Source organism: Steroidobacter sp. (genome assembly GCF_036406195.1).
Lineage (GTDB): Bacteria > Pseudomonadota > Gammaproteobacteria > Steroidobacterales > Steroidobacteraceae > Steroidobacter.
In genome coordinates this window covers 1-461,373 of sequence record NZ_DASWVW010000027.1, presented here as the reverse complement: position 1 = coordinate 461,373, position 461,373 = coordinate 1, and the positions used below count along the sequence as shown (strand labels likewise).

The 461,373-nt window shown below is 62.9% G+C and carries 392 protein-coding genes, 3 tRNA genes, 1 other RNA gene, 4 pseudogenes and 3 riboswitches (1 of these 403 only partly in view); of the genes and pseudogenes, 163 read left to right on the top strand and 237 right to left on the bottom strand.

What is annotated here, in order from left to right; translation table 11 throughout:
* The 12 genes from VGE08_RS13580 to VGE08_RS13525 all read right to left on the bottom strand — a co-directional run.
* On the bottom strand, positions 1–909 hold the 5' portion of the coding sequence (locus VGE08_RS13580; RefSeq protein WP_331068432.1) for an XrtA system polysaccharide deacetylase. Its footprint begins 6 nt before the window's first position; 909 of the gene's 915 nt are visible here — the first part of the coding sequence; its start codon is at positions 907–909; the stop codon falls past the left edge of the window.
* 1 nt (position 910) lies between these two features.
* Positions 911–1,996 (bottom strand): non-hydrolyzing UDP-N-acetylglucosamine 2-epimerase, encoded by a 1,086-nt coding sequence (gene wecB / locus VGE08_RS13575; RefSeq protein ID WP_414717488.1) that lies wholly within the window; start codon positions 1,994–1,996, stop codon positions 911–913.
* A gap of 47 nt (positions 1,997–2,043) precedes the next feature.
* On the bottom strand, positions 2,044–3,420 hold the full coding sequence (locus tag VGE08_RS13570) for a hypothetical protein (RefSeq protein ID WP_331068430.1): 1,377 nt from the start codon (positions 3,418–3,420) through the stop codon (positions 2,044–2,046).
* Positions 3,421–3,476: 56 nt separating this feature from the next.
* The gene (locus tag VGE08_RS13565; RefSeq protein WP_331068429.1) at positions 3,477–4,403 is read right to left on the bottom strand and encodes an XrtA-associated tyrosine autokinase; all 927 of its coding nucleotides are present in this window, start codon (positions 4,401–4,403) and stop codon (positions 3,477–3,479) included.
* Between the two features lie 24 nt (positions 4,404–4,427).
* Positions 4,428–6,050 carry an XrtA system polysaccharide chain length determinant gene (locus tag VGE08_RS13560; protein WP_331068428.1) on the bottom strand — a complete coding sequence of 541 codons (1,623 nt, stop codon included), beginning with the start codon at positions 6,048–6,050 and terminating at the stop codon, positions 4,428–4,430.
* A 20-nt stretch (positions 6,051–6,070) separates the two neighbouring features.
* Positions 6,071–6,751 carry an XrtA/PEP-CTERM system exopolysaccharide export protein gene (locus VGE08_RS13555; protein WP_331068427.1) on the bottom strand — a complete coding sequence of 227 codons (681 nt, stop codon included), beginning with the start codon at positions 6,749–6,751 and terminating at the stop codon, positions 6,071–6,073.
* A gap of 177 nt (positions 6,752–6,928) precedes the next feature.
* Positions 6,929–9,742 (bottom strand): XrtA/PEP-CTERM system TPR-repeat protein PrsT, encoded by a 2,814-nt coding sequence (prsT, locus tag VGE08_RS13550; protein WP_331068426.1) that lies wholly within the window; start codon positions 9,740–9,742, stop codon positions 6,929–6,931.
* Between the two features lie 27 nt (positions 9,743–9,769).
* A complete protein-coding gene (locus VGE08_RS13545; RefSeq protein ID WP_331068425.1) occupies positions 9,770–11,239 on the bottom strand; it encodes an exosortase C-terminal domain/associated protein EpsI in 1,470 nt (489 codons plus the stop codon).
* A gap of 60 nt (positions 11,240–11,299) precedes the next feature.
* Complete coding sequence (gene prsR / locus VGE08_RS13540) at positions 11,300–12,655, bottom strand: PEP-CTERM-box response regulator transcription factor (RefSeq protein WP_331068424.1); 1,356 nt, start codon at positions 12,653–12,655, stop codon at positions 11,300–11,302.
* 230 nt (positions 12,656–12,885) lie between these two features.
* Positions 12,886–13,884 (bottom strand): glycosyltransferase, encoded by a 999-nt coding sequence (locus VGE08_RS13535; RefSeq protein WP_331068423.1) that lies wholly within the window; start codon positions 13,882–13,884, stop codon positions 12,886–12,888.
* A gap of 140 nt (positions 13,885–14,024) precedes the next feature.
* Positions 14,025–16,112: an XrtA/PEP-CTERM system histidine kinase PrsK gene (gene prsK, locus VGE08_RS13530; RefSeq protein WP_331068422.1), complete on the bottom strand. Its 2,088-nt coding sequence runs from the start codon at positions 16,110–16,112 to the stop codon at positions 14,025–14,027.
* A 10-nt stretch (positions 16,113–16,122) separates the two neighbouring features.
* Positions 16,123–17,520 carry a TIGR03013 family XrtA/PEP-CTERM system glycosyltransferase gene (locus VGE08_RS13525; RefSeq protein WP_331068421.1) on the bottom strand — a complete coding sequence of 466 codons (1,398 nt, stop codon included), beginning with the start codon at positions 17,518–17,520 and terminating at the stop codon, positions 16,123–16,125.
* A 312-nt stretch (positions 17,521–17,832) separates the two neighbouring features.
* On the opposite strand from VGE08_RS13525, the gene VGE08_RS26350 reads away from it, so the two are divergent.
* Positions 17,833–18,021: a (2Fe-2S)-binding protein gene (locus tag VGE08_RS26350; protein ID WP_349258684.1), complete on the top strand. Its 189-nt coding sequence runs from the start codon at positions 17,833–17,835 to the stop codon at positions 18,019–18,021.
* Between the two features lie 139 nt (positions 18,022–18,160).
* Positions 18,161–18,640, top strand: a complete 480-nt coding sequence (gene bfr / locus VGE08_RS13520) for a bacterioferritin (protein ID WP_331068420.1) — start codon at positions 18,161–18,163, stop codon at positions 18,638–18,640.
* A 91-nt stretch (positions 18,641–18,731) separates the two neighbouring features.
* Here bfr and VGE08_RS13515 read toward each other — a convergent pair whose 3' ends face one another.
* On the bottom strand, positions 18,732–19,421 hold the full coding sequence (locus VGE08_RS13515) for a putative Ig domain-containing protein (protein WP_331068419.1): 690 nt from the start codon (positions 19,419–19,421) through the stop codon (positions 18,732–18,734).
* 596 nt (positions 19,422–20,017) lie between these two features.
* On the opposite strand from VGE08_RS13515, the gene VGE08_RS13510 reads away from it, so the two are divergent.
* Positions 20,018–21,337, top strand: a complete 1,320-nt coding sequence (locus VGE08_RS13510) for a class I SAM-dependent methyltransferase (RefSeq protein WP_331068418.1) — start codon at positions 20,018–20,020, stop codon at positions 21,335–21,337.
* A gap of 55 nt (positions 21,338–21,392) precedes the next feature.
* Here the strand turns inward: VGE08_RS13510 and VGE08_RS26555 are convergent, their stop codons facing one another.
* Both VGE08_RS26555 and VGE08_RS13505 read right to left on the bottom strand, forming a co-directional pair.
* Positions 21,393–21,800, bottom strand: coding sequence for a FecR/PupR family sigma factor regulator (locus VGE08_RS26555; RefSeq protein ID WP_414717481.1), 408 nt, complete (start codon positions 21,798–21,800; stop codon positions 21,393–21,395).
* A 258-nt stretch (positions 21,801–22,058) separates the two neighbouring features.
* Entirely contained in the window at positions 22,059–23,075 is a 1,017-nt protein-coding gene (locus VGE08_RS13505) for a transposase (RefSeq protein ID WP_331068417.1), read from the bottom strand.
* Positions 23,076–23,664: 589 nt separating this feature from the next.
* On the opposite strand from VGE08_RS13505, the gene VGE08_RS13500 reads away from it, so the two are divergent.
* Together VGE08_RS13500 and VGE08_RS13495 are read left to right on the top strand one after the other, a co-directional pair.
* A tRNA-Ala gene (locus tag VGE08_RS13500) sits at positions 23,665–23,740 on the top strand.
* A 19-nt stretch (positions 23,741–23,759) separates the two neighbouring features.
* A tRNA-Glu gene (locus VGE08_RS13495) sits at positions 23,760–23,835 on the top strand.
* A gap of 82 nt (positions 23,836–23,917) precedes the next feature.
* Here VGE08_RS13495 and gltX read toward each other — a convergent pair.
* The 44 genes from gltX to VGE08_RS13275 form a co-directional block, all read right to left on the bottom strand.
* Positions 23,918–25,324, bottom strand: a complete 1,407-nt coding sequence (gene gltX / locus VGE08_RS13490) for a glutamate--tRNA ligase (RefSeq protein ID WP_331068416.1) — start codon at positions 25,322–25,324, stop codon at positions 23,918–23,920.
* 74 nt (positions 25,325–25,398) lie between these two features.
* A tRNA-Val gene (locus VGE08_RS13485) sits at positions 25,399–25,473 on the bottom strand.
* 72 nt (positions 25,474–25,545) lie between these two features.
* Positions 25,546–25,992 (bottom strand): response regulator, encoded by a 447-nt coding sequence (locus VGE08_RS13480; protein ID WP_331068415.1) that lies wholly within the window; start codon positions 25,990–25,992, stop codon positions 25,546–25,548.
* Positions 25,993–26,390: 398 nt separating this feature from the next.
* On the bottom strand, positions 26,391–27,779 hold the full coding sequence (locus tag VGE08_RS13475) for a phosphomannomutase CpsG (RefSeq protein ID WP_331068414.1): 1,389 nt from the start codon (positions 27,777–27,779) through the stop codon (positions 26,391–26,393).
* A 75-nt stretch (positions 27,780–27,854) separates the two neighbouring features.
* Positions 27,855–29,294: a mannose-1-phosphate guanylyltransferase/mannose-6-phosphate isomerase gene (locus VGE08_RS13470; protein ID WP_331068413.1), complete on the bottom strand. Its 1,440-nt coding sequence runs from the start codon at positions 29,292–29,294 to the stop codon at positions 27,855–27,857.
* Positions 29,288–30,622, bottom strand: a complete 1,335-nt coding sequence (locus VGE08_RS13465) for a UDP-glucose/GDP-mannose dehydrogenase family protein (protein WP_331068412.1) — start codon at positions 30,620–30,622, stop codon at positions 29,288–29,290. Before VGE08_RS13465 ends, VGE08_RS13470 begins: the two co-directional genes overlap by 7 nt.
* A 774-nt stretch (positions 30,623–31,396) precedes the next feature.
* Positions 31,397–33,394, bottom strand: a complete 1,998-nt coding sequence (locus VGE08_RS13460; RefSeq protein ID WP_331068411.1) for a nucleoside-diphosphate sugar epimerase/dehydratase — start codon at positions 33,392–33,394, stop codon at positions 31,397–31,399.
* 527 nt (positions 33,395–33,921) lie between these two features.
* Positions 33,922–35,100, bottom strand: a complete 1,179-nt coding sequence (locus VGE08_RS13455; RefSeq protein WP_331068410.1) for a DegT/DnrJ/EryC1/StrS aminotransferase family protein — start codon at positions 35,098–35,100, stop codon at positions 33,922–33,924.
* The gene (locus tag VGE08_RS13450; protein WP_331068409.1) at positions 35,097–35,750 is read right to left on the bottom strand and encodes an acetyltransferase; all 654 of its coding nucleotides are present in this window, start codon (positions 35,748–35,750) and stop codon (positions 35,097–35,099) included. Before VGE08_RS13450 ends, VGE08_RS13455 begins: the two co-directional genes overlap by 4 nt.
* Complete coding sequence (locus tag VGE08_RS13445) at positions 35,747–36,373, bottom strand: sugar transferase (protein ID WP_349258683.1); 627 nt, start codon at positions 36,371–36,373, stop codon at positions 35,747–35,749. Before VGE08_RS13445 ends, VGE08_RS13450 begins: the two co-directional genes overlap by 4 nt.
* An 80-nt stretch (positions 36,374–36,453) precedes the next feature.
* Complete coding sequence (locus tag VGE08_RS13440; RefSeq protein WP_331068407.1) at positions 36,454–36,945, bottom strand: hypothetical protein; 492 nt, start codon at positions 36,943–36,945, stop codon at positions 36,454–36,456.
* A gap of 11 nt (positions 36,946–36,956) precedes the next feature.
* Positions 36,957–38,180, bottom strand: coding sequence for a glycosyltransferase family 4 protein (locus tag VGE08_RS13435; protein WP_331068406.1), 1,224 nt, complete (start codon positions 38,178–38,180; stop codon positions 36,957–36,959).
* Positions 38,181–38,200: 20 nt separating this feature from the next.
* Positions 38,201–39,208, bottom strand: a complete 1,008-nt coding sequence (locus tag VGE08_RS13430; protein WP_331068405.1) for a glycosyltransferase — start codon at positions 39,206–39,208, stop codon at positions 38,201–38,203.
* A gap of 183 nt (positions 39,209–39,391) precedes the next feature.
* Positions 39,392–41,305, bottom strand: a complete 1,914-nt coding sequence (asnB, locus tag VGE08_RS13425) for an asparagine synthase (glutamine-hydrolyzing) (RefSeq protein WP_331068404.1) — start codon at positions 41,303–41,305, stop codon at positions 39,392–39,394.
* Positions 41,305–42,429 (bottom strand): glycosyltransferase, encoded by a 1,125-nt coding sequence (locus VGE08_RS13420; protein WP_331068403.1) that lies wholly within the window; start codon positions 42,427–42,429, stop codon positions 41,305–41,307. The genes asnB (VGE08_RS13425) and VGE08_RS13420 overlap by 1 nt, the downstream gene beginning before the upstream one ends.
* Before the next feature lie 99 nt (positions 42,430–42,528).
* On the bottom strand, positions 42,529–44,445 hold the full coding sequence (asnB, locus tag VGE08_RS13415; RefSeq protein WP_331068402.1) for an asparagine synthase (glutamine-hydrolyzing): 1,917 nt from the start codon (positions 44,443–44,445) through the stop codon (positions 42,529–42,531).
* Positions 44,433–45,275 carry a class I SAM-dependent methyltransferase gene (locus VGE08_RS13410; RefSeq protein ID WP_331068401.1) on the bottom strand — a complete coding sequence of 281 codons (843 nt, stop codon included), beginning with the start codon at positions 45,273–45,275 and terminating at the stop codon, positions 44,433–44,435. The genes asnB (VGE08_RS13415) and VGE08_RS13410 overlap by 13 nt, the downstream gene beginning before the upstream one ends.
* Entirely contained in the window at positions 45,272–46,384 is a 1,113-nt protein-coding gene (locus VGE08_RS13405; protein WP_331068562.1) for a glycosyltransferase family 4 protein, read from the bottom strand. The genes VGE08_RS13410 and VGE08_RS13405 overlap by 4 nt, the downstream gene beginning before the upstream one ends.
* Positions 46,385–46,449: 65 nt before the next feature.
* Positions 46,450–47,244 (bottom strand): class I SAM-dependent methyltransferase, encoded by a 795-nt coding sequence (locus VGE08_RS13400; protein WP_331068400.1) that lies wholly within the window; start codon positions 47,242–47,244, stop codon positions 46,450–46,452.
* Positions 47,241–48,479 (bottom strand): O-antigen ligase family protein, encoded by a 1,239-nt coding sequence (locus tag VGE08_RS13395; RefSeq protein ID WP_331068399.1) that lies wholly within the window; start codon positions 48,477–48,479, stop codon positions 47,241–47,243. The genes VGE08_RS13400 and VGE08_RS13395 overlap by 4 nt, the downstream gene beginning before the upstream one ends.
* An 18-nt stretch (positions 48,480–48,497) precedes the next feature.
* Positions 48,498–49,028, bottom strand: coding sequence for an acyltransferase (locus VGE08_RS13390; RefSeq protein WP_331068398.1), 531 nt, complete (start codon positions 49,026–49,028; stop codon positions 48,498–48,500).
* A 53-nt stretch (positions 49,029–49,081) separates the two neighbouring features.
* A complete protein-coding gene (locus VGE08_RS13385; RefSeq protein ID WP_331068397.1) occupies positions 49,082–50,527 on the bottom strand; it encodes a DUF354 domain-containing protein in 1,446 nt (481 codons plus the stop codon).
* Between the two features lie 187 nt (positions 50,528–50,714).
* The gene (gene pseI, locus VGE08_RS13380) at positions 50,715–51,773 is read right to left on the bottom strand and encodes a pseudaminic acid synthase (protein ID WP_331068396.1); all 1,059 of its coding nucleotides are present in this window, start codon (positions 51,771–51,773) and stop codon (positions 50,715–50,717) included.
* Complete coding sequence (locus tag VGE08_RS13375) at positions 51,760–52,416, bottom strand: formyltransferase family protein (protein ID WP_331068395.1); 657 nt, start codon at positions 52,414–52,416, stop codon at positions 51,760–51,762. Before VGE08_RS13375 ends, pseI begins: the two co-directional genes overlap by 14 nt.
* Positions 52,413–53,492, bottom strand: coding sequence for a UDP-2,4-diacetamido-2,4,6-trideoxy-beta-L-altropyranose hydrolase (gene pseG, locus VGE08_RS13370; protein WP_331068394.1), 1,080 nt, complete (start codon positions 53,490–53,492; stop codon positions 52,413–52,415). The genes VGE08_RS13375 and pseG overlap by 4 nt, the downstream gene beginning before the upstream one ends.
* Positions 53,493–53,503: 11 nt before the next feature.
* Positions 53,504–55,531 (bottom strand): aminotransferase class III-fold pyridoxal phosphate-dependent enzyme, encoded by a 2,028-nt coding sequence (locus VGE08_RS13365; RefSeq protein WP_331068393.1) that lies wholly within the window; start codon positions 55,529–55,531, stop codon positions 53,504–53,506.
* Positions 55,528–56,061: a GNAT family protein gene (locus VGE08_RS13360; protein ID WP_331068392.1), complete on the bottom strand. Its 534-nt coding sequence runs from the start codon at positions 56,059–56,061 to the stop codon at positions 55,528–55,530. Before VGE08_RS13360 ends, VGE08_RS13365 begins: the two co-directional genes overlap by 4 nt.
* Positions 56,061–56,864, bottom strand: coding sequence for an imidazole glycerol phosphate synthase cyclase subunit (locus tag VGE08_RS13355; RefSeq protein ID WP_331068391.1), 804 nt, complete (start codon positions 56,862–56,864; stop codon positions 56,061–56,063). Before VGE08_RS13355 ends, VGE08_RS13360 begins: the two co-directional genes overlap by 1 nt.
* The gene (hisH, locus tag VGE08_RS13350) at positions 56,861–57,490 is read right to left on the bottom strand and encodes an imidazole glycerol phosphate synthase subunit HisH (RefSeq protein ID WP_331068390.1); all 630 of its coding nucleotides are present in this window, start codon (positions 57,488–57,490) and stop codon (positions 56,861–56,863) included. The genes VGE08_RS13355 and hisH overlap by 4 nt, the downstream gene beginning before the upstream one ends.
* Positions 57,487–58,689, bottom strand: coding sequence for an N-acetyl sugar amidotransferase (locus VGE08_RS13345; RefSeq protein ID WP_331068389.1), 1,203 nt, complete (start codon positions 58,687–58,689; stop codon positions 57,487–57,489). Before VGE08_RS13345 ends, hisH begins: the two co-directional genes overlap by 4 nt.
* 7 nt (positions 58,690–58,696) lie before the next feature.
* Entirely contained in the window at positions 58,697–59,566 is an 870-nt protein-coding gene (locus tag VGE08_RS13340; RefSeq protein WP_331068561.1) for an aldo/keto reductase, read from the bottom strand.
* Between the two features lie 8 nt (positions 59,567–59,574).
* Positions 59,575–60,735: a UDP-4-amino-4,6-dideoxy-N-acetyl-beta-L-altrosamine transaminase gene (pseC, locus tag VGE08_RS13335; RefSeq protein WP_331068388.1), complete on the bottom strand. Its 1,161-nt coding sequence runs from the start codon at positions 60,733–60,735 to the stop codon at positions 59,575–59,577.
* Positions 60,732–61,733 carry a UDP-N-acetylglucosamine 4,6-dehydratase (inverting) gene (pseB, locus tag VGE08_RS13330; protein WP_331068387.1) on the bottom strand — a complete coding sequence of 334 codons (1,002 nt, stop codon included), beginning with the start codon at positions 61,731–61,733 and terminating at the stop codon, positions 60,732–60,734. Before pseB ends, pseC begins: the two co-directional genes overlap by 4 nt.
* 14 nt (positions 61,734–61,747) lie before the next feature.
* Positions 61,748–63,466: an ABC transporter ATP-binding protein gene (locus VGE08_RS13325; RefSeq protein ID WP_414717487.1), complete on the bottom strand. Its 1,719-nt coding sequence runs from the start codon at positions 63,464–63,466 to the stop codon at positions 61,748–61,750.
* A 150-nt stretch (positions 63,467–63,616) separates the two neighbouring features.
* Positions 63,617–64,480: a Wzz/FepE/Etk N-terminal domain-containing protein gene (locus VGE08_RS13320; RefSeq protein ID WP_331068385.1), complete on the bottom strand. Its 864-nt coding sequence runs from the start codon at positions 64,478–64,480 to the stop codon at positions 63,617–63,619.
* 151 nt (positions 64,481–64,631) lie between these two features.
* Positions 64,632–64,964 carry a MarR family EPS-associated transcriptional regulator gene (locus tag VGE08_RS13315; RefSeq protein ID WP_349258699.1) on the bottom strand — a complete coding sequence of 111 codons (333 nt, stop codon included), beginning with the start codon at positions 64,962–64,964 and terminating at the stop codon, positions 64,632–64,634.
* An 8-nt stretch (positions 64,965–64,972) separates the two neighbouring features.
* Positions 64,973–65,488 carry a transcription termination/antitermination NusG family protein gene (locus VGE08_RS13310; protein WP_331068383.1) on the bottom strand — a complete coding sequence of 172 codons (516 nt, stop codon included), beginning with the start codon at positions 65,486–65,488 and terminating at the stop codon, positions 64,973–64,975.
* Positions 65,489–65,701: 213 nt separating this feature from the next.
* Entirely contained in the window at positions 65,702–68,626 is a 2,925-nt protein-coding gene (locus tag VGE08_RS13305) for an SLBB domain-containing protein (protein WP_331068382.1), read from the bottom strand.
* 158 nt (positions 68,627–68,784) lie between these two features.
* Positions 68,785–69,726 carry a GDP-L-fucose synthase gene (gene fcl, locus VGE08_RS13300; RefSeq protein WP_331068381.1) on the bottom strand — a complete coding sequence of 314 codons (942 nt, stop codon included), beginning with the start codon at positions 69,724–69,726 and terminating at the stop codon, positions 68,785–68,787.
* Entirely contained in the window at positions 69,719–70,846 is a 1,128-nt protein-coding gene (gmd, locus tag VGE08_RS13295; RefSeq protein ID WP_349258682.1) for a GDP-mannose 4,6-dehydratase, read from the bottom strand. Before gmd ends, fcl begins: the two co-directional genes overlap by 8 nt.
* Complete coding sequence (pgi, locus tag VGE08_RS13290) at positions 70,824–72,464, bottom strand: glucose-6-phosphate isomerase (RefSeq protein WP_331068379.1); 1,641 nt, start codon at positions 72,462–72,464, stop codon at positions 70,824–70,826. Before pgi ends, gmd begins: the two co-directional genes overlap by 23 nt.
* A 17-nt stretch (positions 72,465–72,481) precedes the next feature.
* On the bottom strand, positions 72,482–73,069 hold the full coding sequence (locus tag VGE08_RS13285; protein WP_331068378.1) for an acyltransferase: 588 nt from the start codon (positions 73,067–73,069) through the stop codon (positions 72,482–72,484).
* A gap of 2 nt (positions 73,070–73,071) precedes the next feature.
* Positions 73,072–74,133, bottom strand: a complete 1,062-nt coding sequence (locus tag VGE08_RS13280) for a Gfo/Idh/MocA family protein (RefSeq protein WP_331068377.1) — start codon at positions 74,131–74,133, stop codon at positions 73,072–73,074.
* A gap of 22 nt (positions 74,134–74,155) precedes the next feature.
* Complete coding sequence (locus VGE08_RS13275; protein WP_331068376.1) at positions 74,156–75,160, bottom strand: NAD-dependent epimerase; 1,005 nt, start codon at positions 75,158–75,160, stop codon at positions 74,156–74,158.
* A gap of 109 nt (positions 75,161–75,269) precedes the next feature.
* Between VGE08_RS13275 and VGE08_RS13270 the strand changes: the two genes are divergently transcribed.
* Positions 75,270–75,680: a four helix bundle protein gene (locus VGE08_RS13270; protein WP_331068375.1), complete on the top strand. Its 411-nt coding sequence runs from the start codon at positions 75,270–75,272 to the stop codon at positions 75,678–75,680.
* A gap of 9 nt (positions 75,681–75,689) precedes the next feature.
* Here VGE08_RS13270 and tviB read toward each other — a convergent pair whose 3' ends face one another.
* The 6 genes from tviB to VGE08_RS13240 form a co-directional block, all read right to left on the bottom strand.
* Positions 75,690–76,973 carry a Vi polysaccharide biosynthesis UDP-N-acetylglucosamine C-6 dehydrogenase TviB gene (tviB, locus tag VGE08_RS13265; RefSeq protein ID WP_331068374.1) on the bottom strand — a complete coding sequence of 428 codons (1,284 nt, stop codon included), beginning with the start codon at positions 76,971–76,973 and terminating at the stop codon, positions 75,690–75,692.
* 187 nt (positions 76,974–77,160) lie between these two features.
* A complete protein-coding gene (gene nhaB, locus VGE08_RS13260) occupies positions 77,161–78,660 on the bottom strand; it encodes a sodium/proton antiporter NhaB (RefSeq protein WP_331068373.1) in 1,500 nt (499 codons plus the stop codon).
* Positions 78,661–78,667: 7 nt separating this feature from the next.
* Complete coding sequence (gene dnaQ / locus VGE08_RS13255) at positions 78,668–79,423, bottom strand: DNA polymerase III subunit epsilon (RefSeq protein ID WP_331068372.1); 756 nt, start codon at positions 79,421–79,423, stop codon at positions 78,668–78,670.
* A complete protein-coding gene (locus VGE08_RS13250) occupies positions 79,423–80,550 on the bottom strand; it encodes a DegT/DnrJ/EryC1/StrS family aminotransferase (RefSeq protein ID WP_331068371.1) in 1,128 nt (375 codons plus the stop codon). The genes dnaQ and VGE08_RS13250 overlap by 1 nt, the downstream gene beginning before the upstream one ends.
* 73 nt (positions 80,551–80,623) lie before the next feature.
* Positions 80,624–81,082, bottom strand: a complete 459-nt coding sequence (rnhA, locus tag VGE08_RS13245; RefSeq protein WP_331068370.1) for a ribonuclease HI — start codon at positions 81,080–81,082, stop codon at positions 80,624–80,626.
* A gap of 63 nt (positions 81,083–81,145) precedes the next feature.
* A complete protein-coding gene (locus VGE08_RS13240) occupies positions 81,146–81,898 on the bottom strand; it encodes a class I SAM-dependent methyltransferase (protein ID WP_331068369.1) in 753 nt (250 codons plus the stop codon).
* Positions 81,899–82,075: 177 nt separating this feature from the next.
* Between VGE08_RS13240 and gloB the strand changes: the two genes are divergently transcribed.
* The 3 genes from gloB (at position 82,076) to VGE08_RS13225 (ending at position 85,666) form a co-directional block, all read left to right on the top strand.
* Complete coding sequence (gene gloB, locus VGE08_RS13235; RefSeq protein WP_331068368.1) at positions 82,076–82,852, top strand: hydroxyacylglutathione hydrolase; 777 nt, start codon at positions 82,076–82,078, stop codon at positions 82,850–82,852.
* 225 nt (positions 82,853–83,077) lie between these two features.
* Positions 83,078–84,757 (top strand): LysM peptidoglycan-binding domain-containing protein, encoded by a 1,680-nt coding sequence (locus VGE08_RS13230; protein WP_331068367.1) that lies wholly within the window; start codon positions 83,078–83,080, stop codon positions 84,755–84,757.
* A gap of 120 nt (positions 84,758–84,877) precedes the next feature.
* Positions 84,878–85,666: an enoyl-ACP reductase gene (locus VGE08_RS13225; protein ID WP_331068366.1), complete on the top strand. Its 789-nt coding sequence runs from the start codon at positions 84,878–84,880 to the stop codon at positions 85,664–85,666.
* A gap of 274 nt (positions 85,667–85,940) precedes the next feature.
* Here the strand turns inward: VGE08_RS13225 and VGE08_RS13220 are convergent, their stop codons facing one another.
* Complete coding sequence (locus VGE08_RS13220) at positions 85,941–87,836, bottom strand: SurA N-terminal domain-containing protein (RefSeq protein ID WP_331068365.1); 1,896 nt, start codon at positions 87,834–87,836, stop codon at positions 85,941–85,943.
* A 128-nt stretch (positions 87,837–87,964) separates the two neighbouring features.
* A complete protein-coding gene (locus tag VGE08_RS13215; RefSeq protein WP_331068364.1) occupies positions 87,965–88,255 on the bottom strand; it encodes a DUF2277 domain-containing protein in 291 nt (96 codons plus the stop codon).
* Positions 88,256–88,471: 216 nt separating this feature from the next.
* On the opposite strand from VGE08_RS13215, the gene VGE08_RS13210 reads away from it, so the two are divergent.
* From VGE08_RS13210 to VGE08_RS13200, 3 genes are read left to right on the top strand one after another with little or no spacing between them, the layout of a single operon-like run.
* Entirely contained in the window at positions 88,472–89,443 is a 972-nt protein-coding gene (locus tag VGE08_RS13210) for a DUF3617 domain-containing protein (protein WP_331068363.1), read from the top strand.
* A 42-nt stretch (positions 89,444–89,485) separates the two neighbouring features.
* Complete coding sequence (locus VGE08_RS13205; protein ID WP_331068362.1) at positions 89,486–90,307, top strand: hypothetical protein; 822 nt, start codon at positions 89,486–89,488, stop codon at positions 90,305–90,307.
* On the top strand, positions 90,279–91,712 hold the full coding sequence (locus tag VGE08_RS13200; protein ID WP_331068361.1) for a tetratricopeptide repeat protein: 1,434 nt from the start codon (positions 90,279–90,281) through the stop codon (positions 91,710–91,712). Before VGE08_RS13205 ends, VGE08_RS13200 begins: the two co-directional genes overlap by 29 nt.
* 6 nt (positions 91,713–91,718) lie before the next feature.
* Here the strand turns inward: VGE08_RS13200 and VGE08_RS13195 are convergent, their stop codons facing one another.
* Genes VGE08_RS13195 through VGE08_RS13175 form a run of 5 tightly spaced genes read right to left on the bottom strand, consistent with a single transcriptional unit; the run spans position 91,719 to position 96,858 of the window.
* Positions 91,719–92,075 carry a hypothetical protein gene (locus tag VGE08_RS13195; protein WP_331068360.1) on the bottom strand — a complete coding sequence of 119 codons (357 nt, stop codon included), beginning with the start codon at positions 92,073–92,075 and terminating at the stop codon, positions 91,719–91,721.
* Between the two features lie 8 nt (positions 92,076–92,083).
* A complete protein-coding gene (locus VGE08_RS13190; RefSeq protein ID WP_331068359.1) occupies positions 92,084–94,606 on the bottom strand; it encodes a cbb3-type cytochrome c oxidase subunit I in 2,523 nt (840 codons plus the stop codon).
* Positions 94,603–95,601, bottom strand: a complete 999-nt coding sequence (locus tag VGE08_RS13185) for a cytochrome c oxidase subunit II (protein ID WP_331068358.1) — start codon at positions 95,599–95,601, stop codon at positions 94,603–94,605. Before VGE08_RS13185 ends, VGE08_RS13190 begins: the two co-directional genes overlap by 4 nt.
* Positions 95,598–95,996 carry a c-type cytochrome gene (locus VGE08_RS13180; protein ID WP_331068357.1) on the bottom strand — a complete coding sequence of 133 codons (399 nt, stop codon included), beginning with the start codon at positions 95,994–95,996 and terminating at the stop codon, positions 95,598–95,600. Before VGE08_RS13180 ends, VGE08_RS13185 begins: the two co-directional genes overlap by 4 nt.
* A 4-nt stretch (positions 95,997–96,000) precedes the next feature.
* Positions 96,001–96,858 carry a cytochrome c gene (locus VGE08_RS13175; protein ID WP_331068356.1) on the bottom strand — a complete coding sequence of 286 codons (858 nt, stop codon included), beginning with the start codon at positions 96,856–96,858 and terminating at the stop codon, positions 96,001–96,003.
* A 190-nt stretch (positions 96,859–97,048) separates the two neighbouring features.
* On the opposite strand from VGE08_RS13175, the gene VGE08_RS13170 reads away from it, so the two are divergent.
* Entirely contained in the window at positions 97,049–98,041 is a 993-nt protein-coding gene (locus tag VGE08_RS13170; protein WP_331068355.1) for an aldo/keto reductase, read from the top strand.
* Between the two features lie 2 nt (positions 98,042–98,043).
* Here VGE08_RS13170 and gfa read toward each other — a convergent pair whose 3' ends face one another.
* From gfa to VGE08_RS13145, 5 genes are all read right to left on the bottom strand, one after another.
* Positions 98,044–98,619 carry an S-(hydroxymethyl)glutathione synthase gene (gfa, locus tag VGE08_RS13165; RefSeq protein ID WP_331068354.1) on the bottom strand — a complete coding sequence of 192 codons (576 nt, stop codon included), beginning with the start codon at positions 98,617–98,619 and terminating at the stop codon, positions 98,044–98,046.
* A 25-nt stretch (positions 98,620–98,644) separates the two neighbouring features.
* The gene (locus VGE08_RS13160) at positions 98,645–99,754 is read right to left on the bottom strand and encodes an S-(hydroxymethyl)glutathione dehydrogenase/class III alcohol dehydrogenase (RefSeq protein WP_331068353.1); all 1,110 of its coding nucleotides are present in this window, start codon (positions 99,752–99,754) and stop codon (positions 98,645–98,647) included.
* Positions 99,751–100,644, bottom strand: coding sequence for a quinoprotein dehydrogenase-associated putative ABC transporter substrate-binding protein (locus tag VGE08_RS13155; protein WP_331068352.1), 894 nt, complete (start codon positions 100,642–100,644; stop codon positions 99,751–99,753). Before VGE08_RS13155 ends, VGE08_RS13160 begins: the two co-directional genes overlap by 4 nt.
* A gap of 19 nt (positions 100,645–100,663) precedes the next feature.
* Complete coding sequence (locus VGE08_RS13150; protein ID WP_349258698.1) at positions 100,664–101,032, bottom strand: c-type cytochrome; 369 nt, start codon at positions 101,030–101,032, stop codon at positions 100,664–100,666.
* A 115-nt stretch (positions 101,033–101,147) separates the two neighbouring features.
* A complete protein-coding gene (locus VGE08_RS13145; protein ID WP_414717486.1) occupies positions 101,148–102,980 on the bottom strand; it encodes a methanol/ethanol family PQQ-dependent dehydrogenase in 1,833 nt (610 codons plus the stop codon).
* 100 nt (positions 102,981–103,080) lie between these two features.
* Between VGE08_RS13145 and VGE08_RS13140 the strand changes: the two genes are divergently transcribed.
* A complete protein-coding gene (locus VGE08_RS13140; protein ID WP_331068349.1) occupies positions 103,081–103,497 on the top strand; it encodes a hypothetical protein in 417 nt (138 codons plus the stop codon).
* Here VGE08_RS13140 and VGE08_RS13135 read toward each other — a convergent pair whose 3' ends face one another.
* On the bottom strand, positions 103,498–104,571 hold the full coding sequence (locus VGE08_RS13135; RefSeq protein WP_331068348.1) for a cytochrome D1 domain-containing protein: 1,074 nt from the start codon (positions 104,569–104,571) through the stop codon (positions 103,498–103,500). It abuts the gene before it with no gap.
* Between the two features lie 208 nt (positions 104,572–104,779).
* On the opposite strand from VGE08_RS13135, the gene VGE08_RS13130 reads away from it, so the two are divergent.
* Entirely contained in the window at positions 104,780–106,747 is a 1,968-nt protein-coding gene (locus VGE08_RS13130) for a sigma-54-dependent Fis family transcriptional regulator (RefSeq protein ID WP_331068347.1), read from the top strand.
* Here the strand turns inward: VGE08_RS13130 and pqqE are convergent.
* The 5 genes from pqqE to pqqA form a co-directional block, all read right to left on the bottom strand.
* Positions 106,740–107,891 (bottom strand): pyrroloquinoline quinone biosynthesis protein PqqE, encoded by a 1,152-nt coding sequence (gene pqqE, locus VGE08_RS13125; protein ID WP_331068346.1) that lies wholly within the window; start codon positions 107,889–107,891, stop codon positions 106,740–106,742. The genes VGE08_RS13130 and pqqE overlap by 8 nt on opposite strands.
* Positions 107,888–108,160 (bottom strand): pyrroloquinoline quinone biosynthesis peptide chaperone PqqD, encoded by a 273-nt coding sequence (pqqD, locus tag VGE08_RS13120; RefSeq protein ID WP_331068345.1) that lies wholly within the window; start codon positions 108,158–108,160, stop codon positions 107,888–107,890. Before pqqD ends, pqqE begins: the two co-directional genes overlap by 4 nt.
* Positions 108,157–108,879, bottom strand: a complete 723-nt coding sequence (gene pqqC, locus VGE08_RS13115; RefSeq protein ID WP_349258697.1) for a pyrroloquinoline-quinone synthase PqqC — start codon at positions 108,877–108,879, stop codon at positions 108,157–108,159. Before pqqC ends, pqqD begins: the two co-directional genes overlap by 4 nt.
* A 14-nt stretch (positions 108,880–108,893) precedes the next feature.
* On the bottom strand, positions 108,894–109,811 hold the full coding sequence (gene pqqB, locus VGE08_RS13110; protein WP_331068343.1) for a pyrroloquinoline quinone biosynthesis protein PqqB: 918 nt from the start codon (positions 109,809–109,811) through the stop codon (positions 108,894–108,896).
* Positions 109,812–109,907: 96 nt separating this feature from the next.
* A complete protein-coding gene (gene pqqA / locus VGE08_RS26550) occupies positions 109,908–109,982 on the bottom strand; it encodes a pyrroloquinoline quinone precursor peptide PqqA (RefSeq protein WP_414717485.1) in 75 nt (24 codons plus the stop codon).
* 173 nt (positions 109,983–110,155) lie between these two features.
* Here pqqA and VGE08_RS13100 point away from each other — a divergent pair, with 173 nt between their 5' ends.
* Both VGE08_RS13100 and VGE08_RS13095 read left to right on the top strand, forming a co-directional pair.
* On the top strand, positions 110,156–111,502 hold the full coding sequence (locus VGE08_RS13100) for an ATP-binding protein (RefSeq protein ID WP_331068341.1): 1,347 nt from the start codon (positions 110,156–110,158) through the stop codon (positions 111,500–111,502).
* Positions 111,499–112,128, top strand: a complete 630-nt coding sequence (locus tag VGE08_RS13095; RefSeq protein WP_331068340.1) for a response regulator transcription factor — start codon at positions 111,499–111,501, stop codon at positions 112,126–112,128. The genes VGE08_RS13100 and VGE08_RS13095 overlap by 4 nt, the downstream gene beginning before the upstream one ends.
* Before the next feature lie 85 nt (positions 112,129–112,213).
* On the opposite strand, the gene VGE08_RS13090 is transcribed toward VGE08_RS13095, so the two are convergent.
* Positions 112,214–112,801 carry a peroxiredoxin gene (locus tag VGE08_RS13090; protein ID WP_331068339.1) on the bottom strand — a complete coding sequence of 196 codons (588 nt, stop codon included), beginning with the start codon at positions 112,799–112,801 and terminating at the stop codon, positions 112,214–112,216.
* A gap of 229 nt (positions 112,802–113,030) precedes the next feature.
* Here VGE08_RS13090 and VGE08_RS13085 point away from each other — a divergent pair, with 229 nt between their 5' ends.
* Positions 113,031–113,630: a type 1 glutamine amidotransferase domain-containing protein gene (locus VGE08_RS13085; protein ID WP_331068338.1), complete on the top strand. Its 600-nt coding sequence runs from the start codon at positions 113,031–113,033 to the stop codon at positions 113,628–113,630.
* Between the two features lie 155 nt (positions 113,631–113,785).
* Here the strand turns inward: VGE08_RS13085 and VGE08_RS13080 are convergent, their stop codons facing one another.
* Positions 113,786–113,965, bottom strand: a complete 180-nt coding sequence (locus VGE08_RS13080) for a hypothetical protein (RefSeq protein WP_331068337.1) — start codon at positions 113,963–113,965, stop codon at positions 113,786–113,788.
* Positions 113,966–114,123: 158 nt separating this feature from the next.
* Here VGE08_RS13080 and VGE08_RS13075 point away from each other — a divergent pair, with 158 nt between their 5' ends.
* From VGE08_RS13075 to VGE08_RS13015, 13 genes are all read left to right on the top strand, one after another.
* Positions 114,124–114,726 carry an RNA polymerase sigma factor gene (locus VGE08_RS13075; protein ID WP_331068336.1) on the top strand — a complete coding sequence of 201 codons (603 nt, stop codon included), beginning with the start codon at positions 114,124–114,126 and terminating at the stop codon, positions 114,724–114,726.
* A gap of 24 nt (positions 114,727–114,750) precedes the next feature.
* Complete coding sequence (locus tag VGE08_RS13070) at positions 114,751–115,290, top strand: hypothetical protein (RefSeq protein WP_331068335.1); 540 nt, start codon at positions 114,751–114,753, stop codon at positions 115,288–115,290.
* Entirely contained in the window at positions 115,287–115,814 is a 528-nt protein-coding gene (locus VGE08_RS13065) for a hypothetical protein (RefSeq protein ID WP_331068334.1), read from the top strand. Before VGE08_RS13070 ends, VGE08_RS13065 begins: the two co-directional genes overlap by 4 nt.
* Positions 115,777–117,078, top strand: coding sequence for a tetratricopeptide repeat protein (locus VGE08_RS13060; RefSeq protein ID WP_331068560.1), 1,302 nt, complete (start codon positions 115,777–115,779; stop codon positions 117,076–117,078). The genes VGE08_RS13065 and VGE08_RS13060 overlap by 38 nt, the downstream gene beginning before the upstream one ends.
* Before the next feature lie 114 nt (positions 117,079–117,192).
* Complete coding sequence (locus VGE08_RS13055) at positions 117,193–118,776, top strand: B12-binding domain-containing radical SAM protein (protein ID WP_331068333.1); 1,584 nt, start codon at positions 117,193–117,195, stop codon at positions 118,774–118,776.
* Complete coding sequence (locus VGE08_RS13050) at positions 118,773–120,215, top strand: glycosyltransferase family 2 protein (protein ID WP_331068332.1); 1,443 nt, start codon at positions 118,773–118,775, stop codon at positions 120,213–120,215. Before VGE08_RS13055 ends, VGE08_RS13050 begins: the two co-directional genes overlap by 4 nt.
* Positions 120,212–121,033 carry a class I SAM-dependent methyltransferase gene (locus VGE08_RS13045; RefSeq protein ID WP_331068331.1) on the top strand — a complete coding sequence of 274 codons (822 nt, stop codon included), beginning with the start codon at positions 120,212–120,214 and terminating at the stop codon, positions 121,031–121,033. Before VGE08_RS13050 ends, VGE08_RS13045 begins: the two co-directional genes overlap by 4 nt.
* Positions 121,023–122,279 (top strand): right-handed parallel beta-helix repeat-containing protein, encoded by a 1,257-nt coding sequence (locus VGE08_RS13040; protein WP_331068330.1) that lies wholly within the window; start codon positions 121,023–121,025, stop codon positions 122,277–122,279. Before VGE08_RS13045 ends, VGE08_RS13040 begins: the two co-directional genes overlap by 11 nt.
* On the top strand, positions 122,276–123,691 hold the full coding sequence (locus VGE08_RS13035) for a hypothetical protein (RefSeq protein ID WP_331068329.1): 1,416 nt from the start codon (positions 122,276–122,278) through the stop codon (positions 123,689–123,691). Before VGE08_RS13040 ends, VGE08_RS13035 begins: the two co-directional genes overlap by 4 nt.
* A complete protein-coding gene (locus VGE08_RS13030) occupies positions 123,688–124,509 on the top strand; it encodes a hypothetical protein (protein WP_331068328.1) in 822 nt (273 codons plus the stop codon). Before VGE08_RS13035 ends, VGE08_RS13030 begins: the two co-directional genes overlap by 4 nt.
* Complete coding sequence (locus VGE08_RS13025; protein WP_331068327.1) at positions 124,506–126,623, top strand: bifunctional diguanylate cyclase/phosphodiesterase; 2,118 nt, start codon at positions 124,506–124,508, stop codon at positions 126,621–126,623. Before VGE08_RS13030 ends, VGE08_RS13025 begins: the two co-directional genes overlap by 4 nt.
* A gap of 185 nt (positions 126,624–126,808) precedes the next feature.
* The gene (locus tag VGE08_RS13020; RefSeq protein ID WP_331068326.1) at positions 126,809–127,726 is read left to right on the top strand and encodes a LysR family transcriptional regulator; all 918 of its coding nucleotides are present in this window, start codon (positions 126,809–126,811) and stop codon (positions 127,724–127,726) included.
* Between the two features lie 87 nt (positions 127,727–127,813).
* Positions 127,814–129,664: a monovalent cation:proton antiporter-2 (CPA2) family protein gene (locus tag VGE08_RS13015; RefSeq protein WP_331068325.1), complete on the top strand. Its 1,851-nt coding sequence runs from the start codon at positions 127,814–127,816 to the stop codon at positions 129,662–129,664.
* 3 nt (positions 129,665–129,667) lie between these two features.
* On the opposite strand, the gene VGE08_RS13010 is transcribed toward VGE08_RS13015, so the two are convergent.
* Positions 129,668–130,285, bottom strand: a complete 618-nt coding sequence (locus tag VGE08_RS13010) for a hypothetical protein (protein WP_331068324.1) — start codon at positions 130,283–130,285, stop codon at positions 129,668–129,670.
* 156 nt (positions 130,286–130,441) lie between these two features.
* Positions 130,442–131,251, bottom strand: coding sequence for a 4'-phosphopantetheinyl transferase family protein (locus tag VGE08_RS13005; protein WP_331068323.1), 810 nt, complete (start codon positions 131,249–131,251; stop codon positions 130,442–130,444).
* 245 nt (positions 131,252–131,496) lie between these two features.
* Between VGE08_RS13005 and VGE08_RS13000 the strand changes: the two genes are divergently transcribed.
* From VGE08_RS13000 to VGE08_RS12985, 4 genes are all read left to right on the top strand, one after another.
* Positions 131,497–132,468 (top strand): Gfo/Idh/MocA family oxidoreductase, encoded by a 972-nt coding sequence (locus tag VGE08_RS13000; RefSeq protein WP_331068322.1) that lies wholly within the window; start codon positions 131,497–131,499, stop codon positions 132,466–132,468.
* Positions 132,469–132,543: 75 nt separating this feature from the next.
* A complete protein-coding gene (locus tag VGE08_RS12995; RefSeq protein WP_331068321.1) occupies positions 132,544–134,106 on the top strand; it encodes a sodium/sugar symporter in 1,563 nt (520 codons plus the stop codon).
* 184 nt (positions 134,107–134,290) lie between these two features.
* Complete coding sequence (locus tag VGE08_RS12990; RefSeq protein ID WP_331068320.1) at positions 134,291–134,434, top strand: hypothetical protein; 144 nt, start codon at positions 134,291–134,293, stop codon at positions 134,432–134,434.
* A gap of 131 nt (positions 134,435–134,565) precedes the next feature.
* The gene (locus VGE08_RS12985; RefSeq protein ID WP_331068319.1) at positions 134,566–135,756 is read left to right on the top strand and encodes an amino acid aminotransferase; all 1,191 of its coding nucleotides are present in this window, start codon (positions 134,566–134,568) and stop codon (positions 135,754–135,756) included.
* Positions 135,757–135,822: 66 nt separating this feature from the next.
* On the opposite strand, the gene VGE08_RS12980 is transcribed toward VGE08_RS12985, so the two are convergent.
* Complete coding sequence (locus tag VGE08_RS12980; RefSeq protein ID WP_331068318.1) at positions 135,823–136,677, bottom strand: class I SAM-dependent methyltransferase; 855 nt, start codon at positions 136,675–136,677, stop codon at positions 135,823–135,825.
* 73 nt (positions 136,678–136,750) lie between these two features.
* On the opposite strand from VGE08_RS12980, the gene VGE08_RS12975 reads away from it, so the two are divergent.
* A complete protein-coding gene (locus tag VGE08_RS12975) occupies positions 136,751–137,191 on the top strand; it encodes a helix-turn-helix domain-containing protein (protein WP_331068317.1) in 441 nt (146 codons plus the stop codon).
* Positions 137,192–137,289: 98 nt separating this feature from the next.
* Here VGE08_RS12975 and VGE08_RS12970 read toward each other — a convergent pair whose 3' ends face one another.
* From VGE08_RS12970 to VGE08_RS12915, 12 genes are all read right to left on the bottom strand, one after another.
* A complete protein-coding gene (locus tag VGE08_RS12970) occupies positions 137,290–137,667 on the bottom strand; it encodes a hypothetical protein (RefSeq protein ID WP_331068316.1) in 378 nt (125 codons plus the stop codon).
* A 287-nt stretch (positions 137,668–137,954) separates the two neighbouring features.
* Positions 137,955–139,367 (bottom strand): pectin acetylesterase-family hydrolase, encoded by a 1,413-nt coding sequence (locus tag VGE08_RS12965; protein ID WP_331068315.1) that lies wholly within the window; start codon positions 139,365–139,367, stop codon positions 137,955–137,957.
* Positions 139,368–139,728: 361 nt separating this feature from the next.
* The gene (locus VGE08_RS12960) at positions 139,729–140,658 is read right to left on the bottom strand and encodes a hypothetical protein (RefSeq protein ID WP_331068314.1); all 930 of its coding nucleotides are present in this window, start codon (positions 140,656–140,658) and stop codon (positions 139,729–139,731) included.
* A gap of 277 nt (positions 140,659–140,935) precedes the next feature.
* Positions 140,936–142,339 (bottom strand): vanillate/3-O-methylgallate O-demethylase, encoded by a 1,404-nt coding sequence (gene ligM / locus VGE08_RS12955; RefSeq protein ID WP_331068313.1) that lies wholly within the window; start codon positions 142,337–142,339, stop codon positions 140,936–140,938.
* Positions 142,336–143,580, bottom strand: coding sequence for a LysR family transcriptional regulator (locus VGE08_RS12950; RefSeq protein WP_331068312.1), 1,245 nt, complete (start codon positions 143,578–143,580; stop codon positions 142,336–142,338). Before VGE08_RS12950 ends, ligM begins: the two co-directional genes overlap by 4 nt.
* Positions 143,581–143,709: 129 nt before the next feature.
* Positions 143,710–145,830: a 3-hydroxyacyl-CoA dehydrogenase NAD-binding domain-containing protein gene (locus VGE08_RS12945; RefSeq protein WP_331068311.1), complete on the bottom strand. Its 2,121-nt coding sequence runs from the start codon at positions 145,828–145,830 to the stop codon at positions 143,710–143,712.
* Between the two features lie 11 nt (positions 145,831–145,841).
* The gene (locus VGE08_RS12940) at positions 145,842–148,073 is read right to left on the bottom strand and encodes a TonB-dependent receptor (protein WP_331068310.1); all 2,232 of its coding nucleotides are present in this window, start codon (positions 148,071–148,073) and stop codon (positions 145,842–145,844) included.
* A gap of 215 nt (positions 148,074–148,288) precedes the next feature.
* Entirely contained in the window at positions 148,289–149,611 is a 1,323-nt protein-coding gene (locus tag VGE08_RS12935; protein WP_331068309.1) for an MFS transporter, read from the bottom strand.
* Entirely contained in the window at positions 149,611–150,798 is a 1,188-nt protein-coding gene (locus VGE08_RS12930) for an alpha/beta fold hydrolase (protein WP_331068308.1), read from the bottom strand. The genes VGE08_RS12935 and VGE08_RS12930 overlap by 1 nt, the downstream gene beginning before the upstream one ends.
* Positions 150,795–152,642: a feruloyl-CoA synthase gene (locus tag VGE08_RS12925; protein WP_331068307.1), complete on the bottom strand. Its 1,848-nt coding sequence runs from the start codon at positions 152,640–152,642 to the stop codon at positions 150,795–150,797. Before VGE08_RS12925 ends, VGE08_RS12930 begins: the two co-directional genes overlap by 4 nt.
* A 133-nt stretch (positions 152,643–152,775) precedes the next feature.
* The gene (locus VGE08_RS12920; protein WP_331068306.1) at positions 152,776–153,693 is read right to left on the bottom strand and encodes a methylenetetrahydrofolate reductase; all 918 of its coding nucleotides are present in this window, start codon (positions 153,691–153,693) and stop codon (positions 152,776–152,778) included.
* A gap of 277 nt (positions 153,694–153,970) precedes the next feature.
* Positions 153,971–154,762, bottom strand: coding sequence for an alpha/beta hydrolase (locus VGE08_RS12915; RefSeq protein WP_331068305.1), 792 nt, complete (start codon positions 154,760–154,762; stop codon positions 153,971–153,973).
* A 424-nt stretch (positions 154,763–155,186) separates the two neighbouring features.
* Here VGE08_RS12915 and VGE08_RS12910 point away from each other — a divergent pair, with 424 nt between their 5' ends.
* The gene (locus VGE08_RS12910; RefSeq protein ID WP_331068304.1) at positions 155,187–157,220 is read left to right on the top strand and encodes a TonB-dependent receptor plug domain-containing protein; all 2,034 of its coding nucleotides are present in this window, start codon (positions 155,187–155,189) and stop codon (positions 157,218–157,220) included.
* Here the strand turns inward: VGE08_RS12910 and VGE08_RS12905 are convergent.
* Positions 157,189–157,755: a methylated-DNA--[protein]-cysteine S-methyltransferase gene (locus tag VGE08_RS12905; RefSeq protein WP_331068303.1), complete on the bottom strand. Its 567-nt coding sequence runs from the start codon at positions 157,753–157,755 to the stop codon at positions 157,189–157,191. The genes VGE08_RS12910 and VGE08_RS12905 overlap by 32 nt on opposite strands.
* A gap of 118 nt (positions 157,756–157,873) precedes the next feature.
* Here VGE08_RS12905 and VGE08_RS12900 point away from each other — a divergent pair, with 118 nt between their 5' ends.
* Positions 157,874–159,334: a DNA-3-methyladenine glycosylase 2 family protein gene (locus VGE08_RS12900; protein WP_331068302.1), complete on the top strand. Its 1,461-nt coding sequence runs from the start codon at positions 157,874–157,876 to the stop codon at positions 159,332–159,334.
* A gap of 17 nt (positions 159,335–159,351) precedes the next feature.
* Here the strand turns inward: VGE08_RS12900 and VGE08_RS12895 are convergent, their stop codons facing one another.
* The 6 genes from VGE08_RS12895 to VGE08_RS12870 form a co-directional block, all read right to left on the bottom strand.
* Positions 159,352–160,239 (bottom strand): SDR family NAD(P)-dependent oxidoreductase, encoded by an 888-nt coding sequence (locus VGE08_RS12895; protein ID WP_331068301.1) that lies wholly within the window; start codon positions 160,237–160,239, stop codon positions 159,352–159,354.
* 113 nt (positions 160,240–160,352) lie between these two features.
* Positions 160,353–160,973 carry a TetR/AcrR family transcriptional regulator gene (locus VGE08_RS12890; protein WP_349258695.1) on the bottom strand — a complete coding sequence of 207 codons (621 nt, stop codon included), beginning with the start codon at positions 160,971–160,973 and terminating at the stop codon, positions 160,353–160,355.
* A 227-nt stretch (positions 160,974–161,200) separates the two neighbouring features.
* A complete protein-coding gene (locus VGE08_RS12885) occupies positions 161,201–162,793 on the bottom strand; it encodes an AMP-binding protein (protein ID WP_331068299.1) in 1,593 nt (530 codons plus the stop codon).
* Positions 162,790–164,424, bottom strand: coding sequence for a carboxylesterase/lipase family protein (locus VGE08_RS12880; RefSeq protein WP_331068298.1), 1,635 nt, complete (start codon positions 164,422–164,424; stop codon positions 162,790–162,792). Before VGE08_RS12880 ends, VGE08_RS12885 begins: the two co-directional genes overlap by 4 nt.
* A gap of 5 nt (positions 164,425–164,429) precedes the next feature.
* On the bottom strand, positions 164,430–165,677 hold the full coding sequence (locus VGE08_RS12875) for an MFS transporter (protein WP_349258694.1): 1,248 nt from the start codon (positions 165,675–165,677) through the stop codon (positions 164,430–164,432).
* A 74-nt stretch (positions 165,678–165,751) separates the two neighbouring features.
* Positions 165,752–168,022, bottom strand: a complete 2,271-nt coding sequence (locus VGE08_RS12870) for a TonB-dependent receptor (RefSeq protein WP_331068296.1) — start codon at positions 168,020–168,022, stop codon at positions 165,752–165,754.
* Positions 168,023–168,251: 229 nt separating this feature from the next.
* On the opposite strand from VGE08_RS12870, the gene VGE08_RS12865 reads away from it, so the two are divergent.
* Both VGE08_RS12865 and VGE08_RS12860 read left to right on the top strand, forming a co-directional pair.
* Positions 168,252–168,974 (top strand): DUF2238 domain-containing protein, encoded by a 723-nt coding sequence (locus VGE08_RS12865; protein WP_331068295.1) that lies wholly within the window; start codon positions 168,252–168,254, stop codon positions 168,972–168,974.
* 49 nt (positions 168,975–169,023) lie between these two features.
* A complete protein-coding gene (locus tag VGE08_RS12860; protein WP_331068294.1) occupies positions 169,024–169,992 on the top strand; it encodes an MBL fold metallo-hydrolase in 969 nt (322 codons plus the stop codon).
* Positions 169,993–170,132: 140 nt separating this feature from the next.
* Here the strand turns inward: VGE08_RS12860 and VGE08_RS12855 are convergent, their stop codons facing one another.
* Positions 170,133–170,957, bottom strand: coding sequence for a tryptophan 2,3-dioxygenase (locus tag VGE08_RS12855; protein ID WP_331068293.1), 825 nt, complete (start codon positions 170,955–170,957; stop codon positions 170,133–170,135).
* A gap of 373 nt (positions 170,958–171,330) precedes the next feature.
* On the opposite strand from VGE08_RS12855, the gene VGE08_RS12850 reads away from it, so the two are divergent.
* On the top strand, positions 171,331–171,987 hold the full coding sequence (locus tag VGE08_RS12850; RefSeq protein ID WP_331068292.1) for a helix-turn-helix domain-containing protein: 657 nt from the start codon (positions 171,331–171,333) through the stop codon (positions 171,985–171,987).
* A 62-nt stretch (positions 171,988–172,049) separates the two neighbouring features.
* Here VGE08_RS12850 and VGE08_RS12845 read toward each other — a convergent pair whose 3' ends face one another.
* Entirely contained in the window at positions 172,050–172,265 is a 216-nt protein-coding gene (locus VGE08_RS12845) for a hypothetical protein (protein WP_331068291.1), read from the bottom strand.
* A gap of 274 nt (positions 172,266–172,539) precedes the next feature.
* Here VGE08_RS12845 and VGE08_RS12840 point away from each other — a divergent pair, with 274 nt between their 5' ends.
* The 3 genes from VGE08_RS12840 to VGE08_RS12830 are packed head-to-tail and all read left to right on the top strand — an operon-like array spanning position 172,540 to position 174,560.
* Positions 172,540–172,749, top strand: a complete 210-nt coding sequence (locus VGE08_RS12840; RefSeq protein ID WP_331068290.1) for a hypothetical protein — start codon at positions 172,540–172,542, stop codon at positions 172,747–172,749.
* Complete coding sequence (locus VGE08_RS12835) at positions 172,739–173,521, top strand: Ku protein (protein ID WP_331068289.1); 783 nt, start codon at positions 172,739–172,741, stop codon at positions 173,519–173,521. Before VGE08_RS12840 ends, VGE08_RS12835 begins: the two co-directional genes overlap by 11 nt.
* The gene (locus tag VGE08_RS12830; RefSeq protein WP_331068288.1) at positions 173,514–174,560 is read left to right on the top strand and encodes a Ku protein; all 1,047 of its coding nucleotides are present in this window, start codon (positions 173,514–173,516) and stop codon (positions 174,558–174,560) included. Before VGE08_RS12835 ends, VGE08_RS12830 begins: the two co-directional genes overlap by 8 nt.
* 6 nt (positions 174,561–174,566) lie before the next feature.
* On the opposite strand, the gene VGE08_RS12825 is transcribed toward VGE08_RS12830, so the two are convergent.
* From VGE08_RS12825 to VGE08_RS12805, 5 genes are all read right to left on the bottom strand, one after another.
* Positions 174,567–175,271: a protein-L-isoaspartate(D-aspartate) O-methyltransferase gene (locus VGE08_RS12825; protein ID WP_414717484.1), complete on the bottom strand. Its 705-nt coding sequence runs from the start codon at positions 175,269–175,271 to the stop codon at positions 174,567–174,569.
* Positions 175,272–175,433: 162 nt separating this feature from the next.
* Positions 175,434–176,243 (bottom strand): hypothetical protein, encoded by an 810-nt coding sequence (locus VGE08_RS12820; RefSeq protein ID WP_331068286.1) that lies wholly within the window; start codon positions 176,241–176,243, stop codon positions 175,434–175,436.
* Positions 176,244–176,456: 213 nt separating this feature from the next.
* On the bottom strand, positions 176,457–177,260 hold the full coding sequence (locus tag VGE08_RS12815) for a GlcG/HbpS family heme-binding protein (protein WP_331068285.1): 804 nt from the start codon (positions 177,258–177,260) through the stop codon (positions 176,457–176,459).
* Positions 177,261–177,429: 169 nt separating this feature from the next.
* Positions 177,430–178,548 (bottom strand): alanine racemase, encoded by a 1,119-nt coding sequence (gene alr / locus VGE08_RS12810; RefSeq protein ID WP_331068284.1) that lies wholly within the window; start codon positions 178,546–178,548, stop codon positions 177,430–177,432.
* Entirely contained in the window at positions 178,545–179,846 is a 1,302-nt protein-coding gene (locus VGE08_RS12805; protein ID WP_331068283.1) for a D-amino acid dehydrogenase, read from the bottom strand. The genes alr and VGE08_RS12805 overlap by 4 nt, the downstream gene beginning before the upstream one ends.
* A gap of 303 nt (positions 179,847–180,149) precedes the next feature.
* Between VGE08_RS12805 and VGE08_RS12800 the strand changes: the two genes are divergently transcribed.
* The 10 genes from VGE08_RS12800 to VGE08_RS12755 all read left to right on the top strand — a co-directional run bounded on the left by VGE08_RS12800 (position 180,150) and on the right by VGE08_RS12755 (position 189,835).
* Entirely contained in the window at positions 180,150–180,611 is a 462-nt protein-coding gene (locus VGE08_RS12800) for an Lrp/AsnC ligand binding domain-containing protein (RefSeq protein WP_331068559.1), read from the top strand.
* Positions 180,612–180,913: 302 nt separating this feature from the next.
* Positions 180,914–181,432, top strand: a complete 519-nt coding sequence (locus tag VGE08_RS12795) for an RDD family protein (protein WP_331068282.1) — start codon at positions 180,914–180,916, stop codon at positions 181,430–181,432.
* A gap of 12 nt (positions 181,433–181,444) precedes the next feature.
* Positions 181,445–182,137 carry an RDD family protein gene (locus VGE08_RS12790; protein WP_331068281.1) on the top strand — a complete coding sequence of 231 codons (693 nt, stop codon included), beginning with the start codon at positions 181,445–181,447 and terminating at the stop codon, positions 182,135–182,137.
* Positions 182,137–183,114, top strand: a complete 978-nt coding sequence (locus tag VGE08_RS12785) for a stage II sporulation protein M (protein WP_331068280.1) — start codon at positions 182,137–182,139, stop codon at positions 183,112–183,114. Before VGE08_RS12790 ends, VGE08_RS12785 begins: the two co-directional genes overlap by 1 nt.
* Positions 183,104–183,841: a hypothetical protein gene (locus VGE08_RS12780; RefSeq protein WP_331068279.1), complete on the top strand. Its 738-nt coding sequence runs from the start codon at positions 183,104–183,106 to the stop codon at positions 183,839–183,841. Before VGE08_RS12785 ends, VGE08_RS12780 begins: the two co-directional genes overlap by 11 nt.
* Complete coding sequence (locus VGE08_RS12775; RefSeq protein WP_331068278.1) at positions 183,825–184,583, top strand: DUF4129 domain-containing protein; 759 nt, start codon at positions 183,825–183,827, stop codon at positions 184,581–184,583. Before VGE08_RS12780 ends, VGE08_RS12775 begins: the two co-directional genes overlap by 17 nt.
* A complete protein-coding gene (locus tag VGE08_RS12770; protein WP_331068277.1) occupies positions 184,580–185,740 on the top strand; it encodes a hypothetical protein in 1,161 nt (386 codons plus the stop codon). Before VGE08_RS12775 ends, VGE08_RS12770 begins: the two co-directional genes overlap by 4 nt.
* A gap of 10 nt (positions 185,741–185,750) precedes the next feature.
* Positions 185,751–186,725 (top strand): MoxR family ATPase, encoded by a 975-nt coding sequence (locus VGE08_RS12765; protein WP_331068276.1) that lies wholly within the window; start codon positions 185,751–185,753, stop codon positions 186,723–186,725.
* Between the two features lie 8 nt (positions 186,726–186,733).
* Entirely contained in the window at positions 186,734–188,104 is a 1,371-nt protein-coding gene (locus tag VGE08_RS12760) for a DUF58 domain-containing protein (protein ID WP_331068275.1), read from the top strand.
* A gap of 99 nt (positions 188,105–188,203) precedes the next feature.
* Positions 188,204–189,835 (top strand): NAD(P)/FAD-dependent oxidoreductase, encoded by a 1,632-nt coding sequence (locus tag VGE08_RS12755; RefSeq protein ID WP_331068274.1) that lies wholly within the window; start codon positions 188,204–188,206, stop codon positions 189,833–189,835.
* Between the two features lie 10 nt (positions 189,836–189,845).
* Here VGE08_RS12755 and VGE08_RS12750 read toward each other — a convergent pair whose 3' ends face one another.
* Positions 189,846–190,649 carry a pentapeptide repeat-containing protein gene (locus tag VGE08_RS12750; protein ID WP_331068273.1) on the bottom strand — a complete coding sequence of 268 codons (804 nt, stop codon included), beginning with the start codon at positions 190,647–190,649 and terminating at the stop codon, positions 189,846–189,848.
* 159 nt (positions 190,650–190,808) lie between these two features.
* On the opposite strand from VGE08_RS12750, the gene VGE08_RS12745 reads away from it, so the two are divergent.
* Positions 190,809–191,735 (top strand): DMT family transporter, encoded by a 927-nt coding sequence (locus VGE08_RS12745; RefSeq protein ID WP_331068272.1) that lies wholly within the window; start codon positions 190,809–190,811, stop codon positions 191,733–191,735.
* 25 nt (positions 191,736–191,760) lie between these two features.
* Here VGE08_RS12745 and VGE08_RS12740 read toward each other — a convergent pair whose 3' ends face one another.
* Positions 191,761–192,612 carry a fumarylacetoacetate hydrolase family protein gene (locus VGE08_RS12740; protein WP_349258693.1) on the bottom strand — a complete coding sequence of 284 codons (852 nt, stop codon included), beginning with the start codon at positions 192,610–192,612 and terminating at the stop codon, positions 191,761–191,763.
* Positions 192,613–192,885: 273 nt separating this feature from the next.
* Between VGE08_RS12740 and VGE08_RS12735 the strand changes: the two genes are divergently transcribed.
* The gene (locus VGE08_RS12735; protein ID WP_331068270.1) at positions 192,886–193,353 is read left to right on the top strand and encodes an Lrp/AsnC family transcriptional regulator; all 468 of its coding nucleotides are present in this window, start codon (positions 192,886–192,888) and stop codon (positions 193,351–193,353) included.
* A gap of 20 nt (positions 193,354–193,373) precedes the next feature.
* Here the strand turns inward: VGE08_RS12735 and VGE08_RS12730 are convergent, their stop codons facing one another.
* Together VGE08_RS12730 and VGE08_RS12725 are read right to left on the bottom strand one after the other, a co-directional pair.
* A complete protein-coding gene (locus tag VGE08_RS12730) occupies positions 193,374–194,444 on the bottom strand; it encodes an ornithine cyclodeaminase (RefSeq protein WP_331068269.1) in 1,071 nt (356 codons plus the stop codon).
* Positions 194,445–194,606: 162 nt separating this feature from the next.
* Positions 194,607–195,335, bottom strand: coding sequence for a TIGR04211 family SH3 domain-containing protein (locus tag VGE08_RS12725; RefSeq protein WP_331068268.1), 729 nt, complete (start codon positions 195,333–195,335; stop codon positions 194,607–194,609).
* Positions 195,336–195,611: 276 nt separating this feature from the next.
* Between VGE08_RS12725 and VGE08_RS12720 the strand changes: the two genes are divergently transcribed.
* The 4 genes from VGE08_RS12720 to VGE08_RS12705 all read left to right on the top strand — a co-directional run bounded on the left by VGE08_RS12720 (position 195,612) and on the right by VGE08_RS12705 (position 202,886).
* The gene (locus VGE08_RS12720; protein ID WP_331068267.1) at positions 195,612–197,894 is read left to right on the top strand and encodes an OmpA family protein; all 2,283 of its coding nucleotides are present in this window, start codon (positions 195,612–195,614) and stop codon (positions 197,892–197,894) included.
* A gap of 52 nt (positions 197,895–197,946) precedes the next feature.
* Positions 197,947–199,728: an LTA synthase family protein gene (locus VGE08_RS12715; RefSeq protein ID WP_331068266.1), complete on the top strand. Its 1,782-nt coding sequence runs from the start codon at positions 197,947–197,949 to the stop codon at positions 199,726–199,728.
* Positions 199,729–200,144: 416 nt separating this feature from the next.
* Positions 200,145–201,311 (top strand): aromatic ring-hydroxylating dioxygenase subunit alpha, encoded by a 1,167-nt coding sequence (locus VGE08_RS12710; protein ID WP_331068265.1) that lies wholly within the window; start codon positions 200,145–200,147, stop codon positions 201,309–201,311.
* Positions 201,312–201,647: 336 nt separating this feature from the next.
* On the top strand, positions 201,648–202,886 hold the full coding sequence (locus VGE08_RS12705; RefSeq protein ID WP_331068264.1) for a hypothetical protein: 1,239 nt from the start codon (positions 201,648–201,650) through the stop codon (positions 202,884–202,886).
* A gap of 76 nt (positions 202,887–202,962) precedes the next feature.
* On the opposite strand, the gene VGE08_RS12700 is transcribed toward VGE08_RS12705, so the two are convergent.
* Positions 202,963–204,363, bottom strand: a complete 1,401-nt coding sequence (locus VGE08_RS12700) for an alpha,alpha-trehalose-phosphate synthase (UDP-forming) (protein WP_331068263.1) — start codon at positions 204,361–204,363, stop codon at positions 202,963–202,965.
* A gap of 669 nt (positions 204,364–205,032) precedes the next feature.
* On the opposite strand from VGE08_RS12700, the gene VGE08_RS12695 reads away from it, so the two are divergent.
* Both VGE08_RS12695 and VGE08_RS12690 read left to right on the top strand, forming a co-directional pair.
* Positions 205,033–206,004 (top strand): hypothetical protein, encoded by a 972-nt coding sequence (locus VGE08_RS12695; RefSeq protein WP_331068262.1) that lies wholly within the window; start codon positions 205,033–205,035, stop codon positions 206,002–206,004.
* A 151-nt stretch (positions 206,005–206,155) separates the two neighbouring features.
* A complete protein-coding gene (locus VGE08_RS12690; protein ID WP_331068261.1) occupies positions 206,156–206,887 on the top strand; it encodes a response regulator in 732 nt (243 codons plus the stop codon).
* A 110-nt stretch (positions 206,888–206,997) separates the two neighbouring features.
* On the opposite strand, the gene VGE08_RS12685 is transcribed toward VGE08_RS12690, so the two are convergent.
* Complete coding sequence (locus VGE08_RS12685; RefSeq protein WP_331068260.1) at positions 206,998–207,402, bottom strand: Hpt domain-containing protein; 405 nt, start codon at positions 207,400–207,402, stop codon at positions 206,998–207,000.
* Between the two features lie 82 nt (positions 207,403–207,484).
* On the opposite strand from VGE08_RS12685, the gene VGE08_RS12680 reads away from it, so the two are divergent.
* The 3 genes from VGE08_RS12680 to VGE08_RS12670 all read left to right on the top strand — a co-directional run bounded on the left by VGE08_RS12680 (position 207,485) and on the right by VGE08_RS12670 (position 214,508).
* Entirely contained in the window at positions 207,485–208,393 is a 909-nt protein-coding gene (locus tag VGE08_RS12680; protein WP_331068259.1) for a response regulator, read from the top strand.
* A 377-nt stretch (positions 208,394–208,770) separates the two neighbouring features.
* Positions 208,771–210,360 (top strand): S8 family peptidase, encoded by a 1,590-nt coding sequence (locus tag VGE08_RS12675; protein WP_331068258.1) that lies wholly within the window; start codon positions 208,771–208,773, stop codon positions 210,358–210,360.
* 14 nt (positions 210,361–210,374) lie between these two features.
* The gene (locus tag VGE08_RS12670; RefSeq protein WP_331068257.1) at positions 210,375–214,508 is read left to right on the top strand and encodes a two-component regulator propeller domain-containing protein; all 4,134 of its coding nucleotides are present in this window, start codon (positions 210,375–210,377) and stop codon (positions 214,506–214,508) included.
* Positions 214,509–214,522: 14 nt separating this feature from the next.
* Here the strand turns inward: VGE08_RS12670 and VGE08_RS12665 are convergent, their stop codons facing one another.
* The gene (locus VGE08_RS12665; protein ID WP_331068256.1) at positions 214,523–215,635 is read right to left on the bottom strand and encodes a hypothetical protein; all 1,113 of its coding nucleotides are present in this window, start codon (positions 215,633–215,635) and stop codon (positions 214,523–214,525) included.
* Positions 215,632–216,504, bottom strand: a complete 873-nt coding sequence (locus tag VGE08_RS12660; protein ID WP_331068255.1) for a hypothetical protein — start codon at positions 216,502–216,504, stop codon at positions 215,632–215,634. The genes VGE08_RS12665 and VGE08_RS12660 overlap by 4 nt, the downstream gene beginning before the upstream one ends.
* A gap of 369 nt (positions 216,505–216,873) precedes the next feature.
* Here VGE08_RS12660 and VGE08_RS12655 point away from each other — a divergent pair, with 369 nt between their 5' ends.
* From VGE08_RS12655 to VGE08_RS12630, 6 genes are all read left to right on the top strand, one after another.
* Positions 216,874–217,698, top strand: a complete 825-nt coding sequence (locus VGE08_RS12655; protein WP_331068254.1) for a TorF family putative porin — start codon at positions 216,874–216,876, stop codon at positions 217,696–217,698.
* Between the two features lie 34 nt (positions 217,699–217,732).
* The gene (locus VGE08_RS12650) at positions 217,733–218,365 is read left to right on the top strand and encodes an RNA polymerase sigma factor (RefSeq protein WP_331068253.1); all 633 of its coding nucleotides are present in this window, start codon (positions 217,733–217,735) and stop codon (positions 218,363–218,365) included.
* Positions 218,366–218,385: 20 nt separating this feature from the next.
* Complete coding sequence (locus VGE08_RS12645; protein WP_331068252.1) at positions 218,386–219,030, top strand: zf-HC2 domain-containing protein; 645 nt, start codon at positions 218,386–218,388, stop codon at positions 219,028–219,030.
* Positions 219,027–220,280 (top strand): S8 family peptidase, encoded by a 1,254-nt coding sequence (locus VGE08_RS12640; RefSeq protein ID WP_331068251.1) that lies wholly within the window; start codon positions 219,027–219,029, stop codon positions 220,278–220,280. Before VGE08_RS12645 ends, VGE08_RS12640 begins: the two co-directional genes overlap by 4 nt.
* Positions 220,281–220,393: 113 nt before the next feature.
* Positions 220,394–221,944 (top strand): hypothetical protein, encoded by a 1,551-nt coding sequence (locus VGE08_RS12635; RefSeq protein WP_331068250.1) that lies wholly within the window; start codon positions 220,394–220,396, stop codon positions 221,942–221,944.
* 98 nt (positions 221,945–222,042) lie between these two features.
* On the top strand, positions 222,043–223,071 hold the full coding sequence (locus tag VGE08_RS12630; RefSeq protein WP_331068249.1) for a retroviral-like aspartic protease family protein: 1,029 nt from the start codon (positions 222,043–222,045) through the stop codon (positions 223,069–223,071).
* Here VGE08_RS12630 and thiD read toward each other — a convergent pair.
* From thiD to thiC, 6 genes are read right to left on the bottom strand one after another with little or no spacing between them, the layout of a single operon-like run.
* Positions 223,064–223,798, bottom strand: coding sequence for a bifunctional hydroxymethylpyrimidine kinase/phosphomethylpyrimidine kinase (gene thiD, locus VGE08_RS12625; protein ID WP_331068558.1), 735 nt, complete (start codon positions 223,796–223,798; stop codon positions 223,064–223,066). The two genes, VGE08_RS12630 and thiD, sit on opposite strands and share 8 nt — an antisense overlap.
* 14 nt (positions 223,799–223,812) lie before the next feature.
* Positions 223,813–224,436, bottom strand: a complete 624-nt coding sequence (locus tag VGE08_RS12620; protein ID WP_331068248.1) for a thiamine phosphate synthase — start codon at positions 224,434–224,436, stop codon at positions 223,813–223,815.
* The gene (locus VGE08_RS12615; protein ID WP_331068247.1) at positions 224,433–225,203 is read right to left on the bottom strand and encodes a thiazole synthase; all 771 of its coding nucleotides are present in this window, start codon (positions 225,201–225,203) and stop codon (positions 224,433–224,435) included. The genes VGE08_RS12620 and VGE08_RS12615 overlap by 4 nt, the downstream gene beginning before the upstream one ends.
* A 1-nt stretch (position 225,204) precedes the next feature.
* Positions 225,205–225,402: a sulfur carrier protein ThiS gene (gene thiS, locus VGE08_RS12610; RefSeq protein WP_331068246.1), complete on the bottom strand. Its 198-nt coding sequence runs from the start codon at positions 225,400–225,402 to the stop codon at positions 225,205–225,207.
* Positions 225,386–226,381, bottom strand: coding sequence for an FAD-dependent oxidoreductase (locus VGE08_RS12605; protein ID WP_331068245.1), 996 nt, complete (start codon positions 226,379–226,381; stop codon positions 225,386–225,388). Before VGE08_RS12605 ends, thiS begins: the two co-directional genes overlap by 17 nt.
* The gene (gene thiC, locus VGE08_RS12600; protein WP_331068244.1) at positions 226,378–228,162 is read right to left on the bottom strand and encodes a phosphomethylpyrimidine synthase ThiC; all 1,785 of its coding nucleotides are present in this window, start codon (positions 228,160–228,162) and stop codon (positions 226,378–226,380) included. Before thiC ends, VGE08_RS12605 begins: the two co-directional genes overlap by 4 nt.
* 84 nt (positions 228,163–228,246) lie before the next feature.
* Positions 228,247–228,364: riboswitch (TPP riboswitch) on the bottom strand.
* A 293-nt stretch (positions 228,365–228,657) separates the two neighbouring features.
* Between thiC and VGE08_RS12595 the strand changes: the two genes are divergently transcribed.
* Positions 228,658–229,863, top strand: coding sequence for an HD-GYP domain-containing protein (locus VGE08_RS12595; RefSeq protein WP_331068243.1), 1,206 nt, complete (start codon positions 228,658–228,660; stop codon positions 229,861–229,863).
* Between the two features lie 6 nt (positions 229,864–229,869).
* Here VGE08_RS12595 and VGE08_RS12590 read toward each other — a convergent pair whose 3' ends face one another.
* From VGE08_RS12590 to VGE08_RS12580, 3 genes are all read right to left on the bottom strand, one after another.
* Positions 229,870–231,093: an MFS transporter gene (locus VGE08_RS12590; RefSeq protein WP_331068242.1), complete on the bottom strand. Its 1,224-nt coding sequence runs from the start codon at positions 231,091–231,093 to the stop codon at positions 229,870–229,872.
* A gap of 104 nt (positions 231,094–231,197) precedes the next feature.
* Complete coding sequence (locus VGE08_RS12585; protein ID WP_331068241.1) at positions 231,198–231,617, bottom strand: secondary thiamine-phosphate synthase enzyme YjbQ; 420 nt, start codon at positions 231,615–231,617, stop codon at positions 231,198–231,200.
* 9 nt (positions 231,618–231,626) lie between these two features.
* Entirely contained in the window at positions 231,627–232,268 is a 642-nt protein-coding gene (locus VGE08_RS12580; protein WP_331068240.1) for a TetR/AcrR family transcriptional regulator, read from the bottom strand.
* A gap of 131 nt (positions 232,269–232,399) precedes the next feature.
* Between VGE08_RS12580 and VGE08_RS12575 the strand changes: the two genes are divergently transcribed.
* Together VGE08_RS12575 and VGE08_RS12570 are read left to right on the top strand one after the other, a co-directional pair.
* Positions 232,400–234,004, top strand: a complete 1,605-nt coding sequence (locus VGE08_RS12575; protein ID WP_331068239.1) for a carboxyl transferase domain-containing protein — start codon at positions 232,400–232,402, stop codon at positions 234,002–234,004.
* Positions 234,005–234,016: 12 nt separating this feature from the next.
* Complete coding sequence (locus tag VGE08_RS12570) at positions 234,017–235,984, top strand: acetyl/propionyl/methylcrotonyl-CoA carboxylase subunit alpha (protein WP_331068238.1); 1,968 nt, start codon at positions 234,017–234,019, stop codon at positions 235,982–235,984.
* A gap of 65 nt (positions 235,985–236,049) precedes the next feature.
* Here VGE08_RS12570 and VGE08_RS12565 read toward each other — a convergent pair whose 3' ends face one another.
* The 5 genes from VGE08_RS12565 to pduL form a co-directional block, all read right to left on the bottom strand.
* Positions 236,050–236,451: an MbcA/ParS/Xre antitoxin family protein gene (locus VGE08_RS12565; protein ID WP_331068237.1), complete on the bottom strand. Its 402-nt coding sequence runs from the start codon at positions 236,449–236,451 to the stop codon at positions 236,050–236,052.
* 32 nt (positions 236,452–236,483) lie between these two features.
* Positions 236,484–237,266: a ZIP family metal transporter gene (locus tag VGE08_RS12560; protein ID WP_331068236.1), complete on the bottom strand. Its 783-nt coding sequence runs from the start codon at positions 237,264–237,266 to the stop codon at positions 236,484–236,486.
* Between the two features lie 3 nt (positions 237,267–237,269).
* Positions 237,270–237,860, bottom strand: coding sequence for a YhgN family NAAT transporter (locus VGE08_RS12555; protein ID WP_331068235.1), 591 nt, complete (start codon positions 237,858–237,860; stop codon positions 237,270–237,272).
* 164 nt (positions 237,861–238,024) lie between these two features.
* A complete protein-coding gene (gene ftsH, locus VGE08_RS12550) occupies positions 238,025–239,944 on the bottom strand; it encodes an ATP-dependent zinc metalloprotease FtsH (RefSeq protein ID WP_331068234.1) in 1,920 nt (639 codons plus the stop codon).
* A 6-nt stretch (positions 239,945–239,950) separates the two neighbouring features.
* Positions 239,951–240,562 (bottom strand): phosphate propanoyltransferase, encoded by a 612-nt coding sequence (pduL, locus tag VGE08_RS12545; RefSeq protein ID WP_331068233.1) that lies wholly within the window; start codon positions 240,560–240,562, stop codon positions 239,951–239,953.
* Positions 240,563–240,842: 280 nt separating this feature from the next.
* Here pduL and VGE08_RS12540 point away from each other — a divergent pair, with 280 nt between their 5' ends.
* The 3 genes from VGE08_RS12540 (at position 240,843) to VGE08_RS12530 (ending at position 243,475) form a co-directional block, all read left to right on the top strand.
* Positions 240,843–241,919, top strand: a complete 1,077-nt coding sequence (locus VGE08_RS12540) for an NAD(P)-dependent alcohol dehydrogenase (RefSeq protein WP_331068232.1) — start codon at positions 240,843–240,845, stop codon at positions 241,917–241,919.
* Between the two features lie 117 nt (positions 241,920–242,036).
* Positions 242,037–243,008, top strand: a complete 972-nt coding sequence (locus VGE08_RS12535; protein WP_331068231.1) for an ATP-dependent 6-phosphofructokinase — start codon at positions 242,037–242,039, stop codon at positions 243,006–243,008.
* 17 nt (positions 243,009–243,025) lie between these two features.
* Positions 243,026–243,475, top strand: a complete 450-nt coding sequence (locus tag VGE08_RS12530) for a CBS domain-containing protein (protein ID WP_331068230.1) — start codon at positions 243,026–243,028, stop codon at positions 243,473–243,475.
* A 65-nt stretch (positions 243,476–243,540) separates the two neighbouring features.
* On the opposite strand, the gene VGE08_RS12525 is transcribed toward VGE08_RS12530, so the two are convergent.
* From VGE08_RS12525 to VGE08_RS12515, 3 genes are read right to left on the bottom strand one after another with little or no spacing between them, the layout of a single operon-like run.
* Positions 243,541–244,344, bottom strand: coding sequence for a SprT family zinc-dependent metalloprotease (locus VGE08_RS12525; RefSeq protein ID WP_331068229.1), 804 nt, complete (start codon positions 244,342–244,344; stop codon positions 243,541–243,543).
* Positions 244,341–247,454: an HsdR family type I site-specific deoxyribonuclease gene (locus tag VGE08_RS12520; protein ID WP_331068228.1), complete on the bottom strand. Its 3,114-nt coding sequence runs from the start codon at positions 247,452–247,454 to the stop codon at positions 244,341–244,343. Before VGE08_RS12520 ends, VGE08_RS12525 begins: the two co-directional genes overlap by 4 nt.
* A gap of 13 nt (positions 247,455–247,467) precedes the next feature.
* Complete coding sequence (locus tag VGE08_RS12515; RefSeq protein WP_349258691.1) at positions 247,468–248,883, bottom strand: Fic family protein; 1,416 nt, start codon at positions 248,881–248,883, stop codon at positions 247,468–247,470.
* Between VGE08_RS12515 and VGE08_RS26345 the strand changes: the two are divergent.
* Positions 248,883–249,095, top strand: a pseudogene (locus VGE08_RS26345) (hypothetical protein); the annotation flags it as partial. The gene VGE08_RS12515 and the pseudogene VGE08_RS26345 sit on opposite strands and share 1 nt — an antisense overlap.
* 384 nt (positions 249,096–249,479) lie before the next feature.
* Here the strand turns inward: VGE08_RS26345 and VGE08_RS26340 are convergent.
* Positions 249,480–250,022: pseudogene (locus VGE08_RS26340) on the bottom strand (restriction endonuclease subunit S); the annotation flags it as partial.
* Positions 250,019–252,509 (bottom strand): annotated as a pseudogene (locus VGE08_RS12505) (N-6 DNA methylase). The pseudogenes VGE08_RS26340 and VGE08_RS12505, both read right to left, overlap by 4 nt.
* A gap of 440 nt (positions 252,510–252,949) precedes the next feature.
* Here VGE08_RS12505 and VGE08_RS12500 point away from each other — a divergent pair.
* Positions 252,950–254,167 (top strand): IS110 family transposase, encoded by a 1,218-nt coding sequence (locus VGE08_RS12500; RefSeq protein ID WP_331068225.1) that lies wholly within the window; start codon positions 252,950–252,952, stop codon positions 254,165–254,167.
* A gap of 70 nt (positions 254,168–254,237) precedes the next feature.
* On the opposite strand, the gene VGE08_RS12495 is transcribed toward VGE08_RS12500, so the two are convergent.
* Positions 254,238–256,487 (bottom strand): patatin-like phospholipase family protein, encoded by a 2,250-nt coding sequence (locus tag VGE08_RS12495; RefSeq protein ID WP_331068224.1) that lies wholly within the window; start codon positions 256,485–256,487, stop codon positions 254,238–254,240.
* A gap of 168 nt (positions 256,488–256,655) precedes the next feature.
* Here VGE08_RS12495 and VGE08_RS12490 point away from each other — a divergent pair, with 168 nt between their 5' ends.
* On the top strand, positions 256,656–258,650 hold the full coding sequence (locus tag VGE08_RS12490) for a pyrroloquinoline quinone-dependent dehydrogenase (RefSeq protein ID WP_331068223.1): 1,995 nt from the start codon (positions 256,656–256,658) through the stop codon (positions 258,648–258,650).
* A gap of 40 nt (positions 258,651–258,690) precedes the next feature.
* Positions 258,691–260,829, top strand: coding sequence for a TonB-dependent receptor (locus tag VGE08_RS12485; RefSeq protein ID WP_331068222.1), 2,139 nt, complete (start codon positions 258,691–258,693; stop codon positions 260,827–260,829).
* Here the strand turns inward: VGE08_RS12485 and VGE08_RS12480 are convergent.
* The 4 genes from VGE08_RS12480 to VGE08_RS12465 all read right to left on the bottom strand — a co-directional run bounded on the left by VGE08_RS12480 (position 260,814) and on the right by VGE08_RS12465 (position 267,049).
* Complete coding sequence (locus VGE08_RS12480; protein ID WP_331068221.1) at positions 260,814–261,446, bottom strand: Uma2 family endonuclease; 633 nt, start codon at positions 261,444–261,446, stop codon at positions 260,814–260,816. The genes VGE08_RS12485 and VGE08_RS12480 overlap by 16 nt on opposite strands.
* Positions 261,447–261,663: 217 nt before the next feature.
* Positions 261,664–263,250 carry a hypothetical protein gene (locus VGE08_RS12475; RefSeq protein WP_331068220.1) on the bottom strand — a complete coding sequence of 529 codons (1,587 nt, stop codon included), beginning with the start codon at positions 263,248–263,250 and terminating at the stop codon, positions 261,664–261,666.
* Positions 263,251–263,279: 29 nt separating this feature from the next.
* Positions 263,280–265,817, bottom strand: a complete 2,538-nt coding sequence (locus VGE08_RS12470; RefSeq protein WP_331068219.1) for a LamG domain-containing protein — start codon at positions 265,815–265,817, stop codon at positions 263,280–263,282.
* Positions 265,818–265,831: 14 nt separating this feature from the next.
* Positions 265,832–267,049 carry a hypothetical protein gene (locus tag VGE08_RS12465; RefSeq protein ID WP_331068218.1) on the bottom strand — a complete coding sequence of 406 codons (1,218 nt, stop codon included), beginning with the start codon at positions 267,047–267,049 and terminating at the stop codon, positions 265,832–265,834.
* Between the two features lie 569 nt (positions 267,050–267,618).
* Here VGE08_RS12465 and VGE08_RS12460 point away from each other — a divergent pair.
* Genes VGE08_RS12460 through VGE08_RS12430 form a run of 7 tightly spaced genes read left to right on the top strand, consistent with a single transcriptional unit; the run spans position 267,619 to position 274,819 of the window.
* Positions 267,619–270,324 (top strand): hypothetical protein, encoded by a 2,706-nt coding sequence (locus VGE08_RS12460; RefSeq protein WP_331068217.1) that lies wholly within the window; start codon positions 267,619–267,621, stop codon positions 270,322–270,324.
* Positions 270,324–271,112 carry an outer membrane beta-barrel protein gene (locus tag VGE08_RS12455; protein ID WP_331068216.1) on the top strand — a complete coding sequence of 263 codons (789 nt, stop codon included), beginning with the start codon at positions 270,324–270,326 and terminating at the stop codon, positions 271,110–271,112. The genes VGE08_RS12460 and VGE08_RS12455 overlap by 1 nt, the downstream gene beginning before the upstream one ends.
* Complete coding sequence (locus VGE08_RS12450) at positions 271,079–271,786, top strand: outer membrane beta-barrel domain-containing protein (RefSeq protein WP_331068215.1); 708 nt, start codon at positions 271,079–271,081, stop codon at positions 271,784–271,786. The genes VGE08_RS12455 and VGE08_RS12450 overlap by 34 nt, the downstream gene beginning before the upstream one ends.
* A 59-nt stretch (positions 271,787–271,845) precedes the next feature.
* Positions 271,846–272,340 (top strand): TlpA disulfide reductase family protein, encoded by a 495-nt coding sequence (locus tag VGE08_RS12445; protein ID WP_331068214.1) that lies wholly within the window; start codon positions 271,846–271,848, stop codon positions 272,338–272,340.
* A gap of 48 nt (positions 272,341–272,388) precedes the next feature.
* Positions 272,389–272,589 (top strand): DUF4266 domain-containing protein, encoded by a 201-nt coding sequence (locus VGE08_RS12440; RefSeq protein ID WP_349258690.1) that lies wholly within the window; start codon positions 272,389–272,391, stop codon positions 272,587–272,589.
* A gap of 8 nt (positions 272,590–272,597) precedes the next feature.
* Complete coding sequence (locus VGE08_RS12435; protein WP_331068212.1) at positions 272,598–273,782, top strand: DUF3570 domain-containing protein; 1,185 nt, start codon at positions 272,598–272,600, stop codon at positions 273,780–273,782.
* 20 nt (positions 273,783–273,802) lie between these two features.
* Positions 273,803–274,819: a DUF3187 family protein gene (locus VGE08_RS12430; protein WP_331068211.1), complete on the top strand. Its 1,017-nt coding sequence runs from the start codon at positions 273,803–273,805 to the stop codon at positions 274,817–274,819.
* 81 nt (positions 274,820–274,900) lie between these two features.
* Here VGE08_RS12430 and VGE08_RS12425 read toward each other — a convergent pair whose 3' ends face one another.
* The 6 genes from VGE08_RS12425 to glnE all read right to left on the bottom strand — a co-directional run bounded on the left by VGE08_RS12425 (position 274,901) and on the right by glnE (position 282,053).
* Positions 274,901–275,296, bottom strand: a complete 396-nt coding sequence (locus VGE08_RS12425; protein ID WP_331068210.1) for a hypothetical protein — start codon at positions 275,294–275,296, stop codon at positions 274,901–274,903.
* A gap of 223 nt (positions 275,297–275,519) precedes the next feature.
* A complete protein-coding gene (locus tag VGE08_RS12420) occupies positions 275,520–275,945 on the bottom strand; it encodes a hypothetical protein (protein ID WP_331068209.1) in 426 nt (141 codons plus the stop codon).
* A 275-nt stretch (positions 275,946–276,220) separates the two neighbouring features.
* Complete coding sequence (gene pap / locus VGE08_RS12415) at positions 276,221–277,666, bottom strand: polyphosphate:AMP phosphotransferase (protein ID WP_331068208.1); 1,446 nt, start codon at positions 277,664–277,666, stop codon at positions 276,221–276,223.
* A gap of 44 nt (positions 277,667–277,710) precedes the next feature.
* Positions 277,711–278,865 carry an agmatine deiminase gene (gene aguA, locus VGE08_RS12410; RefSeq protein WP_331068207.1) on the bottom strand — a complete coding sequence of 385 codons (1,155 nt, stop codon included), beginning with the start codon at positions 278,863–278,865 and terminating at the stop codon, positions 277,711–277,713.
* Between the two features lie 50 nt (positions 278,866–278,915).
* The gene (locus tag VGE08_RS12405) at positions 278,916–279,119 is read right to left on the bottom strand and encodes a zinc-finger domain-containing protein (RefSeq protein ID WP_331068206.1); all 204 of its coding nucleotides are present in this window, start codon (positions 279,117–279,119) and stop codon (positions 278,916–278,918) included.
* 42 nt (positions 279,120–279,161) lie between these two features.
* A complete protein-coding gene (gene glnE / locus VGE08_RS12400) occupies positions 279,162–282,053 on the bottom strand; it encodes a bifunctional [glutamate--ammonia ligase]-adenylyl-L-tyrosine phosphorylase/[glutamate--ammonia-ligase] adenylyltransferase (RefSeq protein WP_331068205.1) in 2,892 nt (963 codons plus the stop codon).
* Positions 282,054–282,339: 286 nt separating this feature from the next.
* Here glnE and VGE08_RS12395 point away from each other — a divergent pair, with 286 nt between their 5' ends.
* From VGE08_RS12395 to VGE08_RS12385, 3 genes are all read left to right on the top strand, one after another.
* Entirely contained in the window at positions 282,340–283,254 is a 915-nt protein-coding gene (locus VGE08_RS12395) for a hypothetical protein (RefSeq protein ID WP_331068204.1), read from the top strand.
* A 208-nt stretch (positions 283,255–283,462) separates the two neighbouring features.
* Positions 283,463–284,002 (top strand): glycine zipper 2TM domain-containing protein, encoded by a 540-nt coding sequence (locus VGE08_RS12390; protein ID WP_331068203.1) that lies wholly within the window; start codon positions 283,463–283,465, stop codon positions 284,000–284,002.
* Between the two features lie 120 nt (positions 284,003–284,122).
* The gene (locus VGE08_RS12385) at positions 284,123–284,860 is read left to right on the top strand and encodes a Sir2 family NAD-dependent protein deacetylase (RefSeq protein WP_331068202.1); all 738 of its coding nucleotides are present in this window, start codon (positions 284,123–284,125) and stop codon (positions 284,858–284,860) included.
* A gap of 55 nt (positions 284,861–284,915) precedes the next feature.
* On the opposite strand, the gene VGE08_RS12380 is transcribed toward VGE08_RS12385, so the two are convergent.
* The 3 genes from VGE08_RS12380 to VGE08_RS12370 all read right to left on the bottom strand — a co-directional run bounded on the left by VGE08_RS12380 (position 284,916) and on the right by VGE08_RS12370 (position 287,869).
* Positions 284,916–286,214: an amidohydrolase gene (locus tag VGE08_RS12380; protein WP_349258689.1), complete on the bottom strand. Its 1,299-nt coding sequence runs from the start codon at positions 286,212–286,214 to the stop codon at positions 284,916–284,918.
* Between the two features lie 5 nt (positions 286,215–286,219).
* The gene (locus tag VGE08_RS12375) at positions 286,220–287,236 is read right to left on the bottom strand and encodes an FAD:protein FMN transferase (RefSeq protein ID WP_331068200.1); all 1,017 of its coding nucleotides are present in this window, start codon (positions 287,234–287,236) and stop codon (positions 286,220–286,222) included.
* A 318-nt stretch (positions 287,237–287,554) separates the two neighbouring features.
* Positions 287,555–287,869 carry a hypothetical protein gene (locus VGE08_RS12370; RefSeq protein ID WP_331068199.1) on the bottom strand — a complete coding sequence of 105 codons (315 nt, stop codon included), beginning with the start codon at positions 287,867–287,869 and terminating at the stop codon, positions 287,555–287,557.
* Positions 287,870–288,068: 199 nt separating this feature from the next.
* On the opposite strand from VGE08_RS12370, the gene VGE08_RS12365 reads away from it, so the two are divergent.
* Positions 288,069–288,992: a DUF4382 domain-containing protein gene (locus VGE08_RS12365; RefSeq protein WP_331068198.1), complete on the top strand. Its 924-nt coding sequence runs from the start codon at positions 288,069–288,071 to the stop codon at positions 288,990–288,992.
* Between the two features lie 39 nt (positions 288,993–289,031).
* Here the strand turns inward: VGE08_RS12365 and treY are convergent, their stop codons facing one another.
* From treY to VGE08_RS12350, 3 genes are all read right to left on the bottom strand, one after another.
* Entirely contained in the window at positions 289,032–291,920 is a 2,889-nt protein-coding gene (gene treY, locus VGE08_RS12360) for a malto-oligosyltrehalose synthase (RefSeq protein WP_331068197.1), read from the bottom strand.
* The gene (treZ, locus tag VGE08_RS12355; RefSeq protein WP_331068196.1) at positions 291,917–293,740 is read right to left on the bottom strand and encodes a malto-oligosyltrehalose trehalohydrolase; all 1,824 of its coding nucleotides are present in this window, start codon (positions 293,738–293,740) and stop codon (positions 291,917–291,919) included. Before treZ ends, treY begins: the two co-directional genes overlap by 4 nt.
* Positions 293,741–293,818: 78 nt before the next feature.
* Complete coding sequence (locus tag VGE08_RS12350; RefSeq protein ID WP_331068195.1) at positions 293,819–294,406, bottom strand: sugar phosphate nucleotidyltransferase; 588 nt, start codon at positions 294,404–294,406, stop codon at positions 293,819–293,821.
* Positions 294,407–294,761: 355 nt separating this feature from the next.
* On the opposite strand from VGE08_RS12350, the gene VGE08_RS12345 reads away from it, so the two are divergent.
* The 13 genes from VGE08_RS12345 (at position 294,762) to VGE08_RS12285 (ending at position 308,167) form a co-directional block, all read left to right on the top strand.
* Positions 294,762–296,282, top strand: a complete 1,521-nt coding sequence (locus VGE08_RS12345; protein WP_331068194.1) for a glucan biosynthesis protein G — start codon at positions 294,762–294,764, stop codon at positions 296,280–296,282.
* Positions 296,267–298,402 carry a glucans biosynthesis glucosyltransferase MdoH gene (mdoH, locus tag VGE08_RS12340; protein WP_331068193.1) on the top strand — a complete coding sequence of 712 codons (2,136 nt, stop codon included), beginning with the start codon at positions 296,267–296,269 and terminating at the stop codon, positions 298,400–298,402. Before VGE08_RS12345 ends, mdoH begins: the two co-directional genes overlap by 16 nt.
* A gap of 192 nt (positions 298,403–298,594) precedes the next feature.
* The gene (locus tag VGE08_RS12335) at positions 298,595–299,218 is read left to right on the top strand and encodes a hemerythrin domain-containing protein (protein ID WP_331068192.1); all 624 of its coding nucleotides are present in this window, start codon (positions 298,595–298,597) and stop codon (positions 299,216–299,218) included.
* Positions 299,219–299,393: 175 nt separating this feature from the next.
* Entirely contained in the window at positions 299,394–299,750 is a 357-nt protein-coding gene (locus VGE08_RS12330) for a DUF2934 domain-containing protein (RefSeq protein ID WP_331068191.1), read from the top strand.
* 102 nt (positions 299,751–299,852) lie between these two features.
* Positions 299,853–300,353 carry a GNAT family N-acetyltransferase gene (locus VGE08_RS12325; protein ID WP_331068190.1) on the top strand — a complete coding sequence of 167 codons (501 nt, stop codon included), beginning with the start codon at positions 299,853–299,855 and terminating at the stop codon, positions 300,351–300,353.
* Positions 300,354–300,537: 184 nt separating this feature from the next.
* Entirely contained in the window at positions 300,538–302,106 is a 1,569-nt protein-coding gene (locus VGE08_RS12320; RefSeq protein WP_331068189.1) for a putative bifunctional diguanylate cyclase/phosphodiesterase, read from the top strand.
* A 198-nt stretch (positions 302,107–302,304) separates the two neighbouring features.
* The gene (locus VGE08_RS12315; protein ID WP_331068188.1) at positions 302,305–303,183 is read left to right on the top strand and encodes an STAS domain-containing protein; all 879 of its coding nucleotides are present in this window, start codon (positions 302,305–302,307) and stop codon (positions 303,181–303,183) included.
* 4 nt (positions 303,184–303,187) lie between these two features.
* A complete protein-coding gene (locus tag VGE08_RS12310) occupies positions 303,188–303,571 on the top strand; it encodes an STAS domain-containing protein (protein WP_331068187.1) in 384 nt (127 codons plus the stop codon).
* A complete protein-coding gene (locus tag VGE08_RS12305) occupies positions 303,561–303,965 on the top strand; it encodes an anti-sigma regulatory factor (protein WP_331068186.1) in 405 nt (134 codons plus the stop codon). Before VGE08_RS12310 ends, VGE08_RS12305 begins: the two co-directional genes overlap by 11 nt.
* Complete coding sequence (locus VGE08_RS12300; protein ID WP_331068185.1) at positions 303,966–304,961, top strand: anti-sigma regulatory factor; 996 nt, start codon at positions 303,966–303,968, stop codon at positions 304,959–304,961. It begins immediately after the preceding gene.
* Positions 304,958–306,748, top strand: a complete 1,791-nt coding sequence (locus VGE08_RS12295) for an ATP-binding protein (RefSeq protein ID WP_331068184.1) — start codon at positions 304,958–304,960, stop codon at positions 306,746–306,748. The genes VGE08_RS12300 and VGE08_RS12295 overlap by 4 nt, the downstream gene beginning before the upstream one ends.
* A complete protein-coding gene (locus tag VGE08_RS12290; RefSeq protein ID WP_331068183.1) occupies positions 306,735–307,808 on the top strand; it encodes a histidine kinase dimerization/phosphoacceptor domain -containing protein in 1,074 nt (357 codons plus the stop codon). The genes VGE08_RS12295 and VGE08_RS12290 overlap by 14 nt, the downstream gene beginning before the upstream one ends.
* Positions 307,790–308,167: a response regulator gene (locus VGE08_RS12285; RefSeq protein WP_331068182.1), complete on the top strand. Its 378-nt coding sequence runs from the start codon at positions 307,790–307,792 to the stop codon at positions 308,165–308,167. Before VGE08_RS12290 ends, VGE08_RS12285 begins: the two co-directional genes overlap by 19 nt.
* Here the strand turns inward: VGE08_RS12285 and hutG are convergent.
* The 3 genes from hutG to VGE08_RS12270 form a co-directional block, all read right to left on the bottom strand.
* Entirely contained in the window at positions 308,164–308,955 is a 792-nt protein-coding gene (gene hutG / locus VGE08_RS12280; protein ID WP_331068181.1) for an N-formylglutamate deformylase, read from the bottom strand. The two genes, VGE08_RS12285 and hutG, sit on opposite strands and share 4 nt — an antisense overlap.
* Positions 308,952–310,349: a formimidoylglutamate deiminase gene (locus tag VGE08_RS12275; RefSeq protein ID WP_331068180.1), complete on the bottom strand. Its 1,398-nt coding sequence runs from the start codon at positions 310,347–310,349 to the stop codon at positions 308,952–308,954. Before VGE08_RS12275 ends, hutG begins: the two co-directional genes overlap by 4 nt.
* Before the next feature lie 93 nt (positions 310,350–310,442).
* Positions 310,443–311,132, bottom strand: coding sequence for an outer membrane beta-barrel protein (locus VGE08_RS12270; RefSeq protein WP_331068179.1), 690 nt, complete (start codon positions 311,130–311,132; stop codon positions 310,443–310,445).
* A gap of 570 nt (positions 311,133–311,702) precedes the next feature.
* Here VGE08_RS12270 and VGE08_RS12265 point away from each other — a divergent pair.
* Positions 311,703–312,485: a thioesterase family protein gene (locus VGE08_RS12265; protein WP_331068178.1), complete on the top strand. Its 783-nt coding sequence runs from the start codon at positions 311,703–311,705 to the stop codon at positions 312,483–312,485.
* Positions 312,486–312,491: 6 nt separating this feature from the next.
* On the opposite strand, the gene VGE08_RS12260 is transcribed toward VGE08_RS12265, so the two are convergent.
* Positions 312,492–312,782 carry a hypothetical protein gene (locus tag VGE08_RS12260; RefSeq protein ID WP_331068177.1) on the bottom strand — a complete coding sequence of 97 codons (291 nt, stop codon included), beginning with the start codon at positions 312,780–312,782 and terminating at the stop codon, positions 312,492–312,494.
* Positions 312,783–312,810: 28 nt separating this feature from the next.
* On the opposite strand from VGE08_RS12260, the gene VGE08_RS12255 reads away from it, so the two are divergent.
* Positions 312,811–314,619 carry an ATP-binding cassette domain-containing protein gene (locus VGE08_RS12255; RefSeq protein ID WP_331068176.1) on the top strand — a complete coding sequence of 603 codons (1,809 nt, stop codon included), beginning with the start codon at positions 312,811–312,813 and terminating at the stop codon, positions 314,617–314,619.
* A 27-nt stretch (positions 314,620–314,646) separates the two neighbouring features.
* Here VGE08_RS12255 and VGE08_RS12250 read toward each other — a convergent pair whose 3' ends face one another.
* Positions 314,647–315,912, bottom strand: a complete 1,266-nt coding sequence (locus VGE08_RS12250; protein ID WP_331068175.1) for an MFS transporter — start codon at positions 315,910–315,912, stop codon at positions 314,647–314,649.
* A gap of 88 nt (positions 315,913–316,000) precedes the next feature.
* Here VGE08_RS12250 and VGE08_RS12245 point away from each other — a divergent pair, with 88 nt between their 5' ends.
* From VGE08_RS12245 to VGE08_RS12235, 3 genes are all read left to right on the top strand, one after another.
* Positions 316,001–316,567: a DOMON-like domain-containing protein gene (locus VGE08_RS12245; protein WP_331068174.1), complete on the top strand. Its 567-nt coding sequence runs from the start codon at positions 316,001–316,003 to the stop codon at positions 316,565–316,567.
* Positions 316,564–317,766 (top strand): DUF1343 domain-containing protein, encoded by a 1,203-nt coding sequence (locus VGE08_RS12240; RefSeq protein ID WP_331068173.1) that lies wholly within the window; start codon positions 316,564–316,566, stop codon positions 317,764–317,766. Before VGE08_RS12245 ends, VGE08_RS12240 begins: the two co-directional genes overlap by 4 nt.
* A 238-nt stretch (positions 317,767–318,004) precedes the next feature.
* Positions 318,005–318,247 carry a DUF6496 domain-containing protein gene (locus VGE08_RS12235; RefSeq protein ID WP_331068172.1) on the top strand — a complete coding sequence of 81 codons (243 nt, stop codon included), beginning with the start codon at positions 318,005–318,007 and terminating at the stop codon, positions 318,245–318,247.
* A gap of 41 nt (positions 318,248–318,288) precedes the next feature.
* Here VGE08_RS12235 and VGE08_RS12230 read toward each other — a convergent pair whose 3' ends face one another.
* On the bottom strand, positions 318,289–319,533 hold the full coding sequence (locus VGE08_RS12230; protein ID WP_331068171.1) for an MFS transporter: 1,245 nt from the start codon (positions 319,531–319,533) through the stop codon (positions 318,289–318,291).
* Positions 319,526–321,577, bottom strand: a complete 2,052-nt coding sequence (locus VGE08_RS12225; protein ID WP_331068170.1) for an MDR family MFS transporter — start codon at positions 321,575–321,577, stop codon at positions 319,526–319,528. The genes VGE08_RS12230 and VGE08_RS12225 overlap by 8 nt, the downstream gene beginning before the upstream one ends.
* Positions 321,578–321,761: 184 nt before the next feature.
* On the opposite strand from VGE08_RS12225, the gene VGE08_RS12220 reads away from it, so the two are divergent.
* The 3 genes from VGE08_RS12220 (at position 321,762) to VGE08_RS12210 (ending at position 324,599) form a co-directional block, all read left to right on the top strand.
* Positions 321,762–322,613, top strand: a complete 852-nt coding sequence (locus VGE08_RS12220) for an efflux RND transporter permease subunit (RefSeq protein WP_331068169.1) — start codon at positions 321,762–321,764, stop codon at positions 322,611–322,613.
* Positions 322,495–323,538 carry an efflux RND transporter permease subunit gene (locus VGE08_RS12215; protein WP_331068168.1) on the top strand — a complete coding sequence of 348 codons (1,044 nt, stop codon included), beginning with the start codon at positions 322,495–322,497 and terminating at the stop codon, positions 323,536–323,538. The genes VGE08_RS12220 and VGE08_RS12215 overlap by 119 nt, the downstream gene beginning before the upstream one ends.
* Before the next feature lie 284 nt (positions 323,539–323,822).
* Entirely contained in the window at positions 323,823–324,599 is a 777-nt protein-coding gene (locus VGE08_RS12210; protein WP_331068167.1) for a ferredoxin--NADP reductase, read from the top strand.
* A gap of 27 nt (positions 324,600–324,626) precedes the next feature.
* Here the strand turns inward: VGE08_RS12210 and VGE08_RS12205 are convergent, their stop codons facing one another.
* From VGE08_RS12205 to VGE08_RS12195, 3 genes are all read right to left on the bottom strand, one after another.
* Positions 324,627–324,860 carry a hypothetical protein gene (locus tag VGE08_RS12205; RefSeq protein ID WP_331068166.1) on the bottom strand — a complete coding sequence of 78 codons (234 nt, stop codon included), beginning with the start codon at positions 324,858–324,860 and terminating at the stop codon, positions 324,627–324,629.
* Between the two features lie 123 nt (positions 324,861–324,983).
* Entirely contained in the window at positions 324,984–325,784 is an 801-nt protein-coding gene (locus tag VGE08_RS12200; RefSeq protein ID WP_331068165.1) for an exodeoxyribonuclease III, read from the bottom strand.
* A gap of 37 nt (positions 325,785–325,821) precedes the next feature.
* Positions 325,822–326,286 carry a DUF411 domain-containing protein gene (locus VGE08_RS12195; RefSeq protein ID WP_331068164.1) on the bottom strand — a complete coding sequence of 155 codons (465 nt, stop codon included), beginning with the start codon at positions 326,284–326,286 and terminating at the stop codon, positions 325,822–325,824.
* A gap of 261 nt (positions 326,287–326,547) precedes the next feature.
* Between VGE08_RS12195 and VGE08_RS12190 the strand changes: the two genes are divergently transcribed.
* The 3 genes from VGE08_RS12190 (at position 326,548) to VGE08_RS12180 (ending at position 330,205) form a co-directional block, all read left to right on the top strand.
* A complete protein-coding gene (locus VGE08_RS12190) occupies positions 326,548–328,665 on the top strand; it encodes a M3 family metallopeptidase (RefSeq protein ID WP_331068163.1) in 2,118 nt (705 codons plus the stop codon).
* Between the two features lie 124 nt (positions 328,666–328,789).
* Complete coding sequence (locus tag VGE08_RS12185) at positions 328,790–329,506, top strand: FKBP-type peptidyl-prolyl cis-trans isomerase (protein WP_331068162.1); 717 nt, start codon at positions 328,790–328,792, stop codon at positions 329,504–329,506.
* A gap of 54 nt (positions 329,507–329,560) precedes the next feature.
* The gene (locus VGE08_RS12180) at positions 329,561–330,205 is read left to right on the top strand and encodes a thiol:disulfide interchange protein DsbA/DsbL (RefSeq protein WP_331068161.1); all 645 of its coding nucleotides are present in this window, start codon (positions 329,561–329,563) and stop codon (positions 330,203–330,205) included.
* Between the two features lie 116 nt (positions 330,206–330,321).
* Here the strand turns inward: VGE08_RS12180 and VGE08_RS12175 are convergent, their stop codons facing one another.
* Complete coding sequence (locus VGE08_RS12175; RefSeq protein WP_331068160.1) at positions 330,322–331,053, bottom strand: DUF481 domain-containing protein; 732 nt, start codon at positions 331,051–331,053, stop codon at positions 330,322–330,324.
* A 700-nt stretch (positions 331,054–331,753) separates the two neighbouring features.
* Between VGE08_RS12175 and zapD the strand changes: the two genes are divergently transcribed.
* The gene (zapD, locus tag VGE08_RS12170; protein ID WP_331068159.1) at positions 331,754–332,551 is read left to right on the top strand and encodes a cell division protein ZapD; all 798 of its coding nucleotides are present in this window, start codon (positions 331,754–331,756) and stop codon (positions 332,549–332,551) included.
* A gap of 7 nt (positions 332,552–332,558) precedes the next feature.
* Positions 332,559–332,759: a DNA gyrase inhibitor YacG gene (gene yacG / locus VGE08_RS12165; RefSeq protein ID WP_331068158.1), complete on the top strand. Its 201-nt coding sequence runs from the start codon at positions 332,559–332,561 to the stop codon at positions 332,757–332,759.
* Between the two features lie 101 nt (positions 332,760–332,860).
* Here yacG and VGE08_RS12160 read toward each other — a convergent pair whose 3' ends face one another.
* Positions 332,861–335,149 carry a TonB-dependent receptor gene (locus tag VGE08_RS12160; RefSeq protein ID WP_331068157.1) on the bottom strand — a complete coding sequence of 763 codons (2,289 nt, stop codon included), beginning with the start codon at positions 335,147–335,149 and terminating at the stop codon, positions 332,861–332,863.
* Between the two features lie 249 nt (positions 335,150–335,398).
* Here VGE08_RS12160 and VGE08_RS12155 point away from each other — a divergent pair, with 249 nt between their 5' ends.
* The 4 genes from VGE08_RS12155 to VGE08_RS12140 all read left to right on the top strand — a co-directional run bounded on the left by VGE08_RS12155 (position 335,399) and on the right by VGE08_RS12140 (position 341,729).
* Entirely contained in the window at positions 335,399–336,550 is a 1,152-nt protein-coding gene (locus tag VGE08_RS12155) for an AraC family transcriptional regulator (RefSeq protein WP_331068156.1), read from the top strand.
* Between the two features lie 124 nt (positions 336,551–336,674).
* Positions 336,675–338,717, top strand: a complete 2,043-nt coding sequence (locus tag VGE08_RS12150) for an acetoacetate--CoA ligase (protein ID WP_349258680.1) — start codon at positions 336,675–336,677, stop codon at positions 338,715–338,717.
* Between the two features lie 35 nt (positions 338,718–338,752).
* A complete protein-coding gene (locus tag VGE08_RS12145; protein ID WP_331068154.1) occupies positions 338,753–340,213 on the top strand; it encodes an MFS transporter in 1,461 nt (486 codons plus the stop codon).
* Entirely contained in the window at positions 340,176–341,729 is a 1,554-nt protein-coding gene (locus VGE08_RS12140; protein WP_331068153.1) for a carboxylesterase/lipase family protein, read from the top strand. Before VGE08_RS12145 ends, VGE08_RS12140 begins: the two co-directional genes overlap by 38 nt.
* An 8-nt stretch (positions 341,730–341,737) precedes the next feature.
* Here the strand turns inward: VGE08_RS12140 and VGE08_RS12135 are convergent, their stop codons facing one another.
* The gene (locus VGE08_RS12135; protein WP_331068152.1) at positions 341,738–343,957 is read right to left on the bottom strand and encodes a prolyl oligopeptidase family serine peptidase; all 2,220 of its coding nucleotides are present in this window, start codon (positions 343,955–343,957) and stop codon (positions 341,738–341,740) included.
* A gap of 190 nt (positions 343,958–344,147) precedes the next feature.
* On the opposite strand from VGE08_RS12135, the gene VGE08_RS12130 reads away from it, so the two are divergent.
* Positions 344,148–346,400 (top strand): S9 family peptidase, encoded by a 2,253-nt coding sequence (locus tag VGE08_RS12130; protein WP_331068151.1) that lies wholly within the window; start codon positions 344,148–344,150, stop codon positions 346,398–346,400.
* 9 nt (positions 346,401–346,409) lie between these two features.
* Here VGE08_RS12130 and VGE08_RS12125 read toward each other — a convergent pair whose 3' ends face one another.
* The 5 genes from VGE08_RS12125 to VGE08_RS12105 all read right to left on the bottom strand — a co-directional run bounded on the left by VGE08_RS12125 (position 346,410) and on the right by VGE08_RS12105 (position 351,913).
* Positions 346,410–346,799: a (deoxy)nucleoside triphosphate pyrophosphohydrolase gene (locus VGE08_RS12125; protein ID WP_331068150.1), complete on the bottom strand. Its 390-nt coding sequence runs from the start codon at positions 346,797–346,799 to the stop codon at positions 346,410–346,412.
* A gap of 154 nt (positions 346,800–346,953) precedes the next feature.
* Positions 346,954–347,415 carry a hypothetical protein gene (locus VGE08_RS12120; protein ID WP_331068149.1) on the bottom strand — a complete coding sequence of 154 codons (462 nt, stop codon included), beginning with the start codon at positions 347,413–347,415 and terminating at the stop codon, positions 346,954–346,956.
* Between the two features lie 45 nt (positions 347,416–347,460).
* A complete protein-coding gene (locus tag VGE08_RS12115) occupies positions 347,461–347,904 on the bottom strand; it encodes a DUF1801 domain-containing protein (RefSeq protein WP_331068148.1) in 444 nt (147 codons plus the stop codon).
* Positions 347,905–348,017: 113 nt separating this feature from the next.
* Positions 348,018–350,759 (bottom strand): preprotein translocase subunit SecA, encoded by a 2,742-nt coding sequence (gene secA, locus VGE08_RS12110; protein ID WP_331068147.1) that lies wholly within the window; start codon positions 350,757–350,759, stop codon positions 348,018–348,020.
* Positions 350,760–350,995: 236 nt separating this feature from the next.
* Positions 350,996–351,913, bottom strand: a complete 918-nt coding sequence (locus VGE08_RS12105) for a M23 family metallopeptidase (RefSeq protein ID WP_331068146.1) — start codon at positions 351,911–351,913, stop codon at positions 350,996–350,998.
* A gap of 195 nt (positions 351,914–352,108) precedes the next feature.
* Positions 352,109–352,213, bottom strand: a riboswitch (cyclic di-GMP riboswitch).
* 67 nt (positions 352,214–352,280) lie between these two features.
* Between VGE08_RS12105 and VGE08_RS12100 the strand changes: the two genes are divergently transcribed.
* Entirely contained in the window at positions 352,281–352,583 is a 303-nt protein-coding gene (locus VGE08_RS12100) for a DciA family protein (RefSeq protein ID WP_331068145.1), read from the top strand.
* A 127-nt stretch (positions 352,584–352,710) separates the two neighbouring features.
* Here VGE08_RS12100 and lpxC read toward each other — a convergent pair whose 3' ends face one another.
* The 19 genes from lpxC to rsmI form a co-directional block, all read right to left on the bottom strand.
* Positions 352,711–353,628, bottom strand: a complete 918-nt coding sequence (lpxC, locus tag VGE08_RS12095; protein ID WP_331068144.1) for a UDP-3-O-acyl-N-acetylglucosamine deacetylase — start codon at positions 353,626–353,628, stop codon at positions 352,711–352,713.
* A 362-nt stretch (positions 353,629–353,990) separates the two neighbouring features.
* On the bottom strand, positions 353,991–355,172 hold the full coding sequence (gene ftsZ / locus VGE08_RS12090; protein ID WP_331068143.1) for a cell division protein FtsZ: 1,182 nt from the start codon (positions 355,170–355,172) through the stop codon (positions 353,991–353,993).
* A gap of 202 nt (positions 355,173–355,374) precedes the next feature.
* Positions 355,375–356,610: a cell division protein FtsA gene (gene ftsA / locus VGE08_RS12085; protein ID WP_331068142.1), complete on the bottom strand. Its 1,236-nt coding sequence runs from the start codon at positions 356,608–356,610 to the stop codon at positions 355,375–355,377.
* Positions 356,603–357,424 (bottom strand): cell division protein FtsQ/DivIB, encoded by an 822-nt coding sequence (locus VGE08_RS12080; RefSeq protein WP_331068141.1) that lies wholly within the window; start codon positions 357,422–357,424, stop codon positions 356,603–356,605. Before VGE08_RS12080 ends, ftsA begins: the two co-directional genes overlap by 8 nt.
* Positions 357,421–358,401, bottom strand: coding sequence for a D-alanine--D-alanine ligase (locus tag VGE08_RS12075; protein ID WP_331068140.1), 981 nt, complete (start codon positions 358,399–358,401; stop codon positions 357,421–357,423). Before VGE08_RS12075 ends, VGE08_RS12080 begins: the two co-directional genes overlap by 4 nt.
* Complete coding sequence (gene murB / locus VGE08_RS12070; RefSeq protein ID WP_331068139.1) at positions 358,394–359,296, bottom strand: UDP-N-acetylmuramate dehydrogenase; 903 nt, start codon at positions 359,294–359,296, stop codon at positions 358,394–358,396. The genes VGE08_RS12075 and murB overlap by 8 nt, the downstream gene beginning before the upstream one ends.
* Positions 359,293–360,750, bottom strand: coding sequence for a UDP-N-acetylmuramate--L-alanine ligase (murC, locus tag VGE08_RS12065; protein WP_414717479.1), 1,458 nt, complete (start codon positions 360,748–360,750; stop codon positions 359,293–359,295). Before murC ends, murB begins: the two co-directional genes overlap by 4 nt.
* A complete protein-coding gene (gene murG / locus VGE08_RS12060; protein ID WP_331068137.1) occupies positions 360,717–361,832 on the bottom strand; it encodes an undecaprenyldiphospho-muramoylpentapeptide beta-N-acetylglucosaminyltransferase in 1,116 nt (371 codons plus the stop codon). Before murG ends, murC begins: the two co-directional genes overlap by 34 nt.
* On the bottom strand, positions 361,829–363,052 hold the full coding sequence (ftsW, locus tag VGE08_RS12055; RefSeq protein WP_331068136.1) for a putative lipid II flippase FtsW: 1,224 nt from the start codon (positions 363,050–363,052) through the stop codon (positions 361,829–361,831). The genes murG and ftsW overlap by 4 nt, the downstream gene beginning before the upstream one ends.
* Positions 363,049–364,428 carry a UDP-N-acetylmuramoyl-L-alanine--D-glutamate ligase gene (murD, locus tag VGE08_RS12050; protein WP_331068135.1) on the bottom strand — a complete coding sequence of 460 codons (1,380 nt, stop codon included), beginning with the start codon at positions 364,426–364,428 and terminating at the stop codon, positions 363,049–363,051. Before murD ends, ftsW begins: the two co-directional genes overlap by 4 nt.
* 3 nt (positions 364,429–364,431) lie before the next feature.
* Complete coding sequence (gene mraY, locus VGE08_RS12045; RefSeq protein WP_331068134.1) at positions 364,432–365,514, bottom strand: phospho-N-acetylmuramoyl-pentapeptide-transferase; 1,083 nt, start codon at positions 365,512–365,514, stop codon at positions 364,432–364,434.
* A gap of 15 nt (positions 365,515–365,529) precedes the next feature.
* Complete coding sequence (locus VGE08_RS12040) at positions 365,530–366,924, bottom strand: UDP-N-acetylmuramoyl-tripeptide--D-alanyl-D-alanine ligase (protein ID WP_331068133.1); 1,395 nt, start codon at positions 366,922–366,924, stop codon at positions 365,530–365,532.
* Positions 366,921–368,465, bottom strand: a complete 1,545-nt coding sequence (locus VGE08_RS12035) for a UDP-N-acetylmuramoyl-L-alanyl-D-glutamate--2,6-diaminopimelate ligase (RefSeq protein WP_331068132.1) — start codon at positions 368,463–368,465, stop codon at positions 366,921–366,923. Before VGE08_RS12035 ends, VGE08_RS12040 begins: the two co-directional genes overlap by 4 nt.
* A 23-nt stretch (positions 368,466–368,488) precedes the next feature.
* A complete protein-coding gene (locus VGE08_RS12030; protein ID WP_331068131.1) occupies positions 368,489–370,216 on the bottom strand; it encodes a peptidoglycan D,D-transpeptidase FtsI family protein in 1,728 nt (575 codons plus the stop codon).
* Positions 370,217–370,226: 10 nt separating this feature from the next.
* Positions 370,227–370,493 (bottom strand): cell division protein FtsL, encoded by a 267-nt coding sequence (gene ftsL / locus VGE08_RS12025; RefSeq protein WP_331068130.1) that lies wholly within the window; start codon positions 370,491–370,493, stop codon positions 370,227–370,229.
* Positions 370,490–371,419: a 16S rRNA (cytosine(1402)-N(4))-methyltransferase RsmH gene (rsmH, locus tag VGE08_RS12020; RefSeq protein ID WP_331068129.1), complete on the bottom strand. Its 930-nt coding sequence runs from the start codon at positions 371,417–371,419 to the stop codon at positions 370,490–370,492. The genes ftsL and rsmH overlap by 4 nt, the downstream gene beginning before the upstream one ends.
* 10 nt (positions 371,420–371,429) lie before the next feature.
* Entirely contained in the window at positions 371,430–371,885 is a 456-nt protein-coding gene (gene mraZ / locus VGE08_RS12015) for a division/cell wall cluster transcriptional repressor MraZ (RefSeq protein WP_331068128.1), read from the bottom strand.
* Positions 371,886–372,729: 844 nt separating this feature from the next.
* An RNA gene (rnpB, locus tag VGE08_RS12010) (RNase P RNA component class A) lies at positions 372,730–373,116 on the bottom strand.
* A gap of 63 nt (positions 373,117–373,179) precedes the next feature.
* Complete coding sequence (rsmI, locus tag VGE08_RS12005; protein ID WP_331068127.1) at positions 373,180–374,046, bottom strand: 16S rRNA (cytidine(1402)-2'-O)-methyltransferase; 867 nt, start codon at positions 374,044–374,046, stop codon at positions 373,180–373,182.
* Positions 374,047–374,126: 80 nt separating this feature from the next.
* Between rsmI and VGE08_RS12000 the strand changes: the two genes are divergently transcribed.
* The 3 genes from VGE08_RS12000 to VGE08_RS11990 are packed head-to-tail and all read left to right on the top strand — an operon-like array spanning position 374,127 to position 377,226.
* On the top strand, positions 374,127–376,010 hold the full coding sequence (locus VGE08_RS12000; protein ID WP_331068126.1) for a penicillin-binding protein activator: 1,884 nt from the start codon (positions 374,127–374,129) through the stop codon (positions 376,008–376,010).
* Between the two features lie 23 nt (positions 376,011–376,033).
* Positions 376,034–376,408 carry a YraN family protein gene (locus tag VGE08_RS11995; RefSeq protein WP_331068125.1) on the top strand — a complete coding sequence of 125 codons (375 nt, stop codon included), beginning with the start codon at positions 376,034–376,036 and terminating at the stop codon, positions 376,406–376,408.
* Between the two features lie 47 nt (positions 376,409–376,455).
* The gene (locus tag VGE08_RS11990) at positions 376,456–377,226 is read left to right on the top strand and encodes a hypothetical protein (protein WP_331068124.1); all 771 of its coding nucleotides are present in this window, start codon (positions 376,456–376,458) and stop codon (positions 377,224–377,226) included.
* 3 nt (positions 377,227–377,229) lie between these two features.
* Here the strand turns inward: VGE08_RS11990 and VGE08_RS11985 are convergent, their stop codons facing one another.
* Together VGE08_RS11985 and cobU are read right to left on the bottom strand one after the other, a co-directional pair.
* Positions 377,230–377,991, bottom strand: a complete 762-nt coding sequence (locus VGE08_RS11985) for an inositol monophosphatase family protein (RefSeq protein WP_331068123.1) — start codon at positions 377,989–377,991, stop codon at positions 377,230–377,232.
* 190 nt (positions 377,992–378,181) lie between these two features.
* Positions 378,182–378,781: a bifunctional adenosylcobinamide kinase/adenosylcobinamide-phosphate guanylyltransferase gene (cobU, locus tag VGE08_RS11980; RefSeq protein WP_331068122.1), complete on the bottom strand. Its 600-nt coding sequence runs from the start codon at positions 378,779–378,781 to the stop codon at positions 378,182–378,184.
* A gap of 27 nt (positions 378,782–378,808) precedes the next feature.
* On the opposite strand from cobU, the gene cobT reads away from it, so the two are divergent.
* The 5 genes from cobT to VGE08_RS11955 all read left to right on the top strand — a co-directional run bounded on the left by cobT (position 378,809) and on the right by VGE08_RS11955 (position 382,385).
* Positions 378,809–379,819, top strand: a complete 1,011-nt coding sequence (gene cobT, locus VGE08_RS11975; protein WP_331068121.1) for a nicotinate-nucleotide--dimethylbenzimidazole phosphoribosyltransferase — start codon at positions 378,809–378,811, stop codon at positions 379,817–379,819.
* Complete coding sequence (locus tag VGE08_RS11970) at positions 379,816–380,610, top strand: adenosylcobinamide-GDP ribazoletransferase (protein WP_331068120.1); 795 nt, start codon at positions 379,816–379,818, stop codon at positions 380,608–380,610. Before cobT ends, VGE08_RS11970 begins: the two co-directional genes overlap by 4 nt.
* Positions 380,595–381,128, top strand: coding sequence for a histidine phosphatase family protein (locus tag VGE08_RS11965; RefSeq protein WP_331068119.1), 534 nt, complete (start codon positions 380,595–380,597; stop codon positions 381,126–381,128). Before VGE08_RS11970 ends, VGE08_RS11965 begins: the two co-directional genes overlap by 16 nt.
* A 67-nt stretch (positions 381,129–381,195) precedes the next feature.
* Positions 381,196–381,711, top strand: coding sequence for a sigma-70 family RNA polymerase sigma factor (locus VGE08_RS11960; RefSeq protein WP_331068118.1), 516 nt, complete (start codon positions 381,196–381,198; stop codon positions 381,709–381,711).
* A complete protein-coding gene (locus tag VGE08_RS11955) occupies positions 381,708–382,385 on the top strand; it encodes a DUF3379 family protein (protein WP_331068117.1) in 678 nt (225 codons plus the stop codon). The genes VGE08_RS11960 and VGE08_RS11955 overlap by 4 nt, the downstream gene beginning before the upstream one ends.
* Positions 382,386–382,470: 85 nt before the next feature.
* On the opposite strand, the gene VGE08_RS11950 is transcribed toward VGE08_RS11955, so the two are convergent.
* Positions 382,471–382,725 (bottom strand): hypothetical protein, encoded by a 255-nt coding sequence (locus VGE08_RS11950; RefSeq protein ID WP_331068116.1) that lies wholly within the window; start codon positions 382,723–382,725, stop codon positions 382,471–382,473.
* 238 nt (positions 382,726–382,963) lie between these two features.
* Between VGE08_RS11950 and VGE08_RS11945 the strand changes: the two genes are divergently transcribed.
* The 10 genes and pseudogenes from VGE08_RS11945 to VGE08_RS11900 all read left to right on the top strand — a co-directional run bounded on the left by VGE08_RS11945 (position 382,964) and on the right by VGE08_RS11900 (position 392,715).
* Positions 382,964–383,419 carry a DoxX family protein gene (locus tag VGE08_RS11945; RefSeq protein WP_331068115.1) on the top strand — a complete coding sequence of 152 codons (456 nt, stop codon included), beginning with the start codon at positions 382,964–382,966 and terminating at the stop codon, positions 383,417–383,419.
* Positions 383,420–383,512: 93 nt separating this feature from the next.
* Positions 383,513–383,710, top strand: a riboswitch (cobalamin riboswitch).
* Positions 383,711–383,826: 116 nt separating this feature from the next.
* Positions 383,827–385,791: a TonB-dependent receptor plug domain-containing protein gene (locus VGE08_RS11940; protein ID WP_331068114.1), complete on the top strand. Its 1,965-nt coding sequence runs from the start codon at positions 383,827–383,829 to the stop codon at positions 385,789–385,791.
* Positions 385,791–386,831, top strand: a complete 1,041-nt coding sequence (cobD, locus tag VGE08_RS11935; protein ID WP_331068113.1) for a threonine-phosphate decarboxylase CobD — start codon at positions 385,791–385,793, stop codon at positions 386,829–386,831. The genes VGE08_RS11940 and cobD overlap by 1 nt, the downstream gene beginning before the upstream one ends.
* A gap of 20 nt (positions 386,832–386,851) precedes the next feature.
* Positions 386,852–386,968 (top strand): annotated as a pseudogene (locus tag VGE08_RS11930) (cob(I)yrinic acid a,c-diamide adenosyltransferase); the annotation flags it as partial.
* Complete coding sequence (locus VGE08_RS11925; RefSeq protein WP_331068111.1) at positions 386,965–387,831, top strand: ABC transporter substrate-binding protein; 867 nt, start codon at positions 386,965–386,967, stop codon at positions 387,829–387,831. The pseudogene VGE08_RS11930 and the gene VGE08_RS11925, both read left to right, overlap by 4 nt.
* Complete coding sequence (locus tag VGE08_RS11920) at positions 387,828–388,808, top strand: iron ABC transporter permease (protein WP_331068110.1); 981 nt, start codon at positions 387,828–387,830, stop codon at positions 388,806–388,808. Before VGE08_RS11925 ends, VGE08_RS11920 begins: the two co-directional genes overlap by 4 nt.
* Positions 388,805–389,602, top strand: coding sequence for an ABC transporter ATP-binding protein (locus tag VGE08_RS11915; RefSeq protein WP_331068109.1), 798 nt, complete (start codon positions 388,805–388,807; stop codon positions 389,600–389,602). The genes VGE08_RS11920 and VGE08_RS11915 overlap by 4 nt, the downstream gene beginning before the upstream one ends.
* A 41-nt stretch (positions 389,603–389,643) precedes the next feature.
* Positions 389,644–390,588 carry an adenosylcobinamide-phosphate synthase CbiB gene (gene cbiB / locus VGE08_RS11910; RefSeq protein ID WP_331068108.1) on the top strand — a complete coding sequence of 315 codons (945 nt, stop codon included), beginning with the start codon at positions 389,644–389,646 and terminating at the stop codon, positions 390,586–390,588.
* Positions 390,588–392,135, top strand: coding sequence for a cobyric acid synthase (locus VGE08_RS11905; RefSeq protein ID WP_331068107.1), 1,548 nt, complete (start codon positions 390,588–390,590; stop codon positions 392,133–392,135). Before cbiB ends, VGE08_RS11905 begins: the two co-directional genes overlap by 1 nt.
* A 13-nt stretch (positions 392,136–392,148) precedes the next feature.
* On the top strand, positions 392,149–392,715 hold the full coding sequence (locus VGE08_RS11900; RefSeq protein ID WP_331068106.1) for a cob(I)yrinic acid a,c-diamide adenosyltransferase: 567 nt from the start codon (positions 392,149–392,151) through the stop codon (positions 392,713–392,715).
* Here VGE08_RS11900 and VGE08_RS11895 read toward each other — a convergent pair.
* From VGE08_RS11895 to VGE08_RS11845, 11 genes are all read right to left on the bottom strand, one after another.
* Positions 392,712–394,352, bottom strand: a complete 1,641-nt coding sequence (locus VGE08_RS11895; protein WP_331068105.1) for a hypothetical protein — start codon at positions 394,350–394,352, stop codon at positions 392,712–392,714. The two genes, VGE08_RS11900 and VGE08_RS11895, sit on opposite strands and share 4 nt — an antisense overlap.
* A gap of 51 nt (positions 394,353–394,403) precedes the next feature.
* Positions 394,404–395,252 carry a KPN_02809 family neutral zinc metallopeptidase gene (gene ypfJ, locus VGE08_RS11890; protein ID WP_331068104.1) on the bottom strand — a complete coding sequence of 283 codons (849 nt, stop codon included), beginning with the start codon at positions 395,250–395,252 and terminating at the stop codon, positions 394,404–394,406.
* Positions 395,253–395,418: 166 nt separating this feature from the next.
* Positions 395,419–396,303: a protease HtpX gene (gene htpX / locus VGE08_RS11885; protein WP_331068103.1), complete on the bottom strand. Its 885-nt coding sequence runs from the start codon at positions 396,301–396,303 to the stop codon at positions 395,419–395,421.
* Between the two features lie 163 nt (positions 396,304–396,466).
* Positions 396,467–397,708, bottom strand: coding sequence for a L,D-transpeptidase family protein (locus VGE08_RS11880; protein ID WP_331068102.1), 1,242 nt, complete (start codon positions 397,706–397,708; stop codon positions 396,467–396,469).
* A gap of 82 nt (positions 397,709–397,790) precedes the next feature.
* A complete protein-coding gene (locus VGE08_RS11875; protein WP_331068101.1) occupies positions 397,791–398,282 on the bottom strand; it encodes a TPM domain-containing protein in 492 nt (163 codons plus the stop codon).
* 15 nt (positions 398,283–398,297) lie between these two features.
* A complete protein-coding gene (locus VGE08_RS11870) occupies positions 398,298–399,221 on the bottom strand; it encodes a YgcG family protein (protein ID WP_331068100.1) in 924 nt (307 codons plus the stop codon).
* A gap of 39 nt (positions 399,222–399,260) precedes the next feature.
* Positions 399,261–399,908: a LemA family protein gene (locus VGE08_RS11865; protein WP_349258687.1), complete on the bottom strand. Its 648-nt coding sequence runs from the start codon at positions 399,906–399,908 to the stop codon at positions 399,261–399,263.
* A gap of 183 nt (positions 399,909–400,091) precedes the next feature.
* Positions 400,092–402,152 (bottom strand): M13 family metallopeptidase, encoded by a 2,061-nt coding sequence (locus VGE08_RS11860; RefSeq protein ID WP_331068098.1) that lies wholly within the window; start codon positions 402,150–402,152, stop codon positions 400,092–400,094.
* Between the two features lie 91 nt (positions 402,153–402,243).
* Positions 402,244–402,990, bottom strand: coding sequence for a class I SAM-dependent methyltransferase (locus VGE08_RS11855; protein ID WP_331068097.1), 747 nt, complete (start codon positions 402,988–402,990; stop codon positions 402,244–402,246).
* A 10-nt stretch (positions 402,991–403,000) separates the two neighbouring features.
* Entirely contained in the window at positions 403,001–403,864 is an 864-nt protein-coding gene (locus tag VGE08_RS11850; protein ID WP_331068096.1) for an alpha/beta hydrolase, read from the bottom strand.
* 148 nt (positions 403,865–404,012) lie between these two features.
* The gene (locus tag VGE08_RS11845; RefSeq protein ID WP_331068095.1) at positions 404,013–404,207 is read right to left on the bottom strand and encodes a hypothetical protein; all 195 of its coding nucleotides are present in this window, start codon (positions 404,205–404,207) and stop codon (positions 404,013–404,015) included.
* A 112-nt stretch (positions 404,208–404,319) separates the two neighbouring features.
* Between VGE08_RS11845 and greB the strand changes: the two genes are divergently transcribed.
* Positions 404,320–404,844 carry a transcription elongation factor GreB gene (greB, locus tag VGE08_RS11840; RefSeq protein WP_331068094.1) on the top strand — a complete coding sequence of 175 codons (525 nt, stop codon included), beginning with the start codon at positions 404,320–404,322 and terminating at the stop codon, positions 404,842–404,844.
* Positions 404,845–404,904: 60 nt separating this feature from the next.
* On the opposite strand, the gene VGE08_RS11835 is transcribed toward greB, so the two are convergent.
* From VGE08_RS11835 to VGE08_RS11825, 3 genes are all read right to left on the bottom strand, one after another.
* Positions 404,905–405,459, bottom strand: a complete 555-nt coding sequence (locus tag VGE08_RS11835; RefSeq protein WP_331068093.1) for a hypothetical protein — start codon at positions 405,457–405,459, stop codon at positions 404,905–404,907.
* A 100-nt stretch (positions 405,460–405,559) separates the two neighbouring features.
* A complete protein-coding gene (locus VGE08_RS11830; RefSeq protein WP_331068092.1) occupies positions 405,560–406,978 on the bottom strand; it encodes a homospermidine synthase in 1,419 nt (472 codons plus the stop codon).
* Positions 406,979–407,192: 214 nt separating this feature from the next.
* Positions 407,193–407,864, bottom strand: coding sequence for a glutathione S-transferase family protein (locus VGE08_RS11825; protein ID WP_331068091.1), 672 nt, complete (start codon positions 407,862–407,864; stop codon positions 407,193–407,195).
* 194 nt (positions 407,865–408,058) lie between these two features.
* Here VGE08_RS11825 and VGE08_RS11820 point away from each other — a divergent pair, with 194 nt between their 5' ends.
* The 7 genes from VGE08_RS11820 (at position 408,059) to VGE08_RS11790 (ending at position 415,118) form a co-directional block, all read left to right on the top strand.
* A complete protein-coding gene (locus VGE08_RS11820) occupies positions 408,059–408,904 on the top strand; it encodes a sulfurtransferase (protein ID WP_331068090.1) in 846 nt (281 codons plus the stop codon).
* A gap of 103 nt (positions 408,905–409,007) precedes the next feature.
* On the top strand, positions 409,008–410,975 hold the full coding sequence (speA, locus tag VGE08_RS11815) for a biosynthetic arginine decarboxylase (RefSeq protein WP_331068089.1): 1,968 nt from the start codon (positions 409,008–409,010) through the stop codon (positions 410,973–410,975).
* Between the two features lie 315 nt (positions 410,976–411,290).
* On the top strand, positions 411,291–411,566 hold the full coding sequence (locus VGE08_RS11810; RefSeq protein WP_331068088.1) for an RNA-binding protein: 276 nt from the start codon (positions 411,291–411,293) through the stop codon (positions 411,564–411,566).
* A 216-nt stretch (positions 411,567–411,782) separates the two neighbouring features.
* Complete coding sequence (locus tag VGE08_RS11805; RefSeq protein ID WP_331068087.1) at positions 411,783–412,631, top strand: hypothetical protein; 849 nt, start codon at positions 411,783–411,785, stop codon at positions 412,629–412,631.
* Entirely contained in the window at positions 412,628–413,827 is a 1,200-nt protein-coding gene (locus tag VGE08_RS11800; protein ID WP_331068086.1) for a succinylglutamate desuccinylase/aspartoacylase family protein, read from the top strand. The genes VGE08_RS11805 and VGE08_RS11800 overlap by 4 nt, the downstream gene beginning before the upstream one ends.
* Before the next feature lie 7 nt (positions 413,828–413,834).
* Positions 413,835–414,377 carry an NUDIX hydrolase gene (locus tag VGE08_RS11795; RefSeq protein ID WP_331068085.1) on the top strand — a complete coding sequence of 181 codons (543 nt, stop codon included), beginning with the start codon at positions 413,835–413,837 and terminating at the stop codon, positions 414,375–414,377.
* 369 nt (positions 414,378–414,746) lie between these two features.
* Positions 414,747–415,118 carry a hypothetical protein gene (locus tag VGE08_RS11790; protein ID WP_331068084.1) on the top strand — a complete coding sequence of 124 codons (372 nt, stop codon included), beginning with the start codon at positions 414,747–414,749 and terminating at the stop codon, positions 415,116–415,118.
* Positions 415,119–415,162: 44 nt separating this feature from the next.
* Here VGE08_RS11790 and VGE08_RS11785 read toward each other — a convergent pair whose 3' ends face one another.
* From VGE08_RS11785 to VGE08_RS11760, 6 genes are all read right to left on the bottom strand, one after another.
* Positions 415,163–415,816, bottom strand: a complete 654-nt coding sequence (locus VGE08_RS11785; RefSeq protein WP_331068083.1) for a hypothetical protein — start codon at positions 415,814–415,816, stop codon at positions 415,163–415,165.
* A 1-nt stretch (position 415,817) separates the two neighbouring features.
* Complete coding sequence (locus VGE08_RS11780; protein WP_331068082.1) at positions 415,818–416,441, bottom strand: hypothetical protein; 624 nt, start codon at positions 416,439–416,441, stop codon at positions 415,818–415,820.
* 353 nt (positions 416,442–416,794) lie between these two features.
* Positions 416,795–418,198 carry a putative porin gene (locus tag VGE08_RS11775; protein WP_331068081.1) on the bottom strand — a complete coding sequence of 468 codons (1,404 nt, stop codon included), beginning with the start codon at positions 418,196–418,198 and terminating at the stop codon, positions 416,795–416,797.
* A gap of 247 nt (positions 418,199–418,445) precedes the next feature.
* Positions 418,446–418,754, bottom strand: a complete 309-nt coding sequence (locus tag VGE08_RS11770) for an RNA-binding protein (protein WP_331068080.1) — start codon at positions 418,752–418,754, stop codon at positions 418,446–418,448.
* A gap of 429 nt (positions 418,755–419,183) precedes the next feature.
* A complete protein-coding gene (locus tag VGE08_RS11765; RefSeq protein ID WP_331068079.1) occupies positions 419,184–419,885 on the bottom strand; it encodes an HAD family hydrolase in 702 nt (233 codons plus the stop codon).
* Positions 419,882–421,075: an O-succinylhomoserine sulfhydrylase gene (locus VGE08_RS11760; RefSeq protein ID WP_331068078.1), complete on the bottom strand. Its 1,194-nt coding sequence runs from the start codon at positions 421,073–421,075 to the stop codon at positions 419,882–419,884. Before VGE08_RS11760 ends, VGE08_RS11765 begins: the two co-directional genes overlap by 4 nt.
* A gap of 182 nt (positions 421,076–421,257) precedes the next feature.
* Here VGE08_RS11760 and VGE08_RS11755 point away from each other — a divergent pair, with 182 nt between their 5' ends.
* The 3 genes from VGE08_RS11755 (at position 421,258) to VGE08_RS11745 (ending at position 425,420) form a co-directional block, all read left to right on the top strand.
* Complete coding sequence (locus VGE08_RS11755) at positions 421,258–421,908, top strand: glutathione S-transferase family protein (RefSeq protein ID WP_331068077.1); 651 nt, start codon at positions 421,258–421,260, stop codon at positions 421,906–421,908.
* Positions 421,909–422,046: 138 nt separating this feature from the next.
* Positions 422,047–423,231, top strand: coding sequence for an FIST signal transduction protein (locus VGE08_RS11750; RefSeq protein WP_331068076.1), 1,185 nt, complete (start codon positions 422,047–422,049; stop codon positions 423,229–423,231).
* Between the two features lie 92 nt (positions 423,232–423,323).
* Positions 423,324–425,420: a prolyl oligopeptidase family serine peptidase gene (locus tag VGE08_RS11745; RefSeq protein ID WP_414717483.1), complete on the top strand. Its 2,097-nt coding sequence runs from the start codon at positions 423,324–423,326 to the stop codon at positions 425,418–425,420.
* A gap of 71 nt (positions 425,421–425,491) precedes the next feature.
* On the opposite strand, the gene VGE08_RS11740 is transcribed toward VGE08_RS11745, so the two are convergent.
* Genes VGE08_RS11740 through VGE08_RS11730 form a run of 3 tightly spaced genes read right to left on the bottom strand, consistent with a single transcriptional unit; the run spans position 425,492 to position 429,089 of the window.
* Positions 425,492–426,526 carry a hypothetical protein gene (locus VGE08_RS11740; RefSeq protein WP_331068074.1) on the bottom strand — a complete coding sequence of 345 codons (1,035 nt, stop codon included), beginning with the start codon at positions 426,524–426,526 and terminating at the stop codon, positions 425,492–425,494.
* A gap of 42 nt (positions 426,527–426,568) precedes the next feature.
* The gene (locus VGE08_RS11735; RefSeq protein ID WP_331068073.1) at positions 426,569–427,645 is read right to left on the bottom strand and encodes a putative zinc-binding metallopeptidase; all 1,077 of its coding nucleotides are present in this window, start codon (positions 427,643–427,645) and stop codon (positions 426,569–426,571) included.
* A gap of 10 nt (positions 427,646–427,655) precedes the next feature.
* On the bottom strand, positions 427,656–429,089 hold the full coding sequence (locus VGE08_RS11730) for an ADP-ribosylglycohydrolase family protein (RefSeq protein WP_331068072.1): 1,434 nt from the start codon (positions 429,087–429,089) through the stop codon (positions 427,656–427,658).
* Between the two features lie 209 nt (positions 429,090–429,298).
* On the opposite strand from VGE08_RS11730, the gene msrB reads away from it, so the two are divergent.
* Entirely contained in the window at positions 429,299–429,760 is a 462-nt protein-coding gene (msrB, locus tag VGE08_RS11725) for a peptide-methionine (R)-S-oxide reductase MsrB (RefSeq protein WP_331068071.1), read from the top strand.
* 30 nt (positions 429,761–429,790) lie between these two features.
* Here msrB and VGE08_RS11720 read toward each other — a convergent pair whose 3' ends face one another.
* Positions 429,791–430,324, bottom strand: coding sequence for a TIGR00645 family protein (locus VGE08_RS11720; protein WP_331068070.1), 534 nt, complete (start codon positions 430,322–430,324; stop codon positions 429,791–429,793).
* A gap of 176 nt (positions 430,325–430,500) precedes the next feature.
* Here VGE08_RS11720 and VGE08_RS11715 point away from each other — a divergent pair, with 176 nt between their 5' ends.
* Entirely contained in the window at positions 430,501–431,790 is a 1,290-nt protein-coding gene (locus VGE08_RS11715; protein WP_331068069.1) for a sensor histidine kinase, read from the top strand.
* Positions 431,791–431,795: 5 nt separating this feature from the next.
* Here VGE08_RS11715 and VGE08_RS11710 read toward each other — a convergent pair whose 3' ends face one another.
* The 6 genes from VGE08_RS11710 to ampD all read right to left on the bottom strand — a co-directional run bounded on the left by VGE08_RS11710 (position 431,796) and on the right by ampD (position 438,309).
* On the bottom strand, positions 431,796–432,779 hold the full coding sequence (locus VGE08_RS11710; RefSeq protein ID WP_331068068.1) for a hypothetical protein: 984 nt from the start codon (positions 432,777–432,779) through the stop codon (positions 431,796–431,798).
* Positions 432,776–433,462 carry an RNA polymerase sigma factor gene (locus VGE08_RS11705; protein WP_331068067.1) on the bottom strand — a complete coding sequence of 229 codons (687 nt, stop codon included), beginning with the start codon at positions 433,460–433,462 and terminating at the stop codon, positions 432,776–432,778. The genes VGE08_RS11710 and VGE08_RS11705 overlap by 4 nt, the downstream gene beginning before the upstream one ends.
* A 146-nt stretch (positions 433,463–433,608) precedes the next feature.
* Complete coding sequence (locus VGE08_RS11700) at positions 433,609–435,411, bottom strand: VWA domain-containing protein (protein WP_331068066.1); 1,803 nt, start codon at positions 435,409–435,411, stop codon at positions 433,609–433,611.
* 247 nt (positions 435,412–435,658) lie between these two features.
* A complete protein-coding gene (locus VGE08_RS11695) occupies positions 435,659–436,126 on the bottom strand; it encodes an MGMT family protein (RefSeq protein ID WP_331068065.1) in 468 nt (155 codons plus the stop codon).
* An 8-nt stretch (positions 436,127–436,134) separates the two neighbouring features.
* Positions 436,135–437,589 (bottom strand): sodium:solute symporter family transporter, encoded by a 1,455-nt coding sequence (locus tag VGE08_RS11690; RefSeq protein ID WP_331068064.1) that lies wholly within the window; start codon positions 437,587–437,589, stop codon positions 436,135–436,137.
* A 96-nt stretch (positions 437,590–437,685) separates the two neighbouring features.
* Positions 437,686–438,309 (bottom strand): 1,6-anhydro-N-acetylmuramyl-L-alanine amidase AmpD, encoded by a 624-nt coding sequence (gene ampD / locus VGE08_RS11685; RefSeq protein WP_331068063.1) that lies wholly within the window; start codon positions 438,307–438,309, stop codon positions 437,686–437,688.
* A gap of 79 nt (positions 438,310–438,388) precedes the next feature.
* Here ampD and VGE08_RS11680 point away from each other — a divergent pair, with 79 nt between their 5' ends.
* Complete coding sequence (locus VGE08_RS11680; protein WP_349258679.1) at positions 438,389–439,123, top strand: 16S rRNA (uracil(1498)-N(3))-methyltransferase; 735 nt, start codon at positions 438,389–438,391, stop codon at positions 439,121–439,123.
* Positions 439,124–439,259: 136 nt separating this feature from the next.
* On the opposite strand, the gene VGE08_RS11675 is transcribed toward VGE08_RS11680, so the two are convergent.
* The 6 genes from VGE08_RS11675 to pilG form a co-directional block, all read right to left on the bottom strand.
* On the bottom strand, positions 439,260–439,751 hold the full coding sequence (locus VGE08_RS11675) for a chemotaxis protein CheW (protein ID WP_331068061.1): 492 nt from the start codon (positions 439,749–439,751) through the stop codon (positions 439,260–439,262).
* Positions 439,748–447,013: an Hpt domain-containing protein gene (locus VGE08_RS11670; RefSeq protein WP_331068060.1), complete on the bottom strand. Its 7,266-nt coding sequence runs from the start codon at positions 447,011–447,013 to the stop codon at positions 439,748–439,750. Before VGE08_RS11670 ends, VGE08_RS11675 begins: the two co-directional genes overlap by 4 nt.
* A gap of 12 nt (positions 447,014–447,025) precedes the next feature.
* Positions 447,026–449,131: a methyl-accepting chemotaxis protein gene (locus VGE08_RS11665; RefSeq protein WP_331068059.1), complete on the bottom strand. Its 2,106-nt coding sequence runs from the start codon at positions 449,129–449,131 to the stop codon at positions 447,026–447,028.
* A gap of 208 nt (positions 449,132–449,339) precedes the next feature.
* Positions 449,340–449,906 carry a chemotaxis protein CheW gene (locus VGE08_RS11660; RefSeq protein WP_331068058.1) on the bottom strand — a complete coding sequence of 189 codons (567 nt, stop codon included), beginning with the start codon at positions 449,904–449,906 and terminating at the stop codon, positions 449,340–449,342.
* Between the two features lie 18 nt (positions 449,907–449,924).
* Positions 449,925–450,290, bottom strand: coding sequence for a response regulator transcription factor (locus tag VGE08_RS11655; protein ID WP_298720336.1), 366 nt, complete (start codon positions 450,288–450,290; stop codon positions 449,925–449,927).
* Between the two features lie 85 nt (positions 450,291–450,375).
* Entirely contained in the window at positions 450,376–450,786 is a 411-nt protein-coding gene (pilG, locus tag VGE08_RS11650) for a twitching motility response regulator PilG (RefSeq protein ID WP_331068057.1), read from the bottom strand.
* A gap of 194 nt (positions 450,787–450,980) precedes the next feature.
* Here pilG and gshB point away from each other — a divergent pair, with 194 nt between their 5' ends.
* The 7 genes from gshB (at position 450,981) to VGE08_RS11615 (ending at position 458,376) form a co-directional block, all read left to right on the top strand.
* Positions 450,981–451,982, top strand: coding sequence for a glutathione synthase (gene gshB, locus VGE08_RS11645; RefSeq protein ID WP_331068056.1), 1,002 nt, complete (start codon positions 450,981–450,983; stop codon positions 451,980–451,982).
* A 65-nt stretch (positions 451,983–452,047) separates the two neighbouring features.
* Entirely contained in the window at positions 452,048–452,944 is an 897-nt protein-coding gene (locus VGE08_RS11640; protein WP_331068055.1) for a TonB family protein, read from the top strand.
* A 45-nt stretch (positions 452,945–452,989) separates the two neighbouring features.
* On the top strand, positions 452,990–453,553 hold the full coding sequence (locus VGE08_RS11635) for a YqgE/AlgH family protein (RefSeq protein ID WP_331068054.1): 564 nt from the start codon (positions 452,990–452,992) through the stop codon (positions 453,551–453,553).
* A gap of 99 nt (positions 453,554–453,652) precedes the next feature.
* Entirely contained in the window at positions 453,653–454,099 is a 447-nt protein-coding gene (gene ruvX / locus VGE08_RS11630) for a Holliday junction resolvase RuvX (RefSeq protein ID WP_331068053.1), read from the top strand.
* A gap of 191 nt (positions 454,100–454,290) precedes the next feature.
* Complete coding sequence (locus VGE08_RS11625) at positions 454,291–456,732, top strand: DUF4394 domain-containing protein (RefSeq protein ID WP_331068052.1); 2,442 nt, start codon at positions 454,291–454,293, stop codon at positions 456,730–456,732.
* Between the two features lie 166 nt (positions 456,733–456,898).
* The gene (locus tag VGE08_RS11620; RefSeq protein WP_331068051.1) at positions 456,899–457,888 is read left to right on the top strand and encodes an aspartate carbamoyltransferase catalytic subunit; all 990 of its coding nucleotides are present in this window, start codon (positions 456,899–456,901) and stop codon (positions 457,886–457,888) included.
* Between the two features lie 44 nt (positions 457,889–457,932).
* Entirely contained in the window at positions 457,933–458,376 is a 444-nt protein-coding gene (locus VGE08_RS11615; RefSeq protein ID WP_331068050.1) for a hypothetical protein, read from the top strand.
* 9 nt (positions 458,377–458,385) lie between these two features.
* Here VGE08_RS11615 and VGE08_RS11610 read toward each other — a convergent pair whose 3' ends face one another.
* The 3 genes from VGE08_RS11610 to VGE08_RS11600 all read right to left on the bottom strand — a co-directional run.
* Entirely contained in the window at positions 458,386–459,516 is a 1,131-nt protein-coding gene (locus tag VGE08_RS11610) for a PilT/PilU family type 4a pilus ATPase (RefSeq protein WP_331068049.1), read from the bottom strand.
* Between the two features lie 11 nt (positions 459,517–459,527).
* Positions 459,528–460,691: a PilT/PilU family type 4a pilus ATPase gene (locus VGE08_RS11605; protein ID WP_331068048.1), complete on the bottom strand. Its 1,164-nt coding sequence runs from the start codon at positions 460,689–460,691 to the stop codon at positions 459,528–459,530.
* A gap of 102 nt (positions 460,692–460,793) precedes the next feature.
* Positions 460,794–461,373 (bottom strand): type IV pilus twitching motility protein PilT (locus tag VGE08_RS11600; RefSeq protein WP_331068047.1); only part of this gene is annotated, 580 nt, incomplete at its 5' end.

Sequence of the window (461,373 nt, the reverse complement as noted above, 5' to 3'; positions counted from 1 at the left end):
GAGATAGGCGAGCGCCGGGTCGGATGCGGGATGCACGCGCTCGCTGTCCAGCAATCCCGTGTTCGCCAGAACATCGCGGACCGTGGTGAAGTGGAACTCGCTCAACAGCTGCCGGAGGCGCTGCTCACAGCGTTCGAGATTGGTGTAATGCCGCAGGCGCGAGCGTAAACCTACTTCGATACGCGGTTGCCCCGGATCGATTTCCCAGGGATGCAGATAAAACACGAACGGGCGTTGCAACTGCCGGTTGAGCTTGCGCAGGCCTGCTCGCAGCAGCCCATAGGGCAGCAGCCGGAAGTAGCCGCCACCGGAAACTGGCAGTCGCACCCCGAACATGTTCACCGTGGACATCGGAAACTCGATGATCTTGGCCCCGTTAGGCGCCGTGATGCGCGTGGGCACCTGCGGAGCATCGGGAATGCCGTATAGATCGTGCTTGATCGGAAAGATGCTCGAATCGTAGGTGAAGCCGGCCTCGCACAGCACATCGAGGGCCCACAGCGAGCGACGCGTGATCGAGTACGTGGCGGCACGATAGCCGTGCACTTGCACGCCGGTGATGTCCTCCAGCAGCGCCTTCGAATCTCGCGTCTCCTGCGTAAACTCCTCCAACGACTGCGTGTAGATGAGCTTGTGGCTCATGCCATGACAGGCGATCTCATGACCGGCCGCGTGAATCTGCCGTAGCAGCGCGGGACTGCGCTTGGCCACCCAGCCGAGGATGAAAAACGTCGCTTTGATACCGGCGGCATCGAACACCTCGAGCAACCGCTGAGTGTTGCCCTCGGTCCGATATTCCATGCTGTCCCACTGCGAGCGTGGAATCGCACCCGACAATGCCGCGACGTGGAAGTAGTCCTCCACGTCGATGGACATTGCGTTGCGGATCGCTGCAGCGGGCACGCTCATTTCAGCCACCGACCCCCGCAAGTGCGCGCGGCTCGTCGATCTCGGCACGGCGCCGCAAGGACTCGACGCAACGCTGCGCGGTGCGGCCGTCCCAGTTGGACGGCGGCGTCCCCATCTTCCACGTTCCCTGCAGCGCCGCTTCCACGGTCGCTAGAATATCTTTGGGCTTGATCAGTCGATTCGACCCGTGCGTGACCGTCACCGGCCGCTCGGTGTTCTCGCGCAGTGTGAGACAGGGAATCCGCAGGTAGGTGGACTCCTCCTGCACTCCACCGGAATCCGTGATCACCGCGCTCGCGCCGACCACCAGGTTCATGAACTCGATGTAACCGAGCGGATCGGTCAGTCGCACCTGCCCGCAAGCGCTCAGCTTCTCCGCCAGGCCGAATTCCTGCAGACGGTTGCGCGTGCGCGGATGCACCGGGAAAACTAGCGGCAGCCGCGCGGACGTTGCGATCAGCTGCTCGACGATGACACCGAGCGTGGCTCGGTCATCGACGTTCGAAGGCCGGTGCAGCGTCACGACGCCGTACTTGGGCCAGTCCGCTACGAGCCGCGCGCGTGTGCCGTCCTGCTCGATCTGCCCGCGCAGCATCTCGTAGGAATCGATCATGATGTTGCCGACCTGTTCGATCTTCGCGGCCGCGACGCCTTCGGCGCGCAGGTTCTCGTCGGCATCGGGAGAAGGCGTCCACAGCACATCGGCGATCGCGTCGGTGACCAGCCGGTTGATCTCTTCCGGCATGCGCCGGTCGCGACTACGCAGCCCCGCCTCCAGGTGGATCACTGGAATCCACAGCTTCGCGCCGACCATCGCGCAGGCGGCGGTCGAATTCACATCGCCGACCACGACGATCCAGTCGGGGCGCTGTTCGAGACACACTTTCTCGTAGGCGATCATCACCGAGCCGGTCTGCTCGGCATGCGTGCCGCTGCCGATCCCGAGATGAAAATGCGGCGTGGGAATGCGCAGATCGCGGAAGAACGCATCCGACATGTTCGGATCGTAGTGCTGGCCCGTGTGCACCAGCCGCACCTCGCACCAAGGCTCCTGCTTCAGCTGGTGATACAGCGGCGCGATCTTCATGAAGTTCGGCCGCGCGGCCGCAATCAAATGGACGATCTTCTTATCGGTCACTGCAAGCCCCCCACTTGTCCCCGGGCAAGCACGTGGCCGTACCGTACGCCCAGCCAGGCGCGATTCTCGACGTAGCCGCCGCCGGCAAGCTCGCTATTGCGATCGACGCGCTCGATCTGCAGGTTGAACGACAGCTTTCTGGATGCCTGCCAGGAGAAGCCCAGCGCGCCGCTGGTCTCGACGTAATCGCCTGGTATGTTGCGTGCATCGTCCTCCTCCCTGCGGCCGAGCAATTCCACGCGCGTATTGGCGCTGAGCTCACGATAGATGGAGGCATCCACGAGCAGACGTGTACGGTCCGCGTTCCCCGCACCTTCATAAGTTTCCTCGAAGTGGGCGACACCCGCCCCCATGCCACTGCGACGCCCGACGAGTTGGTAATGCAGCGTCACGTACTCGTTGGTGAACGGATCGGAGCTTGGCAGCACCGTCTGGGTTCCTTGCGAAACCCCGGTAAGGCTCTGCTGCAGGCGAAAGACGTCGCCGGCATCGGAGAACTCGCGACCGAGCGTCAGTCCCAATTGCGACGCCTGGGTGAGCTGGCGATCGAGCGACAGGCGTAGCAACAAGCCCGAGCTTTCACGATCGGAATCCAGCGCGGTCAGGCGCGTGTAGCCAACTTCGAGGTTCGCGCGGGTGCGCGCCCCCTGCGCAATGAAGCCAAGCGAGGCTTCGTCGCGATCGTAGTCCACGTCGGGAACGTTCGCGTCGTATTCGGTTCTGTCGGTGCGCAGGTTCAACGACGCCACGCTTGAAGAAGACAGCTCGCGCTCGATCCCCACGCCGCCGCCGATGCGGTCGTGGTCGAACGGGCTGCGCTCGTAGTTGATGTTCGAGTAGCGGCCGTTCACGCGCAGCCGCGTGACGCTGCCGAGCCGTACAAACACATCGGGGCCGGTGGTGAAATAATTGACGTTCTCGCGCGTCTCTGGCGTCACCGCGGCGAACGGATCGGTCGTCACCTGACCGAAGTTGTCCTGCACGAACCATTCGAAGCGACCCGGGACCACGCCGAAGACAGCGGTTCCGTCGAGTCCGCCGACGACGTCGCTATCGAACTCATCGTCGAAGTAATACTCGTAGCCTACATCGGCGTTGACGCTGGCATTCAGACGCTGGCTCTGCCGCTCGTAGGTGAGCAGCACTGCAGTGCGGCTGTAAGTGCCCTCATCTTCGTCGACCGCCGTGCGACGGATATTGTCCGACCAGTTGATGCCGCCAAGCAGCCCAATATCGAAACTATGTTCGCGCAGCGGCTGGCCACCTCGGGTCGGTTGTACTGGCGCCTGCTGCGCCTGAGCCATGGCAGCACCGACCAGCGCCGCGATTGCCAGCGCGCTCCTGACGCAGCTCCCAAGATACGAGCGGTTCATCGTAGTTGTGCCCGTGCCGATTGATTAGGTGTTGTACGAAGTTGCAACGGTCTCGATCAGACAGGCGTGGGCGCCCGGTCGGCGTCGCCGTAGCCGTAGTAGTAGCCGCCAGGGGCGGCGGTACTCTGGTTCAGCACCAGCGAAATCGGCCGGCCTTCGCCCAGCTTCTCGATCGCATCGAGGACAGCCTGCTGCGGCGTGATGCCGGCTCGCACCACGAGCACGACCTGCCCAACCGACTGTGCCAACGCGCGGGATTCGGTCGTCAGCAGCAGCGGCGGCGAATCGATCAAGGCGATGCGCGCCGGATCGCGCGCCGCGAGTTGAGCGACCAGCTGATCCATTCGATGGCTGGCCAGCAGCTCGGTGGCCGTCTCGGAGCGGCGGCCGGCGGGCAGGATCTGCAGCCCAGGCACATCCGTCGGCAGAATCACCGATGCGAGGTCGATCGATTCATCGCGCAACACATCGAGCAGGCCCGGCTCGTTGGCCGCGCCGAAAATGGTGCTGATGTGAGGCTTGGCGACATCCGCATCGACGAGCAGCACTGAGATGTCTTTCTCCAGCGCCATGCTCAGGGCGAGATTCAACGACGTGAACGTCTTGCCCTCACCCGGCATCGCACTGCCCATCATGATGAATTGTCCACGCGGCAGTTTCTCGCCGCCGCGACCGGTGGCGTTGGCGATGAGCGGCCGCTTGATCTGGCGGAACTGATCCGCCAGCGCGCGCTCCTGATGCTCGGGCGGCAGCATCTCCATGCTGCGCAGTACATTGCGGTCCACGCGGATCTGCTTGTCGGTGCGGTGACGAGGCCGCTCCGGCAGCAACGGCTGCTCCTGCTCGACGGTGTCATCGAGGGTGCCAGCCTGCAGCGACGGAGCCGCGTCGGCAGCAGCACGGGCGACGCCCGCGGGACGCGACGGGTCGTTTGGCGGGCGCGCCGCCTGAATTTTCTTGAGAGCGATCTCAACCAGACTCATGTCGCATCCTCGAGGTGTGGCGCGTCAACCGATCAAACCACGCAGCAGCTGCGAACCGGCACCGCGGAACACAAACACGCCGGCAAACACCAGCACCAGCATGGCGGCCCCACCCGCGAAGGCCAGTTGCCGCACGCGCTGCTCGCTCTTGCGCTTGTCGAGCCAGGTCATGCTGACCGCCCCGAGCACCGTCAGGCCGGTCACTTCGGCCAGACTGCGCGCGTTGTTGAATACCGGACGTAGCCAGTGGAGCAGATAGGCAATGCCGCCGCCGCCGCCGAGACCCAGCAACAGGACCATGGCCAGCATCTGCGGGCGATTGGGCGCCACGGGCGTATAGCTGCTCGCCGGTGGATCGATCACTTCGAAGCGCAGGATGCCGCCGGTTTCCTCGGCCTCCTCCGACAGCCGAGCGCGCTCGAGGCGGTCGACCAGCGCGGAGTACTGGGCGCGCGTCACGTCGTAATCGCGATTCAAGTGCGCGAACTCGGCTTCGACTTCAGGAACAGTATCGACCAGCGCACGCAGCTCCTTGACCGTGCGCTGACGGTCATTGATCTGGCCGCGCAGCGCCGCGATCTCGACCTCCGCCTGATTCAGGCTGAGCTGAATGCTTTGGTACACCGGATTGGTCGCCATGCCGCCAGCGACGCGATCGCCACGCCGCAGGGCTTCGATTTCTTCCTTCTGACGCTGCTTCAGCTGCTCCAGTGTTTCGCGGGCCGCGATGACGTCCGGGTGCCGTTCGGTGAAGCGCAGCAACAGGTCATCGATGCGGCTCTGCGTCTCCTGAATACGCGAAGCGGTGTCGCCGCCGCCCACACCCACAGCAACGCCAGGTTGCCCGGGGGTAGCCGGTCGCACAGCGCCGCCGGGCGTCGTTGCAACGAACGGCACTGCCTGCTGCAGCTGACGCCGCAACTCGTCGCGGCGGCTGATCGTCACTTGCAGCGTCGCCTCGGCCTGTTTCACCAGGTCCATTTCGTTCTGCAGGCGCGTGAAGTAGTCGCCACCCTGGCCACCCGGCATCAGCCCGACGTTGCGCTTCTTGAACTCGGCCAGCCGCTGCTCGGCCTCCGACAGCCGGCGCTCGTAGTCGGCAATCTGCTCGCGCAGGAACTTACGCGCGTTCTCCGAGCCCTCGCGCTTGCCGCCCAGCGTGCCTTCCACCAGTGTGTTGAGGAGCTTGTCCACCACCTTCAGACTCATGTCGCGATCCGAGTCCTGATACGAGATGACGAACAGACCACCGCTGCTTTGGCGGTTCTCCTCCTGCGCTCCCCCCATGATCTGGATGCGTGCTCGCAGTTTGTCGATCAGCACGGAGAGCTCCTGCGGAGTGATAGCGCGCTGGGCGAGACCGGTTTCGCGCGCGACGCGCTCGAGTTGCGGCCGGCCGAGCATTGCCTGCCGCACCATATTGAGCTGCGAGTCCACGTCGCTGTTGATCGCCAGGCCCTCCAGCAGCGGTCGCAGCACGGTGCGTGTATCCACGAACACCCGTGCGCTGGCCTGATACATATCGGGCAACGAGAGCACCACGATCCAGCCGATCAGGCACAAGGCCCAGGCGGCAGCGAGCGCCATCCAGCGAAAGCGCCAGGCACCGCGTACCTCATCCAGAATTCGATCGATCATCGGACTCATGCGTCGATTGCTCGCGGACGCTAGAACAGGGACTCAGGCACGACCAGCACATCGCCCGGCCGCAGCTCGATGTTGTGCCGCATCTGGCCATCCTTCACCAGATCGTGCAGGCGGACCTTCAGCTCGCGCTGCTTGCCGCCCTCGTTGCGGACGATCTTGGCCCGGTTGCCTGCGGCGAACTGCCCCAGCCCGCCCACGGCGAGAATGGCATCGAGCACCGTCATACCCTCGCGATACGGCAGCGCTTGCGGCGTGGTCACCTGCCCGATGACCTTCACCTGGCTGAACGTGCTCACCGGCTGCGTGACGATGATGTTGACCTGCGGAGAGCGCACGTACTCGCCCAGTACGCGTTCGATATCGCGCGCGAGCACGGCCGGCGTCTTGCCGACGGCGACCATGTCTTCAACCAATGGCGTGGAAATCCTGCCATCCGGTCGCACCGGCACGGTGGCGGTGAGCTCGGGATGGCGCCAGACGAAAACCTGCAACGCATCGCCCGGGCCGATGACGTAACTGCCGCCGACCTTGTCTTCGGCGGGCAGGTGCGCCGGGGGCGCAGCCGATTCTTCGCCGCGTGCCTCGCCGCTCTGCGCGGCATTGGCCTGGGCCGCGGCGGGAGTCACAAAGGGGACACTGGCGAGCAAGCCCAGTCCCGCCACCATTGCGAGCAGCCGGAAGATACACATAACTTTATCCATGAAAGGTATCTGGCATGAAATAAGGTCCAGTGGAGCAGACAATTGGTTCATTGCGGCGTGCACAGACCTCGAATTACGACAAGAATATCAGAGGTTCCGTAAAGGGCTCCGAAGGTAGCCGCCCTGGCCGCAGATGCAAGGGCCGAAAGACCTAGGTAGTCGCAACGACGCATCGGCCTACTGCGCAGCCCCGGGCGACACACCCGATGCCGAGGCAGTCAGCTCGGCAAGCAGTTTCGGCACTTCGCTGGAGCCCGGGAACTGCGCATCGGTGCGCGACAGCCGCAGTAACGTCCGGCGTGCCGCTTCGTGATGGCCCGCTTTCATCAGCGCCACGGCGTGGTGAAAGTGAACTTCGGCAGGTGCATCGGCACTGGCAACGGCCTTCTCCAGGATCGGCAGGCCGTCATTCACCCGGCCCGACTCCACCAGAATCCAGCCATAGGTGTCGGCGATCGTTACAACTCCCGGCGCACCCATGTAGGCCCGCTGGGCAGTCTCCAGGGCCCTCGGATCCCCCTTCAGGTGGTAGACCCATGCAAGGTTGTTCAGTACCGCGGCATTGGGACGCCCGGTGCGCAGCACCTGCTCGTATTCACGGACTGCCAGATCGAGCTGATTCGCGCCGGCATAGTGCTCCGCCAGGATCAGCCGTGCCATCGTGTCGTTGGGCTGGCGCTTCAACCAGCTCAGCAGCGGACCGGCTGCGTCCGGTACCTTGCCCAGCTGGCGTGCCCGATACATCCTCACCGCATTCGAACCCGACGGCGAGAGCTCGAAGGCCGTCTCGTAAGCCCGGATTGCGGAACCATACTCACCCGCGGCCATGGCCATATCCCCCTCGAGCGCCGCGAGGCCGGCATTCTTCGGATACTTGGCCTGCAATGCGGTCAGCCGGCCGTGGGCCGCTTCGCGCCGGCCATCCCTGAAATCGAGCAGAATCAGCTCGCGTGCCGCAAGCATCGCCTCGGGTTGCGCCGTTACGAATTGCTCGAGCGTTTCCCGGGCGATCGCCGCATTGCCGAGCGTGAGCTGGGTCCGGGCAACATCGAGTACATAGGACTGATTGCGCGGTTCCTTGCGGGCAGCCTCGCGGAACTGACCGAGCGCCTCGTCATAGCGGCCTGCTTCGATGTAGAGGCGCCCGAGAGCGTTACTCACGGAGGCTTGCTCCCTCGCCAGCCGCCTTAGCTCACCGATCACGGCGTCCGCATCACGTCCACTGCCCTGGCGCAAATAGGCCCGCGCCAGCAGCAAGCGCGCCTGGATCGCATCCCCATCGTTCTTTCTGACCTGCTCGAGCTCGCGAATCGCTGCCACTGTATCCCCGTCGAGCAGGGCAATCTCCGCACGCGCGATTCGAGCGGCGTTGTTTGTGCCATCAAGGTCGATGGCGCGCTGCGCTGCTTCGGCTGCGGCCTTCATATCACCAGCAGCAACTTCAACGCGCGTAAGATTCAGCAGCGTTGCAGAATGTTTGGGATCGATCTGCCGTGCCTGCGCCAGAAACTGGCGCGCGCGCGTGAAGTCAGCAGATTGCGCGTACACCGATGCAGCCAGGTTGAGGGTTTCCAAATTGCGAGGCTGCGCTGCCAGCAAGCGATCGACCTCCGCGCGCGCAGCCTGCGGGCCGCTGCTACGTGCCAGAACCGAGACCAGCAGACTGTTGCGGCGAGGATCCTCCGCCGGCATGGCCTTCAACAGTTCGATGGCTTTCTCGTGCATGCCCGCGGCGACGTACGCCATGGCGAGATCCGTCGACAGCGCCACGCTCTTGTTACCCTCGGCTGCACTGCGCTCCAGCCTCTCTATCGCGGCGGCATTGTCGCCCCGCTGCAGATTCGCCCAGCCGACCAACGCATCGAGCTGGGGATCATCGGTATGCGCCTCCTGGACCGGTAGTAATACTTCCATTGCAGCATCGGGCCGCTGCAACTTCAGATGAACCTTTGCGAGCAGCTTGCGTGCTTCGACGTTCTCCGGCGACTGCCGCACGACCTCCGACAGTTCCCGCAGAGCCTGATTCACACTGCCGCGAGCCAACAACGCCGCGCCCAGGATCATCTTTGCCGACATGACTTGCGGGGCCGCATTCACTGCCTTCTGGGCCTCGGCCACTGCTCTCGTATAGTCGTTGCGCGCCATGGCGATCCGCGCGCCTATCAACCGTGTGAGTACCGCATCGGGCGCACGCCGGGACAGTTCGCTATGGGCCGCTTGCGCCTCATCAATGGAGCCCATGCCCAGATGCGCCTCGGCCAAAGTTGCCACCGCGAGGAGATATTGCGCGGCCGAGAGCTGCCCGCCCGCATGCTGTCTCGCTGCTGCAAGCGCGGCGCTGGCAGCTTGGAACTCGCCAGCACGCGCCAGAAGCGTGCCGCGCAGGAACAAGGCAAGCGCCTGCTCGGGATCGGCGGCCAACGTCTCATCCAGCAGCCGCAGTGCCGCGGCCGAGTCACCTACACGAACCAGCGCTTCGGCCTTACCAATCTGTGCCCGCGGCCATCTCGCGTCCACATTTAGAGCGCTGTCGAATGCCTTCATGGCTGCGGACACGTCGCGCGTTGCAAGCAACGCAAGTCCACGATAGGTAGACAATGCCGGCTCTTGCAGCGCCGATTCTCCCGCATCGAGTTGCGCGAGCAGGAGTGGAGACTCACCCATCGCCAGCATGATCTCGGCCGAGAGCGCCGCCGTCTGCTGATTCGTGGCGCCAGACTCGAGCGCGCGAGTCAGTTCTTTACGAGCGGCATTGGGATCGCCAAGCCGGAGCGAGACCTCGGCCAACAGCAACCGGGCGCGAACGTTCCCGTCTTCGGCCTGCAGCGCGTTCTGCAACTCCACGAAGGCACCGCGATCGTCCGCCGCGGCAATGCGCTGCTCCGCCCGCGTGATGCGCTCTTGCACATCGATGAACCACTCGCAAGCGGATAAGTGCATGCAGGCGGCGAACACCAGAGCAGCCCGGAGCGCGTGCAGCGACTTGATCATGAAACGGGAATCTCCAGGGGCAATGAATCAGAAATCGACCTGGCGGAGCAGGCTGTTCAGGCTCGCGCGGGCACTATCGCAGTCGGGGACGCAGGCGGCACGCAGTGCCACCACCCGCGAAGGTGGAATGCTCGCCAACGAAGCGATGCCGTACCACGCCTGTGCAATGGCCTCACGATTGGTCTGCAGCTTGCCGATCCTGTAGTAGTACCAGAGCAGCGCCTGCCGCCCCTCGGCGTCCTGCAGCAGCAATTCGGTGAGCGCTCCGTGCGGCTCGATGCGGGTACTCGACAGCACCCGCTGGTTGCCAGGACCCAGCACCGAATTTTCGTAGCCCACCAATTCCTTTCCCTGTGTCTGGAATGCATACGCCGCTGCATATGCATGCACGGTACTGGTCGCATCCGCGTAACGGCCGCTACGTTGAACATCTGCACCAGCAAACACCGGCGTCCACCGTTCATCGTCGGCCGCAGCCTGCGGCCCGGACCAGGTGCCAGCGCCGGCGGGCAGGATTTCATCCTCCTCAGGAATCTCCGCCGGTGTTGCCGCCGCCAGCGAGTTCCAGGCCGGCCCGATGGCCAAAGCGGCGAATGCGAGCGCGACAGCGGACGGCCGCAGGGCGCCGCTCTCGCCGTCGCGTTGCGGGCTCGTCGCTGCGCTGCTGTCGGCAACGGGGAAGCGGCGTACCAGTATGAAGAACAGGACCATCACGATCGCAAACACCGCCCAGCCGAAGCGGTAGTGCTCGACGCGCACCAGGTAGTGCTGCATTTGCGTGAAGTGACCGGCCAGAATGATGAGGTACACACGTATCCAGTTGGACAGCAGTGCGAGCGCCACCGCGAGCGCGATCACGCGTAAGCGCGTCGCCAGCGTGTCGCGATGTACTTCGCCGTACAGCGCGCCAATGGCGAGCGCCACGATGAAGAAGTGCAGCCCGCTGCAGCCGCCCGCAATCTCGAATGTGCCGACGGCGAGTTGTACGAAATTGTCGTGTACATAGGCCGGCACGCCGGTCACCTGCAACATGAAATCAACCGCGTGCACCGTGCCCCACTGCAAGAGATCACCGGTGGCGCCCCAGAGCGGAATGGCCAGATACAGATAAGCAAACGCGAAAGCCGAGCGAACCGCCGTGCGCCGTCCAAGCACGACGTAGAGCCACAACCACATCAGAATCGGTAGCAGGAACTGGTGTGCCGCCTGTACACCGGTCCGCAGCGCGACCAGCCACAGCACACTGAGCAGCGCCAGTGGTAGCAACGCACGCCAGTCGGCCTTCGCATCAAAGCCGGCTTCGCCGTGCTGCAAACACTTGTGTATAAGCAACGCAACGCTGACCGCGACGATCAGATAGCCATGGGTGTAAGTGGCGAGGTCCGAGTCCTGCCAGGCGTGCATCAGCGAAGCGGTCGTCGGCCAGAACAGCACGGGCACGCCCGCGAACAGCATCACCGGGATCAGCAGGCGCGGCAACTGCGCGGACAGAGTCATCCGCCCCCTGCTCGCAGGCGCAGGCGAAGTCCTCGTCAGCGGATCGCGCGCCACCACGGATCAGGCCCTGATCGAGTACTTGCTCATCAGGTCGTAAAGCGTCGGACGGCTGACCCCGAGCAGTTCGGCGGTCCGGGAGATATTGCCGTCCGTGATCGAAAGCGCCTGGTGGATCGCCTGCCGTTCGGCGCGCGTGCGCACTTCCTTCAGGTTGAACAACAGCTCACCGGGCACGGTCTCGCGCAGGCCAAGATCTTCGGCAGTGATCAAGGTCCCATCCGCCATGATGATGGCCGTCTTCACCTTGTTCTCCAGCTCCCGCACGTTGCCGGGCCAGTTGTAAGCCTCCAGCGCCGCCGTAGCCTCTTCGGTAAAGCCACGTTTGGGACGGCCGTGAATGCCCGCGTACTTGCGCAGGAACGCATAAGCCAGCACGGTGGGCCCGCCCCGCCGATCGCGCAACGGCGGCACATTGACCGTGACTTCACTGATGCGGAAGTACAGATCCTGGCGGAAGCTTTGCTCGGCAATCGCTGCCTGCAGATCCTTGTTGGTGGCACAGACCACGCGCACGTTGACCTGGATCTCCTGGCGGCCGCCGACCCGCTCGATGACCTTGTTCTGCAGGAAGCGCAGCAGCTTCGCCTGCAGCTGCAGCGGCATATCGCCGATTTCATCCAGGAACAGCGTGCCGCCATCGGCCAGCTCCACCTTGCCGATGGTTTGTTTCACTGCGCCGGTGAAAGCACCTTTCTCGTGGCCGAACAGCTCGCTCTCGAGCAGTTGCTCGGGAATCGCGGCGCAGTTGATCGCCACGAACTTGTTGTTGCGACGGGTACTCTGGCTGTGCACGGCGCGCGCGAGCAGTTCCTTGCCCGTGCCGCTCTCGCCAGTGATCAGCACCGACACATCGGCCGGCGCGACCTTTTCGATCATGCGACAGACCTTCAACATCGCCTCGTCGGTCGCAATCAGCCCCTCCAGCGGCGCGCTGAACTGTGCGTCGCGCAGTTGTCGGTTCTGTTCCTCGAGCGCATGAATGTGAAAAGCGCGTGCGACCAGCAGGCGCAGTACGTCGGTATCGACAGGCTTCTGGTAGAAGTCATACGCGCCCAGCGAGACGGCGCGTACCGCGTTGTCCCGGTCGTGATTGCCGGTGACCACGATGACTTTGACCTGCGGCGCCAGGCTCAGAATCTCCTTGAGGGTCGCCATGCCTTCGCTGACGCCTTCGGGGTCGGGCGGCAAGCCGAGATCCTGCAGCACGACCGCAGGCTCGAAGCGGCGCAATTGCGCCATGGCTTCGGCGCGTGTGCCCGCGATCAGTACCTCGTACTCGTCGAAGCACCATTTGAGCTGCTTCTGCAGGCCCAGGTCGTCTTCGACGATCAGTAGCTTCGGTTTGTCGTCCGTCACGATGCTTTGCCCTTCGATGTCTGGTGCGCGGCCTGCGTCAGACCGCCGCCGCGAGATCCGGCCGATCCCGAATGCGCCACAACGCGCGCAGGCGTCAAGTTAACCATAAAGTGATGCCTCCGAACCGGGACTGCTCTGCACTTCCCAGCTGTCATCGGCCATTCGAGCGGATTCGCGCCCCCCTCTTCGTTGTCCGATGTCAACCGACGGGGCTGCCGTTCTGTCGCAGCTCACCGCACCGAGGGATCCCACACCACGATCCGGCGGCCGGCCACGAACAGCACGGCGGCATGCGCCAGGGCGACATTCGCCTGAACGAAGTAGTACGCGATCCGAGTGAGCCCGATTGCGCGCATCGCGCCGACGAAGTGCGCCAGGATCACCAGCCCATATCCAAGCAACTGCGCATAAAGCGCAAATCGATAGAACCCGTGCACCGGAGCCAGCGCGAAGGACGCCGCCAGCAAGCCCAGCAGAAACCACGGCACCATCCAGCGCATGACCTTGTGGCTCCAGACCTGGAACGCGAATGTGCCGTAGCGAAATGGACTGAGCACCCCGGCCAGACGCGCCAGACCGGTCATGCCGCGCACGGCCGTACGGACCTTGCGCTGATATTCCTTCTTCGAGTCCTTGATGTCCTTGTAGATACCCCGCACCCGGGGGTCGGACACCGCGATCAGTCCCGCCTGGACGCTCTTCAAGGCACACGCAAAGTCGCTTGGGATCGAAGCATCCCAGGAAGTCAGCACCGAGCGCCGGACCGCGAAGAACGAGCCGCTGAGGCCCACCACACCGGCGCGATCCGATTCCAGCCGGCGCAGCCACATTTCGTATTTGACGTACGCTCCCTCGCCCGCGACCTTGCCATCGGCGCTGACGAACAGATCCTCACTGGAGACGGCGCCCACCGCCGGGTCGCGAAAACGCTCGACGATGAAACCGATCGATTCCGGCGGCAGGTCGGTGCCAGCGTCCGAGAAAACGATGATCTCGCCACGCGCGCTCGCTATCGCCAACCCCTGTGCGTGCTCCTTGCCCATGCGTCGCTCCGAGCGCACCAGGCGGACACCGCGGTCCGCATAGCTCAGCGTGATCTCATCCGAGCGATCGTCCGAACAGTCGGAGGCGACCAGGATCTCGGCCAGCGGATAGGTGACCTGCAGCGCGTTCTCGATCTTGTGCGGCAAACGCCGCTCCTCGTTGCGGCAGGCGATAACGAGAGTCACGGCTGGATTATACGCAGCCACCGGAACGTGCTGCCTGCGCCGCGGAACCAGCAAGCGCAGCAATAGCGGATAGATCACGTAGCTATAAACGGCGCCGACAGCGCAAATCCAGAAAAGCCACTGCATATGCTCTCAACCTGTCAGCGGGTCACGACCGCGTCTGGCGGCGCTACCTTCGCCTCTTGTTCCTGGCACAGCGGCAGGCTCACGGAGAAACGAGTTCCCTCTCCGGGAGTGCTCTGCACGTCGACGTCCCCGCCCAGCAAACGAATGTATTCACGCACCTGGTAGGCACCGATGCCCATGCCCTTCGAACCCTTGGTGCTGTCGAAAGGCCGGAACAGGCGGTTGCGGATGAAGTCCGCGTTCATGCCCGCGCCGGTGTCTTCCACGACCAGCCGGGCGTCGGCACCGTTGCGTCCGACACTGACAGACACCGTCCCAGTCTCGCCGGTGGCGTCCTGCGCGTTACGAATGATGTGCTCGATGACGACGGCCAGCCGCTCGGCATTGGCCATCACCCTCACCGGCGGGCCGGGCTGCAGCTGCGGTTTCGGGTCGCGATGGCTGCAACGGGCAACCGCTTGCTGGGCCAGCTCTCGCAGATCCGCGGGCACGTTGCGATCGGCCGAAGTCGCGCCGCGCAGTTGCTCTATCAACTTCGTCATGCGCTCCGCGGTGTTGGCGATGGTCGCAATGGCATCGTCGATGAACTCCGGATTGTTCTTGTGGCGCGGCGCGTTGGCGACGATGAGATTGAGCTGCGCCACGGAATTCTTCAAGTCATGCATCATGAACGCCGTCAGGCGATTGTATGCTTCGAACTGTCGACTCTCGGCGAGACGGCGATCGGCGTCTTGTTGCGCGATGTGAGTGGCGACGTGACGGCCCAGCGTCTTCAGCAAATCGCGATCTTCGTAAGTCAGCTCGAACGGCGGCGGCGGATCATACAACACCACGAAGCCGACCAGGCTATCCAGCTGCAGCATGGGCGAGACGATGCGCAGGTGCGGATGGTCGAGCAACCACTGCGGCAGAGCGATGTTGCCGTAGAAATCCGGGGCACGCCGAAACTCGTCGGTATCGATGATCCATTGCTTGCTGGCGAGGAACTGCGGCAAATCGTCGTCCGCGGAAATGCTCGCCGGCAGGCCCAGCGAATCGATGCTCATCGGCCAGGCGGCATACGGCAGGAATTTCTTGCCCGTTTCATCGCGCAGGAACAGGAGCCCGCCCGGGCTGGAAAAAATCTGCGTCATGGCGCGCACCGCAGTGCGTCCTGCGTCCTTCTCATCGGTCGAGGAAAGCGTGCCGATGAAACGCAGCCATTCGATGCGGTAGTCGTACTTGTTGCGGTAGAAGTGTTTGCTGAGAAAGACCAGCGCATGTCGCCGCAACGAGGCCGATGTCATCAGGCTGGCGAGCACGACCACCGCGCCGGCGAAGAACACGATCTGCCCGACGTTGCCCCAGCCTCCGCCGATCTCGCGCACGTAGAATCCGCCGAGCGCCATGACAGTGAGATAGGAGCCGATGACCAGCACTGTCGTGGTGTAGAACACGATCTGCCGCGACACGAACACGTCCAGCGACCACTCGGGATTGCGGCGCGCGGCAATGGCGATCAACGGCATCGCAAAGGCATTGAGAATGCCGCGTGAGGTCCAGGCGTCGACGGATACGGCGCGCAGCAGCTCCGTTTGCGAGTACAGGAACAAGTCGTAAGCAAACAACGTCCCCACGCCGATGATGAAGTACTTCAGCGAGCGACGGGCGACCTGTGAAGAGTTCCTATAAATCTGTTCGAGCAGAATCAATGCCAGCAAGGACAGCGCGAGACCGGCGCGCGACAGCAGCAGCGTGGGATTGATGACCGCGATATTGAAATGTTCCAGTAGCGGGAATATCACGGCCGCGCCGAGCAACACCACGCAAAGAGCGCGGGCCGCCGTCGCCAGCGCAGGAGGTGCGGCGACGCCCGCGACTGCGACCAGAGTCAGCAGCCACGCGCCACCGCGAATAGCCTCGGCGAGGTAGATCCCCAGCACGGGAACATTGCCGGTATAGCTTTGAATCGCCAGCAACGCCGCCCAGAGGGCCGTCACTGCGCTGGCGACGATCAGGTGCGCCCCCTGTTGCCGACCACGCCAGGCCGTGATCAGCAGCACGGTCAGCACCAGGAAGCTCAGCGCCGCGACCCCATAGCTGACTATGCCGAAACCGTTCATTGAGCGGCACTCAACGCGCGCCTTTCCTCCACAGGATCACTTCGACCGTCTGCACCAGGATGGCGAGATAGAACAGCAGGCTGTGATTCTTCACGTAGAACAGGTCGTACTGCAGTTTCTCGGTGGCGTCCTGTTCCGAGGACCCGTACGGATAACAAAGCTGCGCCCATCCGGTGATGCCCGGCTTGATGGTGTGCCGCTCGCGATAGTACGGGATTCGCTCCTCCAGTTGCTCGACGAATTCCGGCCGCTCCGGGCGTGGGCCGACGAAGCTCATCTCGCCTCGGAGCACGTTGAGGATCTGCGGCAGCTCATCGATGCGGGTCAGCCGGATGAAGGCGCCGATCTTGGTCACTCGAGAGTCGTTCTTCGTGGCCCATTGCGCGCCATCCTTCTCCGCGTCCTCGCGCATGCTGCGGAACTTGAGCAGGCGGAAAGGCCGGCCGTACTGACCGACGCGCACCTGGCGATAGAAAATCGTCGCCTTCGGTCCTTCCGAGATCTTGATGGCCAGGGCCGTCAGCACCATGATCGGCGCGGCCACCACCAGCAATAGCAGGCTGGCGACGATGTCGAAGCCGCGCTCCAGGGTGTCGTGGATGCGTCCCCGGCCGAAGCCTTCCGAAAAAATCATCCAGCTCGGATTGAGCAAGTCCAGGCGCACCTTGCCGGTCTCGCGCTCGAGGAACGTCACCAGCTCCAGGATTTCGACGCCGTCCAGGCGGCACTCGAGCAGCTGGTCCATGGGAAAGCTGCGCCGGCGATCGTCCATCGCCACCACGATCTCGTCGACGCGATGCTGCTCGCACAGGGTCATGAGATCGACGCTGGTCGGCAGCTTTTCCAGCTCGGGGACGTCGATCCCCTCGTCACCTTCGGCCGGCACATAGCCCACCACCATGAAGCCCCGGCGATCCGAACGCCGGCGCAACCGCGCAATGCTGGCGGCACGGCGGCCCGAGCCGTAGATGAGCACGCGACGCTTGAACAAGTCCTCGTCGACGAGCGTGTCGAACAGGATGCGCGCGATCACCGACCCGCCGAATGCGATCACCAGGCTGAGCAGTAGCGCGCCGCGGCCGATATGCAGCTGCGGGAAGACATAGAAAAGAATGGTGATGAACATGCCGCCGCCGATCAGACTCGCAGCGACGCGTGCGATCAGCCCCGCCAGGCGCGAGCGCTGACGCGAGTTGTAGAGGCCCATCGCGGCCATGCTGATGAACAGCACGCACGCAAAGACGATGCCTCGCGGCAGCATCGGCCCGAGCGCGTCGTCGGGCCAATCCTCGCTGCCGAAGCGCAGCAATGCCGCGACATACGGCGAGAAGAAGAAAATCACACCCTCGATGACCGCGAGCAGCGCCAGGTGTAAATGCCAATAGTGTTGGAAGATTCGGATCGCCACGCGTCGCTCGTGCCTTTTCGCTTCTGATCGCCCGGATTGCGGCCGGCCATTGCGCGCGAGTTGCCCACCGCGCGCCAGCGGCCGTAAGTCTAGTCTGCTACCTCCCGTAACCGCGTGAAGGCAGTCACGGCTTACTGTCAAATCAAGAACCGGTCTGGGAGAGCTCGAGCGAGCTGCGTCCCACGGACGCTAGACTTTCCGGACGAGCTGTAAGCTCTGCCCATCAATTGACAATCATTCGCATTTGTATTTACATGGTGCCCAATCACCGCGGCTCACGCCAGAGCCGCCAGGATCGAGAGTCGAGCCACCATGTACATTTGCGTATGTCATGCCATCAGCGATCGCCAGATCCGCGAGGCCGTCGATCAGGGCGCGGCCTCGCTGCTAGAAGTCCAGATGCACCTGCCGGTCGCCGGCTGCTGCGGCCGTTGCGAGGAATCTGCGCGAGAAGTGATTGAGTCTCATATCGAATCTGCGAATCGCCCCGTTGCCGCCTGATCCAAACCACGTATTTTCGCAGTAATGCGCGCAGCTACCCCGCCCCCACTGCCACTGCGTCCCGCCGCGGTTGCCTCGCTCCGCGCCGCTCCTCCAAGATTCACGGCCGACTCGGCATTCACCCGATCCAGGAGCACTCATGCAGGGCAACGCAACGGTATTGCGTCATCTCAACAACGTTCTGAAAAACGAGCTGACCGCCATCAACCAGTATTTCTTGCACGCCCGCATGTTCGAGCACTGGGGCCTGAAGAAGTTGGGCGAGTATACGTACAAGGAATCCGTCGATGAGATGAAGCACGCCGACCAGCTCATCAAGCGGATCCTGTTTCTCGACGGCCTGCCCAATCTGCAGGACCTCGGCAAGCTGCTGATCGGCGAGAACGTCGAGGAAGCGCTCAACTGCGATCTGAAGCTGGAGATGCAGGCGCATCCGGACCTGCGGCAGGCGATCGCGGATTGCGAACAGGCGTCGGACTACGTGTCGCGCGAGTTGTTCGAGGACATTCTCGAATCCGAGGAGAAGCACATCGACTGGCTGGAAACCCAGCTCGATCTGATCAAGCGCGTCGGCATTCAGAACTACTGCCAGGCGCAGATGGACACGGACGAGGACTGAAGCGGTCTTCGATCTTTGGAGTTATAGGCTGCTCGAAAGCAAACGGCCTCGGCGCACCAGGCACCGAGGCCGTTTTTCGTTGTGGCGACGATCAGCTGACGGTCTTGCTGGCCGTGTTCGACAGCGGGCTGGTCGTACCCGCGGAATTCACGGCGACCACCGCGAAGTACCAGGTACCGGAGCTCAAGTTCTCCACCAGGTAGCTGGTAAGGGACGGGTTGTCCAACCTCACCGTTTGATCGAGGCTGTCACGGTTCTGGCCATAGTGCACTTCATAGCCAGCCAGGTTGGTCAGCGCAGAGCCGTCGCTGTTCTCAGTCGGTGGCGTCCAGGACAGCGTGGCGCTGCCGCCGCCCGCGCCGACGGCGTTCACCGTGATGGAGAACGGGCCGAGCGTGGCGCTGGCGGTACCGTCGGAAACGCTGATCGTGATATTCGCGTACGAACCGACTTGAGCAGCGGTCGGTGTGCCGGTGATGCGGCCGGTTTCGGTGTTGAAGGACGCCCAGCTCGGCAGGTTCGCGACCGTGAAGGACAAGCGGTCGCCATCAGCATCGGCAGCGGCGGGCTGGAAGCTATACGCCTGCCCCACGATGACGGTCGAGCCCGGGGTGCCACTGACGGTCGGAGCGGCATTGGTTGAATTGCCCGGAGCGGGAGCGTTGGAGTCGCCCGTCGTGGCACCCTCTCCTCCACCACCTCCGCCGCCGCAACCGGCGAGAAGCACTGAGACCAGGAGCAAGCAGCCGGTAAAAAATCCCGGAAGGAAAGTACGACGCATGGTTCTCCACTATGCAGCCGCGCCGTGCTGAGGCCCGTCACGGCTTGGCGCTGTAAGTCTTTGATATCTAATTTGATATCTGGGAGCTGAGATCTCGCCCGAGGGAGCGGCGAGAGCACGGTGGAGATAACAACAAGAGTTGTGCCAGGTGCTGTAAGCACCTTGTTAATCAGTGAGTTGACCCGAAAATGGGCGCTTGGACCAGAGCGGCGGGGTCGCCTAACGTCGCGAATTACGGACAGTTTTGTCACACCCACCTGAACGGCCTACTACAAGCCGTTGATTTACAAGGAGGGGCAGCCTTGTTGCTAATTGCAGACAGGCTGACGCAGGGCGGCGTAATCCGCGCCCTTACGGGAGGGGGTGGTGATCGAGTAAGGAAAACCAGTTCGCACGAGGGCTCCCTGCTGCAACTGTCTTTCGACAGACACGGACCTGCGGATGCAGAAACCCTCCCTCAGTTCAAACGGTTTGCTCCCGGTCGCCACGCGGGCGGCAAATCAGCTTGAGCGGACGCACCCCGCCGTTCATCTAGGGCAGGAGGCTCGCCCAGCGTCTTGCTGGGCCACTGGCACATCGACCAAGGAGTGGCTCCCATGTATCAACGGATCTCCGAGTGCCGCATCTGCAAGAACAAACAACTGGTCGAAGTCCTCGACCTGGGCGTGCAGACGCTCACGGGGGTTTTTCCAAAAAACAGAGGACAACAAATCACGGCCGGGCCCCTCAAGCTGGTCAAGTGCACCGGCGAAGACGACGTCTGCGGGCTGCTGCAGCTTCAGCACACCTATGATCTGGGCAGGATGTATGGCGACAGTCATGGCTACCGCTTCGGCCTGAACGCCAGCATGGTTGCGCATCTTCACGCGAAGGTTCACAAGCTTCTGCAGTGGGTGGACCTCCCCGAGGATGCCTTGATCATCGATATCGGCTCGAACGGCAGCACGACTCTGCAGGCCTATCCCAACGCCGGCTACACGCTCGCCAGCATCGATCCGACCGCAGCGAAGTTCCGCGCCTTCTACCCGCCGCACATCCAGCTGATCCCGGACTTCTTTTCCGCCGCCACCATGGAAAAGCACTTTGGCAACCGCAAGGCCGCGGTGATCACCTCGTTCTCGATGTTTTGCGACCTGGAAGCGCCGCTCACTTTCATGAAGGAAGTGGCCGACGTCCTGGACGACGAAGGCATCTGGGTCCTCGAGCAGAGCTACATGCCCACCATGCTGCTCAAGAACTCGTACGACACCGTGTGTCACGAGCGCCTGGAGTACTACGCGCTGAAGCAGACCAAGTGGATGACGGACCGGCTGGGCCTGAAGATCGTGGACGTAGAGCTCAACGACATCAATGGCGGCAGCTTCTCCATCACGGTAGCGAAGCGCGGCTCGCATCATGTCGAGTCGCCGTCGATCGAGCACATCCTGGATGAGGAAGCGCGAGCAGGATTGCACACCCTGCAGCCCTATCGCGAGTTCGCGCGGAACGTAGCCGCCAGCAGAACGGCCCTGCGCGCCTTTCTGGACGAAGCGAGACACTACGGCAAGACCATCTGCGCCCTGGGAGCATCCACCAGGAGCAACGTTCTACTGCAGTACTGCAACATCACCACCGCCGACGTGCTGCGGGTCGGCGAGGTGAATCCGGACAAGTTCGAGGCGTTCACGCCAGGCACCCTGCTGCCAATCGTGCCGGAACGAGAAGTGCTCGCCATGCAGCCGGACTATCTGCTGGTGCTGCCCTGGCATTTCCGCCAGTTCTTTCTGGAACACCAGAGATTCGTGGGCCGCAACCTGATCTTCCCACTGCCGCAGCTCGAGCTGGTGCGTATGACCAATCCGTCCCAGGGGCCGGACCGGACATCACGGATCGATCTGGGCCGGCAGCCTCTCAGCGCTCAACCGCGGCTTCATTGACGCATACAGCTTCTCCGCCGCATAGGGAGAGCGCGGATACACTCCGAGCCGGACCTCATTCTTTGGCGGCAGGGTCTCCCCCGTGTTGACCATTCGAGATTCTGATTCGAGACAGGCAGGCCGAGGCGGCCGATTTCCATTGTTGCCATGAGTACCAGCGCGGCTTGGCGAATGCCCTGCTCGCATTTCCACGCCAGCGGTCTAAATCGATGACGACGGCCATCGCGTCGGAAGCCGGCGGTTTTCCGTGAGGGGCCATCCCGCTCAAATCGGAACTTCGCAGCTGCCCTTCCAGGGAGGCCAGCTCCAGCATGGCACGCACGTGCACTGGCGAGCGCTTGAGCCACCGCACGTACTTCAGACGATCGCTCGAGCTCAGCTCGCCCGCCTGAAGACATACGAGCCATTCCGCCGCTTGTTCGCGGACGAGCTCGGGCAGTTCATTGTGGGGACGGTTGGACATCCGTCTTCCTAGTCAATGCGCAATGGTCCGTCACGTGGGATTGTATGTCTCACGTTCGGGCCGGCGCCAAGCGCCAGGCTTGGTGCATTGTTTTTCCACCCCCCGCAAAGCTAGACCGGATCAGGAAACACAACGGCCCAGATAAGACAAAGCAGCCGAGACCGAGCCGATCGGGGTTGATGCACGAGCGCCGCGACTGTCTACCCAATCGCATGACGGAAGCGGCGCCCGGCTCCCCCTGTTTCGATACATGACATGTCAATACATGGCTTCCCGCTCCTGACCGCTGGCGTGCGCGGGTGCTTGTCCGCCCTCGCCAAAGCCCTCGTCGGCATCGCCGACATGACTCGACGGTCCGAGCGGCAACAAATGCGTGAACGCGTCCAGCTTGAACAGGTCCGGCTGGCGCTTGCGATACGAGGTGATCGTTTTCGACAGCGTCGAGGAAACGCGGCCGAGATAGCGGGAGATCTCGGCCAACGTCGCGATGCCTCGCACCGTCGTGTGCCAGGCGATCACCGCGCGGGCCAGAGCCAACCGGCGCAGGCGCGACTTGGACAGGACATCTTCTCTGGAGACCTCCAGCATGCGGCAAACATGCCGGATGATTTGATCCGGCGTCATGCGCGATGTGCGCTTTGGTCGATGCCCCGCCAGCTCGGCCACTTCCGGTCCGCCGAGAATGCCCGGCGTCTTGGGCATGCCGCGCTCGACCAGCTTGATCATTTCCGCCGTCGGCGGTTCCGCCATCAACGCCTGATAAGCTCCGGCGCACGCCTCCCGATTGCCCAGCGCGCGTCGCATGGAGTTGCAGTGAAGCCAGGACACTTCCCTGGTATTCGAGTACGCGTGGTGGCTCGAATGAGGAAAGTCGCCGGGACTGGCCACGATGCCCTTGAGCACGGGCACATAATGGATGTAGTGAACCAGGTGCTTCAGATACATCTTGGAATCGACGATCACGGCGTCATAGCGAACCTGAAACAAATGGCCGCGCTCGCCCAGCCGCCGTTGAATGCCGCGCGCGTAGCGGCTCTTTACCCACTGCATGAAGTGGCCCAATGAAATCTCGTCGATCTGCACGGCGAGATATATAGCCTCCGTGGTCAAACAATATGCGTGCACACGCGTGCCGGTACTGCGAAGCGCCGCTTGCAGCACAGATGCGAACAGCTCGTAGTCTTCGTCTTGCGAAAAGATGGGACGCTGCCTGGTGCCGCGCTGAACGACATGATACATGCCGCCAGGAAGGTGAATCCGTCGGCGATACGACATTGTTAACTCTCCATTCGGAAGCGGCCCCGGCGCACGATGCCCGGCTCGCTGCTTCATTGATCAAGGATTCGAGTCTGGATTGTTGTCGCGTGGTGGGCCGCAGCTTCCACGACCGTCGTAGCCGTTGATATGGCAGCCGCTCAGAGCGGCCAGCGACAAGGCGAGTCTTCGCGTCTCACAGCTAGGTTATTTGCTTTTTTTATCTTGAATGCGTTAGCCGCCCATCACTGCCTGGCGAGTAATTGCGCAACAGCCGCTCGCGTGCGCATGAAACCAGCGCGCTCGCCAAGACCAATGCAAGCGCACCGGAGAATGGCTGGATGTCGTGCCACGACACGCACGGTCCCCAAAACCGAGCTGGGCGAAATCTGGCGGAGGAACTGCCCTTGCGTGTTACACGGCGGCTGACACCGAGCGCCAGATGGGCAACATTGTCGTAATTCGGTGGCCGCCTCGTAGCGCAAGCGTTTCTCCTTCACGATATCCGGAGGCTTCTTGAATGTGCGGCTCATCCGCCCGATAAACAGGAAATTACGGGCTTCTCCTTGACAGGCCGGTGCCACTTCCCTACATTGCGCGCCTCTCGCGTGGGGCTATAGCTCAGCTGGGAGAGCGCTTGCATGGCATGCAAGAGGTCGCCGGTTCGATCCCGGCTAGCTCCACCAAGCCCCGACGTCTTACCGCGTCCCCATCGTCTAGAGGCCTAGGACATTACCCTTTCACGGTAGTAACCGGGGTTCGAATCCCCGTGGGGACGCCACTTCAAAGACGCCGGGCCTGCCGCCCGGCTGGCCTCAACCGGCCAGCCAGCCGTCGCCCGACGAGCATCCGGGCTCGCAATCTTAACTAGCGCCGCCTCGCGCGTAGGCCAACGCCCGCTCCAGTCTCGCCAGGACCGCTTCGCGCCCCAGGACCTCCAGCGTGACATCGATGGGCGGCGACACCGTTCCACCGGACACCGCGACGCGAATCGGCTGCGCGACTTTGCCCATGCCCACGCCGAGCTCGGTCGCAGTCTGATTCACTACGTCGTGCAGTGACGGTGCCGTCCACTCGCTCAGCGCAGACAACTTCGCCAGCACCGTGCCAAGCGGTCCAGCGGCTTCGGCCGTCAGATTCTTTTTCGCCGCCTTCTCGTCGTACGCTGTGACGTCCTGGAAGAAGAACAGGCTGTTCTGCGCCATTTCCTTCAGCGTCTTCGCCCGCTCCTGCTGCGCCTTCGCGACGGCAGCCAGCTTGGCATCATCAGTAACATTCACGCCGAGCGTGGCCAGATGAGGCTTCAAGTACTGAGCGATGCGCTCTGGCGTGGCGCGCATGATGTGCTGCTGGTTCAGCCAAAGCAGCTTGTCCGGATTGAAGGCCGACGCCGATTTGTTCACATCCTTGATGTCGAACAGCTGCGTCATCTCCTCCATCGTGAACACTTCCTGATCGCCATGCGACCAGCCCAGGCGCACCAGATAGTTCAGCAGCGCCTCGGGTAGAAAGCCGTCCTCGCGATACTGCAGCACGCTCACTGCCCCGTGACGCTTCGATAGCTTCGCGCCGTCCGGCCCGAGAATCATGGGCACATGCGCATACAGAGGCACGGTCGCGCCCAGCGCCTTGAGCATGTTGATCTGGCGCGGAGTGTTGTTGAGATGGTCGTCGCCACGAATGACATGCGTGCACTTCATGTCGCTGTCGTCGACGACGACGCAGAAGTTATAGGTAGGCGTGCCATCCGAGCGAGCGATGATCAGGTCATCGAGCTCCATGTTGTCGAACACGACATTGCCGTGAATGACGTCCTCGACGACCACGCTGCCTTCTACGGGATTCTTGAAGCGCACCACGGGCGAAACGCCCGGCCGCGGCTCGGTGCGATTGCGGCAGGTGCCATCATAGCGCGGCTTCTGCTTCGCTTCGATCTGGCGGTTACGCATCTGCTCCAGTTCTTCCTTTGAGCAATAGCAATGATAGGCGTGACCGTTCTGGAGAAACTGGCCGATGACCTCGCGATAGCGATCCATCCGGCGGGTCTGATAGTACGGGCCTTCGTCGGCCGTGAGCCCCAGCCACTCCATGCCGTCCAGGATGACCTGCGTCGCCGCCTCGGTGGAGCGCTCCCGGTCCGTGTCTTCGATACGCAGGATGAAGACGCCGCCATGGCGGCGAGCGTACAACCATGAAAACAGCGCCGTTCGCACGCCGCCGATATGCAGCATGCCGGTAGGGCTGGGAGCAAAACGGGTTCGGACCACCATGGCGAATCACCATGATTCATCGTGCCGACTTCGAGCCATCCCAAAGCCGGCCAGGAGCCGAATCTTGTAGTGAGTGGTGGGCGGTACAGGGATTGAACCTGTGACCCCTGCCGTGTGAAAGCAGTGCTCTACCGCTGAGCTAACCGCCCGATGCCGGCCCGACGAACCGTCATGAGGTTTGAAGGGGCGCGTAGTTTAGGGAGGACGAGGGTCTCGGTCAATCAAGTCACGTGCACCGGCGGCGGCCGGTTCAGCATCACCCAATACAGCCCCAGGCTGCTGATCGCCTCGACAAAGGCGCCGAATTCGACCGGCTTGCGGACATAGCTGTTGGCGCCCAGGTTGTAGCTGGCAAGCACGTCGGCATCCTGGCTGGAGGAGGTCAACACCACAACCGGCAGGTTGCGGGTGCGCTCGTCGGCGCGCAGGCGCTTGAGCACGCCGAGGCCGTCGAGCTTGGGGAGCTTCAGATCCAGCAGGATCACGGTGGGTGCATTCAGCACGTCGCGGTGGGCGTACTGTCCGGTGGCGAACAGGTAATCCAGGGCTTCCACCCCGTCGCGCACCACCACGACTTCGTGGGCGAGGTTGTTCTTACGCAGGCTGAGCAGGGTCAGCTCTTCGTCATCCGGGTTGTCCTCCACCAGCAGGATGTAACGCTCGGTCATTGCTGCCCCTTGGCAATGCTGAAGTAAGTCGTCGCCTCTCGATCCATGGCCGCATCCGCCCGTACATACCCTGCCCACCCGGCCCGCCGCGTCGCGCACGCGCGCGTGCTCCGACAAGCCCCACCTGCCGCCGGCTCAGTTCGTGCGGGTGACCCGGCCCAATCCGGCAAGTCATCGATCGAGTTCGACATTCTGTGCGTACGACCAGTACGCGATCGATGCACCGGCGAGGCGTCGGCATCGATCGTCTCGTAATGCCGGTCCGGCAGCAAGCCGGTAAACCCCGCTATGACGCTTGACGGTTAGCGTGAGTCACAAAGCACGGGCGGCTGCATACCGGAACGCATGCGGCCCGGGCTGGCTGGAGGAATGTGCTGCAGATTGCTTGGGTGGCCGGATCAGTGGGCCTCCTCTCCCCCGATCATCTGCAACAGCTCCGCGGTGCGAGCTTTCATCAGCGCCTCGTTGCCGCGGCTTTCCACGTTCAAACGGATCAACGGCTCGGTGTTGGACGAGCGCAGGTTGAAGCGCCAGTCGTCGAATTCGATGGAAAGCCCGTCGGTGAAATCGACCGATTTGGCACCGGGCTGATAGCGCTCCTGCACCCGGGCAATGGTGGCTTTGGCGTCGCTCACCTTGCGATTGATCTCGCCGCTGGCAGGAAACTTGGCGATGCGCTCGCCGACCAGTTGCGACAGCGGCTTGCCGCTTTCGCAGATGATCTGCGCAACCAGCAGCCAGGGAATCTGGCCGGTGTCGCAGTAGCCAAAGCGGCGGAAGTAATGATGCGCGCTCATCTCGCCGCCGTAGACCGCATCGGCCTGGCGCATCACGTCCTTCATGAAAGCATGGCCGGACTTGGACATCACCGCCTTGCCGCCGAGCGACTCGACCATGTCGGTGGTCGCCCAGGTGAGTCGCGGATCGTGCACGATGCGCGCGCCCTTCTCCTGCTTCAGGAACACCGACGCCAGCAGGCCCACGATGTAATAACCTTCGATGAAACTGCCCTGCTCGTCGAACAGGAAACAACGGTCATAGTCGCCGTCCCAGGCCACGCCGCAATCGGCCTTGTGCTGCTTGATCGCCTCGATGGTCGCCAGGCGATTCTGTTCCAGCATCGGATTGGGCACGCCATTGGGGAAGCTGCCGTCGGGCTGGTGATTGATCTTGATGAACTCGAACGGCAGGTGCGGCTCGAGCTGGTCGACGATCAGGCCGGCGCCGCCGTTGCCGGCGTTGACCACGATCTTCAGCGGCTTCAGCTTCGACTTGTCCAGATACGAAAGCAGATGCTCGATGTACTTCTTGCTCACATCGAGCTCGTGGCGCGTGCCCTTCCGCGACGGCTCTGAATAGGCATTGGCTTCGGCGATGCGCTGGATGTCCTTCAACCCCGTGTCGCCGCTGATCGGGCGCGACTGCTCGCGCACGAACTTCATGCCATTGTAGTCCGGCGGATTGTGGCTGGCGGTGACCATGATGCCGCCGTCCATGCCTTCACTAAAGGTGGCGAAGTACACCACCTCGGTGCCGCACAGACCGATGTCATAAACATCCAGGCCTGAGTCGAGCAGACCGCGAGTCAAAGCCGCACACAACTCTTCGCTGGACTTGCGAATGTCACGACCGACCACCACGCGCCCGCCCGCGGATTTGGGCTTCAGGAACTCCGCGTAGGCTCGTCCGATGCGATACGCGACATCGGGATTGAGCTCGCTCGGAATCCGGCCCCGATAGTCGTAGGCCTTGAAACCGACAATGGCTGAAGACGGGCTGGCGGACATGCACTCGTTCCTTTTATCTGAAATTCGATTCTTGGCTCAGCGGCGCAGCGCGGTCGCATCGATGATTGTGGGGGCTCACTTCTCGCCTTCCCGACCGTACCGGTCCTCGAAGCGCACGATGTCGTCCTCGCCCAGGTAGCCGCCGGACTGCACCTCGATGATGTGCAGCGGGATCTTGCCCGGGTTCTCGATCCGATGCTTGGTGCCCAGCGGGATGTACGTCGACTGATTCTCTTCCAGCAGGAAGACCTCGTCGTCGCGCGTGATCCTCGCTGTGCCCGACACCACGATCCAGTGTTCGGCGCGATGATGGTGCAGCTGCAGAGACATCGACGCACCCGGTTTCACCGACAGGCGTTTGACCTGGAAGCGCTGGCCGTGATCGATGCTGTCGTAGCTGCCCCAGGGCCGAAACACTTCACGATGCAAGGAAGTTTCGTAGCGGCCCTGCTTCTTCAGTTGATTGACCAGCTCCTTCACGTCCTGCACGCGATTCTTCGGCGCGACCAGCACGGCGTCCTTGGTCTCGACCACCACGTGATCCTGCAGGCCCACCGCCGCCACCAGGCGGCTGGTGGAGTGGAGATAGTTGCCATGAGAGTCGGCGGTGAGCACGTCGCCGAGCGTCACGTTGCCCTCCTCGTCGCACGGAATCGCCTCGTGCAGCGCCGACCAGGAACCCACATCGCTCCAGCCGGCATCCAGCGGCACGACTACGCCGTGCTTGGTCTTCTCCATCACCGCATAGTCGAACGAGTCGCTCGGGCAGGCACCAAACTCTTTGGCGGGCAGCCGGGTGAAATCCAGGTCGCGCTTCGAACCGGTGACCGCTTGCGCGCAGGCCTCGTAAATCTGTGGCGCCAGCTCGCGCAGCTCACCAAGTACTGTCGAAGCACGGAACAGGAACATGCCGCTGTTCCAGAAATATTGCTTCGACTCGACGTAGGCCTTGGCCGTGGCCAGATCCGGCTTCTCCACGAAGCGATCGATGGGAAAAGCCGGTCCCGCACCTTCCGCACGCTTGATGTAGCCATAGCCGGTCTCCGGCTTGCTGGGCACGACTCCGAACGTGACGAGCTTGCCTTCCGCGGCTGCTTTGCGGCCGATTTCCAGCGCCGCGCGGAACGCCTTCACATCGCGAATCACATGATCGGCAGGGAGGATCAGCAACAGCGGATCGCTCTGCGGTGTCTTGGCCCCGCTCGGAGCGTCTGAAATGGCCACCATTGCCGCAACCGCCACCGCCGGAGCGGTGTTGCGACCGACTGGCTCCAGCACGATGGCCTGCGGCTTGATGCCCGCCTCCAGGATCTGCTCGGCGACCAGAAAGCGGTGACTCTCGTTGCACACCACGACCGGCGCGCCCAGGCCTTCGACTCCGGCGACCCGCGCCAGCGTCTCCTGCAGCATCGTCCCCTTGCCGACGAGCGGCAGCAGCTGCTTTGGATACAGCTCGCGCGATAGCGGCCACAGGCGCGTGCCCGAGCCGCCGGAAAGAATCACGGGAATCAACATACGCTGTCACCTCGCCCGATGGCGTAGTACTTCAATCCAAATCGTTTGACGAAAGCAGGGTCGTATAGATTACGGCCATCGAAGATTACTTTCCTGCTCAGCTGCGCGGCGATCAGGTCGAAATCGGGACTGCGGAACTCCTGCCACTCCGTGGCGATGGCCAGCGCATCGGCGCCTTGCAATGCCTCAACCGCCGACTTCACCAGTTGCAAGTCCGCGCGGTCGCCATAGATACGACGCGTCTCCTCGTGCGCAGCCGGATCATAAGCGCGCACCTTCGCGCCCGCGGCCCACAAAGCTTCCAACAACGTGCGGCTGGGAGCCTCACGCATATCGTCGGTATTGGGTTTGAACGCCAGGCCCCACAGCGCGATGGTCTTGCCGCTCAGATCGTCGTTGAAGAACGTGCGCATCTTCTGGAACAGCGCGGCCTTCTGCCGCTGGTTGACCGCTTCGACGGCGCTCAACAACTCCGCATTGAATTGATGGGCGGCGGCGCTGCGCGCCAGCGCCTGCACATCCTTGGGAAAGCACGAGCCGCCATAGCCCATGCCCGGGTAGATGAAGTGATAGCCGATGCGCGGATCCGCACCGATGCCCTGACGCACCTTTTCGATATCGGCGCCCATGCGCTCTGCCAGGTTGGCGAGCTCGTTCATGAAGCTGATCTTGGTCGCGAGCATGGCGTTGGCGGCGTACTTGGTCAGCTCCGAGGAACGCACATCCATGACGATCATGCGCTCGCGGTTGCGCGTGAAGGGATCGTAGAGCGCCTTGAGCAGCTCGGCGGTGCGGGGATTGTCGGTGCCCACCACGATGCGATCGGGCTTCATGAAATCGTTGATCGCCGCGCCTTCCTTGAGGAATTCGGGGTTGGAGACCACGTCGAATTCGACCTGCGCGCCGCGCGCCTGCAAGGTTTCGTTGATCTTGGCTTTGACCTTGTCGGCCGTGCCCACCGGCACCGTGGACTTGGTCACCACCACGCGATACTCGCTGAGGTTCTGCCCAATGCTTTCCGCGACAGCCAGCACGTACTTCAAGTCGGCCGAGCCGTCCTCGTCCGGCGGCGTGCCCACCGCGATGAACTGGAACAAGCCGTGCTTGACGCCTTCGACGGCATCGGTCGTGAAACTCAGGCGACCGGCGGCAAGATTTTTGCGCAGCAGCTCGTCCAACCCCGGCTCGTAGATCGGCGACTCACCGCGCCTGAGCATCTCGACCTTGCGCTGATCCACATCGACGCACAGCACGCTGTTACCGACCTCGGCCAGGCAGGCGCCGGTTACGAGGCCCACGTAACCGGAGCCGAAAATGGTCAGACGCATGAGCGATAACCCGCTGGACTTAAAGGAAAAATGGCCCGCGAGCTTAGCGGACCCCGTAAGTAGGGTAAAGCAGTCGTCGACCACCTACATAGTCTGGCGATATTGCATAACCTGAAATTTTTTCAGCAAAAACCTGCCTGCTTGCGAGGGAGAATTGCTGCGTTTGTCGCTTTATCCATTAGGAACAGCAGCTTCGCTACGGACGGTGATGGCTGTCCAAGGAAGCGCGAGTCGTGCACGGATGCACGTGACAGCTGGGAGACTGACATGGAGTCGGACGCCCGGCATGCCTCTGCTACGGAATCAGCAGGCTCGCAATCCTTCCTGAAGTCGCCTACGCGCTGCTCCCACGGCACGAGACGACACACGCACAGGGAAAGTGGTTGATCAACGAGAACAGGAAGCAGCTGAAGTGCGCGCGACGCCCCTGGACCAGGAAGGTCAAGACGGCGTGCAGACGTACTATTTGCCTCGGTCCGCCGCGAGCCGCCACCCACAGCGGCACGCGGCGCGACATCATTCCTACCCATTGTCGAACGCGCTGAACCGCGGCGAGAAAGCCGCGGAGCACTTCCTGTGCTCCGCGGGGTGGACTCAGGTACTTGGGGAGGATTTTCCCTGAGGATTGTCCGGTGGGGATGGGGAGAGAACACCGGACTCGCGGGCAGTCCCTTGCCCTGGCGCACATGATGCGTCCAGGGAGGGTGCGCAAATCCTCGTTTAATTCGGGTTTTTGCCCAGATACAGGCTGCTTTTTGCCTGTCGGGCGATGGTTTAATGGCTGGTTGGGCCGTGCGGAGGCGTGCTCACGCGCAGCCGGCGGGTCTGCAATGCCGTCACGTTCTTGACCTCGGCATGCGCCAGTGCCGCTTTGCGCAGCCACACCAGATCCTGAATGTCGCCGCTGGGCTTGTACTCGGCCACGGTCTGCATCAACAGCTGACGAGCCTTGTCGCAGTCGAAGCGCGTCAACGCGAGTGACATGTCGTCCAGAACCTGCTGCACCTGGTGCCACGGCAGCGAATGTTCCATGGCACGCATGATCATCGGATGCTCCGTGCCCGTGACGTTGGTCCCGATGAGCAGCTCTTCGAACAGCTTCTCGGCGGGACGCAGACCGGTGTAGACGATTTCGATGTCGCCGTCGGGATTTTCTTCGTCGCGCACCGTCAGGCCCATGAGGCTGATCATGCGCTTGGCCAGATCCGCGATACGCACCGGCTTGCCCATGTCGAGCACGAACACGTCGCCGCCCTTCCCCATCGACCCGGCCTGCAACACCAGCTGCGCGGCTTCGGGAATGGTCATGAAGTAGCGAATGACATCTTTGTGAGTCACGGTTACCGGCCCGCCGCGACGGATCTGCTCACGGAACAGCGGCACCACCGAGCCCGAAGACTCGAGCACATTGCCGAAGCGAACCATGCAGAAGCGCGTGTACGTGCTGCGCGTTTGCAGCCCTTGCAGCACGATCTCAGCGAACCGCTTGGTCGCACCCATGACATTGGTGGGATTGACCGCCTTGTCGGTGGAGATCAGCACGAACGTTTCAACCCGCGCCTCCAACGCCGCCTCGGCCGCGTTCCAGGTGCTGAACGTGTTGTTGTAGATGCCTTCGACGATGTTCTGCTCGACGATCGGCACATGCTTGTACGCGGCCGCGTGATAGATGGTCTGCACGCCGTAGATCTGCAGAATTTCCTTGACGCGATGCTTGTGATGCGCGTCGCCAAGCAGTGCCACCAGGTCGACCGAGAGTCCCTCGGAGACGAGCTGAGCTTTCAGTTCTCGCTCGATGTTGTAGAGCGCGAGCTCGGACATTTCGAATAGCAGCAGCTGTGCGGGTCGCAGTCGAATGATCTGTCGGCACAGCTCCGAACCGATCGAGCCGCCCGCGCCGGTGACCATGACTACTTTGCCGGCGATACAGGCACCCAGCAGCCGTGCATTCGGCGGCACCGGATCGCGACCCAGAAGATCGCCTGCATCGACGTCACGCACGTCCTCGACGCGCGCATTGCCGGAGAGAATGTCGCCGTAATCCGGGACGGTCTGTACCAGCAGCGACAGCGGCTCGATGGACTTCAGGATCTCCTGGCGGCGACGGCGAGACTGCGAAGGCAGCGCCAGCAGCACCGCCGCGACGCCTTCGTTGCGGACCAGGTCCGGCAGCGAGCGCGGCGAAAACACTTCGAGGCCGTTGATGGTGCTGCCCTGGAGCGAGGTGTTGTCGTCGATGAAGGCGATGGGATGGTAGCGACCGCTGCGCACCAGGCCGGTCGCCAGCTGCACTCCGGCGCCGCCGGCGCCGTAGATCACCACGCGCTGCGTGCCGTTGGACCAGCGGAAATTCAGCAAGCCACGCACCAGAAAGCGGCTGCCGCCCACGTAAATCAGGGCGAACGCCCAGTAGATGGGCAACGCCGTCATCGGCATGGCTCGGTTCGGCCAGAGGAAGGCCACTACGGTCAACAGGGCGACAGAGGTCGTCACTCCTGTAAATACGGCAAGTATGGCACGCGGCCCCAGATACCGAATGACCGCCCGATACAAGCCCATGCGCGTGAACACCAGCACGCTGGTGAACAACGCAGCCACATACATCCACTCCGTACCAGTGATGTCGTAACGGATCTTGCCGAATCGCAGCGTCAGGGCGACCCATAGCACTAACGGGATGCCGACCGCGTCGACGCCGAGCATGAGAAGTCGTTTCTGCGAGCGGGGAAGATGCGCGAGACTGTTCGCGAAGCGTTCAATCCACTTTGGCATGGTCCCCGTCACGAATTCGCTCCTTGGCAACTCACTTCTCTACATCTGTGTGAATAGTTGTATACCCCCAGAACGAGGAAGCGCAGCCGGCTGCCATGCACTCTGCCATGCGTCCCGCGGCCGTTTTGTGTCCGTATGCTTACGGTGCGTTATAGTCTATTCGAAAATGAGTTCGAACGCGCTGAACTGATTCAAATTCTCGCAGAAGTCTATTGCATTTGCACTGACTCTTTTCGGAGACACGCCGACTTGAGTTCCTGTTCAGCTCGCGCCTTAGGTCCGGCGCCGCGTCGAGACCGCCCTGCGCCAGCGGGTGCTCTCCAGCGACAGTGAGGCATCCCCATACGCTAGCATTTGTTTCGACGACCAGCCCCACTCCCTACCGGCCATGGGTTTCGCCTGACGGCCAGTTCCACACCAGCGCCGCGAGGCGTTGGCGCCGCGAATCCGAGAGGAATGCAACATCTCCGTTTGCAGAGGCAATGTCGTTCTATCCGCCGCGCTCGTGTACGCGGCGCGGCCGGTCGCTACAAGACAGCCTCAGCGAGAACGCGACGCAAAGTGTCTGCTACCAGCGACATATGCTCCTGGTCCAGTGTCGGATGGACAAGCAGCGCAAGGCTCGTCGTTCCCAGCTCATGCGCCACTGGCAATCCCGTGACTGGAGCGAGTCCCGCATCCACGAACGCTTTTTCGCGATACATCTCCGAGCACGAACCAGAGAAGCACGGAACGCCCCGCGCCACCACTTCTGAGACGATGCGGTCCCTGCTCCAGCCGCTGCGCAGCCGCTCGGGGACAATGTAAGCGTAGAAGCGGTAGTACGCGTGTCGCAGGTGCCCGGGAACCTCGGGCACGCGCAAGCCAGGAGTCTCTCGCAGCAGATCCATCAGCACTTGCGCATTGGCACGTCGCCGGGCGCTCCACTGCGGCAGTTTGCGCAGCTGGAGTCTGCCGATCGCTGCCTGTATTTCGGTCATCCGCCAGTTCGTGCCAAATGACTCGTGCACCCATCGGAATCCAGGAGGGTGCTCCCGGTTGTACACAGCATCGAAGCTCTTGCCATGATCTTTGAAAGCCCAGGCACGCGCCCACATTTCCTCGTCATTGGTAGCCAGTAGCCCGCCTTCTCCGCCGGTCGTGATGATCTTGTCCTGGCAGAACGAGAAAGCAGCTGCATGGCCGATAGATCCGACTGCGCGCCCGCGGTGGGTCGCGCCATGCGCCTGCGCGCAATCCTCGAGCACGCGGATGCCACGCGCATTGGCCAGCGACATGATATCGTCCATTTCGCAGGGCCAGCCGCCGAGATGCACCGGAATGATCGCGCGGGTGCGCGGCGTGAGGACCCGTTCGATAGTCGCGGCAGTCAGGTTGCCGCTGTCGCGATCGACATCCGCGAAGACGGGCTTCGCGCCCTGCAGTACGGCGCAGCTGGCCGAAGCCACGAACGACCGCGGCGTGACGACGACTTCGTCTCCCGGCCCGATGTTCCACATGCGCAGCGCCAGCTCCAGTGCGACGGTACCATTCATCAGCGCGATGGCATGCTTGAGTCCGAGCGTGCTCGCGTATTCCTGCTCGAAAGCGCGCCCCGCCCCTCCCGTCCAATAGTTCACCTTTCCCGAGGCCAGTATGGTCTCCACGGCATGCCGCTCGTCAGGATCGAACCTCGGCCACGTCGGCAGCACATTGCTTGCGCTCAATTGCGATCCCCTCGGAGAACTCCGCTTCGTTGCGCCCGCGCCCTGGCGGGATTGCCCATGACGACTGCGTGATCGGGAACGTCCCTCACCACAACTGCACCTGCGCCGACGACTGCGTCCGCACCGATCCTGATTCCCTGCCGAGCGACGGCGCCAATGCCGAACCAGCTCCGCGCACCTACGTGAACGTTGCCGGCCAGATGAGCTCCCGGGCACACGTGGACTCCTTCCGCGAGCACGCAATCGTGGTCAACTGTAGCCCCGGTATTGATGATGCAACCGGCACCGATGCGCGCGCCAACATTGACGCATGCACCGGCAATGACGACCGATCCTTCGCCGAGCGTACTGTAAGCACTCACGCTCGCACGCGGATGAACGATCGCAACACACTGAAAACCCATCTGTCTGGCGCGCGCCAGCAGGTCGAGCCGTAGGTGCGCGTCGCCGAAACCGGCGGCAAAGGCGTCGAACGTACGGGAATGGTCGGCGAGACCATCGAGGCGTCCGACGATCGGCCAACCTTCGGCGGTCGTGGGGTTTGAATCGCGATCATCGAGAAAGGCGACCGACGAGTACATCCCCGTGGCCAGCGCGGTATCGGCAACGACGCGGCCATGCCCGCCCGCGCCAGCGATGAGCAGCCTCATCGCAGTCCACCGCGAAAACGCTCGGCACTGACGTGCCCAGGCTGCACGATCCCGTCCGAGCGCACTACCCTGACCACCGTCATTACCAGGATACGCAGGTCGAGGAGGAAGCTGCGGTGATCGACGTACCAGACGTCGAGCTCGAACTTGCGCTCCCAGGAGATGGCGTTGCGACCGTTCACCTGCGCCCATCCTGTAATGCCGGGCCGCACTTCGTGACGCCGCATCTGCTCTGCCGAATACAACGCAAGGTACTCCATCAATAACGGTCTCGGACCCACCAGACTCATGTCGCCTACCAGAACATTCCACAGCTCCGGCAATTCATCGAGGCTGGTTGCACGCAGAAAGCGGCCAAGCCTGCCGAGCCGCAGCTCATCCGGCAGGGGCACCCCGTGTTCATCGCTGGCCTCGCGCATCGTGCGAAATTTCCTCACGATAAACGGTTTTCCATCCAGCCCCGGCCGCGTCTGCCGGAACAGCACTGGCGGTCCGAGCGCCAGCCGAACAGCGATGCCGACCGCAAGCAGAACGGGACTGAGCAGCACCAGAGCGAGTGCCGCCACAAAGATGTCGAAGCTCCGTTTCAAGCGAAGCGATCGCCCAATGCGTTCAAGCGCCATTCGACTTACCCACTGCGACCGCGGACCTGGTGGCTACCGTGACGTTCATGCGTGCCGGCTCAGCGCAAGCATGTCGGGATTCATGCATGCACCGCCCCCCGATCGGCTGGTATCACCGGCCCGCCTCCGGCCACGACGGCTTGCAGCAATGCCCCGGCGACAGCCACGAATATCGCATCCGAGGCGGCGAGACCATCGATGCCATCCATGATGGACCAAACATCAGGACGCACGCGAGCTCCGTTGCGCCGGATTCGCACGCACTCCAAGTGCATACACCTGTGGCGAACGAACGCTGGCGACGCATATCCGGTCCGCGCCGGATTCGCTTGCATTGCATCCGCGATGGCGCGAATCAGCTCCGTCGTCGAAGGCGCCACGTCATCGGCGGTCAGCAGCGTCTGAGTGGTCGGGCCCGGACGGGTAATCGCCGCGAAAATCACATCGGCGAGATTCCAGACACTGATCAGGCTGCGCGAGTTCTCCACGCTGCCGAACGGCAGCGGCAGACCCGAGCCGACCAGGACCCGACCGACGAACCCGTTCGCTCCCGTGACTGCGATGGTCTGCATCGTCGTTGCGATCAACGACTGGCGGTCGCGTGCACGCGCTCGAGGATGCGCGCGAGATCGGCGCCTAGCTGGTCTCGATCGAAACGGCTCCGGGCGAGCTCGCTGGCGGCCCGGCCCGCGGATTCCAGCCATACGCGATCTCGCAGCGCGCGCACGACGTCGCGTGCCGCGGCATCGATATCGGTATCGCTGATGATCATCCCCGCTCCCGCCTCGCTCGCAACCTGCGCCTGCCAGCCGGGGAAATTATTGATGATCGGCTTGCCGGCGGCGAGGGAATCGAAGAACTTGTTCTGTACGGCATCGCGCCAGACGATGCGCGGACCGGTAAACAACGCCAGCGTGGCGTCCGCGGCCTGCACCCAGGCTGCAGCTTCCCGCTTCGGCCGCTTGCCGAGCAGGAACAGGTTCTTGTCCAGCACGCCGAGTTGCGTCGCCAGCGCCTGCGAAGCCTCGAAGTCGCGGCCCGCCCCAACGCCGACGATTCGCAGCTCCGGATCGATCTTTGCGATCGCCGCCGCCAGCTTCGCGAGATACGTCGTGCCCGTCAGCAGCGTGAACGTACCCGTATAGACGAGCAGCGGCCGCTCGCCCAGCCAGGCATGCCGCTCACGCAGTTCGCGCCCGGTCGACTCATCGCAGAACAGGTCGAAATCGCAGCCGTTGGGAATGACCGAAACCTGGCCCTGCGGATAGCCGGTCGCAACGATCTCATCGCGCATGCCCGGCGCCAGAGCGACCACGTGCTCGGAATTGCGGTAAGCGAATCGCTCGAGCCAGCGCGCCGCCGCTTTGAGCACAGGATTGCTGATCGCGCCTATCGCGATTGGAACCGCCGGCCACAGATCCCTCACTTCGAACACCATCGGACGCCGGCAGCGCCAAGAAGCATACACCGCGGGCAGCGCGATCGTCAGCGGCGTGCTGGTCGCAAAGATCACATCGCCCTGCAGCTGTGCCGCCTTGCGCGCGGCGCGCCAGGCGAAAGTGAAAAACGATCTCAGGCGCGCCGGATAGCTCATCGTGTTGTCATAGGGCACGGCTGCCCAGTGAACCTTGATCCCGTCCTCGATCGACTCGCGCCACGGCGGCGCGCCCTCCGCGGCCTCCTGATCCGTCGTGACCATGTGGACTTCGTGGCCCTTCTCGACGAGTCGTCGCGCCATCTGATACGAGCGCACGGTCCCGGACATCTGCGGGGTCAGAAAATACTGGTGCAGGTAGACGATGCGCACAGTGCCCTCTTTTTACAGTCTCAACTCACTCGGCCTCGAACCGCGCGGGTTCGCTCTAGCGCCGCTTCATAGATCGCAATCAACTGATCACTGATCGCGTCGCCGCTCATCGCCTCGACGTGCCGGCGCAACCGCTGCGGGGCCGGCGCGGACAGGACGTCGCATATGTTCGCAGCGATCACTTCCGCATCCGGCGGACAGACGCGGCAACTGGGCTCGACGCTGGCAATATCGCGCAGGTCGCTCACGTCGGTCGCGACGAACGGTACGTTGCAGGCCAGCGCCTCCTTGATCGAGTTCGGCCATCCCTCGTTATCCGAAGTGCACAGGATCAGATCGCAGGCCGCCACGAACAACGGCATCTGCTCGTGCGGAAGATCCGAAGCGATGCGCAGACGCAGATTGCCACAGCGCGCCTGCGCAAGGTCGAACGCCTGCTGCGCCAGCGCGAAGCGCTTGATGGGATTGTGGAGCCGCAGCGAGTTGAACAGCACCCATTTCTCTTCGCAACCCGGGTACCCGAGCAACGCGCGTGCTTCACGCTTGTCGCGCGGCACGAACCGCGACAGATCGACCGGCGAGGGACTCACATCAACGTGCGCCCTGGGCGCAAAGCGCTGCAGTTCGGCGGCGACGCGACGCGAGACAGTCAACACCACATCGTACGAATTTATCGATAGCCGCGTAAACGCCGATGCGAGGCGCGTATGGAAATAGAAGAATCCGCGCGACGCTCGGTGAACGTTCCAGTCGCTGCCGCGAATCGTTACGACCTTGGGAACGCTATCGGCCGCGGACGTGACGAGCGCGCACGCCGACCCGAACTGCGCATGCACGAGGTCGAATCCGGGTGCCAGGCGCCTGACGTGCTTGCGCGCGCGAAGCAGTTGCCGCACCGAGCGGAGATTACCGAGATACTCGAGCTGCAGATCGACACCGCGCGCGCGGATAGCCTCGGCCGCCTTGTGCATGAAGACGCCGCTGTTCGGCACGCTGGGATCGAAGTTGTGAGTCCACAGTACTCGCATGGCCCGCCGATGCCAGGATTACAGGGGCCGCCGGCAGCGAACTTCGATGCCGTTACCGCTCTTCCCCACCGCCCCCACCGTCGCGCCTGGTGCGCGATGGATGGCATCGCCGGACCCTGCCAGCGGCTGCCGATCGAGGGGATACCCGAGCTCGGGGAATGCACTGATCGCGGTGGAGGACATCTAGTTGACGCTTTGTCCGGTGAAACTGACATTGGTGTTGTTCGACCAGATCAGGAAGTTCAGCAGCTTCCAGAGAATGGACGAGTGATTCTGTCGCCCTGACGTCGTGCGCGAGAACAGATCGTTGATGCGCGCGACGTCAAGCATATCGGGCCGCCTGCGCACGAACTGCGCCAGATGGTCGAAGAACAGCGGCTTGAGCGAGGTCTGCAGCCACTTGCCGTAAGGAACGCTGAACCCGGTCTTCGGGCCGAACAGGATCTCATCAGGCACGATGCCCTTGAGCGCCGATTTCAGCAGCCATTTCTTGCGCCCCAAGGGCATCTTGCTGCTGCCCGGCAGGCGCACGACGTAGTCGACGAGGTCATGATCGAGAAATGGCACGCGCACTTCCAGGCTCGCAGCCATCGTCGCGCGATCGACCTTCTGCAGATAGATGTCCGGCAGGACGACCAGCAGGTCGACCAGAGACATCCGGTTGCCGATATCGTGGCTTTCGAACAGCGCGTGCAGCCGACGGATTCGGGCCAGTGGGTCGGTTCGATCCATCGTCTGGGAGACGCCCGGCGAGAATATGCTCGACGGACTGTCGTCACGGTCCTCGGCGGTCACCAGCAAGGCCATCGTCGTCGCCAGATCCGGGGCGGCAAACGCCCGCAGGTACCGCTGAATCCTGTAATGCATGGCAGACTGCGGCGTGAGTGCATTGACGTGCAGCAGGATTCGCGACAGTGGATGCAGCAGGCGGTGGTACTTCAACGTGACGTAGCGACGATAGCCGCCGAACAGCTCGTCGCCGCCGTCGCCCTGCAGTACGACCTTCGTCTGTGCGCTGATCCTGGCCGCCATCAGATACAGAGGAATATTCGCGGCGTCCGCAAACGGCGAGTCGTAGTGTGCGACCATCTTTTCGACCAGATCGCTGACGTGCTCGCCCGCGATGTGAATCTCGTGATGTTCCGTGCCGTAAAGGCTCGCGACGCGCTTCGCCTTGGGCAGCTCGCCGCCGTCTTTTGCGAAATCGAACCCTACCGAATAGGTCGCAAGGCGTCCCTGGTAATGACGTGAAGCAAACGCAGCGATGGCGCTCGAATCGACGCCGCCCGAGAGGAAAACGCCAACGGGCACATCGCTGACTATCTGACGCTGCACAGCCTGCTCGAGCAGACGTCGGGTCTGCTCTACCGCACGTTCGTGGGTATCTGCAGCGGCTGCCTGCTCGACATCGACATGCTGCCGCAGCGACCAGTACTCGCGAACCGCATGCTCGAATGAAATCGTGTCGATCTCCAGGCAGCAGCCGGGCAGCAATTGCCTGACGCCGTCATAGAGAGTGTTCTCACCCAGCGAATTGCCGTAGTACAGCCACTCGCCCAGCGAAGCCACGTCGCACGTCGGAGGCTGCGTCACCAGCGCATGAATTCCCTTGATCTCGGATGCAAAGGCCAGGCCGGACGCATCGAGCCGGTAGTACAGCGGCTTGATCCCCAAGCGGTCGCGCACCAGCCACATCTTGCGGGCGACCCTGTCGTACACGCAGAACGCGAACATTCCGTTGAGCTGCTGCAACGAGGCGACGCCGAATCGCACGAACAGCTCCAGCACGACTTCAGTGTCGGAGCCCGACCGCAGATGATCCAGACCGTGCTTGCTCGCGAGCTCCCGGAAGTTGTACACCTCGCCGTTGTAACTGATCACAAAGCGGCCGCAGGCCGACTGCATCGGCTGGTGACCGGCGCTCGATAGATCGAGAATGCTCAGGCGAGTGTGCGCGAGCCAGACATTCACATCCTGATAGAACCCCTCATCGTCCGGCCCGCGATGACGCAGGACGCGCGCGGCTTCACGTATGCGCGCCCCGATGCCGGTGTCCGGCTGCGACGAACGGCTGACGACACCCATGATCCCACACATCACGCAGGCCCTCGGGTGAGGGCCGGCAAGTGTGACGGCAGGAGCGCGTGCAGATATTGCTGAGCGATTTCATGCAGCGCGAAGTCGTTCGCTCTTTGCCGCCCGTTCGGGCGCGGAGAGTCGAGCGCCGCGGTAATCGCCGCGGCCATCGCTTCGGCGTCGCCGACTGGCACGAGATGACCCCACTTTCCTGCCTGAAGAATCTCGGCGGAGCCGCCGTTGCAATCGGTACTGACGACCGCGGTACCGCAGGCGAGCGCCTGCATGAGCGCATTCGGGCACCCTTCCGTCAGCGACGAGCTCACGAATACGCCGGCGCACCGCATCCAAGCAAACGGATTGCCGACGAATCCCGGCAGACAGACATCGTTGCGCAGGTTCAGCTGCTCGACCATGGACTCGAGCTTCGCTCGCTCCGGGCCCTCACCCAGAATGATCAGACGACACTCGCGCGCCGACCGCACGATGGCGAAGGCTCGGATCAGAGTCTGGAAATCCTTGAGCACGGTGAGGCTGCCCACGCTCAAGACGACCGGCGCGGATCCGGGCGTCAGCCACGGGTGATCCGCCGCCATCCGGCTATTCCTGTCGATATATTCCATGTCGAGCGGATTGTAGATGACCGTCAGTTTGCCGTTCGAGACGCCCAGCGAGCCGGCAAGATCCGCAGCGACTGCCTGCGAATTCGCAATGACCTGATCGGCAAGGCGATATGTCAGTCTGCTCATTTGCAGCGTCATCCAGCGCCGCCGACTCCTGTTCGCGCGATATATGGCTGTGGGAACCGCTCGCGTCGAGACGACGCAACGCGTACTGCGCCCAGCCAGCGAGCGCGCCAGCACGGCAATGACATTCGCATGTTCGAGCCCGGAGAGAATCGCCGCCGGGCGCCGCGAACGCAGGTACCTCACGAGGGCGGGCAAGCAATTCAGCACGCCCGATGCACGCAGGTCGACGATTCGGACCTGCTCCGAGATCTCCTCGAGATAGGGCCCACGCGCGCGGGCAAGCACGAATTCCACGCGACAACCGAGCTTGGCGAATTCGTTGGCCAGTTGCACGAAGACGCGCTCTGCCCCGCCCCCCTCGACCGACGGAAGAAATAAAGTGATCGCCGGAGACATCAGCGGGGGATTTCGCGAGCGCGTGTATGCCGCGCTTTCGACTTCGAAGCGAAGGATGATGTCGGCATCATGAGCGCCCTGCCTGTCGCGCCCGAGCGGTCACGACTGCGCACGACCGAGCCAGGCCTGAAACATGAGGACCTGCCAGAGACTGTCTGCTTCCGTGGCGGCGCCGTCGAGATGTCGTGACCACTGCCGACGCACCAGGCGCGGGTTCAGGAAACCACCGCTCTGCAGCCGCTGTTCGGACAATAGATCTTCAGCCCATTCGCGCAACGGACCGCGAATCCACTCGCCGACGGGAATGCCGAATCCCATCTTCGGACGCTCGGTCAGCGCCGGCGGAACGTACTTCGCCAGAACCTGCTTCAGCAGCCACTTCGACTCCCCATTGCGGACTTTCATGTGCAGCGGCAGACGCCACGCGAGCTCTACGACGCGATGATCCAGCATGGGCACGCGAGACTCCAAGCTCACTGCCATCGACGCGCGATCGACCTTGGCCAGAATATCGTCCGGCAGGTAGGTCACGGCGTCCGCATACATCATGGTGTCGTACAAACCAGCTCGTGCCGGAACCGAAGGCACCAAGGTACGATCGTCCGGCAGCTCCGCGCTGCTACCGAGGACGAAATCGTGCGGGCGGCGCTGCAGGACCTGCTCCTGATAGCAATCGACGGCGCTGGCAGCCGAGAGGTACAGCGCGGCGCGATTCGCTTTCCAGCCAAAATCGGAGTGCCGCCCGCAGAGGGACAACATTTTCGCTCCGGGCGCGAGCGCTTTCCTCGCGAAATGGGGAATGCGGCAAACTTTGCGCCAGATATTTTCGGTACGCCGGTAGCGCGTATATCCGCCGAACAACTCGTCGCCTCCGTCACCCGAGAGCGCCACGGTGACGTGCCGGCGCGCCAGCTGCGAGACCAGAAACGTCGGAATCGCGGAGCTGTCCCCGAAAGGCTCATCGTACAGCTCCGGCAATCTGGGAATGACATCCATTGTTTCCCGGGGGCTGACATACAGCTCCGTATGATCCGTTTGCAGGTGCTGCGCCACCATTTTCGCGTGCCCCGCTTCCTGGTAGTGCGATTCGTGAAAACCAATCGTGAAGGTCCGCACCGCACGTGAGGACTGAGCCTGCATCAGCGCTACTACGGTGCTCGAATCGATGCCGCCCGAGAGAAACGCCCCCAGGGGCACATCGGCGACCCTTTGCAGCGCCACTGCCTTGCGCAGCTCGCTATCGAGACGGTCGATCGCCTCCTCGTCGGTTCCTGAAAATGGATCGCTCAGGCCGCTTTCCACGACCCGGTGCAGTGACCAATACGACTGCGGCTGCGGCAGGGTGCCAGGCGCATCCGCCGCGCGGAGCGTCAGGCATGTCCCCGGCAGCAGCTTGTAAATTCCCGCGTAGATCGAGCGCGGCGCGACGATGTAGCCGCGACGCATATACATCGCCAGCACATCGCGATCGACCTCGGCCCTGAAAGCCGGATACCGTCGCAGCGCCTTGAGCTCCGAGCCGAACAGGAACGCATTGCCCTGCCAGCCATAGTAGAGCGGTTTTTCGCCGAGCCGGTCACGTGACAGGGTCAGCGTGCGTGACTGCCGGTCCCACAATGCAAAGGCGAACATGCCTGCCGCTTTCGCCAGAGTGGCTTCGATCCCCCAGCATTCGATGCCGGCCAACAGCGTTTCCGTGTCGGAATGCCCGCGCCAGGCGGGCGCCGATCCACGTTCAGCGAGCTCGGCGCGAATCTCCGAATGGTTATAGATTTCGCCGTTGAAGATGAGGACGAAGCGGCCCGACGCCGAGGTCATCGGCTGCCGCCCGGCCGGCGACAGCTCGAGCACCGCCAGCCGGCGATGGCCTAGCGCCATGCCCGCATCCGCATCGACCCAGACTCCGGCATCGTCGGGACCACGATGGACGAGCCCCTCGGTCAGCGCTGCGATGGTAGCCTCATCGAGCACGACGGCCGAGCCGGCCGGCCGCAGGATCCCGACTATTCCGCACATGCGACCCGCTCGGCGGCCCACTCATTGCACCCGAGGCTCGTGTTGCGCCGGGAGTTGATCAACGTGAATCCGCGGGCTTCAAGGTAGCGCGTCATCGTGTCGAAGCCGACGAACTCGTAGGGAAAGCCGCCCACCCAATCGATCTGATCGTACTTCGAGGTCATACCTCGCTCGCGCCTGACCCGGCGAATGGCGTTGATCGCGGTCATCGGCTGCAGCTTCAGCGTGTACTTGATGAGCACGACGATGTGGGTGATCAGCATCATCGTAGCGACGAACGGCGCTCGCAGTACCCGAGGCAGCATGTTGTAGAGGCGTTTGATGAGCCACCACACGTGCGACTTCCAGCCCTGATCGTTGTAAAGCGCGATAAACAGCTTTCCTTTCGCGGGCTCCACCAAGCCGATCGCATGCTCCAGCGCGAGCCACATCGCTCCAGTGTGATGCAGCACTCCCCAGCTGTAGACGATATCGAACCGGCCCAGCGTGCTGAGATAGTTCCGGTCCAGCACCGAGCCGCTTTCGATGCGCCACTGCTCGTCTGCCTGGCGATAACGACGCTTCAGCTCCTGTGTACAAGCCACCGACTGTGGATCGTAGTCGAAGGAGTGCACCGTGGCGCCGAGCCGACGCGCTGCGAGACTGAACAGGCCGGAGCCGCTGCCGATGTCCAGAAACCGCAGCCCATCGAGCCTCGTCACGCCCAGCATGTGCTGCAGCGAGACCTCGGCCTCGGCGATCGCGCGGTCGTCCACCGTAGCAAGAAAACGCGCCCAATTGTCGCCGAATTCGAAACGCTGCTTGCTGGCGATCTCGTGAGTCGCACTCATTCGAAGTTCACTCTCCCGGTTCCGACGTCGGCGTCGACTGTGCGATGGTCTGCGAGCAGACAGTCCTCCCACTGCGCCATGATCAGGTCCTGATGAAAACGCTGTCTCACTCTGAGCGCCTCGCGGCCGAGGCGCTCGCGCAGCGCGGGCTGCGATATCAGTTCGGTGATCGCCCTGCTCAGCGCATCGATGTCCTCCACCGGCACCAAGCGCCCGTTGACGCCGTCCTCGATCAGGTCCGCTGGACCCGAGGCACAGTCGGAGCTGACGACAGCAGCCCCCATTCCCATGCTTTCCAGCACGACGTTGGGGAAGCCCTCGAAACGTGACGGCTGCACCACTATGCCCGCGCGGGCCATCCAGTCTTCCACGTTGCGCACTTGGCCGACGAACGTGACGCGCTCGCCGAGTTGCAATTGCCTGCTCAGGCTCATCAGTCGTGACTGCTCGACACCATCGCCGATGATAGTCACGTTCCAATCTGCGAAGTCGGCGGCGATGCGTGAGAAAGCCTGCAGCAGCAAGTCGAATCCCTTCTGGCGCACAAGACGGCCGACGGCCAGTATCAACGGCTGCCGCTGCTCGTGCGCATCAGGTAGGGGACGCAGCGCATTCGGAATGACGAGCGCCGTCGCGCCGCAGTTTAGATCGATCCATCGAGCGGCTTCACGTGTCTGCGCAATGACGGCGTCGGACCACCGATATACGAGCTTGCGCAATAGCTTCCAGGTCCAAGGCAACGCCGAGTGCATACCAGGGTGAATGCGCTCCGATACGACGAGGCGGGACTTCAGTCCGGTGTGCGCAAGTACCGTCAGCACGTTGCTTTCGGTGACGAAGCTCAGTACCGCATTGGGACGGGCCGAATGCAGCAATCTTCTGAGCTTCAGGACGCGCCGCAGGCTCGTGCGCGTAATGGCAAACCATTCGCCGGGCCTGCTCTCAACGTCCAAGTGCACTCGCCGGACCGCGGGGTCCAGTTCGTAGAAGTCGCTGACCTGCGGACCGGTCCAGGTTGCCAGCGTAACGTCGAAGCCTTTGCTGGCCCAGTAGTTCGCGATGTTCGACATCTGTCGTTCGGCGCCGCCGCCCGACAGGCTGCCGATCACCAAGAGCAGCCTGACTCGTTCGCCTTGTAAACAGCGCGAGGACGCCATGTTGAAGCAGCGCTCCCCTACCCCTTGCGCCGGGCAACCGCGAGAAAGGAATGACCGCAGTACGGGTCTAGCGCTCGCCCGACGACCAGGCGAAGCGCGCGCTTGAAGATCGAGGGGCGCGGAGCGAGCAGCCACTCGATCGGGCGTCGGAACGAGCTCATGTCATCCTTCATTGAGATTTCCGCGACGCGCCCGCGCCAGCGCACCACCTGAAAACCATGCCGTCGGAGCCCCGCGCACACCTCTTCCCGCCCGAGCGCGAACTGATAGAAGGAAGCCGGTTCGTCTGCGAAGTCGATCGATTGGTATCGGCCACGATCAGCCTTGCGTCTGCGATATGGTGAGAACCATGGCGCCGTCAGAAACAGGTAGCCCCCCGGCTTCAGCACACGTGCCGCCTCCGCGAGGATCTTGTCGTAACCGTTCCAGAAATGCTCGATGACGCCGATGGACCAATAGCCGTCGAAATAGCCGTCGGGGAAATTCAGAGCCCTGACGTCTCCCTGCCGCACGTCGAGGTCGGGATAGTCGATGACGGCCTGCTTCACCGAGTTCTCGGCGAAATCGATGCCAATCGCATTGAAGCCGGCGTCGGCCATCGCCTTGACCTTGTTCGCGCGCCCGCAGCCGCCTTCGAGGACTCGCGCTCCGGGCGGCAGGTACCGGCGCGTGACCGTAATGACGTCATCGCGCGGACTTATCGGCTTCGGCTTGCCCTCGGCCCGCCAGTGCTCGTCCCAGAACTCCGGCGTCGCCTTCTCTTCGAGGTAGATCAGCCGCCGGGCGCGCGAGGAATAGACAACCTGCCTCACAAGCGCGCCGCTCCTGGAGGATTCTCCGACTGGGAAGGCTTGGGCGAGTGCGAACGGAGAATCGCCGTGCCGAGCGCGATGAAAGCTGCCAGGGAAGAGTTGTAGTGCATCGTTCCGGACATGGTAATGAACACATAACAAACGACAGCGCCGAAAAGGAGAGCGTCCACGGTCCGGCCTGTTCGACGCGCGCGGAGCAGTCGCCACGTCATCGCCATGAATATACCGTAGAATAGCGCGAATCCCGCCAGACCCGAGTTGTAGAGTAGGTCGACCGGCGTCGAATGCGACGTGATACCGAAGCGCGAGCGAAACGCCTCCACGCCATGACCGAACAGAGGATTGAGCGCCCAGCCGCTCAGGCCTTCACGGAGCCATTCGCTCCGATCATCCAGCGCCGAGTAGCCCGCCACGTTGTCTCGTGCCTGCAGCACTTCGATGCCTAGCGCGACGCGCTGCATGCCGCTCTGGAGCCTTTCGAGCAACTCCGCGTTGGATGCCACCGCAATCGCCAGCAGCCCCGCCAGCGCGGCCAGCGCAATGGCGTTACGACGCAGCATCCTGGCGAAGTGCCTGAAATAGAATATGCCCGCGGCCAGCGTGCCCAGCGCAATGCCCAGATTGGCCTTGATCGACGTCGTCGCGACGATGTGCAGCATCAGCACCAGGGCAATGAGCAGAACCGGTCCCGACGATCGCTTGTAGAGACTCAACAGCAGCGCGACGATGAAACCGAATAGATAGACGCTGGCGATGGCATTGTAGGAAAAATCGGCCGGGTACGCGAAAGGAAAACCGGTCGTGCTCGTGTAGTAGGCGGCTCCGATCAGGTTGCCGGCCAGGACGCCGCCAAGAACCGCGCGCAGGTCATGGTAGGCCGCGAGCGCGCCCACCTGAACCAGAATGAGCAGGAAGGCCGCAGCGGGAACGATCGTGTTTCGCGCGAGAAGGAGATCATCGGTCCAGAGCAGTTGTATGACCATGTAGCTGAAGAACATCGCGTACAGAGCGAGCTCGCGGGTGAATGCAAAGCGCGGAACCCTGATCAGTTGGAGCAGGAATAGCGCGAGAATCACCGCAGCCAGGCGCGCCGAATTGAGCGACTCGACGAAGGCATCCAGAGTCAGTGCCAGCCCGGTAACGGCAGCCAGCGCGAACGAAGCGGAAAGCCCGACGAACCGGTTGATGCGCACCCGCACCGACGATGGGCTGGAAGTTACGACTGCCTGCGACATGAGTGTTCTGAGCGAATCCTATCGCTGCCGGATGACAGACGCAGGGACGCCAGCCACGGTCGCGTTGTCCGGCACCGATTTCGTTACGACGCTGCCTGCACCAACGATAGCATTGCGGCCGATGCGGATGCCGTCGAGGATTCTCGACCCCGAGCCGATCCAGACTTCGTCGCCGATATCGATTCCGTGCGCCGACACCCCCGCCAGGTGCAGCGGCGTTCCCGCCGTGGGTGCATTGTGATTGGCAGGAATGATCACACTATGAGCCGCGATCCGCACGCCGTTGCCGATATGAACCCCACCGTGCCCATACACGATCGTGAACGGATTGACGCTGCAATTGTCTCCGATATGAATGTGTCCGCCGTAGGTCAGCAGCATTGCATACGGATGGATCTCGCAATTCTTGCCGATGCTGATCGATCCCCCGCCACAGACGCGAACGACGCTGCGCCCCGACACCCACGAGCTCGGATCGATCTTGACGGGCTGGCCGAGAAAGCGAATGGCCAGGCTGAGGCGCTGACCGAGCTTGACGAGTCGCCGCACGGATTTCACCAGAAGCGAGCGCATGGACATCGGACGGCTGGGAGCGAGTAGCTTCACAGCGCCACCTGCAACGGCGCGGATAGTCCAGCCCTGACGTACCGTTCGAGCGCGCTGAAGAGCTGCACATAGCGCTCGATGGCGTCTGCGGCCACCTCCACGCTCCAGTCGTTGAGACTGGCCGGCATGAACGGTGCGAGATAGTCCGCGTATGCTGCAACGATGTCATCGCGGCCGGGTGGCGGCTGCGCAAGCTTGCTGCGCACGAGCATCGGCAGCTCGACGATCTCGCCGACGGGAGAGGCGCTCGGGAACACGCTGACGGGGGAGTCGCCCAGCATGATCACTGGCTTGCCGAGCAGGGCAGCCTCCAGGCCCATGGTGCCTTGGATCGAGACGACGAGGTCGGCGCGCTCTATGAAGCTGCGCGTATCGGCAAACGGCCGCACCAGTTCCACGCCGGGAAACGACTGCATCCGTTCGAGCTGCTCGCGCGAGTAGTTCGCGACATCGCTCTTGTGAATCTTCACCAGCAGCTTGTGCGACGGCGGTATCGACCGGGCCAGCAACTCGATGACCCAGATCTGGTTGCTGAAGAACGGAGCCCACACGTCGATGGAAGACTCCGGCTGCAGGTGCAGACCGAACAGCACGTAAGGTGTGTCTGGCACCTGCGCAAGCGTGTGAGCTTCCGAAAGTGCCCGGCGGGCAGCCGCAGCACGGCGCTTGTGCTCCAGCGCGGCCCACACGTCGTGCTCGACGCGCTTCTGCGTGAACTGCACGTATTCACGATCCCGCGCATTGCGAATCGTGCGAGTCAGAGCCGAAAACCGTGCGGGGAGTCTGCTCAGCCTGCGCGGCAGGGACGATACTTGCGGCGCGATGAACGCATGGGCCTGAATGTCCCGAGTCTCGAACTTGCGCAGGGCGCCTTCAGCGATCTCTCGCAACTCCCCTGAAGCCGGTCCGGTCAGGCTCACTCTCGCCGCCGGCGACATCCGATCGCAAAAACAGGCCAGCCCGGGCGGTATGACGCTGAAGTTCAGCGCGAACCAGGGAATGTTCAGGTGCCTGGCAGCGGCCAGAGCGAGACCGCCGTGCAGGGCATCGAATGCTCCGATGATCACGTCCGGACTGATTCTGCGGTACAGCTCGATCAGCCTGCGCACCAAAAACGTCGCATATCGCAGAGCGTCGCGCCCATCGATTTTCGACACGACGCGGTCACCCAGGATCATGTTGTGAATCGTGGGAATGTCCGGCCGTTCGAGCGAGGCCAGGAGGCCTGGATCCGGATCGGGCATGCTCTCATGCGAATGCGAGCGAAAGAAATGGATGTCCGAGCGGCGGGCGAGGTCCGGGCAATCTTGCGCCACGTAGCTGGGATGGACGATGTGGGAAAATCGCGCGGCGCTCTTCGCGGCCACGGGGTCACATAGTCCTTCGACGAGGCGCCGCTCCCATCCCACGGTAACTATGTGAAAGGCACGTGGACGATTCATGTCGGAACTCGAAGCTGCATCGTGCGGATCGCGTGGCAGGTAACTGTCACTCGATATCCTCCTGGCGAACTGGCTCGCCGCGCGCGATATCGCTTGGCGCGCTGTCCGATCACGGAAGTCAGTGACTGCGCGGGAGCAGCCCCAGACCCGGAGCCGCAATCCAATGTACAAACTTTGACACCCATGGCTAGATCAAATCCCAGCTCATGGCAGTGCCCCGCCGCACATCTCTGTTGACTGTCTTGCCGAGCAGTTGCGGCAGATATTTTGTGGGTAGTCCAAGACCAGGGCGGATGGCACGCAGGTTCTCCGGTGTGAGCTTGTCGCCGGCTTGCATGTCTTTGACCACGTACAACGAACGCCGGAACTGAATGGATTTGTGCTCTGCTGGCGTGATGCCATAGGACACTCCTCCCAAAGCCTGCCAGGCTCGCGTGCTTTCTGTGACGAGCTGCGTCATCTCGGCTGGTTCCATGGAGAACGCGCTGTCCACGCCCCCATCTGCGCGTCGAACCGTGAAGTGCTTCTCGATGACCGTTGCACCGAGCGCCACGCTTGCCACAGCTACCCCAACGCCCATCGTGTGATCGCTTAGCCCGACTTCGCAGTCGAACAATTCACGAAGATGTGGGATCGTCTGGATGTTCGTATTCTCCGGGCTCGCCGGGTACGTGCTCGTACACTTCAGCAGGACCAAATGCTCGCAACCGGCGTCGCGGGCTGTGCGGACGGTTTCGTCGAGTTCCGCCACGGTAGCCATACCCGTAGAGATGATCAACGGCTTGCCTGTGCTAGCAACACGGCGAATCAGCGCCAAATCGGTGTTCTCGAACGAGGCGATCTTGTAACAGGGAACCCGCAAGTCTTCCAGGAAGTCTACGGCCGAATCATCGAACGGAGTGCTGAAAGGAATCATGCCCAACTCACGCGCGCGGGCGCATATCGGCTCGTGCCATTCCCACGGCGTGTACGCCTGAGCGTACAACTTGTATAAAGACGTGCCCGACCACAAGCTTGCCGCGTCGCCAATGTGGAACTCCCGCTCGTCCAGATCGATGGTCATCGTGTCCGGCGTATAGGTCTGAATCTTCAACCCGTGAGCGCCGGTGCGCGCGGCCGCTTCAACGATCTGCAGCGCACGCTCCAGTGACTGATTGTGATTGCCGGACATCTCGGCAATGATGAACGGAGGTTGATTGCGGCCGATGTATCGGCCGGCGATCGCGAAAGGTTTACTCTGCGACATAAGTTGGATCCTTCTCGATCCGGATCAGGTAGCGTCGGCCACGGAAGTCCATGAAGGCCGGATAACGCTGCGAATCGACGACGCGCAGCAGATCAAATTGCTCGGCGATACTTTTCTCGGGATCGAGCCGGCTGTGCTCCGGGCTACGCTTCGGCATGTACTCGCCTGCCTCGCCAATTTGCGGCTGCGGTTCGATGAGGCCCCACTGCTCCACAGCGGCGGTCATTAGCTCCAGCTCGATCTTGAACAACTGCTCGTTGATCTCCGGCAGTAGCTCATGTCCTGCCAGCGTAAACTTACGACGCAGCCACACCGGACCGCTGTCGATCGGGTCGGCGGCTTCCAGCAGACACACAGTGATCTCCGAGGCGCCGCCGAGGATCGCCCAGATATGCGGCGACCAGCCACGGCCGCGCGGCAAATCGCTGGCATGCAGCACCAGCACGGCGCCAAAGCGTTCCCTTTGCGCCTGTGGAATTCGCTGACTGCACGAAACCAGGAATAACAAATCGCCGCCGGTCAGCTCGCTTCGATCGTGGAGCAGACTCACCTCATGGCCAGCGTCGTTCTGTTGCTGCTGCCATCGCCGCAGGCAAGGCGTGACGGGATGCGCAGGATCGGTACACAATATCGTAATTTTCATGAGGCCTCCGCAAGCACGTCACACACTCGTGACGCACCACCACCATCCACCAGCGAGAAGGCCCGCGAAGACATCTCGAAGAGGCGCTGCGGATCCGCTTGCAGCGCCTCGATAGCCGCCGCGATGCTTTCCGGAGTAATCGCGGGTTCGTCACCGAGGAAAATACAGGCACCCTCCGCTTCGAGCGCGCGAGCGATGCCGTATTGGTTCTCCGCAAAGGATGCACAGAGCGTAGCGAGGCCGAGGCAGCAGCGTTCCCAGCTCGTCGAGCCGCCGGCTCCCAACGCCAGATCCGCACTTGCCATCAACGGCGCGAGGCGGTCGGTTTGCACGTAGCACACGTAACCGGCTCTCGCGCAGTGAGACTGAATTTCGGCGCGGCAGGGATGCTCTTCGCCGATAACCACGTCAGCAGCGAGCGACATGCCGCTCAAGCTGTCCAAGGCAGCGAGCGCGCGCCCTGTCAAGTTGTGCGGATCGACTCCGCCGAATAGCACCAGCACCCTCTTGAGGCCTCTCCTGCGCGGCAGGACCTGTGCGCGCACCTTTTGAAACTCCTCCCGCAACAGCGCATACCGTGGACCGAGCAACGCACGACAGCGATGCGGCATCAGGGTCGCATATCGTGTATGCATATCGGGAAAGATATTCTGATCCAGCAGCACGTCGCACTCATGAACGCGATCTGCCAAGTCATCGACGATCAGAATGCGCCTCACTTCGTCACGCATTGACGTCTCCCACCGGGCATCGATCCCATAGTGATCAACTATGAGCCAGTCCCATCTATATCCGCGCAGAGCCGTGCGCGTGTCAGCTGCATCAAGGTCAAGCGAAACATCGAGAAATGAAGAGTGCCGAAGCTGGTCCGGCATCTCAGGACTCTCCGGTGGACGCAACACGACGATCTCGTGACCGCGAGCACCGATAAGGTCCTGAAGACTTCGCGGAATCTGACGGCAAACGAAGCGTACTCGCGCACCACGCGCGGCCAATGCGTCCGCAAGCGTCAGGCAGCGCATTACGTGCCCGATCCCGATCAGACGCGACGCATCCGCGCGTATCGCAACATGCACGACAGAGACCCTCAGTTCAGACGCTTGAAGCCAGCATGACACACGGGGCCCTTCAACAAGGACTTGACGTCTCGACCTTGCTCGCACTCCTTGATCAACGCAAACACCGGGTTCAGCGCCGCAAAGTATCCGTCGAGAATGTCCGGCGTATGCTCAGTACACGCATACACGGCGGTCGAAGCCAAGTAGCCTCTCGCGAGCATTTCTTGCGTTAGCAGCGTCTTGTAGGCAAGCGCGTTCGGGCCCGCAAAGCTGAAGCTGGTAAGCGCAGGCAGTCCGCTGGTGCTGATGGTCAGGTCATACTTTCGCGCAAGTGCCTGCCAACGCGCGGTGATGTCTCGACCGATCATCGTGATCTTGTCCCAGGACTGTGTCCGCTCCATGACTTCTAGCGTCTTGAGAGCGGCTACCGGTCCGATACGCTCGGTCCAGAACGTACTGCTGATGAACGTGCCTTGCGCCGCCTCCATCACTTCGCGGCGCCCGATCGCAGCGGTGATCGCATAACCGTTGCCCAGCGCTTTGCCGAACATCGCAATGTCCGGCTCCACGCCATACATCTTGTGAAGTCCGCCAAAATTCTGCCGGAACCCTGAAGTGCACTCATCGAAGATGAGTACGATGCCCCGATCGCTCGCGAGCTTGCGAACCTGCTGAAGAAAGCCGTCGGCCGGGCCGAGATTGCGCGACACCTCCATCTTTATGACGCCCAGATCATGCTCGCTCGCCAGCCGCTGCAGCTCGCTGAAGTCGTTATAGTTAAAGGGGTATACCGTACCGCGGAGATTCTCCGGAACGCCTTTAGGCTCGAGTCCCGGCAACAGATGGCCTGCCAGGTTCTTTTCATCGCCCAAGTTGGCGGCCAAGTACCAGTCATGCCACCCGTGGTAGCCGCAGATAGCAACCTTGTCGCGTCCGGCAGCGGCACGCGCAATGCGTACTGCAATCGCGTTCGCCTCGCCGCCCGAACGCGCCAACCGCACCATGTCGGCCCACGGATGCAATTCCACCAGTCGTTCGCCCAGGTACACTTCTTCAGGGCAATTCAAGGTCGACATGTTGCCGGCATCGACGGCACTGCGCACAGCTGCATCGACATCAGGTTGTCCATATCCGAGCGTGTTCGTACCGACGCCCATCAGCGACATGTCTATGTATTCGCGACCATCCAGATCCCATACCCTGCATCCTCGTGCCCGGCTGAAATAAGCAGGCCACTGGTCAGGCAGGAACATTTCTGCACGTTTGGAAAGCAGCATGTTGCCGCCCGGAATGACGCGCTTCGCGCGTCTCCACAATTTTTGTCCCGCCCCCATGTGAGAACCCTCGTTGCGAAGCAAATGCCGATTGGCTTGGAATAGCTCGGGATTGTTCATGGAAAGCGCCAGAACGTCCTCCCACGAGAAGCCATGATCGGGATGAAAGTGCTCGTATACGTTCTTTATGACGGCAAGGTCTGCCGGCTCGTCGACTGTCCACCGAAGCGCAGACAGATCTTCGCCATGCGTGTAGTTTGCGCGCTTGAATCCGTCGGCTTCGCGCAGATACGGTGTCACATGCTCTCGGTGCTCAGGCTTCCGCGCTTGCGTATGAGCGCGCTGTAAAGCGGCGAAGTGGAATACTTCCGTATCCAGGCCGTCCGGATAGGTGGGGGGCGCGATATTGCTGGCATAGTCGGCGCCGCTCTCCAGAAAAAGGTTGATTACCGCGTCGACCAGCCGGGCGTCAACGAGAGGACAGTCTCCCGTAATCCGCACGACCACATCCGCACCTGCCTGCAGCGCCGCTTGATAGTAACGGTCGAGCACGTCCTGCTCGCTGCCTTGATAAACCATATGGCCGAGATCCTGAACATACTTCACCAACGGCCGATTGCGGGGATCGACCGATGTGGCTACGACGATGCGATCAAGGCGTGTCGATCGAGCTAGTCGCTCGAGCAACAATCCGATCATGGGCGTGCCGCAGATGGGCATCATGACTTTGTCTGGAAACCGTGCCGCCCCCATCCTCGCCTGAACAATGGCAACGATATTCACAGTAGCATCCCCATCTGAACCAGATCTTCCGAACGATCTCCGACGAGCACGTGCTTGGGACGCACTCCCTCGACAGCGAATCCTGCTTTCACGAACGCTCGCTCACTGCCCTTGTTGGCTGCATAGCAGCCCGCGCTCAACTTTCGGACGCCGAGCTGTGTGCGGGCGATATTCGCCATGAGCTTGATCGCATCGGTCGCCACGCCTCGTCCGTGTACAGCACGCTCCCCGATCAGAATTCCCACCTCACCGAGCCCATGCCGCCGGTTGATATCGAGCTTGATGTTGCCGACATGGCGTCCTTCGAACGAGGGGTAACGCAATCCGAGGAGCAGCACGTTCTCATCAGCCCTGCAGCTTGCGACGAAGGCTCGAGTCGACTCGAGCGTATGGTGCTGGAACCGGCTTTCCAGATAGCGATTCACTTGTGGATCATTGAGCCAGCTTACGTAGGCCTCGGTCACATCCGAGACTTCGAGCAGAAAGAGCTGCACTTTCTCGCCTTGCCAGATGGTCCTCGCCAGGTTCATCAGGTTGCCGTCCGTATCGGGATTCCCGCGTTGGTAATGTGAGCTCGGGTTTGTATCGGGTTCTGGTCCCGAAGAGAAAAGAACGTGCCCGCCGCGACCGCTTCCGCCGCGCCTTTCAGAAAGCCCTCTACGAAATGCTCTGCCAGGCCGCAACCGCCGGACAGGATCACGGGTACAGGCACGACATTCGCAATGGCACGGCAGACGTCCACATTGAGCCCGTTGCCGGTGCCATCTCGGTTGGCATCGGTGAGCAACAGCTCACCGGCACCGGCCCGAGCCGCCGCCACTGCCCAGTCGAGCACATCCAAGTCGGTTCTTTGCCGCGCACCCGAAGCGAACACGCGAAAGCCACGATCGCCGACGGGGCGAAAATCGATGGAGACAACAACGCATTGAGCACCGAACCGATCCGCAGCAGCGCTGATGAGGTCGGGGGAATCGAGCGCCGCGGAATTGATACAGACCTTGTCCGCACCATGCTCGAGCAGGCACGCAAAGTCCTCCACGCTGCGGACGCCTCCGCCGACGGCAAGCGGCATGAATGTTTCAGAAGCAAGCCGCTCGATCAGACTCAACATCACCTGATCGTCCTGGATGGGCGTACCGTCGATGTTCAGCACGATGAGCTCGTCGGCCAGCTGCGCCTCGTAGATCTTCGCCTGCGATACCGCATCTCCGACGTCGAGCACTTCGGTAAAGCACCGCGTCGTGACCAGAACCGGCCTCACTGCCGCCCCCATCTGCCGATGCTTGATCAGCAACTTGGGTATCAGGCGCTTTTTCAGTGCCGTGGCGCTCATTGAGTCAGAAAGCTCTCCAGGAAGCGCAGACCGCACGCTTGACTCTTCTCCGGATGAAATTGCACGGCCGTGACGTTGTCCCGCTGCACGATGGCGCTGAAGCGAGCGCCGTGCGAGCAATAGCCGAGCGTGCGACCCTGCTTCGGATCGTGGTAGGCGAAGGAATGATCGAAATAGAAGTCGGCGCGATCGCCTGCGCGGAACGATCCGTAGGCATACTGGAACTCAACACTGTTCCAACCCACGTGTGGCACTCTGATACCGGGGTGTGCGACCAGCCGTCTGATCTCGCCGCCCACCCAGCCCAAGCCCTCCGCCCGAGGCGACTCTTCGCTGTTGTCGCCAAGAAGCTGCATCCCGACACAGATCCCAAGCAAGGGACGCTGCTCGGCGAACACCCAGTGATGCACCAGCGCAAGCAGGCCGCTGGCACGAAAACGGTCGGCGCAGAATCCGAATGCCCCAACGCCGGGCAAGACGAGATGCGAACAGTCGGCCAGAGCATCCCCATCCTGGATACGGATGACGTCCGCTCCCAGACTGACAAACGCGTTCTCGATCGATTGAATGTTGCCGGCACGGTAGTCGACGAGGCCCACCACCGGCGTAGCGGCTCTCGCATTCATGTATTGGTGCGCGCATTGCGCGCCCGCCATCGCGCCAGAATAGACTCCGCATCGATCCGTACCATCGGGCCTTCGCGACTCCACCGCGCATGATCAGCAGTCTTCTCCCCGGGCAAGGTTCGCTCCGGCTCATGGACGTACGGACTTACCTGATGAGACATGGCGACCTCCAGGAACTCCTGTTCGCTGAGTCCGACAAACTCCAGGAAAAGGTCTAGGCTCCAGGGACGACGGCCCTCGTACTTCTCAATGAGCTCCTCGCCTTCTTCCTTGGTCATACGCCCATTGCGAACGTCCAGGGCGACCAGGTGCGACGGACGCGAATACCCTCGCTTGATGTACTTGATGTAATCACGCACTCCCTGCATGTAACACTCGATCTTCTCGTATCCGTACTGCGGCGGAACATTCTCGACCCGATCTCCCTGCCACCCCAGCTCGCTTTCGATCGTAGCTGCCTGACGCTTCACATCCCATGGGATGTAGGAACCCAGACAAACGGACCTGTATCTGAGCGAGCGCAGCTCCTTCAGCGGCGGATACGAGTAGGGCTTGAGGTCTCGGACATCGACCGTGCCGCCCAGGCGCACGAACATGTCTTCGGAGCTGATCCCGAGATTCACATAGCGATTGAAGCGCTTCTCATCGACTTCTTCCGCCTGGTCATAGCTGAAGTACGCGGTGTACTCCGCCGAAGGCTCGCCCCAGAAGATGAGCGGCACCTTCTTCTCGATGGCGATCCACATCGGATAGGAAAAGATTCCAGTGTGACAGTGCCAGCAGAAATCACCCTTTTCCAGGAAGCTCTGCAACATGAGGCGTTGCACGATTTTCCAGTTGGGCGTGAACGAAAGGATGTCGACGCCCAGACGTCTCACCGTTCGCTTGACGTTCTCTTCCAGGTTGGGCCGCATGAACCCGTGATCGAAGCGTACGACCAACGGTTTGATCCCGTATTCCTTGACCAGATAGTAGAGCGTCCAGGTACTGTCCTTGCCACCGCTGAAGGGCACGATGCAGTCGTAGTCCGCCTTGCCCCGGTGCTCCTCGATGAGCGCATCCAACTGCTTCTTGCGCTCTTGCCAATCGATCTTGTCCTTCTTGAATTCATGCTGGCGACAGATGTTGCAGACTCCATCGCTGTCGAAGGAGATCGTCTCGTGGGTTTCCGGCAGCCCGCATTTAGTACAACGTTTCATTCGTCACCTACTCCTGGCGCATGGACTTTGCGCCCCAGCGTCGCGGATCAATTACATCCAGATCGGTACAAGCCAATTCAGGGGCGCGTATCGGCCGCGCCCGCTCCCATGCGTCAAGGGCGGCGTGCAGTTGTTCCAGGCGATCGACGCCCAGCACACAGTAGCGAATGCCAGGAAACCCCTTGACGACGCTAAGTGCGGCCTGCAACGGGGCGAGCCCGTGATCGCTACAGAAGCGTGCCCATGCTGACAGCGCCTCGCCCGCGCCAACAACCCGGCGTGAGCCCTCTTCCACGGGCAGCATCAGCAGCCCCTGTAGCAACGCTGATCTCAAATGCAGCTCCACGCCCGCCGGCGCGCCTTCTGTCAGCAGCCGCTGATCCAATGCGTTTCCAGGTAGCTGCGCCATTGTTACGCCGGCCCGCGCACGAATCGCATGTAGATCTGCCGGCGAGTAGCACGAAACTCCGAGTCGGATGCCCGTGCCATGGGTGCTGGCCTGGGCTTGCTGCCACGCCACTTCGCCCATGCTCTCCAGCAGATCGGCGCCGCGGTGGAACAACAATGCAGCCAGGCGCCCCTCCAGGCGCGCGCGGCAGCGACGGACACAGCCATCGACGAACTCCGCCGTCATCGACTCGTCCGACTGCGAAGGTAGTGGCGGGATCTTCGAAACGAAGGTGAACTCGGTTCGCTGAGTCAAGCCGGCCAGGCGCTCTTCGATGTCGCCATAGGCAGTCGCCGTATCGAGCATTCGTATGCCACGATCCCACGCCGCCTGAAGGATGGCTGTCACTTCAGACTCAGGTACTGGCTCACCCCGGCCCGCAATCCCGTAGCGCAGTCCAAACTGGACCGTTCCTAATGCGAGCTGCACTCGATCGCTCACGGGACCAGCGCGTCCTTCAGTGCCTCGATCACCTGCCGCTGGCGAGCGGCATCGAGGTCGAAGTACATGGGTAGACTGATCGCGTTCTCGTAGTAGCGCTCCGCAACGGGAAAATCACCCCAGCCAAATCCCAGCGTCCGATAAAAAGGCTGCGTATGAACTGGAATGTAGTGCACGTTCACGCCGATTCCGGCAGCACGCATGCGCTCGAAGACCGTTCTGCGATCCACGCCGGCGACGCCAGCGTCCACTTGAACGACATACAGATGGAAGGCGGATAGAGCGTCTGGATGCTGGTACGGCAACGTCAACGGAAGATGCGACAACGCCTCATCGTAGACACGCGCTATCTCGCGCCGTCGCGCCACGAACTCATCGATGCGACTGAATTGACTCAATCCGAGCGCCGCCTGCACGTCGGTGAGGCGGTAATTGAAACCCAGCTCCAGTTGTTCGTAATACCACGGCGGCACATCCGACGCTTGCATCGCCGATCTCTCACGCGTAATTCCGTGCGTTCTCAGACGCTGCATCCGCGCCGCGAGCACCGCATCGTTCGTCACCGCCATGCCGCCCTCGCAAGTGGTGATGATCTTGACCGGGTGAAAACTAAAAACGGCGATGTCGCTGTACTCGCAACTGCCTATCGATTTGCCGCAGTAGTCGCCGCCTATTGCGTGGGATGCATCTTCGATCACTTTGAAGCGATAGCGCATCGCCAACGCACTTATGCCGCGCATATCGCACGCCTGACCTGCAAAGTGCACGGCAACCACCACCTTTGGCAGCGTACCTGCTCGCTCGGCGAGCTCGAGCTTTCGTGCAAGCGCATCGACGCTCATGTTGTAAGTGTGTGGATCGATGTCCACGAAGTCCACGGAGGCGCCGCAGTACAACGCGCAATTCGCCGAAGCCACGAAGGTATTGGGCGATGTCCACAAGCGGTCTCCAGGCCCCAGCTCCAGCGCAAGACAGGCGATGTGCAGCGCGCTGGTAGCCGAGTTCACGCCGACGGCATGACCCGCCCCCACCTTGCGCGCGATTGCCTGCTCGAACCTCGGAACCATGGGCCCCTGCGTGAGCCAGTCCGAAGTCAGTATCTCGACGACGGCATTCACGTCGTCGTTGGAGATGTGCTGGCGGCCGTAAGGAATCATTTCAGGTCCGCGCGCTCGTTCAATGCAACGATCTCGTCGATCGTCAGGAAATGCGGGTTCTTCCCCGAGTGATATTCGAATCCCCGCTCGACGCCGCGCCCCGACTCGCCGAGCCTGTTGGTCGAGAAATCGGCGCAGTTCGAGAACTGAATGGCAGGCTTGATAACGTAGTGGTCGTCGAACTCGATGGTGAGATGCGAGTCATCCGCCGGGCACATGACTTCGTGCAGCTTCTCGCCGGGGCGGATGCCGATGATCTTGTGCGGCAGCTGCGGCGCGAGCGCCCGAGCCAGATCGACTACCCGCACCGAGGGGATCTTCGGCACGAAGATCTCGCCGCCGTGCATGCGCTCGAAGTTTCTGAGCACGAAGTCGACACCCTGCTGCAACGTGATCCAGAAGCGCGTCATGGCCTTGTCGGTGATCGGCAGGTGGTCGCAGCCGTTCTCGATCTGCTTGCGGAAGAACGGCACGACCGACCCCCGCGAGCCGACGACGTTGCCGTAGCGGACGACGGCGAAGCGGGTCCGGTGTCCGCCGGCGAAGTTGTTGGCAGCGACGAACAGCTTGTCCGAGACCAGCTTGGTGGCGCCGTAGAGGTTGATGGGGTTCGCAGCCTTGTCCGTGGACAACGCGATCACCTTCTCCACGTCGTTCGCGAGCGCCGCGTGGATGACATTCTCGGCTCCGTGGATGTTGGTCTTGATGCACTCCATCGGGTTGTACTCTGCCGCCGGCACCTGCTTGAGCGCCGCTGCGTGGATCACGAAGTCGACTCCCCTCATCGCCTGGATCAGACGGTCGCGGTCGCGCACGTCGCCGATGAAGTAGCGCATGCAGTCCTGATGGAACTCCTGCTCCATCTCGAATTGCTTGAGCTCGTCGCGCGAATAGACGATCAGCTTTTTGGGGTTGTAGCGCCCGAGGATCGTCTTGACGTACTGCCTGCCGAACGAGCCGGTTCCGCCGGTGATCAGGATGGATTTGTCGTTGAACATGTACGTGATGTAAGTCAGCTGGTTTGTGTGCGATGAGCCATCTGCCGAAAGCTGCGGCTGCATTCGAGCAGCTCGTCGTATCGGCCGTGCGCGACGATCCGCCCGTGCTCCAGCTCGACGATCGTGTCGCAGCGCTGCACCGTCGATAGACGGTGCGCGATCAGGAGTATCGTCAGATCACGATCGAGCCCCTCGATCGCTTCCATGACGGACTGCTCCGTGAGGTTGTCCAGGGCGCTGGTCGCCTCGTCCAGGACCAGCACGCTCGCCTGTTTGTATAGCGCGCGAGCGATACCGATGCGCTGCCGCTGGCCGCCGGAGAGGCGCACGCCGCGCTCGCCGACAATCGTCGAGTAACCCTCTGCGCTGCTCTCGATGAACTCTGCGATTTGCGCCTGGCGCGCCGCCGCGCGCACCCGCTCCATGTCGATCTCGTGCGAGAGAACACCGAAGGCGATGTTCTCCGCGACGGTCGCATCCGCGAGATAGATGCTCTGCGGCACGTGTGCGATCGTTCGCTGCCACGCCCTGACGCGCGCGCCGCGCAGGGGCTGGCCATCGATCAGAATCTCGCCCTGCGTAGGCGCGAGCAAGCTCATGAGCAGATCCATGGTCGTGCTCTTGCCGCTGCCCGTGCTGCCGACGAATCCAATGCGCGCGCCTTTGGGGATGGTGAGATCGAGGCCGTCGAGCACCCATGGACCCTCATCGTCGTAGCGGAATCGTACGGCCTCGAAGCGGATCTCATCCTTGAAGTGCAGCGGCGCCGGCGCGGGCTGCAGCAACTCCGGCGCAATCGGCTGATCGAGAAGATCAAGCGTATCCGCCAATATCGCCTGATTGCCTGCCATGCTCGCCCACGAAGCAAACACCTGCTGCAGTCCTGGCAGCAAGCGCTGCGCACCGAGCGCCAGTGCTCCCAGCACCGGCAGAGCTGCGGCGAGCCCGCCCGGTTGTCGGCTCAGGCCGTAGGCGAGCCCTGCAATCAGGATCATGCCAAGAGCCTCCATCGCATAGCGCGGGCTCTGCCCGATGAAGATGTTGTTACCCTGCGCCCGGCGCAGCTGCAGGTCGGCTTGGCGATAGACAGCGCAGTAGACCGGCTGAGTGCCATCGAGAAGGACGTCGCGTATGCCACCGAGGCCCTCCTGCAGCGCCTTGACGACTTGTGTATGTTCGATGGCGATGCGTTGACTGTTACGACGCAGCTTCCGTCGCGTGATCCAGGTGATGAGTGCGTAACTTCCTCCGAACGCGCCGGCCGCGATCAACGCAATCACAGGATCGATGACGATGAGCGTGATCATCACGGCCAACAACAACATCACCGCACTGATAAGCGTGACCAACGGCAGGAGCACGCCCAGCATCGTGCCGCCGACCTTGCTCGTGATGCCGCTGATTACTTCGCTGCTGCTGCGCCCGGTATGAACCGGATAAGGCTGATAAAGCGTCCGCCGGTACACTTCCTGGCTAAGTTCGGCCCCGGTCGCAAACGTGAAGCGCGTGCTGACCCACGTCAGCAACATGCGGATCGCGGCGGAAATCAGCGCCGCGGCGACGAAGGCGAGCGTCAGGGGCAGTGCGAGCTGCTCGGGTGAGTCGATGCCGCTGCGACGGGCAATCTCACCAATGACGGGATGGTTGAAGACGGCCTGCGGAGCCGCGAGTGCGCCGATGAAGGGCAGCACAGCGCCCAGGCTGACGATCTCGGCGAAGACGCTCACGAGCATCAGCCCCATCAGCACCTTGAACTGGCTCTGGCGGCGCTTGCTCAAATGGCGCCACAGCCGGGCGAGCAATGTTGCGATGGAGTCGGATTTCACGGGAATAGTGGCTCAAGTGCCCCGAGCCGGCGATTCTCCGCCGGCCGCGACGATCGGCTACGACGAGATCGCCACTTCCTGCCGGTGCCGGCGCCACATGTTGTGGAACAGCGCCACGACGAATCCCAGGATCGCTCCGAGCACGCCTCCCGTCGCTACCATTAGCGTCCTCCTGGGCCAGATACGCCGCTCCGGCGGCACGGCGGGATCCACGACCGTGAACGCGTATTCCTCGCGCGCGTTCGCCAGCATCTGTGTCTTCGTTTCGGTCTCGATGAGCCGGTACATCACGTTCTGGATCTCGACCACATTGGTCTTGGCGATCTGCTCGTTCAGATACTTGATGTTGCGACTCGAATCGTTCAGCGCGCGGGCGCGGATCAGCTCGTTGGCGAGCGCGACGTACTGATTCGCCCAGCGCGCGGCCACGGTGGCATCCGGCCAGTTGATCGAGATCGTGGTCGTGCCCTTCTTGTCGTCCTGGTTGATCTCGAGGACCGTGTCGCGCAGCGCGTTGACGGCATACCAGAGGGTGGACGTCTTGCCAGAGCCGGGTGCGAGCTCGGCTGTCAGGTCGTTGCGTTTGATGAACTCCTCGGCGAGGTGGCGCGAGCGCAGCACGGCCTGCGAGTCCTGCCCTGCGGCGTTGCGCTGCAGGTTGATACCGGCAAGGCTGGCTAGCCCGCCCAGCTGGCTCGTCAGCGACGACGACGCGCTCATGGTGTCGCTCCGCGATTCGGTGACGACCACCTCGGCGCGAAAAACGGGCGTAGTCTTTAGCGCGATGACGGCCGCCAGGAGCGCACACGCGAAGGCGATCCCGGCGATCACGAATTTGTATCGCCACGCCACCCCGATCATCGCCAAGACGTCGACTTCACTGTCGCGCTGGATCAGAAGACTTTCCGTGGATCTCAACATGTCACCTGTTGTTGTTGGCAAGACATCATGCACAGCGGATCCGATGAACGACTCACCCAGGCACGCTACCGCCTGCAAGGAGCATTTTCACTCTCGCATACAGACATCCGGCGTATCGACCTTCCCCGACGGTGCGCCAACGGCGCACTCGTCAGATCTCGCCGTGCCGCTGCGCCTCCCGGCGCATTTCCTCAATCTCGACCCGCAACGCTTCGTATTCGCGGATCTTGATGTGCAGATACTTTACGGTCAGCGTCGCCTTGCTCTCGATTCCGCGTGGCGTGAGCAGATACATGTACGCGACCTTGTTGTGGCTGTTCTTGAAGTTCGATACCTTGACCCAGCCTTTGCGGATCAGGGCTTTCAGGCAATAGTTGGCCTTGCCGAGACTGATGCCGAGCTCGCGTGCCACGTCGCGCTGGCTCATACCGGGATTCGCCTCCAGCAGCCGCATGAGCTTGTATCGCATCTCGTCGGTGAGCATGGCTGCACTCACGCTGCGGGACTCGCGACTTCGATGGAATCAAGCGGGACCTGCACGCGCGCGATCTGCCCCAGGATCTTGAGCAGTACGATGACGCGATCGGCGCCTGCTTCGCGCTCAAAGATTGCATCGAAGCCGTCGAAAGGTTGCAACTTCACCTGCACGGACATGCCGGCCGAGAACACCGGCAGCTGGCCGATGCGATGCAACCCGGTAACAGCGTCCTCACGCCCGCGCAGCTCCCGTATCACCTTGTCCGGAACGACCGCGTAACTGAAACCGAAGCGCACGGCACAGGCAACGCCGGTTGTCGAACGAACAGGAGTGAGCGCCTGGCGACCTTCGTCCAGCCGCACGAAGAGGTACCGCGGAAAGAGAGCCACGATGCTTTCGCGAACCTGGCCGCGGCGGCGCGCGGTGCGCAGCGCACGGGGGAAATACACCTCATACCCCTGCCGCAGCAGATTCTCCCCGGCCACCGTCTCCGCCCCGGGCTTCGTCTGTATGAGGTACCAACGCAGCATGACCCCGGCCGCCTCAGCGGACCAGAGCGGCAGTGCCGCAGCCGTGCGCCGTTGCACACCGCACGAAGTTGGGCCGCACCCATGTCATGATCGACCTACGCCATGCGTTCAATTGTTGAACGCACCGAGCTTAGCGACTGCGGACGGTACGCGTCAACGGCCTGCCCTGCGCTTTGCCCATAGATGTCCGGGAGATCCGCCCCATACATCGAGCTAATTCGAGAGGCGGTCAACCGCCAGGACCGCGACCGCCAGCTGATAAATGATGGATGTCACCCCGGTCCAGAACGGCAGCGGTCGCATACGCTCGGTGTCCAGCGGCGCCACGATCGTATCGCCTGGCTTGATCTCCACGCTGCCGCCGCTGAACCAGGCATTGCCGGGGCGCGTGAAGACGCTGCCATCGGCTCTGACTACATAGATATGATCGTCGTCCGCCCGCGGCGTCAGTCCGCCGCTCATTGCGATGTAGTCGTCCCGCGACAGATCGCGACGGTATAGATGCGAAGTTGCGCTCTGCACTTCGCCGATCACGGTGACTTCCTGCGTGAGACGCGGGACCAGGAGGCGGTCACCGTGCCTGAGCAGGACGTCCTGCTCAGAGCCGGGCCGGGCGACCATGGCACGGTTCAGGTCGATCACGAGGCGACCGACAGGCTTGGACTCCCGCAGGTTCGCCAGCAACGATTGACCCACAGAAAGTGCCTGGCTCGCATCCTTGCCGGTCTCCTGGGCAGACATGAGGGATAACTGCGCCAGGTCCGACTCCATGCGCTTCGCGAGCGTTTCGATCTGCTTCCTCTCGCGTTCCTTCAGCTCCTCCCGAGTGAATACCGCGCCCTCTGAGAACGCAAGATCCGTCAGCCCGCCGGCGCGCGCCATCAACGACCTGAGCGTCTCGCCGCGATGGATCGGATAGCGGCCGGGGAATTTCACTTCGCCACGAATCTCGACCTCTTCCTGCGCAGCCCAAAGCGGGACTTCCTTGATGACGAGGTAGTCGAACGGCCTGAGCGCGATATCGGCGCTCGGATCGCCCTGCAGCGCCTTGCGCAGATCGATCTCGATCAGCTCCGCCTGGCGCGATTCGCCGTCCACCACTTCGTAGCGGGTCAGCTCCGCCTGCGCTCCATAGGCAGCCTCGTCGAGACTGCCACCGGCACGCAGCAGATCGCTCAGACGCATCCCGGGTTCGAGCGGATACTTTCCAGGCACCTTTATCTTGCCGGCAACGCTGACTTCCTGGGTCGGCTCATCGATGCGTGATTGCATCCGCAACTCGCGCATCAGCGGTTCAATGATGCGATCGCGACCGGTTTCGAGGTCGAACACGAAAATCTGATCGCGCGGCGCGAGCTCGAAATTCGCGGCCGTCTCGGGCCGGGTGATGGCTTGTTCCAGATTGGCTGAAAAGACCCTTATTCTTCGGTCTGGGGGGATTTCCCGACGCACCAGGACGTAGCGCTGATCGGCGTTCGGCTTGAGCTCATCCAGGCTCGGGATCAGATCCGTGAGACGCATGCCCGGGGTGAATTGATACTCGCCCGGACGGTGCACGTGGCCATTGATGACGACCGAGTCTTCGAGAGTCGGGCGTATGAGCGGCACCTGCAAGATGTCGCCGCTCCGCAATGTCAGGCCCCTGCCGCTGGCATCGGCAAGATTCACGTTCACGGTAACGCGCTGACGCTGGTCGTTCACACGCTCCAGAGTCGCAATCGCGGGATCGGCATCGGGCAGCAAGCCGCCGCCGAGCCGCAGCAGGTCCGCGGCGGTGGTTTCGTCCTTCAGCTCATAGATCGCAGGTCGGCGAACCTGGCCGGCGATGCCGACCGTGGCGCCCACTGGCGGAATGAAGATCACGTCGCCGGGCAGCAATCGCACATCGGCTCGCGTGTCGCCCTTCAACAGTAAGTCATAGAGGTCGAGGGTCGTGACGGTCCTGCCGGCCCGCTTCAACTGGATGTTGCGCAACGAGCCGATTTTCTTCACGCCGCCGCTCACGAACAGTGCGTTGGTGACCGTCGATAGCCCACTCACGGTGTATGAGCCGGGTATTTCGGCATCGCCCAGGACAAATACCCGGATCGAGCGCAACTCGCCCATCCCGATGCTCGCCTGCGTGCCGATCATCTGTTCACGCACACGCGATTCGAGCTCATCTCGCATCTGCTCGAAGCGCATGCCACCCACTGCAATCGGTCCAAGCTCGGGAAAGTTGATTCGGCCGTCGCGCCCGACGACGAGGGCATGGCGACCTTTGGTGTTGCCGGTGAGCTGCACCTGAATCGTATCACCCGGTCCGACGACGTATTCCGCAGGCACCGGTACATCGGTCGCGGGGGCGAAGGTCGTAGGTGTACCCGCGAACAGGTCATAGCCGAACGGCTTGAGCGCCCGTGTACCGACGGGCTTCAATGGCAGTTTCGTTACGACAACGATGAAATCTTTGAGACGCGCCTCAGCGGCGATGCGTTGCGTGGCTTCTTCTACAGTCAGCCCCGCGAGCGGAATCGGGCCGAGCTCGGGCACATTGAGGATGCCCCACTTGTCGAGTCGATACGGATTACGACGCAGGACGCGTTCCCGAAAATCCTCCAGTCGATCCGTTTCCTCCTGCGTACGCTCGATGGCCTCGCGCCGCTCCGGGTCGGCGGTCGAATCGGTGCGTCCCTGCACTTGCGGTATCTGCAGCTGACGCCCCGGAATCGCCGGCTGATTGACCGTCTGTTGCCGCTCGCGCCGTTCTTTCTCCTCGATCTCGGGCGCGCGCCGCTGGAAGCGACGAATCTCCAGTGTCAGCAGGATCGTGTCCTCGCCCTTCAGGCGCGCCTCCCCGGGCATCCCCTGATCGGCATCCGCATCCTCGCCCATCCGGTCACGTTGACGCTGGCGAATAATGTCGGGAAATAACAGTTGCCGGTCGCGGCGGACACCATCGGCGGAGAGTGTGCCGCCCCTTCCAAGGGACTCCAGGATGGCCTGCTGCTGCTCGGGCGGCAGGTTCTGAAACATCTCGATCTGACCGGCGCTCGGAGTCTGCGCCGAGACCTGCAACGGCAAGGCAAGACTGAACAGCAGCACAATGAAGACAAAAGCCCGCGCTGAATGCGAGCTGAAAAAACTGGATCTAAGCATCAGGGTCGCTTTGATGAATTGGGAGTCCCTGCGACAAGGGACGCAAGTGTACACAGACGCTGCTGCGGAAGCGATTACTGGCGGGCACAAATGCCTGCCAGCACGCCGGGTCCGTGGCGGCTGGAACGGCGGCGACGGGCGTATTCAGGAACCCGCCGTCAGCGACGCTGCTCCTGCTGATGCCGCACGAACCATTCATACGTCGCGGCTATGCCCTGTCGCAACGGGATCTTCGGTGTCCAGCCGAGCGCTCGCAGGCGAGTCACATCGAGCAGCTTGCGCGGGGTTCCATCGGGCTTGCTAGTGTCGAAAAGCAGACTGCCGGTAAAGCCGACGATTTCGGCCACCAGGCTCGCCAGTTCGCCGATCGCGATGTCCTCGCCCCAGCCGACATTGAGCGGCTCGGCACTGTCGTAGCGCTCCATGAGATAGACGCAAGCGTCGGCCAGATCGTCCACATGGAGAAATTCGCGCCGCGGCGTTCCGGTGCCCCACACCACAACTTGCTCATCCTGCCGCTGCTTGGCCTCATGAAATTTGCGCAGCAGCGCTGGCAGCACATGCGAGCTTTGCAGATTGAAGTTGTCGCCAGGCCCGTACATGTTGGTTGGCATGACGCAGATGGCGCTGAAATCATATTGCCGGCGATAGGCCTGACACATCTTTACGCCGGCGATCTTGGCCACGGCATACCACTCGTTGGTGGGCTCCAGCGGGCCGGTCAGCAGGCAGCTCTCCGGCATGGGTTGCGGAGCGTGCTTGGGATAGATACAGCTCGATCCCAGGAAAAGCAGCTTGCGGGTCGAATGCCGGTACGCTGCGTCGATGACGTTGGTCTGGATCAGCAGGTTGTCGCGAATGAAATCGGCCGGATAGCTGTCATTTGCTTGAATCCCGCCCACCCTGGCCGCGGCCAGATATACCAACTCTGGTCGTTCGGCCGCAAAGAAGCGCTCCACCGCGGCCTGATTGCGCAAGTCGAGCTCGGCACTGGAGCGCAGCAGGAGGTTCGAACAGCCCTCCGCTTGCAGGCGCCGCACGATGGCGCTGCCCACCAAGCCACGATGACCGGCAACGAAGATTCGGGCAGATCTATTCATGGCGCTGGTAGGTCCGGAACCCCTCGCGGGCCATCAACGAATCTCGTTGCGCGGCCTGCAGGTCCGCCGTCACCATTTCTTTCACCAGATCACCGAAACTGATCTGCGCCTGCCAACCGAGCTCTTCTCGAGCCTTGGTGGCGTCGCCAAGCAAGGTATCGACTTCCGTGGGGCGATAGTAGCGGCGGTCGATCTTGATGACCGCACGGCCGGTGGTTGCATCGATACCCTGCTCGCTCAGCCCTTGCCCAGACCACTCGATGCGCATACCCAACTCGGCGCCCGCCAGTTGCACGAACTCGCGCACCGAATGCTGTTCGCCAGTCGCAATTACGAAATCCTGAGGCTTCTGCTGTTGCAGCATCAGCCATTGCGCTCTTACGTAGTCACGGGCGTGGCCCCAGTCGCGCATCGAATCGAGATTGCCGAGATAAATGGTGTCCTGCAGCCCCTCCTTGATCCGCGCCAGCCCCCGAGTGATCTTGCGCGTGACAAATGTTTCCCCGCGAATCGGCGATTCGTGGTTGAACAGGATGCCGTTGCAAGCGTAGAGGTCATACGCCTCGCGATAGTTCACCGTGATCCAGTAGGCGTAGACCTTGGCCGCCCCGTACGGCGAGCGAGGATAGAACGGGGTGGTCTCCCGCTGCGGCACTTCCTGCACCTTGCCGTACATCTCGGAAGTCGACGCCTGGTAGAAGCGCGTCTTCTTCTCCAGGCCCAGGATGCGGATCGCTTCGAGAATCCGCAGGGTGCCGAGCGCATCCGAATTGGCGGTGTATTCCGGCGTCTCGAACGAAACGTGAACGTGGCTCTGCGCGGCGAGATTGTAGATCTCGTCGGGCTGCACCTGCTGAATGATGCGGATCAGGTTGGTGGCGTCGGTGAGATCGCCGTAGTGCAGGAACAGCTTGACGCCGCGCTCGTGAGGATCCTGGTACAGGTGATCGATACGATCGGTGTTGAACGACGAAGCGCGCCGCTTGATGCCGTGGACTTCATAGCCTTTGCCCAGCAGGAACTCCGCCAGGTAGGCGCCGTCCTGGCCCGTGATTCCGGTGATCAGCGCCTTTTTCACGTCGACACTCTTCGTGCTTTCAACCACGCCACTTCGCCACATGCTCCAACAGATTCCGCAGAGACGGCTCCGCCGCCGCCTCGGCCGGCTTTTCCAGCGCCGGCGCCAGCGACTCCGCCAGCTTCTTGCCCAGCTCCACGCCCCACTGGTCGAAGGCATTGATGCCCCAGATCACGCTTTGCGTGAACACCTTGTGCTCATACAGCGAGATCAACCGGCCCAGCGTCTTCGGTCCGAGGCGTGGGAACAGAATGACCGTGCTCGGCCGGTTGCCGGGATGCAGCTTGTGCGGAATCAGGCGGGCGATCTCGCTTTCGCTGGTGCCCTTCGCGGCCAGGTCCTGCCGCACCTGCGCTTCGGTCTGGCCGAAGGCGAACGCCTGGGCCTGCGCGAAACAATTCGCCAGCGCCAGGTTCTGCTGTTGCTGGAACGGACTGGACGCGTTGACCGGCGCCAGGAAATCCAGCGCCACGCGCGCCGTGCCCTGGTGCAGCAGCTGGAAGAAAGAGTGCTGGGCGTTCGACCCCGGCTCGCCCCACAGCACCGCGCCGCTGTCATACGACAACGATTCGCCGGCCAGAGTCACGCTCTTGCCGTTGGATTCCATTTCCAGCTGCTGCAGATAAGCGGGAAAGCGATGCAGCCGCTGGTCATACGGCAGCACCGCCAACGAATCCATGCCGAGGAAGTTGCGATTCCAGAGGCCGAGCAGCCCCATCAGCACGGGCAGATTGTTGTCGAACGGCGTGGTGCGGAAATGCTCGTCCATCTCGTGGCCGCCTTCCAGCATCAGTTCGAACTGATCCATCCCGAGCGCCAGCGCCACGGACAGCCCCACGGCCGACCACACTGAATAACGACCGCCGACCCAGTCCCACATCGTAAAGCGGTTCTGCGGTGGGATTAAGAAAGCATCCATCGCCTTGGCGTTGGTGGAGACAGCGGCGAAGTGGCGCGCCGGCGCGCCTTCGCCGAGCCGATCGACGATCCATTGCCGCGCCAGTTTGGCGTTGGTCAATGTTTCCAATGTCGAGAATGTTTTCGAGCAGACGACAAACAGGGTACGCGCCGGGTCGACCTTCTCCAGCGCATCGCCGAGTTGTACGCCGTCGATGTTTGAAACGCAGTGCAGGCGCAGGTTGCGATTGCGATACTTCGCCAGCGCCTCGGTGGCCATCACAATGCCGAGATCCGAGCCGCCGATGCCGATGTTCACGATATCGGTGAACGTCTTGCCCGTGTGGCCGTGAATGCGACCGCCGTGAACGCCTTCGACGAATTTCCGCATCTTTTCCAGTGACGCACGCACTTCCGGCATGACGTCCTGACCGTCGACGAGGATGGGGCGCTCAGTGCGGTTGCGTAGAGCCACATGCAACACCGCGCGACCTTCGGTGCTGTTGATCTTCTCTCCAGAAAACATTGCATCGATGCGCCCGCGGAGCCCACGGGCTTCTGCGAGTTCCAGCAATCCTTGCAGCGCCGATTCATCCAGCAGCTGGCGCGAGAAATCGAACAACAGATTGATACTGCTGGTGCGCGCGAACTTGCTCGACCGCTCCGGATCAGCAGCAAACAGATCGCGCAAATGAGTCTCACGCAGTCTCTGCGCCGCCGCGGTGAGCCGTTGCCATTGCGGAAGTTGTGTGAGGTCGCCCATAGCGCGGATTCCTAGACTCAAGCGGCGTCGGTCACCAGACGGCAACCGTTCGCATCCAGTACATAGCGATCGCCGGTATGCGGACAAGTGGCTTCGCCCGCCCCCTTGACCGGCAGCGGCAACTTCTCGCCAAAGCGGCTCATCCAGCCGACCTGACGCGCCGGCACGCCCACCATCAGCGCAAACGCCGGCACCGGACGATTTACCACGCTGCCGGCGCCGATGAAGGCATATTCGCCGATTTCGTTGCCGCACACGATGGTGCAGTTCGCTCCCAGCGTGGCCCCGCGACGCACGATGGTGTCGCGATACTCGTCCTTGCGGGTCACCGCCGAACGCGGATTGTAGACGTTTGTGAAGACCATGCTAGGGCCGCAGAAGACGTCGTCTTCCAGCGTCACGTTGTCATACACCGACACGTTGTTCTGGATCTTGACGTTGTCGCCGATCCGCACTCGATTGCCGACGAACACGTTCTGTCCGAGCGAGCAACGCGCGCCGATCACGGCCCCGGAGCACACGTGCACCCAGTGCCAGATGCGCGTGCCATCGCCGATGACGGCGCCCTCATCGACGATTGCCGTCGGGTGGATCTGTGCCGACATGCTCAAAATTCCAGCGGCAGCGCGACGCGCTTGCCATCGCGGGCGGAGAGATAACTTGCGATCAGCAACTCCAGCGAGCGCAGCCCCTCGCGGCCGTCGGTTTCCGGTTCGGCTTCGCCGCTCAGCACGTTGATCACGTTGTCGTAGTACAGGGGGTGGCCGAAACCGTACACGGAGGTGGTTTCGTAGCTGGCGCTCTTGATGCGTTCGTCGTCCGGGTCCTTGTCTTCGAAGTCCCAATGCTGAATCTCGTTGACCGCGACGCCGCCGATGCGCACCGTGCCCTTCTCGCCCAGGATGGTGATCGAACCTTCGAGGTTCTTTGGATACGTCAGCATGGTGACATTGATCGATCCCAGCGCACCCGAACGCCAGCGCACTCCAACCGTCGCAGTGTCTTCGACCTGGATGTTGCGCGCCAACGTACCGACGTAGGCCTGCACACTCTCGACCGGCCCGATCAGCCAGTCGACCAGATCCACATAGTGGCTCGCCTGGTTCATCAGGGCGCCGCCGTCGAATTCCCACGTGCCACGCCACTTGGCGCTGTCGTAGTACGACTGCGGCCGCGACCAGAACACGTTGATGGTGACCATGAAGATGCGCCCGAAGCGGCGATTGTCGATCGCGCGCTTGAGCAACTGCAGCGTCGCATTGCGACGATTCTGCTTCACGACGAACAGATGCACGCCGGCTTCGTCGCAGGCGCGAACCATCTCGAGGCCGTCGGTCCAGCGCGTTGCCATGGGCTTCTCGGTCATCACGTGACGGCCCGCCTGAGCGATTCGGATGGCTTGGGCCGGGTGCAGGCCACTGGGTGTGCACAATGCGATCAGATCGGCATTGCTATGGTCCAGCAACTCGCCGAGCGAGTCGAAGCCCGGCACATTCTGCTTCGATGTCGCTGCCTGCAGGGCGGCTTTGTCGGTGTCGCAGACCGCCACCAGTTGCAGTCGATCCCTATGCTTCTCGATGGCGTTGAAGTGGTTGGTCGCGATGCGGCCGCAGCCGACGACGGCAATGCGCACACGACGGTCGGTGATCGGAGATCTCCCATGAATCATCATCATTCCTCGCTGATCTTCTTTACTTGTAGTAGCCGAGGTACCACTCGATGAACCGCCGCACGCCCTCTTCCACTGGCGTGGCCGGCTTGTATCCCACGTCCTGCACCAGGTCGTTCACGTCGGCAAAGGTGTCGGGCACGTCGCCGGCCTGCAGCGGCAGCAGGTTTTTCTGCGCCTTCTTGCCGAGATTGGTTTCGATGCACTCGATGTAGCGCATCAGCTCCACCGGCTGGTTGTTGCCGATGTTGTACAGCCGGTACGGCGCTTTGCTGGTGCCCGGATCGGGCGCGTCGCCGCTCCAGCTCGGATTCGGCTGCGCCACACGATCCATGGCGCGCACCACGCCCTGCGCGATGTCGTCGACGTAGGTGAAGTCGCGGCGATGATTGCCGTAGTTGAATACATCGATGGGCTTGCCGGCCAGGATGTTCTTCGTGAACAGGAACAGCGCCATGTCCGGCCGGCCCCACGGGCCGTACACGGTGAAGAAGCGCAGACCGGTCACCGGCAGCTGATACAGATGCGCGTACGTGTGCGCCATCAGCTCGTTGGCCTTCTTGGTGGCCGCGTAGAACGACAACGGATGGTCGACGTTCTGATGCACCGAGAACGGCATCTTCGTGTTGGCGCCGTACACCGAGCTGGTCGAGGCGTAGACCAAATGCTCGACGCTGTTGTGCCGACAGCCTTCGAGAATGTTCGCAAACCCGACCACGTTGCTGTCGATGTAGGCCAGCGGATTCTGAATCGAGTAGCGCACGCCCGCTTGCGCCGCGAGATGGATCACCCGCTGGAACTTCTCCTGTTTGAACAGCGCGGCCATGCCTTCGCGATCCGCCACGTCCAGCTTCACGAAACGGAAATTCGGCGACTTCTGCAGGATCGCCAGCCGCGCCTGCTTCAGGCTCACGTCGTAGTAGTCGTTGAGATTGTCGAGGCCGACGACCTCATCGCCGCGCGCCAGCAGGATCTGAGCTGAGTGAAAACCGATGAACCCGGCTGCGCCGGTGAGGAGCAATTTCATAGCGGTTGGTGGTTAGCGGTTAGTGGTCGGTTAAAGACTATGAATAACTCGGTGATTGCCCACTTTTTTGAACAATCAAGACCGTCATTTGCCGGCACAATTCGGGCGCATGGACAAGATCATCAGTCACAAGGACCTGGTCGTTTGGCAAAAATCGGTCGCCCTGGCGGGCAAAGTCTACGCCGTGACTCGACTGCTGCCCAGGGAAGAGCGGTTTGGCTTGCAAAGCCAGCTGAGACGCGCCGCGATCTCAATACCGAGTAACATTGCCGAAGGATCCGCACGACGCAGCCGCGCGGAATTCATCCACTTCCTGCACATCTCCAGCGGCTCGCTTGCCGAACTCGAGACTCAATACACAATCGCTCTCAGGCTGGGCCTGGTCCATGATGCGGTGATGTTGGACGAAATCGCTGAAGTCGGTCGCTTACTGAATGGCCTGATACGGACCTTGGTTTCATCGAGCCGAGCGGCGCACGCCAAAGCCTGCGCCCACCAGCCCCTAACCACCAACCGCTAACCGCTTTTCTTACAACCGGCCGTCGACCTCATCGGCCGGAAACACATACTTGATGTCGTACAGCACATGCGGCTTCTTCGCGAACGAGCGGATCCGGTCGATGCCCATCTCGCGAAACTGCTGGTGCGCGACGGCCATCACGATCGCGTCGTACTTGCCGACAGCGGGCTTGCGAATGGGCTTGATGCCGTATTCGTGCTCGCACTCCCCGGCGTCGATCCAGGGATCGAACACGTCAACCTTGGCGCCGTATTTCTTCAGCTCCGATACGACGTCGGCAACCTTGGAGTTGCGCAGATCCGGGCAGTTCTCCTTGAACGCCAGGCCCATCATCAGGATGCGCGAGCCCTTCACGTGGATGCGCTTCTTGATCATCAGCTGCGCGATGCGCTCGGCGACGTAGATCGCCATGTTGTCGTTGATGCGGCGGCCGGCCAGGATCATCTCGGGGTGATAGCCGATCTCCTGCGCCTTGTGCGTCAGGTAGTAGGGATCCACGCCGATGCAATGCCCGCCGACCAGGCCGGGGCGGAACGGCAGGAAGTTCCACTTGGTGCCGGCCGCTACCAGCACTTCCTCGGTGTCGATGCCGAGACGGTTGAAGATCAGCGCCAGCTCGTTGATCAGCGCGATGTTCACGTCGCGCTGGGTGTTCTCGATGACCTTGGCGGCCTCGGCGACGCGAATGCTCGACGCCTTGTGCGTGCCGGCCTTGACGATGCTGCCGTAGAGCGCGTCGACGAAGTTGGCGACCTCCGGCGTGGAGCCGGAGGTGATCTTCTTGATAGTGGTCAGCCGGTGCTGCTTGTCGCCCGGGTTGATGCGCTCGGGGCTGTAGCCGGCGAAGAAATCCTTGTTGAAGGTCAGGCCCGACAGGCGCTCCAGGATGGGCACCGCCACCTCTTCGGTGCAGCCCGGATACACCGTGGACTCGAACACTACGATGTCGCCCTTCTTCAACACCTGGCCGATCAGCTCGCTGGCGCGTTCGATGGGCGTGAGGTCCGGGCGCTTGTAATTGTCGATCGGCGTGGGCACCGTGACGATGTAAACCTGGCAGGAACGCAGGTCCTTGAGGTTGGTGGTATAGGTCAGCCGCTTGGCGGCCTTGAGCTCGGAGGACTCCACTTCCAGGGTGCTGTCGCGGCCCTTCTTCAGCTCGGCGACCCGCGCCGCCTTGATGTCGAAGCCGACGGTATTGAAGGACTTGCCGAACTCCACCGCCAGCGGCAAGCCGACATAGCCCAGGCCGATCACACCGACCTTGCATTCACGCAAACTGAATTGAGACATAACCGTCCGAGGGCGACCCTGGTTGATCCGCAAAGGCCGCAAGAATGCCACAGAACCGGCGGCAAAATAGAGACTTGGATCTTAAGGACGAAGTGACTGGTGACCAATGACTGGTGACTGGTCTGAGGCCGGAGGCGCCACTGTCGAAACTTCTGACAATTCACCAGTCATCAGTCACCGGTCACTTCTAGAGCAAGTACAGCACCCCCCACAGCCCGCTCAGCGTCAGCGTGATCGTGTAAGGCAGCGCCATCCAGACCATCCGTCCATAGGAGAGACGGATCAGCGGGGCCACCGCCGAGGTCAGCAGGAACAGCAGAGCCGCCTGCCCATTGGGGGTGGCGATACTGGGAATGTTGGTGCCGGTATTGATCGCCACTGCCAGCCGCCCGAACTCCTCCGGAGTGATCACCCCCTCCAGCAGCGCAGCTTTGACTTCCGTGATGTAGATCGTGGCGACGAACACGTTATCGCTGACCGCGGACAGCAGCCCGCTCGCCAGATAGAAGATCGCGGCGCGCAACTCGCCGGACTGGTGCAATGCCCAACCCACCACCGGCTCGAACAGATGCTGATCGTGGATCTGCGCCACGATCACGAAGAACACCACGATCAAGGCCGTGAACGGCAACGCCGCCTCGAATGCCTTGCCCAACCGCTGTTCGTCCGTCACGCCGGTGAACGCGGTCGCCAGCACAATCACCAACAAGCCGATCAGGCCCACTTCGGCCAGATGAAATGCAAGTGAGAACACGAGGATCACCGCAGTGATCGCCTGCACGACGATGACAGCCACATCGCGCGGCGTGCGGCGCGCCTCCTGTTCCCGATCGTAGGCTTCGAGCACGTTACGCACCGCCGGCGGCAGCTGTGTGCCATAGCCGAACCACTTCATATGCTCGATGAGCAGGCAGGTCGCGATGCCGACCACGAACACCGGCAGCGCCACCGGCGCCACCTCGAAAAAGAACTGGATGAAGTTCCACCCGGCCTGCTCGGCGACCAGCACGTTCTGCGGCTGACCGACCGGCGTCATTACGCCGCCGAGCACCGTGCCGGCGCCGGCATGCATCAGCAAGCCCCGCAGCACCGCGCGAAACGCGTCGAGATCCGAGCGATGCAGCTCGCCGACGTTCTCGTCCACCGAGCTGTCATGGAGATCGTGTTGTGTCTTGCCCGAAGCGACCTTGTGATAAACCTCGTAGAAGCCCAGCGCGACGGTGATGACCACTGCCAGCACCGTCAACGCATCGAGAAATGCCGCCAGCACGGCCGGCACCAGGCAGAACAGGAACGCCAGCCGGAGGTTCGAGCGCACCTTGAGCAGCAGCTTGGTGAAACAGAACACCAGCATTTCCTTGAGGAAGAAAATGCCGGCGATCATGAAGATCAGCAGCAGGATGATGGGAAAGGCCGTGAGCGTGTGCTGATACACCGACGCCGGATGCGTCAGTCCCAGCAGCACCGCTTCGAGCGCGAGCAAGCCGCCCGGCTGCAAGGGGTAGCACTTCAGCGCCATCGCCAGAGTGAAGATGAACTGCAGCAGGATGAGCCAGCCGGCGACAGTGGCGCCATGCTCACCGCCGAGGAACAGCACCAGCGGATTGAGCGCCAGGAAGCCGACGATGGTCAGCTTGTACCAATGCGGCGCGTTTCCCAGGAAGAGATTGCGATACGCGTGCAGCACGGCGGCTTTATTGCGCCATCGCAGCGGCCTGCGGTGGCGCCATCTCCGGTAGCGTCAATTGTTTCCAGAGTGTCTTGCCCCCGCTGCTCTTGTCGATGGCGGTCAACATGCGCTCGTGCGCCGCGAGCTCCTCCTCGGTAGCGGGCAGCACTTTCAACAAACCGCGGGGCCGGATGACCGCCGCAACAGGCTCGAACACGTCCGCCGAGGCGGAGTCGGTGGTCTCGCCGAGCACCAGCGCCGTCTGGCCACCCGTCATCGCCAGGTAGACGTCGAGCAGGATCTGCGCGTCGAGCAAGGCGCCGTGCAACTCGCGATGCGAGTTGTCGATGCCGTAACGCTTGCACAGCGCATCCAGGCTGTTGCGCTGTCCGGGATGCATCTGCCGCGCCATTGGCAGAGTGTCGATCACGGTGCAGAAATTGCGAGTCTGGCGCAGCGGCCCGGGGAGTCGCTTCAACTCCGCATCGAGAAAGGCCACGTCGAACGCCGCGTTGTGAATGATCAGCTCGGCGCCGCTGATGAACTCGAGCAGCTCATCGACGACATCCGCGAAGCGCGGCTGCTGCGCCAGGAACTCGTTGGTGAGTCCGTGCACCTGGAGCGCGCCCCGGTCCACTTCGCGGTCCGGCCGCAGGTAACGATGGAAGGTGCGGCCGGACTTGCGCCGATTCACAAGCTCGACGCAGCCGATTTCGATGATGCGGTGGCCCTGCTCGGGCTCCAGACCGGTGGTTTCGGTATCGAAGACGACCTGCCGCATCAGCCGCCCAGCACCGATTCTTTGAGCGCCTGCACGACCTGCGCCTGCTGCGCTTCGGTCAGATAGGGATGCATGGGCAAGCTGATGACGCGATTGCCCGCGGCTTCAGAGACGGGGAAGCTGCCCACGCCGTGACCGAGATTCGCGAACACCGGCTGCAGATGCAGCGGCACGGGATAATGCACGGCGGTTGGAATGCCGCGAGCCTTCATGCCCTGCTCGACCTTGGCGCGATCGGGTACCTGCACCGTGTACTGCGCATAAACGCTGGTGCAGTTCGGAGCGACATATGGCGTCACCACCGTGCGCGCCGGATCGCTCTCCTTCGCGAACGCTTCCTGGATCATCTCGGAATAGCGCCCACCGAGCTTGATGCGTGCCTCCACTTCATCCGGGAAGATCTCCAGCTTGGCCAGCAGCACTGCCGCCTGCAACGTGTCGAGTCGACCGTTGATACCCAGACGCGGGTGGTGATACCGACGGTCCTGACCGTGCACGCGAATCTCGCGCATCACCTTTGCCAGGGCGTCATCGTCGGTGAACAGTGCGCCGCCATCGCCGTAGGCACCCAGCGGCTTTGAAGGAAAGAACGACGTCGAGCCGACTTCGGAAACGGCACATGAGCGCTTGCCGTGATACAGCGCGCCGAAACTTTGCGCGGCATCTTCGATGACCGGGATGCGATGCTTGCGTGCGATGGCGTTGATGGCATCCATGTCGGCGCACTGTCCATACAGCGACACCGGCATGATGGCCTTGGTGCGGGGCGTGATCGCCCGCTCGATCAAGTTGGGGTCGATGTTGTAGGTGCGTGCATCGATATCGACAAACACCGGCTTGGCGCCGGTCAGCGCGATCATTTCACCCGTGGCGATGAACGTGAACGGCGAGGTGATGACTTCATCGCCCGCTCCGATGCCGTAGGCCATCAGCGCGATCAGCAGGGTATCCGTACCGCTCGAAGCGCCGATGCAGTATTTCGCGCCGACGTATTCCGCGAGCTTGTTCTCCAGCTCGCCGTGCTCCGCGCCGAGAATGTACTGCCCATGTTCCAGCACCGCCTGGATGCGTGAATTGACCGAGGCATGGATGCGACGGTATTGCGTTTTGAGATCGATGAAGTCCATGGCACTGATCCGGTGAGACCCGCAAGCTGGCGCGCATGATAGCTCATGCGACGACGCTTGCTTCACTCGCCGCTCAGCCCCCGGTGGCGCTCAGTCCGTTGCGCAGCTCATCGATGGCTTGATTGGCGAGCAGATCGGCCCGCTCGTTGCCGGGAACGCCGGCGTGCCCTTTCACCCAGTGCCATTCGATCTTGTGCCGCGCGATCTCGCGTTCCAGCGCCTGCCACAGGTCGATATTCTTGACGGGCTTCTTGTCGGCGGTGCGCCAGTTGCGCAGCTTCCACTGAGGCAACCATTCCATGATGCCTTTGCGCACGTACTGCGAGTCCGTGTACAGCGCCACATCGCAGCCGCGCTTCAGGGCCGCGAGCGCCTGGATGGCGGCCATCAACTCCATGCGATTGTTGGTGGTGAGCGGCTCGGCACCCTTGAGCTCTTTTTCGCGCTCGCCAAAGCGCAGGATCGCGCCCCACCCGCCCGGCCCGGGGTTACCGCGGCAGGCACCATCGGTGTAGATCTCGACAACGGCCATTCAGGGGGTTCGCGTGCTGGAATCGGTGCTGGATATTACATGCGCGCGTAGCCCCACGCGACGTTACATGCGGCGCGTAGCGTTACGTGACGTGGTAGGTTCGATGAGACCGCCGACCACTTTGGGCCGCAATCGCCAGCGCGGTCGAATCGGCGTGAGCGTGTAGACCCGCTTGCGAGCCTTGAGCACGTAGCCACCGGCGAACATCGGCCACAGGTGATTGCCGGCGCGCTCGAAGAAACGTTGCGACGAGGGCGCGCTGGCGCTGAACGGCAGACTGAACAGGTAACGGCGCGCATCGACGATTTCGAAGCCGAGCAGCTTGAGCCAGTCGCGCAGGCGGCCTTCGCCGATCAAGCGCTCGATCCCGGGCGGAAAGCCGCTCTTGGCGAGCCAATGCCGCAGACCCCAACTCGAGAACGGCCGGAAACCGAACACGATCAAATGCCCTTCGGCGGACAGGATGCGCCCCACTTCACGCACGATCTCGTGCGGCTCGGGTTCGTATTCGAGTGTGTGCGGCAACATGACGGCATCTACCGAATCTGATTGGATCGCGAGCGCATCGGTACGCGAGCGGATCGCCGATACGTTGCCGGAGCGGCGCGAGCCATGCCATGCCAATACGGATTTGCGTTGAGTGCGAGCCTCGGCGAGCAAGCCATCGTCCTCGCCCCATTGCCCGATCTGCAGCAGTTGCCAGCCGAACACCTGAGCCAGCGCCTCGCCGGCGACCTTGCGCTCGATCGCATACACGCGCTGGCCGAGCGGCGAGCGCAACCAGGCATGCAGATCGAGTGCGGAAGGTTCGGCCATGACCCAAGGATAACGGATCGGCGAGCGAATGAGTTCAACGCCGCGCGCAGCGGCGATCGAGGCCGGATTCGAGTCAACATTAACGCTTGCCGCTCAGCCACATGGCATGTTTAATTACCCGCTTGGGAGTTTCCCCGGAGCAAGCCCTCCGGATCGTCGCAGGGGTCGGCCAACAACATGCTGCAAGTGACCCCGGTTCGGGCGTTTACTGACAACTACATCTGGTTGATCCATTCGCCAGCCGATACCGCGCGCGTGGTCGCCGTCGATCCGGGCGATGCCCGGCCGGTGGAGCGCACGCTGGCGGAGCGCAATCTGACGCTCGCCGGCATTTTGATCACGCACCATCACGCCGATCATGTCGGCGGCGTCGCCGATCTGCTGCGCAACCGTTCCATTCCGATCTACGGACCGGCCAACGAGAGCATTCCCGGCAATCCCACGCGCCTGCGCGAAGGCGATCGCGCCAGCCTCCCGGATCTCGATCTGGAGTTCCAGGTGCTGGATGTCCCGGGCCACACCGCCGGCCATATCGCGTATGTCGGCCATGGCGCCGTGTTCTGTGGCGACACGCTATTCAGCGCCGGCTGCGGTCGGCTGTTCGAGGGCACCGCGGAACAAATGCACGCCTCGCTGTCCAAGCTGGCGACTCTGCCTGCCGAAACTTTGGTGTACTGCGCCCACGAGTACACGTTGAGCAACTTGAAATTCGGCCGGGCGGTGGAGCCGAACAACCAAGCCACCGCGCGCTACCAGGCCGAATGCCTGGAATTGCGGGCTCGGGATCAGGCAACGATTCCAACCAACATCAGGCGGGAGAGGAATGTGAACCCCTTCCTGCGCTGTGACGACCAGAGTGTGAAACAGGCCGCTGAAGCTCATGCCGGCCGCAGGTTACAGAGTGAACCTGAAGTATTCGCTGTGATTCGTCAGTGGAAGGACGGGTTTCGTTGAGGCCGTTCCGGGGCCTGGATTGCGTTCGATGTGACGTATCGAGTCTGACGTATTCAACCAGGTGCACCGCACCGGAGTGTATGGGAGTCGCCCGCCGGCTCGGTCCAGCACCGAGTTTCAAGGGTAAGACGTTTGCAATTCATTCTGCGCCTGCCTCTTAGAGAGCCCCCGGGTCATCGCCGGGAGCGCTCAACAGATCAAGGGGAAGGCAGGTGGAGGGACCAGATGATTCTGTGGCGACCAGCGGCCGCGCTGCCGGCAATTCTTGCAACGACCATGGTCTTCACGGCCGGTTGTAGTCATCTGGGTTCCAGCCAGAGCCGGGACGAGTCCGACGACGATTCGGTGGAAATGATCGAGCTGGACCCGTCCATCACCAAGCTCGATGAGGCCGCCATCGGTACCTCCGGCCCGGAACAGATCGAAGAGGCCATGGAAACCCTGGACGCGCAGACCGGTCCGCGGCTGGTGCGCGAGCTCGGTCCCGACGGCGCGCCGCTGCCCGAAGCCGGCGATCTGTTCGAACGCATCCGCAAGGGCTACTCGATCCCCGATGTCGATCATCCCGCCGTCGACATCGAGCTGAGCTGGTTCGTACGTCATCCGGACTACCTGGACCGCACTTTCAAGCGCGGCGAGCGCTACCTGCACTACATCGTCGGCGAGATCGAAGCCCGGAACATGCCGCTCGAGCTGGCGCTGTTGCCGGTGGTCGAGAGTGCTTTCAATCCTGTCGCCTACTCGCGCGCCCGCGCTTCCGGCCTGTGGCAGTTCATCGCCGAAACCGGCCGCCGCTATGGCTTGAAACAGAACTGGTACTACGACGGCCGCCGCGATGTGGTCGCGTCGACCAATGCGGCTTTGGACTATCTGCAATTCCTCGCCGACGAATTTGATGGCGACTGGCTACTGGCCGTCGCCGCCTACAACTGCGGTGAAGCCCGCGTCGCCCGCGAGCTGGCCAACAATCGCCGCGCCGGCAAGCCCACCGACTACTTCAGCCTGAAGCTGCCCCGCGAAACGCGTGCATACGTGCCGAAGCTGCTGGCCATGCGCCGCATCGTCGGCGATCCGACTGCCCATGGCCTGGCCTTCGCGCCGATTCCGAATGCGCCCTACTTCGTCAAGGTCGACGTGGGCGGACAGCTCGACCTGCAGGTGGCCGCCGAGCTCGCCGAGCTGTCCAAGGAAGAAATGCTGGCGCTCAACCCCGCGTTCAATCACTGGGTCACCGACCCCGATGGCCCGCACCACATCCTGGTGCCCATCGACCGGCACGAGCGTTTCCAGGCCGGCATCGCCGGGCTGCCGCCCGAAGAGCGCGTGCGCATCGTGTATCACCGCGTGCGTCGCGGCGACACGCTGGGCGAGATTGCCCACAAGTACGGCATCTCGGTCGCCGCCCTGAAGACTGCCAACAAGCTTCGCGGCAACATGATTCATCCCGGCCAGGATCTGCTGATCGCGGCCGCGCCCAGGGGCATGAAGCTGCCGAGCGCCGCCGAGCTTGCGGCTCTGGACGAAACACCGAGGCGCAGCAGCCCGTCCTCGTCGGGCAAGCACGTGGTCCGTCGGGGCGACACCCTGTGGAGCATCGCTCGCCGGCACGGCGTGAGCATGGATCGACTCGCCAACACCAACGGGCTCAACAGCAGCGACACGCTGAGCATCGGTCAGGTGCTTTCCATCCCTGGCACGGCCCAGCTTGCCTCCAACGACAGCAGCTCGGTGGCGCGCTCGACCACTTATGTGGTTCGCCGCGGCGATTCGCTGTCTACCATTGCGGACCGGTTCCGCGTGCGCCTGTCCGACCTGCTCGGCTGGAACAACCTGACCAAGCGCAGCATCATCAAGCCCGGCCAGCGGCTGGTGATGTACGTCGACGACCGTCGCGCGGGCATCTGAAGAGACAGCGGTTAGCGGTTGGTGGCTGGTAAAGACGAAGCTGCCTGACTAACGCCTAACCGCCAACCGCTAACCGCTATCCGCTAGACTACGCCCCGGTTTTTTTCACTGGAGCGGTTCATGGCATTCCTCGCAGGCAAGCGCGCCCTCATCATCGGACTGGCGACCGAGCGTTCCATCGCTTACGGCATCGCCCAGGCCATGAAACGTGAAGGCGCCGAACTGGCGTTCAGCTATCAGGAGCGATTCAAGGATCGCGTCGAGGCCATGGGCAAGGAATTCGGGGCCGCCGCCGTGTTCGAGATGGACGTGGCCAGCGACGAGAGCATCGCCGCCGGCTTCGAGACGCTGAAAAAGAGCTGGGACAAGCTCGACATCATCGTGCACGCCGTGGCGTTCGCCCCGTCGGATGCGATTCGCGGCGGCTTCGTCGAATCGACGACGCGCGAGAACTTCCGTATCGCGCACGACATTTCCAGCTATAGCCTCACTGCGGTGGTGAAAGCTGCCGCGCCGATGCTGGAAGGCCGGGCAGGCTCCATTCTCACCCTCACCTACCTCGGCGCGGTGCGTTCGCTGCCGAGCTACAACGTGATGGGTCTGGCCAAGGCCAGCCTGGAAGCCGGGGTACGCTTCCTCGCCGCCGATCTCGGCCCCAAGGGCATTCGCGTCAACGGCATCTCCGCCGGCCCGATCAAGACGCTCGCTGCGGCGGGCATCGGTGGCTTCCGCAAGATGCTGAGCCAGGTGGCGTCCATCGCACCGCTGCGTCGTAACGTCACCATCGAAGACGTCGGCAACACCGCGGCCTTTCTCGCTTCCGACCTGAGCGCCGGCATCACCGGCGAAATCATCTACGTCGACGCCGGTTACAACACCGTCGGCATGGCCTTCCCCGACAGCGAGTAAACGCCTCGTCGCCCCGCTATCGCGGGGCGCTCGGCCTTGGGAAGTGTTTTAGTTTCCATTGGTGCCGCGCTTCGCGCGGCACGGATGCGGAAGGACAGCGGTCTCACCGTTCGCTGCTGCCCTTCTCATCGCGCCTCAAATCAGCACCTGGCGGGACGACGAGGCTGTACCAGCTACCGTCTCTTACTTCCGTGCCGCGCGAAGCGCGGCACCAGACAAAAAATAAAACCTTTCTCTGGGCCGAGCGCCCCGCGAAAGCGGGGCGACGAGGCGGCTATTCGAAGACCTTGTCGTTGCGGACAATGTCCGCATTGCGCTCGGCCTCTTTCACGTAAGCCGTAAGCTCCTCACCACCCACTCGCTGCTCCCCCTGCCGACGACGCGCTGCCCGCTCCGTCTCCGGCTCCGCACCAGCATCCGCATTCTGAACCTGCGTAACCGCCAGCACCGCATAGTTGCCGTCGTCCGTAACCACACCCGACACGAACGGCTTCTCCTCGGAGATCTGCGACTTCGAAGCCTCGAACGCAGCCCGCACCACCGCAGCCGGCGCAATCGAATCATCCCTTCTCACAAACCGCTTGCCGACCGGCTTCACGCCCATCTCGCTAAGCGCTTCCCAGCCCTCACCCTGCTGCAGCCGTGCAACCGCATCCGCACCCTTCGCCGCCGCTGCGGCACGCGCCGCCTGGGCATGCAAGCGCGACTCGATCTGGCTACGAACTTCCGCAAGCGGGCGCGGCTCGGCCGGCTGGTGAGCCGTCACTCGCAACACCACGGCCTTGTCATCGCCCACGGCGATCAACGGACTGTTCTGCCGACGCTCCAGTACATCGTCACTGAAGGCCGCGTCGATCACGTTCTCGTCGGCACCGAATTCTCCGCCGCCTTCGCGGGTGAAACCCTTGATCTCCTTGACCTGCAGGTTCATCGACTGCGCCACCGAGTCCAGCTCGGTCATGGCAGTAAACGCCGCGTCCGCCAGCTTTTGCGATTCGTCATAGAAGCCGGTTTGCGCCCGCTCCTTGCGATATTCCTCTTCGACCGCGGCACGCGCCTCCTCGAAGCTCTGCACATGACCGGCCTCGACTTCCTCCAGCTTCAGCACGTGATAGCCGAACTGGGTCTTCACCGGCCCGCGAATCTCGCCGGGCTGCATGCTGAACAGCGCATCCTCGAACGGCCCGACGAACATGCCCTTCTGCGCCCAGCCCAGGTCACCGCCCTGCTCGGCCGAGCCCGGGTCCTTGGAATTCTGCTTGGCCAACTGCGCGAAATCGGCGCCGCCCTTGGCCTGCTCGGTGAGCTCCTGCGCCTTCTTCTGCGCGGCCGCGTCATCCAAGCCATCGGTCGCGGTGATCAGAATGTGCCGGCCCTTGCGGCGCTCGGGTGATTCGAAGCGGTCCTTGGTCTGCTCGTAGTAATCCCTCAGCCCCTGCTCGGTAACCTCGATCTGGGACTCGGCCTGCTGCCGCGTCAGCTCGACGTACTGCAGGTCCACCGTCTCGGGCAGCAGAAAGGCGCTGCTGTTTTCCTCGTAATACTTCTGGATCTGCTCGTCGGTGACCTGCGTCGAGGCCAGGAAATCGTTGGCCGGGATCAGCGCGTAGTCGAGCTCGCGCTGCTGTTTCTCCAGCTCATAGCGACGATCCAGCTCGTAAGGCACCACGAACGCGGATTCGAGGACGCCGCTCTGCAACTGCTCGAGCAGCATTTCGGCCTGCAGGTCGGCTTCGAAGCGCGCCTCGGTCGTGCCATTGGAGCGCAACAGGGCGTTGTAGCGATCCGCCGAGAACTTGCCATCGACCTGGAACTGCGGAATTTCCATGATGCGCTGGGCCAGCGCCTCGTCGCTCACCTTGTAACCAAACTGTTTGGCGCGCTGGGTGAGCAGCGTTTGCTGAATGTACTGATCGAGTAGCGCGGACTGCTGGGACTTGGCCATTTCCGGCGGCAGCTCGTTGCGCAGCATCTGCTGCAGCTGAGACTGGCGCTGCTGCCAGGCGCGCCGCACGGTCTCCGCCGGGATCTGCTCGCCATCCACCTTGGCGGCGAAAGTGGTGCCGCCGGACTGGAAGTCGATGCCCCAGAACACGAACACGACGGCAATGGCGCCGAGGAAAATACCGGCGATCCAGCCGGAGCTCTTGTCGCGGATGGTTTGTAGCATGTTGGAGCGGGATGGTTCCCTAAACGATTGATTCCGAACGACTAGCCGGGCGTGCCATGCCGCCTGCGGCGCGCGATAGTAACAAAACCCGGCGGCCGCGGGCACATTACGCCCGGCAGCACTCCAAGTCAGGCATTGGGTCCGGCCTTGGCCCCGAATCTCGCGGCGGAGCGAGCCCGTGCACGTTCCGCTTCGAGCTCGCGGTTCTTCGGCTCCGCGCTGGTCGTCATGGAACGAATCAGTGTGCGGGCGGCGGCGGAGACCTCTGCCACCGCGCGCTCGAAGGCTGCTTCATTGGCCTTGGAGGGAATCGTGAAGCCGCTCAGCTTGCGGACGAACTGCAAGGAGGCGTCATGGATCTCGTCGTCTGTCGCCGGCGGCGGCTCGAAATTGAACAATGTTTTGATGTTGCGGCACATACGCCCTCCGTCCGCACACGGCTAGCGACAGCTCATTGCTCACCCGAGGACGCGCCAGCCGCCACCCTGCCGACATCCGGGGCCGCATCCCGCCCAACATCATTGGCTGCAGGCAGTAGCACTCGCTACCATAAAGTCAACTGCCTTGACGGGACATGGCGCTGCAAAGCCGCGCATGCGACCCTGGGTGGCATCCTACCAGTGCGGGAATAAATTATGAAAAACGTGTGCGCGCTCCTGTTGCTCACCTGTGCCGGCACGGCGTTGGCCCAGGGCTCGGTCCAGGGTGAAAAATGGCGGATCACCTCCTCCATGCAGATGCCCGGCATGTCCATGCCGGGCATGTCCTCGGAGATCTGCAAGGAGCCCGGTGCGGACACCGCGCCCATCAAGACCGAACAGAACTGCGAGATCTACGACATGCAGCGCAACGGCAACGTGCAGAGCTTCAAGATGCGTTGCACGGGCAAGAACGCGGTGGAAGGCACGGCGCAGTTCACTTACCTGGGCCCCGACCACTACCAGGGCCGGATGGAAATGACCACCCAGGGCAATACCATGGTCATGAACTACGAGGGCCAGAAGATCGGCGCCTGCGACGGTCGTGAAATAAACCTGCAGGCCAAGAAAATGATCGCCGAGGGCGAGCGGCAGCAGAAGCTGGCCGACCAGCAGTTGAAAGAGTCCTGCCGCGAGCTCGCCGCCAAGGCCGAGGGCCCGGGCATGTTCCACATGTGCAAGGACCCGGCCGACAAGGCAACCTACTGCGCGGAGGTCCGCAAGCCCGAGAACTTCCTGCGCCTGGCCAAGCAGGAAAAGAACCATGTGCGCTACGTGCCCAACGACAACAACCCCGATGCCCGGCCCCTGACCCAGTCCGCCCACATCTGCGGTTTCGTGGTCGAGAAGGAACGTGAAGGCATGTGCCAGCGCGCCGAGAAGGACGGCAATCTGGACTTCATCGCCAGCCAGTGCCCGACGCAGGGCGCCGGCATCGCCGCTGCGCAGTGCGCCGGCCGCCGCTACACCGCCATTGCGGAACGTTATCGCCGCTTCTGCTCGGAGTACGCCAGCAACCAGGAGCAACTGGGCGAACAACAACAGCAGCAGCCCGGCACGCCGATGGAAAAGACCAAGGGCTTGTTCAACAAAGGCAAGAAGGCGTTGGGCGGCCTGTTCAACAACTGACGCCGCAGGTCGCGCTTGGCGCGCCGACTGCCAGGTCGACACATGCGCCGATCATGGAGGCACGCCGCCGCCTCCCTGGTCGGCGCCTTGCTTTGGGTGATTGCAGTTCCACTGCACGCCGATGCACACGATGCCTATCCACACGCTGCGCGCAGCTATCTGCTCATGCGTGACCAACAGGTGCTCTGGCAACGCGCGCCGACGCTGCAATTACAGCCGGCGTCTCTCACCAAGTTACTCACGGCACTCGTCGTTCTCGAATCCGATTGGGACTCCGATCGCTGGCTCACCGTGAGCAAATACGCAGCCAGCGTGCCGCCATCGCGACTCGGCTTGCAGGCGAACGAGCAAATCACTGCTGGAGCCGCGCTTGCGGCAATGCTGATCCGGTCAGCCAACGATGCGTGCCGCGTGCTGGTCGAAGGCGTCACCTCGGATCTCACCGCATTCAGAGCGCGTATGAAGGCACGCGCCGCTCGCCTCGGCATGAGCGACTCGAACTTCGTCGATCCGTGCGGCTTCGACGCGTCCGGTCAATACAGCACCGTCAGTGATCTCTTGAAACTGGCGCAGGCCGCGCGAGCGGTGCCGCTCATCGCACATCTGACTGCCCTGCCTGAAGCGCAACTCACCACACGTGCCGGCCGCTCGATCAAATTCCACAACACCAACGCCCTGCTCGGCCGACTCGAAGGCGCCGCAGGATTGAAGACCGGCAACACCTCGCAAGCCGGCCAATGTTTGATCGCCTATGTACGCCGGGGGGATCATGAAGTCTGGCTCGTGATGCTGGGCGGAACCCAGCGTTGGTGGCTGGCGCACGGAATGATCGACGATGCGTTCGCTGCACTACCTGCAGACTGACCAGCACGTGCCGCGAGCTGCGTGGCTGGCTCTGTTGCTGCCTGCGCTGCCGGCGCTGGCCATCATTGCGTTGTGGTGGCCGGCATTGCCTGCCAGCTTTCAGTTCGATGATTGGAATGTCATCGTCAACGAACCGCGCGTGCACTCGCTGGCCGCCTGGTGGCAGTCCATGCCGGGCATTCGCCCGCTACTCAAGCTCAGCTACGCACTCAACATGACGCTCGACGCCAGCCCGACGGGGTTTCGCGTCGTGAACGTCCTCATTCATGCGATCAATGCGATCCTGGTAGCGTCGCTGCTTCGTACACGAGGCATTCGCTCAGGGCTGGTCGAAGCAGATGCATCCGCTGCCGCGCTGCTGGCGGCGCTGTTCTTTGCATTGCATCCGGTGCAAACCGAAGCCGTCACCTACATTTCGGGACGCTCGAGCTCGCTTGCTGCATGCTTTTGCCTGCTCAGTCTGTACTGCTGGGTTCGAAGCGAGCAAAGCGAGCGCTCGCGACCTGCTTCCGGCTGGCTTGCGGCATGTTGCCTTTGTTTCATACTGGCGGTCGCGACCAAAGAATTCGCGGCGGTGCTGCCGTTCGCCCTGCTGCTCTACTCCGCCGATCGCTCATTCCCTGCAACCTTGCGACGACTGACGCCTCCGTTGCTTCTCATGGTGCTGATGCTGTGTATCGCGCTGAGCCTGCCTACTTACCGGCGGCTGTTGGCGGTCAGCCTGGATACGCGAAGTATTGCTGAAAATCTGCTCACCCAAGCGCACGGTGTTTTGTATTTGGCAGGTCAGCTGGCCCGCCCTTGGAACGGCAACGCAGATCCGCAGTTCGCGGTGGTGCCGATGAACTGGCTGAGTGCGAGCCTGTGCGTTGCCTGGCTCGCCATCCTGGCGATCGCATTGTCGAGAGTGAGACGAGCACCCGTTGGCGCATTCGCGGTGTTGTGGTTTCTGCTGTGGCTGGCGCCGACCAACTCGCTGCTGCCGCGACTGGATGTGGCAAACGACCGGCAGTTGTATCTGGCGTTGGCAGGACCGGCCTGGTGGTTGGCTACACGCCTGATCGCTTGGCATCGCGCACGATCGGTGCCCATCGCTGCCATCATCGCCTTGCTGCTGACGACCTTGGCCTGGTTCACCTACCAACGCAATCTCGTCTACGACACCGAGATCACTTTCTGGCAGGACACCGCCGAACGCAATCCAGACAACTCACGCGCCGCCAACAATCTCGGCATGGCGTACGCAATCGACTGTCGCTTCGACGAAGCGGCTGAAGCCTTCAAACGCGCCATTGCGTCGAGTCCGGACGAGTACCACGCACGAATCAATCTAGCCCTGCTACGCCAAGGACAGCTGCCCGGCGTCGATTTGCAACATTGCGCTCGGCGCGCGCACCAGCACTGACGAAGATCACCGCTGCGGACAAGCACTCGTCACCAGGAGCGGCATCACCAGCAGCAGCAACGCAACGAGCGCGAGCGCTCCACACGCAAATGTCACGAAGCCAATGAAGCGCGAGTACTCGTCCATCTGCGCGGCACGATGCAATCGATAGCCCCGGCGCACAATCAGCACGGTGATCAGGCCAGCCAATGTTGATGCCAAGAGCGTCACGAGAGTGACGACAGGCAAGCCCAACAGGCTCGCACCGGCGAACCCTTTGGCGCACGCCACCGCCACAAACACATAGACGAACACGAAGTCCGCCATCCACACCAGCAGTCCGCCCAACAACAGAAAGCTCGTGGCTGTGAACCGGTGCTGCATGACCGGCCTCACGTTGCCAACCGCGACGAATGCATCACGAGCAGCGCGATCACACCCTGTGCCGCGCTGTAGTACCACATGATGCGAGTGTTATCGAACACGTTGCGACGTACGGAATCGATCATCCGCAGCCACAGACGAACCATGGTGAACCCCGCCATCAGCGTCAGCAGCACCGCGTGCAAACCCTGCCACGCGAGCATGGTGTACGCCGTTGATGCATAGCCATGCATTTGCGGCCGCAAGTTCGTTCCGAGCAATGCATGCAGGCTGGCGCCGAATGCAATCCAAAGCGTCACAAGGGCCAGAACGAACGCGACAGTCACCCTGCTCGTCTGATTCGAGCGCAAGGCCCGGTTCGCAACGATCATCGCGCCCACCGACATCGCCCACGCAATCAACGCGCCGAGCGAGCTGCCGATCAGCGGCAAGTCCAGGCTCGCTGGCGGAAATCCCGACGGAGTGATGGTCCACAAGTAGTAGAACGAGAACACCAGACACGCGAAGATGCTGCCATCCACCAGCATCAGCACTACCATCGACCACCAGGAGTGCGAGCTGCTGCCGCTCATGTAATCCGGCAGATTCAGACTGCCGCCGACATCGAACAGCTTGCCTGAAGGCGCGGGATCGACTTCCCACAGCCACTTCAAGATGCTCACGAGCGCGACGACGGCGCCGAAGACTGCAACCACGGTCCACTTCACCGTCAGTGAAAGAAAGAACACGGCGGTCCCAACACCCGCCAGCACCGGCCACCCGCTCGATCCCGGCAATCTCAGCAAATATTGAGGCCGGGCGTCGATGGGACTGGTGACAATGGTTTCGCGCCTGCCGCTGAGAGTCCCGGGCAGATAGTGCCGGCCCGCGTCCACTTCCTCGCGCAGCCCCGGCTTCTCCCACAATGGCTCGCGACTGGTGACGAAAGGAATGCTGCGAACGGCGTACTCGTCCTGCGGCAGCCATTCGAGCGTACCGGCCTTCCAGGGATTGGTGTCCACCTTGCCGGCGGGCCGGAAATGCAGCAGCAGGTCGAGCAACACGAGACCGATGCCCGCGGCAAACACGAAGGCACCAATCGTGGACAGCAGGTTGTAAATCTCGAGACCGTAGCCGTCCGCATACGTCCACACGCGGCGAGGCATGCCGAGCAAGCCCGCAATGTGCATCGGAAAGAACGTGAGATTGACGCCGATGAACATGATGGCACAGGCCCACGCCCCCATTCGTTCCGACAGCCGCTTGCCGCTGATGAGCGGCGCCCAGTAGTAGATACCGGCGAACACCGGAAACAGCATGCCGCCGATGAGCACATAGTGCAGATGGGCGACGACGAAGTAAGTGTCGTGCACCTGCCAGTCATACGGCACCACGGCGAGCATCACGCCCGTGAGGCCGCCCAGCACGAACACGCCGAAGAAGCCCAATAGAAAGTATGTCGGCGTCGCTCGCTGCACATTGCCCCGCCACAGCGTCGCGAGCCACGAGAAAACCTGCAGCCCGGCGGGGATGGCCACCGCCATACTGGCCGCTGAGAAAAAACTCAGCGACAGGTGCGGCATGCCAGTCGCAAACATATGATGCACCCACAGCGCAAACGAAATCGTGCCGGTGCCCAACAGCGCGACAACGATCCATCGATAGCCGATCAGCGGCGTCTGCGCCATGGTGGCCACCATCATCGACACCAGGCCCGCGGCCGGCAGGAAAATGATGTAGACATCGGGATGGCCGAACAGCCAGAACAGGTGCTGCCACAGCAAGGGATCGCCGCCCCGCTCCGCCAGGAAGAACGGCCAGTGAAAAGCCCGCTCCAGTTCGAGTAGCGCGGTCGCGAGAATCACCGGCGGAAAACCGAAAATGATCATGGCGCCGACGATGAGCATCGCCCACAGATAGATGGGCATCTTGTCCGGCGTCATGCCCGGCGGCCGCGTGCGCAGGATGCCGACCACGATTTCGATGGCGCCCGCGATCGCGGAGATCTCGATGAAGCCGATACCGAGCAGCCAGAAGTCCGTGCGCAGCCCCGGCGAGAACTCATAGCTGGTCAGCGGCGGATACATGAACCAGCCGCCATCGGGCGCGAGATCGAAGAAGATGGTGGTGAAAAACACCAGGCCGCCGACGAAGTAGGCCCAGAACGCATAGGCGGACAAGCGAGGGAACGGCAGATCGCGCGCACCCTGCATTGCGGGCAACAACAGGATGCCGATGGCTTCGATGACCGGCACCGCGAACAGAAACATCATCACCGAGCCGTGCATGGTGAACAGCTGGTTGTACAGGTCGTGGCCAACGAGATCGTTGCCGGGGACGGCCAGCTGCGTGCGCATGATCAGCGCCAGAATGCCGCCGAGCACGAGAAACAAAATGGCGGCGCCGATGTACCACAGCCCGATGACCGTGTTGTTTACCTGCGTGAGCGCGCGCCACCCGCGATCACGCTTCCACACCTTCTGCAGTTGTTCGATCTCGCCTGGCGGACGCGGCAGCTGGTTCGGCAGCTCGGGCGGTGGACGAATGCTCACTCGAGACTCCCCAGCCACGCCGACAATGCTCTGAGCTCGACGCCGGTGTACGCGAGACTGGAGGGCATTTTGTTACCCGGTTTGACCTCCTGGGAGCCAGCGATCCACCCAGCCATGGTGCCGATGTGATTGTTCAGGGTTCCCGCGGCGAGCGACTTACGACCACCGACATGAGTGAGATCGGGCCCGGACGTGCCAGTCGCGGGCGTACCGCGAATGGTGTGACACTCGTGGCATTCGCCTCGGAAAAACGCGTCGTAACCTGTTTCGAGAAACGCATCGGTTGGCTGGCTCGCGGGCAGCGCTTGCCGCTCCAGCCACGTGTCGAAGTCCGTCGGGTCCTGCGTCACGACAAACATGGCCATCAATGCGTGCTGACCGCCGCAATATTCCGCACAGAGTGCGCGATAGCTTCCCTCCTCGCTCGTTTGCAGACGCAAGCGAGTGGTGCGTCCCGGAATCATGTCGATCTTGCCGGCCAGCGACGGCGCCCAGAAGCTGTGAATGACATCGGTGGTCGACAACAGCAGCTCCACCGCTCGATTCGTGGGCATGCGGATCTCGTTCGCAAGCACCACCGCTGCGCTTTGCCCATCTCGTTCATAGCGCACTTCCCACCACCATTGCTTGCCGACGACGTGAATCCTCAGCACACCGTCATTGGCGGGCTCGCGCCCGGAGGCATCACCGATGCCGAAGCATTCAAGAAACAACTGCAGCGCGTTGGAGGAGCCGATGGCATTCAAGCCATTGCCAACGGCGAGCGAATACATCAACAGCGTGGCGAGCGTGACGATGGGAAACGCCAGGCCGCCGCCCAGGACCCAGAGCCGCGCGTTCACTGACCTGGCCTTGGCCAGAACGCCATAGACGGCCAGCGCCATTACCACGATGAAGATGATCGCGCCGCCGACATACAAGACGTTGCCGAGCTGATCGATCAGCGCCGCGCCGCTGCCTGCCGCCGGATCGATGGCCGAGGCAGGATGTTTCATGGCCAGCGGGACTCGTACAGATAAGCAGCCATGTCCTTGGCTTCCTGCTCGGTCACCGCAATGGCGGGCATCGCGGTCAGCGGCGCCATCGACGGAGCGTCGATGATCCAACGCACCAGCGTCTCGGGATCGTTCGGAAACTTGCCCGCGACATACGAGCGGTGCGAATAGTCAGCCAGCGCCGGTCCAACTCGGCCCACTGCGTCCGGGATACCTGGAATGACATGGCACACACCACATTCGTAGCGAGCCAGAGCCGTACGACCTCTGTCTGGATCGCCGCCAATCACTCTCGGTTCGTAGTCGCGTTCGGGAATACACGCTGCCAGCATCGATGACGTGAGAATCAGCGCGGCATGAGCCAACTCGACCGAGGGACGCAACTGCCAGGCCATCTCGCTACTCTCGTTCCGTCATCAAGTAGCGCGCCATGTGTTGCGCGTGCGGCTCGATCACGTCGAGGTCGGGCATCATGGTGTGTGGGCTGATGGACTGGGGCGACACGATCCAGCGCACCAGATTCTCTGGCGTGTTCGGCAGGATGCCGCCGATGTACTTGCGCTCGTGCCAGTTCACCAGTGGTGGTCCTACATGCGTGTTGGGTCCGACCAAGCCGCCGATGATGTGGCAGTTGTCGCATGCGTATTGTCGAAAGATGATCTGCGCGCGCTCTCGGCTATACGCCTTGACGGTCGTGGGCTTGGGGCAATCTGCCCCGCTGCTGGCCGCATCCAGCTTGCGATGCTCTGCCACTGTCATGAAAGGCATGGCCTTCAGGAACGCAACCGTCGACCACAATCCTTCGGTCGAGATGCGATATTCCCAAGCCGGCATGCCCGACATGCGCACACCCTGCTGCGTGACATAGAAGAGATGCGCAGCCGGCCATTCACGAGCCGACTCCGACAGGCTGCTCGGTGAAGGCAATTGCCCGCGTCCCAAGGGATCGCGAGCGACACCCGGTGCGCCATGACATTGCACGCAGTACCGCCGATAACAGGCATAGCCCACATTTACATCGGCGACGCGCTCCAAGTCCGGAACGACGATCTTGTCCGCATACCGCGCCACCGAGAATCGCAGCCCCGTTTCCAGGATGCGATAAGTGATGGCGAAGTGCTGCTTGGTGGCTGCGGTGCTATAGGCGCCGGATAGCAGTATGACCGCGCCCGCCGCAGCGCCGATCACGACCAGCGCGACGGCCCCGATGACGCTGAATAAGAGCTTGTGACGATGCGCGACTTGCCTGGCCGGCACGGCGTGACCTGCTTGCCATTGCGGAGGTGCTGCACCTTAATCATCGGAGGCGAGTCAAGTTCCCCCTACCTGGCCACCCATCCTGCCAGCGCGCTGGCGCATCCCCCGTCGAGCTGCGAGAATTTGGTACCGGTATCACGCCAGGAACGGCTGTGCGGCGTGCTCACCTCGTTTTCAAAAGGAGTAACTCATGACCACGCATACCCGCCCCTTCGGCCGCACCGGCTGGAACGTGATGGAGATCGGTTTCGGTGCCTGGGCCATCGGCGGTCAATGGGGCGATGTCGACGAGGCACAGGCAAAGGATGCGTTACGCGCCGCGCTGGAGTCAGGCACGAACTTCATCGACACCGCCGATGTGTACGGCGACGGCCGCTCGGAACGCATCATCCGCGACGTGCTCAAGGAGTGGCCGGGTCCGCGCCCGATCGTCGCAACCAAAGCTGGCCGCCGGCTATCCCCGCATGTCGCCGACGGTTATACGCGCGCCAACCTGGAAGCCTTCGTGGATCGCAGCTTGGCGAACCTCGGCGTCGATACGCTCGACCTGCTGCAACTTCATTGTCCGCCGACCGAGGTCTACTACCGGCCGGAAGTCTTCGAGGCGCTGGACGTTCTGGTGACCGCCGGCAAGCTCCGGCACTACGGCGTGTCCGTGGAAAAGGTCGAAGAGGCGCTGAAAGCGATCGAATATCCCGGCGTGCAGTCGGTGCAGATCATCTACAACATCTTTCGCCAGCGCCCGGCGGAATTATTGTTTCGTGAGGCCAAGGCGCGCCACGTGGCGATCATCGCTCGCGTGCCGCTGGCGAGCGGCTTGCTCACCGGCAAGTTGAATCGCAACTCAAAGTTCGCCGCGGACGATCATCGCAACTTCAATCGTCACGGCGAGGCGTTCGACGCCGGCGAGACTTTCTCGGGCGTACCTTACGATGTCGCTCTGGACGCGGTTGAAGCCATCCGGCCGTTGGTGCCGGTGGGAACGCCGATGGCAGCATTCGCGCTGCGCTGGATCCTGATGGCCGAGGCAGTGTCCGTGGTCATTCCCGGCGCGAAGTCGCGCGAGCAGGCACTGGCGAACGCGGCCGCAAGTCAGCTTGCGTCATTGTCCCCGGCGACAATGCAGGCGCTGCGCTCGAATTACGAGCAGCAGATCGCCCGCCACGTTCACCATCGCTGGTGAGGCTACGCCGCCAGCACTCCCTTTGCTTTCGCCGTGTGGGTCGCAATCAGATCCATCAACGCGGGCGACAGGCAGTCGTACGGCGTCAGCCCCAACTCCTGCAGGCGCGAGCGCACCGCTCCCATGTTCTCCGGCTTCGCGCCCGCCTCGATGATGGACGAGACGAACGCCGCGAATTCCGGCGCGGCCCAGCCCTTCTCGCTGAACAGCTCGGGGTGCACGAAGTCGAAGCCATAGAACGGATGGTTCTTGTTTTCGATGCGCCCGTACATGTGCACGCCGCAGCCGGTGCAGGCATAGCGCTGGATGGGCGCCGACTCATCGACGATCTTGAGCTTGTCGGCGTTCGCCGTGACCGTGAGCTTGTCGCGCGGAATCACGGCGACCATGGAGAACAGCGCGCCCTCCGGCTTCCAGCACTTGGTGCAGCCGCAAACGTGATTGAACGCAACGTCGCCGTCGAGCTTGACGGTCACCTGCCGGTCCTTGCACTTGCAGGTCAGGGTCCCCCCGGCGAAGCCGCTCGTGCCCTTCTGTACGCCGTTATCCACCGACGGATGTATTTTCAAAGCTGCCATGGTCGTTCTCCAATTCGTTGTTGCTTCAGAACAGCGCGACGCTCCGGATCGACTCGCCCTTGTGCATCAGGTCGAACGCGTCGTTGATGCGTTCGATGGGCATCTGATGGGTGATCAGCTCGTCAATCTTGATCTTGCCATCCATGTACCAATCGACGATCTTCGGCACGTCGGTGCGGCCACGCGCACCGCCAAACGCGGTTCCCTTCCACACTCGCCCGGTCACGAGCTGGAACGGCCGTGTGCGAATCTCCTGCCCGGCGCCCGCCACACCGATGATGATCGACTGCCCCCAGCCACGGTGACAGCACTCCAGCGCCTGACGCATCAGATCGACATTACCCACGCACTCGAAGCTGTAATCCGCGCCACCATCAGTGACATTCACGAGGTGTGCCACCAGATCGCCTTCGACTTCCTTCGGATTGACGAAGTGGGTCATGCCGTACGCTTCAGCCAGCGGCACGCGCCGTGGGTTGATGTCCACGCCCACGATCTTGTTGGCGCCGACCAGACGTGCGCCCTGGATGACGTTGAGCCCGATGCCGCCGAGGCCGAAGACGACCACGTTGGCGCCCGGCTCGACCTTGGCCGTGTTGATCACCGCGCCGATGCCGGTCGTGACGCCGCAGCCGATGTAACAAACCTTGTCGAACGGCGCGTCCTCGCGAATCTTCGCGACCGCGATCTCCGGCAGTACCGTGTAGTTCGCAAAGGTCGAGCAACCCATGTAGTGATGAATCATTTCCTTGCCGATCGAGAATCGGCTGGTGCCGTCGGGCATGACGCCCTTGCCCTGCGTGGCGCGGATCGCCGTGCATAGATTGGTCTTGCGCGACAGGCACGATTTGCACTGCCGGCATTCCGGCGTGTACAGCGGAATGACGTGATCGCCCTTGCGCACCGAGGTGACGCCCGGCCCGACATCGACCACCACACCCGCGCCCTCGTGACCGAAGATCACCGGGAACAACCCCTCCGGATCGGCGCCCGAGCGCGTGAATTCATCGGTGTGACAGATGCCGGTGGCCTTGATCTCCACCAGCACTTCGCCGGCGCGCGGTCCGTCGAGATCGACAGTAGTGACTTCCAGCGGCTTGCCAGCGGCATACGCAACAGCAGCTTTGACTTTCATTGTTCCTCCGGGCGGGCTTGCTTGACCTGGCCGCTGGCATCCAGCAGCGGCACGCGATAACTCGACAGGATTTCATCGATCCTGCCCTGATGCGCATCGATCCAGGCGTCGAGCTCGCCTTGCCATTGTTTCTCGCCAAAGCGCACGCCCATGGCGATTTCATAGTTGAATTTGATCTGCGGATCGGGCGGGAACGGCACGGTCTGCCACGCAGGGTTGGCCGCATGGCGCTGCGCCAGGTAGCCGGCGACCGGTCCCCATACGATGGCGGCATCGATCTTTCCGGACTGCAGGTCCTGTCCGATGATGTGCGCCGGATTCTCCGCGGGATCGCCGCTCTGCGCGGCGTAGATCTCGGCCTGCTCGATCAGACCATTCTTCAACAGCCAGTCGGCTCCAGGTGAGCGTGCGAACACTCCGATACGCAGCTTCGAGAGCCGGTCGCGCGGCAACTTCAGCAGATCGTCGGGCGTCCGCAGATTGCGCAGGTCGCTTTTTTCCGCGAACAACAACGCATACGTGGACTGCATGTACGGCCGCGTCGTCGCAGTCAGCTCGTAGCCCTTGGGCACGCCGATGATCACATCGCACTTGTATTGCTTCGTGGTCTCGTCGCGACGACGCAGCGTATTGCGCACGAAGCCCATGCGCTGTGGAAAGAAGGTGTACTCGATGCTCTTGCCCAGATCGCGCGCCAATTCTTCGGCGATCTTGTTCTCGTAACCTTCGCCGCGTTCATTGGATTGCGGCAGGTTGTTCGGGTCGGCGCACACGCGCAGCACCGATTGCTCCGGGGTCGCCGGGACGGCGCTGGCCGACAGTACGAAACCGGCCAGCGCCGCGGCGCCCAGGTTCAATCCCGCGCGCCGCAATCCGACCCGCCATTCCATCCGCGATCTGTGGCGCACGCTATTGGATCTTCGACAACCGGCCAGGCTCGATTTTTCCATCGGAGCGACCTTTCAAGTACGCGTACAGACCTTCCCAGTTCTTGTTCACCATCTCGCTGGTGTTGAACGGCGGCATGCCCTTCTCCGGCCGGCCGTTCATGAGGACGGTGTGGAAGTCCTCTTTGCTGAGTACCTTCAGCGACTCCACCAGCGACGGTCCCACCAGGCCCTCCTGGGCCGCGCCGTGGCAGCGCTCGCACGCGAGCGCCCGCCACGTCCGCCATCCGTTCAAGGTGCTTTCATCGACCTTGTTGCCCTCCTGCACCTGGTACAGAGCACCACCGTCGGGTGCGTCATCGGCGCTGACGCACACCGCGGTGATACTCATCGTCCCAAACAGCGCTACAAACAGTGTCGAGTCTCTCAGCAACCATTTCATCAATTTCATGTTCGATATCTTGCTTACGCCCTTCACTGTTTCGCCTTCGCTGCAGGGTGGCGGCTCATTGCAGAGCCGTGGTCGCGCTGGAGCTCGAGTCCGGCAAGCCGAAGATGAACAGCGAGCCGCCCAGCGTGGTGTACTTCGCAAGGTCCTTGTAACCGCCCACCGCGCCCAGGCCTTCGGTGGATTCGGTCAGGCCCGCCGCCATGCCGATGCCGGCCCAGCCGCCGATACCCGAATACACGCCGACGTACTGCTTGCCGGCATACTCGTAGGTGAACACGTTGCCGATGATTCCGGAGGGCGTCTTGAACTTCCACAGTTCCTTGCCGTCCTTCGGAGACACGGCTTTGATGTAACCCTCGAGCGTGCCGTAGAACACTACGTCACCGGCAGTGGTGAGCGCGCCGGACCAGACCGAGAAGCGCTCGGGCTTGGACCATACGATCTTTCCTTGGGCCGCATCCCACGCGATGAAGTTCCCCATGCCGCCATGGCTGCCCGGCGTCGGGTACATCGTCAGCGTTGCACCGACATACGGCTGGCCGGCGGTGTATTCCACCTGGAACGGCTCGTAGGTCATGCAGACGTGATTGGTGGGCACCATGAACAGGCCGCTCTTGCGGTCGTAGCTGACGGGCTGCTGGTCTTTGGTACCGAGCGCGGCAGGACAGATGTCCTTCACGTTCACGTCCGGACCGGTCGTGCCGGGCGAGAAGCGCTTATCGACGATGGGCCGGCCGGTCTTCATGTCGACCTTGGTGGCCCAGTTCACGGTCGGATCGTATTTTTCTGCGACCAGCAGCTCGCCCGTCTCGCGATTCAACGAATAGGCGAAGCCGTTACGATCGAAGTGCACCACCGCCGGCACCTTCTTGCCCTTGATGGTCAGATCCACCAGCACGTTCTCGTTCACGCCGTCGTAGTCCCACTCGTCGTGCGGCGTCATCTGGTAGGCCCACTTGGCCATGCCCGTGTTCAGATCGCGTGCGAACAGTGTCATGGACCAGCGGTTGTCGCCGGGACGCTGTGCGGGATTCCACGTGCCCGGGTTGCCGGTGCCGTAGTAGACCAGGTTCAACTTCGGATCGTAGGCATACCAACCCCAGGTGGTGCCGCCGCCGAGCTTCCACTGCTCGCCCTCCCAGGTCTTCAGCGACGAGTTGGCGCCCACCGGTGCGAGCTTGCCGTTGGTCCAGGTCATGGTCTTGGCCGGATCGACCAGGATCTCGTTGTCCGGACCGGTGCTCCACGCGGTCCACAGCTTCTTGCCGGTCTTCAGGTCATAGGCGATCAGCCGTCCACGCACGCCGAACTCACCACCGGAGATGCCGGTGATCACCACATCCTTGAAGACATGCGGCGCATTGGTGTTGGTCTCGCCGATCTTCGGATTGCCGTTCTTGGCGCTCCAGAGCACCTTGCCGGTGTTGGCGTCGAGCGCGACCAGCGTGGTGTCGGCCTGCTGCAGCAGGATCTTGCCGTCGCCAAAGGCGAGGCCGCGGTTCACCGTGTCACAGCACATCACGGGGACGACCGACGCATCCTGCTTCGGCTCGTACTTCCATTTGTAGGATTGATCTTTCAGATTGATGGCGTACACGTTGTTCGGGAACGGCGTATGGATATACATGGTGTCCCCGATCACCAGCGGCGAGCCTTCGTGCCCGCGCAACACGCCGGTGGACATGGTCCATGCCACTTGCATGCGGCCCACGTTGCCGGCATTGATCTGTTTGAGGTCGCTGTAACGGTGGTTCGCGTAGTCGCCGGCCTGGGCGGCCCAGTTCGACGACTTGCTCATTGCCGTTTCCAAGTCCGTGGCCGAAGCCAATGAGACGGTGGACGTGGCAGCCACCAGCAGGACCAAGCGATGTTGAAATTTCATGTTCAATCCCCCGAGACTGACCCAAAGTTTTTGTTGATGGCAATTGGCGCGCGGCATGCACGATGCTGTAAGAACGCCAACTTCACTCCACCTCAATGAGGCGATCATGACGATGCAACGCCTGTGCCACCTACCCCTTCATCGCCCGAATCCCGCACGCGCAGTCGGAATCGCGGCGACAGCACTATTGATATTCGGCACGCTGTTCGGCACATCGGCCAGCAGTGCACCGCCGGTGCACTACTATCCCACCGAAGCGCGAGTCGAATACGTCAACGAATGTATCGCCAACCACGACGATAGCCTAGCGAACGTTTACCAATGCTCCTGCACTATCGATCGTATCGCCGATCATCTCAGCTACGACGACTTCGTCACCGCCATCACCTTCGCTCGCTATGCCGGTCTGCCTGGCGAAGGAGGCGCCATATTCCGCGATTCGGAACAGGCGCGCGCCACGGCCAAGCGTTTTCGGCTGCTGGAGAGCGAAGCGCAACGTGCATGTGGCCTCGTTAAATCGTAATCATTGCGATGACGGCGGCGCAGGCCCAAGGACCACGCCCCAGGGCGAGCCGCCCACTGGAATCCGCTTGACGGTGGTCAGTGTCGTTGTATCGATGACACTGACGTCGTTCGAAGGTCCATTGGCGGTGTAGAGAAAACGCCCGTCGCTCGACAATGCGATGCCCCAAGGGCGTGTACCCGCCGGGACTTCCTTGATCAGCTGCGCGGGCGAGCTTTGTATATCAACCACGGCTACGGTGCCCCCACGGCCGGTGCTCAAATACAACCGATGGCGCGGCTCATCGAGCACCACCGCCATGGGCTTGGCGGCCTCGCGCAACTGTAATACGCGCTCCACCGGCTCACCGGCCGGTACTGTCATTCGATACAGCGAGGCATCGAGCTCGCCGGAAACGTAGGCGGTTTTGCCATCGCGTGTGAATGCGATGTCGCGCGGACGCTTGCCGACCGCGACATGGCTCTTCACTTCCAAGGTCTTTGTATCTATTACAGAGACCGAGTTGTCCGATTCGTTGGTGACCAGCACCCAGCGCTCATCCGGTGTGAGTGCTACGCCCTCGGGCTCCAGCCCGACTTTGACGCGCGCCACGACCTTCGCGGCCTCGACATCGACCACGGACATCGTGCCCGCGTCCTCGTTGGCTACATACAACCGCTTGCCGTCGCCGCTCATGGCGAATTGTTCAGGATCGGAGCCTGCCTCCAACACTCTGATAACCTTGCGTAAAGCCGTGTCGACGACGGCGATTCCGTCGGCTTTCAAATCGCGCTCGCGCTTGGCGCACTCCTCGTCCGGCACACTCGGCGGACATTTCGGTAAGCCGCTCACGGCCACCAGCAGGCGCGAGCCATCGCTCGTCAACTTCAATCCGCGCGGGCGTTTACCGACTTCGATGGTGCCGATATTGGAGGCCGTGCGCAGGTCCAGCACCGAGACACTGTGGCCGTCCTCGTTGGAAACGTAGCCGCGCGTGGCGGCCGCCTCGCCGCCCGCTGCGGTAACTTCGAACACGCATCCGCATACACCGAGAAGAATCAGCAGCCAGCGTGGCCATTGCGCTACATCACCCATGGTTCCCCCTTTCTCCTGAGCAGCAAACGAGCAAGTCATATGCCACAGATCCATCAACCCGGTTAAACTCTCCAGCGTCGAAGGGGGAGTCACCGCCCGGAACGCGGTGTACAAATCAATCCACGCAGAGTGTGTCAGGGGCGATACAAGCCGTGACACTGTCACGGGACAGTTGGCACACTGCGGCATCGGTTGAAAAGGAGAGCTCATGGACGCAACGGCAGTGCATGCGGGGAATGTGCTGGAGCTGGTGCGCGAGCACAAAGCCCCTCTGGGGCCACCTCTGACCCTGCACCCGGCCATCGCGGGTTCATGGCGCCGCTGCGCGCTCGATTACTCGCTCGATCCTGGTCGTCGCACCTATGCACCCACGGTCATCGACGCGGCCGCGCTCGCCGAGCGGCTGGTCCAGCACGCCGATCTGTTACAGATCGCCTCCGCCGAAATCGACTGGCTATACGAGCACATCGCCGGCTCCGGCTACGCGCTGGTGCTGACCGACGCCACCGGCATCGTGCTCTATGAAAAGACCGACGCGACCCTGGTCGATGTGTTCCGCTCCGCCGGCCTGATGATCGGTGCCGACTGGAGCGAGCGTGAGGAAGGCACCAACGGCATCGGCACCTGCATCGCCGAGAATCGGCCGGTGATCGTCTATCGCGAAGAACATTTTCGCGCCTGTCACATCGGCCTGTCCTGTTCGGGCGCGCCGATCCGCGATGCCTCGGGCAAGCTGGTCGCCGTGCTCGATGCTTCGACGCTGAATGCGCGCGACACGCGGGCCAGCCTGGCGCACACCATGGCGCTGGTGAGCCTGTCGGCGCAGCTCATCGAAAAATGCCTGTTTTTGCAGCAGTTCCAGAGCGAGACCATTTTCCGCTTTCATGCCCGCCCGGAATTCGTCAACTTGCAGCACAGCGGCGCCATCGCCGTGGCTCGCGACGGCAGAGTGGTCGCCGTGGACGAAACGGCGTTGTGGCTGCTGCGGACCAAGCACCGCTCCATGCTGGTCGGGCGCAGCATCGAGGAAATCTTCGACATCAACGCGCAGGAGCTGATCGAGCCGAGCTGCCGCACCGAGACTTCTTTGCGTCCGGTCCGCGATGTGTTGTTCGGCCGGCACTTCTTTCTCAGCCTGGATCAGGAAGCCACCAAGCCGCGCGCGCATATCGTTCCGTCGCCGACACGGGAGATTCTGCAACTCGCGCCGCCACCGGCACGCAAGAGCACGCTGTCGCTGGAAGACCTGGCTGGCCAGGACCCGCAGATGCTTCGCAATATCCGCAGCGCCCGCCGAGTCGCCGCTTCGCGCGTGCCGGTCATGATCCAGGGGCCGACCGGCGCCGGCAAGGAAATGTTTGCTCGCGCTCTGCACGCCGCCAGCGATCGAGCCTCGCGACCCTTCGTGGCACTGAACTGCGCCGCCATTCCCGAAACGCTCATCGAAAGCGAGCTGTTCGGTTATGCGGCCGGCGCCTTCACCGGCGCCCGCAAGGGTGGCATGAAGGGCAAGATCCTGCAGTCCTCCGGCGGCACGCTGTTCCTCGATGAAATCGGCGACATGCAGCTGAGTTTGCAGACTCGCCTGCTGCGCGTGCTGGAGGAGCACGAGGTCATGCCTCTGGGAACGGACACGCCAATTCAAGTCGATCTGCGCGTGATGTGCGCCTCGCACCAGAACCTGCGAGCCATGATCGCGCGCGGCGCGTTCCGCGAGGATCTTTATTACCGGCTCAACGGCATCACCATCGAGCTGCCGCCGCTGGCGCAGCGGGCCGACAAGGAGCGCTTGATCCGCGAGTTCCTGGCCACCGAAAGCCTGGATGGACATCCGGTCGCCATCGAGATGGAAGCCTTCGAGCGCCTGCTCAACTACAGCTGGCCCGGCAATGTGCGCGAGCTGCGCAACGTGATTCGCACGATTCTGGCAATTTGCGATAGCGATGTGATCCGGCTGGTCGATCTGCCGAGCGAAGTGCGGCTCTGCCAACACAACGGCGACGACACTTCCGATGCACCCAGTTCCGCCGAACGCGAGTCCCTGCTGCAAGTCATTCGTGACTGCGATGGCAACATGTCGCGCGCGGCCGAGCGGCTCGGCGTCAGCCGCAACACGCTATATCGACGCTGCAAGCGGCTGGATATTCCGCTGCAACACACACGCGGCCTCATGTAGCCGATTGGTCTTCGATCAACTTCTGCGAGTTCTCGCGGCGCCGAAACACTAAGGGCGCCTCGGGCGCGCGCGCCTGCTGCGCACGATCGACGGCTGCCAATACGACGTGATGATGCGGGCTCTTGGAACAGACCGGGTCCGCGGCCGTCGCATCATGCGCCAGCAAATAGGCCTGGCAGCGACAGCCACCGAGATCCTTGTCCCGCTCTTCGCAACTGGCGCAGGGTTCCTTCATCCAGCCCTGGCCGCGAAATCGATTGAAGGCGTCCGAGTCGAACCACGCAGCGCGCAGGCCATGCTCGCGAACGTTGGGAAAACTCAGCCCAGGCAGCATCTTCGCCGTGTGACACGGCAGCGCGGTCCCATCGGGCGCGATCGTCATCAGCGTGCTGCCCCAGCCATTCGCGCACTTCTTGGGGCGTTGTTCGTAGTAGTCAGGCACGACAAAGAAGATTCGCATCTTGCCTTGCAGACGTTCACGCCAGACAAGCATCGTTTGCTCGGCCCGCTGCAATTGCTCACGCGATGGCAACAAGTGCTCACGGTTCAGGTGCGCCCACGAGTAGTACTGCGTGTTCGCCAGCTCCAGGTAGTCGGCGCCCATGCGCGCCGCCATGTCGATGATGGTGTCGAGGTGATCGATATTGAGCCGATGGATCACGCAATTGAGCACCATGGGATAGCCATTCGACTTGATCCATTCGGCGCAGCGCTGCTTCAGCTCGAAAGTGCGCGTGTGCGACAGGAAATCGTTGAGCTCGCGCGTGGAATCCTGGAACGAGAGTTGGATGTGATCGAGTCCGGCGCGTTTGAGCCCGGTCAGTCGCTCTCGCGTCAGGCCGACTCCGGAGGTAATGAGGTTGGTGTAGAAACCCAGGGCGTGCGCCTCAGCGGCGATCTCCTCGACATCGTCACGAAGCAGCGGCTCGCCCCCGGAAAGGCCGAGCTGCACAGAGCCAAGCGCACGGGCTTCGCGCAGCACTCGGAGCCATTCCTCCGTAGTCAGCTCGTTCTGGACCGCCGCGAAATCCACGGGGTTGTAACAGAACACACATTGCAGCGGACAACGATACGTCAGCTCCAGCAGCAGCCACAGCGGCGGGCCGACGTTCGCAGAGGCACTGAATACCGGCACGGTGCTCATGGCGGCGGCGTGTGGATCCAACCCTGAGTCGCGGCGAGGTCCAGAAAGCGCACCACGTCGTCTTGCAAGCCGCTGCGCTGAAAGGTCGCCTCGAGATCCGCCACGATTTCATCGATAGTGCGCGCGCCATCGCAGCGTCGCAGGATTTCCGCCGCGCTGGTGTTCAACTTCACCATGCCCTCCGGGTACAACAGCACGAACGTGTTCTGCACTGCCTCCCATTGCAGCCGAAATCCCGTGCGAATGGCCGGGCGATGAGCGCGCGTCATGGCCGCACTCCATAGCGCTGGGCCATGGCATCGTTCATGGCCCAAAGAATATCGAGCTTGAACTTGAGCACTTCCAGCGCGCGGTGCTGCTGTTCGCGCGTTTTGAAATAGGCGAGCGTGACTGCCAGCCCGTGATTGACATCGCGCTGTGCCAGCGACACCCGGCTGCGGAAATACTGCAGCCCTTGTTGATCGATCCAGGGATAGTGCTCCGGCCACGACGCCAGCCGCTGCCGATGGATGTCGGGAGCGAACAATTCCGTCAGCGATGAGCACACCGCTTCCTGCCATGGCTGTTGGCGGGCGAAGTTCACATACGCGTCGACAGCAAACCGCACAGCCGGAATCAGCCTGTCGAGGCTTTCGACTTCGGCGCGCTCCAATCCAACGGCTTCGGCCAAACGCAACCAGGCTTCGATCCCACCCGCGTCGTCACCATGGCCATCGTGATCCAGGATGCGCTCGATCCACTTCCGCCGCACTTCCCGATCCGGACAGTTCGCAAGGATGGCCGCGTCCTTGCGAGGAATGCAGATCTGGTAGTAATAGCGATTCGCGACCCAGCCCTGGATCTGCTCGCGAGTCGCGCGGCCTGTGTTCAACATGACGTTGAATGGATGATAGATATGATATGCGCGGCCCTGCTCGCGCAGTTGCTGCTCGAAAACATCCGCCGGCCACGGAGCTTCGAGATCCTCGGATTCACCGTGTTCGGGCAAGTCTCGAGCGGCGCTCACAGAACGATCTCCATGCCGTCGTAAGCCACCTCGATGCGGTGGCTGGTCAGGATCTCGCGCTCGGGCGAATCCTCGATCAGGATCGGATTGGTGTTGTTGATGTGGATGAGCACGCGGCGCGTGGCCGCGGGCAAGCGATCGAGCCAGCCGATCATGCCGCCCGACTGCGTCAAATGCCCCATGTCGGCGGCGCGTTTGTGAGATACGCCCAGGCGGATCAGCTCGTCATCGGTCCAGAACGTGCCGTCCACGAGCACGCAGTCGGCGCTGGACATCACCTCGAACAACCACGGATCGATGCTTGCGACCCCCGGCGCATAACACAGCCGCCTGTTGGTGCTTACATCCTCGACCGCCAGCCCGATGACATCGCCGGGTTGCGCCTCGCGCTGGGAATACGGCGGTGGCCTGCCAGGCAGGGCCAGCGCCCGCCAACGCAGATCGTCGCAGCCTTCGACGGTGAACACGTCGTTCTCCCGCTCCGCGGCCGGGATTGTTTGCCGGCTCACGCCGCAATACCGTTGCAGGACCTGGAGAATCGGATTGGCGGTGGTGAGATCGGCGAACACATTGTCGGTGCACCACAGCGGCCAGGGCTTGGGGCTCTCACGAAGCATCAACAGGCCGGTGGTGTGATCGATCTGCGAGTCCGTCAACACGATGTTGCGGATACCGGTGTCGCGATTGGCACGAGCCGGCTGCAACTGTGGATTGGCCTGCAGCTGCGCCAGGATATCGGGCGAGGCATTGACCAGCGTCCAGGCAGTCTCGTCCGCGCCGCGGATGGCGATGGAGGATTGGGTGCGCCGGCGCGCGTTCAGCTCCTGGCGGCGGACGCCCAGGCAATTCCGGCAGTTGCAGTTCCACTGTGGAAAACCGCCACCGGCCGCGGACCCTAGAATTCGTATGTGCATCGGCAGGACGACGCCCCGCTATGAAGGCCAGCCATGAAGGGACGCGCCGAAGGTGGGGCCACCCGGCGGCGCCAGGTGGCCCGCCCTCAGCGGCGATCAGCGATGGTCGGCATACATGGTGATTTCCATGCCGAGGCGCAGATCGATGGCTGTTGGAGTTTCCCAGATCATGATGACTCCTTGGTTGAAGACCATCCCCTGGTTGGGGACTCCTGGGCCACCATGCGCGCATCGGGTCAATTGCCGCCACGCGGCGATCATGATTCTCGGCTAATGATTTTCATGAGTGCCAGCTCGGGCCGGCGCCCTTCATACTTGAGCCCTGACCAACCACCGGGACACCCTTGAAGCTTCGCACCCACGTCAACCTGATCGTCGCCAGTCTGAGCGCGGCCCTGGTCGTGCTGGCGGCGTGGCTGCAATTCGATGGCACACGGCGCTCGGTGAATGAAGAAATTGCCGGCGCCAATATCGTGGCCACGCAGTTGCTGGCCCGCATGATCGTGGGGCTGGACCGGGGTGACGACCGGCTGCTGCTGTTGTTCCTTCAGCAGCTCGGCCGTGTTCGTGCCCACGAGATCACGATGCGCACCGCCGACCACCAGGTGATCTACCAATCCCCGCCTTCGCCATACAAGGCCGGACGCGAAGCGCCGGCGTGGTTCGCCCAGTTGATATTGCCGACGACACCGGTGCACGTATTTCCCTTGGCCAGCGGCAGCGAGATCCGCGTCGAAGCCAATGCTTCGCGGGCCATCCTGGACGGCTGGGACAATCTGATCGACCTCATGATCGTCGGCGGCCTCGCCTTCGCCGTGCTCAACGCGGCGGTGTTCTGGCTGGTCGGCCGTGCGGTGGCGCCGTGGCCGGTCATCGTCGATGGGCTCTCGCGCATCGAGCGCGGCGATTTGCAACATCGCCTGCCGGAGCTGAAGGGCCACGAAGCGCAAATGATGGGCGCGACCTTCAATCGGATGGCGGCCTCGCTGGAAGAAAAACAGATCAGCGATCGCAAGGCTGTCGAAGCGGAGCAACGCTTGCAGCAGCGGCGCGAGCTCGACCAGATCATCGAACAACGCCTCGATGAAGAACGACGCCTGATCGCTCGCGAGCTGCACGATGAGTTTGCGCAATCGGTCACGGCCATTCGCAGCTTCGCCGTGGTGATCATGAATCAACATCCCGCCGAATCGCGCACTGCCGAAGTCGCGCGACTCATCTCTACGGAGGCAGCTCGTCTCTATGACTCGATGCATGGCCTGATCCCTCGCCTCGCGCCGTTGACACTCGACACTCTCGGCCTGGCAGAAACGCTGGAGGGCTTCATCAAGCAATGGCAGGGCCGCCATCCCTCGATCCGGTTTTCATTACGCCACCAGCTGCCGGCCGAGCTCGGCGACAGCATCAGCATCGCCATCTATCGCGTGGTCCAGGAAGCCGTCATTAACGCCGTGCGCCATGGCAATCCGACGACGATCGCTGTCGACATCACGTGCTCCGACTCGACGGCGCGTGTACGCATCACGGACAATGGTGTCGGGCTGCCGGAAGGTTGGTCGCGCCCGGGACATTTCGGATTGCGCGGACTGCAGGAAAGGATGGCCATGCTGCGAGGTACGCTGTCGCTTGTATCCCATGAGCCTCACGGAGTGGAGCTGACAGCGGAGATTCCGCTGGGAGCGCGCGTATGATCAAAGTGCTGCTGGTGGACGATCACACCGTTGTTCGAACCGGCTTCCGGCTGTTGCTCGAAACGGTTGCCGACGTGCGCGTGGTCGCGGAAGCCGACAGCGGTGAAGCGGCATGCCAGAGCTTCGACGAAGCAAAGCCGGACGTCGTCGTGCTCGATCTTTCCATGCCCGGCATGGGTGGACTCGAAACCATCCGGCGGCTGCGTGCGCGAGACAAGGATGTGAAAACGCTCGCGCTATCCGCTCATGACGATGCCATGCACGCGCGGCGAGCTTTGAAACAAGGCGCGCTGGGCTTCTTGTCCAAACGCACGGCTCCGGAGACCTTGCTCGAAGCGGTGCGCATGGTGGCGACTGGCCAGCGTTACATCGATCCCAAGCTCGCGCAGGAAATCGCACTGGCCGAGGTTGGCGGCACGTCGCTGGTCGATTCTTTATCGGAGCGCGAGTTCGAAGTGTTCCTGCGCCTCGCCAATGGCGCCGCAGTCCCGCAGATCGCCGCGGAGCTGAATCTTTCTGCCTCTACAGTAGGCACTCATCTGTACAACATCAAACAGAAGCTGCAGGCCGGGAACCAGGCCGAGCTGACTCTGATCGCGCTACGCGCTGGACTGATCGAGCGTTGAATGACCACCGCAGCGGTTAGGGGTTGGCGGTTAGCGGTTAGTCAGATTCGGCTCAACCAACCGCTAACCGCTAACCGCTTCTGTCTCAGGACTTCTTGAGCTTCTGCACGATCTCGAGAGACTTGTTCACGTTCTCCACCGGATTGAGCCCGCCGACCGTAGCGGCGATCTTGCCATCCGGCGTCACGATGAACGTCGTGCGCTCCGCGAAACCGTGGTCGATTTCCTTGCCACGCGTGTCCTTCGCACCACCCTTGGCTTCGCGAACTTCAAGATCGAACGCACGCGCGATCTTGCCGTCCGCATCGGAAGCCGTAGGGAACTTGCCAGCGCAATATTCCGGATCAGCGGAGAAATCATTGAGCCGCTCGATGCTGTCGAGCGACACGCCGATGATGCTGGCACCGGCCGCATCGAACTTGTCCTTGTTGACGGCGAAGGTGCGCGCCTGCACGTTGCAGCCACCGGTGTAAGCAGACGGATAGAAATACACCACCACCGGGCCCTTCTTCAGCGCGTCCTGCAGCGAGAACGTAAACGGCTTGCCCGCCAGCGTCGCAGGCGCGGTGAACTTGGGCGCCTCGGCCCCTTCCTGCAAAGCCGCCCATGCCGGCAGCACCGCACCCAACGATAACAATCCGGTCAGCAGCACACCCTTCAAGCTCTTGTTCATGACAACTCCATTACGTCGATCCGGAAACACCTGACGAAAGCGCGCCATCGTAGCGCCTCCATTGCGTATTCGTCATCAGGCCGCCGGATATCTTTCAAGGGCCTGCGGGCTGACGCATGTTGCTGCAACGTCAGGCCGTCGCAAGAACGATTGTCCCGCGTTTATGCCTGTGCGCTGGAACCGCGCCGACGCTGCCACGCTTAACGTTACTCATTGAAGGAGGTGCGTCATGCCCGAGATTAGTAAAGCCAAAGTCCTCATTCTCGCCACACACGGCTTCGAGCAGGATGAGTTGCTGGTGCCCCAGCGCAAGTTGAAAGAAGCCGGCGCGCAGGTCGACGTGGTCTCGCCGGAGAAGGGTCAGATCCGCGGCTGGAAATTGAAGGACTGGGGCGAAAGCGTCGCGGTCGACAAGTCGCTCGATGCTGCCAACGCGGACGACTACGACGCCATCGTCCTGCCCGGCGGCCAGATCAATCCCGACCTGCTGCGCGTAAACGAGAAAGCGCTGCAGTTGATTCGCTCGTTTCTGGACGCCGGCAAGGTGGTCGCCGCCATCTGTCATGCGCCCTGGTTGCTGGTGGAGTTGGACGCCGTGCGCGACCGACAGGTGACTTCCTACCATTCGATCAAGAAGGACGTGATCAACGCTGGCGGCAATTGGGTGGATCAGGCGGTGGTGACCGACCAGGGCATCATCACCAGCCGCAATCCGGGCGACCTTGATGCCTTCTGCGCGAAGATCATCGAGGAGATTGAGGAAGGCGGTCATACACGGCAGCGTCAGACGCGCCCCACCAGGGCCGAGCAGCGGCCCGGCGTGCATTGATCTGCGTGTACTGATCTGCGTGTGTTGGCCGGCTCATCGCGCACCAGGCGTCGCTGGCCAGCGCGAATTGAGGTCCGAAATGGATGTCACCGGGGCGAAACTACGCCCCGGTGACATCGCTCCCCACGGCTACCACGGTTCGCCCAACAACATCGTCAAAAAATCACCGGCGCAGCGGTGATGGACAGATCGAGCCGCCCATTGGCGGGCGATGCATCGCCACCGCCGGTCAATCCGAACAACAACGCACTGACCAGCAGAGTCCAGATCAGGCCGAGGATGATGCAGCCCGTCATCTCGACGGTCATCACCGACAGCTCGTTCTCATCGTGCATCCACGTTCCTCTCCCATTTCTCTCAACAGAAGGTCGCTCATCGGCGACGCCCTCCTGCCTTGACACGAATCGCGCCCGAAAACGGTTCCGCCACGGCCCGGCTACAGTGGCCGGGGAACCATTCGACAGCCCGCTTCGTGTCAGGCTTAATGGACATCATGGTTCCGCAGAAGCGCGCCCGTTCGTCGCATGCCAACGCGGCAGCGGAGTTCGACCATCTGCTGCGGGAGCACGTCCCCGCCCTGTATCGCTCCGCCTATCGCTGGACCGGCGCGGTGGATCGCGCCGAGGACCTGGTGCAGGAACTGCTGGTGCGCCTGTATCCAAGGCTCGACGAGCTGCGTGCTCTGGGGCGCATCCGGCCGTGGGCGCTGCGTGTGATGTATCGAATCTTCGTGGATCAGATCCGCCGGGAGCGGAGCTCGCCGGTGCAGTTCGGCGTCGAGCCGCCAACGGACAGTAGCGAGGAAGACAGTCAGGACCTCATCGATCCATCGGCCGGACCCGCGGAGCTGGTGGAACAGGAGCTCACACAGGAGCGGGTGCTGGCTGCCTGGGAGCAAATGGGCGAAGAGCACCGCGTGGTCTTGTCGATGCACGACATCGAGGATTACAGCCTGCCGGAGCTGGCGGAGGTCATGGAAGTGCCGCTCGGCACGTTGAAGTCGCGGTTGCATCGGGCCCGCGCCAAGCTCAGGGAGCTGCTGGCGACGGAACGAATCCCGGCGCTGGATCGTGTACGAAACGTGTGTCAACCCTAGGATCAGACAGGCCGGACAACCATCGTGGATAACGACTCCGACATTCTGCGCCGGGCGCTTCAGCGCATTCCCGCGCCGGAGCCGCGTCCGGGATTCGTCGATCGAGCGCTCGCCAAAGCGACTGCCCAGGCGGCGCCGCCGCGTAACAGGCTGGCGCATCTCGCCAGCCGTTGGGAAACGTGGATCGGGGCGGCCCTGGGTGGCGCTATTGCCACGGTGATCACGCTGGTGTTGGTGCTACCGACGCAACCGAAGCCGCCGGGCATCACGCTCACCCTGAACGAAACCCGGGACATCGATGTCCTGATCGATTCGGAACGCGCGCTGGACGATGCGACCATCCGCATCGTGGCCAGCGGCAGCGTGGCGCTGGACGGCTTCGAGAATGAACGCGAGATCGACTGGCAAACGAATCTTGCGCAAGGCAGCAACATGCTCTCGCTGCCGGTCGTCGCCCGATCCAAGGGAGCCGGCAAGCTGGTGGCCGTCATCGAGCACGAGGGGCGCACGCGCCGCGTGACGGTCGACCTCACCGTTCTGGACCGCGAGTCGTCACGAACATGACGCCCGTCACGAACAGCGGCTTGCCACGCGCGCGTTGCGCGACGATCATTCAGGTTCGAGTGAAGTACGCAACGGTCATGGTCTTGAGTCTGCTGGCGCACGCCGCCCTGGCGCAGCAGTCGCCAGCCGCGGCGACCTCGTCGCGCGACGATCTCGACGTGACCATGCAGATCATCGTGGATCCTGATGCCAAGCTGCCCGACGAAGTCGTTCGCCGAATTCCGCTGCCTGAGCGCAAGTCCACCCCACCCCCCGCCACACAGACCCAGTCCAAAGGCGCTGCCCAGCCCGGTAAACCGGACAAGCCGGACAAGCCGGACAAACCGGACAAAGGCAACGCCAGTGAGGCCAAGGAAATGGGCCGCGAGGCGGGCCAGTCGGCCAGGGAGCGCGCCAAGGAAGCCAAGGAGCAGCGCGAAGAGGCCCGTCGCGCGGCAGCCGAAGAACAGCGCCGCCGTAACGAAGACAACCCCAACCGTCCACCGAATCCGCCGAATCCTCCCGGCCGTCCGCCCCGCGATTGACAGCTGGCATACGCGGCTGGTTCAAGCCGTCCTGCTCGTTGTTGCGCTGCTGCTCACCAACGGCTCCGCTCATGCCCACAGCGACGAGGCCACCCGGCTCTTTCGCACCGGCACCAGTGCCTTCCAGGCAGGCGAGCACGCGAAGGCGCTCGCTGCCTTCGAGCAGGCGTTGGCAGCGGGGATGACCGGCCCTGCGATTCATTTCAACATCGGCGTATCCGCCTATCGCGTTGGCGACTACGCGCGCGCGGCCAGCGCGTTCGAAGAAGTCGCTCGCACGCCTGCGATGGCCGGTATCGCCTATTACAACCTCGGACTGGTCGAGTCGGCTCGAAACGATTCGCAGACCGCGGCAAGCTGGTTCTCGCGCGCCGAACAATCGAGCACCGACGTGCAACTGCGCGAGTTGGCGTCGAGCCGGCTGGCCGAGCTTCGGCCCGGGCCAACGACATCGAGCGAAAAAACCTGGGTCGGCTTTGCGGCGTTCGGCGTAGGTCACGATGACAACGTCGCGCTGGTCTCCAACTCCGAGGTGCTCGGCATCAGCGACAGTAAAGACAGCTTCACTGAAGCCCAACTGGCGCTCAGCACGCCGCTGGCCGATTCGTGGCGAATCGATGGCGGCCTGGCGCTGCTCGACTATCAAGATCTGAACAGCTTCGACCAACTGAGCGCTTACGCCGGCGCGCGTTATCGATGGGCGCTCGGCGACTGGACCAACGATGCCAGTGCCAGGCTGGGCTATTCAGCGATCGACGGCGCCGGGTTCGAAAACAGGCGCACGCTGTCGCTGCAAACGCGCAGAGAGCTGCACTCCGAGCTGCGCGTGCGCGGGCGTTACAGCTTCCATCATCTGCAGGGCCTGAACGAGTACGAAGGATTGAGCGGCCGCCGTCAGGACTTGAGCGCGCGACTCGACTGGACACCGGCCGACTGGCAAGTGGGTGCGGAATATCTCGTCGAGCTCGCAGACTACGACGACGCGACGCTCTCCGCCAAACGCCACCACCTGAGAATCGACGTCGAACGTGCGCTCAACGCCGACTGGATGCTGTTGTTCGAAGCCGCCCGAAGACACAGTGACTACGACGCTGAGGACAGCGGCGCCGAAGATCGCACCGAGCTTGCACTGACAGTGACGAGGACACTCACCGCACGTTGGGTATTAGTCATTCGCCACTCCTACACCGATAACCAGGCGCAGCTGCGGGAATTCGACTACAGAGGCAATCGCATCTTCGCGGGCGCCGAAACGACGTTCTAACGTCCTCTACACTCTCAGCCCTTAGCCGGAACGCGCAGGCACCCTGGCGCGTTCTTCGATCCGCATAATTTACAAGTCAGAAGTTCGGGTGCGAACTTGACCAGAATTCTATTAGTGGGTCCATACGACCCGCATTGTGGGGAATACACCTTTCTGGCACCGCCACTGGGCGTGTGGCGCCTCGCCGGGGTGCTGACCAGACACGGCGTCGACGTAAGAGTCTTCGATCCCAATTGTTGTGTCGGGCCGCCGGAGCGTGCGCTGGAACGCGAAATACTGCGCGATGCGTGGGATGTCATCGGCCTGTCCACCACCGGCATGACTTTGCGGTTCGACCTGGAGTTGGCACACCTCGCCCGGCGACTCGCGCCCCAAGCATTCATGGTGGCCGGCGGCATGGAGGCCACGTTTCGCCCCGAGTTGCTGTTCGAGCTAGGCCCCTTCGATCGCGTGATTCTAGGCGAGGGCGAACGACCGCTGCTCGAGATTGCAACGCGGCTCCGCAATCGACAATCGTTGGGCGGCGTCGCCGGCACCGTGGAGCGACGAGCCGATGGCTCCCTGCTCCGTTTGCGACAGCCGGCCATGACTCATGACCAGTTGCGCGACGCCATCTTCGCAACGCCCTACGAAATCATGCCTTACGAGGCGTATTGGGAACGCCTCGAAGCGGCGTATCGCGTCGGTGGCTTGCCTACGAAAGCGGCGCGCGAAGCGGCGCTCGCGGAAATCCGCTCGGTGCGGCTGATCACGCTGAACTATTGCCCCATGGGCTGCACCTTCTGCTCTTCGACCAATTTCCTGCACGAGTCGCAGGGCAGCGTAGCCTCGATCGCGCGACTGGATGCCGAAGAATGTCTCGCCATGATCAAGCGCATCGTCGCCACTCACCCGCGCGCGCGCACCGTCATTTTCCAGGACGACATTTTCGTGTTCTCCAAGGACCGCCGCGTCCTGCCCTTGTGCGAAGGCATCGTCGCGGCCAAGCAGGCCGGCGACATTCCCAAGGACCTGCAATTCATCAGCACCAATCGCATCGATGCCATGAATGAGGAACGCCTCGGTGCCATGCGACGGGCCGGCTTTCGCGTGCTCGGCTTCGGCATCGAGAATTTCTCGCGCAACGTGCTGAACGAGTTCAACAAGGGGCACATCCATCGCCACATCGCTCCGATGCTGAACGCCACGCTCGATCTCGGCATCACGCCGTTCCTCGATCTGATTCTCAGCTCACCGCGGGCCACGCTCGACGATGTAGCGGAGACGATGCGCGAAGCCTATCGATGGCTCAAACAAGGATGTGAGATTGGCATGTATCCCTATGTGATTCCGTTCTCGGGTGCCGCCTTTGCGCGCGATCCCACCCTCGTTCCGCACACCGAGTTCGCGCGCCGGCGCATCGAGGGCACAAACATCGAGTGGGCGCAGCCCGCGAAGATCCTGCCCATCGATCCGACGGTTCGTGACGTCATCCTGCGGATCGAGCGCAACTTCGAAACATTGCTTGCCGACTTGCAGCCATGCGCCACGCATCTGCCGTCACGATTGCGTTCGCTGGTATGGATCCAGGCCGGCATCCCTGTGCTGGCCCAGCATGGCATCGACGTCGCACCCGAACAGGAAGTGCGTGCCGAGCTCGAATCCCGTTTACCTCAGGTACGGAGGGCGACGGCCGGACGGGCCGTTGCGATCGCGTGAAATTCAACACACCCTGGAGTCTGCTGGCACCGCTCGCGGTCTGCGCGCTGCTCGCAGGCTGGATTGCGCTGTCGGCGGCCAATCTGCAGACCGCCAGCTTCTCCTTGCTGGTGTACGGCCTGGCCAACCTGATCGTCTACACGGACGCACTCGATTTCATTCTGCGGCTGCACGTGCGGCGCCGTCACATCGCCACGGCGCCCACCGAAGAGAACCGTCATTTATCGATCGATCTATCGGCCACGCTACCGGCCGGCGCACGCCAGCTGGTCCCCGTTCGCCCCTATGCCATCATCGCGTCGATCTACAACCTGGAACCGCTGCTCGAAGAGTTCATGGACGCGTTCGCGGCGTACCGCGACAAAGTCTGGCTCATCAGCGACGGCTCGACCGATGCCACCGTGCTTCGCTTGCGGCACGCGGGCTGGCGCTGCTTTGACGACGGCGTGAATCGCCGCAAGCCCGCCGCGATCCGCCGCCTGCTGGAACGCCTGCCGGCGCATATCGAGACCGTCATGGTGGTCGATCCGGACATTCGCATTCGCGGCAAGAACGGCGGCAGCCGGATCGACTTCGAGCGTTTCGTTCGGGACTTCCAGCAATCCGGCGCGGCCGCGGTCTGTCCGCGAGTCATGATCGAGCCCGACGGCTTTCTCGCGCGCTTCCAGGCGTTCGAGTATGCGTTGGCATTTCGTATCGGTCGCGAAAGCCTGGCGGACTACAGCATCACATCCGGCGTGTCCTGCTATCGGCGCGATGCACTGGAGCGCGCGCTCGCCGAACATACCCATTCGATCTATGCCGAGGACCTGCAGAACGCGCTGATCCTGCTGAGCCAGGGCGAACGTATCTATTACGACGGGCGCCTGGTCGTCAGCACCGAAGGGCCAGGCAACGTGCGGCGCTGGTTCTCGCAGCGCGTGGGTTGGTACTACGGCCTGCTCAAGGTCTATATCGAGCGCTTCAGCGACATCTGGCGCGTGGCCAAGCGCACGCCGTTCGCCATGTATCACTTCGTCATCTATCTGGGCGGCCTGTCTCTGATCGTGCATCCGCTGAAAATCATCAGCGCGATCCTGCTGGTGCTCAGTTTCATCAGCGGCTTCGACAATCTGTTCCTGGTGAACGTGCTGCCGCGCAATACCTTGATCAATCCGAGCTACTTCATCGCCGCGATCGGTAGTTATCTCGCGCTGGGCGTGTTCGCGTTGTTCACGGTGGTGCCGAAACAAGAGCGCGCCTACATCGCACCGATAGTGCCGCTGTATCTGTTCTACGCCATCACGCACATCGCCCCGATGACTGTCGGCTACGTCAACTGGCTGACCGTCAAGCTGTGGGACCGTCGCTTGTATCGCGATCACTACGAGCCGCTGCCGAGCGCCAGCACCACGCTGCCGCTGGAGGAGAAGACGAGTCTCATGCGGAGGGCCTCATGAACGCCCGCGGCGCTCCAGCGCCCGAGCGCTACCTGCCCCATCTTTATTGGGAAGACCGGGCGCGGCGCTTCGCCGCGCAAGGTTCTGGACTCGCGGCTGTGTGCTCGTACGGCATGCCGGAGTTCTACAACCTCATGATCCATTGCAGCCAGCACCTGGCGCTACGTCCCTGGCTCGAAATCGAGCCGGGAACGCGCGTGCTCGATGTTGGTTGTGGCGTCGGCCGCTGGAGCACTCTGCTGGCCGCGCGCGGCGGGATCGTCACCGGCATGGATTTGAGCCCCACCATGATCGCTCAAGCCAAGCGCCGTGCGAATGCCAAAGGTCTCGGCGATCGCTGCCGTTTCCTGTTGCAAGACCTCGCGCAGCTGGATGCCGGCGAGAAATTCGATCTGATCATCGGCGTCACTGTCCTCCAGCACATTCTCGATACTGAGGCGCTGCGCTCCGCGGTACAACGCATGGCCGAGCACCTCGTCCCCGGCGGTCGAATGGTGCTGCTGGAAGCAGCGCCAGCAAACATCGCTCAACACTGCGACACAACGGTGTTCCGCGCGCGTCCGCGCCGAGCGTACTTGGATCTCTTCTCACAAATGGGCCTGGAATTGCGCGCGATCAGCGGGGTCGATCCCGCTCCGTTCAAGACCTGGCTATTGCCTCATCTGCGGCACTTGCCACGAGCGCTGGGAATATCCGCCACCGCTGCGGTGACACTGCTGTCGACGCCGATCGACATGATCTTCGGCCGCTGGGCCGTGCAACGCTCATGGCATGCGGTGTTCGTGCTCCAGCCTACCGGGGGCGCCCATGCCGCTTAGCCGCCGTTCCACCATTTCCATCGTCGTGTTCGTGCTGCTCGGCGTGTTCGTCGCCCTGGGCTACTGGTACGAGTCGCGCCAGGTCACTCCAGGGCAAGCGGCGAACGCGCCGTCGATCGACGTCACCAGTGGCAACGATCGAGGCCCCGGCACGTTGCGTGAAGCACTGTTCAAGGCCACCGCCGCCGATGCGGAGGTCACCATCTCACTGCAAGTACCGAAGATCACGTTGAGATCGACGTTGCCGCCCGTAGCCAACGCGCGCGGCATCCATCTCGTCGCAGGCGAGCAAGGAACGCAGATCGATGCGAACGCCTTGCCGGGCGGCGCAGTGCTCGATGTCGCCGGTCCCAATGTTTCCATCGAAGGTATTCACATCCGCAACTGCAAAGCCGCCGGCATCCTGCTGCGCGCGGAACGCTTCAAGCTGCAGACGACCACGATCGAAGACTGCGATGTCGGTGTCGACGTGGCCGAGAACGCCAGCCAACTCATGCTGGAGCGCAATCGCTTTGCGAAGAACCGCGTCGGTGTGCGCTTCGCGGCTGCCAATCGCAACGCCATGGTGGTCAAGAACCAGTTCAGCGAGCATCGCGATGCCGGACTGTGGGCCGTGCGCAGCGAACCCGACAACGGCGGCGGCGCCGTCACTGTACGTGACAACCGTTTCAACAAGGAACGCATTGGAATTCTCACTGCCAACGTGGCCGTGATCATGGAGCGCAACGAGCTGCTCGACTCGGCCGAAGCCGCCATGCAGCTGATGGGCACCGGTGCAGTGGCCCGTGGCAATCGCATCAGCCGAGGCGCAGCGATGGGCATCGTTGCCGAGAACGCGCGCGGCGCGGTCATCGAAGACAACGAGTTCGATGGCCTGGCCGCGTACGGCATCATGCTCAAGAGCTCGGGCGACACCCTCGTGCGTGGCAATCGCATCCACAACAGTGGCTACGGCCTGGCGTTCGTGCTCGGCAACCAACGCAGCCCCAGCAGCGCCATCGACAACACCATCATCGAGCCGAAGTTCAACGGCATCGATGTGATTGGCGATTCGCCCATCCTGCGCGGCAATCAAGTCACGCGACCACGGGCATTGCCGCTCAAGGTCATCGATTTTCAGCCCGAAGGCGGCGGCGAGCGCATTCGCTCGGCGCCCTTTCTCGAAGGCAACAACTTCACCGCTGGAGCGGCGACGGTCGCGGCCGGCGACACCAAGGTTCCGCCCACGGGCGCCGTGCAGCGATGAACATCGGCGACACACAGATCGTCCCCGCTCCGACGTGGACCGACCCACGCGTCCACCTGCTGGATGACACGTGGCTGCTGACCATCTTCGCCATCCTGCTCGCCACGGTGGTGCCCTGGCTGGTGAGCTCGCTCGACATCAACTTCGTCGCCGCTTGCCTGGGATTGCTGGCGCTGGGCGCGATCCATATCTCGTTCACGGTCGTCGGTAAACCTGCGCGCGTCGGTGAGCGCCGTCCGGTGCTGACGCTGTTGCACGTGGCGGGCATCATCATCGTGGGTTTCATCTGGTTGAACGCGGGCGGCTTGCAGAATCCGGCGTTCCTGATGGTGTTCACTCTGCCCGTGGTGGGCGCGATCTTTCTATCTCGCTGGCAGCCGTACTTGATGGCGCTGCTTGCGATCCTCGTCACCGCCGTGATCGCATTGGCACAAGCGCCCGAGCTGCGGTGGTATGTGCCCGGGCTCGATACGGCGGGCGCGGCGCTCGCAGCCGTGCTCGGTCAGCAAAGAGCGACGGCGACCTTCCCAGGCTTCTATGCTCCTTCCACCTTCTACGCCGTGCTGCTGCAGGTGTTCGCAATCCTGCTGTTCGCGTGCGCTGTTGCTGCCGAATATCTGAGCACGATCTTCGAACGCTTGCATTCGCATGTCACCGCCGCGCGCGCCGAGGCGGAGCGCGGCCAGGAATTCTGGAGCACGCTGATCGAAGCAATGCCCAGCCCCGCCCTGCTCGTGGACAGCGACACGATGCAGGTCGTGTGTGCCAGCGTGCAGGCCACGCGCTATCAGGCCGATGAATCGGTCACTGGACGCTCGCTGTTCGAGGCCATCCGCTTCTCGTACCCGGAGATGGTTCAGGAACTGATCACGGGCCCGGGCGGTGTCGTGCCCTTGAGCATGATTCATGCGAAGGATCGGCTGCGCGCCACCGAAGTGCAGGTGCGGCACCTGACGCAGACCGGGCGGCGCTTCGCGCTCGTCGTCATTCGCGACAGGACCGAAGAGTTCACCGCGCACGCGGCGCTGGACGTGAGCGGACAAGCCATGCTGGTCATCGATTCGCAGGGCCGGCTGTTGTCGTTCAATCAGCCCGCCCAGGCATTGTTCGCCGCGCTGGAAAAGGATGCCGATGCATCCCAGCTGTTGTCGCTCGGTGGGCTGCCGCCGCGCTGGTGGGAACCGGGCCTGACCGGCCGGCGCAAGATGCACATCGAGATCGGCCCGCGCGTCTATCAAGTCACCTGCTCGGCCACGCCGCTGCCGGGCGAGGACGAAAGACTCTACATCGTCGCGCTGCTGCCCATGGGGCGCGCCGCCATTGGCGATCGCAGCGAGCTCACCGCAACCGCGCACCTGCCCGACGCTGCCAAGAACGGCATCTCCAAATCAACGTTGGTGACACCGCCATGAGGCATTCCATCGCTTTGCTGTGCTCATCGCTCGCGATCATCTCGGTGGCGCCCGCCTTCGCCGCCGAAATCGATGCGCGGCCGCCCGATCGCCTGACCCTCTCGGGCAATGGTTCGACCCTCAAAGATACCGGCGTCGACGAGGACGGCCACGGCGGCTCGCTGAACTATCTGCATTACTTCACACCGGATGTCATTTTCGGTCTCGGCGGCGAGTATCAGTCCATCGCCGAATCGAGCTGGACCTTCGGTTCCCTGCGCGGTGCCTATGGCCATGGCGCGCCGGCTTCGCGCTTCACAGTGTTCGGTGAATTCCACTATGGGGATGGCGACGACGACGGGCGCGAGTTCGACTATCAGGTCGGCGTGCTCGGTCTGAGCCAGTCGTTCGGACCGAAGCTCTCGGTGCAACTCGAAAGCCGCCAGATCGACATCGACAGAACGCACGGCAATCTGCCGAAGCTGGGCGTCACTTATTTCTGGACGCCGCGCTTCTCGACCAATGTTTCCTATGCGGAATCGGTGGGCGGCAACCTGGGCACCCAACTGACCACGGCGCGCATCGATCACTACGGTCAGCACGTGAACTTGCTTCTCGGCGGGGCCACGGGCACGGCCGATCCGAGCGTGGTGAACCTGCCGATTGGCGTGCGCCTGCCCGTGCAAGACCTGGCCCAGGGGTTCCTGGGCATCGGCAAGACATTCTCCTGGGGCGAAGTGCTGTTGCTGGGCGATTACCTGGAGTTGGAGACCAGTGAAAAAGTCACGGTGACGTTGAGCCTGACAGCTTATCTGGGCTCCCGCGGCCGGCCGCAATGAAACCCGCGTTCCTGAAGCCTCGCTCGCAATGGCTGCTGACGCTGCTGGTGTTGACAGTGGTGGTGCTGGCCGGCGGCAGGTTGATCGCGCTGAGCGTGAACGAGCGCGCCGAGCAAATGCGCGCCACAGCGGGAACGCTGGTCGCAACCTACAGCCGCTCCATCGAACGGCAGCTCCAAACATTGGCGCGACGCGAGCAACCTGCTGGCGCTCGCGTGGAGTTGGATCAGCTGCTGTCCAGATTACAACTGGGCCGGCTGGTGGATCCTGAATACGATTTCGAGCTTTCCAAGATCGACGCCGCCGGGGCCACGCCGCGTATTTTCGTCAGCAGCAAAATCGCGCCGCTCGAGGACGGCATCGTCAGCCGCATTCGTATTCCCGAAGCCTACGCTCAGGATCTTCCGGGCGGCTATGTACGTCTGGCGCTGCGGCCAAAATCCGGTTGGTATCCCGCCCGCGAGCTTGCCGCCGCCATTGCCCTGCTCGCCGTGGTCGCATGGCTGTTGGCGTTCGCCACTCACGACCTGGTGCATGCGTTGCATCGCGCACGGGATGCACTCGCGCTCTCGCGCCGGCAATTGCAAGCGAGCAACCGCAAGCTGGCGCTGGAAATCGAAGAGAAAGAAAACCTGCAGAAGAGCTTCGAGCACTCGCGATATCACGATGCGTTCACCGGCCTGCCCAACCGCCGCTACTTCATGGATCAGCTCGATCGCGCCTTGCGTGAAGTCCGCACTCGCCGGCGCAAGCGGCTCGCGGTGATGCTGATCAATATCGACCGCTTCAAGCTCATCAACGACTCGCTGGGTCACACTGCCGGCGACGAACTGGTGGTGCAAGCGGCGCGACGGTTCCAGAGAGCCACCTCGCAGCTCGAATGCGTGCTCGCGCGTTGGAGCGGCGATCAGTTCGCGGTGCTGGTCTTCGACGTTGCCTCCCCCGACGACGCGCTCGACATTGCGATGCTGCTCCAGCAGACGCTGCATCAGCCCTTCGACCTGCGCAAGCATCGCTTGAACGTGGCGGCCCGCGCCGGTGTGACCTGTATCGAGTCCGGCCTGCAGCGCGCCGAAGAAGTGGTGCGAGAAGCCGACATTGCGCTGTCGGTCGCGAAGCGGCACGACAGCGCGACAGCGGTTGCCTATCAACCCGCGATGGGCGGTAGCGCCGCGAGCCTGGTCAGCCTGGAAGCGGACCTGCATATCGCACTTCAGCGCCGCGAGCTGCATCTGCTGTATCAACCCATCGTCGATCTGCGCAATCACTACGTCGCGGGTGTCGAATCGCTGCTGCGCTGGCGGCATCCGATCGAAGGCATGCTGACGCCGGACAAGTTTCTCGCCCTGGCGGAAGAAGTGGGCTTGATCGTGCCCATCACGCGCTGGACCCTGCTTCAGGTCTGCACGTTGGCGGCGGAATGGCGGCATCGATTGCCACGCGAGCGGAATTTCTATGTCACGGTGAACGTGTCCGCCGCGGCGCTGCGCGATCCGGAGTTCCCGGCGTATGTGGCGCAGGTCCTCAAGGACACGGGCGCGCCGCCGGAGACACTCAAGCTCGAGCTGACCGAGGGCGGATTGATCAACAATCCTGGCGACGCGCGCGACATTCTCGATGGCCTGCACAGCCTGGGCATCGAAATGATGCTCGATGACTTCGGCACCGGCTATTCATCGTTGAGCTATCTGCAGCTGTTCCCCTTCAGCTACGTGAAGATCGACCGGCCCTTTGTCGATCGCGCCGGTTCCGCCCATGCCAACAGCGCGATCGCCGCCGCCATCGTGCAGATGACTGCCAGCCTTGGCTTGAAATCGGTGGCCGAGATCGTGGAGACCGACGCCGCCGCGCACGACCTGCAGCGCATGGGCTGCGACTACGCGCAGGGATACTTCTATTGCCGGCCGCTGGAAGCCGAAGAGGCATTCAAGGTTCTGCGTAACGCCAATAGCTGGCCGTTGGCCAAGGCAGCCGCCGAATCCGACACGGCCGAGGACGACTCCCCCACCGTTTCCGAAGTCGTCGTGCTCTCGGACGAGACCCTCATGCTGCCAGCCGAGGAAGTAGCGGCCCGGATGCGCGAAAAAATGCGCGAGAAGGCCTCGCACGAATGAGGCCGCCCCGGCACTGAATCCGGCAATGGAATGCTATATAGTCGCCGTATTCGAAAAACAGATAGCGACAACCCAGCGGTTGGCGGTTGGCGGTTAGTGGTCAGTCAGAGCAGCGGCAAGTCCCGGTCCCTTCTGCCTAACCGCCAACCGCTAGCCGCTAGCCACTTGGCCTTTGGGGGGAACGCGTGAGCGAGCTCGATCTGAATCTGCTGTACGTCCTGGTGGCGCTCGACGAATCCCGCAGCGTGAGCGGCGCCGCCGTGAAGCTGAGCAAGAGCCAGCCCGCCGTCAGCTCGGCGTTGGCCCGGCTGCGGGAATTCTTCAACGATCCGTTGTTCGTCCGCTCCGGCAACAACATGCAGCCCACGCCCCGCGCCTTGTCCCTGGTCGAATCGGCGCGCTTCGTGCTGGGACGGGTTGGATCGGACATCGTCGCCGCGCCCAGTTTCGAACCGGCGACCAGCCAGCAGCCCATCAATCTGGCGCTGTCGGACGTGGGCGAAATCGTGTTCCTGCCGACGCTGCTGAAAAAGTTACGCAAGCTGGCGCCCCGGGCGCAGGTGCGCTCCGTCAGCCTGCCCGCGAATGATGTGGCCGCGGGGCTCGAGTCCGGCGCGATCGACCTGGCCATGGGTTACTTCCCCGACCTGAAGAAGCACAACTTCTTTCAGCAGACCCTGTTCTCGGACACCTTCGCCAGCCTGCTGCGTGCCGATCATCCGGTCACCGCCAGCAAGCTCACCTTGAAGCAATACTTGCAGCTGGAACACGTGGTGGTGCGCGCCGAAAGCCGCACCGAGGAAGTGATCGAGCGCTACCTGGCTCGCAAGAAGATCCGGCGGCAAGTCGTGCTCACGACGCCGCACTTTTCCAGTGCGCCGATCATCGTAGCGCAGTCGGACATGATCGTTACCGTGCCCGAACCGCTGGCGCGCTACTTCTCCAGCGTCTCGGCTCAGCTGCGTATGGTCGGGCTGCCGTTCGAAGCGCCACGCATCGATCTGAAACAGTCCTGGCACCGCAAATTTCACCACGACGAGCGCAACCGCTGGCTGCGCTCGGTGATCGCCGGCCTGTTCCAGCAGTCGGCCCAACCGCGCTGAGTTTCCCAGGTGCCGCGCGGTCTGCCTATGATGGGGTGCCGCGCCGCTCGCGCTTGACGGTCGATTCATCACGGAGCTGGGATCACGATGGCTGCCGAAACCGATCCGAACATGCTGATCAATACGGTGGCCTTGCTGGGCGCCGCGGTGGTCGCCGTGCCGTTGTTTCGCCGGCTCGGCCTGGGCTCGGTGCTCGGCTATCTGGCCGCGGGCCTCATCGTCGGTCCGTTCGGTTTCAAATTGTTCGCCGATCCGGCGGCCATCCTGCGATTCGCCGAGCTCGGCGTGGTGATGTTTCTTTTCATCATCGGCCTGGAGATGCGCCCCTCGCATCTGTGGCGCCTGCGGCGGGCGATATTCGGTCTGGGCTCGATGCAGATCGGCGCCTGCACCTTGGGCTTGACGGGCGTGGGCATGGCGCTGGGCCTGTCGCCCATCGTGGCATTCATCGGCGGCGCCGGCTTCGTGCTCACTTCCACGGCAATAGTCATGCAACTGCTGGCCGAGCGCGGCGACATCGCGCAACCTCGTGGCCAGAAGATAGTGTCAGTGCTGTTGTTCGAGGATCTGCTGATCGTACCGCTGCTGGCGCTGGTGAGCTTCCTGTCGCCGCAGCACGTCACGGATGCCAGCACGCCGCATTGGCCTGGCATCGTGGCGGGGACTGTGTCGCTGGCCGCATTGATCGCGGTGGGCCTGTGGCTGCTCAATCCGTTGTTCAGTCTGCTCGCTGCCGCGCGCACTCGAGAAATCATGGCGGCGGCCGCGCTGCTGGTGGTGCTCGGCGCGGCATTGCTCATGGAAATGGGCGGCCTGACCATGGCGATGGGCGCCTTCATCGCCGGCGTGTTGCTGTCCGAATCGACCTTCCGTCACGAGCTGGAGGCGGATATCGAGCCATTTCGCGGCTTGCTGCTCGGCCTGTTCTTCATGGCGGTGGGCATGAGCCTCGATCTGTCGGTGGTGGCAAAGAACTGGCAGCTGATCGCTATCGCGGTGCCGGCGATGATGGCAACCAAGGCCCTGTGCATTTATATCGTCGCACGAATCACGCATAGCTCGCATGTCAATGCCTTGGACCGTGCGGTGTTGATGGCTCAGGGCGGCGAATTCGCGTTCGTCCTATACAGCGCCGCGGCGGCCGGCGGCATCATCGATGCCGCCTTCAATGCCAACTTCACCGCCATCGTCGTGCTCTCGATGGTACTGACGCCGCTGGTCGTGATCGCAACGCGCCGCTTCGTCGAGCCGGACCGGCAATCGCTGGACGGTATTCCCATCGCTGACGGACTGGAAGGCAGTGTGCTCATGATCGGCTTCGGTCGCTTCGGCCAGGTGGCAAGCCAGGCACTGCTGGCGCGCGGCGTCGATGTGAGCATCATCGATAACGATATCGAAATGGTCAGCTCGGCCATGGAGTTCGGTTTCACCGTGTACTACGGCGATGGCACGCGGCTCGATGTGTTGCGAGCTTCTGGAGCTGCCACGGCCCGGGCGATCGCGGTCTGCGTTGACAAGCGAGAAACGGCGGACCGCATCGTGGAGCTGGTGCGTTCGGAGTTTTCACAAGCCAAGCTGCTCGTGCGAGCAGCGGATCGCGAGCACGCGCGCGTGCTGGTTGGCGCAGGCGTCGATTATCAGTTGCGAGAAACTTTCGAATCGGCCTTGCAGTTCGGCGGCGCCGCGCTGCGCCAGCTGGGCACCAGCGATGTAGAAGCGGACCAGGTCATCGAGATCGTCCGCCAGCGCGATGCCGAACGTTTTGCCCTGGAAGTCGCAAGCGGTGGCTACGAACAGGGCAAAGGCATCATCTTCCGCAACACTCCGCAGGCCAAGACGCGCCCCACACCCTTCAGCAAGCCGCGCAGCACGGGCAAGCAACTGAACGAGCCGGGCAGCGGCGGCGAGCCCTCGAGCGAGGTGGCACCGCAAGGATGACGATCAAACGCCGAGCTTCTCCGCCTGCACGCTGACCAGCTCCACCTCGGGCACCGAGCCCAACATGGATATGGCGTGTTTTGCCAGCTCGCGCGGCACGTGCCCGACCAGGTGCACGAAGCGCGCGCCGTTGTCGGGAAACACATCGAAGATGCCGTACTCACCGTCCTGGGTGCGAAGGGCAAACCACGCGGTGGTGTTCGGCTCTTCGTCCATGACCACTCGCCGGGCATCGAGCAGAAACTCTTCGACCTCCTGCTCGTGACCGGGCTTGGCCTTGAAGGTCAGCAATATGCCCTTGGTATCGGGAAAGGCGTGCGTCACCGGCATCTTGTTCGCCAGGATCTGCACTTCCTGCATTCGGGGCGGCGAATTGAACAGATCGTCGCCGTGCTCCTGCAAGGCGAGCGCGACCGGTCCCGCCAAATGCTCCTTGCGCGCGGCGTCGTCGAGAAACGCATCGAAGATACCGTATTCGCCACGTCCAAAACGCATGGCGAACCAGGCCGTCGTGCCGATCTCCTCCTCCACCAGCGGCACCGCCGATCGCAGGAATTGTTCCACTTCGCGATCCTTGCCGTGCCTCGCCTCCAGTCGTACCAGGAGTCCACTGCCAGTCATGACACACCTCCGGCGGACGCATCGGATTGGGTGATGACGCAATTACGCTCCGGCAGCGGACCGTGCGGCTATCAGGGCATTCACTGCCCCCTTAGCGGTCTGGGACACTGACGATTGCGGCGAATCACGGGCGACGCGCTTGCGTGACGCGCCAACTCAGCGTGGAGGTTCAGCCTCTGAAGTTTTCAGCAACTCCGGCTGCAGAACCTCCTCCGCGACGAGAGGCACGGTCCGCCGGAGCGTCAGCGAAGGTATCTCGCCTTCGCGTCGCTCCGCGCAGACCGCCAGCAAATGTGCCGCGGTCGGCCGGTACTGCCAGAAACTCCAACGATTGGCATCGTCACCCAGCTCCGGATCAATCGCGATATGCACTGCTCGCTCATGGGGATAATGAAAGCTGAACTGCCCGAGCGGAATCGACAGGCCCATGCCCCGAGCTTTGATATACGACTCCTTGAAGGTCCAGTATTCGAAAAAACGATCCTGTTGACGCTCTGGGGGGACTGTCGCGAGCTCCGCCACTTCGGCTGGCGCAAAGAAGCGATCCGCGATGTCCATCGATACTTCGCGCGTGAGGACATTTTCCACGTCCACACCCAATTCACGCCGCTGCGTTACGCCGAGCGCGATCAAGCCCCGGGTATGCGAGATATTGAAACGCAAGCCGCACTCCGCCGGATCGAGATTGGCAATGGCCGGCCGGCCATACTGATTGTTCGCGAAGCGCCAGTCGGCGGGATCGATATCGAGGTAACGCGATAGCACCGTGCGCACCAGCGCGCGCGTGACCAGATATCGCTGCCGATCGTCCGGAAAATAGAACCGCAGTTGCTGGTTTCGTTCTTCCTCGGTCAGCAGCGCCCGATACTCCGCGTGCAAGGCGGCATCGGAGATCTCCTGATAATGCGCCAGCCAGAGGTCGATGTGGTTGGCGCTGGAGACCAAAGCGTCAGGGGTACCGTTCATTTGAGACGAATCAAGAGGCCTCGTCGCGATGAACGATCATACACCCGCGCCCTCATGCAATCTCCTGACACACAAACCGCCATCGGGGGGTTCGACTGTTGCTATTGGTCGGATCGCGGTCTATAAAGCCTATATATCATACAAATCAGACGTGCCGCGAATGTAGCTCCCGGCGCTGGCAAAAGCCAGCCGGCAGCAAAGGAACGGCACGTTGCTCGCCAGCCGTTCACTGCAGACAATGGCTGGTGACTGAAGGATCGGAGGTTCATCAGGTGGGATCGGCCGCGAAAAAAATCGCGCTGGTGGGCGTAGGCAAGATCGCGCGCGATCAGCATTTGCCGGCGCTGGCGCGCACAAACTCATTCGAACTGATTGCGGCCGTCGACCGGGGCGGTCCGGTTGCCGGAATGTCCGCCACGGTGTCCAGTTTCAGTGACCTCGACGCAATGCTGGCGGCGGGCATCGCGGTGGACGCGGTCTCTCTGTGCACTCCTCCGGCCTGTCGCTACGACCTGGCGCGAGCCGCACTCGATGCCGGGTTGCACGTGATGCTGGAGAAACCTCCGGCAGCGAACGTGATTGAGGTCCACGCTCTCGAAACACGCGCACGCCAGCGTCGGCGGACTTTGTTTACAACGTGGCATTCGCGCGAAGCTGGCGGCGTCGAGCCCGCGCGCGCGTGGCTCGACGAACGCACGATCCAAGACGTCCGCGTAACCTGGAAAGAAGACATTCGCGTGTGGCATCCGGGCCAGCAGTGGATCCTGCAGGCCGGCGGCATGGGGGTGTTCGATCCGGGGATCAATGCATTGTCGATCCTCACCCGCATCCTGCCCGGCGAGCTGACGTTGCAGGCGGCGATGCTGGATTATCCGAGCAATTGCCAATCGCCACTGGCCGCCGAGTTGCTGTTGTCGCATCCCGGATCGGTCCGCGTCGAGGCAACCTTCGACTTTCTATACAAAGGCACGCCCTGCTGGAACATCGAAGTGCGGACCGACCAAGAAACGTTGCTGCTCGCCGATGGCGGACGCTGCCTGTACATCGATGAGACGCCCCACGTCGCGGCGTTGGATGAGGAATATGTTCGCCTCTACCAGCGCTTCGCGGCGTTGATCGCCGCCGGCGACAGTGATGTGGATACCACGCCACTGCAACTCGTCGAGGACGCCCTCCGGCTCGGCGAGCGCAAGCAAAGCGCCCCCTTCAATTTCTGAGTCTTTACCATGCTCGGCTGACCTGCGGGGCTGTGCTCCGCCGATCCGCGAGCCTACGGACAGAGAACAACAGACATGCAGCTTGCCACGCTCGATCTGGTCATCATCGTCATCTATGCCATCGGGCTGTTCACACTGGCGCAGTGGGTGTCTCGCGAGCGCGGCGGCCGGGCCAAGGATTCGGCCGAGTACTTCCTGGCTTCCAAGACCCTGCCCTGGTGGGCCATCGGCGCGTCGCTGATCGCCGCCAATATTTCCGCGGAACAGATCGTCGGCATGTCCGGCTCGGGCTATGCCATCGGCCTGGCGATCGCCTCCTACGAATGGATGGCGGCGTTGACGCTGATCATCGTCGGCAAATGGTTCCTGCCCATCTTCCTGAAGAACCAGATCTACACCATGCCGCAGTTTCTCGAGCAGCGCTATGGCCCGCGCATCCGCACCTTGATGGCGGTGTTCTGGCTGGGCCTGTATGTGTTCGTGAATCTCACCTCGATCATCTGGCTGGGCTCGATCGCCATGGCCAAGGTTGCGGGCATCGATCAGAACAGCGCGCTGGTGGGCCTCGGCTTGTTCGCCCTGGTGTATCAACTGCGCGGCGGACTGCGTGCGGTGGCCATGACCGACATCGTGCAGGTGTCGTTGCTGGTGCTCGGCGGGCTGCTGGTCTCGTGGCTGACCTTGAATGAGATCAGCGGCGGCAACGGTGTGGTGGCGGGCTTCGGCACCTTGCTGGCAAGCGCGCCCGGACATTTTCACATGATCCTCGAGTCGGCGCATCCCTACTACAAGGATCTACCGGGCCTGTCCGTGCTGATCGGCGGCATGTGGATCGCGAACCTGAGCTATTGGGGTTTCAATCAATACATCATTCAACGCGCGTTGGCCGCAAGGAGTCTGCAGGAAGCGCAAAAAGGCGTGATCTTCGCCGCCTATCTGAAACTCTTGATGCCTGTCATCATCGTGCTGCCCGGCATCGCCGCCGTGCTGCTGGCGCCGGATCTGGTCAAGCCGGACGAAGCGTATCCAACCATGATGCGGTTGTTACCCACGGGCATTGCCGGATTGGTGTTCGCCGCGTTGATCGCCGCAATCATTGCCTCGACCGCCTCCAAGATCAATTCCATCGCGACCATCTTCACCCTGGACGTTTACAACAAGATGGGCCAGCCCAAGCCCGAGCGACAACTGGTGCTGGTGGGCCGGATCGCAGCGGTCGCCTCCATTCTGATGGCGATCGTCACGGCGCGGCCGTTGCTCGGCAGCTTCGATCAGGCATTCCAATACATCCAGGAGTACACCGGTTTCTTCACGCCTGGCATCGTCGTGATCTTCATGCTCGGCTTGTTCTGGAAGCGAGCCACGGAAGCAGGCGCACTCGCCGCCACCATCGGCTCGTTCGCCCTCTCCATCGCACTCAAGGCGCTGTGGCCGTCGCTGCCATTCATGGATCGGATGGCGGTGGTATTCCTGCTTGCGCTGACATTAGCAGTCGTGTTCTCGCTCATGCAGACGGCCGCGCCGACCTCGAACCGCGTCACGACGGCGGATGTGACTTACAGGACCCCGCCAAGCTTCAATGTTTGTTCGCTGGGCGTGATCGCCATCCTGACCGCGCTCTACTCCGTATGGTGGTAGCGCGCCATCGATGTGGCCAAGTTCATGCGGCACGTGTATCGTGACACCGCATGGACATCACCGAAAGATTGCTTCGGGACGCCGGCATTGGACCTGGCATGCGTGTACTCGACCTGGGCTGCGTGTCGAAGGGCTTGTCAGCACACGCGATAAGCCGACCAATCTCGCGGTCATCGTTCGAGCCATGCTCTCGCGCATCACCAGCCATGGCGTAGTCAGCGAGGCGGAGATCGATCTAGACACTCTCGAATCGAGGCTGGCTGCCGAACGGCAGGCGACCGACGCGGTGTATGATCACCGACATGGTTTTCTGCGGCTGGGCGCGTAAGCCCTGAACCTGTCCCCGCCAGACGATGACAGCGCCGCCCAACGCCGCCATGGCCTGGGGCCTGCCATCTCATTAAGATAGGCGCCCCAATCCTGGCGCTGCCGCGCCGTCGACGCTGACGGAGTCCCCCCTTGTTCGAGAATCTGCAAGCCCTCCCCGAGGATCCCATCCTGGGCCTGTTGGCCGCCTTTCGAGCCGACACGGCGACCCGAAAAATCGACCTGGGCGTGGGTGTCTATAAAGATGAGCGCGGCAACACGCCGGTGCTCAAAGCCGTGCGCGCCGCCGAGCAGGCAGTGCTTGCCGATCAGCAGACCAAGACCTACCTGGGCCCCGCCGGCAACGAACAGTTCAACGCCCTGATGACGGAGCTGGTGCTTGGCAGCAAGCACACGGCCGTGACCAGTCGGCGCGTGAGGGCCATGCAGGCTCCGGGCGGATGCGGTGCCCTGCGCCTGGGTGCCGAACTGCTGGTCACGACCGGCGCAAAGCCAACGGTTCATGTCAGTGATCCGACCTGGTCCAACCACGGTCCGTTGTTGAGCAACGCGGGCCTGGTACTCGAAAAATATCCCTACTTCGATGCGCGCACCGGCACGGTCCGCTTCGATGCCATGCTGGAACGTCTCAACGCGCTGCCGGCGGGAGACGTGGTGCTGCTGCACGGTTGCTGTCACAACCCGACGGGCGCCGACCTGTCGCTCGACCAGTGGCGCAAGGTGGCCGACGTACTCGTGCAGCGCCGCCTCGTGCCGTATGTCGACATCGCTTATCAGGGTCTCGGTGAAGGCATCGAAGCCGATGCCGAAGGCGCCCGCCTGATCGCAGCGACCGTGCCCGAGGCGCTCATCGCCGTCTCGTGCTCGAAGAACTTCGGCTTGTATCGCGAACGTGTCGGATTGCTGATGGTGCTGACGCAAAGCGAAGCGCAGACCAACGCGTCCGTCAGCCATGTGCGCAAGATCGCTCGTGGCATCTATTCGATGCCGCCGGATCACGGCGCAGCGATCGTCGCCCGCATCCTGAGCGATACCAAGCTCACCGAGGATTGGCGTGCCGAGCTCAATGCGATGCGCGAGCGCATGATGAAGCTCCGCAATGCTTTCTCCGCCGCCCTGGCGCGGACGGGCAAGGCCGAAGTCGCGGCTGCAATCGCCAATCAGCGTGGCATGTTCTCGATGCTGCCGTTGAAGCCCGAAGCCGCCGATACGCTGCGCGAGAAACATCACATCTATATGACGCGCGACGGCCGCATCAACATCGCCGGCATCGACCAGGACTTGGTGGACTTCCTGGCCGAGTCGGTCGCCTCGGTGCTCTGACGCTCCCCGCCTCGAACTGAACTGCGCTGCTCTTCGTGGGGAGCGCAGTCGGCATCAAATCAGCGCTCACTCGCGCCGGACCGCGGTGACGAGCCAGCACGCCATTGTGAAATGGGCGGCGCCGTCGCGAATATAAGTCTGGAAAGCCGCGCGCAGAGCCTCTGCTACGCGCGCTTGTAGCGCCGCGTCCTGCACATCTCTCAACGCGACACCCACCGGGCCAAGCTTGGTCACATAAGCAAACAAGTCCTTTTCGGCAACATTGCCCTCCGCATCCACCGGACGGACGGCAATGTCGCTCCAACCCGCTCGCTCCAGGATCCGCCGCACGCGGTCGCCATCGGCAAACGCGAATTGGCCTGGCGCATTCGCAGCGGCGCATGGCATGTTTGGAAGCAATGGCTCGGCTGCACGCTTTGCCGCGGTCATGAAGGGATTTTCGGCCGGGCTTCTCCAGGCCACGAAAGCCAACTGCCCGGACGGTCGAACCGCTCGCCGCAAATTGGCAAATGCGCCTTCCGGGTCGTCGAAGAACATCACCCCAAAACGCGAGATGATGGCATCGGCACTGCCCGGCTCGAATGCATGAGTTTGAGCGTCGGCCTGCAAAAAACTGGCATTGCCGACTCGATCCGCGGCTGCGCGAGCCCGCGCCGCGGTCAGCAACGGTTCGGAAATATCGACACCGACGCAATGGCCTCGCGGCCCGAGGCGCTGCGCCATGGCCCGTGTGGTCATGCCGGCCCCGCAACCGATATCGAGCACCCGGCCGCCCTCGCCCGGAAAGCCCGCGTCGATGACCTTCGACGCGAACGGCGCCAGGATGCCATCCAGCACTGCCTGCATCTCCACCCAGGTCCGCCCGGACGCTTCATTCCACAGCTCGACCTGATCCTGATTGGCTTTGCCACTGTTGCTCATGTCTGGACTCCGCGGCTTGCATGTAAACCACCGTGGACGCACTCTACGACTTCAAGTCGACTTGAGGTCAAGCATGAAGCTCCTGGACATCGCGCAAGTTGCTCAACGCTCCGGTGTACCCGCCTCTACGCTACGGTTCTATGAACAGGAAGGACTGATTGCCTCGGCAGGCCGCCGCGGCTTGCGGCGGCTGTTCGATGCAAAAGTGCTGGAGCGCCTGTCGGTGATCGCACTCGGCCGGCTGGCCGGCTTTTCTCTGAAGGAAATTGCGCAGAGCTTCGCCCCGGACGGTGGCTTGCGCATTGATCGCTCGAGCCTCGCCGCCAAAGCCAAGGAATTGGACGAGGTGATCAAAAGACTGAGTGTGATGCGCGATGGCCTGCGCCACGCGGCGGCCTGTCAGGCGCGTCATCACATGGAATGCCCGCACTTTCGCCGCTTGATGAAGGTCGCAAGCTCGGGCCGGCTCGATGCCAAACCGAAGAAACCGGCTCGCGCGCCTAAACGGTCGTAGTGGCCTTTACACGCCGCAGGGACTCTGTTGCGCTCCAATTGCGCATCCAGTTCGAATGAGCAGAATCTGCAAGCTGGCGTGCGCGCCTGACGACGCCGCTACATCGCATCGCCGAGCAGTTGCTCGCGCTCGGCCTGCAAGCGGCGTCGAAGATATTCGTCACGGCTCAGGCCGTCTGGGATGGTCTCTAGGGACATGACCTCGGAGACGATCTGACTCTCCCGAACCTTGTACAGTTCAAACATCGGGTCGGACTGCTCGGCGGCGCGCGCATTGCGTTGTCTGGCATCTGCCAGGTAGCGTTCCCAGAGTGCCCGCATCTGCTCCATTTGTTGTTGTTCGTCAGGAACGGTGGCGCCAATCAATCCGGCACGAAGCAGGAAAGTTTCTCCGGCGGACAAACCTCCAGCCTGTTCGATGCGGGAGAGTTCCTGTGAGAGATCGGCTGCTCGCTGACGAGCTTCCTCGAGCGACAAAATCGGAGCCTGCGCGAAAAATTCTCGGGCCCGCTCATTGAATCTTGCACGCTCGTGGATATCGACCGGGTTGGCGCTCTCGTTCGAGCTTGCTTGCGTGTCGGCAGGAGCAGGGACAGGCGATTCGGCGGGCGCGACCTGCTCCCGAGCTTTACCGAGTGTCTCGCGAGCGTCGCCCCGCGTCGTTCGCTCCGCTGTGGGCTTGTTGAGATACAACATCCAGCCAAGGGCCACAGCGGCCAGCGCAAGGGCGACGATCGTTGTCCATCGAACCCGCATCAACTCACCTACAGCAGCGACTCGATCAGCTGATAGATCAGATTGGGCGGCTTGGCGCGGTCGGCCTGGTCGCTGGCTTCGGACGCGTCCAGCACGGCGCCGCCACCCTCCAGCACGCTATCGATGAAGTGGCGCAGCTCCAGCGAGCGCTCCTGGATGTCGCCGTTCTCGAAGTCGACAATGGTCGTACAGTGGCTTTCATTCAGCGCGCGGAATTGCGGGAAGTAACCACCGAAGTTGGGCAGCGTCTGCAACGTCTGTCTCAGACGTTCGGTATCCGTGCCCCACTTCGCGTGAATCAGCGCCTCTTTCGCCGCCTGGCTCGGCGCGCCGACGATCTCTGGAAAGAAACGCTCGTAGGAGTATGAGGAATAATTCAGGTCCTGCCAGAAATGCGTGTGGCCGAGACGATCGTTCGGCACTTTCGCAGCCAGCGCCGCGTAAATGCTGCCGAAATCGTTGCTGTTGAAGTTCGGCAACACCGAAGCCAGGTACGGCATCGGTCCCTGATCCAAACCCCAAGCGGATCGAATCTGAGTATGTAGCGGCACCGATGGGTACTGGGCAGGATTGCCCCCCACAGGCGCGAAGAACGATGGCCCGGAGTCGTTGATCAAATATCCGTATGTCGGCGCCAGGTCACGCCGAACCGTCGCGTAGCTATTGAGACTGCCGATGCCTCCCGCACTACAGCCCGTGGACAGCATCTGCGTCGGTCGAGGCAATCGATTCTTCAGCCATGCGAGGACAGCACGCGTGTTGCGGGCGCCATTGTGATGAAAGACCAGCGGACTGTTCTGCCCGGTGGGATCGTCATACACAGCGACTTTGTCGCCGCTGTACACATCTCCCGTGCAATAGGGAACATAGATCATGTTCCAATTCTGGGTCTTGACCGACGACCACGGATGCGCGCGCACGACGAAGGGACTGACCAGGCTGCTCGCAGGATTGAGCAAGCTCATGTAGTCGTCCGGAATGCCGTTCGGATTGCGAGCGCCGCGGATGCCGGTCCGGCCGCTGCAACTTTCATAATCCCAGCACGCCCCGCCGCCTTCCATGTATAGGATGGTGTTGCGCGTGTTGGGCACCCGGTTCACGAAAAGTTTGTATTGCGAACCGTTGCCGCACACCGCGCCAGTCGAGGGCGCGAGCTTGATCGTCTGCCACTGATAGTAGGCACCGGGGCTGAAGCCGTCATTGAACCCCGAAGGATTCGGCAACATCGGATACGGCCCTTGCATTTGTGCCGGTGTCACCGGGTTATCGGCCGGCGGCGGGGAGAACAAATTGATGATCGTCTGCAGGGCGCTGTAATCCCCTGCTTCAGCGTGCGCCTGAGGCATCGCGCCCACAGTGCAGACCAACAGGGCCAGCGAAAAAAGCATCGTGCGCGCAGTGGAGAAAACGAGTCTGGCCATGACCTTCTCCTCGTGAGTCCGTTCGCTACTTTGCGGGAACTGCGTTCTAGGGCACTGCCTTGGCCCGGAATGATGCTGCTCCTCGATTCCGATGTTTGTCAACCAATGCACCGCCAGCTATAGAGTCTCGTAACGAATCGGACTTATAACTTTTCGGCGGCTGCTCCACCGAGAGCAACACTGATTGCAGCCCGCGTCACGCGGCGTTCACCTGGCGGAACTGAGGCCGCGTTCCCAACGTAAAGCGATACTCTGCCTGGCCAGCGACATGGCGAGTTAATAGGAGCTGGCGGGCCCTTGGATTCGAATCCCATGCGTTCCGATGATCCCGTGGCGCAGGCCGCGGGTCATCGTGCGTCGATCATTTAGCCGCGTTGACCTCGGGCTGGTCGGCAGCGTCGCCCAGCGCAGCAGCGAGTGTGGGTGCGCTCAGCAAACGTTCGGCGACCTTCTCCAACTCGGCGCTGGAGGTGGCTGCAATTCGTGACAGTGTCACTTCATCGAGCGGGCCGAAGCGCAGGCCCAGCAACTGCGCGATGAGACTGATCAGCCTCTCACGACTTCCCTCCGCTCGGCCTTCCGCTCGGCCCTCCGTCTTTCCCTGGCCATAGAATTTCCTGGCAAAGTCACTTTGATACTCGTAGTTCGCTGGCAACATTTCCTGCAACGCCCGCCGGGCGGCCTCGCTGAGAGACAGATAGATCAGGTCAAGGTACAGTCCGGCCCGCTCATTGTCGAGATTGGAACAAACACGTTGCGCTACCAGAGCAATGCGGGCTGCTTTGGTCACGTCTTCATCGTGGCCATGGGCCATGGCTGAAAGCACCGCTAGCTCCGGATCGGCTTGCGCCTGCTCATCATCGACGATCTCAGGCACGCCGGACGGACCGATGACCAGGGGCGTGAACATGTTTCCACAGCCTATGTCGATGGGCTGCGCGGCCCATGTCGCTACAGTGTCGTCATCCGTCACCACCAGCACCTGCACTGGACACTCCAACTGCGCGCGCAAGCTCGCCGCGTAAAGTGGCCACACGTATCGCTTGCGCGGGTCGGACGAGAGTTGCACTTCCACGATGATTCCGAACACCGGCTCGCTGTGGATCTGCAGCAGCACCACAAGATCCGCGCGATACTCCACGGGTCGTATCTCCGTGAGATCAGCGGCGTGAATGCGCGCGTCGGCGTAGCGCGGCAGTTGGACGCGCAGCGCCGTCTGCACCAACTCAGGCGCCAGCTCCGGTCGGCCCCGAAACAACTCCAACAGCGCTTCATGCAGATGAGACGGCATGACTCGACGGTAACCGCCAACCGTCGGCGTAGAGGCGCGAATAACCGGAGCATTGTCGAATTAATCGAGACTTTTGGACTTCAGATCTCTGCTGGGGCCAGATGTTGCGCGATAGATGGGAGCCTCATCTCTTTCCGCGGAAACGCCAACTGTTAAATACCTACTGCATCATTCGACTCACGAGGCTGACGCCTTGGCTTTGGCGCCCTGCAAGCTCGCTGGCGATATATAGCAGCAGCGCCGGCGTACGTGACGCCGGCTGACGCGATTTGCTGCTTTATACCGCCTGCTTCGTACGCCACCCCTGGTGATAACCTTCACGAGCATCGCGTGCGTATGGCACGGGTGCGACTTTAACGCGAACCTCGGTCTGCGTGTGACGCTCGACAGTCGACTTCGCGGTTCCGCCATTTTCTTCGCCCCACACCAGCGTCAGCTCGTCGCCCACGTTGATGTCGGGGTCCACTACGCCCAGCGACAACACGCGGCGCTCGTTGAAGCTGGTGCCGCCGAACATCGAGAAGCCCACCATCTTGCCGCCCTTCATCACCGCGTCATAGGAAGAGGACGCATAATTGAAGTTTGGAATGTCCATGTACTTGTAGTTGGGCATGGTCGGATCGAAGTACGAGCGATACAGGCGCGCGATGTCTTCGGCGTTCCATTCGAACGTCACCTTCTTTCGATGTGGGCCTGGTGCCATTTTCTCCAGGGCTTCGCGGCCGATGAACTCATGATCGAACTTGATGAACGGTCCATAGCCCAGCGCATACGGAGTCAGGTAGTAATCTTCAATGTTGTCAGAGACGAAGCTGCCACCGATGGAACCCGTCGCCTCGTAGCCGGTGGCGGGTAGCCACTCGCGATACGCACGCATTTTTTCTCCGCTGTACACCGCGGGCAGCGGCGACGGAATCCAACCGGACTCCAACGTATTCGTTGCATACGCGCGCGAACCCACCTGGACCAGGCCGAACTCGGCGCCCGCCTCCAGGATGGTTTCCCGAACTTCGTCGTATTGCTCGTAGGGTCCCCAGATCTCGAGGCCCGGCTCGCCTGCCATGCCATGACGCAGGCAGCGTACCGGCCGGCCATTGATGTTGATGCGATCCATGGTGAAGAACTTGACGTCCGGCAGCGGACCGCCATTCAGCTTGGCGAGGACCTGCGCCGCCTTGGGTCCCTGAATCTGATAGCGGTAGTGCCGCCGCACCACGGCTTTGCCGCGCGGATACGAGGGCGAGCGATCGTCGCGAATGTACTCAACCTTGAAGCCGCTCGTCTCGGCATGAAACTGCATCCAGTTCACCGTCGGAGCGCGCCCCACGAACAACAGCTCGTCGCGATCCAGATAAAAGAGAATGCCATCGCCGATGACATAGCCATCATGGCTACACGGAACCATCTGCTTGGCGCGGTCCGGCTGGAAGTTGGCGAAGCTGTTGATGGTGAGATATGAGCACAACTTCAGCGCATCCGGCCCTCTGACGGTGAGTTCCGCCATGTGATGCGTTTGATCGAACAGCACCGCCGTCTCGCGCCAGCCCCGCTGCTCATCGCGCCAGTTGGTGAATTCGTTGGGGACCACCGGATACACATAGGCGCCGATTTTCGAGTTGCGGAGCATGCGCACCGCGTTGCCCGCCTGTTGCAGCGTCTGTTCCAGATTGTTCGGCTTCATCGCTCACTCTCCTTCATCTCATCGCTGACCGCCCGCAGGTGGCGCATCAGCGCATCCAGGCCGACAGAACGTTTGGCGTCGGCTCGCGTGGTTATACCGATGGGGCGTTCGCTGCCCCGCATATCAATGGGCAGCACGGACAACATGCCGTGCAACTCTTCGTAGTGAATCTGGTTGCGCGACAGGATGGAGAGCCGGTCGCTCTCCATCAGCAGCCCGCGCAGAGCCACCAGTGCGTTGGATTCGATGGCGTTTTTCGGCACCGGCAAACCGACGGCACGCATAACCTGCTCGAAAGCCTTGCGCGAAGGCGCAGCTTTGTAGGGAAGCACCCATTCGGCGTCGATCACATCGGCAAGCCGCAGCGATCGAGCCGATGCCAGGGGATGCCCCTTGCGGCAGACTACCGAAAGCAGGTCTTCGAACAGCTTCTCCTGCACGATGTCGCTGCAAGGCACTGGGTAGCGCAGCACACCGACCAGTACATCGACATCACCACAGCGCAGGTCCTCCAGCAGCGACTCGTAGGTTCCTTCGAGCAGCGTGACCAGCAGATCCGGATATTCCTCTTTGAGGCGCGCCACGGCCCGGGGAACCAGCAAAGTGCTGGCTAGTGGCAGCGCGCCTACCACGATGCTGCCCGTGATTTTGCCGAGATGGGCCGCGATGTCGTCACGGGCCAGCTGCCATTCGTGGAACATCAGCTTGGTCCTTCGCACCATCACTTCACCGGCACGCGTGAGCAACATGCCGCGGGCCGTTCTCAGGAACAGCTCGGCTTCGACGATCCGCTCCAGCTCACGCAGCGTTTGCGTCACCGACGGTTGGGAAACGTCCAGTTCCACCGCGGCCGCCGTTTCTGTCTGGTGCCGCTCGACGGCGAGAAGCGCTCGCAGATGTCGATGCGTGACCTTCGCACTGATGCTCGCGGACGAGCGGCGTGACACCCCGATTTCCTCGAGCTCCTGCTCGGCATAGGTGAGCTGCGCGAATGCCCGCTGAGTTCGATCGAGCACGATCGCGCCGACGGCCGTGGCCATCATGCCCTTTGCGGTCCGCTCGAATAACTCCAGACCCAACGATTGCTCGAATTCGTGGATCGCGCGCGTTACCGCAGGTTGGGTCAGGTGCAGGAGCGAGGCGGCTTTGTGAACCGAGCCCCCCTGCGCCACGGCCACGAGGGCGCGCAGCTGGCGCATGTTCATCTCGATGCGCGACGGCAGCGCACCTCGGGAGGTCATGCGCTCACGGTTCGCATTGGGATGTATCAAGATCGAGGCGGTTCGCTCCGGCATGTCACTCCAACCTGAGTTCACGTCAGCCGACCTGGACCTTGGGATAATAGCGGCTCATGACATGCTCGGGGACATTCATGCCCTGGTTCGTTCGCTGTCCCACTGTGCAAAAGACCTGTCCTGCCGAGCCAATTGCTCGAGCAGCGCGGCCGGCCGCCAGTAATCATCGCCCAGACGGCAGCGATAGTGCTCGATGCGTTCCAGAACGCGCCCCAATCCCAGGGTATCGGCATGAAACATCGGCCCGCCCAGGTGACGTGGGAAGCCGTAGCCGTGAATCCAAACGACATCGATGTCCGCCGCTCGCAGAGCGACGCCGGATTCCAGCACCTGCGCGCCCACATTGATCAATTGCAGAAGGCAGCGCTCGACGATTTCCGGCGCCTCGATACTACGGCGCTGAATCCCACGCTCCCTGGCGAGCCGCTCGATCAAGGCCGCCACTTCCTCGTCCGGCAACGCCTTGCGATTGCCGGGCTCATAACGGTAGAAGCCGGCGCTGGTCTTCTGCCCCAGCCGGTTCATGGCGGTGAGCGCGTCGGCGATGACGAAATACGGGTCCGGACGCTGCTCCCGCTTGAACAACTCGATGCGAGTCCTGGTGCCCACGTCGGTGCCGCCCAGGTCGTTGACGCGGGCCGGGCCCATCGCAAATCCAAAAGCCTCGACGGCCGCATCGACCTGCTCCGGTGAGGCACCTTCGAGCATCAGCAACTCCGCTTCACGCCAGTAGCCATCGAGCATCATCTTGTTGCCGATAAACCCGAAGGCATCTCCAGCGACGACGCCGATTTTTCGCAAGAGCTTCGCCACTGCGAGCGCCTTGGCCAACGCAGCCGGCTCTGTCGCGCGAGTGCGCACGATTTCCAGCAGCCGCATGATGTGCGCCGGGCTGAAGAAATGCAGGCCGACCACGCGCTGCGGGTCGCGGCACGAGGCGGCCAGCTCGGCAATCGAAAGCGTCGATGTATTGAATGCCAGCAATGTCGATGCAGGCGTCAGCGAGGCAACTTTCGAGAGCACCTGCTGCTTGAGCGCCAGGTCTTCGAACACGGCTTCGATGACGACATCGGCACCGGCCACGGCCTCGATGTCCGCAGAGTCGACGATCCGGCTGCGCCGCTCGGCGGCTTGATCGGGCGTCAGCCGTCCACGAGCCACGCTCGATTCGAAGTTGGCGGCAATCAGTCCCAGGCCACGCTCCAGCCCGGCCGCGGACGAATCGATCAACGTGACTGCGACTCCTGCGTCGGCACATGCGGTAGCAATGCCGCTGCCCATCGTTCCCGCGCCGATGATCGCCACACGAGCGATAGGGTCCTTCTGAGATTCAACGGACAAGCCGGGCACACGAGACACCTGCCGCTCGGCGAAGAACAAATGTCGAAGTGCCTTGCTCTCCGTGGTCGTGAGCGAACGATCGGCGAGCTTTCGTTCGATCGCGAGTCCCGCATCGAAGTCCGACTGCACCGCCGCGGTCACCGCATCGACGACGAGCTGCTGGGTAGTTCTTCCCTTGAGCGCACGTGAATGTTTGCCAAGCACCGCGGCAATGCCGGCCGAATCGAAACCCGTGACATCGACCGCCCGTCCGCGAGTAGCCCGCGGCGTGGCGCCCTGCTCCACCAGCTTCGCGCAGTACTGTTGTGCGCCCTGAACCAGGTCGCCATCGATCACTGCATCGACGAGGCCAAATTGCTGGGCAGTCCTGGCATCCACTGGCGCGCCGCTGATGATCATGTCGAGCGCCGCGATGGCGCCGATGACGCGAGGCAGGCGCTGTGTGCCGCCGGCGCCCGGGATCACGCCCAATGTGATCTCCGGCAAGCCCAACTTTGCGTCCGGCACGGCAACTCGATAGTGACAAGCGAGCGCCAGCTCCAGCCCGCCGCCCAACGCCGTTCCATGCATGGCCGCGACGACCGGCTTGGGCGCAGCTTCGATCGCAGCGAACACCGATTGCAACGTCGGCTCGCTCATCGGCGCGTTGAACTCGGAAATGTCAGCACCGGCCGAGAACGTCCGGCCGGCGCAGGCGATGACGATGCCTCGAACCGCGTCATCCGCCAGCGCCATCTCGAGGCCAAGCGCCAATCCTCTGCGGACCGCGGCGCCCAACACATTCACCGGCGGATTGTCGATCAGCAGCAGGCCGACGTTTCCAGTGCGTTGGTAGCGAACGGCTTCTGACTGCATCGAGCCTCGCCCTAGAACTTGTAACCGACCGTCGCACCGTAGGTGCGTGGCGGCAGATACGAGCCGGTGATCGTCCGGGCGGTGGATGTGACATATACGCCGGCCACGACGAATTCATCCGTCAGGTTCTTGCCCCAGAAATTCATCGTGAGCTTGCCGCCGGGGGCGGTGTACAGCAGGTTGGCGTCGTACAAAGTGAAGCCATCCTGGCCGGTGATGTCGTCGTTGAACTCGGTGTAGAACTGCTTGTCACGGCTGGCGATCGAGCCCGTGAACGCCAGGGAAGCGCCGCTGCTCAATGGCCACTCATAAGTGCCCGACAGCTCGGCGGTCCAATCCGGTGTATTGCGAGGCCGATTGCCGGACAGATCCTCCGGCGGCAGGCTCGATCCGCCCGGCCCGAACAGCGCCGGGTTGATCGGGTTCTGCGACAGGAACTTGTCGAAACGAATGTGATAGTACGTGCCGTTGAACGACAGCCGGAAACGCTCGGTGGCGAGCCAGCTGGTTTCCAGCTCCACACCGCGGCCGTCCGTGGTCGCGGCGTTCTCCAAGCGAGCTGCATAGAACGGCGGCGCAGTGATGGCATACGTGCGGTCGTACTGCGCATCCTCGACTTTGTAAGTGAACGCCGCGACGTTCAGCAGCAATGTGTCCTGGAGCAGCCGGCTCTTGATGCCGGCCTCGACGTTCTCGATGGTTTCGGGGTTGACCAGGCGGGGAGCGCGCTCGCCGAGATTGGCCGTGCCGCTCTTGAAGCCTTCCGAGTACGTCGCATACAGCATGATGTCGTCGTTCGGACGCAGCTCGATACCAAACTCGGGCGAGAAATCCGAGTAATCGCGCGACGCGCGGCGCACCGGATCGAACACAGCTGCCGGGTCCACCGGGCTGGCCACGCCGAATTGATTCTCCACTTTCCGCGTCTCGGCGCTGTAGCGCGCACCTGCCTTCACCGAGAACAGATCATTGAAGGCGTACGTGAAGTTGGTGAACACCGCCCAGGCATCCACATCCAACGTCGCCGGCACGACGACGCGCGAGCGCTGCGGCTGACCCACGGGATCGCGGCCGAGCAGCACCAGGCTGTCGATCTTTTCGTTCAGGTAGAACGCAGCGGCGATGCCGCGCAATTTCTCGCCTTCGTAGATGAACTGCAGCTCCTCGGAGAACTGCTCATCGCCGATGGCTTGCATCTGGTTGGTCGAGGTCGGTGCCGGCGGGAAATCGCCATTGACTGTGTCCGAAACGTCGAAGTCCTGCACCAGCTGGTCGTCGAACTCGCGATAGTTGGTTATCGACTTGAACGCCACGGCGTCCGAGAGCTGCCAGCTCAGCGTGGCCGTGCCCGACCATGTTTCGCTTTCGAAGGACGGACGGAAATCGCCGCCGGCGTTGCGAGAATCGGGCTGCACGTCCGGCAGGCCGATGGCGCGCAGGTTCGGCACCGGCGGCACTGGAAACATCGGCGCGATGAAGTGCACGGACTTGCTGTGATCGTCTTCCTTGGCGTACTCGCCGGTCAACAGCAAGTCGACATCGTCGCTGAACTTGAATTGCAGGTGGCCGCGCGTGGCGATCACGTTCAGGTCGTCGATGTCCTTGCCGGTGCCGGTGTGCTTGCCGTAGCCGTCATGATGCTGGTAGTGGACCGCGACGCGACCGAGCACGGAATCGGTCAAAGGCCCGCTGAGCGCCGAATCGACACCGTAGCTCAGGTCGCTGCCGCCGACCGTCAGGTTGGTGTAGCCGCTGAAGGTTTCGGTCGGCTTGGCGGTAATCAGGTTGATGGAACCGCCCGTGGCGTTGCGCCCGTACAGCGTTCCCTGCGGGCCACGCAGCGCCTCGACACGCTCCAGATCGAACAACGACGCGAACTGTGCCGATGCCTGCGCCACCACCGCACCATCGACATGCAGCGCCACCGAAGGATCGATACCCGCGAAGGAGCTGTTCATACCCACGCCGCGAATGAACAACTTGGCGAAGGCGAAGTCATTGCCGAAGGTCACGCCCGGCACGTATGACTGCAGATCCTCGATGTTCTTGATGTTGCGCCGGAGCAGATCGTCAGCGCTGACGGCCGTCACGGCCACGCTCACGTCTTGCAAGGATTGCTCGCGCTTCTGCGCGGTGACGATGACTTCCTCCAGCTCGGCCGTCCATGCCGTGCACGGCGCCGCCAGCGTGAAGGCCACGGCCGCACCGGCCGACCAAGTCGGATAACGCTTGAATGACACCACCACAGCCCCCTGCGTGTCAGATATGTTCTTTTCGACGATTCTTGATCCGTCAGCTCGTCTTCGACCTGCAAAGTATGGAACCTGCCGCGGCCCGCGAACCAATGCCGTTCGTGCCGCAAGCGATACGAATTGCTGATAGCAGCGGTTGGCGGTTAGCGGTTAGTGGTTAGTGAAGACGAAGAGCCGAGGCTCCGCTTCCGGCCAACCGCCAACCGCTAACCGCCAACCGCTTTCGGGGCCGCCAGCATCGATCCTTGCAACAACCAGATCGCCAGCGCCGCCAGCGCCGCACCCAGCGCCATGATGCCCGCCACGCTCGCCCGGCTCGTGCCCGCCGCCATCAGCCATCCGCCCAGCACCGGCCCCAGCATCCCGCCGAAACGTCCCAGTCCGATCGCGAGCCCCGTGCCCGTGGCTCGTAGATTCGTAGGAAACACGCGCACGAAAGTCGCGTAGAAGCCCACCGCGGATGAATACAGGAAGAATCCGAGCACGAAGGCGACGGCTTTGAGAGCAAACAAATCCGGCTGCGTGCGCCCGAACACGGTCAGTGCCAGTGCCGTCGCGATCATCGCGCCGCTGGCCAGCGGCTTGAGCCCGATGTGTCGGGCCATATACCCGAGCAATGCTCCGCCGATGATGCCGCCCAGGTTGGTCCATACCGACACTTCGGCACCAACGCTCGCTGTGAAGCCCAGCGCAGCGACGATCGACGGGATCCAGCCCAGCACGTAGTAACAAGTCAGCATATATAGGAAGTACGCGCCGCAGATCAGCGCGGTGCGCGCGGCCAGAGCGCGGTCGAAAGCGGCCCAGACGCTCTTACGCTCCTGTCGCGCACGAAACGGCAACTCGTATATCGGCGCCCGGCGCATACGGCCAAGAATGGTATTGATCTGCTCCAACGCGTCCGCAGAGCGCTTGAAGACCAGGAACTCGATGGACTCCGGCAACCGCCACCACACCAGCGCCAGGATGGCAATCGACACCACGCCGCCGAAGATGAACACCGACCGCCAGTCGAAGTGGCCGAGCAACCACGCCGCCGCCATCCCGCCCAACATGCCGCCGAGCGGATAGCCGATCGTCATGAGGCTGACGCAGAAGTCCCGGCGCGTATCGTTGGAATATTCCGAGACCATCGCGTTGATCGAGGCGAGCATGCCGCCGATACCGAGCCCGGTGATCACGCGCCAGATCGCCAGCGCCGTCACGTTGCCGGCCGTCGCCGAGAACAACATGCCCAGGGTCATCAGGAGCAAGCAGAGCAGAATGATGGGACGACGGCCACGCGTGTCCGCCAGCGGCGCGATCAACAAAGAGCCGATCGACATTCCCACCAGGCCGGTGGAGATCACGATGCCCAGCCCGCCAGGGCCGATCCCCCACTCGCGCATGATGCCCGGGCCGGCAAAAGTGATCGCCAGAATGTCGAAACCGTCCAGTGCGTTGAGCGCCACGCAGATGGCGACTGCCACGATCTGGAACGAGCTCATGGTCTCGCGCCGCAGTTGCACGCTGGGATCGAGCTGGCTCATCAGACGCCGGCATCCACGTGCAGGACGAACCGGGCCTGTCGATGCGCGATTCGCCACAAGCCATCCGAACACAGTCTCAATGTATCTTCGAACTCTCCGACCACTTGCCGCGGCTGCGCTCGACGCCCGAACGGCCCGGCGGAATCATCCGTCGTCGCGGTCCACAGCAGCACGTTGCTGATGGCATGCGCCTCATCGGGTCCGCGCAAGTCGACGACGCTGCCGGCAACCAAATGACGTGTCATGTGGGTCGCGGGGCGTGAACGATATGATTCGATCAGCGCCTCGACACCCCGCAGCGGCTCCTTGCCGGGACGCACCACCACCGCATCAGGGGTGAACAATGACGCCAGGCCGTCGAGATCGTTGGCGTCGAGCTTGAGCGCCGTGCGCTGAACCACATCGCGGCACGCCGATTCTGCGATGTGACGTTCCAGCAAGGCGATGGGCCGCCGGCCAGGCGCCGTGTGCTCGGTGCCACGCAGCCATTCAGCCAAGGCCGCCGTCACGGCCTGCGGTTGTTCCAGGGTACTCATGTGACCGCATTCCTCGATGATGCGCAGCCGGGCTCCGCGAATGAGCGCAGCCATCTGCAGATGTTGTGACAACGTGCTCCAGTTGTCCTGGCGACCGCACAGCACGAGCACCGGGCAATCAATAGCAAGCAGTTGCGAGCTCGCATCACGACGGCCGAGCAATGCACGCAGCTGGGCAGCAAAGATCTCCTGTGTCTTGCGTTCGATCATGCTGACGATGGATTCGAACACCGGCGCGTCGCGGTGACTGGGATGGACCATGCCGCTCGCCCACTCCCGACCCATCGCTCGCATGCCGTGCTTGAGCGCGAGATCCAGCAGCGCCATTCGCGAAGCTCGCTCTTCTTCGCCTCGCGCTCCGGCCTGCAACGGCAACCAGCCGGTATCCAGCAAGGCCAGTCGTTCGATCCGCTGCGGAGCCAGCCGGACCATTTCCAGCGCAACCCGGCCGCCCATCGAATGACCGGCCAGTGCGAACCGCTCGGCGGGCGCATTGCGAAGCACTGCTGCCGCCATGTCTGTCAGTGAATCGAGCGAGCCATGATCGGCCAGCCACACTCGCGCCAGAGAAGACAGCTCTCGCCGCTGCTCCGACCAAACAAAGTCATCACAAAGCAACCCGGGGACCAAGACCAGCGTGGGGGTGCTCATGACAGCACCACGACGCGTGCCGAACGCTCGGATGAGTACAGCAGCTCGACAGCAGCCTGGCGCGCCTGAATGACTGCTCGCTGGTTGATGGTGCCCTTATCCGTGACCTCACCTGCCGCGATGGAGGGAGGCTCGTCCAGTATCAAAGCACGAGCAACCCGCTGCGACCCGCCACTGGCTCGCGCAGCCAGCTGAGCGAGCAGTTCCCGCAGCCACGCGAGCACGCGGGCATCGCCAGCGATATCGCGATACATGGCACTGCCGTTCAGATGCGGGCACAAGCGACTGGCCGCGCCGCTCAGAAACACCAACATGCCCAGTTCATCGCGATCGCTTCCGACAAAGACAACGTCATGCAGGTATGGCGAACCCGCGGCGAGCACGGCCGCGCGCATCGCGCCGACATTCACCCACGTGCCGCTCGAAAGCTTGAAATCTTCCGCGATACGGCCATTGAAGCGCAGCCCTTGCTCGGGTCGCGCAGGATCGATGAACGTCGCGGCGTCACCGCTGCGAAAGAAACCTTCTTCATCGAATGCTTCTCGACTCAGCTCCGGCTGGCGCCAGTAACCCGGCGTGATGCTCGGCCCTCGGTAGCGGACCTCGAGCTTGTCAGCGACGGGTGCCAGTTTGACTTCCACGCCCGGGGCCGGCAGACCAATGACACCTGCCTGCCAATCGGGAAGATGCGCGGAGATCGCAAACGGCGCCGTTTCCGTCATGCCCAGGCCCATCGTCATCGGCGTCTTGCGGCCAGTCACCTCCAGAGACATCTCATCGATGGCGTCCTGCACCGGGCGCGCCAGGGCGGCACCGGCCGGAAATATCAAGCGCAGCCGGCTGAAGAAACGTTTGCGCAGCTCGGCGTCGAGGCGCATTTCCTCGACGAGCATCTCCAGGCCCTTGGGCACGGTGTAGTAAACCGTCGGCGCGATCTCGCGCAGGTTGGCAACCGTTTGCGCCATGCCGGTCGCGGTCGGTTTGCCGGCATCGATATAAAGCGTGCCGCCGTTCGCGAGGACCGTTCCCATATTGGCGTTGCCGCCAGCGGTGTGATGCCAAGGCAGCCAGTCGACCAGCACCGGTGGCTCCGCTTCGAGGAAGGGATAACACTGGCTGTACATCCGCTGGTTGCACGAGAGCATGCGATGCGTGTTCATCACAGCCTTGGGCATACGCGTCGAGCCGGACGTGAACATGAACTTCGCGACCGTGTCCGGCGTGACGTGCCGATGCGCCCGTTGTACCGCGGCGCCGGCCTCGCCGATCAGGCTTTGATACTCTGTATGTAAACGCGAAGAGAATTGGCCCTGCAACGCGACCACTTCGGTTGTCGGTGGGACCGCTTGCGAGACGGCCCTATCGAAGACCGCCGCGTCCTCGGCGTAAACCAAGCCTGGCGTCAGCAGTGTGACCGCATGCTTCACGCGGGCGGTTTCGGGATCGAGCAGTGAATATGCCGGAGAGATCGGCGCGACCGGCACGCCAACATGCATCGCCGCGAATGTGAGCAGCGCGTGCTCGATGCTGTTGCCGGACAGGATCATGAGCGGGCGCTCGGCGCTCAGCTCGCGACTCAGCAACGCCCCTGCGATCCTTCGGATCTGCTGATAGCCGGCGAGATAGGTGAGCTTTCGCCACCCGCCGCGTGCCTCCCGCTGTGCGAGCCAGATCGTGCTGGGGCGTTCGTTCGCCCACCGCATGAGGTACTCGGTGAAGCGCTGCGGATGGTCGCGTAGTGGATCGAGCGATCGCAGAATCCAGCAGCCATCGATGCGCCGCTCGGCGGTTCCGGCATAGGGCCCCAACGTCAGCGCTTCGAGCCCCTCGCTGCCCCCAGTCATAGCCCCGTTGATGGTCAAGGGATTCGCCCGTGAGTCTTCTCGTTGCTCTCCGGGCTGGAATTATCGGGACGCGGGCGCCGGGCCGGCCAATGCCGATCGGCGCCGGAGCGATAACCTTTGCTGATAGGGCGAGCTAGACCTTGAAGCCGCCTTGCTCGTCGAGCCTGAACTGCCCTTGGCTCACACGATGCAGCCATTCAACAGTGCGCAGGAAACCGCCGAAGCAGAACAGATGCACGCCGTCGAACAGGCCGGGCTCGGCCACGCGCCTCGTTGCCAGGTCGCGCAACAACGGTTCGGGCCCATGATCGCCAATCAATTTCACCAGCGATGTAGGCCGCGCGCCGAGCGCGCGAATGGACGGGCCCACGCCACAACGCATGGCAAATCTGAAGAGCGTCGCGATGCTCGCGGGACCAGCCAGCCCAGCCACCAGCCGAGCTTGAACGCCTGCCGCGCGCAGTCCTCCCGTCCATTCAATGAATGGCTGCGCTTCGAAGAAGAATTGGGTCAGCAGCGTCGCTTCCAGTCCGGCATCGCGCGCGAGCTGCGCCTTCTCGATTTCGGCACGGCGAATTTCGGCTATCGCCACCTTCGGGTGCCCTTCCGGATGGCCCGCCAATGACACTCGACGCAGGCCATGAGCATTGAGCTTGCCGGTGCGAAGAACATCCGCGACTACGGCATATGGTCCGTTGGATTGCGGGTAATCGCCGGAGATCAGCAAAACTTCCCGGATACTCGCCGAGCTGACCGCGTTAGCCAGGAAGTCATCCAGCGTGCGCTCATCTTCCAACAGCCGCACAGGAAGGTGCGGCACGGGATCGAAGCCGACTGCCCGCACCTCGCGGCACGCATCGATCGTTTGCTGCCATGTTTGTTTCGGCAGGTGGCTGACATAAATCTTCTTGCCTGCCGGCAACAGCGCGCGGCTCGCCTCGAGCTCGCGCACATCCTGCACGTTCATCTCGATCGAGCATTCCCGCGCCAGCTGCGCGATCGCCGTGGGATCGATGTGCAAAGCCCGCTGCTCCACGTGTCGATGCGTCATGGTGTGCCTTACGCCGACGAAAAACCATTCTTGAATGGTTCATGGTCGCGGCCCGCACCGAATCGAGCAACGGGATGGTTTGTATTATCTGTATTCGAGAAATGAATACAGCGGGCCATTAACCCCAATGGCACTTGGTTAGCGCCCTCCAGTGGTTGGTGGTTGGCGGTTAGCGGTTGGGGCAGAACGGAGCCCACATTTCTGGCTAACCGCCATCCGCTATCCGCTATCCGCTGCGAACAAAGACGGTTAACCAAGCACCATTGCCAGCAACCCGTCAGCGGCGCGCGTGCAACTGGAGAAATGCAGCAGTTCCGTGCAGCACGTCCCGCTTTCGTTCGCGATGGGGAACGTGGCCGCAGCTCTCCAGGATCATCAGTTGCGATGGTCCGCTCACGCCGCCGGCGATGCGCCTGGGAAATTCTACCGACCCATATTCATCCAGGTCGCCATGAATGGCCAGCACCGGGCAGGTCACCTGGCTCAGATGAGGTTCGAGGCTCCAGCTCCGGAACGGTGGCGACAACCAGGTTTCGGTCCAGGCCGCCAGCACCCATTGCGTCTTGTCGCCATGCCACCGGGCGAGCTTGTTGAACTGTTCTGGATCGCTGAACTGCTCCTTGGCGGTACGGATACCGGACAGAGTCCGCTCTTCGACGCAAGCCTGAGCCGACTCGGTGATGACGGCATCGCAATCGTCACGGTGCGCAGCCGCGATCGCCACTGCCATTGCTCCGCCAACGCTGTGGCCGAACAATACGAACCGGTCAATGCCGAGCGCACTTCTGATCGCGGGAAAATAGATGTCGGCCTCTTCGGAGATGAAGGATACTGACGGGAGCCCTTCGCGAGGCGTAGACTTTCCGAAGCCGAGCCGGTCGTAAGCAATGACTTCCCTGCTTGTGACTTGCGCCAGCTCCGCCGGGAAGTCACGCCACATATCAACACAGCCGAGCGAGTCGTGCAGCAGAACGATAGGCGATTGGCTGCACGCGTCCGGGCGCCAGCGACGCACGAATATCTTGCCACCCGGAACATCTACGTAGGAATCGAGAACCTCAGAGCTCATCAGTCGTCATCTGGCCGCGTCACGTTGCGTGCACTTTAGCCAATGTTGCGACTTCACTCCATCTGCGCCTGGCGTACTGCGTGTCATCGGGCCGTGCGCAGACATCTTCCACCGACCGGCCGTGCGTCGCTTGATCGTTGCAAGGGAGGAGCGATTCGCCGCCGCGATCACACAATCCTGCCTCCGCCACCCCTCTAGAATCGTGCGCGACAGCCGCGGCCCAAGCAGGCCGCGATAACCACAAAACTTCAGTGTTGGGGGATGGCACCGCAGGCCGGTGCTCGCCTTCCGCACGCCCGGTGGAACAGATCACATGCTGGATCGCCAACTCCTGGTCACTTCTCGCCGATGGTGCTGCAGCTACGGACTCGCGGCTTGCATACCCTTCGCCGCAGCGCTCGCCACCGAACCCATTCGCACCGACTTGCCCGCACGAACCGACGAGGCGCAATCGGTCGTCGAGGATCAGCCTCGCGGTGGCGCAGGCCCGCTCGTGGCTCAGCCTGCACGCACCGCCAGCGGAACCATCCGCTACGAAGCCGGCTTCTTCACCGAGTTCCAGCCCACTACGGCGTTGGATATGGTGAAACGACTGCCGGGCTTCGCTTTCGAGCCGGGCGATACCACGGTGCGAGGCTTTGCCGGCGCGTTGGGCAACGTGCTCATCGACGGCCAGCGCCCGGCTTCCAAGGCCGTGCTTCTGGAAGATGTGCTGCGGCGGATTCCCGTCTCCGGGGTCGCGGCGATCGAAGTGATTCGCGGCGGCGCGCCCGGCATCAACATGCAAGGTCAATCCGTCGTCGCCAACGTCATGCGACGCGCCGGCAACATGAGCACGCACGCAGCGGAGCTGACAGGCCTGTTTGCCACCGAACACGAGCCCGGCGTCGGCGTGCGCCTGGAATCGGTGAGCAACAGCGGCCGGCTCTCGCTCAACGGCACACTCAACTTCCGCGACGAGCAGCAATACGGCAACTCGGGCAGCGGCGAGCTGATCCGCCGCAACGCCGATCGAGATCTGATCCTGGCCAGCGACTTCGCAACCGACTGGCGCCAGCGACAACTCCAGGCGAACGGTGCCGCCGAGTATCAAGGTGATTCGGGCTTGCTGCGCATCAACCTTGGCGGCACCAGCCAGAATAACGAGCAATACGACATTCTCACCGCGCGCTCCAATGCGCCGCAGACCATCGATGCTCGTGTCGCCACGGACATTCAACTGGATCAAGCGGAAGCCGGCGTGGATTACGAGCACTCTTTCGACGACGCGCTGACCGGCCGCGTGTTTCTGCTGCAAACATTGGAAAAGAAAGTCATTACCGCAGACTCGGCCGAAGCGCTCACACTGCAGAGATCGGAAGACGAAGCTGTTCGCGGCGAATCCATCCTGCGCAGCTCTGCGACCTATCACGCATCCGCGGCGGTTGCGATCGAAGGCGGACTTGAAGGCGCCTATAACTTCCTCGACGTCGATGCGCGTCTGAGCCGCAACGGCACCCCGGTGGAGTTGCCGGCCGACAACGTAAAGATCGAAGAAAAGCGCGGGGAAGCATTCGTTGACGTGCGCTGGAAGATCTCGCCGCAGTTGGCGAGCGACATCGGCATGCGTTACGAAATCTCCACAATCAGTCAGTACGGAGATAGCGATGCACGCCGCACGCTGCGCTATCCCAAACCTCGCGTGACACTCAGATGGGACCTGGAGGACGATGTACAGCTGCGTGGCCGCATTGAGCGGACCGTGAGCCAGCTCGAGTTCCGTGATTTCGCATCACAAGCATCACTCGATGCCGGCACCATCAACGGCGGCAATGCCGAATTGCGTCCGGAAAACGCATGGGAATTCGAGGGCGCGCTGGAAAAACGTTTCTGGGGCAACGGCGCGATCGTGCTGAGCTACACCCACTCGCTGGTCCGCGACGTGGTCGATCTGGTGCCGGTGAACGGCTTCGACGCGCCGGGCAATCTGGGTGACGGCACTCGCGAAAGAATCGCTCTTGGACTGTCGCTGCCGCTGGAGCGCATCGGCTTGGCCGATACCCTGCTACGCTTCAACGGCGACTGGAACTGGTCGGAAGTCGACGACCCCGTGACTCACGAACCCCGCCGCATCAGCAAGCATGCCCCCGTGGGCGGCGACGTGCTCATCACCCGAGAATTCCCTGGCTTGAGCTCGACCCTGTCGCTCGAAAATTCATATAGCAAGCGCGAGACGTACTATCGCATCGGCGAGGTGCGCACCGACCACTGGGACCATTTCCTGCGGCTGTACTGGGATTGGACCCCCAAGCCGGACACCGTCATCCGCGTCATGTTCAACAACTTCACCGGCCGCCCGAAAAGCCGCTGGCGCACCGTCTACGACAGCTCTCGCGCCAGCCGCTCGATCCTCTACCACGAGGACCGCCACATCGACGCCCTCCGCTTCATCCAAGTGCAGGTGCGCAGGACGTTCTGAGATGGCGCAGGCTGTCGGATGCGGTGGCTACCCGCCGCTCCATCGACAGCAATTTCGCCTTGACCTCGAGACCACCGGCGAACCCCGTCAGCTGACCGTTCGAACCCACCACACGATGGCAGGGCGCGATGATCGAGAGCGGATTCCTGCCGTTCGCGGCGCCTACTGCGCGGACGGCGGCGGGACAACCGATCTGGGTGGCAAGTTGGACGTAGGAGCGAGTCTCGCCGAAAGGAATCGTGAGCAAGGCGCACCACACCCGCTTCTGAAACTCCGTGCCCTGGAAATTCAGCGGCACGTCGAACTGGCGACGCGCGCCGGCGAAATATTCCTGTAGCTGCCGCTCGGTAGCCATCAAGACAGGATCATCGGGATGCTCGATCACTTCGCCCAGCGGCACGCGCCCAGGGTTGTCATTTTCCCACAGGATGGCCGCCAGTCCGCGGTCGCTGGCAACGAGCTCGAGCTGGCCGACAGGCGAGTCGATGCACTTGCCGAGGTAATATTGCCTGCGCGGGTGGAGTAGCTTTCTCATGCGCGTATCCTAGCCGGAACACCCGCTGATACTCGCCATTTCCGGACAGGAACCTGCCGTCAGTCTGATGTCCGAAAACGGCTATTCCGGCGCTCGCGACCCATCTATAGTCCGCCTCATGACGCGCGATCACAAGACTTTGTACCGAGCGCTGGTGGCGCGCGATCGCCGCTTCGACGGGGTGTTCTTCGTCGGCGTGACATCCACCGGTATCTATTGCCGGCCCATCTGCACGGTGCGGGCCCCGAAGCAGGCGAACTGTTTGTTCTTCGACAGCGCACAGCAGGCCGAACACGCGCGCTTTCGTCCTTGCCTGCGCTGCCGGCCCGAGCTCGCGCCGGGCAATGCACCCGTCGATGATTCGCAGCGGATCGCGCAGCTCATCATCGAACGGCTCGAAGACGGCTCGATCGGCAATGACGCGGGGCTCGAAGCGATTGCGAGTCAATTCGAGCTGAGCTCACGGCAGATCCGCCGCATCGTGCACAAGGAGCTGGGCGTCGCACCCGTGCAGTTGCTGCTTACCCGTCGCTTGCTGCTGGCGAAGCGATTGCTCACTGAAACCACGCTGCCCGTGACGGAAATCGCGTTTGCCAGCGGGTTCTCCAGCCTGCGTCGCTTCAACGACGCGTTCAACTCACGTTATGGCATGGCGCCCACGCGCCTGCGCAAGAAGGCGACTCCCGCAGGCGAAACGGCGCGCGGCGACACAGCGACGTTGCAGCTGGTTTATCGACCACCTTACGACTGGCACGGCGTGCTCGAATTTCTCGCCTATCGCGCGCTCAAGGGGGTCGAGTGGGTGACGGACAACGCCTATGCACGCACCGTGCATCTAGGGGCAGCGAAAGGTTGGATTCGAGTGACGCAATCGAAACAACCGAACACGCTCTCGCTCGAGCTCAGTCACAGCCTCACGGGCGTGCTGCCGACCCTGCTGACTCGCGTTCGCAGCTTGTTTGATTTGAATGCGCGCATCGACCTCATCTCGCGCCATCTGAGCAAGGACAAAAGACTCGCGCCGCTCGTGAAGCGTGTCGCAGGCATTCGCGTGCCCGGCGCCTTCAACGGTTTCGAGCTGGGCTTGCGTGCCATTCTTGGCCAACAAGTCACGGTCAAGGCGGCGACCACCCTCGGGTGCCGGTTCGTCGAGGCTTTCGGCGAGCCCAGCGAAACGCCTTTTGCAGAGTTGAACCGCTTGACACCCTCGCCTGCTCGCGTGGCGAACGCCACCATCGACGACATCGCCAAGCACGGCATCGTGAGTATGCGATGTCGAAGCATCATTGCTCTGGCGCAGGCGCAACTCACTGGAGAACTGGCGCTCGACGGCGGTGTCATTTACAAGCCGGAGGTAGCAATTCAGCGGCTGGCCGAGTTGCCAGGCATCGGACCGTGGACCGCGCACTATGTAGCGATGCGCGCCTTCAGCTGGCCCGACGCCTTCCCGAAAGAAGACATTGCCATTCGCAACGCTCTCGGCGGTGTGTCCGCCAGGCAAGCCGAAGAAATGTCACAGAGCTGGCGCCCATGGCGCAGCTACGCAGTCATGCATCTGTGGAGAAGCCTGGCGCAGTAACGCGCCAGGCAATGAGTTTATCGCTTGGTCGCCGGGGCCGAGTAGCCCGAGCTGGCCAGCTCGCGTTCGGCCTGTTGGAAGCCGTAGGCCGGGACGATCTCGTCGGTGCGATCGCCGATCTCATCCCACAGCTCGATCACGCGCTCACCCGCATCGGCACTGCCACCCACATAGCGACCTTTTGTGAGCGTCACATGCGCGCGAGCGAAATGGCCGGCGCCGGCGCATACGATTGCGCGAGTCGGTGCTTGCTCGCTAACCAACGGCAACAAAGCAGGACTGACCAGGCGGGGATCGAGCCGCTGCAAGGCCTCTTCCGCGAGCACGCCGTGCGTCATCTGCGTCGCAGCCGTCGGCGCGAGACAATTGACACGAACGTTGTACTTCTCGCCTTCCAGCGCCAGTGTCTGCATGAAGCCGACCAGCGCCATCTTGGCGGCGCCGTAGTTGGACTGGCCGAAATTACCGTAGAGTCCGGAGGACGACGTCGTCATCACGATGCGTCCGTACTGCTGCTGGCGCATGATCTCCCATACGGCCTTGGTGCAAATGACCGAGCCCATCAGGTGAACATCCATCACCAGGCGGAAATCCGCGAGGCTCATCTTGGCGAACGTCTTGTCGCGCAGGATGCCGGCGTTGTTGATGAGAATGTCGACGCGGCCCCACGTCGACATCACGCCTTCGATCATGGCGGCGACTCGCGCTTCATCCGTCACCGATGCGGCCACCGGAATCGCTTCGCCACCGGCGGCGGCGATTTCATCGGCGACACGCTTGGCGGCGGCCTCGTCCATATCGTTGACGACGACTTTCGCGCCATAGCGCGCCAGCAGCAGCGCGTGGCTGCGCCCCAGTCCGCCGCCCGCCCCAGTCACGATCGCGACACGCGATTCCAGTTTCATCTGCAGCTCCCATCCCAAAAGAGAAAAATGACTCACTCACTCAAGAGTGACTGTTATTGACAGACCGGTCCACCCGAAACAGCCCGACGGCGGCGACGATCAACCCGGCGGCACTATTGCTTGCCGCACACGGCCAGGAAACCGCCGGCCATGAACCTGGCCATGCGCTGCTTCACAGCCTCGAAATCCTCCGACTTGCACAAGCCGCCGGACAGCTTGTCGATGCGCCCGGTGCGCGCCAGGGTCAGCAGCAGCGCGCCCGTCACGAAGTGATAGCCCCAGAAGATGTCTTCATCGGAACAATGCGGCAAGGCGCGCTTGAGCAGATCGATCAGGCGCAGCACCACCGGATCGAAATGTTTATCCATCAGCTCGGCGCCCCACTCCGGCGTATTGGCGACCTGCGCGCCGAGCCGGCCATAGTTCTTCCAGCGCGTGCCGCCTTGAATATAAAGATCGAGGTCGGTATCGAGAAATGCGCGCAGCGCGCCTTCGAGCGTCGGCTTGCCCTTGCTGGCAGCGTCGTAGGCGTCCAGAGCGTCGAGACGCCGCTTGCTCGTGACTACGGCGCGCCGCGCGAACACCTCGTCGAACAGCTTCTTCTTGTCCTGAAAGTAGTAGTTCATCAGCGTGTGGTGCACGCCCACCTGCTTCGCCACGTCCTTCAGTGTCACGCCGTACAGGCCGTGCTTGGAGAACAAGTCTTCGGCCACGTCCAGGATCTGCTCCATCATCTCGGCGCGCTGCTGCGCCTTGGTCGGGCGCTTGCCGCGGGCCTTGGCGGCTCGGGCGCTGGACGGTTCGGTCCTGCTCGCGGCTCGGCTCGGCGCCGTGCTCGCGCGCTTGCGCCGGGCCTTCACTTTTTTCGACACTTGTACGGGCACTTTGATCAGCCTCCAGTCGGTCTGCGGCACGGCCGGGCCGAAAGACGCACCGGAGGCACTCCGGTCGGGTCCTCGCCTCAACCACCACCGTATTCTAATCTGAGGCGCATCTTGTCGATCTTGCCCGTGGCCGCCAGCGGCATGCTCGACAGTCGGTATACCGCGTCAGGCAACCACCAGGGGGCGACCTGGCCCCGCAATGCCGCAAGCAGATCCTCGTCGCTGATGCTCTGATTTTCGCGCAGTTCCACCAGCAGAATCGGTCGCTCGCCCCATTTGGGATCGGCGCGCCCGATCACCGCCGCGAGCGACACTGCCGGCAGGCGGCCGATGATGGCCTCGATTTCGGCAGGATTGATCCACTCGCCGCCCGACTTGATCAGGTCCTTGGCCCGGCCGGTGATGATCAACTGGCCATCGGCGTCGATGCGCGCCAGATCGCCGGTATTGAACCAGCCATCGGCGTCGGTGGCGGGCTGTTCTTCGCCGAAGTAACGCTCGATCACGCTCGCACCGCGGACGCGCAAATGCCCTTCGACACCGCGCTGCTCGGGCAGCGGCCGTCCTTCGGCGTCGGTCAGCAGCAGATCCACACCCACCGCAGGCCGTCCCGAGACCGAGGCAGAGCGCTTCGGATCATTGGGCGAGGACATCGTTCCGGACGGCGACAGCTCGGTCATGCCCCAGCTCGTCTGCATCGAAACACCAAGGCGTCGCTCGATGCGCTCCATCAGAGCCGGCGGCAACGGTGCGCCGCCCACGAGGATTCGCTTCAAGGAAGGCAACTCGCCGCCGTTCGCTTCGAGATGCTCGACCAACCCCAACCAGACTGTCGGCACGCCCACACCGAGCGTCACGCCTTCTGAGGCGATCAAGCGAGCCAGGCTGGCGCCATCGGTATGTCGCCCCGGCAAGACCAGTTTTGCGCCCACCGCCGGCACCGCGAAAGGCAGGCCCCAGGCGCTGGCATGAAACATCGGCACGACGGTGAGCACGCTGTCGGCGGCGGTGATACCCAACACGTCACCCTGCAGCAATCGCAATGTATGCAGGAAGCTCGAGCGATGCGTGTACGTGACACCCTTCGGCGCACCGGTCGTTCCGGAAGTGAAGCACAAGCCGGAGGCCGTGCGCTCTTCGAAGCCACCCCACACAACCGGATCGCGAGCCACCGAGATGGCTTCCTCGAGCGTAGTCACGGCCGGTCCACGACGCTCGCCTTTCCACGCATCCAACGGTCCATCGATGATGATGACGTTGGCAACGGAGGCGGTGCGCTCGATGACCTGCTGTGCCAGCGGCGCGAGATCCGCACTCACGACCATCACTCGACAGGCCGACTGCGACAGCATCGAAGCAAGCTGAGCGGCAGTGAGTCGCGGGTTGAGCGTATGGCAGACCGCACCTATGCCCATGATGGCGTACCAGGCCTCGACATGTGCCTGCGTATTCCAAGCGAGTGTCGCGACTCGATCGCCAAAGCGGATGCCGTAATCCCGAAGTACGGCGGAGACCCGCAAGCTGCGCGCTCGCAGGTCCGCATAGCTGACGCGATCGACCTTGCCGCCGTCTCGTGCCGTCACCACCTGGGCTCGTGGATGCCACTTGGCGGCGTGGTCGAGAAATTTTTCGAGAGTGAGGGCGAACTCCTGCATCGATCCTTCGATCATCGACAGGACTCCGCGCGTGGCGGAAGCGGCGGCGAGACGAGCCCCACATTCCAGTTCCAGGGTTGCGTGCCAATCGCGCGGCGACGGCACACGACTTCCTCGACCAATTCATACATCCCTGGCATCAAGTGAGTTCCTGGCCGGGGTTCGCCGGCGAATGTCATGTACTCCTGTTTCGATCCATAGGCCGGCCAACTCGGATAGCCCACCGCGGTGGGCTGGCCCGAGATGATGAAGCTGCTCCAATAATCGAGCATCGCCTCGGAAAGCTTCTTGTGCGGGGTGGTGGCCGGTATTTTTGGCCACAGCGGACTGGTCCGCTGCGTCGTCCCGAACACGAAGGGCAGCTCGGAAGCGTGAAACGCATGCAGGCCTGCCCCATCCGCAGCGGGATAGCCGTGATCGAAGAGATACAGGAACGAGGGCTGGCCGCGCGCCGTTTGTTTCTTCACGAGGCGCTCTGAGGTCCAACCGTACAGGGCGTCACGAGTCGTTGCCAGAATGCTCTCTTCGAGATGGGTGCTCGGATAGAGCTTCAGGAATTTATCTGCGAGATCCCCGTATCGCTCGCGAATGGTCGATTCGTACTTCGGTGCATCGGACGGCACCGGCGGCGCGAGGAAACGCAGCGAACGGATCTCGCCGCTGTTGAAGCCGGCGAGGATGGGCACTGGCGCCTGCTCTTCGCGATCGAAGACTTCTACCAGCTGACGAGGCAGGGTGCGGCCATCGATGGTTGCCAACGGGAAATAGCCAGTACCGGCAGCCACAGCAACCAGTTTCTCCGCGTCGACGGCGCGCAGCGCTGCGGCATCCTTCGCCCCCAACGCATCGGCAATTCGAGTGCCGATGGCTTCGGCCGGCTGTTCGCCAAAGCGGGTTTCCTTCAGCTCCGGCGTCGAGATCATATAGGCGCTCTGCGCGATCGCCTTGTGGAACAGCCCTCGCGCCTGCGGCGACGCCATCAGGTACATGACGCTCAGCGCGCCTGCCGATTCGCCGGCGATGGTGACATTGGCAGGATCGCCACCGAACGCCGCGATGTTTCGCTGCACCCAGCGCAGCGCCTCGATCTGGTCGAGCAAGCCGTAGTTGCCGGAGATCTCATCGGGCGACTCCGCGCTCAACGCGGGATGCGCCAGATAGCCGAGCGCTCCGAGCCGATAGTTGATCGAAACCACGACCACGCCGCGCTCGGCGAGCTTCGTGCCGTTGTATAGCGGCTCGCCGCCTGAACCGGTGAGCAGCGCGCCGCCATGAATCCACACCATCACCGGTGCGTTGCTGGCACCCTGCTTCGCCCAGATATTCAGAAACAAGCAGTCTTCACTGATGGCGCCGAGATCCCAGGCATAGATGCTGCCGGTCCGCGCCTTGGGCTGGACGCAGGCCGCTCCGAATTTGGTGGCATTGCGCACGCCACTCCATGCAGGCATTGCGACTGGCGGTTTCCAACGCGCATCACCGACAGGCGGCTGCGCGTAAGGCAACCCCTTGAACACGTGCACGGCGCCTTTGGCCTGGCCTTTCACCGCACCGGCGGGCGCGCGAACGATCAGGTCGTCGGCGGCAGCGGGCACGGCGAGCAAAGCCGCGGCACTCAATGCAATCAAACGCAGTCGAAGCGACATCAATATCAATGTTTGTCTCCCATCGGGACGTTTTCGCGGCGCAACTTCCGGGCAAGCACCAGGAACATCAGCACGGCGAGCACGTAGAAAGGCACCAGGGTATAGAAGGCGATCTGCAGCGAGTGTTCCGGATAGCTCTCGCGGAGAAAATCGCTCGCGGCGCCCAGGTAGGTGGGCCCCAGGCCAAGACCGATCAGGTTCATCACGAGCAACAGTAGCGCACCCGACAGCACGCGCTCCTGCGGTCTGACTTCCTCCTGCACCAGCGCGACCGCGGGCGAGAGATAGAAGTAGTTGAAGAAGGTCGGCCCGATCAGGAACAGCAGGGCCAGTTGCCAGGTCGGCGCCCACACGAAACCGATGAAGAAAGGAATCGCCAGCGCCAGCCCGACGGCGGGCACCAATGCATAAGCCTGCTTACCGCGCGCCAGGTACTTGTCCGTGAGGCGGCCGGATGCATACATGCCGGCACTGACGCCGATGCCGATGAGCAGCGCGTAGTAGACGGCGATCTCGTTCAAGGTCATGCCCTTCTCGCGCATCAGGAAGAGCGTCGTGAAGTTCAGCGAGGCGTAGGTGACAAACTGCGTGGCACCGGACGCAAGCGCCACGAGCACCAATACAGGTCGCGAGAAGAACATCGCAATCGTCGCTCGAAAACCGGCCGCGCCCGTATCCGTCGTCGGATGCACGGTGACAGGTTTGACGTCGAGGCGGCCGCGTTCCGGCTCGCGAACAAATGTATAAACAGCGGCCGCGGTGACGATGCCGACCGTGCCAAGAACGACGAATGCACTTCGCCAACTGTAAGCGGCAGCAATCGACGCACCGAACGCGACACCCAATGCCTGCCCCAGCGGCGGCCCCAGATTGAACAAGCCCAGCGCCGTGCCCCGCGTTCCCGGTCCGAAGTAATCGGAAATGATCGCGTAGGACGGCGGCACGCCGCCCGCCTCGCCCACGCCGACGGCCATGCGAGCGGCGACCAACTGCGGATACGTCGAAGAAAGACCGCAGGCGACTGTCGCCGCGCTCCACAGCGCACAGGCGAACGACAGCACTTTGACCCGATTGGTCCGATCCGCGAGCCAGCCGACCGGAATCGAGATCAAGCAATAGAACAGCGCGAAGTACAAACCACCGATGCGGCCCAGCTGGCCATCGGTGATGCCCAGATCATCCTGGATGGGCTTGGCCAGGATCGACAGCAGCTGCCGATCCAGGAAGTTCAGGACATACACGAAGCACAGCATGCCGAGCACGAACCAGGCTCGTGCATCGGGCCGCGCGGCTACGGCGGTCGACAATGGTCGGCTCCCTTGAACTTCTAGAGGTCGTAGTTGATGCGCAGCCCGATCGTTCGCGGCCGCATGGTGCCGAACCGGTTCGCCAGGAACTGTTCCGGGTGGATGTACGTGATCGAGTCGTCGTTGAACAGGTTCTCGACGTAGCTCGTCACGGTCAGCTGTCCGAAAATCGCGCCGAGCGTCAGGTTCACGTTGTTGTAGCTGTCGGTGTAGCCATACGTCGGCATGATCAGGTTTGGCCAGCCCGGCACTCGCGGGAACGAGCTGGGGAACGAATCGACGTGCTGGAACGCTGCCGAGAAGAAGCCGCGCGTGGTCGCCGTGACATCGAAGCCATAGTTCACGTAAGCCGCTCCCTGGAACTTCGGTGCCGAGAGCCTGACGTCGGGCACCGCGCCCGCTAGCGCGGCCTGCTGCGGAGTCAACTTGGTGACATGCGCGCGATTGAACGAGCCGTTCAATCCGACCTGCAGATCGGGCACCGGGATCGCGGCGATCTCGAATTCGAAGCCCTTGCTGCGCGCCTCGCCGATGTTGGTGGCGAACTGTATCGAGTCCGAAACGCGGTTGGACTGGACCTGGATGTCGCTCCAGTCGATCAGGTAAGCGGCTAAATTGGTGGTGACGCGGCCGTTGAACCAGGTGCCCTTCGCGCCGATTTCGTAGTTCTGGATCTTGTCCGAGTCGGCGCCGAGGGGAATGATGATGTCGTTCGGATCGCGCAGGCTGGCGAAGCCGCCGTAGGCATTGACCACCGGCTGTCGGAAACCGGTGGAGAATGTCGCGTAAGTGGTCAGCTCGGGCACGGGTTGGAACGATGCGCTCAGTTTGTACGAGGGCCCCTTCTCCTGCGCCTTGCGGCCCCTCGCGGGCGCGATCGGCGTGATGATCAGGTCGCCGGCGTAACCGGTGCCCGCGACAAACAGATAGTTGCTGTTGTAACCGCCCTCGGTATAGCCGCGGGAGTCGAAGCTGCCGTAACGCAGGCCGCCGGTCAGCCAGAATCGATCGCCGATGCGATAGGTCAGCTCGCCGAAGCCGGCCATCTCGTGCGAGATGAAATGGGTGTATAGCCGCTGATAGTACTCGTCCGGCAAGCCGGTGAGGCCCTGCGCCGCCAGAAACTCGGGCGAGGAGCGATAGAAATAATCGACGTCGTGGCGCCGGTCCAGGAAGAAGCCGCCGATCACCCAGTCGAACTTGCCGCCGGTCTCGGACGCCAGGCGCAGTTCCTCGACGAAGGTGTCCTGGTAGCCGTTCGCATCCAGGCCGAAGGCGATGAAACCGCCGAAGGTGCCCGCCAGGTCGACGTAGAATTTCTGGTCGAATGTCGAATAGGTCGAGGAGCTGGTGAGCAGCGCGCCGTCGAACTGATATTCGAGGGTGGCATTGAAATTGGTGAGCTCGCCGACGAACAGGTCCGGGCGGTCGGAGTTGCGCTTGCGCATGCCGAGCCGCGGATCGACCAGCGAAGAATCTTCCGGCTTGCTGTGTTCGTACGAAGTGAGCAGGCGCACCGAGAATCTGTCGGTGGGCTTCCACAACGCGATCGCGCGGCCGCCCCAATCGATCAGCGTGTTCGAGTTCTCGATGCCGGTGCCGATGTTGTCGACATAGCCCTCCTCGTCGCGATAGAAGCCGACGAACCGCAGCGCCAGCTTGTCATCCACCACCGGCACGTTGACCATGGCGTTGTAGCGTTGCCGCAGCGAGCCGCCGTCGGTAACGCCGGTATCGACCAGCACGTCCGCGTCGAACGCGTTCATCTGCGGGCTCTTGGTGAGAATGCGCAGCGCGCCCGACAGCGAGCCCGAGCCGAACAGCGTGCCCTGCGGACCGCGCAGGAATTCGATGCGCTCCACGTCGAACAGATTGGGATCGATCACGGTGGTGTTGCCGATGCTGGAGATCGGCAGCTCGTCGATGTAGATGGCCACCGTGTTCTGCAGATTGGCACCGTAGCCATTGGTGGCGATGCCGCGCGCCGTGAAGTTGTTGAAGTTCGCGGTCGGCCGGTTGATCACGACGCCCGGCGTTTCACGCCCCAGCCCTTCGTAACCCACGATGCCCTTGGCGGTCAGGTCCTCCTGCGAGAACGCCGTGATGCTCAATGGCACATCCTGCAGGCGTTCGCTGCGGCGGGTGGCGGTAACGATGATCTCCTCGAGCTGGGCGCTACCGCCGGCAGCGCGAGCTGATGCCTGGTTCTGAGCCGAATTCTGGGCTGAAACCACCGCGGGTGTGACCAACAGCGCCACCATCGACGCGGACACGAGCAGGCCGGTTCTCATACGAGTTCCCCCAAGGCTAACGAGTATGGATGCCGGTCTGATGCCGGCGCGTGCCTCGATAATGCTATCGAGCGCCCCTCCTGTCAATACTCACTCACTCGCGTGTGAATATCATGTATGGGGTGCGCTGGACCCTGAACGGTCGTGCCGGGCGGCAGCGGCGGCGGCCAAGCCACGGATCGCTGCGTTCGGGTAAATTCAAGCTCCCGGAGCAACCGTTGGAGCTGGCTTGACGCGCAAAACCTATCTGACGACCCTGGCCGTCGTGTACGCCGTGTTATGGGTCGCAGCCGCGATCGCGCCCCTGTACCGCGCGGATTGGCTGATCGAGAACATATTGGTGCTGGTTGGCGTGGCCGTGCTGGTGCTCACCGCCAAGGCGTTCCCGCTGTCGCGCATCTCCTATACGACGCTCTTCGTGTTCATGTGTCTGCACACGGTGGGCTCGCACTACACCTATGCCGAAGTGCCGTACGAAACATTCGCGCAGAACCGGCTCGGCTTCTCCATCAACGACCTGTTCGGTTGGGAGCGCAACAACTTCGATCGCTTCGTGCATTTCTGTTACGGCCTGCTGCTCGCCTACCCCATCCGTGAAGTGTTCCTGCGCATCGTGGCCGTGCGCGGTTTCTGGGGTTATTTCCTGCCGCTCGATTTCACGATGTCCACGTCGATGCTGTACGAGCTGATCGAATGGGGTGCGGCCAACGTCGTCGGCGGTGACTTGGGCATGGCGTACCTGGGCACACAAGGCGACGTATGGGATGCGCACAAGGACATGGCGCTCGCCTCATTGGGCGGGCTGATCGCCATGACCGTGACTGCTTGCATCAACGTGATCTATCAACGCGACTTCGCTCGCGAATGGGCCGACAGCCTCCGCATTCGCGATCGCGAACCGCTCGGCGAAGTGGCACTCGCCAAGCTGCGCGGGAAAACCGCGGCACCCTGATCTGTCGCGCGTGGATGGCTATAATGCGAGCCCCGAGGAGGACTTCACTTTGAAACAAGCAACGAACAAATCAGCCATTGCTGCGCTCAGCCTCGCCCTGCTGGCGTCCCTGGCATTGAGCGCCTGCTCGCGCCAGTCGGAAGCGCCGTCGGAAGCGGCGCAAGCCGAGGCACCGGCCGCGATCGCCGGGTCGTTCAGCATCGGCGAATTCCAGGCCATTCCGCTGCGTGACGGCGGTTTGGAGTTCCCGAACGACAACCAGGTCCTGGGTGTCGGCAAGACTCCCGAAGAGGTTGCCCAACTGCTGGGCGCCGAGAGCCTGCCCACCGACAAGGTGTCTCTCACCATCACGCCGCTGCTGGTAAAGGCATCGGATCGCGTGCTGCTGTTCGATACCGGCGCTGGCGCCAACTTCGGCGCCGTCGCCGGCTTGCTCGCGCAATCGATGACGGAAGCGCAGCTCGATACCGCAGCCGTCACCGACATTTTCATTTCACATCCGCACGGCGATCATGTCGGCGGCCTGATCAATGCCGAGGGCACGTCCACCTTCCCCAACGCGACCATTCACATTGCCGCGGCCGACTGGGCATTCCTGCAAGGGCTGAGCGCCGAGACCGCCGCGAACATAGGTCTTCCCGAGTATGCGAAGCTCGTGGCCGCCATGACCCCGAAAGTCGCGCCGTTCGAGCCGAACGCCGAGCTGCTGCCTGGCGTGGTCAAAGCGGTGGAGATTCGCGGCCATACTCCTGGCCACTCGGGTTACTTGATCGGCTCGGGTGCGGACTCGGTGCTGTACATCGGCGACGCCATGCATCACTACGTGGTGTCCGTGCAGAAGCCGGATTGGACGATCGCATTCGATCTCGACGCGCCGACGGCGCAAACCAGCCGCGCCGAATTGCTCGCCAGCAGCGCGGACAGTGGACAACGCATCTACGCCGTTCATTTCCCATTCCCCGCCCTCGGCAAGGTCGAGCGTCGTGGCGAAGGCTTCGTCTGGGCTCCCGCCAACTAGTCCATCCATCGGCCCGGCTGCTTGGCCGGGCCCATCGACAGCAACAGCAAGGCCGCCAGGAAACGACATCCTGGAGGCCTTTGCCTCTGCCCGGTCGCCATCATCGGCCTGGCGGCGAAGAACGCCATCCTGAGCGTCGATCAGAGCGCGGTGCGCACCGAGAACAGCTCGGGGAAGAAGCGTTGCTCGATGACTTTGGCGAGGTAAGGGACGCCGGGGGTGCCGCCGGTGCCGGGTTTGCGGCCGATGATGCGTTCCACGGTGCGCAGGTGCGAGTAGCGCCATAGCTGAAAGCGGTCTTCGAGATCGACGAGTTTTTCGGCGAGCTCGTAGAGCTCCCAGTAGCGCTCGGTGTTGCGATACACCTCCTCCCACGCGGTCTCGACCTCGCCAGAGGGCTCGTAGGGTTGAGTGAAATCGCGTTTGAGATGGCTGCTGGGAATCTTCAGCCCGTGACGATGCAACGCGCGCAGCGCTTCGTCGTAGAGACCGGGCTCGGCCAGCGCCTGCGCGAGAGTGCGATGAGCCCGAGCGTCATCACGGAAGCGCTCCACGTGCGCCGCACTCTTGTTCCCCATCAAGAACTCGATCAACCGATACTGCTGCGACTGGAACCCCGAACTCGTGCCGAGCAGGTGACGGAAGCTGAGATAGTCCGCCGGCGTCATGGTGCCCAGCACGTCCCAGGAATGAATCAGCTGCTTCTGGATGCCGGCCACTCGCGACAGCATCTTGAACGCCGAGCGCAACTGATCCTCGACGATGCAGGCCCGCGCCGCCCGCAATTCGTGCAGGCACAACTTGAGCCACAGCTCGGACGCCTGGTGGATGACGATGAACAGCATCTCATCATGGCAGTCCGAAAACGGCGTCTGCTGATCCAGCAGCCCATCCAGGCGCAGGTAGCTGGCGTAGGTGACCGGTGACTGGCCGTCATTCGTCGCGGCCGTGCGGGCGGTTTGCATGAGTGCTCCACTGCAGATCGAGTACAACGCGATGCAGTGTGCGCTGCCCCTGGAAAAACATTGTTCCAATCCAGGCTCGATTTGCGCCTCGCCGGCGAACGAGCGTTGTCGATCCCGGCCTTTTCCGAAACGATATGCCCTGGCTCACCAGGACCGACTGCGTGCGCGGATTCTTCGCACGCAGGCTGCAGATCACTGAGCAAGCGTCTGCTCGGCATGTCTCCCAGTATTCCCTCTAAGTCCTATTCAGGTTATTTTTCTCTCATATGAAAATCCGTTGCAACCAGCGCCCGACCCTCTGGCGGCCCCGCTACAAGCGCGAAGGCAAGGACGCCTACAATCGCAATTTTTCCAGGTCTGGGGAGCGACCTCTATGAGCCCACGGGCGGCGGGCATCGGCACAAAACTGCGTGCGATCAGGCGGGGCAACGACTGGACGTTGGCGGAGGTCGCGGAGCGCACCGGCATTCCCGTATCGACGCTGTCGAGGATCGAGAACGACCAGGTCTCACCCACTTACGACCAGCTCACGCGCTTGAGCGACGGACTCGAGCTGGACATCTCGCAGTTGTTCTCGCAGGAGGTGCGCGCCCCTGCGGCCGGGCTGCTACAGGCGCGACGGAGCATCAATCATCTCGAGGATGGCCAGATCATCGAGACCGCCAATCAAGCGTTGAAGTATTTGAGCACCGACCTGCTGCACAAATCCTTTACGCCCATCCTCGCCGACATCAAGGCGCGCCGCCTGGAGGACTTCGGCGAATTCCTGAGCCATCCGGGCGAGGAATTCCTGTTCGTGATCGAAGGCGAGCTGGAGTTGCATACCGACTGTTATGCGCCCGCGCGGCTCAAAGCGGGCGAATCGATTTATTTCGACAGCAGTGTGCCCCACGCCTACATCGCGGTCGGCCCGGGTCGCTGCCGCGCGCTATCGATTTGCACCGTGCCTCACCAGCACGGTCTCGAGTTGCCCACGGCGAAGGCGAAGCGCGGGGTCGCGAAGAAAGGCAGCAAGCTGCCCGAGCTGTAGCGGCAGAGTTTCTTGTTGCGACACCGGTTGAGGCTGCGAGATCGGCCGGAAAGCGCTGCGGCTCACTCGTTACCGCACAGCACGACGACATCCGACTCGCTCTGGATCCTGTCCAGCTCGGCTGCGCGCTCCGCCGGAGGCAGGTCGCAGAGCCGCCGGACTTCCGTGGCAGTCTCCTTACGAGCCTTGGCCTCCTCGGCTGCCTTGCGCTGTGCATCGGTGCACGCGGCGGCCAGAGGAATCAACACGGCCAGGCGCCACAAAGATGAACGAGTCACAGCACCTCCGCTTGCGAGCCGATGGATCAGCTGCGTCAATTTAGCGTAGCGGGACAGGTTGATCCATGAGCATGTTTGCATTCACGAGCCTTGGCTGAACGACCGCACCGCGGCGGCAACGTCTCCGGTGACATTCACCTGGGAACAGGGGGCATTTAGTTTCGTTTCTCCTGCAGCGGGGCCGTCTCGGCCGACCGTTGTAAGGAGAACCATGGCCCGAGCGCGATCTCAAGCCCGTTCGCAAACCCCGGCGCGAGCTCAAGCACGATCGAAGGTGGCCAGGCCGCCCGCGCCCTGGTGGCTGATGCAGGGCGACGAAGAGTGCCTGGCCTGCGGGCAGCTCTACATCTACGAGCTGGAATTCCGCTGCCCCGACTGCGACACCGTGACCTGCATTCATTGCCAGCGACGTGGCCGCGACGGACGCATGGTCTGCGTCTCGTGTGCCGAGGCCGACAGCCTGGGAGGCGCACATGGCGGCTAGAGCCATCTGGAAGGGACAGATTCCTCTCGGCCCGCAGCACGTGGGGGTAAAGTTCTACTCGGCGATCGAAGATCGCAGCGTGCATTTTCGTTTGCTCCACGAGAAGGACCGCGCACCCGTGCAACAGCACATCGTGCGCAAGACCACGGGCGAGGATGTGCCCAAGGAGGACATGCGCAAGGCCTTCGCGATCGGCACCGACACCGCCGTAATCCTGCAACCCGAAGAGTTGGAACAGCTCGTTCCCCCGGAATCCCGCGAAATCGAGTTGCTGCGGTTCGTGCCGCCCGCCGCGCTCGGCGATCAATGGTACGAGCGCCCCTACTATCTCGGACCCGACGGTCACGAGGATGCGTATTTCGCATTGGCAGAGGCGCTGGCGCGCCAGGAAGTGATCGGCATCGCGCGCTGGGTCATGCGCAAGAAACGTTATCTCGGCGCCATCAGCGTGCTCGACGGCTATCTGGTCATGACCACCCTGCGCCGGGCCGAGCAGGTATTGAGCTTCTCCGGCGTCGAGCCTGCGAAATCTTCCAAGCCCCAGGCCAACGAGCTGAAACTGGCCGAGCAACTGGTGAAATCCATCGCCGCGGATTTCGATCCGCAGCAGTGGCAGAACGAGTATCGCGAGCGCCTGTGCAAGTTGATCGCGGCCAAGGCACGCGGCGAAAAAGTGAAACCCGGGCCCGTGAAAAAGCAACGTGCCGAAGGCAGTCTCGCCGACAACCTGAAGGCCAGCCTGGCCGCCGCCCGGGAGAAAAAAGTTGCCTAGCCGCAAACGCAAGCGCGAGCCCGAAGCTCGCGAGCAGGAAGAGCACCGCCGTGCCAGCGTGCGCTCGCTATGGTCGGGCACGATCACCTTCGGGCTGGTCAGCATCCCGGTGGATCTGCTCACCGCGGTTCGTCCACGGCAGACCGCGATGAAACTGGTCGATACCGAAGGTCACGCCCTCGGCCGCGAGTATCACTGCTCCAAAGAAGAGAAGCGGCTCGATTACGATGAGCTGGTGCGCGGCTATGAGACCGACGACGGCAAGATGGTGGTCATCACGGACCGGGAGTTCGAGTCGGTGGCGCCGGAAATGTCCGCCGACATCGAGCTGCGCAGCTTCGTGCCCATCGAACAGATTCCCGCGCTGTTCTTCCAGAAACCTTACTTCCTGGCGCCCGCGGGCAAATCGGCCAAAGCTTATATATTGCTGGCCGAAACCATGGAGCGGACCGGCCGCGTCGCCGTCGGCAGCTTCGTCATGCGCGGTCACGAATATCTGGTGGCAATCGTTCCCGACAATGGAGTGTTGCGCGCCGACACGCTGCGATACGCCGATGAGATTCGCACGCCCGAGTCGATCGGCCTGCCGAAGCGTGGCAAGCCGTCCGCCGCGAAGGTCACTCAATTCGCCAAGGCAATCGACGACCTGACTCACAAGGAGATCAAGATCAGCGAGCTGGAAGATCGCGAAGCGCGCGAGCTGCAGGCGCTGGTGGAAGCCAAGCAGAAAGATGAAGACGCCGTGATTCATCCCAAAGGCGCAGAAGCCGCCGAGGACACCGAATCCGGCGAAGGCGCGAAGATCATCGATCTCATGGAAGTGCTGCGCAAGAGCCTGTCGAAGAGCACGGTGGTGCAACCCGTGGGCGGCAGCGAGCCGATCAACCTCGCGGAGCGACGCGCTCAACGCGAAGCTCGATCAACGGCTCAATCGTCTGGGACTCGGTCGTCTAAAACAAAATCGACCAAGAAAAAGAAGAAGACCGCCGGGAAGAAAGCAAAGCGTGGCGCGCCACGCAAGCGAGCGCGCCGCGCCTGATCACGGTCAGTCGTGCCGTCTGCGCAGCGGTACGAACCGAACTGGCGCCGCGGTCTTGGAAATGACTTTTCCTGTCGCGTCCTTTTCGAAGACGCGTAGTTCTTGTGTGCTATGCACCGGGCCCACCGGCGCAACCATGCGTCCGCCCGGCTTGAGCTGATCGAGCAGAGGCTGCGGGATGTGATCCGGTGCGGCCGTAACGACGATGATGTCGAATGGCGCGTGCTCTTCCCAACCGACATAGCCATCGCCCGCTCGAACCGTCACATTGTCATAGCCCAGCCTGCGTAAGACTTCGGCCGCCTGCTCGGCCAGGGTGGGTTCAATTTCAATCGTATAAACATGATCCACGATCTCCGCGAGCACCGCCGCCTGATAGCCGGAGCCGGTACCGACTTCGAGCACTCGGTCAGACGGACCGGGCCGCGCCAGCTCCGTCATGAGCGCAACGATATACGGTTGTGAGATCGTCTGACCTTCACCGATGGGCAACGGCGTGTCGCGATACGCATAGCGCTTCTCGCTGTCGGGCACGAATTCATGTCGCGGCACTTTGCGAAGCGCGGACAGCACCTGCTCGTTCTGTACCCCACGATCCTGGATCTGCCGCGCCACCATCTCGGCCCGTTCCGCAGCACGATCCAAATCACCAGCCGCGGCACCTACATCGTGAGCACAGAAGACCGCGAGCATCAGGGCTCTCCGGATCATGTGAAGCGACAGCGGCACGGGACCTCCTATCGTCGGAAGTGCGACGCAAGCGTACGCCGCATTCATCCTTCCTAACAGGGGCACGCCGGCGCTATAGCACCGGCGTATCGCGCTCCACGTGCGAGACAAAGATCAATGGGACAAAGATCGATGGCGATAATCTTAAACCGTCTCGCCCGCCGCTGCTCGCATCACGCGCCTTTCCGCTCGCTTGCGTCCCAGCATGGCGCCAACCACCGCCGCTGCGAGCGAAATCAGCATTGCTGCAAACGTCGCCCAAGCGGTCTTGGTCGCCGTCTCCTGAGCTCGCTCGGCCATCACCGGCAACTGCTGGCGCGCTCGATCCATCAGTTGTCGAGTGCCCTCTCGCACTTCAGCGGCGGCTTGTTGCGGGTTGTCTCGTGCGGCTTCCACGCGTTGTGCCACACCGCTCAACGTCGACTGCACTTCCTGCTCCGACATCCCAGTCGCCGACGCCAGCGTGCGGGCCAGCTGCGGATCGTTCAGTCGGGAGAGGATTTGGTCGACGCTCCCGGTGGACAGATCGTCGGAGCCGGCCACCGAGCCGATGGTTTGCGTGACGCCACCAAACAAACCGGAGACACCACCCGCCACGAGCCGAACGCCGCTGCTCGCAAGCCACAGGATCAATAGGAAACTCAACACCCACACCAACGCGCCTTCGAACGCACCGGCAGCCTTGTCGAACACCAGTCCCAGGCGCGTCGCGGCCATGCCACCGACAAACAACGCAATCAACAGCGATAATGCGCTCCAGATCGCGGCGCCCGTGCCGAGCGCACTAGCATCGGTCTGACCGGGATCGGCCGCGGAGATCCCAACCGCAATTCCCAGAGTCGTCAGAAATAACAGCGTGCCCATGACGGTCAGCACGCCGGCCCAGATACCACCCCAGGAAAGACGAAAACCTTCCAGCGGCACTTCGACATGCTCGTTAACGACAGTAGCCATATGAACTCCCAGTGAAGCGTCATGAACTGCACCGATAATGACCGGTCGACAGACTAGTTCCGCCGCAGACTGTCTGGGCGGCAGCGGCTTGCACGTGCAGCGTTCCGCTGTCAGCTGACTGCGGAGGGCGTGTGGGTAACGGCTCGTTGCGAAAGAGACTACGAGCAGGGCGGACGATGCGGCCGCCCTGCTCGCCTCATTCACGAGTCCATATCATTCTTCTTGGGGTTCCTGCACGGGAGGCAAGGATGCACTGATGTCCGAAACATTGTCCTCGCCGCCGATGGCGCACACCGGATGCGAGAAATCGTTGGGGACACTGGGCACCGGCACGACGCCGATGTAGTTGATGTTATCGTCGTTCGCTGCGCTGACGCCTGCGGGAACGAAGTCGAGATTGAGCTCGTGGCGCGCGCGCCAGGCGATGTTGTGATCGGCACACGAAGTATCGCCGCTCACACCGATCGCACCGATAAGCTGCTGACGCTCGTTGTAGAGCGCGAGCCCGCCACCGAAAACATTCACGCCGCCGATGCGCATGCCAACCATCGGATCGTTCGGCTGGCCGAAGCGAGAGCCCGCGCCGCGATAGGCCACCAGGGTCTCGACCGGATTGCTATGCTGCAAACCATATAACGAGCCACCGGGCTGCACCGCCGCGTAAAGGTTCGCAGTCGACAGCGCCAATCCCGGCAGACTGAATGCGTTCGCCGTATTGGCCTTCTGCGCGGAAATGACCCGGCTGCCGGGCCACTGCGCACCCCGATTCGTTCCGGTGAAGGCGACCGCGCACACGACTCCGTCGCGGTCGACGACCGTGCCCCACATGTCGAGATTGAAACCGCCGTTGTCTGCTTGTCTTGCTGTGGTCAGTGCGGCTTTCAACTGCGCATGCGTCGGCAACGCAGCGCATCTCGAACCGGCGTTCTGCGCAGCATCGTTCTGCGCTGCCGCCGTTGCCATCGCCGAGATCGAGAACGCGACCAGCCACCACGATCGCCGAAGATTCGTGTTCATGTGCTTCGCTCCTATCGGTTTGCTGCGGGATGTTTGATCACGCGGGCGCACGCGAGCGGTATGGGCTGGCTGCTACGATCCGGGTAATCCTGTCGGCAAACTCCAAGGTGCGCCCTGCACAAGAACTGAGCGGGCCTGATACATCACGAGCGGCGATGATCGCCTCGCGTTATACACCCACGATACGGCGATCGCACTCGCGTATTTGGGCAACGGAATCTTCCGGCCGCGCATACACCAGCGGTGCGCGTTTGACGGAGCAAAGCAATTCATACGGACTGCGACCTGAAGCAAGCGCAACCGCCTCCACCGGCACTTGCGGACCCCAGAGCTCGACCGTGCTGCCGACGCCGGCATCGGGCAATGAACTGAGGTCGACAGTGAGCATGTCCATGGACACTCGACCGATCAGCGTGGTGGCATTTCCATCCACCGCAACGGGCGTTCCCGATTTCGCAGTTTGCGGATATCCATCCGCATAGCCGGCACATACGAGCCCCACTCGCGTGGGTTGTGTGGCCGTGAACGTTGCGCCATAGCCTAACGATTCGCCGGGCTCGAGCGTGCGGATCGCGAATACGCTGCTCTCGAAAGTCATCGCGGGCCGCAACTCCGGCACATGCTCTCCGTGCGGTGAGACACCATACAGAACCAATCCCGGTCGCGCCCAGTCGCGCCGCGCGTTCGGCCATACCAACAAGCCAGCCGAGTTACACAAGCTGCGATCGCCTTCGAGTGTGGCAGTGGCCGCATCGAATGCTTCGATCTGCTGTGCAGTCATCGACTCGCCAGGTTCATCCGCGCGAGCGAAGTGCGTCATCAACGTTATGGAGCTGGCTTTGCCCGTGCTCAGCAAACGTTGATGAGCCAGCGGGGCATCCACGCTTCTGAAGCCCGCTCGACTCATGCCGGTATCGATCTTCAACCACAGATTGAAGCGCCCGATGATGGCGCTTTCTTCCAGTAATCGGATCTGCTCCTCATGGTGCACCACCAGCCATAGATCCAGCTCGTGGGCGAGCTTCATCTCGGCCGCGTTGAATGCGCCTTCGAGCACGAGAATGGGATTGCGAACACCCCCTTCCCGCAAGGTGCGCGCTTCATCCAGGAACGCAACCGCAAAGCCATCGGCCACTGAAGAAAGCGCGCGTGCACAGGCCAGCGCGCCGTGACCATAGGCATTGGCCTTGACGACTGCGAGCGCGCGGCCACCATGCAGGCGGCGAGCGTAAAGATAGTTGTCCCGCACCGCCGTGAGATCGATGCGTACTCGAGTCGGACGCGTCACGCCGCATCCTCGCCTGCCACCAACGACGGCCGGGACACACTCGCCTTCTGATAGCGCGAAACGTCCAGACCGTCGGTGCGAATCTCCGGCCGATAGCCGGTGATCTGATCGGCGATCAACCGTCCCGAGCCGCACGCCATGGTCCAGCCGAGCGTGCCGTGCCCGGTGTTGATGAACAGGTTCCGATATCCGGTGCCGCCCACGATGGGCGTGCTATCCGGCGTCATGGGCCGCAGGCCGGTCCAGAACTGCGCCTGATTCAATGCGCCCGAGCCAGCAAACAAATCGTTCACCACCAGCTCCAGTGTTTCGCGCCGGCGCGGCAGCAAGCGCAGATCGAATCCCGCCAGCTCGGCCATGCCGCCCACGCGAATGCGGTTGTCGAACCTCGTGACAGCGACCTTGTAGGTTTCATCGAGCACGGTCGACACCGGCGCCGTCGACTCGCTCACGATGGGCACGGTGAGCGAATATCCCTTGACGGGATAAACCGGCAAATCGATGCCCAGCGGCAATGCCAGGGCGCGCGAGTAGCTACCGCTGGCCAACACAAACGCGTCGGCAGTGAGCCGCTCGCCGCCGATGCGCACGGCTTCAATGCGCCCGCCGCGGCCTTCGATGGCACTCACTTCCTGATTGAAACGGAACGAGACACCGAGCTTCATCGCCGCCTGCGCCAGTCGTTGCGTGAACAGATGACAGTCGCCGGTCTCGTCGTTCGGCAGCCGCAGGCCACCGGTCAACTCCGCCCGCGCGCGTTCGAGGGCGGGTTCGGCGGAGGTGAGTTGGTTGGATTCGAGCAATTCATAAGGAACGCCGCAACGTTCCAGCACCCTGATGTCCTGGCGCGCCGCTTCGAACTGCTTGCGAGTCCGGAACAATTGCAGCGTGCCGCCGGTGCGCTGCTCATATTGGATGCCGGTTTCGGCGCGCAACGTGCGCAAGCAGTCGCGGCTGTACTCGGCTAGGCGCAGCATGCGCTCCTTGTTGATGTCGTAGCGCGCGGGCGAGCAATTGAGCAGCATCGCCGCCATCCACTTGAGCTGATGCAGGCTGCCATCCGGCCGGATCGAAAGCGGCGCGTGCCGTTGAAACATCCAACGAAGCGCCTTCAGCGGAATGCCGGGTGCGGCCCAGGGCGTGGAGTATCCGGGCGAGACCTGGCCCGCGTTCGCGTGACTGGTCTCGGCCGCCACCGCGCTCTGACGATCGATCACCGTGACCTGAGCGCCCCGGCGCGCCAGATACCACGCGCTGCAGACGCCGATCACGCCGCCACCCACCACTACAACGTGCATTTTCGATCACTCACCGTTTGGCCCTCGAGCGCAGATCATTCTAGGCAGGGCGGCGCAGTGACTTTCATTGAAGTGGCGCCTTTAGCGCGGTTTTCCCCTGGTTACAGCCTGAAAACGAGCCTTCTGGCAGTGAAAATCCCTGTCTGTGACCGGATCGGCAGCCAATACCACTGGCAAGGCGCGGCCAACGGCCTTAGGCTATGCAGAGGACCGAACCCTCCCTTGCGGATTTCCCACGGCCCGGCTCAGGCATGGACACCTCTGACCATTCATCAATCACCAGTCATTAGTCACTTCATTCCTATGCAGCCACTGGACCGCATCGACCGCAAGATCCTCGACATCCTCCAGCGCGATGGCCGGATCGCCATCACCGATCTCGCCCAGCAGGTCGGCCTGTCGGCCACGCCGTGCGCCGACCGGGTCCGGCGCATGGAACGTGCCCGAGTCATCACCGGCTATCACGCGCATGTTTCGCCCAAGGCGGTGGGCAGGAATCTGCTCGTGTTCCTGGAGATCAAGCTGGCAGCCAAATCGGACGAGGTGTTCGAGAAGATCAAGAACGAGCTGCACCGGATTCCGGATGTGATGGAGTGTCACCTGGTCTCGGGCGACTTCGACTATCTGATCAAGGCGCGCATTCCGGACATGCACGACTACCGCACCCTGTTAGGTGACATCCTGCAACGCCTGCCCGCCTCCGCCCAATCGCGCAGCTACGTGGTCATGGAAGAAATCAAGGAATCGCTCTATCTGCAGACTTGAACCAGCGGATTCATATCAGGCTTGCATGACCAGGCTTGAATGACGAGGCTTGAATGACGAGGCGGGCCAGGCATACTGTCGCCAAAAGCTAACGACCGAAGCGGCAAGAACGAACGTCGCGGCCGGACTCAGCGGGAATATCCGGTCGGGATGAACAACGGCGGCGCCGATACTTGCGGGTTTTGAGCACCCCGTCGAGGTTCCGTGCGGCGGCATCTGACATCGTCCCGGGCTCGCAGGCCACAGCGCCTCGAGTTTCTGACGCGATCCACGGTACTGCAAAGACAGGGAGACTTTGGCCAATGAATTCGACGTCATCACAAGCCAATCCGTATGCCCCGCCTCGTGCCGAGGTGCGAGACACCGCGACCCAGGAAGAAGGCGAGCTGGCGGGACGCGGCGAACGCTTCGGCGCCGCCATCCTCGACTCCATCATTGCCGGCCTGTTCGTCGCGCCGCTGTTCATCGGCGCCAATTTTCAAGCACTGGCCGCCAAGGACTACGCGAATGCCTTCAGCCCCGTCGGCCTGGGCATTGCCGCGCTCGGCTCGCTGGCCCTGCTGGTCTTCACCGCCTACCTGGTCCACAAGAATGGCCAGACCATCGGCAAGAAGATCGTCGGCATCAAGGTGGTCCGCACGGACTTTTCGCGCGCTTCGCTCAGCCGCATCTTCTGGCTGCGCAACGTCGTGAACGCCATTCCCGGCGTGATCCCGTTCATCGGCAACTTCTATAGCCTGGTCGATCACTTGTTCATCTTCGGCGAGCGGCGCCAGTGCCTGCACGACAAGATCGCCAGCACGCTCGTCGTCAAGGCTTGAGCTCGAGAGCGCGTGGATGCCCTCGACACGGTGGTGTCGGCCGAGACACCTGAAGGCATCCTGATCGAATTGCGTCCGGCGGGTCTTACGGCCCGCTGTTACGCATTCGTCATCGACGTGCTCATCCGCGGGATGCTGCTGTCCGTGCTGGCCGCCGTGACCGAGCCCATGAAAGGGGTCGGTCTGGCCCTCCTGCTGATCTCGGCGTTCGTGTTCGAATGGCTGTATCCGGTGCTGTTCGAGCTGAGCAGTTGGGCGGCGACGCCGGGCAAGCGCGCGCTCGGGCTCACCACCGTCATGGACAATGGCCTGCCGATCACGCCCGCCGCCTCCTTCACCCGCAATCTGCTGCGTGTCGCGGACTTCCTACCGCTCGGCTACGGCTTCGCGATCGTCTGCATGTTGACCCGGCGGGACTTCAAGCGATTGGGAGATATCGCCGCCGCCACGCTGGTGGTCTACCGGCCGGAGCGAGCTCGCCAGGCCACATTGACGGACGTCGAGCCGCTCGCCCCCGCGCTGCCACTGGCATTGCGGGACCAGAGCGCGCTCATTGCACTGGCGGCGCGCGCTCGCGATGTGACCGAAGCCAGGCTCGATGAGCTCGCTGCCATCGCCGCTCCCGTCACAGGCAGCACTGGAAGCGGCCCCGCCGTTACGCGACGTGTCCTTGGCGTCGCCCGCTGGCTGCTCGGGTGGCGCTGATGATGACGCCGGTCCAGTTCGAAAACCTCTACCGCGCCGATTGGGAACAGCTGGAAAATCTGCTCTGCAAGGCGCACCGGGATGGCAAGGCCAGCAGGAAAACCGTCGAGGGCGAGCGCATTGCCGCGCTGTACCGTCGAACCTGCGAGCATCTCGCGCTGTCGCGGGCGCGTGCGTATCCGGCCTATCTGGTCGATCGACTCGAACACCTCACCTCCGAAGCGCACCAGGCAATCTATCGGCAACGTGACTTCGGCTTGCGCAGGTTGAGAGCGCTCGTGGCGGTGGAATTTCCCAGTGCCGTCCGCAAGCACGCTGCCTACGTCTGGGTTGCAACAGCCGTATTCGTGCTGCCGACCTTGATTCTCGGCGTGCTCGTCTATCTGCGACCGGAGCTGATCCTGTCAGTGGTCGATGCGCAAAGCGCCGCCGAGTTCGAACGCATGTACTCCGGCGCGGAGGAAGCCATCGGCCGGCATCGCGATGCCGACACGGACTGGACCATGTTCGGCTATTACATCCGCCACAACATCGGTATCTCGTTCCAATGTTTCGCGAGCGGACTGCTCGCCGGCTTGGGCAGCCTGTTCTTTCTGGCATTCAATGGCGTGTTCTTCGGTGCGCTCGCCGGCTATCTCACGGAGCGCGGGCTGGGCGAGACGTTCTACTCGTTTGTCGTGACCCACGCCGCGTTCGAGTTGACGGCGATCGTGCTGTCCGGCGCGGCCGGCTTGCGTATCGGACATTCGTTGCTGGCACCGGGCCGCCTCACCCGCAGACAGGCGTTGGTGGCCGCCTCGCGTGAGTCCGTCGTCATCATCTACGGCGTCGCCGCGCTGTTGCTGATTGCCGCCGCGGTCGAAGCGTTCTGGTCATCGGCGAGATGGATACCTCCGGAAATCAAGTATGCCGTCGCGGCGGTTTGCTGGATCGCCGTGATCTCCTATCTCACCCTGCAGGGCCGCCGTGCGGGTTGATGCATTCGCCATTCGACTGCGCCGTCGCGCCAAGATGGAGGCGGCGGACCTGGGCGTGCGCCTGTGCCAGGCGTCGGCACGCTCGGTGTTCAGCTGCTATCTGCTGGTCGCGGCTCCGGTCATGTTGCTGGCACTCGCTTCGTTCGAGCTTGCGTACTGGGCACCGATGCTGGTGCTGTGGTGGACCAAGCCCTGGCTCGACCGCACCGTACTGTTCGTGCTCGCCCGCGCGGCATTCGGCCAGAAGACCACGACGCGAGATCTCTGGGCAGGACAGCGCGACGTGTGGTGGAGGCAGCTGATCACGACGCTCACCCTGCGCCGGCTGTCGCCCTGGCGCTCGCTGACCCAGCCGGTCTATCAGCTGGAAGGACTTTCCTGGTGGAAGCTGCGCAAGCGCTCGGCACAGATCCGGCTGGGGTACCGAAACACGGGGCTGCTGATCACGTCAGCTTTCAGCATCGCAGAGATGATGCTGTGCTTTGCGCTGATGTCGCTGGTGCTGTGGTTCATACCCGGTGACGCGCGGCTCGATTTGACCTGGATGTTCACCGAGGATGATTCATCCCACCGGATGTCGGTCGCGTACTACGCGGCGTATGCGGTGGTCGTGGCATTTCTCGAACCGTTCTACGTCGCCGCGGGATTCGCGCTGTACTTGAATCGGCGCGTCGAGTTGGAAGCCTGGGACGTCGAGCAGGAGTTGCGCCGTGCGTTCGCGCATTAGAGCGATCGGGCTCGCCCTGGCGCTCGCGTGGATCACCTGCGCGTTCGCGGCGCTGGTACTGCCCTCACCTGCCATCGCCGCGCTCGAAGAGACCGAAATCCTGGACGCGCTCGACAAAGTCAGCGAGGACCCGAACCTCTCGCCGGAACGCAAGATCCGTACGCTGCGCTGGCTGGACGATCGCAAGCAATCCGAGCGGCGCAAGTCCGGCTGGATCTCCTGGCTGGAAGGTCTGTTCCAATGGATCGGGGGCGCGAGCCGGCTGCTGCTATGGATCGCAATCGTGATATTGGTAGCCCTGCTCGCGGTGTTTCTCAAGCGTGTCTTCAGCGGAATCAGCTACACGCCGCAAGCGCAGACACCGCAAGCACCTACGCACGTCCAGGAAATGGACATCCGGCCGGAAAGCCTACCCGATGATATCGGCGGCGCCGCCCTGCGGCTGTGGGAACAAAACGAGCATCGCGCGGCGCTCGCCCTGCTCTATCGCGGGCTGTTGTCGCGACTGGTTCATTCGCACGCCGTGCCGATTCGCGAATCGACCACCGAAGCGGATTGTCTGACGCTCGCGGCGCCACGCCTGCGTGCCGACATCACCGAGTACACGACTCAGCTGGTGCGCGTTTGGCAACATGCCGTGTACGGCGCGAGAAAGCCGGCCGAAAGCGAAGTGCGAGCGTTGTGCGTTGGCTTCAATCGAAATTTCCCTCTCGCCGCGCAGCCGGCAGAGGGCGCGTCATGAAGGGCAACCATATCGCCGCGATTGCCGTCGTCGCGGCCATCGCCCTGCTGATCACCTGGATCGCACGCAACACCTATTGGGAAGAAACGACCGTGCCCATGCCCATGAAGGGCGAGGCGCGCACCAATTCGATGTATGCCGCTGGCCTGCTCGCCGGCGAGCTCGGCGTGACGGCCTCGGCCGCACACCGCATCGACACGCTGCCCGACACGAGCGTGATCATCTATCTCTCGTACTGGAACTGGAATCTGGTCAAGGAGCGCCGCGAACAGCTGCAGCGCTGGGTGGAATCCGGCGGCCGGTTGGTCGCGGACCGCACGCTCATTGGCGGCGACCAGGAGCTGGAGCATTGGACCGGCATCAAACGTTCCATCCTGCCGGCCGCGAAGACCGCGCCCGGCAGCAGTGCCGACGACGAAGAGGATGACTGCGCCGATCTCGAAGTCGAAACGACAAGGCCCGATCCGAGCACGACGGACGCCGGCTATTTCATTTGCGGCCTGCACCCAAACAGCAGGCTCGTTACCAGCGGCCGCCATCACGCGTCCTGGCTGCTCAGCGACGCCGAGGGGATGCAGGCACTGCGCGTCGAGATCGGCCGCGGCAGCTTCACACTGATCAACGGTACGCCTTTCGACAACTACACTCTATTCGACGGCGACAACGGGCTGATGTTTGTCGCCGCCACGCACATCGATCGCGGCGATCGCCTGCTGTTCCTGTCGGAAGAGAAGAGCACCTCGCTGCTCGGCCTGATGTGGATTCATGGGGCACCCGTCGTCGTGCTGTTTCTCGGAGCAATCGCGCTCGCCTTGTGGCGCGGCAGCTCGAGATTCGGCCCGCCCGCTGGCGCTCCCGATCCTGCTCGCCGCTCGCTGGCCGAGCAGATCGTCGGCACCGGACGATTCACGCTGCGTTTCGGCGGCGGTCGTGCTCTGCACGCGGCGGCAGTGCGCGCCCTGCATGAGACCGCACAACGATACGTCTCGGGCTATGGATCGATGCAGGGCGACACACGCATCGCCGCGCTAGCAAGCAACACCGGTTTGGATGAATCGACGCTGGCCGAAGCAATCAACTACTCCGGCCCGCGAAGCGCGAGCGAGCTGCGCAAAGCCATCACGCTGCTGGAAACCGCGCGGCGCAGAATTTCTTGAGGAGCCATACATGCAAGTCGAGGCCAACACCATTTCTCGCGCCGCCGAACTGCTCGGCCGGCTGCGCGCAGCAATCGGAGAGGCGCTGGTCGGCCAGGAAGCGGTCGTCGAGCAGGTGACCGTCGCGCTGGTCGCGGCCGGTCACGTACTGATCGAAGGCGTGCCGGGGCTCGGAAAGACCCTGCTCGTGCGCGCGATGGCGCAGGCACTTGCCCTGCCTCACGCGCGGGTGCAATTCACGCCCGACATGATGCCCTCGGATATCACCGGCCACGCGGTCATCGACCCGGCAACACGCGAATGGCGCGTGGTAAAGGGCCCCATCTTCACTCACATCCTGCTGGCCGACGAAATCAATCGCGCGCCCGCGAAGACTCAGAGCGCGCTCCTGGAGGTCATGCAGGAATCGCAGGTGACCCTCGAAGGACAGACCCTGGTGTTGCCGAGCCCGTTCATGGTGCTGGCCACGCAGAACCCCGTCGAGACCGAAGGCACGTATCCGTTGCCGGAAGCGCAGCTCGACCGCTTCTTGCTCAAGATCGAGATCGACTATCCGAGTGCCGAGGAAGAAGTGGCCGTCGTGGTGCGCACCACGGGCGATCGTGTGGGCGACCAACTGCCGCTGGTCAACGTCAAACCTTGCTTGAACGAGAAGGCGGTGTTGAGCTTGCAGCAGATTGCCGCTCACCAGCGCGTCGACGACTCGATCGCGGACTACTCGGTACGTATCGTGCGGGCCACGCGCGAATGGCCCGGCCTGGCCATTGGCGCAGGATCGCGTGGAGCCATTGCACTGGTGCGAGCAGCGCGAGTCATGGCATTGCTCGAAGGCCGCGACTTCGTGACGCCCGATGACATCAAGCGCATCGCCCTGCCAGCGCTGCGACATCGTGTAGCGCTGACCCCGGACGCCATGCTCGAAGGCCGCAAGCCGGACGATCTGCTGAAAGGCGTCATAGACAGCGTCGCCGCTCCCCGCGGATAACCTCAACCGTGCGTTTACGAGTGATTCCAGGCAAACGGACGATCGCCAGTCTCGTAGTGGGAGCGGCGGCGGTTCTGCTCGTGCTGCTTGCCAGCGGATCAATGATTGCCGGCGTGGGACTCGCCGTCGTGTGGGTTGCTGCCTTGATCGCCGCAGCGATCATCGATCTCGTAGCAACTCGCCGCGAGTGGCAAGCCTCGGCGCCGCAACTCACCCGTATATTGCCACCCGCGTTCGCGCTCGGTGTGCGTAAGACGATTCATCTATCGATATCAATGAGCGGCACGAGCCGTTGGCACTGCCGACTATACGATCACGTCGATGCCACCCTGCTGACGGAAGGCATTCCTGCGGACCTGATGCTGAACGGCGGCACGCAAACTGATTTCTCCTATCAAGTGACACCGAGCCGGCGTGGCGTGGTGCGGTTCGCGGCCGCCGACGTGCGTGTCCATTCGCGCTGGGGACTGTGGGAATTGATGGAACGTCTCGGCGACGAGCAGCAATGCCGCGTCTATCCCGACTTCGCTCAAGTGGCCCGCTACGCCTGGCTCGCGGGCGACCGCCGCCTGTCGGAAATCGGCATCAAGACCTATCAGCAGCGGGGCGAAGGCACCGACTTCAAACAGCTGGCCGAATATCGCAGCGGCGACCCGGTGCGCCACATCGATTGGCGGGCGACGTTGCGCTTCGAGAAACTCATCGTGCGCGAGTTCCAGAGCGAGCGCGATCAATGCGTGCTCCTGCTCATCGATTGCGGACGCCGCATGCGCGCGGACGATCGTGTGGGTGAGATCGGCTCGTCGCACTTCGATCAGGTGCTGAACGCGGTCATGCTGCTTTCCTATGTCGCCCTCAAACAGGGTGACGCGGTGGGTGCCTTGACCTTCGGCACACCGGAAGGCACGCAGCATTGGTTTGCGCCGCGCAAGGGAGCAACGGCACTCAATGCGCTGATGGGCGAGCTGTATGCCGTCCAGCCCAGCCCGACACATTCGGACTATCTATCCGCCGCGCGTGACCTGCTTGGTCGATTCAAGAAGCGCGCGCTCGTCGTCCTCATCACCAACTTCCGTGACGAAGACAGCAACGAGTTCAGCCAGGCGGTCGCCTTGCTTCGCTCGAAGCACCTGGTGCTGACGGCAAGTCTGCGCGAGCGCGTGGTCCGCGAGCTTGCTTCCCAGCCCATCGAGCACCCGTCATCGGACAACGATCCGCCACTGGAAATCGCAAGCGCTCATCTCTACGAACAGTCGCGGCGCGACGCGTTGAACCGAATGACGGCGCATCATTCCCTGGTCGTCGATGCCGAGCCCGAGCGCCTGGGCATCGAGCTGACCAACCGCTACCAGGGTCTCAAGCGCGCCGGCGCCATCTGACCACACTCGGGACTCGATGGGCGGGCTCGCGGCGGCAAACGCTCGCGACCGGAGCGAAAAAATGTAATTCTGTCGTACCTGCTCCAAGGAGACCCCTGGATGAATGCCGCAGCGACGCGCCAGTCCGACGTCCTGATCGTCGGCGGCGGCCACAATGGACTGGTCTGTGCCGCCTACCTCGCCGCCGCGGGCCTGACGGTCACGGTGCTGGAGCGCCGGCACGTGGTCGGCGGCGCCGCCGTGACCGAAGAGTTTCATCCGGGATTTCGCAATTCGGTGGCCTCGTACACCGTCTCGCTGCTCAACCCCAAGGTCATCCGCGATCTCGACCTGCATGCGCACGGGCTGCGCGTGGTCGAACGAGAGATGAGCAATTTCCTGCCGACCGAAGACGGGCGCTATCTCGCCGCCGGCGGCGCTCGCACCAAACAGGAAGTCGCGAAATTCTCCCAGAAAGACGCGGACCGCTTGGACGCTTACGGCGAACGCCTGGAAGTCATCGCCGATGTGCTGCGTGACCTGGTCCTGCAGACGCCTCCCAATGTCGTCGAAGGTGGCTGGCGCACAGCTATTCCCGAGCTGCTGCGAACCGCCCGTCTCGGCAGCAAGATCAGCAAGCTCGACATGGGCACCCGACAGGAATTACTCAGCTTGTTCGTGACTTCCGCGGGTGATTATCTGGATGGCTGGTTCGAAAGCGCGCCGATCAAGGCGCTGTACGGTTTCGACGGCGTCGTGGGCAGCTACTCCAGTCCTTATGCTCAGGGCACGGGCTACGTCCTGCTGCATCACTGCTTTGGCGAAGTAAACGGCAAGAAAGGCACGTGGGGTCATGCCATTGGCGGCATGGGCGCGATTACACAGGCGATGGCGAAGTCCGCCGCCAGCCGCGGCGTGGACATTCGCGTCAACGCGGGCGTGCGCGAAATCATCGTCGAGAATGGCAGAGCCGTCGGTGCCGTTACCGAAGCGGGTGAAACATTCCGGACGGCCGCGGTGGTCTCGAACCTCAATCCCAAGCTGTTGTATACGAGCTTGATCGACGCAGCCGCGCTACCCGCGACATTCCGCGAGCACATTGCTCATTGGCGCTGCGGCTCCGGCACGTTTCGCATGAACGTCGCCCTGTCGGAGTTGCCAGACTTCAGCTGCTTGCCCGGCAAGCAGCGCGCCACGCATCACACGGCTGGCATCATCATCGCGCCGACGCTGGGCTACATGGAACGTGCCTACTTCGACGCCCGAACGCACGGCTGGTCGAAGCAGCCCATCGTCGAGATGCTCATTCCCTCCACGCTCGACGATAGCCTCGCGCCCGCTGGCCAGCACGTCGCGAGCTTGTTCTGTCAGCACGTCGCTCCGCAGTTGCCCAATGGCGCGTCCTGGGATGACCATCGGGAAGCGGTCGCCGATCTCATGATCGAGACGGTGAATGCATACGCGCCGAACTTCAAAGCTGCCGTACTTGGCCGCCAGATCATGAGCCCGCTGGATCTCGAACGGACCTTCGGCCTGGTGGGCGGTGATATCTTCCACGGCGCGCTACAGCTCGATCAGATGTTCTCCGCGCGGCCGATGCTGGGCTATGGCAACTATCGCGGGCCGCTTGCCGGCCTTTATATGTGCGGGTCGGGCACGCATCCGGGCGGTGGCGTCACCGGCGCACCCGGACACAACGCGGCACACGAAATCATCGGCGACTTTCGCAAGCGCACGCTCAAGCGAGCATAGCGGTCGAGCCTCACTCGCTGGCTGGCAGACCGCGGGCCCCCGTCGTCGTTGCAGTATCGAGGCCGCGAATGGAGCGAACAGTCGCGCCAGTGAGGTCCGCATTGGTGAGATTTGCGCCCGTAAAGTCAGTGTCGATCAATACGGAGTCGCGCAAGTCGGCGTCCGTCAGATCGGCGCCGGCGAGAATGGCGCCGCTGAAGTCGGCACGATAGAGCTTGGTTCGCAGCAGCTTCGCGCGCGTCAAGTCAGAAAAGCTGAAATCGGTGCGCGAAAAATCCGAATCGGAAAGATCCGCCTCGATGGCCCTGGCGCTCACGATACTGGCGCGCATCAGTCCCATCGACTGGTTCTTCATGTCGGGCGCGGCATTCATCCGGTTGAGCCGGGCCTTGGAAAAATCGACATTGCGAAAGTCGCCGATCAGGCGCGCACCGGTGAGATCGGCGCCGGTCAGATTCGCACCCGCCAGCTGCGAGGAGAACATCATCGCTTCGCGTAGCGAGGCGCCCGACAGGTTGGCTCCTTCCAGGAAGCTGACCGTGAGATTGCAGCGATCGAGCGTCGCGGCGCTGAGATTTGCGTTGTTCAGTACGGACGCCGAGAGATTCGCGCCGCGAAAGTCGACCCGTGACAAGTCCACGCCGATAAGATTCTTCGACGTGAGCTCAGCCTTTTCTCCGGCAGGCGTGGCATCGAGCGCGGAGATCAACTGCTCACGCGTGAGCCTTTCGTAACCCGTCCACTGTTCCGCCGCGAATGCGGCAGCAGCAACCATTGCGCACGTCAGCGCGAGATACCGCGGGATGCTGGTCATTGAGCGCGCCTCTCGACCGTCTCCTTTTGCATATACCGCTCGTTCCCGCGACATGCAATTGCGAATGAGCTTACGAGTGAGCTTGCGACCCTACAAAGGCAGCCCGCGACGCGCTGCGACCGGTATACTCCCGCGACGCCAGGCCATCGTCCCGTTCCCTTGCACTCCGCATCCTCGTCCCACCGTCATCCGGCCCACAACCCCGCCCTGGGGATCGCGCTCAAACTGGGCTCGGTGGTCCTGTTCTCGGGCATGACGTTGTGCGTCAAGTTCCTGGGCCAGGAGATTCCCGTCGGCCAGACCATTTTCGCCCGCGGCGCCATTTCGACCCTGGTCCTGGCCGTGATCGCGTGGCGCACCGGTGCTTTGCACCTGCTGAAGACGGCCAACTGGCGCTCGCATGCGCTGCGTTCGCTGTCCGGAACCATCAGCATGTTTTGCCTGTTCGCCGCGGTCACGATGATCCCGCTGGCCGATGTCACGGCCATCACGTTCACGTCTCCCATGTTCGTCACCGTGCTGGCGATGATGTTTCTGGGCGAGCACATCCATCGCTTTCGTTGGACGGCGCTGGCCGCCGGCTTTCTGGGCGTGCTGATCATGCTCGGTCCGCATCTGTCGTTCGCGGGACACTCCGCACTGGGGGCGCTGACCGCGCTGGGCGCGGCACTGTTCTCGGCGTTCGCCATGATCTTCCTGCGCAAGATGAGCGGCGCCGAGCACGCCATCACCATCACGTTCTATTTTTCGCTGACGTTCATGGCGTGCTCCGCCATCACGGCCCTGCAGGGCTGGCCCATGCCGACGGTGATGCAATGGTGCCTGATCATTCTGGCCGGCCTGTTCGGTGTGTCCGGGCAGTTGCTGATGACGTATGCGTATCGACACGCCGAGGCGTCCACCATCGCCCCGCTCGACTACACCAGCATGATCATGGCCGTGCTGCTGGGCTACGTGTTCTTCGGCGAAATCCCGATGCTGTCCATATGGATCGGCGCGCCACTGGTGGCCGCCGCGGGAATGATCATCCTGTGGCGCGAGTATTACTTGAAGAAGCAGCTCAGCACGCCGGCCCCGGAACCCTGATCGAATATTGGTCGACAATGGGGCGTCAGCCGCGACGCCACTCGACCACTTTCTGCTTCTGCTCGCCGAGCTTGTCGATGCCCAGGTGCATGACATCGCCGGGCTTCAACCAGACCGGCGGCTTCATTCCCAGCCCCACGCCCGGCGGTGTGCCGGTGGTCACCAGATCGCCCGGCATCAAGGTCGTGCAACTGCTCAGGTACGCCAGGATCTGTGCGCAATTGAAGATCATGGTGTTGGTATTGCCGGTCTGCATACGCTTGCCGTTCAAGTCCAGCCACATGCCGAGATCATGCGCATCGCCGACTTCATCAGGCGTCACCAGCCACGGCCCGACCGGCCCGAAGGTATCGAAGCCTTTGCCCTTGTCCCAGGTCGGCCCCCGCTCCAGCTGGAACGAGCGCTCGCTCACGTCGTTCACCAGCACGTAGCCGGCAATGTAGTCGAGGGCTTCGGACTCGCAGACGTAGCGCGCTTCTTTGCCGACAAAGAAACCCAGCTCGACTTCCCAATCGCCCTTGGTCGCGTCCTTGGGCAGCATCACGTCGTCGTTCGGGCCGCTCAGGCACGAGACGAACTTGCTGAAGACCGGCGGCTCGGAGGGAATCGGCATGTTCGACTCGCGGGCATGATCGGAGAAGTTCAGGCCGATGGCGATGAACTTGGAGATGCCGTTGACGGGCACGCCATAACGCGGCGTCCCCGACACGATGGGCAGCGACTTGGGATCGAGCGCGGCAAGCCTGGCGAGCCCCGGCTTGGCAAGCACCTCGGGAGTAATGTCCGCGACGTGGCCGGTGAGATCGCGAATCGTGCCGCTGGCATCCAGCAGGCCCGGCTTTTCCTGGCCCTTCGGGCCATAGCGGAGCAACTTCATGAAGATTCCTTGACGACGAGCGCTGACGGGAGTGGCCGGATTGTAGACCGCATCGCTTACAGCGGCCATCCCCGGTCCTTGCGTCGACCCCTAGCGTTTTCCGCGAGTGCTCCTGGCAGCGGTTAGCGGTTGGTGACCGGTGGTTGGACGGAGAAGGAGTTCGAGCCGACCCCTGTTCTGTCCAGCCACCAATCGCCAACTGCCAACCGCTGGCACGGGCGGCCGGGCCTGGCATGGGCTATAGTTCGTCACTTCCGAAACACTTGCACGGATATGCAGAGCGAGTCGAAGCCCACCAGTGACAAGAGCGCATCGCTCGATGAGCTCGATCACAAATTGCTGGCACTGCTACGTGTCCAGGCCAGGACACCTACGGCCACATTGGCCAGGAAGCTGGGTGTATCACGCGGCACCGTGGTCAATCGTCTCGCCCGCCTCGAAGCGCGCGGCGTCATCACCGGCTATACCGTCCAGGTTCGCACGGATACCGAGCCCAGCGAGATTCGGGCGTGGATGAGTATTGCGGTGGAAGGTGACAGGACCCGCGAGGTGGTGAAGCGCCTGTTGGGCGAGCCGTCAGTGAGCGCCTTGCACGACACCAACGGCCGCTGGGACCTACTCGCCGAGGTGCATGCCCCGACGCTCACCGAGCTGTCCGCGGTACTCGAGCGCATCCGCAAGATCAAGGGCATCGCCAACAGCGAGACCAGCATCCACTTGCAAACGTTCCGCCTGAGTTAGCGCCTTCTCAGCCGCCTCCTCTAGGCGGCACGACGGATACGTGCTCGCTTCCTGCCGGCGCCGAGCGTGCCGCCGAACAGATCCTTCGGATCTTCCAGTTCCGGCACCAGATCGATCTGCCGACAGAATTCCGGCCGCTCGCCAATCAGGTCGTGCAGGAACCGCAGGGCCGAATAGTCTTCGAGCGCGAAACCCACCGAGTCGAACACCGTGATCTCCTCAGCCGAGCCGCGTCCCTGCGCCGCCCCGTTGGCCACGTCCGCGAACTCGATGACGGGAAAGTCCTTGGGAAGCTGCTGAATCTCTCCTTCGATCCGCGACTGGGGCTCATACTCGACGACGATGCGCGTATCGCGGCGCTTGAGAATATCGACGTGTAACTCGGTCTTGCCGGGGCAATCGCCACCGACCGCATTCAGGTGCATGCCCGACTCCACCATCTCCGGCGTCACGATGACGGCATTGCGTTTGTCCGCGGTGACGGTGGTAATGATGTCCGCGCCCCGTGTCGCTTCTTCGGACGAGCCGACTCGCACCAATGAAACGCCTCTGAGCTCCGGAAGCAGGCGAAGATTCTGAGTGAGCTTGGCGCTCGCACGCGGATCCACATCATACAAGCGAATCTCGCGGACACCGAGCATGCGCTGGAACGCGATGGCTTGGAACTCGCTCTGTGCGCCGTTGCCAATCAATGCCATCACGCGACTGTCGGACCGCGCCATCCACTTCGCAGCCAATGCAGACATCGCCGCTGTACGCAGTGCAGTCGTAACGGTCAGCTCCGACAGCAGCAATGGATAGCCAGTGTCGACATCGGCAAGCACGCCGAACGCAGTGACTGTGAGCAGGCCCTGGCTGGTGTTCTTCGGATGACCGTTCACGTACTTGAACGAGTAGAGGCCGCCGTCGCTGATGGGCATCAGCTCGATCACACCCACCTCGGAGTGGCTGGCCAGGCGCGCCGTTTTCTCGAATTCGCTCCAGCGGCGATAGTCCGACTCGATCTGCGCCGCCAGGCGCTCCATGAATTCGCCCGGGCCGATCTCATCGATCAAGAATTGAATGTCCGCAATACCGACGTAGTTCACCATGGCTGCGTCCTCGATCGCTGCGACGCGTACGCGCCAATTGCAGCCATCGTAGGGGCCCGCGGCGTCATTCAGAAGGACGCAGCCTGACCAGAGCGGCAGTGATTATCAACGAAATGACAGCGGTGCTTGACGATTCGTCAGGCGGGTGAAATCACCGCCAGCTCAATAGATCTTCAGCCCGCCGAACTTCTTGCGCAGCTTGCGCGCGAGGGTCTGATAGCCGCTGGCGTAGCTGACGGCGCCAACCAACATGATTGCAAGTAGCCAGCCGAAAACGCCACCGCGAGGCGCGGCGCTGGCAAGACTGGCTGTTTCCAGAGTTGTTTCAGGCACCGGAGTGTCCATGGTTTGTTCTCTCTCGGCCGCCGCCGTGGAGAGAGAAGTGACACGCGATCGCAGCTCGCCAATCTGACTACGCAACGCCGCGTTCTCTTTCTTCAGCCGAGCGCTCTCCTCCGCGGCAGCTTTATCAATGCGAGGCGCAGCAGCCGTCGGTTGCTGCCGCTGCAACTCGCGCAGACGCACGATCGCCGGTGCATCGTCGACCAGATAATTCGCGCCTACCCAACCCTCGCGCCCATCCTCCAGTCGCACCCGGACCATTTTGTCCGAGCGCTCCAGTTCCTCGACGGCATCGCCGGTCTGAATGGTCGCCACCCGTTCGCTACCCTGAGCGGGTTCGGAATAAACATTCAACACCAGCTTGTCGGAAACGTAACGTTGCTGCGGGACCGGTGCCGACGCCAGCGGCACCTCGAAAGCGTTCATGTTGTCCTGTGCCGCGCCGGCAAGCGGAACTGCCGCCGCGAGCAGTGACATTGTCGCAATGACCAGACAGCGAATCGTCACCCACCTTTTCATGATGCCGATGTTTTCAGAGTTGCCGGCCACGGGCAACCATCGAAACCTGAACGGCGCGCAGACTGAACGAGCTGCATCGGACCACCGAGCTCGAACTGAAGCGTCGCACGCGCCTGGCCACGTGAACGTTTGAGAGGCGTGCTCGAACCGTAAGGGAGTGACTCATGCAGAGACGATAGTCGGCGCAGGCGCACTTGCTGCCTCGTCGGGTTGCGGGATCATCGAGTCCGGCCGGGATGGCGAGGCTCAAAGGAACACCGGGTACGTGTCGGTGTTAATCTCTGACCGAACACTCCTCCGCACCTGATGACGAGCGCAAACGACAACCGTCCGGAATCCTCCGGCACCGATCACCGGGCCCGGAAGGCTGCGGCGTGCGTGCTCATCCCCGCCGCGCTCGCCGGGGCGCTGCTGCTGTGGGCCCTGTTCTGGCCCGCCAACGATTGCGACCATCCGAGTTGCGCGCGACAGCGGTATTCGGTCGGGCTGGAGATCGACGCGCTCGGGCGCATCGAGCCCATCAGCCTCGAGGTCGCCGCAGGCGAGGAGCCAGTGTCGCTGACTGGCATTCTGCGCGACGGCGGCATCGAGCTGACTCCGGAAATCGATCAGATCGGGCTGCCCTACGATCCTGCCAGCGGCCCGCTCGATCGCGCCGACCTGTTTCAGCTCGTCACCGCGTGGCGCAACAAGACCTCGCCCGACAGGGACGCAACGCTATATGCGCTGTTCGTCAACTCACTGATCGCCGACAACGGCGAGCAACTGTTCGGCGTCATGTTCGACACAGCGGGCCGCGAAGGCTTCGCGGTCGCGCCCAGAACGACCGAGCGATACTTCCGCGCTCACGAGCCTGCGCTCATCGACACCCTGCAGTTGAGAACGTTCGCACACGAACTGCTGCACGCTCTGAATCGACATCATGCGGATGCCGTGCAGACGGACGACGGACGATTGACGCTCGAAGCCCCGACTCGCTGCATTTCCGACCAGGGGCCGCACGGCTGGAGCCTGCTGGAGCCGCCGCTGATGGCACTGAGCCCGAAAACCATTCGTTTCTTTCAGACCGCGACGCCGCGCGATGTTTTGCCCGGCCCATACAATTCGCCTTACACCAATCGGCGAGCATCGCCTACGGAATGTGACGACGCGCGCCGACAGTTGGCCAGCGCTCGCGACCAGTCCCGATGGAGCATGGCGATGCGCCGGTTGCGAAATCTGTTCTGGCTGAGCGACGCGAACGCGGCGCAAACAGAAGAGGAACCTGAGCCGGCGCCACCCATCGCGAACATTCGGCTGCAAGCGCAGGCAGCGCCGTATCCGCTCGGCTATCCGATCGCGGTCCGAGTGATGGTCGACAACACCAGCGAGGAGGCCCTGCCCATCGTCGGCCGCCTGAATCCTCGTTATGGCATGTTGATGATCGACCATCGTAAGGTGGGCGCGGATGAGTGGTTGCCCTTGGAACCCATGACCTGGTTCGAGCCCACCGATGACGACGATGCACTGCTGCAACCTGGCGAGCGCGCCGAAGAAACGGTACCCATCTATTACGGCGACGCTGGCTGGACCTTCCCCGAGCCGGGCGATTACGAGATCAGGGCGCGCTTGCAACTGGCCGCATCGAACCAGGATGTCGTGAGCGAGCCGTTGGGAATTGCCATCGTCGAGCCGAGCACTCCCGAGGATCGCGAGGCGCTGCAACCGCTGCTCGATGCCGACGGCCAGCTGGCGAAGGACGTCGGTCAGTTCCTGTATTTCGGCGGTCGCATCGGCGACCGCAGCGACATCGAGCCGCTCGAGGTGGTCGCGGAGAAATTCGGTCACACCGCGGTGGGCGCTGCCATGCGCCTGACCTTGTTGTCACAACGATTGCGCCGACCCATCGATCCCACGACGGGCACGAGACCTCCGCCGAACTTCGAGGACGCGCGCGAGCTGCTCGAGGATACATGCACCGATAGCGGTGTGGCCGCCATGACGTCGTCCGTGCTCGAACAGCGTTCGACAGATATGCCAACCTCGCTGCGAAATCGTGCCGAGAGCGACGCTGTCGCATGGGATGGCACGACGCTCGACCAAACGACCGTGCCCACCTACTCGGACCCGAATCTGCAGCGCCGTGGCCCTTCGCTGCATTTCTGCTTCAACGAGTCCGTGCTTCGCCGGCCAGTGCGCGGCGCAGTGTCGCGGCTTGCACGAGAGTTGCGACGGCAACGCCCTTCGCGCATCGTACTCGTAGGCCACAGCGACTCGGTCGGCACTTGCAGTTACAACGACTCGCTGGCGCTTCGCCGTGCGCGCGCCGTCCAGCGAGCGCTCGCCACTTCGGGACTGAGCCGTGTGCCCATGGAGGTGGTGAGCATTGGCGAGCGCCGCCCCATGAGCTTCGCCGCCGCGCCCGAGGCGCAACAGTTGAACCGCCGGGTGGAAATCCTGGTAGAACGCACGGCAGACGCAGCCGACGATGGCGAGACCGAGCCGGTGATCCCGCAATGTCCGCAACGCCCGGACCACCTGCCCTCCCAAATTCCAGCAACCAGCCCTGAACAAACCACGCGCTCAACCGTTTTGAGTAGTGGGCAGTAACCGACTCCGCACAGTGACCGCCGTCCTCCGCACGACCCAAGAAAGTTCCGCCATGCCCCAAACCCGTGCCGTCCGGCTCGACGGGCCGGTCAAATGGGCCCTGTTCCTGGCGCCCGTGGCATACGTGCTGTTCCTCAGCTGGCTGGACCCGGCCTTGCCCTGGCCGGTGCCCCTGTCCACATTGCAGCCCTGGGCGCTGGCTTTGCTCAACGTGGTGCCGGTGCTGATCGTGAACGCGGCCTTCCTGGTGATCACGCGCCGTCTGGTGCTGTCACACTGGCTCACTGTGCTGCTGCTCGGCGGACTGTATTTCGTCAACCATGTGAAGATGCAGGAGCTCGCCACGCCGCTGCTGCCGGATGATTTTCGTTTCCTGAAAACCATCGGCGTGAGTTATTCATTCTTTGCTCACTACCTGACCAACGCGCGACTGCAGGTACTGTTCGCGGCGCTCACACTCGCGATCACTCTGCTGCTGTTCCGGCGCGAACCTGCCATCCGCGTGCTGCAAGGTCGGCCGCGATGGGCCATCGCCCTGGGTGCCGTGGTGCTGGCAATGTCGCTCATGCAGGGTAGCGCTCCATGGCGACTCATCTATAACGCCGGCCGTCTGCAGTTCGAACCTTGGGCGCCCCGCGATAGCGCGGCGCGCACCGGCATCATCACCAACATGCTGTTGTTCTACTGGGAATTGCGAGGCGATAAAGGACCCGGCGCCAATCTGGAGCATGCGCGTCGCGTATTCCACGATCACAATCCGATGATGCCGTTGCCGCTCGCCGCCCCGGACCCATCGGAGCTGCCCGACATCATCATCGTGCAGAGCGAGTCGCTGTTCGATCCCAGCCGGCTTGCCGGCGTCGCATACGATGCGATGCCTCACCTGCGCGCAGCGATGAAACGCGGCTGGTCCGGAGATTTATATGTGCCTACGTTCGGCGGCGGCACGATCCGTACCGAATTCGAAGTGCTCACCGGGTTGCCGCTGGCGGCGTTCAGCGGCGTTCGCTATCCCTACTTGCAGATGACGCGCTCGGAGTTTCCCGGCCTGGTGCGTGAGCTGGGCGCGAACGGCTACCGCACGCTGGCCATTCATCCGAATGGCGGTGCCTTCTGGAACCGCAACGATGCGTTCCGCGCGTTCGGCTTCGATCGCTTCATCGATGGCGACAGCTTCGCCGACGCCGACCGGCATGGCTGGTACGTCAGCGATGCGGCGCTGGTGGACCGGATCATCGCCGAGATCGACCAGGGCGAGTCGCCGCAGATGGTGATGGGCATCAGCATCCAGAATCATGGGCCCTATCAAGATGTGCCGCTGCCCAAGGAAGCGATGCCGGAGCTGGCTGTGGCCGGGCTCGACGCTGGGCTGCGCGAAACATTGCAGACCTATCTGAAAATGACTCAGGCGACGGACGCGCAGATGAAGCGCCTGATGGATTTCGTCGAGGCGCGCGAGCGCCCTACGCTGCTGCTCATCTACAGCGACCACATGCCGACGCTGAACCGCGTCTTCGCGCAACTTCCATTTCAGGATGGCCGCAACGCCGAGGAACAACCGGTGCCGTGGCTGCTGATCGACAACCGCTCACGGGACTCGCTCAGCCACGACTTCCCCTCGTGGTTCTTGCCCGCCGTCGTGCTGGAGAAGGCAGGCATTCCAGACAGCCAATATTTCGGTCTGCTCAAGCAGTTCCGTCGCGAGCAGGACCCGCACTGCAAATGCGGCGCTCCGAGCGAGGCCGCGATCGCATTGGCACAGCTGCAGTATTTCGACCAGTTGGAAGGCGAGCTGAGCGTCTACGAGCAGAGCTTTTCACAAGCCGTGGAATAGCCAGGCGCGGCAGCTGGAGACGCTGCAAGACACCGACCTGACATTCGTCTTGCGTACAAGCTGAAAGGAAAGCGGCGCCCAGCAACGCCGACACTCGGATGAATTCAGTCAATGGCCAGCCACCACCCCCTCGTGCAATGACCCAACTATAGGCCAATGGTGCTTAGTTAACCGTCTTTGTCGCAGCGGTTCGCGGATGGCGGATAGCGGTTAGCCAGAAATGAGCTAAATCCTGGCCTCCGTTCTGCCCTAACCGCCAACCGCCAACCACTGCAGGGCGCTAACTAAGTGCCATTGAACTATAGGCGGGTTCATGCCGTTTGCGACAGGTGTCTATGGCCCGGCCGCGCCGGACTGGACTTCCTGCGCGACTCCGGCAATCCTGCCGCCTCTCACCGATTCAAGGATGGCGCCCCATGAGCACCACTGTGTCCGCCGCTGCCCGGCCCGTTGCTTTACAGCCCGTGGACACCGACGATTCGTCCGTCGGCCTGCCGGGCTGGATCTATCGCGATCCGGAGTTCTTCGAGCTCGAGAAGCGCTCGATCTTCCGTACCAGCTGGCAGCTGGTGTGTCACGGCAGCGATGTGCCGAACCCGGGCGACTATCAATGTTTCGATCTGCTCGGCGAATCCATCGTGACGGTACGTGGCCGCGATGGTGTGATCCGCAGCTTTCATAATGTCTGCCGGCATCGAGCGTCGAGGTTGGTTGATGGTCCGCAGGGCAACTGCGGCGGACGCATCACCTGCCCCTACCATGCCTGGACCTACTCGCTCGACGGTCGGCTGATCGGCGTGCCCTATCGGGAAACCTTCCGCGACTTCCAGCCGGAACAGCACGGCCTGGTGCCGCTGGAGCAGGAAATCTTCCTGGGCTTCGTTTTCATCCGCCTGGAACCTGGCCTGCCGAGCGTTCGCGACATGATGGCGCCCTACAGCGACGAGCTCGCGGTCTATCGCATGGAAGAGCTGGTGCCCCAGGGGCGCGTCACCTTGCGGCCGCGGCCGGTGAATTGGAAGAACGTCGCGGACAACTATTCGGACGGCATGCACATCGATGTCGCACATCCCGGACTGTCGCGGCTGTTCGGCCGGTCCTATGGCATCGAAGCCCAGCCGTGGGTCGACAAGATGTGGGGCCTCCTGCAGGACGTACCCAGCCGCAACTGGTCGGAGCGCCTGTATCAGAAATTGCTGCCGGCAGTAGCCCACCTGCCGCCCGAGCGGCAGCGGCTATGGACCTATTTCAAGCTCTGGCCCAACGTCGCCTTCGACATCTACCCCGACCAGATCGACTTCATGCAATTCATTCCCATCTCGCCGACGGAAACCATGATTCGCGAGATTGCGTACGTGCATCCCGATTCCCGCCGCGAAATGCGTGCGGCGCGATATCTCAATTGGCGTATCAACAGGCAGGTCAACAAGGAGGACACGGCGCTGATCGCCCGGGTCCAAGCCGGCATGAATTCGAGCAGCTACTCGGTCGGCCCGCTGAGCGAAAATGAAGTGTGCCTGCGGAGCTTCACCCGTCGCATGCGCGCCATGATCCCGGAGAGTCGCAACCCGCGAAAGATATGAGACTGCATTGCCACAAATGTCACAGGACGTTTTCTAACAAACCGGCGGGTGGCAACTGTGTCAGTGTGACGTAACACTGTCACCTGTTGACACATCGCCCGCCTCCCTGTCCCTGCCGCCAGCTGCCGCGTTTCCATCCGAATATTACAAACAGCGGCGCGCCAGCCTGCGATTACCGAGAGCGGCGTATGGCCGTATACACACCCCCGCTGCCATATCCGAATGTGGCATAGCCCTTGCTGTATCCGGATCAAGCAATAAGACCCGGAACCTGCCGGGAACGGACGGCTGGCCGGCCATTGCTGCTGTTTGCCAGTCCTATCTCAAGGGGGAACCATGCGCACCAAAGAACGCAAGAATGGATCGAGCCACCTGTTCCCATATTCGCTGGCAACATGCGTGGCGCTCGCGGCCAGCGCGCCGGCGGCTGCCGTCGAGCTGTCGGCAGGCGACTGGAAGTTCACCGCCAGCGGCAACGTCAATGTGCATTACATACATGCCAGCTGCGAGGAGGAAACCACGCTCGGCATCACTGGCGGCCTCGCCTGCCGGGGCGCGGCTGGGGAAGACAAATCCTCGTCGATCAGTAACGGCCTGCTGCCCGCGGCGCTGGCCATAGGCGCCTCGACGACGCAGAACGGTTACGACCTGTCCGTGACCTTCGGCTTCTATCCGGGCATCAGCACCAACGACGGCAGTCCGAACCTGCAACAGGGCGCGGCGCTGTTGAATACCGCGCTCGGCACGACCGCCATCGACATGCGCCAGGTGTTCATGACCTTCGGCAACGACAACATGGGCACCTTCATGCTCGGCCGAAACATCGGATTGTTCGGCGCGGACGCGATCTTGAACGACATGACCCTGCCGGGCGTGGGCGCCGCCAACGGCAACTACGCGGCACCGGCCAACACCTCGCTCGGCTCGATCGGCCTGGGTTACATCTATACGGACTGGCTGGCGCAGATCAATTACACCACGCCGGACCTGAGCGGCTTCAAGCTCACCGTCGGCGTGTTCGATCCGGTGGAGCCCATCACGCAGGGTACCGCCACCCCCGAGGGCAGCCCGGGCTTCCACGCCAAGGTTGCCTACACCAACGGGCCCTTCTATGTGTCCGCCACCTATATCACGCAGAAGCAGGAAGGCGTCACCAACGTGGACGACTTCGACAGCCGCGGTTTCGATGTCGGCGGCAAGGTGACGTTCGGTGGTTTCGAAGTGCTGGGCTGGTACTACAACGGCAAGGGCATGGGTACGACCGGGTTGTACTTGTTCGGCGCCGCGCCGGGCGGCCGCGAGCGCGACTCGGACGGCTTCCTCGCGCAGGTGACCTACAAGCTCGGCGATACCAAGTTCGGGGTCAACTATGGCGAGAGCAATCTCGACCTGGCGAGCGGCGAGTTGCCTTCGGACCTGGTGGAGACCAACAAGAAATTTACGGTCGGTGTGTACCACTCATTGACCGAGGCATTGACGCTGCTGGCCGAGTTCACCGATACCAAGGCCGAGGCGCATAACGGCATCGAGAACGACAGCAGCAACTTCAATATCGGCGCCTATCTGGGCTTCTGAGCGACGCGTGCTCCTGAGAACCGGCCGGTCGGTCGCAACGACCCACCGGCCGGATACGACATGGCCGGGTACGACATCAGCTGGCCGCGCGAACCTCGGGTGCAGATATCGGCGAGCGCAAGGCTGCGACGAACTCGCTCGCCCACGCATTGATGCTGTGCTCACGCAAATTCTGCATCAGTTGTCGATGACGCTCCCGGCGCTCGCCCAATGACATCGTCAGTGCCGTCTGCAGTGCATGGCCCAGCGCCTGTGGATCATAGGGATTGATCTGCAATGCCGCTGTCAGCTCGCGCGCGGCGCCCGCGAGATTGGATAGCACCAGCACCCCCGGGTCGTCTTCATCCTGCGCGGCGAGATATTCTTTGGCCACCAGGTTCATGCCATCGCGCAATGGCGTCACCAGCGCGACCTGCGCGGCACGCAGGAATCCCATCAGCACGTCGTGTGGAAAGTTGCGGTTGAGATAGCGGATCGGCGTCCAATCCGTCTCCGCAAATCGGCCATTGGTGCGGCCGGCCGCCTGCTCCAGTTTGCGGCGAATCTCGGCATAGGAGGTTACGTCCTTGCGGGACAGCGGCGCGATCTGCAGATAAGTGATCCGCCCGCAGTTGTGCGGAAATGTTTCCAGGAACTGTTCGTAGGCGGCGAAGCGCTCCACCAGGCCCTTGCTGTAGTCGAGACGATCGACGCCGATGACCAGCTTGCGTCCCAACAAGCTCTCCACCATGCGCCGTACCGGTTCGCTGCGCTGTGACGCGGCCACGGTCTTCTGGATCGCATCGACATCCACGCCGATTGGAAATACGCCGCAGCGCGCGCTGTGGTTACCCACTGTTATGCAGTGATCCTCGACGACGCGCTCTCCGAACACAGCCACGACCGCCGAGAGAAAGCAATTCAGATCGCTGTCGGTCTGGAAGCCCACCAGGTCATACGCCACCAGGTCGCGCATCAACTCCGCATAGGTCGGCAGCACTCGCAGGGTTTCGATGTAAGGAAACGGAATGTGCAGAAAGAATCCGATCGGCACGCGCACGCCCATCTCGCGCAAGTAGCGCGCGAGCGGAATCAAGTGATAATCGTGCACCCAGATGCAATCGTCCTCTTTCAACAGTGGCAGCAGCGCTTGCGCGAACTGGCGATTCACTTGCTCGTAGGCGGCCCATTCCTGCGGCCGAAACCGAAACCGGCTCGGCATGTAGTGGAACAGCGGCCACAACGATTCGTTCGCGAAACCGTTGTAGTAGAGATCGAACAACTGCTGTTGCACCGGCACGGTCGCGAACGCGATGCCGTCGCGAGTGAGAATCTCAGCGGGCCCGGGATCGCCGTCGGTGAGCTCGCCACCCCAACCGAACCACAGGCCGCCGGTGCGTTTGAGCGCGCCGAGAATGCCGACCGTGAGCCCGCCAGGCGCGCTGACTTTGCGAGGTAAGGTGACTCTGTTGGAAACGCAGACCAGTCGTGACTTCATCACTGGGACTGGTTGCTCGTGGCCACATCAAACGTGGCTGGATTGAAGCTATGACTGGAGGTGGTTGAGGCCATATCGGATTCCCCATCGGTTGCGCACGACGCTCGTCGTTCGCACGCGTTGCAAGAAGCGCGGCTGAGCAATACCGCACTGGTACTCCGACGCCTTGTTTCGTGCGCTACGCGCTGGCAGTCCCCTGCATTGATGTGTGACTGCCGATGGCGACAGCCGTACCTTACATTGATCGAGCGGCCAGCTCAACCCCTGAGCCCGCTTGCAGCACATTGCACTGGCACCGCGATGAGCGCGTGTACCCGGTCTTGCGGCACTTGAATTAGCAAACATTGGAGCGTTACTCCCAGAGACCGGGGAGCGATGCGCAGATCAGCTGCGCTGATCAAATGTCATTGTCGAACCCAGGCGACCAGTAACGCCAGCACGCCGCCGAGAAGCCGGGGGGTGGGTACTGGCCGCGCGTTGATGGGTAGTGTCGCCGGCCTCGCGCGGGTAAACGCTGCGGCATGCCTGGCCGAACAGCGTGGATCGACTACGACCTGTCGATGAAGAGGCCATCCAGCCGCCCAAACCGCCTGACGCTCGACGCCGCAGCCGCGCGGGCCTAGACTGATCCGCGACGCCACGTGCGGGCCAGCACCGGGAGGCGAGATCATGACGGCTATGCATCTATCGAGAACGCATGCACCGTGCAAGGATCACCGTGCATGGGTCGGCCTGCTCCTGATCGCGCTCGGCTCGCTCGCCGGCGCAGCCGAAAACGGCGAGCAGGCGCCCACCATCACCGCCGTTCACAAAGCGCAGGAGCTGTCGTTCAACTACCGCAGCAACGGCTTCTACTATTCCTGTCACGAGATCGAAAAGCGCGTTGCCGCCTTTCTGATCGCGGTCGGCGCCCGGGACGACATCCAAGTCAGCGCGCGCAATTGCGACGCGATGATGCTCTCCTCGGGCGACACCTCCATGGACATCGATCCCACTGTGGGCCGCGGCAGCAACGATCCGTTCGGACGCGATCGGGATCCGTTCGGGCGGGACAGGAACGATTCCTGGGGCCGTTCGGGAAACTATGGCCGCGGCAACGAGCGCGAGCTGTCGGCGCAAGTGCGCATCAAGTTGATGATGCCGGTCGAAGTGACGCCGCAGATCCTCAAGGAAATCGAAAGGGACAAATCGCGCCGTGATCTCGTGTCGCGCGTCACCGGCAATCCGGCGGCGTCCATGAACGATCCCATCGTGTTCGCCGCGCGCCGCGAAGAAGTCACGCTGTCCCAACGCACCCTGCGAGGCTTGCAGGCTGAAGATTGCCAGTTGCTGCAACAGCTGACCCAGCAGGTCATCCGCAAGCTCGATGTGAAAGTGAAACATCAGAGTTTCGGTTGCGGGCCGCGCTCCAGCTCGCGCATTCCACCGCAGCTGACGGTGGAAACATTGCTGCCGACGGGCGCGATATTGCCCATGCCGAATCCAGAGAGAAAGACTACCGCCCCTGCCGAGCCCGGTGCCGAGCCGGGTGCCGGGCCGGGCTCGGCAAGTCCGCACGACCCATCGGGCTCGGCGAGTCCACCTGGTAATGCGAGTCAGCCCGAACCTCAGCCTGCCGGCACGGAACCGCCCCAGCAGTAACATTCGCAGCGCCACTGCGCGCGCCTCATTCGCTCGGCAGCAACAGCCGCCACAGTCATCGCCAAATTGACGCAATCGACTGAGCAGCGCTCGCGCGGGCTCGAACAGAATTCCCGCAACTGCCCCGGGGAATTTGCACCGAGCCATGGTCATGATCGAACTGCTTCGTATGCAAGCTCAGATGCAAGCACGGCAACTGACCGACTGCGTGCGAGCCCTCGCCCGCGATCCGCTAGCGCCTGAACAACTCAACGCGTGCGCCTCGGCGGCACGCTCGTTCGAATCCACCGCTCTATCAGTGGGACTGGCAGCCGGAGCCGAGCTGGCACGCGCTATGGAGGAATGTATCGCCGCCGTGCGCCGGGGCGAGATCGAGCTGCAGCAGGAGCTCATCGGCATGATGCTGCGTGCGGTGGAGGTGCTCGTCTCCATGGCGCAGCTCTCGCCCGCCGAGTCATCCCTGGTGCTGGCAGAAAAGGACGAACAGGAAGGTTCAGAACCCTGCACGAGCAGATCGGTCCTGGTGGTCGATGACTCGCCCGAGGTCCGCGAGCTGGAACGCAAGCTGCTCGAATTTCGCGGCTATCGCGTCACCACCGCCGTCGACGGCGTCGAAGCCTGGTACGCACTGCTGGTGGGCAATTTCGATCTGGTGCTGACCGACATCGACATGCCGCTGCTGGATGGCATTCAGCTGACCCGGCGCATTCGCAAGAGCACGCGTTTCGCACGCCTGCCGATCTTGATTGCCTGTGATCGCGACGACGTGCAGCAGCGCTGGCGCTGCTTCGATGCGGGCGCGAGCTATTACGTCATCAAGGGCACCTTCCATGACACCTTGGTGGAAGCGGTGGCCACCCTCTTGGGTCCCTCGCGGCACTGACCCCGTCGCCAGGCGGCGTCAGAATCGGAGTCAAATTGCCGGCAATTCTTTCATGGCTCCATTCATGGCTCTATTCATGGCTCCATTCATGGACCCGCTCATCGCCCCGTTCATGGATCTGGAGATTCGCCGAGCGCGCTCAGCTGACTCGCCAGTGCCTCGCGAAACTTTGTCAGCTCGGTCGTGAGCTGCTCGATTGCCTGCTCAACCTGAACGACCGAGCTTTCGCTCTGCGCTTGCAGGCACGCCGCGCGCTGTGCCAGACATCTGGCACCCAGCATCGCGGCGCTCCCCTTCAGTGTGTGCAGGGTGTCGCCGAACGCAGCGCCTTGCTGCGTGGCCAGCGATTCAATGAAATCCTCCGCATTTGCCACGAACTTGCGGTACACCGCAGCCACGGCCGCGGGTTGAGCCAGGCTGGCGAGGAGGTCATGTAATACATCCACATCGAGCACCTCGTGCGTCTCGATGTTGGGGCCGCCTGTGGACTGCGGTCGATCCTTGGAACGTGACATAGACCAGTGGTGTTGGCAGTGGGTCCGAATAGGGTACATTGAGCGTCTACCTGTCGGGCAGGTACACAGGTACAGGACACGGATGAAATCACAGTCTGCCGACGAACGCGCGCACGTTGATCCCGCAAAGGGGCGCGTCCTCGTCATCGACAATGATTCCTCGATGGTGTTGTGGGTTCGCTCGGTGCTGCAGGCCGGCGGCCACCAGTGCCTGCAAGCATTCAGCGGCGAAGAAGCGCTCGCAATCCTGCGCAGCACTCCAGACATCCTGGTGGCAATCAGCGACATCCACATGCCGGGCATGGACGGCATCGCCCTGCTGCAGAATGTCGGCTCGTTGCGCGGCGGCTCCCTGCCACGATTCATTTTTTTGACGGCCTATCCCGAAGTTGAATTCGCAGTCGCGGCGCTGCGACTCGGCGCGCTCGACTTCCTCGTCAAGCCGGTACGCCCGCAAGAGCTGCTGGCCGCGGTGCGCAACGCTCTCGAACGCGTCGACCAGAATCGTGTTGCGATGCAGTTGACCGATCAGGCGGCGCTGCTGGCACAACAGGCCGAAGCGCTGGCGGCCGCCCTGCATGCGTGGAAGCAGCCACAGGCCGAACAGTTGCCCCACCGGGCAAACAAGCCTCGCAGTGATCTGGCCCTGCTGGGCTTGGATCATCTGCGCAGGCCGCGGCAGGCGGTCGCGCCACTCGGTGATCTCGACGATGTGGCTTGGGAGCTGTTGCGCGAACTGCTGCGCGCGGAAAAGGCGGGACAGCGAATGTCTGTTTCTGCGCTCAGCATCTCGGTTGAGCACATCTCGTCGACTACTGCGCTACGTCGCATTCGAGATCTCGTCAAAGCAGGACACATCGTGCGCAATCCCGACCCGCTCGATGCGCGCAGGGATTTTGTCGCACTGGCGCCCGAGAGCCGCGCTGCTCTCGAGCACTACCTCGAACAAGTCACGAAGGAACTTGCCGCCGCGGTTGCCCCACGGCTGTGACTAGCGGTTAGTGGTTGGTTCAGAAAGTCTCGAACCAACCGCTAACCGCAAACCGCTAGCCACTGCGGCAAGACTACTGGCCGTAACGAGAACGGAGAATCACGATGGGGAAGATCGTCCGACGCAGGCGCTGGTTGCTCGGAGCCACTGCACTTGGTGCAGCACTCGTTTTCACGGTCCTGTGGCCGCAGCACAAGGAAGCATCCCTGACCGCGCTTCCGTCGGCACCGCAACCGACTGGCCTTGCGCTCCCGGCACATCGAGCCGAACCCGCCAAACACGCAGCGCCTGCTGCCGGAGAGAGGCGGGCTGCGCCAGCGGGCGCACGGCAAAACTATATCGTACAAGCAGCGCATGCCAGTCTCGCTAGAGACGCAGTGACACGCGCGGGCGGCGTCATCACTGGCGAGCTTGAAATCATACGCGCGGTCGGTGCCGAGCTGGACGGTAACGAGTTGGCGAAGCTCTACGAAATGGCCGTCGAGGGTTTGCGCGTTTATGACGATGCAGCGGTCACATCGAGCAGCACCATGCCGCCGCCTGAAACGTATTACCCAACGCAAGTCGGCGCAGCGACCATGCATACCGGCGGCGTAACCGGTCGAGGCGTGACGGTCGCAGTGATCGACACGGGCGTGTGGGACGAAAAAGGGCCGCTGCAACAGTCGGCTTCGGGCCGCAATCCTCGCGTGCTCGCGCAGTACGATGTGATTCTTGCCCGCGAAAATCCGAGTGCGTATCCCCTGCTTTCGCTGAACAAGTACAGCCGCGACATCGACGATCCGAACGGCCACGGCACGCACGTCTCATCGATCATCGCAAGCAGCGCCGTTACTTCCGCTGGCCGCTACCAGGGTGTCGCGCCCGGCGTGAACCTGGTGTCGGTGCGCGCACTGAACAGCGAAGGCATGGGCCGCTACTTCGACGTCATCGCCGGCATCCAATGGGTGGTGAACCAGCGCATCGCATATGGCATTCGCGTGCTGAATCTGTCGTTGAGCGCACCGGTGCGGTCGCATTACTGGGACGATCCGCTCAATCAGGCAGTCATGGCGGCGTGGAGCTCGGGCATCGTCGTGGTTGTTGCCGCCGGCAATGACGGACCGGCGCCGATGAGCATCGGCGTGCCAGGAAACAATCCCTACGCCATCACCGTCGGCGCAGTCACGGATCGATACGAACCGGGCCAGCCCAGCCAATATCGCCTGGCATCGTTCTCCGCTGCGGGGCCGACCTATGAGGGCTTCGTGAAGCCCGAAGTCATCGCGATGGGCGGCCACGTGCGCGCCTATGCTCCCGATGACGGCACGCTCGCGCAGCGCTTTCCGCAGTGGCTCGACACCAGTTATCCGGATATGACGATGTCGGGCACGTCGCAAGCGGCAGCGGTCACCAGCGGCGTGGTTGCATTGATGCTCGAGGCCAATCCCGGGCTGTCGCCGAACAATGTGAAATGTCGCCTCATGGATGGCGCGCGCCCGGCGGTCAGGTCTGACGGCACGCTCGCCTACTCCGTGTTTCAGCAAGGTTCGGGCCTGGTCAACGCGCACGACGCGATCTACAGCACGGCGTCGAATTGCGCCAACCAGGGTCTCAACGTCGCGGCCGATCTCGCCGGGCTGCAGCACTATGGCGGCCGTGCCAATCGCGACGAGAACGGCAACTACTACATCATGGAAGTGGAGAGCGAGGGCGGGTTGCTGACTCAACTGCTCAGCCCGCTCGGCAACCTGCCGCTGCTCGGCCGGCTGCTGGTGGGGCTCGCGGTGGCGCTCGACGGCTTGCTGTGGGACGGCAGCCCACCCAGCCACGAGGGCGTGACCTGGAGCGGCGGCTTCACCTGGAGCAATGGCTTCACCTGGAGCAACGGCTTCACCTGGAGCAACCAGTACACCTGGAGCGAAGGGTTCACATGGAGCAACACCGCCACGGGCAGCACCGGCGTCGAGCCGGCACCGCAGGAATAGTCACCGGCGCAACCGTGAGTCATCGCGCACGCAATGGTTGGCTTGCGCTGCTCGCCGGCGCGGCGTTCAACGTCGCGCTTGCGACACCGCCTGTGCCCGAAGTTCGTCCCATGTACTTCGAGCATCTGTCGGTGCGCGAGGGACTGTCACAGAGCACCGTGATGAGCATCCTGCAGGACTCGCGCGGTTTCATCTGGCTAGCCACCGAGAGCGGCCTCAATCGTTACGACGGCTACTCGCTCAAGGAATATCGCCGCGAGCGCGGCAACGAGCAGGCGCTGGCCAGCGACTATATCTGGAAGATCGACGAGGACAGCCGGGGCGACCTGTGGCTGGCGACATCTGGCGGCGGCGTGGCGCGCTGGGATCGCTGCAGTGATCGCTTCCAGCAGTTCCGGCACGTGCCGGGCGATCCTGACAGCATCGCCAGCGACACGGTGCGCACACTGCACGTCGATCCCAGCGATCGAGTGTGGGTCGGCACGGATCGCGGCCTCGATATGCTCGATCCACGAACGGGCCGAATGCGCCACTTCATCAATCAGCCTGGCAACGCACGTTCGCTCGCGGCCAACGGTGTTTACGAGCTCTACTCCGATCGCGCCGGCCGCCTTTGGGTCGGCACCGATCAAGGCCTGAATCGCTACGAGCCAGCCACCGACGACTTCGTGCCCATCCCACTCGACGGGCCGCTCGGCAGCGCACGAGTGCGCTCCATCATCGAAGATCATCTCGGCACGATGTGGATCGGGACCTTCGGGGGCGGCCTGCATGGAATCGACGCGCAGACCTCCGCAGTGACATCGTTTCGTCACGCCGTCAATGACGCGCGCTCGCTCAGCAGCGATCGTGTGCGTGCGGTGATGGAAGATGATGCGCACCGCTTGTGGGTAGCGACTTCCGACGGCCTGAACCTGTTCGATCGTTCCTCGCACAACTTCGTTCATTACCGACGCGACACCGACAACGCCCACAGTCTCCGCGATGACGATGTGATGTCGCTGCATCAGGACCGCGGCGGCGTACTATGGGTGGGCACGCGAGCAGGCGGTGCCAGCCACTGGAGCCCGAAGAGCTGGACGCTGGGCCACTATCAAAGCGCGTTGTTCGGCAACAGCGCGGTCAACGCTTTTGTCGACGACGGCGCCGGGACTGTGTGGGTCGGCACTCTCGACGGACTGGTGGAGATCGATACCAGGCAGCGACGCGAACATCGCTACACACGGGCATCTCCGGGGCCGCTCAGGCTCGAGGACAACAGCGTCATGTCGTTGCTGTACGATCGTGACGGTGCCTTATGGATCGGCACGATGAGCGGCGGGCTGCTGCGTTTCGATCGGCGGCGCGGCACGGTTCGTTCCTATAGAAACAGCAACGCCGACCCGGCAGAGTGGCTGGGCGACGGTGTCATGTGCCTGTATCAGGATCGCGGCGGTGAGATCTGGGTGGGCACTTTCGGTGGCGGACTGGCACGCATCGAACGCGGCACGGGCAATCTGATCCGCTATTCCTCCGGAGCGGCGCCCGCGGCACTCAGCAGTCTTCGTGCCAGCGCCATCGTCGAGGACCTGCAAGGCAACCTGTGGATCGGCACCATCGGCGGCGGCTTGAATCTGCTCGAGCGGCACACCGGCCGCTTCTATCACTTCCGCCGCAACGATCGCGATCCGGGCAGCTTGAGCGACGACATCATCTACGCCGTGCACGTCGACCCGGAAGGCACGGTATGGGTCGGCACCGCCAGCGGCGGCCTCGACCGGGTGATCGGCGACTCCAGCCAGCCCGGCGCGATTCGCTTCCAGGGCGAGCAGCGGCTGGCGAACCTGCCCGGCCAGGCGGTGTACGGCATCGAATCGGATCGCCAGGGTCATCTATGGCTGAGCACCAACAATGGCCTGGTCCGGTTCGATCCGCGCAGCGGCAGCAGCCGCCTGCTACGCGAGGTGCACGGCTTGCAGGCCGACGAGTTCAACTTCAATGCGCACTATCGCGGCCGCGACGGCACGCTGTATTTCGGCGGCAGTGGCGGCTTCAATGCATTCCTGCCGGAAAGCGCGCTGTCCCAAGCGCCGCCGCCGCGTGTGGCTCTCACGTCCGTGGCGGTGCTCAACGAGCAACTGCCCTTCCCGGAATTTCCCGATGCCGAGCATCCGCTGCAGCTGACGCACGGCGACAAGCTCGTGACCTTCGAGTTCGCGGCGCTGGACTTCATGTCGCCGGCAAACAATCACTATCGATATCGGCTCGAAGGGTTCGATGCCGATTGGGTCAATGCCGGCGCGCTGCATCGGGCGACCTACACCAACCTCGAAGCGGGCGAGTACACCTTGCGCGTTCGTGCGATGAACGCCGACGGTGTGTGGAGCACGCAAGATCTCACCATTCCCGTACACGTCGCCGCGGCGCCCTGGAACACCATGTCGGCACGGCTCGCCTACGCGGCCCTGTTGTTGCTGATGCTCGGCTACGTGTGGAACCTGCAACGAGTACGCAGCCGGCGCGAGCTGGATCACAAGCGCGACCTGGAATCCATAGTTCGGCTGCGCACGCAGGAACTGGAAGAACGCAACCGTCAGCTACAAGTGTTGAGCCGTGCCAAGAGCGACTTCGTGGCTCGCATGAATCATGAGCTACGCACGCCTATGAATGGCGTGCTGGGGTTGAGCGAGTTGCTACTCGATTCGCGTCTCGATGCCGTGCAGCGCCGCTTTGCCGAGGGCATCCATCGCTCGGCGGATTCGTTGCTGGCGATCGTCGATGACGTGCTGGACTTCTCCAAGCTCGAAGCCGGCCGGCTGCAGCTGGCGCCGCTCGACTGCGACCTGGTCGAGCTGGTGGAACAAACGGCCGAAATGCTGGCGGCACGTGCTGCTGGAAAAAACATCGAGCTGCTGTGCCAGTCCCCTCCCCGGCCACTGCCCCGCGTACGCGTGGACGTGGTGCGATTGCGCCAGGTGCTGGTCAATCTGGGCGGCAATGCGGTGAAATTCACCGACAGTGGCGCGGTGACATTGCGAATCTCCGCGCGGGAAGTGCACGGCGAGCGAATGCAAGTGCGGCTCGATGTTGCCGACACCGGCATCGGCATCGAGCCCGAGAATCAAGCGCACATCTTCGAGGAGTTCGTGCAGGAGGACGCATCGACCACACGCCGCTACGGCGGAACCGGATTGGGATTGGCGATTGCCCGTCAGCTGGTGGCACTGATGGGAGGACACCTGACCCTCGTGAGCACGCCTGGCGTGGGCTCCACATTCAGTGTCGATCTGTCATTGCAACTTGCAGAGGCTTCGGCGCCGCTGCCCATCCCATCCGCTGACGTGGTCGGGCTGCGCATACTGGTGGCGGATGACAACGCAGCAGTGCGGCGATTCATTGCGCACGCGCTCGATGAATGGGGCGCGCATGCCACTGAAGCCGGCAGTCTGCCTGAAGTACTGCGAGAGCTACGCTCGATGGCCTACAACGTCCTTCTCATCGATCATTCACTGCTCGACACCAAAGCACTCGAAGAACTGCAGTCCGCACTCTCGGAGCGTGCGGTCCGTCCGCGGGTGATCCGACTCGCGGCTTTTGCGAAGCTGGCGGATGCACAAACCTCCAACGGGCAGTGGTTCGACGCGGAGATCACCAAGCCTGTACGCCTGCTGCCTTTGCAACAGGCAGTGATGGGCGCGACACAAGAGGATCTGGCGCAATCCTCCGAACGCCCCGAAGCGGCGCCGCTATTGGCCGCGGGCGCTCGCGTACTGGTGGTGGAGGACCAGTCGCTGAATCGCGATGTCGCCGAGGGCATGCTGAAATCACTTGGCGTGGAAGTGGCCACCGCTCATGACGGCAGCCATGCTCTGGAGATGCTCGAAGGCAACCACTACGACGTCGTGCTCATGGATTGCCGCATGCCCATCATGGATGGTTTCACTGCCACCGCCGAGCTGCGTCGTCGCGAAGCTCCCGGGCAGCGCGTTCCTGTCATCGCCTTGACGGCCGATACGACGAGCGCAGCCCGCGAAGCCTGTCTGCGCGCCGGCATGGATGACTATCTCGGCAAGCCATTCAGCCGTGCGTCATTGCGAGCCGCCCTGGCGCGTTGGATCGCTACTCGCCCGCCAGCACCGGATCTCGCCATGCAGAGCGGCGCGCGTTGATCCGTGTAGGTCGATCAGAAGAACCCGTGCAGTTGCGCAAAATAGATCCTGCGGTTCTGCAGATCGTTCTGTGGAATGCCGTCGTAGATGCGTGCGCCCACCCGCAGCTGCATGAACTGGAATGGGAAATACTCCCATAGCAGGCTGTAACGATTCTGTTCGTCTTCGTCGACGTCGGTATCGGGCTCGAACACCTCGGCCGTGATCTTCAGATTCTGACCTTTGGTGATCAACCAGTTGGCCTCGATGAGTCCCACCCATCGCTTGCGTTCGCTGCTGCCGTCCGGCTGCGGCCCGAGCGTTTCGTCCATGAGGTAGTCCGCTTCCGCCAGCCACGCAATCGGGCCGGTGCGCACGCCCGCGAAAACGCCTTGCATCTGACGATCGCCCGCATCCGTGTGATTGAAATTGAATCCTGCGCCAACTCGCCATGCGTTCTGGATATGTTCGGCGCGCAAGCTTACTTGCTTGCCTTCATCCGGCTCCGGCCCGCTGGCAGTGCCATTGGACACGGCAAGCTGCGCGGACACCGATCCGGATTCGTATCCCACCTGCACGCCGCGATCCGGGGTCGCGAAATTGATGCCCGTGACCTGCCGAACGAACGCACCGTCGTCCTCCAGACGCAGCCCATACGGCAGATAGAACTGCCCCGCCTGGACCTGCCAGCGCTGATCCTCGGTCGTATAGCGGGCGAACGCTTCCAGATTGGTGCTGCCGCCCGGCGCCACTCGCTGATCGACATAAACAGCGAGACGATTGGGAATGGCGGAGATCGCCAGATAGGCCCGCACTTCCTCCAGATCGAACTCGGACTGAGCGGAGCTGTTGGGCACATCGGTGTATGTGCCGTTCGCACGCAGATTGCCGCCCAACGCGATGAAGCTATTCACCATGCCAGTCCACGAATCCGTGCCAGTACCTTCGATGCGCTTCGCCGGCAACGCGCTTTGAGCCCACGCGTTGCCAAAGGCATTGCGCATACCGCCGCCGGCGGCATTGAAATGACAGCTGCTGCATTTCAGTCCTTCGCGAACCGCAAAGTACGGCTCCGCCTGGGACACCCCGCTGACGACGAACAACGGGGCAAGCGCCAGCCACCCTGCCACGACCCTGTTCGATCTCATCGCGTCGTCTCCACTGTGAAGCGCAAAACGAAATCTCCTCCCGGGGTACTGTTGCCATCGCCATCGATGGCGCGGGCTTGAAAGTCGGCCAGCGCGACCGGGCCGTCGCCAGCGATGCGCAGCTCATACGTGTCGGCTGCCAACATCGATCGCGGCGTGATAGCGAGCACCGTGGGAAGCTGCGATCGAACGGTGACCTCGACGGGCACGAGGATTTCGTTACCGGAATCGAACTCGCCATCGCCGCCGCTGGCGCGCAATGTCACGAGACCGGCTTGCAACAATGACGTGTCGAGCTCGACGCTCGATGTGACGACGATGTCGCGGGTCGACTGAGACATCGCCTTGCCGCTGATCGGCAACACTGCAGTGAGCTTTGCAACTTCCGAGAGTGAGTCGCTGCTCACCCCCGCCGTGCCGTCCGTGGCGCCGTCAGTGATCCATTGCCGAATGACATCTATCGTTGCTTGCGGCAATGGCGTGCCGTTCAGCGGCATCCGCCCGCCGACCGCAGCCGTGCCTTCCAGTTTCTGAATGAGATAACTGGCGTCGGGATTGCCGGGCTGCACGCGCATCAGCGCGGGCACTTCGACGCTGGACGCATTGACCAACAACGCGTATGAAGCGCCCGCCTCGAGTCGCAAGCCCAGCGGTGCGGCGGCGCCGGCATGACACGCAGTGCAGATCGGAGTGAAGACCTGTTCCTGAATGGATTGGAAAGTCGGCTGCAGCGTGTCCGAACCATCGCCTCCATTGCCGTCGAGCGGACGACCGTTTGTATCCAGGCCCGTGCCGTCGCCAGCGCAACCGCTCAGTGCACAAGTCATTGCACCGATCAGGCACACCGCCCCGAAACTCGCCAGCCTCATGCGCGCACCATGACCGTTTCTCAAGGATTACCGCTCGAGCGATTGTTGTTGGCTGGCATGGGTGCCCTGCGCGCGCACGCTGGTTCATTCGCCGGGTTCATTCGCCGGGTTCATTCGCCAGGTTCATTCGCTGGCGTTGAACCTTGCGAGTGCGCGCGGTCACTCATGTCCAGACAAAGCGCAGCGATGCAGTGCGTTGATCGCGACACTGTAGGTGTCGCTACTACAACGGCCGAGCGGAAGGCTCGTTTGTCGCGAGTGCGCTGAAAGATTGATGACAGCGGGAACCTTGGAGTTCTCATCGGGCCATCGCAGCGCGTATGCTGTTCGCACCGAGAACCACTCGGAACAGCAACGCGCCAGCCCCGAATGAGCACCAGCGTTTCCATCGGTGCGCCGCACGACTCACGAATGAAGTCGTGGACGCGGGCTTTTTATATTGCCGGCATCCCGAGCGTGCTCGGCATGCTCGATACGGCGTATGCCGACGTAACAGGAGCGGATGCAAGACGAGTGGATGTGAGATGGCACGGCTCGCTCGCGCTGAGCAGCGATTACATCCAGCAAGGTCTGTCACAGACCCTGGGTGAACCAGCACTGCAAGGCGGCTTGAATGCCGGGATCGGTGAGCAATGGTCCGTGGGTGCCTGGGCTTCCACCATCGACCGCTACGAGACCGCCGGCACGGATATGCGGGGCGGCAATCTGGAGATCGATCTGTTCGCAGCGCGCGCCTGGAAAATCAGCCCCGAATGGATCGCCTCGCTCACGGCCACCCATTATTTCTATCCCGACGATTCGCTGCCGGTCCGCTATGACTATGACGAGATCGCCGCCTCGCTGGGTTATCGATCGACCTGGTTCGCGACCGTGGCATGGTCGCCGAACTACTCCGATGCAAGTTATCGCGGCGTGGCGGAAGACAAATCGGCACTGTCATACGAGCTCAGCGCCAATCAACCCATCCACGGCAGATGGTCGAGCAACATCGGCGTGGGTTATCGCGATCTCGGCGAGCTGTTCGATGAACAGTATTGGTACGGGCACGCCGGGTTGATGCTGGCGGCCCGGCGGCTGACCTTGCATCTGACCTACACGTATGTGGATGCCAGCGCGCGGCGGCTGTTCGGACACGAACGAGCGAGCAATACCTGGTCCGGCACGCTGATCTGGAGATTCGGCGCCATCGAATGAACCGTGCGGCTCGCCCGGGGTACTTACCAGCGTGATGACGCGCACTCACAATGAAACCGGCCCGCGGCTGACGCCGGTCGCCAAGCCGGCGCCTCCCGGCAACAACGAAGCCGAGCTGGCGCTGATCCGGCGCGTCAGCCTGCGCGACCGCGGGGCCATGCGCGAGCTCTATTTGCTCTATCACCGCCGCCTGTCGCGATTCCTGATGCGCGTAACGCAACGACAGGACCTGACCGAGGAAATCATCAACGACACGCTGATGGTCGTATGGAACAGTGCCGAGCGTTTCCGGGGCGAGTCGCGGGTCTCGACCTGGATCGTCGGCATCGCCTACCGGCGCGCCTTGAAGAGCGTGCGCCGACGGCGCTCCTACGAAGTCCTCGAGCTGGAAGCGAGCGACAACCTCATGGGCGACGATCACCTGCAAGCCTGCGAAATGCAGCAGTGGATCGAGGAAGCACTCGACGAGTTGCCACTCGAACAACGCCTGTGCCTGGAGCTGGCCTATGTGCTCGGGCATTCGTGCGAGGAGATCGCGACCATTACCAGCTGTCCGGTCAACACTGTGAAAACCCGTCTGTTCCATGCCCGACGCAAGCTCAGCGTACTGTTGCCGCGCCTGGCGGGGAACCTACCCGAAGACACACGAGCAGAGGCGCACAAATAGAGAGGCGCACGAGAGATCGCATGCAGAAACTGCACGCCAATCATGAGCAGTGCTGGGAGAGGATCCCCTGGGTTGTGAACGGCCGCGCCAGCGACGCCGAACAGCAAGCCGTGCTGGCGCACGTCGAACAATGCTCCGAATGCCGGGAAGAACTGACGCGTCATCGCCAGTTGCATAGTCACATGCGCGGCGACGAGGATGTCATTGCCGCGCCCAATGCATCTTGGCAGAAGCTGCTCGCGCAGATCGATGAGCAGACGACCGCCGAGGCGGCCCGCGCCAGGACGTATCGAATGAAACGTCCATGGCTCATCGCCGCGCTCTGGATTCAGCTGGTCGCGATCGCGGTACTGACAGGGGTATTGTTCAGATCGCCCCCCTCCAGTCAGCCGGAATACGTCACCCTCTCCAGCCCACAGCCGCAAACATCCGATCGACGCGCGGCGGTTCGAGTCGTGTTCTCTCCAACTGCGCAGTTGCGCGACATCAATCAGCTATTGCGCAGTGTCGAGTGCGAAATCCTGTCCGGTCCGAGCGAAGCTGGCGTCTACACCCTGGCCGCAGAACATGGTAAGGACGTGCACGCCATCATCGCTACCTTGCGTGAGCACTCGGATGTATTGTTCGCGGAGCCGAGCCTGACAGCGGCAGGATCGTCTCAATGAAACATCTGGCGGCACTGTTTGCGCTACTCATCCTCGCCGGCTGCACACAGTTCGGACGCGAGCCGGCCGATGAAGGTCTCATTCGCACGCATCCCGAGCGCTTCGTCGTCATCACATTGCGCAACACCGAGCCGATGCCGTCCCCACGCGCCGGTTCGTCTCCACGCGACTACGGCCTGGCCACGCAGTACGCAGTTGCGCCCCTCACTCGTGCCACCGTTCGCGAGCTCGCAACGCGTTACAGGCTCAAACCGGTGCGCGAGTGGCCGATCTCACAGTTGCGCGTCCATTGCATCGTCTATCGGATAGATGATGGCGATTCACCAGCCGATCTGCTCCGTCGGCTTCGTGGCGATGCCAGAGTCGAATCGGCGCAGCCACTGAATACGTTCGGCACGCTCGGCAACAGTTACAACGATCCTTACGCCAAGCTTCAGCGCAGCCTGCCCGCCATGGGCGTGCCCCAGGCGCATGCATGGTCGCGTGGCAAAGGCGTTCGTATTGCAGTGATCGATACGGCCGTGGATGTCACGCACCCGGATCTCGCTGGCAGCAATGTCACCGTCAGCAACTTCACGAGACAGCGTCAGCAAGCTGGAGCTCACGGCACCGCGGTTGCCGGCGTCATCGCCGCCACCGGCGACAACCAACTGGGCATCGTGGGCATCGCGCCGGAGGCGCAAGTGAATTCGCTCGCGGCTTGCTGGCCGGACCCGAAGCAACCCGATCGAGCCGTTTGCGACAGCTTTACGCTGGCTGTCGCGCTGGGGAACGCCATCGACCTGAAAGCGGACATTGTGAACCTGAGTCTGGCAGGTCCGAGTGATCCGCTGTTACGGCGGCTGGTCGAGCACGGACTGGCGCACGACATGATCTTTGTTGGAGCGCTGCCCACCGGCGGGATGGCGGAAGGCTTTCCGTCGGAAATTCCTGGCGTCGTAGTAGTCGATGCGGTCGGACACAAACATACGGCGCACGACGTGCTGCTCGCCCCCGGCACCGACGTGCTCACGTTGGTCTTGAAACAGGGTTACGACTTCGTTTCCGGCAGCTCCATGGCGGCGGCGAATGTTTCCGGCGGTATCGCCTTGCTGCTGTCACAGCGGTTCAAAGCCAATGAAATCCGCGATGTACTGGCCCAGACCGCCGCCAACGGCGACAGCATCAATATCTGCGTGGCCCTGGCCGGCCCGGAAGCCCGCCAGCATTGCGACGCTGGCGGCTCGCGCTCGGCACACATCGATCCCTGAATGGCTCGACAGGACACGATCGGACACAACAATAATCGCCCCGTCGCAGCGGCTCTTTCACTTTGGCCAGCGCTGGGACTACTCTACGGGGGGCACCAATAGGTGGGGACACCATGGCGCTTCCTGGCCGCATCACTGGCCTACTCGAGGCGACTGAGACGAGACGAGCGCTCGCGGCCGTTGCGTCCGGTGCCGTGCACCTCACAATTCTGCTGGCAGCGTTATTTTTCGGCGGCCGGCAGGACGGCCTCGGCTCCAGCGACCAACTCGCCATGCAGATGGTGCTGATCGAAGCGCCCGACGTCGATCGCAGCGAAGGCGTCGAGCTCGCGCCGCTGGAACCCACTTTCAGCTCCGCCCAGCTCGCCGAGCTGCTCGACCTGATCGAGCCGGCACCGGCATTGCCGCCGGCCGAACGAGTCAACACCGAGCCTGCGGGCGGCCAACCCGAACCGCTGGATATTCCAGCGGAAACACCTGCCGCAATCATCGTCGACAGCGTTGCGCCGGCACCCACCCTGCAGGCGTCGGCCGAAGAACGGGCGGCGCTGCCCGGAAAGCTGGCCCGCCTGGTGGGAGAGATGGCCGGCGCGCCCGAAACCCAGCTGGAATGGGAAGAGAACGGCAAGCGGTACAGCGCGAAGCTGGTCTGGGAACGCGCCAAGGATGGAACGGCGCTCGAACACGTGGTCGCGCAGGTCAGCGCGGCCGATCGCGGCAAGGTGCTGTCGACGCGAATCATGCTCAAGCGGCTGGCTTTCTCGCAGTTCACGCAGATGGTGGACAATTGGGACCGGTTGGTCCAACTGCACGATGACGTGATCGTCGGGCGCTTCCACAGCAACTCGCAGTTCAACGTGCTGCACGATTCGCGCGTGGGACCGAAATTCCTGGGCAAGGTGACCACCGCGGCCCGCAGCTTCGAAATGTTTGCCAGCGGGCGCCGCCGGCAATCCGAGATTTTTCCCGGCGGCGTGGAGACACGCACCAGCCGCATCGATTTGCCGGAAGCATTGCAACCGTTCGCGTGGGCCCCGGATGACGAGCCATCCCGCGTCCACGAGCTTACGGACGACACACGCATCCGGTTCTTCCCGGACGGCAGCTACATGTGGCGCACCAACGGTGCCACCGGCCCCGGCTATCTCAATTCTCCCTCCGATCAGCCGGTGTACTTCATCGGCACGCGGGGCAGCACGTTGTATGTGCAAGGAACCTTGCGCGGCAAGATCCTGGTCTATTCGCCCACCAAGATCGTGATCGAGGACGACATCCGCTATGCCCACGACCCGCGCCAGGAACCGGACTCGCGCGACTATCTCGGGCTGGTCAGCGACAAGTACATCGAAATCGCGCCCCCCGGCGTCACCGGACCCGGCGACCTGGAGGTTCATGCCGCGATCTTCGCCGGCCGCCGTTTCGTAGTGCGAGACATCGACCATTGGCGATCGGCGACCCTGCGCATCTATGGGAGCTTGTCCGCGGGCAGCCTGTCCGCAAGCGAACCGCGTTATGCCACCGAGATCGAGTACGACCAGCGCTTCGAGCAGCGGCGGCCGCCGGGTTTTCCGCTCACCCACCGGTTCGAAGCCGAGCAATGGGATGGGCAATGGGTAGAAAGGGCGTCGGAGTCGCCGGAACGAATCGTGGAGGAAACGTTCTAAGCCAACAACACAGCGATTCCCGACGGGCCAGCCACGAGCGGCCGCCGGAGTCGGGGGATTATGGGAAGTTTGGGCCTGCAACCATGTCGAGAGAAATCATGGCCCCGCGGCTGCTGATTGCGCTTGCCACGCTGATATCGATGGCGAGCCTGGCCAACGACGTTGAGAAGACGTCGCTGCCGCCTATCACGCCCGGAGGCAGCGAAACCAGGAACGCCGCGGCCAACGGCGTCGACGGCGCGAACGTCGAAGGCAAGAGTGTCGAGGAAGTCGTGGTCGAGGCCCTGGAGCCCCGCTACGTGGCACCTACCCTGCGCGACCGTATCGGGCGCGTCTGGGCACCGGTCTACATCAACGACAAGGGTCCGTTCCGGCTGGTGTTGGATACCGGAGCCAACCGGACTGCGGTCATTCCGTCGCTGGCGGCGCGCATCGGTACGCCCATCGGCACGAACACGGTCAGGCTGCTTGGCGCCACGGGCACCTCCGTCGTCCCCTTCATACACGTCAACAGCATCTCGATCGGCGACCTGTACCTGGGCGATCGCAAGGTGGCGATCGTGCCCGACGTGTTCGGCGGCGCAGAAGGCGTCCTCGGCGCGGATGGTCTGAGCGACAAGCGGGTCCACATCGATTTCAAGAACGATGAAATCTCGATCCGGCGTTCGACCGGCGTGGTGCGCTCCAACGGCCTGACGCGCGTTCCAGTCAAACTGCGCGAAGGCCATCTGCTGATGTTCGACGTGAAGCTCGCGGGCGTGCGCACTCGCGCGATGCTGGATACCGGAGCGCAAGCGACCATTGGCAACAAGAGTCTGCAAGCGGCGCTGGCCAAAAAAAATTCCAAGGGCGTCAAGAACACCGTCGTCGGCGTGACGCTCGATGAGATGCATGGCGAAACCCTGTTCGCGCCCGCCGTCGACATCGGCGATCTCACCATCCGCGGCATGCGAGTGACGTTCGGCGATATGTATATCTTCGACGCGTGGAAGATGAACGACCAGCCCGCGCTGCTCATTGGCATGGACATCATTGGCTTGCTCGACACGTTGATCATCGACTACAAGCGCCGCGAGCTGCTCTTGAGTCCGCGCCGTGACGTGTCTAGCCGAAACACGTCTACGTAGCGATGGCGAGCAGTCGCTCGTGGATGTAAGCCTTGGCCTTCCGGCAGGCCGATTCGAGCGACATTCCGGTGGCCAGCAATGCAGCGATGGCGGAGCTGAGCCCACATCCTGTGCCTCGCATGACTGCATTCACTCGCCTGGCGGTTAAAGCGACAGGAACTGTCGATGGCGTTGCCAGAACGTCGGTGGCCTCACTCTGCGACCCGTGACCGCCCTTTAGAAGCACGGCTTGCGTGCCGAATCGAAGCAGTTCCTTCGCTTGATGAAACTGCGCATCGATCGTCATCGCCATCTCGCAGCCAAGCAGCGTCGCAGCCTCCATGAGATTGGGTGTCACCAACGTGCATCGCGACAACAAGTGATCGCGTAGAAGCGCGACACCGTCGCTATCGAGCAGTGCCGCGCCGGAGGATGACATCAACACCGGATCTACGACGATCGGCATCTGCATTCGGTCGGGCAGCTCTTCCAGCACGGCGCGCACAATCGCGCCGCTGCCGAGCATGCCGATCTTTACCGCATCGACTGGACCGGAGCGAAGCGCCGCTCTCAACTGTCGACGCACCACCTCTGGCGAAAGCTCGCACGCCGCATCCACTCGGCTGTGCGTTTGTGCCGTCACCGCAGTTACCGCGCAGACTATTCTGGCCCCGAAGTTCGAGACTACCTGGACGTCGTTAACTAGACCCGCGCCGCCGCTGGAATCGGTGCCCGCGATAACGAGCACGCACGGTTGCTGCTTCACGACGCCACGCGAGCGCGACACGCTTCACGCGTGGCGGCTATCCATTCTCTCGCTCTGCTTTCCGGCGAAGAGTGACGCAGCACATCGGAAACAACCGCTGCACTGTCCGCCCCTGCTTCGAACACTCCGGGCCATCGCTCGATTGTCAGGCCCCCGATCGCGACCAATGGAATGTGCCCGATGCGGCCTTTCCATTCCGTCACACGCGCCAGACCCTGCGGCGCCCATGGCATGACTTTCAACGTCGTCGGATACACCGGACCGAGCGCAATGTAGTCTGGAGCGAATGTCAAAGCACGCTCCAACTCCTCGTGACTGTGGGTACTGATTCCAATACGCACCCCGGCGCGTTTCAACGCAGGCACATCGGCATCATCCAGGTCGGACTGCCCCAGATGAACCAGATCGCAATCTTCCTCCAGCGCGACTTGCCAATAGTCGTTGACGACCAGACAAGCGCCCGCCGCGCGGCATAGCGACTTCGCCAGAACCACCTGCCGGCGCACTTCCTCGGCCGAACGGTCCTTGATGCGCAATTGCACCAGCCGTAGGCCGAGTGGCAGGAACCTGCTCAACCAGGCAGCGTCATCGACAATCAAATAAAACGGATCGAGCTTCATGCGAGAAACGCCAGGCCAGCCTCGGGCGTGGAAGGAACAGCAACGTCGCTGGGCAACATGGGTTCGGCCACAAGAGCAGCACGTCCTGCTCGAACTGCATGCGCAAATGCTTCAGCCATCGCTACCGGATCTCCGGCGCGCGCTACGGCGGTATTGATCAGCACACCATTCATGCCCAACTCCATGGCTCGCGCCGCATGCGACGGCACGCCAATCCCAGCGTCGACGATCAGCGGAACGTCGGGAAAGCGAGCGCGTAAGGCTCGCAATCCCGGCACGTTGTTCAGACCCTGCCCCGAGCCGATCGGCGCGCCCCACGGCATCAGCACACGACAGCCCGCATCCAGCAGCTTGTCCGCGACCACCAGATCTTCCGTGGTGTATGGAAAGACCTGGAAGCCATCCGCGCACAGGATCTTCGCTGCCTCGACCAAGCCAAACACGTCGGGCTGCAATGTCGCGCGGTCGCCAATGACTTCCAACTTGATCCAGGTCGTATCGAACAGCTCGCGCGCCATGTGCGCGGTGGTGATAGCCTCCTTGGCGGAATGGCACCCCGCGGTATTGGGAAGAACGCGCACGCCCAAGGAGCGGATGATGGCAAAGAATCCCTGTCCGGAACGCTCGCTGCTCGACTCCCGCCGCAGCGACACCGTGACGACTTCCGTACCTGACACCTTCACGGCCTGCGTCAATACCGCCGGCGATGGATATCTCGAAGTGCCGAGCAGCAGCCTCGAGGTCAATGGCGTGTCGTAGACGATCACATCAACCTCCCTGCATCGGAGCCACGATCTCGATGCGAACACCGTCGCCGAGCATCTGGTCACCGCGCTGCGACTTGGGAATGAACGTTCCGTTGACTGCCGTGGCAATGCTGGCGTTCGTATAGCCCAGCTCGAGGAGCGCTTGGTCCAGCCGGGTCGCGACGATCTCGCAGGCTTCGCCGTTAAGCACAATCTTCATATTCCACCTGGGAAGAACGCTCGCCGTTGAGCACTGCATCCGCCGCCATGCACGCGAACGCCGGCGCCAGCAGGAATCCATGCCGATAGAAACCATTGATATGAATGCGATCACGGCGCCACACGATTCTGGGCATGTTGTCTGGAAAGGCTGGCCGCACTTGTGCGCCGATCTCCAGCACTTCCGCCTCGGCAAAGGCGGGATGCAAAGAACAGGCGGCGCTCAGCAACTCCACCATGGATCGCGCGGTGATGCGGCTGGCATCCTCGCTCTCGATCATGGTGGCGCCGACCATGAACACGCCGTCCGGGCGCGGCACGATGTAGGCAGGAATTCTGGGGTCGAGCAATCGAACCGGGCGCCGGAGCGTGACCTCCTTCGAACGCAGCAACAGCATTTCCCCCTTCACACCGCGCAGGTCTTTCAGATGATGGCGCGCAGCCCAGCCGGTGCAATCGATCACCAGACGATCGTTCGTCGACTGATCCGCGCAAGTCACACCGAAGTGAATTCTGCCGCCGAGCGCGATAACGCGATCTGCCAGGGATCGGAGTGCTTTGCGGGGATCAACATGCGCTTCATCCCGAAAGAACAACGCTCGTAAAAATCGGCCCTTCAGTGCAGGCTCCAATTCACCAATGGCAGCGGCGTCCAATTCCTCGTAGCGCGTCGTTCGACGGCTGAACGCGACCAACTCGGACGAGTAACGGCCATGCGCCAGCACCAGACTGCCCTGTCGCACCACAGTGGGCACGCGCTTCGTCCACCAGGCGAGGCTCTGTTCGCCAAATTCGGCGATGAGCTCGGCGGAGTGCTCATACTCGCACCACGGCGATAGCATGCCTCCCGCATACCAGGAACAGCTCTTTGGCCCGAAGCCCTGCGCCTGCTCGAATATTTCCACGGCGGCGCCGCGCTCGGCGAATTCGACAGCACAGGTCATTCCGGCCACGCCTGCGCCGATGATCGCGATCTTCACGAAGCTTGGCCCGTACCAGGGGCGACGTAGATCTCGCCTTGCTCGCGAAACTTCACCGCCATCTCTTTCATGCCCGAGTCGCGCGCCGCCGCCTGCACCTCGTGCGAAATGCGCATCGAGCAGAACTTTGGTCCACACATCGAGCAGAAGTGCGCAAGCTTGTGCGCCTCGCGCGGCATGGTTTCATCGTGGAATGCACACGCCGTGTCCGGATCGAGCGAGAGATTGAACTGATCTTCCCACCGGAAATCGAAGCGCGCGCGCGAAATCGCATCGTCGCGATCGCGCGCTCCTGGATGGCCCTTCGCAAGATCGGCGGCGTGCGCGGCAATCTTGTAAGTGATCACGCCTGTCTTGACGTCATCTCGATTCGGCAGGCCCAGGTGTTCCTTTGGCGTGACATAGCAGAGCATCGCTGTGCCAAACCAGCCGATCATGGCGGCGCCGATCGCCGAAGTGATGTGATCGTAGCCGGGAGCGATATCCGTCGTCAGCGGGCCGAGGGTGTAGAACGGCGCTTCCGAGCAGTGCTTCAATTGCTCGTCCATGTTCTCCTTGATCTTGTGCATGGGCACGTGGCCCGGGCCTTCGATCATCACCTGGCAGTCGCGCCGCCACGCGATCTGCGTCAGCTCGCCCAGCGTCCGTAGCTCGGCGAACTGCGCGGCGTCGTTTGCGTCCGCTATCGAGCCCGGACGCAGTCCGTCACCCAGCGAGAAGCTCACGTCATAGGCGCGGCAGATGTCGCAGATCTCTTCGAAATGCTCGTACAGGAAGCTCTCTTTGTGATGCGCGAGACACCATTTGGCCATGATGGAGCCGCCGCGAGACACGATTCCCGTGACCCGGTTCGCCGTCAGCGGAATGTATTGAAGCCGCACGCCCGCGTGGATCGTGAAGTAGTCCACGCCCTGCTCCGCCTGTTCGATCAGTGTGTCGCGGAAAACCTCCCAGGTCAGTGCTTCGGCCACGCCGTCCACTTTTTCCAATGCCTGGTAAATGGGCACCGTGCCGATGGGCACGGGCGAATTGCGCAGAATCCATTCTCGGATGTTGTGAATGTTTCGTCCGGTGGACAGGTCCATCACGGTGTCCGCGCCCCAGCGGATCGCCCACACCATCTTGTCGACCTCTTCGGCCATGCTGGACGTCACGGCGGAGTTGCCGATGTTGGCGTTGATCTTCACCAGGAAGTTGCGGCCGATGATCATCGGCTCGGACTCGGGATGATTGATGTTCGCCGGGATGATGGCGCGGCCGGCCGCGACCTCCGAGCGCACGAACTCCGGGGTCACGTATTCGGGCAAGCTTGCGCCCCATGGATTGCCATCGCGCCCTGCTGCCGCTCGTAGTTTGGCGCGCCCGACGTTCTCTCGGATCGCAACGAACTCCATTTCCGGCGTGATGATGCCGGCGCGCGCATAGGCCAATTGGGTGACAGCCCTCCCCGCCTTGGCCTGCAACGGAGCATGTCTTATTGGAAATTCACTCGCCGAGCCCGGATGAGCCGGCGGCTGTCCGCGCTCAACGTCGTTGCGTGAATGAATCCATTGCTCGCGGATTCGCTCCAGCCCTTGCTCGATATGAATTTTCGCGCTCGGGTCGGTGTACGGACCAGACGAGTCGTACACCACCAAATCGGGCTCGCGCGCCGAGGGATGCAACTTGATCGCCCGCATCGGCACCTTGATCTGTGGATGCAGTGCGCCCGGTTCGTAGATCTTGCGAGAGGAAGGCAGCGCGGCCGTGCTGACTGGTACCAACTCCGTCTGGGCGTTCATCCGATTCTCCCCACCTGATTGTCATGGGAGATCCAGAGCCGCCGGGTACGAAGCAACGCATCCGCGACGTCAACGAAGGGACGTCGCCACGCGCCAAGACTTTCCTACGCCAGTATGACCTGGATCAGGTTCAAGGGTCGTCATACCGCGCCTCGGCGCCAATGACCTCTCAGCCCCTCAAGGGGCTCCCCTAGCGACCGCGACGTTAGCCCTGCGTGTGACGCGAGTCAAGGCGTGAGGGAAACCCTGCATTGCGCCGCCGAGAGCGCACGAACTCCGCTGCCGCGCGCGCGCCGAACATTCGCTTTGGGACATACCTCTCAAAATCGGGGGAGACGGGACTGTAATTTTTCGGCGACACCTGCCGATGCAGGTCAACGGACGGATTACGACGCCGCGGGTCGTTCCAAAAGAAAGGACTCGCGCATAAAGGCCATGAGACGGGGCCGTGAAGAACGGGGCCATGCAAAACGGACAGCCTGCCGCACAGACGCCATGCTGAAAAAAATCACCATTGCCGAAGTACGAATCGGAATGTTCGTCGCTTCGATCGAGGGTCCGTGGTTTACGCACTCTCTGTGGAAGACTCGCTTTCTGGTCAAGGACGGCGAGATGCTCACGCGCCTGCAGACCTCGGGCGCCAAGGAGATCTGGATCGATACGTCCAAGGGCAAGGACGTGGCTCAACCGCAGACCTCCGCCGCCACTCCAGTGACCGCAGCGGTTCCGGAACCTGCGCCCCAGAAGAGGACGCGCGGTTCGATGGCGGACGAGCTGGACAACGCCAGCCAGGTTCTCAAGCGCTCCAAGGAAGCGGTCACTTCCCTGTTCGCCGAAGCTCGCATGGGCAACGCGGTGAACACGAGCGACTGCGCCCCGCTGGTCAACGACATCGTCGATTCCGTCGACCACAACCAGCACGCGCTCGTCAGCCTGTGCCGGCTGAAGACCGCGGACGAATACACATACATGCATTCGGTGTCGGTGTGCGCATTGATGGTGTCGCTCGGCCGGCAACTCGGCCTGGATGATGAAACGGTGCGCGACGCCGGCATGGCCGGCCTGCTGCACGATCTCGGCAAGGCGGTCATGCCGCAGGAGATCATCAACAAGCCGGGCAAGCTCACCGACGAAGAATTCACCATCATCAAATCGCATCCCGTGCGCGGCCACGAAATGCTGCTGGAGAGCGGCGTCGACAACGAGCGCGTGCTCGACGTGGCGCGCCACCATCACGAGCGCATGGACGGCAAGGGCTATCCCGACAACCTGGGCGGCGACACGATTTCCCTGATCGCGCGCATGAGCGCGGTCTGCGATGTGTACGATGCCGTGACTTCGGACCGCCCCTACAAGGCGGGCTGGGACCCGGCCGAGTCGGTCTCGAAAATGGCGACCTGGGAAGGCCATTTCGATCCGTTGGTGTTGCAGACCTTCATCAAGACCATCGGCATCTATCCGGTCGGCTCGCTGGTGCGCATGGCGTCCGGCAAGCTCGGCGTGGTGGTGGAACAGAATTCCAAAAAGCTCACCGCACCCAAGGTGAAGCTGTTCTTCTCCACCAAGTCTGGCATGCCGTTCGAGCCCAAGCTGGTCGACCTGCTGGACCCGCTGCTCAACGATCGCATCGTGGCGCGCGAACCGCCCGAAAACTGGAGCTTCGGTTATCTCAACGATCTGTGGGCGAACCACGTCGCGTAGCAAATGCTACGCGATGCTCCGCTCGTCATGACGCGAATCCGGCAGCCAGATCGCAAGCAGCCCCAATAGCGGCAGCATCGCGCTCAACCGGTACACCATCTCGATGCCATAGACATCCGCGAGATGGCCGAAGGAAGCGGCTGCCAGGCCTGCCACGCCGAACGAAAAGCCGAACATCATTCCCGACACCATGCCGACGCGCGCCGGCATCAGCTCCTGCGCGAACACCACGATGGCCGGAAACGCCGACGCGATCGTCAGCCCGATCAGCACGGTCAGCACTTCGGTCCAGGCCAGGTCGACGAACGGCAGCAGCAGCGTGAACGGAATCGCGCCCATGACCGAAAACCGGATCACGTTCTTGCGGCCGAACCGGTCGCCCCAATAGCCGCCCGCCAGCGTGCCGGCGGCCAGCGCCCCCAGGAACAGGAACAAGTGCACCTGCGCCTCGACCACGCTGACGTGAAAGCGCTCGATGAGATAGAACGTGTAGTAGTTGGTCAGGCTGGCCACATAGGCGTACTTGGAAAATATCAGCAGCAGCAGAATCGCCATGCCCTTGATCACGGTCTCTCGCGGCACGGCGCTGTGCGCCTTCTGCGGCGTGCGCAGCCGCTGCAAGCGCGGCAGGCCATGGTGTTTGTACCAGACTCCGACGTTCCAAAGGATCGCGGTGGACAGCAGCGTCAGCAACGCGAACGCCACCAGGCTCGACTGCCCCCATTGCACGACGATCAGCGCCGCGAACAACGGCCCGATGGCCTGACCGGCATTGCCGCCCAGCTGGAACAACGATTGCGCCAACGAATGACGAGTGCCCGACGCCATGCGCGCGACGCGCGAAGACTCGGGATGGAACACCGACGAACCCAAGCCAAGCATCATGGCGCCGATGACCAGCCAAACGTAGGTGGAAGACATGGCGAACACCGCCAGCCCCGCAGCGGTGAACAACGTTCCCGCTGGCAACGAGAACGGCGCCGGCCGACGGTCGGCGGCATAGCCGATCACCGGTTGCAGCAGCGACGCGGTGGTTTGATACGCCAGCGAGATCCAGCCGATCTGCGCGAACGATAGCGAGTGGCTCGCTTTGACCATCGGATAGCTCGCCTGCATCAGCGACTGCATCATGTCGTTCAACAGATGGCAGCAGCTGATGGCCAGAATGATGGAGAACGCGGTGTCATCCCGCAGGGTGGCGGGAGCGCTGACCTCGGCCGATGGATTCAAGACAGGCTTCCGGAAGACGTCTGGGAGATTTTCTGGAGCCGCAAGTGTATGTCACTTGCGTTCGCCGCGTCTGCCGACTTCCGTCCGTTGCAACTGGAGCGGCGTTACTCGCCCAACAGATGAAGCACGACTTGTCGCTCGTGCGGTCGCCGACGATGCTCGAACAAGTAGATACCCTGCCACGTGCCGAGCGCCGGCTCGCCCTCGATCACGGGGATGGATAACTGAACTTGCGTCAGCGCCGTGCGCAGATGTGCGGGCATATCGTCCGGCCCTTCATCGTCATGGGCATATCGCGCGGGATCTTCGGGAGCGATCTGCTCGAAGAATGCCTCGAGATCGGACCGCACTTCCCTGGCCGCGTTCTCCTGGATCAGCAGCGACGCCGACGTATGCTTACAGAACACGGTGAGCAGCCCGGTGGTCAGCCGCTGATCGGCGACCCAGCTGCGAATCTCGCGCGTGATCTCGAGCAATCCGCGCCCCGAAGTGCGGATGGAAAGAACGTGCGTGGACTGGCGCATGGCGGGACCTCAAGCTTTGGCGCCCCGCCCTGCTTTCCTGGTCGGAACGCTGGCTCCAACGGCTCGTGTACAGAATGCCACGATGCCCTCGACCAGTTCCTTGCGCGCTTCGCGCTTGGCCCGGGGAGCGATCGGCCGAATCAGGGCTTCGGTGAAGGCGCCCACGATGCAGGCCGCGCCGATATCGGCGGATTGTTTGGGGAATTCCCCTGCCTCGATGCCCTCGACCAGCAAGGACTTGAACACCTCGCCGAAGCGCTTGCGCCCGAGCAGGCGAGCCTCGTCGACCTCCTGCTCGGCGGGTTCGGCGATAAATGCATAAGCCAGGTACGGGCCCTCCAACGCGCGATTGGCGAACGATTCCACGCAACCGCGCAGGCGCGCGGTGACATCGCCTTCACCCCTGGCGATGTCCTGCAGGATGGCGATTTCGTGATCGATGGCGCTGGTCAGCACTTCGACGAATAGCGCCGCCTTGGAGGGAAAGTAACGATAGATGGCGCCGGCGGACAGCCCGGCGCTGGCGGCCACGGCGGCGATGGAGGCGTGGTTGAAGCCGCCCTCGGCAACCAGCGCCCGCGCGGCCTTCAGGATGCGCTGGCGGTTGTCGGCCAGGCGCTCCTCCATCAGGAATGATCGCTTGTAGCTCATGGCCGGATCGTACCATGAAGTGAATACCGATTTTTTTTGTGAATCTCCATTCACTTCTTGGCCGGGGCTACCTACAATGCCGGCTGGATTGCTGTGCCGGACGGCCGGCCGTTGCCATGGCCCGGGGGAACATGAACATCATCCAGTCGAAGTTGCGCACCAACAGCGATGAATATCGCGCCAACAGCGCCGCGCTACGCGCGCTGGTGGAAGAGTTGCGCGAAAGAACCGCTGCCGCCGCGATGGGTGGCTCGGAAAGTGCCCGACGAAAACATACGTCCCGCGGCAAGCTGCTGGTGCGCGAGCGGATCGATCTGCTGCTCGACCCCGGCACACCCTTCCTCGAGTTCTCGCCGCTGGCGGCGTACGGCATGTATGGCGGCGATGTCGCCAGTGCCGGCGCGGTTGCCGGAATCGGCCGGATCAACGGCCGCGAATGCGTCATCGTCGGCAACGACGCGACGGTCAAAGGCGGCACGTACTATCCCATCACCGTCAAGAAACATCTGCGCGCCCAGGAAATCGCGCGTGAGAACCGGCTGCCCTGCGTCTACCTGGTCGACTCCGGCGGCGCCTTCCTGCCCATGCAGGACGAAGTGTTTCCGGACAAGGAACATTTCGGCCGCATCTTCTACAACCAGGCCAATCTCTCCTCGCTCGGCATTCCGCAGATCGCCTGCGTCATGGGTTCGTGCACGGCCGGCGGCGCGTATGTGCCGGCCATGAGCGACGAGGCAGTGATCGTGCGCAATCAAGGCACGATATTTCTTGGCGGTCCGCCGCTGGTGAAAGCCGCGACCGGCGAAGTGGTGAGCGCCGAGGACCTGGGCGGCGGCGATGTACACACACGCATCTCCGGCGTGGCCGACCACCTGGCCGAGAACGACCACCATGCTCTCGCCCTCGTTCGCCGCATCGTCGGCAACCTCGGGCCGCGCGACCTGTCGCTTCAACCACAAGCCGTGGAAGATCCGTTGTACGACCCCGAAGAGTTGTATGGCGTGATTCCCGCCGATACCCGCAAGCCCTTCGATGTGCGCGAAGTCATCGCCCGCATGGTCGACGGCTCGCGCTTCGACGAGTTCAAGGCACGCTTCGGCAACACGCTGGTGACCGGCTTCGCGCACGTGTATGGCTATCCCGTGGGCATCATCGCCAACAACGGCGTGCTGTTCTCCGAGTCGGCGCAGAAGGCGGCGCACTTCATCGAGCTGTGCTCGCAGCGTCGCATTCCGCTGACGTTCCTGCAGAACATCACCGGGTTCATGGTCGGCCGCAAATACGAGAACGAAGGCATTGCTCGTCACGGCGCCAAAATGGTCACAGCCGTCGCGACGACCCAGGTGCCGAAGTTCACCGTGCTGATCGGCGGCTCCTACGGTGCCGGCAATTACGGCATGTGTGGCCGTGCCTACTCGCCACGTTTCCTGTGGACCTGGCCGAATTCGAAGATCTCGGTGATGGGTGGCGAGCAAGCTGCCAACGTGCTGGCGACGGTGCGGCGTGACGCGCTCGAAGCGCAGGGCAAACAGTGGAGCGTCGAAGACGAAGAAGCCTTCAAAGCCCCGACCCGCGCGCAGTTCGAGACTCAAGGCAGCCCCTACTACGCCACCGCGCGACTCTGGGACGACGGCATCATCGATCCGGCTCAGACCCGACGCACCCTGGCGCTCGGCCTCGCGGCTGCAGCCAATGCTCCGGTGCCCGAGACACGCTTCGGCGTGTTCCGCATGTAAGAGGACTGAAGAATGTTCACCAAGATCCTCATCGCCAATCGCGGCGAAATCGCATGCCGGGTGATCGCCACTTGCCGCAAGCTCGGCATTCGCACCGTCGCTGTTTATTCCGAGGCGGACGCTGGCGCGCGCCACGTTCGCCTTGCCGATGAAGCCTATTGCGTGGGTCCCGCGGCCTCGCGCGAAAGTTATCTGCGCATCGATCGCATCATCGAAGTGTGCAAACAGTCCGGTGCGCAGGCCGTCCATCCCGGCTATGGTTTTCTAGCGGAGAATGACAGCTTCGCCGAAGCTTGCGAGCAGAATGACATCGTATTCATCGGCCCACCGGTCAAGAGCATTCGAGCCATGGGCTCCAAGTCGGCGGCCAAGGCACTCATGCAGCAGGCCAACGTGCCGCTGGTGCCCGGCTATCACGGCGCCGATCAAGATCCAGCCTTACTACAACGTGAAGCGGATCGCATTGGCTATCCGGTGCTGATCAAGGCGTCGGCGGGCGGTGGTGGCAAAGGCATGCGCGTCGTGAACGCGCCAGAAGAATTCGCTGCCGCCCTTGCCTCGTGCCAGCGCGAAGCACGGACTTCGTTCGGCGACGAGCGCGTGCTCATCGAAAAATATCTGCTCCAGCCGCGCCACATCGAGATCCAGGTGTTCGCCGACAAGGCCGGGCACACCATCAGCCTCCATGAGCGCGACTGCTCGGCCCAGCGCCGTCACCAGAAAGTGGTGGAAGAAGCGCCTGCGCCCAGTGTCGATGCCAGGCAGCGCGAAGCGATGGGCCGTGCCGCTTGCGACGCTGCGCGTGCCGTCGGTTATGTCGGTGCCGGCACCGTCGAGTTCATTGCCGATGCGGCGGGTCATTTCTATTTCATGGAAATGAACACGCGCCTGCAGGTCGAGCATCCGGTGACCGAAATGATCACCGGCCTGGACCTGGTCGAATGGCAGCTGCGCATCGCAGCCGGCGAGAATCTACCGCTCACGCAGGAGCAGGTGCCGCTGCGCGGTCACTCGATCGAAGTGCGCATTTATGCCGAGGAGCCCGAAAAAGGATTCCTGCCTTCGGTGGGTCGCCTCGCCTGCTTCCAAACGCCCTCGCCTTCGGCACACGTGCGCCTGGATACTGGCGTCGAGCAAGGCGACGAAATCACGCCTCACTACGATCCCATGATCGCCAAGCTCATCGTGTGGGATCAGACTCGCGATGCCGCGATCGAGCGAATGCTGGTCGCTTTGGCGGACACTCGCATCGTTGGCGTAGGCCATAACGTCAATTTCCTCTCTCGCCTGGTCGGCCACGCCGCTTTCCGCGAAGGCCGCGTCGATACCGGCCTGATAGAGCGAGAGCGTGCGGCACTGATCCCAACCAGCAGGGAATTGCCGCAGGAAGTGTTCGAGGTCGCTGCCCTGGCGCAGCTGGCGCACGAGCGCGAGCAGGCGAAAACACAGTCCCCTTCGCCGTGGAGCATCGCAGACGGATGGCGCATCAACGGTGCTCAGAGCCGCAAGCTGCACTTCGCCGCTGGCGAACAGACGGCTGACGTAGCTGTGCGCTACACGTCAAGCGGCTATGTCATCGACGATGAGGCGGCAACTGTGCAGCAGTCCGGGTCCGAACTGCGCATCACTATTGGCCAACGGCACATCAATGCGGCAGTCGTGCGGCACGGCGAGCAAATGCACGTGTTCCTGCGGGGCGCGCAGCACGTGCTGACTTATGATGATCCGCTGGTCCATGCGGGCGAAACCGAAGAAATCCAAGGCGGTCTCGCGGCGCCCATGCCTGGGAAGATCATTGCGCTACTCGCCGAGCCCGGCGCAGACGTGGCCAAGGGCGCTGCCTTGCTGGTGATGGAAGCCATGAAGATGGAACTGACCGTGTTTGCTCCCGGCAAGGGCACACTGGTCAGCTATTTGTGCAACGTCGGCGATCAGGTGAAGGAAGGCGTGGTATTGGTCGACTTCCAGGCCAGTGCCTGACCCGCAGGCGGCGTGCTCACATCACCACGTAGTTGGGATTGTCGGAAAAGCGGAACCAGGGATCTTCAGTGCTCGCTCCGGTTCGGGTGCCGGGTGCCGGGCGGCATGCGCAATTCGTACTTGCGCACCGAGCTCAGATAGCGGTGCACGCGATCCGCTGCGACGGTCGCGAGCAGGTCGAACGGCCGTCCGCCCAGCGCCTCGTTGGGAGTGGCCAGCCAGACCCTGGCACGTTCCGCCGAACCGAGCACTTCCACGGTCGCGCGAAACATCCCGACGATCTTCAGCGCCGCCTCCCATTCGGGCCGCTGCGGGTCCAACGAACGCGCGCCCGACTGCAGCTGGGCAATCTCCTCCGGCGACGAATTCAGCAATGACGGCAATCCCGCCGCCAATCCCAACTGCTCCACGGCGCGCAGTAGCGCCTTGGTCAGTAGTGGCGGCGACAATGTGGACGGCTGATACATCGAAGACTCACGAATGGGATGGTTGCCGGCGCTCAGGCGAATACCGCGTCCAGGAACATCATCACGGCAAAGCCGCCGAGCAGCGAGAAGGTTGCGAGATCTTCATAACCGCCGCGATGCGTCTCGGGAATGATTTCATCGCTGATGATGAACAGCATGGCACCGGCCGCGAGCCCGAGCACGACCGGCATCATCGGCCCCGTGATCCACACGGCCGAGCTGCCCACGGCGCCGCCCAACGGTTCCACCAGGCCGGTCAGCGACGCGACCAGGAATGCCTGCGCCTTGGGATAGTCGATGGCCAGCATGGCAGCGGCGACCGCGAGCCCTTCGGGCACGTTTTGCAAGCCGATGCCGACCGCGAGCGGCACCGCCTTGGCCGGATCGCCGCTGGCGAAACCGACGCCGACCGCCATGCCTTCGGGAAAGTTGTGCAAGGTGATGGCAATGATGAACAGCCACAGCCGCTGCAGCCGCAGGCTGTCCGGCCCCTGTTTGCCCATCACGAAATGTTCGTGCGGCACGCGCTTGTGAATCCAGTACAAACCGATCGCGCCCCCCAGCAGTCCGCCGATCACCACCAGCACCGCCAACGGCCTGGAGGCGATGTGCGACTCGGCATGATCGAGCGCCGGCTGCAACAGGGAGAAGAAGGTTGCGGCCAGCATGACGCCAGCGGCGCCGCTCAGCAGGGCATCCTGAGCCTTGGGCGAAGGCCGGCGAAAAGAGAACACCCAGAGCGCGCCGACCACCGTGCCCATGCCCGCGAGGAAGCTCGCTCCCAGGCCCTGCAGAAAGATTTCATGCGCCTGCATGCGTCAGCCCGAGTAATGCTCCAGGAACTGTGCCACGCCGTTCAGGAACATCTGCACGCTGATCATCACCAGCACCATGCCCATCAGCCGCTCCATCGCGGTCAAGCCGCGTTCGCCGAGCGCTCGATAGAAGAAGGGCGCGGCGATCAGGATAGCGGCCGTCGCCGACCAGGCAATCGTCGTGGCCAGCCACAGCTCCAGCATGCTTCCAGCGGTCGCGCGCAGCAGTAACAACGTGGCCAGCGTCGAAGGCCCGGCGATCAGCGGAATCGCCAGGGGCACCACCAGCGGCTCCCCCTCCGCCGCATCGTCGAAGCCGCCGCTGGCGGGAAAGATCATGCGCAATGCGATCAGGAACAGCACGATGCCGCCGGCGATGCTGATCGTCTCCTGCTCGATCTGCAGCAGCGCCAGCGCGCGCTGGCCGACCAGCAGGAAGAAAATCAGCACCACGTACGCGATCAGGCATTCGCGCACCAGGATCTTGCGCCGGCGCTCCGGCGCCACGCGTTTGAGCACGGCCAGGAACACCGGCACATTGCCCAACGGATCCATGATCAACCACAAAGTGATGACGGCGGAGAGAATGTCCATCCGCACAGAATCTCACAAATCGCCGGTTCGCCGCGAGCGCCCATCGGCGATCTTGCCCGGGTGCCCGTGTAGCGTGTACCCAATTGGAGCAGGCACGGAGGGCCGGTCGCGGCTGGAAAACTTTTCTTTGGTCCAGCGGGCTGACGCAGTCGCTGGCCGCTGGGCTAGTCCACCATCGCCCAATTCATCGCTGTCGGGGCGGTGAGCGAACGTTTGGAGCCTTGCAGGATCTTGGTGAGCGACTGCCGATCCACCGTTTCCTGAGTCAGCAACAGTTGCGCCAGCTCGTCGAGGGCCTGCCGGTTCGCGGTGATGGTTTCTCGAACGCGGGCTTCCGCTTGCTTCAACAACTGCTGAATCTGAGCGTCGATCTGGCGCGCCGTCTCCTCGCTGAATTCCCTGGCAACCGGCATTCCCGGATCGTTCAGGTAGGCGCTGCGCGTCCGTGTTTCGAACACCGCCGGACCGAGCGCATCGGTCATGCCGTACTGAGTGACCATGTGGCGGACCAGATCCGTGGCGCGTTGCAGGTCGTCCCGAGCGCCCGTAGAGACTTCGCCGAATACCAACTGCTCGGCCACGCGGCCGCCCAGCAACACATCCAAACGGTCCAGCAACTCGCCGCGCTTCAGCAGGTAGCGCTCTTCAGTGGGCAGTTGCTGGGTAAAGCCGAGTGCACCGATGCCTCGCGGTATGATCGACACGCGCGAAACCTTGTCGGTCGTTTCGCGCAGCTCGGCAATCAAGACGTGCCCGGCTTCGTGATACGCGACGGTCTCCTTTTCCTTCGGATTCATCACCAGGCTGCGCTTTTCCAAGCCAGCGATGGCGCGATCGACGGCGGCGTCGAAGTCGCTCATGGTGACCACGGACTTGTTCTGTCGAGCCGCATGCAAGGCTGCTTCGTTCACGATGTTTGCCAGATCGGCGCCGGCGGTGCCGGGTGTCTTGGCGGCGACCGCCGCGAGATCGACATCGTCGCCAAGCACGAGCCGCTTGGCATGCAGGCGCAAGATCCGTTCGCGGCCACGGATGTCCGGCCGGTCGATGGCGACGTGGCGATCGAAACGTCCGGGCCGCAGCAACGCCGGATCGAGGATTTCCGGACGATTGGTCGCCGCCATGATGATCACGCCGCGATTGGTGTCGAATCCGTCCATCTCGACCAGCAGCTGGTTGAGCGTTTGCTCGCGCTCCTCGTGCGCGCTGAACCCGCTCACGCCACGCGCACGGCCGAGCGCATCGAGCTCATCGATGAAGATGATGCATGGGGCGAGCTCGTTGGCCTGTTGGAACAGATCACGCACGCGCGCGGCGCCGACGCCCACGAACATCTCCACGAACTCCGAACCACTGATCAGCAGGAAGGGAACATTCGCCTCGCCCGCCACGGCCTTGGCCAGCAGGGTCTTGCCGGTTCCGGGCGCGCCGACGATGAGTATCCCCTTGGGGATATGCGCACCGAGCTTGGTATAGCGCCCCGGATCGCGCAGGAATTGCACGACCTCCATGAGCTCGGTCTTGGCCTCGTCGATGCCTTCCACATCGGAAAAGCGCACGCCGATGTTCTTTTGCACGAAGACTTTGGCCTTGCTCTTACCGATTCCGATGAGATCGCCCGCTCCGCGTGCGCTCATCTTTCGTATCAAGAACATCCACACCGCCACGAAAATCGCCACGGGCGCGAGCCAGGAAAGCAGCATGACCAACCAGGTGGATTGGCGCGTGCCGGCATAACGAACCTTGGCGGCAGTCAGATCCTGAGACAGCGTCGGATCGTCGACTCGCACCGCGGTGAACGCGACGCTCGTCTGGTTGGGCGCGCGCTCTAGATATTTCTTGACCGCTTCGGGCAGTTGCTCGCGATCTGCCGGGATCGTGAGCGTGCCGGCGATCTCCTGGTCGGAGATGCGCACTTCGGCGATCTGCCCCGCGGCAAGCAGCGTCTTGAAATCGCTGTAGTCGAGCGTCACGGTGGTACGCTGGCCGAACCAGAACTGCGCCACGAGCACCGCCATCATTGCCCAGGCCACCCAGCCGAGGGTATTCGGGGGCAGCTTGTTGTTGACCGGTGCATCCGCCATGAGTGCTCAACCAGTCGTCCGGTCGACGGGACGGTGGCTGGCAGGATCGCTTGTGACGATCTCGCCGTAGTCGCCGTTGGTGACTCCCGCGGCATTGGCCTCGTCGGTATCGAGGTGCAGTTCCAGCCGGAAATCCGGAGCGACGCGCACGACCACGTCGCCAAAGATCAGATCGCGCCCGTTGCTGTCGACCTTGACGCTCACCGTCTGTCCATCGTGCAGTCCGAGCCGTTGCGCTTCTTCGGGATTCATATGGATGTGGCGCTGCGCGGTGATGACGCCACTGTGCAACGTCACGGCCCCCGCCGGGCCTACGACCTGCAACCCAGGAGTGTGTTCAAGATCGCCCGAGAGGCGCAGCGGTGCCGTGATACCCAAGGTGCATTCGTCGCTGCGCGACAGTTCCAGCTGGTCGTGGTCGCGGGGTGGCCCCATGAGGCGCACGTGCTCCAATCGCCCACGGGGACCGATCAGGGTCACCGTCTCTTCGGCCGAGAACTGACCGGTCTGCGACAACCATTTGCGAACACGCAGCTGGTAACCCTCGCCAAACAATTTTTGCACGGTGGCCGCGCTCAAGTGCGCGTGCCGCGCCGACACCGCAATCGGTACTTTCATATCACCTACCCGCGCACGCCGTCGGTGAAATCATGATTTGTCCGCGTCCCATGGCGCGTAATCCCTGAAGTTACCCCCACCCATGGTGCCGTCATCGGTCCATGCTGCCTTTACGGAAAATAGGCAATCCAGCGTGGCTTCCACGGGTATGGACTCCTGGAATACGCGGGATTTGCGGGATTCCGGCATGCATCCACGGATTGTTCGAGTGGCCCCAGGTCCCCTGGTCCGCACAATGGATCGCAAACATCGTAATGGACCCTTGTGCAGGAGTCATGTCATGGCGCGATTCATGAAAGCCGCAGTATTCGTCGAGCCGGGTCGCATCGCCCTTGAAGAGCGGCCGATTCCCGACGTGGGGCCGCTCGATGCCCTGCTTCGTATCACGACGACCACGATCTGCGGCACCGACGTTCACATCATGAAGGGCGAGTATCCGGTGCGGCCCGGCTTGATCGTCGGCCACGAGCCGGTGGGGGTGATCGAGAAGCTCGGCTCGGCAGTGCAAGGCTACCGCGAGGGACAGCGCGTCATCGCCGGCGCCATTACGCCCAGCGGCCACAGCCATGCATGCCTGGCCGGCGTGGGCGCCCAGGACGGTGTCGGCACGGAGCATGGCTGGAAGCCCCTGGGCGGCTGGAAATTCGGCAACACCATCGATGGCTGCCAGGCGGAATACGTGCTGGTTCCCGACGCCATGGCCAATCTCGCGCCCGTGCCCGATGGGCTCAGCGATGAAGAAGTGCTGATGTGTCCCGACATCATGTCCACCGGCTTCGGCGGCGCCCAACGCGGCCGCATTCAGATCGGCGACACCGTCGCGGTGTTTGCTCAAGGCCCCATCGGCCTGTGCGCAACCGTCGGCGCGAGGCTGATGGGCGCGACCACCATCATCGCGGTCGAGACCCTTGAAGCTCGTGCGAGTGTGGCTCGACGGCTCGGCGCGGATCACATCGTGGACTTTCGCAAGGAGGATCCCGTCGAAGCGATCATGCGATTGACCAAAAATCGCGGTGTCGATGTAGCGATTGAAGCGCTGGGCACGCAGGCCACGTTCGAAGCCGCACTGCGGGTCCTGCGGCCGGGCGGTACGCTCTCCAGCCTGGGCGTCTACTCCAAGGACTTGCACATTCCGTTGGGCGCCTTCGCCGCCGGCCTCGGCGATCACACCATCGCCACCACCCTATGCCCCGGCGGCAAGGAGCGCATGCGGCGCCTCATGGACGTCATCGCATCCGGCCGTGCCGACCTCAAGCCCCTGGTCACTCACCGATTCAAGCTCGACCAGATCGAGCAGGCGTACGATCTGTTTGCAAACCAGCGCGACGGGGTGCTGAAGGTGGCGATCACGCCGTAATATCCCTCAGCGCCGCGATGCCTAAGGAACGCCGCGTAGATTTTCTCGGTAACGCTCATTCCATCCTGCGTTCCGGACGCTCATACTCGGCGGCACTGGTATCCACGAGGGACGTTCATGGCGCGTGTTGCAGTTCTGACCAGCGGCGGCGATGCGCCTGGAATGAATGCCGCGATACGTGCGGTCGTCCGTTGCGGCGTTCTACAAGGACTGCAGATGTTCGGTGTCCGCCGCGGCTACTCCGGGCTGATCGCCGGCGAATTCGTTCATCTCGGGCCACGGGAAGTCGGCGGCATCATCCACCAGGCCGGGACCGTGCTTGAAACCAGCCGGTGCGAGGCATTCAAGACCGAGGCCGGCCGGCAAGCGGCGCTGAAACAGCTGCACGATCATGACATCTCCAACCTGATCGTCATCGGCGGCAACGGCTCGCAGACCGGCAGCTTCGCGCTCGCCGAGCTTGGCATGCGCGTCATAGGCATCGCTTCCACCATCGATAACGACCTCTACGGGACGGATGTTTCGATTGGCACCTCCACTGCACTCGACACGGCACTGGGCGCCATCGATTGTTTGCGAGTAACTGCGGCCTCGCACGAGCGTGCGTTCATCGTCGAAGTGATGGGGCGCCACAGCGGTTATCTCGCGGTGTCCGCCGCAATCGCCGGCGGTGCCGAAGCAGTGGTCATACCGGAAATGGAAACGGAGCCCGATGACCTCGTGCGCCAGCTCCGCGCGTCACGCGAGCGCGGCAAGAAACATGCGATAGTAGTCGTTGCCGAGGGCGCCAAGTACAATGCGGATGCGCTGGTTCGCTACTTCGACCTGCACGCGGATAAAATAGGCATTCAATTGCGTATGACGCGGCTAGGTCACGTTCAGCGCGGGGGCGTGCCAGGCGCCTTCGATCGCATCCTTGCGAGTCGGCTGGGCGCAGCAGCGATCGAGCTGATCGGGCACGGCCAATCCGGCTGCCTCGTCGGCCTTTGTCGCGGCGAAGTTGTCCACACACCCTTGTCCGAGGTGGCCAGGAACAGCAAGTCGCTCGATCCTCACCTGCTCGAGCTCGCCCGCGCTCTGGCGACCTGACCGTTGGAGGTACTTCCATGAAACTCAAAGAGCTTTGTGTCCTGGACGTGGCTTGCTGCCGCAAGGACACGACCATCGCGGAGGCCGCCCGCTTGATGCGCCAGCATCACACCGGCGATCTCATCGTCACCGATGACAGCGACGGCACGCCCTTGCCGGTCGGCGTCATCACCGATCGTGACATCGTCATGGAAGTGGTTGCAAAAGGCCATGATACGGACCGCATGCAGGTGAGCGCGGTGATGGGCAGACCTGTCGTCGTTGCATCCGGCTCCGAGAATGTCGCCACCGCCATCGGCCGCATGCGTGAACACGGCGTGCGCCGGCTGCCCATTGTCGACGACAGCGGCGCCGTGCTGGGAATTATCACTCTGGACGATTTGTATCGCGTGCTCGCCGAGCACACGGCGGCGCTGGCAGCCATCGTGAACAAGGGGCAGACGCGCGAGAGCCGCAGCCGGCGCTGAGCTGGCGGAAAAAAACCAGCCGCTCCCTTGCGCGTCGCTTGTTGTCTGCGGTAAGCAATATTACTTCAGCAACGAGGGTCGCGCAGGAGTTCTTTCAAGTCATCGCGGCAACGGGTCCGACCTGCGGCCGTTACACCACTACGCGCGATCTGCTGTCTATCCCAAACCTCAGCACCTAAGGGCATTTCGTTCAATTCCGCCCTGGCCTCCTTCCAGAAGGGATAGTGCGCTGTCATCAGTTCGATGAAACGTTCGCTGTGCGTGGGCTCAATCAAGTGGATCATCTCGTGGACGATCACGTATTCAAGGAGATCCTTGGGCTTTTTCACGAGCTCGGTATTCAGGCGAATGTGGCCGGCGCGGTGATTGCAGCCTCCCCATCTTGTCTTCATCCGCTGCAGGAAGTAGCGACGCACCTCTATGCCCAGCTTGCGCTCCCATTTGCGGATGAGCCCTGGCACAACCTCGTGTAACAGTGCCTTGTGCCAGTGGTGGATCACTTCAGCTCGCCTCGCGGCACTGCTGCCTGGCCGAACGGTCAGTGTCATGCGCCTGTGGTCAAGTGACACGCGTGGCTTCGCCTCCTCGTGTCTCACTGTCAAGAGATAAGGTCGGCCCCACAGAAAATGCGTCTCGCGAGTGACGAACTGGCGGGGCGCTTCGCGGGCCTGGCTTTGAAGACGGGAGCGCTGTGCTCTGATCCAATCGAGCTTCGAAATCACATAGGCTCGCGCCACATCCAACCGCGTGTTTGTCGGTGCGGCCAACGTGACACGCCCACTCGGCGGATGCACGCTGAGATGGACGTGCTTGATGGGCTTGCGAGTGACTGCAACCTTGATATCTCCGAGCTCTATTGATTCGCTCATCGGTAACCCGGTTGATTCTTGATGATCTCGAAGATGGCAAGAGTCGCGTCCCGATCGCGCGACATGACCGGAAACAAGGCATTCAGCACTTGCTTTTCTCGAATCTCGTCCCCTCTCCAGCCGGCCGGGGCGTGTTCCCGCATCGCCTGATCGATGCGAAGCGCCAGTGCCGCACGTTCATCCATTCGTAGCGGACTCTCATCCCGCACCATGCCCTTCGCGCCGATCGCGGGAAGATTGTTGAAAATTACTACCGCTTCGGGCTTCCCATGCAGTGCAGCGGGGATGCCGGCGATGGCGTCCCTCTGAGCCAGCCGCCTCACCAATTCTTCCGCTTTCTTCAAGAACAGCTCGTACTCGGCCGCATCCGTCCGGCTTTGCCGGATCAAGTCATCGAGAAGCTCCGACATCTGGGCGTAGAACCGTGGGTCCGTCAACTGGTCACGAATGATCGTCTTGCGGACATTGTTGATGATGGCTTCGGCGATCGCCCGGCGCGACAGCATGCCCTTCTCGTTGAGCTTGCGGGCGATTGCATCGTGAATGCCAGTCTTGACGATCAGATCCGTGAGCGTCAGGGAGGTCAAACTGCCACTGCCCAGAGCCGGATCGGCCTGTACATAGGTATTGAGCAGGTGACGCATATCCGCCTCGTAAGGCTTGATGTCGAACTCCTCGCCGGCGTGCTTCTTGATGGCAGCGCGAATCTCACTATAGAGCTCCACCTCGTTCTTGAGCTCACTGACCTCCTGCTCCGAGTAGCCCGCTGCAATCAGATCCGGGGCCACATCCGCGTAGCTGCGTACGAACTTCGCCACTGCCTTGTAGAAAGATACTCTCAGCGGCTCCGTATCGAGCAGGGCCCGGGCGTCGGCCGCGTCACCGCAGAAGTAGATCAAGAACTGTTCCAGTTCGCCCGGCGGCGCCACTGGATCACAAAGATAACGCAGCGCCTCCCTTGCGATCTCCAACTGACGCCGGCTTTCCTTGAGGCAGTCCTTCAGCTCGACGTTGTTCGAGCCGCCGTTTCCTTCGTCGAGATCGAGCTCATCGGAGCTGTAGACCGCAATCGCCTCTTGCACGTCCTTGAACAGCTCCTTGAAATCGACAATGTAGCCGAAGTCCTTGTCCTCGCCGTCCAGGCGATTGGTGCGGCAGATGGCCTGAAACAGGCCGTGATCGTGGAGCTCGTTATCGAGATAGATGTAGGTGCAGCTCGGCGCATCGAACCCCGTGAGCAGCTTGCTCACGACGATCAGCAGCTTGAGATTTGCCGGCTCCTCGATGAACCTGCGCTTGGCTTCGTCCTCGTACTCTTTGGTGGTCTGGTCATCGGTCAGGACATACTTCGTATAGGTGTCGAACTTGTAGCGTTCGTCGCTGTGAGCCGGCTCGCGCGAGATGGCGTTATGGTTGGGCTCGTAGGACGTGATGATGCCGCAGTACTGACCGAAGCTCGTGTTCTGGAACAGCCGGAAATAATGGCACGCGTCGTAGATGCTGGCGGCCACCAGAATGGCGGTCCCACGGTCGTCGTTCAGCCGCTTCTTGAGATCGAAGTCCTGGATGATGCTGGCGATGATCCGCTGCTTGCGCTCGCCCGCGCTCATCAACTTTTCCATGGTGGCCCAGCGCTTGCGCAATACCGCCTTCTGAAAATTGTTGAGCGTCCTGGTCTTCTGCTCGAAGTAGGCTTCGATCGCCGCCGCAGACGTGAGCCGTTGCGGAACGTCTCGAGCCTCATACTTCAGGTCCAGCACTACCTTGTCGGCCACGGCCTCGTGGAACTTGTAGGTATGGATGTACGTGCCGAACACGTCACGTGTGGTCTGCTTGTCCTGGCGCAACAGTGGCGTACCCGTGAACCCGATGAAGATGCCGCCTTCCAGCCATCGCTTCATCTGTCGATTCATATCGCCGCCTTGAGTGCGGTGGCATTCGTCCACGAAGACATAGAAGCGTCCGTACACGGCGGGTCCCGGGCCCTTGAGATCGGACGGGTCGAACTTGTGAATCAGCGCGCACAGCAATCTGGGCGAGGTGGCGCCCAGCTTTGCAACAAACTCCGCCCTGGTTGCAATGCGCGGCGACGGTGAGTCCGCACCCACCACACCCGCATTCTTCATTACGCCTTCAATCTGCTTGTCGAGCTCGTCTCGATCCGTAACGATGAGGATACGAGCCTGCGGGTCATGTTCCAGGATCCATTTGGCGAGCAGCACCATGAGGATGCTCTTGCCGCTGCCTTGGGTGTGCCAGATGACGCCGCCTTCGCGCCTGCGCAGCCGTTCCTGCGCCGCCTTCATGCCTGCATACTGGTGCTGGCGCGGTACTTTCTTGATGCCATTGTCGAAGATAACGAAATGGCGGATCCAGTCCAGCAGCCGTGCCTTGTCGCAGAGCTCCGCGAGTGGCCGGTCGAGCAACGCTCCCGGTGGTACTGGTGTACCCTCGGACAAGGGCGCCGCCTTCCACTCCACGAAGAACTCTTCTCGTGAGGTCACGGTGCCGTAGCGCAACCCCTGCGCGTCGTTGCCCGCCAACAGCAGTTGCACCGTGGGGAAGAATGGCTGATTGAATTCGGGTTCTTGATTGGTGATGAGCTGCCGCACGCCATCGCCCACCTCCACCGAGCTGCGTTTGAGCTCGATGACGACAATGGCAATGCCATTCACGTACAGCGCCAGATCGGGCCGGCGCTCGTAGCCGCCCTTGAGCGTCACTTCCTCGGCCAGCGCAAAATCGTTGGCCTCGGGATGCTCCCAATCGATCAGGTGCACGGTGTCATGCGGCTTGTCGGCGGCAACCTGGACTTCGACGCCATAGCGAAGCAATTTGTACGTCCGTAATGCCGATTGGTAGAGCGTGGTGCCTGTGACATCAGCGGCGGCGAGCAGTCTCTGTAGCGCCGCATCGATGTGCGCATCGGAATAGCCGCGCTTCTGAAGATTCTTGCGCAGCAGCTCGACCTCGATACCGCGGTTGTTCTCACGCTTGCTCCGGTCGCCGAGATACTCGTACCCCAGGCCACCGTCCGCCGGGAAAGACGTGAAAAGCTCGACCACCCGGTTCTGAGTGTTGCGTTCGGAGCGCGCGACAGCAGGGCTCATTGCCTTCCTCTCCTTAGGGTCCCTTGTTCGATGCCCGCAGCCAGGCGCGTCCCAGGGCCGTTAGCCGGTACCGTTGTAGCCTGCTCCTGGGCTTCTCGGGAATGGTCATCTCGATGAATCCGCGCTCCAGCGCCGGGCGCAGGTAAGCATCGCGGAAGTGGTCCTCATGCTTCAGATTCAGCGCCGCCTGGATGTCCGCCCGCCTCATCTCGCCCTGGATCGCGGCGAGCAGCCGGCGGACTTCCCCGGTGACTTCCCCGGTGACTTCCCCGGTGACTTCCCCGGTAGGAACTTCGACGTGCGGTCGCTGAATGACCACACGGAACTGGTTGGCCGCCACATCGTCGATCAGCTGGATCGCGGGCCAGTCCCTCAGCGCACGAGGAATACCGGTACCCAAGCCTCGGTAGGGCAATATGTGCACGGCATGCTCGGTCAGTGTGGGATTGCGGCGGTTGGTGGCGCCATGCCGGATCGCCTCGGTGCTCAAGCTGTCGGGCAGGTGGCCAGGACTGATGATCTCGACACGATCGGCGAACACCATCAGGCGGATCGAAGCGCTGGTGAAGTAGTCGCGATGGATCAGCGCGTTGACCAGCAGCTCTTCCAGCGACGGCTCCGGAATCTCCAGCTGCCCGAGCGTATTGAAGCCTCGTTCGCCCTGCACGTGCCGCAGATTTCGGCGGATGAACGCGAAGCTGCGCTGATATTGCTCTAGCAACGTGCCGCCGATGTCTTCGCTGTCGAGATAGCGAGTATCGTGCAGCGCTGTCCCCGGGAAAGCCACCGCCTTCACCTCAAAAGCCGGGCGCCAGCGCTGAGGATTGCGTGCGAACAACATCAGCCCAGCCAGGTTCAATTCGCGCCCGTCGCCCAGACCAAGGTTCTGAAGCAACTGCTCCAACGGCTGACCGGCGAATTCACTGATCTGTCCATAACGACGAGAGAAGTACGTCTGGAAAGCTTTCTCGTCCAGGTCCGCCACCGACGTACCGGCCACCGGCACTACGTCGGCATAGACCAGCCCGGCACGCTGAAACATCCGCTGCATTTCTTCCCTGGATGTCACGTGACGTTTGTCCGAGCCTTGCTTGACCCAAATGCGGCCCTGATGATCAACGTAGGGCTTGGCCAGGCCGTCGGGCACCTTGACCACCATCACGATGCCTTGAGTTGTCTGCACGTTCTCGGTCAGCGGATGCACCGGCGGGCGCACGTGTTGAGAGGCACCGTTGCTCAGCAACTGGTTCAGACGACGCACGGAAGCAGCATCGAGGCCCGAAATAGAACCATCGTCGGCAACGCCGAGGAACAGCGTGCCACCTCCACTGTTTGCAAAGGCCGCCAACTCCGCGGCCAACGCGTCGGAGTTGGTAACGTCGCGCTTGAATTGGTGCCGGCTGTCCTCACCGCGTGCCAGCAGGCTGATCCGACATGGACGCCGAGATCGCCGCCCTGGAAGTTCGCCGCGACAAGACTCGCGCCCTCAAGCAAGCCATGATGCAGGAACTGCTTACTGGAAGAACGCGGCTGGTCCAGCCTGCAGTCAAGGTTGGAGACCGCATCACCGAACATTTGGAAAAAAACGTAGCCAGGATGGCTTATACCAGCTCGGCAGCGTACGACACAAAAACCCGTTGAGCAAACCCAAGTATGTTCGTCACCCTGGAATAAGAGATGGGATCTCAGGTTTGGACGGACGGTTGATACCAGCACGTCTCCATTTCGAAGCTTGCGACGGGCGCGAGACGGAGCCGAACCAAACACTTGTTGTGAATGACTTCTCAGCGAGCCTTGATCAACGTCTTCAAGGGCAATGTAGTTGAATGCGAAATGTGGCGCCGTATCGCCAGCGAGACTCTCTGGATCACAATCACTGACATCGCCTAACCGCTTGATCTCCCACTTGCCGGTGAAACCGGGGAGCCGGATTTGACCCGAGAGGAGCTGCTGCATTGCCGCCTGTTTCAGGTTACGCTTCTTGGCGATGAGCTGATCCAGACCACCTAGTAACTCGTCCATGTCACTCAGTGCTCCCTCGATGGCTCGCTGTTCACTTTCTCCAGGCACGGGCACTCGGATACTTCGAACCTGACTGAAATTCAAGCCTTGACGGTTCCCTCCTGCCTGGAAATTGTCGATCTGCCGCTGACCGGGGTCAGATAGCAAGAAGAAGTTCAAGAAACGAGGTCGCAACCCCCTCTCGACGCGGATAATGCAAACATGCTGATTGACGTTCCCCCCCTCCAATCTAGCGTCTGCGACGGCGCAGCGACCGATTGATGCCCCGGTGATGTTTAGCAAGACATCATCAACTCGAATCTCTGTGTCTGGGAAGGTAGCGTGGGTTGCATCATCGATGTAGGCCAGATCGCCCAATAACAGCGTGCCCCATCCGACGTTTTGGCTACGCACGAAAGGTCGGCCGTGGTCTTTATAAACGCGGCTACCACCAGTGGGTGTAAGACCACTCCCGACTCTTATTGCCTTGTCACCAAGCAACTCAATCGGCCAATCCTCCGGAAGGAACCCGATCTCACACGGCTTGTAACCTGGCCTCTCATTCATACCGCCCCCATTCTCTGGAGATGCTTGTCTACCTTGACACCAATCGCATCCAGGTGCTCTACGAGCTGGTGTAGCGGAGTTGCGTAGCGTTCGGCGAGCTGACTTAATCGCAGAGCGAGAGTATGCGACACACGGTCAAGCTCACCCTGCACGACGGCGGCGAGTGCGGTCAGCCATTTGTCATCAACAACCAGTACCTTTACCTCGTCCTCAGTAAGCGCGGAATACTTCGCATGGAGCTTCTCTTCCAGCGCCTCCTGTGAGAACTTGATCTTTGACTTGGTATCGACCTGTTGATCGAGCAGCGCTCCGTACTCCTCGAGCGCGTTACACTCTTCGACGTAGTCAGGGTCCCTACCAATTTCCTTGAGACGGGCCTTCACCGCTTTGGCGGTGATCTTCTGCTTGTCACCCTCGCCCTCGATCACTTCCACCAGCAGCCCATCCTCGCCGCCCTGCTCCTCGCGCTTCTCATCCAATTGCTGCTCGATGACAGCGAGTTCTGCTTCCAGAGCGGCAATGGCATCACGTTCGGCAGCAAAGTAGCAATCGATGACCAGGTCCGCAGGCACGAGATCCGATTTGAAACGCCGCTTGCCGCGCTTGTAGTCCTCCTTCTCCGGCCAGAAGAGCTTCCCTTCCTTGTTCTTCATCTGGAGGATTTCGCGCGGCTTGGCGGCTGCCTGCCAGTCCACGGCAGCGATCAGATAAGCGTCATCCTGTAACGTTTCGGCCCAGTAGTCCATCAGGTGCTGATAGATGTCGTAAGCGTCCACCAACGGCGCTTCGCGAAAGGCGGCAAGCAGGCTCTCGGACAGCGTTTCGATCAACGCCTTCGGATGACTGTTCTGCCCGAAACCCACCATCTCGGGCCGATAGGTTTTGCGCCAGCGAGCGAAGAGATCACGTACCTGCGCCTGGAATGCAGTGAACTCGGGGTGCCCCAGGATGGTGGCTTTCACCTCGGCGATGGGTAACTTGAGGGCCGCATAGCCAGGGCGCAGGACATCGAAAAGCGTCGCACGCAGCGCCGGCATGATCTTCCAATATTCGCCCAGTGCATCAAGATCCCGCTCCGGAATACCGCCGCGAAGGTGACCCTCAATATCCTGCAGGTCTTCAGGCTCGCTGCTATCGATATAGCGCGGCAGATTGAGGTTATAGTCGTTCTTGGGATCGGAAATCTCGCTGAGCGGCACCATACGCGCGTAGCGCGGATCGCTCTCATCCTGCTTGCGGAATGTATCGACGATCTTGTGAATGTCCTGATCGCGCAAGCGGTTCTTGGGACCATCCTTCCGGAAGCCTTTGGAAGCATCGATCATGAAGATGCCTTTGCGAGCCTGGGCGTTCGCCTTATCCAGAACCAGGATGCACGCGGGGATGCCAGTGCCGTAGAATAGGTTGGCTGGCAAGCCGATGATCGCCTTCAGCATGCCGGACTGAACCAGGTTCTTGCGGATAGCAGCCTCCGCATTGCCTCGGAAAAGCACACCATGCGGCAGGATGCAAGCAGCCTTGCCAGTGCTTTTCATGCTACGGATGATGTGCAGCAAGTAGGCGTAGTCGCCTTGCTTCTTGGGCGGCACACCCCAGGTGAACCGCTTGTGCGGATCACCCTTGCCACTCTCCCCCAGCGTAAGTCCGGTCGACCACGTCTTGTCTGAGAAGGGCGGATTGGCCACGACGTAGTCATAGGTGCGAAGCTGCTCGCCATCGAAAAATCGCGGCTTCACCAAGGTGCCTTCCCCGCCAGAAGCAATATTGGCTCCAGGGAAGTCGTGCAGGATCATGTTCATCCGCGCAAGACCGGCGGTAGTACTGTCCTTCTCCTGTCCTTCCAGCGTGATGTGCCTTCCGGCTTGGGCGGCGACCTTGAGCAACAGTGAACCCGAGCCGCATGTCGGATCGTAGGCGGTAGTTCCGGCGGTGGTGTTATGCGGGCCGATCCCGAGCACTTTGGCAATGATGCGGCTGACCTCGGCGTGTGTAGAACTGGCCTTTGCTCTTGCCACTTTGTGTGGCGAAATGCCGCATCAGGTACTCGTAGGCATCGCCAAGAATGTCGTCGTGCTCGGCACGGTTCTGTGCGAAGTCGAGCGCTGGGTTTTCGAAGATGGCGATGAGGTTGCCGAGCCGCTGCACGCGCGCCTCGCCATCGCCGAGCTTGTTCGGATCGTTGAAGTCGGGAAAGTCGCTGCGGGCAAGCCGCGTATTGGCATCGATCAGCGGCTGGATGACCTGCGTATTGATCTTGTCGCCGATGTTGGGATCGCCCTTCAAGGCAACCATGTCCCTGAAGCTCGCCCCTTTGGGAATAACGATGGGCGGCTCGAAGCCGTCGTAATTCGCGTACTTGTCGGACACGTACTTGATGAACAGCATGAACAGGACGTAGTCCTTGTATTGGCTGGCATCCATGCCGCCACGCAGCTCATCGCACGAAGCCCAGATCGAGGAATAGAGGTCGGATTTTTTCAGGGCCATGTGAATCTGTCAGAGGTACGCGCAGGAAAGCGAAAGTCGAGCCGCTGCTGCATAGCGGATGGGTCCACGGCGCGCAGGCAGGTGCCGATGGCCGGGTCGAATGAAGATTGAGAAACAACCGTGACTGGGCTTGGCCAGTCGCGTCTTATTGATCCGTCTCGTCACAGTTGCCGCGAAATCATAGGGAGGAGCGCTCAGCGCCTTGAGTGCCCCGTTACCTTCTTCGCATCCCAGGTATCCTGGGATCGGCCAGCCAGGCCCGGCATGATTCCTGCCCCCAGTCGTCCATGATCCGGGGGGTGTTGTCACCGGGTCTGGTCGGCGGCTGATGATCGCTGATAGGGGCTGGATCCGGAGTCATTCCGAGGTCGCTCGTAACGTGGATGCCGAGATCAGTCGCCCTGTGTCGCTGGCCAAGCTTGTGATTCTCAGGAGTATGCATGACTGATCTCGATCAGCATGAAGCCATCCAGGTCTTCGTCGGCGTTGACGTGGGCAAGGGTGCGCATCATGCCGTTGCATTGAACCGTGCCGGCAAGCGCCTGCTCGACAGCGCTCTGCCCAACGATGAAGCGAAGTTGCGAGCGCTCATCGCCAAGCTCAAAGCGCATGGCCCGATCTTGCTCGTCGTCGATCAACCCGCCACCGTGGGCGCGCTGCCGGTCGCTGTCGCACGCGACGAGGGCGCCTTGGTCGCGTATCTGCCAGGGCTCGCGATGCGACGTATCGCCGATCTGCACGCCGGGGAAGCCAAGACTGATGCGCGCGATGCCTACATCATTGCCGAGGCTGCTCGCAGCCTGCCGCACACGCTGCGTTCGCTGAAGATCGGCGACCATGACGTCGCTGAACTCACCATGCTGTGTGGCTTCGATGACGACCTCGTCGGTCAGATGACGCAGACCAGCAATCGCATCCGCGGCCTGCTCACGCAGATCCATCCGGCGCTGGAGCGAGTCATCGGATCTCATCTGGATCACCCGGCAATCCTCGATCTGATCGAGCGGTATCCCTCGCCGGCGAAGCTCGCCTCGATGAGCGAGAAACAACTCGCCAGCCGCCTGAGCAAACTCGCGCCGCGCATGGGCAGAACCTGGGCCGCTCAAATCGTCCAGGCGCTTTCGGAACAAACCGTCGTGGTGGCGGGCACTCAAGCCGCAGCGATCGTCCTGCCGCGCCTTTCGCAGCAACTGGCCGCCTTGCGCCGCCAGCGCGACGATATCGCCCGAGAAGTCGAGCAACGAGTGCTTGCTCACCCTCTTCACCCAGTCCTGACCAGCATGCCGGGAGTCGGGGTCAGGACCGCCGCGAGACTCCTGATCGATGTGGCCACCCGCGCGTTCGCCTCGGCTGCACACTTGGCCGCCTATGCCGGGCTTGCGCCGGTCACGCGGCGCTCTGGCTCGTCCATCCGGGGCGAGCATCCTTCGAGACGAGGAAACAAACAGCTCAAGCGTGCTCTGTTCCTGTCTGCGTTCGCAGCGCTTCGAGATCCCATCTCGAAGGCGTACTACGCTCGCAAGATCAGCCAAGGTAAGCGCCACAATCAAGCCCTCATTGCGCTAGCTCGCCGGCGCTGTGATGTCTTGTTCGCCATGCTCAGGGACGGGACGCTGTACAGCCCGCCCAGAGCAGAAAACCCGTTGACAACGACATAGGGGCACCCTCTCCCCTTTGGGGAGAGGGCCGGGGTGAGGGGGCTTGCGGGTGAGGGGCCGTTCACGCCCGCTAGAAGGTTCGGCCCAGGAACAGGTAGAAGGCTTTGTCACCGTCCTGGTCGTAGCCCGCCGCCAGGTACACCGGGCCGAGCGGCGAATCCAGGCCGAAGAACAGGCTGGCGTTCTTGCGCAGGTCGCCGAAGCTGGCGTCGGCGCTGTCCAGCCAGGTGTTGCCGGCCTCCAGCGAGAGGCCCGCATACGCTGGAAAGTCCAGCACCCCCTTCCCGCCGCGACCGACACGTCGCTGATAAATGAGTCGCCCGATGCCATAGTGCGGGCCGGCCAGATAGCCCGCCGGCAAGCCGGATAGATTCAGGAACCCGCCGAGCGAGTAAAAATTCTCGGGACGCGCCACTTCCGCATCCGCCGTCGTGCCGCCTTCCAGCCAGAAGATCAATGTGTGGCGTTCGAAGGATCGCGCCACCAGCCAGGACATCTCGAAGGCGTCGAGGTTCTCCTCCGAGCCGATGTTGCTGCGTTCACCGCGCCACTGGAACTCGAATTGCTGACCGTGGCGCGGGAAGAAGATGCTGTCGAGCTTGTCGTAAGAGAAGCGCGCGAAGTAGCCGCCGCGATCGAACTCATCCACCGGCAAGGTGGGATCGCCGATTAGCACGCGCGCGCGGCCGGTGCCACGACGCATGCCGAGCCGGATCTCGCCCCAGTTCGATAGCTCGCGTCCCACGTCCAGGCCGCCCTGCAAAGTGCGCACTCGATATTCGGCCAGTAGGTCCCGGCCCCGCAGCTGGAACACGCTGCGCTCTTCGAAATCGAAGCTCGGCGCGATGAAGTAGCGGCTGGCCAGCGACAGCGGCTGATACAGCTCGGTGAAGAACTTGGGGTTGTCGCCGATCTGCAGGTCGGTGAGCCACTCGGCGCCCAGACCGTTCAACTCCGTCGCGATGAAGCGCATCGCCGCGTTGTAACGGCTGGTGCCCTCGAAGTTGTCTTCCAGGTTCAGGCCGAAGCGCACGTAGTTCGGGCCCCAGCTCTTGCGGCGCATGTCCAGCTCGAGCCCGGCGTGACCGTCCTCTTCGATCAAGTTGTAATCGATGGACTCGAAACGATCCAACGCGTACAGCGACGACAACTGCTTGCGCACCTGATCGGAATCCATGGCCTTGCCGACCAGGTTGCCCATGGTGGCCTTGACCAGGGGGTCGTACTCCATCGAGCGCGGATCGGCACGCACGAAGGCAATGGTCGGCAGGCTGCCATCGCGCGGATTGCGAGTCGCCAGATAGCGTAAGTAATCATCAGGACTCAGCGAGAGTTTCTGCAGCGAAGCCGTTGCTTCGCGCGCCCCCTCCTCGCCGGCACGCAAAGCTTGCGGCACGCGTGCGAAATCAGCGGAAGGAAACCGGCCCAGCGGAGGCTCGATGATAACGTCGTTCGGACCGAGCAGTGCGCGCTGTTGCCGGGTCCTGCTGCGAACCAGGATGGCGAATGCCTGGTTGGTGATTTCGATCGGTGACGTGAGATCTTCGCGCGCGTACAGCGGGAAACTCACATCGACCACGATCAGCACATCGACATTCATCGAGCGGGCAATGTCAACGGGTAGGTTCTCCACGAGCCCGCCGTCGACCAGCAATCGGCCATCGCGCTCGACCGGCGCGAACACGCCGGGCGCCGACATGCTGGCGCGCATCGCCGTCACCAGGTCGCCCGAATCGAGAATGACGGCCTCACCCGTCTCCAGGTCGGTGGCCACGGCGCGAAACGGAATGGGCAGGTTGTCGAAGCTGCGCACGGCGGCGACCGGCAGCGAGGCGCCACGCAACACCTGCTCCAGCTTCTGGCCCTGAACCAGGCCGCGAGGGAGTACAAACCCCTTGTCGGTCACTCCCAACGCATAACGCACCAGGAATTCCCGATCGTCCTGCTTGCGGCGGAAGCCCAGCTCCTCGCGCGGCGGCCGATCACGAAACGCGTCTTCCCAATTCACCGAGCGCAGCAGTTTTTCAATGTCCGAAACCGGCATGCCCGACGCATACAACCCGCCGACGACGGCGCCCATGCTGGTGCCGGCGATGGCGTCGATGGGAATGCGCATTTCATCGATCACCTTGAGCACGCCCACGTGGGCCGCACCCCGTGCGCCGCCGCCGCTCAAGACCAGGCCGACGCGGGGTCGTGCCTGCTCGGTTGCGCCAGCCAGGGAAGTCGGGATCGACGATGCGCCGAGGACCAGCGCGATGAACATCGCGACCAATGGCACTGGGAAGCGCCGCGCGCGGCATGCGAGAAGGGCCTTCATTTCGAAAAGTATAAGCCAGTTCCCCAGTAGTCGCCGGCAACCGCACAAGCCTTTCCTTCCGGCCGGCCATTGGCAACCAGTGGCTTCTTCAATGTGAGCTCCTAGCGAATTTCATGAGATCTTGCCGCGGATCTTGTGGCGCCCAACCTTCGCCGATACGCTTTTTCCATGATGTCCACCTGTCGCCGGTTAGCCACGCTTGTTTGGATCACGCTGGCGAGCAACATCGCCGGTCTCGCCACTCAAAGCGCCGACGCCGCGCCCTCTCGCCGCAGACTGCACGACAACGAACCCCAATGGCAGAGCTACGGCGGCGATGCCGGCGGTACGCGTCATGCCGCGTCCAGGCAAATTACTCCCAAGAACGTCGCGGAGCTGGAAATCGCCTGGACGTTTCGCACCGGCGATCTCGGCGTGGGCTTCGTGCAGGCCGAGAAAATGTCCTTCGAAGCGACCCCGATACTCATCGGCGACACGCTTTATCTCAGCACGCCCACCAACATCGTGATCGCGCTCGAGGCGGCCACGGGCAAGTTTCGTTGGCGTCATGATCCAAAGATTCCGCGCCACGTGCGCTATGCCGAAGCCACTTCGCGCGGCGTGTCCTGGTGGGCGGACGAGACCGCCGAGCCGAATGCTCGTTGCTCACAACGCATTTTCATGGGCACGCTGGATGCCAGATTGATCGCGCTCGACGCTCGCGATGGCGCGCGGTGCGCGGACTTCGGCATCGGCGGTGAGGTCGATCTCGCTGCCGGCGCACGGCCTACCGAACGTGGCGAATATATGGTGACATCGCCGCCGGCGATCTATCGCGACTTGCTCATCGTAGGCGCGGCGATCGGTGACAATCGCGGCGTGGAGCTGGAACGCGGCATCGTTCGCGCCTTCGATGCCCGCACCGGCCAGCAACGCTGGTCGTGGGATCCGATTCCCACGACGGCGGCCGAGGCCTCGACACGAGGCTGGACCGAAGAATCCGCGCACAAGACCGGTGGCGCGAATGCCTGGTCCATTCTCTCTGTCGACGCAGGTCGGGGCCTGGTGTTCGTTCCCACCGGCAGCGCCAGCCCGGATTTCTTCGGTGGCGAACGGCCGGGGCTGAACAACTACGCCAACTCGCTGGTCGCGTTGCGAGCGGAGAGCGGCGAACTGGTCTGGTATCGACAGCTCGTTCATCACGACTTGTGGGACTACGATCTCGCGGCTCAACCGATGCTGATCGACATCGAGCGCGAGGGCAAAGCCATTGCCGCGGTGGTGCAAGCAACGAAGACCGGCATGTTGTTCATCTTCGATCGCGAGACAGGCGAGCCGGTATTCGAGATCGTCGAACGGCCCGTGCCGCGGTCGACCATCCCCGGGGAAGCCGCCTCGCCAACGCAACCCTTCCCCGCGACACCCGCGCTGGTTTCGCACGCTGCCATTACGCCGCAGGATGCCTGGGGGCTGACCGTGTTCGACCGCGGCCGCTGCCGCGCTCTCATCGGCAAATACCGGTCGGAAGGTTTGTTCACACCGCCGAGCCTGCAAGGAACCATTCTGTCGCCGAGCTTTGTGGGCGGCGTGAATTGGGGCTCGCTCGCATACGACCCGGAGCGCCAACTCATCCTTGCGGCGGTCAATCACCTGCCCATGGTCGTGACACTGGTGCCACGCGATGGCTATGACGAGATGAGAGATTCCGGCCTGCATCCCGATTCGGAGTTCGCGCGCCAGCAAGGCACGCCCTACGGCATGCGTCGGGAAATGCTGGCATCCCCGTTCGGATTGCCCTGCACCGCTCCACCCTGGGGCTCGCTGGCGGCGGTGGATCTGCGCCGCAACGCCATTCGTTGGCAAGTAGTGCTCGGCTCGACGCGCGATCGCACACCCTGGTTCGTGCCGTCCCGGACAATCGGTATGCCGAACATGGGCGGTCCCCTGGTGACCGCGGGCGGCTTGGTCTTTGTCGGCGCGGCTACCGACAATTACCTGCGCGCCTTCGCTATCGAGACCGGCCGTGAGTTGTGGAAGGGCCGGCTGCCGGCGGGCGGGCAGGCCACGCCCATGAGTTATGAAATCGGCGGGCGTCAGTTCGTGGTGATCGCCGCCGGCGGTCATGGGGGTCTAAAGACCACGCAGGGCGATTACGTCATTGCGTTCGCTTTGCCGTCACCCTGACGAGATGTCCTGACGTTCGATGCAACGAAGGTTATCAATCATGCGTGGATTGCGCTTCGGTTCAACGGTCCACTTCGGTGGCAGAAACTCGAGTTACCTGGCTCTCGGCTACCTGGCTCTCGGCTGCGTTGCCGTGACCTGCACGAGCGTTCAGGCGGCCGAGCGCAGTGGAAGGAAAGTCGAAGAAGTCGTGGTCACAGGCTCGCGGCAGGCCGAAGCGCTGCGCGATTTCACCGGCAGCATTTCGCTGGTGAAACACGACGACGTCACCGTCGTGGGCTCGACACATCACAGCGAAATCATGAATCGCGCGCCCGGCGCGATGATCCAACGCAACAATGGCCAGGAAAGCCTGACTGCGATTCGCTCTCCCGTGTTGAGCGGCCCCGGCTCGTGCGGCGTGTTTCTGTTCCTGGAGGACAGCATTCCGATCCGGCCGACGGGATTCTGCAACGTCAACGAGCTGTTCGAGGTCAACAGCGAGCAGGCGGGCTCGATCGAAATCCTGCGCGGACCGGCCGGCGTATTGTACGGCTCGGGCGCAATGCACGGCGCGATCAACGTCATTCCAGCCCAACCCGGCGATCTGCCGCCAGCCAGCCTGGCACTCGAAGCGGGCGCGGACGACTACTACCGCGCCAAGTTCGGGCTCAGTCGCAACAGCGATGCGACCGACATTGGCGGTGTCGTCATGGCCGTGCACGATGGTGGCTGGCGCGACAGCTCCGGCATCGAAGAGCAGAAGCTGAATATCGGCATGACGCATCGGCGGGGCGACGCGGTGCTCGGACTGAACCTCGCCGCCACCAACTTGAACCAGGAAACCGCCGGGTTCATTCAAGGCTTCAATGCTTATCGCAACGAAGCCATCGCCAAGTCGAATCCCAATCCGGAAGCGTATCGCGATGCGTATGCGGTGCGGCTGACGGGCCGTTATGAGCAACCCCTGAGCGAGCGCGTGCATCTGTCGGTGCGCCCGTACGCTCGCTACTCGCGGATGGATTTTCTGCAGCACTTCCTGATCGGCAAGCCTTCCGAGGAAAACGGCCAGGAGTCGATGGGCGTGCTCACGTCGTTCGATATCACGGCATTCGACAACACGCACATTCTGGCCGGCGTCGATGTGGAATTCGCACAAGGCTTCCTGAAAGAAACACAACCCGGACCGGCGACCGACGGTGCGCCCGCCGCCAACGCCATCCGGCCCGCGGGCAAGCACTACGACTATCAAGTGGACAGCCGCGTGGCCGCTGTGTACGGACAGATCGAGCAGCCGTTCGCGCAGCGCTGGAAAGCGATCGCCGGCGTTCGTTTCGAATACGTCGAATACGACTATGACAACCGCATGCTCGCCGGCAATACCGCCGACGATGGCACGCCCTGCGGCGGCGCCGGCTGCTTGTACAATCGCCCAGCGGATCGCAGCGATGACTTCAACAATGTGACCTCCAAGCTCGGGCTCAGCTACGAGCTCAACGACGATCACACTTTATATATGACCGCGACGCGCGGTTATCGCGCGCCGGACACCAACGAGTTGTATCGCCTGCAACGTCAGCAGTCAGCGGCGAATCTCGATTCGGAGCGGCTGGACAGCATCGAGCTGGGCGCGCGTGGCCGCGTTGGTCCGCTGGACTATTCGCTGGCCGGCTTCAAGATGGAAAAGGACAACGTCATCTTCCGTGACTCGAACGGATTCAATGTCAGCGACGGCCGCACCGATCATGAAGGCGTCGAGTATGAGTTTGCCTGGGCGCCGATTGACACACTGTCATTGGCGCTGGCGGGCACGTACGCCAAACACACTTATGATTTCAACCGCGCGGTGGAGCAAGGCGAAACGATCGTGGCCGGTCGTGACATCGATACGGCGCCCCGCCACATCAACAGCGCGCGTTTGAACTGGAGCTTCCTGCCGTCGGCAACCGCCGAGCTGGAATGGATTTCCGTGGGCAGCTATTTCGTGGACGCCAGCAACGATCATGAGTACGGCGGGCACGATCTTTTGAATCTGCGCGTGAGCTGGCAAGCCACGCAGAACTGGCGCACCATCCTGCGCCTCAACAATGTCATCGATCGCGCGTACGCCGATCGCGCCGACTTCGCGTTCGGCAACTATCGTTACTTCCCCGGCCGCGGGCGCACGCTGTTCGTCGAGGTGCGCTACGAGACGGAATGATCGGCCTGGTGTTCGGCCAGGCGGAAGAGCTGCATCAGGTCGACGTACACATCCAATGACGGCACGGGCAACGAGACCGGCGCCCGTATGGATGTTTGCTCCACGTACGAGCCCGCGTGCGGCGCTCTGTAACAGCCGAGCTCGCCCAGGCAAACATCCACCAGCCAGAGTTCCTGTACGCCATACGAAGCATACAGAGGCACTTTGACTTCGCGATCGTAGAGCCAGCTGCTGTCGCTCACCTCGATGACGAGCAGAGCGTCGCGCGCCGTCGGGTGGGCATCCCAATAGAGACCGCGCCGCGACCGCAACACCATCAGATCGGGCTGCGGCTCGGTATGGCGGCTGAGCCGAAGAGGATATTGCTCGACCACCCACGCGCGATCGCCAATGGCATGGGCCAGTTGCCGATGCAGCCATGCCACCGTGGCCGCGTGCGGACATCCTATCGGAGGCATATCGCAGATCTCTCCTTCGATCAGCTCGGTGCGCGCATCCCGCGCGAGCAGACCGACTTCGGCCATGCGGTAGTACTGCTCGACCGAGAATCGGTATGGGCTGTGCAGCTGTTGGGAAGGCCTGTCGCTGCTTGCGCTGATAACCATGTTGGTAGCCATGTTGGAGAGACTTTAGCAGCGGCGCGATGGCGCCAATCGCGCGATGTTTTGGCGATTCGCCCTGAAATGCAACAACTATTCGGACAGAAATCGTGTAGGAGGCCAGATTCGTTCCGCGCGATTACCGCGCATCTTCACGCGCGCGAAACGCGCGGAAAGAAAAAGCCCGGCGAGCGCCGGGCTTCGAAAATCAACATGGGTCAACAGCGCAAAACGATCACAAGATGGGCTCGAACGCGATCAAGCCGCGCAGGCCGGCGGGATTGCCCAGCGGGCCTGTGTACAGACCTTCATCGCCATGCAAGGCCATGTAGTTGAGCAGTACGGTTTCCACCAGCAGATTGACGTTGTTGGCCGCGGGGCTGCTGCTGGTGACCACGTCGCCGCCAGCGCTGTACCACCCGATCTGTTGATGAAGCGCGGCCGCCGCCGGGTTGGCGGCGTCCAGTAGCGCGGGACGGCCGCCCGGGTTGTACACGAGGAAGAACGATGCCGCGGTCTGTTGATTGTCGCCGGTCCATTCACCCTTGCCACGACCGCCCGCCGAATCGTCGACACGACCGTTGGACGATAGCGAGCCGTCGCTGAAGACATAGATCATGAGAGGCACCGGCACCTGGAGGCTGGCCGCATATTCCAGACACGCGCCGATGCAACGGCCGGCGCGCAGATCACGCTCTTCGCCGGTGGCGCGCTCGCCGGTGTGATAATCGAAACCGCCCATGGAGATGGTGCCGGCGCCCGCGTTGCCATCGATCACCAGTTTCATCACCGAGGCGGTCTTCTCGAACTCGCGATCGTTGCTGAAGTTGGCGCCGCCGAACAAGGTGGTGATGCGCGTGTCCGCCGCAGGATTCAACGCCGCCGGGTCGCTGAAATTGGCGACGGTGTACGCGGTTTTGAGATACGCGCAATTCAACTGCCGCTTTATGGCGGCGTCGCGAGTCATGATCAGCCCATTAACGTCCACGTTGTCGTTGAGGAGCGTGTACACGCGATCGAGTTTGCTCTTGCTGAGCCGGTACATCGACTCCAGTGTCCGAACAGTGTCGTCGGCGCTGAGAATCTTCGCCACGTCGCCAGTGTCGACCAGGCCGGTCACGTCGCTGACGCGATCGATCTTGGTGGGCCGGTACTGCGGATCGATGAGTCTCGCCGGCGCCATGGAATTGCCGCCGGAGTCGGAGTTCTGCGAACCGATCAATGTCAGCAACTTGCCCTTGACGCCATACCGCGCCAGGCCATACATCGGGTTGTGAGGATTGTTGCCGGTGTCGTTCTCGGAACGCGCCGCGATCACGGCGCCGTTGACGCAGGCGCGTGTGGCCTCGGATGTCTTTTCGAGCATGCCGCGCAGGAAGGCGCTATCTTGATGGAATGCCAGCCCGAAGTCCGTATTGATGAAGTTGGTCTGCGCGTTGTTGGGCAGCATGTTGCCCGGCAGTCCGAGCTTCGAATAACCCTGTGTGCTCAAGAAGTCGAGCTGCCCGCCTCTCTGCCCCACCAGGACGTTGGAGCCGGCAATGTTGGCGCCGCCCGCCAGGTCGAAACAGATGAACGGGATCTTGCCGCCGCCCAGGCCCGTGATACCGCAAGCCCCCAGCTCGGCGGTGAGCGCCGGATCGACTTCAGCGGCCGCACCACGGCGCGGCATCAGCAGCGAGGGCGCGACTACCGTCGCGGCACCAGCGGAGAATCCCTGCGCCAGAAAATCGCGACGAGTCACCGGCCGCTTGTGAGAGCCGTGTTTCAACGGCTCGTTCAGGCCAAGGGCGCGCTTGCGTTGTGACTTGATGATTAACATGCGATTCGCCTTGTTTTGAGACCGGGCCGTTACTGAACCAGTGTCGCGGCACTGCCGAGAGCGGCACCGCAAGCGGCCGTGATGACCTCGGTGGTGCGGTCGCCGGTGCCACAAGCACTCGCGGTACAGAGCGTCGTGACCAGGCCTCCGACCGCGGCATCGAACTCAGCCTGTTGTGGCTGCGTGGTCGCCGAGCCGATCGTCTTTCCGCGCAGAGCGTTCAACAGCGCAGTGCCGTCGGCATTCAGTGCGCCCGCCGCCGTCAGCGAGCCGTTGAAGTCCACCGCTCCTCCGAAGAACGTGTTACGCAGCGTATTGTCGTTCACCAGCTCGTTGCAGTACGTCAGCGCCAGCTGCGCAACCGCGGTCTGATGCGAGGACAGATAACCCTGGATGTCGTGCACCGCGGGCAGAGACTGACGCACGTTGCCGTACGAACGCTTCACGGCTGTGTTGTTCGGCGAGACGCCGGTGATCGCGGCCATCGTTGCATTGATGCCGTCGAACAGCTTGACGCCAATATCGGAGCTCGGCTCCGCCACGACCAGCGGTGGCGCCACGCCCGGAGTGTATTGCGTGCAGGCGTTGGTCTCGGTACCGAGCGCATCGAAGCACAGGAAGAATTGGTCCTGCTCCGCGCCCATCTCCATCGGCACGAGCGTGCCTATCGAGGACAGCAACTGGCCGGTCTCGGGCGAGTAGTCGGCACTGCTGATGGTCATGTCGAGCAGCTTGTACGCCTGGCCTACCTGGATCTCGGCGCCGTTCACGCCGATGCGCATGCCCTTCAAAAGAATGTTGCCCGGCGTGGCGTTGGCATCGAGGCTGATGAACTTCGGATTGTTGAACAGGTAACTGGCGTTATCGAATTCCGAGGCTTCGAACATGATGTACGCCTTCGGCACGTCGATGAGGTGCGACACGCCGAACAGCAGGAAGAATTTCTCGCCCACGCCAGCTTCAAAATTCTGCTGGATCTGCGGCAGGGTCAGCGCGCGATTGTGGACCGCCACCAGGCGCACCACGCCCTGCCACTGACGGTTGTTGCTCACCTCGTTACCGATCACGAACGCAAAGCTGTTGTCCCACGAATCCAGCGTGCCGCCGCCGGCGCCGTCGACATCGCCGGTGAATTCGCCGTTGACGTAGATGCGGCGGCCGTTGACCGGATCGAAGGTCATGACCACGTGCTGCAACGTGGCCTGCAGTACCTCGGCATCGGGGTCGGTGGACAGGCGCGGTGCGCCGTTGCCGTCGGTCTCGCTGCTGCGGCCGGCGAACTCATAGTTATAGAGCTGCTGGCCCATGGTGAAGTTGCGAGCGCCGGTGCTGCCGGAGTAGCTGACGATGCGCGCGTCTTCCTGCGTCACGTTGCCGGGCGCGACCCACGCTTCGATCGAGTACTCGCCCGTCGCGGTGATCAGCTGATGGAACTTGCGGCTCGCCGTGGTCGACGCCTGCGCCTTGCCTTGGCGAATGATGATGCCCCAGCCGCGCTGCCAATCGATGTCCTCGCCGGACAGATTCAGATCCGCCGCCGGTGCGACGCCGCTGGTATCGAACGCGACGGTGCCCCTGCCGGTCTTGAATTCGTAGAGCGCGATCAGGTTGTTCTCGTAACGGTTGCCGCCGCTCGCGACGGTGCCTTCATAGAGAGTGAGCGCCTTGCTGAGCATGCCGGTGGGCGTCCCGTCGGGGGCGATGAGATCGGCCATGGCCTGGATGGCGGTGCGCAGCACCTCTGCGTCCGCCTCGCAGTCGCTGGTCCAGCAGTTGTGCTTTTCGTTGCCCACGCGAATCACGAAGCGCGATTGCGCCGGATCGTTCAGATTGATCTTGGGAATCGATGCCTGATACGCCAGCAGGTACTCCGGCGAGCTCTCGATGTCATCATCCGTGCGGCTGCCCGCCGCGAAGAACGGCGACTGCGCCGTCGCGGAATCCGCCTGGTGGCAGTTCGAGCAATGCTGGTCGAGCAGTGAATAGACCTCGAAGAAACCCTCCGGCGGAGTGGCCGGGAAGCGCTTGCTGCCGCCCGGATCTTGCGGCGTGGGTTCGAGCAGCTGGATCTCTCTGCCGCCCGTTCCGGTCGAGCCCACCCACGCGCCGATCCAGCGCGTAAGAATGGTGGCGCACGCTCCCGGATCCGCCAGCCAGCAGTTGTGGCCGCCCGCGACCTTGGTGACCAAGATCGACAGCGCCGGGTTCTCGCGATTCACGGCCGTGTTGGCTTGTTGAAAGGCCTGGTTCACGTCGTCGGTGCGCAGGAAGGTCGGCGCCTGCCCGCCCGCGTTGTGACATCCCTGACAGCCGGCCGTAGCCAGCGCCGGTTGCCAGAACTCCACGCGGAACGCCTGGACTTCCGCCGTTGCAGGCACTGGACCGGAGTAGTCGCTGCCGTTGCCCTGCGCCGGAGGCGCCGCATTTTCGGTGGTCTTGGCGCCGCCGCCACTACAGCCGGCCAGCACCAGGACGCCAAGCGCAGCGACCGCGGCGAAGCGCGCGACCTTGCGAGCCATGCTGAGATTGTGAGCGCGCATTTGTTTGTTGTTGCTCGTGATGTTCATGACGATCACCGGGCTCATTGGCCGGCGCACTGCGCAGCCACCCGCGCGAACACTCGCTGCATGCTGCCGTCCGCATTGAAACCTACGCCGATCTGCCGGACCGCCTCGGCTTCCGCGCTCGAGCTGGGCGAGCGGAAGCACACCTTGCGGAACGCCTTCTCGGCCTGGCACTGCGCGAACGCGCCGCTATTGGCGAGCTCCTGACCCAGGCTCTTGGCGCCGTTGCCATGACCGGTGCCTGGGCCCCACCCGAGCACATTGACGTCGTTGCGGCCGGGCAGGCGCATGCGGTTGTCCCAGGTATCATCCGTGGTGACATAGCCCGGCTTGAAGTTTTCGGAGTTGATCAGGTACTTCGGCTGCACCTGGCCCGGCGTGTAGACCAGGCGCTGCACGGTCTCGTCGAAGTCGTAGAATGCGAAGGCCTGCGCCATCGAGTCCATGACGTTGTGGCAGCCGATGCAGTTGTTGTTGAACACGCTGCTGTCGCCGCCCGGGCTGCGCGTCACGTCCTGGCGAATGCGATCGGGCGGCAGCGACGTGTCGTGCACCTGCTCGAGGTCGCGGCACAGATGGTTCAGCATCGTGAAGCGGAACATCGCGCGATTGGTGCCGTCGATGAAAAACGCCTCGGCGCCGGCGCGCGAAGTAATGACGCCAGCGGTCGCGGCGGCAGGCAAGCCGTTCAGCGACGACTGCGCGGTGAGTTGCAGGGTGCGCAGGTCGACGTTGTTACTTTCGAGGTCGTCGTAATGTTGATTGCTGGTGGCCGAGTACGGGCGGATGTTGCCGCCGGTAGCACCGACGTAGACCACGTCGTCCCATAGCACCCGGCGGAAGTCGAGATCGTCTTTGACCAGGCCGACGACCGTGGCGCTGTAGTCGTTCAGCGGCGCGAAGACGGACTGGTCGCGATTGGTCCAGGGCGAGGCCCAGTTCTTGAGCGTAACGGAGTAGAAATTCTTGGAGTGCGGCTGGTCGGGATCGATGATGAAACGCGCAGTCGCTTCTCGGCTCGCCGCGCTGGTCGGCTCAGCGCCGAGCATGGCCTGCAAGTCATCGAGCAAGTCCTCCGACGGCGAAGTGCCGGTGAGGCGCTCATACATGCGCCGCGCCTGTTCGCGCGGACCGGCCAGCGCCTGTTGCCCCCACGCCAGACTCAGCAGCGCCACGCCCAATGCGGCCGCCCGCGCCAGTGGCGAAGTGCCATCGCTTCGTTTCATGTTGCTCATGCAGCTCGTTTCCCCACCCAGGGATGGACGCTTGTCCGCGCCGATCGATGTCTTAAGGACCACCCGCCCTACCAATACAAAGTCGGTTGTCCCCCGACATTCGCAGGCGACTATACGGTCGTGTTTTCAGCCAGTTAACTGTCTCAATCGCCATACGTCGCGCGGCGGAGACAGTGTCGGACACTTCGCGCGCGCGTGTAGTCTCGCCGCCACGATGCGCATTCCGCGGATCCGGGCTGCATTCAATAGACTCGGCCGCGACTGGAATGTGAGGTGCTTCACGCAATGCCGCGAATCACGGCAGATGAGGCCCAGGAATCAGGGACCATCGCGCTCGCTCTGTGACTCGCTTAACGGCTGGCGAAATATGTCGCGTCGAAGATTGGCGCCCCGCCGACGTAGCGCTCCCGGGATCAACGTGGTCGACATCGAAGTGCCTGACATCGACTTGCCTGACAATGTTTGGTTGATCGATACACGACATCCGGAGTAACGCTGCAATGAGTCATCAGGCGCGTCACCATGCGTCGAACCGAGCCCCCGTGCGCAGCGGCGCGGTCGTGCTCCTCATGAGCGCGATCGCGGCAATGCTGGGCGGCTGCGACAGCGGCAGCGGCGGTACCGATGTGACCATCGGCAGCGGCCAGAACATGGACCCGGTGACCCTGGATTTCCCGGTGTTCTACGTGAAGCGGCCGGTGCCCGATCCGGAGGACGACGAGCTGGCCAACGTCGACGCGCGCGAGCTGCTGCGCTTCGAGATCGGCGCCGACCTGTACATGCGCGACCGCGCCTCCACCTCAGCGCCCGAAATCAATCTCACCGGCGAGATCACCCAGGGCCTGGGCGACATCCGCGACGTTGATGTGAATTACGACGGCACCAAGGTGATCTTCTCGATGCGCGCCCGCTTCATCGAGAACGCCGACGAGGAAGACCAGCCGACCTGGAACATCTGGGAATACGACGTCGTCAATCGCACGCTGACGAGGATCATCGCGTCGGACATCGTGGCGGAAGAAGGCCACGACATCATGCCGCACTACCTGCCCGACGAGCGGATCGTGTTCAGCTCGACCCGGCAGCAGCAGGCGCGCGCCATCCTGATCGACGAGAACAAGCCGCAGTTCGCCGCGCAGGACGAGAACGACAACGAGCCCGCCTTCGTATTGCACGTGATGGAGAAGAACGGCACCAACATCCATCAGATCTCGTTCAACCAGAGCCACGACCTCGACCCGGCGGTGCTGGCGGACGGGCGCATCGTGTTCACGCGCTGGGAACATCACATCGACGACAATCAGTACGACCTGTACACCGTGCGTCCCGACGGCTCCGATCTGCAATTGCTGTACGGCGCGAACAGCCACCAGACCGGCACCCCGGTGCCGCCGGCCAACACGCCCAGCACCATCCAGTTCCTGATGCCGCGCCCCATGCAGGACGGCCGCATCTTGTCGCTGGTCCGTCCGTTCAGGGGCACCGGTGAGGGCGGCGACCTGATCCTGATCGATACCCAGACCTATGTCGACAACACCCGCGCCGCCGCGGCCGCCAACCTGGGCATGACCGGGCCGGCGCAGACGCGAGCGTTACCGACCGATGTGCGCACCATCCCCGGCCCGTCGCCGGGCGGGCGCTATCGGGCCGCCATGCCGTTGTTCGACGACTCCGGCCGGCTGCTGGTGAGCTGGTCGCAGTGTCGCCTGGTGGAGAACAACCGCATCGTGCCTTGCACCGCCGACCGTTTGCGCAACCCCGATGCCGTCGAAGCGCCGCCGCTGTATGGCATCTACGTCTACGACGTGCGCGAGAACACGCAGCGCCCCATCGTCGTGCCGCAGGAAGGTTTCATATACACCGAAGTGGTCTCCGGCTCGCAGCGCGTGTTGCCGACGGTGATTCCCGATCGCGTGCCCGGCGTGGACTATCCAACGACGCTACAGGCGGAAGCCGTTGGCGTCCTGAACATCCGCAGCGTGTATGACATCGACGGCGTCGACACCGCGCCGGGCGGCATCGAAACCGTGCGCAATCCCGGCAATGCCGGCTATGCGACGCGGCCGGCGCGCTTCCTGCGCGTCGAGAAGGCCGTTTCGATTCCGGACGACGATACCTACGATTTCTCGAACACCGCGTTCGGCCGGAACCGCGCCCTGGGCATGCGCGAAATCCTGGGTTACGCGCCCATCGAGCCGGATGGCTCGGTGAAGGTGAAGGTTCCTGCCAACGTTGCCTTCTCCATCAGCGTGCTCGATGCCAAGGGTCGGCGACTCGGTGGCGCGCTGGGCGGCCGTCACACCAACTGGCTGCAACTGCAGGTGGGCGAGCAGCTGACCTGCAACGGCTGTCACAATGGCAACTCGGCCACGCCGATGGCCCATGGCCGCTTCGGCATGACCGAGTCCGTAAACGCTGGCGCGCCGACCACCGGCAGCCCGTTTCCGAGTACCAACCCGGCCCTGTTCGCCGACATGGGCGAAACCATGGCCGAGACTCGCGCGCGGATCATGTGCGCGGGCGCCTGCCCGCTGAGCGTGGACCTGGCCTTCAAGGACTACTGGCCGGCGACGCCCCCGGCGACCAATGAAGTGGATGCGTGTTACGCGGGCGGCGCGAACAACGTGCTGACCGATCCAGTCAATCCGACCACCTCCCCCTTCATCTGCACGGCCGCCAACGCATTGCCCGGCGGAATTGTCTTGCCGGTGGCGCCGGCCTGCCGCACCGAGATCAACAGCCTGTGCCGCATCACCATTCATTACGAGCGGAATATTCATCCGCTGTGGGGCGTGGACCGCATCGTCGATACCGACGGCGATGGCATTGCCGATGCGAACAACCGGTGCAACAGCTGTCACCAGCCGCTGAACGCGGGCGGGACGCTGGACGTGCCGGCCGGGCAGCTGGATCTTTCCGACGGTCCTTCCGAGGAGGAGCCGCTGCATTTCAACTCCTATCGCGAACTGTTGTTCGGCGACCGCGCCCAGCAGCTGAATGCCACCATGACCGAGCTGGAGGACATCTGCGACCGCAGCGTGGTGGACCCGGTCACGATGGTGGAGACCTGCGTCGAATTCCGGCAGGTGCCGGCTTCGATGAGCGCCGCCGGCGCCAATGCCTCGGCGCGCTTCTTCAATACGATGGAAGGTCGTACCGTGGGGACAGTCAACCATAGCGACTTTATGTCACCAGGTGAGTTACGCTTGGTGTCCGAATGGTTGGACATCGGCGCGCAGTACTTCAACGACCCGTTCGCCGCCCCGGAGAATTGATGTCTCGGTCGCTTACGCCGCACAGGTGCCCGCTCAACTGGCTATGGATGCTGTTGCCTTTTATTTTGGCGAGCGTGCACGCGGCGGAAGCCGCCGAGGACCAGGGAGATGATCAGGCGCACAAGATCCTGATCGCCGATCCGTTCATCGAGCTGCACACCGGCCCGGGCCGCGGCTATCCCGTCTTTCACGTGGTCGAGCGCGGCCGCGAGGTCGAGCTGGTCAAGCGCCGCACCGACTGGTTCCAGCTGCGTACCGACCAGGGCATCGAAGGCTGGGCTTCCCGCGACCAGATGATCGCGACGCTCGAGCCCACCGGCGAGCCGCTCGACCTGCAGGAACCGGCCCGCGAGAACTACATGAGCCGGCGCTGGCAGGGCGGCATCTCGGGCGGCGACTTCGACGGCGCCAGCGAGCTGTCGGTGTTCGGCGGCTACGCGTTCAGCGACAACCTGTCCATCGAGATCGCGCTGACTCACATCCCCGGCGAGTTCTCCAACAGCTACAGCGCCACCATCGGCCTGATGCACCTGTTCGCGCCCGAGTGGCGCCTGTCGCCCTACTTCACGCTCGGCACCGGCATCCTGTACACCGAACCGAAGACGAACCTGGTGCAGTCCATCGACCGCGACGACCAGATCGCCTATGCCGGCGTCGGGCTGCAGTTCTATCTCACCCGTCGATTCATGTTGCGCTCGGAATATCGCCATAACATCGTCTTCACGAGCCGCGACGACAATCAGGAAGTGGACGAATGGAAGTATCTCGGTTTCGCCTTCTTTTTCTGAGCGTTCTGGCGGTCACGGTGCTGCCGGGCTGCTCCCTCATCGGTGGCCGTGACGACGGCCGGCCGGAACCCGTCGCGCCCGCCGCCAACGCCGAGCCGCTCACCGGCGAGCCGGATCAGCGGCCCATCATCGACCCGCAAGTCGAGCGCCGCGAGATCAAGCGTCCGCGCATCGACACCGAGGACTTCGAGCTCGGTGCCTATGTCGGCGTGCTCAGCATCGAGGACTTCGAGAGCAACGTGGTGTACGGCGCACGCCTCGCCTATCACCTCACCGAGGACTTCTTCCTGGAAGGCACCCTCGGCCAGTCGCGCGCCGGTCGCACCAGCTACGAAAACCTGTCCGGCTCGGCCGACATCCTCGAGGACGACGATCGCGACTACACCTATTACGCGCTGTCCATGGGCTGGAATGCGCTGCCAGGCGAGATCTTCATCGGCAAGAACCGCGCTTATAACAGCGCGTTCTACCTGGTCGCCGGCATCGGCAGCACCACCTTCGGCGGCGACGACCGGTTCACCGTGAACGGCGGCTTCGGCTTTCGCGTGCTGCCCTCGGACTGGATCGCCGTGCACTTCGACGTGCGCGACCACATCTTCGACACCGACCTGCTGGGCGAGAAGAAGATCGTCAATAATCTAGAAGCGCATCTCGGTTTGTCGATTTTCTTCTGAGCGACGATACCTGTTGAGAAATTGTTCTCTGCGGGTGTGTCTTGAGAGGATCGTCACTCATGTCGATGAGCAAATGGATGCGTGCGCTGGCGCTGTGCGGCGCCCTGGTTGTTTCTTCACTGGTCGGCGCCAGCAGCATGATGGCACCGTCGTTCACCTTGCCGTCGCGAGCTGGCGACAGCGTGTCGCTGGAGCAGCTCAAGGGCAAAGTGGTGATGCTGAATTTCTGGGCAAGCTGGTGCGGCCCGTGCCGCACGGAAATGCCGCTTCTCGAACAGATGCACAAGCGCTACAGTTCGCTCGGCTTCACCCTGGTGGGCGTGAACGTGGAAGCGAACACCGCCGATGCGGAACGCTGGCTGAAAGACACTCCAGTGTCGTTCCCGGTGCTGTTCGATCGCGACAGCAAGGTCAGCAAGCTGTACGACGTGAGCGCCATGCCGAGCACGGTGTTCATCGATCGCAAGGGCAACATCCGTTACCTGCACAAGGGTTACAAGCCGGGCGATGAAGGCGAGTATCTGAACCAGATCCGCGCGCTGCTCAAAGAATAGTCGAGGTCGAACGTGACTAAAGGAATCGCGGTCAAGCTGACGCTGGCAATGGGCGCGCTCTCGAGCCTCTGCGCCTGCGGCAACATCGAGCCGTGGGTGAAGCCCTACGAGCGCCAGCAGCTGGCCGATCCCATCATGGCCGCGAATCCTCATCCGATCTCTTCGGCCTATATCGACCACGTGTGGGAAGCTCGCGAAGGCGCGCGCGGCGCGCTGGGTGGCGGCGGTGGCGGCTGCGGCTGTAACTGAGACGACACATGAGCTTGTTCGCCAACCTTTCTTTCCACGTGCGCGCCACTGCGGCGGCGGTCGTGTTGATGCTGCCGCTGACGGCGACAGCCGGCGTGCTGGCGGATGATCGGGCTGACGCGCTGTATCACCGTTACGAAGGCGGCGGCGTGACCATTCACGGGCCCTCGGTCCTGGTCCGCAAGAAGATGGCGGAGAAGTACGCCGTCAGCGCCAACTACTACCAGGACCTGATCACCAGCGCGTCCATCGACGTCGAGGTGAGCGGTGCGAGCGAGTACAAGGAAGAGCGCGATCAGTACAGCCTCGGCTTCGAATACCTGCGAGGCAAGACCACATACAACCTCGGCTACACCAACAGCAAAGAAAACGACTACGAAGCCAACACCGCGAGCTTCGGCCTGAGCCAGGATTTGTTCGGCGATCTGACCACCATCTCCATGGGCTTCTCGCGTGGCTCCGACAAGGTGCGCAATGCCACCGATCCGTCGTTCGAGCAGGACATCGACCGCCGCAGCTATCGCGTCGGCGTGTCGCAGATCCTCACCAAGTCCCTGATCACCTCGTTCAACTACGAGGTGATCACCGATGAAGGCTTCCTGAACAATCCCTATCGCTCGTACCGCTACCGGAGCCCCAGCGGCGATGGATTGTTCATCCTCGAACGGGAAATCTATCCGCGGACCCGCACCAGCAATGCCGCGGCGTTGAATGCTCGTTACTTTCTTCCCTACCGGGCCGCGGTGTACGGCAACTATCGTTTCTTCACGGATACCTGGGGCATTCGAGCGGACACGTTCGAGTTGGGCTATGTCCACCCGATCAAGCAGCAGTGGACCCTTGAAGCACGCGTGCGCTACTACCAGCAGGACAATGCGGACTTCTATTCCGATCTGTTCGACCGGGTGAACCAGCAGAACTTCCTGGCGCGCGACAAGGAGCTGTCCACCTTCAACAGCGTGGCTTTTCGTGTCGGGGCGAGCTATGAATTCGCTCAAACCGGCTGGCGCTTCGTGAAGAAAGGTTCGCTCAACTTGTTCTATGACCGGATCGAGTTCCAGTACGACGACTTCCGTGACGCGCGCTTCTCGCGCCTGCCCACGGACGATCCGAACTTCCGCGCCGCAGGCACCGAACCGCTATACGAATTCGGCGCCAATGTGATCCAGGCGTTCGTGTCGATCTGGTTCTAGAGAGTCGCAAGCTGCGTCTCGTGGCGAGCGCGTCGAAAGGAGCTCGGCCGGTTGCGCCCAGAGGCGCGGCCAGTGTTGGTGCTCTCGCCCTGCTGCTGGCTTCGGCCGTCACGCACGCCGATCCGGCGGCCGATACGGCCGCGCCCTTCACCATTCGAGACCAGAATCCATTGCTGGCCGGCTTCGGCCTACCAGTTGCCATGCCCTCGCGCGCTCCCGATCGCTTTGCCGCGGGCATGGTCATCTTCTGGGGCAGCACCGCCCTCGCGCAGGAGCAAGGCAACGAGGAAATCCTCGTCGATGCTGAAACCCGCGAAGCGCGCCTGACGCTACAAGGCCCGATCTCGGATCGCCTCGGTTGGCAGGTGCAGCTTCCCTATCGATACACCGGCGGCGGCACCCTCGACGGTTTCATCGACAGCTGGCACGACATCTTCGGCCTCTCCGAAGGCGTGCGGCCCCTCCTGGCCCACGATCAAACAAACATCGTGTACTCACGCTCGGGTGTGAGGCGGCCGGATATCAGCGCGTCGGCGACCGGTCTTGGCGACATCCAGGCCGCGCTCGGCTACTCGCTGTATGCGTCGGCCGACTCAGCCGTCATGGCTTGGCTCAGTGTCGACCTACCCACCGGCGACGAAGACAAACTCACCGGCAACGGCGCGACGGATGTTTCCTTGGTTCTCTCCGCCCAGCATCGGCTGAACGAGCGCTGGTCGGCGTTCGGACAGGTGTCCGGAACGTGGCTCGGTGAAAGCGACCTGCTACCCATCGATCAAGACAGCGTCGCGTGGAGCGCGATGGCCGGCGTCAGTGTTCGCGCTTGGCGCGGCTTATCCCTCAAAGCGCAACTCGATGCGCACACGGCGATCTACGACAGCGAGCTGGACATTCTCAACGAAGCCGTCGTGCTCACCGTGGGCGGCGACTATCGTTTCGCCTCGGGCTGGCGGCTCGATCTGGGCGTCAGCGAGGACCTGGCGGTCGAACATTCGCCGGATGTCGTGTTCGTGCTTGGTTTGAAGCGCAGCTGGTAGCAGCTTTTCTCGGAATCGGCAGTTTCTAATGCCGCGGCGAGCTCATCTGCGCCCCTGATTCCCAGGTGGTAACGCGCTTGTTCAGGGCTGCATAGTGGGTAACAGAGCACTGAGTAACCCAAACAGCGCAGCCATCACCAAGAACAGCAAACCCAACGCCACCGCAGTCAGCTTGGCGCCGCCGCTCCACCCAACAACCTGTCCGTCCGCTGCCATGGCGCGGTTTCGAAAGAACCAAGAACCGAGCGCCAGATGGACAGCAACGCCCAGCGGCACAGCCAACGGCATTGGCGCCTCGCCTACGTACAACGACGCCGCGCGAACCAATACCGACAGTACGAGAATGAGCGCAGAAAACTGGAACGCTCGCGACCAGCCAACACCCGATGCTTTGGTTATCCGTGCAGCGAGTCGCACGAATGCCGCATACATGCACAGAACCAGCACCAGCGGCAAAAACTGAAGTATAGATTGCATTATTTCTCTTCTTCCTGACTTAGTGTCCCATGCCCCGTTCTATTCTCTCTGCATGAACATCCACCGATGCCCCTCCAGATCCTCGGCTCGGTAGCCGACCTGCCAGGCATCAGACTCATAGCCCGTTCAAGCGTGGCAGTACCTGCCGCGGCGTACTTCTCGGGATACCGTTCCGATCGGCCACGAAGCAGTGCCAAAGCATGCGTGTCCATAATTTGTCTCCCTAGAACGGGTAGTCATCGTGCCTCGTCACAGCCAGGATTTCTTCGTCGTTCTCGAACACCTTGACAACGGCATTGATGATCTCCAGGACATCCCTGGACACATCGACGGTCCTGAATTTCGACCACGACCATCGACTTGCTTCCCTAACCGATGGCATTAGCGCGTATCTCTCCGGATCAGCTACGGCACCCGGGTCAGAATAGATACATAGGCCCATCTTGAAGCCGTTGCGCTCAACCTCGAGCCACCAACCCCAGTCTTCATTGCAGAAGGACGGCACACCGATACCGACCGCTGGCAATTCCGCTTTCAGGTAGTTGCATAGCGCCTTGCCATACATGCGCTCGTTCGCCAGCTCGTCATCCTCTCCTTCCAGAGCAGGAAATTTCTTCGTCTCAATGACCACGCACGTTTGGGGAATCATGCGCTCTGCACCCGACTTGTATATAGCGCGCCCAAGCGCGGCGGTCCCTGTCGTGGCGCCTCCCTGGGTACCGAAAAGGCGCGGTGTATCCCCCATTGAGCACGGCTGTGTCTGCCGCTTTCGTCCGATCCCTTCATGACTTGGTGCCTCCATCGGGTCATCCGCCCGTTAGTACAACCGCACCGACTCCATCCGGCGGACAAGATAGTGCCGCATCGTTGCCAGCGTCAATCTGGCAGGCCATCGAATCAACAAGGAAGTGCTATGTCGCAGCGTCAGCGCTCGAGCGTGTCGCACACCGCGCGCAGAACCGCCAGCCGAGCATGTTTCTTATCGTCGGCCGGCACAATGGTCCATCTGGCAGATTCCGTGTCGGTGCGGCGAACCATCTCGGCGGCGGCGGCCTGGTAAGCATCGTAGTAGCGGCGATTCGCCCAATCCTCGCGATCCACTTTGAAACGCTTCAAGGGATCTTCGTCGCGAGCCTTGAAACGGCGCAGTTGTTCGCCCTTGCTGACGGACAGCCAGAACTTCGCTACGAACAAGCCGTGCTCGGTCAGTTGCCGTTCGAACTCGACGATCTCGGCATAGGCGCGCCGCCAATCTGCCTCCGGCGTAAGATCGCGAACCCGTTCGACGAGCACGCGGCCGTACCAAGAGCGATCGAAGATGGCAATCGATCCGAGCGGCGGAACGTGGCGCCAGAAGCGCCATAGATACGGATATAACAACTCTTCGGGCGTGGGCGCAGAAACAGGCACGACTTGGTACTGACGTGCATCCAAAGCATGAGTGATGCGCCGGATCGCGCCGCCCTTGCCGGCCGCATCCATTCCCTCGAACGCCAGGACCAGGCCCTGCTTCCGAAAGCGCGACTTGCGCACCAGCCGTGCCAGGCGGCCTTGCAATGTTTCCAACTGCTGGTCGTATTCGTCGTCGTCCACCAGGCGCGCTGGCTGCACGACGCTCAGAGCCGCAGCCTTCGTCGGCTTCTCACGTGGCCATGAAAGCCGCCGCGGCTGTCGTGGCTGCAAGCCTGCACGGATTTCGTCGCGCAGGATCTTGCCGACCGTGAGCAGCCGATATTCCTCATCCGTGCCATCCACACGATGCCACGGAGCGATCTCATGATCCGTCGCTTTCAGGCAGGCCCGCACGACGCGATTGACCTGGTCGAAGTGCTTGGCTTGCCAGCGATCCTCCTTGGTGACGCGCCAACTCGTCAGTTTGTTGGCTCGAAGCTCCTTGAGCCGCCGCTGCTGTGTTTCATGATCCGTGTGCAGATAGATCTTGACCACGCGCACGCGGTCGCGCACCAGCATCTGTTCGAGTTGGAGGATGCGCTCGACAGAACGTTTGTCGTGCCTCTTGGAGCTCTTGTCCTTGATCTCGCCGCCGACATACTCGCCGTACCAGCCGGCAAAGAAAAATGTGATGCGACCGCGCGCCGGCAGCTTCTGCCAGTAGCGCCACAGCGCGGGAAAGCGCCGATCTTCCTTGGTGGGATCGCCCAGTGCATGCACGCCGATGTGCTTGGGATCCAGCCAGGAGATCAGCTCGTTGACAGTTTCGCTGCGTCCCGCTGCCGGCGTGCCGGCGATGATGACCGCGACCGCGCACGCCTTCGATGTGTGCAGTTTCAGTTGCAGATCCAGCAGTTCGTCCCGCAGCGCCGGCAGACTTCGCTCGAAATCGGCCTTGCTGATGCGCGGTGCTGCCATCTCGTCGCCCTTCTTTCAGCCCTGAGTGCGGGCCCCTGCTCTTCCTAGGTTTGACGCCGCTTTGTAGTTCCGCGCTTGCGAGTAGTACCGGCTGCGGCATTCTGGCGTGCCGGCACCTGCTGAGTGATGCAATGAATGTTGCCGCCGCCCAGCAGAATCTCGCGAGCCTGCACGCCGATGATGCGTCGGTCGGGGAAGATTTTTTGCAGAGTGCGGGTCGCGGCACCGTCCTGCTTCGGATCGAGCAGCGGCATCACGATGGTGGAATTGGCCATGTAGAAGTTGACGTAGGAACCCGCCAATCGCTCGCCAGTCTGCCGCGAAGCTGCTCCGCCGTCGGCCACATCGACATCGAGCGATTCTTCGTGCGTGCGCTTCAGCGGCCCTGGCTGAATCAGCTTGTGCACCTTCAGCCTGCGGCCCCGAGCATCGCGCGCTTCCATCAATCGCTCATAGGCGTCTTGCGACACTTGATACTGAGGATCGCGCTTGTTGTCGGTCCACGTCAGGATCACTTCGCCGGGCCTCGCGAAACAACACAGGTTGTCCACGTGCCCGCTGGTCTCGTCATCGACTACGCCCTTGCCCAGCCAGATGACGCTGGTCACGCCCAGATATTCGTGCAGCAGGATTTCCAGCTGACCCTTGTCCAACTGCGGATTGCGATGCGGGCTGAGCAGGCATTCCTCGGTGGTGATCAGCGTGCCTTCGCCATCGACATGGATGGCGCCGCCTTCCAGCACCAGCGGCGCGCGATATCGATCGCAGCCTTCGATCTCCAGCACCTTGCGTGCGACCAGGTCGTCCTGATCCCAGGGAAAGTAGAGTCCGCCGCTGATACCGCCCCACGCGTTGAACACCCAATCCACACCGCGCATTCCGCCGTTGCCGTCGACGACGAAAGTGGGCCCGACATCGCGCATCCACGCATCGTCACTCGACAGCTCCACGACGCGGATCGCGTCGGGCAGCATGGCCCGAGCCTGGAGAAATTGTCCTCGGGAGGCGCCGACGGTAACCGGCTCGGCCGTTGCGATTGCAGTGGCAACGGCAGCGAATGCCTTCTGCGCGGGCTTGGCGCCCAGGCGCCAGTTGCTCGGCCGCTCCGGCCACAACATCCAGCAACCGTCATGCGGCGCGAATTCGGCCGGCATGTGGAAGCCGTCGGCCGCCGGCGTGGTATCCAGTGTTCTTGTCATTCGGTCATGGTAACCAAAGCCCTTGCGCCGAAACGTGAGGCGTTACCGACTCAGCGCTGCAACGTGTACTCGGCGCTGCAGTAGGGGCACTTGGCCCAGCCGGTCTTTTCGATCGGCAGGAACACGCGCGGATGCGAATTCCACAAGTGCATGCCCGGCATCGGGCACGACAGCGGCAGGTCGGCCGAGGTCACGGTGTACTGGTTCTGGGCGTTGGGCTGGATCAGCTTGGCGGCAGGTTCAGTCGTCGTCATGGCAAGCATCGCAGGACCGTGGAACGGATGATTGGGGCGGGATTATCGCAGATCCCCCGCCTCGCGCATGACCTCTTGCCAAACTTCCACGACGCCGCGGCGTTCGGCCACGAATTCCGTGTCGCTGACCACGTTTTTGGCGCCATCCAGGGCCAGCCGGTGCAGCCGTTGGCGGTACTTGCGATACGTATCGACCAGGAAATCCACCCGGGCTTGCGGCACCAGATTGCCCGAGGCCAGGCTTTCCAGCTGCCGGATGTTGTCCGAGAAGGTGACGATCTCGGGGTGCCGGTCCGCCCACTGGAGCATCCAGAACTGCACCAGGAACTCGATATCGGCGACGCCGCCGGCGTCCTGCTTCAGGTCGAACTGGCCGGGACGCGCTTTCGACAGGTTGTCACGCATGCGTTGGCGCATCTTGCGCACCTCGTCCTTGAGGTCGTCACGTCGAACGGCCTTGCGCAATACCTCGATGCGCGCTTGCTCGAATTGCTCACAGACCTTTGGATCGCCGGCGATGGCGCGAGCGCGAAGCAGTGATTGGTGTTCCCAAGTCCACGCCTCGCGAAACTCGTACTCGCGAAACGCTGCGAGCGATTGCACCAGCAAACCGCGATTGCCACCGGGCCGCAGCCGCGTGTCCACTTCATATAAACGACCTGCGGCTGTGTGCACCGTCAGCAAGTGGACCAGTCGCTGGCCGAGTCGTTGGAAGAACACGGTGTTGTCTACGGACTGCGCGCCGTCAGTGCGCTGTGAGTCGCCAACGGAATCGTGCAGGAAGACCAGGTCCAGATCGGAGCCGTAACCCAGCTCCAGGCCGCCGAGCTTGCCGTAGGCGACCACGATCATGCTCGCGGTGCGTGTCTCGCCCTGCTCGTCGACGTACCGCGGCAAGCCATGCTTGGCCGTGATCTGCGCCCAAGCCAGCGACAGTGCTTCCTGCACGATCAGCTCGGCGATGTCGGTCAATCGATCGCTGACCTTCATCAAGGGCAGGCCAGCGATCAGGTCGGCCACCGCCACCCGAAACATCGCTGCGCTCTGGAACTGCCGCAGGATCTCGACTTGCCGCTCTGGGTCCTCGTGCTGCATCCGGCTGCGCGAGGCCGCCAGATCGATCGCGAACTGCTGCCGCGAAGGCGGCTCTTCGATGAAGCGCTCGTCGATCAACTCGTCCAACAGCAACGGCTGGGCTGCGATCTGATCGGCGAGAAATTGACTGCGCGCGCATAGCTTCACCAAGCGACGCAACGCCGCGGCATTCTCAACCAGCAATGCCAGATAGACAGTGCGCCCACCGATCCTTTCGAAGATGCGCAGAATCCGCGCCAGTGTCGTGGTGGGCGCAGGGTCCGACGACAGCATCGGCAGAATGCGAGCCAGCAGATCACGCAAACGTCGACGCCCAGTTTCATCGAGACGGCGATAGTAGGTACTGGTGCGCAACTCTTCGAGACGTGCATTGATCGGAGCGGGTTCTGTCACTCCGCAGCCTACGAGCATCTGCTCGCGCTCGCTCGACTCTGCTTCGAGATCAAACGTCGCTGCGGCCGGGCCGATGCCATCGGTGCGCTCGGCGGGCCCGAATACGGTTTGCCTGAAGTAACGCTCGACGCGCTGCCGGTGAGCATGGGTTTGCTCCGCGAGCTCGTCCCAGCTCGAAGCGCCCATTGCCAACGCCAACCGCTCGCAGAGCTGCGGGTCCTCGGGCAACTGATGAGTCTGCTCGTCATTCCATTCTTGCAGACGATTCTCCAGCACTCGCAGATGCGCATAGGCCGCTTGCAGATCCTTCACAGCGCTTTCCCGCAGCAGGCGCTGGCCGACCAGCTGCGGCAGAATCTGTCGCAGCTCGCGGCCCTGGAGCCGTCGATCGCTGCCGCCGCGGATCAGCTGAAACGCCTGCACGATGAATTCGATCTCGCGAATGCCGCCCGGACCCAGCTTGATGTTGTCCTTGAGCTCGCGCCGTTCCACTTCACGCGCGATCATCGCCTTCATGTCACGCAACGATTCGAACACACTGAAATCGAGATAGCGCCGATAGACGAACGGCCGCAGCACTTCGTCATAAAGCGACGGAAACAGCTCCGTGGCCGTGAGCGCACGAGCCTTGACGTAAGCGTAGCGCTCCCAGTCGCGGCCATGCTGCTGCAGATAATGCTCGAAGGACGCGAAGCTCAGTGCCAGGCGTCCGCTATCGCCGAACGGCCGCAGCCGCAGATCGACGCGATAGACGAACCCGTCGACGGTCGGCGTGGCCAGCTGCTGTGCGATCTTCTGGCCCAGGCGCATGAAGAACTCGGCGTTGTCGATGCCGCGCGCGCCGTCCGTTTCACCATCTTCGGGATACAGCAGGATCAGATCGATATCGGAAGAGAAGTTGAGCTCGCGGCCGCCCAGCTTGCCCATACCGAGGATCATCAATGGCTGTGCCTCGCCGCTCTCCGCACCGCGCGGCGTTCCGTAACGCTCGACCAACGCGGCGTACATGCGCCGATAGACGAGATCGATACAAACATCCGCCAGGTTCGACAGGTCCCGCAGGGTCTCCTCGAGCGTCGCCCACCCAGCAATATCGCGCCACGCAATGCGCACCATGTGCCGCCTACGGAAAAGACGCAGCGACTCCATCAACTCGGCGTCGGAGCCGCCCCTTACGCGCGCTTCGATCTCCTGAGACAACCAATCGTCGCTCGCGCGCTCCAACAGATTTCCGTTGTCGATCAGTTCTGCGAGCAGCGCCGGCGATCGAATGCAACTGGTCGCGACGTACTCGCTGCAGGTCCACACGCGCGGTAATGACTCCGCCACTCGCGGCTGACCGAGGATCGAGCTCCAGATCTCGGGATGGTCTTCGCGAGCCGCGGCCAGGCGGGCTTCGCTGGCAGCGATCAGGCCGCGGGCGGCATCGGAGATTGTTGTAGTCATGACACGCAAGTGTACGGAACTTGTTCATCCTGCCGCCAATCGGCCGCCGCCGAAGCGGCCTTTCCCGGCCCGCACGCCATCGGCACGCCAGACTTTGAGCCTCGTCACGGCTCGATCGAACTCATGCTCCTAGGCTCGGTCGCATTGGATAGCTGCCGCAGCCCCTGTCTTCGTCCGACGACAGCGGACAGGCCAAGGCGATCGGGAGCTTCAGGCTCCGCCCTAAAGCCTGCTCCCTTGCGACATGCGAACTTCTCGACATCGACGCCCGGTGGTGACTATGCGAGTGCAATCTGCCCCTCTGCCTTCTGTCCGGAACTCCCGCAAGCGCGCCCTCAAGCTGGCGCTGCTGGCAGGTGCGATGGCGGCGGCCCTGGCAGGCGGCAAGCACGCCCATGCCGACGCAGGCCTGTGCGGTAACGGTACCGAGTGCGCCCCGCATCTTTCCTCCCCCGAATCGCCGCAGCACTTCTTCCGCTTCTCCATGGCGCATGACCAGGCCGCCCGGCACGACTCTTCGTTGCGACGGAGCGCGGTGTCGGCTCAGGATTACCCCTCGTTCAGCGGCGTCGGCGTGATCTCCTGCATGGCCGAAGGCAAGCAGCGCACCTCGACCGCGTTCCTGGTCGGCGCGTTCGACATCGGCGTGACGGTCGCTCATACGTTCCAGAAGACGCCGAGCGGCGCCGAGCCCACCGACTGCACCTACAACAGTCTCGACTCTCTCGGCCAGGTCCGCGAGCGCATCCCGGTGCTGTATGTGAAATCGCAGTGGGATGAAGATGGCGCCGCCGGACAGCTCAGCAAGGATTTGGCCGTGGTTCGCTTGAGCCAGCCTTCGCGCTACGCACAGCGGACCATGCCGCTCGGTCGCTTCTCCGGCGCTGCCGTGTCCGCCGTGATGATTGGCTACAAGAGCGATCTCGATTCCGACAGCGTCAAGCGCAAAGCTCGCGGCACGGTGTACGAGCACCGCTCGAACGGGATTGTTTCCTCCAGCGCGGGCGGCTTCACGCACGACATGGATTCGCGTGGCATTGCTCCCGGCGCACCCGTGATCGATGAATCGACGGGTGTGATCATTGGCATTCACGCGCAATCTGCTCGCAATACCATGATCACCATGAACGACTGGCTCGAGTCGACTCTGCGAGCCGAGATGCAGCAGCAAGAGCAACAGCGCGAGGCGCGCGCCAACTAAGCCCGCCGCGCCGGTAGTTTCGAATCTCTTTTCCGGGGTGTCGCGAATGTTGCGGCGCCCCTTTTCTTTGGCTGCTCGCCTATTCCGTAGGAGATTCGCCGTCAAGAACTGACGCCAGTTGGCGACGGGAACCCAGCTCCAAGGCTTTCATTTAATCTTTATCCTACACACTGCGCTCGATTGTCGGCGCAGGTAGAAGGAGAGCTGGATGAACAAATCGTTGGTGACGGGCTTGGTGATTGGCGCGGCGGTCGTGACGGCCGGAGCGGCGGTGGCCAATCTGGATATCTTCGATCGCAGCCCCAAGTTTGCGGAAGTTCTCAAAGTCGATGCCGTGAAAGAAACCATTCGCACGCCGCGCGAGATTTGCAGCGATCACGTCGTGACACATACGCAGCCGGTGAAGGACGAGAAGCGCGTCGCCGGTACGGTGATTGGCGCGGTGGTCGGCGGTGTGCTGGGCAATCAGATCGGCGATGGCAGCGGCCGCAAGATTGCAACTGCCGCAGGCGCGGCAGCCGGTGGCTATGCTGGCAACAAGGTCCAGCAGCGCATGCAGAACGGCAACACGTACAGCACCACGGAAACGCGCTGCGAAACCGTATACGACAGCAGTGAAAAAATTGTCGGATACGACGTGCGCTATCGCTTGGGCGAAGAGGAACAGACCATCCGTATGGACCGCGATCCGGGCCCGCGCATCCCGGTGGAGAATGGGCAATTGCGGACGGCCGCGGTCGCGAACTAACAACCGACCCGGGCCGTTTCCAACGGTGGCGGTAGGCGGATCGAGCGGCAGGTGAGAATATAAAGAGGAAACCATTCCTCCCACCTCTCAACCAGTCAATCATCGCCGACCGCTGCCCCCATGACCGACATCAGCGATTTGTTTCGCGCCAGCCGGCGCATCCTCGTCTTCAGCGGCGCCGGCATCAGCACCGAATCCGGCATCCCCGATTTCCGCAGCCCCGGCGGCGTGTGGAGCAAGATGCAGCCCATCTATTTCCAGGACTTCATCGCCTCGGAACACGTGCGGCGCGACGCCTGGCGACGGCGCTTCAGCAATACCGACGGTTGGGTCGGGGCCAAGCCCAACCGCGGCCACTATGCGGTAGCGGAATTGATTCGCTCCGGCCGCGCCAGCGTCGTCGTCACCCAGAACGTCGACAACCTGCACCAGGTCTCGGGCGTTCCGGAAGACAAGGTGATCGAGCTGCACGGCAACTCCACTTACGCCAAATGTCTCAAATGCCATGCGCGCGTCGAGTTGGATGAGCTGGAACGTGAGTTCCGCGAGACCAACAATGTCGGGCCATGCAAACTGTGCGGCGGCATCCTGAAGTCCGCCACCATTTCCTTCGGCCAGCAGATGCCCGAGCTGCCGATGCGCCGCGCTCAGGAAGAGACCATGGCGTGCGATCTGTTTCTCGTCCTGGGCTCGTCGCTATCGGTCTTCCCGGCCGCCGACTTCCCTCTGCGCGCCAAGCAGCGCGGCGCCAAGCTCGTGATCGTCAATCGCGATCCGACGCCGATGGATGACATCGCAGACCTGGTGATTCATGCGGGGATCGGCGATACGCTGGACGCGGCGCTGGCGAATCTCTAACGCACGCTCCAACTCAATTCGGCCCGCGCCGAATCGCGCGGGCCGAAATCAGCAACTACTTCGAAGCCTGCAAGTAATCCACCGCCATCGATGCCAGCGACCGCGTCGCCAACGCAATCGCGGGTTCGTCGATATAAAACAGAGGCGAGTGATTGCTAGGTGCGGCGTTCGCATCCTGCCCGCGCGGCGTCACACCGACGAAGTAGAACACGCTCGGAATCATGTCGGCGTAGTACGCGAAATCTTCCGAGCCGGTGATCAGCGGCATGACCAGCACGTTGTCCTTGCCCGCCACCCGTTCCAGCGACGGCAACACTTTCTGCGTCAGCTCGACATTGTTGTTCACCACCGGATTGTTGGCGGGCGAGAACGTGACTTTGGCGCTCGCACCGCTCGAGCTCGCGATCGTAGTGGACGTGTGTTCGATGCGCTTCATGATGTCGGCGCGCATGTCGTTGTCGAACGTGCGCAGCGTGCCGTACATGTCCACCTTGTCGGGAATGATGTTGTGACGCACGCCGCCGTCGAACTTGCCGATGGTGACGACCGCCGGCAACTCGGTGATGTCGATCTGACGGCTGACGATGGTCTGCAGCCCCATGACGATCTGTGACGCCGCCACCACCGGATCCACGCCGGACCACGGCCGCGAGCCATGCGCTTGCCGGCCCTGTACTTCGATGCGGAAGGCGTCGGAGGCAGCCATGAGCGGCCCGGCGCGATAACCCACTACGCCCGTATTGAGCGCCGAAGTAACGTGCAGGCCGAACACGGCTTCCGGCTTCACTTCGTCGAACAAACCTTCCTTGATCATCAGCGATGCGCCGCCCTGCTCGCCCTCGGGCGCGCCCTCCTCGGCCGGCTGGAAAATGAACAGCACAGTGCCGGGCAGCTCCTGTTTCATGCCGACCAGCATCTCGGCAATGCCCATCAGATTGGCGACGTGCGAGTCGTGGCCGCAGGCGTGCATGACACCTACTTTCTTGCCGAGGAATTCAGCGGTCACCGTCGACTTGAACGGCACGTCGACCTGCTCGGTGACAGGCAGCGCGTCCATATCCGCGCGCAGCGCGATCACGGGCCCGGGCTTGCCACCTTTGAGAACTGCGCTAACGCCCGTGTGTGCGAGGCCCGTGCGCACCGGCAAGCCGAGTTTCTTCAAGTGATCGGCCACCAGCTTCGCCGTGCGAGTCTCGCGATTGCTGAGCTCCGGATGTTGATGAAGGTCGCGCCGCCAGTTGATGACCTTGGTCTCCACCTTGCTGGCCGCAGCATCGAGCTGCGCGGCCGAAATTTCGGCACTGGCAGTGGCCGCGCCAAACACGGCGCTCACGACGAGGCTGCTCGGGATCATCCACTTCATGGTTGCTTTCCTGTTGAGGGTGGAACTGCGACGTAAAATTCGAACTGTGGCGTGGCCACCGGCACGAGCCCGTTGGCCACGGCATCGATAAACATCACCGGCATGGCTCGCTTCTGTGCGAGCTCGAGTCCGGCCTCGCTGCCGAGCACGTTGAGCGCGGTGGCCCAAGCATCTGTATACATCGAGCTCGGACCGATGACGACGACGGACGCCAGGCTGTGCTGGACCGGCCAACCGGTGCGAGGATCGATAGTGTGAGAATAGCGGCGTCCGTCGCGATCATAGTAGTGACGATACTCGCCTGAAGTCGTCACCGCGGCGTTGTCGAGTTGCACGATGGCGTAAGGCTCGGACTCCGCGTCGATCGGCTTCTCCACAGCGATCCGCCACAACTCACCGCGCGCGTTACGGCCTTGTGCGCGCACTTCGCCGCCGATGTCGATCACAAACTGGGTCACTTGCAGCGCCTGCAGACGCTCGGCCATCAAGTCGACCGCATAGCCCGGTGCGATGCCGTTCAGATCGATCTGCAAAGCTGCGGCGGACTTGCGAAGCGCCGGAGGATCGAGCCGCGCCTGCAATTTTTCGTGGCCAACGCGGGCCTTCAACTGCGCCAGCTGCGACTCGTCGGGCAGGTCGTTCGGCTCACCGGCGGCACCGAATCCCCAGGCGGCAATCAGCGGCCCGACGGTGATGTCGAATGCTCCGCCGGATTCGCGGCTGACTTCGAGCGCATAGTCCACGACGGTGGCGAGATCGCGGGACACCTCATACCAATCCGTTGATGGCGAAGCATTGAAGCGCGAGATTTCCGAATCCTCGCGGTATCCCGACATGCTCCGATCGATGCGGGCCAGCACCTCGTCGGCGGCCACGCGAAGCGTATGAGCATCGACAGTGTCAGGCGCGGACGCGACCTTGATGGAGTATGTCGTGCCCATGGTCGGGCCCGAGATGGCCAACTCCCGCGGAGCGCGCTCGCAGCCGGCCAAAGCCAGCAGCACGATCGCCATGAAAATCCGATTCGCTCCGCCCACACACCGCCCCGACCATGCACAGGCGATGAATGGTAGCAGCAGCAAAGCTGCACAGCTTCAAGCTCACTCTTTGAGGACTAGCGGCGAACGGAGTCAGGAGAAGCCGCGACCGCCTGCGACGAGCGTCCGAGCGGGAGGAGAACGGAGCGCGCGCATATGCGGTGGCATGCAGCCGGCCGCGGCTTCAAACTGATGCAAGCGATGGACGATTCGATTGTCAGTGCCGTGACGGGCTGTTCCCATTGACCATAAGGTCATCAATAGATGTGACCATAAGGTCATCATCTATTCGGATCAGTCGGCCTGGCCGGAGCAATCGGGCGTGACCTGGTCGGTTCTTGTCAGAGGGGCTTTCGAATCCACTTGCGCTTCCGCCTTGGCGCAGGCGCCTGCGCTCGGCGCAAGGGCCGCTTCCGCTGCCGGCGGATCGAGGGGCACGCCGACTGTGACCGGCGCTGCCGGCGGCGGCATCTCTTCCATCGCTGAACGGTTGAGCACGGTCGCCAGCAGAAAACTGCCGAAGACCATCAGCCCGCCGATCAGGACACCTCGTTCCACAATGAATTCCCCTTCGATGGCGGGCGGGGACAACGACGCGATGGCCTCCACTCGTCCGTGCGCAGATTATTTGCGGGCTACCCGGCTGTGATGTGTCCTTTCGGGCAGGGCGCACCCGGCCGGCCGGGTTTTTCGGGAAGCCACAATTCATGCGACCATAGCAGCCGGAACTTTCTTCACCCGGCGCAGGCCCAAAACGGGGCTGTGTCATCCAGCATCGGCTTCGCCCAGGGACTTCGCGGTGTTCTTCATGTCTTCAATGGAACGGGCTTTCATGCAGGGTCCAGCCGGCTTCCCCGGCGCTGGACTCTTCTCTGGCCGCAGCGCCGCGCGCGCACTGTTGCTGTTACTGGCCGCCCTCCTCGCCGGATGCGAGGGCGAGATCACCATGGATCTGGGCACCGAGCTGCCGGCCGATCCGGACATCATCCAGGTCGTGGCCAATGTCCGCGGCTTGGAGTTCACCAACAGCAGTGGTGGCAGCAAAACGCTGGAGTTCACCGATAGCCAGGCCATCGACTTCATCGACCTGGCCGACGACAACGGCCTGCTACGCCTGTTCACCGACGAGGAGCTTTCGGAAGGGACCTATACCGGCGTGCGCCTGCTGTTCGACGAAGACCGCGCAGACGACGCATTCGTCAGCCTCCTCGATGGCACCCAGTTTCCCTTGAACCTCGCCGCAGGCGAGTACGCACCGCTGAGATTCGAAGTCGAGGACGGCGAGAGCAGCAGTGAGTCGTTCATATTGGTGCTCGACTTGCGCAAATCGCTCAGCTTCGATGATGACGACGATGAATACACACTGACGCCTGTACTGCGCACAGTGGTCGCCGCGGACGCGAGCCGTATCGAGGGCAATGTGAGCGTCTCTTGCCCGGCCGGGGGCGACTTGTCCGCCGGCGCCGTCTATCTATTCCAAGGCCGTGACATCACCCCGGATGACATCGATGGCGCGGGCGTGGAACCGTTCGCGACCGCGCCCATCTTCACCGCCCAGAACGGCAGCTCCTTCTTCTACGCGCTGCGTTATCTCCCCGAAGGTAACTACACCCTGGCGGTCACGTGTATCGGCAATGACGAGGATCCGCTCGAGGACCAGGACCTGAAATTCCGCAACGTCATCAATGTGAATCTCGACGAGCAGGAAATCCTCACGCGCAATCTGCCGTAACCGCCGCCTCCGGTTGCCTACATAGTCAACTTGCGGTTCTCACCAAGGCGCGTGCGCTTGCCCGTGAGAAGCTGCCGTGGACCGAAGTACGGCAATCGGAGCGCGCGACAACACATCTGCCACGCGCAAAGCACCTTCCGCGGGTTGAGCGCGCATTGACTGCGCGGTAAGCACTTCGTGTAGCTCAGCGCCGCTACCTTCGCCTAACAGCACTCTGGTATCCCCCCAGACCTCACCCAGCGGCAGCTCCAAGCGACCTTCCATCAAGCGCGCCGACCAGCGCGGTACAATGACCACGCAAGTCTGCTCATCCAAGGTGCGAGAAAATGCAAACACATGCTCCTTCTTCTCACCCTCGACTTGCAGAGGCTGATAGCTACCCAAGGTGAACAGCTGCGCATTCTCGGCGCGCAGTCGCAAGAGTCTGGCGGTTACATAGAGCTTGGCGTTCGCCGCTTCGGAGTCCGCAAGTAGCGCGCCGAGGTCCGAAACATTTCCAAGCGACTCGAGCTGCACGGCCGCCGCCTCGAAATTCACCGGCCCACGATTGTCCGGATCCACCAGCGTGAACGCCGGCAACTCCGTGCCCTGATAGAAATCCGGCACCCCAGGCACCGTAATCTTCAACACCGTGGTCACGAGCGAATTGATCCGGCCAAAGAAAGCGATGCTCGGCGCGAAGGAGGAGAAGTCGCGCAGGAAGGCGTTGCGTTCCGGATTGCTCAGCAGTTGCACGATGAACTCGCCGACCGCGGCTTCATAGGCTGCGTTCGGATTGATCCATGAGGTGGACCGCTTCGCCTCACGCCCCGCCTTGACCATGTACGCCTGCAGCCGCTCGATCAGCGAATCCGTCGACAGCTCCGGCGACCAGAGGCCGGCAAGCGTCTGGTACAGCAGATACTCATCCTCGCGATCCGGCGCAGGTGCATCGTCCACCTGCCGTCGCTTGTTACGATTGAGCTGCGACCAGCGCGACAAGTGCTGTTTCCACAACTGTGGCAACTCGCTGAGCACCGCGATCCGGGCACGCACATCTTCACTGCGCTTGGTGTCGTGGGTCGAGGTGGCCAGCATGGAATGCGGCCACGACCGGGCGCGCTCGATATGGGCTTGATGCAAAGCCGTCGCAGACACGCCGAACCGGCTCGGTTCGCCGCCCACTTCGTTCAGGCAGATCAGCCGATTGAAACGATAGAACGCGGTGTCCTCGACGCCCTTGGCGGTCACCGGCGAGGTCACCTGCTGAAACTTCATGGCGAATTCGAGCATGGCCTGACGATGCGATGCCGGCCGACCATCCGCTGCCGTGCCGAGCAACACATTGCATAGAAAATCGAACACGCTCACGTCGGCACCCGTGCTCCGCCGTCGTGCCAGCGCGGTCGCCCAATGAATGATGCGGCGATCTTCGTCACCGATACCACGCGGCGATATATAAGTGCGGTACACCGGGAAACACGCAATCACTTCCCTGATTGCTTCGCGCAGCGCGGCTCTCGTGAAATCCGCGGTATGCCGGTCGAGATGCGCGATGCGATCCAACTGTGTCGCCAGAACTTCGACTTCAGCAGCCAGCGACGAGCGCATCACCAGCCGCTTGCTTTCGTACACCAGTTCCTCGAACGACACTTCGTTATCGGTGAACTGGCGATAGCGCTGTGTCATGCGCGCTTCTTCATCGCCGCACACCAGCCAGGTGGTCTGCAGCGCCGCGTAGTCGTAGCCAGTAGTGCCATGGACCAGCCAGGATTCGGGCAGGCGCTCGTGCGCGGCCAGTATTTTCTCCGTGACCACGTACAGCGGTCGTCGTCCCTCCTCTGCGCCAAAGCGCTCCTGCAGCCGGCGGAAATATTCCTCCGGATCGTACAGGCCATCGGAGTGATCGATACGCAGGCCATCGATACTGCCCGCATCGATCAGCTCGAAAATCAATCGGTGCGTATCGTCGAATACGCTGCGCTCGTTCATACGCAGCGCCGCGAGGTCGTTCACGTCGAAGAAACGGCGATAGTTGATCTCGTCCACCGCCACGCGCCAGTAAGACAACCGGTATGCCTGCGCCTCCAGCAAGGCATCTAGCGCGTTGAAGCTGTCCGGCTGCCCGGCCGTACCGTTGATTCGAGTGACACTGTCGGTGATGTGTTTCAGCACCTCCGGACTGCGCTCGATCAATCGCACCAGGCGCCGCTTGTGAGCTTCCTTGTCACGGTAGCGAACGGCCACGGACTCGGCCGACGTGTCGTCGCGCGGTGGCAGGTTGCCGAAGCTGCTGAGCAGGCTTTCGAAATCCGCTCGATTCGCGTCATCCGCCGGCAGCAGTTCTTCAGGAATCGGCTGCGAGAAGATTCGCGGGTACTCGCGTGGATCGATGGGCATGCGATGATCGAAATATCGCACCGAGAAAGTGCCGCTGGCCGCATCGAATTCGATCTGCAACTGGCCACGCTCCAGCACCATGCCGTACGCGTCGCCCAGCACAGGCACCAGAATTCGATCGCGCATGGAGCCGCGATCCGGCCGCCAATCGATATCGAAGTAGAACGAGTAACGCGCGGCCGGCCCATTCTCCAGCACGTCCCGCCACCACACATTATCGTTGCCCATCACGCCGAGATGATTGGGCACGATGTCCACGATCAGCCCCATGCCATGCTCGTGCAGCGTCTGAATGCAGCGATCGAAATCCTCGCGGCTGCCGAGCTCCGGATTGAGTTGCGAGTGATCGACCACGTCGTAGCCGTGCATGCTGCCGGGCCGTGCCTTGAGGATGGGCGAGGCATAGATGTGACTGATGCCCAAGCGCGCCAGATAGGGAACGATGTGCGCGGCATCGTTGAAAGTGAACTGATGATTGAACTGGAGCCGATACGTGGCGCGAGGAATATTGAACCGCGAGCCCGGTTCTGTCGGGACCGGCGTACTCATGGTGCGCCCAGGGAGAGCCGGACTTCCCATGCCGCGAGCTGATCGGCTTGCGAGTCCGCACCGTGAGTCGAATACAAGAGCTCGTCTTCCCGCACCGTTGGACTTGGCGAGTCGCCGAGATTGGCTTGCAGCACCAACGCGATGACGCTGGCGGATTGATCCGCCGTTCCATCGCTCACGGGCCATATCACCGTGAGCATATGACCTTTCGTCTGGTATCTCGCCGCGCCGGCGACGATACCGGCAATCAAGGGCACGACTCGCTCTGCGCGCACCCGCAGCAGCTCGCGTGTGTACTCCAGCAATTCGCGATGCGGTGAACGCTCGCGATCCGAATGATCCAGCTGGCTGTCCAGCCAGGTCTGCTGCGCGTTGGGGTCGGGAATCTGCTCGCGACGCTGCTCGTCGGCAAACGCTCCGAACAAAGCAAACTCGTTGCGACGTCCTTCCCTGATGGCTTTCGCCAGCTCGCCCTGATAGTCGCAGAAATACAGGAATGGCTGCAGCGCCCCATATTCCTCGCCCATGAACAGCATGGGAATCTGTGGCGCCAGCAGCAGGATCGCCAAGCCAGCGCGCAATCTCTCGGGCGGGACCAATTGCGCCAGCCGCTCGCCGAACGCCCGATTGCCGATCTGATCGTGGTTCTGTGTGAAGTTCACGAACGCCGTCGTAGGCAGCAGGTCGCTTGGCTCGCCGCGCGCCTTGTCGTCCGACGGAAAGATCTCGCCCTGATAGGCAAAACCTTCGGCAAGCACGCGCCCCAGATGCTCCATCGGCCGATCGGCATAGTTCCGGTAATAGCCGTCCGCTTCGCCAGTCAGCAGCACGTGCAGCGCATGGTGCGAGTCGTCGTTCCACTGCGCAACCATCACGTCGCCCTTGCGTCCCAGCCGGTGCGCCTCGTTGTGATGATTCTCCAGGACGATGTGCACGTGCCGTTCGCTTCCCGGGCCACGCCGCACGCGGTCCACCAGCTCGTCGATGAAATGCGAGTCGCCCTCGTCGAACATGGCATGTACCGCGTCGACGCGCAGGCCGTCGAAGCGGTATTCGTTCAGCCAGTACAGCGCGTTTTGAATGAAAAACTCCCGTACAACCGGGTGCGCGAAATCGATGGCGCTACCCCACGGCGTGTGGTGCGCCGACGTGAAGAAATCTTCGGCGTATCGGTGCAGATAGTTACCCTCGGGCCCGAAGTGGTTGTAGACCACGTCGATCAGCACCATCAGTCCGCGCTCATGCGCTGCCTGCACGAAACGTTTCAAGTCCTCGGGCCGGCCGTAGGTGGGATGCGGCGCATATAACAACACGCCGTCATAGCCCCAGCCCCAGCGGCCGGGAAATGTATTGAGCGGTAACAGCTCGATGGCGGTGATGCCCAGCCTGGCGAGCTCATCCAAGCACTCGATGGCCGCGCGATAAGTTCCCTCGCGCGTGAACGTGCCCACGTGCAATTCGTACAGGACTGCTTCGTTCCATGGGCGCCCACGCCAGCCGGACTGCGACCAGGTGAAGACGCGAGGATCGGGAATCTCGCCCGGCCCGGTGACGCCATCGGGCTGAAAGCGTGACGCGGGATCCGGCACATCGAGCTCGTCATCGATGCGAAATCGATATCGGGCGCCCGGACCTACGCCGCGCGCGATTGTTTCGAACCAACCATCACGCGTCGCTGTGAATTGCTGCCGCAACGGCGGACGGCCGCTGCGAGCGTCGACGATCAGATCGACGCGACGGGCCTGTGGAGCCCAGCAGCGAAACGTGGTGCCCTCGGCACCGAGTTGCGGACCGAATTGCAACGGCGTGTCCTTGTTCACAGCGGCTCACCATGAGCGCATGCCCGTCGTCGCGAGCGGTATGTCTAGTCTTCAGCTTGGGTGGATCTCGAGACCGGCTCAGCTCGAGCGGTCGCCGCCCATCATGGAGCGTTCGAAGTGCGCATGCCGGGCGGCCAGGTTCACCAGATCGATGTGCCGAGCAAGAGCCTCGCGCTGCGCCGATCGCCGCTCGCTCCGCAACCGGCGCAACGTCTCACCGACACGATCCGGCGGACCAAGGTCGCTCCAGCCTCGCTGCAAAACGACTTCGTCCGCCACGTAGTGGTCCGACGGCAACAACAACACCTGGGCCTGCGCATCCTGGCTTAAAATATGCAGCAACGAATACAGGATGCCGATGGCAGTGCCGCGATTGCGAGGCTGAACGATGAGGTTGGCCTGCGGCAATGTGGCCAATGCATCGAGGGCCGACCACCAGCGATGGTGCTGTTGGGCAACGATGGCGCAGACTCGCTCGGGAGCGACCTGGGCGCGTGCACGGGCCATGGCATCTTCCAGCAGCGTCGGACCACCGTTCAAGGAACAGTATTGCTTGGGGACCGGCGTGCCGCACGGCTGGGTGGTCAACGCGCGCAGCCGGCTGCCATCGCCAGCCGCCAGCACCAGTGCCCATTGATGAGGCTGGCCACGCGACACGTCGATCATGCTCGGTCTCCGATAGGAATGCAGTACGAGGGGTGTAGGCTGGTAAAGTGACGATGTTGTGCGCCACCAACGAACGCCGCTGCGATTAATACGTGGCGCAGCGACGCGGTTCCGCGACAGTGAAGTGAAATCTGGAACTGTGGTGTTGTGACATGCGTAGACGAGAGACCTGAAAGCTTCCCCAGCGCGATGATGCGCAGCGCGTCGGGTCCCATCCGCTACGCACGAGCTCCCGCAGCGGCTTTTGAACCAGGAACGATCGATTCGGATGAATTCAGGCGAGTCAGTACATCCTCGGGGCGCCTCGTCCTCCGCGCCCTCACGACCTCCCCTGCAGCGGCCGTCGCAATCAACCATGCGTCGTTACTGGCTGTTGATGCTGGTGGTAACGTTTTCGTGCGTGGCGGGGGCGGCGTCCATCAAGCCGGCCGCGGAAAGCGCGCGGGCGCAGCGTTACAAGTTCACGCCCTCGACCGTCGTCGATCTCGCCAAGCGCACCGCCGCCGCGGCTTATGTGCCGCGCCGCCTGGAAGGCAACGCGGCGCTCCAGCAGCTCAGCTACGATCAATATCGTGACATCCGCTCCAGGTCCGACGCAGCGCTCTGGCGCAACGAGCAGGTGCCGTTCCGCGTCGAGCTGCTACCGGCGGGTTTCCTGTTTCAAACGCCGGTCAAGGTGTCGGTGGTCGAAAGCGGCATGGCGCGCGACCTGACCGGCTCTCCCAACCTGTTTTCGCTCGGCCCGCACGTCGCCAGACTGCTGGCCAATCAGACCCTGCCGCTGTCGGGCTTCCGTCTGCGCACCCTGCTCAATTCACGCTCGGTGTGGGACGAGTTCGCAGTCTTCCAGGGCGCCACCTACTTTCGCGCCGTGCCGCGTGGCGGACTCTATGGATTGTCGGCACGCGGTCTGGCGATTCGCACCGCGCACCCCTCCGGCGAAGAATTCCCCGCCTTTACCCAGTTCTGGATCGAGCGTCCCGGCGCCAACTCTTCCGGCATCGTGGTGCACGCATTATTGGATAGTCCCTCCGTAACCGGCGCCTACCGGTTCTCCATCCAGCCCGGCACCGAGACCATCATGGACGTGGAGATGACGCTGTTCCCGCGCGTCGACCTGGACAACATCGGCCTGGCGCCGCTCACGTCAATGTTTCTGTTCGATGAATCCGAGCGCACCCGCATCGACGACTTCCGCGACGAAGTGCACGACTCGGACGGTCTGCAAGTGGTCACCGCCTCCGGCGAGCGGCTGTGGCGTCCGCTGCGCAATCCCACCGAGCTGCAGGTCTCCGCCTTCACCGCCGAAGCACCTCGCGCATTCGGCCTGGTGCAGCGTTCGCGACGCATGAGCGACTACCGCGATTTCGAAGCCAGGTACGAATTGCGGCCCAGCGCCTGGATCGAGCCCACCAGCGACTGGGGCAAGGGCTCGGTGGACCTGGTCGAGATCCCCACCGAGAACGAGACCAACGACAACATCGTCGCGTTCTTCCGACCGCACTACACGCTGCCTGCCGGCAAACCCTGGCATGCTTCGTATCGCATGCGCTGGAACGCTACCCCGCGCATCACGCCTTCACTGGGACGCGCCACCGCCACGCGCAGTGGCCCGACCCTCGACGGCAAACGCCGCGTCTTCGTGGTCGACTTCGCGGGCGTCGGGCGTACCATCGAAGGATTGAAACTCGACGTCGGCGCATCCACCGGCAAGCTTCATCACCTGGTCCTGCAGCCGAACCCCCTGACCAAGGGTGTACGCGCCAGCTTCGAGCTGGATCCGGCGGGCAGCAATCTGGTCGAGCTGCGGATGCGCCTGCTGCGAGCCAATCGACCCATTTCCGAAACCTGGCTCTATCGATGGACGGCCAGCTGAAATCTCCGACTTCGCCGACTGAAGGCCGGGATGTGGTTCGCGGCGGCATGCCGTTCGAGCGCCCGATCGACATGCCGGTGCAGGACCTGCGCCATTCGCCGCAAGTGGTACGAGCGCTCGGGCCGGCGCCGGCCAGGGCAGTCTTTGCGCGCGCCATCGTGCTTCTCGGCACCCTCGGCATCACCGGTTACGGCCTGTTCGAAATGCTGGGCATCGTCGAGTTTTCGAAGATGACGGTATTGCAAGGCGTGATGGTGTTCTTCTTCACCGTGACGCTGGCGTGGATCGCTTTCGCCGCCGCCTCGGCGGTCGCCGGCTTGCTGGTGCCGCTACACAAGCCGAAGACGCAAGCAACGCTGGCGGGCTCCCGTACCGCGCTGCTGATGCCCATCTATAACGAGGACCCGACGCATACGACCTCGGCGCTGCAGGCCATGGCCGAAGCGCTGCATAAAGCCGGCGCCGCACAACATTTCGAGATCGTCATCCTCTCCGACTCCACGCAGGCCGATCCATGGATCAATGAATCGTTGGCCGTGGACCGGCTGCGGCGCGAGCTGCGCGACATCATGCCGGTCTGGTATCGCCGGCGCTGGCACAACACCGGCCGCAAGGCCGGCAATGTCGAGGAGTTCGTCAAACGCTGGGGCGGACGTTACGACTACATGATCGTGCTCGACGCCGACAGCCTGATGTCGGCGGAAACATTGATCGAGCTGGTTCGCCGCATGCAGGGCGACGCGCATCTCGGCATCCTGCAGACCGTGCCGATGTTGCACGGTCATTACAGTCTGTTTTCCCGCATCCAGCAGTTCGCGGGCCGCGTCTACGGCGGAATCATCGCGCGTGGCGTCGCCGCCTGGTCCGGCAACGAAGGCAACTATTGGGGACACAATGCAATCATCCGTGTAGCGGCCTTCGCCGAAGCCTGCGGCATGCCGCAGTTGCCGGGCCGCAAGCCTTTCGGCGGTCACGTGATGTCGCACGATTTCGTCGAAGCGGCCTTGATGCGGCGGGCCGGCTGGAAGGTGCGCATGGCGCCGGACCTCGACGGCTCCTGGGAAGAAAGCCCGCCATCGCTGATCGACGTGGCGGTGCGCGATCGCCGCTGGGCCCAGGGCAACCTGCAACATTCCAAGATCATCGGCGCCGATGGGCTGTCCACGGTCAGTCGCGGCCATTTCTTCATCGGCATCATGAGCTACCTGTCCTCGCCGCTATGGCTGATGCTGTTGCTGGTGGGCTTCGCGCTGACCCTGCAGGCCACGCTGATCCGTCCGGAATATTTCAGCCGCAGCTTCCAGCTGTTCCCGGACTGGCCGAAGTTCGACGCCGAGCGCATGACCGAGCTGTTCATCTTCACCATGATCGTGCTGTTCATTCCCAAGGTGCTGGGCATGCTGCGCTCGTTGTTCACCAGCAAGGTCCGCCAGGGCTGCGGCGGCTTTCTGGGCGTGACCGTAAGCACCGTGATCGAGACGCTGCTGTCGGCCTTGTACGCCCCGATCATGATGCTGGTGCAGACTCATCATGTGATCGAAATCCTCACCGGGCGCGACTCCGGATGGAACGCGCAGCGGCGCCGGAGCGACGCCACCGCCTGGCGCGAAGCAGTGCGAATGCACTGGGGTCATACGGCCATTGGTGTGCTCATCGGCATCATTGCTTATCTGATATCACCTACATTGCTGGCATGGTTGACGCCCACGCTCGCCGGCCTGCTGCTGGCGATTCCATTGTCCAAGATGAGCGGCAGCGTGCGTGCCGGCCGGCTGATGCATTCGCTGGGATTGTTACGAACGCCCGAGGAAAAATATGCGCCGGACGTGATTCGCCGCCGCGATGAGTTGCTGGCTGAAGCGAAGGCGCCCGCGCAAGACGCCTTGCGCCTGCTCGCTGCGGATCGCCAGGCTCGTTACGCGCACATCACAGGTAATATGCCGCGTCCTGCCGAATCACGCGGCCATCCCGACCCGCATCGCCTCACCGCCGAACAGAAGGTGCGCGACGCCAACACGCTCAATGAAGCACTGGCTTGGCTCGGTCCCGCCGAAAAAGTGCACGTCGCCGGCGACCCGCGCATGCTCGAGCGCCTTGCCGAGCTCCCGGAAAGCGGTTAGCGGTTAGTGGTTAGTGGTTAGTAAGAAATCTGCTCTTTGGCGGCAAACTGACCTTCTAACCACTAACCGCCAACCGCTAACCGCTAACCGCCAACCGCCAACCGCTGGTAGCGCAGGAACTTCAATTGCAGGCGGCTCATTGCTCCGGTGAGCCAGCCACTACTGCTAAACACGATTTCGAGGAGCAAGCCCATGGCACGAGCCAACCCAACACGTTCGATGGATGCGCCGCGGGATGCGATTGCGTTGCTGAAGCAGGACCATCGCACCGTGGAAGCGTTGTTCGATGAGTTCGAGGACGCGGACGAGAGCGAGCAAGCCGCCCTCGCCACGCGCATCTGCCAGATGCTCACCGTGCACGCGCAGATCGAGGAAGAGCTGCTGTATCCGCAAGCCAGGGAGGCGTTCGGCGAGGAAGAGGACGAAATGGTGTACGAGGCCGAGATCGAGCACGCCTCCGCCAAGGAGCTGATTGCCAAGATCGAGGCCAGCACGCCCGAGGACCCGGAGTTCAAGCCGCTGGTCACGGTGCTGAGCGAGTACGTCAAGCATCACGTCAAGGAAGAGGAGAAGGAGCTGTTCCCGGCCCTCAAGGACACCGAGGTGGACCTGAAGGAAATGGGCACCCAGCTTGCGCACCGGAAAATGGAATTGATGGAGCAGATGGGCATCGAGGCAGAGGAAGCTCCAGCACCGCAACGCAAGCGCGCTGCGAGCTCGCGCTCGACACGCGCGTCAGCAGCCAAGCAACGCCAGGCTCGCGCCGGCAGCCGGAGCAAAACGGCTCGCGCTTCGAACAGCCGCGCACGTCACTGACGTAATGACGTCGTCACAGCTCTGGCAGTAAGACGGCGGTGATCTTCGGGTCACCGCCGTATTCACTGAGGTCGGCATATTTCCGACCACAGCTTCAGCGTGTAGATCTTGGAACCTTTCACGCCGAAATCGATTTGGCTGTGGCACTGAACATAACCGTCCATCGGAGATCATCATGGCGAGCCGCAGCTCAGGTACGATCCCCCGTTCCAAGAAAGCATCGACGCGCACGTTGCCGGTGGCGACCAGCGTAACCAATACCAATGAGGAGCAGACGCGCGCCAATGCCAATGCCGAAACCGCCGCGAATCGCGCCGCCGTTGGCGTCGGCGAAGGCACTCACGACGTGAAAATCACCGAGAGCAGGCTCGAAGAGCGGGAGATCCCGTCGTTCTCGGACAGCCGCGAAGCACGAATTGCCGAAGCGGCTTACTGGCGCGCCGAGCGCCGCGGCTTCGCTCCGGGACACGAGCTCGATGATTGGCTACATGCCGAGCGCGAAGTGGATGCTCAGAAGAACCAGGACCGATAGCTTCGATCACTCGGTTCGATCAACCGACCCGAAGCACTTCGACCGTGCCAGCCCCTATAATCTCCCTACTCAAGGCACCAGGGGATGGACCAGGGAATGGACATGGCACATTCGACTTCACCAGCGTCGAGCTCGGAACTTGCCGATCGGTCAGCGACCGCCCTCGCTCGCACGCGCCCGCTGCAAGCGAGCGACCGGCAGCGTTGGGACGAGCTATGGTCGCAGTACCTGGCCTTCTACCAACAAGACCTGCCTGCCTCGACCACCGAGCTCACCTGGCGCCGGCTGATGGAGGGACGCGAGCTGTGGGGCTTTGCCGGACTGGACGACGCCGGCAGCATGGTCGGATTCGTTCATTACCACTTTCACCTCTCCACCTGGTCGGCGAGCGGCTATTGCTACCTGGAGGATCTGTTCGTCGATCCGCAAGGTCGCGGCCGGAAGGTGGGCCGTGCGCTGATCGAGGCCGTGTATCGAGCGGCCGATGAACGCGGCGTGACGCGCATCTACTGGCACACCGAGAACACCAACGCACGCGCGCAGATTCTCTATAACCAGGTGGGCTACCTCACGCCCTTCCTGCAATTCCGCCGGCGACCCTGAGCGCGGACAGCGGTTGCTGCAATGACCGCACCGGCGCTGACACGCCAACTGTTAAGTCGGCAACCGGTCACCCGTCGAGGTTTTCGCAGGCGGTGCCCCTTGCCGTCGGAAACTGTGCGCCACATCGCTATGGCAGCCGACGCGGTTTAGCGACACTCGCGCCTTCAACTAAGCGCGCCGTTCAATGCTCTACCTGCTTGCCTGTGTCATCGCCGTCCTGTGCGCGGTTTCGGCCTGGATCGTCCATCTGAAGATGCGTGTGCGCGAGATGGCGACACGCGTCATCGAAGCCGAATCGCGGCATCAACAATTCATCGAACAGGTGGAACACGGCGGCATGGTCCGCCGCAAGATCGAAGCGCAGCTGCTGGAGAAACAACAGCGGCTCGACCGCCTGGCGCATCATGATCAGTTGACCGGTCTGCCGAACCGACTGTTTCTTGCCGCGCACCTGCCCGCCGCTATCGAAGAGGCACGCCGCAGGAAGGCGGCGCTGGCGGTGCTGTTCATCGATCTCGATCGTTTCAAGCACGTCAACGACACTCATGGTCACGAGGTCGGCGACAAACTGCTGCAGGCCGTATCACAACGCATCAAGGACGCGGTGCGCAGTGAGGACATCGTAGTGCGCATGGGCGGCGACGAATTCGTGGTCGTGCTCAACATCGTCAAGAACACCAATCAAGTCAACGAAACGGCATCTCGCATCACCTCCTCGCTCAACGCGCCGCTGGAGATCGATGGCAAGCCGCTGGTGACCACCGCCAGCGTCGGCGTCAGCATGTTTCCGCGCGACGGTGAAGACGTTGGCGCGCTGCTGCGCCACTCCGACACGGCGATGTATCAAGCCAAGGATCGCGGCCGGAACAACTTCCAGGTGTTCAGCCCGGTGATGGACCGGCAGCTGAAGGAACGCGTCGCCATCGAGGCAAGCTTGCGCGCGGCACTGGAGTCGCAGAGCCAGCTCGACGTGCACTATCAACCGCTGGTCGACATCGAAACCCGGCGCGTGGTCACCCTCGAGGCACTGGTACGTTGGAAGCATCCGACCGATGGCTACGTCGCGCCGCTGCGATTCATTCCGGTCGCCGAAGAAACCGGCCTGATCGCCGGCCTCGGCGACTTCGTGATCAATCGCGTCATCGCCGACATGGTGCGGTGGCGCAAGGCCGGCAACACGGTGCTGGTGCCGGTGGCGATCAACGTCTCGCCCGGCCAGCTGGCCCGCTGCGACCTGCGCCAGCGCATCGCCGAGCTCACCCAGGCCCATGCCTTCAGCCCGGCCATGTTGCAGATCGAACTGACCGAAGGCGCGATGTTCGAGCAGGTCGAGCCCCGGCACGGATCGAGCAGCAATGACACGGGCGTGGACGCCATCAATGATCTGCGCGCGCTCGGAGTACGCGTGGTCATCGACGACTTCGGCACCGGCTATTCCTCGCTGAGCTATCTGAAGCGCTGGCGGGTCGACTACTTGAAGATCGACCGCAGTTTCATCCGCGACCTGGTCACCGACTCCAACGACCACGCCATCGTCGGCGCCATCATCGCCATGGCCCAGCATTTGAAAATCAAGGTCATCGCCGAAGGCGTGGAAGGCTGGTCGCAGCTGGAGATGCTCCGCAAGCTCGGCTGCCGCTACGCGCAGGGCTACCTGTTCTCCGAAGCGGTCCCGGCGGAGCGCTGCCGGGACTTCTTGAACGGCCGCCCGCTCGGCCTGACCGACGACACGGACATACTCAAGCTCGCCTGAGCCCACCTCGAGTCCGCCCAGCCGGCACCGCTGGAATTTTTTCAAAGAAGCGGGAACCCCTCGTCCTGGCCGCGCGTATCGCTGCGGTCGGGCGTCACTCGCGGGTGAGACGCCCTGCGCCTGCCCATAAGGCTCCCCCAGCGAGCCATCCTCAGACCTATTAACGATCGCACCCGCGCGGATACTCAGGAGTTGCGGATGAACCGACTGACAAGTCGGCTGCCGGCCATTGTCGAGCAGCACCAACAAGAAATTCTCGGCGAATGGATCAAACTGCAGTTGGAATCGGGCGCCTGGCGCGGCGGCCGTCTGCAGGAATCGCAGCTCCGGGACGAGTCGCAGCGGTTTCTGGCGCTGGTGAGCAGCACCATCCGCAATGGCGTGCAGTTCGACACGCGCAACGCCCAGTGGACCGAGGTTCGTGAATTCCTTTCCGACCTGTCCCGCAGCCGCGCCACGCAAGGCTTCTCGCCCTCGCAAGTCGCGAGCTTTGTTTTCTCGCTGAAGCAGCCCCTCTTCTCCAGCCTGCGCACCGCTCTGATCGGCGAGCCCGAGGTGCTGGTCGACAGCCTGTGGGAGGTCTCGCAGCTGCTGGATGCACTCGGCTTGTATACCACCGAGGTATATCAGCAGGCGCGCGAGGCCGTGATCTCGCGCCAGCAGGAGGAACTGATCGAGCTGTCGACGCCGGTGGTCGAGCTGTGGCCCGGCATCCTGGCCCTGCCGCTGATCGGCACGCTGGACAGCGAACGCACCCAGGTCGTGATGGAAACGCTGCTGCAACGGCTGGTGGCCACCGGCTCCAGCATCGCGGTCATCGACATCACCGGCGTGCCGACGGTGGATACATTGGTCGCTCAGCATCTGCTCAAAACGGTATCGGCGGCGCAGCTCATGGGCGCCGATTGCATCATCAGCGGCATCCGTCCGCAGATCGCGCAGACCATCGTGCACCTGGGCATCGACCTGTCCGCCGTCGCTACCAAGGCCAGCCTGTCGGATGCTTTCGCGCTGGCCTTGAAGCGCCGTGGACTGACCGTGACCTCCGGCGCCAACGCTGGCACTGCCAGAGGGTAAAGCCGTGGATCGCGTTCCGATTCTGCGGCTCGGCGACTGCCTGCTGGTCACCGTCCAGGTCGACATGCACGACGAGCTGGCGATGACCCTGCAGGACGATCTCACCAGCAAGATCGTCGCGACCAAGGCGCGCGGCGTGCTGATCGATATATCCGCCCTGGAAATGGTCGACTCTTTCATCGGCCGTATGCTCGGCAATATCGCGGCGATGTCGCGCATCCTGGATGCGCAGACCGTGGTGGTGGGCATGCAGCCCGCGGTTGCCATCACGCTGGTCGAGCTCGGACTTTCCTTGCCGGGCATACGCACCGCCTTGAATGTCGATGCCGGCCTGGCCCTGCTGCGCAACGTTCTCGACCGGAGCGATGAAAGCGGCCATGTCGATTGAACCAACCACGTTACCCGTGCGTTCCGGCGAAGACGTGGTGAAGGTTCGGCAAGCAGTGCGCTCGCTCGCGATGGATCTGGGTTTCAGCCTGGTGGACCAGACCAAGATCATCACCGCGGCGAGCGAACTGGCGCGCAATACATTGACCTATGGCGGCGGTGGGGAGGTCCGGATCGAGCGCCTCCACGAAGGGCCGAAGCGCGCCGGCGTGCGCCTCACCTTCGAAGATCGCGGCCCCGGCATTGCCAACATCGAGCTGGCACTGACCGACGGTTTCAGCACCGGCTCGGGGCTGGGCCTGGGACTCAATGGCGCACGGAAGCTGTCGCATGAATTCGATATCTGGTCGCAGCCCGGCGTCGGCACGCGCGTGACCATCACTCGTTGGAAGTAGATGCAACAATTCTCGATCGGCGAACCGACCGAAGTCGCCCCCGCCAGGCGAGCAGTCAGCGTATTGGCCGGTCAGCTGGGTTTCGATGCAGAGGATGCCGGGCGGGCGGCGCTGGTCGCCACCGAAATCGGCACCAATCTGGTCAAGCACGGCGGCGGCGGCGAGCTGATCGCGCAACGGATCACGAGCGGCGGGCGCACGGGCCTGGAACTGCTCGGACTGGACAAGGGCGCAGGCATGGCCGACATCGCCAAGAGCCTGCGCGATGGTTACTCCACCAGCGGCAGTCCCGGCACCGGGCTGGGCGCCATGGAACGCATGTCACAGCTGTTCGAAATCTATTCGCGCCCGGATCAGGGCACCGCAGTGCTGGCCCAGCTGTGGCCAGGCGCACGCGTGCCAACGCCGGAGCGCACGCAGATCGGAGCGCTGGTAGTGCCGAAACCAGGCGAAACCGCCAGTGGCGACGCCTGGTGCTATCACGAGCGCATCGAAGGAGCGCTGCTGGCCGGCATCGACGGCCTGGGTCACGGGTTCGCCGCCCAGCAAGCGGCCACCGAGGCGTGCCGCGTGTTCAACGCCGAGAATCATCGGCCGCTGCTGCGGCTCCTGCAACTGCTGCACGAAGCACTGCGCCCCACGCGAGGTGGCGCAGTCACGTTGCTGGAAGTGGATTGGGATGCTGCCCGCATGGGCACCGTGGCCGTGGGCAACGTGAGCGCCGCCTTTATCAACAGCAGCGGCATGAAGCGCATCGCCGCCGACAACGGCATCGTGGGACATGTCATCGGCAAGCCTCGCGAGTTTCAACATCCGTGCCCGCCCGATACGGTCGTGGTGTTGCATTCGGATGGGCTCACCGCCAACTGGCATCCCGACCGCTATCCCGGCTTGATGCAGCATCACCCATCGTTGATCGCGGGCGTGCTGTATCGCGACTGCAAGCGCGGTCGCGACGATTCCATGATTGTGGTCATGCGTCGAACACCCTCATGAACCGCTCTTTGTTACGTCTGGAGCTTGCGCAGGATCGCGACATCGTCGCGGCGCGCCAGCGCGCCCGTCAGGTCAGCGCATTGCTCGGTTTCGATTCACAGGATCAGATTCGTATCGCCACCGCGGTCTCCGAACTGGCGCGCAATGCCATGCGTCACGCGGGCGGCGGCACGATCGAATTCACTTTGAACCAGGGTCAATCCGGTGGCCACACGCAAGCAGCCAATCCGCTGCTGCAAATCGTGATCAGCGACCAGGGCCCGGGCATTGCCAATCTCGAGGAAGCCACTGCCGAAACTCCCACGGGCGAGGTGAAGCTCGGCCTGGTCGCCGCGCGCCGGCTGATGGATACCTTCGATGTTTATTCCGGCAAAGGCCGCGGCACCACCATCACTCTCGGCAAGTACCTGCCGCGCCGCACCGAAAAGTTCACTGCCGCGCGCCTTGCGGACATCGCCACTCAACTCTCGACCAATGGCGCGACCGACGTCACCGCAGAGATTCAACAACAGAACCGCGAATTGTTGCGCAGCCTGGACGAGCTGCGCCTGCGCAAGGAAGAACTGACCCGGCTGAACGCCGAGCTGGAAGACACCAATCGCGGCGTGCTGGCGTTATATGCCGAGCTCGAAGAACGAGCCACGCATCTGCGGCTGGCCGACGAAACCAAGACCCGGTTCCTGTCGGCGGTCAGCCACGAGTTCCGCACGCCGGTGAACTCCATCCTGGCGCTGTCCAAGATCCTGCTGCACCGGCTCGACGGCGATCTCACGCCCGAGCAGGAGAAGCAGGTCAGCTACATCCGCCAGGCGGCGGAGCAGCTCTCGATCATGGTCGATGACCTGCTCGATCTGCGCAAAGTCGAAGCGGGCAAGCTGCAGGTCCACGCCGAGAAATTCACCGTGACCGACTTGTTCGGCGCGCTGCGCGGCATGTTCAAGCCGCTCAGCATCAAGGACACGGTGACGCTGACCTTCGAGGAGATCGGCACGCTGCCCGAGTTGAACACCGATCAGGGCAAGGTCGCGCAGATCCTGCGCAATCTGATCTCGAATGCATTGAAGTTCACCGAGGTCGGCTCGGTACGCGTCACGGCTCGCCTCGCCTCCGACACCGACATGATCGTGTTCTCCGTGGCCGATACCGGCGTCGGTATCGCGCCGGAGAATCATCGGCGCATCTTCGATGAGTTCACGCAGGTCGACAATCCGCTGCAGACGACGGTGAAAGGCACCGGCTTGGGACTGCCGCTGTCGCAACGGCTGGCCGCGTTGCTCGGCGGCAGCATCGATGTCGCCAGCGATATCGGCAAAGGCTCGGTGTTCTCGCTCGCGATTCCGCTGCGGCTGACAATGGCTGCCCAGGCCGGAGAAGCCATCGCGGCCGAGGCTCGCATCGCGCAGCGCGTGCTCATCGTGGATGACAACGAGATCGAGCGTTACGCGCTGCGCCAGTTCCTGCCGAGCAGCAGCTTCGATGTCATCGAGGCCAGCGGCGGTTACGACGGTCTGCGGCTGTCGCGACAGGCGCATCCCGATGTGATCTTTCTCGATCTGGCCATGCCCGATGTGCATGGACTGGAAGTGCTCAAGATGCTCAAGGCGATCGACGAGACGCGCGACATTCCCGTCGTCCTGTTCACGTCGCAACGCCCGGACGACATCGACGGAGACCAGGCCGCAGCGGCCAACGCATTGCTGTTGAAAAGCGAGTTGTCACGCGAATCGGTTGCAGCCGTGATCCGGCGCGTGACCGCAGCGGAAGAGAGGCATCATGTCCACGCCTGAAGTCATTCTCAATGTCGATGACAACGAGCCGGGCAGATACGCGACCACGCGCATCCTCAACCGGGCCGGTTTCCAGGTCATCGAAGCGGGCACCGGCAAGGAAGCGCTGCGCCTGGCGCGCAGTGCCTCGCCGCAATTGATCATCCTGGATATCAACTTGCCCGACATGAACGGCATCGACGTGTGCCGGCAGTTGAAGTCCGATCCGCAGACCGCGGCGACCATGGTGCTGCAGGTATCGGCTACGAATATCGGGGTGCTCGATCGCGTGCGCTCGCTGTCCGCCGGCGCGGACAGTTTTCTGATCGAGCCGGTCGAGCCCGAGGAGCTGGAAGCCGTGACACGGGCGCTGCTGCGGCTCCACAAGAGCGAAGCGGACCTGCGCCGCGCGCTCGCCGAACGCGAGCTGCTGCTGCGGGAAGTGAATCATCGCGTGAAGAACAGCTTGCAGCTGGTGCTCAGCATGCTCAGCCTGCAGAGCAACGAGTTTCGCGAGGCCGAAGCCAAGGAACTGTTCGCCAAGGCCATCGCGCGCGTCACCGCCATCGCCTCGATTCACGAGCGGCTGTATCAGGATCAGGACCCGCTCACCATCGACATGAAGACCTATCTGACCGGCCTGTGCGCCGAGCTGGAGCGCGCCGCCTTCGGCGAAGAACGTCAAGCCCGCCTGCGCACTGACATCGAATCGGTGCGCCTGGCCACGGAACACGGCGTGTCGGTGGCGCTGCTGGTCAACGAGCTGGTGATGAACGCCTTGAAACATGGCCGGCCGGTGGACCGGCCGCCGATCATCAACGTCATCCTGCGCCGGCTCGACCAGCGCCGCGCGCAACTCACCGTCGCCGACAACGGCCCCGGCCTGGGCCCTGCCCCGGCCTCGGCATCGCAAGGATCTCCTGGTGGCCCGGCCACCAAACCCAGTGGATTGGGCACGCGCCTCATCAGCATGCTGGTGCGGCAATTGAACGGACAACTGCGCATCGAGGATGCCGATGGTTATGCCGCTCACATCACCTTTGCACTGCCCGAATCCCTGACATGGGGAGCGAAGTCCTAATCGTCGAAGACCAGGTGCTCATCGCCATCCACTTGCAGGACCTGGTGGAAGAGGCGGGACACCGAGTCAGCGGCATGGCTCACGACGGCGTCGAGGCGCTGTCGGCCGCCGCGCGTCAACGGCCGGCGTTCGCGATAATGGACCTGCGCCTGGCGGATGGCGTGAGCGGCATCGACGTGGCCCGGCAGCTGTATGAACTGTACGAGGTGCGCTGCCTGTTCGTGAGTGCCAACATCAACGACGACGTGCGCCGGCAAGTGGCCGACTTGCGGCCGCTGGGATTCATCGGCAAGCCGTTTCTTCCCGCCGAAGTGATCTCTGCGGTGCGTGCCGCGGTGCTGAAGCTCGGCAAGCTTTAGCTAACGCGCGACTTCAAATAGCGCATCAACAGCGCCGAGATCAATTCAGCAGCCGACTCCGCCCGTTGCGGATTCCAGCCCGTGCCCGCGGCTTCATCCATATACACACGCCGCGACAGCTCCAGTTGCACGGCATAGACGCCTTCGCTCGGCCGGCCATACTTCAGCGTGATATAGCCGCCTTTGAAACGCCCGTTCAGTACCGCACCGAACTTTCCATCCGATGTCACCAAATCCAGCAACTGGTCTGCTACGGCGCGCGGACAGCTCGCATCGTCGCGCGTACCAAAGTTGAACTCCGGCAAGACACCGATAAATAACGATGGCACTTCACTCGCGATCGAATGCGCGTCCCAGAGCAGCGCATAGCCATGACGCTGGCGCATCGCCTTCAGCTCCGCGACCAGGCATTGGTGATATGGCTGCCAGTATTGATCGACACGCGCCTCGACCTCCGTCGCGGTGACTTCACGGCCCGGCAGATAGATAGGCTCATCGAGGAATGTCAGGGTCGGGCACACCGGCGAGGTGGGACTGCCCTCGTACAGCGAGGCCGAGTCAGGCGAACGATTGAGATCGACAACATAGCGCGAGTAGTTGGCCTTCAGGATGGAGGCGCCCAGCTCGCGCGCGAATTCATATAACTTGTCGACGTGCCAGTCGGTGTCCGCCAGCCGGCTGCCAGCCAGTGTGAAGCGCTGCGCGATCGGCTCCGGAACAAACGTACCCGCGTGCGGAATGCTGATGAGCAGCGGCAGCGAGCCCTGATGGAACTCATATACATTCATCCGCTTCGCTCCTTCTTCAGCATCTTTTGCAGGGCGCGCTTGTAGCCGGCGGACACGGCGGTTTCGGCGAAGTGGCGGCGCTCCTGCACCAGCCAGCGGCCACCGACCATCACATCGCGCACCGATTCGCTGGTGCCGGAGAAAACGAAGGTATCGATGATCGAGGTGTCGTTGCGGGCCGCGAACAACGGCGAATTCAAGTCCAGCACGACCACGTCAGCACGCTTGCCCACTGCCAGCTCACCGACCGGACGGCCCGTGACTCTGGCGCCAGCGGTACAAGCTCTCTGCCACAGCAATGTTCCACCCGACTGCCCTGCCGAAGTGAGCACACTCCGCTGGCGGCGCGCCAGCCGCGCCTGATACTCCAGCCAGCGCAGCTCTTCGATCGGCGACAACGAGATGTGACTGTCGGAGCCGATGGCGAATACGCCCCCGGCCGCCAACAGCGCTTCCATCGGAAAAATGCCGTCACCCAGATTGGCTTCGGTGGTGGGACACAAGCCAACGACCGCTCCGCTCGCAGCGATACCTTGTAGTTCCGCGTTGGTTGCATGCGTGGCGTGAACCAGGCACCAATGCCTGTCGACCGGCGCGTTCTCCAGCAGCCACTCGATCGGCCGCTTGCCGAAGTGCTGCTGACAGGCTTGCACTTCGCGCTCCTGCTCGGCGATGTGAATGTGAGTTGGCTGGCCGAGCTGGCGCGACTGGAGCACCATTTGCAGAGACTCCGGCGGCACGGCGCGCAGGCTGTGCAAAGCGATGCCTATCTCCAACTGCGCCGAACGCTGCGAAGACTGGCGCAGCGCGCCGAGCAGATCCAGATACTCGCGCGTCTGCATCGAGAACTGCCGCTGGCGCTCGGTCGGCGGTGCGCCGCCAAAATCGGCTGTTTGATACAGCGTCGGCAGCAGCGTCAGGCCGATGCCGGCGGTATTGGCCGCATCGATCAGAGCCTGGCTCATGGCCAATCGCACCTCGTGAGCATGCTGCTCGCTCGATGCCTCCACATGGCTGTGCAAGTAATGGAATTCGCACACCGACGTGTAGCCCGCCTTGAGCATGTCCGCATACAACTGGGCCGCGATCGCGTTGAGACATTCCGGCGTGATGCGGCTGGCGACGTCGTACATGGCCTCGCGCCATGTCCAGAAACTATCGTCATTGCCGCCGCGCTGTTCGGTCAGCCCGGCCATGGCGCGCTGGAACGCGTGACTGTGTACGTTGGGCATGCCCGGAATGGCGGCACCATTGACGGTCCGTGCCGTGGTGACCGTGTCGTCCCTCGAGACATCGACGATGTCGCCGGCGGGGTCCACTGAAATCACCACGTTGCGGTGCCAGCCATCTGGCAGCCACGCACAGGCGAATCGATAACGGGATTGCATGGACATGCGCCGAAGTATAAGACGCGAGCAGCCGAAATGTTCGGCCTCGCCTGCCGGCACGCGCGCTGGAATGCGCCGCGATGCCGGCGCGCCAGGGCTTCAGAACACGACGCTGATGCCCAGCGAGATCATGTCCGAGTCGGCCTCGCCCGTGGTCTTGTCGCCAGCGTCGAAGATGCGCTGGAACTCCAGGCGCAGGTCGTAGATTTCCAGGAAGTTGAAGCTGGTGCCGATGCCGGCGAGCATGTCGACGTCGTTCTCCGAGAACTCGAGGCGCCTTGGCCTCTGCTCCACGTCGTCGTAGAACACGCGAAAATCATTGCTGGAAAACAGCGCGCCCACCCGGCCATAGACTTCCCAACGATAGCTCAGCGGCCAGATGCCGAGTGCCGCGACGGTCATGCCGGAAGTCTCGGTGTCGACGTTGAGCCTGGCGTCGCTGGGCACGCCCGTGATGTTGCCGCTGGCGTTGGCTCGATAGGCAACGTTGCCCAGCTCCAGATACCCGCCCTCGACGGCGAAGTGCGTATTGAAACGATAGCCAGCGAAGAAGCCGAAGCCCGCGTCGCTGTCATCGAGCGTGCTGGTCATCGAATCGACCGTGAGCTGTACGGCGGGGAATACGGTCGTCGTCGCGTAGGTATCGAACTCCGCGATGTCGATCTGCTTCTCGCTCTGTCCGTACATGCCGCCGACATAGAAGCCAGGCTGGGCGGCCTGCGCGGCAGGCAAAACCCCGGCCAGCGCGATCGCCGCCGTGGCGGCGGCAAAGATCCTGGTAAGTTTCATTGCCGAGCGATCACTCATACTGAGAAATTGGCAGCCACTGTACCGAAAATATCGGAACGCCGCTGCAGCCGCCGCAAGTGGCGGGGGCGTATTTCAGCATATCGCAGCCGTCCGGCATTCAGATGCGGCACTCGGCTGCGACGCGAACCGACAGCTATTCAGCACCGGTTCACGCCCGCTCCGGTCAGGCATGAATCGGGGCGACCGCGGCCCATTTACGCAGGCCGATATATTCCAGCATCCCCGATGCCGGCCACGAACGCGGCCTGGCCGCCAACGAACAGATAGCCAACAGATTCGGCTGCACCCAGCCGGTTCTGGAAACCGGGCGTGCGCGGCCGAGCCGGAAGAATATCCCGCGCCCGAGACGCCGGCCCGCAGTGCGGTCGCCGAGAGCAGCAACGCCTTCGTCGTGCCCTTGCGGCTGGCCACACCGAGCGGCGTGCTCAGCTTCATCAGCACCAATACCGTGTTCGGCACACCGATCGACGGGACTCTGTCAGAATTGGCGCTGGAATCGTTTCTTCCCACTGACGCCGCCACCGCGGCCGTGCTCCGACAATTGGCCTCATGAGTTACGTCTATCGCATCGAAGGTTCCATCGCTCACCCGCAACCTTGTGCCGCCGGCCCCTGGGATCCCGGCATGCAACACGGCGGCGCGCCCGCTGCGTTGATCGCCTGGGCGATCGAACGCATGCCGGTGCGCGAGCCCATGCAAGTGGCGCGCATGACCTTCGATTTCCTGCGCCCGATTCCGGTCGCGCCATTGGAAATAAACATCGAGGTGACGCGCGAAGGCCGCAAGATCCAGGTCTGCAATGTGACTTTGTTGCACGAGGGCGTGGCGTGCGTGCGCGCCACGGTGCTCAAGGTGAGACGGACCGAGATGGAATTGCCCGAGCACGTGATCGACGAGCAGGTGATATTGCCCGGCCCGGAACAAGGCCGCGAATCCAAGGTCGCCTTCAGCAGCCACGAGCAATTCGGCACGGGCGTGACGTTGCGCTCGGTGCGAAGCTCGTTCGGAGAGTTGGGCCCGGGTGCGGCGTGGTTTCGTGCGCAGCGTCCCATCATCGCCGATCAGCCCAACAGCCCGCTGATGTGCGTGGCCCTGACTGGAGACTTTTGCAACGGCGTCTCCACGCTCCTCGACTTCGAAGCATGGACCTTCATCAACGCCGATCTGACCATCAACCTGGCGCGCATGCCGGTGGGCGAATGGATTCTGTTGGATGCGCAGACCTGGCTGGGCGATCACGGCGCGGGTCTCGCCTTCGCGAAGCTCGGCGACGAGCGTGGCTACTTCGGCCGGGCCATCCAGAGCCTGGTGATCGAGCGCCGGGACCAGTGAGCGTCGTCAGCGGCCAGCGCCGGAAGCCGGCGGCTGGCTCGCCTCGGCCTTCTTGCGTTCTTCCTCGGCGCGCTCCTTCCGGATGGTCCAGATGACCGTGCCGAATGCGACGCCGATGACCATTATCAACGCGGCCATGATGAAAACCAGGCCGCCGGCCAGGCGCCAGCCTTCGTAGAGACCGACAGCGAGACCGATGGGGGTGGTGACCAGCAACAGGGGTTTGGCGATGCGCATGGGCGCATTGTAAGGCACGCCGCCGATTTCCAGCCCTGTAATCGCCGGCGCCGTTATCATTCGGGCCCCGCTCCTCTTCGTTCTGCCCATGCCCCTGCTCACGCTGCGCAACGCCGAACTCGCCTACGGGCTGCATCCGCTGCTGGATCGCGCCAACTTCTCCATCGACGAGCGCGAGCGCGTCGGCCTGATCGGCCGCAACGGCACCGGCAAATCCTCGCTCCTCAAGGTCATCACCGGCCTTGCGCCTTTGGACGACGGCGAGCTGGCCCGCCTGGACGGACTGAAAATCGTACTGGTGGAGCAGGAGCCACTGTTGCCGCCAGCGGCAAGCGTGCGTGACAGCCTGGTGGAACGCGGCAAGCTCGATCAGATCCACGACGAACGCGAGCGCTGGCGGCTCGACGCGCGGCTCAGTGAATTCTTACAACGCCTGGGCGTTGCGGCCGAGCGAGCGCCGGAGACTACATCCGGTGGTGAGCGCAAACGCGCGGCGCTGGCCTTGGCCCTCGCGCTGGAACCGGACCTGCTGCTGCTCGACGAGCCCACCAACCATCTGGACATCGATGGCATCACCGCGCTGGAAGAGCTGTTGATCAAGGGGCCGGCCTCCATCGTGGTAACGCACGATCGCGCCTTCCTCGACCGTGTCGTGACGCGAATCGTCGAGCTCGACCGCGGTCTGCTGCGCTCCTATCCCGGCAACTTCGCCGCGTATGAAACTCGCAAGAGCGAGCAGCTCGCGGCCGAGGAAGTGGTCAATCGCAAGTTCGACAAGTTCTGGGCGCAGGAAGAAGTGTGGATACGCAAGGGCGTCGAAGCGCGGCGGACGCGCAACGAAGGTCGCGTGCGCAGACTCGAAGCACTTCGCGAACAGCGTGCCGCGCGCCGCGAGCAAATGGGGAGCGTCAAGCTCACGCTCGACGCAGGCGAACGTTCCGGCAAGCTGGTGGCCGAGCTGACCGATGTCAGCAAATCGTTCGGCGATCGGCCCATCGTGCGCGACCTCTCCATGCGCATCATGCGAGGCGACCGGCTCGGGTTGATCGGCCCCAATGGCGCGGGCAAATCGACGCTCATCAAGCTCATCCTCGGCAAGCTCGAGCCCGACGCCGGCAGCGTGCGGCTCGGTACGAACATCGCCGTCGCCTATTTCGATCAATTGCGCGAGCAGCTCGATCCGGACAGATCCGTGGCCGAAACCATCAGTCCGGGCTCGGACTGGATCGAGATCGGCAGCGAGCGCAAGCACGTCATGACGTACCTCGGCGATTTCCTGTTTCCGCCGCAGCGCGCCGGCTCGCCGGTGAAGGCGCTGTCGGGCGGCGAGCGCAATCGTTTGTTGCTGGCGCGCTTGTTCGCTCGCCCGGCGAACGTGCTGGTGATGGACGAGCCCACCAACGATCTGGACATCGACTCGCTGGAGCTGTTGGAAGACACATTGCAGACCTATCCAGGCACGCTGCTGCTGGTAAGCCACGACCGCACGTTCCTCGACAACGTCGTCACCCAGACGCTGGTCGCGCAAGGCAACGGCCGCTGGCAGGAATATGTCGGCGGTTACAGCGATTGGCTGGCGCAGCGTCCGGCGCCGCTCGCGCCCGCTCCGGCAAAGCCGAAGCAGGAAACCAAAGCGGCGCCTCGGTCGCCGGCACCGGTCAAGCTCAGTTACAAGGAAACTCGCGAGCTGGCGCAACTGCCGGCCGAAATCGAAGCGCTGGAACAACGTCAGCAGGAGCTCACCGCCCGCATGAGCTCGGCCGACTATCACAAACAGGGCGCCGACCAGATCAAGGCCGATCGCAAGCTCGCCGAAGATCTGGAGCGTGAGATGGCGGAGAAATTCGAACGCTGGTCGACGCTGGAAGCGAAGGCCGAAGCCGCCGCCAAGAGCTGAGCAGGCTGCAGCGGAACCAGCACGTTTTCAGCGCACGCTTTTGGCGGGCAAGATGGTGACGGATGCGAGCATTGCGACGCTGCCGGCGATAGCAAACAACCAGCCGTAATTGCCATCCGTCGTTGCGAGGATGAATGGCGCGACCGCGGGCGCGATAGCCTGCGGCAAGGCATTTGCGACGTTGAAAATGCCAAGATCTTTGGCGGCATCACGCCAACGATTCGGCAGCACATCCGTGACCAAAGCGAGATCGACCGCGAAATAGACGCCGTGTCCGATGCCGGTAGTGGTCATGCCGAGCAGGAACGTTCCGTAGTCCGGCGCGGCTGCGATGATCCACAAGCCCAGCGCATATACAACGCCACCGATCACCACGAAAATCTTGCGACGGCCGACCGCGTCCGAGAGCCGCCCGCCGAGCACGCTGACGGCGACGATGGCGACGGTCTGCACCAGGATGCCTTGAAAGATCAGCTTGGGAATCTGCTCCGAGGGATGCCCGAGCTTGTCGATCAGATAAAACGGCTGATATGTATTCAGGAACGCGGTGCCCAGCACCAGCAGCAGGCGGCTGAGCCACGTCCACGCGAAATCAGGATGCTGCCGTGGGTTCACCCAATAGATCGCCACTGCATCCCGCCAGCCGAATGGGCTGGCCTTGCCCGGCTCGAGGTGCCGATCACGCAGCGACAGCGCGAATATCAGTACCAGCACCACGCAGATGCTCGCGGGCACCATGAACATGAGCAACGTGGAACCCGCCACGGATTGCACCAGGAACGTACCGCTGACCTGACCGAGCGGCAGGCAGATTCCCATCACGCCCGCGACGGTGCCGCGCTGTTCGGTGGGCACATGATCGGGCAGCACGGCGATGATCGCGGCCAGCACGGCATTGAAAGCGAGCTGCGACAGGCACCAGCCGACCAGCACCATGCCGATCGAGGTTGCGGTCGCAATCATCAGCAGCGCCAGCGCACCACAGATCACGCCGCCGATCAGCCAGGGCCGCCGCATACCAAAGCGCGACGTGGTCCGGTCGCTCAGCCGTCCGAACAGCGGGTTGCCTACCAGCGCGAAGAACGCGCCCAAGCCCAACACCAGCGACAGACTCGAGGCAGCGGTCTCCGGCGCCAGCTGCCGCACCTTCAGGGCAATACTGACGAGCACGGGCGTGAGCAAGGCCAGCCACGTACCTGTGTAGGCGAAGGCGAGGAGCGCGATGAATCCCCAACCGACGCGTGCGTTTTCATCGACAGCCGCGGGCGAAGCCGGCTGCTCTTGTGCGTGCATGCGCGCAGGATGCCCGGAAGCTTGCATCTCTCACAAGCTGAATCGCCAAAGGGGAATGTTCCCAGTGCCCTGGACTAGAATAGCCGCCATGCACGCCATGCCCCTGTTGCAACATCCCTCGACCCCGGACGATGTGCTCGGCAGCATCTCGGTCGAAGTCGACTCGCCCACCCCCGATCTGCTGGTGTTGTATTACCGTATCAGCGGCGACATCGATCGCCTGAAGCTGCCGCCGCAAGCGGCCAGCCAGTTCCAGGACGAGCTGTGGCGGCACACGTGCCTGGAGGCGTTCATTGCGCTGCCCGACAGCGGCGTGTACTTCGAATTCAACTTTTCGCCCTCCAGCCAGTGGGCGGTGTACCGATTCGAGGGCTATCGCGAAGGGATGACGCCGCTGCATCCCGAGCCGCCGCCGCGCGTGATGTTCCGACGCCGTGATGGCGAGCTGGCTGCCGATATCGACATTCATCTCGATGCCATCCCGGGGCTGACGGCGGACGAGATCAACGGCCGCGATCTGCGACTGGCCGTGGCCGCGGTCATGGCAAACGATCAGGGCCGCATTTCGTATTGGGCGCTGGCGCATCCGCCGGGCAAGCCCGATTTTCATCATCGCGATGGCTTTGCCCTGGCCCTGGCGGGAGATGCCGCATGAAGCTCGGTATCGAGCGGCTGCTCGAAGATGCGTCGTTGCGCCGTGAATTGCAGGGCAAACGCGTTGCGTTGCTTGCTCATCCCGCTTCGGTCACGACGGACCTGACGCATTCGCTGGACGCGCTCGCGGCCGCCGGCCTGAAACTCACCGCGGCATTCGGTCCGCAACATGGCCTGCGTGGCGACAAGCAGGACAACATGGTGGAGTCGCCGACCTTCAACGATCCCGTCCACGGCATTCCCGTCTTCAGCCTCTATGGCGAAGTGCGGCGCCCCACCGACGAGATGATGCAGCCGTTCGATGTGCTGCTGGTCGATCTGCAAGATCTCGGTTGCCGCATCTACACCTTCATCACTACGCTGCGTTACGTGCTCGAAGCGGCTGCCGCCCACGGCAAGGCCGTTTGGGTGCTCGATCGGCCCAATCCCGTCGGCCGTCCCATTGAAGGATTGCGGTTGCGCGCCGGTTGGGAAAGTTTCGTTGGTGCCGGCCCGCTGCCGATGCGTCACGGCCTCACGCTCGGCGAGCTCGCACATTGGTTCGTGCGCACGTTGCATCTCAATGTCGACTATCGCGTAATCGAGATGCAAGGCTGGCAGCCCGAAGCCGCGCCAGGTTACGGCTGGCCGCTGGGTGAAAGGACCTGGGTGAATCCAAGTCCGAACGCGCCGAATCTTTGGATGGCACGCGCTTATGCAGGCACCGTGATGCTGGAGGGCACGACGCTTTCCGAAGGTCGCGGCACCACTCGACCACTGGAGCTGTTCGGCGCACCCGACATCGATGCCAACCAGGTGTTGAAGCAGATGCGCTCGCTGGCACCGCAATGGCTGCAAGGTTGCCGGCTGCGGCCCTGCTGGTTCGAGCCGACGTTTCATAAACATGTCGGGAAACTCTGCTCAGGATTGCAGATCCACGTTGAAGACCGCAGCTACGATCACCACGCGTTCCGGCCGTGGCGCCTGCAAACATTGGCGTTCAAAGCGCTGCGCCGATTGCAGCCGGACTATGCGCTATGGCGCGACTTTCATTACGAATATGAGAAGGACCGTCTCGCCATCGACATCATCAACGGCAGCCCGTTGCTGCGCGAATGGGTCGACGATGCACGAGCCACACCCGCGGATCTCGATGCGCTGACCTCGCCCGATGAAACCTCGTGGCGCGACGAGCGTGAGGCATTTCTGATCTATCGCTGAGCAGCCTCTGCCGCACTCGCGGAACAGGCTGCAGCTGTAAGACGTTGCTGGGGCGGGACTAATCCCAATGGCACTTAGTTAGCGCCCTCCAGCGGTTAGCGGTTAGGGCAGAACGGAGGCCAGGATTTAGCTCATTTCTGGCTAACCGCTATCCGCCATCCGCGAACCGCTGCGACAAAGACGGTTAACTAAGCACCATTGGGACTAATCCATCCCGCCAACACCTGAGGTACACCTCATGGCACGCAAATACAGCAAGAAGGCGTCGAAGAAGGTCGAGAAAACGATGCGCGAGCGCAAGAAAGGAACCTTGCGCAGCGGCCGTTCGGGCAAGAAGGTGACGAGCCGCAAACAGGCCATCGCCATCGGCCTGTCCGAAGCGCGGCGCTCCGGCGCAAAGGTGCCGAAGAAAAAGACCGGCCGTAAGAGCAGCAGCAAGAAAAAGGGCTCGAGCAGGAAGCAGAGCTCGAAGAAGAAGTAATCTCGAGCACGTGCCCGGCTCCAGACAATCAGCCTGAAAGATCAAACTCTGGAGCTGCGCACCAGCAACAGTGCGCTGAGCGCCGTCAGCACCAGCGCGCTGAGCGCCAGCGACGAATGAATTCCGATCACCGCGCCCATCAATCCGACCGTGACCCCGCTGAAAGTTCGCAAGCCGAGCGCCATCATCGAGAACACGCCCAGCACACGGCCGCGAATGTCGGCCGGCGCGTTCACTTGCACCAGCGTCTGCGCCATCGAATTGAACGACAGGTCCATGAAGCCGGCAACGAACAGCAGCAGCACCGCGAGCGAGTAGATCGACGACATCGCAAATCCGGCCAGCGCGATACACCAACCCATTGCCAGGATCATGGCGGTACGTGGATTGGGCAGCAGCCAGCCACGACTCTCGAGCAGGAAACCGGCGGTCAACGCGCCAAAGGCGTCCGCTCCGAGCAGCACGCTGTAAGAAAGATCCGCGTCGCCATGACCGAGCGAGCGCGCGAAATCCGGCATCTGCGGCAGATAAGCGTTGCCGATGAAGAATGACGCGCCACCCGCCAGCAGGATCATCGACAACAAGACTCGATGCGAGGCGACGCGCCGCAATGTCAACACGACGTCGCCGTACGAAAGCAGCGCACGCGGCGGTGGCCCCTGCCCCGCTGCGGCCCGCGAATAGGGTGCATTCAACAACCAGAGGATGGTGGGGATGTAGATCAGCGCATTCAACAGAATGCCGAGCGACGGCCCGAACACCATCAGCAGCAACCCGCCGACCGCAGGCCCGCCGAGCAGTCCGATGTGGCGCGAGGTTGCATTCAGTCGCACGGCGCTTTGCAGATGTTCGACTGGAACCACGTGATGCAACAGCACTTGCGAGCTGGGCGTCCACAACACGCCAGCAATGCCGTGCAACGTCAGCAGCAGCATTGCATGCCACATCTCCAAGGTGTCCGTCATGAACAGTACGCCCCAAGCGATGGAGACACCCATGAAGATGGCCATGCCGATCTGGATCAGCCGCCGCGGATCGAAGTGATCGGCCAGCGCGCCCACCGGCAGGGAGAACAGCAGGAACGGCAACCAGTGCGACACCACAGCGAATGCACCCAGCGCGTTCGACTCGAACTTCTGGAACATCATCCAGTAGCTGATGACGTGCTCGACGCTGTCCGCCATCATCGCGCCGGCGAACGAGAAGAAAAAACCGCGATAGCCCGGATGCCTCAGCGCCGCGAAAGAGCGATGCGAAGACGCTGTGGTTCTGGCGGCTTCAGTCATTGGCTGGCGCCGCCGAGTCCGCGCTTGCCTTGGAGCGCAGTGGCAATTCGGGAATGAACAGCACCACGAGCAGCGCGAGGGCGACGATCCACACTGCGTGCTGCAGCATGCGAGCGATGGCGTTGGCGAACGCCACTTTCGTGCCGCGCTGTACGTCTTGGACCAGCTCCGCCGCGTACTGCGCCATGGCGACCTTCACGAACTGCAAGCTCTGCCGGGACTGCTCGGCGACGATCGCGTCCTCGGCGCCCAAGACGCTGTCGCGGAACAAGCGGGCGACATCGGCAATCACATGCGGCTCGTGCCATGCACGTGAAGGAATGTTGGCGAGCTGTTGTTTCAATGCCGTCGGCAAGTTGGGATCTTTCAACAGTCGATCCCTGCCATCCTCGCCGTCTTTCAATCCGGCGACCAGCGCATCGGTTCGCGCCACCAACTCATCGTGGATGCGTGCACGAATGCCGCCATCGCGCAATGGCTCCTTGATGCTGTCCGGCAGTCTTGGATCACCGAGCACCTCGGCGACAGCTTCCTGATCTTCTCCATACGCGCGCTCGATGACCTCGTAGCGTTCGTCGAGCGCTTGTTGCACGCGAGCCTGAATCTCCTCGACATGCATGGCCTGGCTCTGCGCATGCGCCAGGTCCAGCTGCGGGATCGCGTTACCAGGCAACTGCGGCACATGCTTGGGCAGCTCGGTGGTCAACGCATGCGTGAGAAACGTACCGAACATGGCCACGCCCACCGTCGAACCGATTTGCCTGCTGAACTGGCTCATGCTGGTGGCCACGCCAATCTGATTGGCAGGCGCGGCGTTCTGGATCACCAGGCTGAACAGGTTTTGCGCCGGCCCCAGCCCCAAGCCGGTCAACGCCAGGCGCCAGGCGAGATCGCCCTGTGTCGTATCGGGGCCGATGCCGGTCAGAGACACGACACCCGCCACCAGCAGCACGCCGCCCGTAACCATGAACACTTTGTATTTGCCGGTACGCGTCACCAGGCGTCCGGAGCCGACGCTGCTGAAGATCATCGCAAGGATCAGTGGCATCAGATACACGCCGCTCTGGGTCGCCGACGCGCCCTGCACCAGCTGCATATACAGCGGCATGAACATCACCACACCCAGGAAGGACATGCTCATCACGAACGCCGCGAGCGTCGCCATGCGGAAGGCTGGAATGCCGAACAGATGCAAGGACAGGATCGGTTCGCGCGCCCGCTGCTCCACCCACAGGAAGATCGCCAGCGCTACCGCCGACATCGCGAACAGACCGACGATCTCAGGCGAGTCCCACGCGTACTGCGTGCCGCCCAATGACAGTGCAAGTAACGCCGTCGCCGCGGTCAGCACAATCAGCACCGCGCCGAGATAGTCGATCGCGCCGCCGCCCCCTTTGCGCAGCGCCGGCATGCGATACACGATCATGAACAGCGCCAGCGCGCCCAGCGGCAGGTTCACGTAGAACACCCAGCGCCAGCCGGCGATGTCATAGCCGCCGAGCGTCACCGAGCCATGATCGGTGAAGAAACCGCCGATGAACGGACCGACCATGGTGGCCAGGCCGAACACCGAACCGAACACCCCGAACAGCTTGCCGCGCTCGCGGGGTGGATACATGTCGGCCATGACGGCGAACGACACCGTCATCAATGCGCCCGCGCCCAATCCCTGCAACGCACGGAACACGATCAGCTGCATCATGCCGTCGCCCAGCACCGGCAGGCTGCCGAGCTCGCCGCTCAGTCCGCACAGCGCCGAGCCGACCAGAAACAGCAGCACTCCGCCGATCAGGATGGGTTTGCGCCCGTACTGATCGCTCAACTTGCCATACAACGGCACCGAGACCGTGGACGTGAGCAGGTACGCGGTGGTGACCCAGGCGTACATGGAGAGCCCCTGCAGCTCCTCGATGATCCGAGGCATCGCCGTGGCGACGATGGTCTGGTCGAGCGCGCTAAGCAGCACGACCACTGCCAAGGCGGCCAGCGTCAGGCGCCGTTCGGCGGGCGTGATCTGCAATTCGCTCGATTGGGAGGCGTTCAAGGCGGTCGGGGGCTGGCAGCGGCAAAAACGCCGCAGAGCTTAAACCGTCCGTCGGTGTCCCGCATCACGAGGTTCGTTCTGTCGTGATTTCGTCTCGGCTGGTCGCAAGCACGACAACCAGACGGCGGCGTCGAGGTCCAATCGCGACATAGCAACGACCCTGGCCAGCCAAGGAAGTCGAGCGATGCGTGTCATTGCCGCCGCCATTCGCAACCCCATCGCCGTCGGCGTAACGGTGCTGCTGGTGTGCCTGTTCGGCACGCTCAGCCTGCTGAAGCTGCCGCTGCAGCTGTTTCCCGATATCGAACGGCCGACGATCGGCATCTTTACCAACTGGCGAGGCGCCTCGCCCGAGGAAGCCGAAGCCGAGCTGCTGGAGCCCCAGGAGCGCGTGCTGCAGGGATTGGCCGGCGTGGAAGAGATTACCGGCAACGCCAACAGCGGCGGCACCGAAGTGATCCTCACCTTCGCCATCGGCACCGACATGAAAGCGACCCTGGTCGATGTCATCGGCCGCATGAGCCGCCTGCCGCCGCTGCCGCGCGATGCCGACCGCCCGGTGGTGCAACTGGGCGGCCAGGGCGGCGACGCCAATCAAAATCTCACATTCTTCTTCGTGCAGCTGCTGCCTGGCACCGAGGGGCCGATCGACAAGTACCGCCGTTTCATCGACGACGTGGTGCGGCCACGGATCGAGTCGGTTCCCGGCGTCGGTGGCGTGGAGATCAATGATGGTGCGCTCAACGACGTACGTATCACCGTCGACCTGCAGAGAGCTGCGGCGCTTGGGGTTGGCATTCCAGACACTCCGCATTCCGGACACTCGCGTGTTCGTCAACGAAGGGGAACTGTTCGGTGGCTTCGGCGGCTCGGCCCGTTCGGTTGCCATCCACTTGCAGACGTCGGACACGGCGTCATTGAACGCTGTCGGTGCCGCGGGCCGGCGCTTGCTGGAACAAACATTCCCTGGCGCCAACGTGCAGTCCTTCCCGAACACGGACGTGCAGGTATTGGAGCTGCGTGCAGAGCCGAATGATCGACGCATAGCCGAGGTCGGCTGGGATCGCGCGGCGCTCGGCACCATCATTCGCTCGCTCGGCGACGGCGCATGGCTGGGCGAATACTTCGATGGCCAGGCGCGCTTGCCGGTGATCCTGCGAACCAACCTCGAGGAGAGGCCCGAGGACCTCGCGCAGGCGCCGTTGATCACGCCGTCCGGAGAAGTGGTGCCATTGGGCGAGTTGGTAACGCTGCGGACGACTCTGGTGCCCGAGCAGATCAGGCGCGTCGATCATCATCGCACCGTCACGCTGACCGTCGATCCTCCTCCGACGCTGTCGCTGGAAGACATGCTGGCGAAGATCAGCAACGAGATCGTGCCCACGCTGCGCGCCGACCTGCCCGCGGATGCAAACATTCGCCTGGCCGGCAGCGCCGATCGGCTCGACACCATCATTCAGACCATGAGCGGCAATTTCCTGCTGGCGCTGCTGGTGCCGCTCGCTCTGCTCAGCTCCGTCAAGCCGCAGATGGAATTGCCCATCAAGGTTGCGAACAAACAGATGTCCGCCACCGTGCGCACGGTCGTGCCCGTCGGCGAAGAACGCTCGCGTCAGTTCGAGCTCCGCATGATCCTGGCCGACAGCGCGTTCAACGTCGGCTCCGCGCTCGAAGTCGGCCTGCCCGAACGCGACGCCGCCGACGCCCTCGTCGTCCCTCGCGACGCCATCGCCGTTCGCCAGACCGGCAACTACCTCATGCGCATCCGCCGGGACAACACCGCCGAACGCGTCGCCATCACTTCCCTGGCCACCGACGGCGACCTCGTCACCATCGACGGCCCGGTCAACGCCGGCGACGTCGTCGTCATCCGCGGCGTCGAACGCCTCCAGCACGGCCAACGCGTCACCATCCTGGCCCGCGACGCCGCGCTGCAGACCGATCCCAATCCGGACGCCTGAAACGGCCGAACACCGATTTGACTTTCGTCAAATGACGGCGCGCTTCCCGGCCGGCCATCTGGCCACCACCTCACGTCCGACCGGCCATAAGGCTTTGAAAGATAAGGCCGCGCGCCCATCGATCTGCCGGCGGCAAGCGCAGCGAGGGTAATGTCCTTATTCCCATTCGCGCTCACAAACTCGGGGTGGGTGACGCTATCCTTTTACGGCTGCCCGACCCGGGATGGCGGCTTTGTGCCGCAAGGGTCACTTTCCGGTCAGCGTGATGTGCATTGAGGAACCAAATGTCGAGTTTCAACACCGAGCGCGTCCTGCGAGTCCGTCACTGGAACGACACGCTGTTCAGCTTCGTGACCACCCGCAATCCCGGACTGCGCTTCGAGAACGGCCAGTTCGTGATGATGGGCCTGGAAGTGAACGGCCGTCCGCTGACGCGCGCCTACAGCATCGCCAGCGCCAATCACGAGGAGCACCTGGAGTTCTTCAGCATCAAGGTGCCCAACGGCGCCCTGACCTCCCGCTTGCAGCACCTGTTGCCCGGCCACGAGGTGCTGGTCAGCCGCAAGCCCACCGGCTCGCTGCTGCTGGATGACCTGAAGCCCGGCAAGAACCTGTACCTGCTCAGCTCCGGCACCGGCCTCGCGCCGTTCATGAGCCTGGTCAAAGATCCGAACATGTACGAGAAGTTCGAAAAGGTCGTGCTCCTGCACAGCGTGCGCGCCACCAGCGAGCTTGCCTACGAGGAATATCTCACCCACGTGCTGCCCCGAGACGAGCACATCGGCGAGATGGTCTCCAATCAACTAATCTACTACCCGACCGTGACGCGCGAACCGTATCGCAATCGCGGCCGGCTCACCGACCTGATCGAAAGCGGCAAGCTGTTCGAACAGATCGGCCTGCCACCGCTGAATCCCGAGCACGATCGCGCCATGATCTGCGGCAGCCCGTCGATGCTCAAGGATCTCTCCGCCATCCTCGATGCCCGCGGCTTCACCATCTCGCCGCACATCGGCGCACAGGGCGACTACGTCATCGAGCGGGCGTTCGTCGAGAAGTAACGACAGCGAGGCAGGTGGCGTGGGCGATCAGCCCACGACCGCCGGGTTCGCCAGCTCTTCGATGATGTTCTCGCTCAGACCCTGAGTAACCAGGTTCTGCACAACCTTGGACTCCAGGTCCCTATAGCTATCGAGATACTGCACTGAGCTCTTGCGAGCTTGCTGGATTTTATTGCGCTTGGCGCCAGCAGGCGATTTTCGCTCCGAAGCAGCCAGGAAAAGCTCCTGAAACTTGCGCGGAGCGACTCCTTCGAAGTGCATGAACCTCACACGCCCTTCGGTCCGCGGCGCGGTGCAGTCTCCGTGGAACTCGCGGCGGGCGTCCATATCGCCGGCGCACCAATGTGATCGTGCCGGGCTATGTGCACTGACTCGGAAGTCGTTTCAGTCGATGTCGAGCGTCACGCTCACCGGGCAATGGTCGCTGCCCATGACGTCGGCATGGATTTCGGCCTTCTTCACCAGCTTGCGCAGCTTCTCGGACACCAGCCAATAATCGATTCTCCATCCCACATTGCGCGCGCGGGCGTTCGAGAAATTGCTCCACCACGAATAGTGGCCGTTACCCTGCGTGAACATGCGGAACGTGTCGACGAAGCCGGCGTCCAGGAAATTCTGGAAGCCCTCGCGCTCCTCGTCGGTGAAGCCTTTCTTGCCGCGATTGGGCTTGGGATTGGCCAGGTCCAGCTCGGTGTGCGCCACGTTCAAGTCGCCGCAGATCAGCACCGGCTTTTTCTTCTCCAACTGCTTGCAGTACGCGAGGAACGCCGGATCCCAATGTTTGTGCCGCAGCGGCAGGCGGCTCAGATCGTCCTTGGCGTTGGGCGTGTACACCGTGACTACGAAGAACTTCGGGTACTCGGCAGCGATGACGCGCCCTTCCTCGTTGGCGTCACGCTTGAGCTCGTCGGCGAATGCGAACTTCCTGGTGAACTCCTTGGGGAAGCCGTTGATCACCTCGAGCGGCTCCTTCTTGGAAAAGATCGCGGTGCCCGAGTAGCCCTTCTTCACGGCCGAGTTCCAATACTCGTGATAGCCGGCCAGGTCGATTTCCGCCTGGCCGCGCTCGGCCTTGGTTTCCTGCAGGCACAGCACGTCGGGCTTGTGCTTCTTTATGAATTCCTGAAACGCGCCTTTTTTCACCACGGCACGAATGCCGTTCACGTTCCACGAGTAGAACTTCATCATCGAGGCTGTCCGTTATTGTTATTTGCCCAAGTCTTTACTGGCCCAGGTTGTCGCCATGAGTGGCGAACACGGAAGTCTTGCCGTCTTTGCCCACCAGCAGCACGTCGTAACGATCGACGCGTCCCGAAGCTACTTCCATACCGGGCGATCCGGCCGGCATGCCCGGCACGGTCAGGCCCTTGGCTTGCGGCCGTTCGCTCAGCAAGCGCTTGATGTCGTCCGCGGGAACGTGACCTTCGATGAAATACCCATCGACCTCGGCGGTATGACAGGAGCCCATGCCGAACGGCACGCCGACCCGCTCCTTGATGGGCGCGAGATTCTCCAGGTCATGCACCTGGACGGTGAAACCCGCCGCTTGCAGATGCTTGACCCAGAGGCCACAGCAGCCGCACGTCGGCGTTTTGTTCACGACCACGACAGGCGCAGCAGCCGCCGTGGCAATACGAGTCATCGCGGGCAAGGCACAGAGGCCGAGCAAGGCCTGGCGTCGATTCATGACGGTCTCCTGCAGAAGGTGCGAGCCGAGCCTGGCACGCAGGCGCCAATGATGACCGGGCCTCGCGCAACTGACCAGTCTCGTTGCTTGTCCTGTATACAAAATCGCACCGCCGAATCGACGTTGCCGGCGCTTGCTGAAAGGGCGCGCATTTGTAACCCTGGCCGCCTCACCTGGACACCGAAGACACCGATCGAACCCATGCCAGTAGCCAACCAGCTTGCTGCCGCGCTGTTATGCGCGGCGCTTGGAATGACCACCATGAATGCGACCGCTGACCAATCGACGTTATCGCCCGACAACCCCTTTGCGCGCGAAAGCACGCTGCCCTACAAGTGGCCGCCGCTCGATAAGATCAAGAACGAGCACTACGTACCGGCGCTGGAAGCCGGCATGGCCGAACAGCGCAAAGAAGTGGCGGCCATCGCCAACAACGAGGCCGCAGCCACGTTCGAGAACACCATCGTCGCGCTGGAGCGCTCCGGCCAGTTGCTGAACCGCGCGGCCACCGTGTTTTTCGCGCTCAGCTCCTCGAACACCAATCCGGAGATCGAGAAGGCCCAGACCGAAATGGCGCCGAAGCTGTCGGCCCACTCGGATTCGATCTATCTGGATGCAGCTTTGTTCGCGCGCGTGAAGCAGCTCTACGACCGGCGCGAGACGCTGCAACTCGATCCCGAGTCGCTGCGCCTGCTCGAGCGCTATCACACCAATTTCGTGCGGGCCGGCGCCAATCTGTCCGAGGCCCAGAAAAAAGAGCTGCGCGCTCTGAACGAAAAAATTTCGTCGCTGACGACCGAGTTTCGCCAGTTCGTGCTCAAGGGCGACAACGCCGCCGCGCTCGTGATCGACAATCGCGCAGAGCTCGACGGCTTGAGCGAGGCGCAGATCGCCACTGCTGCCGAAGCCGCCAAGGCGCGCGGCATGGAGGACAAGTGGGTGCTCACTTTGCTGAACACGACCAATCAGCCGGCACTCGCGCAATTGAAGAATCGCGCGGTGCGCGAACGACTGTTCAAGGCGTCGGCGGGTCGCGGCTGGGGCGGCGAATTTGGCACCACGAAGTTGATAGCGGACATCATCAAGCTGCGCGCCGATCGCGCCAAGCTGCTGGGTTATCCGAATCACGCAGCGTATGTGCTCGAAGACGAAACGGCGCTGACCCCCGAGGCGGTGAACAGCATGTTGCATCAGTTGGCGCCCGCCGCGGTCGCGAATGCCAAGCGCGAAGCCGGGGAAATGCAACAGCTCATCGACGCGCAGGCCAAAGCGAACGGCACGCCGAGCTTCCAGCTGCAAGCGTGGGATTGGGACTTTTACGCCGAACAGGTTCGCGCCAAGAAATTCGCCTATGACGAAGCGCAGGTGCGTCCGTACTTCGAGCTCGGCCGCGTGCTGGTCGATGGCGTGCTGTTCGCCGCACAGGAGCTGTACGGCTTGAAGTTCACAGAGCGCAAGGACCTGCCCGTCTATCAGGAAGACGTGCGGGTGTTCGAGGTGTTCGATCGCGACGGCTCGCAGCTCGGATTGTTTCTTTTCGATCCCTATGCCCGCAGCAACAAGCGCGGTGGAGCGTGGATGAACAGCTTCGTCGAGCAGTCGCGCCTGTTCGGCAACAAGCCGGTCGTGACCAACACGCTCAACATTCCCAAGCCGCCCGCGGGCCAGCCGACGCTGCTGACCTGGGACGAAGTGACGACGGCGTTCCACGAGTTCGGCCACGCGCTGCACGGCCTGTTCTCGGACGTGCAGTACCCGCAGTTCTCCGGCACCAACGTGCCGCGCGACTTCGTCGAGTATCCCTCGCAGTACAACGAAATGTGGGCCACCGAGCCGCGCGTGCTGGCGAACTATGCCAAGCATCACGAGAGTGGCGCGCCCATGCCGAAGGAGCTGATGGACAAGGTGCTGGCGGCCCAGAAATTCAATCAGGGTTACGCGACCACCGAGTACCTCGCGGCCGCCATCCTCGATCAGCGCTATCACCAGCTGGCAGCGGGCAAGACGCCAGCCGCGGGTGACATCGCAGCATTCGAGGCCGACGCCTTGAAGTCGGCGCAGGTGAACTTCGAAGCGGTGCCGCCGCGCTATCGCTCGACTTACTTCCTGCACATCTTCGCCAGCCCGATCGGCTACTCGGCCGGCTACTACGCCTACATCTGGAGCGAAGTGCTGGCCCGGGACACCGAGCATTGGTTCAAGACCCACGGTGGGCTGAAGCGCGAGAACGGCGACTTGCTGCGCGCCAAGGTGCTGTCCAAGGGCTTCAGTGCGGATGCGCTGACCCTGTTCCGGGATTTCTATGGCAAGTCGCCGGATATTGCTCCGCTGCTGGAAGCCCGGGGCCTGACCGGCGGAACGACCGCAACCGCAAACTGAGCGCCAGCCGCTGTCGGGCGGGGCGTCGCTGCTGTAAGACAGCGGCAAATACTTTCAGAGGCGGCCGATGCTGTATGCTGGCCGCCCTTTTTTCACCCGGAACATCCGCCGGAGAAGGACTCCCATGCGAGCGTTTCTGATTGCGACGGTTGGCTTCGTAGTGTTCGTGGCCGCAGTGAAGCTCTATGCCAATGAGCCCAAGGGCGCGGCCAACGAGCCCAGGAGCGCCGCGAGCGGCGCCGCTGCCGTGTCGGGTAGCGAGGACGACAAGGCTTTGTATGCGCTGGGCATCGCCGTCTCGCAGAATATCGTTTCGTTCGACTTCACCCCGGCCGAGCTGGAGAAGGTCAAGCAGGGCTTCACCGACGGCGCGCTCGGCAAGCCGGTGCAGATCGATGTTCAGTCCTACTTCCCCCGCCTGCGCGAGATGCAGTCCACGCGCCTCGCTGCCGCCGCCAAGTCCGTTCTCGACAAGGCCGCCGCCGAGCCGGGCGCCCAGCGCATGGAAAGCGGGCTGGTGATCACGACCCTCACCGAAGGCACCGGCCCGTCGCCGCAGGCCTCCGATACGGTTAAGGTTCACTATCACGGCACCTTGGCCAACGGCAAAGTCTTCGATAGCTCGGTGGAGCGCGGCGAGCCGGCCACCTTCCCGTTGAACGGCGTGATCCCGTGCTGGACCGAAGGCGTGCAGCAGATGAAGGTGGGCGGCAAGAGCCGGCTGGTGTGCCCGGCCGCCATCGCCTACGGCGACCGCGGCGCGCCGCCGGACATCGGCCCGGGCGCCACCTTGTTCTTCGACGTCGAGTTGCTCGCCATCGAGCCCACCGCCGCCCGGTAACTTTTGCCGCGGACGACTGTCGAAGCGTCGGTTCAACCCATCGGAGAATTCATAGTGACCGCCACAGCTCGGATTCCGTTCGCGCTGTTCCTGTCCCTGTTCATGTCCCTGTTCATGTTCATGACCAGCGGGGCGGCGTTCGCCGCCCCGGCGCAGGGCACCGAGTACAGCCTGATCACGCCCGCCCAGCAGCCGACCACCGCCGGCAAGGTCGAGGTGATCGAGTTCTTTTCCTACGGCTGCCCGCACTGCTTTCACTTGCAGCCGCTGCTGAACAAATGGAAGACCGAGCTGCCGGCCAACGCGGTGCTGATCAAGGTGCCCGTTTCGTTCGGCCGTCGCGAATGGGGGCAACTGGTGCGGGCGTACTACACGCTCGAAGCAACCGGCGATCTACAGCGGCTCGACGATGCGCTGTTCAACGCCATCCACGAGCAGCAGAAGCGGCTGTTCGATGTGGATGCCCTGGCCGCCTGGGCCGCCGAGAACGGCGTCAACGCCAACAAATTCCGCACCCTGTTCAATTCGCAGGAAATCACCCAGAAAGCGCTACGCGCCGAGCAGCTGTCCCGCGACTACAAGATCAGCGGTGTGCCCACCATGACCGTCGCCGGCAAGTACCGCGCCCTCGGCAAAGACTATCCCGACATGCTCCGCATCACCCGCGAGCTGGTCGACCAGGCCGCCGGCGGCGAGTAACACGTTCTCTGAACCAGGCCGGCGCTGGACATCGAGCGCCGGTCTCAGATCGCTAAAAATAAAAGAACTTCTCCTTGCGAGGAGGCCCTGCCGCAGGCAGGACCTCCGAGCAACTCCTATTTGATCTCGTAGACCAGATTGATCGTAGTCAACGTATCCGTCTTCTGAAAATCCGCCGGCGGATCCGTGTTGTGCCTCACCGAATACCCCAGCGCCAACGCCAACACATCCGTCATCTTCACCTGCAACGACAGATCGTTCTGCGCAAACGTGTTATCCGCGCCCGACTCGACGATGAACTTGTTGATCAGCGAAGTCGTCGCGGTGAACTGATGCTCCAGATCGAGCGTGCCGCGAAACACCACTTCACTGTCGCTGTCGCCCTCCTCGATCAGCTCGCCGGTCACCTCGTCGAACGAATCGCGTGTCTCGAAGAATTTGTAGCCGGCGCCGAGCGTGCCGACCATCTTGGTGTTGGGGCTGTCGAAGAAGCGGCGGCCGATACCGTATGAAGCCGTGGCCTGGTACTCGAAGCCGCTGAACTCGTCCTCTTCGTAGCGGGCCGCGCCGAACAGGAAGTTGCGCGTGGTGAACTTCCAATCCAGCTGGCCGAAGGTCTCCCAGCGATTGGCGGTCTTGCCCTCCTGGTCCGAGGCATACAGTGCCGAGCCGCCCAAGGAATTCTTCCAGTTGTCGGTCTCGTTGGTGACCTGCACCTTGGCGTTGGCGGTCTGCGTGTCGGTGTTGCCGCTGGCAATGACCAGGCCCGCCTCGCCCTTGCCGCTCCAGTCCGCATACGCTGGCACGGCGGCGGCCGCAAGCGAGGCCGCGAAAACCCATCGTCGCATCTATCAAACTCCGTCAGGGAAAAGAAGCCCGTTGCGCGGGCAAACGCGCCAAAGTAACGGGCGCGCTATGGAACCAGAATACGTAGATGCTTCCAATGAAAATTTCGTCAGCCGCGCCTCGAGAAAAGAGCGTCGCCATCGAGCGACGTCCCAGCCCGGAATTACTGCAATGAAACGACCGGAGGATGACCGCTGCGCGCAGCTACTTGCGACGCCGAGGACACGCGTGAGTAACACTCGTCAGACCGCAGCGTGTGTTGAAATTCTTCGGTGCTATCGCCGGCCAATCCGCCTCGGTGCCAAGATCGGCGATCGCGACTGGCGGACCGGGAGTACGAGCCTTCGACGCGGTGCCGTCGAATCCCGGCACCCACTGCTGCCAGCGCGCCGAAGTCGAGACCACTGCAAGCGCGGTAGCGCCGAGCAATACCAGCAAACCCGTTCCGCCCCCGAGCGCCAGCGCGGAAGCGCGCGCTGCTCACTCAACTACTGGCTGAATAACCAGCTGCCGAGCGCCGCAACCGAGGCCGCAGCACGAGTATCAATAGCGCCGAGACCATGGCAAATCGCGTCCTTTCGCTGATTCGGGGCGGCGTTGCGAGCGCCGTTGCCCGCAATCATACGACCGCATCCAAGCGGCAGCGCATCCCGAATCAAAAAGGGTTTTTCAACGGACGGCCAGTGCTTCACAATCTGCAGGATGACCTCGTCCGATAGATCACGCGCCGCAGGGCAGCTCGGTCCCGTCTATGAGCAGCCGCTCAATGAGCGGATGCGGACTTTTCTACGACTGGACTTCCTCTATCACCAAACGTTGTTCCACGAAGAGCGCGAGGACGCGTGGTCGACGCGGGCCGCGATGAGCTCGCTGCTGGAGATCCTGGCCATCACCGCGCGCGGCGACATTCGCAGCGAGGTGCTCAAGGACCTCGAACGGCAGATGACGGTGATGCACGATTACACCACCCGGCCGGGCGTCGACACCGCGCGCCTGAAGGCGGTGTTGAACAACCTCGGCCGCTTGCGCACCGAGCTCAACTCGGTGGGCGCCCTGTTCATGCAGCGGCTGCGCGATTCGGAGTTCCTGAACTCCATCAAGCATCGCAGCACCATTCCCGGCGGCACTTGCGAGTTCGACCTGCCGGACTACCGCCACTGGCTGGACCAGCCGTTCGCGGACCGCGCCAGGGCTTTCGGCGACTGGATGTCCACCATCCGGCCGCTCTGCGACGCGGTCACCGAGTTGCTATGGCTGACGCGGGAGGCGGCACGGCCGCGCACGGAAGTCGCCACCGCCGGCAACTTCCAGATCGCCTTCGACCGCGAAAATCCCTGCCAGCTGCTGCGCATCGCGCTGCCCGCCGGCACACAGCTGTTTCCGGAGATCAGCGGCAGCCACCATCGCTGCAGCATTCGCTTCCTGACATGGAACGATGTGAATTCCAGGCCGGTTCAGACCACAGAGGATGTGCAGTTCCAGCTCACCGTCTGTACTTGAGCCTGTCATGGCCACCGTAGTTCGTTGCCCCACCTGCGACCGTCCCGTGGAGTGGACGGAGGCCTCGCGCTGGCGCCCGTTCTGCAGCGAGCGCTGCAAGCTCATCGACCTGGGCGCCTGGGCCGCCGAGAAGCACGCCATTCCCGGCGAGATCGTCGAGACCGACGACGCCCCCAGACGCGAGCGGGGCAGCGAGGACGAGGAATAGCCTCGTCACGGGCGGCCCGCCCGCACGACCAGAGACCTTAGTGGTCGGCGTCATCCTTCACCTGCATCGCGATGCGGAGTCTGCTCACGGCAGGACCCCGATCAGAACCTGTGGTAGAGCGTGGCACCGTACATCCGCGGCATGCCGATCGATCCCGCGGTATATGCGTTGGCGCCGGAACCGGTGACTGCCTGGCTGATGTAGCGCTCGTCGAGCGCATTGCGAATCCAGCCGGTCACGGACCAGGTCTTGTCGAACGTACCCACCGCAAGCGACGCATTGAGCAGCCCGTAAGCGTCCTGGGCGTTGAAGGGGTTGTTGTAGATGTCGAAGTAGACCTTGTCCTGCCACTTGTAGTCGGCGCGCGCCGTGATCTCGAGATTGCCGGAGATGGGGAAGGCATATTCGCCGGCGACATTGAACTGCCATTCCGGCGCCTGGGTGAGCCGGTTGTCTTGCAGATTGATCGAATTGGGCGGCAAGGGCGCGCCGTTCGCCGTCGCGCCCACGCACTCCGGATCGGTCGGCACATCGGGATACAGTGGATTGTTGTTGCAGAACTTGTCGAACTTGCCATCGAGGTACGTGACCGCGCCGGACAGCTTCAATCCCGCGGTTGGCATGACCTCGACTTCGTATTCGACGCCCTTGATGACGGCCATCGCGGAGTTGTCCACCTTGGGAAAGCGCACGCCGGTCTGCTCGTTGATCCGGAACACGGTCTGTTGCAGGTTGCTGTAGTCGGCGTAGAACGCGGTCAGGCTGGTGCGCAGCTTGCGATCGAACAGGATGGCCTTGGCGCCGATCTCGTAGTTCCAGACATACTCGGGGTCGAAGACATTGACCGGTTGGGTGATGTCGCCCAGGGTGTTGTAGCCGCCCGATTTGAAGCCGCGCGAGGCGCTGACATAGAACATCGTCATGTCGCTGGGCGCGTAGTCGATGACGAAGCGCGGAGTGAATGCCTTCCAGGTGTCTTCCTTCGAGAGCAGGAAATGGTAGCCGCTGTTGGTGGCGTCCATGTCGTAGGACTTCTCGTCGATGGTGTAACGGCCGCCGAGCGTCGCGCGCAAGGTGTCGGTGAGCGAGTAGCGCAGCTGCGCATAGCCGGCGTAAGAATCGAGCTTTTCAGTGGGCAGGTAGACCAGCAGGTTCTCCACGGCTGCGATGCTGAGATACAACGGCTCGCTGGCATTGCCGTGCATGTAGAAAACACCGGCGACCAGGTCGGCGCGACTGCCCAGATCGGCTGTGACGGTGAACTCCTGCGTCAGTTGCTTCGCATACAGGCCGATGAGTGGAAACCAGGCGGAGTGGTACGGCGTGAGGTCGACGTCCAGGTCTTCCAGGTCGATGTCGTGGTCGATGAAGCCGGTGGTGGAGCTGAGCGAGACGCTTGGCGCCAGCTCCAGTTTCGCGTTCAGCACCGCCCGCAAATCGGTTACGTCGCGGCGATTGGGCTCGCTGAAATACACAGTGAGATTCTCGATGTCGTTCTGCGGATAGGGATAAGTCGGGCCTTCGGTCACCGTCGGCCGATCGGCGACGGCACGGCCCAGCAGGACGTTGAACGACGGGTCGCCGCGATCGCGCGTGTAGTCGACCAGCGCATGCACGCTGAGAACGTCGGAGGGTTGCACCAGCAACTGCGCTCGCATCTCCGTGAGATCGGTGTCGTCGTTGCGGCGATCGAGGAACGCGTTCTTCAGCCAGCCGTCCGCGCGCACCGACTGAAACGACACTCGGGCCATGACGTTGTCGGCGAGCGGAGCATTGGCGAACGCATTCACGCCGACGCGGGAATAGTTGCCGAAGGTGAGACCGACTTCGCCTGCGAGCTCATCGGTGGGCTGTTTGCTGTGGATGTTGACCGCGCCGCCGGTGGCGTTGCGGCCCTGGATGGTTCCTTGTGGACCGCGCAACACTTCGACCCGTTCGATGTCGAGGAACGAAGGGTTCATCATGAAGTGGTTCAGCAACGGCACGCCGTCTAGCGAGACGGTCACGCCCGACTGACTGCCGATGTCCTGGCCCGCCTGACCGATGCCGCGCAGGGCGATGAACACGTTGGTGGAGCGCGTGCCGAATTGCAGGCTCGGCGTGAGCTGGACCAGATCGCCGACCTCTTTCGCGCCGGCCTTTTCCAGGGTGGCGCCGGAAACCGCGGTGATTGCGATGGGAATGTTCTGCAATCCCTCGGCACGCTTCTCGGCAGTGACGACGACTTCTTCGAGCGTCAGGCTTGCGCTGGACTCATTCCGGTTGGCCGAATCGCCGCTTGCGTTCTGGCTTTGAGCCTGTGTTTGCGCGGCGATCAGGCAACCGCTCAACAGCGCGGTGGCGCCCGCAGAAAAGGCGCGCGCACGGCGAATCGTCTTGAAGCGTTTCATGGTCATCCCCCTTACCCTTCTTGTCGCATCCGGAGATCCACGATCTCCGCTTGGGCGCAGGATCATGGCAGTGAAGCAATGAAGGCAATGACAGGGCTGACGCTGCGATTTGGCAGAACTGACCAGAACCGGCTTGGCAGCCCCGTCGAGGCTGGGTAAGAATCCAACCGCGCGGCGGCCCCTCGCGGCCCAATGTTGACCCAATGTCGACCAAGGAGCGATCGACCTGTCCGAGCTCACGATCCTACGATGCTGAAGAAGCCGGTGCCTGGTGTTGCAAACGAATCCCACTCGGGCGCGCCGTCCCTGAAGGTTCCCGAGGCGCACGCCGCCCGTGGCTTGGACGGCGTGGCGGTCCAGGCGTTGCTGCAGGGCGCGGTGCTGAAGGGACGCGATCCTCTTGCCATCCTGCGCGCGGCCGCCATCGATCCTTCGCTCTATGGCAATGCTCACGCCGCGATCGACGGCCGCTCGCTGGTCCGATTGGTGCGCAGTATCCAAAGCTCCATCGACGATGTGTATCTGGGCTTTCTGGCGCAAGGCGTGCGGCTGGCGCTGGAGCGGGAGCGACTGCTGTCCTTCCTGCACTGTGCGACCTTCGGCGAAGCATTGCGCGTCAGCATCCGGTTCACCGACGCAATGTCGAGCGATGTGGGGCCGTGGATTTCCGAAGAGCACGGCAGCGGACTGCAGCACATCTGCAAATATCAAACGATCCCGGGCGTCGATCGCGACATCCTGGTCTGGATCCGCTTCGTGTGGATCTATCAGCTGTTCAGCTGGCTCATCGGTCGTCCGTTGGAGCTGCGCGGAGTTTCCGTTCGCGGTTCGCGACCCACGCAAGCGAACGGCTTCGACCGCTTCGCGCTGTTTCGCTGCCCGGTGACTTTCAACGCCCCGGTGGATGCGCTCTCCTACAGCTGGAGCGACCTGAGCGTGCGCTTGATCCATTCCTCGATCTCCGAGTACGAGGAGTATTACGCCAGCGAGCCCGACTGGTTCGACGCACCCGGACGCGGGCTGAGCTGGCATGAACGGACTCAACAAGTGTTGATCGAGCTGCAGCGAGCGGGGATGTGGTCGGCGCCGATCGAAGTCGTCGCCGCGCGCCTGCGTACCCGTCCGCGGCGGCTGCGCTACGACCTGGCGCTCGAAGGCGAAAGCTTCCAGGACATCAGGACTCGTTTGCGAGGCGAGCTCGCCGCCGCGTATCTGCTGGGGAGCGACGTGCCCATCACGGCGATCGGCCTCGCGTTGGGATTCAGCGAGCCCGGCAGCTTCTCGCGCAACTTCGTTGCCTGGGCAGGAATGACGCCCTCTGCGTATCGCAGCACGTACATGGCGGACGCGGCGAAGGTCGCTGCCGCAACGGCGCTGCTGAACGAGCGCCGCATCTCCTGACGTGGCGTGCCGGGCCACGGCGCGATCGGTCACTTCCGCCAAATCTCCCTGTCACTCCCGCCATGGCCTTTTGCGCGGTCGCTGGCATCCTGCGCGACACTCAGGGGGCTGTTGCTGCGTGCAGATGTCGAACGATGAACCGATCCCGCAAATGCGGCTGTACCGAGAGTGGCTCGAGCGCGAACGCGGACTCACGTTCACGGACTATGCGCAGCTGTGGCAATGGTCGACCACCGACCTGAGCGGATTCTGGCGCAGCATCTGGGACTATCACCGGCTCGAGTCGCCCACGGCCATCACCTCCGTCATAGACGACCTGGCGATGCCGGGTGCCACCTGGTTCGCTGGCGCACAGGTGAACTACGCGCGCCAGGTGTTTCGTCATGTCGCGGCGGCCGATGCCGCTCATCTGCCCGCAATCGTCGCGGAGAACGAGCAAGGCGACGTCACCGAGCTAAGCTGGAAAGAGCTGCGACGCCGAACCGCTTCGCTCGCGCTGGAATTGCGCCGTCACGGCGTGGGCCGTGGCGATCGCGTCGCCGCCTGTCTTCCCAACAGCCCAGAAGCGGCGATTGCCATGCTCGCGTGTGCCAGTGTGGGCGCGATCTGGACGATATGTTCGCCGGACATGGGCACGCCCGCCGTGCTCGATCGGTTCCGACAAACCACGCCCAAGGTGCTGATCGCCGTCGATGGCGTGTTCTACGCCGGCAGATCGCTGGATCGCAGTGCCGCCGTCACGCAGATATGGCGTGAGCTGCCGAGCGTCGTGACACTCTTCCTGCTGCGGACCAAGCATGGCGCAGCGAAGATTTCCGGCTGCAGCGACCTGGCGGCCGCGATGTCGCGAGACGACGCCGAGGTTGCCGCGTTCGAGCCGGAGTGGCTGCCCTTCGATCATCCGCTGTGGATTCTGTACTCGAGCGGTACCACCGGCTTGCCCAAGCCGATCGTGCACGGCCATGGCGGCATCATCGTGTCGGCATGCGCCGGTCACCTGCATCTGGATCTGGGGGCCAGCTATTCTCCCAACACGTTCGGGGAACGGTTCCACTGGTACTCCTCCACGGGCTGGGTCATGTGGAACCTGCAGATGGGCGCCCTGCTGGGCGGTACCACGATTTGTTTGTTCGACGGCTCCCCGGCCGGCGCCAAGTCAAATCCGGACTGGCGGACACTCTGGGCCTTTGCCGCGCGTCATCGAGTCACCTGGTTCGGTGCGGGCGCCGCCTTCTTCGCGAGCTGTCGCAAGGCCGGAATCACACTCACCGACGCCGGAGATCTGAGCGCCGTGCGCGCACTCGGCAGCACCGGCTCGCCCTTGCCGGCCGATGTGCAACGTTGGGGAACCGAGCAATTCGCCGCCATCCGCCGCTCGCCCATCTGGTGGTGCAATCTCAGCGGCGGGACCGATCTGGCGGCCGCGTTCCTCTCCGGCAATCGCGAATTGCCCGATACTCCCGGCAGGCTGCAATGCCGCCATCTCGGCGCCGCCGTCGAAGCATGGGACGAGACCGGCCAATCGCTCATCGGCCACGTGGGCGAGCTGGTCTGCACGCGCCCGTTTCCCAGCATGCCGCTGTACTTCTGGGGCGACCCGGGCGGCAGCCGCTATCGCTCTTCCTATTTTCAAGAGTGGCCGGGGATCTGGCGGCACGGCGACTGGTTGCGCATCGAGGCCGATGGCAGCTGCACGATCACCGGCAGGAGCGATGCGACCATCAATCGCCATGGGCTGCGCATGGGTACCGCCGATATCTACTCCGCGGTGGAGCATCTGAGCGGGGTCGCGGACAGTCTGGTCATCGATATCGAAGATGGCCAGGGCGACAGCAAGTTGCTGATGTTCGTCGTCCCGGCCCAGGCAGGCTCGCTGGATGCGCAGTTGCAAGCGGCCATGGCGGCGGCGATTCGCAATGCGCTCTCGCCGCGGTTCATCCCGGATCATTTCATCCACGCGCCGGGGATACCTCGCACCGCCAGCGGCAAGAAGCAGGAACTGCCCGTCAAGAGGCTGTTCCAGGGCTGGCCCGCCGCCAAGGTGTTCAATCCGGACGCGATCGCCAATCCAGAAGTCATCCCGTGGTATGTCGCGCGCGCGGCCGCCTGGCGCCAAGGGGCTGCCGTCGAGGTGAACTCGATACACCGCGGTGAGAATGAAAGATGAGAACGAAAGATGCGCATGCCAGATGAGATTGCACCATGAGCACTGAACCTCTCGTAGACCGCATTGCCGACCCGCCGGCGGCGCGCACCGTGCGACCAGGGTTGGTACTCGGCATGCTCTGCTTCATCTACGTGCTCAACTTCCTCGATCGGCAGCTGCTCTCCATTCTCGCCAAGCCCATCCAGGACGGGCTGCAGATCAGCGACGGCCAGCTGGGCATGCTCACCGGTTTCTATTTCGCGCTGTTCTACTGCTTCATCGCCATTCCGGTCGGGTGGCTTGCGGACCGCACCAACCGCATGCGGGTACTGTCGATCGCGTGTGCGCTATGGAGTGTCGCCACCGCCGCGTGCGGAATGGCAAACAACTACGCTCAACTGGCTCTTGCGCGCATGGCCGTCGGCGTCGGCGAGGCGGGTGGCGTACCGCCATCCTATGCAATCATCTCGGACTACTTTCCTCGGGAACGGCGCGGCGCGGCGATGGCGATCTTCAATCTGGGGCCGCCGCTCGGCTCCGCTTTGGGAGTGGCATTCGGCGCCTCGCTCGCCGCCGCCTTCGATTGGCGAATCCCTTTCTATGTCATCGGCGCGGTTGGCGTCGCCGCGGCTGTCGCCGTTTACATCCTGATTCCCGAGCCCAGACGCGGCGGACACGATGCGGGAACCGGCGCTGCAACGGCACCTGCCGCGCCGGGCGGTTTCGTTGCGACCATCGCGAGGTTCTTTTCCAATCCGCTACTGCTGACCGCAGCGATCGCCAGCGGCGCGGCCAACTTCATCACCTATGGCATGAGCAACTTCGCAACCCTGTTCCTCATGCGCGAGAAGGGCATGCAATTGGGCGAGGTCGCGATCTGGTACGCACTGGTGGTGGGCGTATGCATGAGCGCCGGCATCTATGTGTCGGGACAGCTGATCGATCGGTTCGGTGCCAGGTCGAAGGCGGCCTACGCGACGATTCCGGCGATTTCGCTGCTGCTCGCGTTGCCGTTCTTCCTCGGCTTCGTCTGGGCGCCGCACTGGCCGCTCGCGCTGGCGTTGCTGTGCGGTCCGATGTTTCTGAACTCGTTCTTCCTGTCCGCGACGGTGACGTTCGTGCAGAGCGAAGTGCATCCCAGCCAACGCGTGATCTCCGGCGCGCTGCTGTTGCTGGTGATGAACTTCATCGGCCTGGGCCTCGGACCGACGTATGTCGGCATGGTCAGCGACTTCTTCCAGCCAACGCATGGCGCTCACGCATTGCAGACGGCGTTCTTCGCGCTGGCACCGATGTATCTGATTGCCGCGTTGTTGTTTTTCGAACTGGCTCGCCGGATCAAGCGTGCCAAACGCTCGCAGGAGAAAGTGTGCGATGAACTTCAGGTCGCTCTTGATCACAGCCTTCGTTGGCGGGTTCCTCTGCGGATGCTCGACCCCATCGGCCGATGGAACGACGGCAAAAGCGCCAGTTGTGGACATGCCCGCCGGAACTTTGCGTGGCGTGCGCGAAGGTGATGCAAATGTTTTTCGCGCGATTCCTTATGCGCTGCCGCCAGTTGGCGAGCGCCGGTGGCGTCCTCCAGCTGCGATGCCGCGATGGGAAGGAGTGCGCTCCGCGCAGCAAGCCGGCGTGGCCTGCATGCAGCCCGCGATGGCGGCGGGTCCGTATAACCGCGGCCCGATACCGATGGATGAGGACTGCCTTACACTCGACGTCACCACGCCCGCCGACGCGCGCAATGCTCCGGTGATGGTGTGGATCCATGGCGGCACTCTCATCTGGGGCACGGCGCACTCCAAGATGTATGACGGACGGGAGTTCGCCAAGCGCGGAACCGTGCTGGTCTCTATCAACTATCGTCTGGGCGTGCTCGGCTATCTCGCTCATCCGGAGCTCAGCCAGGAGTCGGCGGACGATGTTTCCGGCAACTACGGGTTGCTGGACCAGATCGCAGCGCTGCGATGGGTGCGACAGAACATCGCCTCCTTTGGCGGCGATCCGCAAAACGTCACGATATTCGGCGAATCCGCCGGTGCCTTGAGTGTCGAGTATCTGCTCGCGTCTCCAGCAGCGCGTGGTCTCTTCGACAAGGCCATCGTGCAAAGCGGTTATCTGTTCACGATGCCCGAGCTGCGTGTCGCTCGCTACGAGGAGCAGTCGGCCGAGGGGATCGGCTCTGCGCTCGCCGCGAAGCTTGGCGCTGGCGGGATTGCCGAACTACGTTCGATGGGTGCGCGGGAGCTCGTCGATGCGGCTGCCGCCGCGGGCTTTGCGCCGTTTGGCACCATAGACGGCAAGATTCTCGCGCGCCAACTCGTCGATACATTCGATCGAGGCGAGCAGGCGCCGGTGCCGCTGATGACCGGCCTCACCAGTGGCGAGGTGCGCGGCCTTCGGTTCTTGTTGCCTCCTGCTCCAGCCAGCACGGCGGCCTATGCGGATGACGTGCGGTCCCGCTACGGCGATCTCGCGGACGAGTATCTTCGACTCTACCCGCCGCAGGATCTGGAACAGACGCAATTGGCTGCCGTGCGCGATGTCGTTTTCGGCTGGGCCTCCGAGCGGCTGGCGCGCACACAGGCCGCCATCGGACAGGATGCGTTCCTCTACTACTTCGACCACGATTATCCCAGCGCGGCGGCCGCGAACCTGACCGCATTTCACGCCAGCGAAGTGCCCTTCGTATTCGGAACGCTCCAGCACACACCCGCGGGCTGGCCGGCGATCCCCAACACCGCGAGCGAGCGACAGCTCTCCGGCGCAATGCTCGATTATTGGACGAGCTTCGCTCGTGATGGCCGGCCCTCCGCCGCGCAAGGGCGCGCCTGGGAATCTTTCCAACCGAACCGCGCCTACATGATCTTCGGCGACACGCCGCGACTGTCGAAAGCTTTCATGCCGGGCATGTATGAGCTGCACGAGCAGATCATGTGCCGCCGCCGCGCCTCGGGCACGCAATCGTGGAACTGGCGCGCCGGTTCGCTCGCACCGCCGCTACCCGCGCCAACGCAGCGGTGCTCCAGAACGTAGACCGGGCGTCAGCCTGCGTTGGAATGCCGTGAAGCAGGCTCGGCCTGCTCCAGCGGCTCCATGCGCAATGACTTGACGAGGAACGCCCACTGGTCGGCGTAATCCTCGATCTGCATCCACACTGGCTTGCCCGCTCCGTGGCCGGCGCGCGTTTCGACCCGGAGCATCACTGGATTGGGACAGCTCTGCGCCGCCTGTAGTGCGGCGGCAAACTTATAGCTGTGCCAGGGCACGACGCGATCGTCGCGCTCGGCCGTTGTCACCAGCGTCGGCGGATAACAAACTTCACGCACGTTATGCACCGGCGAGTACGCCAGCAGCGCCTTGAACTCCGCTTCGTTCTCGCTCAGCCCGTAGTCGCTGGACCACTGGCGCGCGTTGGCGCTGGGAGTGTGATAGCGAAGCATGTCCAGCACGCCCACGGCTGGCAGCGCGGCGCCGAATAAATCCGGACGCTGCGTCAGCACTGCGCCAACCAGCAAGCCACCATTGCTCCGCCCGCGAATCGCGATCCTGGCCGGCGAGGTGTACTGCTCGGCCACCAGGTACTCGGCAGCGGCGATGAAGTCATCGAACACGTTCTGCTTGCGCAGCTTGGTGCCCGCCTCGTGCCAGGCTTCGCCATACTCCGAACCGCCGCGCAGATTCGCCACCGCGTACACGCCGCCCATTTCCAGCCACACCAATACCGGCACACTGAACGCAGGCTGCTGCGGAATGCTGAAGCCACCGTAACCGTACAGCTGCACCGGATTCTGTCCGTTGAGGGTCAGGCCCTTCTTGTGCGCGATGAACATCGGCACGCGCGTGCCATCCTTACTGTTGTAGAACACCTGCTTGACCACGAACTGGCTGGTGTCTGCGGCGAGCTTGGGCGCGCGGAACACTTCGGTCTCACCGGTTGCGAGATCCAGGCGAGACACCATCATCGGCGTCAGGAAATCGGTGTACGCGAAGAAAGTCTCGGTGTCCCTCACATCGCCATAGAAACCCTGGGCGCTGCCGAGGCCGGGCAACTTCACGTCGTACTGGGCCTTGCCGTCCAGATCGAACACGCGCACCAGCGAATGGGCATCCTGCAAGTAGCGTACGATGATTCTGCCGCCGGCGATGGACACGTCATGGGCCGCAAACTGGCTCTCCGGCACGATCACGCGGCTGTTCTTCACCGCTTCCGGCGAGCCCACGGGAATCGCTACGACTCGAGTGTTCGGCGCATCCCTGGTGCTGGCGATGTAGAAAACATCGTCGATCTCGCCGATGAACAGATAGTTCGCATCGAAGTCATCGAGCAGGCGCACGGTCTCGCCTTCCGGCGTGCCGTCAGCGCGAATCTTGCGATAGTAGATGCCGGTGGATTGCGAGCCGTCGTACAGCCAGAAAATCAGGTAGCGGCCATCGTCCGAAATCTGCACATACGGATTGCGGGTGGGATGATCGGTGACCTCGAAAATCAACGGATCGCCGGCCACGTCGCTGCCGAGCTTGTGCCAGTAGATTTCGCGCTGCTTGGTATCGTCACCTTGGCCATCGCTCGTCACCGGAAAGCGCGCGTAGTAGACGGACTTGGAATCGGCAGTCCACGCGACGGGAACGAACTTCACGAAGCGCAACACGTCCGGCAGATCCTTGCCGGTCGCAACATCGCGAAAGTGCCAGGTGCGCCAGTCGGTGCCGCCATCGGACAGGCTGTACGCAACGAGGCGGCCATCGGGGCTCGGCACGTACTCGCCCAGCGCCACGGTCGCGTCCTTGCTGAACTGATTGGGATCGAGCAGCACTCGCGGCTCGCCGTGCAGCCCCTCGCTGATGTACAGCACGCTCTGGTTCTGTAGCCCATCGTTACGCAAATAGAAATATCGATTGCCGCGCTTCAAGGGGAGGTCGTAGCGCTCGTAGTTCCACAGCTGCGTCATGCGCTGCTTGATGCGCTCCCGCGCTGGAATCGCTTCGAGATAGGGCTGGGCCAGCGCGTTCTGCGCCTGTATCCAATGCTTGGTCTCGAGGCTGTCCGGAGTCTCCAGCCAGCGATACGGGTCGGCGATGCGCGTGCCGTGATACGTATCGAAATGCTCGATACGCTGCGTAGCCGGGTACTGAAAGGCCGGCGTCGCGCTCGCCTTCGGTGACGAGCCCGCGCTCACGGAATTGACTTGCCTGGCCGGCTCGACGCCACATGCGCTCAGCAGCAGCAAGGCCGGCAACATCAGCAGGATCTTCCTCTTCATGCCTCTCTCTCGATGACGGTCGGGTAGGGTTCTGGATGCTTTCGCCGCCACTGCCTCCCACAGCGTCGCGCACGATGCGCCGCTAGTGTAACTTCGCCATTCCATTCCCGGCGCAACTCTCATGCGGTATACAACGACCCTGATCGCGCTCATTGCGACCACCCTGCCCCCTTGCTCGATAGGCCAGCCCGTGTCCGCCGAACCCCTGACTGTCGCCCGCATTTTTGCAGACCCCGATCTCTCCGGCCCGCGCTTGCGCGAACCGAAGTTCTCGCCGGACGGCCGCTACGTGACCTATCTGCAGGGCAAGCGGGACAACAAGGATCAGCTCGACCTGTGGGCCTTCGACACCCGCAGCGGCTCGGCCCGGATGCTGGTCGATTCGCGCCAGCTGGTCGGAGATGACGAGAAGTTGTCGGCCGAAGAGGAAGCCAGGCGAGAACGGCAGCGCACGGCTTCGCTGCGCGGCATCGTCGAGTACCAGTTCTCGAGCGACGGCAAGCGTCTGCTCATTCCGCTCGGCGGCGATTTGTATCTGTACGACCTGGGCGCGAAAGCCGCACCGGCAACGCGGCTCACCCACAGCGAATCGTATGAAACCGACGCCAAATTCTCGCCCGGCGGCCGCTACGTCAGCTTCATTCGCGATCAGAATCTGTTCGTGATCGATTTGCGCGCACGCCAGGAGCGCGCCATCACGACGGACGGCGGCGGGCTGGTGCAGAACGGCGTCGCCGAATTCGTCGCGCAGGAGGAAATGGGCCGCGACACCGGGTACTGGTGGTCGCCGGACGATTCGCATATCGCATTCACCCGCATCGACGATTCACCGGTGCAGGAAGTCGAGCGCTTCGAGATCAATGCCGACGGCGCCCGTATGTTTCGTCAGCGTTACCCGGCCGCGGGCACGGCCAATACCCAGGTCGAGCTGAAGACGGTCGCGCTGGCAACGTCCAAGGTCACCGACCTCGACATCGGCATTGGCGATGGCTATCTCGCGCGCGTCAAATGGTTCCCCGATTCCAAGTCACTGGCCATCCAGCGTCAGACACGCGACCAGAAAAAACTCGAGCTGGTGAAGCTGGACGTGGCAAGCGGCCGCGCTCGCGTCCTGCTGACGGAAACCAGTCCGCATTGGATCGAGCTGAACGATGATTTCAAGTTCTTGAGCTCCAGGCCGCAGTTCATCTGGAGCTCGCGCCGCAGCGGTTACAAACATTTGTACCTGTACGACCTGGACGGCAAGCTGCTGAAGCCGTTGACCGCGGGCGAATGGATGGTGGTTGGCGACGGCTCCGAGAACGGCCTGGTCGGTATCGATGAAGCCGCGGGCCGCGTGTACTTCCTGGCTTCGAAGGAGTCGCCGCTGGAGCGGCATCTGTATTGGGTTTCGCTCGATGCAAGAGATCCTTCGAGCAAGGTCACGCGGGTGTCGCGCGAGGCTGGCTGGCACGATGCGAAGTTATTGCCGGGCGCGCGTGGCTATCTCGATGTGCATTCGTCACCGGAGCAGCCGCCGTCGGCGAGTCTGCGCAAACTCGATGGGTCGCTCCAGCATTGGCTGCTCAAAAATCCGCTGGATGCGACGCATCCGTATCATCCCTATGCCTCCAATCATGTCGCCGAGGAATATGGCTCGGTGGCGGCCAGCGACGGGCAACAGCTCTATTATCGGCTGCTCAAGCCGGCCAATCTCCAGCCGGGCAAGCGTTATCCCGCGGTCATCGACGTGTATGGCGGGCCGCATTTTCAGTACGTTCGCAAAGACTGGATGGGCGGCGCGCGGGCCGCGCAAGGTTTGTTCCGGCAGGTGCTGGCGCAGAATGGTTTCGTCGTGCTGACGCTGGACAATCGCGGCTCGGGCTTTCGAGGCAACGCATTCGAGACTGCGATCGCCGGACGCACCGGCAAGGTCGAAATCGAAGATCAGCTGCGAGGCGTGGAATATTTGCAGTCGCTGCCGTTCGTCGCCGGCGATCGCATCGGCATCATGGGCTGGAGCTACGGCGGATACATGTCGCTCATGGCGCTGACTACCACGAAGGCATTTCGCGCCGGCGTTGCAGGCGCGCCTGTCACGGACTGGGCGCTGTATGACACACACTATACCGAACGTTATCTCGGCACGCCGCAGTCGAATCCCGAGGGTTATCGCAGCAGCGCGGTCATTCCTTACGCCGATTCATTGCACGGCTCGTTGCTGCTCGTGCACGGCATGGCCGATGACAATGTGCTGTTCACTCACAGCACCTTGCTGATGCAGAAGCTGCAGTCGCTCGCCAAGCAGTTCGATCTGATGACCTATCCCGGCGGCAAGCACGGGCTGGTGCGCATGCCACAGCAGGGTCGCCACTACTACGAGATGGTGTTGCGGTTCTTCCAGCGGGAGTTGGGCGCCGAAACGCACACGTCCAGCACCGCGCCTCCGGTCAGCAGCCGCTGACCTTTGCCGTCAGCGCCGCGCGGCGCGCAGCGCCGGAATCATCGGGCGATCGGCTTCCAGCAAGCCGACCGTCTCGAGGTCGTCGATCGTGACCCATTGCAATGGTTGGCCTTCGACGGACGTCGCTTCGCCGCTGTACAGCGAGACCAGCCACAGGTCGAGCAGCACGCGGCGATCGGTGTAGCCATGCTCGTATGCAATCAGCGGCGTGGCATCGAGCACTTCGATGCCCAGCTCTTCCCGCAGCTCGCGCTTCAAGCCGGCGAGCGGCTGCTCATCGGTTTCCAGCTTGCCTCCCGGGAATTCCCAGCCACCGGCCATGTGCTTGCCTGGCGGGCGCTGCGCAATCAGGACACGCCCTTGATGATCGAACAGGGCGCCAGCGACGACGTGAATCATAGGTTGTTATCTGGCCCGTGCGCGGAGCAAGCGCACGGACCAAAATCTAACCACAGACGCGGCGCCGATCAATCTCGAAATTTATCGGTCACGATAGCGAGCGCCCCAACGCCGTCAGCTCGGAAGCCCGCGCCTCGGTCCGGCCGGAACTGATTCACGCTCTACGAGCACGGTCGACGCGCACGATGAGGTCGTCGACGATGGGGTTCTTGGTAGAGAAGGAGAAAGACGTTTTGCGCGCCGGAGTAAAAGTCACCTCGGTGCCGAACTTGCCGGGAGTCACCAGGCGCAGGGTGACGCGTGGAGGGTTGATATGCGTCGTGGCGCTGACGTTCATGATGTTCTTCAGCGGCACCCGTTCCTGCTCGTCGCCCTTGCGGATGAGCAGATAATCGCCGCCATCGTGCACTTCGTCGACCAGGTCCCAGAGCACCTGTCTCATGATCACGAAGCCGATCAGGCCGACCAAGATCGGCATGACCAGAAACATCCATTGGCCTTTCTGAACCAGCCCGTCGCGCAGCGCCATCACCGAGACGAAGCCGGCAAAGCCGAACCACAGGAGCGGGAACAGCCTTTTGTAGAACACGGTGGCGCCGGATGAGATCTTCTTCATTGGTCGATGTCACTCCCTCGTGTTCCCGTGGAAAGCCTCGAGGCTTCACAGGCGCGCCTTGATATCGGCGTACGCGTGCGCGATCAGTTGAGCAAGCGCGGCTTCGTTCGACAAGCGATCCGGTTGCACTTTCACGTGCCGCATGCGTTTGCCGCTGCCTTGCAGCAGCCCGGCAGGATCTTGCAGCGAGGCGCCCTGAAAGAAACCGACGTTGACATGACTCTTGAACGAGTTGACGTACCCGAACGGCGCATCTTCCACGCACGCCACCGGGCACCCGTCGTGCATCAACTCCAGAACATCGTCCCCGCATGCGCGCATCCGCTCGAACCACCGCCGGGCAAGGGACCGCAGCTCGCTCGGCTCGCCGGCCAGCCATGCATCCACCGCCGGATCCCGGGCAACACCTCCCGAAACCCGAAAGATCTCCTCCCCGCCGCCCAATCCGCGCAGGTCCAATGGAATGCGACGGGATCGACGTGAGGTCATCGCGTTCCCCTCGCCTCCGCTGATTGGAGGCGATGCTTGCCGTTACAGCTGTTGCCCGATGCTCACAGTGCCGACGCGGTCACCGGGCACGGATGCTCATTCGAATCGGCTGCTCACCCCTGGCCGGCCAGTGCGCCGTGGCAGTGCTTGAACTTCTTGCCTGAGCCGCACGGGCAGGGTTCGTTGCGGCCGACCTTCTTGGTATCGCGAACGAACTGCGAGACTGGTTCGGGGACGGCCATCGGTGGCTGCTCTGAACCGGGTTGCGCGGGCGCGGGGGCAGTAAGCTGCTCGGGAGCGGCGTGCTGGAATTGCATGGCGCGAGCGAGGCGCGCCTGGCGTTCTTCCTCTTCGCGATCGATGTCGGCCTGCGTGCGCAGTTGCATGCGCGAGAGCATCGAAACGGTGTCGTGCTTGATACGATCGAGCATGGTGGTGAATAGCTCGAAGGCCTCGCGCTTGTATTCCTGTTTCGGATTCTTCTGCGCGTAGCTGCGCAGGTGGATGCCCTGGCGCAGGTAGTCCATGGCGGCCAGATGCTCGCGCCAGTGCTGGTCCAACTGCTGCAGCATGACCGCCTTTTCGATGTGACGCACGACCGGTGCGCCATACATCTCGACCTTGGCCTCGTACGCCTGGTCGATGGCTTCGAGGATGCGCTTGCGCAAGCCCTGCTCGGCGAGCTCCTTGTCGGCCTCCAGCCAGCCCTTGGGATCGATCTCGACGGCGAAGTCCTTCTCGATGGCCTGTTTCAGGCCGTCCACGTCCCACAGATCTTCCGGGCTGTTCGGCGGCACGAAGCGATCGATGATCGCATTGACCACTTCGTGGCGAATGCCGGCGATGGCGTCGCCCACTTCCTCGGCGGCCATCAGCTCCGTGCGCTGCGCGTAGATGACCTTGCGCTGATCGTTGGCAACGTCGTCGTATTCGAGCAGGTTCTTGCGAGCGTCGAAGTTGTGCGCTTCCACCTTGCGCTGGGCGCGCTCGATCTGTTTCGAGAGCATGCGGCTCTCGATCACTTCGCCTTCCTTCATGCCGGCGGTCTGCAGCCAGCGTTTGACGCGCTCGGGGTCGCCGAAGATGCGCATCAAGTTGTCTTCCAGGGACAGATAGAAACGGCTCGAGCCCGCGTCGCCCTGACGGCCCGAACGGCCGCGCAGCTGGTTGTCGATACGGCGTGACTCGTGACGCTCCGTGCCGATGATGTGCAAGCCGCCGGCGGCGAGCACCGCGTCGTGACGCGCCTGCCACTCTTCGCGCACGCGAGCCTTGGTCGCTTCATCGACCTCGCCCATGCCCTGCAATTCAACTTCCAGATTGCCGCCGAGCACGATGTCGGTTCCGCGGCCGGCCATGTTGGTGGCGATGGTCACGGCGCCGGGCCGGCCGGCCTGCGCCACGATCATGGCCTCGCGCTCGTGCTGCTTGGCGTTCAGCACCTGGTGCGGAATCTGTTCTTTTTCGAGCAGCTTGGACAGCAGCTCGGACGTTTCGATGGACGTGGTGCCGACCAGCGTCGGCTGGCCGCGCGCCACGCAATCGCGAATGTCCTCGATGATGGCCTCGAACTTGTCCTTCTGCGTGAGATACACGAAGTCGGGATGATCCTTGCGCACCATCGGCCGGTTGGTGGGAATGACCACCACTTCCAGGCCATAGATGGACTGGAACTCGAACGCTTCGGTATCGGCCGTGCCGGTCATGCCGGACAGCTTCGAATACATGCGGAAGTAGTTCTGGAAGGTGATGGACGCGACGGTCTGGTTCTCTTCGCGAACCCGCACGCGCTCCTTGGCTTCGATGGCCTGGTGCAGGCCGTCGGACCAGCGGCGGCCCGGCATGGTGCGGCCGGTGAACTCGTCGACGATGATCACTTCGCCGTTGCGAACGATGTATTCGACATCGCGGTGATACAACGCATGCGCGCGCAGCGCCGCGTTCAAGTGATGCATGATGCGAATGTTGGCCGCGTCGTACAGGCTCTCGCCCGGCTGCAGCAGGCCGGCCTCGGCGATCAGCTGCTCGGCATGCTCGTGGCCGGCGTCGGAGAGATGCACCTGGCGGGTCTTCTCGTCGGCCCAGTAGTCGCCCTCGCCCTCTTCGCTTTCCTGCCGTTTCAAGCGCGGTGCCAGCTCGTTGATCTTGATGTAGAGCTCGGTGCTCTCTTCGGCCGGTCCGGAAATGATCAGCGGCGTGCGCGCCTCGTCGATCAGGATCGAGTCCACTTCGTCGACGATGGCGAACGCGAGGCCGCGCTGCACGCGGTCCTCGAGGCGGAACGCGAGATTGTCGCGCAGGTAGTCGAAGCCGAATTCGTTGTTGGTGCCGTAGGTGATGTCGCAGGCGTAGGCGGCGCGCTTTTCTTCCGAGCTCTGGCCGCTCTTGATCACGCCGACCGTGAGGCCGAGGAAGCGATACACCCGGCCCATCCAGTCCGCGTCGCGCTGGGCCAGATATTCGTTGACGGTGACCACGTGCACGCCCTTGCCGGGCAGCGCGTTCAGGTAAGCAGCCAGGGTCGCGACCAGCGTCTTGCCTTCGCCAGTGCGCATTTCGGCGATCTTGCCCTGATGCAGGGTGATGCCGCCCATGATCTGTACGTCGAAGTGGCGCATGCCGAGCACACGGCGTGCGGCCTCACGGGTAGCGGCGAAAGCCTGGGGTGCGATGTCGTCCAGCGTCTTGCCCTGCTCGAGCAACTGGCGAAACTCCGCCGTCTTGCCCCGTAATTGCTCGTCGGTCAGCGCCTTGAAGGAATCCTCCAGGGCGTTGGTCTTGTCGACGATCCGGGAATAACTGTGCAAAAGCCGCTGATTGCGACTGCCGAACAGCTGGGTCAGCCAATTCGCCACGCTGAAAACTCCGGGGATGCGGCCATCAGGGGCCCGCAAATGCCTGTTGGGAAAAGCCCGTTATTGTACACGCGCGCCCGGGGACTCTAATTAAGGTCTCGCCATGAACGCCGGGGCCGCGGAAGGTTGGGGGCGGCCGGTAGAAAAACAAGCGGTTGGCGGTTAGCGGTTAGTGGCTAGTGCCGGAGAGGCGCGCCTCTGACCAACCACTAACCGCTAACCGCCAACCCACTGGACTAGCGGCGGACGAACGTCATCGGATCCACGGCACGGCCCTGCTTGAGCACCTCGAAATGCAGGTGCGGGCCGGTGGAGCGGCCGGTCGAGCCCATCAGAGCGATCGCCTGGCCTTTCTGCACGGTCTCGCCGACCTGCACCAGCGCCTTCTGGTTGTGCGCATAGCGGGTGACATAGCCATTCCCATGGTTGATCTCCACCGTCCGGCCATAGCCGAAACGATCCTTGGAATAGGTGACCACGCCGGCGGCCACCGCCACCACCTGCGAACCGGCCGGGCCGGCGAAGTCGATGCCGCGGTGGTAGGCGTTACGGCCGGTGAACGGATCGGCGCGATAGCCGAAGTGCGAGGAGATCCAGCCCTTGAGCACCGGCCGGCCGTCCGGCACGACCTGGCGGCTGAGATTGCGGGTCGAAATCATGCTCTCCAGCACGCTCAGCTGGCGCTCGCGATCGCGGATCTGGTGGGTCAGGTCATCGAGCATGGCGGTCAGGTCGGGAGCGGCGACGGTGGCGCCTTCCACCAGCCCTTCGGGACCGCCGACCGCGGGCTCGCTATCGAAATTGAATTCGCCCTTGTCCAGGTTGGCCATCTCGGTGAGCCGGCGGCCCAGGGCATCGAGCCGGATCACGTGCGCGTTCATCTGGCCGACGCGGCTGGTCAGCGCGTCCAGGCGCTCCTGCAGATCGCGCCGGGCATTGGCGACTTCGATGCGCTGCTGTTCGAGCTTGCCGCCCCACTCCGTGATCTGCGTTGCCGGGTTGATCAGACCGCTGCGGCCCAGCTGAATTCCGGCAAACAGCACGCCGGCCAGCACGGTCACCACCGTTGCAATCGTCACCGTCATCGCCAACGGACGGCCAAGCTCGAACTGCCGAGCCTTGCCGAAGCGTCTGGAAAACACGATGACGTTCATTGGATCACTTTCCTTCTCGCTTTCGCGCCCTAAGAGCCGACCTGGATCGGCGACGCGACAATACGTTCACACCTGCCTTGAAGCCGAGCACCGGACGCAGCAGGGTTCGCCGCGACCAGGCAACGACCGATGGCCACGGTCTATGGCTCGAGCAGAACTGCGGTGGACGTAGAACCGAATATTCGTGTTGTACATCCTGGCAACCCCGCTATCGTGGCGCGGCCCGCTTCATTGCGTGCCAGCTGCCGTAGACCGGTGGCTTTGCGTCCCCGCCTTTCGACGGGTTTGCCTTTGACAGTGGTCGGAATATGCATAACGGAACGTACAAAGATCAAGCGCCTGGAGCGCAGATCGCGGCATTCAGGATATGACTGACCGTTTCAAGCCGCTGGGCGAGACGGTTGGCCCGTTATTCGCGCAGCTCGAACAGCGGGTGGCGGCCCATGCCGAGCTGACTGAACGGGTTCGTTCAGCGCTCTGCGGGCCGGAAAAAGATCATGTCGTGTCAGCGAGTTGCCGCGGCGACACGTTGGTGGTGCTAGCCGATTCGGCGGCCTGGTGCCCGCAGATTCGTTATGCCCGGGGGCGGTTGTTGGAACTGTTAAGTGGCGCGGGTGAGAAGAAGGTCACGAAATTGAAAGTTCGTGTCGGGCGGCGGGTCGGGGCTTGAAAACAAGAGATGCGCCCGTGGTTTGCGCCGGCTGACTGGGGGCAGACCCCCAGCCAGCCGGTGCCGAAGCGTGCGCGGCAGCTTTAGGGTTCGAAGAAGAAGACAGGGAAAAGAAAGAGAAATAGGGCTACGCGCCAACCATCGCCGCGGCCGGGACATACGAGATCGGGCTGTCGCGCACATCGTCGAACGTCACGGGTTCCCAGGCGTTGGGCGTGTTGATCAGCTTGCGCACCAGCTGGTTGTTGAGGGCGTGGCCGGATTTGTGGCCGCTGAATTCGCCGATCAGGCTCTTGCCCAGCAGGTACAGATCGCCGATGGCGTCGAGGATCTTGTGCTTCACGAACTCGTCTTCGTAGCGCAGGCCGTCTTCGTTCAGCACGCGGTATTCATCGAGCACGATGGCGTTGTCCATGGTGCCGCCCAGCGCCAGGTTCTTGGAGCGCATGTATTCCAGGTCTCGCATGAACCCGAAGGTGCGCGCGCGGCTGATCTCTTTCAGATACGACGTCGTGGAGAAATCCATCGAAGCGGTCTGCGAGCGCTTCTTGAAGACCGGATGGTTGAACTCGATCTCCATGTTCACTTTGAAGCCGTTGTACGGCTCGAAACGCGCCCATTTGTCGCCATCGCGAACTTCCAGCGGCGCCAGAATGCGCACGAAACGTTTCGGCGCGGGCTGTTCTTCGATGCCGGCGGATTGCAGCAGGAATACGAACGGGCCGGCGCTGCCGTCCATGATGGGCACCTCCTCGGCGGACAGATCCACATAGGCATTGTCCAGCCCGAGGCCGGCGAATGCCGACAGCAGATGTTCGACCGTCGAAACCCGCACATCGCCGTTGAACAGCGAGGTGCCGAGCATGGTGTCGCCGACGTTTTCGGCATACGCACGCACGTCGACCGGCTGATCCAGGTCGGTACGACGGAACACGACGCCGGTGTCCACCGGCGCCGGGCGCAGCACCATCAGCACCTTTTTCCCGGAGTGGAGGCCGACGCCGGTCGCGCGGATGGTGTTCTTGAGGGTACGTTGTCGCAGCATTAGGGGTTTCCAGGCGGCGCAGACCCTAACACTGCCAGCAAGTCAACGGCAAGCCTCTGACTTGCCGTTACTTTTGCTGACATCAATAAAGGACTTACCGCGCCACTGCCGTCAGCGCCTCCTGCGCTCCAGCATCGGGCGTCCTGCCCGGCACGATGAATCGACTTGCCAGCGTACAGCGAAGTTCCAGGGGCACCATGCATGTTCCCTATGTAACCCATAGAGACCCCCGAGCCGAGCCGCGGCCCGCAACGCTGTTCGCTGTCGCGCGACGCTCATCGAGCCCGGGCCCTTGCCCGAGCCATGCAACGGGCGTCGCATGGCAGAGGCTGATACGTCGCGGTTCATCGATCGGTTCCCCGTCAATCCGCCTGCCGGCGCAGGAACGCTGGAATATCCAGCATCGACGTGTCTTCGGCCGTCAGGCCGTCGCCCACTGCACGGCGAGCCGAGCCCGCATGCGGATCGCGCTGGTTGCGGATGTAGGTCGGCACATGCAGGTCGTCCAGCGTCGGCACGCGGCCACGGCCGCCGGCGATGGCGGTCATGCGGCGACTATCCTGCTGCGGCTGCTGCATATGAACGCCAGGGCGGCCGATGCCGGTGGCGACCACGGTGACGCGGATTTCTTCGCGCATTTCCGGATCGATCACGCAGCCCACGACCACGTTGGCATCCTCGGAGGCGTACTGCTTCACGGTGTCGCCGACGATGCTGAACTCGCTGGTGCGCAGGTCCATGCCGGCGGTGACGTTGATGAGCAGGCCATGAGCACCCTGCAAATTCACATCTTCCAGCAGCGGGCTGGACACTGCGGCTTCGGCAGCTTCACGCGCACGGTTCTCGCCGCGAGCAATGCCGGTGCCCATCATCGCCATGCCGGTCTCGGCCATGACGGTGCGCACGTCGGCGAAGTCCACGTTGATCATGCCGGGACGCGTGATCAGCTCGGCGATGCCCTGCACCGCGCCTTGCAGCACCTGGTTGGCCGCCTTGAACGCATCGAGCAGCGTGACATCGCCACCCAGCACGGTCAGCAGCTTCTGGTTCGGAATGGTGATGAGCGAGTCGACATGCTTGCTCAGCTCGGCAATGCCGCGCTCGGCGGAGCCGTGGCGCTTGCTGCCTTCCATGTCGAACGGACGCGTCACGACCGCCACCGTCAGGATGCCCAGCTCCTTGGCGACCTGCGCCACCACCGGAGCCGCGCCCGTGCCGGTGCCGCCGCCCATGCCGGCGGTGATGAACAGCATGTCCGAGCCTTCGATCATCTCGATGATGCGATCGCGATCTTCCATCGCCGCCTGCCGGCCCACTTCCGGATCGGCGCCCGCGCCCAGGCCCTTGGTGATGTTGCAGCCGATCTGCAGACCGACTTTCACCTTGGAATGTTTCAACGCCTGCGCGTCGGTATTGATGCAAATGAAATCCACGCCTTCGATGCCGGCCTGGATCATGTGAGCGACCGCGTTACCGCCGCCGCCGCCGACGCCGATCACTTTGATGACCGCGCCCTGGTTTTCTGTATCAGCAAGTACAAACATCGTTAGTCCCCTCAATGTCAGCGAGAAAGAGTCCAACCACTTCACTGCCCGCCGCGATCGCGATTCAGAGGTTCGCGACCGCACCGGTCCTTCCCAGCGGCAAGCGGTTGGCGGTTGGCGGTTGGTGAAGAGACGCGGCGCATACCGATACGCGATCTTTTCTTCACTAACCGCCAACCGCTAACCGCCTACCGCTTCTTCATCAGAAATTTCCTTGAAACCAAGCCTTCATACGATCCAAGGTGCTGCGCACGTTGCCACTCAGCGGCAACTCGCGGCGCCCTCGCAAATAATTCTCCCGGCCGTACAGCAGCAGGCCGACGCCGGTGGAATGGATCGGATTGCTCACCACATCCACCAGACCGGTGATGTATTGCGGAATCCCCATGCGCACCGGCATGTGAAACACTTCTTCGGCGAGCTCGACCGCGCCTTCCATCTTCGCGCTGCCGCCGGTGAGCACGACGCCCGCGGCGATCACTTCCTCGAAGCCGGAACGGCGCAGCTCTTCGCGCACCAGAGCAAACAATTCTTCGTAGCGAGGCTCGACCACTTCGGCGAGCGTCTGTCTCGCCAGCCGCCGCGGCGGACGGTCGCCAACGCTCGGCACCTCGATGGTCTCGTCCGAGTTCGCCAGCTGCGACAACGCGCAGGCGAACTTCATCTTGATCTCCTCGGCGTGATGCGTCGGCGTGCGCAAGCTGACCGCGATGTCGTTGGTCACTTGATCGCCCGCGATCGGTATCACGGCGGTGTGACGAATCGCGCCGCCCGAGAACACCGCGAGATCGGTCGTGCCGCCCCCGATATCCACCAGGCAAACGCCAAGTTCCTTTTCGTCGTCGGCCAGCACCGAGTACGCCGAAGCCAGCTGCTCCAGCACGATGTCTTCGACAGACAGTCCACAGCGCTGCACGCACTTCACGATGTTCTGTGCGGCGCTCTCAGCGCCGGTCACGATGTGAACCTTCGCTTCCAGACGCACGCCCGACATGCCGATGGGCTCGCGAATGCCTTCCTGACTGTCGATCAAGAACTCCTGCGGCAGGATGTGCAGGATCTTCTGGTCGGCCGGGATGGCGACGGCGCGCGCCGCGTCGATCACGCGATCAACGTCCTCGGAGGTCACTTCTTTATTGCGGATCGCGACGATGCCGTGCGAGTTCAGGCTGCGCACGTGGCTGCCGGCGATGCCGGCATACACCGAGTGAATCTCGCAGCCCGCCATCAGCTCGGCTTCCTCCACCGCGCGTTGAATGGACTGCACCGTCGATTCGATGTTGACGACGACGCCACGTTTGAGCCCACGCGAAGGATGCGAGCCCAAGCCCACGACCTCGATGCGGCCCTCGTGGTTCACCTCGCCAACGATGGCCACCACCTTGGAGGTGCCTATATCGAGGCCGACGATCAAATTACGGTCATTCTTCCTAGCCATCGGCACGAGTTTCCTCGGCGTCGCGAGCGACGCGGGTAGGGACGTTCCAGCCAACCGAAAAGCCGTTGCTGTAACGTAGATCTACATAACTGACTTCAGCTGCGCGGGCCGCCACCACGGGGCTCGCGACAGCAATGAATCTCTCCAACCGGGCTGGCACATCCTGACGGCCCAGACGCACAGTGACTCCGTTACTCAGCGTCAACTCCCACGCACCACGAGCATCGAGCTCGACCTTGCTCAGACGCATACCCACACCCAGCAGGCGCGGATACGTTTCCAAGTACAGCTTCGCGACCTGAGCTTCCGTGCCCGACGGGCCCACCAGCTGCGGCAGCTCCTGCGGAATGTGTCGAGCGTTTTTCAAGAACAGCTCACCGCGCGTATTCATCAACCCGGAATCGCCCCAACGAGCCGCGGCCACGTGTTCGGTGATGAACACGCGCACGCTGTTCGGCCACTTGCGTTCGACGCGAGCGCGATCCACCCAGGGAATGGTTTCGAGCGCGGCACGCAGCGCATCTAGATCGATGGAGAGGAAACCGGCGCCTCGAAACGGCGCCACCACTTCTTCTATCTGCAAGACCGCGACGCGCTGAAATTGCCCGCCCACTTCCACCTTGCCAATCGGCCGATCGAACGAGACCACCAGGCCCCACACCATCACGCCGACGCCCACCAGCAGCGCGAACACGCCCAGCAACGAGCGCAAGCCACCATCGGTCAACCATGTGACCAACGGCTGCAGCCGCCCGGCGAGGTCGAAACCCTCGCCCGCGGTCTTGCGACGATTGCGTTTACGCGTGCCCATCATGAGCGCCGTGATCCTCCAGCATCGCGCGGCAAGCTGGTTTCCAACACTCGCCACACCAGTTCATCGAACTCGATCCCGAACACCTTCGCGGCCTTCGGCACCAGCGAATGACTGGTCATGCCCGGCGCGGTATTCACTTCCAGCAAATAATTCTTACCGTTGCGGTCACGCATGACGTCGACGCGACCCCAGCCGTAGCAGCCGGCCGTGCGGAATGCTTCGAGAGCCAGCGCCCGAATCTCCTGCTCGGCGGCGCCTTCCAGGCCCGGACAGATGTATTGCGTGTCTTCCGCTTTGTACTTGGCGTGATAGTCGTAGTACTCGCCGGCCGGCACGATGCGAATGCTCGGCAGCGCCACGTCGCCCAACACGGCCACTGTCAGCTCCGTGCCTTCGATGAGTTGCTCCATCAGCATCTCGCCCTGATAGCGCGCCGCCAAAGCGACCGCCTTGGGCAGATCGCTTTCCTTGAACACGCGAGTGACGCCGACGCTCGATCCTTCGCAAGCAGGCTTCACGATGACGGGCAAACCCAGATCGCGCGCCGCTTTCTCCACGTCGCTGTTGCGAGACAGGTGCGCATAACGCGGCGTCGGCAGACCAAGCGCCAGCCACACTTGTTTGGTGCGAATCTTGTCCATCGACAACGCCGAGCCCAGCACGTCGGAGCCGGTGTACGGAACGCCGAATGCCTCCAGCAAGCCTTGCAGGACACCGTCTTCGCCGCCGCCGGCGTGGCCGTGAAGGATGTTGAACACGCGAGTGCAGCGCTTGTTCACCAACTCATCGATCAGCGCCGGGATACCGTCGACCTTGTAAGCATCGACGCCCTGGCGCTCGAGCGCGTCGAGACAATTGCTGCCGCTATCCAGCGACACCTCGCGCTCCGACGACGTGCCGCCCATCAGCACCGCCACTCGACCGAAGTCGCGCGCATTGGTCACACGCTTCGGTTCAAGTTTGTATGTTTCAGCCATGACTCACCTCGCCCACGATGCGCACCTCTGTGTTGAGTCGCACACCATGGTTTTGTTCCACCGTCTGCTGCACGTGACGGATCAACTTTTCGATGTCCGCAGCGCTCGCCGTGCCGTCGTTGACGATGAAGTTCGCGTGCATCTCCGAGACGCGCGCGCCACCGATGCGAAAGCCTTTCAAGCCACACGCCTCGATCAATCGAGCCGCGTGATTGCCCGGCGGATTGGTGAACACCGAGCCGCACGACCACTCCTGGATCGGTTGCGTCGCCTTGCGTCTAGCCAGCAGCGCGCGGATGTCGTCGTTACTCACACCGGGCCGCAGCTCGAAACGCAGCAGCGCACCCAGAAACCATTCGTCCTTCGGACCGTCGACGTGGCGATAGCCCACGTGGTAGTCGGATGCCGGGAGCTCGTGACGCACACCGTTGCGATCGATCGTCGCCACCGACACCACGTGCCGCCATGTTTCGCCACCGAATGCGCCGGCATTCATCGCCAACGCACCGCCGAGCGTGCCGGGAATACCGGCAAAGAACTCCGCCGGGCCCAGGCCCCACTTGATGCATTGCTTGGCCAACTTCGCGCAGGCGACACCGCTGCCGCACCAGACTTCGTTGTCGCTGCGTCGCTCGAGCTCATCGAAGATGCCATGCGTCTCGATGACCGCGCCGCGAATGCCGCCATCGCGAACCAGCAAGTTGCTGCCCAAGCCGATCCACATCACCGGCGTGCCGGGCTCCAGGCTTTGCAGGAATGTGGACACATCCGTTGCATCGAGCGGCGAAAAGAACAAATCCGCCGGCCCGCCCACGTGCCACGACGTGTGCCTGGACATCGGCTCGTTGCGCTTCACGCGCGCTGCGAAATCCGGCGGCAACGACAACGCGTTCACGGTTGCCTCCGCTCGGCCGACAAAGTGGTCAGCGCATTCGCCAGTTCCGGTGCGAGGCTGCCGATGCTGCCCGCACCCATCGTCACAATCACGTCGCCATCGCGCGCGATCTGGATCAGCGCGCGCGGCAACTCGTCGATCTTCTCGACGAACACGGGTTCGACACGGCCATGCGAACGCACGGCACGGCAGATCGCCTTGCCATCAGCGCCCGCGATCGGCGTTTCGCCAGCCGCATAGACTTCAGTCACGATGAGCGCGTCGGCGTTGGCTGACAGCACGCGTGCGAAGTCATCGAGCAGGTCGCGAGTTCGCGAATAGCGATGCGGCTGGAACGCCAGCAGGATGCGACGATTCGGCCAACCCTGACGAATGGCTTCAAGCGTCGCCGCCAGCTCGGTCGGATGATGACCGTAGTCATCGATGAGAGTGACCTTGCCCACCGACGTCTGCACGTCACCGTACTGTTGCAAGCGGCGGTCGACGCCATGGAAGGAAGCGAGCGCGGCCTGAATCGCCGTGTCCTCGACTTCCAGTTCCTGGGCGACGGCAATCGCCGCCAGCGAGTTGAGCACGTTGTGCGTGCCGGGCAGGTTCAGCTGCACCGACAACGGCCGGGCACCTTTGCGCTGCACGTCGAAGCGCGTCTGCACGCCCTGCCGCACGATGTTCACTGCACGCAGGTCCGCGTCGGCGTCCTCGATACCATACGTTACGAAGGGCCGGTTGATCCGCGGCAGCAAGCTCTTCGCGACCGGATCGTCCGCGCACACGACCGCGAGGCCGTAGAACGGCAGGTTGTGCAGGAAGTCGATGAAGCTCTGCTTCAGTCGCTCGAAGTCGCCCTCGTGCGTGGCCAGATGATCGTTGTCGACGTTGGTGACGATGGAGATCATCGGCTGCAAGTGCAGGAACGATGCATCGCTCTCGTCTGCTTCGGCCACCAGATATTTGCCGGTACCCAGGCGAGCGTTGCTGTCGGCGCTCTTCACGCGGCCGCCGATCACGAACGTCGGATCGAGCCCGCCTTCGGCAAGAATCGACGCGACCATGCTGGTCGTCGTGGTCTTGCCGTGCGTACCTGCCACGGCAATGGCGTAACGGAAACGCATCAGCTCGCCGAGCATCACCGCACGCTGCACGATGGGCAGGCGACGCGCTTTCGCTTCGACCACTTCAGGATTGTCAGCCTGCACGGCCGTGGACACGACCAGCACATCGGCCTTGCCGACGTTCTCGGCTGCATGGCCGATCATGATGCGTGCGCCCAGCCTGGCCAGCCGCTGCGTCACGCCATTGGGCTTCAGGTCGCTGCCCTGCACGTGATAGCCGAGATTCAGCAGCACTTCGGCGATGCCGCCCATGCCGCTGCCGCCGATGCCGACGAAGTGGATGCAATGGATGCGGCGCATGCGGTCTGTCAGCATGCGACACCTCCCGCAGCAGCTACACATGCATCGGCGAGACGCACGTCCGCGTCGGTGATCGCAACCGAGCGGGCGCGCATCGCCATCGCCTTCAGTTGCTCCCGTCCACCGCTCAGCAATTTCTTCAATTCCTGCGCGAGCAGTTCCGGCGTGAGATCGCGCTCGGCGATCGAAATGCCGGCCTGCGCATCAACCAGGAACTTCGCATTCAGTGTTTGATGATCGTCCACGGCCGCGGCGAACGGCACGAAGATGGCCGGCAAGCCGGCAGCCGCCAACTCGGACACGGTCATCGCGCCGGACCGGCACACCACCACGTCGGCCCAGCCATACGCTTCAGCCATATCGCTGATGAAGGCGCGGATGTCGGCTTTCACGCCGTGCTTTTCATAGGTTTCGCGCACCATCGCAAGGTGTCGCTCGCCGGCTTGATGAATCACTACAGGCCGAGATGCGGCGTCAATGATTGCCAGCGCCGCCGGAACCGTTGCGTTGAGCTTCATCGCGCCCTGGCTGCCACCGATGATCAGCAAACGAATCGGACCCTGGCGATCGGCGAAGCGCTGCTCGGGCGGCGCGAGCGCGGCAATCTCGCGTCGCACTGGATTGCCAACCTGTTCGGCGTGAACTGCCGAAGGGAAGCTCTTCGGGAAAGCTTCCAGCACGCGACGCGCGAGCTTCGCCAGCAAGCGATTGGTCATACCCGCGACTGCGTTCTGCTCATGGATGATCAGCGGCCGACGCGTGAGCCACGCAGCTACGCCGCCCGGACCTGCGACGAAACCACCGCAACCGAGCACGACGGCGGGGTTGCGCCGACGCATCACCTGCAAGCTTTGCCAGATCGACTGCACGATTTTGAAGGGAGCGAGCAACAGCGTGGCCGCGCCTTTACCGCGCAGGCCGCTCATCGAGATCCACTCGATCTCGATCTGCGCCGGCGGCACGAGCTTCGCTTCGAGGCCCTTGCGCGTGCCGAGCCACACCGGCTCGAACCCGCGTTCGCGCAACACGCGAGCAGCCGCGAGCGCCGGAAACACATGCCCGCCGGTTCCGCCGGCCATGATCAGCACGGTCCTTTTCAATCGGCGTGTCATCGGGCGCGTCATTCGTCACTCTCCTCTGGTTCGCGACGAGGAGAACGACGCGGCCCCGCGGGGGCACGCGACACGGCGAGCCGGCCCGAGGTGCTCGCTTCGTGATGAATGCGCATCAGCAAACCCAGCCAGCCGAGCGTCACCATGATGCTCGAGCCGCCATACGACATGAGCGGCAGGGTCAGACCCTTGGTGGGCAGAATGCCCATGTTCACGCCGATGTTGATGAAGGTCTGCAACGCCAGCCAGATGCCGAACGCCGCCGCGCAGTACGCCTGGAACGCCAGGCCCGCTTCGGCCGCGAGCCGCGATATATAAAAGGAGCGCCACACCAGCAGCACGAACAGCGCCAGCGTCACGATCACACCGGCCAGGCCCAGCTCTTCGGCCAGCACCGCGAACACGAAGTCGGTGTGCGCTTCGGGCAGGTAGAACAGTTTCTGCACGCTGGAGCCCAGGCCGACGCCGAACAGCTCGCCGCGACCAATGGCAATCAGCGATTGAGTGAGCTGGAAGCCGGAGTTGAACGGATCGGCCCACGGGTCCAGGAACGCAGTCAGGCGCTTCAATCGATATGCCGAAGTCACCGCGATCACTGCCATGCCTGCCGCGGCAATGGCCACGAGCGCCAGGAAATGACGCAGCTTCACGCCGGCCAGGAACAGCACACCCAACCCGGTGGCCATGAGCACCGTAGCCGCGCCGAAATCGGGTTCCAGCAGCAGCAGCGCCGCCGCGCCCATCAGCACGCCCAGCGGCTTGAGGAAACCTTTCAACTCTTCCTTCAGCTCCGCCTGCCGCCGCACCACGTAGCTCGACAGATAGACGAGCAACAGCACGCGCGCCATTTCGGAAGCCTGGAAGTTCATCACGCCGGCGCGCAGCCAGCGGCGGCTGCCATTCACTTCGTGGCCGATGCCGGGAATCAGCACGAGCAGCAACAGCATGAATGCGACCAACAGCAGCGGCATGGCCAGCCGTTCCCAGACAGTGGTCGGGATGGTCATCATGATGACGGCGCCGAGCACGCCGAACGCGACACCGAACAGCTGACGGGACAGGAAGTACAAGGGCTCCTGCACCTGGCGATCGGCAATGCTGATGGACGCGGACGTCATCATGACCAGGCCCAGCAGCAGGATGCCGCCCACGGCCATCATCAAGACCATGTCGAACGCAAAGCGCCGCGGCCGGCCGTTGGATCTTGCGAAGGCGAGCGTTGCTGCGTTCATGACTGCAGCCCCTTCACGGCCGCGGCGAAGACATCGCCGCGGTGTCCGTAGTCGCGAAACATATCCAGGCTCGCACAAGCTGGCGACAACAGAACCGTCTCGCCCGGGCGCGCGGCATTCGCAGCCAGTTGCACTGCCTCGCTCATATCTTTGGCGAACTGAGTCGTCGAGACGCCCTGCAGTGCTGCATCGATCTGCCGAGCGTCCTGGCCAATCAGCACGACATGCCGCACCTTGCCTCGGAATGCCTGCGCCAGCGGCGTGAAATCCTGACCCTTGCCCTGACCGCCAGCGATCAGCACCAGCGAACCCGGCATGCCGGCGACGGCGGCGAGCGTCGCGCCAATGTTGGTACCCTTCGAGTCGTCGACGAAGCGCACGTCATTGATGTCGGCGACCCACTGCGAACGATGCGGCAGTCCTCCGAACTCGCGTAGCGCCTGCAAACAAGCCGGCCGCGACAAGTTCAACGCCTCGCACATGGCGAGCGATGCCATCGCGTTCGCAGCGTTGTGCAACCCGCTGATCTTCAGCTCCGACATCGCAACCAAGCGCTCACGGCCCCGCATGAGGATCACGTCAGCGCCCTGAACGTCAACGTAGTAGTCCGCCGCCGGATCGGCATGCAGGCTGAAGCCAAGCACGCGCGACGACTGATACCGCATGGCGCGCACAGCGGCATCATCCAAGTTCACGATGGCCGCCTCGGCGCGCTGGAAGATGCGCTCTTTCGCCGCCGCGTATTCCTGCAGCGTCCCGTAGCGATCCATATGATCCGGCGTCACATTGAGGACGGCAGCAGCCGCCGCGCGCAGCGACAACGTCGTCTCCAACTGAAAGCTCGACAGCTCCAGCACATATAGCTCGGGCACCGCGTCATCGAGCAGTTCCAGCCCCGGCCGACCGAGATTCCCGCCTGCGATGGCACGGCGGCCGGCAGCATTCGCCATCAAGCCGACCAGCGTCGTAACCGTGCTCTTGCCATTCGTACCTGTAATCGCTGCGATGGGGGCCTTCGCCTCGCGCACGAACAACTCGATGTCGCCGACGATGGGAATGCCGCGCTCCGCGGCTGCCACCAGGAACGGTTCCTTCAGCGACACGCCTGGCGAGGCGACGATCTGCGATGCGCCCTCCAGCAACGATTCATCGAAGCCACCGAAGCGCACGTCGATATTCGGTGCGAGCTCTTGGAGCGCCGCCGTCTCCGGAGGCGCGGCCCGGCTGTCGGTCACCGCGAAGCTCGCGCCACGCGATTGCAAATAACGCGCGCACGACAATCCCGTCCGCCCCAGGCCGACGACGATCGCCCGCCCGCCCGCCGCTTGTGGCGGCAGACGCGGATCAAGGCGAGTGGCGGGATCGTGCGGCGTCATGAATCAACGCACCTTCAAGGTCGCGAGCCCGACCAGCACCAGGATCACCGAGATGATCCAGAAGCGCACGATCACCTTGGGCTCGGCCCAGCCCTTGAGCTCGAAGTGGTGATGAATGGGCGCCATGCGGAAGATGCGCTTGCCGGTGAGCTTGAACGAAGCCACCTGCAGCATCACCGACAGGGTTTCCATCACGAACACGCCGCCCATGATGAACAGCACGATCTCCTGCCGGACGATGACGGCGACGACCCCTAGTGCCGCACCGAGCGCGAGGGCACCAATGTCGCCCATGAACACTTGCGCGGGATAGGTGTTGAACCAGAGAAAGCCGAGACCTGCGCCGACCAGCGTCGCGCAGAACACCAGTATTTCACCGGTACCCTCGATGAAAGGGATGCCGAGATATTCCGAGAACACCGCATGGCCTGTTGCATAAGCGAACACCCCCAAGGCTCCACCCACCAGAACCGCCGGCATGATGGCCAGGCCGTCGAGGCCGTCGGTGAGATTCACCGCGTTGCTCGTGCCAACCACCACGAAGTAGGCGAGCGCGATGTAGCCGACTCCCAGCGGCACCATCACGTCTTTGAATAGCGGTACGTACAGCGCGGTCTCCGCCGGCGACTTCGCAGTCATATATAAGGCGACCGCGCAGCCCAGGCCGGCCACCGACTGCCAGAAATACTTGTATCTCGCGATCAAGCCGCGGCTGTTACCGACCACCAGCTTCAGATAGTCGTCCCAGAAGCCGATCAGGCCGAAGGCCAGGGTGACCAGCAGCGTGACCCACACGAAGCGATTGCTGAGATCGGCCCACAGCAAGGTGCTGAAGGTGATGGCGACCAGGATCAGCAGCCCGCCCATGGTGGGCGTGCCGGCCTTGGGCAGGTGCGTCTTCGGACCGTCGTCGCGCACGCGCTGGCCGATCTGGTTCAGCGACAGCTTCTGGATCATCCACGGGCCGATCAGGAAAGAGATCACCAGCGCCGTGAGCGCCCCGAGGATGGCGCGCAGCGTCAGGTACTGGAAAACGCGAAACGCGCCTTCCAGCAGGGCCAGCTGTTTAGTGAGATACAGCAGCATTCCGTAGTTGTTCTCTTAAGTGTGGCCGTTGGTGTTGCCAGGCGGGTTCGCCGACAAGGCTGCCGACACGCGCTCCAGTCGGTTGGAGCGCGACCCTTTAATGAGTACTGCGACGCCTGTCGTCAGCGACGAGCGCGCATCGCGAATCAACGCATCGACATCTGCGAACCATTGGCCGCCGGGACCAAATGCCTCCACCGCGAAGTGCGCCCCTTCGCCGACGGCGAGCAGACGCTCGATACCCGCCTGCCGCGCGTACCGGCCAACTTCCGCATGCAGCTCATTGCTGGCATCGCCAAGCTCCCTCATTTCCCCCAGCACCAGCCAGCGTTTGCCGCCGAAGGCGCGCATGGCATCGAGGCCGGCTTTGAGCGAGCTCGGATTGGCGTTGTAGGAGTCGTCGACGATGAACGCACCGTTGATGGCGGGTTTCAGTTCCAAGCGACCCGCCACGGTTTTCATCGCCGCCAGACCAGAAACGATCTGCGCGACTTCCGTTCCCGCAGCGCGGGCTGCGGCCGCCGCGCCAAGCGCGTTGCGCAAGTTGTGCAAGCCAGCCAACGGAATCGTTGCGGGGAGCGTGCCATCGGGCGTGACGAGATCGAAGTCGATGCGGAAGCCGGTCTCGCCGCTGACCTCGCGCACCTTGTGCGCCACGAAATCGGCGGGCTGCTCGAACCCGAACGTCAGGACCCGATCCGCGGTCCGCATGTCGCGCCACAGGGATGCGTACTTGTCGTCAGCGTTGATGACAGCGACGCCTTCCGTCGGCAGCGACTGAAACAACTCACCCTTGCCGTTCGCGACGCCTTGCAGGCTGCCGAACCCTTCCAGGTGCGCAGCGCCCGCGTTGGTCACGATGCCGATGGTCGGCTCGGCAAGCGATGCGAGGTGGGCGATCTCGCCCAAATGACTCGCACCCATTTCGATGACCGCGTAGCGATGCTCCGCCGTCAACTGCAGCAACGTCAGCGGCACGCCGATGTGATTGTTCAAGTTGCCGCGCGTCACCAGGGTCGGACCGAGCTGCGAAAGGATGGAGCCGATCAATTCCTTGGTCGTCGTCTTGCCGTTGCTGCCGGTCACGCCGACCACCGGAATCTTGAACTGACGGCGCCATTCGCGCGCGAAGGTCGACAACGCAGCCAACGGATCGGCGACCACCACTTGCGGCAGATCGACAGGCATCGGCCGCGCGACCAGCGCAGCGGCCGCGCCGTTCTGCGCCGCGGTTATCACAAAGTCGTGGCCATCAAAGGTGGGACCGGCGAGCGCGACGAACAGCGCGCCTTCTTTGATGGTGCGCGTGTCGGTCGAGACGCTGGTGAATTCCCGATCGACGCCGACCAACCGTGCTTGGTGATGCGCTTGCGTCTGGCGAACGAATTCGCTCAATCGCCAGGCGATCATGACTGCCTCCCTAGCGCGCGCAGCGCCTGATCGCGGTCGCTGAACGAGCGACGCTCGGCACCCACGATCTGATAGTCCTCGTGACCCTTGCCCGCGATCAGCACCACATCCGTCGCCGAGCTTTCGGCAATGGCGCGAGCGATGGCGGCGGCACGATCGCGCTCGACGATCGCAGCCTCGGGACGAGTCAGTCCTTTCAAGATGTCAGCGACGATGGCGTCGCCGTCCTCGGTGCGCGGGTTGTCGTCGGTGATGATGACCCGATCCGCAAGTCGCTCGGCGATCGCACCCATCAATGGACGCTTGCCCGCGTCACGATCACCGCCGCAGCCGAACACGCAAACCAGGTTGCCGCCGCGATGTTTGCGCACGGCGAGCAGCGCCTTTTCCAACGCATCGGGCGAGTGAGCATAGTCGACGATGGCGAGCGGCCGGCCCGGCGCGGTGAGCGTCTCCATCCGGCCCGGCGGCGGAGCGCACTTCTCCAACGCGTCGATGGCCCGCTGCATCGACACACCACTGGTCAACAGCACCGCGAGCACTGCAAGCAGATTCTCGACATTGAAATCGCCGACAAAGCGCGAACGCAGCGTGGCTGTGCCCCAACTGCCGTCGAGTTCGATATCGAGGCCGTTCGCAGCGGCGCTCACTCGGCGAGCAAACAGCTGCTTCACCTCACCCTTCTCGCTCTGCCAACGCACATCCAGCTGGATCTCGCCAGCACCGCTCAACACCACCAGGCAGGTGTGCGCCACCCGCGTTGCGATCTCACGGCCGAACGGATCGTCTACGTTCACTATCGAGTAGCGCAGGCTCGGCCAACGAAACAGGTGAGCTTTGGCCTCGGCGTAAGCCTCGAGCGTGCCGTGATAATCGAGATGATCGCGAGTGAGATTGGTGAACAGCGCCGTGTCGAAGCGCACACCGGCAACGCGAAATTGATCGATCGCATGCGAGGACACTTCCATGGCGAGGCAACGCGCGCCTTCGTCGCGGAGTTCGGCGAGCCAGCGATGAACGGTGATGCTATCTGGTGTCGTCAGGGAGCCCGAGCGCAGGGCGTCGACGCGGCCATAGCCCAGCGTGCCGACATAGCCGGATGTCACATTCAGCCGCTGCAAAGCTTCAGCGATGACATGCGCCGTAGTGGTTTTGCCGTTGGTGCCGGTGACGCCGACGACTCGCACGCTGGTCGAGGGCGCATCGAAAAACCAATCCGCGATCGCTCCCAGCCAGGCCGAGAGCCTGGGAATGCCGATCAACGGCACATCGTCGGGCAGGCGCGGCGGCACCACTCCGGCCACCGGCTCCCAAAGAACGGCGCAGGCACCGGCCGCAACCGCCTGTGCTGCGAAGCCGATGCCATGGGTGCGAGTGCCCGGCAGCGCGGCGAACGCAGCACCCGGCGTCACTGCCCGGCTGTCGAGCGTGATATCGGTGATCTCCAGATCGGGCGGCACGAAATCGTCGGACGCAACGCCGCTGTCCATGAGCAGCGCTCGCAGATTCCTGGTTCGTACGTTGTCGGCCCGTGTGTTCATGGCGAGGTTCGCGTTGGCACTCCTCATGGGCTCGCCTGCACCAGCGTCGTGGCAGGCACGCGGTCCAAGCCATCGGGAGGCACACCCATCAAACGCAACGCGCCCGCCATCACATTGGCGAACACGGGAGCGGCCACCTCGCCGCCGTAATATTTCTTGCCGCTGGGCTCGTCGATGATCACGATCGCCGCGAGGCGCGGATGACTGGCCGGCACGACGCCGCCGAACGAGGCTTTGATGCGGGCGGTGTTGTAAGAGCCGCTGTCCGCGGTCCATGCCGTTCCGGTCTTGCCGGCGACGCGGTAGCCGAGCAGCGAGGCGCGCTTGCCGCTGCCTTCGGTCGAAACGACGCTTTCCATCATTTCGATCAGCTCACGCGCCACGCGCGGGTCGATGACCTGCTCACCCGGCACTGGCTCTTCCACCTTGCGCATCGTGACCGGCCGCTTCACGCCATAGGCGCCGAGCGTCGCGTACGCACGCGCCAGTTGTAGCGGCGTCACCGACAATCCATATCCATAAGAGATGGTCGCCTGACCGATCTTGCGCCAGTGCGAGGAGTCGTTCAGCAAGCCGGCCGACTCGCCCGGAAAGCCGCTGCCGGTGACTTCGCCGAAGCCGAACGCGGACAGCGTGTCCTGCATGGTCCTGGCCGAGAGGTTCATGGCCATCTTGGTCATGCCCACGTTGCTCGACTTCGCCAGCACCGTCGTCAGCGTGATCGGACCGAGATTGTGAGGGTCTGGAATTCGCTTGATGCCCACTTGCACGAAGCCCGGCGAGGTATCGATGATGGTGTTGCCGTGATAGCGCCCGGAGGCGATGCCGGCGGCGGCGATGAACGGCTTGATGCTCGAACCGGGCTCGAAGATGTCGGTGGCGGCGCGGTTGCGATAACGCGAGGCCGCGACCTGATCGCGATCGTTCGGGTTGTAGGCCGGCTGATTCACCATGGCCAGCACTTCGCCGGTCTCGATGTCGAGCACGATCACCGTGCCGGCCTTGGCGCCATGTTCCTGAACCGCCGCTTTCAGTTCGCGGTAGGCGAGGTACTGGATGCGCAGGTCGATGCTGGTGACCAGATCGCCGCCGGGATGCGGCGCGCGGATGCTCTCCACGTCTTCCACCGTGCGGCCGAGGCGATCCTGAATGACGCGCTTCGCGCCCGGCTCGGCGCCGAGCCAGCGGTCATAGGCCAGCTCCAGCCCTTCCTGGCCGATGTCGTCGTATCTCTTGGTGAAGCCGAGCACATGGCCGGTCACTTCGCCGGCCGGATAGAAACGCTGGTACTCGCGCTGCAGATACACGCCCGGAATCTTCAGGTCGGCGACCTGCGCGGCGTCGCTCGGCCGCATGTGACGGACCAGATAGACGAACTCGCGATCCAGGTTGCTGGTGATCAGCTGCGTCAGCCACTTCTTGTCGCGATTGAGCGCCTCCGCCAGGCGCGGAATCTGGTCCGCCGCCTTCATGACCTGCGGCGGGCTGGCCCACACCGTGTCCACCGGCATGCTGGCAGCCAGCGGCTCGCCGTTGCGGTCATAGATGTTGCCGCGATTGGCCGTGAGCTTGGCGATGCGGGTGTAACGGGCGTCGCCCTGGCCTTCCAGAAAGCCTTGATCGAATACCTGCAGATTCACCGCGCGCGCGACCAGGCCGATGGCGATCAGCACCAGCATCACCAGCACGAACCGCAGGCGCCCGCGGTACTGGTCCGGTGAAAAATGTTTGCCCTCGTCGCGACGGATCATGTGCTCACCATCAGGGCTTCACGATCCGAACTTCGTCGGGCCGCGGCACGACCATCTGCAAATTGACGCGCGCGGTCTGCTCGACGCGCCCGTGCATGGCCCAGGCGCTCTGCTCCAGCTTCAACTGGCCCCATTCGATATCGAGCCGGTCGCGCTCGGCATGCAGGCCCTGCAATTCGATGAACAGGCTGCGGGCTTCATGCTTGCTCCACACGACGGCGATGGAGGCCCCGAGCAACGCCACCCACAACACAGCCATGGCGACACGCGCGCTCATGCGGCCACCCTTTCCGCCACTCGCAGCACTGCGCTGCGCGCACGCGGGTTGGCGGCCACTTCGGCTTCGCTCGGATGAATCGGCTTGCCGACGCGGCGCAATTTGGGCCGGGCGTGCGCCGGCACGTCGGGCAAGCCGGCGTACACGGGATCCTCCTGCGACTGCTCCTGCATGAAACGTTTGACGAGGTTGTCTTCCAGCGAATGGAAACTGATCACGCACAGACGTCCGCGCGGCGCCAGGGCAGTCAGACTGCCGGCGAGCCCGGCGCGAATTTCGTCGAACTCGTGATTCACCTGAATACGAATGGCCTGAAACGTACGCGTGGCCGGATGCTTACCCGGCTCGCGCGTGGGAATTGACTGCGCAACGATCTCTGCCAACTGCAACGTTCGAACGATCGGCGCCTCGCGACGCGCGTTGACAATGGCGCGCGCGATGCGCTTGGCGAATCTGTCCTCACCGTAATCGCGAATTACCCGGGCAATCTCGTGCTCTGGAGCCTTCGCCACGAACTCCGCTGCCGTACTGCCGGAAGAAACATCCATGCGCATGTCGAGCGGGCCGTCCTGCATGAAGCTGAAGCCGCGCTCGGGCTCGTCCAACTGCGGCGAGGACACGCCCAGGTCGAGCAGCACGCCGTCAAAGGCGCCCGCCAGCCCCATTTGCGTCACGACTGTCCCCAACCGCGAAAACGCACTGCTCACCAAAGTCATCCGCCCATCGTTGGCGAAGCGTTCGCGCCCTGCGGCAATGGCCGCCGGGTCCCGATCGAATGCAAGCACCGCTCCCTGCGGCCCGACGCGCTCCAGGATCGCGGCGCTGTGGCCGCCGCGGCCAAAAGTCGCGTCGAGATAGCGGCCGCCCTCGCGAATATCGAGCGCGGCCAGCACTTCCTGCAGAAGCACCGGCGTATGCGACAACATGACCGGAGCCTTACAACGACAGCGATTCGAGCTCGGGCGGCAACTGCTCGGCGGACTCGTCGACCTTCAGCCACTGCTCGCGGCTGTCGTTCCACAACGCCTCGTCCCACAGCTCGAACCGATTGCCCTGACCGATCAGCATCGCGGTACGCGTCAGCGTCGCGTACTCACGCAAGCTCGGTGGAATCAGGATGCGGCCGCTGGAGTCCAGCTCCAGGTCGGTGGCGTGACCGATCATCAGGCGCTGCAGCCTGCGCGCGACCGGATTCAAGGTCGGCAGGCGGCGCAATTTCAGCTCGATCTCTTCCCACTCCGGCAGCGGATAAATCAGCAGGCAGCGGTCGGCGCGATCGACGGTCGCGATCAGCCGGCCATTGGAGCGCTCCACGATCCGCTCGCGATAGCGAGTCGGCATGGCAAGCCGCCCCTTGCTGTCGAGAGTGACCTTGTTGGCGCCCCTGAACATGCCCCACTAACCCACGTGTTCCCACTTTTTCCCACCGAATTGCACTATAGGTACGCGGCTGGCGCGGGTCAAAAAAATTTGGGGCATTTCCTGTTTAGCGACAGGCACTTAGAGCGTTAAGCTGGCACCCCGGCCGAAAATCGCCGCGAGCGGTCTGACGGAAATCAGGGGGTTAGAAAACCTTCTTTGCGTGCCGTTGCACGAGCAGCCGCGTTGCCGGTACCTGTGTTTCCAACCAGTACAGGGAAAACCTTAGCGCTCAAAAATGCGCAAGGGCGGTTCTGGAATGCGGCGGATCGGGGGTGAAATCGGGCCAATTGTGGAGGCTTTGTTCGTCAGTAATTTATGTACTTTTATCGGTGAACTGGTCTTTGATGGCGGCTTGCACCTGAATAGTGTTTATTAAAATTTAATGGTGTTTTCGGAGGGCGGCGGCGCCGGCGGCAGTGGCTGGCGGAGGCCAGGGTGGGGTCCCTCCTTCCGGCACCGGGCGCCGGCCGGAGCGCATTGCGCTCCTCACCGCACGTCCCTGATGAGCCCTGCTGTTGCGGCCCCGTCGCTGTGCCGCAAAGCTGCCGGAAGAAGGGACCCCACCCTGACCTCCGCCTCCGGCGTTCGGCTCGGCAGCCGAGGTCTCCCCCCGGAGCCCCGAAGCTCTGATTCGAGCGTCAATTCAGCTTCGAGGCCGCCTCAGATTCCGGAGTTTCTTACTTCTTATTCCGGCTCCGGAGCGCGGTGGCGGACGCCACCTACCGCAGGCCACCGAGGCAGAGACCAAGCCTGAGGCTTTCCGACCGCGAGGCCCCAAACCTGAACAACACGCCGAGGAAAAGCCACGAAAAGGAGAAGGAGTCGGCCGATAAGCCGGGTTCTGTCGAGGACAACCATTCATCTGCGATACGCGTCGCCGCGTACCTCCAGCGACCTACCCGGGAGTCTGTGTGGGCCACACATGCGGTCCGGTCCGAAGACTGAACCGCGCGCTCCCCTATTTGGTCTTGCTCCGGGCGGGGTTTGCCGTGCCGCCGAGTGTTACCACCGGCGCGGTGCGCTCTTACCGCACCCTTTCACCCTTACCGGCGCGCGGCCGAGGCCACGCGCTTAGGCGGTTTGCTTTCTGTTGCACTTTCCGTGGACTCACGTCCCCCAGGCGTTACCTGGCGCCTTGCCCTGGGAGCCCGGACTTTCCTCCACCCTTGCAAGCAAGAGCAGCGGTTGTCTGGCCGACTCCATCGTGAATGATACAGAAGCCAAGGAAAAGTTCCGGACAGAAATCGTTCGTGGCGCGCGCCAATCAATCCCGTTGCTTGCCGCTCAATTGCGTGGCACGCGCATACAAGTCGGCGCGCTTTTCTCCCGTGAGTTTCGCGGCCACTTTCGCGGCCTGTGAAGGCGGCAGCTCTTCCAGCAGCGCGCGCAGGAGTTGGTCGGCATTGAAGGACTGCGCGCTGGCTTCGGCGGTGTTGCCGCTGACAACGAGCACGATCTCACCGCGCGCCATATCTGCATTTTTCTCGGCCATTTCGCACAGCTGTGCGAGCGTTCCGGTGTACGTTGTCTCGAATCGCTTGGTCAGCTCGCGGCTCACTGAAGCGGCGCGTTCAGCACCAAGCTCGGCGGCCATGTCACGCAGCACTTCGAGCAATCGATGCGGCGCTTCGTAGAAAATCATCGTACGGCGCTCGCTCGCCAGCTCTCTCAAACGCGAGACACGCGCTGCGCTTTTCGCAGGCAAGAAGCCTTCGAAAACGAAGCGATCCGTGGGTAGACCCGCAATCGACAGCGCGGCGATCGCCGCGCACGGCCCAGGCACAACGGCGATCGAAACACCGCGCGCGCGGGCTTTCGCCACCAGATCGAAGCCGGGGTCGCTGATGAGCGGCGTACCCGCGTCGGAGACCAGCGCGATGGCGTCACCTGCCAATAAACGTGTGATCAGCGTCTCGCTTTTCTGCATCTCGTTGTGCTCGTGCAACGAAGTAAGCGCTGTATCGATGCCGAACGCTTGCAACAATTGACGGGTGTGCCGCGTATCTTCGGCTGCGATCAGCTGAACGCGAGACAGCACCTCACGAGCCCGAGCGCTGAGGTCCCCAAGGTTGCCAATCGGCGTGGCAAGGACGTACAGAGTGCCGGGCACTACCGCGGATTCCGCGCTCATTCCCGGGCCCTACTTCTTTGCATAACTTCTATAATGACGGTGCGGCGCATGCCCAAAGGTGGCCGAGAGGTGGCAGTGGAATGAATGGCACAAAGACGGTTCGATTCGCGACGACGTGGATCGCCTCCATGATACTGGCGATTGCCGTCACCGCATGCAGCATCCCGACCGTCGTGGAGCCTCCAGCCGCCGTCGCCGACCGGCAAGTCGACCAGGCCGAGGCATTGTCTCGTAAAGGCGACTATCGCGGCGCGGCTCAGACGTATGAAGCCCTGGCGGCAGGATCGCCGGGTGAATTGCGTGATCGCTTTCTCCTGCGCGCGGCGCGGGAATATGTCCGTGCCGATGATACCGCGCGGGCGACGACCCTCCTGAATCAAGTCAGCGCGTCGCTGCCTCGGGCCGATTTCGGCTTGCGATCACTCGTGGCGGCGGAGCTGGCGCTGCGCGCTGGCCGCGGCGATCGAGCGATTGCGGAGCTCGATCGCATCCCGCAGCCGATTCCTGGCGAGCTGTCATCGGATGTTCTGGACGTTCGCGCGCGCTCGTTGTTCGCGTTGAATCGCCCGGCCGCCGCTGTGGGCACCGCGCTCGAGCGGGAGCGCACGCTGAACACGCAGGAAGCCATTCGCGCCAATCGCAGAATGATCTGGCAGGGCCTGCAGAAGGCCGCGGCCGGTAATGCCGATTTCACCGCGCCCGCGGGAGCTGGACAGACGCTGACGGGCTGGCTCGACCTGGGCCGTGCAGCGCTGGGAACCGCGCGCAATCCCTTCTCCGCGAATGAAGACATCGCTCAGTGGCGCAATCGCTATCCAAATCATCCGGCGAATTCGCTGCTTTCCGAAGACATCCTGCCGCAGCTGAACGTGGGGCTGGACTATCCGACGCAGATCGCGCTGATCCTGCCGCTGTCGGGACGCCAGCAAGCGGCCGGCATGGCGGTGCGCGATGGCTTCCTCGCGGCGCTGTTGCAGCAGGAAGCGAGCCGTCGACCTTTGTTGAATGTTTATGATTCGGCCGAGATCGGCGCGACCACCGCTTATCGCCGAGCGGTCGCCGATGGCGCGCAATTCATCGTCGGTCCTCTCACCAAGGATGAAGTGACCGCGATTGCGACGTCCGGCGAGGCATCGGTGCTCACGCTCGCGCTCAACCAGACCGCAGAAAACATTCAGTCGCCCTCGATGATGTTTCAGTTCTCGCTCGATCCGGAAGAGGAAGCACGTCAGGTGGCGCAACGCATGATTGCCGATGGGCGCATGCGTGGCCTGGTGCTATTGCCCAACAACGAGTGGGGCCAGCGCGTATTTCGTGCGTTCGACACGGAGCTGAAGACGCTGGGCGGCCAGATCGCCGGCATGAGGTTCTATGATCCCTCGGCGCGGGATTACTCACCGCCCATCACCGAGTTGCTGTTGATCAACGAGAGTCGCGCGCGAGCCAACGCATTGGCGGCGGCATTGGGAACGCGCTTCGAGTTCGAGCCGCGTCGGCGCGGCGATGCGCAGTTCATTTTCGTCGGCGCGCAGCCCGTGCAGGGCCGTTCGCTGCGGCCGGCCTTGCGCTTCCATCTGACCGAGGATCTTCCTGTCTATGCGACGTCGGACATCTTCGAGCCGGATGCCCGAGCCAACAACGATCTCGAGGGCGTGATCTTCCCGGACATGCCCTGGGTCATTTCGCCCGACGCGGCGTCGAGCCAGCTGCGTGGCACGCTGACACGCTACTGGCCGGTTCGCGCCCGCGGCCGAGGTCGTTTGTATGCTTTCGGCTTCGATGCCTGCCGCATCGTACCGCTGCTCAAAGCCGGCCAATTCGGCACCGCTCATGCCATTCCCGGCATGACCGGCCTGCTCTCGGTGGATCAGAACGGCCACATCAAGCGCGAGCTGGATTGGGCCAAAGTCTCCGGCGGCCGCGCCCTGCCCTTGGGAACGGCAGCGACGGCCGCCGTGCAGTAACTCGATCCACATTGGAGGCGATCATGGATGATCGCGAACGCAAGTCCATCGGCCTGCTCGGCGAGGAGTTGGCCCTACAGCATCTCCAAGCCGCCGGTCTCAAGATCATCGCCCGCAACTATCGCTGCAAGATGGGCGAGATCGACCTGGTGATGCTGGACGGTCCAACGCTGGTGCTCGTTGAAGTTCGCTGCCGCGCCAGCCAGGATTACGGCGGAGCGGCGGCCTCGGTGGATTGGCGAAAGCAGCGCCGTTTGATCCTCGCCGGCGAGCATCTGCTCATGAAACGCGCCGACCTCCGACGTTACCCTGCGCGCTTCGACGTGGTCGCGATCACAACCTCACCTGAACGGGACGCCCGGATCGAGTGGATCAAGCGCGCATTTACCGTGAACTGAGACGTCGCGCCTGTTGGATGACTGGCAGCCGCAGGTAAGGTCGCGGTATGTGGCGCAATCTCCGCATCCTCGTCCTGTTGCTGATCCTGCTGTTCGTCGCCTTGAACACGTATTTCGATCGCGTGTACGCGACGGACTGGAACATCCCTTTGCGAGTCACCGTCTATCCCATCAATGGCGATGGCAGCGAACAGGCTGAACGGTTCATCAGCCAGCTCTCCTCCGATCGTTTCAAACACCTGGAAGAGTTCCTCGCCGCGGAGGCCAACCATTGGGGCATCAAATTGGAGCAGCCGGTCAGCTTCAGGTCGGCGCCACAGTTGCGCGAGTTGCCGCCAGCGCTGGACCCCGACGCGAATGTGTTGAGCGCCATTTGGTGGAGCCTGCGCATGCGTTATTGGGCGTGGCAATCACCCGAGCTGCCTGGCGCGGCACCGGATATCAGACTGTTTCTCGTGTATCACGACCCCGAACTGACGCCGACGCTGTCGCACTCGGTCGGCATGCAGAAGGGTTTGTATGCAGTCGTGAACGTGTTTGCCGACCGCTCGATGGTCGGCTCCAACGACGTGGTCACCGCGCACGAGTTGTTACATACGCTGGGCGCGACCGATAAATACGACCCGCGCACCAACCAGCCACTGAATCCCCACGGCTATGCCGACCCGACCCAGCAACCGCTGCTGCCGCAAACTCATGCCGAGTTGATGGGCGGGCGCATTCCCATCTCCAGCACGAAATCGGACATACCGGAGTCGCTGCGCCACGTCGTGGTCGGGCCGCTGACCGCTGCCGAAATCGGCTGGGCCCAAGAGTAGCCGCTAGGCCAATGCGCCGAGCACCGTGGGGTGCAGTTTGCCGTTGGTGGCAAGGACCGAAGTCGTCTCCAGCGTGAGCGCCCTGCCTTCGAGATCGGTGAATTTGCCGCCGGCTGCCGTGACGATGACCGAGCAGGCCGCGATATCCAGAATGTTCACATCCGACTCGATGACCACATCGATCTTGCCTGCCGCGAGCAAGTGATAGTGCAAAAAATCGCCGTAGCCACGAATGCGATGCGCGCGTGCGACCAGCTTGCCGAAGCGCTCCCAGCGTGGGCCGCTCGCCAGTGTCTTCAGATTGCCCGCGGAGATCGCGCCGTTCTCGACGCTATCGATGTCACTGACCTTGATGGGCCGGTCGTTGAGCCAGGCACCCTTGCCGACTTCCGCCCAGGCCAGCTCGCCGTACACCGGCGCCGATGACACACCGACGATGAGCTGACCACGATGCATCAGCGCAATCTGCGTGGAGAACATCGGATACTCGCGCACGAATGCCTTGGTGCCGTCGATGGGATCGACCAGCCACAGATACTCGGCGTCCATCGCGCTCTGGCCCGTCTCCTCGCCATAAAAGCCGTGCGAGGGGAACTTCGAGCTGATGACGCCGTGGATCACCTTCTCCGTTTCCACATCGGCCTCGGTCACCGGCGACTTGTCCGCCTTGATCGTGACCTGCAGGTTGCGCTGGTAGTAGTGACGAATGACGTCGGCGGCCGCACGGGCGGCTTCGAGAGCGGTGGCTAGGAATGGCGAATTCATGAAGGCACGTGTGACCGGTCACGGAAGCAGGGCCGACAGTGTACTGGCATCGGCACCGCCCTTCACCTCGCCCCTGGCTACTGACCGACCAGCATCAGCTGGCGGTCTTCGGACCTCCGGGCATTGCACCCGGTTCCCATCACTCGTCGTTCGCGGCACACAGTGCGCAAGAAAATGCTTATTTCGCCGATTACGCCGCGCCAATGCTCTTGATGGGCAAGGCAATTCCGGCAACCACCAATGTCACTTCGTGGCACGCGGCGGCGAGCATCTGATTGAGCCGCCCCTGCTCGTCCTGAAAGCGGCGCGCCAGCGGCGACGAGGGCACGATGCCCGCGCCGACTTCGTTCGAAATCAGCAGCACATCACCCCCAGCGGCCTGGAGCCATTGCAGAAATTCGTCCCGCTCCGACTGCCACGCCGGCAGCGGCGCGGTCGAATCATCCTCGCGAAAATCAGCGAGTAATGCATTGGACAGCCAGAGTGTCATGCAGTCGATGACCAGGATGTCCGACTCACGCCGATCGCGCAGCGCTTGCGCAAGACCGGTCGGTGCTTCTAAGGTTCGCCATGCCGCTGGCCGCTCGGCGCGATGCAACGAGATGCGATGTTGCATCTCCTCGTCGAGCGCCTGCGCGGTGGCGACATAGGTAACATTGGCGCCGCGCTGCGCGGACAACGATTTGGCTGACGCGATCGCATGAGCGGTTTTCCCCGAACGGGCACCGCCGATGATCAGCCGCCGCCCGGGCGCAGCTCGCTCACCTGACTCGATTTCGTTCCGAACCATGCCCACTCCCATCGTTTCATCGGACTCATGATAACCAACGCCGACCTGCAACGCCGACTGGATACGCGCACCAAGCCGCAGGGATCGCTCGGCGCGCTCGAAACCCTGGCCATTCGTATCGGGCTGGCGCTCGACACCGATACGCCGAAATTCCAGGCTCCGCAAATGTTTGTATTCGCCGCCGATCATGGCATCGCCACCGACGGCGTAAGCGCCTTTCCGCAATCCGTCACGGCACAGATGCTGCTGAACTACTTGAGCGGCGGCGCTGCCATCAATGTGCTGGCACGCCAACATGGCATCACACTGCGCGTCGTCGACGCCGGAGTGGCCAACGACATCGGCGAGCATCCGTCGCTTGTGGCCCGCGCAGTTGCCCGGAGCACGCGCAATTTCCGTACTGAACCTGCGATGACGTCGGAGCAATGCACACAAGCACTCGGCACCGGACGTGCGTTGGCGCAAGAAGCTTTGCGCCAAGGTTCCAATGCGTTGCTGTTCGGCGAGATGGGCATCGGCAACACCGCCTGCGCTTCCATGTTGTTGCATCGGCGGACCGGCTGGTCTTTGGAGGATTGTGTCGGTCGCGGCACCGGGCTCGATGACATTGGGCTCGCTCGCAAACGCGACCGCCTCGCTGCCGCTGCCGCGCGCCGGCCCGAAAAGCTCGGCCCGATCGACACGATGACGGAATTCGGTGGTTTCGAGCTCGCCATGATCACCGGTGCGCTGCTCGCCACCGCCGATGAGAAATGCATCGCGGTGATCGACGGCTTCGCCGTCAGCGTTGCAGCCTTGCTGGCCATCGAGATCGACCCGCGCGTGCGCAATCGCTGCATCTTCAGTCACTGTTCCGCGGAATATGCCCACAGGAAGTTGCTGGCGCACCTGGACGTGAAGCCTCTGCTGGACCTCGGAATGCGCTTGGGTGAAGGAACCGGCGCCGCCATGGCCTGGCCCATCATCGACGCCACCGCGCGCTTGATGACCGAAATGGCGAGCTTCGAAGCTGCCGGAGTGGACGACCGAACCTCATGAGCAGCGACGCCTACAGCGCGCGTCCATCTCGCATGCTCGCAGAGCTGCGCCTGCTGCTCATGGCCGTTCAGTACTTCACGCGCGTGCCCTTGCCTTCATGGGTCGGACACTCGGCGGAGCACCTGAACGGCACGGCTCGCTACTTCACGGCGGTGGGCCTGCTCGTCGGCGGCATTGGCGCGCTCGTGCTGTGGGCAACGAGTCTGGTTCTGCCTGGAGTGCTGCCGATCATTCTCAGTACGGCAGCAACGGTGTTTATCACCGGCGCGTTCCACGAAGACGGTTTGGCCGATACGTTCGATGGCCTGGGCGGCGGCGCCACGCGCGAGCGCGCATTGGAGATCATGAAGGACTCACGCATCGGCACGTTCGGTGTCGCTGCGCTGGTGCTCACGTTGATGATCAAGATCGCGGCATTGAGCGCTTTGCCCGTGATGTTCGCTCTGGTCGTGCTGATTGCGGGTCACGCCTTCTCACGAGCCTGCGCCATGACTTTGCTGTTCGCGGGAAGTCACGTAAGCAAACCGGAACTGTCGCGAGCACGCGCTGTTGCTCAGCCGATGGGTCGCGGGGAATTCATCTTTGCTGTAATCGTCGGAATCGCACCGCTGTATTGGTGCGGTATACATGCAGTCGCGGGATTCCTTTGCGCATTGGTCGTGTTGTTTGTCTTGGCGCGCTGGTTCATGCGCCGGCTCGGCGGCTTTACAGGCGACACGCTGGGCGCCACGCAGCAACTCACCGAGATCACTTTCTACCTGGCCGTGCTGGCATCGTGGAACTCGTTCTGATCCGCCACACAGCGCCGGCGATAGCAAGTGGCGTGTGTTACGGGCGCACCGATGTCCCGCTGGCACCAAGCGCGCCACTGGATATTCAAGCGGCGGTGGCACAACTGCCGACATTCGACCTGGTGTACTCCAGCCCGGCGCAACGCTGCCTGCAGCTGGCACTCGCGCTGACCGACCGCGATGGCTGTCAGCTGATACTGGCGCCCGCGCTCCAGGAGCTGGACTTCGGGCAATGGGAGCAATTGCCGTGGGCGCGGATTCCGAGAGAACATAGCGACCCATGGGCGGCCGACACCTGGAACCTGGCGCCGCCGGGCGGAGAAACCGAACGAGCCTTATGGACCCGAGTCGCGAGCTGGTATCGAACGACGCTCCCCGCGCCGGTTGCCCGCTGCGCCATCGTTGCGCACGGCGGCCCTCTTCGCGTCCTCCGCTGCCTGGCGCTCGGACTGAGCGAGCAGCAACGCTGGGACTGGAACCCGCATTGGGGCGAGCACGCAAAGTTCGACCTTTCATGAGGTCCGCAAGCGGCCAAAGAATCGCCGCGCTGCGTAATAAACCCTGCCTGTCCCCGGTCTACTTCGAATGAACCAGAACAGTCCTCGCGAGCGCGGCCGCTTCGAGGCGCTGTGCATGCCGTTGCGGGCCGATGTGTTCCGGTTCGTGTACTGGTTGTGCCGGGATCGGGCATTGGCGGAGGACGTGGTGCAGGAGACGTTGTTGCGGGCTTGGCGGTCACTGGATTCGCTCGGCGACGACAAAGCCGCGCGTCCCTGGCTGCTGACCATCGCCCGCCGCGAGCTGGCCCGGGTGTTCGAGCGCAAGAGATTGCCCATGGTAGACATCGACGTCGCCAACGAAGCCGAGCCCGAGGCCCTGGCCACCAACGACCGCCACGAAGTGGAGGAGATGCGCCGCGCCATCCTGAAGCTCGAAGTCATACATCGCGAACCGCTGGTGCTGCAAGTATTGATGGGTTATTCCACCGAAGAGATCGCGCGACACCTCGACATCAGCGTCGCCGCCGTGCTGACTCGTTTGTTTCGCGCGCGACAGGTCTTGCGTCAGCAGTTGCTCGGCTCGGCAGGTTCACAGCCATGAACTGCGAACAGTTGCACGCGATCATTGGCGCCGAGCCCAACTCGACCAACCCCGAAGTGCTGGCGCACATCGAGCAGTGCCCGGACTGCGCACACTATCGCGAACAATTGCAGGCGATGGATCGTTTGATCTATCGCGCATTGGCCATCGACGCGCCCACCGAGAAGAGCGCCGATCAAGTGCTGTCACCGGCGCCGGGCGGCGCCACCCGCGTCTGGCGCATGGCCGCAAGCGTGCTCGTTGCCGTTCTCGTCAGCGCCATGGCCCTGTGGCTGATTTCACCTCGCGAAAGCTTCGCGCAGGAAGCCATCACTCACATGAGGCACGAACAGGCTTCGATGGTCCGCACATCGGAAAGCGTCGAGGACGCGCGTTTGGAAAAAATCCTCGCGGCCGCTCGCCTGCGCCTGAAGCCCGGCTCAGCGCATGTCTCCTATGCGCAGAGCTGTCAGTTTCGCGGACAGCAGATTCCGCACTTCGTCGTGCAGACCGAGCAGGGTCCGGTGACGGTCCTGGTCGTGACGGACGCCCCGACGCAGCAGCGCGAACGAATCAATGAAGACGGGGTGCAAGGCGTGATCGTGCCCGCGCCGCGCGGCGTGATCGTAGTGCTGGGAGAAGGCGCGCCCGTGGACTCGGTGGCCCAGACAATGTTGGCCGCGCTCGAATATTAGAATCAGCCCGTTGCGGTTCTAACAACGACTTTCTGAACGACGGTGCCGGCGAGCCAAAGCTCGCCGGCACCCGAATCACCTCAGCTCACTTCTTCATCTTGGCCTTGGCCGCATCGCACTCGGCCTTGGTCAGCAGCAGATATCCCTGGCCCTTGCACGCATTCTGCCCCGAGCACGCATTGCTGGCGGTGGCACAGGCCGAATGACCTTTGCATGCATTGACACCTTCGCATTTCACTTTGGCTTCGTCCGCCGCACTGGCGACGGGAGCGGCCACGCTGGTGAAAAGCAATGCAGCAGCAGCGGCCATGGCGGCCCGAGCGGTTTTCTGGGTGTTCATGTCGGTCTCCTTTTCTCGCGCCCGTGCAGGCGCAGATTGTTGTGGCCCCGAGGACGTTCGCCCCTGCAGGCCGGGCTCTTGAAACGGATCGTCATCGATGCCGCGAACAGCATCTTGCGCAGAAGACCGGCCCGCACGGCATCGCATTACATGCAAGCCGAAGCGGGAGCGGTAATAAGCCAGCTGCGAGACCGGTCCATTATCCACCAACATCAACCCGACATACCGTGGAGCGACCATGCTGAGCGACGCCTTGATGGACCCGAAAAGCCTGTTGGGACGCCTGCTGGACCCGCTCCAAGCGCCCTTTGCGCTGGCCTCGCGCGTGTATGTGAGTTGGGTGTTCCTCAAATCCGGTTATCTAAAGCTCTCCGATTGGGAGCAAACCGTTGCGTTGTTCGAATATGAATATCGCGTGCCGCTGCTGACGCCGCAGCTCGCGGCGATCGCCGGCACGACGGGCGAGTTGGTGTTCCCGGCTCTGCTCATTCTCGGCCTGTTCGGCCGCATCAGCGCGCTCGGCCTGCAGGCCGTCAATGTGCTCGCGGTGATTTCGTATGCGCACGTGCTCTACCAACCAGGCTTCGCGGCGGCCATCGGCCAGCACTATCTGTGGGGTTTCATCCTGCTGGTGCTCGCGTTCTACGGTCCGGGTGTCTGGTCGCTGGATCATTGGTTGAAGGCACGGCGCTGAAGAAACGCAGCGGGCGGTAACCGAGCGTCAAGGCAAGCTCATCTCAGCCATAAGATTTCGTACAGTACTTGACGGCCGTTCCCGCGGACCGCATTCTCCCGGCGCGCGACAAGTTCCCCTCGAGGGGATTCAAAGGGAACTCGGGTGTGAAGCCCGGGCTGCCCCCGCAACTGTAAGTGGTTCGCCCCGCGTCCATAACCACTGGCGGCACCCAAGGCATGGGTCCACCGGGAAGGAGATGCGAGGACTTCAGCCACCAGCCAGGAGACCTGCTTGCCGCTGTCGTCCATCGATCGGCCGGGGTGCGCCGAGAGAACGGGTATATCCCTGTAGAGGCGACCGGAGCATGGGTCGCGACGCGTTGTGAGTTGCAGCCCATGCGGTTTGTAACCACCGCGGAGCCTACTGTGACCACCAAGCTCGTTGCCGGCCCCCATTCCCGGGCCTCCTCTGTCCTTCTCGCCTGTTCCATTTCCTTGCTGTTGCATCCTGCGCTGTCGGCCGTTGCCGCCGATGCCGGCGCGACGGAGACCATCGTCGTCACTGCCAACCGTTTCGAACTGGAAGTGTCGCGCGTCGGCGATGCCGTCACGCTGATCTCCGCCAAGGAACAACGGCGCAGCCAGAAAACGGCCGTTTCCGATTTGCTCGCAATGACGCCAGGGGTGTCTGTTACTCGCAATGGCCCCCTCGGCGGCAGCACTTCGCTGCGTATTCGCGGCGCCGAGACCGATCAAACCGTCGTGCTGATCGATGGCGTGAAGCTCAACGATCCAGCGCAGGCCAGCGGCGGCTTCAACTTCGGCGATCTCATCGCCACCGAGTACTCGCACATCGAGGTGTTGCGCGGCCCGCAATCCACGCTGTGGGGCAGCCAGGCCATCGGCGGCGTGGTGAACATCGTGACGCCGGTGCCGGAAGGTCCGCTGTCCGGCTCCTTCTCCGCCGAAGGCGGCACTCACGAAACAGCGCTGGTCCGTGCTCATGCGCAGAGTGGTGGCGATCGCTTTGCGTGGCGCGTCGGTGGCAACTATCTGACGACCGACGGAACATCGGCGTTCGACCGCGATCTCGGCGGACGCGAGCCCGACGGCTATCGCAATGTCGGCTTCAATGCACGCGGCATCTTCTACATTTCCGACAACGTTTCCGCCGAGGTGCGCTCGACCTGGAGCGACGGACGCTCGGATCTCGACGGCTTTCCCCTGCCGCTCTTCACCCTGGCGGACACACCGGAGTACGCCACCACCGAAGAGCTGGTTTCGTACGCTGGCGTGAATATCTCGGCGTTCGGTGGACGTTTCGAGAATCGCATCGGCTTTGCATACACCGACACGGACCGCCACAACACGGATCCGAGCTCGACGGTGCCCACCACGTTCGACGCCACCGGCCGCAACGAGCGCTGGGAATATCAAGGCACGCTGCATCTCACCGATCGATTGATCGGCATCATCGGGCTGGAATCGGATCGTTCGAAACTGAAATCGGTGTCGCCCTCGGAGTTCGATCCGAACCCGGCGCCGGTGGCAGGCTCCGTGCAGATCGACAGCATCTACGGGCAACTCACGGCGATGCCGTTCGAGGCGCTGTCGTTGAGCGTCGGCGTTCGCCATGACGATCACGATACCTTCGGCAGCAATACCACGAGCCGCGCGTCGGCTGCCTGGTCGGTCGCCCCGCACACGATTCTGCGCGCCAGTTACGGCGAAGGTTTCAAGGCGCCGACGCTGTATCAACTCTACAGCCAGTACGGCAATCTGAATCTCGCTCCGGAAGTCGCGGAAAGCTGGGACGCCGGCATCGAGCAGCGCTTCTTCGACCGCAAGCTGATCGTGTCCGCGACCTGGTTCCATCGCGATACCAGCAACATGATCGACTTCGTGTCCTGCTTCGGCGAGCCCACACCGACGTGCCTCGAGCGGCCGTTTGGCTACTTCGACAACGTGCAGAAGACCAATGCGGAAGGTGTCGAGCTGTCGCTGGTTGCGCAGCTCACCGACCAACTGGCGCTGGCCGCGAACTACACGAGCATGGAAGCGGAGAACACTGCGCGCGGCACTGCCAACTTCGGCCGGGAGCTGGCACGCCGTCCGAATGAAACCGCCAATGCGCAGCTGAGCTACGACTGGCGCATCGGCCTGACGACGACAGTCGCGGTTCAACATGTCGGGCGCAGCTTCGATAACATCTCGAACACGTCTGTGCTGGACGGTTACACCCTGTTCGATCTGCGCGCGTCGTTCGCCGTCACCGATTCGTTGGAACTGTACGGCCGCATCGAGAACGCATTCGACGACGACTATCAGACGTCGCAGGGCTACGGCACGCTCGGCCGCACGTTCTACGCCGGCCTCCGTCAGAGTTTCTAATGAACGACGGTGCCGATGTCGCGGCTGGCCGCTTCGCCCATCATGGCGGCCGGCTCTGCGTTGCGCGCACGTTGTTTCCGAATGTGCCGCAGCCGTGGGTCGATCTTTCCACGGGCATCAATCCCTCGTCGTATCCAGCGCCGCGAGCTTCGGCTCGCGAGCGCAATCGACTGCCGGAGCCGACGGAGCTGGCGCGTTTGGAGCAAGTAGCTGCCGCCGCGTTCAATGTCGATGATCCGGTGCGAGTAGTTGCCACGGGCGGGACGGAGAACGCGCTTCGACTGCTCCCCTATCTGTTACCCGTCTGTGAGGCGCTGGTGGCCGGGCCGACCTATGGCTCGCACTCGGACGCCTGGACTAGAGCTGGCATACAGACGACCTTGCTTGCGGACTCGCAACTCGCGTTGCAAGCGGGCGCCAGGGCTGCGATGACCGTGGTAAATCCGAACAATCCGGATGGCCGCCTGATCGAGCGCCAGCAACTGCAATCGCTGCACGATTCATTGCATGAACACGGTGGCGTACTGATCGTCGATGAAGCTTTCGGCGATCTCGAACCGCAACACAGCGTCGCCGACCTGGCCGGCACAGAGCGCGCACCCAGCATGGTGGTGCTGCGCTCGTTCGGTAAATTCTATGGCCTGGCGGGTGTTCGACTCGGTTTCGTCATCGCCGCTCCAACCATCGCTGCTCGACTGCGACACATGCTCGGCGATTGGCCTGTATCAGCAGATGCGCTGCGAGCGGGACTGGCAGCGTATACGGATCGAGCGTGGGCAGAAAAGATTCGGCAACGCCTCGGCCGTGCCGCTCAGCGGCTCGACAGATTGCTCATCGGCAGCGGCATGACGATCGTTGGCGGCACGTCTCTCTACCGATTGGCGCGCACTGCAAATGCTCGCGCCCGATTCACGCAACTGATCTCGCACGGAATTCTGGTTCGGCCGTTCGACTATGACAGCACGTTGTTGCGTTTCGGCCTGCCGCTGGCAACGAATGACTGGCGCCGCCTGGCGAATGCGCTGAAGGTGCAAGCATGAGCGACCCCACGGACGAGACCTCCGGTCGCGACGCGCGCCCCGAGTTGATTGAGACTGCGGACCTGGTCACTGAAATGTCGCCAGTCAAGCATCCGCACAAGGCGGGCTTCAAAGCGCAGCGCGGAGTCGAGTTTTGAAATTGCGCGTCGTATCGTTGCTCGGCGCACTACTGCTAAGCGCCGCCCCCGCGCTGGCCACCGAGCCCGCGCACCCGATGCGCATTGTGTCGCTGAACATGTGCGTCGACAGCATTCTTGTCGCGCTGGTGTCGCACGATCGAATCGCAGCGTTGAGCCACTACGCGCGCGATCCGCAGCGCTCGACGATCGCACCCCTGGCCCAGCATCTGCCGATCACTTATGAAACGGCAGAGGAAGTCGTCGCCCTGCAGCCGGATCTGGTGATCACCAGCCGTCACTCGGCCATTGCCACTCGCAATGCCTTGCAGCGGGTCGGCATCCGCTTCGAGCTGTTCGACGTTCCGGATACGGTCGCTGGCAGTCTGGAGCAGGTCAGAGAAGTCGCTCGCCTGCTCGGCGCCGAGCGCGAGGGCGAAGCAATGGTGGCCCACATCGAGGCCGCGCTCGAGGCAGCTCGCTTGCCTCCGGGCCAGGAACCCATGACGGCCGCGGTCTATCAGCCCGGCGGCTTGTCGGCTGGCGCGAATACCGTGGTCGGTGAATTGATGGAGCTGGCGGGACTTCCGAACATCGCCGCGCGCTACGGTGTCGATCAATACCGTCCGTTACCGCTGGAAGTATTGGTGTCCGACCCGCCGGATGTTCTATTGGTCGGCGATACCTTGCCGGGCGCACCGCTGCAGGAGGAAAGGATCGTTCGGCACCGCGCATTGCGAGCGTTGCAACCTCGAATGACACTGGCGGAGTTTCCAGCTCGGTTGTTGTTCTGCGCCGGCCCCACCATGGTGGAAGCGGTTGCGGCGTTGACCCGTGCGCGCGAACAGGCACGGGCGGCGCGGCGAGCCAGGAGTGCACTGTGATCGCCGCACGTCGTTGGGCAATACCCGTTCTCATGGTTCTGGTCGGCGTTCTCACGCTGCTGTCGATCATCATCGGCCGCGTGACGCTGACTTGGGACCTCTGGACCGCTCAAGACCCGCTGACTCGCACCATCCTCATGGAACTGCGCTTGCCACGCGCTCTTCTGGGAGTGCTCGTGGGCGCGGCGCTCGGCCTGGGTGGTGCAGCCATGCAAGGATATTTGCGCAACCCGCTCGCCGAGCCCGCCACACTCGGCGTCTCCGCGATGGCCGCGTTGGGCGCCATCCTCAGCATCTTTTTCAACATCGCCGGCTTGCATCCGTGGGTGCTGCCGATCTGCGGTGTGCTCGGCGGGATGGCCGGCATGGTGGCGTTGTTTGTTTTCGCCGGCGCGGGAGCCAGCGTGCTCACGCTGGTACTCTCCGGCATCATCTTGAGCGCTCTCGCGGTCGCAGGAATTTCCTTGGCACTGTCATTGTCGCCGAGCCCCTGGGTGGCCGGCGAGATCGTGCGTTGGATGCTTGGCAGCCTCACCGATCGCAGTTTCGATGAGTTGGCCATCGCCACACCGCTGATCGCAGCAGGAGCCATTGCCGTGTTGGGTTGCAGCCGCGCGCTGGATGCACTGACGCTCGGTGAAACCGGCGCCCGCTCGCTGGGCATCGATCTGAATCGCACGCAGTGGCAACTTGCCCTGGGCATCGGCTTGATGGTGGGAGCCAGCACCGCGGTTACCGGCATGATCGGTTTCGTCGGGTTGATCGTGCCGCACTTGTTGCGACCGTTGGTCGGCTCGCGGCCGGGCGCACTGTTGATTCCAAGCGCCGTCGGCGGCGCTGCGCTGGTGCTCGCGGGAGACATAGTAGTGCGATTGCTGCCGGGTGGATCGGAGCTGCAATTGGCGGTGATCATGTCCCTGATCGGCGCACCGTTCTTTTTCGTGCTGCTGCATTCGATGCGCCGGAAGCTGACATGAGTCGCACCGCCAGCCAACTCACCGTCAGCGGGCTGCAGTTCCGGCGCGGCAGCCGCGTTGTGCTCGACTCGATCGACCTGCAGTTGCAGTCCGGCAGCATCACCGCTGTGCTGGGCCCGAATGGTGCCGGCAAGTCCACTTTGTTATCTTGCGTCGCCGGCTTGCTGATGCCGCCGCGAGGCTCGATCGAGCTGGATGGAGCGTCGCTGTTGTCACTTCCCGCCATGCAACGCGCACGCCGTATCGCCTTTCTGCCACAGACTCCCGAGATCGCTTGGGCGGTCGACGTACAGACCTTGGTCGGGCTCGGGCGAATTCCCTATCAAGGCGTCGCCAGCGACGCCGAAGACCGTGCAGCCATTACACGTGCGATGGAGAAAACACAGGTCGCACAGTGGGCGGACCGGCTGGTGACGACGCTATCGGGCGGCGAACGTGCACGAGCGTTGCTGGCTCGCGTACTCGCCGGCGAATCGGATTGGATTCTCGCTGACGAGCCGTTCACGGGCCTGGACCCGTCGCATCAATTCGAAGCCGCCGACTTGCTGCGCTCGGTTGCCAATCAAGGCAGCGGCGTGGTGCTCACGATTCACGACCTGACCCTGGCGGCGCGGATTGCCGATCGCGTGGTGATCCTGGATGGCGGACGCGTGGTGGCAGATGGACCTCCGCAGGAGGCCCTTACTCCGGAGATCCTGCGCCAGGTTTACAGCATCGATGCGCAATGGCTCGTAGACGCCAGCGGTGGGAGTCCGCCGATCATTGCGATCCACGGCCTCGCGGCGAACGGCTAGCTCGCGTTCGTCACGAGCACTGGCACGATGGCGAGCACCGCATGTTTGAACCGAACTTACTGTTGGCAGCGCTGGTGGTGGAGGCCTGCATTGGCTACCCCCAGGCGCTGTATCGAGTCATCCGCCATCCGGTGGTGTGGATCGGCATCGCCATCGAAGTGCTCGAACGGCATTTGAATCGGCCCGAGCTCGGCGATGAAGCGCGCCGCGCGCTTGGCATCGTCACAGTCGTCGTTACTGCCGGAGGCGCGGCTGCCGTTGGGTATCTTCTGCAAACATTGGCCAGCAATGTTTCTTTTGGGAACGCGTTGATCGTATTGATCGCCACCAGCGGGCTCGCACAGCACAGCTTGTTCACTCACGTGCGTGCCGTCGTCCAGTCCTTGAGCAACGGTGATCTGATCGCCGCTCGCCGCGCAGTTAGTGAGATCGTGGGCCGGGATACCTCGATACTGAGCGAGTCCGGCGTGGCTGGCGCAGCACTCGAAAGTCTCGCGGAAAGTTTCAATGACGGCGTCGTCGCACCCGCCTTCTGGCTGTTCGTTGGCGGATTGCCCGGCCTGTTCGCCTATAAGGCACTGAACACCGCAGACAGCTTGATCGGCCACCGTGAACCGCGCTGGCGAATGTTTGGTTGGGCGGCCGCGCGCGGTGACGATGTTGCCAATCTGATTCCCGCTCGAATCGCTGGCGCGCTGCTCGCTATCGCCGGCGGCGGCGGCTTGCTCGTCATGTGGCGCGACGCTCCAAAGCATGCTTCCCCCAATGCGGGTTGGCCAGAAGCTGCGATGGCCGGCGCGTTGCGAATCCGGCTCGGCGGCCCCGCCGCTTATGATGGCGTGATGCACGAGCGGCCGATCTTCGGTGCGGGCTCATCGCCCACCCTGGCTGATCTCAAGCGTGGCTTGCGCATCTATGTGATTGCTTGCGGGCTGCTCTGGCTGGTTGCGGCCGCGCTTGCTTTCTCACAATGGCAGGTGAAGTAATGGCCGCGATCATGATTCAGGGTTGCGGTTCGGATGTCGGCAAGTCGTTGCTGGTGGCCGGGCTGTGCCGCTTGTTCACGAATCGCGGCTGGAGGGTACGGCCGTTCAAGCCTCAGAACATGTCGAACAACGCTGCAGTCACCTCCGACGGCGGCGAGATCGGTCGATCGACGGCACTGCAGGCGCTCGCGTGCCGCACGCCGCCCACGGTCGATATGAATCCTGTTCTGCTGAAACCGCAAAGCGATCTCGGCTCGCAACTGATTGTTCGCGGCCAGCGCCTGGGTGTGATGCAGGCGAGCGCGCATGGACGCGACAAGGGTGAGTTGCTGCAGATCGCGTTGGAGAGTTTTCGCCGGCTGCAGCAGGAATCGCAGCTGGTGATCGTCGAAGGAGCGGGCAGTCCAGCCGAAACCAACCTTCGCACGCATGACATTGCCAACATGGGATTTGCTCACGCTGCCGATGTGCCGGTAGTGCTCACAGGCGATATCGACCGAGGTCATGTGATCGCTTCGCTGGTCGGCGCACACGCCGTTCTCGACGATGCCGATCGCGCTCGCATTCGCGGATTCATCATCAACAAGTTCCGGGGCGATGCGCGCTTGTTCGATGATGGGCTGCGGACGATTGAAACTCGCACCGGTTGGCGACCGCTTGGTGTCGTGCCGTGGCTGCATGATGCCGCCGCACTGCCGGCTGAAGATGCCATGCAGCTGGATCAGTCCGCCGGGTCCGAGCCGGCACCATCGGCTGGGGGCCGCGTTCGCATCGTCGTGCCGCGATTGCCTCACATCGCCAACTTCGACGATTTCGATCCGCTGCGGAGCGAGCCACAGGTGGACCTGGTATTCGTTCCGCCAGGCCAGCCGTTACCGCTGGATGCCTCGCTCATCATTGTTCCCGGCAGCAAAGCCACCATCGCAGACCTCGAATTCTTTCGCGCGCAGGGCTGGGACATCGATCTGTTTGCTCATGTTCGCCGCGGCGGCCGGGTGCTCGGCATTTGCGCCGGCTATCAGATGCTCGGCAATGTGGTACTCGATCCGCAACGGATCGAAGGCCACCAGGACTCCGCGCGCGGCCTCGGCCTGCTCGATATCACCACCACCATGACCGGCGAGAAGCAACTTCGCGCCGTCACCGGCATGGAAGTCGCATCAGGCTCGCCGATCAGCGGCTACGAAATGCATCTCGGCGTCTCTACTGGCCCCGCCACTTCGCGACCTTTCGTGCGCTTCGACAACGGCACCACCGACGGCGCCCGCTCCCCCGACAACCGCATCGCCGGCTGCCACGTCCACGGCCTCTGCCACTCTGCCGCTTATCGCTCGGCCCTGCTCGCCCGACTCGGCGCCACCTCGAACGACGAGGACTACGACGACCGCGTCGAACGCTCGCTCGATGCCATCGCCGCCTGTCTGGAACAGTCACTGGATATCGCGCGCGTCGCTGCCATCGCGGAGCTTGCCGACCACGCGCCGCAGCGGGGCATCGAGTCGACATTCCCGCCCGATCAAGGCAAGGTTACGGTTTGCGACCACTGACGAGCAGCTAGCCATGGGCCACCGCCTCTCGAAGATCTATACACGCACCGGCGACGACGGCACGACCGGGTTGGGCGATGGGACGCGCGTGGCGAAGACGCACGCGAGGATCGAGGCTTATGGCACGGTCGATGAGGCGAACAGTGCGATCGGCATGATCCTGGCCGTGCCGAATCTGCCGACCGAGGTTGCGACGGCGTTGACGCAGATCCAGCACGAGCTGTTCGATCTGGGCGGCGAGCTGGCGGTGCCGGGGTATCGAGTCATCACGGCGACTCACATCGATCAATTGGAAGACATGCTGGATCGCTTCAACGAGCCGCTGCCGCCGTTGAAGGAGTTCATTCTTCCGGGCGGCGGACCGGCGGCAGCCGCGTGTCACCTGGCGAGAGCCATCACCCGGCGCGCCGAGCGGTGCTCATGGGCGGCATCGAAGCAGGAGGAGATCGCGCCGGAAGTGACGCGTTATTTGAATCGCCTGTCGGATCTGCTATTCGTCATCGCGCGCGTGCTGGCGCGACACGAGAACGGGCAGGAAGTCCTCTGGAAGAAGACCACGCCGCAAAGCTCGAAACCCTAGTTCACCGCCAGCACGCTGGCGAAGTCTTTCTCCGGCGTGATACGCAGCGTGATCTCCTGCTCCAACTCGCGGGAGACGACCAGCGTGGCTTCGAAGCGGTTGACCATGACGGGGCGCACCGTCGAACCGCCAGGTCGATGCGTCAGCATGAAGCTATGGAAAGCGCCGGCGTGCGTCGCGGCGAACTGGACCAGGATGTTGATGCCGGCAGCATCGTCATTGATGCGCTCGTCGCAGATCACCAGGAACGCCTGATCCGCCGGCACGGCAGCGAATGCACCCGCGCTGCGCAACTCGCTCAAGAAATTGCCGATCTGACGCGTCACGCGCGCCCACGTGTGGGCCGTGTTCGGCATGCCCGCGCACCAGCGGGTGCCTCGCTCGATGGCGTTGATCACAAACAACGCGAAGCGGCGCTGCGCCAGGTACGACCAATCCGAAGAAGCGCTCGCCCCGCATGCCAACGTCCGCAAGGCTGGCCAGTCGCGATCCGGAGTGCGCACCGACTGCAGCACGTTGACCCCTTGAGCCGCCAGCGCCCGGCGATCCTGGCTGCTGACTTCGCGTGCCAGCTTGGCACTGGAACGCAGGATGGGCTCCGGCTCCCGCTCCGACAGCGCCGCGGCAACCGCCTCGCCGGAGCGAGACAACAGCCCGGCCACCGCGCCACCGTTACCAAAAACCTCGACTCGCCCGCGCAATCGATCCATCGCAGCAATACGCGGAAAGAACATCAGCGCATTGTCACTGCGAAAATCCAGCGCCTTGATGGAGCGGAGCGCGTGGGCCGCGCTTTCCCATGGTGACGGCGGATCGACGATGAGCATCGCCCGCTTGTCCCGACAGAAGCGGGCCGCGATCAGCAGTGCGCTCACCCCCACGTCGACGACGCGAGCCAGCGGCGGGATATAAACAAAGGCCAGATCGTCGACGCCTTCCAAAGCAAACAAGCCCGTGCCGCGCGCTGCCGAGCCGATGATGTCGTAGTCGGTGATGGGCTTGCCGTCGTCGCCATCGGGATTGGAGCTGACGTAACCCACCGGCAGGTTCGTACCCGGCATGAGCGTGCGATCGGGCCGCGCCAACGGCACCGAACCCCGCACCCGCATCAGGTCCGATTTCGCCAGCACGGTGGCGACGAAACGAGGCGATTGCGGATCGACCGACAAGCCGCGATACGTTTCCTGCTGTTCGACGCGTTCCGAGCCGGGCGAGCGCACCCGCTGGATGACCAGATTGAAAGACTGCTCGTCGCCGGCCTGCACATGGTCGTAATCGATCGAAGCCCGCAGGAACTCACGCGTGCCCGGCGCGCAAGCTTCGAGCCGCAGTGTTTCGCGGCCGCACTTGAGAGAAAGGGTGACTGGCGCGGCGCCATTCGCAACGCGAACGATGACTGCCTGGCGGCCGCCCTGCTCGAAGAAATGCTCGACGGCGTAGGCAAGCGGGCTCGGCTGCCACAGCCCGCCGAAGTGCTGCTGAAAATCGGCGAAGCTGCGAACGATGATGGGCTGATCGAGGGGACCCCGAAGAGTGCGGCCGACGAATGCGGTCAACTGCGCGCTGGCACGCGCAATCGGCTGGTCCGCACCGGACGTAGCATCAAACTGGATACTCGCGAGCGTTTGCTCCCGCACCGAACCTCCCCAGGTGTGTGCGGAGCGTAAGTTATCATAGGTGTCGCCGGGTTAAAGCGAATTCGCTGCGAAAGTATCGCAATCGCGCACCGAACCGCTCTCGAAACCACGTTTGAACCAGCGCACGCGCTGTGCCGAGCTGCCATGTGTAAACGACTCCGGCGCCACATAGCCCTGTCCTTGCTTCTGCAAGCGGTCATCGCCGATGGCGGCCGCAGCGTTCAAGCCTTCCTCGATATCACCCTGCTCCAGCAGCTGACGCGAACGATCGGCGTTGTGCGCCCAGATTCCGGCGAAGCAGTCGGCTTGCAGTTCCTGCCGCACTGACAGCGCATTCGCCTGCGCTTGGCTGGCACGCTGCCGTGCCGCCATGTTTCGTTCCGAAATGCCCGTCAGAGTCTGCACGTGATGGCCGATCTCGTGGGCGATCACATAGGCCTGCGCGAAGTCGCCGGGCGCGCCGAAGCGGTCCTGCAATTCCTGATAGAAGGACAGGTCGATGTAAACCTTGCGGTCGCCGGGACAATAGAACGGCCCGACCGCCGCCTGCGCGAAGCCGCAAGCCGACTCCACTGCGCCGGAGAACAGCACCAGTTTCGGCTGATCGTAGGTCGAGCCGGCTGCGTTGAAGATCTCGCCCCATGTTTCCTCAGTATCCGCCAGCACCACGCCGATGAACTCGCGCAGTTGCGCTTCCTCCGGACTTTCCTGGTACGGCCCTTCTTCGGAAGTGGGCGCCGAAGGTTGGACGCCCTGCAGGACCACGGACGGGTCCTGGCCAAAGTAGATCGCGACCAGCGCCAGCAGGATGGTGCCGATGCCAATGCCGCCGGCGCGCCCGAAACGGACGCCACGCCGGTCTTCGATATTCGAGCTGCCTTGCCGGCCTCGCCAACGCATGACGCACCCCGCCGAGAAATTGTCGGTAGAGCTTATACGGAGTTCGGAACCGAAGTGTTCCGGTGGGAGAAGTTTTCTATGGAGTCATGCTGCCGCGTTCAAGCGTTTGCCGGCGACGGCGGCCTACGAGAACCTGGCCGCCGTCGTAGCGGAAACGTAGCTCGGCTCATGCTGCCTGGCGCAGGGCGGCAATGCGCTCTTCCAGCGGCGGATGCGTCATGAACAGACGCTTCAACCCGCCGGGCGCCTTATCCGTGCTGATGCCAAAGGCCTGCATCGAATCCGGCAGCGGCGCCGCGTGCGCACGACGCAGCCGATCCAGCGCGCCGATCATGTTCTCGCGGCCGGCCAGGTGCGCGCCGCCCGCGTCGGCACGGAACTCACGATATCGCGAGAACCACATGACGATCATGCTGGCGAGAATGCCCAACACCAGCTGCGCGATGATGACGGTGATGAGAAACGCCGGACCGTGACCGCGTTCGGTCTTGAACACGACGCGGTCAATCGTGTAGCCGATGACCCGCGACAGGAACACCACGAAGGTATTCACCACGCCCTGAATCAGGGTCAACGTCACCATGTCGCCGTTCGCAACGTGACTCACCTCGTGAGCAAGCACGGCCTCGGCTTCGCGTTGTGACATACCGCGCAACAGGCCGCTGCTGACTGCCACGAGCGCGTTGTTGCGATTCGCGCCGGTCGCGAACGCATTCATGTCCGGCGAATCGAAAATACCGACTTCAGGCATGCCGATGCCCGCGGCCTGCGCCTGCTTGCGCACGGTCTCGACCAGCCATGCCTCGCTGGCATTGGTGGGCTGCTCGATGACGCGCACGCCCATGCTGCGCTTGGCGATGAACTTGGACAGCGCCAGCGAGATCAGCGAGCCGGAGAAACCGACCACCGCCGAAAATATCAGCAGATTGTTCATGTCGAGGCCGGTGCCCTGCTCGTTGAGGATGCGATCGACGCCCAGCAGGCGCAGCGTGACGCTCAGAACCAGCAGGATGGCTACGTTGGTGGCGACGAACAGCAATATTCGCTTCATGGCGGACTCGGGTTACTCGCTTGCGGGATGCACAACTCGAATGAATCGGGTCGTATGAAATCGGCAGACGGACGCAACGATCGCACGCAGCCGACCTGCGGATGATATGCGGCCAGCCGTCCGCTCCTTCAAGCGGACCGCCGGTCGCAGCAAACGCGGGGGCTTACGAGCCGCTGGCGGCGCCAGCAGGCTTGGCGGCAGTCTTCTTGTCTTGCGGAGCCGTCTTCTTCTTGGGCAACGGCAAACCGTTGCGCACCGCCTCAAACTCTTCGGCGAGGAACAGACCTTCCTCGGTGTAATTCCAGGTAGCACCTTCCGGCACGCGGTTCTCCACGTGGCGCGCCTCGGCCAGATAGCTCTCGATCGTCACATCGCGGCGCGACACCGGCATCGAAATGCCACGCCGCTGCTTCACCATCGCGTTGACCAGCTCCAGATCGACCGCCACGTCGTGATCCTCGAGCTTCTGCCGCATCTCGTCGCTGATGCTGGTGTTGAGCAGCGCTTCGGCGGCTTCGGGATGCTCGCGCTCGTCGTCTTCGAGGATCGGGAAGACCTGCGCGTACAACTCGCCACGGTGCCAGCCGAACACGAACGGCTGATTCACCACGGTGACCTTGGTGCCCACCGGAATCTGGTCGTAGAGCTCGGCGATGTCCTCGGGATAGAACCGGATGCAGCCATGGCTGGAGCGCATGCCCACGCCATAGGGCTTGTTGGTGCCGTGGATCAGATAGCTCGGCCAGCCGAGCACCATCTTGTACGCGCCCAGCGGATTGTCCGGCCCCGGCGGCACACGCGCCGGCAACGGATCGCCCGCCTCCTTGTGTTCCTTGCGCACCGACAACGGCGGCGTCCAGGTCGGATTCTTCTGCTTGCTGACCACCTTGGTGGTGCCGACCGGCGTCTCCCAGCCCACCTTGCCAATGCCGATCGGATGCGTGATCACGGTCCGCATGCCGTCATCGACTTCGCCCTTCTTCAGCTTGGGCGGCTTGGGGAAATAGAAGACCCGCAGTTGTGCAAGATTTACCACCAGGCCGTCGCGCGGCCCCTTGGGTAACACGAACTGGGTGGGTACGACGATGGCGCGACCGACGCCAGGCAGCCAGGGATCGACACCGGGATTGGCGCGCAGCAGCTCTTCGTAACCCACATTGAAGCGCCGTGCGATATCGGGAAGCGTGTCCTCGCCCTGCACGTGCGTAATCTGAACTTCGCCGACCACCTCGTCCGTCTTGGGATCGAAGCGGAATTTATGTGTCGCCAGCGGCGCCTCGATCGGCGGCGGAGCAGGTGGGGGCGGCGGGGGCTCGGCTTTCCGGGTGATTTGGCAACCGGCGGCCACCAGGGCCGCGGCCAGCAATACCACGCGGCCAAGCACGGGACGGATCGACAGGTTCATGGGGTACTTATTACCTTATTGGCCCACGGTTTTCCATTTCGAACGCGTTATCTGCGCCGGCCACGCGCCCGGCGCCGGCACGTCATAACACCACCGGCCGGTCCGGCAGCTCGTTGCGATCCACCACTGGAAAGTGTCGCGCGATCAACAAGCCCGCTGCCTGAATGCCGCTGATCACCGCATCAGCCGCCGCCCCCTGGCTGAACAGCTGCTCCATGCGGTGACAAACGTCGCTCCACTGCTGGGTGCTGACACGCCCGTTGAAACCACGATCGGCAACGATCTCGACGTCGTGATCGGCCCAGAGGACGTAGATCAGCACGCCATTGTTTAGTTCGGTATCCCAAACGCCCAGTTGCGCGAAGGCCTGCAATGCGCGCTGCCGCGGGGTCAGGTCGCTGAACAGTTCGCCTGGATCGAGACTCGCCTCGAGGGCGACGCGAATTTCGCCGCCGTGCGTTTTCTCCGTGTCGGTAATCGCCTGTTCGATCGCCACCAGCGCGGCGTCGCCGAAGGCACGGCGCAGGGCGCGCCGAGGCAGGAAGATGTGTCGGGCAAGTCGACTGAGATTCATGAGCCCGTGCCTCACTCACCACCGGCCGGAGGCGCCGCCGCCGCTGAAGCCGCCACCACCGCCGCTCCAACCACCGCCGCCACCAAATCCACCACCACCGAAGCCGCCGCCCCAGCCACCGCCACCCCAACCGCGGTGGCGATTGCTCCAGCCGCGACCGCCGCCAAATCCGCCGGTCAGCAATGTGAACAGGAACGCGAGCACCGCGGCGCCGATGGAAATCGCCAGCACACTGGTCAGCGCCCACACGATCAGGCCGGCAATGCCCGCCGTGGCACCGGCTCCGCCGACTCTGCCAAGCATGCTTCGCAATATTCCGCCGCCGACGATAACAAACATGAGCAACAGCGGCAGTGCATTGCCGATGCCATCGGACTGACGCGACGAGCGGCGCTCGGGTTCGGGCAGCGGCTCGCCTTCGATGACCGCGATGATGCGCGTGATGGCCGCGTTGATACCGCCCGCGAAGTCGCCTTCGCGAAAGTGCGGCACGATGACTTGAGAGATGATGCGGCTGGCGATGACGTCGGGCAGCGCGCCTTCCAGGCCGGTACCCACCTCGATGCGCACGGCACGATCGTTCTTTGCCACCAGCAAAATGACGCCGTCATCCGGCTCCGCGCGGCCGATCTTCCACGCATCCGCGACGCGGATGGAATATTCCTCGATGGTTTCCGGCTGCGTGGTCGGCACGATCAGCACGGCGATCTGGCTGCCCTGCTCCGCCTCGAACTGACGCAAGCGGTTTTCCAACGCAGCTTTTGCTTCAGGGCTCAGCGTCTGCGTGAGATCCGTCACTGGCGAAGTCAGCGGCGGCACAGGAACGGGCTGGTCCTGCCCGAACGCCGTGAACGTCAGCAGCAGCGTCAGCAACAGCAGCCAGGAGAGCGCAATCCGCGGCTTGGGCCAGCGATCGCGGCGGTTGGCAAGAGCAGTCATCGAGATGGTCGCGCCGTGCTCGAACTCAATACGGCCGCTTCAACCAGGCTGCCTCTCGAGCTGCGGCTGTGTCTGTTGCTGCTGCGGTCCCGATTCCGTTCGTCCGAAATCCACGGCGGGCGGGCGCGCGATCTCGCGCTCGTTCTCCACTGTGAAATTCTGTTTCGGAGTGTGGCCGAAGACTTTCGCGGTGAGATTCGTTGGGAACGAACGCACGGTGACGTTGTACGTTTGCACCGCTTCTATGTAACGTTTGCGCGCCACCGCGATACGATTTTCGGTGCCCTCCAATTGCGCACGCAGATCATCGAAGCCGGAAATGGATTTCAACTCGGGGTAGCGCTCCACCACCACCATCAGCCGCGACAGCGCCTGGCTCAGCTCGCCTTGCGCGGCCTGCCACTGCTGGAACGCCTGCGGATTGTTGATCAGCTCCGGGGTCGCCTGGATGGAAGTAGCACGGGCGCGCGCTTCCACCACGCTGTCCAGAATGTCCTTTTCGGCCTGGACCGCGCCCTTCACCGTGTTCACCAGATTCGGCACCAGGTCGGCGCGGCGCTGATACTGGTTCAGCACCTCGGACCAGGCCGCAGTCACCTGCTCGTCTTGCTGTTGCAGCCGGTTGTAACCGCAACCACTCAATAGCGCGCCAAGGAGAGCCAGCAAACCAATGCGCAGAAGATGCATGACGGAGCCCTTCGTAGTAGTCATGGCCGAGCCTGTCGCCAGTGCCAGACGGCACACTGGGGACCCGTCAGCCAAACCGCTTGGGATGGGTGAGAGTTCCGCCGACAGCGACTGTTAAATTTGGGAAGGGCTCGCCGGGTTTCAAGCAGATGCCGGTGAATGCCGCACATGCACCGGCGAATGTCACCAGATACGTACGCGCTCGGCCGGTGGTTTGTACATCTTGTCGCCGGGCTGAACGCCGAAGGCGCTATAGAACTCCGGCAGATTGGCCACCACCGCGTTGGTGCGGTACTCGCTGGGGCTGTGCGGATCGGTGAGCAAACGGCGCCGCAACTCGTCTTCGCGGTACTTGCGGGCCCAGCCCTGGGCCCAACCGATGAAGAAGCGCTGTTCGCCCGTGTAGCCATCGATTACCGGCGCCGGCTTGCCTTGCAGCGACAGTTGCCAGGCGCGATACGCCATCGCCAGGCCCGCGACATCGGCGATGTTTTCGCCCATGGTGAGATCGCCGTTGACGTTCAGCCCCGGCAGCGGGCTCAGCGCGCTGTACTGGGCGCCGAGCTGCCTGGCGCGCCGTGTGAACTCTTCGTTGTCCTCCGGTGCCCACCAATCGTTCAAGTTGCCGTCGCCGTCAAAGCGCCGGCCCTGGTCGTCGAACCCGTGACTGATCTCGTGTCCGATCACGGCGCCGATGGCGCCGTAGTTGATGGCATCGTCCGCATCGACGTTGAAGAACGGCGGCTGCAGGATGGCGGCCGGGAACACGATCTCGTTGGTCGGCGGATTGTAGTAAGCGTTCACGGTCTGCGGCGTCATGAACCATTCGGTGCGATCGATCGGGCCGCCGAGCTTGGCCAGGTTGCGATCGAACACGACTGTCGCGGCGCGCATCTCGTTGCCGATGAGATCGTCGCGGCGGATCTCCAGCTGCGACCAATCGCGCCACTTCGTGGGATAGCCGATCTTGGTGGTGAAGCGCGCCAGCTTGGCGTGCGCCTTCTGCTTGGTGGCGGGCGTCATCCATTCGAGCGAATCGATGCCTTGCCGATAGGCTGCCATCAGGTTCGCCACCAGCTGATCCATGCGCTGCTTGGCGAGCGGACTGAAATGACGCTCCACGTACATCTTGCCGACCAGATCGCCGACCGCGCCGTCGACCGTATCGACCGCCCGTTTCCAGCGCGGCTTCTGCTCTTCGATGCCGGACACGGTGCGCTGATTGAACTCGAAATGCAGCTTCGCGAACTTTTCCGGCAGGTCCGGCGCGTAGGCGTTCAGCAGCTTGTATCGAAAGTAGCCGCGCCAATCGCGCACCGGGGTGGTCGCAATCACTTTGCCCAGCGTCTCGAAATAGCTCGGCTGCACGACGACCAGCGCTTGCGTCTGGTCCACCGGAATCTGCGCGCCCGCAAAGAACGCCTGCCAGTCGAAGCCGGGCATGAGCTTGGGCAATGCAGCCACTTCGTAGCGGTTGTATGTTTTCTCCGCGTCGCGATTCTGTACACGCGTCCAATGCGACTTCGCGAGCTGCGATTCGATGGCGAAAATCTTGGCTGCGACGCTGGCCGCTTGCGGCGTGTCGGCCGCGGCGAGCAGATCCTTCACATAGACCTGATACTGATCGCGGATTCCTTTCAAGCGCTCGTCGCTGGACAGATAGTAGTCGCGGTCCGGCATGCCCAGCCCGCTCTGCCTGATCACGCCGACGTAGTGGCTGGAGCTCTTGCGGTCCACCGAAACGTAGTACGCGAACGGATGCGACACCAGGATCCGCTGGCTGTAACCGATGTAGCGCGCCACGTCCTGTTTGGTCTTCAAGCCCTCGATCCGTTGCAGCTCGCCGGCCAGCGGCGTCAGGCCGCGCGCCTCGATGGTGGCCTCGTCCAGAAAGCTTGCATACAAATCGCCCACCTTCTGCACGTCCGAGCCCGCCGGCGCGTTGGCAGCCGCGGCGTCTTCCAGGATCTCTTTCAAATCCTGCTCGGCGCCCTCTTCCAGCAACGAGAACGCGCCGTAGTTGGAACGGTCGGGTGGAATGGTGGTGGCGGTCAGCCACTGGCCGTTCACGAAGCGATAGAAGTCGTCCTGCGGACGCACGCTCTTGTCGAGATTCTGCGAATAGACGCCGGAGCGCAGCGGGAAGGATGGCGCTGCCTCTTGCGGCGCTCGGGCCGGCGGAGTCGAACAAGCAGCGAGAACGACGGCGCAGCTGAATACGGCAAGCAGAGGTTTGACGTTCATGGACGAATCATAAACTGCCAACGGCGATTGCCAACGCACCGCGTGTTCAAGCGTGAGCGGGTCGGAACCTTCAGCTGAACGGCCGGCGCACTCATTGCGCTCGACCGACGCGCAGATGCAACGGCCAGGTCACTGTCCTGAGCGCCACCGGCGAGCCCCAGCAGGGGGCCAGCTCGGCCCGCAGAGCGGGCAAAGGATCTTGTCCCTTGTCACGCTTGTAGCGCTGTACTGCCGACCAGGTACCGAGATAGCCGATCAAGCTGTCCAGATCCCATTGCAACCGCAGCTCGAAGGCCGGCGCGCTGATTTCCTGCAGCGGAAATGGCAGATCGCGATACGCAGTCTCGACCCAGCGCCGCTCCGGCGGCCAGTAGCTGCCGACCACGTCGCTGTAGAAGTGCTTCACGACGGCGTCGATCTGCGGTTCCACATATGCCAGCCCGTAAGTCCACAACGCCAGCGCGCCGCCGCTCTTCAGCACACGTTTAGCTTCCGGATAGAAACGTTCGTGATCGAACCAATGTGCCGCCTGCGCAGCGACTACGAGATCCACGGTGCGATCGCGCAGCGCCGGCTGCTCGGCCAGGTTCGCGACATAGGCGACCTTGGGATGACGCCCGGCATTCTGGAGCTGCGACACGCTGCCATCGCTTGCGACCACCAGCGAGAAATGCTCGGCCAACCCGAGCGCCGCCTGGCCGCTACCCGTGGCGCAATCGAGGGCCACGTCTTTCTGGGGCGTCAGTGTCGCCAGGTACTGGAACAACTCGGCTGGATAATCAGGCCGATACTTCGCGTAGGCGTTGGCGTGACCGGAGAAATGATCTTTGAAGCTCATGTTGTCCAGCTCAGGGCAACTGCGCGAGGAACTGCTCCAGCGCGGCTCGACTTTGCGGCTCGTCCAGTTGCGGCACGTGACCGCGGTTCGCAATCGTCACGCCTTGCAGACGGGGATGCTCACGCTGCATGCGTTCGAAGACTTCCGTGGACAGCAAATCAGACAACGCGCCGCGAATCGCCAGCGTCGGCGTATCCTTCAGCGCATTGAACGCCAGCCACATTCCCTGCACCGCTCCTGGCGGCGGTTGAATGGTCCGTATCGCATCTCCGATGCGCGGATCGGCCTCGAGCTTCGGCGAGCCGGTGCTGTCCTCGCTGTAAGAGAGGCGCACGAAGTCCTGCCATTGCTGGTCGGTGAAATCGGGCAAGGCCTCGCCGAACACGTATTTCATCTGCTCGATGGCATCGTCCCAGCTGCGCGGCGGCGGAAAGCGGCCTGCGTAGCTGCGTATCCTGGCTGCGCCGACGGGATCGATTTCCGGTCCGATATCGTTGAGCACCACGCCGGCGAATGTCTGGGCGTGAACCGCAGCCATCAGCATGATCACCAGGCCACCGAGCGATGTGCCGATCGCGATCACACGATCCACGCCGATCTCCCTCAGCAACGACCATATGTCGTCCGCGTAAGTCATCGGGTGATAGTTCATCCACAGCGAGTCGTACTGCGACTGGCCTCTGCCTCGGAAATCCGGTGTGATCACTCGCCTCCCCGGCATGATCCGCAGCGCCAGCGCCTCGAAATCACGGCAATTGCGCGTCAGGCCGTGCAGGCACAGCACCGGCACCTTGCTCGGGTCGCCGGGGTAGTCACGATAGTAGAGCTTCAATCCGTCGCGCGAACGGTAGGTGTGTTCGGAGTAGATCGGCATGCTGGCAAGCATACCCTGCGGGCAAAAAAAACCCCGGGCTTGTGGCTCGGGGCAGAGAAGCGGACTTTCTGAAGGGAAGTAAAGCCCGCTAGGGGATCCAACACAAAACACTCAACTCATCAACAATCGACCCATCCACACTGCAACATCAATGCAACCGGGACCACTGCAGAACCTTGATATCCTTCGTGTCGCATTCGAAGTTCTTGGCCAGCACCGAAGCGGCTTCCTTGAGGTCGCCGCGTAGCATGGTGCGATTCACTTCGACGACGCCGCGGAACTCGCTCATACCCTTGGGAGCCCGTTCCTGCAGTAGAAAGTGTGTGTAGTACTTGATGCTCATGGGATAGCAGAGTAAAGAGCGCCTGATACGGCTACCGTGAAGGATTCCACAGAATTTTCGCGATTTGACGTTATCAGCGACCGCCTTACGAACACTTGGCAACCCGGCTCACATGTCCCGTTACCGACCGCCTCAACACCCATCCAGACAAAGGGGTTCAAAGTTCATCACTCCCAGGGGCGCACAACGACTCAAGGACGAGCTGGACCACCTGTGGCGTGTGCTGCGCCCGCAAGTAACCCAGGCGGTGCAGGAGGCCGCCGCCCAAGGCGACCGCTCCGAAAATGCCGAATACATCTATGGCAAGCGCCAGCTGCGCGAGATCGATCGCCGCGTGCGCTTTTTGCGTCAGCGCCTCGATGGCATGGTGATCGTCAGCCAACCGCCGTCGGATTCATCCAAGGTGTTTTTCGGCGCCTGGGTGACGCTCGAAGACGACAGCGGCGCCGAGAGCGAATACCGCATCGTGGGACCGGACGAGTTCGACGCCGCCCAGGGCTACATCAGCATGGATTCGCCGCTCGGGCGGGCGTTGCTGCGCAAGGGTCTGGACGAGGAGGTCCGCGTCGAGGTCCCCGGCGGAGTAAAAACTTATGTCATCACAGCCGTGCGCTACGAGCCGGCGGAGGACGCTTAGCCCGGGCGGTATCCCCTGACGGGAGAACTCTGACGGCCCAACCGGCGCATACACCGGTGCTCACAAGCCAAACAGCGAGAACAGGCTCCGGACCGGTCCCGGCGCCGCATCCAGATCGCGTTTACGGCGCTTGTGCATGCGTTCCTGCAGAGTCGCCCGCCGTTGGCTCAGCCATTGCTCGCGGTCCGTACCGGGCGGCGAGTGGCGCTTGGCGATCTGCGCCTCGCGGAATTTGCAGAAATCGCGATACGCCTCCAGATCGTGATGCAGATCACGGCTGACCAGCTCGATCATGATGGCCTGGTCCAGCGCCGAGGAAGTGCCCGTGGCCGGCTCGCTGAAACATGCCAGCGCGTTGATCAACCGCTGCGAGTCCTCCTGGCTCAGCCGCCACTCCGCGTCCTCGACCATCTCCAGCATCGTGCCCAGGCGCGAGTAACGTTCCCTCACGAAATCGGCGAGATGCGCCTGCGCGCCCTTCAAGTACACCTCGCGCGCCGCCGCGACGATCTGCTCGCTGGGTTGGGCGCGCGCCGCCGACTGACGCACCTGCGCGACTTCCGCGAGGTGCTGCAGATCGGCGTCGCCAAGCTCGAAGCTGACTTTGAAAGGCATGGATGTGACTCGTGACTGATGAAGGGTGACTGGCCGGAAGCGTGCAGCAGCGGATGCGACCTTGGCTTCCGACCAGTCCGTGGTCACGAGGGACGGCCCATCAGACGATCACGTTCTTGAACTGCCACGGGTCGCTCTTGTCGAGCCCCTCGTCGAACAGGCGATTGCGATCGAACAGCGGCGTCCAGTCGCTGTAGGCACCGACCACCGGGCCGAGATACGGCATGCAGATTTCCAGGTTGCGGCGGAAATCCATCTCGTCCGGCTCGACCATGCCGCGCTCCGGATTCTCCATCGCCCAGATCATGCCCGACAGCGCCGCGACGCAGACCTGCAGGCTGGTCGCCGTGTTGTGCGGCACCAGCTGGCGCGCTTCGTCGATGGACAGCTGCGAGCCGTACCAGTACGCGTTCTTCTGGTGACCGGCGAGCAGCACGCCGAGCTCGTCGATGCCGCCCGGCAGAATCTCTTGGTTGAGAATGCGCTTGTGATCCTGCATGCGCCAGTTGCGGCCGGCGAACTCGTGCACCGACAGCACCGCGTCATCGCACGGGTGATACGAGTAATGCACCGTGGGCCGGTACACGACCTTGTCGCCTTCACGATGCGACAGGTAATCGGAAATCGAGATCGACTCGCCGTGCGTGATCAGGAAGCCATGGAAGTGGCCAGCCTTGGGCGTCCACGTGCGCACGCGCGTGCCCGCGCCGGGCTGCATCAAATAGATCGCGCTCTGTCGGCCGAACTCATGATGACGGCCCTGCGGCGGCAGTTCCTTCTCGTGCGTGCCCCAGCCCAGCTCGGCCGGCTGGCAGCCTTCGCTGACGAAGCCGTCCACCGACCAGGTGTTGACGAACTCGTTGGCCTTCTTCGGCGTGTTGGCGACCTGCGTGTCGCGCTCGGCGATGTGAATCACCTTCACGCCCAGCCTGGCCGCGAGCGCCGCCCACGCTTCGCGCGACTGCGGATTGCCTGCGTCCACCGAGGTATCCGCCGCGAGATTGAGCAGCGCCTGCTTGACGAAGTGCGACACCAGGCCCGGGTTCGCGCCGTGCGTGATCACGGCCGTCGGGCCGCCTTTGAGTTGAGCGCGCAGTTCCAGCGCCTGTTCGCGCAGCGCGTAATTGCTTCGCAGCGACGGCGAAATATTCGAATCGGTGTAACCGCCCGGCCAGGGCTCGATGCAAGTGTCCAGATACATCGCACCCTTCTCGTGCGCGAGCTTGATCAGCGCGAGACTGGAAACGTCCACCGAAAGATTCAGCAGGAAGTCGCCGCGGCCGAGCATGGGCTCGAGCACCTGGCGATAGTTCTCCTGCGTGAGCGGCTGCACGATGTGCTTGATGCCGTACTCCAGCGCTTCCTTCTTGCCCATCTCGTCGGCGCTCACGATCGTGATGCGCTCGGGCGGCAGCGCGATGTGTCGCAAGATGAGTGGCACCACTCCCTGTCCGATACTGCCGAAGCCGATCATCACCAGACGACCGGGGAAGTTGAAATGCACTGGATATTGGGACATTACACTCACTCACGAACACGAGACGGGTTGATGAATGTCGAACCTCGGTAGCGAAAAGAACGCTGCGAACGACGGCGCGAAGTTTACTGACTTTTGCCGGCGCGTCGACCGTAACGAAAGTCGACGCCGATAAGTGCCCCGTGGCGAGGCAATTTCAAGGCTCCGGCCCCACTATTTTCCCGGAGAAAGGGCGGCGCCGCGCAGCGGCGCAACGTTATTCCTTCGGTTCCTTCCAGTGCGGCGGATAGGTTTTCTCGTAGCCCGGCGTCGCTTCGACGCGCTCGATCCACGCGGCGATGGCGGGAAAAGTCGTCTCGATCGGCAGCAGACGCGCGCGCAGATCTTCCGCCTCGCGCCGCTCCAGCACGCGCTTCAGCTGCTGGATGCCCGGAAACACCACGATATCCGCAGCCGAGTACGCATCGCCGACCAGCCATGACGACGTCGACAGGCGGTTCTCGATGGTGCGCGCTTCGGCGATCACGAAATTCAGCGCGCGCTCGATCTCTTCCATGTGTCCTTCCAAGCCCTGGAACAAAATGGCGTAGATCAATTTGGCGATATGGTCCTCGGCATACGACTGATACTCGCAAATCACGCGCTGAATCGTGCCTTCCTCCTCAGCCGTCCTGCCGAAGATGGGAATGTCGGGATATTTGCGGTCGAGATAGCGCAGGATGGCCAGCGACTCGAACACCACGTAGTCGCCGTCCTTGAGCACGGGCACGCGGCCGCGCGGATTCATTTGCAACATCTCCGGCGAGCGGTGCTCCTGCTTGGAGAACTGCACCAGGTGCGACACATACGGCAGACGCTTGCACTCGAGCGCGAGCAGCGCGCGCCAGGAATAAGGGCTGCCGCTTCCCCACCACAGTTCCAGTGCCATGTGTTCGCCCCAGCTGGCTCTTGCCGAAAAGAGCGGGATTGTAACCAAGCCGGCCGCCGGGGCCAGAACTCTCCGACGAGCGACGTGACGCCGTTGCGCTACAGGCTCAGAATGCACGCATCCGCCGCGCCGCTGTGGCGCGGATGCGGCCAGATGCGCGGCGGTTTCGCCCTCTCACACGCAGGCACGCCTTCATGCTCACCACACTCGTTTCCGTCGACACGCTTGCCGCTCACCTGCAGGACCCGCGCTGGTTGATCGTCGACTGTCGCTTCGATCTGGCGCAGCCCGCGGCCGGCGAAGCCGCCTATCGCGCCGGACACATTCCCGGCGCGGTCTATGCGCACCTCGATCGCGATCTCTCCAGCCCGATCACGCCGACCAGCGGCCGGCATCCGCTGCCCCATCCTGAACACTTCGCCGCCACGGCGAGCCGCTGGGGCATCACACCCGAGACACAAGTCATCGCGTATGACGCCGACAACGGCATGTACGCCGCGCGCCTGTGGTGGCTGCTGCGCTGGGTCGGTCATCGTGCGGTCGCGGTGCTGGATGGCGGCTTGAAGGCATGGACAGCCGCGGCGCTGCCGACGAGCACTGCAATCCCCGTACGTCAGCCGTCGCATTTTCAAGCGCATCCCAATCGCGATCTGTGGCTCGACGCCGAGCAAGTGCAGGCCCGTGTGCGACAGCCCGACTGGAGATTGCTCGACGCGCGCGCTCCGGAACGCTTCAGCGGCAAGGTCGAACCGCTCGACACCGTCGCGGGCCACGTGCCAGGCGCTCGCAATCATCCGTTCGCAACCAATCTTGCGAGCGACGGGCGCTTCGGCGCGCCCGAAGAGTTACGACGCCGCTACGAGCAGTCGCAGGCGGGCGTCGCCGACGATCACACCATCGTGATGTGCGGCTCCGGCGTAACGGCGTGTCATCTGCTGCTGGCGATGGAGGTCGCGGGCAAACCCGGTGCGCGCTTGTACGCCGGCTCCTGGAGCGAATGGATCAGAGATCCGCGCCGAGGCGTTGCTACTACGGATTAAATCTCACGCTACATTTTTTACTTTTTGCAGCATTCTCTTTCCGCTATCTTGCGCGCGTTTTCCCGGACGGCAGCTCTCCCGCTTTTCACACAGGCCCGCCACCTTGGACTCGACCGCAAAAAAACCGCTGCCGCTGGGCGTCACCAACGGCTCCTGGGATACGGACGATTCGCTCGATCTGTATCAGGTGCCGCATTGGGGCAAGCACTACTTCAGCATCAATGCTGCCGGCCACGTGGTGGTGCGTCCGGACGGCACGCCGGATCGCGAGATCGATTTGTATGAAGTGGTGGAAGGGCTGCGTGCGCGCGATTTGACCACGCCAGTGGTGGTGCGCTTCTCGGACATCCTGCGTCACCGTCTGAGCCGTCTGCAGAAAGCCTTCGCGCAGGCCATCGCCGAGAACGACTACAAGAACCGCTACACCGCGGTGTTCCCGATCAAGGTCAACCAGCAACGGCTGGTGGTCGAGGAAGTGTATCGCTACGGCAAGGAATTCGGCTTCGGCCTGGAAGCGGGCTCCAAGCCCGAGCTGCTGGCGGTGATGGCGCTGACCGAGGACGCGCCCGAGCGCATGATCGTCTGCAACGGCTTCAAGGACGACAGCTACATCGAGGCGGTGATCCTGGCCACCAAGCTCGGCCGCACCATCATTCCGGTGATCGAGAATTTCGAAGAGCTGCAGCTGGTGCTCAAGCACGCGCAGAAATATCAGGTGCGTCCGCGCATCGGCGTGCGCGTGAAGCTGGCGAGCGAAGGCGCCGGCCGCTGGCGCGATTCGGCCGGCGAAAAATCCAAGTTCGGTCTGTTCGTCACCGAGATCCTCGAGCTGGTGAAGGTGCTGAAGACCCACGACATGCTCGATTGCCTGGAGCTGGTGCACTGTCATCCGGGCAGCCAGCTGCAGGACATCCGCCGCGTCAAGGACGCGATCAACGAGCTGGCGCACGTGTACGCCGAGCTGAAGCTGATGGGCGCCGGGCTCAAATACATCGACGTGGGCGGCGGCCTCGGCGTGGACTACGACGGCAGCGGCACCAATTTCGAATCATCGATGAACTACACCATGAACGAATATGCCAGCGACGTGGTGTATCGCATCGGCAGCGTCTGCAACGCCCGCGGCATCGATCATCCCGTGATCGTGAGCGAATCGGGCCGCGCCACCGCCGCGCATCACAGCGTGCTGGTGTTCAACACGCTGGGCCATTCGTGCATGGATAAATTCCGCATCTCCGAGCGCATCGAAGACGAGCACAACGGCAACAGGGACGACTTGCCGCAGCCGGTGCTGGATCTGTTCGACGCGTATCGCACCATCTCCGAGCGCCGCCTGGTGGAGTGCTATCACGACGCGCTGCAGGCCCGCGAACAGGCGCTGCAAATGTTCAACCTCGGCCTGCTCAGCCTGGAATTTCGCGGGCTGACGGAACGTTTGTATTGGGCGACGTGCGCGAAAATCCGCGATTACTGCCGCAAGCTGGAGCGCGTGCCCGAGGAGCTGGAAGGGCTCGAGCTGATTCTTTCCGATACGTACTTTTGTAACTTTTCCGTGTTCCAGTCGCTGCCCGACAGCTGGGCCATCGGCCAGCTGTTTCCCATCATGCCCATTCACCGGCTGGACGAGAAACCCACGCGCAACGCCGTGCTGGCCGACATCACCTGCGATTCGGACGGCAAGATCGACCGCTTCGTCAGCCAGCGCGACGTGAAGCGCACGCTGGAGCTGCACGAGCTCAAGCCCGGCGAGGAGTATTACCTGGCCGCGTTCCTGGTCGGTGCCTACCAGGAAACCTTGGGCGATTTGCATAATCTGTTCGGCGACACCCACGTGGTGCATATCCGCCTGCACGACCAGGGCGGCTGGTGGATCGAGGAGATCGTCAAGGGCGACACCGCCGGCAAGGTGCTGAGCTACATGCAATACGACGTGGACCGGCTGTTTCCGCAGTTCGCCCGCGATTGCGAGCGAGCGGTGCGCGAAGGCCGCATGACCCTGGTGGAAAGCCAGGCGCTGCGCCGCTTCTACGAGTCGGAGCTGAACGGCTATACCTATCTGGAAGGGGCTTGAGCTGGCGCCCCTTAGCGGGGCGCCGCTTTCGTTCGCAGCTGCAAAAAAAACCAAAACCCGTTTGTCAAGTGCGATCGTTGCAGTCGCCAAAAGGCTGACGTAGTATCGGACGCGGTCAGCTGAATACGCATTTCAACCTACAAGAGCGACCTTCGGACACACGCGCTTTAGAAAGCTCGTCTCCAGCACGCCATCCCCATGGTTGATTGTCAGCGACCAAGACACGGCGATCGTTCTTCCATCCGGGAGCCCATGAGCTCGTCCGGAGGCGACCGCTTGGCTGCAACATTTGTCTGGCCCCGAGAGTGACCTTCGATGACGACGATCTATGTTGGCAATCTGCCGTTCAGCGCTACTGAAACGGACGTCCGCTCCCTGTTCGAAAAACATGGCACGGTGCAATCGGTCAAACTGGTGAACGACCGCGAAACCGGCCGGCCGCGCGGCTTCGGTTTCGTGGAGATGCCCACCAGCGATGCCCAGACCGCCATTCAACACATGAATGGATTCGAGATGGGCGGCCGCCCGCTGCGCGTGAACGAAGCCCGCGAGCGCGAGGCTCGTCCGCCGCGCCAGAACGGACGCTGGTAACGAGCTCGGGCTGCCGGGCGCGCGCTGGCAGCCGTAACTGAACCAGCGCCGATCGGAATCGTCCATGCGCCGCGCTTCTCGCAGGGCGCGGCGCATGTGACCTGAAAGGCTGCGCCGCTCGCCAGCAGCGCGGCCCGGGATGGTGTGCGGCAGACTGGTTTTGCTTTGCACGCCATTCCACTATCTTCGCGACACCTTGAGTCGCGAGGAGAAGGAATGAAGTTGCCGTGCGCCGCCCCGCTGAGTCGCTGGTTTGGATTGCTGGTGCTGGGCGCGGCATTTCTGACTGGTTGCGCAACGACGCCCACCACCGATCCGGCCACCGCGGCCCTCCTGGATACCCTCATCGCCGGCGAGCACCGTGTACGGGAGCATCGCGCACGCGATGCCTATCGCCACCCGAAAGAGACATTGCAGTTTTTCGGCATCCGCCAGGACATGACTGTCGTGGAGGTCTGGCCGGGAGCGGGCTGGTACACGGAGATTCTCGCGCCGCTATTGCGGGATCACGGCCAGCTGTACGCCGCCCTGCTCGATCCGGCCGCGGGCGATTACGCCCGGAACACGGTCGAGACCTACCGTAGCAAGCTGCAGCTGCGGCCGGACCTGTACGGCAAAGTCATCACCACGACGCTCGCCGCGCCGCCAGCCAAGAGCGAGATCGCACCGCCCGGCTCGGCCGATCTCGTGCTCACATTTCGCAGCCTGCACAACTGGATGATGTTCGGCTGGGAGCGCGAGGCGTTCGCAGCCATGCATGCGGCGCTCAAACCCGGGGGTGTGCTCGGCGTGGTCGGTCATCGAGGTGACCCGAAGCTGCCGCAGGATCCCAAAGCCGTCTCCGGTTATGTGCGCGAGGATGAAGCCATCCGCATCATCGAAGCCGCCGGGTTCCGCCTGGTCGCCCGCTCCGAGATCAACGCCAATCCCAGGGACACCAAGAATTACGAAAAAGGCGTGTGGACGCTGCCGCCCGGCTTTGCCGACGGCGACCAGGCACGCTATGAACGAATCGGCGAGAGCGATCGTTTCACGCTGAAGTTCGTCAAGGCCGACACGCCATGACGAGGACCTCGACACGCGCCGCCATGGCCGCTGCATCCATCGCTGCGATCCTGTGCTGTTCGCTGGCTCACGCCGCCGAGCCGCCCCCTCCAGTGCCGAAACCCGCGACTATGGAAGGCTCCGAGACGTTCAGGCCCAAAGGCCGTCTGCGGCTGCTGGGCAGCGAGGTGGCGCCCGGCACCAGCAAGAAACTCACCTGGACCAGCGGCGCGGCCATGGAAGGATTCGTGTCGCCGGTGCCGGTCTTCGTGCTCAACGGCAAGGGCCCGGGCCCGGTGCTCTGCCTGACGGCAGCCGTGCATGGCGATGAGTTGAATGGCATCGAAGTCGCGCGGCGCGTGCTCGACGATCTGGATGTCGAAGAGCTCAACGGCGCGGTCATCGGCGTGCCCATCGTCAACATCCAGGGCTTCTATCGCGGCACTCGCTATCTGCCGGACCGCCGCGATCTGAATCGTTACTTCCCCGGCAATCCGACCGGCAGCGCCGCGACGCGCATGGCGCATTCGTTCTTCACCGAAGTGGTGAAACATTGCTCCGCGCTCATCGATTTGCACACCGGCTCGCTGAATCGCACCAACCTGCCGCAGGTGCGAGCCGACCTGCGACTGCCGCAAGTGTCGCGGATGACCAAGGCATTCGGCGCGACGGTGGTCCTGCACAGCGTCGGCGAGCGAGGCTCGCTGCGGCGGGCTGCTACCGACGCGGGCATTCCGTCGGTGACCTTCGAGATGGGCGAGCCCATGCGTGTGCAGTCCGAGCAGGTGGAGCACGGTGCCAAGGCCGTGGAAACACTGCTGTACTCGCTGGGCATGACCAAGCAGCGCCGCTACTGGGGCGATCCCGAGCCGGTGTACTACGCATCCAAGTGGGTGCGTGTGGACCACGGCGGCATCCTGTTTTCCGACGTCGCGCTCGGCGAGCGTGTCAGCGAAGGCGAGTTGCTGGGCGTGGTCGCCGATCCGATCTCGAACAAGCAGTACCGCATCTACGCACCCACCAGCGGCCGGGTGCTCGGCATGGCCCTCAACCAGGTGGTGCTGCCCGGCTTCGCCGCTTATCGCATCGGCACGGCCACCACGCCTTCGAAGATGTTCCAGCAGGCCACCGAAGAGGCCAATGAAAACCATGGCGAAGACAATCGCGAAGACGACGAAGCCGCGCCCACCGAGGAAGTCGAGCCGCCAGCCCCATAGGTAACCCATGACTCTCGAAAAAGTGACCCCGGTGCTGGATGGCCGCATCATCAAGGTGAACATCGAGCAGGTGAAGCTGCCCAACGATCACGTCGCAACCCTCGAGATCGTGCATCACCCCGGCGGCGCCGCGGTGGTCGCGCTCGACGACAGCGGGCGTGTGTGCCTGGTCCGCCAGTACCGGCATGCCGCGGGCGGCTACATCTGGGAATTTCCGGCAGGCAAGATCGATAACCAGGAACCGCCACTGCAGACCGCACAACGCGAGCTCGAAGAAGAAGCTGGCTGCACCGCGCGCGAGTGGCGCAGCCTGGGCGAATACTTGAGCTCGCCGGGGTTTTTGACCGAGGTCGTATACCTGTTTCTGGCCACCGGACTGACCGACGTCGGGCACAAGTTGGAGGAAAGCGAAGTGCTCGAAGCGCACTGGCTGCCGTTCGAGCAGGTCATGCAGATGGCTCACAGTGGCGAATTGCGCGACGGCAAATCGCTGGCCGCGCTATTGCGCGCGTCCCCTTATGTGCAAGGCCTGGCGCGCGGCCAGCCGTAACAGCCGCAGAGTGTCGGCTTTTTTTTCGCATCCGTGCCACTGTCGAAACGCGTGACACCTCGGCTTGCGCAACCAAAACCTGCATCACACTTTTGTAACTTGATTGCACCGCAGCGACGCTCTTCAATACGCGCAGCACTCTAAGGGTAATGGCCCTTAGTCAGGGCCCTGCAGTGGTTGGTGGTTGGTGGTTAGCGGTTAGCGGTTGGGGCAGAACGGAGGCCAGGATTTACTCATTTCGGCCAACCGCTATCCGCTATCCGCTGCGACAAAGACGGTTAACTAAGCACCATTGACTCTAAGGGTAGGGAAGCCTCATGAGCTCGCGGGCCGATGCCGGCCTGCGCGATGGAACCGGGAGAGTTGGAGTTGAACGACCAATTGAGAAAACTGGGATTTCGCCTGCGACCGCGCGTGGTCGAGTCGAAGCAGCCGGGCCGCATCGCTTTCGACGAGCGCGGCAACGCTGTGTACGAATGGAACGACGATCGCCTGAGCCAGGACGGCGAGGCCGGCGAGCGGGCGCGTCGCAAAGCGCTGGACCATCCGGGCCTGTCGATGGTGGAAGAGGAGCAGGTGAGCAACGCGCCTATCCGGAACAACGCCAAGGGCCTGCGCCTGGGCTACAACCCATACGAAAGCGGCCTGCTGCCAAAGAAGACAGCCCCGCGGAAGCGCGACCTGCGCCAGCTCTCGAAGTGGATCGAGATGAAGAAGCGCGTCACCAAGAGCGAGGACTGAGCCCGACCTGGACGCGGCCGGACGGCCGCCTGGCCCGAGCTGGATCAAACCACCAGTTGCCTGATTTTTTCCTGGTGGCCGCAGCGGAAGAAGCGCCGCAGCTCGGCCAGCCACTTCTCCGGCTGCCAGCGCCGCGGGTGCAGATAGCGTTGGTCCAGTGACCGGCAATAGCGCGCCGCATGGCGGTTCGCCTCTTCGTAGCGCCGACGGCTCGCCTCATCCAGCTCCGGCAGGAAACTCACGCCCCCGAACATCCGCGCATGTAGCGCCCTGGGAAACGCACCGGCGCGCTGCTGGGTCATGAGCGCCACCGCGGTCGCGTACTTGTCGACCTCCGCCTGCAGCTCCAGCTCCAGCAAGGACACCGGCCGCCCGCGCGCGAAACTCCAGATCAAGTAGTGAAAGTGGCTGACGCCTTCGAGCGCCGTGCAGAAGTCATGCAGGTTGCGCTCGTCCAGCGCCTGCAGGGGATCGCATCGCTGCAGGCGATCGAGCACCTGCTGGTCGATATACAGGCCAATGCGAACGCCGCCGTCCTCCTGCACGACGAACACCTGCTCATCGCTGATCGGGCCGGCTCGCTCGCCAACCACCTCGCGCAATCGTGCGGGATCGCAGATGAGGAAGTCTTCGGCATCGTGATCGACGGGGGCGTCGTACAGTCGGGTGAGCAGCGACTGCATACGACGCAGCAGCATGTCAGTGCTCCCTCTTCGCGCCCGCCTGCACGGGCGCCACGCCCAGCCGCTGCAGAATTGCGAAGGCGCGCGGGCTACCGGTCTTCAGCCAGATCTCGTACAGACGCAGGATGTCTTTGTCGGTGTGCTGATACGCCATCTCGGCGACATCGTTGAGCACGTCGACCAGGCGCTGGAACTTGCCGGCGAGCTCCAGGAACACCGCCGCGATCGCCTGGCCGCGCATCGAATAACGCAGGTTCTCCGCCAGCGTGCCGTAGGCTCGACCGCCCATGGCGATGTGATAGTCGATATCGACGAGCTTGCGCGCGAAGCTCTGCGCGAAGAAGCCGGCGATGAACAAGGATACATCGCCCAAGCGGCGCAGCGCCTCGTCGCGCTGCTGACTGGAAGGAGCCGCCGCCGCGTCCGCCAGCATATGAGCGAGCGGTTTGAGTCGCACGCCTTCAGCGGTTCTTTCGTAAAGCGCCTCGGACCGGGCAAACATCGTGAGCACGTTCACGACGTAGTGTTCGGTGTGATCGTCGACAGCCACGCGCTGGTTACGCAGCGCCTTCTGCACCGAGTCGTGAAAGAACTCGCGCAGGTTGGGAACCGCAACGACCGTTCCAGAACCCTCCAGCATCGCCAAGCACCTCTCGTGTTCCTGAGCAAACTCAAGATTGCCGACCGCGTACTGATTCTATCGGCACGCGCCGTCAAAAATTAAATCCTTCATGTTATGAGACAGTTCCCACGTCTATTGGTGCAATCGTCCAAAGGATGAAGTTGGATTTGATCCCGGCGAAGGTTGTCGACGGCGCGTGTTGGCACTCGCCACCGATGTTTGCTGATGCCAGGCTGGCAGAGGTGTGGCGATTACTTCGCCAGCTGCAGCACACTCGAGCCCACGACCGGCAAGCCGATGGGCTGGCCGCCGTCGAGCACCGCAGGGCCACCTGCAGCGGGCGTCTTGGTCAACACGCGCAGCAGCGCACCTCAGAAGCGGGTATTGAAATCGAGCATGAAGCGATCGAAATCATAGCCGGCGCCGACGTCGCGGTTGTTGTCGGTCTTGAAGTAGGTCGCGTTCAGCACCCAGTTCTGCAACGGCGCATAGCCCATGCGCAACACCCAGCCGTCGGCATCGGAGAGACCGCCGCCGAAATCCGAATCGATGTGTTGAGCAAACAACGCGTCCTTCTCCAGGATTTGATACATCAACCCGGTCTCCCAGCTGCCCGGGTTCGACGCCTTGCCGACCACCGTGCCCACGGCGAACGCCGTATCGAAGCGTGCCTCGAGATTCTTCGCGAAGTCGCCCCACACCTGCAGCGGCACACTGCCGATGCGGGTGCTGTACTCGGCCATCAAGCCGACCACCTGGAAATCGTAGGCGAGTCCGCCGGTGGCGGTGAGCGAGTTGCCATTGGCAGCGCCGTTGTAGAACGGACGCCGTCCTTGCGCCGAAGCCAGGTCGTAGTACGACGCGGCGACGGTCAGCCGGTTCGACCCGATGTCGAAACGATTGCCGAGTTGCAGACCATACATTCTGGTGTCGGCGCGCGTGGCCGTCGGCGTGGCCGTGCCAGCCTGCACGTTCTCTTCGACCCAGAAGCTCCACGCCGAGCCGAACAACGAGCCCGCGCGGTAGGTCACGGCGAGACCTTCGGGATTGACGTCGTTGTCCCAGAACAGGCTCTGGCCCGGGCGCTCGAACGGAACCTTCATCTTGCCGCCGATCAAGTGCGCGCCGTCGGCGAAGCTCCAGTCGAAATAGGCGAGATCGAGATACAGCGATTTGCGAGAGAACGCGCCGTCGAGCTGCACGTTGGCACCGCGCGGATTGCCTGGCGATGAGGAAGTCGCGACGCCGACCGTGGCGACCATGCGATCGTTGACCTTGGCTTGCACCGACAGGCGCGCGCGCAGCAAATCTTCTTCGCGCGTGGCGCCGGCACTTTCATCGTCGGTGCGTTGATGGCGATAGCGCAAGTCGCCTTTGACCGTAACGCGATTCGCCCACTCGGGCTCTTTCGCGGCCGGCCGCGGAGCGTCGGCAGCGTGCAGGGAAGACTGGGCCGCTTGCTGCTGGCCCATGAGCTGGCTCGAATTCTGTGCCGCCCGTTGTGTCGACTGCTGGGCCAGCTCTCGACTGACCTGCTCGGTCTGGCGCTTGAGCTCGCCGTTCTCGGCCTTGAGTCTTTCGTTCTCGGCTTCGAGGCGATCGACTCGCTGCAGGATGTTTTGCAGCTGCGAGCGAATCAGCGCGAGCTCTTCCGCAGTCGTTGCGCTCGGCTCGTTGCTCGATGCGTATGCTTGTTTGGCCGGCGACTGCGCCTGAGCGGCCAAGCTGACACTCATGGCAGCTGCGAGCGCTGCCGCGAGTAGCGGATTCTTCACTGACTTTTCTCCGGCGTGGTTGGGTGGGTCACACACCGGTCACGATATCGCAACAATCGCCATGGGTGCTGCCTCGCGGCCCTGTCATGCGAGTTCGCCTGATGTGCCGCCAGGCAACTGCCGGCGCCGGCGGTTGTGTGAGGGAACTCAAATAACGAAAGACCCCGCGGCATTTCTGCCGCGGGGTCTCATCATCAGCTTCAGCTCTAACGAAACCGGCCGAAACCAGTCTCGCTAGCGGTGTTACTTACCAGCGGCCACCGCCGCCGCCACCGCCCGGACCACGGGGACCGCGGCCACCACCGCCGCCACCCTGACGCTCCTGCGCTTCATTCACGCGCAGAGGACGGCCACCCATTTCTTTCCCGTTCAGGGATTGAATGGCGCGCTGAGCATCAGCACGCGGCATTTCCACGAAGCCGAAACCACGAGGACGACCGGTTTCACGATCGTTGATCAGGGCCACTGACTCCACGGTGCCGTGCTGTTCGAACAGCTGGCGAACCTGCGTCTCGTCCGCCGAGAACGGCAGGTTACCGACATAGATCTTTGTCATAGCGATACAGTCTCTCTGAAAAAGCCTCGAGCGCGATCCCCCTGCTAAGGAACAATCATCACTCAGAGGCCTGGTTACATACGGGCTCCGCCCCTGCCACACCGAAGTCGTCCTGACTGTCAGAGCAATGCAGTTGAGGTCCCAGGCCTACGTTCGCGGTCTCGTCGGATTTTTCAGAAGTTGGCCGAAAATGGGTCATCAATGACCCGGCTGGCCAAGCCAGAGAAAAAAGCGGGCAAAGGCAACGAACGGCGCGGAATGTACGCCAATAAAAGCCTCTAGGCAATCAGAGTCAACGACCGCAGGTCCTTGAAAATAGGGATACAACGGCCAATGTACGACGCCATGGACGCCTCGTAGTGGTGCGCTCGCGGCGGCTGCATTGCACCCTGACACTGACGAAAGTCATAGCCGTGCCGGCCATGGTCGCTACTCGAGCCCCAGCAGCCCGCCGAGGTCCTGCAATGTTCGCACTGTATGCACCATGGGTCCGTGCTCGGCCGACCACTGCACCCCATCGCGGTTGATCCAGACCGGCAGCATGCCTGCGGCCCGGGCACCCACTACGTCCAGGGCCGGATCATCACCCACATACACAACCTGTTGGGGTTCCAGCCCGGTTCCTTCGATTACCTTGTGGAACAGCCGGGGGTCGGGCTTGAGCGCGCCCACCTCGCGGGCACACAGGCTGCGCTCGAAATAATGCGCCAGACCGATGCGTCGCAGATCGGCATTGCCGTTGCTGGCAGTGAACAAGCGAAAACGTTGCCCGAGCCGGTCCAACCCTGGCAGCACGTCGTCGTAGAGCACCACTTCGTTGCGCGCCTGGATGAAAGCCTCGAAAGCTTCATCGGCCATGGCCTCCGCATAGCCGAATTCGCGAGCGTGGTCGGCCAGGGTCTGTCGACGCAAAAATGTGAAGTCGTGCGCCATCTGGGGATAGGCGCGCGCGGTTTCCTGCCGCGCTTTGCGCAACATCTCGACCGTCATCGCCGCGGTGACGCGCGGATACCTCTGGGCCAGAAAATCGTACATGGCCTGCTCGGCACGCTCGATCACCGGCATGACGTCCCAGAACGTATTGTCGAGATCGAAGCAGATCCCGCGGATGCGAGATAGATCTCCGCTCATCGTCCCGCGACCGCCCTGACCGCGGCCAGGCCACGCTCCAGATCTGCTTGCAGATCGCGCACGTCTTCGAGGCCGACCGAAATTCGCAGCAGCCCTTCGGTGATGCCGGCGCGCTCGCGCTCGACTGGGGTGATGCGCGAATGCGTGGTCGTGGCCGGATGAGTGATCGTGCTCTTGGCATCGCCCAGATTGGCCGTGATGGACAGCAGACGCGTGGCATCGATGAACGCCCACGCGCCTTCGCGTCCACCTTCCACGTCGAATGCGATCATGCCGCCGTAGCCGCTCTGTTGACGCTTCGCCAGCGCGTGCTGCGGATGAGATTCCAGGCCCGCATAGTGGACCTTGCTGACTCCCTTCTGCGCCTCCAGCCATTGCGCGAGTTGCAGCGCAGCCTGGGAATGCGCGCGCATGCGCAGCTCCAATGTTTCCAATCCCTTCAGGAACACCCACGCATTGAATGGACTCATGCTCGGTCCGGCCGTGCGAATGAAACCGAACACGTCCTTGCCGACCAGTTGCTCGTTACCGAGCACGGCGCCGCCGAGGCAACGCCCCTGCCCATCCAGATATTTGGTGGCCGAGTGGATCACGAGGTCCGCGCCCAGCTCGAACGGTTTTTGCAACGCTGGCGTACAGAAGCAGTTGTCGACGGCCAGGAGCACGCCTCGCTCGTGCGCGATGTCGGCAATGGCGCGAATGTCGGCGAGCACCGAGAGCGGGTTCGAAGGTGTCTCGACGAAGAACAGGCGCGTGTTGCTCTTGATGGCGCGCCGCCATGCTTCAGTGTCGTCGGGACGCACATAGCTGACCTCGACGCCGAACTTCACGAAGTATCGATTGAGCAGTGCGATGGTCGAACCGAACACGCTGTCGGAACAAACGATGTGATCGCCGGCCTTCATCAGCGCCATGCAGGTGGCGAGGATGGCGGCCATGCCCGACGCGGTTGCGACACAAGCATCGGCGCCCTCCATCGCCGCGAGCCGCTCTTCGAAGCAACGCACCGTGGGATTGGTGAAGCGCGAGTAGATGTTGCCCTTCTCGCTCTCGTCGAAACGCGCCGCCGCGTCGGCCGCGCTCGCGAACACGTAGCTGGAGGTGGTGAAAATGGGCTCGGCGTGCTCGCCCTCTGCGCTGCGAATCTGGCCAGCGCGGACCGCAAGCGTGGCGAGGTGGTGTTCGGACATAGAAGTGACTGGTGACTAAAGACTGATGAATGGGCAGAAAAGATGACGGCATCGCATAAGCAAGGTCAACCGTCGTTCAGTAAATCTCGGTGGACGATGCAAGACGCTTGTCGCATCCTGCTGGCCCAAAGACGGTCATTCTGACCAGTCATCAATCATTAGTCATTAGTCACTTCAATCCCATGCTCACCCTGGTCATCGGCAACAAGAACCTGTCCTCCTGGTCGCTGCGCCCCTGGCTGGTGCTGCAGCACTTCGGCCTGCCATTCGAGGAAGTGAAGCTGCCTCTGGATACACCGGCGTTCCATCGCGACATCGTCAAGTACACAGCATCGCGCCGCGCGCCCGTGCTGATCGATGGCGATGCCGCCAGCCCGATCACCATCTGGGATTCGCTAGCCATCGCCGAGTACCTCAACGAGAAAGTGCAGGGTCGTGCCTGGCCCTCGGACACCGCCCTCCGCGCGCACGCACGAGCGGTGAGTGCGGAAATGCACTCGGGCTTCGCTGCCCTGCGCACGTACTGGCCCATGAAGTCCACCGGCAAGGGCAGCGTCGAGCTGCCGCCGGAAGGCAGAGCGGATGCCGCCCGCGTTCAGCAGATCTGGCAGGAGTGCCGCACGCAGTATGCACAACGTGGGCCGTGGTTGTTCGGCGAGTACTGCATCGCCGATGCCATGTACGCACCGGTGGCACTGCGCTTCCGGCACTACGGCGCGACGTTCTCGAGCCCCATCGTCGAGGCGTACCAGCGGCAGGTCATCGAGGACAGCCACATGCAGGCCTGGTTGGCCGATGCCTTGCAGGAAGTGAACAGCAACTGGGGCGCGTGAGTCGGTAAATACCGCTCACCACGCGGACACTTGCCGGCGTAGTGGGCGGCGTAGTCGGCGCCGCAAAGATTGCAGCATGGCATTTGACGGAATATTGCCTAGAATCGGGCGCTCGACTCGCGATCAAGCAGGAAGACCATGCGTTGGGCGTCTGCCATCGACACCGATAATTCCTTGCGTGCCGCGGTGGAACATGCCGCCGAGACCGTGTTCCTGGGTCTGGGCCGGCAGGAACCGGATCTGGCCGTCGTCTTCGTGAGCTCCGATCACGCCGCACATTTCGACGCAGTGCCGGCGCTGCTGCAACGGGAGTTCGAGAACGTCTTCATGTTCGGCTGCTGTGGCGGCGGCGTGATCGGCGGCGGGCGCGAGATCGAAGATCGTCCGGCTTTCTCTTTGACCGGCGCAGTCCTCCCCGGCGTGCACCTGAAAGGCACGCATCTCGATGCAGCTCAAGTGCCACCGGTGTACGCAGAGGCCCGCGCGTGGGAAGACGCGCTTCGTATCACCGCCAGCCAGCAGCCGTCGTTCCTGCTGCTCGCCGACCCCTTCAGCTTCGAAGCTGAAACGTTCATCCGCGGCCTCGACCGTATCTACCCCCTGGCGCCGAAGATCGGCGGCCTTTGCAGCGGCGCCCGCCAGGTCGGCGGCAGCGCGCTGTACCTGGGCAACCAGGTCTATCACTCCGGCTGCATCTCCCTGGCGCTCACCGGCAATGTCGACATCGACATGGTGGTGGCGCAAGGCTGCCGGCCGATCGGCGATCCGATGTTCGTCACCTCGGCGCACGAAAACCTGATCCGCGAGCTGGACGGCAGAACGCCGCGGGACATGCTGTCCGAGCTGTTCGAGCGCCTGCCACCGCCGGATCGCGAATTGTTCAGTCAATCGCTGCACCTGGGCATGGCCATGCGCGCCGACGCCAGCGAATTCACGCCCGGTGATTTCCTGATCCGCGGCATCCTCGGCATGGACCCGCAAAGCGGCGCGCTGTGGGTCAGCGCCAATGTACCGTCCAACAGCGTGGTGCAATTCCATCTGCGCGATGCCGCCACCTCGGCCTTGGACCTGGAGCGCACGCTGACCACTTACAAGGCGTCGCACCAGGTGCCGCCGGACGCCGGCGCATTGCTGTTCTCCTGCCACGGCCGCGGCATCGGCCTGTATGGCCAGGCCGATCACGATTGCAATGCGTTCCGCCGCCTGGTGGCGGACCTGCCCATCGGCGGCTTCTTTTGCGACGGCGAGATCGGCCCCATCCAGAACAACACTTTTCTGCACAGCTACACCAGCGCCTTCGCCGTCATCCATGAGAAGAAATAGGCACGGGAAGAAATAGCGGCTGGCGCCCGTCGTCGGCCTGCACGGTTCTTCTATACTCCGCCCTTTCCGTCGGATCGGAGCCAATGCTCACCATGCGTCTGCCGTTCGTCCCCCTGTCGCTGTGGTCCGCTTGTATACTGATGCCGCTGGCAGCGAGCGCGGCCCAGCCATCACAACAACAGTCACCAGCCGCGGCGCCTCATCCGTTCACCGTCGAAGACCTGGTGCGACTGCAACGCGTATCCGAGCCAGTCCTCTCGCCGGACGGCCGCACGGTTGTGTACACGGTGCGCGAGACCGATATGGCGGCCAATCGTGGCCGCACCGATCTCTGGTCGCTCGATCTTGCGACCAAGGGCGCCCAGCCTCGCCGCTTGACCACCCATCCCGACAACGACAGCTCGCCGGCCTGGTCGAGCGATGGCCGCGATATCTATTTCCTCTCCACCCGCAGCGGCTCGAGTCAGGTGTGGCGCCTGCCGGGCAATGGCGGCGAGGCGAATCAGGTCACCGATCTGCCGGTGGATGTCGGCTCCTTCCAGCTTGCCAGCCACGCCGGCCGCATCGCCGTGACCCTGGAAGTATTTCCCGATTGCGAGGACCTGGCGTGTACCGCCGAGCGCCTCGAACAGTCCAAGAAAAGAAAAGACAGCGGCGAGGTCCATGACCGCCTGTTCGCGCGCCACTGGGATACGTGGAGCGACGGCCGCATCTCGCAATTGTTCGTGCTCAATCTGAGCAACGGTCGCGCGGCGGAACCAATCTCCGTCAGCAAAGCGCTCGATGCCGACGTGCCCTCCAAACCCTTCGGGGATGCCAGCGAATATACGTTCTCTCCAGAGGGCTCGAAGCTGGTGTTCTCGGCGCGCATCAAAGGCAAATCCGAACCGTGGTCGACCAACTTCGATTTGTATGAAGTCGCGGCCGACGGCAGCGGCCTGCGCAACCTCACCGAAGACAATCCCGCCTGGGATACGCAGCCAGTGTTCTCGCGCGACGGCAGCCAGCTCGCCTGGCGCTCGATGGAGCGTGCGGGCTTCGAGGCGGATCGTTTTCACATCGTGGTCATGGACATGAAGAGCGGCCAGCGTCACGCGCTCACCAAGGAATGGGACCGTTCCGTCGACAACATGCAATTCTCGCAGGATGGCCGGACGATCTACGCGACCACCGACCAGTTCGGCCAGCACCCGTTGTGGGCCATCGATGTGAAGACCGGCAAGCCGACGATGCTGACGGGCCCTGGCCGCGTGGAGGCGTTCAGCGTCGGCGAGAAGGAAATCGTGATGACGGTGTCGTCGCTGAAATCGCCGGCGGAACTGCAGGCACTGACCCTCAAGGGCGGCGACTTTCGCATCCTGCCGCGCATGAACGAAGCCGCGCTGGCGCAGATCGAGTTCGGCGAGCCGGAGCAGTTCACCTTCGCTGGTGCCGAAGGTGCGACCGTGTATGGCTATGTGATGAAGCCTGCCGAGTTCAAGCCGGACACCAAGTATCCCGTGGCCTTCATCATTCACGGCGGTCCGCAAGGCTCGTTCGCCAATTCCTGGAGCTATCGCTGGAATCCGCAGACCTATGCGGGCGCGGGCTACGCCTCGGTGTTCATCGATTTCCACGGCTCGACCGGCTACGGCCAGGCATTCACCGATGCCATCAGCCAGGACTGGGGCGGTAAGCCGCTCGAGGATCTGCAGAAGGGTCTGGCCGCGGCGCTGGAAAATTATCCGTGGCTGGACGGCTCGCGCATGTGCGCGCTCGGCGCGTCGTATGGCGGTTTCATGATCAACTGGATCGCCGGCAACTGGGCCGAGCCTTTCAAGTGCCTGGTGAACCACGCCGGCATCTTCGACACCCGCGCCATGGCGTACTCGACCGAGGAGCTGTGGTTCACGGAATGGGAACAAGGCGGTCCGGCGTACGAGGTGCCGGAGAACGTGGAGAAGTTCAACCCGGTGAATCACGTCGCGCAATGGAGCAAGCCCATGCTCGTGATCCATGGCACGCGCGACTATCGCGTGCCGTATGCGCAGGGCCTGTCGACCTTCACGGCGCTACAGCGGCGCGGCATTCCCAGCCGTCTGCTGATGTTCCCGGACGAGAACCACTGGGTGCTCAAGCCGAACAACAGCATTCGCTGGCACAACGAAGTGCAGAAATGGCTGAGCGAGTGGACGGGCACCAGCGAATAGACGCGACACTCGATTCATCAGGACAGACAGAGGCCCGCCGCGAGCGGGCCTCTGTATTTTTTTTGCAGATATCAGCTTTCGTCGGCGCGCCACGCCGCCTGATAGTTGTTACCGAAGCGAATGATCTGTTCCAGCAGCGCCGGATACTCGATACCGGCGGCAAGCGCGGAGGTAGCGAAGTCTTCCTCGCGGCTGATGTTTGGATTGCAGTTCGCTTCGAGCACGAACACGCTGCCGTCCGGCCGCATGCGAAAATCCATGCGCGCGTAGCCGCTCAGGTACAGCGAACGGAAAATTCGCTTCGACAACTTGTCGAGATAAGCGGCGCAGCCGTCGGGCAGGTTCTGCGCAGCCCCCGTGCGAATGCCATGTTTCTTTTGGTAGCGGCGATCCCACTTCACCTTGCGCGTGGCGATGCCGGCCATGACATCGGGCAAGGTGCCGAAATCCATCTCCCACACCGGGAACGTTCGCAGGCGCTCGTTCCCCAGCACGCCGACATACAACTCGCGACCTTCGATGTACTCCTCGATCAGCGCATCGGAATTGGTCTGCTCGTGGATGAACTCGATGCGCTCTTTCAGACGCTCCGCGTCCCGGACCACGGATGCCTGCGAGATGCCGAGCGACGCATCCTCGGTCACCGACTTCACGAACAGCGGGAACTTGAGCTTGCGAGGCATCCGGTAACGCTGGCCTTTCTTGATGACCGCGAACCCCGGCGTCGGGATGCGGTGATAGGAAAGAATCTGTTTGGACAGCGCCTTGTCGCGCGAGATCATCATGCCGCGCGGATTGCAGCCGGTGTACGGCAGCTTCATCAGCTCCAGGAACGCGACCACGTACTGGTCGTAAGTCACGATGCCCTGGAATTCCTCCAGCAGGTTGAACGCCACATCGGGCTGCCACTCGGTAATGACCGAGCGCAGCTCGGAGAGATTGTCGCCCAGGCCGAGCGCTTTGACCTCGTGCCCGGCCTGCTCCAACGTGGCCGTGACGTCGTATTCCGCCCTGAACTCGTCGATTTCCTTGTCGCTGAGTCCCTCGAGACTGGCCGGCGGCACGAGACTCTCATGCATCAGCACCAGGACCCGCGACGGCTTCATATGGCGGCTCGCCTCATGCGCCATGCTCCCCTGAAGAAGGCTTCATAGTGTGTAGCGCTCCCGGTCGCGCCGCAGGATGTCGATCAAGATTCTCTCCAATACGCCCAGCAAGGCGCGCTTGGCTTGCCGCTTCGAAGTATCCAGCACCAGATCCAGATCGCGGCAACGCTGAATCACCGTGCGCAGCACATGATGCACGAGATACGGGTACAACCGCGAGCGTCGCATCAACCAGCGTTCCATTTCCGGCCGGCTCTGGCGCACGAACGTGCTCGCACGCATCCGCCTGCGACCCTTGTGATGTTTGCCGAAGACGCGCTTCAGCCGCAAATCATACACGCCTGGCGAGTCGAACTCGTAACGGGCGCGCTTGCGGCGATAGTGTTCCGCCAGCGTGGTTTGATTTTCGCTGATCGGCTCGATCAGCGAACGATTCATCACGTGCGGCAACGTGCCGGACAGCTCGCTCATCAACTTATCGACGTACTCCAGCTTCCGCAGCGCCGGCCAGCCCTGGTAATCGCGCCGCCAGCGCGCCTTGGGCTGCATCCAGACTGCGAAGGTCTCGGCGAAATCTTCGGTGGGATGGCTCTGCGCGTACCAGTGGCCGAGATGTAGCACGAAATCCTTGCTGGCCGGCCGTGGCCGGTAGACGTTCGGGTAACGCCGGTCGGGATCGCCGAAAGTCTCGCGCCAGCCCTTGCGGCGGCGAAGCCGATAGGCGTTGTCCAGCGCGTGCGCGAACTCGTGGCGCATGATGCGAGTCAGCCAGTTGGCGTTGCCGCCTTCCACTTCGTCCATCATCTTGCGTTCCAGCCGCATCAGCCGCGGATGCGCCATATAGAACGCGATCGCGATGCCGGGCACGCCATCGGGAGAGAACCATTCCTCGGATAGCCAGACGTGGGGCGCGAAGCGGATGCCGCGACGTATCAGATCACGCCGGATCCTGTGGATGTGCTGGTCGATCTCCGTGTGGCGCAGGCTCAGCCGCAGGTCGCAGAAACGTTTCTGCAGCAGTTCCTCGTCGGACAGATGCACCCAGGAGGGCTCGCGCGGACGCGTGTGTCGGCGAGCTTTGGTTCGCGACACTCGTTTCGACGTTGAACGTGTCGCCATGGTCGACGAGTCAATGGGCCACGAGATGGCGCGCCAACGAGCGCAGCAGCGCCTCCTCCGGCAATTGACGCTGCAACTCGGGCGGGATGGCGTCGCTGCCGTGACAGGCCCCGCATAGCGCGCCAGCCAATGCCGCCGCGGACGGTGCTGCTCGTGACGAGGTCAGCACGCGAATCAAGACATCGTGCAATGACTTGCCCGTCGCGAACCCGTCCAACGCTACGCAGGTCACCGCAAGTGCATCGTTCGCGTCGGCGCATGGCTGGTCGCCACGCCCTTCGAGCAAGGCTTTGACCGGCGCTTTGAGCTTGCGCTGGCGGACCAACTGCATGGCGGGGCCACCGAATTGCAGCAATGTTTGTTTGTTCGTGCCGGCGAAGGCATCGACGAACAGCGCCGCCCAGACGCGGCAAAGATCGAGCACCACCGGCGACTGCTGAGTAGTACGCGAGGCTTCCACCGCGGCCTCGATCGCCGCTCGTGCATCCTTCCCAAGAAACATCGCGACCACGAGTGTGCGCGGCAGTGAATGCGGATCGAGGTTGGCGGGGTCGTGCGTGCCTGCCAGTTTGTTGCGGGACCATTGCCAGCGCGCCAGGGCACGCCGCACTTCCTGCGGCACGCCGATGTTGCCGACGCTCTGGGTCCAGGCGAGATAGCGCTGCATCTGGTCGTCGGAATCGTTGGCGCCGATGGCGATCAAGCTCTCGGCCAACGCGCGCGTCATCGCGGTGCTCGCGCCCGTCGTCAGCGTGCCCGTCTCGCGCAAGCCCCCGCCGGCGACCAGGGTCGCCGCATCGAAATTGCTGTTCGCCACCATGCTGCCGACGGCATCGCCAATCGCCAACCCGATGAGACTGGCCTCGTGCCGGGCCAGCACGTCCGTCGTACCGCCGGGCAACGCCGATTCACGCCACCGGCGCACGAACTCGACCTGATCAGACGTTTCCGGGATGGTGGGCCAGCGGCGCGACCGCGCGCACTGCTGCCAGAGATCCTGCAGCCGATCGAGCGCTGCTTCGTTGGACAGGCCGCTGCGGATCAGATGACAGCCGATGGTGGTGCCAGTGCGGCCGATGCCGGCACGACAGTGGACGTAGGCACAGCGGCCGGCGGCCAACTCGTTGTCGATCAGGTCCAGGATGCGCGCCATGTGGGCCGGCGAGTCGGGCACCCCATGATCGAGGATCGGCATGCGCCGGTAACGGATGTGCCGCTCGCTGAGCTCGGCCAGCAGCGCATCGTAGGCCGGCATCTCGCCTTCCTCGGTGAGATCGATGAAGCTGTTGACGCCCGCGTGCAGCAGCTTCTGCACGCGTTCGGTGGCCTCCGAGCGCGACATCGAGCCCGGATACTCACCCGCCAGCAACTGCCCGGGCCGCACCCAGTAACAGTTGGACAATGGCACGGCGAGGGTGCCGGGAGTGAAAGGATCGGAGCTCATGGCGCGCATGATAAAGGAAGCCGTCGGCATAAAACCCGCGCCGCCACAACGACGTTCCAAGCCGTTGGAATCTCGCGATATAAGAAAATTCCACACCCCGCCCGTGCGACACGCTGTCTAACGGGGTGGGTTCTTGGGCCAGAATTCCCCGATCTTGACTTAGTCGCCCCGGCCACCAATTCTGATCGACCAGCTCCGAGGACCCGCCCATGCAAACTCTCACCACATCCTCCAGCGGCTACGACCTGCGCCCGGTGCGCGGCGCCGATCGCGAGCGCCTGGCCGCCTCGCTCAGCGCCGAGGAGCGTCACATCCTCCTGGATCACGGCACGGAGCGGCCGTTCTGCGGCACCTTGCTGAACAACAAGCAATCGGGGCTGTACGCGTGCCGGCTGTGCGGGCTGCCGCTGTTCCAGGCCAACGCCAAGTTCGAATCCGGCACCGGCTGGCCGAGCTTCTACCAGCCGTTCGACCCCGAGCACATCACCGAGCTGCGCGATACCAGCCACGGCATGGTTCGCACCGAGATCCGCTGCCGCCGCTGCGACGGCCACCTGGGACACGTGTTTCCCGACGGCCCGCCGCCCACCCATCAGCGTTATTGCCTGAACTCCGCATCCCTGCAGTTCTTCGCCGAGGGCCAACAGCCCGAACAGCACACCGCGCCCTGAGCGGGGCGCTGGGCTGCTCGAGTCTGGGGCTCAAGTCTCCCCTTGGTGATCGTGGCTGCCGTGGGATTTGGCGGTGATCCGGTCCAGAACACCCATCATCACGGCCGACACCACGAAGGTGAGATGGATGATGACGTACCACATCAACGTCGCCTCGCGGCCTTCGTCGACGCGCGCCGGCGTTTCCATGAAGGCACGCAGCAGATGAATCGATGAGATCGCGACGATCGACGACGCCACCTTGAGCTTGAGCGAGTTGGCGTCGAGCTTGCCCAGCCAGCTGAGCTTCTCGACGTTCTCGTCCACGTCCAGCGCCGAGACGAAGTTCTCGTAACCCGAGAACATCACCATGACGATCAGGCTGCCCACCAGCACCATGTCCACCATGGCAAGCAACATGAGCACCAGGTCGGCCTCCGACATGGCGAAGACGTCGTGCAGCAGGTGGTACAGCTCCATGAAGAACTTGATGCCCAGCGCCACCAGCGCCAGGGACATGCCCAGATACACCGGCGCCAGGATCCAGCGGCTGGCAAACAGCAATTTCTCGATGGTCTTTTCCATGCAATCCGTCTCTTCGGCCAGCCGGAGATTCTACCGCATCACCCATGACCGGCGTCTGCTGGAGAAAATGCGACCCGCTCGACGTATTGGATGTGGGCACGCGCAGGGGTAGAGTCGGTCAGCCTCGCACAGGTCACCGCGCAAGATGCGGGTCCATGCAGGCCAAGGGAGACAGCATGGGTGCGGAATCTCGGCAGGGAGAGGACATCGACAGTCCGGCTTCTTTCGAAGCGGCTCGCATGCAGTTGGCAAGGCTGCACGCCAGCCCGGAGTCGCGGCTGCGCGACTTGTGGTTGCAACTGGCCGAAACCGCCGCGAGCACATTGAACGTCGAGCGTGTCGGCGCCTGGATATTGGTGGACGAGAAGCGGGCCCTGCGCTGCAGATATCTCCTGCAGTACTCCAATCATCAGATCTATCAGGGCGCGGTGCTGCGCGACCAGGATTTCCCCAACTATTTTCAAGCGTTGGAGCAGCACCGCACCATCGCGGTGGAAGACGCCCCCACCTCGCCGCTCACCGCCGAGCTGCGCGAGGTCTATCTGGAGCCCTTGGGCATCACGTCGCTGCTGGACGCGCCCATCTATGTGGGCGGCAAGGTCGCCGGTGTGGTCTGCCACGAACACATCGGCGCGCCGCGCGTCTGGACCGAGGCTGAACGTGACTTTGCCGCCACGGTGGCCGATACGATCGCGCGCGTTTACGGCGAATTCGAGCATCGCCATGCCGAGACGGCGCTGGAAAGCTACCAGCGCCACATGATGGAGCTGCATCGAATGGAAGCCCTCGGCCGCATGGCGGCCGGGGTGGCGCATGATTTCCGTGGCATCGTCAGCATCGCGCTCGGCTTCACGGAACTGCTTCGTCGCGTGCCGAATCTCTCGCCCCAGGCCGACCATTACGCACAGCGCGTGGTCGACGCCTTGCAGCGAGGCCAAAGTCTGACGGAGGAGATCATGAGCTTCGGCAAGGACGATCCGGTCGCTCCGCGCGTGCTGGATGTCGCCTCGACATTGTCACGCTGCTCTCAGATGTTTCGTGTGCTGGTGGGATCGAGCATCCGCCTGCGCGTGCGTGGCTCCTCGACGGTCAGCCGCATTTTCATGGATACCTCACAGTTCGAGCGCATGATGCTGAATCTGGTTCTGAACGCGCGCGACGCCATGCCGAACGGCGGCTCGCTCGACATCGACTACGAGGACTCGGTGGTCGGCGATGAGGACGACGAGCGCGCGACCTACGTCGCCATCTCCGTTCGCGATACCGGCGTTGGCATGGACGAGCAGACCCGGCTGAACGCGTTCAAGCCGTTCTTTACGACCAAGGGCGATCGGGGCACGGGCCTGGGGTTGGTCATCATCGATCAGATCGTGTCGCGAGCCGGTGGGCGGGTGAAGATCGACAGCGAGGTCGGGCGAGGCACGACCATGCAGGTTTATCTCCCCAGAATCGCGGCGGCCTGCTGACCGAGCTACTTTTTCACCTCGCGCGCGAGATCTGTTTCCGCCACTGCATAGTCTGGAAACACGCTACGGAAGCGACGCCATTCGCGGTCGGCCTCTTCCTGTTTGTTTGCTTTGCGCAGCTCGCGAATGTCTTTCAGCCAGATCTCCGGATCGGAGTACGCGCGCGCCGCTGCCGGCATCTCGGCGTTGATGCGACGTGAATACGCCTTGGCCTCGGTAGAACGATCTTCTTCCTTTCGCTCTCGCGCGAGGTCGTCCGCAACCGCAGTGCTCTGCTCTTGTGCGTTGTGCTCGATCGCCTTCTTCTGCCGCGGTGGCTCCATCGCCATGGATTCCAGCTCCCGAGTGATGACGTCCGCAGATTGCGCGATCGATTGACCCGAGGCTGCCGGCTTCGCAGGTGCCGGTGCCGCGACCGGCGGTGGCGCAGGCCGGCTCTGCGTGGCCGCACGCGGCTCCAGGCCGGAAGGAGGGCTCATCGCCGGCTCTGTAACTGGTACGTCCATTTGCAACGGCGAAGGCGGAGGCGCAGACGGTGCAAACGTCGGCGCTGCCGACTCCTGGACCACCGTTAAAGGCACCACCTGCTCGGCAACCACCTCCTCGATCGGCTTGCTCTCGACCCGCTCACGCTCAGCTTGGGTCGTGGGCTGAGGCGCCTTTTGTGCCGACACTGCAGTCACTGTGTCATCACGCAGGCCAGTCTGAATGACGATCGACAGCGCGAGCACCGCCGACGCGGCGACGGCAAGCGGCGCCGTCCATCGCATCCACGCAGGGCGACCTTGCGCGGAACGATTTTTCACGGCCTCTTCGGCCTGGCGCAGCACGAGTCGATCGAGCTCCGCCGGCACTTCGGCACTGTGCAGCTGGCGATACTGCCGTGACACGCTGGAATCCCCTTTCAGGTACTCCTCCAGCTGCTGCTCATCGGCCCCTGAACCGTCAGTGGCCCCGTCATGCAGTGGCTTATCGGTGGATTCGCTCATGACACGCTCGACTGCAGGGTCGGAGATTGATGCTGCCGCAACGCGCCGCGCAGCTTGCCCAAGGCATAACGCAAGCGGCTCTTGGCTGTCTCCATCGCGACGCCGGTGACGCGCCCGATGTCTTCCAGACCCAACCCCGTCTCTTCATACAACAAGAACACATCGCGCTGTTCCGCCGGCAACTCATCGAGCGCGCGTTTGAAATCGGCACGCAGCTGCGTTTCCGCCAGCGCCGCATCCGGAGTTTGGTGACTCGGCCCCGCCAACTCGTTGGTCAACGCATCGACGTCCTGCGCACCTTGCTCCAGCGGCCGGCCGGCGCGACGAAAGTGATCGATTGCGCAGTTGTGCGCGATGTGGAACAGGAATGTAGTGAACTTGGCCCGCGCCTCATAACGTTCGCGGCTGGCAATCACCTTGCTCCACACCTCCTGAAACAAATCGTTGGCCACGTCCTGGCTGCGGCACAGGCGCTGCAGGTAGCGATACAGCGCGCCCTTGTGCCTCTGGTACAGCATCTCGAAGGCGCGCACGTCGCCCTTGCGATAGCGAAGCATGAGCGTCGCATCGTCCGGTGCCGCCCCGATGGACGACACCGTTGCCGGCGCATCGACTGCACCGCCGATCTCGCCGGCGGCCGCGGCCATCTGCCGCGCGCCGCCCGAAGTGGAGGGAAGATCCATGCCGTTGAGAATATCACTGCTAATAAGCAGCGACTCGGGCATCCTGCCACTCGCGCTGTGGGCGCAGAGAGGAAAAGGCGCGACTTTTCCTACTGCGCTCGCCGCCTACGGCGGCGGGCACATCCCTGTGCCTGGGGCGGCTCAGGTTAGGTTTCATTGCTCGGATCGGGCGTGGTCGGCGTCAGACTGCGAGCCAGCGCCACCAGCGATACGAACTCTCGACGATATCCGTCACGATCCTTGTCCAGCGCGCCACTCGCCAGCGCGCTCACGTCGCCGTAGTTGTAGTCACCCAGATACTTCCCGCCTCGCAGCAGCTGGCCGAACGCTGCGACGCTGGCCGCGAAACGAAAGTCGGCGGACACCTTGTTGGCGGCCACGACCGAATCCTTGCGAATCGGATACTCCAGCAGCCGACTGGTATCGGATCCCGGTTTCTTGTAACGCAGCCGCACGTTCGCCAGCTCGCCCTTGCCCGCGGTCTGTTCAGGCTTGGCACCATACCGCAACGGATCGACGCGGCCCTTCGCGCCGACCGGCACGACTTCATACAACGCCGTGACGCGATGTCCCGCGCCAATCTCGCCGGCATCCACCTTGTCGTTGTTGAAGTCCTCGCGCGCCAGCATGCGGTTCTCGTAGCCAATGAGGCGATATTCCAGCACCTCGCTGGGATTGAACTCGACCTGGATCTTCACGTCGCTGGCGATCGTGTACAGCGTCGAGTTGAGCTGCGACACCAGCACCTTTCGAGCTTCGGACAATGTATCGATGTACGCGTAGTTGCCGTTGCCGGCATCGGCGAGGCGTTCCATCAGGTGCTCGTTGTAGTTGCCCGTGCCGAAACCCAGCGTGGTCAACTCGACGCCCGTGCCTCGCTCGCGCTCGACCATGTCCACCAGAGCTTCGAAGCTCACGGTGCCAACGTTGAAGTCGCCGTCGGTCGCGAGCACGACGCGGTTGATGCCGCCCTTGACGAAAGTGGCGTGCGCCAATTGATACGCTTGCTGGATGCCGGAGGCGCCGTTGGTCGAGCCGCCGGCCGACAGCCGGGCCAACGCTTCGTGAATGCGATGTTTCTGATCGCCCGGCGTGGGCTCGAGCACCACGCCCGAGTTGCCCGCGTACACGACCATCGAAACGCGATCACGACTCGTGAGCTGATCGGTCAGCAGGCGAAATGCGTTCTTCAGCAGCGGCAGCTTGTCGCGCGAATCCATCGAACCGGACACGTCGATCAGGAACACCAGGTTGGCGGCCGGACGCTCCCTGGCTTCGATCTCGAAGCCCTTGATGCCGATGCGCATCAGCAGCGCTTGTGAATTCCAAGGGGCCGCCGCGAGCTCGGTGGAGACGCGGAATGGCGTGTCGCGACTCTGCGGAGTCGCGTACTCGTAATCGAAGTAGTTGATCATCTCCTCGACGCGCACCGCATCCTGCGGCGGCAGGCGGCCTTCGTTGAGGAAGCGGCGCACGTTGGCATATGCGCCGGTATCCACGTCGATGGAGAACGTCGAGACAGGCTGCTCGGACGCCAGTTGCACACCGTTGTCCTGCTGATGTTGATAGCGCTCGGTGTCGACCTGAGCTTGCGGAGCGAACATCGGCGCTATGGGCGCTGAAGCCACCTTCATTTCCGCTTCGGCTCTCCTGAGACGATCATTGGAAACAGCTCGCGTGCCCGTGATGGTTGTCGCTGCGGGCGGCGGCGCCGGGCTCGCCGGATCGATATAGCCCGGCTGGACATGACTTTGCTGTACGGCACCGCTCGTGGCGTTCGACTCTTCCACTTTCGCGACGTCCGCTACGGGCTCCTCGACCGGTGATGGTACGGAATGCCCGCTCGCTGGTGTGACGGCATCCTCGCGTTTGGCCGCGCACGCGGCAAGAACGGCAGCTGCGATCAGCAGCGAACCCCGACCGACGACCCGATTCCGTGCCCTATTCATGTTATTGCCCTCGTCGACGCGACTTGCGTCACTGGAGCTATGAACGGTGGCCGGCGTCCAATGGGGTTGGCCGGGTTCGAATTTTTGTGAAAAGGGTTCGGAGCCCCCTCACCCCGACCCTCTCCCCAAGGGGAGAGGGAGATAGGAGATGGGAGATGAGAGTTGAATCCTCAGCCTCGGGAGCCCCTCTCCCTTTGGGAGAGGGGTTGGGGTGAGGGGTCAATGCCCGATCATTGAATGCAACCGTTCAGCCCGGCCCCCACAGCAGCTCATCCAGCATCTTGTCCCTGGGCGGCCAGCCGTAGCGTTTCAGGTCCACCCGGCCGCCGACGAAATCCACGCCCTCGCCTTCCAGATGCTTGCGTTGCCGCGCATAGGCATCGCTGCCCTGTGGAAAAGATATTCGGCCGCTGGCGTTGATCACGCGGAACCACGGCAATCCTCGCACCGAAGTGTTCCTCAATACCGTACCCACCAGCCTCGCCCGTCGCGGCAGACCTGCTACATCGGCCACATTGCCATACGTGCAAACCCTGCCCCGCGGGATTCGCTTTACCGCCGCAATGATTCGCGCCGCGTCGCTCTGCGGGGCGATGACGAGGCCGCGCTTGCGCGTCGTGTTCCGCTGCGCCGCTCGCTTCGTGCTGCGTGATGTGACTTTTTTCGATGCTTTTCTCGGGGCCTTCTTAGGAGCCTTCGCCGCACGCGCAGCCATCTCGCGCCTCAGATCGGCACGCGATCGTGCACCGTTTCCTGCGAGCGGTCGGCGCGATCGGGATTGCGGCGGCGCTCGCCGCCGGTCAAGGCGATGCCGAGCGATGCGACGAACGGCATGACGCGCTCGAGGAAATCACCGGGCGCATCGGGCAGCAGATGAAACAACAACGAAAGTATGAATCCGGACCACATCGCCGCGAGTGTCGCGCCAGGCCGCACACGTTTGCCGCTCAATCGAACCAGCAGCAAAGGACCGAATGACGCACCGAGCGCGGCGTAACCAAACATCGCGTGCTCGAACACGCTGGCCGGCGCCCACAGCGTCGACAGCAACACCAGCACCGCCGAGATCACCATCGCACTTCGAGTCCACGCCAGCGACCAGGGCGCATTCACTCGCCGCGGATCGATGCCCAGACTGCTGGCCAGCGCCAGCAGCTGACTGCCGAGATTGGCCAGAATCGCAGCAATCAACGAAGCGACGATGAACGCCGCCAGCAGCGGCGGCAACAATCGATCGGCAACGGTGAACATCGACAACTCGGGCCGCTCCAGTCCCGCGTACAGCACGCTCGCCGCCCAACCACAGCACAGCACCGCGCCCACGATCAACGTGATGAACGCAAGCGCCAGCCAGCTGCCACGCCACAATGTTTGCTCGTCACGCACTGCCATGAACCGGGTCGCAAGCTGCGGCTGGCCAGTCGTGCCCAGGCCAATGCACAGCACCCCCAGTACGAACGATAGTGCGACCACACCTTCACGACCGCCGAACGAGTCGGTAGCCAGTGGGCCCAGCGCCGCGAGCGCAATCTGAAATTGTTCCCAACCGCCGATGGCAACACTGGCACCCGCGGCCAACAACACGCCGAGGATGCCGATCGAAATCACTTGCACGGCATCGCCCACCGCGCAGGCACGCAATCCGCCTGCGAACGCGCCCACGGTAATCAGTGCCACTGCGGTGAGCGACATGCTGATGAGATTGAAACCGAACTCGTCCACCAGCAATCCGCCCGCGAAGCGCAGCATGGCGGCGGTTTGCAACAACACACAAAAAAGGAATATCACGATGCATGAGCGCGCCACCAGCGGCTGCAAGCGATCGCCCGCTTCGGCGCTCAAGACCTGGAACAATGTGGCATTGCCTTGCGCCACGGCAATCGTGCGCAGGCGCGGCGCGATGAAGAACAAACTGAGCGCAGCGCCCGCCACGAACGCGCCGCAGATCCACACTGCGGACCAGCCCCACGCGAAGGCGGCACCCGCCAACGTCATCAGCAACCAGCCATTGACGGTGTTCGCCGTCGTGCTCAGCGCAAACAACCAGACACCGAGGCGGCGGTTCGCGAGCACCAGGTCCGCCGCGTTATGCGTGCGCCGGCCCGCCCAGGCCGTCACTGCCAGCAGCAACGCGGCGAAGGCCAGCAGCGTCAGCAGCACCATGGCGGAACGGTTCATGGCGGAATTCGAGTCCTTTAGCGCCTGCGGCCCCAGCAAATCGAGCGCGCGATGCTACACGACGGCCCGCCGGCGCGCGAAATTGTGTCGCCGAATTCAGCCAGCGGCGCGCAGCAGCGCGTGCAGCCGCTGCCAGTCGAACGCCGGGCCGGGATCGGTCTTGCGGCCGGGCGCGATGTCGCTATGTCCGGCGACACGAGCCGGTGACAGCGAAGGATAGGCCTTGCACAGCTCGAGGATCACGGCGCTCAACACACGATACTGCCCCGGCTCGTAGGCAACCTCATCGGAGCCCTCCAGCTCGATGCCCACCGAAAAATCGTTGCAGCGCTCGCGCCCCTGATAACACGACGCACCGGCGTGCCAGGCGCGGTCGTGTATCGACACGTATTGCACCAGCTCGCCATCGCGGCGGATCAGCAAGTGCGTCGAGACCTTCAGCTCCTTGATCTTCTCGAAGTACGGATGCAGCTCGGGCGGCAGCGAGTTGGTGAACAGCCGATCGATCCACGGCCCGCCGTACTCGTCCGGCGGCAAGCTGATGCCGTGCACGACGATGAGTTCTGGCAAGATGCCGCCCGGCCGCGCATCGAAGTTCGGCGACGGCACCTGCCGGGCACCCGGCATCCAGCCAGTGCGCGTATCGACGCCCGCCGACACTGCCAGCAGCTGCTGGGCAAGCTTGCCATGGGAGCGATCTTGCGACGATGTCGAGGGCATGGACATCTCAGGCACGTTGTTTGCTTGATTGGGATCCGAGCATGGCATTACTCGCAACATTACTCGCAACGGGGCGAGCATGAGATTGAACCGAATATTCTGCGACGGGCCGCTGGTCAGCCGCACCGAGATCGACCTGCCACCCGCCGGCGCCTACCACGTCGCCCGCGTCCTGCGTATGCGCGAGGGGGCGCCGCTCAGTGTATTCGATGGCAGCGGCCAGGAGTTCCGCGCCGAGATCATCAAGGTCGACGGCGACAAGGTCACCGTCAGCCTCGGCGATGGCACGCCCGGCACCGCCGAATCGCCGCTGCGGATCACCCTGGTCCAAGGCGTGTCCCGCAGCGAGCGCATGGACTGGACGCTGCAGAAAGCCACCGAGCTGGGCGTCGCCGCCATTGCCCCAGTTCTGACCGCACGCAGCGTGGTACGCCTCGATGAGAAGCAGGCGGCGAAGAAACGCGACCACTGGCGGGGCATTGTGATCGGCGCCTGCGAACAGTCCGGCCGCGCCAGAATCCCCACCGTCGCGGCTCCCATGAACCTGCGCGAATACCTCGCCACCGTCCGCAAGGACGGCTTCCGCCTCGTCCTGAGCCCCTCCGCGCCCGCCTCGCTGGTCGGCCTGGCCAGCATGCCCAGCAAAGCCGAGCTGCTCATCGGCCCCGAGGGTGGCTTGGACGACGATGAGCTGCATGCCGCGCAGAGGGCCGGCTTCATGCCGGTGCGTCTGGGGCCGAGAGTGCTCCGAACCGAGACAGCGGCGGTGGTGGCGTTGTCGGTGTTGCAGGGGCTTTGGGGGGATTTGCAGTAAGAGGTTTGGCAAGGAAGAAGCCAGATCCGTCACCTCTGCCACAGCGAGCATGCGTTGCAGGCGCCGCGAGCCACCGAGCCTCTCATTCCGCCGACAGGTTGGTATCGGCACCCAGCGGAGGTTCGCTGTAGCCGCTTCAAGCCGCCCGGCTTTCCTCGGAAATCATCTGTTCCAGATGTTCGAAGTCCGGGATGAGCGGCGACTCATTCAACATGCGAACCTGACACAGGATCGGCCCACGCTCCGGAAACGTCCGGCTCGGATCCGACTTCACCACGTCATTGTTGACTCGCACCAGCTGCGGGAAGCCCTGCGTGATGACGCCGAAATAACCGCCCGTGACCTGACTGCTCAGCGCCACGAAAATAACGATGCGCGTGCGCGTGCCCGGCGTCGGCACCGGCTGGCCGCAGGCCGCTTCGAATGAAATGATCGGCACCGGCCGGCCACTCCAACTGATGGTACCGAGATACCACGGCGGCACGCCCTCCACCTTCTCCGGCGCCTGCCACGTGACCACTTCCGCCACGCACGCTCTTGGCACGATCAAGCGTTCCTGCGCCAGCGGGATCAGCAGGCTATACAACTCGTGTGTAGGTACATCGGCGCTCACGACACTATCCTTCACGAGACCTTTCTTTTACGGGCCTGCACCAGCGGCTCGATCGCGTCGAGCAGCTGATTTTCCTGGTACGGCTTGCCGAGATAATCGTTCACGCCGATCTCGATGGCGCGGGCGCGATGTTTCTCGCCGACGCGTGACGTGATCATCACGATCGGAATATCCGTCAGTCGCGCGTCCGCGCGCACCTGCGTCGCCAGCTCGTAGCCATCCATGCGCGGCATTTCGATGTCGAGCAGGATCACATCCGGGATGTGGTCCTGCAGGATCGACAACGCATCGACGCCGTCCTTCGCCGTCATGACACGCATGCCGTTGCGTTCCAGCAATCGTTGCGTCACGCGGCGCACGGTGATCGAGTCGTCGACCACCAACGCAAACGTGCGCGTATCCTGCTTCGGACCTTGCGCTTCGAGGGGCGCCCTGCCGCCTCGCCAATCCGAGCGCACCAACGTGCCCATGTCCAAGATGATGACGATGCGGCCGTCGCCAAGAATCGTGGCACCCGCGATGCCGCGAATCGTCGCGATCTGCGGGCCCACCGATTTCACGACCATCTCGCGGCTGCCCACCAGCTCGTCAGTGACGAGCGCCGTTGAATGCTCACCCGCGCGAATCAGGATCAGCGGCACGGATACATCGAGCTCGGGCAACGCCGACGGGCCACCGCCCACGAACGCACCGAGGTGCTGCAATCGATAGACCTGCCCGCCGTAGCTGAAGCTGGGGACTTCCTCAGCGAGATGTTTCTCGACCTCCGACTTCGGAATGCGCGCCACGCCTTCGACCGACGGCAACGGCAACGCATACAGCTCATCGCCGGTGCGCACGATCAACGCTTGCGTGATCGCCAACGTGAACGGCAAGCGGATCGTGAACTTCACGCCCTTGCCCGGCTCCGACGCCGTGAACAGCGTGCCGCCGAGCTTCTTGATTTCGTTGACCACCACGTCCATGCCGACGCCTCGGCCCGCATGCTGCGTGACATTGCTCGCGGTGCTGAAACCCGGCTCCAGGATCAGCTGCATGGCTTCTTCGTCGCTGAGCACACGGCCCGGCTGCAAGATCCCACGCTGCTTGGCGCGTTCGCGCACGGCGTTCACGTCGATGCCGCGACCATCGTCCTCGAGCACGATGACCATTTCCGAGCCTTCGCGGTGCAGGCCCACTTTGATCGTGCCCTGCGCCGGCTTGCCCCGTGCAACGCGCTCGTCCGGCATTTCGATACCATGCACCACGGAGTTGCGCAGCATGTGCTCGAACGGCGGCAGCATGCGTTCCAGCACCTGCCGGTCCAGCTCGCCATTGGCGCCCTGGACAACCAGCTCGACGCGCTTGTGCGTGTCGTTCGCCACCTGGCGCACCAGACGGCTGAGACGTTGCACGTGACGCTGGAACGGCACCATGCGCGTGCGCATGAGGCCGTTCTGCATTTCAGTAACCACGCGTGATTGTTGCAGCAGCAGGTTCTGCGCCTCTCGCGTGAGATTTTCGAGCAGCCCTTCGATACTGCTCACGTCGCTCACCGATTCGGCGAAAGCGCGCGTCAACTGCTGGATGGTCGAGTAACGATCCATTTCGAGCGGATCGAAGTCGGCGCGATCCGGGAACTGTTCCTGATGGCGATGCAGGATCTGCGATTCGGTTTCCAGCTCCAGCTTGCGCAGCTGTTCCTTCAAGCGCGTGACCGTGCGGCCCAGCTCGGCAAGGTTGAATTCGATGGAGCTGATCTGCTGCTCCATGCGCGAGCGGAAGATGCTGACCTCGCCGGCGTTGTTGAGCAGGTTGTCGAGCAGGTCCGCGTCGACGCGCGCAAATTCGCGCGGCTCCTGTTGAGCCGGCTTCTCACGACCCGGCAATGCCGGTGCCTGAGCCTCGGCGGCAGGTTCTTCCTGCTGTTGCTCGCCATCGGGCGGCAGTTCGGGGGCGACTTGTGCCACATCGAGCGCAGCATGAGCGCCCGTTGCCAGGAACTGCGCATCGCTGGCGGCCGGTGTCGGCTCTTCGATACGCACCGACTCGCGGGGCGCGACGGCGCCCAGCTCATCGGCGCCGAATTCGACTTCCACGTCGGACACCGCTTCGAGATCGGCAGCTTCGACAACAGCGGCAACTTCGATCGGCGGCTCGGCCGGTGCCGCTGCTGCTTCGGATAGCGCTTCGATCTCGGTGAGCGTCGGCACGATATCGGTTTGCGAGCCGATATCCCTGTCGTCCGGCGAGTAGCTTTCGATCTCGACGACATCTTCGGGAGGTGCGTCGTACACCGGTTCGGGCGTCGGGGCCGCTTCGAGCGTCGGGGCCGCTGGCGGCACGACTTCCGGCGCGACCGGCGCAGCCGGTGGAATTGCGGCGCTCGCGACTGGCGCGGCCGCAGGCTCGGGCGCAGCTTCGACCTCCTGACCGCACAGGGCGCGAATCCGGTTCATCAACGCACGCGCCGGCTTGACGCGCTCGCCATTGGCGACGATATCGCGCATCCGGTGCAACTCGTCGAGGCTGGCCTGCAAGGCGTCGAACACCTGCTGCTCGGCCGGCACCTGGCCGCTTTCGACCAGGCCCATCAATGTTTCCAATTCGTGGCTCAGATCGCCCATGGCGCGAATGCCGGCCATGCGCGCACCGCCCTTCAGCGTGTGCACGACGCGCTTCAGCTCGAACACCAAGGCATTGTTCGCGCGATCGCGCAGCCACGAGGACAGCGACTGGTCGGCTGTCTCCAACAGCTCGGTGGCCTCTTCGGTGAAGATGGACGCGACGTCCGGATCGAAGTCGCTGTCGTCGTAGTCTTCTTCTTCGTCGGCAGCAGGCGCGACCGGCGCCGCAGCGACCGGCGCATCATTCGTTGCGGCTGCAGGTGCGAAAGCTTCTTCTGTCGAGCCAACGCTTGCGGTGCTTTGCTCTGCAGGCGTTTCAGCTTGGGAAGTTTCGGCCGCGGCCGGGCGCAACAACGGGGTGCGAATGGTTTCCGCTTCGTCGCGAGCAGCAGTTGGTTGGTCGGACTGCACCGGCGGTTGGTTCTCGATCGCCCAGGCGACGGTATCGAGCATGAGATCGCGCGCCTCTTCGGGCAGCGGCTCGTTCAATTGCAGCACGGCCCGATCGGCGCTTTCGAGCACGATGCCCGATTCTTCCGGCGCACCTTCCTCGACCACGATGCCGGGCTGGTCGGGCGCCTGCGCCAGCTCTTCGAGCGCGGCCGCTTCCTGAGTCAGATCGTCGGCACTGGTCAACTCGGATTCATCGACTTGCACTTCGCCGGCGGCGACCTCGTTGCTTGCCGAAGCGGCGGCATCGACGGGGAAGTTGTCGTACGCCCACTGCAGCGTGTCGAGCGAGCCAGCGTCGGATTCGATTTCGTTGGCTTCCTCGGCCGATTCGCCGAGCGTGATTTCTTCCGGCGTGACCTCCAGGGAGCCGAGGACGATCTCCTCGCCCGCAGCCTCGGTGGTGGCTTCGCTCGACTGATCGGCCTGCCAGCTATCGACGGTGAATTGTTCTCCGGAGAGCGCCGCACTGTCGAGAGTGATCTCCTCGCCGGCCACTTCGGGCGCACCGAGGTTGATCTTTTCGACGGCCACCTCGGGGGAACTGAGGTTGATCTCTTCGACCGCCACCTCGGGGGCACTGAGTTTGATCTCTTCGTCCGCCACAGCCGTCGAGTCAGGATCGATCACATCGCCAGCAGACTGGGACGCATCGAGCTGGGGCGTATCGAGCTTGATCTCTTCGATGGCGGCCGCCAGTGGGCGAATGACTGTCTCATCGACGCGCGGATCGGGCACTTCGAGGTCGATGCTTTCGACCGCCAGCTCCGGCACGTTGAGCTCGCTGGCCTCGACCGTCAGCTCCGGCACGTTGAGGTTGATGTCCTCGATCGAGACTTCGGCGGCGGCGAGATTGACTTCATTGCCGGTCAGCGTCGCGGTCTGCAGCGTGATCTCGTCGGGCGAAGCGGCTTCAGCGACGGTAACCAACTCGTCCGGGCCGGCCACCGCCGGCGTGGGCAACACGAGCGTGCCCGCAGCGAGCACGCTCGGATCGACCGGGCTCAGCTCAAATGTTTCGGGCTCGAATGTCTCGGGCGCCGATGCTGCGGGTTCGGCGCTGGCTGCCGTTTCCGGCAGGCCGCCATCCGACAACGAGATCTCCTCGATCTCGACCGCCTCGGGTACCTCGACGGCTTCGGGCGCCGGCGCATCGGCGCGCGATTGTTCATCACTGCTGGTAGCCGCAGCCGGCAACTGCTCATTGATGCTGGTGGCGCCGCTCGACGTCACCAATTGCTCGTTGATGCTGGTCGCCCCGGTCGGCGTGACCAGATGCTCGCCGGTCGCATCCATGTTGATGCCGCCGGCCGTGGGGTGCGCGCCCATTTGGGCAAGGCGCGAAATCTCCGCATCCAAGTCGTGCTCGAGATCGACCAGGCGCTGAATGATGCGCTCGTGGTCGACAAAGAAACCGGTGCTCTCGTTGATGTTGTCGACGACGTTCTGGATCGCGTTCACCGACTCGCGCAACGCCACCAGGCCCGGGCGCGACATGCCGATGGAATTGTCGTAGAGCTTGCGGATGTAACGATTCAGCGGCTCGGCGATCTTGATGCCCTGACGCGCGCCGGCCGTCTTCGCCGTGCCGTTCAGCGTATGACACGAGCGATGCAGATCTTCGGTGACCGTATACGGCGGATGCGCCAGCTGACAGTCGGCGAGGAACTTATGAATCGTCGCGAGGTGCCCCGCGGTTTCTTTGGCGTAGATCTCGTGCAGGCCCGGGTCCATTGGGGATTCTGCCGATGCCGCCGCGGGGGCTATTGCCTCCGAATCTGTTTTTTTTTCCGGCAAAGGCTGGAGGGTGGGCGCCTCCATGACGGTCGCATTCGGCAGCGGCGCTTGCGGAGCGCGCGCGGCAGGCGCCGGAGCGGGAGCCGCGGCAGCGGCAGGCGCAGGCGCCGGGTTGCTCGGACGCACGCCAGCCAGAGTGTTCGCCGTGTTGATGATCTTGGCGATGTCAGCTGCCGGCGCGCGGCCGGTTTCCAACTGCTCGACCAGCTCGGGCACCGCGGCCACCGCCGAACGCATCAACGCCATCATGTCGGGCGTGCGGTCCAGCGTCTTGTTGATGACGCGGTTGAGCATGTTCTCGACGGACCACGCAAAGTCGCCGATGAGCTGCGCGCCCACCATGCGACCGCTGCCCTTCAAGGTATGGAACGAGCGGCGCACGTTGACCAGCGCCTCGTGATCCTGCGGGTTGGTATCCCACAGCGGGAAGAACTGGTTGAGCTTGGCGATCTCGTCCTTGGCTTCCTCGATGAACAGCTCGACGAATTCCGGATCGACCTCGCGGTCCACCGGCTTGGCGAGCGCGGGAGGCATCGGCGCCGCGGGCGGCGCAGGCGGAACGGCGGCCTGCTTCGTCGGCCGACGCACTTCCTGAGTAACCGGATCGAGCACGGCGGTCGGCTCGTGCTCCGTGCCAAGCGCCACCGTCGGCGCATGCGTCTCGATGACCACGGTACGCGCGTGATCGGGCGTCGCAGGGAACGCATCGATGCGCGGCACCGGCTGCGTTTCAGCGAGGAAACGCAAACAGGTTTCGGCGTTGTCGAGCATGTACCAGGGATCGGCGCGGCCGGCCTGGATGGTTTCCATGTAGTACTCGACGGCGACGATGGCGTCGGCGAGGCGATCCACCGCTTCTTGCGGCAGCGTCATGCCGTCGCTGCGCACGAAGTTCTGCAGCGCCTTGTCGATGCCTTCCATGATCTCGACGACGCGCGTCTTGCCCAGCATCAGCAGGCCGGCGGTGATGCCGCGCATGAGCTGGGGAATCTGGTCGACGGCCTGGCCTTCGCGCGGCTTGTCCAACGAGTGCGCAATCGCTTCCTTGATGCGCGCCATGTTGACGATACATTCGCGCAGCACCGCTTCGGTGACCTGGCGGAATTCGATTTCGTCCGGGCCGGCGGGCTTCGGCGGCGCTCCGCCGCTTTCTGCGGCGGTCGGCACGATCATGCCGACCAACTGTTCATCGAGGCTGTCTTCGACCTTGATGAGCGTCGCCGCCATGCGCAGCAACGTGCCTTCGCCAGCCGCGGACTTCTGCACGACGATGGCTTGCAGATCGGCAGTTTCGGCTTGCACCTTGTCACGCAGCTCGCCGAGGCCGAGCACGCCGAGCGTATCGGCAATCTTCTTCAACAGCTCCAATTGCGGCGCAAGCTCGTCGACCTGCGTACCGCCCTGGCGCACGAAGATATCGAGCGCGTCCTTGACGCGGCTCAGGTCTTCCTTGATCGCTGCAGCCACGGTCTTCATCAACTTGACCGACGGCGCAGAGAGACTTTCGCGCGCCTGCTCGACGCCCTCGTCGACCGGCAGCAGTTCGGACAGACGGAACGACGCGCGCACCGCCGCGACGCGCGGACCATTGGTGCGTGCACGTGCGACGTAATAGAGCAGGTTGTTCAACAGCTCGAGCGGCGGCGAATCGGAATAACGCGCTTCGCCGGACTCGTACAAACGTTTCATTTCCCGGTCGGCCTGGCCGAGCAAACGCTTGACCGAGGCGCTGCTGTCGAGACCGTCTTCGCGCAATGCTTCGAGAATCGCGCCGACGACCCACCACAGCTGGAACACTGCTTGAGTGGTGGCGACGTGCTCGAGCTTCTCGGCGGTGCGCGACAGGATTTCGAGGTTCTGATCGACGCGCTCGCCCTTGATCCAGCCCAACAAGCCGAGTTGGAAACGAGTGCGCAGCTTGCGCGCCCACTGCGCGACCGTCAGCGCGCCATCGTTAGGACCGGTGACCGGATTCGCCTGCTGATCCGAGCTGAGATTCAGCAGCAGCAATGTGCCTTCGGACAACAAGGCATGACCGCGCACCGCGCGCAAGTCGTTCAACAAAGGCAACAGCACGAGCGCCATGTCGCGCCCGCCGCTCATCACGCGTTCGAGATAGGTCGGCAACTGCACCATCGCGCGCATCAGCGCGTCGAGGCCTTCGGCGAGATGACGTTTCTCGTCGAAGTTGGCGATCAGGTAATGCGCCACCTGGCCCATTTCCTCGGCCAGCAACGCCGCGCCATACACTTCGGCGACGCGCAGGGCGCCGTGCACCGCGTGCAGATGTTCGTTGCACTTGCGCAGCAGCGCCAGATTTTCCTGCTGCTCGCCGAACGCTTCCAGCGAAGCACGGGCTTCGTTGAGCTCGCTGGTGAGCTCGCGCGCGACGATGTGCAGAGTCTGCGATGAAACCTCAGCCATGGTTCTGGAGCTTTAAGCGTTGAGGCCGCTGACTTTCTTCGGCGCGTTGGTGCGATTCGCGGCGGTGTTGCTGCCGGTCGCGGTGAGCGAGGGCGGCGCCACTGCCGGCGCTTTGCGGCCGGGGTCGGTCAACAAGGCAGAACCACCGGACACAGCGTCCGGCAGACGGAAGCCCGCGACGGACTTACGCAGCTGCGAAGACAGCTCGGCAAGCTTGCCGACCGAGCTGGACGTAGCCGCGGAATTCTCCGCAGTCTGCGAGCTGATCTCTCTAAGCACGCCCATGTTGCGTGCGATGTTCTGCGCCGCCGAGGACTGCTGGCGCGCGCTGGCGGAAATGTTCTGCACCAGGCTGGCGATCTGGTTCGACACCTGCTCGATCTCTTCGAGCGCGGCGCCCGCGTTCTCGGCCAGCAACGCTCCGCCCACCACGTCCGTGGTGCTGCGTTCCATCGACACCACGGCTTCGTTGGTATCGGCCTGAATCGTGCGCACCAGCACTTCGATCTGTTTGGTCGCGTTGGCGGCGCGCTCCGCCAGGCGCTGCACTTCGTCGGCCACGACCGCGAAGCCGCGGCCCGCCTCGCCGGCCATGGACGCCTGAATGGAGGCATTCAGCGCCAGGATGTTGGTTTGCTCGGCGATGTCGTTGATCAGCTCGACGATGTTGCCGATCTCCTGCGAGCTCTCGCCGAGGCGCTTGATGCGCTTGGACGTTTCCTGAATGGTCTCGCGGATGGTGTTCATGCCGTCGATGGTACGCCGCACCGCGTCGCCGCCCTTGTGAGCGACATCCACCGAGTGCCGCGCGACGTCGGCTGAACGTTCGGCGTTGCCGGACACTTCTTCGGTCGAGGCGGCCATCGCGGCCACCGACTCGGACGCCAGCGCCACTTGCTTGGACTGCGCAACCGACGCTTTGGCCAGCTGGCTCACCGAGCCCTGTGTCTGTTTCGCCGCGGAGTCCAGCGACACCGCGGAATCGTTGATCGTCGCGACCAACTCGCGCAGCGCTTCGATGGCGTAGTTGATCGAGTCCGCGATCGCGCCGGTGATGTCTTCGGTCACCGTCGCCTGCACGGTCAGGTCGCCGTCTGCGAGGCTCGACAGCTCATCGAGCAGTCGCAGAATCGCTTCCTGGTTGCGCTCGTTCTTCAGGGCCTGGGCTTCCAGCGATTTGCGGATGTTGCCGCTCATCGCGTACAGCACGGTAAGGATGATCAGCGAGATCAGGCCCGCCGCCAGCAGCCCGATGGGCAGCGCCTTGCTGTTGACGACACCGGCCGCCGCGCCGCCAGGCACACCGACGCGCGTAGCGAAGGCGCCGTAGATCTTGTCGCCGCTGACAGCGAGCGCCGCCGCCGCTTCACGCGCCGATTTCACTCGATCGGCCGCACTGATCGCCGTGCGCACCTTTTCGCTCAGCTGGGCATACAGCGAGCTGGTGCTCCGGAAGCGCCCTTCCGCTTCGGGACCGCTGACCTTCGGCAACCCCAAACCGGAATCCTCGCCGCCGAGGCCGCCGACGACCTGGCCCAGGTAGTCATTGCCGTCAGCAAGACGGCGCGCGATCACGGTCGCATCGCCCACGCCGCCGGCGAGGGCTTCCACATCCTGTTGCAAACGCATGCCGGTCAGCTCGAAACGTTCCAGGTGACGGGTCATGCCTTCGACGCCCGGCGCGCCGAGCGCGCTGGCGACATTGCCGAGGCTCTGCAGCAGCTGCGGCACCAGCGCACGCACTTCGATCGCGGATTTCTGTACGCCTTCGATGGCCTCCTGCGCGTTCAGGATGGCCTGGCTTTGTTTCAACAGGTCGGTGGAACCGTCGAAGCTCTGCACGTCGGGGCCGAGCGAGGCGGCGAGCGTGGAGTAGCGAGCGCGCGATTGCGACAGCGCATTGAAGGCACCGGGCGTGCCGCTCAAGGCCGCATTGGCCTGCAACGGCAGCTTTTGCGACAGCGCCAGCAGCTCGTTCATCTCGCGCACGCTCTTGTCGTCGCCGCCGGTGTCCTTGCCCGCGAACGTCAACAATCCCAACGCGGCGACCACGCACACCAGGGCGACGACCATCAGGGCCGGCAGGAAGCGCACGCCGATCATTTTTGTTTCAGCCATGACCCTGCCCATCCGTAGCGCTCGGTTGCGCGTCCTGCGCTGAGGTGCTGGTGATGTAATTGTTTGGCACGACCGTGTTCCAACTCGTCTGCTATCGCCAAATGTCCAAGCTATTCAATCCGGGGCAATCCAACCAGGGCCATCGAACTCGGGCCATCCATCAGGCCGCGAACCGGGGCTCTCGGAACGGCTCGCTTTCGCACCGCGGCTATGAAGCCGCGGCTTGTAGAAACTCGGCGCTCTCCAGCAGCGAGCGCAGACTGAACACCGGCCAGCTCTCCGTGCCACGACGGAACGCGCCGGCCAGATACCGATCACAGCGCACGATGGTCGGCGGCGGCGTGGCCGAGAAGTCGCCATCGGCGAAACGGCGAAAGCCCAGCACCTCATCCACCAGCAGGCCGGCCGGTACTTCGCGATGATTCGCCACCAGCACGCGCGTGCTGCGATTGGTGTTGGTCATGCCGCCGCCCAGATAGGCGCGCAGATCGACCACCGGCAGCAACTGGCCGCGCACATTGGCGATGCCTCGAATCCAGGGTTTCGCCCCCGGCACTCGCGTCACGACCGACGGATAGCTCAATACCTCGCGTGTCTCCTCACGCGCGGCGAGAAAACTCTCGGAGCTCAGACGAAACGCCACGCCGACCCACTCGCGCTCGGCGGCCGCATCCCGGCCCTGGCCAGTCAATGCGACGCGCGCCAGCCGCTCCAGCTCTCTCAGGAGATCAAACGGCTTGTCGCGCAGAGACTTTAGGGTGGCGGTAGCGCTCATGGGGTGGGCCGTTCCGGATCAGCCCGCCAGCGCCGCTTGGGCCTTTTCGATCAGCTTCTCCATGGACACCGGCTTCACCAGGTAGTCCCTGGCGCCCTGGCGCATGCCCCAGATGCGATCGGTCTCCTGGTCCTTGGAGGTCACCATGATCACCGGGATCGCCTTGGTGTCCGGATCGGAAGCGAGCTTGCGCGTCGCCTGGAAGCCGTTCACGCCGGGCATCACCACGTCCATGAAAATGAGGTCGGGCTTCATTTCCTTGGCCTTGCGGATCGCTTCGGCGCCATCGCCCGCCGAGGCCGTCTGATAACCGTGGCGCTCCAGCGCCTTCTGCATCACATGCACTTCCGTCGGCGAATCGTCGACGATGAGGATCAGTGCCATACCTTGCTCCGCCGTACCTTGCTCCATCCGCGTTGTCGCCAATGCCGTACGCATTGTCATGTTCCTACCGTGCCGTGCGGCCGCTTCAGCGGGCCGCGCCTACGTGGGTTTCGATCGCGTTCAACAGCTCGTCCTTGGTGAAGGGCTTGGTCAGATAGTGCTCGGAGCCGACGATCCGGCCGCGCGCCCGATCGAACAAGCCGTCCTTGCTCGACAGCATGATCACCGGAATGGAGCGAAACACCTTGTTGTGCTTGATCAGCGAACAGGTCTGATAGCCGTCCAGGCGCGGCATCATGATGTCCACGAACACGATGTCGGGCTGGTGATCGGCGATCTTGGACAGCGCATCGAAGCCATCCACCGCCGTGAACACCTCGCAACCTTCCTTCGACAATAGTGTCTCGGCAGTACGGCGGATGGTCTTGCTGTCGTCGATCACCAGCACCTTGAGGCCCGACAGCCGGGCAGACTGGGTCGTTGCTAGGTTCTCCATCGCACTGTTTCCTCGAGCCCTCTTGATTCGACGCTGGCCGGCCTTGCATGGCTGGGCACGACCGCCGGAACTTTTAACATATTGGTTATAGGGCCGCCATCGCCTGCCTTCCTATACTATGAAGCCCGTCACACAGAGCTCGCGGCGCGAATTCAGTGTGATGCGTACGCTCGACTTTCCAGGTGAATTCCCCCATGCCCCCCACGAACTCCAAGCCCAACGCCGCCACTGTCGCCGATCCGGTCCGTCTCGTCGTGGTGATGGATCCCATCTCCGAGATCAAACCCGCCAAGGACACCACGCTGGCGATGCTGCTGGCGGCACAGGCGCGCGGCTGGCAGATCTGGTACGCCGAGCAGCAGAATCTGTGGCTGCGCGACGGCGTCCCCATGGCCCGGCTCGCGCCGCTGCAGGTGCAGGACGACCTGGAGAGCTGGTACGAGTTGGGCGAATCCCAGGTGCAGGGTCTGGCCGAATTCGACGTCATCCTGATGCGTAAGGACCCGCCGTTCGACATGGAGTACATCTATACGACGTACATCCTCGACCGGGCCGAGGAGGCCGGCGTGCTGGTGGTGAACAAGCCGCAGGGCCTGCGGGACATGAACGAGAAGGTGTACACGGCCTGGTTCCCGCAGTGCTGCGCGCCGACGCTGATCACGCGCGACATGGCCGACATGCACGCGTTCCTGAAGGAGCACGACCGCATTGTGTGCAAGCCGCTGTATGGCATGGGCGGCCGCTCGATCTTCGTACTCGATCGCAGCGACAAGAACGCCAATGTGATTTTCGAGACCATGACCGACTACGGCACGCGCTTCGCCATCGTGCAGAAGTATCTGCCGGAGATCGTCGAGAGCGGCGACTCGCGCATCCTCGTGATCGATGGCGAACCTGCGCCATATGCACTGGCGCGGATTCCCTCGACCAGCGACCATCGCGGCAATCTCGCCGCCGGTGCCACGGGCATGGGCCGCGAGCTGAACGAGCGCGACCGCTGGCTGGTCGGCCAGATCGGTCCCGAGCTGCGGCGCCGCGGAATGTTGTTCGTCGGGCTGGATGTGATCGGCGGCTATGTCACCGAGATCAATGTCACCAGCCCCACCGGCGTGCGTGAACTGGACAAGCAGTTCGGCGTGAACATCGGCGGGCTGCTCATGGACGCGATAGAGAAGCGGTTGGCGGTTGGTGGTTAGGGGTTAGTGAAGAATTACCTCTGCTCTGACACTAACGACCGCCTAACCACTAGCCACCAACCGCTATGGCCACTACCTCCGACGACGTCGCGCTCTCCAGCGAACTGCGGGAGGGCCAGGCACCGGTCAAAGACCGGATGACCACGACCTTGTTCCTGGCGGCGCTGTTTCACGGCATCGTCATCCTCGGCATCACGTTCGCCGCGCCCCGTGGCGATGGCAATCCGACACCGACGCTCGAAGTGCTATTGCTCACGAGTAACGACACCCGCGCGGCCGACAACCCCGATGCTCAATATCTCGCGCAGCGCAGCCAGGAAGGCGCCGGCACGACCGACGAGCGCGTGCGGCCCGCCAATCCCGCGTCGACGGCGTTGATGGCGGAACAGGCCGGCGTGCCCGACGGCAACAGCGATCGTTACAAAGAAGCCGTGCCCGGCCAGAAGTCCACCGAGATCATCAGCAGCCGCAGCGATCGTAGCGAGGTGGAGTATCGCAGCGGCGCCAACGATCCAATGCAGCAGGCCGAAGTGCCCCTGTCGCTGTCCCCCACGGCGCCACGACCGATCACCACCAGCGCCAGCGAGTTGCGCCTGGTGCTGCGTGGTAAACGCTCCGATGGCACGGTCGAAATCATTCCAGACACCCGCGCCTCGATCCTGACGCCCTATCTGAATGCCTGGCGGGACAAGGTCGAGCGGCTCGGCACGCTCAACTTTCCGCAATACGCGCGCAACGCCAAGACGGCCGACCCGGTGCTGGAGGTCGCGCTGCAGGCCGACGGCAATCTCGGCGACGCGGTCATCGTCCGTTCCAGCGGCAGCAAGGAAATCGACCAGGCAACGCTGTCCATCCTGCGGCTGGCCTCGCCGTTCGACCCCTTCCCCAGCGACGTGCGCAAACAGTACCGGGAACTGCGCTTCGCCTACGAATGGCAGTTCCTCGGCGCGCCCAAAAAGTGACCCGGCCGGCTTGAGCCGGGCCCGGCACCGCCCGATACTTGGACCATGTCCGCCGGCGATTACCTCACCAACCAGTTCCTCATCGCCATGCCGGCGATGACCGACAGCAATTTTGCCCAGACGGTGACTTTCATCTGGGAACACAATGCTGACGGCGCTCTGGGGATCATCATCAATCGGCCGCTGCAGATGCGGCTGCTGGATGTGTTCGAGCAGCTGAAAATGCCGACGGCGCCGGGCGTCTATGGCCACCAGCAAGTCCTGCAGGGCGGCCCGGTGCAAACCGACCGCGGCTTCGTCGTGCACCAGGTCGGCGGCCATTGGGAACACACGCGCCAGATCTCGCCGCGGCTGCAGGTGACGACCTCGCCCGACATCCTGAATGCCATGGCCCGCGGCAGCGGTCCGGATACGGCGCTGGTCGCGCTCGGCTATGCGGGTTGGAGCGCTGGTCAACTGGAATCCGAGCTGGCGCAGAACGCCTGGCTCACCGCGCCCTGCGATGAACGCATCCTGTTCGACACACCGTATGAACAACGCTGGCGCGCCGCCGGACGCCTGCTCGGCGTAGACCTCGCCACCATCAGCGATCAGGTCGGGCACGCCTGAGCCCGGTCGCCGGGTGCGCGACCTGCGGCCGCTCCTTGGCATGCCGGCGCCCTTCTGACCATTCACCAGTCATCAGTCACCAGTCACTTCTCTAAATTGATGCCTCAGGTCATCCTCGCCTTCGACTACGGCACCCGTCGCATCGGCGTCGCGAGCGGCGACACGCTGACCCGCACGGCGCGCGCGCTGACTACGCTGGAACGTAACAACGAGGTCATTCCCTGGAGCGCGATCGACAAGCTGGTGCGCGAATATCAACCTGCGCAATTGGTGGTCGGCTTGCCCTGGAACATGGATGGCACACCCACGCTGTTGACCGAGTCCAGCCGGACGTTCGCAGCGGAGCTGAAGGCTCGCTACAACATGCCGGTGGCATTGGTCGATGAACGCTTGAGCTCGCGTGAAGCTGAATCGCAGCTGCGCGATGCGCGGGCCTCGGGGCTGAAGAAACGTCGCAACACTCACGCCGACGTGGACATGATCGCGGCCCGCATCCTGCTGGAGCAGTGGCTCGAGAATCCCGGCGCGGCCGAGCAGTCAATCTGAAGCGCTAGCCAAGAGCTTCCTGACAAAGTCCTGTCGCGAGCTGCGCTGAATCTAGACGCAGCTCTCATTCCTGAAAACAAACAATCACGCCACGTCTGCGCGAACCGGTTCGGCGGCGGGTGAATGCATCCGTCGCTTCCTGGCCGCCGAAGTCTGAGGGTAAGCACACGCTACCATCAAACAGGCGGCCCATGACTCTCCCCTCCCGTGCCCGAGCGGCCTTGTATCTCCTCTTTTCACTGCCACTCGTGGGCTGCAGCGGAGGTGGCGGCGGTGGACGCAACAGCGGCGACACGCCGCCACCAACCTCGGCTCAGCCTGGCCTGGGTGCCGGCGATACGTTTGCCGTGACTAGCGCCAATCGAGTCGTGCGCTTCAACAGCTCTACTCCGGCCACAACGTCCGTGACCAGCATCACCGGGCTGCGCGCCAACGAGAACATCGTTGGTTTCGATCTGCGGCCGGGGGGCACGCCGGCCGGCCAGCTCATCGCCATCAGCAATATGGGCGGTGTGTATACGATCGATCCGAACAGCGGCACGGCGACGCTCAAGGCCACCATGACCGCCGGTCCTTCCGATCCATTCACCACGATCACCGGCACGCGCGTCAGCATCGATGTGAACAACGTCGTGGACCAGCTGCGCGTCATCACGGACACCGGCCAGAATCTGCGCGTGAACATGGATACCGGCGACACCTTTACCGATACCCAGCTCACGTTCTCCGGCTCTCGGGCCATTGGCGTGACCGAAGTCGCCTACACCAACAACTTTTCCTCCGCCTGCCGCACGACTGCTTATTACATCGACTCGACCTCCGATCGTTTGCTCACGACTGCCAATGCAAGCGGCGGCGTACTGACCCCGGTCGGCGCATTGACGGTCGACGCCGCGGCGATGACCGGCTTCGATATCGGCACCGCGCCCGACGGCACCAATTCGGCGATCGCCGCGCTCACGGTGGCGAATGTCACTTCGCTTTATACGATCGACCTGAACACCGGCGCGGCCACCCGCATCGACACGATCGGCGGCCTGAACAGTGGTGAATTCATTCTCGGCCTGGCTCGGCCGGTGCCTGCGACCACGCCGCCGCAACCGCTGGGCGAGCTCGTGGCGCTGACCGAGAACAACGGACTGGTCTCGTTCAACAGCGGCCTGCCGCAGCAGCTGTGTACCAATGCTTCGATCAACGGCCTGCAGGGCAACGAGACCGTGCTGGGCATCGACATGCGGCCTGCCGATCTGAATCTTTATGCGCTGACCGACACGGGACGCCTCTACACCGTCAATCCTGCGACCGGCACGGTGGCCTTCAAGGCGACGCTGACTGCGTCCGCAGCCGACACCACCCAACCGTTCCAAGGTCTCGACGGCGGCAATATCACCGTCGACGTGAGTCCGGTGGCGGACGGCCTGCGCGTGCTCAGCAGCAATGGCATGAACCTGCGCGTGGTCTTCGACACCGGTGAAACATTCACCGACAACCAGCTCAATCCATCCGGTTCGAGCGTCACCGCCGCGGCTTATACCAACAGCTTCGCGGGCACTGGCACGAGCACGTTGTATGTAATCGATACCCAGAACGATCGACTGTTGATTCAGGGACGCGCGCCGAGCACTCCGAACAATGGCGATCTGCAAGTCGTCGGATCGTTGAACATCACCGGCGACGTGCGGGCGCTGGCGGGTTTCGACATCAATGCGGTAAACAATACGGCGTTCGCGGCGCTGAACGTCGACAACGCCTCCTCGTCCGACCTGTATCGCATCTCTTTGACGAGCGGCGCGGCGGTTCGCCTCGGCCCGATCGGCCCGATGGGCACGAATCGCATCCGCGCGCTGACGCATTCGAAAGTGCCGCAGGCGACGGTGTTCGGCATCACCGATAACGGCCGCATGATCAGCTTCAAGCCCAACACGCCGGGCACGCTCGATAGCAACCTGGCCCTGACCGGACTGCAAGGCGGCGAGCAGGTGCTGGGCTTCGACATCCGGCCCGCGAACGGCGTGCTGTATCTGCTCAGCGATGCCAACCGCGTCTTCACCGTCGATCCGACGATTGCTCGCGCTCAGCTCCAGGCGACGTTGATGCCCAACGGCAGCGATCCATTTACCGGACTGATCGGCTCCACCTTCGGCACGGACTTCAGTCCGGTCGCGGATGCGCTGCGCGTGGTCAGCGATGCCGAGCACAATCTGGCCATCGTCGTCGACTCGGGCGCGACCTCCACAGCGACCTCGCTCCGGCGTGTCGACAACCCGAGCCTGGCGGCGCCGGATATCGTGGCGATCGCCTATACCAGCAACTATCCCAATCCCGGGGACACGACCCTCTACAACATCGATCTGGGAAGCAACTTGCTGGTGACCCAGCGGCCCGCCAACAACGGCGAGCTGCGGACCGTGGGACCGCTGAGCACCACCGGCGAGAGCTTCACCTTCAGCGGCGGCTTCGACATCGTCGGCGGTGACGACGGACTCGCGATCGCGGCACTGGAGCCGAGCACCGCCCCCGGCCAGTCCCTGCTCTACCGAGTCAATCTGCGCACCGGCGCATTGACGGCGGTTGGGCCGATTGGCCCGACCGGCACCATGCGGTTGATGGGACTGACGATCCGGCTGCAGTGAGGCCGCTTGAATCTGATTACTGCCTGACTACTGGAATCCGAGTGCTGGCGGCCCGTCGCCCGCCAGCACTCTGCAGCAGCCGGATCGCGGGTCGTGAGATTCTCGGCCAGCACCTGCCGACAGCTGTGCCCGGGCAGGCGCGCTTGGACTACAATCGCGCCCCGCCATGACGACCACCGACACCAGCGCCCAAGTGCAGCGCGACCCCGAAGGGCGCCTCCGACATCTCATCACCCTGGAAGGGCTGAGCCGGGACGAAATCGTTTCGTTGCTGGACCTGGCCCAGTTCTACGTACGCGCTCCCGGCGATCTGTCGGCACGCGACCAGACGCTGGCCGGACATACGGTCGCCAACCTGTTCTTCGAACCGAGCACGCGCACTCGCGTGTCGTTCGAGCTTGCCGCGCACCGGCTCGGCGCCGATGTAGTCAATCTGGACATGCAATCGTCGTCGCGCGTCAAGGGCGAGACGGTGCTGGATACGATCTACACGCTGCAAGCCATGCTGGCGGACATCCTCGTCATGCGTGACGCCGAGCCCGGACTGCCGGCCTACGTCGCAAAGTTCGTGGCGCCCCATGTTTGTATTCTGAATGCCGGCGAGGCCCATCTTTCGCACCCGACGCAGGGCCTGCTCGACGCGCTCACTGTGCGACAGGTGAAGGGCGATTTCAGCACGCTCAAGATCCTGATCGCGGGCGACATCAGCCACTCCCGCGTGGCCCGGTCCGCGTGGCAGGCTTTCACGACGCTCGGCGTGCAGGAACTGCGCATCGCCGCGCCGGAAGACTTGATGCCAGCGGCGGACGAATTCGCGGGCGCGACTCGCTTTTCGGATATCGACGAGGCCATCGCCGGCGTCGATGTCGTGATGGCGTTGCGCATCCAGCGCGAACGCATGAGCGGCGCTCAGATTCCTGACGAAATCACTTATCACCGCACGTTCGGCATCACCGCCGAGCGCATGGCAAAGGCGCGCGAAGGCGCGATCGTCATGCATCCCGGCCCGATGAATCGCGACGTCGAAATCTCCAGCGACGTGGCCGATGGTCCGCAGTCAGTGATCCAGCGCCAGGTGACCAACGGCGTGGCCGTCCGCATGGCCGTGCTCGCCACCATCGCTCGCAACGTGCAGGCGCGCCGGCACTTTCAGTGAGCGGCGCAATCGATAGCAGCCGGTTGCGGTCGGATCGGCCGCGCGTGCTGCTGATCGGTGAGGGCGATCACGTGGCCGCCGCCCTGCAATTAGCGCATTCCCTGCATCGAGACGTCGCCGCGAATTGGCAACAGCTCGTCCTGCTCGGCAGTGAGACGTTTTCGTTTCGTGCCCGGCCATCGACCATCCTGGTCGAAGGAATGCCCGCGGGTGTCATCGCGTGCGCACCGTCGCTGGAAGAATGGGGAATCGCCAGCCGGCTGGCTAGCCCGTCCGGATTGCCCGGTTGTTACGACGGCGCTGTGGCGGACCTCGCCATCGAATGGCTCGCGTCGTTGCGCCCACCTGCTTTGAACCAACTACAGATCGTCGTGCGTGCCTCGTCGATCAACGCCGCGCTCGAAGCAGCAGCCGGTCGCTCAGGTGTTCCCTTGCTGATCTCGCCGATGCTGGACGGCAGCTCGATCGCGCTGCCGCCACGACGCTGAGCAACGCGATCAACCGAAGTTGATCTTCGCCTCCAGGTTGGTGCGCGAGTCGGCGTAGTTCAACGCATCTTCCATGGTGATGCGGCCCTGCTTGTAGAGCTCGTACAGCGCCGTATCGAAGTGCTGCATGCCCTTTTCCGAGCTGGTGCGCAAAGCTTCCTTGGCACCCAGCACGTCGCCCTTCTTGATCAACTCCTGTACGTGCGGCGTGTTGATCAGCAATTCCACCGCCGCGACGCGGCGCTTGTTCTTACCCGGCACCAGGCGCTGCGCGATGATGGCGCGCAGGTACTGCGAAATGTCCAGGAAGATCTGCGTGTGCTGTTCCAGCGGGAACATGTTGATGATGCGATCGAGCGTTTCGGCCGCATTGTTGGCGTGCAACGTCGCCAGCACCAGGTGGCCGGTGCCCGCGAGCATGATGGCGGACTCCATGGTCTCGCGATCGCGAATCTCGCCGATCAGCAGCACGTCCGGCGCCGCTCGCATCGCGCTGCGCAGCGCGCGGGCATAGGACTTGGTATCCAGGCCCACTTCGCGCTGATTGATGATGGACTTCTTGTTCGAGTGCAGGAACTCGATCGGATCCTCGATGGTGATGATGTGGTCCGAGGAGTTTTCGTTGCGATAGTTGATCATCGAGGCCAGCGTGGTCGACTTGCCCGAGCCGGTCGCGCCGACCATGAGCAGCAGGCCGCGCTTCATCATCATCAGATCTTTCAGGATCTCCGGCAGGCCGAGGTCGTCGATGCGCGGCATGTCGGCGGTGATGTAACGCAGCACCATCGCGGGATTGCCGCGTTGATGGAACACGTTGACGCGGAAGCGGCCGAGCCCCGGCTCGGAGATGGCGAAGTCGATCTCCAGCTCGTCATTGAAGGCGTCGATCTGTTCCTGGGTCATCAGGCCGTAGGCCGCCTGGCGCACCACTTCCGGCGTCAGCATCTGCTTGTTGACCGGAAAAATCTGGCCTTCGATCTTGATCTTGATGGGCGCGTAAGAGGTGAAGAACAAGTCGGATGCGCGCTTGTCCACCATCAGCTTGAACAGCGGCTTGGTGTTGAGAACGACCTGGCGTTCCTCACCGGTGGTGTCCGCGGTGCTGGTTTCGTTCTCGAGCGTGTCGCCTTCGGCAGCCATGATCGTCTCGACTATCTACCAATTACGCCTTCGGTTTCTTCGTCCATGATCCGCAAGCTCTCGCCCGCCTCGTCGGAGAGTTTCAGCTCGCGCTTGCTCTCGAGCTTGATGCGCAGGCGCACTTCGTTCTTCGAGTCGGCATTACGCAGCGCGTCCTCGTAGGAAATCATGCCGCTCTCGTACAGCTCGAACAGCGACTGGTCGAAGGTCTTCATGCCCAGCCGGTTGGACTTGCCCATCACTTCCTTGATCTGCGCCACCTCGCCCTTGAAGATCAGGTCGGCGATCAGCGGCGAGTTGAGCATGATCTCCATCGCTGCGATGCGGCCGACGCCGGACTCGCGCGGAATCAGGCGCTGGGAAATCAGCGCCCGGATATTCAACGACAGGTCCATGAGCAATTGTTCCCGGCGCTCTTCGGGAAAGAAGTTGATGATGCGGTCCAGCGCCTGGTTGGCACTGTTGGCGTGCAACGTCGCCAGCACCAGGTGGCCGGTTTCGGCGAACTGAATGCCATATTCCATGGTGTCGCGGTCACGGATTTCGCCGATCAGGATCACGTCGGGCGCCTGGCGCAGCGTGTTCTTGAGGGCCACGTGCCAGCTCTCGCAGTCCACGCCCACCTCGCGGTGGGTGATCACGCAACCCTTGTGGTTGTGCACGTACTCGACCGGATCTTCGATGGTGATGATGTGACCGCGGGTCTTTTCGTTGCGGTAATTCAACATCGCGGCCAGCGAGGTGGACTTACCGGAGCCGGTGCCGCCGACCAGGATCACCAGTCCGCGCTTGCTCATCACGACATCGCGCAGGATCGCTGGCAGCTGCATTTCTTCCAGCGTGGGGATCTTGGCGTTGATGGTTCGGACCACGCAGCCGATCTGGCCCTGCTGCACGAACGCGCTGACACGGAAGCGGCCGATGCCGGCCGGCGCGATGGCGAAGTTACATTCCTTGGTGGCGTCGAAATCGCGCGTCTGCTTGTCGTTCATGATGGAGCGAACCAGCACCGCGGCCTGCTCCGGCGTGAGCACGCGCTCGGATTGCGGGCGGATCTCGCCGTCCACCTTGATCGCGGGCGGAAAGCCCGCGGTGATGAACAGGTCCGAGCCCTTGCGGTCGACGACGCGCTTGAGCAGGTCCTGCATCAGCTTGATAGCTTGTTCGCGTTCCATTTTCGCTCCACAGCGGTTGGTGGTTGGCGGTTAGTGGCTGGTTCGGAAGGCCACAATTCCCTTTTCTGACCAGCCACTAACCGCCAACCGCTGACCACTTCATTAAAACGCATCTTTGTTCTGCGCCCGGAAGCGCGCTTCTTCCTTGGTGACCACGCCCTTCTGCAGCAGCTCGCTCAGGCATTGATCCAGCGTCTGCATGCCGTCCTTCTGGCCGGTCTGGATGGCCGAATACATCTGCGCGATCTTGCCCTCGCGGATCAGGTTGCGAATCGCCGGCGTGCCGATCATGATCTCGTGGGCCGCCACGCGGCCGCCGCCGATGCGCTTGAGCAGAGTCTGCGAAATGGCCGCGCGCAGCGATTCGGACAACATGGTCCGGACCATTTCCTTTTCGGCGGCGGGGAACACGTCCACGATACGGTCGATGGTCTTGGCCGCCGAGCTGGTGTGCAGGGTTGCGAACACCAGGTGGCCCGTTTCCGCGGCGGTCAGCGCCAGGCGGATGGTTTCCAGGTCGCGCAACTCGCCGACCAGGATGTAGTCCGGGTCTTCACGCAGCGCCGAACGCAGCGCCTCGTTGAAGCCGTGCGTGTCGCGGTGCACTTCGCGCTGGTTGATCAGGCACTTCTGCGAGGTGTGCACGAACTCGATCGGGTCCTCGACGCTGAGGATGTGCCCG

Bases quoted from the DNA above. Each gene is read 5' to 3' on its own strand.
- wecB (WP_414717488.1), bottom strand. From the start codon at position 1,996: ATGAAGATCGCGCCGCTGTATCACCAGCTGAAGCAGGAGCCTTGGTGC.
- VGE08_RS13570 (WP_331068430.1), bottom strand. From the start codon at position 3,420: ATGAACCGCTCGTATCTTGGGAGCTGCGTCAGGAGCGCGCTGGCAATC.
- VGE08_RS13565 (WP_331068429.1), bottom strand. From the start codon at position 4,403: ATGAGTCTGGTTGAGATCGCTCTCAAGAAAATTCAGGCGGCGCGCCCG.
- VGE08_RS13560 (WP_331068428.1), bottom strand. From the start codon at position 6,050: ATGAGTCCGATGATCGATCGAATTCTGGATGAGGTACGCGGTGCCTGG.
- VGE08_RS13555 (WP_331068427.1), bottom strand. From the start codon at position 6,751: ATGGATAAAGTTATGTGTATCTTCCGGCTGCTCGCAATGGTGGCGGGA.
- prsT (WP_331068426.1), bottom strand. From the start codon at position 9,742: ATGATCAAGTCGCTGCACGCGCTCCGGGCTGCTCTGGTGTTCGCCGCC.
- VGE08_RS13545 (WP_331068425.1), bottom strand. From the start codon at position 11,239: ATGACTCTGTCCGCGCAGTTGCCGCGCCTGCTGATCCCGGTGATGCTG.
- prsK (WP_331068422.1), bottom strand. From the start codon at position 16,112: ATGAACGGTTTCGGCATAGTCAGCTATGGGGTCGCGGCGCTGAGCTTC.
- VGE08_RS26350 (WP_349258684.1), top strand. From the start codon at position 17,833: ATGTACATTTGCGTATGTCATGCCATCAGCGATCGCCAGATCCGCGAG.
- bfr (WP_331068420.1), top strand. From the start codon at position 18,161: ATGCAGGGCAACGCAACGGTATTGCGTCATCTCAACAACGTTCTGAAA.
- VGE08_RS13515 (WP_331068419.1), bottom strand. From the start codon at position 19,421: ATGCGTCGTACTTTCCTTCCGGGATTTTTTACCGGCTGCTTGCTCCTG.
- VGE08_RS13510 (WP_331068418.1), top strand. From the start codon at position 20,018: ATGTATCAACGGATCTCCGAGTGCCGCATCTGCAAGAACAAACAACTG.
- VGE08_RS26555 (WP_414717481.1), bottom strand. From the start codon at position 21,800: ATGTCCAACCGTCCCCACAATGAACTGCCCGAGCTCGTCCGCGAACAA.
- VGE08_RS13505 (WP_331068417.1), bottom strand. From the start codon at position 23,075: ATGTCGTATCGCCGACGGATTCACCTTCCTGGCGGCATGTATCATGTC.
- gltX (WP_331068416.1), bottom strand. From the start codon at position 25,324: ATGGTGGTCCGAACCCGTTTTGCTCCCAGCCCTACCGGCATGCTGCAT.
- VGE08_RS13480 (WP_331068415.1), bottom strand. From the start codon at position 25,992: ATGACCGAGCGTTACATCCTGCTGGTGGAGGACAACCCGGATGACGAA.
- VGE08_RS13475 (WP_331068414.1), bottom strand. From the start codon at position 27,779: ATGTCCGCCAGCCCGTCTTCAGCCATTGTCGGTTTCAAGGCCTACGAC.
- VGE08_RS13470 (WP_331068413.1), bottom strand. From the start codon at position 29,294: ATGTTGATTCCCGTGATTCTTTCCGGCGGCTCGGGCACGCGCCTGTGG.
- VGE08_RS13465 (WP_331068412.1), bottom strand. From the start codon at position 30,622: ATGCGTCTGACCATTTTCGGCTCCGGTTACGTGGGCCTCGTAACCGGC.
- VGE08_RS13460 (WP_331068411.1), bottom strand. From the start codon at position 33,394: ATGCCAAAGTGGATTGAACGCTTCGCGAACAGTCTCGCGCATCTTCCC.
- VGE08_RS13450 (WP_331068409.1), bottom strand. From the start codon at position 35,750: ATGAGGCTGCTCATCGCTGGCGCGGGCGGGCATGGCCGCGTCGTTGCC.
- VGE08_RS13445 (WP_349258683.1), bottom strand. From the start codon at position 36,373: ATGGCGCTTGAACGCATTGGGCGATCGCTTCGCTTGAAACGGAGCTTC.
- VGE08_RS13440 (WP_331068407.1), bottom strand. From the start codon at position 36,945: ATGCAGACCATCGCAGTCACGGGAGCGAACGGGTTCGTCGGTCGGGTC.
- VGE08_RS13430 (WP_331068405.1), bottom strand. From the start codon at position 39,208: ATGCGAGTACTGTGGACTCACAACTTCGATCCCAGCGTGCCGAACAGC.
- asnB (WP_331068404.1), bottom strand. From the start codon at position 41,305: ATGTGTGGGATCATGGGTGTCGTCAGCCGTTCGTCGCAGCCGGACACC.
- VGE08_RS13420 (WP_331068403.1), bottom strand. From the start codon at position 42,429: ATGTCTCCGGCGATCACTTTATTTCTTCCGTCGGTCGAGGGGGGCGGG.
- asnB (WP_331068402.1), bottom strand. From the start codon at position 44,445: ATGTGCGGAATAGTCGGGATCCTGCGGCCGGCCGGCTCGGCCGTCGTG.
- VGE08_RS13410 (WP_331068401.1), bottom strand. From the start codon at position 45,275: ATGAGTGCGACTCACGAGATCGCCAGCAAGCAGCGTTTCGAATTCGGC.
- VGE08_RS13395 (WP_331068399.1), bottom strand. From the start codon at position 48,479: ATGTCGCAGGCAGTCGTAACTTCCAGCCCATCGTCGGTGCGGGTGCGC.
- VGE08_RS13385 (WP_331068397.1), bottom strand. From the start codon at position 50,527: ATGAATCGTCCACGTGCCTTTCACATAGTTACCGTGGGATGGGAGCGG.
- pseI (WP_331068396.1), bottom strand. From the start codon at position 51,773: ATGTCGCAGAGTAAACCTTTCGCGATCGCCGGCCGATACATCGGCCGC.
- VGE08_RS13375 (WP_331068395.1), bottom strand. From the start codon at position 52,416: ATGAAAATTACGATATTGTGTACCGATCCTGCGCATCCCGTCACGCCT.
- VGE08_RS13360 (WP_331068392.1), bottom strand. From the start codon at position 56,061: ATGAACCTGGCGAGGACCATCTGGCAAGGCGAGAAAGTGCAGCTCTTT.
- VGE08_RS13355 (WP_331068391.1), bottom strand. From the start codon at position 56,864: ATGAGCGCCACGGCACTGAAAAAGCGCCTGATACCCAAGTTGCTGATC.
- hisH (WP_331068390.1), bottom strand. From the start codon at position 57,490: ATGAATGCGAGAGCCGCTACGCCGGTGGTGGGCCTCGTCGACTACCGT.
- VGE08_RS13345 (WP_331068389.1), bottom strand. From the start codon at position 58,689: ATGAAACGTTGTACTAAATGCGGGCTGCCGGAAACCCACGAGACGATC.
- pseC (WP_331068388.1), bottom strand. From the start codon at position 60,735: ATGATTCCTTACGGCCGCCAGCACATCTCCAACGACGACGTGAATGCC.
- pseB (WP_331068387.1), bottom strand. From the start codon at position 61,733: ATGTTCAACGACAAATCCATCCTGATCACCGGCGGAACCGGCTCGTTC.
- VGE08_RS13325 (WP_414717487.1), bottom strand. From the start codon at position 63,466: ATGCTCGTGAGCGTCTTCGCCGAGATCGTCAGCCTGGGCGCTGTGCTG.
- VGE08_RS13320 (WP_331068385.1), bottom strand. From the start codon at position 64,480: ATGTTGAGATCCACGGAAAGTCTTCTGATCCAGCGCGACAGTGAAGTC.
- VGE08_RS13315 (WP_349258699.1), bottom strand. From the start codon at position 64,964: ATGCTCACCGACGAGATGCGATACAAGCTCATGCGGCTGCTGGAGGCG.
- VGE08_RS13310 (WP_331068383.1), bottom strand. From the start codon at position 65,488: ATGCTGCGTTGGTACCTCATACAGACGAAGCCCGGGGCGGAGACGGTG.
- VGE08_RS13305 (WP_331068382.1), bottom strand. From the start codon at position 68,626: ATGCTTAGATCCAGTTTTTTCAGCTCGCATTCAGCGCGGGCTTTTGTC.
- fcl (WP_331068381.1), bottom strand. From the start codon at position 69,726: ATGAATAGATCTGCCCGAATCTTCGTTGCCGGTCATCGTGGCTTGGTG.
- gmd (WP_349258682.1), bottom strand. From the start codon at position 70,846: ATGTGGCGAAGTGGCGTGGTTGAAAGCACGAAGAGTGTCGACGTGAAA.
- pgi (WP_331068379.1), bottom strand. From the start codon at position 72,464: ATGGGCGACCTCACACAACTTCCGCAATGGCAACGGCTCACCGCGGCG.
- VGE08_RS13285 (WP_331068378.1), bottom strand. From the start codon at position 73,069: ATGTCGGCACAGATCCACCCGACGGCAATCGTCGATGAGGGCGCCGTC.
- VGE08_RS13280 (WP_331068377.1), bottom strand. From the start codon at position 74,133: ATGATTCATGGGAGATCTCCGATCACCGACCGTCGTGTGCGCATTGCC.
- VGE08_RS13275 (WP_331068376.1), bottom strand. From the start codon at position 75,160: ATGAAATTGCTCCTCACCGGCGCAGCCGGGTTCATCGGTTTTCACTCA.
- VGE08_RS13270 (WP_331068375.1), top strand. From the start codon at position 75,270: ATGGACAAGATCATCAGTCACAAGGACCTGGTCGTTTGGCAAAAATCG.
- tviB (WP_331068374.1), bottom strand. From the start codon at position 76,973: ATGTCTCAATTCAGTTTGCGTGAATGCAAGGTCGGTGTGATCGGCCTG.
- dnaQ (WP_331068372.1), bottom strand. From the start codon at position 79,423: ATGCGGCAGGTCGTCTTCGATACCGAAACCACCGGTCTGGAGCCCGAG.
- VGE08_RS13250 (WP_331068371.1), bottom strand. From the start codon at position 80,550: ATGGACTTCATCGATCTCAAAACGCAATACCGTCGCATCCATGCCTCG.
- rnhA (WP_331068370.1), bottom strand. From the start codon at position 81,082: ATGGCCGTTGTCGAGATCTACACCGATGGTGCCTGCCGCGGTAACCCC.
- VGE08_RS13240 (WP_331068369.1), bottom strand. From the start codon at position 81,898: ATGGCCGAACCTTCCGCACTCGATCTGCATGCCTGGTTGCGCTCGCCG.
- gloB (WP_331068368.1), top strand. From the start codon at position 82,076: ATGCTGCAAGTGACCCCGGTTCGGGCGTTTACTGACAACTACATCTGG.
- VGE08_RS13230 (WP_331068367.1), top strand. From the start codon at position 83,078: ATGATTCTGTGGCGACCAGCGGCCGCGCTGCCGGCAATTCTTGCAACG.
- VGE08_RS13225 (WP_331068366.1), top strand. From the start codon at position 84,878: ATGGCATTCCTCGCAGGCAAGCGCGCCCTCATCATCGGACTGGCGACC.
- VGE08_RS13220 (WP_331068365.1), bottom strand. From the start codon at position 87,836: ATGCTACAAACCATCCGCGACAAGAGCTCCGGCTGGATCGCCGGTATT.
- VGE08_RS13215 (WP_331068364.1), bottom strand. From the start codon at position 88,255: ATGTGCCGCAACATCAAAACATTGTTCAATTTCGAGCCGCCGCCGGCG.
- VGE08_RS13210 (WP_331068363.1), top strand. From the start codon at position 88,472: ATGAAAAACGTGTGCGCGCTCCTGTTGCTCACCTGTGCCGGCACGGCG.
- VGE08_RS13205 (WP_331068362.1), top strand. From the start codon at position 89,486: ATGCGCCGATCATGGAGGCACGCCGCCGCCTCCCTGGTCGGCGCCTTG.
- VGE08_RS13200 (WP_331068361.1), top strand. From the start codon at position 90,279: ATGCGTTCGCTGCACTACCTGCAGACTGACCAGCACGTGCCGCGAGCT.
- VGE08_RS13195 (WP_331068360.1), bottom strand. From the start codon at position 92,075: ATGCAGCACCGGTTCACAGCCACGAGCTTTCTGTTGTTGGGCGGACTG.
- VGE08_RS13185 (WP_331068358.1), bottom strand. From the start codon at position 95,601: ATGAAACATCCTGCCTCGGCCATCGATCCGGCGGCAGGCAGCGGCGCG.
- VGE08_RS13180 (WP_331068357.1), bottom strand. From the start codon at position 95,996: ATGGCCTGGCAGTTGCGTCCCTCGGTCGAGTTGGCTCATGCCGCGCTG.
- VGE08_RS13170 (WP_331068355.1), top strand. From the start codon at position 97,049: ATGACCACGCATACCCGCCCCTTCGGCCGCACCGGCTGGAACGTGATG.
- gfa (WP_331068354.1), bottom strand. From the start codon at position 98,619: ATGGCAGCTTTGAAAATACATCCGTCGGTGGATAACGGCGTACAGAAG.
- VGE08_RS13160 (WP_331068353.1), bottom strand. From the start codon at position 99,754: ATGAAAGTCAAAGCTGCTGTTGCGTATGCCGCTGGCAAGCCGCTGGAA.
- VGE08_RS13155 (WP_331068352.1), bottom strand. From the start codon at position 100,644: ATGGAATGGCGGGTCGGATTGCGGCGCGCGGGATTGAACCTGGGCGCC.
- VGE08_RS13150 (WP_349258698.1), bottom strand. From the start codon at position 101,032: ATGAGTATCACCGCGGTGTGCGTCAGCGCCGATGACGCACCCGACGGT.
- VGE08_RS13140 (WP_331068349.1), top strand. From the start codon at position 103,081: ATGACGATGCAACGCCTGTGCCACCTACCCCTTCATCGCCCGAATCCC.
- VGE08_RS13135 (WP_331068348.1), bottom strand. From the start codon at position 104,571: ATGGGTGATGTAGCGCAATGGCCACGCTGGCTGCTGATTCTTCTCGGT.
- VGE08_RS13130 (WP_331068347.1), top strand. From the start codon at position 104,780: ATGGACGCAACGGCAGTGCATGCGGGGAATGTGCTGGAGCTGGTGCGC.
- pqqE (WP_331068346.1), bottom strand. From the start codon at position 107,891: ATGAGCACCGTGCCGGTATTCAGTGCCTCTGCGAACGTCGGCCCGCCG.
- pqqD (WP_331068345.1), bottom strand. From the start codon at position 108,160: ATGACGCGCGCTCATCGCCCGGCCATTCGCACGGGATTTCGGCTGCAA.
- pqqB (WP_331068343.1), bottom strand. From the start codon at position 109,811: ATGCACATACGAATTCTAGGGTCCGCGGCCGGTGGCGGTTTTCCACAG.
- VGE08_RS13095 (WP_331068340.1), top strand. From the start codon at position 111,499: ATGATCAAAGTGCTGCTGGTGGACGATCACACCGTTGTTCGAACCGGC.
- VGE08_RS13090 (WP_331068339.1), bottom strand. From the start codon at position 112,801: ATGAACAAGAGCTTGAAGGGTGTGCTGCTGACCGGATTGTTATCGTTG.
- VGE08_RS13085 (WP_331068338.1), top strand. From the start codon at position 113,031: ATGCCCGAGATTAGTAAAGCCAAAGTCCTCATTCTCGCCACACACGGC.
- VGE08_RS13080 (WP_331068337.1), bottom strand. From the start codon at position 113,965: ATGCACGATGAGAACGAGCTGTCGGTGATGACCGTCGAGATGACGGGC.
- VGE08_RS13075 (WP_331068336.1), top strand. From the start codon at position 114,124: ATGGTTCCGCAGAAGCGCGCCCGTTCGTCGCATGCCAACGCGGCAGCG.
- VGE08_RS13065 (WP_331068334.1), top strand. From the start codon at position 115,287: ATGACGCCCGTCACGAACAGCGGCTTGCCACGCGCGCGTTGCGCGACG.
- VGE08_RS13045 (WP_331068331.1), top strand. From the start codon at position 120,212: ATGAACGCCCGCGGCGCTCCAGCGCCCGAGCGCTACCTGCCCCATCTT.
- VGE08_RS13040 (WP_331068330.1), top strand. From the start codon at position 121,023: ATGCCGCTTAGCCGCCGTTCCACCATTTCCATCGTCGTGTTCGTGCTG.
- VGE08_RS13035 (WP_331068329.1), top strand. From the start codon at position 122,276: ATGAACATCGGCGACACACAGATCGTCCCCGCTCCGACGTGGACCGAC.
- VGE08_RS13030 (WP_331068328.1), top strand. From the start codon at position 123,688: ATGAGGCATTCCATCGCTTTGCTGTGCTCATCGCTCGCGATCATCTCG.
- VGE08_RS13025 (WP_331068327.1), top strand. From the start codon at position 124,506: ATGAAACCCGCGTTCCTGAAGCCTCGCTCGCAATGGCTGCTGACGCTG.
- VGE08_RS13015 (WP_331068325.1), top strand. From the start codon at position 127,814: ATGGCTGCCGAAACCGATCCGAACATGCTGATCAATACGGTGGCCTTG.
- VGE08_RS13010 (WP_331068324.1), bottom strand. From the start codon at position 130,285: ATGACTGGCAGTGGACTCCTGGTACGACTGGAGGCGAGGCACGGCAAG.
- VGE08_RS13005 (WP_331068323.1), bottom strand. From the start codon at position 131,251: ATGAACGGTACCCCTGACGCTTTGGTCTCCAGCGCCAACCACATCGAC.
- VGE08_RS12995 (WP_331068321.1), top strand. From the start codon at position 132,544: ATGCAGCTTGCCACGCTCGATCTGGTCATCATCGTCATCTATGCCATC.
- VGE08_RS12990 (WP_331068320.1), top strand. From the start codon at position 134,291: ATGCTCTCGCGCATCACCAGCCATGGCGTAGTCAGCGAGGCGGAGATC.
- VGE08_RS12980 (WP_331068318.1), bottom strand. From the start codon at position 136,677: ATGAGCAACAGTGGCAAAGCCAATCAGGATCAGGTCGAGCTGTGGAAT.
- VGE08_RS12975 (WP_331068317.1), top strand. From the start codon at position 136,751: ATGAAGCTCCTGGACATCGCGCAAGTTGCTCAACGCTCCGGTGTACCC.
- VGE08_RS12965 (WP_331068315.1), bottom strand. From the start codon at position 139,367: ATGGCCAGACTCGTTTTCTCCACTGCGCGCACGATGCTTTTTTCGCTG.
- VGE08_RS12960 (WP_331068314.1), bottom strand. From the start codon at position 140,658: ATGCCGTCTCATCTGCATGAAGCGCTGTTGGAGTTGTTTCGGGGCCGA.
- ligM (WP_331068313.1), bottom strand. From the start codon at position 142,339: ATGAAGCCGAACAATCTGGAACAGACGCTGCAACAGGCGGGCAACGCG.
- VGE08_RS12950 (WP_331068312.1), bottom strand. From the start codon at position 143,580: ATGACCTCCCGAGGTGCGCTGCCGTCGCGCATCGAGATGAACATGCGC.
- VGE08_RS12945 (WP_331068311.1), bottom strand. From the start codon at position 145,830: ATGCAGTCAGAAGCCGTTCGCTACCAACGCACTGGAAACGTCGGCCTG.
- VGE08_RS12935 (WP_331068309.1), bottom strand. From the start codon at position 149,611: ATGAGCCAGCTCGATCCCAGCGTGCAACTGCGGCGCGAGACCATGAGC.
- VGE08_RS12930 (WP_331068308.1), bottom strand. From the start codon at position 150,798: ATGAGCACCCCCACGCTGGTCTTGGTCCCCGGGTTGCTTTGTGATGAC.
- VGE08_RS12925 (WP_331068307.1), bottom strand. From the start codon at position 152,642: ATGACTGGGGGCAGCGAGGGGCTCGAAGCGCTGACGTTGGGGCCCTAT.
- VGE08_RS12920 (WP_331068306.1), bottom strand. From the start codon at position 153,693: ATGACGCATCGACACGTGGAGCAGCGGGCTTTGCACATCGATCCCACG.
- VGE08_RS12915 (WP_331068305.1), bottom strand. From the start codon at position 154,762: ATGAGCTCTGAGGTTCTCGATTCCTACGTAGATGTTCCGGGTGGCAAG.
- VGE08_RS12905 (WP_331068303.1), bottom strand. From the start codon at position 157,755: ATGAGAAAGCTACTCCACCCGCGCAGGCAATATTACCTCGGCAAGTGC.
- VGE08_RS12900 (WP_331068302.1), top strand. From the start codon at position 157,874: ATGACGCGCGATCACAAGACTTTGTACCGAGCGCTGGTGGCGCGCGAT.
- VGE08_RS12895 (WP_331068301.1), bottom strand. From the start codon at position 160,239: ATGAAACTGGAATCGCGTGTCGCGATCGTGACTGGGGCGGGCGGCGGA.
- VGE08_RS12890 (WP_349258695.1), bottom strand. From the start codon at position 160,973: ATGATGGAGCAGATCCTGGACGTGGCCGAAGACTTGTTCTCCAAGCAC.
- VGE08_RS12885 (WP_331068299.1), bottom strand. From the start codon at position 162,793: ATGATCGAAGGATCGATGCAGGAGTTCGCCCTCACTCTCGAAAAATTT.
- VGE08_RS12880 (WP_331068298.1), bottom strand. From the start codon at position 164,424: ATGTCGCTTCGACTGCGTTTGATTGCATTGAGTGCCGCGGCTTTGCTC.
- VGE08_RS12875 (WP_349258694.1), bottom strand. From the start codon at position 165,677: ATGCTGTGCTTCGTGTATGTCCTGAACTTCCTGGATCGGCAGCTGCTG.
- VGE08_RS12870 (WP_331068296.1), bottom strand. From the start codon at position 168,022: ATGAGAACCGGCCTGCTCGTGTCCGCGTCGATGGTGGCGCTGTTGGTC.
- VGE08_RS12855 (WP_331068293.1), bottom strand. From the start codon at position 170,957: ATGCAAACCGCCCGCACGGCCGCGACGAATGACGGCCAGTCACCGGTC.
- VGE08_RS12850 (WP_331068292.1), top strand. From the start codon at position 171,331: ATGAGCCCACGGGCGGCGGGCATCGGCACAAAACTGCGTGCGATCAGG.
- VGE08_RS12835 (WP_331068289.1), top strand. From the start codon at position 172,739: ATGGCGGCTAGAGCCATCTGGAAGGGACAGATTCCTCTCGGCCCGCAG.
- VGE08_RS12825 (WP_414717484.1), bottom strand. From the start codon at position 175,271: ATGATCCGGAGAGCCCTGATGCTCGCGGTCTTCTGTGCTCACGATGTA.
- VGE08_RS12820 (WP_331068286.1), bottom strand. From the start codon at position 176,243: ATGGCTACTGTCGTTAACGAGCATGTCGAAGTGCCGCTGGAAGGTTTT.
- VGE08_RS12815 (WP_331068285.1), bottom strand. From the start codon at position 177,260: ATGAACACGAATCTTCGGCGATCGTGGTGGCTGGTCGCGTTCTCGATC.
- VGE08_RS12805 (WP_331068283.1), bottom strand. From the start codon at position 179,846: ATGCACGTTGTAGTGGTGGGTGGCGGCGTGATCGGCGTCTGCAGCGCG.
- VGE08_RS12800 (WP_331068559.1), top strand. From the start codon at position 180,150: ATGCAGCCACTGGACCGCATCGACCGCAAGATCCTCGACATCCTCCAG.
- VGE08_RS12795 (WP_331068282.1), top strand. From the start codon at position 180,914: ATGAATTCGACGTCATCACAAGCCAATCCGTATGCCCCGCCTCGTGCC.
- VGE08_RS12785 (WP_331068280.1), top strand. From the start codon at position 182,137: ATGATGACGCCGGTCCAGTTCGAAAACCTCTACCGCGCCGATTGGGAA.
- VGE08_RS12770 (WP_331068277.1), top strand. From the start codon at position 184,580: ATGAAGGGCAACCATATCGCCGCGATTGCCGTCGTCGCGGCCATCGCC.
- VGE08_RS12765 (WP_331068276.1), top strand. From the start codon at position 185,751: ATGCAAGTCGAGGCCAACACCATTTCTCGCGCCGCCGAACTGCTCGGC.
- VGE08_RS12755 (WP_331068274.1), top strand. From the start codon at position 188,204: ATGAATGCCGCAGCGACGCGCCAGTCCGACGTCCTGATCGTCGGCGGC.
- VGE08_RS12750 (WP_331068273.1), bottom strand. From the start codon at position 190,649: ATGACCAGCATCCCGCGGTATCTCGCGCTGACGTGCGCAATGGTTGCT.
- VGE08_RS12740 (WP_349258693.1), bottom strand. From the start codon at position 192,612: ATGAAGTTGCTCCGCTATGGCCCGAAGGGCCAGGAAAAGCCGGGCCTG.
- VGE08_RS12735 (WP_331068270.1), top strand. From the start codon at position 192,886: ATGCAGAGCGAGTCGAAGCCCACCAGTGACAAGAGCGCATCGCTCGAT.
- VGE08_RS12730 (WP_331068269.1), bottom strand. From the start codon at position 194,444: ATGGTGAACTACGTCGGTATTGCGGACATTCAATTCTTGATCGATGAG.
- VGE08_RS12720 (WP_331068267.1), top strand. From the start codon at position 195,612: ATGACGAGCGCAAACGACAACCGTCCGGAATCCTCCGGCACCGATCAC.
- VGE08_RS12715 (WP_331068266.1), top strand. From the start codon at position 197,947: ATGCCCCAAACCCGTGCCGTCCGGCTCGACGGGCCGGTCAAATGGGCC.
- VGE08_RS12710 (WP_331068265.1), top strand. From the start codon at position 200,145: ATGAGCACCACTGTGTCCGCCGCTGCCCGGCCCGTTGCTTTACAGCCC.
- VGE08_RS12705 (WP_331068264.1), top strand. From the start codon at position 201,648: ATGCGCACCAAAGAACGCAAGAATGGATCGAGCCACCTGTTCCCATAT.
- VGE08_RS12700 (WP_331068263.1), bottom strand. From the start codon at position 204,363: ATGAAGTCACGACTGGTCTGCGTTTCCAACAGAGTCACCTTACCTCGC.
- VGE08_RS12695 (WP_331068262.1), top strand. From the start codon at position 205,033: ATGACGGCTATGCATCTATCGAGAACGCATGCACCGTGCAAGGATCAC.
- VGE08_RS12690 (WP_331068261.1), top strand. From the start codon at position 206,156: ATGATCGAACTGCTTCGTATGCAAGCTCAGATGCAAGCACGGCAACTG.
- VGE08_RS12685 (WP_331068260.1), bottom strand. From the start codon at position 207,402: ATGTCACGTTCCAAGGATCGACCGCAGTCCACAGGCGGCCCCAACATC.
- VGE08_RS12680 (WP_331068259.1), top strand. From the start codon at position 207,485: ATGAAATCACAGTCTGCCGACGAACGCGCGCACGTTGATCCCGCAAAG.
- VGE08_RS12665 (WP_331068256.1), bottom strand. From the start codon at position 215,635: ATGAGATCGAACAGGGTCGTGGCAGGGTGGCTGGCGCTTGCCCCGTTG.
- VGE08_RS12660 (WP_331068255.1), bottom strand. From the start codon at position 216,504: ATGAGGCTGGCGAGTTTCGGGGCGGTGTGCCTGATCGGTGCAATGACT.
- VGE08_RS12655 (WP_331068254.1), top strand. From the start codon at position 216,874: ATGAGCACCAGCGTTTCCATCGGTGCGCCGCACGACTCACGAATGAAG.
- VGE08_RS12650 (WP_331068253.1), top strand. From the start codon at position 217,733: ATGACGCGCACTCACAATGAAACCGGCCCGCGGCTGACGCCGGTCGCC.
- VGE08_RS12645 (WP_331068252.1), top strand. From the start codon at position 218,386: ATGCAGAAACTGCACGCCAATCATGAGCAGTGCTGGGAGAGGATCCCC.
- VGE08_RS12640 (WP_331068251.1), top strand. From the start codon at position 219,027: ATGAAACATCTGGCGGCACTGTTTGCGCTACTCATCCTCGCCGGCTGC.
- VGE08_RS12635 (WP_331068250.1), top strand. From the start codon at position 220,394: ATGGCGCTTCCTGGCCGCATCACTGGCCTACTCGAGGCGACTGAGACG.
- VGE08_RS12630 (WP_331068249.1), top strand. From the start codon at position 222,043: ATGGCCCCGCGGCTGCTGATTGCGCTTGCCACGCTGATATCGATGGCG.
- VGE08_RS12620 (WP_331068248.1), bottom strand. From the start codon at position 224,436: ATGAAGCTCGATCCGTTTTATTTGATTGTCGATGACGCTGCCTGGTTG.
- thiS (WP_331068246.1), bottom strand. From the start codon at position 225,402: ATGAAGATTGTGCTTAACGGCGAAGCCTGCGAGATCGTCGCGACCCGG.
- thiC (WP_331068244.1), bottom strand. From the start codon at position 228,162: ATGAACGCCCAGACGGAGTTGGTACCAGTCAGCACGGCCGCGCTGCCT.
- VGE08_RS12595 (WP_331068243.1), top strand. From the start codon at position 228,658: ATGCTGAAAAAAATCACCATTGCCGAAGTACGAATCGGAATGTTCGTC.
- VGE08_RS12585 (WP_331068241.1), bottom strand. From the start codon at position 231,617: ATGCGCCAGTCCACGCACGTTCTTTCCATCCGCACTTCGGGGCGCGGA.
- VGE08_RS12580 (WP_331068240.1), bottom strand. From the start codon at position 232,268: ATGAGCTACAAGCGATCATTCCTGATGGAGGAGCGCCTGGCCGACAAC.
- VGE08_RS12575 (WP_331068239.1), top strand. From the start codon at position 232,400: ATGAACATCATCCAGTCGAAGTTGCGCACCAACAGCGATGAATATCGC.
- VGE08_RS12570 (WP_331068238.1), top strand. From the start codon at position 234,017: ATGTTCACCAAGATCCTCATCGCCAATCGCGGCGAAATCGCATGCCGG.
- VGE08_RS12565 (WP_331068237.1), bottom strand. From the start codon at position 236,451: ATGTATCAGCCGTCCACATTGTCGCCGCCACTACTGACCAAGGCGCTA.
- VGE08_RS12560 (WP_331068236.1), bottom strand. From the start codon at position 237,266: ATGCAGGCGCATGAAATCTTTCTGCAGGGCCTGGGAGCGAGCTTCCTC.
- VGE08_RS12555 (WP_331068235.1), bottom strand. From the start codon at position 237,860: ATGGACATTCTCTCCGCCGTCATCACTTTGTGGTTGATCATGGATCCG.
- ftsH (WP_331068234.1), bottom strand. From the start codon at position 239,944: ATGGCGGATGCACCGGTCAACAACAAGCTGCCCCCGAATACCCTCGGC.
- pduL (WP_331068233.1), bottom strand. From the start codon at position 240,562: ATGAAAGTACCGATTGCGGTGTCGGCGCGGCACGCGCACTTGAGCGCG.
- VGE08_RS12540 (WP_331068232.1), top strand. From the start codon at position 240,843: ATGGCGCGATTCATGAAAGCCGCAGTATTCGTCGAGCCGGGTCGCATC.
- VGE08_RS12535 (WP_331068231.1), top strand. From the start codon at position 242,037: ATGGCGCGTGTTGCAGTTCTGACCAGCGGCGGCGATGCGCCTGGAATG.
- VGE08_RS12530 (WP_331068230.1), top strand. From the start codon at position 243,026: ATGAAACTCAAAGAGCTTTGTGTCCTGGACGTGGCTTGCTGCCGCAAG.
- VGE08_RS12525 (WP_331068229.1), bottom strand. From the start codon at position 244,344: ATGAGCGAATCAATAGAGCTCGGAGATATCAAGGTTGCAGTCACTCGC.
- VGE08_RS12520 (WP_331068228.1), bottom strand. From the start codon at position 247,454: ATGAGCCCTGCTGTCGCGCGCTCCGAACGCAACACTCAGAACCGGGTG.
- VGE08_RS12500 (WP_331068225.1), top strand. From the start codon at position 252,950: ATGACTGATCTCGATCAGCATGAAGCCATCCAGGTCTTCGTCGGCGTT.
- VGE08_RS12495 (WP_331068224.1), bottom strand. From the start codon at position 256,487: ATGAAGGCCCTTCTCGCATGCCGCGCGCGGCGCTTCCCAGTGCCATTG.
- VGE08_RS12490 (WP_331068223.1), top strand. From the start codon at position 256,656: ATGATGTCCACCTGTCGCCGGTTAGCCACGCTTGTTTGGATCACGCTG.
- VGE08_RS12485 (WP_331068222.1), top strand. From the start codon at position 258,691: ATGCGTGGATTGCGCTTCGGTTCAACGGTCCACTTCGGTGGCAGAAAC.
- VGE08_RS12480 (WP_331068221.1), bottom strand. From the start codon at position 261,446: ATGGCTACCAACATGGTTATCAGCGCAAGCAGCGACAGGCCTTCCCAA.
- VGE08_RS12475 (WP_331068220.1), bottom strand. From the start codon at position 263,250: ATGTTAATCATCAAGTCACAACGCAAGCGCGCCCTTGGCCTGAACGAG.
- VGE08_RS12470 (WP_331068219.1), bottom strand. From the start codon at position 265,817: ATGAACATCACGAGCAACAACAAACAAATGCGCGCTCACAATCTCAGC.
- VGE08_RS12465 (WP_331068218.1), bottom strand. From the start codon at position 267,049: ATGAGCAACATGAAACGAAGCGATGGCACTTCGCCACTGGCGCGGGCG.
- VGE08_RS12460 (WP_331068217.1), top strand. From the start codon at position 267,619: ATGAGCGCGATCGCGGCAATGCTGGGCGGCTGCGACAGCGGCAGCGGC.
- VGE08_RS12455 (WP_331068216.1), top strand. From the start codon at position 270,324: ATGTCTCGGTCGCTTACGCCGCACAGGTGCCCGCTCAACTGGCTATGG.
- VGE08_RS12450 (WP_331068215.1), top strand. From the start codon at position 271,079: ATGGAAGTATCTCGGTTTCGCCTTCTTTTTCTGAGCGTTCTGGCGGTC.
- VGE08_RS12445 (WP_331068214.1), top strand. From the start codon at position 271,846: ATGTCGATGAGCAAATGGATGCGTGCGCTGGCGCTGTGCGGCGCCCTG.
- VGE08_RS12440 (WP_349258690.1), top strand. From the start codon at position 272,389: ATGGGCGCGCTCTCGAGCCTCTGCGCCTGCGGCAACATCGAGCCGTGG.
- VGE08_RS12435 (WP_331068212.1), top strand. From the start codon at position 272,598: ATGAGCTTGTTCGCCAACCTTTCTTTCCACGTGCGCGCCACTGCGGCG.
- VGE08_RS12425 (WP_331068210.1), bottom strand. From the start codon at position 275,296: ATGCAATCTATACTTCAGTTTTTGCCGCTGGTGCTGGTTCTGTGCATG.
- VGE08_RS12420 (WP_331068209.1), bottom strand. From the start codon at position 275,945: ATGATTCCCCAAACGTGCGTGGTCATTGAGACGAAGAAATTTCCTGCT.
- pap (WP_331068208.1), bottom strand. From the start codon at position 277,666: ATGGCAGCACCGCGCATCAGCAAGGCCGATTTCGAGCGAAGTCTGCCG.
- aguA (WP_331068207.1), bottom strand. From the start codon at position 278,865: ATGACAAGAACACTGGATACCACGCCGGCGGCCGACGGCTTCCACATG.
- VGE08_RS12405 (WP_331068206.1), bottom strand. From the start codon at position 279,119: ATGACGACGACTGAACCTGCCGCCAAGCTGATCCAGCCCAACGCCCAG.
- glnE (WP_331068205.1), bottom strand. From the start codon at position 282,053: ATGACTACAACAATCTCCGATGCCGCCCGCGGCCTGATCGCTGCCAGC.
- VGE08_RS12390 (WP_331068203.1), top strand. From the start codon at position 283,463: ATGAACAAATCGTTGGTGACGGGCTTGGTGATTGGCGCGGCGGTCGTG.
- VGE08_RS12385 (WP_331068202.1), top strand. From the start codon at position 284,123: ATGACCGACATCAGCGATTTGTTTCGCGCCAGCCGGCGCATCCTCGTC.
- VGE08_RS12380 (WP_349258689.1), bottom strand. From the start codon at position 286,214: ATGATCCCGAGCAGCCTCGTCGTGAGCGCCGTGTTTGGCGCGGCCACT.
- VGE08_RS12375 (WP_331068200.1), bottom strand. From the start codon at position 287,236: ATGGCGATCGTGCTGCTGGCTTTGGCCGGCTGCGAGCGCGCTCCGCGG.
- VGE08_RS12365 (WP_331068198.1), top strand. From the start codon at position 288,069: ATGTCTTCAATGGAACGGGCTTTCATGCAGGGTCCAGCCGGCTTCCCC.
- treY (WP_331068197.1), bottom strand. From the start codon at position 291,920: ATGAGTACGCCGGTCCCGACAGAACCGGGCTCGCGGTTCAATATTCCT.
- VGE08_RS12350 (WP_331068195.1), bottom strand. From the start codon at position 294,406: ATGATCGACGTGTCGCGTGGCCAGCCTCATCAATGGGCACTGGTGCTG.
- VGE08_RS12345 (WP_331068194.1), top strand. From the start codon at position 294,762: ATGCGTCGTTACTGGCTGTTGATGCTGGTGGTAACGTTTTCGTGCGTG.
- mdoH (WP_331068193.1), top strand. From the start codon at position 296,267: ATGGACGGCCAGCTGAAATCTCCGACTTCGCCGACTGAAGGCCGGGAT.
- VGE08_RS12335 (WP_331068192.1), top strand. From the start codon at position 298,595: ATGGCACGAGCCAACCCAACACGTTCGATGGATGCGCCGCGGGATGCG.
- VGE08_RS12330 (WP_331068191.1), top strand. From the start codon at position 299,394: ATGGCGAGCCGCAGCTCAGGTACGATCCCCCGTTCCAAGAAAGCATCG.
- VGE08_RS12325 (WP_331068190.1), top strand. From the start codon at position 299,853: ATGGCACATTCGACTTCACCAGCGTCGAGCTCGGAACTTGCCGATCGG.
- VGE08_RS12320 (WP_331068189.1), top strand. From the start codon at position 300,538: ATGCTCTACCTGCTTGCCTGTGTCATCGCCGTCCTGTGCGCGGTTTCG.
- VGE08_RS12315 (WP_331068188.1), top strand. From the start codon at position 302,305: ATGAACCGACTGACAAGTCGGCTGCCGGCCATTGTCGAGCAGCACCAA.
- VGE08_RS12305 (WP_331068186.1), top strand. From the start codon at position 303,561: ATGTCGATTGAACCAACCACGTTACCCGTGCGTTCCGGCGAAGACGTG.
- VGE08_RS12300 (WP_331068185.1), top strand. From the start codon at position 303,966: ATGCAACAATTCTCGATCGGCGAACCGACCGAAGTCGCCCCCGCCAGG.
- VGE08_RS12295 (WP_331068184.1), top strand. From the start codon at position 304,958: ATGAACCGCTCTTTGTTACGTCTGGAGCTTGCGCAGGATCGCGACATC.
- VGE08_RS12290 (WP_331068183.1), top strand. From the start codon at position 306,735: ATGTCCACGCCTGAAGTCATTCTCAATGTCGATGACAACGAGCCGGGC.
- VGE08_RS12285 (WP_331068182.1), top strand. From the start codon at position 307,790: ATGGGGAGCGAAGTCCTAATCGTCGAAGACCAGGTGCTCATCGCCATC.
- hutG (WP_331068181.1), bottom strand. From the start codon at position 308,955: ATGAATGTATATGAGTTCCATCAGGGCTCGCTGCCGCTGCTCATCAGC.
- VGE08_RS12275 (WP_331068180.1), bottom strand. From the start codon at position 310,349: ATGTCCATGCAATCCCGTTATCGATTCGCCTGTGCGTGGCTGCCAGAT.
- VGE08_RS12270 (WP_331068179.1), bottom strand. From the start codon at position 311,132: ATGAAACTTACCAGGATCTTTGCCGCCGCCACGGCGGCGATCGCGCTG.
- VGE08_RS12265 (WP_331068178.1), top strand. From the start codon at position 311,703: ATGAGTTACGTCTATCGCATCGAAGGTTCCATCGCTCACCCGCAACCT.
- VGE08_RS12260 (WP_331068177.1), bottom strand. From the start codon at position 312,782: ATGATAACGGCGCCGGCGATTACAGGGCTGGAAATCGGCGGCGTGCCT.
- VGE08_RS12255 (WP_331068176.1), top strand. From the start codon at position 312,811: ATGCCCCTGCTCACGCTGCGCAACGCCGAACTCGCCTACGGGCTGCAT.
- VGE08_RS12250 (WP_331068175.1), bottom strand. From the start codon at position 315,912: ATGCACGCACAAGAGCAGCCGGCTTCGCCCGCGGCTGTCGATGAAAAC.
- VGE08_RS12245 (WP_331068174.1), top strand. From the start codon at position 316,001: ATGCACGCCATGCCCCTGTTGCAACATCCCTCGACCCCGGACGATGTG.
- VGE08_RS12240 (WP_331068173.1), top strand. From the start codon at position 316,564: ATGAAGCTCGGTATCGAGCGGCTGCTCGAAGATGCGTCGTTGCGCCGT.
- VGE08_RS12235 (WP_331068172.1), top strand. From the start codon at position 318,005: ATGGCACGCAAATACAGCAAGAAGGCGTCGAAGAAGGTCGAGAAAACG.
- VGE08_RS12230 (WP_331068171.1), bottom strand. From the start codon at position 319,533: ATGACTGAAGCCGCCAGAACCACAGCGTCTTCGCATCGCTCTTTCGCG.
- VGE08_RS12220 (WP_331068169.1), top strand. From the start codon at position 321,762: ATGCGTGTCATTGCCGCCGCCATTCGCAACCCCATCGCCGTCGGCGTA.
- VGE08_RS12210 (WP_331068167.1), top strand. From the start codon at position 323,823: ATGTCGAGTTTCAACACCGAGCGCGTCCTGCGAGTCCGTCACTGGAAC.
- VGE08_RS12205 (WP_331068166.1), bottom strand. From the start codon at position 324,860: ATGCACTTCGAAGGAGTCGCTCCGCGCAAGTTTCAGGAGCTTTTCCTG.
- VGE08_RS12200 (WP_331068165.1), bottom strand. From the start codon at position 325,784: ATGAAGTTCTACTCGTGGAACGTGAACGGCATTCGTGCCGTGGTGAAA.
- VGE08_RS12195 (WP_331068164.1), bottom strand. From the start codon at position 326,286: ATGAATCGACGCCAGGCCTTGCTCGGCCTCTGTGCCTTGCCCGCGATG.
- VGE08_RS12190 (WP_331068163.1), top strand. From the start codon at position 326,548: ATGAATGCGACCGCTGACCAATCGACGTTATCGCCCGACAACCCCTTT.
- VGE08_RS12185 (WP_331068162.1), top strand. From the start codon at position 328,790: ATGCGAGCGTTTCTGATTGCGACGGTTGGCTTCGTAGTGTTCGTGGCC.
- VGE08_RS12175 (WP_331068160.1), bottom strand. From the start codon at position 331,053: ATGCGACGATGGGTTTTCGCGGCCTCGCTTGCGGCCGCCGCCGTGCCA.
- zapD (WP_331068159.1), top strand. From the start codon at position 331,754: ATGACCTCGTCCGATAGATCACGCGCCGCAGGGCAGCTCGGTCCCGTC.
- yacG (WP_331068158.1), top strand. From the start codon at position 332,559: ATGGCCACCGTAGTTCGTTGCCCCACCTGCGACCGTCCCGTGGAGTGG.
- VGE08_RS12160 (WP_331068157.1), bottom strand. From the start codon at position 335,149: ATGAAACGCTTCAAGACGATTCGCCGTGCGCGCGCCTTTTCTGCGGGC.
- VGE08_RS12155 (WP_331068156.1), top strand. From the start codon at position 335,399: ATGCTGAAGAAGCCGGTGCCTGGTGTTGCAAACGAATCCCACTCGGGC.
- VGE08_RS12150 (WP_349258680.1), top strand. From the start codon at position 336,675: ATGTCGAACGATGAACCGATCCCGCAAATGCGGCTGTACCGAGAGTGG.
- VGE08_RS12145 (WP_331068154.1), top strand. From the start codon at position 338,753: ATGAGCACTGAACCTCTCGTAGACCGCATTGCCGACCCGCCGGCGGCG.
- VGE08_RS12140 (WP_331068153.1), top strand. From the start codon at position 340,176: ATGCCCGCCGGAACTTTGCGTGGCGTGCGCGAAGGTGATGCAAATGTT.
- VGE08_RS12135 (WP_331068152.1), bottom strand. From the start codon at position 343,957: ATGAAGAGGAAGATCCTGCTGATGTTGCCGGCCTTGCTGCTGCTGAGC.
- VGE08_RS12125 (WP_331068150.1), bottom strand. From the start codon at position 346,799: ATGATTCACGTCGTCGCTGGCGCCCTGTTCGATCATCAAGGGCGTGTC.
- VGE08_RS12120 (WP_331068149.1), bottom strand. From the start codon at position 347,415: ATGAAGAAGATCTCATCCGGCGCCACCGTGTTCTACAAAAGGCTGTTC.
- VGE08_RS12115 (WP_331068148.1), bottom strand. From the start codon at position 347,904: ATGACCTCACGTCGATCCCGTCGCATTCCATTGGACCTGCGCGGATTG.
- VGE08_RS12105 (WP_331068146.1), bottom strand. From the start codon at position 351,913: ATGAACGTCATCGTGTTTTCCAGACGCTTCGGCAAGGCTCGGCAGTTC.
- VGE08_RS12100 (WP_331068145.1), top strand. From the start codon at position 352,281: ATGACTGACCGTTTCAAGCCGCTGGGCGAGACGGTTGGCCCGTTATTC.
- lpxC (WP_331068144.1), bottom strand. From the start codon at position 353,628: ATGCTGCGACAACGTACCCTCAAGAACACCATCCGCGCGACCGGCGTC.
- ftsZ (WP_331068143.1), bottom strand. From the start codon at position 355,172: ATGTTTGTACTTGCTGATACAGAAAACCAGGGCGCGGTCATCAAAGTG.
- ftsA (WP_331068142.1), bottom strand. From the start codon at position 356,610: ATGGCTAGGAAGAATGACCGTAATTTGATCGTCGGCCTCGATATAGGC.
- VGE08_RS12080 (WP_331068141.1), bottom strand. From the start codon at position 357,424: ATGATGGGCACGCGTAAACGCAATCGTCGCAAGACCGCGGGCGAGGGT.
- VGE08_RS12075 (WP_331068140.1), bottom strand. From the start codon at position 358,401: ATGGCTGAAACATACAAACTTGAACCGAAGCGTGTGACCAATGCGCGC.
- murC (WP_414717479.1), bottom strand. From the start codon at position 360,750: ATGTGTAGCTGCTGCGGGAGGTGTCGCATGCTGACAGACCGCATGCGC.
- murG (WP_331068137.1), bottom strand. From the start codon at position 361,832: ATGACGCGCCCGATGACACGCCGATTGAAAAGGACCGTGCTGATCATG.
- ftsW (WP_331068136.1), bottom strand. From the start codon at position 363,052: ATGAACGCAGCAACGCTCGCCTTCGCAAGATCCAACGGCCGGCCGCGG.
- murD (WP_331068135.1), bottom strand. From the start codon at position 364,428: ATGACGCCGCACGATCCCGCCACTCGCCTTGATCCGCGTCTGCCGCCA.
- mraY (WP_331068134.1), bottom strand. From the start codon at position 365,514: ATGCTGCTGTATCTCACTAAACAGCTGGCCCTGCTGGAAGGCGCGTTT.
- VGE08_RS12040 (WP_331068133.1), bottom strand. From the start codon at position 366,924: ATGATCGCCTGGCGATTGAGCGAATTCGTTCGCCAGACGCAAGCGCAT.
- VGE08_RS12035 (WP_331068132.1), bottom strand. From the start codon at position 368,465: ATGAACACACGGGCCGACAACGTACGAACCAGGAATCTGCGAGCGCTG.
- VGE08_RS12030 (WP_331068131.1), bottom strand. From the start codon at position 370,216: ATGATCCGTCGCGACGAGGGCAAACATTTTTCACCGGACCAGTACCGC.
- ftsL (WP_331068130.1), bottom strand. From the start codon at position 370,493: ATGAGCGCGCGTGTCGCCATGGCTGTGTTGTGGGTGGCGTTGCTCGGG.
- rsmH (WP_331068129.1), bottom strand. From the start codon at position 371,419: ATGTTGTCGCATACGCCGGTGCTTCTGCAGGAAGTGCTGGCCGCGCTC.
- mraZ (WP_331068128.1), bottom strand. From the start codon at position 371,885: ATGTTCAGGGGCGCCAACAAGGTCACTCTCGACAGCAAGGGGCGGCTT.
- rsmI (WP_331068127.1), bottom strand. From the start codon at position 374,046: ATGAGCGCGGAATCCGCGGTAGTGCCCGGCACTCTGTACGTCCTTGCC.
- VGE08_RS12000 (WP_331068126.1), top strand. From the start codon at position 374,127: ATGAATGGCACAAAGACGGTTCGATTCGCGACGACGTGGATCGCCTCC.
- VGE08_RS11995 (WP_331068125.1), top strand. From the start codon at position 376,034: ATGGATGATCGCGAACGCAAGTCCATCGGCCTGCTCGGCGAGGAGTTG.
- VGE08_RS11990 (WP_331068124.1), top strand. From the start codon at position 376,456: ATGTGGCGCAATCTCCGCATCCTCGTCCTGTTGCTGATCCTGCTGTTC.
- VGE08_RS11985 (WP_331068123.1), bottom strand. From the start codon at position 377,991: ATGAATTCGCCATTCCTAGCCACCGCTCTCGAAGCCGCCCGTGCGGCC.
- cobU (WP_331068122.1), bottom strand. From the start codon at position 378,781: ATGGTTCGGAACGAAATCGAGTCAGGTGAGCGAGCTGCGCCCGGGCGG.
- cobT (WP_331068121.1), top strand. From the start codon at position 378,809: ATGATAACCAACGCCGACCTGCAACGCCGACTGGATACGCGCACCAAG.
- VGE08_RS11970 (WP_331068120.1), top strand. From the start codon at position 379,816: ATGAGCAGCGACGCCTACAGCGCGCGTCCATCTCGCATGCTCGCAGAG.
- VGE08_RS11960 (WP_331068118.1), top strand. From the start codon at position 381,196: ATGAACCAGAACAGTCCTCGCGAGCGCGGCCGCTTCGAGGCGCTGTGC.
- VGE08_RS11955 (WP_331068117.1), top strand. From the start codon at position 381,708: ATGAACTGCGAACAGTTGCACGCGATCATTGGCGCCGAGCCCAACTCG.
- VGE08_RS11950 (WP_331068116.1), bottom strand. From the start codon at position 382,725: ATGAACACCCAGAAAACCGCTCGGGCCGCCATGGCCGCTGCTGCTGCA.
- VGE08_RS11945 (WP_331068115.1), top strand. From the start codon at position 382,964: ATGCTGAGCGACGCCTTGATGGACCCGAAAAGCCTGTTGGGACGCCTG.
- cobD (WP_331068113.1), top strand. From the start codon at position 385,791: ATGAACGACGGTGCCGATGTCGCGGCTGGCCGCTTCGCCCATCATGGC.
- VGE08_RS11915 (WP_331068109.1), top strand. From the start codon at position 388,805: ATGAGTCGCACCGCCAGCCAACTCACCGTCAGCGGGCTGCAGTTCCGG.
- cbiB (WP_331068108.1), top strand. From the start codon at position 389,644: ATGTTTGAACCGAACTTACTGTTGGCAGCGCTGGTGGTGGAGGCCTGC.
- VGE08_RS11905 (WP_331068107.1), top strand. From the start codon at position 390,588: ATGGCCGCGATCATGATTCAGGGTTGCGGTTCGGATGTCGGCAAGTCG.
- VGE08_RS11900 (WP_331068106.1), top strand. From the start codon at position 392,149: ATGGGCCACCGCCTCTCGAAGATCTATACACGCACCGGCGACGACGGC.
- ypfJ (WP_331068104.1), bottom strand. From the start codon at position 395,252: ATGCGTTGGCGAGGCCGGCAAGGCAGCTCGAATATCGAAGACCGGCGT.
- htpX (WP_331068103.1), bottom strand. From the start codon at position 396,303: ATGAAGCGAATATTGCTGTTCGTCGCCACCAACGTAGCCATCCTGCTG.
- VGE08_RS11880 (WP_331068102.1), bottom strand. From the start codon at position 397,708: ATGAACCTGTCGATCCGTCCCGTGCTTGGCCGCGTGGTATTGCTGGCC.
- VGE08_RS11875 (WP_331068101.1), bottom strand. From the start codon at position 398,282: ATGAATCTCAGTCGACTTGCCCGACACATCTTCCTGCCTCGGCGCGCC.
- VGE08_RS11870 (WP_331068100.1), bottom strand. From the start codon at position 399,221: ATGACTGCTCTTGCCAACCGCCGCGATCGCTGGCCCAAGCCGCGGATT.
- VGE08_RS11865 (WP_349258687.1), bottom strand. From the start codon at position 399,908: ATGCATCTTCTGCGCATTGGTTTGCTGGCTCTCCTTGGCGCGCTATTG.
- VGE08_RS11860 (WP_331068098.1), bottom strand. From the start codon at position 402,152: ATGAACGTCAAACCTCTGCTTGCCGTATTCAGCTGCGCCGTCGTTCTC.
- VGE08_RS11855 (WP_331068097.1), bottom strand. From the start codon at position 402,990: ATGAGCTTCAAAGATCATTTCTCCGGTCACGCCAACGCCTACGCGAAG.
- VGE08_RS11850 (WP_331068096.1), bottom strand. From the start codon at position 403,864: ATGCCGATCTACTCCGAACACACCTACCGTTCGCGCGACGGATTGAAG.
- VGE08_RS11845 (WP_331068095.1), bottom strand. From the start codon at position 404,207: ATGAGCATCAAGTACTACACACACTTTCTACTGCAGGAACGGGCTCCC.
- greB (WP_331068094.1), top strand. From the start codon at position 404,320: ATGTCCCGTTACCGACCGCCTCAACACCCATCCAGACAAAGGGGTTCA.
- VGE08_RS11835 (WP_331068093.1), bottom strand. From the start codon at position 405,459: ATGCCTTTCAAAGTCAGCTTCGAGCTTGGCGACGCCGATCTGCAGCAC.
- VGE08_RS11830 (WP_331068092.1), bottom strand. From the start codon at position 406,978: ATGTCCCAATATCCAGTGCATTTCAACTTCCCCGGTCGTCTGGTGATG.
- VGE08_RS11825 (WP_331068091.1), bottom strand. From the start codon at position 407,864: ATGGCACTGGAACTGTGGTGGGGAAGCGGCAGCCCTTATTCCTGGCGC.
- VGE08_RS11820 (WP_331068090.1), top strand. From the start codon at position 408,059: ATGCTCACCACACTCGTTTCCGTCGACACGCTTGCCGCTCACCTGCAG.
- VGE08_RS11810 (WP_331068088.1), top strand. From the start codon at position 411,291: ATGACGACGATCTATGTTGGCAATCTGCCGTTCAGCGCTACTGAAACG.
- VGE08_RS11805 (WP_331068087.1), top strand. From the start codon at position 411,783: ATGAAGTTGCCGTGCGCCGCCCCGCTGAGTCGCTGGTTTGGATTGCTG.
- VGE08_RS11800 (WP_331068086.1), top strand. From the start codon at position 412,628: ATGACGAGGACCTCGACACGCGCCGCCATGGCCGCTGCATCCATCGCT.
- VGE08_RS11795 (WP_331068085.1), top strand. From the start codon at position 413,835: ATGACTCTCGAAAAAGTGACCCCGGTGCTGGATGGCCGCATCATCAAG.
- VGE08_RS11785 (WP_331068083.1), bottom strand. From the start codon at position 415,816: ATGCTGCTGCGTCGTATGCAGTCGCTGCTCACCCGACTGTACGACGCC.
- VGE08_RS11780 (WP_331068082.1), bottom strand. From the start codon at position 416,441: ATGCTGGAGGGTTCTGGAACGGTCGTTGCGGTTCCCAACCTGCGCGAG.
- VGE08_RS11770 (WP_331068080.1), bottom strand. From the start codon at position 418,754: ATGACAAAGATCTATGTCGGTAACCTGCCGTTCTCGGCGGACGAGACG.
- VGE08_RS11765 (WP_331068079.1), bottom strand. From the start codon at position 419,885: ATGAGCGGAGATCTATCTCGCATCCGCGGGATCTGCTTCGATCTCGAC.
- VGE08_RS11760 (WP_331068078.1), bottom strand. From the start codon at position 421,075: ATGTCCGAACACCACCTCGCCACGCTTGCGGTCCGCGCTGGCCAGATT.
- VGE08_RS11755 (WP_331068077.1), top strand. From the start codon at position 421,258: ATGCTCACCCTGGTCATCGGCAACAAGAACCTGTCCTCCTGGTCGCTG.
- VGE08_RS11750 (WP_331068076.1), top strand. From the start codon at position 422,047: ATGCGTTGGGCGTCTGCCATCGACACCGATAATTCCTTGCGTGCCGCG.
- VGE08_RS11745 (WP_414717483.1), top strand. From the start codon at position 423,324: ATGCGTCTGCCGTTCGTCCCCCTGTCGCTGTGGTCCGCTTGTATACTG.
- VGE08_RS11740 (WP_331068074.1), bottom strand. From the start codon at position 426,526: ATGAAGCCGTCGCGGGTCCTGGTGCTGATGCATGAGAGTCTCGTGCCG.
- VGE08_RS11735 (WP_331068073.1), bottom strand. From the start codon at position 427,645: ATGGCGACACGTTCAACGTCGAAACGAGTGTCGCGAACCAAAGCTCGC.
- VGE08_RS11730 (WP_331068072.1), bottom strand. From the start codon at position 429,089: ATGAGCTCCGATCCTTTCACTCCCGGCACCCTCGCCGTGCCATTGTCC.
- msrB (WP_331068071.1), top strand. From the start codon at position 429,299: ATGCAAACTCTCACCACATCCTCCAGCGGCTACGACCTGCGCCCGGTG.
- VGE08_RS11720 (WP_331068070.1), bottom strand. From the start codon at position 430,324: ATGGAAAAGACCATCGAGAAATTGCTGTTTGCCAGCCGCTGGATCCTG.
- VGE08_RS11715 (WP_331068069.1), top strand. From the start codon at position 430,501: ATGGGTGCGGAATCTCGGCAGGGAGAGGACATCGACAGTCCGGCTTCT.
- VGE08_RS11710 (WP_331068068.1), bottom strand. From the start codon at position 432,779: ATGAGCGAATCCACCGATAAGCCACTGCATGACGGGGCCACTGACGGT.
- VGE08_RS11705 (WP_331068067.1), bottom strand. From the start codon at position 433,462: ATGGATCTTCCCTCCACTTCGGGCGGCGCGCGGCAGATGGCCGCGGCC.
- VGE08_RS11700 (WP_331068066.1), bottom strand. From the start codon at position 435,411: ATGAATAGGGCACGGAATCGGGTCGTCGGTCGGGGTTCGCTGCTGATC.
- VGE08_RS11695 (WP_331068065.1), bottom strand. From the start codon at position 436,126: ATGGCTGCGCGTGCGGCGAAGGCTCCTAAGAAGGCCCCGAGAAAAGCA.
- VGE08_RS11690 (WP_331068064.1), bottom strand. From the start codon at position 437,589: ATGAACCGTTCCGCCATGGTGCTGCTGACGCTGCTGGCCTTCGCCGCG.
- ampD (WP_331068063.1), bottom strand. From the start codon at position 438,309: ATGCCCTCGACATCGTCGCAAGATCGCTCCCATGGCAAGCTTGCCCAG.
- VGE08_RS11680 (WP_349258679.1), top strand. From the start codon at position 438,389: ATGAGATTGAACCGAATATTCTGCGACGGGCCGCTGGTCAGCCGCACC.
- VGE08_RS11670 (WP_331068060.1), bottom strand. From the start codon at position 447,013: ATGGCTGAGGTTTCATCGCAGACTCTGCACATCGTCGCGCGCGAGCTC.
- VGE08_RS11665 (WP_331068059.1), bottom strand. From the start codon at position 449,131: ATGGCTGAAACAAAAATGATCGGCGTGCGCTTCCTGCCGGCCCTGATG.
- VGE08_RS11660 (WP_331068058.1), bottom strand. From the start codon at position 449,906: ATGAGCGCTACCGCCACCCTAAAGTCTCTGCGCGACAAGCCGTTTGAT.
- VGE08_RS11655 (WP_298720336.1), bottom strand. From the start codon at position 450,290: ATGGCACTGATCCTCATCGTCGACGATTCGCCGACGGAAGTGCATGTG.
- pilG (WP_331068057.1), bottom strand. From the start codon at position 450,786: ATGGAGAACCTAGCAACGACCCAGTCTGCCCGGCTGTCGGGCCTCAAG.
- gshB (WP_331068056.1), top strand. From the start codon at position 450,981: ATGCCCCCCACGAACTCCAAGCCCAACGCCGCCACTGTCGCCGATCCG.
- VGE08_RS11640 (WP_331068055.1), top strand. From the start codon at position 452,048: ATGGCCACTACCTCCGACGACGTCGCGCTCTCCAGCGAACTGCGGGAG.
- VGE08_RS11635 (WP_331068054.1), top strand. From the start codon at position 452,990: ATGTCCGCCGGCGATTACCTCACCAACCAGTTCCTCATCGCCATGCCG.
- ruvX (WP_331068053.1), top strand. From the start codon at position 453,653: ATGCCTCAGGTCATCCTCGCCTTCGACTACGGCACCCGTCGCATCGGC.
- VGE08_RS11625 (WP_331068052.1), top strand. From the start codon at position 454,291: ATGACTCTCCCCTCCCGTGCCCGAGCGGCCTTGTATCTCCTCTTTTCA.
- VGE08_RS11620 (WP_331068051.1), top strand. From the start codon at position 456,899: ATGACGACCACCGACACCAGCGCCCAAGTGCAGCGCGACCCCGAAGGG.
- VGE08_RS11610 (WP_331068049.1), bottom strand. From the start codon at position 459,516: ATGGCTGCCGAAGGCGACACGCTCGAGAACGAAACCAGCACCGCGGAC.
- VGE08_RS11605 (WP_331068048.1), bottom strand. From the start codon at position 460,691: ATGGAACGCGAACAAGCTATCAAGCTGATGCAGGACCTGCTCAAGCGC.